This is a genomic window from Halomonas sp. H10-59, assembly GCF_040070555.1.
GTDB classification, from domain to species: domain Bacteria; phylum Pseudomonadota; class Gammaproteobacteria; order Pseudomonadales; family Halomonadaceae; genus Halomonas; species Halomonas litopenaei.
In genome coordinates, this window is sequence record NZ_CP098828.1 from 2,854,747 (window position 1) to 3,316,119 (window position 461,373).

The 461,373-nt window shown below is 64.1% G+C and carries 391 protein-coding genes, 10 tRNA genes, 3 rRNA genes, 1 pseudogene and 1 riboswitch (2 of these 406 cut by a window edge); of the genes and pseudogenes, 187 read left to right on the plus strand and 218 right to left on the minus strand.

All coding sequences use genetic code 11. From position 1 onward, the window contains the following. The 8 genes from neuC to NFG57_RS12510 all read right to left on the minus strand — a co-directional run. Positions 1 to 609 carry the start of a UDP-N-acetylglucosamine 2-epimerase gene (gene neuC / locus NFG57_RS12475; protein ID WP_222516592.1) on the minus strand. It extends 609 nt beyond the left edge of the window, so 609 of the gene's 1,218 nt are visible here — the first part of the coding sequence; the start codon lies at positions 607 to 609; the stop codon falls past the left edge of the window. A 25-nt stretch (positions 610 to 634) separates the two neighbouring features. Beyond that, positions 635 to 1,699, minus strand: a complete 1,065-nt coding sequence (neuB, locus tag NFG57_RS12480) for an N-acetylneuraminate synthase (protein WP_108132863.1) — start codon at positions 1,697 to 1,699, stop codon at positions 635 to 637. 147 nt (positions 1,700 to 1,846) lie between these two features. Then, positions 1,847 to 2,470: a NeuD/PglB/VioB family sugar acetyltransferase gene (locus tag NFG57_RS12485; RefSeq protein ID WP_348814437.1), complete on the minus strand. Its 624-nt coding sequence runs from the start codon at positions 2,468 to 2,470 to the stop codon at positions 1,847 to 1,849. 12 nt (positions 2,471 to 2,482) lie between these two features. After that, positions 2,483 to 4,291 (minus strand): ABC transporter ATP-binding protein, encoded by a 1,809-nt coding sequence (locus NFG57_RS12490; protein ID WP_348814438.1) that lies wholly within the window; start codon positions 4,289 to 4,291, stop codon positions 2,483 to 2,485. Positions 4,292 to 4,323: 32 nt separating this feature from the next. After that, positions 4,324 to 6,588 (minus strand): polysaccharide biosynthesis tyrosine autokinase, encoded by a 2,265-nt coding sequence (locus NFG57_RS12495; RefSeq protein ID WP_348814439.1) that lies wholly within the window; start codon positions 6,586 to 6,588, stop codon positions 4,324 to 4,326. A 43-nt stretch (positions 6,589 to 6,631) separates the two neighbouring features. Then, positions 6,632 to 7,072, minus strand: coding sequence for a low molecular weight protein-tyrosine-phosphatase (locus NFG57_RS12500; RefSeq protein ID WP_348814440.1), 441 nt, complete (start codon positions 7,070 to 7,072; stop codon positions 6,632 to 6,634). A 3-nt stretch (positions 7,073 to 7,075) separates the two neighbouring features. Then, positions 7,076 to 8,248: a polysaccharide export protein gene (locus NFG57_RS12505; protein WP_108132867.1), complete on the minus strand. Its 1,173-nt coding sequence runs from the start codon at positions 8,246 to 8,248 to the stop codon at positions 7,076 to 7,078. 798 nt (positions 8,249 to 9,046) lie between these two features. Continuing rightward, positions 9,047 to 10,282, minus strand: coding sequence for a DUF2333 family protein (locus NFG57_RS12510; RefSeq protein WP_348814441.1), 1,236 nt, complete (start codon positions 10,280 to 10,282; stop codon positions 9,047 to 9,049). A 217-nt stretch (positions 10,283 to 10,499) separates the two neighbouring features. Between NFG57_RS12510 and dsbD the strand changes: the two genes are divergently transcribed. The 7 genes from dsbD to purH all read left to right on the plus strand — a co-directional run bounded on the left by dsbD (position 10,500) and on the right by purH (position 18,663). Next, positions 10,500 to 12,419, plus strand: coding sequence for a protein-disulfide reductase DsbD (gene dsbD, locus NFG57_RS12515; protein WP_348814442.1), 1,920 nt, complete (start codon positions 10,500 to 10,502; stop codon positions 12,417 to 12,419). 180 nt (positions 12,420 to 12,599) lie between these two features. After that, on the plus strand, positions 12,600 to 13,070 hold the full coding sequence (gene accB / locus NFG57_RS12520) for an acetyl-CoA carboxylase biotin carboxyl carrier protein (RefSeq protein WP_045993976.1): 471 nt from the start codon (positions 12,600 to 12,602) through the stop codon (positions 13,068 to 13,070). A gap of 46 nt (positions 13,071 to 13,116) precedes the next feature. Further along, positions 13,117 to 14,457: an acetyl-CoA carboxylase biotin carboxylase subunit gene (accC, locus tag NFG57_RS12525; RefSeq protein WP_348814443.1), complete on the plus strand. Its 1,341-nt coding sequence runs from the start codon at positions 13,117 to 13,119 to the stop codon at positions 14,455 to 14,457. A gap of 86 nt (positions 14,458 to 14,543) precedes the next feature. Continuing rightward, on the plus strand, positions 14,544 to 15,461 hold the full coding sequence (gene prmA, locus NFG57_RS12530; protein ID WP_222569811.1) for a 50S ribosomal protein L11 methyltransferase: 918 nt from the start codon (positions 14,544 to 14,546) through the stop codon (positions 15,459 to 15,461). 146 nt (positions 15,462 to 15,607) lie between these two features. Next, on the plus strand, positions 15,608 to 16,675 hold the full coding sequence (gene dusB, locus NFG57_RS12535) for a tRNA dihydrouridine synthase DusB (RefSeq protein ID WP_083970531.1): 1,068 nt from the start codon (positions 15,608 to 15,610) through the stop codon (positions 16,673 to 16,675). Then, the gene (gene fis, locus NFG57_RS12540; RefSeq protein WP_045993973.1) at positions 16,672 to 17,004 is read left to right on the plus strand and encodes a DNA-binding transcriptional regulator Fis; all 333 of its coding nucleotides are present in this window, start codon (positions 16,672 to 16,674) and stop codon (positions 17,002 to 17,004) included. The genes dusB and fis overlap by 4 nt, the downstream gene beginning before the upstream one ends. 78 nt (positions 17,005 to 17,082) lie before the next feature. After that, a complete protein-coding gene (gene purH / locus NFG57_RS12545) occupies positions 17,083 to 18,663 on the plus strand; it encodes a bifunctional phosphoribosylaminoimidazolecarboxamide formyltransferase/IMP cyclohydrolase (RefSeq protein WP_348814444.1) in 1,581 nt (526 codons plus the stop codon). 193 nt (positions 18,664 to 18,856) lie between these two features. On the opposite strand, the gene NFG57_RS12550 is transcribed toward purH, so the two are convergent. From NFG57_RS12550 to folE, 3 genes are all read right to left on the minus strand, one after another. Further along, positions 18,857 to 20,317 (minus strand): NAD-dependent succinate-semialdehyde dehydrogenase, encoded by a 1,461-nt coding sequence (locus NFG57_RS12550; protein WP_348814445.1) that lies wholly within the window; start codon positions 20,315 to 20,317, stop codon positions 18,857 to 18,859. 129 nt (positions 20,318 to 20,446) lie between these two features. Then, on the minus strand, positions 20,447 to 20,866 hold the full coding sequence (gene folX / locus NFG57_RS12555) for a dihydroneopterin triphosphate 2'-epimerase (protein ID WP_045993970.1): 420 nt from the start codon (positions 20,864 to 20,866) through the stop codon (positions 20,447 to 20,449). 85 nt (positions 20,867 to 20,951) lie between these two features. Next, positions 20,952 to 21,509 carry a GTP cyclohydrolase I FolE gene (gene folE / locus NFG57_RS12560; RefSeq protein ID WP_045993969.1) on the minus strand — a complete coding sequence of 186 codons (558 nt, stop codon included), beginning with the start codon at positions 21,507 to 21,509 and terminating at the stop codon, positions 20,952 to 20,954. 446 nt (positions 21,510 to 21,955) lie between these two features. Here folE and NFG57_RS12565 point away from each other — a divergent pair, with 446 nt between their 5' ends. Continuing rightward, complete coding sequence (locus NFG57_RS12565) at positions 21,956 to 22,537, plus strand: hypothetical protein (protein WP_108132873.1); 582 nt, start codon at positions 21,956 to 21,958, stop codon at positions 22,535 to 22,537. 46 nt (positions 22,538 to 22,583) lie between these two features. On the opposite strand, the gene NFG57_RS12570 is transcribed toward NFG57_RS12565, so the two are convergent. Further along, positions 22,584 to 23,576 carry a serine/threonine protein kinase gene (locus NFG57_RS12570; protein ID WP_348814446.1) on the minus strand — a complete coding sequence of 331 codons (993 nt, stop codon included), beginning with the start codon at positions 23,574 to 23,576 and terminating at the stop codon, positions 22,584 to 22,586. 51 nt (positions 23,577 to 23,627) lie between these two features. Further along, positions 23,628 to 24,428, minus strand: coding sequence for a ComF family protein (locus NFG57_RS12575; protein ID WP_240184240.1), 801 nt, complete (start codon positions 24,426 to 24,428; stop codon positions 23,628 to 23,630). 60 nt (positions 24,429 to 24,488) lie between these two features. Here NFG57_RS12575 and bioB point away from each other — a divergent pair, with 60 nt between their 5' ends. The 6 genes from bioB (at position 24,489) to NFG57_RS12605 (ending at position 29,629) form a co-directional block, all read left to right on the plus strand. Continuing rightward, positions 24,489 to 25,583, plus strand: coding sequence for a biotin synthase BioB (bioB, locus tag NFG57_RS12580; protein WP_045993967.1), 1,095 nt, complete (start codon positions 24,489 to 24,491; stop codon positions 25,581 to 25,583). A 63-nt stretch (positions 25,584 to 25,646) separates the two neighbouring features. Beyond that, a complete protein-coding gene (gene bioF, locus NFG57_RS12585; RefSeq protein ID WP_222569809.1) occupies positions 25,647 to 26,819 on the plus strand; it encodes an 8-amino-7-oxononanoate synthase in 1,173 nt (390 codons plus the stop codon). After that, positions 26,816 to 27,739: an alpha/beta fold hydrolase gene (locus NFG57_RS12590; RefSeq protein ID WP_348814447.1), complete on the plus strand. Its 924-nt coding sequence runs from the start codon at positions 26,816 to 26,818 to the stop codon at positions 27,737 to 27,739. The genes bioF and NFG57_RS12590 overlap by 4 nt, the downstream gene beginning before the upstream one ends. Beyond that, positions 27,736 to 28,611: a malonyl-ACP O-methyltransferase BioC gene (bioC, locus tag NFG57_RS12595; protein WP_348814448.1), complete on the plus strand. Its 876-nt coding sequence runs from the start codon at positions 27,736 to 27,738 to the stop codon at positions 28,609 to 28,611. Before NFG57_RS12590 ends, bioC begins: the two co-directional genes overlap by 4 nt. A gap of 84 nt (positions 28,612 to 28,695) precedes the next feature. Further along, on the plus strand, positions 28,696 to 29,388 hold the full coding sequence (gene bioD / locus NFG57_RS12600; RefSeq protein ID WP_348814449.1) for a dethiobiotin synthase: 693 nt from the start codon (positions 28,696 to 28,698) through the stop codon (positions 29,386 to 29,388). Positions 29,389 to 29,544: 156 nt separating this feature from the next. After that, a tRNA-Leu gene (locus NFG57_RS12605) sits at positions 29,545 to 29,629 on the plus strand. A 403-nt stretch (positions 29,630 to 30,032) separates the two neighbouring features. On the opposite strand, the gene NFG57_RS12610 is transcribed toward NFG57_RS12605, so the two are convergent. Next, positions 30,033 to 31,991 (minus strand): alkyl sulfatase dimerization domain-containing protein, encoded by a 1,959-nt coding sequence (locus NFG57_RS12610; protein WP_348814450.1) that lies wholly within the window; start codon positions 31,989 to 31,991, stop codon positions 30,033 to 30,035. Positions 31,992 to 32,504: 513 nt separating this feature from the next. Here NFG57_RS12610 and NFG57_RS12615 point away from each other — a divergent pair. From NFG57_RS12615 to NFG57_RS12630, 4 genes are all read left to right on the plus strand, one after another. Next, positions 32,505 to 32,909 (plus strand): DUF3302 domain-containing protein, encoded by a 405-nt coding sequence (locus NFG57_RS12615; RefSeq protein WP_108448990.1) that lies wholly within the window; start codon positions 32,505 to 32,507, stop codon positions 32,907 to 32,909. Further along, positions 32,909 to 34,036 (plus strand): HlyD family secretion protein, encoded by a 1,128-nt coding sequence (locus NFG57_RS12620; RefSeq protein WP_108132881.1) that lies wholly within the window; start codon positions 32,909 to 32,911, stop codon positions 34,034 to 34,036. The genes NFG57_RS12615 and NFG57_RS12620 overlap by 1 nt, the downstream gene beginning before the upstream one ends. Before the next feature lie 153 nt (positions 34,037 to 34,189). Beyond that, positions 34,190 to 34,915 (plus strand): hypothetical protein, encoded by a 726-nt coding sequence (locus NFG57_RS12625; protein ID WP_348814451.1) that lies wholly within the window; start codon positions 34,190 to 34,192, stop codon positions 34,913 to 34,915. A 257-nt stretch (positions 34,916 to 35,172) separates the two neighbouring features. Further along, a complete protein-coding gene (locus NFG57_RS12630; RefSeq protein WP_045993062.1) occupies positions 35,173 to 36,759 on the plus strand; it encodes an SLC13 family permease in 1,587 nt (528 codons plus the stop codon). Positions 36,760 to 36,806: 47 nt separating this feature from the next. On the opposite strand, the gene NFG57_RS12635 is transcribed toward NFG57_RS12630, so the two are convergent. Continuing rightward, positions 36,807 to 37,406 (minus strand): HD domain-containing protein, encoded by a 600-nt coding sequence (locus NFG57_RS12635; protein ID WP_348814452.1) that lies wholly within the window; start codon positions 37,404 to 37,406, stop codon positions 36,807 to 36,809. A 173-nt stretch (positions 37,407 to 37,579) separates the two neighbouring features. Between NFG57_RS12635 and NFG57_RS12640 the strand changes: the two genes are divergently transcribed. Further along, on the plus strand, positions 37,580 to 38,854 hold the full coding sequence (locus tag NFG57_RS12640; protein ID WP_348814453.1) for an aminotransferase class I/II-fold pyridoxal phosphate-dependent enzyme: 1,275 nt from the start codon (positions 37,580 to 37,582) through the stop codon (positions 38,852 to 38,854). Here the strand turns inward: NFG57_RS12640 and NFG57_RS12645 are convergent. Together NFG57_RS12645 and pmbA are read right to left on the minus strand one after the other, a co-directional pair. After that, positions 38,851 to 39,909, minus strand: coding sequence for a DUF1214 domain-containing protein (locus NFG57_RS12645; protein ID WP_348814454.1), 1,059 nt, complete (start codon positions 39,907 to 39,909; stop codon positions 38,851 to 38,853). The two genes, NFG57_RS12640 and NFG57_RS12645, sit on opposite strands and share 4 nt — an antisense overlap. 174 nt (positions 39,910 to 40,083) lie before the next feature. Further along, positions 40,084 to 41,424 carry a metalloprotease PmbA gene (pmbA, locus tag NFG57_RS12650; RefSeq protein ID WP_045993060.1) on the minus strand — a complete coding sequence of 447 codons (1,341 nt, stop codon included), beginning with the start codon at positions 41,422 to 41,424 and terminating at the stop codon, positions 40,084 to 40,086. 150 nt (positions 41,425 to 41,574) lie between these two features. On the opposite strand from pmbA, the gene yjgA reads away from it, so the two are divergent. Further along, positions 41,575 to 42,078, plus strand: a complete 504-nt coding sequence (gene yjgA, locus NFG57_RS12655) for a ribosome biogenesis factor YjgA (protein ID WP_045993059.1) — start codon at positions 41,575 to 41,577, stop codon at positions 42,076 to 42,078. Between the two features lie 140 nt (positions 42,079 to 42,218). On the opposite strand, the gene tldD is transcribed toward yjgA, so the two are convergent. The 7 genes from tldD to NFG57_RS12690 form a co-directional block, all read right to left on the minus strand. Then, on the minus strand, positions 42,219 to 43,670 hold the full coding sequence (gene tldD / locus NFG57_RS12660; protein ID WP_222569747.1) for a metalloprotease TldD: 1,452 nt from the start codon (positions 43,668 to 43,670) through the stop codon (positions 42,219 to 42,221). Then, positions 43,667 to 47,593: an AsmA-like C-terminal region-containing protein gene (locus tag NFG57_RS12665; RefSeq protein ID WP_348814455.1), complete on the minus strand. Its 3,927-nt coding sequence runs from the start codon at positions 47,591 to 47,593 to the stop codon at positions 43,667 to 43,669. The genes tldD and NFG57_RS12665 overlap by 4 nt, the downstream gene beginning before the upstream one ends. Positions 47,594 to 47,597: 4 nt before the next feature. After that, the gene (gene rng, locus NFG57_RS12670; protein ID WP_124803768.1) at positions 47,598 to 49,061 is read right to left on the minus strand and encodes a ribonuclease G; all 1,464 of its coding nucleotides are present in this window, start codon (positions 49,059 to 49,061) and stop codon (positions 47,598 to 47,600) included. A 189-nt stretch (positions 49,062 to 49,250) separates the two neighbouring features. Continuing rightward, positions 49,251 to 49,895 carry a nucleoside triphosphate pyrophosphatase gene (locus NFG57_RS12675; protein WP_348814456.1) on the minus strand — a complete coding sequence of 215 codons (645 nt, stop codon included), beginning with the start codon at positions 49,893 to 49,895 and terminating at the stop codon, positions 49,251 to 49,253. A gap of 46 nt (positions 49,896 to 49,941) precedes the next feature. Then, positions 49,942 to 50,430: a rod shape-determining protein MreD gene (gene mreD / locus NFG57_RS12680; protein WP_045993054.1), complete on the minus strand. Its 489-nt coding sequence runs from the start codon at positions 50,428 to 50,430 to the stop codon at positions 49,942 to 49,944. Beyond that, positions 50,430 to 51,326, minus strand: a complete 897-nt coding sequence (mreC, locus tag NFG57_RS12685; RefSeq protein ID WP_045993053.1) for a rod shape-determining protein MreC — start codon at positions 51,324 to 51,326, stop codon at positions 50,430 to 50,432. The genes mreD and mreC overlap by 1 nt, the downstream gene beginning before the upstream one ends. Positions 51,327 to 51,403: 77 nt before the next feature. Further along, positions 51,404 to 52,441: a rod shape-determining protein gene (locus NFG57_RS12690; RefSeq protein ID WP_045993052.1), complete on the minus strand. Its 1,038-nt coding sequence runs from the start codon at positions 52,439 to 52,441 to the stop codon at positions 51,404 to 51,406. Between the two features lie 177 nt (positions 52,442 to 52,618). Between NFG57_RS12690 and gatC the strand changes: the two genes are divergently transcribed. From gatC to NFG57_RS12710, 4 genes are all read left to right on the plus strand, one after another. Beyond that, positions 52,619 to 52,906, plus strand: a complete 288-nt coding sequence (gene gatC / locus NFG57_RS12695) for an Asp-tRNA(Asn)/Glu-tRNA(Gln) amidotransferase subunit GatC (protein ID WP_045993051.1) — start codon at positions 52,619 to 52,621, stop codon at positions 52,904 to 52,906. 54 nt (positions 52,907 to 52,960) lie between these two features. Then, a complete protein-coding gene (gene gatA, locus NFG57_RS12700) occupies positions 52,961 to 54,421 on the plus strand; it encodes an Asp-tRNA(Asn)/Glu-tRNA(Gln) amidotransferase subunit GatA (protein ID WP_348814457.1) in 1,461 nt (486 codons plus the stop codon). Further along, entirely contained in the window at positions 54,421 to 55,875 is a 1,455-nt protein-coding gene (gatB, locus tag NFG57_RS12705) for an Asp-tRNA(Asn)/Glu-tRNA(Gln) amidotransferase subunit GatB (RefSeq protein WP_045993049.1), read from the plus strand. Before gatA ends, gatB begins: the two co-directional genes overlap by 1 nt. Before the next feature lie 73 nt (positions 55,876 to 55,948). Next, entirely contained in the window at positions 55,949 to 56,500 is a 552-nt protein-coding gene (locus NFG57_RS12710) for a cupin domain-containing protein (RefSeq protein ID WP_045993048.1), read from the plus strand. A 268-nt stretch (positions 56,501 to 56,768) separates the two neighbouring features. On the opposite strand, the gene NFG57_RS12715 is transcribed toward NFG57_RS12710, so the two are convergent. After that, positions 56,769 to 58,265, minus strand: a complete 1,497-nt coding sequence (locus tag NFG57_RS12715) for an aldehyde dehydrogenase (protein ID WP_348814458.1) — start codon at positions 58,263 to 58,265, stop codon at positions 56,769 to 56,771. Then, positions 58,262 to 59,665 carry an aspartate aminotransferase family protein gene (locus tag NFG57_RS12720; RefSeq protein WP_222516612.1) on the minus strand — a complete coding sequence of 468 codons (1,404 nt, stop codon included), beginning with the start codon at positions 59,663 to 59,665 and terminating at the stop codon, positions 58,262 to 58,264. The genes NFG57_RS12715 and NFG57_RS12720 overlap by 4 nt, the downstream gene beginning before the upstream one ends. Before the next feature lie 307 nt (positions 59,666 to 59,972). Between NFG57_RS12720 and NFG57_RS12725 the strand changes: the two genes are divergently transcribed. After that, positions 59,973 to 61,886 carry a Na+/H+ antiporter NhaC family protein gene (locus NFG57_RS12725; protein ID WP_348814459.1) on the plus strand — a complete coding sequence of 638 codons (1,914 nt, stop codon included), beginning with the start codon at positions 59,973 to 59,975 and terminating at the stop codon, positions 61,884 to 61,886. 261 nt (positions 61,887 to 62,147) lie between these two features. On the opposite strand, the gene NFG57_RS12730 is transcribed toward NFG57_RS12725, so the two are convergent. Beyond that, positions 62,148 to 62,489 carry a hypothetical protein gene (locus NFG57_RS12730; protein ID WP_348814460.1) on the minus strand — a complete coding sequence of 114 codons (342 nt, stop codon included), beginning with the start codon at positions 62,487 to 62,489 and terminating at the stop codon, positions 62,148 to 62,150. A gap of 374 nt (positions 62,490 to 62,863) precedes the next feature. Continuing rightward, entirely contained in the window at positions 62,864 to 63,604 is a 741-nt protein-coding gene (locus tag NFG57_RS12735) for a gamma-glutamyl-gamma-aminobutyrate hydrolase family protein (protein ID WP_253552121.1), read from the minus strand. A 249-nt stretch (positions 63,605 to 63,853) separates the two neighbouring features. On the opposite strand from NFG57_RS12735, the gene NFG57_RS12740 reads away from it, so the two are divergent. Then, positions 63,854 to 65,230, plus strand: coding sequence for a glutamine synthetase family protein (locus tag NFG57_RS12740; RefSeq protein WP_222516614.1), 1,377 nt, complete (start codon positions 63,854 to 63,856; stop codon positions 65,228 to 65,230). A gap of 364 nt (positions 65,231 to 65,594) precedes the next feature. After that, positions 65,595 to 67,088 (plus strand): Na+/H+ antiporter NhaC family protein, encoded by a 1,494-nt coding sequence (locus NFG57_RS12745; RefSeq protein ID WP_213227262.1) that lies wholly within the window; start codon positions 65,595 to 65,597, stop codon positions 67,086 to 67,088. 49 nt (positions 67,089 to 67,137) lie between these two features. Here NFG57_RS12745 and NFG57_RS12750 read toward each other — a convergent pair whose 3' ends face one another. Genes NFG57_RS12750 through NFG57_RS12765 form a run of 4 tightly spaced genes read right to left on the minus strand, consistent with a single transcriptional unit; the run spans position 67,138 to position 71,142 of the window. Next, positions 67,138 to 67,860: a GntR family transcriptional regulator gene (locus NFG57_RS12750; RefSeq protein ID WP_108448972.1), complete on the minus strand. Its 723-nt coding sequence runs from the start codon at positions 67,858 to 67,860 to the stop codon at positions 67,138 to 67,140. 12 nt (positions 67,861 to 67,872) lie between these two features. Continuing rightward, a complete protein-coding gene (locus tag NFG57_RS12755) occupies positions 67,873 to 68,919 on the minus strand; it encodes a Gfo/Idh/MocA family oxidoreductase (RefSeq protein ID WP_348816183.1) in 1,047 nt (348 codons plus the stop codon). A 59-nt stretch (positions 68,920 to 68,978) separates the two neighbouring features. Next, positions 68,979 to 70,085: an isocitrate/isopropylmalate dehydrogenase family protein gene (locus NFG57_RS12760; RefSeq protein ID WP_108132900.1), complete on the minus strand. Its 1,107-nt coding sequence runs from the start codon at positions 70,083 to 70,085 to the stop codon at positions 68,979 to 68,981. A 40-nt stretch (positions 70,086 to 70,125) separates the two neighbouring features. Continuing rightward, entirely contained in the window at positions 70,126 to 71,142 is a 1,017-nt protein-coding gene (locus NFG57_RS12765) for an SMP-30/gluconolactonase/LRE family protein (RefSeq protein ID WP_045994497.1), read from the minus strand. A gap of 216 nt (positions 71,143 to 71,358) precedes the next feature. On the opposite strand from NFG57_RS12765, the gene NFG57_RS12770 reads away from it, so the two are divergent. The 4 genes from NFG57_RS12770 (at position 71,359) to NFG57_RS12785 (ending at position 75,249) form a co-directional block, all read left to right on the plus strand. After that, complete coding sequence (locus NFG57_RS12770; RefSeq protein ID WP_108448968.1) at positions 71,359 to 72,360, plus strand: tripartite tricarboxylate transporter substrate binding protein; 1,002 nt, start codon at positions 71,359 to 71,361, stop codon at positions 72,358 to 72,360. 110 nt (positions 72,361 to 72,470) lie between these two features. Further along, positions 72,471 to 73,274, plus strand: a complete 804-nt coding sequence (locus tag NFG57_RS12775) for a tripartite tricarboxylate transporter TctB family protein (protein ID WP_213227268.1) — start codon at positions 72,471 to 72,473, stop codon at positions 73,272 to 73,274. Positions 73,275 to 73,286: 12 nt separating this feature from the next. Beyond that, complete coding sequence (locus tag NFG57_RS12780; protein ID WP_213227270.1) at positions 73,287 to 74,849, plus strand: tripartite tricarboxylate transporter permease; 1,563 nt, start codon at positions 73,287 to 73,289, stop codon at positions 74,847 to 74,849. Positions 74,850 to 74,961: 112 nt separating this feature from the next. Continuing rightward, positions 74,962 to 75,249: a putative quinol monooxygenase gene (locus NFG57_RS12785; protein WP_213227272.1), complete on the plus strand. Its 288-nt coding sequence runs from the start codon at positions 74,962 to 74,964 to the stop codon at positions 75,247 to 75,249. An 18-nt stretch (positions 75,250 to 75,267) separates the two neighbouring features. Here NFG57_RS12785 and nhaB read toward each other — a convergent pair whose 3' ends face one another. Then, entirely contained in the window at positions 75,268 to 76,809 is a 1,542-nt protein-coding gene (gene nhaB / locus NFG57_RS12790) for a sodium/proton antiporter NhaB (RefSeq protein WP_348814461.1), read from the minus strand. A gap of 167 nt (positions 76,810 to 76,976) precedes the next feature. On the opposite strand from nhaB, the gene NFG57_RS12795 reads away from it, so the two are divergent. After that, complete coding sequence (locus NFG57_RS12795; RefSeq protein ID WP_348814462.1) at positions 76,977 to 77,450, plus strand: phosphate-starvation-inducible PsiE family protein; 474 nt, start codon at positions 76,977 to 76,979, stop codon at positions 77,448 to 77,450. A gap of 194 nt (positions 77,451 to 77,644) precedes the next feature. Here NFG57_RS12795 and NFG57_RS12800 read toward each other — a convergent pair whose 3' ends face one another. The 14 genes from NFG57_RS12800 to hemA form a co-directional block, all read right to left on the minus strand. Continuing rightward, positions 77,645 to 78,205, minus strand: a complete 561-nt coding sequence (locus NFG57_RS12800; RefSeq protein WP_045995242.1) for a glycine zipper 2TM domain-containing protein — start codon at positions 78,203 to 78,205, stop codon at positions 77,645 to 77,647. Positions 78,206 to 78,764: 559 nt separating this feature from the next. Next, entirely contained in the window at positions 78,765 to 80,087 is a 1,323-nt protein-coding gene (locus NFG57_RS12805; RefSeq protein WP_348814463.1) for an FAD-binding oxidoreductase, read from the minus strand. A gap of 294 nt (positions 80,088 to 80,381) precedes the next feature. After that, positions 80,382 to 81,749, minus strand: coding sequence for a glutamine synthetase family protein (locus NFG57_RS12810; RefSeq protein ID WP_045995153.1), 1,368 nt, complete (start codon positions 81,747 to 81,749; stop codon positions 80,382 to 80,384). A 111-nt stretch (positions 81,750 to 81,860) separates the two neighbouring features. Beyond that, the gene (locus tag NFG57_RS12815; RefSeq protein ID WP_348814464.1) at positions 81,861 to 82,928 is read right to left on the minus strand and encodes a spermidine/putrescine ABC transporter substrate-binding protein; all 1,068 of its coding nucleotides are present in this window, start codon (positions 82,926 to 82,928) and stop codon (positions 81,861 to 81,863) included. Between the two features lie 98 nt (positions 82,929 to 83,026). Continuing rightward, a complete protein-coding gene (locus NFG57_RS12820) occupies positions 83,027 to 83,821 on the minus strand; it encodes an ABC transporter permease (RefSeq protein WP_348814465.1) in 795 nt (264 codons plus the stop codon). Then, positions 83,818 to 84,735: an ABC transporter permease gene (locus NFG57_RS12825; protein WP_052704560.1), complete on the minus strand. Its 918-nt coding sequence runs from the start codon at positions 84,733 to 84,735 to the stop codon at positions 83,818 to 83,820. The genes NFG57_RS12820 and NFG57_RS12825 overlap by 4 nt, the downstream gene beginning before the upstream one ends. An 11-nt stretch (positions 84,736 to 84,746) precedes the next feature. After that, positions 84,747 to 85,904, minus strand: coding sequence for an ABC transporter ATP-binding protein (locus NFG57_RS12830; RefSeq protein WP_213229703.1), 1,158 nt, complete (start codon positions 85,902 to 85,904; stop codon positions 84,747 to 84,749). A gap of 28 nt (positions 85,905 to 85,932) precedes the next feature. Further along, positions 85,933 to 87,222 (minus strand): FAD-binding oxidoreductase, encoded by a 1,290-nt coding sequence (locus NFG57_RS12835; RefSeq protein WP_348814466.1) that lies wholly within the window; start codon positions 87,220 to 87,222, stop codon positions 85,933 to 85,935. Between the two features lie 411 nt (positions 87,223 to 87,633). After that, positions 87,634 to 88,569, minus strand: coding sequence for a LysR family transcriptional regulator (locus NFG57_RS12840; protein ID WP_231498652.1), 936 nt, complete (start codon positions 88,567 to 88,569; stop codon positions 87,634 to 87,636). After that, positions 88,566 to 89,339, minus strand: coding sequence for a molybdopterin-synthase adenylyltransferase MoeB (moeB, locus tag NFG57_RS12845; protein WP_348814467.1), 774 nt, complete (start codon positions 89,337 to 89,339; stop codon positions 88,566 to 88,568). Before moeB ends, NFG57_RS12840 begins: the two co-directional genes overlap by 4 nt. A 6-nt stretch (positions 89,340 to 89,345) precedes the next feature. Continuing rightward, positions 89,346 to 89,846, minus strand: coding sequence for an Lrp/AsnC ligand binding domain-containing protein (locus NFG57_RS12850; protein WP_045995158.1), 501 nt, complete (start codon positions 89,844 to 89,846; stop codon positions 89,346 to 89,348). Positions 89,847 to 90,015: 169 nt separating this feature from the next. Further along, entirely contained in the window at positions 90,016 to 90,882 is an 867-nt protein-coding gene (prmC, locus tag NFG57_RS12855; protein WP_348814468.1) for a peptide chain release factor N(5)-glutamine methyltransferase, read from the minus strand. Beyond that, positions 90,882 to 91,973, minus strand: coding sequence for a peptide chain release factor 1 (prfA, locus tag NFG57_RS12860; RefSeq protein WP_045995160.1), 1,092 nt, complete (start codon positions 91,971 to 91,973; stop codon positions 90,882 to 90,884). Before prfA ends, prmC begins: the two co-directional genes overlap by 1 nt. Before the next feature lie 54 nt (positions 91,974 to 92,027). After that, positions 92,028 to 93,293: a glutamyl-tRNA reductase gene (gene hemA, locus NFG57_RS12865; protein ID WP_045995161.1), complete on the minus strand. Its 1,266-nt coding sequence runs from the start codon at positions 93,291 to 93,293 to the stop codon at positions 92,028 to 92,030. A 168-nt stretch (positions 93,294 to 93,461) separates the two neighbouring features. Here hemA and NFG57_RS12870 point away from each other — a divergent pair, with 168 nt between their 5' ends. The 11 genes from NFG57_RS12870 to NFG57_RS12920 all read left to right on the plus strand — a co-directional run bounded on the left by NFG57_RS12870 (position 93,462) and on the right by NFG57_RS12920 (position 103,884). Next, complete coding sequence (locus NFG57_RS12870) at positions 93,462 to 95,231, plus strand: tetratricopeptide repeat protein (RefSeq protein ID WP_261395448.1); 1,770 nt, start codon at positions 93,462 to 93,464, stop codon at positions 95,229 to 95,231. Between the two features lie 40 nt (positions 95,232 to 95,271). Continuing rightward, positions 95,272 to 95,886: a lipoprotein insertase outer membrane protein LolB gene (gene lolB / locus NFG57_RS12875; RefSeq protein WP_348814469.1), complete on the plus strand. Its 615-nt coding sequence runs from the start codon at positions 95,272 to 95,274 to the stop codon at positions 95,884 to 95,886. 227 nt (positions 95,887 to 96,113) lie between these two features. Continuing rightward, a complete protein-coding gene (gene ispE / locus NFG57_RS12880) occupies positions 96,114 to 97,007 on the plus strand; it encodes a 4-(cytidine 5'-diphospho)-2-C-methyl-D-erythritol kinase (RefSeq protein ID WP_287165441.1) in 894 nt (297 codons plus the stop codon). A gap of 14 nt (positions 97,008 to 97,021) precedes the next feature. Then, a tRNA-Gln gene (locus tag NFG57_RS12885) sits at positions 97,022 to 97,096 on the plus strand. Positions 97,097 to 97,168: 72 nt separating this feature from the next. Then, positions 97,169 to 98,110, plus strand: a complete 942-nt coding sequence (locus tag NFG57_RS12890) for a ribose-phosphate pyrophosphokinase (RefSeq protein ID WP_181248623.1) — start codon at positions 97,169 to 97,171, stop codon at positions 98,108 to 98,110. 106 nt (positions 98,111 to 98,216) lie between these two features. Beyond that, positions 98,217 to 98,918, plus strand: coding sequence for a 50S ribosomal protein L25/general stress protein Ctc (locus NFG57_RS12895; protein ID WP_045995166.1), 702 nt, complete (start codon positions 98,217 to 98,219; stop codon positions 98,916 to 98,918). Between the two features lie 126 nt (positions 98,919 to 99,044). After that, positions 99,045 to 99,629 (plus strand): aminoacyl-tRNA hydrolase, encoded by a 585-nt coding sequence (gene pth, locus NFG57_RS12900; RefSeq protein WP_108132918.1) that lies wholly within the window; start codon positions 99,045 to 99,047, stop codon positions 99,627 to 99,629. A 116-nt stretch (positions 99,630 to 99,745) separates the two neighbouring features. After that, complete coding sequence (gene ychF / locus NFG57_RS12905; protein WP_045995168.1) at positions 99,746 to 100,837, plus strand: redox-regulated ATPase YchF; 1,092 nt, start codon at positions 99,746 to 99,748, stop codon at positions 100,835 to 100,837. A gap of 150 nt (positions 100,838 to 100,987) precedes the next feature. Further along, positions 100,988 to 101,704 (plus strand): DUF4336 domain-containing protein, encoded by a 717-nt coding sequence (locus NFG57_RS12910; protein ID WP_222569713.1) that lies wholly within the window; start codon positions 100,988 to 100,990, stop codon positions 101,702 to 101,704. 84 nt (positions 101,705 to 101,788) lie between these two features. Further along, positions 101,789 to 103,486: an FMN-binding glutamate synthase family protein gene (locus NFG57_RS12915; protein WP_348814470.1), complete on the plus strand. Its 1,698-nt coding sequence runs from the start codon at positions 101,789 to 101,791 to the stop codon at positions 103,484 to 103,486. Further along, a complete protein-coding gene (locus NFG57_RS12920; RefSeq protein WP_213229688.1) occupies positions 103,483 to 103,884 on the plus strand; it encodes an ectoine synthase in 402 nt (133 codons plus the stop codon). The genes NFG57_RS12915 and NFG57_RS12920 overlap by 4 nt, the downstream gene beginning before the upstream one ends. A gap of 205 nt (positions 103,885 to 104,089) precedes the next feature. Here NFG57_RS12920 and NFG57_RS12925 read toward each other — a convergent pair whose 3' ends face one another. From NFG57_RS12925 to imuA, 3 genes are read right to left on the minus strand one after another with little or no spacing between them, the layout of a single operon-like run. Continuing rightward, a complete protein-coding gene (locus NFG57_RS12925) occupies positions 104,090 to 107,332 on the minus strand; it encodes an error-prone DNA polymerase (protein WP_348814471.1) in 3,243 nt (1,080 codons plus the stop codon). After that, a complete protein-coding gene (locus NFG57_RS12930) occupies positions 107,316 to 108,746 on the minus strand; it encodes a DNA polymerase Y family protein (protein WP_348814472.1) in 1,431 nt (476 codons plus the stop codon). The genes NFG57_RS12925 and NFG57_RS12930 overlap by 17 nt, the downstream gene beginning before the upstream one ends. Beyond that, the gene (gene imuA, locus NFG57_RS12935; RefSeq protein ID WP_348814473.1) at positions 108,743 to 109,546 is read right to left on the minus strand and encodes a translesion DNA synthesis-associated protein ImuA; all 804 of its coding nucleotides are present in this window, start codon (positions 109,544 to 109,546) and stop codon (positions 108,743 to 108,745) included. Before imuA ends, NFG57_RS12930 begins: the two co-directional genes overlap by 4 nt. A 427-nt stretch (positions 109,547 to 109,973) precedes the next feature. On the opposite strand from imuA, the gene hypF reads away from it, so the two are divergent. Genes hypF through hypE form a run of 4 tightly spaced genes read left to right on the plus strand, consistent with a single transcriptional unit; the run spans position 109,974 to position 115,147 of the window. After that, positions 109,974 to 112,697 (plus strand): carbamoyltransferase HypF, encoded by a 2,724-nt coding sequence (gene hypF / locus NFG57_RS12940; protein WP_348814474.1) that lies wholly within the window; start codon positions 109,974 to 109,976, stop codon positions 112,695 to 112,697. After that, on the plus strand, positions 112,657 to 112,947 hold the full coding sequence (locus NFG57_RS12945) for a HypC/HybG/HupF family hydrogenase formation chaperone (protein WP_108132925.1): 291 nt from the start codon (positions 112,657 to 112,659) through the stop codon (positions 112,945 to 112,947). The genes hypF and NFG57_RS12945 overlap by 41 nt, the downstream gene beginning before the upstream one ends. Next, positions 112,944 to 114,095, plus strand: a complete 1,152-nt coding sequence (gene hypD / locus NFG57_RS12950) for a hydrogenase formation protein HypD (protein WP_348814475.1) — start codon at positions 112,944 to 112,946, stop codon at positions 114,093 to 114,095. Before NFG57_RS12945 ends, hypD begins: the two co-directional genes overlap by 4 nt. Further along, positions 114,092 to 115,147: a hydrogenase expression/formation protein HypE gene (gene hypE, locus NFG57_RS12955; protein WP_348814476.1), complete on the plus strand. Its 1,056-nt coding sequence runs from the start codon at positions 114,092 to 114,094 to the stop codon at positions 115,145 to 115,147. Before hypD ends, hypE begins: the two co-directional genes overlap by 4 nt. Before the next feature lie 53 nt (positions 115,148 to 115,200). Here the strand turns inward: hypE and NFG57_RS12960 are convergent, their stop codons facing one another. From NFG57_RS12960 to NFG57_RS13000, 9 genes are all read right to left on the minus strand, one after another. Then, the gene (locus NFG57_RS12960; RefSeq protein WP_348814477.1) at positions 115,201 to 116,769 is read right to left on the minus strand and encodes a sigma-54 dependent transcriptional regulator; all 1,569 of its coding nucleotides are present in this window, start codon (positions 116,767 to 116,769) and stop codon (positions 115,201 to 115,203) included. An 8-nt stretch (positions 116,770 to 116,777) separates the two neighbouring features. Then, on the minus strand, positions 116,778 to 117,827 hold the full coding sequence (gene hypB / locus NFG57_RS12965; protein WP_348814478.1) for a hydrogenase nickel incorporation protein HypB: 1,050 nt from the start codon (positions 117,825 to 117,827) through the stop codon (positions 116,778 to 116,780). After that, the gene (gene hypA, locus NFG57_RS12970) at positions 117,827 to 118,168 is read right to left on the minus strand and encodes a hydrogenase maturation nickel metallochaperone HypA (RefSeq protein WP_348814479.1); all 342 of its coding nucleotides are present in this window, start codon (positions 118,166 to 118,168) and stop codon (positions 117,827 to 117,829) included. The genes hypB and hypA overlap by 1 nt, the downstream gene beginning before the upstream one ends. Then, positions 118,156 to 119,253, minus strand: coding sequence for a hypothetical protein (locus tag NFG57_RS12975; RefSeq protein WP_348814480.1), 1,098 nt, complete (start codon positions 119,251 to 119,253; stop codon positions 118,156 to 118,158). The genes hypA and NFG57_RS12975 overlap by 13 nt, the downstream gene beginning before the upstream one ends. Then, entirely contained in the window at positions 119,250 to 120,227 is a 978-nt protein-coding gene (gene hybE / locus NFG57_RS12980; RefSeq protein ID WP_348814481.1) for a [NiFe]-hydrogenase assembly chaperone HybE, read from the minus strand. The genes NFG57_RS12975 and hybE overlap by 4 nt, the downstream gene beginning before the upstream one ends. Then, positions 120,224 to 121,078, minus strand: a complete 855-nt coding sequence (locus NFG57_RS12985) for a hydrogenase expression/formation protein (protein WP_348814482.1) — start codon at positions 121,076 to 121,078, stop codon at positions 120,224 to 120,226. The genes hybE and NFG57_RS12985 overlap by 4 nt, the downstream gene beginning before the upstream one ends. Then, entirely contained in the window at positions 121,075 to 121,485 is a 411-nt protein-coding gene (locus tag NFG57_RS12990) for a hypothetical protein (RefSeq protein ID WP_348814483.1), read from the minus strand. Before NFG57_RS12990 ends, NFG57_RS12985 begins: the two co-directional genes overlap by 4 nt. Positions 121,486 to 121,556: 71 nt before the next feature. Beyond that, on the minus strand, positions 121,557 to 121,886 hold the full coding sequence (hypC, locus tag NFG57_RS12995) for a HypC/HybG/HupF family hydrogenase formation chaperone (protein WP_348814484.1): 330 nt from the start codon (positions 121,884 to 121,886) through the stop codon (positions 121,557 to 121,559). A gap of 7 nt (positions 121,887 to 121,893) precedes the next feature. Beyond that, positions 121,894 to 122,712 carry a HyaD/HybD family hydrogenase maturation endopeptidase gene (locus NFG57_RS13000; RefSeq protein WP_348814485.1) on the minus strand — a complete coding sequence of 273 codons (819 nt, stop codon included), beginning with the start codon at positions 122,710 to 122,712 and terminating at the stop codon, positions 121,894 to 121,896. Between the two features lie 155 nt (positions 122,713 to 122,867). Between NFG57_RS13000 and NFG57_RS13005 the strand changes: the two genes are divergently transcribed. Further along, a complete protein-coding gene (locus NFG57_RS13005; protein WP_348814486.1) occupies positions 122,868 to 123,122 on the plus strand; it encodes a hypothetical protein in 255 nt (84 codons plus the stop codon). Between the two features lie 353 nt (positions 123,123 to 123,475). Here NFG57_RS13005 and cybH read toward each other — a convergent pair whose 3' ends face one another. Genes cybH through NFG57_RS13020 form a run of 3 tightly spaced genes read right to left on the minus strand, consistent with a single transcriptional unit; the run spans position 123,476 to position 127,184 of the window. After that, on the minus strand, positions 123,476 to 124,258 hold the full coding sequence (gene cybH / locus NFG57_RS13010) for a Ni/Fe-hydrogenase, b-type cytochrome subunit (RefSeq protein WP_348814487.1): 783 nt from the start codon (positions 124,256 to 124,258) through the stop codon (positions 123,476 to 123,478). Positions 124,259 to 124,275: 17 nt separating this feature from the next. Continuing rightward, complete coding sequence (locus NFG57_RS13015; RefSeq protein WP_348814488.1) at positions 124,276 to 126,090, minus strand: nickel-dependent hydrogenase large subunit; 1,815 nt, start codon at positions 126,088 to 126,090, stop codon at positions 124,276 to 124,278. Beyond that, positions 126,090 to 127,184: a hydrogenase small subunit gene (locus tag NFG57_RS13020; protein WP_348814489.1), complete on the minus strand. Its 1,095-nt coding sequence runs from the start codon at positions 127,182 to 127,184 to the stop codon at positions 126,090 to 126,092. The genes NFG57_RS13015 and NFG57_RS13020 overlap by 1 nt, the downstream gene beginning before the upstream one ends. Positions 127,185 to 127,579: 395 nt before the next feature. On the opposite strand from NFG57_RS13020, the gene NFG57_RS13025 reads away from it, so the two are divergent. Further along, positions 127,580 to 127,656 (plus strand) — tRNA-Met (locus tag NFG57_RS13025). A gap of 159 nt (positions 127,657 to 127,815) precedes the next feature. On the opposite strand, the gene NFG57_RS13030 is transcribed toward NFG57_RS13025, so the two are convergent. Further along, the gene (locus NFG57_RS13030; protein ID WP_348814490.1) at positions 127,816 to 129,147 is read right to left on the minus strand and encodes a M18 family aminopeptidase; all 1,332 of its coding nucleotides are present in this window, start codon (positions 129,145 to 129,147) and stop codon (positions 127,816 to 127,818) included. Between the two features lie 173 nt (positions 129,148 to 129,320). Here NFG57_RS13030 and NFG57_RS13035 point away from each other — a divergent pair, with 173 nt between their 5' ends. Further along, the gene (locus NFG57_RS13035; protein WP_348814491.1) at positions 129,321 to 131,396 is read left to right on the plus strand and encodes a carboxy terminal-processing peptidase; all 2,076 of its coding nucleotides are present in this window, start codon (positions 129,321 to 129,323) and stop codon (positions 131,394 to 131,396) included. A 487-nt stretch (positions 131,397 to 131,883) separates the two neighbouring features. After that, the gene (locus tag NFG57_RS13040; RefSeq protein WP_348814492.1) at positions 131,884 to 132,129 is read left to right on the plus strand and encodes a type II toxin-antitoxin system CcdA family antitoxin; all 246 of its coding nucleotides are present in this window, start codon (positions 131,884 to 131,886) and stop codon (positions 132,127 to 132,129) included. 407 nt (positions 132,130 to 132,536) lie between these two features. On the opposite strand, the gene NFG57_RS13045 is transcribed toward NFG57_RS13040, so the two are convergent. The 6 genes from NFG57_RS13045 to NFG57_RS13070 all read right to left on the minus strand — a co-directional run bounded on the left by NFG57_RS13045 (position 132,537) and on the right by NFG57_RS13070 (position 139,788). Further along, entirely contained in the window at positions 132,537 to 134,510 is a 1,974-nt protein-coding gene (locus tag NFG57_RS13045; RefSeq protein WP_348814493.1) for a DUF2075 domain-containing protein, read from the minus strand. Between the two features lie 90 nt (positions 134,511 to 134,600). Further along, positions 134,601 to 135,809: a matrixin family metalloprotease gene (locus NFG57_RS13050; protein WP_348814494.1), complete on the minus strand. Its 1,209-nt coding sequence runs from the start codon at positions 135,807 to 135,809 to the stop codon at positions 134,601 to 134,603. 155 nt (positions 135,810 to 135,964) lie between these two features. After that, positions 135,965 to 136,438, minus strand: coding sequence for a GNAT family N-acetyltransferase (locus tag NFG57_RS13055; protein WP_348814495.1), 474 nt, complete (start codon positions 136,436 to 136,438; stop codon positions 135,965 to 135,967). Between the two features lie 156 nt (positions 136,439 to 136,594). Continuing rightward, positions 136,595 to 138,532, minus strand: a complete 1,938-nt coding sequence (locus NFG57_RS13060; protein ID WP_348814496.1) for an AAA family ATPase — start codon at positions 138,530 to 138,532, stop codon at positions 136,595 to 136,597. A 150-nt stretch (positions 138,533 to 138,682) separates the two neighbouring features. Next, positions 138,683 to 139,459, minus strand: coding sequence for a nucleotidyltransferase domain-containing protein (locus tag NFG57_RS13065; protein WP_348814497.1), 777 nt, complete (start codon positions 139,457 to 139,459; stop codon positions 138,683 to 138,685). Positions 139,460 to 139,545: 86 nt separating this feature from the next. Next, on the minus strand, positions 139,546 to 139,788 hold the full coding sequence (locus NFG57_RS13070) for a hypothetical protein (protein ID WP_348814498.1): 243 nt from the start codon (positions 139,786 to 139,788) through the stop codon (positions 139,546 to 139,548). A gap of 1,358 nt (positions 139,789 to 141,146) precedes the next feature. Here NFG57_RS13070 and NFG57_RS13075 point away from each other — a divergent pair. Together NFG57_RS13075 and NFG57_RS13080 are read left to right on the plus strand one after the other, a co-directional pair. After that, positions 141,147 to 141,476 carry a damage-inducible protein J gene (locus NFG57_RS13075; RefSeq protein ID WP_348814499.1) on the plus strand — a complete coding sequence of 110 codons (330 nt, stop codon included), beginning with the start codon at positions 141,147 to 141,149 and terminating at the stop codon, positions 141,474 to 141,476. A gap of 4 nt (positions 141,477 to 141,480) precedes the next feature. Further along, a complete protein-coding gene (locus tag NFG57_RS13080; protein WP_348816184.1) occupies positions 141,481 to 141,720 on the plus strand; it encodes a type II toxin-antitoxin system RelE/ParE family toxin in 240 nt (79 codons plus the stop codon). 200 nt (positions 141,721 to 141,920) lie between these two features. Here the strand turns inward: NFG57_RS13080 and NFG57_RS13085 are convergent, their stop codons facing one another. Then, positions 141,921 to 142,631: a GntR family transcriptional regulator gene (locus tag NFG57_RS13085; RefSeq protein ID WP_348814500.1), complete on the minus strand. Its 711-nt coding sequence runs from the start codon at positions 142,629 to 142,631 to the stop codon at positions 141,921 to 141,923. 287 nt (positions 142,632 to 142,918) lie between these two features. Between NFG57_RS13085 and NFG57_RS13090 the strand changes: the two genes are divergently transcribed. From NFG57_RS13090 to NFG57_RS13110, 5 genes are all read left to right on the plus strand, one after another. After that, a complete protein-coding gene (locus NFG57_RS13090; protein ID WP_348814501.1) occupies positions 142,919 to 144,328 on the plus strand; it encodes a flagellar biosynthesis protein FlgA in 1,410 nt (469 codons plus the stop codon). Between the two features lie 76 nt (positions 144,329 to 144,404). Continuing rightward, entirely contained in the window at positions 144,405 to 145,373 is a 969-nt protein-coding gene (locus NFG57_RS13095) for a tripartite tricarboxylate transporter substrate binding protein (protein ID WP_045994607.1), read from the plus strand. A gap of 92 nt (positions 145,374 to 145,465) precedes the next feature. Continuing rightward, positions 145,466 to 146,047 (plus strand): tripartite tricarboxylate transporter TctB family protein, encoded by a 582-nt coding sequence (locus tag NFG57_RS13100; protein WP_348814502.1) that lies wholly within the window; start codon positions 145,466 to 145,468, stop codon positions 146,045 to 146,047. 46 nt (positions 146,048 to 146,093) lie between these two features. Further along, entirely contained in the window at positions 146,094 to 147,587 is a 1,494-nt protein-coding gene (locus tag NFG57_RS13105) for a tripartite tricarboxylate transporter permease (RefSeq protein ID WP_348814503.1), read from the plus strand. Positions 147,588 to 147,781: 194 nt separating this feature from the next. Beyond that, a complete protein-coding gene (locus NFG57_RS13110; protein WP_253552235.1) occupies positions 147,782 to 148,024 on the plus strand; it encodes a type II toxin-antitoxin system Phd/YefM family antitoxin in 243 nt (80 codons plus the stop codon). 201 nt (positions 148,025 to 148,225) lie between these two features. On the opposite strand, the gene NFG57_RS13115 is transcribed toward NFG57_RS13110, so the two are convergent. The 5 genes from NFG57_RS13115 to NFG57_RS13135 all read right to left on the minus strand — a co-directional run bounded on the left by NFG57_RS13115 (position 148,226) and on the right by NFG57_RS13135 (position 150,060). Then, positions 148,226 to 148,301 (minus strand) — tRNA-Asn (locus NFG57_RS13115). Positions 148,302 to 148,359: 58 nt separating this feature from the next. After that, positions 148,360 to 148,435, minus strand: a tRNA-Asn gene (locus NFG57_RS13120). 46 nt (positions 148,436 to 148,481) lie between these two features. Further along, positions 148,482 to 148,557, minus strand: a tRNA-Asn gene (locus tag NFG57_RS13125). A gap of 339 nt (positions 148,558 to 148,896) precedes the next feature. Beyond that, positions 148,897 to 148,973, minus strand: a tRNA-Met gene (locus NFG57_RS13130). A 205-nt stretch (positions 148,974 to 149,178) separates the two neighbouring features. Beyond that, positions 149,179 to 150,060 carry a choline ABC transporter substrate-binding protein gene (locus tag NFG57_RS13135; RefSeq protein ID WP_348816185.1) on the minus strand — a complete coding sequence of 294 codons (882 nt, stop codon included), beginning with the start codon at positions 150,058 to 150,060 and terminating at the stop codon, positions 149,179 to 149,181. 322 nt (positions 150,061 to 150,382) lie between these two features. On the opposite strand from NFG57_RS13135, the gene betI reads away from it, so the two are divergent. From betI to NFG57_RS13155, 4 genes are all read left to right on the plus strand, one after another. Further along, complete coding sequence (betI, locus tag NFG57_RS13140) at positions 150,383 to 151,003, plus strand: transcriptional regulator BetI (protein WP_204248998.1); 621 nt, start codon at positions 150,383 to 150,385, stop codon at positions 151,001 to 151,003. Positions 151,004 to 151,164: 161 nt separating this feature from the next. After that, positions 151,165 to 152,634 carry a betaine-aldehyde dehydrogenase gene (gene betB, locus NFG57_RS13145; protein WP_222568962.1) on the plus strand — a complete coding sequence of 490 codons (1,470 nt, stop codon included), beginning with the start codon at positions 151,165 to 151,167 and terminating at the stop codon, positions 152,632 to 152,634. 78 nt (positions 152,635 to 152,712) lie between these two features. Further along, complete coding sequence (gene betA / locus NFG57_RS13150) at positions 152,713 to 154,500, plus strand: choline dehydrogenase (protein ID WP_348814504.1); 1,788 nt, start codon at positions 152,713 to 152,715, stop codon at positions 154,498 to 154,500. A gap of 229 nt (positions 154,501 to 154,729) precedes the next feature. Then, positions 154,730 to 157,180 carry an acyl-CoA dehydrogenase gene (locus NFG57_RS13155; RefSeq protein WP_045994601.1) on the plus strand — a complete coding sequence of 817 codons (2,451 nt, stop codon included), beginning with the start codon at positions 154,730 to 154,732 and terminating at the stop codon, positions 157,178 to 157,180. 60 nt (positions 157,181 to 157,240) lie between these two features. On the opposite strand, the gene NFG57_RS13160 is transcribed toward NFG57_RS13155, so the two are convergent. From NFG57_RS13160 to NFG57_RS13170, 3 genes are all read right to left on the minus strand, one after another. Continuing rightward, the gene (locus NFG57_RS13160) at positions 157,241 to 159,295 is read right to left on the minus strand and encodes an SLC13 family permease (protein ID WP_348814505.1); all 2,055 of its coding nucleotides are present in this window, start codon (positions 159,293 to 159,295) and stop codon (positions 157,241 to 157,243) included. A 199-nt stretch (positions 159,296 to 159,494) separates the two neighbouring features. After that, positions 159,495 to 160,055: a carboxymuconolactone decarboxylase family protein gene (locus NFG57_RS13165; RefSeq protein ID WP_045994599.1), complete on the minus strand. Its 561-nt coding sequence runs from the start codon at positions 160,053 to 160,055 to the stop codon at positions 159,495 to 159,497. 98 nt (positions 160,056 to 160,153) lie between these two features. After that, positions 160,154 to 161,488 (minus strand): aspartate aminotransferase family protein, encoded by a 1,335-nt coding sequence (locus NFG57_RS13170; protein ID WP_348814506.1) that lies wholly within the window; start codon positions 161,486 to 161,488, stop codon positions 160,154 to 160,156. Between the two features lie 155 nt (positions 161,489 to 161,643). Here NFG57_RS13170 and NFG57_RS13175 point away from each other — a divergent pair, with 155 nt between their 5' ends. After that, a complete protein-coding gene (locus tag NFG57_RS13175; protein ID WP_348814507.1) occupies positions 161,644 to 162,609 on the plus strand; it encodes a MurR/RpiR family transcriptional regulator in 966 nt (321 codons plus the stop codon). Between the two features lie 160 nt (positions 162,610 to 162,769). Here the strand turns inward: NFG57_RS13175 and NFG57_RS13180 are convergent, their stop codons facing one another. Next, on the minus strand, positions 162,770 to 163,747 hold the full coding sequence (locus NFG57_RS13180; protein WP_213229605.1) for an NADPH:quinone reductase: 978 nt from the start codon (positions 163,745 to 163,747) through the stop codon (positions 162,770 to 162,772). Between the two features lie 285 nt (positions 163,748 to 164,032). Between NFG57_RS13180 and azu the strand changes: the two genes are divergently transcribed. Then, entirely contained in the window at positions 164,033 to 164,527 is a 495-nt protein-coding gene (azu, locus tag NFG57_RS13185; RefSeq protein ID WP_348814508.1) for an azurin, read from the plus strand. Between the two features lie 384 nt (positions 164,528 to 164,911). On the opposite strand, the gene NFG57_RS13190 is transcribed toward azu, so the two are convergent. Then, the gene (locus NFG57_RS13190) at positions 164,912 to 165,565 is read right to left on the minus strand and encodes a hypothetical protein (protein WP_213229602.1); all 654 of its coding nucleotides are present in this window, start codon (positions 165,563 to 165,565) and stop codon (positions 164,912 to 164,914) included. Between the two features lie 246 nt (positions 165,566 to 165,811). On the opposite strand from NFG57_RS13190, the gene NFG57_RS13195 reads away from it, so the two are divergent. Continuing rightward, positions 165,812 to 166,567: a glycerophosphodiester phosphodiesterase family protein gene (locus tag NFG57_RS13195; RefSeq protein WP_108132973.1), complete on the plus strand. Its 756-nt coding sequence runs from the start codon at positions 165,812 to 165,814 to the stop codon at positions 166,565 to 166,567. A gap of 160 nt (positions 166,568 to 166,727) precedes the next feature. After that, positions 166,728 to 167,549 (plus strand): alpha/beta hydrolase, encoded by an 822-nt coding sequence (locus NFG57_RS13200; protein ID WP_348814509.1) that lies wholly within the window; start codon positions 166,728 to 166,730, stop codon positions 167,547 to 167,549. Positions 167,550 to 167,680: 131 nt separating this feature from the next. Here the strand turns inward: NFG57_RS13200 and NFG57_RS13205 are convergent, their stop codons facing one another. The 14 genes from NFG57_RS13205 to gltS form a co-directional block, all read right to left on the minus strand. Continuing rightward, complete coding sequence (locus NFG57_RS13205; protein WP_348814510.1) at positions 167,681 to 169,144, minus strand: cobyric acid synthase; 1,464 nt, start codon at positions 169,142 to 169,144, stop codon at positions 167,681 to 167,683. A 124-nt stretch (positions 169,145 to 169,268) separates the two neighbouring features. Beyond that, on the minus strand, positions 169,269 to 169,904 hold the full coding sequence (cobO, locus tag NFG57_RS13210) for a cob(I)yrinic acid a,c-diamide adenosyltransferase (RefSeq protein WP_222568954.1): 636 nt from the start codon (positions 169,902 to 169,904) through the stop codon (positions 169,269 to 169,271). Beyond that, entirely contained in the window at positions 169,861 to 170,751 is an 891-nt protein-coding gene (locus NFG57_RS13215) for an ABC transporter ATP-binding protein (RefSeq protein ID WP_348814511.1), read from the minus strand. Before NFG57_RS13215 ends, cobO begins: the two co-directional genes overlap by 44 nt. Before the next feature lie 8 nt (positions 170,752 to 170,759). Beyond that, positions 170,760 to 171,779: an iron ABC transporter permease gene (locus NFG57_RS13220; RefSeq protein ID WP_348814512.1), complete on the minus strand. Its 1,020-nt coding sequence runs from the start codon at positions 171,777 to 171,779 to the stop codon at positions 170,760 to 170,762. Continuing rightward, complete coding sequence (locus tag NFG57_RS13225; RefSeq protein WP_348814513.1) at positions 171,757 to 172,674, minus strand: cobalamin-binding protein; 918 nt, start codon at positions 172,672 to 172,674, stop codon at positions 171,757 to 171,759. Before NFG57_RS13225 ends, NFG57_RS13220 begins: the two co-directional genes overlap by 23 nt. After that, complete coding sequence (locus NFG57_RS13230) at positions 172,671 to 174,617, minus strand: TonB-dependent receptor (protein ID WP_348814514.1); 1,947 nt, start codon at positions 174,615 to 174,617, stop codon at positions 172,671 to 172,673. Before NFG57_RS13230 ends, NFG57_RS13225 begins: the two co-directional genes overlap by 4 nt. Positions 174,618 to 174,768: 151 nt before the next feature. Further along, positions 174,769 to 175,035, minus strand: a riboswitch (cobalamin riboswitch). Between the two features lie 126 nt (positions 175,036 to 175,161). Then, positions 175,162 to 175,653, minus strand: coding sequence for a bifunctional adenosylcobinamide kinase/adenosylcobinamide-phosphate guanylyltransferase (locus NFG57_RS13235; RefSeq protein WP_348814515.1), 492 nt, complete (start codon positions 175,651 to 175,653; stop codon positions 175,162 to 175,164). Then, a complete protein-coding gene (locus tag NFG57_RS13240; protein ID WP_045994588.1) occupies positions 175,605 to 176,243 on the minus strand; it encodes a histidine phosphatase family protein in 639 nt (212 codons plus the stop codon). Before NFG57_RS13240 ends, NFG57_RS13235 begins: the two co-directional genes overlap by 49 nt. Then, the gene (cobS, locus tag NFG57_RS13245; RefSeq protein WP_239452607.1) at positions 176,195 to 177,001 is read right to left on the minus strand and encodes an adenosylcobinamide-GDP ribazoletransferase; all 807 of its coding nucleotides are present in this window, start codon (positions 176,999 to 177,001) and stop codon (positions 176,195 to 176,197) included. Before cobS ends, NFG57_RS13240 begins: the two co-directional genes overlap by 49 nt. After that, complete coding sequence (locus NFG57_RS13250; RefSeq protein ID WP_348814516.1) at positions 176,994 to 177,614, minus strand: bifunctional adenosylcobinamide kinase/adenosylcobinamide-phosphate guanylyltransferase; 621 nt, start codon at positions 177,612 to 177,614, stop codon at positions 176,994 to 176,996. Before NFG57_RS13250 ends, cobS begins: the two co-directional genes overlap by 8 nt. Next, entirely contained in the window at positions 177,611 to 178,786 is a 1,176-nt protein-coding gene (gene cobD / locus NFG57_RS13255; protein ID WP_348814517.1) for a threonine-phosphate decarboxylase CobD, read from the minus strand. The genes NFG57_RS13250 and cobD overlap by 4 nt, the downstream gene beginning before the upstream one ends. Further along, entirely contained in the window at positions 178,783 to 179,763 is a 981-nt protein-coding gene (gene cbiB / locus NFG57_RS13260) for an adenosylcobinamide-phosphate synthase CbiB (RefSeq protein ID WP_348814518.1), read from the minus strand. Before cbiB ends, cobD begins: the two co-directional genes overlap by 4 nt. 58 nt (positions 179,764 to 179,821) lie before the next feature. Further along, a complete protein-coding gene (gene cobT / locus NFG57_RS13265) occupies positions 179,822 to 180,949 on the minus strand; it encodes a nicotinate-nucleotide--dimethylbenzimidazole phosphoribosyltransferase (RefSeq protein ID WP_348814519.1) in 1,128 nt (375 codons plus the stop codon). 344 nt (positions 180,950 to 181,293) lie between these two features. Continuing rightward, positions 181,294 to 182,502, minus strand: coding sequence for a sodium/glutamate symporter (gene gltS / locus NFG57_RS13270; protein ID WP_348814520.1), 1,209 nt, complete (start codon positions 182,500 to 182,502; stop codon positions 181,294 to 181,296). A gap of 607 nt (positions 182,503 to 183,109) precedes the next feature. Between gltS and NFG57_RS13275 the strand changes: the two genes are divergently transcribed. From NFG57_RS13275 to NFG57_RS13290, 4 genes are all read left to right on the plus strand, one after another. Then, a complete protein-coding gene (locus tag NFG57_RS13275) occupies positions 183,110 to 184,678 on the plus strand; it encodes an arylsulfatase (RefSeq protein ID WP_083970615.1) in 1,569 nt (522 codons plus the stop codon). A 179-nt stretch (positions 184,679 to 184,857) separates the two neighbouring features. Continuing rightward, positions 184,858 to 185,979 carry a PA0069 family radical SAM protein gene (locus NFG57_RS13280; protein WP_348814521.1) on the plus strand — a complete coding sequence of 374 codons (1,122 nt, stop codon included), beginning with the start codon at positions 184,858 to 184,860 and terminating at the stop codon, positions 185,977 to 185,979. Between the two features lie 334 nt (positions 185,980 to 186,313). Further along, a complete protein-coding gene (locus NFG57_RS13285; RefSeq protein WP_348814522.1) occupies positions 186,314 to 187,630 on the plus strand; it encodes a sulfite oxidase in 1,317 nt (438 codons plus the stop codon). 14 nt (positions 187,631 to 187,644) lie between these two features. After that, complete coding sequence (locus NFG57_RS13290; RefSeq protein WP_348814523.1) at positions 187,645 to 188,103, plus strand: hypothetical protein; 459 nt, start codon at positions 187,645 to 187,647, stop codon at positions 188,101 to 188,103. A 106-nt stretch (positions 188,104 to 188,209) separates the two neighbouring features. Here the strand turns inward: NFG57_RS13290 and NFG57_RS13295 are convergent, their stop codons facing one another. The 8 genes from NFG57_RS13295 to NFG57_RS13330 all read right to left on the minus strand — a co-directional run bounded on the left by NFG57_RS13295 (position 188,210) and on the right by NFG57_RS13330 (position 194,833). Continuing rightward, entirely contained in the window at positions 188,210 to 188,890 is a 681-nt protein-coding gene (locus NFG57_RS13295) for a glutathione S-transferase family protein (protein WP_108132989.1), read from the minus strand. A gap of 51 nt (positions 188,891 to 188,941) precedes the next feature. Then, the gene (locus tag NFG57_RS13300) at positions 188,942 to 189,733 is read right to left on the minus strand and encodes a DUF2797 domain-containing protein (RefSeq protein ID WP_124804243.1); all 792 of its coding nucleotides are present in this window, start codon (positions 189,731 to 189,733) and stop codon (positions 188,942 to 188,944) included. Between the two features lie 28 nt (positions 189,734 to 189,761). Beyond that, entirely contained in the window at positions 189,762 to 190,058 is a 297-nt protein-coding gene (locus NFG57_RS13305) for a DUF1315 family protein (protein ID WP_045994422.1), read from the minus strand. A 9-nt stretch (positions 190,059 to 190,067) separates the two neighbouring features. Then, positions 190,068 to 190,913, minus strand: coding sequence for a rhomboid family intramembrane serine protease (locus NFG57_RS13310; RefSeq protein ID WP_045994416.1), 846 nt, complete (start codon positions 190,911 to 190,913; stop codon positions 190,068 to 190,070). Between the two features lie 271 nt (positions 190,914 to 191,184). Continuing rightward, on the minus strand, positions 191,185 to 192,171 hold the full coding sequence (locus tag NFG57_RS13315; RefSeq protein ID WP_348816186.1) for a metallophosphoesterase: 987 nt from the start codon (positions 192,169 to 192,171) through the stop codon (positions 191,185 to 191,187). 13 nt (positions 192,172 to 192,184) lie between these two features. Continuing rightward, positions 192,185 to 193,066: an NAD(+) kinase gene (locus NFG57_RS13320; protein ID WP_108132991.1), complete on the minus strand. Its 882-nt coding sequence runs from the start codon at positions 193,064 to 193,066 to the stop codon at positions 192,185 to 192,187. 121 nt (positions 193,067 to 193,187) lie between these two features. Then, complete coding sequence (locus tag NFG57_RS13325) at positions 193,188 to 194,057, minus strand: DMT family transporter (RefSeq protein ID WP_045994414.1); 870 nt, start codon at positions 194,055 to 194,057, stop codon at positions 193,188 to 193,190. 149 nt (positions 194,058 to 194,206) lie between these two features. Next, complete coding sequence (locus NFG57_RS13330) at positions 194,207 to 194,833, minus strand: YqaE/Pmp3 family membrane protein (RefSeq protein WP_348814524.1); 627 nt, start codon at positions 194,831 to 194,833, stop codon at positions 194,207 to 194,209. Between the two features lie 194 nt (positions 194,834 to 195,027). Here NFG57_RS13330 and NFG57_RS13335 point away from each other — a divergent pair, with 194 nt between their 5' ends. Together NFG57_RS13335 and NFG57_RS13340 are read left to right on the plus strand one after the other, a co-directional pair. Beyond that, on the plus strand, positions 195,028 to 196,494 hold the full coding sequence (locus tag NFG57_RS13335; RefSeq protein WP_348814525.1) for a dihydrolipoyl dehydrogenase: 1,467 nt from the start codon (positions 195,028 to 195,030) through the stop codon (positions 196,492 to 196,494). A gap of 50 nt (positions 196,495 to 196,544) precedes the next feature. Beyond that, positions 196,545 to 196,967: a CBS domain-containing protein gene (locus tag NFG57_RS13340; RefSeq protein WP_045994411.1), complete on the plus strand. Its 423-nt coding sequence runs from the start codon at positions 196,545 to 196,547 to the stop codon at positions 196,965 to 196,967. Between the two features lie 533 nt (positions 196,968 to 197,500). Here NFG57_RS13340 and NFG57_RS13345 read toward each other — a convergent pair. Further along, positions 197,501 to 198,175: a metallophosphoesterase gene (locus NFG57_RS13345; RefSeq protein ID WP_348814526.1), complete on the minus strand. Its 675-nt coding sequence runs from the start codon at positions 198,173 to 198,175 to the stop codon at positions 197,501 to 197,503. A gap of 116 nt (positions 198,176 to 198,291) precedes the next feature. Here NFG57_RS13345 and NFG57_RS13350 point away from each other — a divergent pair, with 116 nt between their 5' ends. The 7 genes and pseudogenes from NFG57_RS13350 to NFG57_RS13380 all read left to right on the plus strand — a co-directional run bounded on the left by NFG57_RS13350 (position 198,292) and on the right by NFG57_RS13380 (position 203,494). Continuing rightward, complete coding sequence (locus NFG57_RS13350; protein WP_045994409.1) at positions 198,292 to 198,858, plus strand: XRE family transcriptional regulator; 567 nt, start codon at positions 198,292 to 198,294, stop codon at positions 198,856 to 198,858. Then, entirely contained in the window at positions 198,855 to 199,580 is a 726-nt protein-coding gene (locus NFG57_RS13355) for an AzlC family ABC transporter permease (protein ID WP_108448873.1), read from the plus strand. The genes NFG57_RS13350 and NFG57_RS13355 overlap by 4 nt, the downstream gene beginning before the upstream one ends. Next, complete coding sequence (locus NFG57_RS13360; protein ID WP_348814527.1) at positions 199,577 to 199,921, plus strand: AzlD domain-containing protein; 345 nt, start codon at positions 199,577 to 199,579, stop codon at positions 199,919 to 199,921. The genes NFG57_RS13355 and NFG57_RS13360 overlap by 4 nt, the downstream gene beginning before the upstream one ends. Before the next feature lie 373 nt (positions 199,922 to 200,294). Further along, positions 200,295 to 201,548: a methyl-accepting chemotaxis protein gene (locus NFG57_RS13365; protein ID WP_348814528.1), complete on the plus strand. Its 1,254-nt coding sequence runs from the start codon at positions 200,295 to 200,297 to the stop codon at positions 201,546 to 201,548. Between the two features lie 501 nt (positions 201,549 to 202,049). Next, positions 202,050 to 202,123 (plus strand) — tRNA-Gly (locus NFG57_RS13370). A 408-nt stretch (positions 202,124 to 202,531) separates the two neighbouring features. After that, positions 202,532 to 202,947, plus strand: a pseudogene (locus NFG57_RS13375) (recombinase family protein). A gap of 136 nt (positions 202,948 to 203,083) precedes the next feature. Then, a complete protein-coding gene (locus tag NFG57_RS13380; RefSeq protein WP_348814529.1) occupies positions 203,084 to 203,494 on the plus strand; it encodes a hypothetical protein in 411 nt (136 codons plus the stop codon). A 426-nt stretch (positions 203,495 to 203,920) separates the two neighbouring features. Here the strand turns inward: NFG57_RS13380 and NFG57_RS13385 are convergent, their stop codons facing one another. After that, positions 203,921 to 204,310 (minus strand): hypothetical protein, encoded by a 390-nt coding sequence (locus tag NFG57_RS13385; RefSeq protein ID WP_348814530.1) that lies wholly within the window; start codon positions 204,308 to 204,310, stop codon positions 203,921 to 203,923. 472 nt (positions 204,311 to 204,782) lie between these two features. Here NFG57_RS13385 and NFG57_RS13390 point away from each other — a divergent pair, with 472 nt between their 5' ends. Continuing rightward, on the plus strand, positions 204,783 to 205,190 hold the full coding sequence (locus tag NFG57_RS13390; protein ID WP_045994404.1) for a DUF1090 domain-containing protein: 408 nt from the start codon (positions 204,783 to 204,785) through the stop codon (positions 205,188 to 205,190). A 115-nt stretch (positions 205,191 to 205,305) separates the two neighbouring features. On the opposite strand, the gene NFG57_RS13395 is transcribed toward NFG57_RS13390, so the two are convergent. After that, the gene (locus NFG57_RS13395; protein ID WP_348814531.1) at positions 205,306 to 206,229 is read right to left on the minus strand and encodes a YeeE/YedE thiosulfate transporter family protein; all 924 of its coding nucleotides are present in this window, start codon (positions 206,227 to 206,229) and stop codon (positions 205,306 to 205,308) included. 397 nt (positions 206,230 to 206,626) lie between these two features. On the opposite strand from NFG57_RS13395, the gene NFG57_RS13400 reads away from it, so the two are divergent. The 4 genes from NFG57_RS13400 (at position 206,627) to putP (ending at position 212,951) form a co-directional block, all read left to right on the plus strand. Next, on the plus strand, positions 206,627 to 206,998 hold the full coding sequence (locus NFG57_RS13400; RefSeq protein WP_045994420.1) for a hypothetical protein: 372 nt from the start codon (positions 206,627 to 206,629) through the stop codon (positions 206,996 to 206,998). Positions 206,999 to 207,066: 68 nt separating this feature from the next. Then, on the plus strand, positions 207,067 to 207,891 hold the full coding sequence (locus NFG57_RS13405) for an AraC family transcriptional regulator (protein WP_124803941.1): 825 nt from the start codon (positions 207,067 to 207,069) through the stop codon (positions 207,889 to 207,891). Between the two features lie 180 nt (positions 207,892 to 208,071). Next, the gene (gene putA, locus NFG57_RS13410) at positions 208,072 to 211,263 is read left to right on the plus strand and encodes a bifunctional proline dehydrogenase/L-glutamate gamma-semialdehyde dehydrogenase PutA (RefSeq protein WP_348814532.1); all 3,192 of its coding nucleotides are present in this window, start codon (positions 208,072 to 208,074) and stop codon (positions 211,261 to 211,263) included. Positions 211,264 to 211,472: 209 nt separating this feature from the next. Continuing rightward, positions 211,473 to 212,951 (plus strand): sodium/proline symporter PutP, encoded by a 1,479-nt coding sequence (gene putP / locus NFG57_RS13415; protein WP_045994400.1) that lies wholly within the window; start codon positions 211,473 to 211,475, stop codon positions 212,949 to 212,951. A gap of 143 nt (positions 212,952 to 213,094) precedes the next feature. On the opposite strand, the gene NFG57_RS13420 is transcribed toward putP, so the two are convergent. Next, on the minus strand, positions 213,095 to 213,415 hold the full coding sequence (locus tag NFG57_RS13420; protein ID WP_348814533.1) for a hypothetical protein: 321 nt from the start codon (positions 213,413 to 213,415) through the stop codon (positions 213,095 to 213,097). 299 nt (positions 213,416 to 213,714) lie between these two features. Here NFG57_RS13420 and NFG57_RS13425 point away from each other — a divergent pair, with 299 nt between their 5' ends. Both NFG57_RS13425 and NFG57_RS13430 read left to right on the plus strand, forming a co-directional pair. Further along, on the plus strand, positions 213,715 to 214,323 hold the full coding sequence (locus tag NFG57_RS13425) for an OmpW family outer membrane protein (protein ID WP_108450177.1): 609 nt from the start codon (positions 213,715 to 213,717) through the stop codon (positions 214,321 to 214,323). 266 nt (positions 214,324 to 214,589) lie between these two features. After that, positions 214,590 to 215,231 carry an OmpW family outer membrane protein gene (locus tag NFG57_RS13430; RefSeq protein WP_348814534.1) on the plus strand — a complete coding sequence of 214 codons (642 nt, stop codon included), beginning with the start codon at positions 214,590 to 214,592 and terminating at the stop codon, positions 215,229 to 215,231. A gap of 299 nt (positions 215,232 to 215,530) precedes the next feature. On the opposite strand, the gene NFG57_RS13435 is transcribed toward NFG57_RS13430, so the two are convergent. The 5 genes from NFG57_RS13435 to NFG57_RS13455 all read right to left on the minus strand — a co-directional run bounded on the left by NFG57_RS13435 (position 215,531) and on the right by NFG57_RS13455 (position 218,784). Then, the gene (locus tag NFG57_RS13435) at positions 215,531 to 216,031 is read right to left on the minus strand and encodes a gamma-glutamylcyclotransferase family protein (RefSeq protein ID WP_348814535.1); all 501 of its coding nucleotides are present in this window, start codon (positions 216,029 to 216,031) and stop codon (positions 215,531 to 215,533) included. A gap of 40 nt (positions 216,032 to 216,071) precedes the next feature. Continuing rightward, positions 216,072 to 216,416 carry a YqcC family protein gene (locus NFG57_RS13440; RefSeq protein ID WP_108133007.1) on the minus strand — a complete coding sequence of 115 codons (345 nt, stop codon included), beginning with the start codon at positions 216,414 to 216,416 and terminating at the stop codon, positions 216,072 to 216,074. Between the two features lie 183 nt (positions 216,417 to 216,599). Then, a complete protein-coding gene (locus tag NFG57_RS13445) occupies positions 216,600 to 217,349 on the minus strand; it encodes an amino acid ABC transporter ATP-binding protein (protein ID WP_108450180.1) in 750 nt (249 codons plus the stop codon). Further along, positions 217,346 to 218,020 (minus strand): amino acid ABC transporter permease, encoded by a 675-nt coding sequence (locus tag NFG57_RS13450; protein ID WP_045995127.1) that lies wholly within the window; start codon positions 218,018 to 218,020, stop codon positions 217,346 to 217,348. The genes NFG57_RS13445 and NFG57_RS13450 overlap by 4 nt, the downstream gene beginning before the upstream one ends. 17 nt (positions 218,021 to 218,037) lie before the next feature. Then, positions 218,038 to 218,784: an amino acid ABC transporter substrate-binding protein gene (locus tag NFG57_RS13455; protein WP_287165107.1), complete on the minus strand. Its 747-nt coding sequence runs from the start codon at positions 218,782 to 218,784 to the stop codon at positions 218,038 to 218,040. A gap of 479 nt (positions 218,785 to 219,263) precedes the next feature. Between NFG57_RS13455 and NFG57_RS13460 the strand changes: the two genes are divergently transcribed. From NFG57_RS13460 to NFG57_RS13475, 4 genes are all read left to right on the plus strand, one after another. After that, positions 219,264 to 220,301 (plus strand): DUF3549 family protein, encoded by a 1,038-nt coding sequence (locus NFG57_RS13460; protein WP_348814536.1) that lies wholly within the window; start codon positions 219,264 to 219,266, stop codon positions 220,299 to 220,301. Between the two features lie 91 nt (positions 220,302 to 220,392). Next, a complete protein-coding gene (locus NFG57_RS13465) occupies positions 220,393 to 220,830 on the plus strand; it encodes a RimK/LysX family protein (protein WP_045995124.1) in 438 nt (145 codons plus the stop codon). Between the two features lie 33 nt (positions 220,831 to 220,863). Continuing rightward, positions 220,864 to 221,778, plus strand: coding sequence for a 30S ribosomal protein S6--L-glutamate ligase (rimK, locus tag NFG57_RS13470; protein ID WP_045995123.1), 915 nt, complete (start codon positions 220,864 to 220,866; stop codon positions 221,776 to 221,778). A gap of 288 nt (positions 221,779 to 222,066) precedes the next feature. Further along, positions 222,067 to 222,543 carry a hypothetical protein gene (locus NFG57_RS13475; RefSeq protein WP_045995122.1) on the plus strand — a complete coding sequence of 159 codons (477 nt, stop codon included), beginning with the start codon at positions 222,067 to 222,069 and terminating at the stop codon, positions 222,541 to 222,543. 100 nt (positions 222,544 to 222,643) lie between these two features. Here the strand turns inward: NFG57_RS13475 and NFG57_RS13480 are convergent, their stop codons facing one another. The 7 genes from NFG57_RS13480 to NFG57_RS13510 all read right to left on the minus strand — a co-directional run bounded on the left by NFG57_RS13480 (position 222,644) and on the right by NFG57_RS13510 (position 229,536). Next, positions 222,644 to 223,420, minus strand: coding sequence for an ElyC/SanA/YdcF family protein (locus NFG57_RS13480; RefSeq protein ID WP_071211162.1), 777 nt, complete (start codon positions 223,418 to 223,420; stop codon positions 222,644 to 222,646). Between the two features lie 58 nt (positions 223,421 to 223,478). Next, entirely contained in the window at positions 223,479 to 224,051 is a 573-nt protein-coding gene (sufT, locus tag NFG57_RS13485; protein ID WP_045995121.1) for a putative Fe-S cluster assembly protein SufT, read from the minus strand. 86 nt (positions 224,052 to 224,137) lie between these two features. Next, positions 224,138 to 225,379, minus strand: a complete 1,242-nt coding sequence (locus NFG57_RS13490) for a cysteine desulfurase (RefSeq protein WP_045995120.1) — start codon at positions 225,377 to 225,379, stop codon at positions 224,138 to 224,140. A gap of 2 nt (positions 225,380 to 225,381) precedes the next feature. Next, the gene (gene sufD, locus NFG57_RS13495) at positions 225,382 to 226,728 is read right to left on the minus strand and encodes a Fe-S cluster assembly protein SufD (protein WP_108133009.1); all 1,347 of its coding nucleotides are present in this window, start codon (positions 226,726 to 226,728) and stop codon (positions 225,382 to 225,384) included. Then, positions 226,725 to 227,477, minus strand: a complete 753-nt coding sequence (gene sufC / locus NFG57_RS13500) for a Fe-S cluster assembly ATPase SufC (RefSeq protein ID WP_045995118.1) — start codon at positions 227,475 to 227,477, stop codon at positions 226,725 to 226,727. The genes sufD and sufC overlap by 4 nt, the downstream gene beginning before the upstream one ends. 75 nt (positions 227,478 to 227,552) lie before the next feature. Next, the gene (gene sufB / locus NFG57_RS13505) at positions 227,553 to 228,995 is read right to left on the minus strand and encodes a Fe-S cluster assembly protein SufB (RefSeq protein WP_108450186.1); all 1,443 of its coding nucleotides are present in this window, start codon (positions 228,993 to 228,995) and stop codon (positions 227,553 to 227,555) included. A gap of 79 nt (positions 228,996 to 229,074) precedes the next feature. Then, positions 229,075 to 229,536 (minus strand): SUF system Fe-S cluster assembly regulator, encoded by a 462-nt coding sequence (locus NFG57_RS13510; RefSeq protein ID WP_045995116.1) that lies wholly within the window; start codon positions 229,534 to 229,536, stop codon positions 229,075 to 229,077. A 431-nt stretch (positions 229,537 to 229,967) separates the two neighbouring features. Between NFG57_RS13510 and NFG57_RS13515 the strand changes: the two genes are divergently transcribed. The 10 genes from NFG57_RS13515 to NFG57_RS13560 all read left to right on the plus strand — a co-directional run bounded on the left by NFG57_RS13515 (position 229,968) and on the right by NFG57_RS13560 (position 238,865). After that, complete coding sequence (locus tag NFG57_RS13515) at positions 229,968 to 230,633, plus strand: ABC transporter permease (protein WP_045995115.1); 666 nt, start codon at positions 229,968 to 229,970, stop codon at positions 230,631 to 230,633. A 187-nt stretch (positions 230,634 to 230,820) separates the two neighbouring features. Beyond that, positions 230,821 to 231,981 (plus strand): ABC transporter ATP-binding protein, encoded by a 1,161-nt coding sequence (locus tag NFG57_RS13520; RefSeq protein ID WP_108133011.1) that lies wholly within the window; start codon positions 230,821 to 230,823, stop codon positions 231,979 to 231,981. Between the two features lie 4 nt (positions 231,982 to 231,985). Then, the gene (locus NFG57_RS13525; protein ID WP_124803953.1) at positions 231,986 to 232,717 is read left to right on the plus strand and encodes an ABC transporter permease; all 732 of its coding nucleotides are present in this window, start codon (positions 231,986 to 231,988) and stop codon (positions 232,715 to 232,717) included. Positions 232,718 to 232,762: 45 nt separating this feature from the next. Further along, positions 232,763 to 233,656, plus strand: a complete 894-nt coding sequence (locus NFG57_RS13530; RefSeq protein ID WP_253028862.1) for a glycine betaine ABC transporter substrate-binding protein — start codon at positions 232,763 to 232,765, stop codon at positions 233,654 to 233,656. A 274-nt stretch (positions 233,657 to 233,930) separates the two neighbouring features. Continuing rightward, positions 233,931 to 235,238 carry an MmgE/PrpD family protein gene (locus tag NFG57_RS13535; protein ID WP_348814537.1) on the plus strand — a complete coding sequence of 436 codons (1,308 nt, stop codon included), beginning with the start codon at positions 233,931 to 233,933 and terminating at the stop codon, positions 235,236 to 235,238. A 131-nt stretch (positions 235,239 to 235,369) separates the two neighbouring features. Next, complete coding sequence (locus NFG57_RS13540; protein WP_045995111.1) at positions 235,370 to 236,119, plus strand: SDR family oxidoreductase; 750 nt, start codon at positions 235,370 to 235,372, stop codon at positions 236,117 to 236,119. Between the two features lie 283 nt (positions 236,120 to 236,402). Further along, positions 236,403 to 236,579, plus strand: coding sequence for a hypothetical protein (locus NFG57_RS13545; protein ID WP_157033168.1), 177 nt, complete (start codon positions 236,403 to 236,405; stop codon positions 236,577 to 236,579). Positions 236,580 to 236,639: 60 nt separating this feature from the next. Then, positions 236,640 to 237,497, plus strand: coding sequence for a nitrilase-related carbon-nitrogen hydrolase (locus NFG57_RS13550; protein WP_222516705.1), 858 nt, complete (start codon positions 236,640 to 236,642; stop codon positions 237,495 to 237,497). Between the two features lie 198 nt (positions 237,498 to 237,695). Next, positions 237,696 to 238,181, plus strand: coding sequence for a gluconokinase (locus NFG57_RS13555; protein ID WP_348816188.1), 486 nt, complete (start codon positions 237,696 to 237,698; stop codon positions 238,179 to 238,181). 375 nt (positions 238,182 to 238,556) lie between these two features. Beyond that, on the plus strand, positions 238,557 to 238,865 hold the full coding sequence (locus NFG57_RS13560) for a hypothetical protein (protein ID WP_045995291.1): 309 nt from the start codon (positions 238,557 to 238,559) through the stop codon (positions 238,863 to 238,865). 352 nt (positions 238,866 to 239,217) lie between these two features. On the opposite strand, the gene NFG57_RS13565 is transcribed toward NFG57_RS13560, so the two are convergent. The 6 genes from NFG57_RS13565 to NFG57_RS13590 form a co-directional block, all read right to left on the minus strand. Further along, on the minus strand, positions 239,218 to 240,126 hold the full coding sequence (locus tag NFG57_RS13565) for a 2-dehydro-3-deoxygalactonokinase (RefSeq protein ID WP_348814538.1): 909 nt from the start codon (positions 240,124 to 240,126) through the stop codon (positions 239,218 to 239,220). Next, the gene (locus NFG57_RS13570; protein ID WP_348814539.1) at positions 240,123 to 240,797 is read right to left on the minus strand and encodes a 2-dehydro-3-deoxy-6-phosphogalactonate aldolase; all 675 of its coding nucleotides are present in this window, start codon (positions 240,795 to 240,797) and stop codon (positions 240,123 to 240,125) included. Before NFG57_RS13570 ends, NFG57_RS13565 begins: the two co-directional genes overlap by 4 nt. Before the next feature lie 92 nt (positions 240,798 to 240,889). After that, positions 240,890 to 242,194, minus strand: a complete 1,305-nt coding sequence (locus NFG57_RS13575) for a TRAP transporter large permease subunit (RefSeq protein WP_124803967.1) — start codon at positions 242,192 to 242,194, stop codon at positions 240,890 to 240,892. Continuing rightward, positions 242,194 to 242,808: a TRAP transporter small permease subunit gene (locus NFG57_RS13580; protein WP_124803969.1), complete on the minus strand. Its 615-nt coding sequence runs from the start codon at positions 242,806 to 242,808 to the stop codon at positions 242,194 to 242,196. The genes NFG57_RS13575 and NFG57_RS13580 overlap by 1 nt, the downstream gene beginning before the upstream one ends. 133 nt (positions 242,809 to 242,941) lie before the next feature. Next, a complete protein-coding gene (locus tag NFG57_RS13585) occupies positions 242,942 to 243,982 on the minus strand; it encodes a TRAP transporter substrate-binding protein (RefSeq protein WP_348814540.1) in 1,041 nt (346 codons plus the stop codon). Positions 243,983 to 243,989: 7 nt separating this feature from the next. After that, entirely contained in the window at positions 243,990 to 244,790 is an 801-nt protein-coding gene (locus tag NFG57_RS13590) for a FadR/GntR family transcriptional regulator (RefSeq protein WP_045995058.1), read from the minus strand. A 388-nt stretch (positions 244,791 to 245,178) separates the two neighbouring features. Here NFG57_RS13590 and NFG57_RS13595 point away from each other — a divergent pair, with 388 nt between their 5' ends. Then, positions 245,179 to 246,180 (plus strand): NADP-dependent oxidoreductase, encoded by a 1,002-nt coding sequence (locus NFG57_RS13595; protein WP_108133317.1) that lies wholly within the window; start codon positions 245,179 to 245,181, stop codon positions 246,178 to 246,180. 89 nt (positions 246,181 to 246,269) lie between these two features. Here the strand turns inward: NFG57_RS13595 and NFG57_RS13600 are convergent, their stop codons facing one another. Further along, complete coding sequence (locus NFG57_RS13600; RefSeq protein ID WP_124803971.1) at positions 246,270 to 247,193, minus strand: DMT family transporter; 924 nt, start codon at positions 247,191 to 247,193, stop codon at positions 246,270 to 246,272. Positions 247,194 to 247,357: 164 nt separating this feature from the next. Here NFG57_RS13600 and NFG57_RS13605 point away from each other — a divergent pair, with 164 nt between their 5' ends. The 3 genes from NFG57_RS13605 (at position 247,358) to NFG57_RS13615 (ending at position 249,628) form a co-directional block, all read left to right on the plus strand. Continuing rightward, positions 247,358 to 247,846 carry an Lrp/AsnC family transcriptional regulator gene (locus NFG57_RS13605; protein WP_197037138.1) on the plus strand — a complete coding sequence of 163 codons (489 nt, stop codon included), beginning with the start codon at positions 247,358 to 247,360 and terminating at the stop codon, positions 247,844 to 247,846. A gap of 190 nt (positions 247,847 to 248,036) precedes the next feature. Next, complete coding sequence (locus tag NFG57_RS13610; protein ID WP_348814541.1) at positions 248,037 to 248,717, plus strand: DsbA family protein; 681 nt, start codon at positions 248,037 to 248,039, stop codon at positions 248,715 to 248,717. After that, complete coding sequence (locus NFG57_RS13615; RefSeq protein WP_124803975.1) at positions 248,714 to 249,628, plus strand: complex I NDUFA9 subunit family protein; 915 nt, start codon at positions 248,714 to 248,716, stop codon at positions 249,626 to 249,628. The genes NFG57_RS13610 and NFG57_RS13615 overlap by 4 nt, the downstream gene beginning before the upstream one ends. A gap of 64 nt (positions 249,629 to 249,692) precedes the next feature. On the opposite strand, the gene gloA is transcribed toward NFG57_RS13615, so the two are convergent. The 3 genes from gloA to NFG57_RS13630 form a co-directional block, all read right to left on the minus strand. After that, positions 249,693 to 250,235: a lactoylglutathione lyase gene (gloA, locus tag NFG57_RS13620; protein WP_348814542.1), complete on the minus strand. Its 543-nt coding sequence runs from the start codon at positions 250,233 to 250,235 to the stop codon at positions 249,693 to 249,695. A gap of 42 nt (positions 250,236 to 250,277) precedes the next feature. Continuing rightward, entirely contained in the window at positions 250,278 to 251,861 is a 1,584-nt protein-coding gene (locus NFG57_RS13625) for a GMC family oxidoreductase (RefSeq protein ID WP_348814543.1), read from the minus strand. A 164-nt stretch (positions 251,862 to 252,025) separates the two neighbouring features. Then, positions 252,026 to 252,592: a tat (twin-arginine translocation) pathway signal sequence gene (locus NFG57_RS13630; RefSeq protein ID WP_045995064.1), complete on the minus strand. Its 567-nt coding sequence runs from the start codon at positions 252,590 to 252,592 to the stop codon at positions 252,026 to 252,028. Between the two features lie 213 nt (positions 252,593 to 252,805). On the opposite strand from NFG57_RS13630, the gene NFG57_RS13635 reads away from it, so the two are divergent. Both NFG57_RS13635 and NFG57_RS13640 read left to right on the plus strand, forming a co-directional pair. Then, complete coding sequence (locus NFG57_RS13635) at positions 252,806 to 253,174, plus strand: ribbon-helix-helix domain-containing protein (RefSeq protein ID WP_083970678.1); 369 nt, start codon at positions 252,806 to 252,808, stop codon at positions 253,172 to 253,174. 216 nt (positions 253,175 to 253,390) lie between these two features. Further along, positions 253,391 to 254,899 carry a sodium:alanine symporter family protein gene (locus NFG57_RS13640; RefSeq protein ID WP_045995065.1) on the plus strand — a complete coding sequence of 503 codons (1,509 nt, stop codon included), beginning with the start codon at positions 253,391 to 253,393 and terminating at the stop codon, positions 254,897 to 254,899. A gap of 143 nt (positions 254,900 to 255,042) precedes the next feature. Here NFG57_RS13640 and NFG57_RS13645 read toward each other — a convergent pair whose 3' ends face one another. Further along, positions 255,043 to 255,960, minus strand: coding sequence for a LysR substrate-binding domain-containing protein (locus NFG57_RS13645; RefSeq protein WP_348814544.1), 918 nt, complete (start codon positions 255,958 to 255,960; stop codon positions 255,043 to 255,045). A gap of 152 nt (positions 255,961 to 256,112) precedes the next feature. Between NFG57_RS13645 and NFG57_RS13650 the strand changes: the two genes are divergently transcribed. From NFG57_RS13650 to NFG57_RS13660, 3 genes are all read left to right on the plus strand, one after another. Beyond that, positions 256,113 to 256,997 carry a pirin family protein gene (locus tag NFG57_RS13650; RefSeq protein WP_348814545.1) on the plus strand — a complete coding sequence of 295 codons (885 nt, stop codon included), beginning with the start codon at positions 256,113 to 256,115 and terminating at the stop codon, positions 256,995 to 256,997. A gap of 158 nt (positions 256,998 to 257,155) precedes the next feature. Then, positions 257,156 to 257,779 carry an isochorismate family cysteine hydrolase YcaC gene (ycaC, locus tag NFG57_RS13655; protein ID WP_253028899.1) on the plus strand — a complete coding sequence of 208 codons (624 nt, stop codon included), beginning with the start codon at positions 257,156 to 257,158 and terminating at the stop codon, positions 257,777 to 257,779. Between the two features lie 100 nt (positions 257,780 to 257,879). Next, on the plus strand, positions 257,880 to 258,818 hold the full coding sequence (locus NFG57_RS13660) for a pirin family protein (protein ID WP_348814546.1): 939 nt from the start codon (positions 257,880 to 257,882) through the stop codon (positions 258,816 to 258,818). A 27-nt stretch (positions 258,819 to 258,845) separates the two neighbouring features. Here the strand turns inward: NFG57_RS13660 and NFG57_RS13665 are convergent, their stop codons facing one another. Next, complete coding sequence (locus NFG57_RS13665) at positions 258,846 to 259,184, minus strand: hypothetical protein (RefSeq protein WP_222568481.1); 339 nt, start codon at positions 259,182 to 259,184, stop codon at positions 258,846 to 258,848. A gap of 147 nt (positions 259,185 to 259,331) precedes the next feature. Here NFG57_RS13665 and NFG57_RS13670 point away from each other — a divergent pair, with 147 nt between their 5' ends. Next, entirely contained in the window at positions 259,332 to 259,916 is a 585-nt protein-coding gene (locus NFG57_RS13670; RefSeq protein ID WP_348814547.1) for an NAD(P)H-dependent oxidoreductase, read from the plus strand. Between the two features lie 76 nt (positions 259,917 to 259,992). Here the strand turns inward: NFG57_RS13670 and NFG57_RS13675 are convergent, their stop codons facing one another. Next, on the minus strand, positions 259,993 to 260,382 hold the full coding sequence (locus NFG57_RS13675) for an MAPEG family protein (protein WP_045995072.1): 390 nt from the start codon (positions 260,380 to 260,382) through the stop codon (positions 259,993 to 259,995). 125 nt (positions 260,383 to 260,507) lie between these two features. Between NFG57_RS13675 and NFG57_RS13680 the strand changes: the two genes are divergently transcribed. Beyond that, complete coding sequence (locus NFG57_RS13680) at positions 260,508 to 261,113, plus strand: cytochrome b/b6 domain-containing protein (protein WP_348814548.1); 606 nt, start codon at positions 260,508 to 260,510, stop codon at positions 261,111 to 261,113. A gap of 96 nt (positions 261,114 to 261,209) precedes the next feature. On the opposite strand, the gene NFG57_RS13685 is transcribed toward NFG57_RS13680, so the two are convergent. The 4 genes from NFG57_RS13685 to NFG57_RS13700 all read right to left on the minus strand — a co-directional run bounded on the left by NFG57_RS13685 (position 261,210) and on the right by NFG57_RS13700 (position 265,626). Beyond that, positions 261,210 to 262,700, minus strand: coding sequence for a sodium:solute symporter family protein (locus NFG57_RS13685; protein ID WP_045995073.1), 1,491 nt, complete (start codon positions 262,698 to 262,700; stop codon positions 261,210 to 261,212). 168 nt (positions 262,701 to 262,868) lie between these two features. Next, positions 262,869 to 263,261, minus strand: coding sequence for a RidA family protein (locus NFG57_RS13690; RefSeq protein ID WP_045995074.1), 393 nt, complete (start codon positions 263,259 to 263,261; stop codon positions 262,869 to 262,871). Positions 263,262 to 263,300: 39 nt separating this feature from the next. Then, positions 263,301 to 264,761 carry a D-aminoacylase gene (locus NFG57_RS13695; protein ID WP_348814549.1) on the minus strand — a complete coding sequence of 487 codons (1,461 nt, stop codon included), beginning with the start codon at positions 264,759 to 264,761 and terminating at the stop codon, positions 263,301 to 263,303. Between the two features lies 1 nt (position 264,762). Continuing rightward, a complete protein-coding gene (locus tag NFG57_RS13700) occupies positions 264,763 to 265,626 on the minus strand; it encodes a MurR/RpiR family transcriptional regulator (protein WP_045995075.1) in 864 nt (287 codons plus the stop codon). 213 nt (positions 265,627 to 265,839) lie between these two features. Here NFG57_RS13700 and NFG57_RS13705 point away from each other — a divergent pair, with 213 nt between their 5' ends. Next, positions 265,840 to 267,081: an amino acid deaminase gene (locus NFG57_RS13705; protein WP_348814550.1), complete on the plus strand. Its 1,242-nt coding sequence runs from the start codon at positions 265,840 to 265,842 to the stop codon at positions 267,079 to 267,081. A gap of 202 nt (positions 267,082 to 267,283) precedes the next feature. Then, positions 267,284 to 268,333, plus strand: coding sequence for a DUF2235 domain-containing protein (locus tag NFG57_RS13710; protein WP_348814551.1), 1,050 nt, complete (start codon positions 267,284 to 267,286; stop codon positions 268,331 to 268,333). Between the two features lie 318 nt (positions 268,334 to 268,651). On the opposite strand, the gene NFG57_RS13715 is transcribed toward NFG57_RS13710, so the two are convergent. The 3 genes from NFG57_RS13715 to NFG57_RS13725 all read right to left on the minus strand — a co-directional run bounded on the left by NFG57_RS13715 (position 268,652) and on the right by NFG57_RS13725 (position 272,484). After that, complete coding sequence (locus NFG57_RS13715) at positions 268,652 to 270,142, minus strand: CoA-acylating methylmalonate-semialdehyde dehydrogenase (RefSeq protein ID WP_124803984.1); 1,491 nt, start codon at positions 270,140 to 270,142, stop codon at positions 268,652 to 268,654. 93 nt (positions 270,143 to 270,235) lie between these two features. Continuing rightward, positions 270,236 to 271,519: a Xaa-Pro peptidase family protein gene (locus NFG57_RS13720; protein WP_124803985.1), complete on the minus strand. Its 1,284-nt coding sequence runs from the start codon at positions 271,517 to 271,519 to the stop codon at positions 270,236 to 270,238. Positions 271,520 to 271,605: 86 nt separating this feature from the next. Further along, positions 271,606 to 272,484 carry a hypothetical protein gene (locus tag NFG57_RS13725; RefSeq protein WP_213228803.1) on the minus strand — a complete coding sequence of 293 codons (879 nt, stop codon included), beginning with the start codon at positions 272,482 to 272,484 and terminating at the stop codon, positions 271,606 to 271,608. Between the two features lie 105 nt (positions 272,485 to 272,589). Between NFG57_RS13725 and NFG57_RS13730 the strand changes: the two genes are divergently transcribed. From NFG57_RS13730 to NFG57_RS13745, 4 genes are all read left to right on the plus strand, one after another. Beyond that, positions 272,590 to 273,471 carry a LysR substrate-binding domain-containing protein gene (locus NFG57_RS13730; protein WP_045991825.1) on the plus strand — a complete coding sequence of 294 codons (882 nt, stop codon included), beginning with the start codon at positions 272,590 to 272,592 and terminating at the stop codon, positions 273,469 to 273,471. Between the two features lie 45 nt (positions 273,472 to 273,516). Continuing rightward, a complete protein-coding gene (locus tag NFG57_RS13735) occupies positions 273,517 to 273,903 on the plus strand; it encodes a hypothetical protein (protein ID WP_348814552.1) in 387 nt (128 codons plus the stop codon). A gap of 377 nt (positions 273,904 to 274,280) precedes the next feature. Continuing rightward, positions 274,281 to 274,862, plus strand: a complete 582-nt coding sequence (locus tag NFG57_RS13740) for a manganese efflux pump MntP family protein (protein ID WP_045991826.1) — start codon at positions 274,281 to 274,283, stop codon at positions 274,860 to 274,862. A 312-nt stretch (positions 274,863 to 275,174) separates the two neighbouring features. After that, the gene (locus NFG57_RS13745) at positions 275,175 to 276,764 is read left to right on the plus strand and encodes a hypothetical protein (protein WP_348814553.1); all 1,590 of its coding nucleotides are present in this window, start codon (positions 275,175 to 275,177) and stop codon (positions 276,762 to 276,764) included. A gap of 190 nt (positions 276,765 to 276,954) precedes the next feature. Here the strand turns inward: NFG57_RS13745 and NFG57_RS13750 are convergent, their stop codons facing one another. Next, positions 276,955 to 278,229: an AGE family epimerase/isomerase gene (locus tag NFG57_RS13750; RefSeq protein WP_108133295.1), complete on the minus strand. Its 1,275-nt coding sequence runs from the start codon at positions 278,227 to 278,229 to the stop codon at positions 276,955 to 276,957. A 262-nt stretch (positions 278,230 to 278,491) separates the two neighbouring features. Here NFG57_RS13750 and NFG57_RS13755 point away from each other — a divergent pair, with 262 nt between their 5' ends. The 6 genes from NFG57_RS13755 (at position 278,492) to uxuA (ending at position 284,919) form a co-directional block, all read left to right on the plus strand. Next, on the plus strand, positions 278,492 to 279,205 hold the full coding sequence (locus NFG57_RS13755; protein ID WP_045991829.1) for a GntR family transcriptional regulator: 714 nt from the start codon (positions 278,492 to 278,494) through the stop codon (positions 279,203 to 279,205). 144 nt (positions 279,206 to 279,349) lie between these two features. Beyond that, positions 279,350 to 280,318, plus strand: a complete 969-nt coding sequence (locus tag NFG57_RS13760) for a C4-dicarboxylate TRAP transporter substrate-binding protein (RefSeq protein ID WP_348814554.1) — start codon at positions 279,350 to 279,352, stop codon at positions 280,316 to 280,318. A gap of 64 nt (positions 280,319 to 280,382) precedes the next feature. Next, a complete protein-coding gene (locus NFG57_RS13765; protein WP_348814555.1) occupies positions 280,383 to 280,874 on the plus strand; it encodes a TRAP transporter small permease subunit in 492 nt (163 codons plus the stop codon). After that, entirely contained in the window at positions 280,871 to 282,160 is a 1,290-nt protein-coding gene (locus NFG57_RS13770) for a TRAP transporter large permease (protein WP_108133293.1), read from the plus strand. The genes NFG57_RS13765 and NFG57_RS13770 overlap by 4 nt, the downstream gene beginning before the upstream one ends. A 100-nt stretch (positions 282,161 to 282,260) precedes the next feature. Continuing rightward, the gene (locus NFG57_RS13775; protein ID WP_348814556.1) at positions 282,261 to 283,718 is read left to right on the plus strand and encodes a mannitol dehydrogenase family protein; all 1,458 of its coding nucleotides are present in this window, start codon (positions 282,261 to 282,263) and stop codon (positions 283,716 to 283,718) included. A gap of 25 nt (positions 283,719 to 283,743) precedes the next feature. Then, complete coding sequence (gene uxuA / locus NFG57_RS13780; protein ID WP_348814557.1) at positions 283,744 to 284,919, plus strand: mannonate dehydratase; 1,176 nt, start codon at positions 283,744 to 283,746, stop codon at positions 284,917 to 284,919. 182 nt (positions 284,920 to 285,101) lie between these two features. Here the strand turns inward: uxuA and NFG57_RS13785 are convergent, their stop codons facing one another. The 4 genes from NFG57_RS13785 to NFG57_RS13800 are packed head-to-tail and all read right to left on the minus strand — an operon-like array spanning position 285,102 to position 292,492. After that, a complete protein-coding gene (locus tag NFG57_RS13785; RefSeq protein WP_348814558.1) occupies positions 285,102 to 287,612 on the minus strand; it encodes a CoA transferase in 2,511 nt (836 codons plus the stop codon). 60 nt (positions 287,613 to 287,672) lie between these two features. Next, on the minus strand, positions 287,673 to 289,235 hold the full coding sequence (locus NFG57_RS13790) for a BCCT family transporter (RefSeq protein WP_108133289.1): 1,563 nt from the start codon (positions 289,233 to 289,235) through the stop codon (positions 287,673 to 287,675). Between the two features lie 54 nt (positions 289,236 to 289,289). After that, on the minus strand, positions 289,290 to 290,960 hold the full coding sequence (locus tag NFG57_RS13795) for a GMC family oxidoreductase N-terminal domain-containing protein (protein WP_348814559.1): 1,671 nt from the start codon (positions 290,958 to 290,960) through the stop codon (positions 289,290 to 289,292). 23 nt (positions 290,961 to 290,983) lie between these two features. Beyond that, positions 290,984 to 292,492: a CoA-acylating methylmalonate-semialdehyde dehydrogenase gene (locus NFG57_RS13800; protein WP_348814560.1), complete on the minus strand. Its 1,509-nt coding sequence runs from the start codon at positions 292,490 to 292,492 to the stop codon at positions 290,984 to 290,986. Between the two features lie 178 nt (positions 292,493 to 292,670). On the opposite strand from NFG57_RS13800, the gene NFG57_RS13805 reads away from it, so the two are divergent. From NFG57_RS13805 to ampC, 3 genes are all read left to right on the plus strand, one after another. Further along, complete coding sequence (locus NFG57_RS13805) at positions 292,671 to 293,585, plus strand: LysR family transcriptional regulator (RefSeq protein WP_348814561.1); 915 nt, start codon at positions 292,671 to 292,673, stop codon at positions 293,583 to 293,585. A gap of 364 nt (positions 293,586 to 293,949) precedes the next feature. Continuing rightward, a complete protein-coding gene (locus tag NFG57_RS13810; RefSeq protein ID WP_348814562.1) occupies positions 293,950 to 294,648 on the plus strand; it encodes a glutathione binding-like protein in 699 nt (232 codons plus the stop codon). Between the two features lie 257 nt (positions 294,649 to 294,905). Next, complete coding sequence (gene ampC / locus NFG57_RS13815; RefSeq protein WP_348814563.1) at positions 294,906 to 296,111, plus strand: class C beta-lactamase; 1,206 nt, start codon at positions 294,906 to 294,908, stop codon at positions 296,109 to 296,111. A gap of 138 nt (positions 296,112 to 296,249) precedes the next feature. Here the strand turns inward: ampC and NFG57_RS13820 are convergent, their stop codons facing one another. Further along, positions 296,250 to 296,612 carry a transcriptional regulator gene (locus NFG57_RS13820; protein ID WP_108133284.1) on the minus strand — a complete coding sequence of 121 codons (363 nt, stop codon included), beginning with the start codon at positions 296,610 to 296,612 and terminating at the stop codon, positions 296,250 to 296,252. Positions 296,613 to 296,946: 334 nt separating this feature from the next. Continuing rightward, positions 296,947 to 297,234 (minus strand): hypothetical protein, encoded by a 288-nt coding sequence (locus NFG57_RS13825; protein ID WP_108449122.1) that lies wholly within the window; start codon positions 297,232 to 297,234, stop codon positions 296,947 to 296,949. 282 nt (positions 297,235 to 297,516) lie between these two features. Here NFG57_RS13825 and dusA point away from each other — a divergent pair, with 282 nt between their 5' ends. Further along, positions 297,517 to 298,518, plus strand: a complete 1,002-nt coding sequence (gene dusA, locus NFG57_RS13830) for a tRNA dihydrouridine(20/20a) synthase DusA (protein ID WP_348816189.1) — start codon at positions 297,517 to 297,519, stop codon at positions 298,516 to 298,518. 258 nt (positions 298,519 to 298,776) lie between these two features. Here the strand turns inward: dusA and NFG57_RS13835 are convergent, their stop codons facing one another. Beyond that, a complete protein-coding gene (locus tag NFG57_RS13835) occupies positions 298,777 to 299,811 on the minus strand; it encodes a succinylglutamate desuccinylase/aspartoacylase family protein (RefSeq protein ID WP_045992886.1) in 1,035 nt (344 codons plus the stop codon). Between the two features lie 182 nt (positions 299,812 to 299,993). Here NFG57_RS13835 and NFG57_RS13840 point away from each other — a divergent pair, with 182 nt between their 5' ends. Next, a complete protein-coding gene (locus tag NFG57_RS13840; protein ID WP_286984991.1) occupies positions 299,994 to 300,608 on the plus strand; it encodes a TetR family transcriptional regulator in 615 nt (204 codons plus the stop codon). A gap of 51 nt (positions 300,609 to 300,659) precedes the next feature. On the opposite strand, the gene NFG57_RS13845 is transcribed toward NFG57_RS13840, so the two are convergent. From NFG57_RS13845 to NFG57_RS13860, 4 genes are all read right to left on the minus strand, one after another. Beyond that, entirely contained in the window at positions 300,660 to 301,400 is a 741-nt protein-coding gene (locus NFG57_RS13845) for a hypothetical protein (protein ID WP_348814564.1), read from the minus strand. 304 nt (positions 301,401 to 301,704) lie between these two features. Further along, positions 301,705 to 304,899, minus strand: coding sequence for an efflux RND transporter permease subunit (locus tag NFG57_RS13850; RefSeq protein WP_348814565.1), 3,195 nt, complete (start codon positions 304,897 to 304,899; stop codon positions 301,705 to 301,707). Then, positions 304,896 to 306,293 carry an efflux RND transporter periplasmic adaptor subunit gene (locus NFG57_RS13855; RefSeq protein ID WP_213228834.1) on the minus strand — a complete coding sequence of 466 codons (1,398 nt, stop codon included), beginning with the start codon at positions 306,291 to 306,293 and terminating at the stop codon, positions 304,896 to 304,898. The genes NFG57_RS13850 and NFG57_RS13855 overlap by 4 nt, the downstream gene beginning before the upstream one ends. A gap of 92 nt (positions 306,294 to 306,385) precedes the next feature. After that, positions 306,386 to 307,849 (minus strand): TolC family outer membrane protein, encoded by a 1,464-nt coding sequence (locus NFG57_RS13860; protein ID WP_348814566.1) that lies wholly within the window; start codon positions 307,847 to 307,849, stop codon positions 306,386 to 306,388. A 348-nt stretch (positions 307,850 to 308,197) separates the two neighbouring features. On the opposite strand from NFG57_RS13860, the gene NFG57_RS13865 reads away from it, so the two are divergent. Continuing rightward, the gene (locus NFG57_RS13865; protein WP_222568540.1) at positions 308,198 to 309,112 is read left to right on the plus strand and encodes an alpha/beta hydrolase; all 915 of its coding nucleotides are present in this window, start codon (positions 308,198 to 308,200) and stop codon (positions 309,110 to 309,112) included. Positions 309,113 to 309,124: 12 nt separating this feature from the next. Here NFG57_RS13865 and NFG57_RS13870 read toward each other — a convergent pair whose 3' ends face one another. Further along, a complete protein-coding gene (locus NFG57_RS13870) occupies positions 309,125 to 309,970 on the minus strand; it encodes a fructosamine kinase family protein (RefSeq protein WP_348814567.1) in 846 nt (281 codons plus the stop codon). Between the two features lie 108 nt (positions 309,971 to 310,078). Between NFG57_RS13870 and NFG57_RS13875 the strand changes: the two genes are divergently transcribed. Next, positions 310,079 to 310,390, plus strand: coding sequence for a YqfO family protein (locus tag NFG57_RS13875; RefSeq protein WP_108133275.1), 312 nt, complete (start codon positions 310,079 to 310,081; stop codon positions 310,388 to 310,390). 102 nt (positions 310,391 to 310,492) lie between these two features. On the opposite strand, the gene NFG57_RS13880 is transcribed toward NFG57_RS13875, so the two are convergent. Beyond that, positions 310,493 to 311,050: an NUDIX hydrolase gene (locus NFG57_RS13880; RefSeq protein ID WP_045992893.1), complete on the minus strand. Its 558-nt coding sequence runs from the start codon at positions 311,048 to 311,050 to the stop codon at positions 310,493 to 310,495. 101 nt (positions 311,051 to 311,151) lie between these two features. Between NFG57_RS13880 and NFG57_RS13885 the strand changes: the two genes are divergently transcribed. The 4 genes from NFG57_RS13885 to NFG57_RS13900 all read left to right on the plus strand — a co-directional run bounded on the left by NFG57_RS13885 (position 311,152) and on the right by NFG57_RS13900 (position 314,996). Beyond that, a complete protein-coding gene (locus tag NFG57_RS13885) occupies positions 311,152 to 311,784 on the plus strand; it encodes a CoA pyrophosphatase (RefSeq protein ID WP_108133273.1) in 633 nt (210 codons plus the stop codon). A 40-nt stretch (positions 311,785 to 311,824) separates the two neighbouring features. Next, positions 311,825 to 312,484, plus strand: coding sequence for a 2OG-Fe(II) oxygenase (locus NFG57_RS13890; RefSeq protein ID WP_348814568.1), 660 nt, complete (start codon positions 311,825 to 311,827; stop codon positions 312,482 to 312,484). A 75-nt stretch (positions 312,485 to 312,559) separates the two neighbouring features. Next, positions 312,560 to 314,131, plus strand: a complete 1,572-nt coding sequence (locus tag NFG57_RS13895; protein WP_348814569.1) for a PAS domain S-box protein — start codon at positions 312,560 to 312,562, stop codon at positions 314,129 to 314,131. 193 nt (positions 314,132 to 314,324) lie between these two features. Further along, on the plus strand, positions 314,325 to 314,996 hold the full coding sequence (locus NFG57_RS13900; protein WP_108133271.1) for a response regulator: 672 nt from the start codon (positions 314,325 to 314,327) through the stop codon (positions 314,994 to 314,996). A gap of 83 nt (positions 314,997 to 315,079) precedes the next feature. Here NFG57_RS13900 and NFG57_RS13905 read toward each other — a convergent pair whose 3' ends face one another. After that, on the minus strand, positions 315,080 to 315,637 hold the full coding sequence (locus NFG57_RS13905; RefSeq protein ID WP_124804119.1) for a DUF6624 domain-containing protein: 558 nt from the start codon (positions 315,635 to 315,637) through the stop codon (positions 315,080 to 315,082). Between the two features lie 269 nt (positions 315,638 to 315,906). Between NFG57_RS13905 and NFG57_RS13910 the strand changes: the two genes are divergently transcribed. After that, entirely contained in the window at positions 315,907 to 316,380 is a 474-nt protein-coding gene (locus tag NFG57_RS13910) for a nucleoside deaminase (RefSeq protein ID WP_045992898.1), read from the plus strand. A 79-nt stretch (positions 316,381 to 316,459) separates the two neighbouring features. On the opposite strand, the gene NFG57_RS13915 is transcribed toward NFG57_RS13910, so the two are convergent. Both NFG57_RS13915 and NFG57_RS13920 read right to left on the minus strand, forming a co-directional pair. Then, entirely contained in the window at positions 316,460 to 317,347 is an 888-nt protein-coding gene (locus tag NFG57_RS13915) for an MOSC N-terminal beta barrel domain-containing protein (RefSeq protein WP_348814570.1), read from the minus strand. A gap of 87 nt (positions 317,348 to 317,434) precedes the next feature. Continuing rightward, positions 317,435 to 318,124: an aspartate/glutamate racemase family protein gene (locus NFG57_RS13920; protein ID WP_222568545.1), complete on the minus strand. Its 690-nt coding sequence runs from the start codon at positions 318,122 to 318,124 to the stop codon at positions 317,435 to 317,437. A 189-nt stretch (positions 318,125 to 318,313) separates the two neighbouring features. Here NFG57_RS13920 and NFG57_RS13925 point away from each other — a divergent pair, with 189 nt between their 5' ends. Further along, positions 318,314 to 319,210 carry a DMT family transporter gene (locus NFG57_RS13925; RefSeq protein WP_108133266.1) on the plus strand — a complete coding sequence of 299 codons (897 nt, stop codon included), beginning with the start codon at positions 318,314 to 318,316 and terminating at the stop codon, positions 319,208 to 319,210. Positions 319,211 to 319,301: 91 nt separating this feature from the next. Here NFG57_RS13925 and NFG57_RS13930 read toward each other — a convergent pair whose 3' ends face one another. The 6 genes from NFG57_RS13930 to NFG57_RS13955 form a co-directional block, all read right to left on the minus strand. Beyond that, positions 319,302 to 320,075 (minus strand): enoyl-CoA hydratase-related protein, encoded by a 774-nt coding sequence (locus tag NFG57_RS13930; protein WP_045992902.1) that lies wholly within the window; start codon positions 320,073 to 320,075, stop codon positions 319,302 to 319,304. Between the two features lie 141 nt (positions 320,076 to 320,216). Further along, a complete protein-coding gene (locus NFG57_RS13935) occupies positions 320,217 to 321,068 on the minus strand; it encodes a 3-hydroxybutyryl-CoA dehydrogenase (protein ID WP_348814571.1) in 852 nt (283 codons plus the stop codon). A gap of 143 nt (positions 321,069 to 321,211) precedes the next feature. After that, on the minus strand, positions 321,212 to 322,840 hold the full coding sequence (locus NFG57_RS13940; protein ID WP_108133265.1) for an acyl-CoA synthetase: 1,629 nt from the start codon (positions 322,838 to 322,840) through the stop codon (positions 321,212 to 321,214). Positions 322,841 to 322,964: 124 nt separating this feature from the next. Further along, complete coding sequence (locus NFG57_RS13945) at positions 322,965 to 324,752, minus strand: acyl-CoA dehydrogenase (RefSeq protein WP_348814572.1); 1,788 nt, start codon at positions 324,750 to 324,752, stop codon at positions 322,965 to 322,967. 211 nt (positions 324,753 to 324,963) lie between these two features. Further along, on the minus strand, positions 324,964 to 325,602 hold the full coding sequence (gene lolA, locus NFG57_RS13950; RefSeq protein WP_045992906.1) for an outer membrane lipoprotein chaperone LolA: 639 nt from the start codon (positions 325,600 to 325,602) through the stop codon (positions 324,964 to 324,966). 188 nt (positions 325,603 to 325,790) lie between these two features. After that, complete coding sequence (locus NFG57_RS13955) at positions 325,791 to 329,321, minus strand: DNA translocase FtsK 4TM domain-containing protein (protein WP_348816190.1); 3,531 nt, start codon at positions 329,319 to 329,321, stop codon at positions 325,791 to 325,793. 181 nt (positions 329,322 to 329,502) lie between these two features. Between NFG57_RS13955 and aat the strand changes: the two genes are divergently transcribed. From aat to infA, 3 genes are all read left to right on the plus strand, one after another. Then, positions 329,503 to 330,219 carry a leucyl/phenylalanyl-tRNA--protein transferase gene (gene aat, locus NFG57_RS13960; RefSeq protein ID WP_045992907.1) on the plus strand — a complete coding sequence of 239 codons (717 nt, stop codon included), beginning with the start codon at positions 329,503 to 329,505 and terminating at the stop codon, positions 330,217 to 330,219. A gap of 98 nt (positions 330,220 to 330,317) precedes the next feature. Next, complete coding sequence (locus tag NFG57_RS13965; RefSeq protein ID WP_348814573.1) at positions 330,318 to 331,064, plus strand: arginyltransferase; 747 nt, start codon at positions 330,318 to 330,320, stop codon at positions 331,062 to 331,064. A 286-nt stretch (positions 331,065 to 331,350) separates the two neighbouring features. Continuing rightward, on the plus strand, positions 331,351 to 331,569 hold the full coding sequence (gene infA / locus NFG57_RS13970; RefSeq protein WP_013332816.1) for a translation initiation factor IF-1: 219 nt from the start codon (positions 331,351 to 331,353) through the stop codon (positions 331,567 to 331,569). Between the two features lie 395 nt (positions 331,570 to 331,964). On the opposite strand, the gene clpA is transcribed toward infA, so the two are convergent. The 3 genes from clpA to icd form a co-directional block, all read right to left on the minus strand. Further along, complete coding sequence (gene clpA / locus NFG57_RS13975; protein ID WP_045992909.1) at positions 331,965 to 334,241, minus strand: ATP-dependent Clp protease ATP-binding subunit ClpA; 2,277 nt, start codon at positions 334,239 to 334,241, stop codon at positions 331,965 to 331,967. A gap of 204 nt (positions 334,242 to 334,445) precedes the next feature. Further along, positions 334,446 to 334,778 (minus strand): ATP-dependent Clp protease adapter ClpS, encoded by a 333-nt coding sequence (clpS, locus tag NFG57_RS13980; RefSeq protein ID WP_045992910.1) that lies wholly within the window; start codon positions 334,776 to 334,778, stop codon positions 334,446 to 334,448. 303 nt (positions 334,779 to 335,081) lie between these two features. Continuing rightward, a complete protein-coding gene (gene icd / locus NFG57_RS13985) occupies positions 335,082 to 336,338 on the minus strand; it encodes an NADP-dependent isocitrate dehydrogenase (protein ID WP_045992911.1) in 1,257 nt (418 codons plus the stop codon). A 145-nt stretch (positions 336,339 to 336,483) separates the two neighbouring features. On the opposite strand from icd, the gene NFG57_RS13990 reads away from it, so the two are divergent. From NFG57_RS13990 to NFG57_RS14030, 9 genes are all read left to right on the plus strand, one after another. Then, positions 336,484 to 337,074, plus strand: coding sequence for a pseudouridine synthase (locus NFG57_RS13990; protein ID WP_348814574.1), 591 nt, complete (start codon positions 336,484 to 336,486; stop codon positions 337,072 to 337,074). Next, entirely contained in the window at positions 337,071 to 337,520 is a 450-nt protein-coding gene (locus tag NFG57_RS13995; protein WP_045992993.1) for an NUDIX hydrolase, read from the plus strand. Before NFG57_RS13990 ends, NFG57_RS13995 begins: the two co-directional genes overlap by 4 nt. Before the next feature lie 68 nt (positions 337,521 to 337,588). Further along, entirely contained in the window at positions 337,589 to 338,701 is a 1,113-nt protein-coding gene (gene mnmA, locus NFG57_RS14000) for a tRNA 2-thiouridine(34) synthase MnmA (protein WP_045992913.1), read from the plus strand. Then, positions 338,698 to 339,336 carry a high frequency lysogenization protein HflD gene (hflD, locus tag NFG57_RS14005; protein ID WP_045992914.1) on the plus strand — a complete coding sequence of 213 codons (639 nt, stop codon included), beginning with the start codon at positions 338,698 to 338,700 and terminating at the stop codon, positions 339,334 to 339,336. The genes mnmA and hflD overlap by 4 nt, the downstream gene beginning before the upstream one ends. A gap of 40 nt (positions 339,337 to 339,376) precedes the next feature. Next, the gene (purB, locus tag NFG57_RS14010; RefSeq protein ID WP_108449070.1) at positions 339,377 to 340,750 is read left to right on the plus strand and encodes an adenylosuccinate lyase; all 1,374 of its coding nucleotides are present in this window, start codon (positions 339,377 to 339,379) and stop codon (positions 340,748 to 340,750) included. Positions 340,751 to 340,876: 126 nt separating this feature from the next. Then, positions 340,877 to 342,064, plus strand: a complete 1,188-nt coding sequence (locus NFG57_RS14015; RefSeq protein WP_348814575.1) for a cupin domain-containing protein — start codon at positions 340,877 to 340,879, stop codon at positions 342,062 to 342,064. Then, entirely contained in the window at positions 342,057 to 342,485 is a 429-nt protein-coding gene (locus NFG57_RS14020; RefSeq protein ID WP_348814576.1) for a GNAT family N-acetyltransferase, read from the plus strand. Before NFG57_RS14015 ends, NFG57_RS14020 begins: the two co-directional genes overlap by 8 nt. A 460-nt stretch (positions 342,486 to 342,945) precedes the next feature. Next, entirely contained in the window at positions 342,946 to 344,541 is a 1,596-nt protein-coding gene (locus NFG57_RS14025; RefSeq protein WP_108133257.1) for an isocitrate lyase, read from the plus strand. A 512-nt stretch (positions 344,542 to 345,053) separates the two neighbouring features. Continuing rightward, a complete protein-coding gene (locus NFG57_RS14030) occupies positions 345,054 to 345,524 on the plus strand; it encodes a glycine zipper 2TM domain-containing protein (protein WP_108449068.1) in 471 nt (156 codons plus the stop codon). Between the two features lie 169 nt (positions 345,525 to 345,693). Here NFG57_RS14030 and NFG57_RS14035 read toward each other — a convergent pair whose 3' ends face one another. Beyond that, positions 345,694 to 345,969, minus strand: a complete 276-nt coding sequence (locus tag NFG57_RS14035; protein WP_045992920.1) for a hypothetical protein — start codon at positions 345,967 to 345,969, stop codon at positions 345,694 to 345,696. A gap of 220 nt (positions 345,970 to 346,189) precedes the next feature. On the opposite strand from NFG57_RS14035, the gene NFG57_RS14040 reads away from it, so the two are divergent. Beyond that, positions 346,190 to 346,672 carry a peptidylprolyl isomerase gene (locus NFG57_RS14040; RefSeq protein ID WP_045992921.1) on the plus strand — a complete coding sequence of 161 codons (483 nt, stop codon included), beginning with the start codon at positions 346,190 to 346,192 and terminating at the stop codon, positions 346,670 to 346,672. 195 nt (positions 346,673 to 346,867) lie between these two features. Here NFG57_RS14040 and NFG57_RS14045 read toward each other — a convergent pair whose 3' ends face one another. Both NFG57_RS14045 and NFG57_RS14050 read right to left on the minus strand, forming a co-directional pair. Then, entirely contained in the window at positions 346,868 to 347,512 is a 645-nt protein-coding gene (locus NFG57_RS14045) for a CDP-alcohol phosphatidyltransferase family protein (protein ID WP_253552512.1), read from the minus strand. A gap of 110 nt (positions 347,513 to 347,622) precedes the next feature. Next, the gene (locus NFG57_RS14050; RefSeq protein ID WP_348814577.1) at positions 347,623 to 349,881 is read right to left on the minus strand and encodes an FAD-dependent oxidoreductase; all 2,259 of its coding nucleotides are present in this window, start codon (positions 349,879 to 349,881) and stop codon (positions 347,623 to 347,625) included. Positions 349,882 to 350,211: 330 nt separating this feature from the next. Between NFG57_RS14050 and msrA the strand changes: the two genes are divergently transcribed. Next, on the plus strand, positions 350,212 to 350,853 hold the full coding sequence (gene msrA / locus NFG57_RS14055) for a peptide-methionine (S)-S-oxide reductase MsrA (RefSeq protein ID WP_213228857.1): 642 nt from the start codon (positions 350,212 to 350,214) through the stop codon (positions 350,851 to 350,853). Positions 350,854 to 350,969: 116 nt separating this feature from the next. Here msrA and NFG57_RS14060 read toward each other — a convergent pair whose 3' ends face one another. After that, entirely contained in the window at positions 350,970 to 352,190 is a 1,221-nt protein-coding gene (locus tag NFG57_RS14060) for an MFS transporter (RefSeq protein WP_348814578.1), read from the minus strand. 88 nt (positions 352,191 to 352,278) lie between these two features. Between NFG57_RS14060 and NFG57_RS14065 the strand changes: the two genes are divergently transcribed. Further along, positions 352,279 to 353,166 (plus strand): LysR substrate-binding domain-containing protein, encoded by an 888-nt coding sequence (locus NFG57_RS14065; RefSeq protein ID WP_045992925.1) that lies wholly within the window; start codon positions 352,279 to 352,281, stop codon positions 353,164 to 353,166. Positions 353,167 to 353,305: 139 nt separating this feature from the next. On the opposite strand, the gene NFG57_RS14070 is transcribed toward NFG57_RS14065, so the two are convergent. After that, positions 353,306 to 353,932, minus strand: a complete 627-nt coding sequence (locus tag NFG57_RS14070; protein ID WP_231498679.1) for an NlpC/P60 family protein — start codon at positions 353,930 to 353,932, stop codon at positions 353,306 to 353,308. Between the two features lie 239 nt (positions 353,933 to 354,171). After that, positions 354,172 to 356,628: a DUF1266 domain-containing protein gene (locus NFG57_RS14075; RefSeq protein ID WP_253552518.1), complete on the minus strand. Its 2,457-nt coding sequence runs from the start codon at positions 356,626 to 356,628 to the stop codon at positions 354,172 to 354,174. Positions 356,629 to 356,938: 310 nt separating this feature from the next. Between NFG57_RS14075 and NFG57_RS14080 the strand changes: the two genes are divergently transcribed. The 3 genes from NFG57_RS14080 to NFG57_RS14090 all read left to right on the plus strand — a co-directional run bounded on the left by NFG57_RS14080 (position 356,939) and on the right by NFG57_RS14090 (position 361,319). Continuing rightward, on the plus strand, positions 356,939 to 358,378 hold the full coding sequence (locus NFG57_RS14080; RefSeq protein WP_045992927.1) for an NAD-dependent succinate-semialdehyde dehydrogenase: 1,440 nt from the start codon (positions 356,939 to 356,941) through the stop codon (positions 358,376 to 358,378). Between the two features lie 89 nt (positions 358,379 to 358,467). Continuing rightward, positions 358,468 to 359,760, plus strand: coding sequence for a 4-aminobutyrate--2-oxoglutarate transaminase (gene gabT / locus NFG57_RS14085; protein ID WP_108449064.1), 1,293 nt, complete (start codon positions 358,468 to 358,470; stop codon positions 359,758 to 359,760). Positions 359,761 to 359,900: 140 nt separating this feature from the next. Then, on the plus strand, positions 359,901 to 361,319 hold the full coding sequence (locus NFG57_RS14090) for an amidase (protein ID WP_045992929.1): 1,419 nt from the start codon (positions 359,901 to 359,903) through the stop codon (positions 361,317 to 361,319). A gap of 112 nt (positions 361,320 to 361,431) precedes the next feature. On the opposite strand, the gene NFG57_RS14095 is transcribed toward NFG57_RS14090, so the two are convergent. Together NFG57_RS14095 and NFG57_RS14100 are read right to left on the minus strand one after the other, a co-directional pair. After that, complete coding sequence (locus NFG57_RS14095) at positions 361,432 to 361,671, minus strand: GlsB/YeaQ/YmgE family stress response membrane protein (protein WP_045992930.1); 240 nt, start codon at positions 361,669 to 361,671, stop codon at positions 361,432 to 361,434. Between the two features lie 244 nt (positions 361,672 to 361,915). After that, entirely contained in the window at positions 361,916 to 362,470 is a 555-nt protein-coding gene (locus NFG57_RS14100) for a DUF924 family protein (protein WP_108133249.1), read from the minus strand. Between the two features lie 102 nt (positions 362,471 to 362,572). On the opposite strand from NFG57_RS14100, the gene NFG57_RS14105 reads away from it, so the two are divergent. The 6 genes from NFG57_RS14105 (at position 362,573) to NFG57_RS14130 (ending at position 369,740) form a co-directional block, all read left to right on the plus strand. Beyond that, complete coding sequence (locus NFG57_RS14105; RefSeq protein WP_045992932.1) at positions 362,573 to 362,791, plus strand: hypothetical protein; 219 nt, start codon at positions 362,573 to 362,575, stop codon at positions 362,789 to 362,791. Positions 362,792 to 363,170: 379 nt separating this feature from the next. After that, positions 363,171 to 364,766 carry a solute:sodium symporter family transporter gene (locus NFG57_RS14110; protein ID WP_045992933.1) on the plus strand — a complete coding sequence of 532 codons (1,596 nt, stop codon included), beginning with the start codon at positions 363,171 to 363,173 and terminating at the stop codon, positions 364,764 to 364,766. A gap of 220 nt (positions 364,767 to 364,986) precedes the next feature. Next, entirely contained in the window at positions 364,987 to 366,006 is a 1,020-nt protein-coding gene (locus NFG57_RS14115) for a helix-turn-helix domain-containing protein (RefSeq protein WP_348814579.1), read from the plus strand. 52 nt (positions 366,007 to 366,058) lie between these two features. After that, entirely contained in the window at positions 366,059 to 367,261 is a 1,203-nt protein-coding gene (locus tag NFG57_RS14120; RefSeq protein ID WP_045992934.1) for an MFS transporter, read from the plus strand. A 20-nt stretch (positions 367,262 to 367,281) separates the two neighbouring features. Next, on the plus strand, positions 367,282 to 368,673 hold the full coding sequence (locus tag NFG57_RS14125; RefSeq protein ID WP_108133246.1) for a YcjX family protein: 1,392 nt from the start codon (positions 367,282 to 367,284) through the stop codon (positions 368,671 to 368,673). After that, on the plus strand, positions 368,670 to 369,740 hold the full coding sequence (locus tag NFG57_RS14130; protein ID WP_348814580.1) for a TIGR01620 family protein: 1,071 nt from the start codon (positions 368,670 to 368,672) through the stop codon (positions 369,738 to 369,740). Before NFG57_RS14125 ends, NFG57_RS14130 begins: the two co-directional genes overlap by 4 nt. A 63-nt stretch (positions 369,741 to 369,803) precedes the next feature. Here the strand turns inward: NFG57_RS14130 and NFG57_RS14135 are convergent, their stop codons facing one another. The 7 genes from NFG57_RS14135 to NFG57_RS14165 form a co-directional block, all read right to left on the minus strand. Next, positions 369,804 to 370,985 (minus strand): AGE family epimerase/isomerase, encoded by a 1,182-nt coding sequence (locus NFG57_RS14135; protein ID WP_348814581.1) that lies wholly within the window; start codon positions 370,983 to 370,985, stop codon positions 369,804 to 369,806. A 276-nt stretch (positions 370,986 to 371,261) separates the two neighbouring features. Then, on the minus strand, positions 371,262 to 372,065 hold the full coding sequence (locus NFG57_RS14140; protein ID WP_045992937.1) for a Cof-type HAD-IIB family hydrolase: 804 nt from the start codon (positions 372,063 to 372,065) through the stop codon (positions 371,262 to 371,264). Positions 372,066 to 372,246: 181 nt separating this feature from the next. Further along, positions 372,247 to 373,959: an N-acetylglucosamine-specific PTS transporter subunit IIBC gene (gene nagE / locus NFG57_RS14145; protein ID WP_348814582.1), complete on the minus strand. Its 1,713-nt coding sequence runs from the start codon at positions 373,957 to 373,959 to the stop codon at positions 372,247 to 372,249. Then, positions 373,956 to 376,529 (minus strand): phosphoenolpyruvate--protein phosphotransferase, encoded by a 2,574-nt coding sequence (ptsP, locus tag NFG57_RS14150; RefSeq protein ID WP_348814583.1) that lies wholly within the window; start codon positions 376,527 to 376,529, stop codon positions 373,956 to 373,958. Before ptsP ends, nagE begins: the two co-directional genes overlap by 4 nt. 28 nt (positions 376,530 to 376,557) lie before the next feature. Then, the gene (locus NFG57_RS14155; protein ID WP_348814584.1) at positions 376,558 to 377,577 is read right to left on the minus strand and encodes an SIS domain-containing protein; all 1,020 of its coding nucleotides are present in this window, start codon (positions 377,575 to 377,577) and stop codon (positions 376,558 to 376,560) included. Continuing rightward, a complete protein-coding gene (gene nagA, locus NFG57_RS14160) occupies positions 377,561 to 378,697 on the minus strand; it encodes an N-acetylglucosamine-6-phosphate deacetylase (protein ID WP_348814585.1) in 1,137 nt (378 codons plus the stop codon). The genes NFG57_RS14155 and nagA overlap by 17 nt, the downstream gene beginning before the upstream one ends. 9 nt (positions 378,698 to 378,706) lie before the next feature. Further along, positions 378,707 to 379,441, minus strand: coding sequence for a GntR family transcriptional regulator (locus NFG57_RS14165; RefSeq protein ID WP_348814586.1), 735 nt, complete (start codon positions 379,439 to 379,441; stop codon positions 378,707 to 378,709). Between the two features lie 318 nt (positions 379,442 to 379,759). On the opposite strand from NFG57_RS14165, the gene NFG57_RS14170 reads away from it, so the two are divergent. Continuing rightward, positions 379,760 to 381,700: an exoribonuclease II gene (locus tag NFG57_RS14170; protein ID WP_287165306.1), complete on the plus strand. Its 1,941-nt coding sequence runs from the start codon at positions 379,760 to 379,762 to the stop codon at positions 381,698 to 381,700. Between the two features lie 161 nt (positions 381,701 to 381,861). Here NFG57_RS14170 and NFG57_RS14175 read toward each other — a convergent pair whose 3' ends face one another. After that, the gene (locus tag NFG57_RS14175) at positions 381,862 to 382,797 is read right to left on the minus strand and encodes a DUF6708 domain-containing protein (RefSeq protein ID WP_348814587.1); all 936 of its coding nucleotides are present in this window, start codon (positions 382,795 to 382,797) and stop codon (positions 381,862 to 381,864) included. A 12-nt stretch (positions 382,798 to 382,809) separates the two neighbouring features. Further along, positions 382,810 to 385,485 (minus strand): T6SS effector BTH_I2691 family protein, encoded by a 2,676-nt coding sequence (locus tag NFG57_RS14180; RefSeq protein ID WP_348814588.1) that lies wholly within the window; start codon positions 385,483 to 385,485, stop codon positions 382,810 to 382,812. Positions 385,486 to 385,832: 347 nt separating this feature from the next. Here NFG57_RS14180 and NFG57_RS14185 point away from each other — a divergent pair, with 347 nt between their 5' ends. Then, positions 385,833 to 386,948, plus strand: coding sequence for a glycosyltransferase (locus NFG57_RS14185; RefSeq protein ID WP_108133238.1), 1,116 nt, complete (start codon positions 385,833 to 385,835; stop codon positions 386,946 to 386,948). Then, positions 386,941 to 388,002: a lysylphosphatidylglycerol synthase transmembrane domain-containing protein gene (locus NFG57_RS14190; protein ID WP_260425325.1), complete on the plus strand. Its 1,062-nt coding sequence runs from the start codon at positions 386,941 to 386,943 to the stop codon at positions 388,000 to 388,002. The genes NFG57_RS14185 and NFG57_RS14190 overlap by 8 nt, the downstream gene beginning before the upstream one ends. Before the next feature lie 121 nt (positions 388,003 to 388,123). On the opposite strand, the gene sucD is transcribed toward NFG57_RS14190, so the two are convergent. The 9 genes from sucD to sdhC all read right to left on the minus strand — a co-directional run bounded on the left by sucD (position 388,124) and on the right by sdhC (position 399,833). Further along, positions 388,124 to 388,996 carry a succinate--CoA ligase subunit alpha gene (sucD, locus tag NFG57_RS14195; RefSeq protein WP_045992944.1) on the minus strand — a complete coding sequence of 291 codons (873 nt, stop codon included), beginning with the start codon at positions 388,994 to 388,996 and terminating at the stop codon, positions 388,124 to 388,126. Next, positions 388,996 to 390,162, minus strand: coding sequence for an ADP-forming succinate--CoA ligase subunit beta (gene sucC / locus NFG57_RS14200; RefSeq protein ID WP_045992945.1), 1,167 nt, complete (start codon positions 390,160 to 390,162; stop codon positions 388,996 to 388,998). The genes sucD and sucC overlap by 1 nt, the downstream gene beginning before the upstream one ends. Positions 390,163 to 390,347: 185 nt before the next feature. After that, complete coding sequence (gene lpdA, locus NFG57_RS14205; RefSeq protein ID WP_045992946.1) at positions 390,348 to 391,784, minus strand: dihydrolipoyl dehydrogenase; 1,437 nt, start codon at positions 391,782 to 391,784, stop codon at positions 390,348 to 390,350. Positions 391,785 to 391,850: 66 nt separating this feature from the next. Further along, positions 391,851 to 393,437: a 2-oxoglutarate dehydrogenase complex dihydrolipoyllysine-residue succinyltransferase gene (gene odhB, locus NFG57_RS14210; RefSeq protein WP_222517160.1), complete on the minus strand. Its 1,587-nt coding sequence runs from the start codon at positions 393,435 to 393,437 to the stop codon at positions 391,851 to 391,853. 39 nt (positions 393,438 to 393,476) lie between these two features. After that, the gene (locus NFG57_RS14215; RefSeq protein WP_108133235.1) at positions 393,477 to 396,314 is read right to left on the minus strand and encodes a 2-oxoglutarate dehydrogenase E1 component; all 2,838 of its coding nucleotides are present in this window, start codon (positions 396,312 to 396,314) and stop codon (positions 393,477 to 393,479) included. A 301-nt stretch (positions 396,315 to 396,615) separates the two neighbouring features. After that, on the minus strand, positions 396,616 to 397,326 hold the full coding sequence (locus NFG57_RS14220) for a succinate dehydrogenase iron-sulfur subunit (RefSeq protein ID WP_045992949.1): 711 nt from the start codon (positions 397,324 to 397,326) through the stop codon (positions 396,616 to 396,618). A gap of 12 nt (positions 397,327 to 397,338) precedes the next feature. Beyond that, the gene (gene sdhA / locus NFG57_RS14225; RefSeq protein WP_045992950.1) at positions 397,339 to 399,111 is read right to left on the minus strand and encodes a succinate dehydrogenase flavoprotein subunit; all 1,773 of its coding nucleotides are present in this window, start codon (positions 399,109 to 399,111) and stop codon (positions 397,339 to 397,341) included. Positions 399,112 to 399,114: 3 nt separating this feature from the next. Further along, the gene (gene sdhD / locus NFG57_RS14230; protein ID WP_045992951.1) at positions 399,115 to 399,462 is read right to left on the minus strand and encodes a succinate dehydrogenase, hydrophobic membrane anchor protein; all 348 of its coding nucleotides are present in this window, start codon (positions 399,460 to 399,462) and stop codon (positions 399,115 to 399,117) included. Then, positions 399,456 to 399,833 carry a succinate dehydrogenase, cytochrome b556 subunit gene (gene sdhC, locus NFG57_RS14235; protein ID WP_045992952.1) on the minus strand — a complete coding sequence of 126 codons (378 nt, stop codon included), beginning with the start codon at positions 399,831 to 399,833 and terminating at the stop codon, positions 399,456 to 399,458. Before sdhC ends, sdhD begins: the two co-directional genes overlap by 7 nt. Before the next feature lie 477 nt (positions 399,834 to 400,310). On the opposite strand from sdhC, the gene gltA reads away from it, so the two are divergent. Together gltA and NFG57_RS14245 are read left to right on the plus strand one after the other, a co-directional pair. Then, positions 400,311 to 401,597, plus strand: a complete 1,287-nt coding sequence (gene gltA / locus NFG57_RS14240; protein WP_222517158.1) for a citrate synthase — start codon at positions 400,311 to 400,313, stop codon at positions 401,595 to 401,597. A gap of 216 nt (positions 401,598 to 401,813) precedes the next feature. Then, positions 401,814 to 402,710, plus strand: coding sequence for an NAD(P)-dependent oxidoreductase (locus NFG57_RS14245; protein WP_348814589.1), 897 nt, complete (start codon positions 401,814 to 401,816; stop codon positions 402,708 to 402,710). A 511-nt stretch (positions 402,711 to 403,221) separates the two neighbouring features. On the opposite strand, the gene NFG57_RS14250 is transcribed toward NFG57_RS14245, so the two are convergent. The 3 genes from NFG57_RS14250 to gltX form a co-directional block, all read right to left on the minus strand. Beyond that, positions 403,222 to 403,297 (minus strand) — tRNA-Glu (locus NFG57_RS14250). A gap of 17 nt (positions 403,298 to 403,314) precedes the next feature. Next, a tRNA-Ala gene (locus NFG57_RS14255) sits at positions 403,315 to 403,390 on the minus strand. A 331-nt stretch (positions 403,391 to 403,721) separates the two neighbouring features. Next, positions 403,722 to 405,209 (minus strand): glutamate--tRNA ligase, encoded by a 1,488-nt coding sequence (gene gltX / locus NFG57_RS14260; RefSeq protein ID WP_045992955.1) that lies wholly within the window; start codon positions 405,207 to 405,209, stop codon positions 403,722 to 403,724. Between the two features lie 166 nt (positions 405,210 to 405,375). Here gltX and NFG57_RS14265 point away from each other — a divergent pair, with 166 nt between their 5' ends. Then, on the plus strand, positions 405,376 to 406,128 hold the full coding sequence (locus NFG57_RS14265; protein ID WP_222517156.1) for an SDR family NAD(P)-dependent oxidoreductase: 753 nt from the start codon (positions 405,376 to 405,378) through the stop codon (positions 406,126 to 406,128). A 103-nt stretch (positions 406,129 to 406,231) separates the two neighbouring features. After that, a complete protein-coding gene (locus NFG57_RS14270; RefSeq protein WP_162816469.1) occupies positions 406,232 to 406,822 on the plus strand; it encodes a helix-turn-helix transcriptional regulator in 591 nt (196 codons plus the stop codon). A 662-nt stretch (positions 406,823 to 407,484) separates the two neighbouring features. On the opposite strand, the gene NFG57_RS14275 is transcribed toward NFG57_RS14270, so the two are convergent. After that, the gene (locus NFG57_RS14275) at positions 407,485 to 408,021 is read right to left on the minus strand and encodes a hypothetical protein (RefSeq protein ID WP_315900885.1); all 537 of its coding nucleotides are present in this window, start codon (positions 408,019 to 408,021) and stop codon (positions 407,485 to 407,487) included. Between the two features lie 378 nt (positions 408,022 to 408,399). On the opposite strand from NFG57_RS14275, the gene NFG57_RS14280 reads away from it, so the two are divergent. The 3 genes from NFG57_RS14280 to NFG57_RS14290 all read left to right on the plus strand — a co-directional run bounded on the left by NFG57_RS14280 (position 408,400) and on the right by NFG57_RS14290 (position 414,539). Continuing rightward, positions 408,400 to 410,679 (plus strand): collagen-like triple helix repeat-containing protein, encoded by a 2,280-nt coding sequence (locus NFG57_RS14280; RefSeq protein ID WP_348814590.1) that lies wholly within the window; start codon positions 408,400 to 408,402, stop codon positions 410,677 to 410,679. A 153-nt stretch (positions 410,680 to 410,832) separates the two neighbouring features. Continuing rightward, positions 410,833 to 412,593 (plus strand): POTRA domain-containing protein, encoded by a 1,761-nt coding sequence (locus NFG57_RS14285; protein WP_124804185.1) that lies wholly within the window; start codon positions 410,833 to 410,835, stop codon positions 412,591 to 412,593. Between the two features lie 461 nt (positions 412,594 to 413,054). Then, a complete protein-coding gene (locus NFG57_RS14290) occupies positions 413,055 to 414,539 on the plus strand; it encodes a YfcC family protein (RefSeq protein ID WP_222568565.1) in 1,485 nt (494 codons plus the stop codon). A gap of 103 nt (positions 414,540 to 414,642) precedes the next feature. Here NFG57_RS14290 and NFG57_RS14295 read toward each other — a convergent pair whose 3' ends face one another. From NFG57_RS14295 to NFG57_RS14305, 3 genes are all read right to left on the minus strand, one after another. Continuing rightward, positions 414,643 to 414,978: a zinc ribbon domain-containing protein YjdM gene (locus NFG57_RS14295; protein ID WP_348814591.1), complete on the minus strand. Its 336-nt coding sequence runs from the start codon at positions 414,976 to 414,978 to the stop codon at positions 414,643 to 414,645. A gap of 107 nt (positions 414,979 to 415,085) precedes the next feature. Beyond that, a complete protein-coding gene (locus NFG57_RS14300) occupies positions 415,086 to 415,775 on the minus strand; it encodes a hypothetical protein (protein ID WP_108449038.1) in 690 nt (229 codons plus the stop codon). Between the two features lie 75 nt (positions 415,776 to 415,850). Beyond that, positions 415,851 to 416,330 carry a YbhB/YbcL family Raf kinase inhibitor-like protein gene (locus NFG57_RS14305; RefSeq protein WP_124804191.1) on the minus strand — a complete coding sequence of 160 codons (480 nt, stop codon included), beginning with the start codon at positions 416,328 to 416,330 and terminating at the stop codon, positions 415,851 to 415,853. A gap of 257 nt (positions 416,331 to 416,587) precedes the next feature. Between NFG57_RS14305 and NFG57_RS14310 the strand changes: the two genes are divergently transcribed. Both NFG57_RS14310 and NFG57_RS14315 read left to right on the plus strand, forming a co-directional pair. Next, positions 416,588 to 417,049: a flavodoxin family protein gene (locus tag NFG57_RS14310; protein WP_124804193.1), complete on the plus strand. Its 462-nt coding sequence runs from the start codon at positions 416,588 to 416,590 to the stop codon at positions 417,047 to 417,049. 474 nt (positions 417,050 to 417,523) lie between these two features. Then, positions 417,524 to 418,054: a hypothetical protein gene (locus NFG57_RS14315; protein WP_348814592.1), complete on the plus strand. Its 531-nt coding sequence runs from the start codon at positions 417,524 to 417,526 to the stop codon at positions 418,052 to 418,054. Positions 418,055 to 418,151: 97 nt separating this feature from the next. Here the strand turns inward: NFG57_RS14315 and fadA are convergent, their stop codons facing one another. Together fadA and fadB are read right to left on the minus strand one after the other, a co-directional pair. Continuing rightward, on the minus strand, positions 418,152 to 419,330 hold the full coding sequence (gene fadA, locus NFG57_RS14320) for an acetyl-CoA C-acyltransferase FadA (protein WP_045992964.1): 1,179 nt from the start codon (positions 419,328 to 419,330) through the stop codon (positions 418,152 to 418,154). 23 nt (positions 419,331 to 419,353) lie between these two features. Further along, a complete protein-coding gene (gene fadB / locus NFG57_RS14325; protein WP_124804199.1) occupies positions 419,354 to 421,513 on the minus strand; it encodes a fatty acid oxidation complex subunit alpha FadB in 2,160 nt (719 codons plus the stop codon). 232 nt (positions 421,514 to 421,745) lie between these two features. Here fadB and NFG57_RS14330 point away from each other — a divergent pair, with 232 nt between their 5' ends. Together NFG57_RS14330 and slyA are read left to right on the plus strand one after the other, a co-directional pair. Continuing rightward, positions 421,746 to 423,137, plus strand: a complete 1,392-nt coding sequence (locus NFG57_RS14330; RefSeq protein WP_124804201.1) for a DUF5924 family protein — start codon at positions 421,746 to 421,748, stop codon at positions 423,135 to 423,137. Positions 423,138 to 423,285: 148 nt separating this feature from the next. Continuing rightward, on the plus strand, positions 423,286 to 423,732 hold the full coding sequence (gene slyA, locus NFG57_RS14335) for a transcriptional regulator SlyA (RefSeq protein ID WP_045992966.1): 447 nt from the start codon (positions 423,286 to 423,288) through the stop codon (positions 423,730 to 423,732). A 145-nt stretch (positions 423,733 to 423,877) separates the two neighbouring features. Here slyA and NFG57_RS14340 read toward each other — a convergent pair whose 3' ends face one another. After that, a complete protein-coding gene (locus NFG57_RS14340; RefSeq protein ID WP_045992967.1) occupies positions 423,878 to 424,408 on the minus strand; it encodes a hypothetical protein in 531 nt (176 codons plus the stop codon). A gap of 111 nt (positions 424,409 to 424,519) precedes the next feature. Between NFG57_RS14340 and NFG57_RS14345 the strand changes: the two genes are divergently transcribed. Beyond that, entirely contained in the window at positions 424,520 to 424,966 is a 447-nt protein-coding gene (locus NFG57_RS14345) for a universal stress protein (protein WP_045992968.1), read from the plus strand. Between the two features lie 191 nt (positions 424,967 to 425,157). On the opposite strand, the gene NFG57_RS14350 is transcribed toward NFG57_RS14345, so the two are convergent. After that, a complete protein-coding gene (locus tag NFG57_RS14350; RefSeq protein ID WP_108133209.1) occupies positions 425,158 to 427,101 on the minus strand; it encodes an ATP-binding cassette domain-containing protein in 1,944 nt (647 codons plus the stop codon). 200 nt (positions 427,102 to 427,301) lie between these two features. Here NFG57_RS14350 and NFG57_RS14355 point away from each other — a divergent pair, with 200 nt between their 5' ends. From NFG57_RS14355 to NFG57_RS14365, 3 genes are all read left to right on the plus strand, one after another. Beyond that, positions 427,302 to 428,171, plus strand: coding sequence for a TatD family hydrolase (locus tag NFG57_RS14355; protein ID WP_231498675.1), 870 nt, complete (start codon positions 427,302 to 427,304; stop codon positions 428,169 to 428,171). Position 428,172: 1 nt separating this feature from the next. Continuing rightward, a complete protein-coding gene (locus NFG57_RS14360; RefSeq protein ID WP_108133207.1) occupies positions 428,173 to 428,652 on the plus strand; it encodes a hypothetical protein in 480 nt (159 codons plus the stop codon). Between the two features lie 315 nt (positions 428,653 to 428,967). After that, complete coding sequence (locus NFG57_RS14365) at positions 428,968 to 429,954, plus strand: MBL fold metallo-hydrolase (RefSeq protein ID WP_287165379.1); 987 nt, start codon at positions 428,968 to 428,970, stop codon at positions 429,952 to 429,954. 9 nt (positions 429,955 to 429,963) lie between these two features. On the opposite strand, the gene NFG57_RS14370 is transcribed toward NFG57_RS14365, so the two are convergent. Beyond that, positions 429,964 to 430,518: an elongation factor P hydroxylase gene (locus tag NFG57_RS14370; protein WP_045992972.1), complete on the minus strand. Its 555-nt coding sequence runs from the start codon at positions 430,516 to 430,518 to the stop codon at positions 429,964 to 429,966. Positions 430,519 to 430,967: 449 nt separating this feature from the next. Here NFG57_RS14370 and NFG57_RS14375 point away from each other — a divergent pair, with 449 nt between their 5' ends. From NFG57_RS14375 to NFG57_RS14385, 3 genes are all read left to right on the plus strand, one after another. Further along, entirely contained in the window at positions 430,968 to 432,407 is a 1,440-nt protein-coding gene (locus tag NFG57_RS14375; protein ID WP_240184243.1) for an MATE family efflux transporter, read from the plus strand. A gap of 2 nt (positions 432,408 to 432,409) precedes the next feature. Further along, positions 432,410 to 433,480 (plus strand): DUF3080 family protein, encoded by a 1,071-nt coding sequence (locus NFG57_RS14380; protein WP_249742862.1) that lies wholly within the window; start codon positions 432,410 to 432,412, stop codon positions 433,478 to 433,480. Between the two features lie 102 nt (positions 433,481 to 433,582). Beyond that, positions 433,583 to 434,296: a hypothetical protein gene (locus NFG57_RS14385; protein WP_108133204.1), complete on the plus strand. Its 714-nt coding sequence runs from the start codon at positions 433,583 to 433,585 to the stop codon at positions 434,294 to 434,296. 75 nt (positions 434,297 to 434,371) lie between these two features. On the opposite strand, the gene tusA is transcribed toward NFG57_RS14385, so the two are convergent. After that, on the minus strand, positions 434,372 to 434,626 hold the full coding sequence (gene tusA / locus NFG57_RS14390; RefSeq protein ID WP_045992976.1) for a sulfurtransferase TusA: 255 nt from the start codon (positions 434,624 to 434,626) through the stop codon (positions 434,372 to 434,374). A gap of 26 nt (positions 434,627 to 434,652) precedes the next feature. Here tusA and NFG57_RS14395 point away from each other — a divergent pair, with 26 nt between their 5' ends. Beyond that, on the plus strand, positions 434,653 to 434,940 hold the full coding sequence (locus NFG57_RS14395; protein WP_045992977.1) for an antibiotic biosynthesis monooxygenase family protein: 288 nt from the start codon (positions 434,653 to 434,655) through the stop codon (positions 434,938 to 434,940). Positions 434,941 to 434,971: 31 nt separating this feature from the next. Here NFG57_RS14395 and rlmM read toward each other — a convergent pair whose 3' ends face one another. From rlmM to NFG57_RS14455, 12 genes are all read right to left on the minus strand, one after another. After that, positions 434,972 to 436,045 (minus strand): 23S rRNA (cytidine(2498)-2'-O)-methyltransferase RlmM, encoded by a 1,074-nt coding sequence (rlmM, locus tag NFG57_RS14400; RefSeq protein ID WP_045992978.1) that lies wholly within the window; start codon positions 436,043 to 436,045, stop codon positions 434,972 to 434,974. Next, positions 436,035 to 436,472 (minus strand): DUF2721 domain-containing protein, encoded by a 438-nt coding sequence (locus NFG57_RS14405; RefSeq protein ID WP_108449027.1) that lies wholly within the window; start codon positions 436,470 to 436,472, stop codon positions 436,035 to 436,037. Before NFG57_RS14405 ends, rlmM begins: the two co-directional genes overlap by 11 nt. Positions 436,473 to 436,782: 310 nt before the next feature. Continuing rightward, positions 436,783 to 438,342, minus strand: coding sequence for a BCCT family transporter (locus NFG57_RS14410; protein WP_213228935.1), 1,560 nt, complete (start codon positions 438,340 to 438,342; stop codon positions 436,783 to 436,785). 534 nt (positions 438,343 to 438,876) lie between these two features. Further along, positions 438,877 to 438,992: ribosomal RNA gene (rrf, locus tag NFG57_RS14415) — 5S ribosomal RNA — on the minus strand. A gap of 94 nt (positions 438,993 to 439,086) precedes the next feature. Then, positions 439,087 to 441,974: ribosomal RNA gene (locus tag NFG57_RS14420) — 23S ribosomal RNA — on the minus strand. 240 nt (positions 441,975 to 442,214) lie between these two features. Beyond that, positions 442,215 to 443,752, minus strand: a 16S ribosomal RNA gene (locus NFG57_RS14425). The 16S, 23S and 5S rRNA genes sit together here, the layout of an rRNA operon. A gap of 677 nt (positions 443,753 to 444,429) precedes the next feature. Next, on the minus strand, positions 444,430 to 445,911 hold the full coding sequence (locus tag NFG57_RS14430; protein ID WP_045993767.1) for a bifunctional 2-methylcitrate dehydratase/aconitate hydratase: 1,482 nt from the start codon (positions 445,909 to 445,911) through the stop codon (positions 444,430 to 444,432). A 258-nt stretch (positions 445,912 to 446,169) separates the two neighbouring features. Further along, complete coding sequence (prpF, locus tag NFG57_RS14435; protein ID WP_348814593.1) at positions 446,170 to 447,372, minus strand: 2-methylaconitate cis-trans isomerase PrpF; 1,203 nt, start codon at positions 447,370 to 447,372, stop codon at positions 446,170 to 446,172. After that, positions 447,372 to 449,963 (minus strand): Fe/S-dependent 2-methylisocitrate dehydratase AcnD, encoded by a 2,592-nt coding sequence (gene acnD, locus NFG57_RS14440; protein ID WP_348814594.1) that lies wholly within the window; start codon positions 449,961 to 449,963, stop codon positions 447,372 to 447,374. Before acnD ends, prpF begins: the two co-directional genes overlap by 1 nt. 173 nt (positions 449,964 to 450,136) lie before the next feature. Next, positions 450,137 to 451,264 (minus strand): 2-methylcitrate synthase, encoded by a 1,128-nt coding sequence (gene prpC, locus NFG57_RS14445; protein WP_108450040.1) that lies wholly within the window; start codon positions 451,262 to 451,264, stop codon positions 450,137 to 450,139. A 75-nt stretch (positions 451,265 to 451,339) separates the two neighbouring features. Next, positions 451,340 to 452,233: a methylisocitrate lyase gene (gene prpB / locus NFG57_RS14450; RefSeq protein WP_045993771.1), complete on the minus strand. Its 894-nt coding sequence runs from the start codon at positions 452,231 to 452,233 to the stop codon at positions 451,340 to 451,342. 28 nt (positions 452,234 to 452,261) lie between these two features. Continuing rightward, positions 452,262 to 452,999 carry a GntR family transcriptional regulator gene (locus NFG57_RS14455; RefSeq protein ID WP_045993772.1) on the minus strand — a complete coding sequence of 246 codons (738 nt, stop codon included), beginning with the start codon at positions 452,997 to 452,999 and terminating at the stop codon, positions 452,262 to 452,264. 221 nt (positions 453,000 to 453,220) lie between these two features. Between NFG57_RS14455 and pabB the strand changes: the two genes are divergently transcribed. Both pabB and NFG57_RS14465 read left to right on the plus strand, forming a co-directional pair. Next, positions 453,221 to 454,591, plus strand: coding sequence for an aminodeoxychorismate synthase component I (gene pabB, locus NFG57_RS14460; RefSeq protein WP_348814595.1), 1,371 nt, complete (start codon positions 453,221 to 453,223; stop codon positions 454,589 to 454,591). A gap of 200 nt (positions 454,592 to 454,791) precedes the next feature. After that, positions 454,792 to 455,532: a phosphoadenylyl-sulfate reductase gene (locus tag NFG57_RS14465; RefSeq protein ID WP_231498732.1), complete on the plus strand. Its 741-nt coding sequence runs from the start codon at positions 454,792 to 454,794 to the stop codon at positions 455,530 to 455,532. Positions 455,533 to 455,669: 137 nt separating this feature from the next. On the opposite strand, the gene cysB is transcribed toward NFG57_RS14465, so the two are convergent. After that, a complete protein-coding gene (gene cysB, locus NFG57_RS14470) occupies positions 455,670 to 456,641 on the minus strand; it encodes an HTH-type transcriptional regulator CysB (protein ID WP_348814596.1) in 972 nt (323 codons plus the stop codon). A 334-nt stretch (positions 456,642 to 456,975) separates the two neighbouring features. Between cysB and trxA the strand changes: the two genes are divergently transcribed. After that, positions 456,976 to 457,299 (plus strand): thioredoxin, encoded by a 324-nt coding sequence (gene trxA, locus NFG57_RS14475; protein ID WP_045993776.1) that lies wholly within the window; start codon positions 456,976 to 456,978, stop codon positions 457,297 to 457,299. A 207-nt stretch (positions 457,300 to 457,506) separates the two neighbouring features. On the opposite strand, the gene NFG57_RS14480 is transcribed toward trxA, so the two are convergent. Next, the gene (locus tag NFG57_RS14480) at positions 457,507 to 457,947 is read right to left on the minus strand and encodes a YtoQ family protein (protein ID WP_045993777.1); all 441 of its coding nucleotides are present in this window, start codon (positions 457,945 to 457,947) and stop codon (positions 457,507 to 457,509) included. Positions 457,948 to 458,242: 295 nt separating this feature from the next. On the opposite strand from NFG57_RS14480, the gene NFG57_RS14485 reads away from it, so the two are divergent. Together NFG57_RS14485 and NFG57_RS14490 are read left to right on the plus strand one after the other, a co-directional pair. Then, positions 458,243 to 458,944, plus strand: coding sequence for a gamma-glutamylcyclotransferase (locus NFG57_RS14485; RefSeq protein ID WP_108133823.1), 702 nt, complete (start codon positions 458,243 to 458,245; stop codon positions 458,942 to 458,944). A 125-nt stretch (positions 458,945 to 459,069) separates the two neighbouring features. Beyond that, positions 459,070 to 460,329: a threonine ammonia-lyase gene (locus tag NFG57_RS14490; RefSeq protein ID WP_045993779.1), complete on the plus strand. Its 1,260-nt coding sequence runs from the start codon at positions 459,070 to 459,072 to the stop codon at positions 460,327 to 460,329. Between the two features lie 54 nt (positions 460,330 to 460,383). On the opposite strand, the gene NFG57_RS14495 is transcribed toward NFG57_RS14490, so the two are convergent. After that, on the minus strand, positions 460,384 to 461,373 hold the final stretch of the coding sequence (locus NFG57_RS14495; RefSeq protein ID WP_348814597.1) for an ATP-binding protein. The gene runs 1,347 nt beyond the window's last position; 990 of the gene's 2,337 nt are visible here — the last part of the coding sequence; its start codon lies off the right edge, out of view; its stop codon occupies positions 460,384 to 460,386.

Here is a 461,373-nt window from a genome sequence, read left to right on the forward strand (position 1 = left end):
GTCCAGTGGCATGTCCAGGGCCCTTGCAAGCACCGCCCTGGTCGGCGTGCGGCTGCGGTACAGGTGATCGATGCCCGGCGCCCCATGGACAAACACGCGGCCGGGGTCTTCTCCCATCTGCAGGATGCGACGACGGTAGACCTCGGTGGCGGGAAAGTGCAGGTTGGCCAGCTTGGTCACCGCATGACGATAGTACTCGTCCAGGGCGCCACGACTGGTCTCGCCCCCGTGGAGGTGGGCCAGGGTGATACCGTGGGTGACCGCCGCCAACGCCACCGGCACGATTTCGAAACGGTCGCCCAGCAGGACCACCAGATCGGGCCGGTCCTCGACCAGGGCATCGCCGACGCTCAACAGCGCCAGCCCCATGGCCTTGGTCATGGCGTTGCGCGAGTCCGACGCCAGCAGGATCTCGAGGCGTCGATGCAGACGAAAGCCGTCGCGCTCGATCTCGCTGACCGTGGAGCCGAACTCGGTGGACAGGTGCGATCCGCTGGCCACCAGCATCAGTTCCAGCGCAGGGTCTTCGTTGATTTCCCGAAGCAACCAGTAGAGCAGCCCATAGTCCGCTCGAGAGCTGGTCAGGACCCAGATCTTTCTCGGAGTCATGCCAGTCCCCCTCATGCCCAGGCCATCATGTCAGGTCCGCCCAGTCCAGCAGGGCGTCACGACCGATACGGCGTCTGGCCACCCGACCGATCAACTGAGGCAGTGCGGCGGCCGGCAGACCGCTGCCAGGCCGCTTGAGCAGCAAATCGCCTTGCGCCAGCACTTCGCCGGCGTCGATATCGCGCCCGGCTACCACGCTGCGACGCACCAGCTCCCGCTGGGGCTGCTCACAGGGCGCCGGGCGCTTGCGCCCATCGCCGAGGGCCTGCTCGATACGACGAATGGCGGTCACCATCGCCAGGAAGGCCTGAGGATCCAGCGAGGCAGCATGGTCCGGCCCCGCCATGGTGGTATCCAGGGTCAGGTGTTTCTCGATGACCACGGCCCCACGCGCCACCGCCGCCAGCGCGATATCGATGCCATCGCTATGATCGGAGTAGCCGACCGGGCATCCGAAGGCCTGGGCCAGGGTATCCATGGCGGCGAGGTTGATCTGATCCACCGGCGCCGGGTATTCACTGACGCAGTGCAGTACCGTAACGTCGCCGGCCCCCGCCGCCGAAAGGGTCGCCAAGGCGGCTTCGATTTCCCCCAGGAAACTCATGCCCGTGGACAACAGCACCGGTTTGCCCTGGGCGCCGATACGTGTAAGCAGCGGCAGATTGGTCAACTCCCCGGAGGCCACCTTGAAGCAACCGACGTCCAGCGCAGCCAGCCACTCGACGCTGTCCTCGTCGAAGGGGCTGGCCAGGAATTCGATGCCACTGTCACGGCTGTACTGGGCCAATCGCCGAAAATCGTCAAGGCCAAGCTCCAGGCGCTTGAGCATGGCGTACTGGGAGCCGTCCTCCGGGCAGGCCTTTCGCTGGTAGCTTGCCTGGGCGGCGTCGGCGGTCACCAGTTGCTCCGCCTTGAACCACTGAAACTTGACGGCATCGGCGCCGCACTCACGTGCCGCGTCCACCAGCGCCATGGCGGTATCCAGGCACCCATTGTGATTGACGCCGGCTTCGGCGATCACCTGTACGCCTGGTGACTCGGCGCGGCTCGATGCCACCCTCCTGGTCTCGACAACCTCAGAATGACTCATTCGTGTCCCCTGCTTGCGCCTCTTGGCAGAAGCGCCTTCCCTGTTTGCGTAGACCTGCTTTTTGCGTAGACCTGCTTTAATTATTTTTTCGCCTTCTGGCGCTTTTCGCTGTGACGTCTGGTGGTGATGCGTGTCGGCCAGGCGCATTCATTGCCGTCGTCGCGCGGGCGTCCCGAGATACACTCCAGGGCGCGTTACGTCCCCTACCACGGTGGCGCCGGCGCCGATCACCGCCCCCGCACACACTTCGACCCCCTGGATCAGGTTAGCTCCGGTGCCGATCATCACGTCCGCCCCTAGCCTGACGCCCCCACTGAGCGTGGCACCGCAGGCGACGTGGACGTTGTCGCCCAGCACGCAGTCGTGGTCGACCACCGCCCGGGTGTTGATCAGACAGCCTCGTCCCAGACGACTGCCGGTGACCACCACGGCACCATCCAGTATCACGCTGCCGTCTCCCAGCTTCACGTCGTCATGCACCATGGCGTTGTGCGTGATCAACGGCGGCAGGTCGAATCCCTGCGCCAGAAAGGCCTCGATCAGCGAGCGCCGCCAGGGCGCGCTGGTGACCATGCCGACCCCCAGGAAGGCGACGCCTGGCAGGCCTTCCGGCGACGCCAGTCGACAACGGTCCTGCCCCAGCCAGGGGACCGGCATGGCCGACGAGGGCTCCTGTGCCACGTAGCCGGCCACCTGCCAGCCAAGCCCGCGCAGTCCATGCAGCAGCACCCGCGCATGGCCGCCGCCGCCGATCACGAAGCACTCCTTCATCGGTGCCCTACCTCAGGCGCTCTGCGCCATTCGCTTGAACACCTCGTTGCGCGACATCAGCTCCCGGTAGCTGCCCTGATCCACCAGGCGTCCACGCTCCATCATGTAGATGCACTCGCAGGCCATGACGGTGGTCAGTCGATGGGCGACCAGCACGATGGTCTTGCGACCGGCGAAGTCATGGATCGCGTCCATGATCAGCCGCTCGGTGATGCCGTCCAGGGCACTGGTCGCCTCATCCAGCACCAGCACCTCGGCCTCGTGATAGAGCGCCCGAGCGATGCCGATGCGCTGGCGCTGTCCCCCGGAGAGCTGGACACCGCGCTCGCCGACCAGGGTCTCGATGCCCTGAGGCAGCTCGGCCACGAACTCGGCCAGATGGGCGAGCCGAAGTGCCCTTTCGACGCGGTCGTCGTCGATGCACTCGGGGGCCAGACCGAAGGCCACGTTGTCGCGAATGCTGCCATCGCATAGATAGAGCTGTTGGGAGACGAAACCCAGCGCGTCCTGCCACTGGCGACGATTGGCCTCATCGATGACCTTTCCGTCCACGCTGATGCGCCCTCGCAGGGGCTGCATCAGCCCCAGCAAAAGATCGATCAGGGTGGACTTGCCGGAACCGGAGGCACCTACCAGGCCAATCACGCTGTTGGCCGGGATCACCAGGCTGACGTCGTCCACCGCGGGAGAGCGTGCACCGGGATAGCGAAAGCTGACCCCCTCGAGGCGAATCTCTCGCCGGGCCTTGAGGGGTGAGCCGCTCTGAGCCGAGTCACCGCCATGCTCAAGGTGGTCATGGGCATGGCTGGCCCGCAGGTCATTGCGAATTTCCTCAAGCGCATGCAGGTTCCCGCGGATGCTCGAGACGCTGGCGTAGATATGCTGAAAAGCCGGCAGCAGCTTGAAACCCGCCAGGGCATACACCGCCAGTACCGGCAGCATCGACGCCATCTCGCCCTGGTGGGTCTTGAGCAGGTAGAACAACAGCAGGATCACCGAGGCGAAGGCCACCACTTCCATCGCATAGCGCGGCGCCTGCTTGAGCGCCTGATTGGTGCCCTGGGCCCGGGCAAAGCGTCGACTGGCCCGATCGAAACGCTCGGTCAGCTGGGTCTGACGCCCCAGCAGCAACAGATCCTTGATCCCTCCGAATCCCTCGGCCATCAGTCGAAAGCGCTGGCCCTGGGCCGCCGACAGCGCCTCGCCGTTGCTCATCAGGCGACGCCGGGCGGTGTGATAGAGCAGCAGGTAGGCCAGCGAGAACAACGCCATGGCACACAGCGCCACCGCGGGGTTGTAGATCAGGATGGCCAGCGACATGAACAGCGCCAGCACCACCTTGGCATTCATCTGCATCAACGGATCGATGACGCCCAGCATGACTCGCTGGCACTCCTGAGCGATCTGCTTGGTCAGATAGCTGCTGCTGCCTCCGGCGTGGAACAGCCAGTCCTTGTGCATGTAATGGGCAAACAGTCGGGACCCCAGCTCCGCCCCGACGGTGGCGCCGTAGACCGCCAGCCGCCACACCGTGACCATCGACACCACCGCGGCGACCGACAACGCGCCCAGCACCCCCAGCCCAAGCCATAGAAGAAAGCGCTCCGGCGAGTCGGCACCGCTGGCCCGATAGAGCTCGCCCATCACGCCGTCACCGCCAAGGCGCTCCAGATCGCCCACCACCGCCATGAAGGGCGCGATGGAGGCGACGCTGAGCAGCTCGCACAGCGCCATCGCCACCACCAGCACCTGCAGCCGCAGCAGTTGCCGGCGCTGGTGGTGAGTCAGCAGGCCGTAGAGTTCGTGCAGATCAGTCAGCATCTCACCGTCCCTGGTTGTCGCCGCTGCCGTACTTACTGGTAGGCATAGACATAGTGACCATAGCCGTAACCATGCCTGGCGCTGGGGTCCATGGCGTTGAGGATGCAGCCCTTGACCCTGACGTTGGAGGTCTCCAGGCGCCTGAGCGCCACCCTGACCTCCTTGACCGGGTTGAGCTTGAAGCGTGTCACCAGCAGGCTGGTGCCTACCCGGTTGCCGACGATGGCGGCGTCGGTCACCGCCAGCACAGGCGGGGTATCGACGATCACCAGATCGTAATCACGACTGAACTGCTCCATCAGCGCGGTGAAACGCTCTCGCATCAGCAGTTCCGAGGGATTGGGCGGGCAAGCGCCTCGCGACAGATAGTCGAGCCCTTCCACCTCGGTGTGGCGGATGACCTCGGCCACCTCGCTCTTGTCCGACAACAGGTCCGACAGGCCACTTTCGGCCTTCGCGCCGAAGGCGCTGTGCAGGTGTCCCTTGCGCATGTCGGCGTCGATGACCAGTACCCGTTGACCGGCCTGGGCACAGATCACGCCCAGATTCAGCGAGATGAAGCTCTTGCCGATCTCGGGGCTGGGGCCGGTGATCATCAGGCAGTTGTTGGGCGCTTCCATCATCGCGAAGTGCAGGCTGGTGCGCAGACCACGCAACGCCTCGATGGCCATGTCGGTCGGTTGAGTCAGGGCCAGCAGGCCCTTGATCACCGGCTGACTGCGCCGGTCGCTGCGATACTTGACCCGCTTTACCAGGCGCTGCTGAAACTCGGAAAGCGGCACCGTGGCGTACACCGGCAACCCCAGGTCCTCGAGCTGGTCCGGGCTCTCGATGCCGCGATTGAGCATGCCACGCACCAGTACCACCGCCACCGCCAGAAAGGCACCGATGACCGTGGCCAGGGCCATCATCAGGCCGGCGTTGGGTGCCACCGGATCGTCATCCACGTACGCATCGTCGATGACCCGCACATTGCCGATGGTGCCGGCCTTGGCGACCGCCACCTCTTGCGCACGATTAAGCACATTGACATAGATCGCCTGGGTCACCTCCACGTCCCGGGTCAGGCGCACGATTTCCTGCTGGGACTCGGGCATCTCGCTGACACGCTCCTCCAGCCGGGCCTTCTCCTGGTTGAGGATGCCGCGCTGGCGCATCAACGCCTGATAGGTGGGGTGATTGCGGGTGAATCGCTGGACCAGTTCGGCTTCCTGGAAATCCAGGGTGTTGAGCTGCTCCTCCACCGAGATCAACTGCTCGACCACCGAGGCCGCCTCGGAGTCCAGGTCGATGCTGTCCACCTCGACGCGATAGGCATTGAGCCGATCTTCCGCCGACGACAGCGAGGCCTTCAATGCCACCGCCTGCTCATCGAGAAAGGCCAGGCTCTGGTCGGCCTGGGCCGACTGCCGCTCGACATTCTGCATCAGGAAGGTTTCCGCCAGGACATCCAGCGACTCGCGCACCCGATCGATGTCGGTGCCGGTCAGGGTCAGGCGCAGCATGCCGGTGCTGGCGCTCGAGCCGCTGCCCTGCTCGGTGACCGTCAAGCGTGACAGCAGCGAATCGATGGCCGACACCTGGGGGCGCTTGGACAGGCTGAACTCTGCACCTGGCGCCGCGGTCATCTCGCGAACGCTCAACACCACATCGCCTCCGGCGAATCTTGCGGTATCGCCGACACGACCGACACCCAACAGATCACCGTCAGGACCAAACAGCTGATAGGCGGCATCGCGGCCTGCCACCAGGCGGAAGGCCGCGCCGCGATAGGAGTCAGCGACCTCGAGGCGCGCCAGTTGCAGCGACTCCCCTGCCCACACCAGATGGCTCAGATCCCATGCCTCGGGCATCAACCGCTCGAGCCATCCGAGCGGAGCGGTCATCCAGCCCAGCTCAGCCAGGTCCTCCCGGGTCACCCCTTCACGCACCAGGTAGTCACCGACCAGCGGCAGACGCCGTGGCGACACCTGGGTGTCGAGGGCGAGACGGTCAACCACCCGCCCCAGCACCATGCGAGACCGCAGTATCTGCACCTCTGCCGAGGTGTTCTCCTCTTCTCCCATCACCGTGGCCAGGTCCCCCAGCGGACTGACCGAGGCCCGACGCTCCACGTGTACCAGGGCGTCGCCCTCGTAGATGGGGGGCTTGAGCAAGGCGGACACATAACCTGCCGCTCCGAACAGCAGGGTGACGGCGAGGATCCACCACTTGTGCCGGAGCAATAGCCCCAGGATGCGCCCGAGGTCGATATCCTCGCGGCCGGGAGCGGAAGGCAAGCGTGACATTTGGGTCATGACGGCAGGTCCTGTCGGTGGCCTCGAGCGCGGCGACACGAGGTCATGGCGCGAGCCTTCGGTGCCAGGCGTCGGCGGCATCGGAAAGCATCACGAATACCTGACGGTGTGCGTCCAGGCTCTTGCGGTAGGGGTCGGGGATATCGATCCCGTCGAGCCAGTGGGCAAACAGCAGGGTCTTGCCGGTTGCAAAGGGCGCAAGTTCGCTGACCGCCTGGCGCTGGGACGCACTCATCACCAGCACCAGATCGTGATTGGCGATCATCTCGGGCGTTGCCACCCGGGCGCGGTGGGCGCTCAACTCGAGCCCGGCTCCCCTGGCCAGCGCCTGCACCTCTGCGGGCGCGGCTTCACCTTCGCGCACCGCAGAAAGCCCGGCAGACTGAATCTCCATGGCGGGTAGCCGCCTCTGCAGCAGCGCCGCACCGAGCGGACTACGACACAGGTTCGCTCGACACAGCACCAGCGCACTGGCAAAACGCACCGATCAGATCTCGCCGATGCGGGTGGTGGTGTCGGCGATGGTGCCGGGCAGCAGTGCCGACGGCAGCAGCAGGCTGATCACGTTGTTCCAGCGTGCCAGCGGGGCCGCCGTCACGTAGACCACGTCCTGGGGCTGCAGCGGGAAGTGGGTGCCCATGGTCAGCGAGGTGGCGTTGCTGATATCAAGCTGATAGACGGTGGCAAGCTTGGCATCGCCCGGCGGCTTGGGACGAATCACGAAGATCCCCGACGGTTCGGCGGTGGTCTCGATGACGCCGCCGGCTCGCGCCAGGGCGGTGGTCAGGGTGATACGTTCGTTGCCCAGCACCAGATTGCCGGGATTCCTGACCTGCCCCAGCACCGCGACGTTCTCGGACTCCAGGGTCGGGATATGCACCACGTCGCCATCGCGCAGCAGGCGGTTCTGGGTCTGGTCGCCATGGCGCATCAGCGCGTACAGCGACAGCACCTCCCTGGTGCCATCACGATTGAGTACCACCTCGTGCCAGTTGGCCGTCTCCGATGGCCCCCCGGCCTGGCTGACCGCATCGACCAGGGTCAGCGGGACCGTGGTGATCGGCTGGGCGCCGGGGGTGGCCACCGCTCCACTGACGTAGATCTTCTTGGAATGGTAGGCGGCGACGTTGACGTCCACCTGGGGCTCGGTGATGTAGTTCGACAGCATGCCGGTGAGGGTTCGGCGTATCTGGTCCACCGTCCGCCCGGCCACTCTGAAACGTCCGACATAGGGGAAATAGATGCGACCATCTGGCTGTACCGTCTTGCCGGTCTCTTCGGGGCTGCGCTCGGCGCCCCCCGGAATGGTCAGCTCGGGGTGGTCATAGACGGTGATGTTGAGCACATCACCCGGCCCGACACGGTACTCGTAGTCCGTCAACTGGGCCTTGAGGTAGGAAGGCATGGTGCTAGCGACATCGCCGGTGACGTTCTGACGGAAGTTCGCCACCAATGCCGGGGTGATGGCCTGAATGTCGACCAGATGATCGATGTCCGGCGCCTCGGTCTCGTAGTCGATATGCCCGCCAGGGGCATAGGCACAACCACTCACGGTCAGCGCAAGCAGCACTGCGAAGACGGCACCCGCCAGCCAGCCGGGCGATCGTTGCGACTCGTCCACGACCCTTGTCCACTGGTGTGCCTGATTCACCTTATCCATATCGTCCCCCTGAGCGTGTGACACGCTACCGCCCCAGGGTGATATCGATGGCATATCCCTGAAGCCCTGCGCGTAGACAGATGGTTATTGTCACCGTCGAGGCTGCGTCTTCTGCGAGACGATCGACCACCGACAGCCCGCAGCACCCGTCGACGCTCGAAGACTCGATGGCCGCCAGGTACTGCGATTTATGCCAGTACGATTGCATAGCCGCGCCGTCCTGGCAGTCCGAAATTCCTGGCGTACACAGGCTGACAAACCCCATATCGGTATCCCGGAAGCATGAGAGCGACTGTTTCCGCTTGTAATTGCGTGTTCCTTGAGGACACGTCGGGGGCGCCAGCGGACAGTTACCGTGGAGAAAGTGTTTCTTTAGCCGAATCAGAAGGTTGAAAATGTGCGAAAAAAGCACTGAGAAACCAGGATCGAGAATGTGGGCAAAGGGCGCGACCATGGGCCCTTCGCAGACGCACCATTGCAGTGCGACAGATCACTGATTCCTGATACGACGAGGTGATCGCTGCAGCAACCTCGGTTCATGCGCCGGGATGACGCATCTAGTCATTGGCGACATGGCGCGTCAGCCAGGGGGACGCCAGGCCTCCAATTACCAAAGCGCGGAGCGGCAAAAAGTATCCGGGCGAACGAAGCAAACTGAGAAAAAATGCCCCCGGCAACGAGGGCATGGTAGCTTGCGAAAATGCAGGCAAGGACGGGGGAGAAAATCGGCAACCGCTCTCTCTCACCCCGTCATTGGACCCCTTTCACGGCCCGGGGCTTCTTTTGACTCGGCTCTTGCTACTCGGCGCTTTGCTCGGCAGGCTGCTGCTGGTTGGTGCCTTGCTCGCCGCTATTGGCTTCAGCGCCCTGCTCGTCGCTATTGGCTTCGGCGCCCTGCTCGCCGCTATTGGCTTCAGCGCCCTGCTGGCCACCCTGCTCATCACTCTTCTCATCACTCTGCTCAACGCCGGCTGACGCCGCTGCCTCCTCATCGTCGGGGCTACGGGTCACCTCGGTCACCGGCGGTGTCGCGGCCTCCGGGGCAGCGTTGGCGCCACCCAGGCCATCGATCAGGGACGCCAGGGCGCCATCGAGTCGGCTCAGATGATGGGCCATGGTCAGCGGATAGTTGGCGAAGATGCCGAGGCCACTGCCGCGCAGCACCACCGGGCTCCAGAACTGACGTTGCATACGCTCGATCTCGGCCAGCGCCCGGGCGTAGCTGTCGCCGAGGCCCGCGCTTGCGATCAGATCCGCCTGGTCACGCTCGAGCGCCTCGAGCAGGTGTCCCAGCGCCCAGGTCTGACCGCGGGTCTCGTGGAACACGTTGTCGACGCGGTACCAGGGCACTCGACTGTCCTGTGCCACTTCGATACCCAGCTCCTTCAAGCGCTCACTGTCGCTGACCGTGGATGACAGCCGCTCCCGCAACGAGGCCAACTGCTGGCGCACCGCGTCCAGATAGAGCGCCAGTCCCTGGCCCTGATCGACGAAGGACGCGCCGACCCCATCGTCGAAACGCGCCAGATAGGCGCGGGCCGAGTTCCCCGCCTGGGCCAGGTGATCCTCCATGGACGGGGCCAGCCAATCGTCGGCGTCCTGTTCGAGGGCAGCGATCAGAGTATTCACCGACTCACCGGCGCCGGGGTCGAAGTCCGCCAGGCTGGCGGCCATCAGCCTCGCCTGAACCAGCACACCAGTTTCCCAGGACGGCATATTGTCGAGCAGCAGTCCCGGCGGCATCAGGTCATTTCGCAGGTACCCGCCGGGCTTGTCCTGCAAGGTATCGATCAGGGTGGCCAGGGTCGCGACCGTAACGGTGCCTCTGGCCGCCGGCGCCGCGGAGATGCGCTGCTCCTGGGTGGCAGTCTCCACGTCGAAGCGCGACGGCGCCAGGCTCCACCAGATCCCCAGCCCCACCGCCGCCATCACGGCAAGCACCAGCAGCACGGCGAGCGGTTTCCAGATCCATCCGTACTGCGGGTTCTCGAGCTCCTGACGACGCCTTTCGGCGCGCTGTCGACGACTGCTCATTTCGCTCTCCTTGTCGTTCATCAAAGGCCGGCCAGCCCTGCCTCCAATGAGGGAAAGCGCCGGCGCCAGTGGTAGAATACGCTTGCATCTGATCATAGCGCAGGGTCCGCGGGAACCCCGCCCCGCTTCCACGGTCACACAGCGGGGTCTGACACGGCAGGCGAATCCCGCCACGCCTTGCCCCGTCTTCCACACCCATCGTCAACAAGGATTCGACGTGTTCTTCGCCACACGCCTCTTGCTGTTCGTCTGTCTGCTGCTGTCCCCCTGGGTGGCCCAGGCCCAGTTCTTTTCCTCGTCGTCGAGCAGCGCCGAGTTTCTGCCGGTGAACGAGGCCTTTACCGCCAGCGCCTGGCACGACGGCGATCGGCTCTATATCGGCATGCAAAATGCCGACGGCTACTATCTCTATCGTCACCGCTTCTCGTTGGAACTGCCAGGCGAACCGGACGCCCTGGGTGAGCTGTCGCTACCGCCCGGGGAGGCCAAGACCGACGAATTTCTCGGCGACGTCAACGTCTTCTACGATCAGGTGGTGTTCAGTGCCCCGCTGGCCGACACCCGTCAGGGGCCACTGGACATCGCCCTGACGTTCCAGGGCTGCGCCGACGCCGGTCTGTGCTACCCCCCGGAACGCCTTGAGCTGGCCGCCGCCCAGAGTGAGCCCCCCGCCACCTTTGCCGACGCTCTGGAGGACGGCCAGACGGCCAACGACAACACAGCCCAGGCTACCCCTGCGGACCTCGCCGGACAGCCGCCCACGAGCCAGCAAGCAGGCAGCCTCCCTGCCGCCTCTGTCGATGCAGCTCCGCTCAGCGAAGACGGCCGCTTCCGCGCCCTGATGCAGGACGCCAGCCTGCCGTTGATGCTCGGGCTGTTCTTTGTGGCCGGCCTCGGGCTGACCTTTACCCCCTGCGTGCTGCCGATGATTCCGATCCTGTCGTCGATCATCGTCGGTCAGAACCCCAGCCGTCCCCGCGCCTTTGCGCTCTCGGCAAGCTACGTCGCCGGCATGGCCGCCACCTACGCCCTGGTCGGCGTGCTGATGGGGCTGTTCGGCGCCGGGCTCAACCTTCAGGCACGGCTGCAGTCGGCCCCGGTACTGATCGTGTTCGCCGCCCTCTTCACCCTGTTCGCACTGGCCATGTTCGGGGTCTTCAATCTACGTCTGTCCTCGGGGCTCGGCTCACGTATCGATGCCTGGCAGGCACGCGCCCAGCGCAGCGGCCCCCTGGGTCTGGCGCTGGCCGGTGCGCTGTCGGTGCTGGTGGTCTCGCCCTGCGTGTCGGCACCGCTGGCCGGCGCCCTGGTATTCATTTCCTCCACCGGTGACGCCGTCATCGGTGGCGCGGCGCTGCTGGCCCTGGCGCTGGGCATGGGCGTCCCGCTGTTGCTGGTCGGCGGCTTCGGCACCACCCTGCTGCCTCGCTCGGGCGCCTGGATGAACGGGGTCAAGATCGCCTTCGGTGTGCTGCTGCTGGGCGTCGCCGTCTGGCTGATCGAACGCCTGATCCCGGCTCCGGTCACCCTGCTCTTGTGGGCGGGCCTGGCCATCGGCACGGCGCTGGCCCTCGGCGCCCTCGATCTGGCGAGTACACCGGGCTGGCCGCGGGTCCGCCAGGGCGCCGGTATCGTGCTGCTGGTGTGGGGCATCGCGCTGGTCATCGGCGCCGCCCGTGGCGGTAGCGACCCCCTTCGTCCCCTGGCCGCCGGCCCCATGAGCGCGACGAGCAACTCTACCGAGGCGGCCCATCCCGATCGCATCGTCGAGAGCCTGGGCCAGCTTCAGGCGGCCCTGGCCGAGTCCACGACCCCCGCCTTCGTCAACGTCACCGCCGAATGGTGCATTTCCTGCAAGGTGATGGAGCGCGAGGTGTTTCCCGACCCCCGGGTACGCGAGGCCCTCGCCGGCTTCCGCTGGATCGACGTCGATGTGACCGACACCAACGCCGTGAGTCGTGAGGTGCTCGACCATCTGGGTCTGTTCGGCCCACCGAGTCTTCTGTTCTTCGATGGGGACCAGGAGCTTCGTCAGGCACGTATCCAGGGCGAACTCGACGCCGCTGCCCTGGCCGGCCATATCGCCGCAGTCAGCCGCGCCCTCGACGGCGCCCAGGCGGCTACCACCAGCGGGTGAAGGTGACAGCGAACAGCGTTCGGCCTCGCTGGACAACCTTCGCAATTTTCGGCAAACTCCGCACTACTCTGAATTCTGACACGATAGAGACGCCAAGAGCCGCCATCTTGCCGCGATCTCTAACGACTTGGACCGGGTTTACAGCGCCCGGTAGACACTTCACACGATCGAGACAACGTCATGGATATTCGTAAGGTCAAGAAGCTGATTGAACTGCTGGAAGAGTCCAACATCAGCGAAATCGAGATCCAGGAAGGTGAAGAATCGGTCCGCATCAGCCGTCATCCGCAGGGTGGCAGCTGGCAGCCGGCACCCGCCGCCCAACCCTGGGGCGCACCCGCTGCACCGGCGGCCGCACCTGCCCAGGCCCCGGCCGAAGCTCCCGCACCCAGCGCCGACAGCGGCCCGAGCTACCAGGGCCAGGCCGTGGTCTCGCCGATGGTCGGCACCTTCTACCGCTCCCCGGCACCCGGCGCCAAGCCTTTCGTGGAAGTCGGCGCCAGCGTGCGCAAGGGTGACACCATCTGCATCGTCGAAGCGATGAAGATGATGAACCAGATCGAAGCCGATCGTGACGGCGTGATCGAGGCCTTCATGGTCGAGGACGGCGAGCCCGTCGAGTTCGACCAGCCCCTGGTTGTCATCTCCTGAGAAGACTTGCGTCTTCCCTGATCATTCACTTTCGGCGGACACCACCATGTTGGACAAGGTTCTTATCGCCAACCGCGGCGAGATCGCTCTTCGCATCCTGCGGGCCTGCAAGGAGCTCGGGATCAAGACGGTTGCGGTCCACTCCAAGGCCGACCGCGAACTGATGCACGTGCGGCTTGCCGATGAGGCGGTGTGCATCGGCCCCGCTCCCTCGGCCCAGTCCTACCTCAATATCCCCTCGCTGATCAGCGCGGCCGAGGTGACCGACGCCAGCGCCATCCACCCCGGCTACGGCTTCCTCTCCGAGAATGCCGACTTTGCCGAGCAGGTCGAGCGTTCCGGCTTCACCTTCATCGGCCCGCGCGCCGAGACCATTCGCCTGATGGGCGACAAGGTCAGCGCCATCGAAGCGATGAAGAAGGCCGGCGTGCCCACGGTGCCAGGCTCCGACGGGCCGCTGGGCGACGATGAAGGCGAGCTGCTGGCCACCGCCCGGCGCATCGGCTACCCGGTGATCATCAAGGCCGCCGCCGGCGGCGGCGGACGTGGCATGCGCGTGGTGCACACCGAAGCCCACCTGATCTCCGCGGTCACGGTAACCCGCACCGAGGCCCACTCGGCCTTCGGCGACGGCACCGTGTACATGGAGAAGTTCCTCGAGAAGCCGCGTCACGTCGAGGTTCAGGTGCTGGCCGACGGCCAGGGCAATGCCATCCACCTGTATGACCGCGACTGCTCGCTGCAGCGCCGCCACCAGAAGGTGCTGGAAGAAGCACCCGCGCCGGGCCTTGATCCGGACGCCCGCGCCAAGGTGCTGGAAGCCTGTCGCGAAGCCTGCGTGGAAATCGGCTACCGCGGCGCCGGCACCTTCGAGTTCCTCTACGAGGACGGTGAGTTCTTCTTTATCGAGATGAACACCCGCGTCCAGGTGGAGCACCCGGTCACCGAGATGGTCACCGGCGTGGATATCGTGCGCGAGCAGCTGCGCATCGCCTCCGGCCTGCCGCTGTCGATCCGCCAGGAAGATGTCGAGCTCAACGGCCACGCCTTTGAGTGCCGCATCAACGCCGAGGATCCTCGCACCTTCATGCCTTCTCCGGGCAAGGTCACGCTGTACCACCCTCCGGGTGGTCTCGGCGTGCGCATGGACTCCCACCTGTACACCGGCTACACGGTGCCGCCCCACTACGACTCGCTGATCGGCAAGCTGATCACCTGGGGCGCCGACCGCGAGACCTCGCTGACGCGCATGCGCAACGCCCTGGACGAGCTGCTGGTGGAAGGCATCAAGACCAACACCGACCTGCACAAGGACCTGGTGCGCGACGGCTACTTCCAGCAAGGTGGCGTCAATATTCACTACCTCGAGAAGAAGCTCGCGCAGTAGCACGGCGGCTTTGTACCAAGAGCGTGACAACGGGGCGGCCCAGGCCGCCCCGTTGACGTTGCACCAGACCGAAGAGGAATACCGCCATGCCCTGGCTTCAACTCAAGGCCGAGGTCCCACCACAGCAGGCGGAACTGCTGGAGGAACTGCTGCTGGCCGAAGGCGCCACCGCGATCACCCTGCAGGACGCCCACGACGATCCGGTGTTCGAGCCGGACCGGGGCACCACCCCACTGTGGGACCAGACCATTCTCACCGGTCTCTACGATGACCTCGACGGCCTGGCGGACATGCTCGAGCGGCTGTCTGCCGCCTGGGCCGAATCCCTGCCCGGCGAGCCCTGCCCGGTCATCGAGCACGAGCTGATCGATGACCGCGACTGGGAGCGCGAGTGGATGGACAGCTTCGAGCCCCTGCGCATGGGTCAGCGACTGTGGATCGTGCCGAGCTGGCACCAGCCGCCCGAGGATGACGCGGTCAATCTGCATCTGGACCCGGGCCTGGCCTTCGGTACCGGCACCCATCCCACCACCGCGCTGTGTCTCGAGTGGCTCGATGGACTGGCGCTCGACGGCGAACTCGACGGCATCGAACTGCTCGACGTCGGCTGTGGCTCCGGCATCCTTGCCATCGCCGCACTCAAGCTGGGTGCCGCCCGAGCCATCGGCACCGACATCGACCCGCAGGCGCTCAGCGCCAGTCGTGACAACGCCGAGCGCAACGCCATCGACGAGTCGCGCCTGACGTTGCGCTACCCGGAGCAGATGGGCGAGGAGCGCTTCGCCCTGGTGGTGGCCAATATCCTGGCCGGCCCGCTGGTGGAACTGGCCCCGACCATCGCCGGCCATGTCGCCGACGGTGGTCGCCTGGCGCTGTCTGGCATCCTCGAGGCCCAGGCCGACGAGGTGATCGACGCCTACCGCCACGAGGGACTTTTCATGGACGAGCCGGAAGTCCGTGAAGGCTGGGTGCGGCTTAGCGGCCGGCGCCCCACCAAGGACTGAACATCGCGCCACGAGAGGCTGTCACCGGGCAGCCTTTCGCATTAAAACGTCTCGAACACGCCTTCACCAACGGTGCTTCGAGGCGTATGATATGCAGCCCCGGAACGACGGCAGCTCCCATGTCAGACCACGATCCCAGATCCCCCATGGTGCAACAGCAAGATTCAGGCATCACCACCTGCATTGGCCCGCATCAGCTGGCCGGCCCGGTGATCCTTGCGCCCATGGCCGGGGTCACCGACCGCCCCTTCCGCGCGCTCTGTCGTCGCCTGGGCGCGGGACTGGTGGTGGGCGAGATGGTCACCTCCGATCCCAGCCTGTGGCACACCCGCAAGTCGCGCCTGCGCATGGACCACCGGGGCGAACCCGGTCCCAGGGCGGTGCAGATCGCCGGCGGCGACGCCGAGATGCTGGCCACCGCCGCCCGCCTCAACGCCGAACAGGGCGCCGAGATCATCGACATCAACATGGGCTGTCCGGCCAAGAAGGTCTGCAACAAGGCCGCGGGCTCTGCCCTGCTGCGGGACGAGGCGCTGGTGGCGGAGATCCTCGATGCGGTGGTGGCCGCCGTCGACGTGCCGGTGACCCTGAAGATCCGCACCGGCTGGTGCGCCGAATCCAACAACGCGGTGCGCATCGCCCGGCTGGCGGAAGATGCCGGTATCCAGGCGCTGGCCGTCCACGGCCGTCATCGCCAGCAACGCTATCAGGGCGAAGCCGAGTACGAGACCATCGCCGAGGTAGCATCAAGGGTCAGCATCCCGGTCTTTGCCAACGGCGATATCACGTCTCCCGAAAAGGCTCGGCGCGTACTCGACTATACTGGTGCGGATGCGGTGATGGTGGGTCGAGGCGCCCAGGGCAACCCCTGGATCTTCCGCGAGATCAGCCACTATCTGCGCCATGGCGAAATCCTGCCGGCGCCTTCCGACGCGGAACGACGCGACGTCCTCGGCTCTCACCTCGATGCCCTGCACGCCTTCTACGGTGACCATATGGGCGTGCGCATCGCGCGCAAGCATCTGGGTTGGTACCTGTCCAGCGATCGACGCCTCGACGACGATGGCCGTCGCCAGCTCAAGGCCACCTTCAACGGCCTGACCTCGACCCAGGCCCAGCGCGACTTTATCGACGAACTCTTTCGTCACGACCCCGCCAGCGCCCCCGAGCGCGTGGCCAGGGCCGTGGCACACCATGGAACCCGTGCCGCATGACCAGCCAGCAACCCATCGACCAGTCGGTGTCCGCCTCCAAACTCGACACCTCTCAGCGTGGCCTCGACGGCCTGGCACCCTCCGCACCGCAGGCCAGTGACGAACGTCCCCTGCGCGAGGCCGTGTTCGCCGCCATGGAACGCTACTTCGACCATCTCGACGGCGGCACCGTCACCGACCTCCACGCCATGGTGATGGCCGAGGTCGAGGCGCCTCTGCTGTCGTCGGTGCTCGTCTACACCAACGGCAACCAGACCCGTGCCGCAGAGATGCTCGGACTCAACCGTGGCACCCTGCGCAAGAAGCTCAAGCACTACGAACTGATCTGACCCGACCCCAAGGGAGCCCACGGCTCCCTTTTCTGCGCCAAGGCGCCCTTCGCTTCCCTTCGCAACAGAGACATCCCCATGGCCCAGCCCTCCTCTCTCGCCGTTCGTCGCGCCCTGATCAGCGTGTCGGACAAGACCGGTATCGTCGACTTCGCCCGCGCCCTCGCCGACATGGGCGTCGAATTGCTGTCCACCGGCGGCACCTACCGCCTGCTGGCCGACAACGCCATCGCCGTCACCGAGGTGTCCGAGCACACCGGGTTTCCCGAGATCATGGATGGCCGTGTCAAGACCCTGCACCCCAGGATCCACGGCGGCATCCTCGGGCGTCGCGGCCAGGACGACGAGGTCATGGCCGAGCATGACATCGCGCCCATCGACATGGTGGTGGTCAACCTCTACCCCTTTGCCGCCACCGTGGCGCGTCCTGACTGCAGCCTGGAAGACGCCATCGAGAACATCGACATCGGCGGCCCCACCATGGTGCGCGCCTGCGCCAAGAATCATGCCTATACCAGCATCGTGGTCAACGCCGACGACTACGACCGGGTGATCGCAGAGATGCGTGACAACGGCGGCGCGCTGGCCCAGGTCACCCGCTTCGACCTGGCGGTCAAGGCCTTTGAACACACCGCCGGCTACGACGGTGCCATCGCCGACTATCTTGGCCGTCGGGTCGAGGGAGCTGAGGACGGTTTCCCGCGCACCTACAACCTGCAGCTGACCAAGAAGCAGTCCATGCGTTACGGCGAGAACCCCCACCAGCAGGCGGCGTTCTACGTGGAAGAAGGCGCCAGCGAACCCAGCGTCTCCACCGCCGTCACCCTGCAGGGCAAGCCGCTGTCGTTCAACAACGTGGCCGACACCGATGCCGCGCTCGAGTGCGTCAAGAGCTTCGACGACACCGCCTGTGTCATCGTCAAGCACGCCAATCCCTGCGGCGTGGCCGTGGGCGAGAGCGCTCTTGCGGCCTACGACAAGGCCTTCGCCACCGATCCCACCAGCGCCTTTGGCGGCATCATCGCCTTCAACGTGCCGCTGGACGCCGACACCGCCCGCGCCATCATCGATCGTCAGTTCGTCGAGGTGATCATCGCCCCCGGGGTCAGCGACGAGGCCCAGGCCATCGTCGCCGAGAAGAAGAACGTGCGCCTGCTCGACGTCAGCGCCAACTGGCCCGGCCAGATGGCACCGGCCCACGACCTCAAGCGCGTCACCGGCGGTCTACTGGTCCAGGACCGCGATCTGGGCACGGTCACCCGCGACGACCTGACGGTGGTCTCCGAGCGCGTGCCCTCGGAGCAGGAGATGCGTGACCTGGCCTTCGCCTGGAAGGTCGCCAAGTTCGTCAAGTCCAACGCCATCGTCTACGTCAAGGAAGGCCAGACCATCGGCGTCGGCGCCGGCCAGATGAGCCGTGTCTACTCGGCCCGCATCGCCGGCATCAAGGCCGCCGACGAAGGCCTCTCGGTGCCCGGCTCGGTGATGGCCAGCGACGCCTTCTTCCCCTTCCGTGACGGCATCGACGCCGCCGCCAGCGCCGGCATCACCGCGGTGATCCAGCCCGGCGGCTCCATGCGTGACCAGGAGGTCATCGACGCCGCCAACGAGGCCGGCATCGCCATGGTGTTTACCGGTATGCGCCACTTCCGCCACTGACGCGGTCGCGTGGCGGCACGGCGGGGCCCCAGGCCCCGCCGGTTCTGGCCCACCCAGGAGCCGCCCGCCAATCTACGCGCCAATCTACGCGCCAATCTACGACAAGGGCCCCGACGCATGCGTCGGGGGCCCTTGTGTGTGTGCTATCGCTGAGCGGTCTGCCGCCACCTGCAGGATGGCGGCAGTCTGAGGCTTACTCGCCGAGATCGATGCACAGGTACTTGGTCTCGAGGAACTCGGCCAGGCCCTGGTGCCCGCCTTCGCGACCGAGGCCGGAGGCCTTGACCCCACCGAAGGGCGCCGCGGCGTTGGAGATCAGGCCGGTATTGATGCCGACCATGCCGTACTCGAGGGCGTCGGCCACTCGCCACACCCGGCCCAGGTCCTTCGAGTAGAAGTAGGCCGCCAGACCGAACTCGGTGTCGTTGGCCAGTTCGATGGCGTCCTCCTCGTCATCGAACGGGAATACCGCCGCCAGCGGACCGAAGGTCTCTTCCCGGGCCACCTTCATCTCGCTGGTGGCACCGCTGACCAGGGTCGGCGTGAAGTAGTTGCCACCCAGCGGATGGGGATGGCCACCGATCCACAGCTCGGCACCCTTGTCCACCGCGTCCTGGACATGCTCGTTGACCTTGCCCACTGCCTTGTCGTCGATCAGCGGTCCGATGTTGACACCCTCGGTGGTGCCGTCGCCGACCGTCAGTTCGCTGTTCATGGCCACCGCCAGCTTCTCGCTGAAGGCGTTGATGACGCTGGACTGCACCAGGAAGCGATTGGTACACACGCAGGTCTGGCCGGCATTGCGGAACTTGGCCGCCATGGCGCCGTCCACCGCCGCGTCCAGATCGGCGTCCTCGAACACAATGAACGGTGCGTTGCCGCCAAGCTCCAGCGAGATCTTCTGGATATGCTGGGCCGCCTGGGACATCAGGGTACGCCCCACCTCGGTGGAACCGGTGAAGGTGATCTTGCGCACCACCGGTGATTCGGTCAGGGCCGCGGCGATCTCGCTGGCCGACCCCGGCACCACGTTGAACACCCCACGCGGTACCCCGGCGCGCTCGGCAAGCAGCGCAAGCGCGGTGGCCGACAGCGGGGTCTGACTGGCCGGCTTGACCACGATGGTGCAGCCTGCCGCCAGGGCCGCGCCAGCCTTGCGGGTGATCATGGCGGCGGGGAAGTTCCAGGGCGTGATGGCGCCGCAGACACCCACCGGCTGCTTGGTCACCACGATACGCTGGTTGGCCTTGGCCGCCGGAATGGTCTCACCGTAGACCCGGCGTCCTTCCTCGGCGAACCAGCGCAGGAAACTGGCGGCATAGACGATCTCGCCGGCGGCTTCCTTGAGCGGCTTGCCCTGTTCGAGGGTCATGATGGTGGCCAGCTCGTCCTGATGTTCGAGCATCAGCTCGTACCACTTCATCAGGATGTCTGCCCGCTCCTGGGCCGTCAGCGCGCGCCAGGCCGGCAGGGCGGCGTCGGCCGCGTCGATCGCCGCCTCGGTCTCGGCGCGACCCAGGCGAGGCATCTGGGCGATGGTCTCGCCACTGGCCGGATTGACGATGTCGATCTGCTCCCCGCTGTCGGCCGCCACCCAGCTTCCGTCGATATAGGCAAAGGGGCGAAACAGCGGCATGTCGTTAAGGGCTTTCATGAAGGCTCCTGGCTCGGGCTTGACGGAAAACTGCATTGACTTGCGACGACGCTTCAGCGACTGCGCGACGACCATATAGCTTTCATGCTAAGCGTTCCGCTGGCCGATCGCCAACTCGAAGCCGTCGCCTCAACTCACCGAATCCTGATCCCGCGGTGCCCTCGAGGCCGACAGCGTGATCGACACCGAGTCGGCAAAGCGCAGCGCATGGGGCTTGTCGATCTCCACCTGGGTGGTCAGCACCTGCTCGTGACTCATGATCAGGTCCAGCACTTCGCGGGTCATCCGCTCCAGCAACTGAAAGCGGTTCTCCTCCACCAGCGCGATCACCTGCTTGGTGATGGTGCGGTAGTTGAGCGCCTGTTCGATATGATTGAACGCCACCGCCTTGTCGGCGCGGTAGCGGATCACCGCATTGATCACCACGTCCTGGCGATTGAGGATCTCCTCCTCCTTGATGCCGATGAAGGTCCTCAACCGCAGGTTCTTGATGCGGATGGTGGCAAGGTCGTGATCCAGATGCTGGTCACCCAGTACATGCAGGGACATGGCCCCTCCCGTGCGTCATGCTTGAAAGCGGTAAACGAAAAGCATCGGCTTCAGCGCTTCGTGCGGCGGCCGTAGAACCGGCCCCTCAGCGGCTGTTGACCAACGTCAGGAACTCCTGACGGGTGCTCGGCTTCTCGCGGAAGGCCCCCAGCATCACCGAGGACGTCATGCTGGAATTCTGCTTTTCGACCCCTCGCATCATCATGCACAGGTGTCGCGCCTCCACCACCACGGCCACGCCCCGGGCATCGGTGACCTGCAGCACGGCATCGGCGATCTGACGGGTCAGGTTCTCCTGGATCTGCATGCGGCGGGCGTACATGTCGACGATCCGGGCAAACTTGGACAGTCCCAGCACCTTGCCGTTGGGCAGGTAGGCGATATGGCACTTGCCGATGAAGGGCAGCAAGTGATGCTCGCACATGGAGTACAGCTCGATGTCCTTGACCAGCACCATCTCGTCGGTCTCGGACGAAAACACCGCACCATTGACGATCTCTTCCAGCGACTGGGTGTAGCCGCGGTTGAGAAACTGCATGGCCTTGGCAGCACGCTTGGGCGTATCCACCAACCCTTCTCGCTCCGGGTCTTCGCCCAGTTCCTCAATGATGTGTCGATAGTGATTGGCGAGTTCGTCAGTCATGATCCAGCCCTTCAGGGGAGTCGTCGGCTCGGGCGAACACCAGGCGGCCCGCCTGGCTCCACAAAACCTGTACAAAGAATTTTTGAAGTATAGCTTTTGCATTGCGTGAGCGATAGTCTACCGCAGCGTGTCGCCTTCCGCAGTTCGCCTGGCGTTTTTGCCCACCGTCACCCCCCATCATTGGCGAAAAATCGGCGCGACACCCGAGCTTGCGACAGCCCGCTGCAAAAGCCTGTTGCCAAGGCCGATTGAGGAGATTGCCGCCGCCGTCGCGGCGAGGTACGTGACAGAGTGTCGCGCAACGAGAGCGATAGCTGTCCACCCGACAGCCCTGTGCTATCGTCATCAGGTTGTCCATGTGCCAGGCGACACTGTCGGTGGCATGCCTCCATGCAGCTACCCGCCCTGTTGCCCGCATTTCGCCAGCCATATCGCGAGAATCGCCAATGCCTGCCCTTCGCCGCCTGCTTGCCCGGCCCAGCACGCCCCTCGTCGCCATTCTGACCTTCAGCGCCCTGACCAGCATGACGCCCGCTATGGCGGACAGCCTGGAGCTACCCGCCCAGGCACGCATCGACGTCAGCATTATCGAAGGCATCGACCTCGACTCCGCCGGACAGCGGCTCGATGATGTCATGCTCAAGCCCGCCGCCGATGCCGAGGGACGCACCGACCTGCCCCACTACTGCGTGCTGGTCGGCGACGCCAAGCGCGATGGCCAACGCCTGCGTATCACCACCGAGGCCCTCACCTGCGTCGAGACCGATGGCGGCGAAAGCCACATCTACTCCGGCGAACTCATCGCCGGCGCCTATGACGAGGATGGCCAGTTCGGCATCGCCGCCTGCGATGACGGCGGCTGCCGCCTGGACGCCGACCGCGTGTTTCAGCTAGAACTGACCGAACCGCTGGCCATCGAGCAGATGCCCAACCCGTCTGCGCAGCTTAACGCCGAACGTCGTGGCGAAGACGCCGACAACGAAACCAAGCAGGCAACCCCGTCGAGCCAGACCACTCCGTCCGAGTAGCGGCACCTATGGCGGACAGCACACGGCGTCCGCCAGACCCCATCTGTCAGCCACCCGCCAGCCAGCGCTCGGAATCCGCCAGGGCCAGGCGTTGATGCTCCAGCTGGCGGATGTGCTCGTCCCAGTAGCCGGCGTCGGCGACCCAGGGAAACGCCCGGGGAAAGGCCGGATCGTTCCAGCGCGCCACCACCCAGGCGCTATGGCGCATCAACCTCAAGGCGCGCAGCGGTTCGATCAGGGCGAGCTGCTGGCGATCGAAATCGATCACCTGCTCGTAGCCCTCGATCACCTCCGATAGCTGCATCGCCCTTTCCTCCGGCCCCTGGGCGGTGAACAGCATCCACAGGTCCTGTACCGCCGGCGCCATCATCGCGTCGTCGAAATCGACCAGCGCAAAGCGATCCTCCCGCCCCAGCATATTGCCGATATGGCAGTCGCCGTGAACCCTCTGCATGAGTGCGCTGACACCCGCGGGTGGTGCCAGCGCCTCGATCAACTGCTGCGAGATGCGCTCGTAGGCCTTGCGCTGACGCTCGCTCAACCAGGGACTCTCGAGTACCGTGCGACGAGCCTGTTCGGCCATGGCGCGGGGCTCCTGCCGACAGCGATGGGCGAACTCGCCGCGCCGGCCCACCTCGTGCACGCGTCCTATCAGCTCACCCAGGGCGAACAGATGGTCGGGGTTCTCGAGCTCAGGCGCCTGGCCGGGCAGGTGGGGAAACAGCGCCACGCGGTAGCCCCCCGCCCGGTGCAGACTCTCGCCAGCGTCGTTGCGCCAGGGGGCCGCCACCGCCACCCCGGCATCGTCGAGCTCACGCAGGAAGGCGTGCTCCTCGCCGATGGCCTCATCGCTCAACCGGTCGGGGCGGTAGAACTTGGCCACCCAACGCTTGCGGTCATCGTCCTGCACCAGATAGACGCGGTTCTCGTAGCTGTTGAGCGCAAAGGGCTCGCCGGGCAGCCACAGGCCCAGTGATTCGATCGCCTCCACCACGCGCTGCGGAGAAAGTTCACTGAAGGGCGTGGGGGTCGTGGTCATGGGGGCTCCGGGTAAAAGCACAAATATCAAACGAGGCGAGAGGCGCCGAGCTTAACAGAGCCAGGGTGGCGGCGTCCTCGCCAGCGCCCAGGCGTCCACCCGGCGTGCCCCCGCCCGGCGACAGGCCTGCGCCAGCCGCTCAAGGGTGGCCCCGGTGGTCATGACGTCATCGACCAGCGCCACGTGCCGAGGCAGCCCTGACGCGATACCAAACATGCCCGACGCGATGCGACGGCGGGCCCGCGAACCGAGCTCATGCTGGGGGCGATCATCGCGACGCCGCCAGGCCCGCCTCACCGGCACGCCGAGCCGGCGCCCCAGCTCGCAGGCCAGCCACTGGCCCTGATCGAAGCCAAAGCGCCTGGCCCTGACGGGATGACGCGGCACCCCGATCAGAGCGTCAGGCACGCCATTCTCGCCCGCGAGTGACGCCTCGAGAAACAGTGCGACCAGCAACTGGGCGCTGGGCAGATGGGCCTCGGCCTTGAAGCGCTGGACGAGACGCCTGATCTCGTCGCGGTAGATCAGCGGCGTCCGCACCTCATGGAAGCTGAAGGGCTCCACCAGACAGCGACCGCACAGGCGTTCACCCGCCGGACGCCGCCAGCGGTGCTCGGGCAAGGGTTCGCCACAGCCCTCGCAGGGACAACGATTGAGGTCAAGCCCTCGGCGGCAGGGATCACACAGCAGGACGGACACAGGACCCGGCGCAGCAATCACCGCGAGCCCCGATCTTGACCCTGACCCTGGTCCTGGCGCCAGGGTCGCCAGGCAGAACAGGCAGCGATCCGCCATCAGTTTCGCCACGCCATGGTCAACCTTGCCGATCACGCAGGTTGACAGCTTCGCCACACCACTTATCCTTGTCGTCAACCAATCCGATTTTAAAAAGTTGACCATAGCGAGACACCCATGTCTGCCGACTCGACGTCCACAGTTTCCACCCTAGCCGCCGATGCCGCCCCCCGTCACGACTGGACGCTCGATGAGATCGAAGCGCTGTTCGCCCTGCCCTTCAATGATCTGCTGTTCAAGGCCCAGTGCGTCCACCGCCAGCACTTCGATGCCAACGCCGTTCAGGTCTCGACCCTGTTGTCGATCAAGACCGGCGCCTGCCCCGAGGACTGTAAGTACTGTCCTCAGTCTGGCCACTACAACACCGGCCTGGACAAGGAGAAGCTGCTCGAGATCGAAAAGGTGGTGGAGCAGGCGAAGTCCGCACTCGATGCCGGTGCCAGCCGTTTCTGCATGGGCGCCGCCTGGCGCAGCCCGCGCCAGCGGGATCTCGAGGTGGTCATCGAAATGGTGAAAAGGGTCAAGGCGCTGGGGCTCGAGACCTGCATGACCCTCGGCATGGTCGACGAAGCCCAGGCCCATCAGCTGGCCGATGCCGGCCTCGACTACTACAACCACAATCTGGATACCTCGCCTGAGTACTACGGCGAGATCATTACCACGCGCAGCTACGCCGATCGCCTCGACACCCTGGGCAATGTGCGCCAGGCCGGCATGAAGATCTGCTCCGGCGGCATCCTCGGCATGGGCGAGACCGCCCGTGATCGCGCAGGACTGCTCAGGCAGCTGGCCAACCTGTCACCGCACCCGGAGTCGGTACCGATCAACATGCTGGTCAAGGTCCCCGGCACGCCCCTGGAGGACGTCGAGGACCTCGACCCCATCGAGTACCTGCGCGCCATCGCGGTGGCCCGCATCATGATGCCGAAGAGCCACGTGCGACTGTCCGCCGGGCGGGAGCAAATGGACGAGTCGACCCAGGCACTGGCCTTCATGGCCGGCGCCAACTCGATCTTCTACGGCGACACCCTGCTGACCACCGGCAACCCACAGGTCGAGCGCGACCGCGCGCTGTTCGACAAGCTTGGCCTGCATCCGGAACGTCGCGACACCTGTGCCAGTGACGACGAACGCGAACAGGTCCTGGCCCGGCAGATCGAGCGCCAGGCCAGGGAAGCCAGCAGCGCCCAGTTCTATGACGCTGCGGTCTAGCCCCATGTGCGCCCGCTGCCAGCCCTGCGCTAGTGCGGCGCATCACTGCCAGGAGCCCACCCCATGAGCGCAGACTGGCATTCCCACCTGCGCCAGAGTGCCCAGGCACGCCACGAGGCGCATCGCTGGCGCCAGCGCCGTGTCCATCGGCAGGACGCGCAGCGACTCGACATGGCCGGCAATGACTATCTCGGTCTGGCCGCTGACCCGCGCCTGGCCGAGGCCGCCGCCGATGGTGCGCGGCGCTTCGGCGCCGGGGCCCGTGCCTCACATCTGGTCACCGGACACAGCACGGTGCACGAGGCACTCGAAGAAGCCCTGGCACGCCTCACCGGACGCCCCCGGGCGCTGCTGTTCTCCACCGGCTACATGGCCAACCTGGGGGTGATACAGGCGCTCTGTGACAGCGGCGTGCATCTTCTGCAGGACCGGCTGAATCACGCCTCCCTGATCGACGGTGCCCGGCTGTCCGGCGCCCGCTCACGGCGCTATCACCACAACGACCTTGATGACCTGGCGCGCCTGCTGGATCGGGTGCCGGACGCCAGCCGCCGCCTGGTCATCAGCGACGGTGTCTTCAGCATGGACGGGGACTGCGCCGACGTCGACGGCCTGGCCGAGCTCAGCCGGCGCCACGGCGCCTGGCTGATGATCGACGATGCTCATGGCATCGGCGTGCTGGGCGAAAACGGCGACGGTAGCGTCGGTCGACGGCTGGGCTGCGAGCGGGTCCCCGTGCTGGTCGGCACCCTGGGCAAGGCGCTCGGCACCGCCGGTGCCTTCGTCGCCGGCGATGACGCCCTGATCGAGCATCTGATCCAGTTCGCCCGCCCTTACATCTACACCACCGCCCTGCCCCCGCCGGTGGCGGCAGCGACGCTTCAATCTCTCGAGATACTGGCCGGCGAACCCGAGCGACGCCGCCATCTCGATGGGCTGATCGCGCGATTCCGACGCGAAGCCGCCAGCCTTAAGCTGCCGCTGATGGCGTCGGCCACCCCCATCCAGCCGATCCTGCTCGGCGATGAGCAGCGCACCCTGGACTGGGCCAGCACGCTTGACGACGCCGGCATCCGGGTGGGCGCCATTCGCCCGCCGACGGTTCCCGCCGGCGCCTCGAGGCTGCGTGTCACCCTGAGCGCCGCCCATGACGACCACGACATCGACCGTCTGCTCGAGGCGCTCTTGACCTGCCAGAAGCAGGAGTCGGCCACCTGCGCAGGGGCATCCCGATGATCCGGCTGGTACTGCTGTCCGGTTGGGCCATCGACGCCAGAATCTGGTCACCGCTGGCGAGCCATTGGGGGACCTCGGTGACGGTGGAGGCCATCGACTGGCCCGGCATGGGCGGCAGGCCCGGGCTTGCAGACGCAGGTGTCTCGGACGCAGACGCCTCAGACGCAGACACGGGGCTTTTCCAGCAGCAGGCACACCCGTCCTCTGGCCTTCAGACGCTGGCGAAGGCCATGGGGCCTTCCCTGTCGTCCCGCGACGGCGAGCCGGTCATCTGGGTGGGCTGGTCGCTCGGTGCGTTGCAGGCCGCCGAGCTGACCCGGTACCTGCCCGCCCCCGATGGCCTGGTGCTGCTCGGCATGGGCCCGACCTTCTGTCACCCGAACGGGGTGACAACGTCCGCGCTGGCTGATTTTCGCGCCGCCTTCCGCCGCGACCCGACCAGGGCCAGAGAGCATTTCCTGCGCTGGCAGCTGTCCGGCGAGCCCTCGCCCCGTGACGCCCTGCGCCGGCTGCGCAGCCTGCTGACGCCTGACATCGGCGCCGATCACGCCACCCTGGAGCAGGGCCTCGCCACCCTGGCAAGCGCCGATATCGGTGACCTGCTTGGCGGCGTCCCAGGCCATGTCTCAGGCCAAGCGCCGGATAATGCAACTCCCGTCCCCGTCACGTCCCTGTGCGGTGCCACGGACCCCCTGCTGGCGCCTGCCGTACGCGCGGCCATGGACGAGCGTATCGAAGGCGCCGGACACTGCCCGATGCTGAGCCAGCCGGCCCGTCTGGCCGAGGCGATTCAGCGACACGCCTTGCGCATGCTAGATGAAGGAAAGGCACCCACCAGCCGTCGCGGGGCTCACTATGGTGACCGCGAAGCTATCGATGCCGACCGCGACGTCCAGGGGTTTGACGAGGTGACGCCATGAACGCTCCGCTTGTGCAGCGCCAGCTCGAGCCCGCACGCTCCAGCGACACCGCCACGCCGGCCCAGGCTGGCGTCTCCGTAGCGCCCGATGCCACACCCGGTGACTGGCAGCGACGGGTCGCCCGGGCGTTCTCGCGGGCGGCCCCGCGCTACCGAGAACTGGCACGCGCCCAGATGGCAATGGCCGAGACGCTGTGGCCCCACCTGCCAGATCACGCCGAACGGATCCTCGATCTGGGTTGCGGGCCCGGCGACCTGACCCGGGGAGTAGCCCAGCGCTACCCTGACGCCAGCGTGCTGGGGCTGGATCTGTCCGCGGCGATGCTGGCACAGGCTCGCCAAGAGGCATCACCTCATCCGCGTGCCACGGCGTGCGCCTGGGTCTGCGCCGACGCCCAGGCGCTGCCGCTGGCCGATGCCAGTCTCGACCTGGCGATATCCAATCTGGCCATCCAGTGGTGTCCCGACCTGGAGCAGGTGCTGGCGGAACTCCATCGCGTCCTGGCACCTGGGGGACGGGCGGTACTCAACACCCTGCTGCCCGGCACCCTGGCAGAGATCGGCCAGGTCTGGCGTCAACCGGGCAAGTCCAGTGGAGTGCTGGACTTCGCAAGCCTCGACGACCACCGGCGCGCGGTGCTTTCCCGCCGCTGGGCCGCCACCGCCTTCGAGCAGCGTGCCGAGCGCTTCTACTACCCGGACCTGGACGCCGTGATGGCCTCGGTCAAGGGCGTCGGCGCCCAGGTCGCCCGTCCCGGCGCCCGGCTGAGCCGTCAGGATATAAGACAGGCGCGGGCCCGCTACGAACACCTGCGCAGACCCGAAGGACTACCGGTGACCTACCAGCGGCTGACGTTGATTCTCGATCGCTGACGCCTGACCACCGCGCCCCTGAGTAAGGTGCCCCATCGTCGTTTCACCGCCACCAAACTTGCAGCACAGGATCCCGCACTCGCCATGCCAAGCTACTTTGTGACCGGCACCGACACCGACGCCGGCAAGACCCTGGCAAGCTCCGGCCTGCTGGCCCTGGCACGCCGCCAGGGCCAGACCACCCTCGGCCTCAAACCGATCGCCTCGGGGTGTGAGTCCACCGCCGAGGGCCTGCGCAATATCGACGCCCTGACCCTGCAGGCCCAGAGCGTGCCGTCTGTACCCTATGACGACATCAATCCCTTCGCCTTCGCGCCCCCCATCGCGCCACACCTGGCGGCTCGCTATGCCGGCGTGGACCTGTCCCTCGACAGGCTCTGCCACACGCTGGGGGGAAGCCTTGAGCTCCCCCGTGATCTGATCCTGGTCGAGGGAGCCGGCGGCTACCGAGTCCCGCTCAACGACCAGGAGGACCTGGCAGGGCTCGCCACACGCCTTCAGCTTCCGGTGATCCTGGTGGTGGGACTGAAACTCGGCTGCCTGAACCACGCCCTGCTGACCGCCGAAGCCCTCAAGGCAGATGGCGTCACTTGCGCCGGCTGGATCGGCAACCTTGTCGATCCCGGCTTCGCCGAAGATGAACTCCTCTACCGGGACAACCTCGATCACCTGAAAGCCAGAATGCCGGGGCCCTGCCTCGGCATCATTCCGCGCCTCGATGGCGGCGACCATCGGGCACTGGCCGATCAAGCCGCCGATCATCTTTCGCTGCCATAGCTCGACCTCACAAGCCTCAGCCCCGCCCCCGCTCCCGAGCCGCTCGCAGCGTCCGGGCGGATAGCGGGGCCCTGACTCGATCGAAGCGAGCACACCTCACGGAAGTGTTTGACTTGCCAGGCCGGCAACGTAAAATATGCCCCGCCTACCCCGCGTGCGGATGTGGTGGAATTGGTAGACACGCTAGATTTAGGTTCTAGTGCCTTAGCGCGTGGGAGTTCGAGTCTCCCCATCCGCACCATATTGATCTCTCAGCCTTTTCCTACAGCTGTCAGTTTCCCAAGACGCCTAGGCCATTCGCTCAGGGTAGAATCTTGGCATGGTCTCGTCATGCCTGGCGACACCTGACATGACGGCTCGTCAGGGTCTTCCCTGCAATGATCCAGCACCTACCTATCACCTCTTGAGCGTGATGGCATTGCTGCAGGTAGGCCTGGTCAGCGCTCGTAAGCACTCCATCATCTCATGGCGCTTTGCAGGAAAAGCCCGAACGCCATCGCCACCGACGGCGAACAACCCCGGCTTCCCCTGCATATTCTTCCCGCGATACTTCGAGACCTTACAGTGGTCCCAAAAAAGAGCGCCCCAAACTTGAGGGGCGGTTCAGGGCGCTCTTGCCATTACATCGAAGGTTGAAGCGATAGTCAGGGCGTTACGATATCGAACCAGAATTCGAAGCTGTCGAGCAGACCGATAAATTCATCGACAGTCTGCTGATCACCATCCACGGTCACGTCGCCCGCATCAATCGAATCCGCCATGGTCGTTTCACCAAGGTTGATACTATCCAGTTGGGCACGATCGATTGTCACCGTTGCCGCTGCATCTTCTGCCCAATCGCCAATCGTGTAGTTCATTACCCCATTGGAAATGGAGATGGTGAACTTCTCGTCAACGTCGGGCATTTCAAAGTTAATATCGAAGTCCTTACCGACGGCTTCAGGATGGTTAAGTCTTACAGCGAGATAGTCCAGATAAATATCGAGCGGTAGACCTTTCACCATATCTGGGGAGGCAGTATCGGGTGTCGCCACCTCGGCTACGCCTTCACGAAGTTCCTTCGCCCCGGATAGATAGAAATTCCTCCAAGGACCACTTTCTGCTTGATAGCCCATCTGAGTCAGAGCGTCTGCCAGCAGGTCTTTGGCCTCCTGGTTCTCAGGTTCCGCGAAGACAAGATGATTCAACGCCGTCGCGGCCCACCGATAGTTCCCCTCATCTACGTCCTGACGAGCCTTCTCGAGAACTTGCTCCGCGCCACCTACGTATTCGACAAATTTTGCACCTTCTTCTGCAGGAGGAAGTTCATGCAACTCGGAAGGATTACCACTGAACCACCCAAAGTACAGCTGATATTGCGCCTTGGCATTATGGCTGACACTACCGTAGTAACCACGATTGTAGAACTCTTGAGCAAGCGAGTCCGGCAGTTCGATCTGTTCTGCTATCTCGAGCATTGTCTCGCCATGGTTGGCCAGACGCAGCACTTCGTCGTGCAGGTAGCGGTAGGTATCACGCTGCTTTTCCCAGTATTCAACGACATTCTCGTTGCCCCAGGTGGGCCAGTGGTGGCTCCCCAGGCTGACCTCTACATCGTCGCCATACCGGTTGATGACATCGTGAATATACTTGGCCCACAGATCACCGCTTCGTACCTTTGCACCTCTCAAGGTATACAGATTATGCAGGGTGTGGCTAATTTCCTCTGCCTGCATCAATGCCTTGAACTCAGGTACATAAAACATCAACTCCGCCGGTGCCTCTGCACCTGGCGTGTTGAGAAACTCGATCTCGACACCGTCGATTACCTCGGTCTTCGGGGTGTCGTCAATCGTTATCGTTGGTTGAGCGATAGTCACAGTACCGGCTGCGGTGGTGGTGCCAAGCCCAGAACCAAGTGAGCCTTCTGGCCCTTTCTCGATAACATTGCCATACATGTAACTGGCCCTACGACTCATCGTATTGCCGGCAATCAGATTCTCACTGACAGACTCTTCGAAGAAGTTCTCAGGCGCCACAATTGGAATCTCACCTGCATCGACTTCATCCTGGGTCAGGATACCTTTTACACCCCCGAAGTGATCCACATGACTGTGCGTGATAATCACGCCGGTAACGGGAAGATCTTCCACATGCTCTTGCAGCAAAGACAGGCCGGCGGCAGCCGTTTCATTGGCGGTCAGGGGATCGACGACAATCCATCCATTATCCCCCCTGATGAAGGTCATGACGGCAAGGTCAAAACCTCGTATCTGATAAATTTTCCCTTCAACAACTTCAAACAAGCCATTTATTGCGTTCAATTGACTTTGCCGCCATAAACTGGGATTTGCCGTATCCGGAGAGTCCCCCGTGGCAAAGTCAAATTGCGCCGTGTCATAGACAGGCGAACCGTCCGGCTTCTTGATGACACTCTCGTCCAGCGTAGCAATCAAGCCACGCCTGGCATTCTCGAAATCGGTATCATCATCAAAGGGCAAGTAGTCTCGCAGTTGCTGGTTGAAGGCTTTCGTGCTTTCCGATGCGGCGTTTTCAGCAGCAACTGCCGGAGTGGCGCCAATGGCAAGTGCAATCGCCGTGACTGCGAAAGGTATGGTTTTCATTCCCTGTAATCGTCCCTGTCGATGCGCATTGGCCAAACGCGACCAATAGTCATTAATGAATTGTGCTCATTCAAGCTAGAACAGAGACCTGAGGCCGTCACGGCATATTTATCAACCATAAAGCTATCACACACTAAGTTTTGATTGTTTTTTTCTATTGCCAAGCCAGGACCTTGCCGCCCCATCGACATCCATAGGCAAGTCGTCACGAATGCTGACCTGCTTCAAAGCCTTGTTCGCACCCTGGCCCCGGCGCAACCTCAGCCCTTATCCAAATAATACTTAGTCCATTGCGACACCACCCCCGCGATAGCGTATGCAACTGCCCGAGACGAGCCTCTGGCGAAACCTGGCGCTTAGCGTGGAATCCAGCACTGGGACGGGTGCGTCCCGTTGACGCCGCCTAAGCCTCCGTTGGCTTTATCTGGGCTCGATCCTGCTATCGTTACATGCATGTTCCATGATTGAAATCGACCTCGCACGCTGCGCAGGTCCGCGAAAAAAGGTCATTGCATGCTGAACTACTTTGCCCTCGGCATCCTGTGCTTCGTGGTGTTGACCCTGTTCTACGGTGTCATCGTCATCCACGACATCCCCTACGGTATCGCCAAGAAGCGCGACCACCCGCACCAGGACGCGATCCACGTCGCCGGCTGGGTCAGCCTGTTCACCCTACATGTGCTGTGGCCCTTCCTGTGGATCTGGGCCACCCTCTATCGGCCCGATCGCGGCTGGGGCTTCAAGCAGATCGAGGAAGAACAGGCGCGAGAGCGCAGCGAGATCGACGAGTTACGCCTCGAACTCGACCACCTGCGCCAGCGACTCGACGCCCAGGAGGCCTCAGCGCCGTCGCTCAAGGCAGAGCAACCGGCTCGCGCCCAATCTACGTCCGGCAATACCCAGGGAGGTCAGGACTGATGGATCTGCTTATCGTGCTGACCTATGCGGCGCTGTGTATCGCCGTGTTCAAGATCTTCCGCATCCCGCTCAACAAGTGGACGGTCCCCACTGCGGTACTCGGCGGCATCATCGTGGTCGCGACCCTGGTGCTGCTGATGAACTACAACCATCCCTTTACCCGCCAGGTTCGCCAGGCCTACGCGGTGACGCCGCTGGTATCCGAGGTCCGGGCCCGGGTCAGCTCCGTCGAGGTCGACCCCAACACCCTGGTCGAGGCCGGTACCCCGCTGTTCATCCTGGACGCCACCCAGTTCGAGTCCCGTGTAGAGCGGCTGACGGCGGAGCTCGAAGACGCCCTGCGCAATTCCGACAGTCGCAGTGCCGGCGTTGCCGAGGCCGAGGCCAACCTGGTGGCGGCCCAGGCCGATAGAGATCAGGCCAGTCGGACCCTGGCACGTTATCAGGCCGCCTCCTCGGCCTTCAGCCGGCAGCAGATCGACGAAGCCTCCCAGAATGCCCAGACCGCGGCTGCACGTGTCGCCCAGGCCGAGGCCGCCCTCGAGCGGGCCCGCGCCGAACAGCGCCCCGACGGCGACGACGAGGACCCGTTGGTCGTCGCCAAGCGCGCCCAACTGGCCGAGGCACAATATGATCTGCAAAACACGGTCATCCGCGCTCCCACGGACGGCTTTCTGACACAGCTCGCGGTGCGCCCGGGAATGATGGCGGTACCGCTGCCGCTAAAGCCACTGGGGGTCTTCGTGCATGACGAACCCGGCCGCTTTACCGGCGCCTTCCGCCAGCAGGCGCTCAACCGCATCCAGCCAGGCGACGAGGCCGAACTGACCTTCACCGCCCTGCCGGGCCAGGTGTTCGCCGCCGAAGTCATCGAGGTGCTGCCGGCCATCGCCGAGTCCCAGGTCGCCGCCGGTGATCGACTGCTGGGCGCCGACGCCTTCGCCAGGACCGACGCCCCTGCGCTGGTGACCCTGAAGCTCGCCCCGGGCCAGGATATGCCGGACATGCCGCTGGGCATCGGCGCCCAGGCAGCGGTCTACACCGAGCACTTCCACCACGTCGCCATCATGCGCAAGGTGCTGTTGCGCATGCTCGGCTGGCAGCACTATGTCTACATCGACCACTGAGTCGACAGGCGTTTCGCCGACGCTGACCCGCTGCTAGGCTGGCCCCAGTCAGGTTCGCCCAGCGTGGCGAACCAGGGAGCGACAGACAGCACCCAGCCTTTCCTGGTGTACCCGACGAAAGGCACACCAGGTGGCTGGGGGCGGGGGGCAAGGATGCACAGCAGGAAGGAATCAACGCGCACCAATACCTGGGTGGCACTGGTGATCGTCATCGCCAGCGCCGCTCTGAGCTATTGGCTGCTGGACAGTCGCGACGACGTCAACGGAGGTGCAGCGGTATCGCTGTTCTCGTTGGGTCTCGTCAGCGCGCTGGTGATCGGCTATTCCCGTTCGGTCAGTCAGATCAACGCCCTCGGCGCCCAGGTCAAGTTCAACCGCCTGAGCCAGGAGGCCGACGCCACGCGCAAATCGCTGGAGCGCGACCGCCTTCATCTCTACCGCATGCTGATACCGCTGACGCTGAAGCACCCCGAAGGCGAACACGCCATCCACGGCGTCGATCCCCGTGTACCGGCACTGCTGGAACTTGACGACAAGGTCGCTACCGAAGGCCTTCAGGCCGACCTGTCACAGGAACTCGCCCGCGCCCTCCATCGTCTGCTGCATAGCCAGTACCACCGCATCGTGGAACTGCTGCCTCAGAACGCCTCCCTGCCAGCGTCACAACGGACATCATCGGGCCACGACTTTACTCCCGCCCAGCTTGGCGAGCTGCTGGATCGGGCCGAAGCCTGTCTCGAGCGCCAAGGCGAGGCGTCGACGTCCAATGACGACAGACAGCGGCTTCACAACAATGTTCGCGTCAGCCGCCGCCTGCTGGCCAGTTACCATCGGCTCGATGACGTCACCCCAAAAGCCCCGTCTGACGCCGTTGTCTGAGGTCCGCAGACAGCCTCTCGCTTCTCGTCTCTCACCTCTCACCTCTCACCTCTCACCTCTCACCTCTCACCTCTCGCCTCTCGCCTCTCGCCACCTGGTCCCCGCCCGAGCGAATGACCGATCAGGCTGTGCCGGTTCGCTCCATCCTGTTCCCCGACGTCGGCCCCCAAACTCGGCGTCCCTGGCCCTCGTCTACGCTGAGATGGCGGTACATCACCGCAGTGTCACATCCATCTTCGCGATCGGCGGGAGGCCCCATGGCAGAGTCACTTACACAACAACAGGACGTTGACAGCGACAGCGGCGGACGCTCGCCTCGGCTGATCTGGTCGTTGCGGGCCTTCGGGCTGGCCGGTGCGGCCATGGTCTGGGTGGCCCTTGGGGGTGCCGAGTCGATGTCGCCAGATGCCCGCTGGGTGGCCGCCATCGGCACCCTGATGGCGATCTGGTGGATGACCGAGGCGATCCCGCTGTCGGTCACCTCGCTGCTGCCCATCGTGTTGATTCCCATGCTGACCGAACGCTCGGTGTCCGAGGCCACCGCTCCCTACGCCAGCTCCATCGTGTTTCTATTTCTCGGTGGCTTTCTGATCGCCATCGCCATGGAAAAGTGGCAACTGCACCGGCGTATCGCCCTGACCACCCTGCATCGCGTCGGGGTCGAACCTCGTCGTATCGTGCTCGGCATGATGCTGGCCACCGGTTTTCTGTCCATGTGGGTGTCCAACACCGCCACCACCCTGATGATGCTGCCGATTGCGCTGTCGGTGCTGACCCTGGTGGTGGAACGCTCGAGCTCACAGGACAGTGACGCGGTCGGAGAAGACCTGCACAAGGGCGGCCGCGTCTCGGACATCATCAAGGATGACAACATCCGCAGCTTCGGTGTCTGCCTGGTACTGGCCATCGCCTGGTCGGCGTCCATGGGCGGGCTCGGCACTCTGCTGGGCTCTCCCCCCAACGCCATCGTCGCCGGCTACGCCGCCGACGAACTGGGCCGGGACATCGGGTTCCTGCAGTGGATGATGGTCGGTCTGCCACTGGCGCTGACCTTTATCCTGATCGGCTGGGTACTCATGACCCGGGTGCTCTATCGCTTCAAGCTCGATGAGATTCCCGGCGGCAAGGCGATGATCGAAGACCAGCTCGATCACCTGGGACCGCTCGGCCAGGGCGAGCGCATGGTGATGTTCGTGTTCGCCGGTGCGGCCTTTCTGTGGGTGGTGCCGGGGCTGATCGCCAGCCTGCCGCTGATTGGCGACTGGTTTTCGTTCCTTGACGCCTTGAATGACACCGCCATCGCCATCGGCGCCGGTATCGTGCTGTTTTTCCTGCCGGGCAACGCCAAGGGCGACATGGTGCTGGACTGGCAGGACGCCGAGGATGGCCTGCCCTGGGGCGTACTGCTGCTGTTCGGCGGCGGTCTGTCGCTGGCCAGCGCGGTGGCAGCGTCAGGGCTCGACGGCTGGTTCGGCGAACAGGTCAGCGCGCTGGGAGCGCTGCCGATGGTGGCGCTGGTGGTGGCGGTGACCACCATCGTGCTGTTTCTTACCGAGATCACCTCCAACACTGCCACCGCCGCGACCTTCATCCCGGTGCTGGGCGGGGTCGCCGTCGGCATTGGCGCCGACGCCATGACGCTGCTGATACCTGCCGCCTTCGCCGCGACCTGCGCCTTCATGCTGCCGGTCGGCACGCCGCCCAACGCCATCGTGTTCGGCTCCGGCGCCGTCACCATCTCGCAGATGGCCCGTGGCGGGATCGTGCTCAACGTGATCGGCGTCGCCCTGATCACCCTGTTCTGCTACGTACTCGGGGGGCTGGCCCTGGGTCTGCGTTTCTAGGCCGGTCCGAAAGGGCTCGGATTGAAGGGCGGGATAAACCAGGAGCCTCACCTGCCGGTGGGGCTCTCTCCCGGTTGTCGGCGCTGTCGAAGACGGGCCTCGGCCTGCTCAAGCACCTCCCAGGCCAAGCGACGAAGGCCGACCTCCCCCTCGGTCATGGCCTCGAGCAGGGCTCGCTTTTCCTTCAGATAGAGGCGTGCAAATCCCGGGTCATGCTCGACGATAGAGCCGGTGTTGTGGATCAGGTCGGCGTACTTGATGGTCTGGGCGCGGGCGCCGGCTTGTGCCAGACGCTCCAGCGCCAAGCGCTTGCGCACGGCGCGGTTGCCCACCTCAGGCCCTTCCAGATCGCTTAGCGCCAACACCAGCGCGGTCACCTCTTCCCCGAAGTTGTCGCCCAGTGTCTGGGCCGTCACCTGGGTGTCCTCCAGCACATCGTGCAACCAGGCGGCGGCAACCATGGCGGGGTCGCCGGGGCAGTGGCGGCTGACCAGCGCGGCCACAGCGGCGGGATGCTCGATGTAGGGGGTGTCCAGGTACTTGCGCCGCTGACCGATGGCGCCGTGAGCCGCCGTGGCGAAGAGCCGCGCCGCCTCCACGGTGTCGATGCCCGAGATCTCGCTTGCGTCGCTGGAGGGTGTGTCCACGCTGTCGCTCCCGTGTCGTGTCTTTATCGTGCGCCCCGGTCGGGCCCATTGCCGGTCCAGCACCTTTTGCTGATTGAGGCCTCGGCCGCCGCGGCTTAGGCTTTCAGACCCGACCTCAAGACGCCATCAGGCGCTCTCCTGGCCGACCAGGAACCGCCATCAAAGGAACTGCCATGAAACGCGAAACCCTCGCCCTGCACCACGGCTACGCCCCTGACGACCAGCACTCTGTCGCGGTCCCGATCCACCAGACCACCTCGTTTTCCTTCGATGATGCCCAGCATGCCGCCGACTTGTTCGATCTCAAGGTCGAGGGCAACATCTATTCGCGCATCATGAACCCCACCTGCGCGGTGCTGGAAAATCGCGTGGCCGCCCTGGAAGGTGGTATCGCCGGCCTGGCGGTGGCCTCCGGCATGGCCGCCATTACTTATACCATCCAGACGCTTGCCGAAAGCGGCGACAATATCGTCTCGATCAGCGAACTCTACGGCGGTACCTACAACCTCTTCGCCCACACCCTGCCGCGCCAGGGCATCGAGGTCCGCTTCGCCGACAAGGACGACCTCGCCGGCATCGCCGATCGCATCGATGAGCGTACCAAGGCGGTGTTCTGCGAAAGTATCGGCAACCCTTCGGGCAGTGTGGTGGACATCGCCGCACTCGCCCAGGTGGCCCACGACAACGGTGTTCCGCTGATCGTCGACAACACCGTGGCCACGCCCTTCCTGTGGCGACCGATCGAACAGGGCGCTGATATCGTGGTGCACTCCGCGACCAAGTATATCGGTGGCCACGGCACCACCGTGGGTGGCGTGATCGTCGATTCCGGTCGCTTCCCGTGGGCCAGCCATGCCGAACGCTTTGCGCTGCTCAACGAGCCCGACCCCTCCTATCACGGCATCAGCTATACCAGAGACGTCGGCGACGCGGCCTTTATCGCCCGCGCCCGGGTCGTGCCACTGCGCAACATGGGGGCGGCCCTCAGCGCCCAGGCCGCCTGGAATCTGCTGCAGGGTCTCGAGACACTGGCGCTGCGTATCGAGCGCATCTGTGCCAACACCCAGACCATCGCCGAGTACCTCGAGGGCCACGAGGCGGTGTCCTGGGTCAAGTACGCTGGCCTTTCACATCACAAGGACCACGAGTTGGCCAAACGCTACATGGAGGGCCGGGCCTCCGGCATCTTGAGCTTCGGCATCAAGGGCGGACGAGACGCAGGGGTGCGCTTCTACGACGCGCTCGGGCTGATCCTGCGCTTGGTCAATATCGGTGACGCCAAGACCTGCTCGGCGATTCCGGCGGTGACCACCCATCGCCAGCTCAATGACGAGGAACTGGCCGCCGCCGGGGTCACCGCGGACATGGTGCGCCTGTCTGTCGGCATCGAGCATGTCGACGATCTGATGGCGGACCTGGACCAGGCGCTCAAGGCGTCTCAGGGCTAGCCGGAGCCCGGCACTGGTAGCCCCACCGGGGTCGGCGACGGTGGCAGCCAATCGCCCTTGATCAGGGCTTCGGCCGGGCGGTAGAAGCGTAAGGTATACGTCCATCCCGGGGCGATCGCCAGGTGGTTGGGTGCCTGGGGGTCGCCGCCAAAGTGGAGGGTTACCGAACCATCCTCGTTGGCGTCGGCCTCGACACTGGTCAGGGAGTGCGCCCCGTCGGCGCCCTCGATCAGACGCCCTCTGGCATCGTAGACGGTCACCGACCAGAACCCGGTGACCGGCACGTCCACCGGCAGAATCAGCACCTGAGGCGTCTCGCCATCATTGTGAAGCGGGCTGACGGTGACGTAGTAGGCGTCCTCGATGGGCTGCCCCAGCCAACCCGCGGCCGTCCCCCACAGATGCCGCACCGGGTCGACGCTGTCTTCGGCGCCAAACATGCCGTGGCTGCCGGAAATAAAGGGCGACAGACCAAGCACCGCCTCTCTTACCTCGCCCAGCCGCTCCATATCCCACTCGGGCAATGACAGCTCTCCCGCGTCATCCTGGGACCACTCGATGGCATCCTGCAGCGCGTTGGCTTCGGCGATGTCCGCGCTCGAGTCGGCGTCCACCTGGGTACGGAACATGACCAGGGCATAGCGCGAACCGACGCTCTCTTCATCCAGCACGATCTCGCGTCCGCCGTAGGCCATCATCGGGGTGTAGTGGTCCTGGTTGACCACCTGCATGGACTGCAGTCGGGTGGCGCTGGCCGGGGCGGTGAAGGTTACCGGTGAGGCCAGATCGAAGACGCCGACGCTGTGCAGGATATCCCGATTGACCCGAACCACCTCGGCGTCCACCGGCAACGGCGCGCGGTCATGGCGCAGGCTGCCAAAATAGCCATCATCGGCATAGTTCTGGAAGTGGGTGTCGGTCTGCGCCCGCACATAGGTATCCAGATTGACCGCACCGTCCGAGCTGGACGGCTCGGTCGCCTCTGCGGTCGCTGCCACTGCGTTCGAGACCAGGCCGCTTGCCATTGCCAGCAGCAGCCAGGAAAACCGCTTCATTGTCATCCCCGCACCCCGATTGTCGGTCGCGAGCCCTGGCGGCCAGAGCCCTGCCTATGGCTCAGCATAGCGTCTTCGCGGCACGAAGGACTCAACGGCATGAAAACGGCGGCCCCGAGGGCCGCCGAAGGTCTCACTGCTCAGTAAGCAGTGAATTGACGTTTCCAGAGACTGTCAGCTACCGGCGATGGTCATCTCATCGATCAACCAGCTACCGCTGTGGATGCTGCCACGGGTATCGATATCATCCCCCAGTCCCACCAGACCCTGGAACATGCCTGCCAGGTTGCCGGCGATGGTGAATTCCTCGACGGGATGCTGAATCTGGCCGTTCTCGACCCAGAAACCGGCCGCACCGCGGGAATAGTCACCGGTGACGCCGTTGACGCCCTGCCCCATCAGCTCCGTGACCAATACGCCCCGATCCATCTTCGAGAGCAGCGCCTCGCGGCTTTCCAGCGGCGCCTCGAGGCGCAGGTTGCGTGCCCCGCCGGCGTTGGCGGTGGTCTGCATGCCGAGCCGACGCGCGCTGTAGGCCGACAGCATGTAGCTGGCCAGACGCCCCTGCTCGATAAAGCGATTGTTGCGGGTCTGGACGCCGTCGCCGTCGAACGGACTGCTGGCCATGCCACCCACCAGCATCGGCTGCTCGGCGAGGCTGAACCACTCGGGAAACAGAGTCTCACCCAGGCGGCCACACAGGAAGGAGGCGTCGCGGTAGATGGCGCCGCCGGCCAGGGCCGACATCAGGTGGCCGATCAGGCCGCTTGCCAGGGTCGGGTCGAACATCACAGGAAAACGCCCGGTCTGGGGGCGCTGCCCCCCGAGGCGCTGTAGCGTACGCTCGGCGGCGCTGCGGCCGACCTCCGCCGGGTCACGCAGCGCCCGTGGATCCCGGGCGCTGGTGTAGTCGTAGTCCCGCTGCATGCCGGATGCGTCCTCGGCGATCAGCAGGCAGGAAAGCGAGTGACGGCTGCCGCGCTGGCTGCCGAGAAAACCATGGCTGTTGGCGTAGACGCGAACGCCCTCGCCGCTCGACAGGCTGGCGCCGTCGGAGCTGCGGATACCCGGCTCGGCCAGGCCCGCCGCCTCGCAGGCAAGCGCCAGCTCTATCGCCTTGTCGGTGTCCAGCGCCCAGGGGTGATGGACGTCGAGATCCGGCAACTCGGTCGCCATCAGCTCGGCGTCGGCAAGCCCGGAGGCAGGATCCTCGCCGGTGTAGCGGGCGATGGCGATGGCCTTCTCGACCACGCTCTTGATCGAGGCGTCGCTGGCATCGGTGGACGAGGCGCTGCCCTTGCGCTTGCCCAGATAGACGGTGACGGCGATGCCCTGATCGCGGGACAGCTCCACCGACTCCACATCGCCCTCGCGCACGCTTACACCGGTGCCCTGATCGACGCTGGCGCCGACCTCGCAGGCATCCGCACCCAGTCGCCGAGCAAGCTCGAGCGCGGTCTCGGCACGACTTTCCAGCACCGCCTGCTGGGCTCTGGCATCAAACGCCTGTGTCATCTTGTACTCCTTGTCCGACCATAGGGGTCGGCTGAGACTGTCATCCTGCGGCGCCTCGGGCGCCACAGGCTGGTATACTTTCGCGGACGTCGCGCCCGGCGCGACCACCGCCTTTTCGATTTTCCCCGATGCCTTCACCAGGGACCCGGTATGACCCAGGATGACCTTTCCCCCGACGACCGCCCCAGCAAGTCCCAGCTCAAGCGGGAGATGCACGAGCTGCAGGCGCTGGGCGAGCGCTTCATCGCGATGAAGCCCGAGGAGCGCGCCCGCTTCCCGCTGTCGGACGATCTGCTTCGCGCCATCGACGAGACCGACCGCATTCGTGCCCGCGAGGCCAGACGCCGCCATATGCAGTACGTCGGCAAGCTGATGCGCAAGGAAGACCTGGAGGCCATCCAGGCGGTCTTCGACGACATCGAGAAGGCCCAGGTCCAGCGCGACCATGCCTTCCTGCGCCTGGAAAAGTGGCGTGATCGCCTGATCGAAGAAGGTGATGACGCCGTCGAACCCTTCCTCGAAGACTATCCCCAGGCCGATCGCCAGGCGCTGCGTCAGCTGATCCGCAACGCCCGCAAGGAGCGCGAGCAGAACAAGCCCCCCACCAACGCCAAGCGGCTTTACAAGCTATTGCGTGATACCGCAGGGATCTAACCGCCGGGCTCGAGGGCCAGTCTGACGAGTGCCTGCGCTCGTCGACTTTTCGGACAGCGCCTGGGTCCTGCAGGCTCCGCCTTGGCGCCGACACCTCTGTCGGCGCCGCCTTGTCGCTCAGCCAGCTTGCCTCGGCTGTATCAGGATTGGGTGCCACCCACGGTCAACTCGTCGAGCTTGAGGGTCGGCTGACCGACGCCCACCGGCACCCCCTGTCCTTCCTTGCCGCACACCCCGATACCGGTGTCCAGCTCCATGTCGTGGCCGATCATCGAGACCTGGCCCATCGCTTCGGGGCCGTTGCCGATCAGCGTCGCCCCCTTGACCGGCGCGGTGATCCGACCGTCCTCGATCAGGTAGGCTTCACTCGCCGAGAACACGAACTTGCCCGAGGTGATGTCCACCTGGCCGCCGCCGAAGCTGACCGCGTAAAGCCCGCGCGAGACGCTCTTGATGATGTCCTGGGGGTCGTCCATGCCGGCGCGCATGTAGGTATTGGTCATGCGCGGCATCGGCATATGGGCGAAGGATTCGCGACGGGCGTTACCGGTGGGCGCCATGCCCATCAGGCGGGCGTTCAGCTTGTCCTGCATGTAGCCGGTAAGGATGCCGTCCTCGATCAGGGTGGTGCATTGGCTGGGGGTGCCCTCGTCGTCCACCGACATCGAACCACGGCGATCCATCAGGGTGCCGTCGTCGACCACGGTAACGCCGGGCGACGCCACTCGCTCGCCGATACGGCCGGCGAAGGCCGAGCTGCCCTTGCGATTGAAGTCACCCTCGAGGCCATGGCCCACCGCCTCGTGCAGCAGAATGCCGGGCCAGCCGGCCCCCAGTACCACCGGCATCTGTCCGGCGGGGGCATCGGTCGCCTCCAGGTTGACCAGCGCCTGACGCACCGCTTCCTTGGCGTAGGTCTCGGCGACGCCTTCGTCGCGCAGCCTCGCCATGGGGTAGCGGCCGCCACCACCGGCACTGCCGCGTTCACGCCGGCCGTTCTTGACCGCGATGACACTGACATTGAGCCTCACCAGCGGGCGCACGTCGGCGGCGACGGTGCCGTCACTGGCGCTGACCAGTACCACTTCGTAGACGCCGGACAGCGAGGCGCTGACCTGGGACACGCTGGGATCGGCAGCCCGGGCCACCCGGTCGGCCAGCTTGAGCATGGCGACCTTGTCTTCGGCCGACAGCCCTGACAGCGGGTCGATGCCCGCGTAGCGCGGCTCGGCACTGACCTGGATGCGTGGCGCCTGGGTCAGGGTGGCGCCGCTGCGCACGATGCCCGAAGCGGTGCGGCCCGTCTCGGCCAGGGCATCGGCGTTGATCTGGTTGGAGTAGGCGAAGCCGGTCTTCTCGCCGGCCATGGCGCGCACCCCGACGCCACCGTCGATGTTGTAGCTGGCTTCCTTGACCTCGCCGTCCTCCAGCACCCAGCCCTCTTGCCAGGTCCGCTGAAAGTACAGATCGGCGTAGTCGATGCCAGGGCCCAGAGCGTGCCGGAGACCCGTGTCGAGACCGCCGAGATCGAGGCCTCCCGGGGTCAACAGGGTGGCCACGGCCTCATCGAAGGATGCAGCTTGAGATGTCATTGAGCACTTTCCAGAGTGATCCGGGGCGAGGTCCAGGGACCCTGCACCAAATAGTGAATTCGCGTCACCCGGTCGATGACGTCGCCGAACAGCTTGTCGGCCACAAACAGGGCACCGCCCACGACGGGCGCCCCTACGGCCACGGCTGCCAGCGGCAGGTTGTTGCTGACCGGCACGGTCACGCCGAGCATCAGGTCGAGCTGACGTCGCGCCAGGTCGGCGGAGCCGTCCAGGGTAAAGTCGGTGGCGGGGCCATCGATACGAATCGGCCCTTCGGTTTCCAACACTCCACCATACAGGGTCGCGGCACCACTGACACGGTCGAAGGCGGTACCCTCACCGGTGACGTCCGAGAAATCCAGACGCAGGCGCCGCAGCAGGTTGTCGACGTTGAGCAGTCCCACCACCTTGGCCGAGGGCGAGCTGATATTGGCAAAGGTCCCGTCGACCATATCGACGTTCAGGCTACCGCGTGATCGGGCCAGCGCAAACTGCCAGGGGGCCCCCGGCCAGGCCAGCTGACTGTCCACGTCGAGTCTTTCAGCGTGTACCGCCACGTCCTGCCCGAGCGCCGCCAGCGCGGTCCCGGGATCGCCACCGGTGAGCGCCAGTCGCGAGCGCGTCAGGCTGGCCTGACTACCGGAGGCCTCCCATACCAGCGACCCTTCTGCCGTGACCTCGCCCAGGGTGAGGGATACCGGCTCGACCGACAGCCGATCACTGCTGGAACGCCATGCGCCGTTGAAGGGCCCGACCCGATTGCCCTGGTACACGATATCGTCGATGGTGAGACGTCCGTCGGGCAGCTCGCGCACTCGCTGCGGGAAGGCCGCAGGCGCGCTGGTGACTTCAAGCTCACCGAACAAAGAGCCGGACTCGGCACCCTGAACCGCCGTTTGCCCGCTCTCGGGAATCAAGCTGTCCAGCACCAGTCGATCGAGATCGAGCACCAGTGGCTGTGCAACACCCTGGCGGTAGGTCACCTGGCCGTCGACCAGGCTTCCGCCAAGCGCCGCCTGCCACTGCCTGGCGCCTCGGCTGAAGCGGGGACTGGCGTCGATGGTCAGCGTGCCCAGACAACGATCGCCATCGCTCAGGCAGTCGGTGCGGGCCTCCAGGCGTGACAGTCCCGCCCCGCCGCCGCCACTGGAGCCGCCTTCCGGCATGGCACCGGCCAAGGGCTTCAGGGCGTCGGCCCAGGCGCCCAGATCGAGTCGCTGCAGATAGGCCAGCACCGACCAGCCCGGCTCAGCGGGCCAAGCGCCAGGTGCCGCCCGACCGACCCACAGCTGACCCTGGCTGCCGCCGGGCCCGGCGGCGCGCCAACGGGCGCCGACATCGCGCCCGTACTGGCCGCTCAACACCGGAGAATCGCCGAGGCTCAGGTCCAGCTTGAGCGGTACCCTCTGGGAGGCACGCTTGCCCAGCGGTGCCGGTAGTGCGATCGACAGCCCCTCCAGGGTGCTTTCCAGCGACAGACGCTGGGCATCGAGCTCAAGCCGGCCTTGCCAGGGGAAGGAGCCCGACAGCAGTACCCCAGGCTCGAGCCCCGCCCAGTCCAGCAGCGCCGGCGCTTCGGCGCGTCCTGACAGCGCCACGCTATCGTTGCTGCCCTGAAGGTCGGCCGCCACGCTACCACCGAGCACCTGGCCCTCAAGACGACCGGACAATCCACCTTCTTCGCCCCGCTGGGACCAGGTCAGGGGGCCGCTGACGTTCTCGAACTCGAGCTCGGTGCCCTGATGCACGACCCTCGACGCCCGGGCGTCGGCCTCGACCTTCAGGTCCAGGGCGTCCGGGTCGGCCATCGGCAGCGACAGCGACAACTGGCCAGTCACACTACCCTCGCCGCGCCAGTTACTGGCGGCCTCGGCGCCCTCCACCGGCATCTCTTCGAGAAATGCCAGCAACTGCGTCAGCGACGCCGACAGCGGCCCTTCGACGCTGAGGACCTCGTCGGCCAGTTTGACGCTGGCGCCTTCGGTCTTCACGCCCTGGCTCTCGGCATGGTCGACGCGCGCCTCCAGACTGTCATCCTCGACGGACAGGTGGCCGCTGACGTTGGTAAGCTCCGGCCAGCCTTCGGCGTAGGGCACCCGCCCCTCGACGATATCCAGATCCAGGCTGAGACTGCTGTCGAGCTTCTCGCTGTCGAGGTCGTCCTGCTCACGCAGCGGCACGTGCAGGCGCAGCTGCCCCTGGGGCACCCGCCCGGCCAGACCACTGGCCAGCCAGTCCGCGAGTTCGGCGTCCACATCGTTGCGCAACAGCGGCATCGGCAACCACTCGCTCAAGGCGATATCCCGGGCGTTGACGTCGCGCATGTCCAGCTCAAGACCGAAGCCGCCGCGACGATCGGCGGCGATGGCCAGACCAAAGCCCCCTTCCACCTCGGCGTCGCGCCAGCCGACCTTGAGGTCGCGTCCACTGACGAAGCTGCGCGGCCCGTCGTAGGACCAGATCACCTCGCCGGTGGCGTAGTCGAGCTGCATGGGGGCGGCAAACAGCTCAGGGAAATGCATCGATGCCTGGCCAGCGTCGACGAAGTCCACTCGACCACGGGTGCCGTCGGCTTCCACCCAGACATCCAGCGGGCCGCCGCCGGGCGCACTCTCCCAGGGATCGACCTCGACCCCCAGCGCGCTGACCCGGGCACGCCATTCGTCATCGAGCCTGCCAAAGCCCAGCCCGGTCACCTGACCGCGGGGCTTCAAGGCGTCCACCGCCCGGGCCAGGCCCTCAGGCAGGCGCAGACGCTCACGCCACTGCGCCAGTGCGCCCAACTCGAAGCCGCTGGCGTTGGCCCACCAGCCGTTTTCGCGGCTTGCCACGTGCCAGTACTGGGGCAAGGCGCCACCTTCCGGCGCGGTTTCGCCGTCGTCGCCGGTCCAGCTCACGTCTTCGGCGTCACCCTCGAACCAGGCCTCCCAGTCATCGACGTCGCGTCTCAGCCACTGACCGCGCAATTCGGCCCCGTTGAGCACGATGCCACCAGGCGAGCCCTCGCCCATCTCCTGGGCGACCGCTGTCGCCATCTCGTCGCGCTGATTGAGCGCCAGGCGCGGTGCCAGTACATCGAGGCGCACATCCGCCAGGCGTCCGTTATCCCAGCGCGCCCAGACGGTGGCGTCCCCGCTGGCCTCGTCGAAACGCAGCACGTCCTCGATGCCGATCAGTCGTGACAAGCCGGTCAGGCTGTCGAGCTGCATGGTGCCCTGCAGGGCGGCGCTGAAATTGCTCGCCTCGCGACTGCCCGGCGTCAAGGCCATGACGATCTCCATGGCCTCGGCGTCGCGATCCTCGATGAATACCTCACCCTCGATATGGGTGCGCATCTCATCGCCGGTCATCAACAGCCGCGGCGCATGCAGGGTGGTCACCTCGCGGCGCCCGTGCAGCACCACGCGCAGGTCATCGACCCAGGCACGTTGGCGCAGCATGACGCCGACCCAGAAGTCCAGACGCTCGAGGTCAAACTGCCCTTCGGGCATCAGTTCGGGGGGGATACGCGCCGGCTGTGGCCACAGCCAACGACGTTCGCGGTCCTGATAGAGATGGAGGGTGACGCCCTGGAAGTGGGCCTTGTCGACCACCGGCAGCCCCTCGTCAAGGCTCGCCAGGGTGTCCAGGCGCACTTCACCGCGCTCGACCTGCAACAACGGATAGCTGCCCGTGGCGTCTTCCGCCTCGAGTCGCAGCCCGTCCAGGGTCAAGCCGGGGTCGAGGCCGTGCAGACTGCCTTCGAGACTCACCAGATGGGTCTCCGCCTCGAAGCGCGACGCTATCATCTCGACCAGTCGATCCTCGAGGCGATCGACCTGGCCCAGCGACACGCGCAGCACCAGCGACAGCAGCGCGGCCATCGCCAGCACTACCGCCACCAGCGTCAACAACCAGCGAGTCAGCAGGCGGATCGGCCTCATCGGATCACATCAGCACGATGTCGTACTGCTCCTGGGAATAGTGGGTCTCGACCTGAAAACGAATGGTCTTGCCGATAAATTCCTCGAGATCGGCGACCGCGGCCGACTCCTCGTCGAGCAGTCGGTCCACCACCGCCTGGGAGGCCAGCACCGCGTAGGTTTCGGCATTGTAGGCGCGCTCTTCACGCAGGATCTCGCGAAAGATCTCGTAGCACACCGATTCCGGCGTCTTGAGGGTGCCCCTGCCCTGGCAGGAGGGACACGGCTCGCACAGGGTCTGCTCGAGGCTTTCACGGGTGCGCTTGCGGGTCAGCTGTACCAGCCCGAGCTCAGTGACGCCGGTGCATTTGGTCTTGGCGTGATCCCGTTCCAGCGACTTCTCGAGCATCCTCAGCACCTGGCGCTGGTGCTCGGTGTCCACCATATCGATGAAGTCGATGATGATGATGCCGCCGAGATTGCGCAGACGCAGTTGACGGGCGATGGCGGTGGCCGCTTCGAGGTTGGTCTTGAAGATGGTTTCTTCGAGGTTGCGGTGACCGACGTAGGCGCCGGTGTTGACGTCGATGGTGGTCATCGCCTCGGTGGGGTCGATCACCAGATAGCCGCCGGACTTGAGCTGGACCTTGCGCGCCAGCGCCTTCTGGATCTCGTCCTCGACGCTGTACAGATCGAAGATCGGTCGCTCGCCGGCGTAATGTTCGATGCGTCCCACCGCCGAGGGCATGAACTCCTCGGCGAACTCGACCAGCTTGACGTGGTTTTCGCGGGAGTCGATGCGCACCTTCTCGATATCGTCGCGCATGACGTCGCGCAGGGTGCGCATGAACAAGGGCAGATCGTCGTAGATGACGCTGGGCGCCGGCGCGGTCAGCCGACGTTCGCTGACCTTGCGCCAAAGCCGCAGCAGGAAGTGCATGTCGGCGACCATCTCCTCGAGCGTCACGCCCTCGGCGGCGGTGCGCACGATAAAGCCGCCGGTGACCTCGATCTGCTGCTCGGCCGCGGCTTCCTCGACCAGACCGCGCAGGCGCTCGCGCTCTGTCTCGTCCTCGATGCGCTGGGACACGCCGTTATGAGGCGAGTCCGGCATGTACACCAGGTAGCGCGACGGCACCGACAAGTGGGTGGTCAGGCGAGCGCCCTTGGAGCCGATGGGGTCCTTGGTGACCTGAACCACCAGCGACTGGCCTTCATGCAAGAGCTGCGAGATGGACGGCTGGTCATCACCGTTGGCGCTGTGCTCACCGACATCGTGGGCGTGGATGAAGGCTGCACGAGACAGGCCAATATCGACAAAGGCCGCCTGCATGCCGGGCAGTACCCTCACCACCTTGCCCTGGTAGATATTGCCGACGATGCCACGACGCCTGGCCCTCTCGATGAAGGCCTCCTGCAGCACGCCGTTCTCCACCACGGCCACGCGGGTTTCCATGGGCGTCAGGTTGATGAGTACTTCACCACTCATTCGGCAGTCCTTGTCCTTTGATGTCTCGCGCCATTATGACATAGCCGCCGGCGGTTGCGATGGCGCTGGCGCCGGACCTCCCGTCCGGCTCGACTGAAGCAGCACACGCCTGCCGGTGGCCCAGCGGGCGGCCCGCCGTCTCGTCGAGCGGCGGCGCCACTACACCCTCACGCCACCCTCACGACACCGTCACAATAAAGCGCCGTTCCACACAGGCACGCGCTGTCGGCGCAGCAGGCTCGCCGTCTCGTAGAGCGGCAGCCCCACCACCGCGGAATAGCTGCCTTCGACGCGCTCGACGAAGATCGAGGCGAGCCCCTGGATGGCGTAACCGCCTGCCTTGTCGGCAGGCTCACCGGTGCGCCAGTAGGCGCGAATCTCGTCGTCCTGGAGCTCACGCATCAGCACATCGCTGACGACCGTTGCCTCGAGCACCCCGGCGGGTCCGCTGACCGCCACCGAGGTCATCACCTGATGCCAGCGCCCGGACAGCGAGCGCAGCATGACAAAGGCGTCCTCGGCGTCGACAGGCTTGCCGAGAATCTCGCCGTCGCGCACCACCGACGTGTCGGAGCCCAGCACCGGCAAGTCGAGGCCCGTCTCACGCCAGGCCTCGGTCTCGGCTTCTGCCCCAGCCCCAGCCACGGCCTTGGCCCGGGCCAGGCGGGCGACGTAATCCCGGGCCGGTTCACCAGGATGCGGCGTCTCGTCGATATCCACCGGCGCGATCTCCACCGCCACACCGATGCTCGCCAGCAGCTCACGCCGCCGGGGCGAGGCCGAGGCCAGGCGCAGCACCGGGGAGTTCACATCAGCATCGAGGGGCTCACTCATCGCTTGCGTCTCCAACGCTTTCGTGGGGGCTCAGGTCATGAGGGATTCAGGTCTTGGCGGAACGCCGGCCGATGGCCTTGAACAGGGTCGCCAGCCAGGGCCACAGCGCCGCCCCGATCAACGATGGCATCAGAAACGACAGGTGCATGGAAAACGGGCCGAACAGAGTACGCAGCCACTGTTCCACCAACTGCACCAGTCCCAGCAAGACGAAGATCAGCACCGCCTGCTGGAGCAGCGAGTAGGTCCTGAAGCGGGGATATACCAGCGCCGAGAGGAAGGCCAGCAACGACAGCGTCAGCGCGCTCTGCCCGAGCGGCGCCCCTTCGATGAGGTCCAGCAGCAGGCCCAGCACGAAACCATGAAAGACGCCCACCCGGTCGGGCTGTGCCATGCACCAGTACAACAGCATCAGGCCCAGCCAGTCGGGCCGCCAGACCTGCCAGCCGTCGGCCATGGGCATGACCTGCAGACACAGCGCCAGAGACAGGGTCAACCATACCCACACCAGGCTGACGCGAGGGGTAGCGGCCATCAGTCGTCCTCCTCGTCTTGCTCGGGGGGCGTCAACAGCTCACCCAGGCGGCGGGCTGCCTCGACGGCCTCGGGGTCAAGTTCCGGGTGCCAGCGTCCTCGCGAGACGTCGAGCGCAGGCTCCGGCGGAAACAGCAGAAGGAAGTGACGCGAGCGCTGCAACTGGGCGACGGGAGCGGCGCTGACCGTGGCGAAGGGCTCGCCAGGATCGTGACTGACGTCGCTGACCCTGGCCACCGGATAACCCGCAGGAAAGCGTCCGGCCAGGCCGGAGCTCATCAGCAGGTCACCGACGCGAATGTCGGCGGTATCCGGCACGTGCAGCACCTTCAGCGCGTCGTAGCTGCCGGTACCCTGGATGATGAAGCGAAGCCCGTTGCGATTGACCTGGATCGGCAAGGCGTGACTGGCATCGGTCAGCATCAGCACGCGGCTCGAGTAGGCGGAAAGCTCGCTGACCTGACCGGCGATACCGGAGGAGTCCATCACCGGCTGGCCGACATAGACGCCATCGCGGCGGCCACGATCGATCACCATCTGGTGGGTGAAGGGGTCGGGATCCAGCGACAGCAGTTCGGCGGTGAGGTAAGGCACCTCGTGATCCCGGGCGGCGTCGAGCAGCTCGCGCAGGCGCACGTTCTCGGCGGTCAGGCTGGCCATGCGCTGTACCCGATGGGACAGGGTCAGCAGCTGCTCGCGCAGTCGCGCGTTCTCTTCCACCAGCGAGCGTTGCTCGGACAGCGCCAGGGCGCCCCAGTTGAGCACGTCACTGGGCAGACTGACGGCCCACTGGATCGGCGCCACCAGCGTCGACAACTGGGCACGCACCGATTCCATTCGGGTGAAGTGGGTATCGACAAACATCAGCCCGCCCGCGAGCACCGCACACAACAGCATGCGGTACCCGGGCACGGAGCCATGCGAGAACAGCGGTTTGATAGGCCGACTCCCTGGAGGTCCTGGGCCAGACGTCGTCAGTCGCTGGAGAGCAGCTCGAAGGTGTGCTGATCGATCATCTCCAGCGCCTTGCCGCCACCACGTGCCACGCAAGTGAGCGGGTCATCGGCGACCACCACCGGCAGGCCGGTCTCCTCGGCGATCAGCTTGTCCAGATCACGCAGCAGCGCGCCACCACCGGTCAGCACCAGGCCGCGCTCGGCGATGTCTGATGCAAGCTCGGGCGGTGACTGTTCCAGGGCGCTCTTGACCGCCGACACGATGGAGCCAAGCGGCTCCTGCAGGGCGTCGAGGATCTCGTGGGAATTGAGGGTGAAGCTGCGCGGAATGCCTTCGGCCAGGTTGCGACCGCGCACGTCGATTTCGCGCAGCTCGCCGCCCGGATAGGCACAGCCGATCTCTTCCTTGATGCGCTCGGCGGTGGCTTCGCCGATCAGGCTGCCATAGTGGCGCCGTACATAGGAACTGATGGCCTCGTCGAAACGATCGCCGCCGATGCGGATGGACTCGGAATAGACCACGCCATTGAGCGAGATGATGGCGATCTCGGAGGTACCACCACCGATGTCGACAACCATCGAACCCTGCGCCTCTTCCACCGGCAGCCCGGCCCCGATGGCCGCGGCCATGGGTTCCTCGATCAGGAAGACTTCACGGGCACCGGCGCCCTCGGCGGACTCCTTGATGGCGCGACGCTCGACCTGCGTGGACATGCAGGGAACGCACACCAGGACTCGGGGGCTCGGCGTCAGGAAGGTGCTCTGATGCACCTTGCGGATAAAGTACTGGAGCATCTGCTCGGTCACGGTGAAGTCGGCGATGACGCCGTCCTTCATCGGACGAATGGCGGTGATGTTTCCGGGGGTGCGGCCCAGCATGCGCTTGGCATCGGCGCCGACCGCAGCAACGCTGCGCATGTTGCCGGACTGCCGAATCGCGACCACGGAGGGTTCATCCAGGACGATCCCGCGATGACGCACATAGATGAGCGTATTGGCCGTCCCCAGGTCGATCGACAGATCGCTGGAAAACACACCTCGTAAACGTTTGAACATGGATAAAGATACCTAGTGCAGACCGGAAACCCTGTGCGGACGCAAACGGTATCACTGACCCCCCCTAGCGGCAAGCGTGATGCGCGTCTCCCTTGACCGGCAAGACCTGCCCGACGACGCGCGAATGTGGTACCTTCTGCGGTCATTTCATGGACCCCTTCCGTCGAGGAATTGATCATGGCGCTTGAACACGCCGAGGTCCTCCGTGCCGCTCACCTGGCCCGGATCGACCTTTCTGAGAATGACGCAGCCCACTATCACGACGATCTCGGCCGAATCCTGGAGATGGTCGATCAGCTCCAGGCGCTCGACACCGAAGGCGTCGCCCCGCTGGCTCACCCCCTCGATGCCACCCAGCGCCTGCGCGCCGACGAGGTCACCGAGAACGACCAGCGCGAGCACTTCCAGCGCTGCGCTCCCCAGGTCGAGAATGGCCTGTACCTGGTGCCGCGGGTCGTCGAGTGACCCCGCGCCCCACCCTTCTCGACATTGGATTCACGCATACAGGGAGCCAGGCCCATGCATGACAGGACACTGACCGAGATCAGCCAGGCGCTCGACGCCGGCGAGATCTCCAGTCGCGAGCTGACCCAGGATCTGCTCGGACGCATCGACCGCCTCGACGGCACACTCAACAGCTTCGTCAGCGTCACCGCCGACCAGGCGCTCGAGACCGCAGAGGCCGCCGACCAGGCCCGCGCCCGCGGCGAAGCCGGCCGCCTGACCGGCGTGCCGCTGGCACTCAAGGACATCTTCTGTACCCAGGGGGTCAAGACCAGCTGCGGCTCGAAGATGCTCGACAACTTCGTCGCCCCCTACGACGCCACCGTGGTGGAAAAGCTCAAGGCCGCCGGCACGGTCAGCCTGGGCAAGACCAACATGGACGAATTCGCCATGGGCTCCTCCAACGAGTCGAGCTTCTATGGCCCGGTCAAGAACCCCTGGGATCTCGACGCCGTCCCCGGCGGCTCCTCCGGCGGCAGCGCCGCCGCTGTCGCCGCCGGCCTGGTGCCGGCGGCGCTGGGCACCGATACCGGCGGCTCGATCCGCCAGCCGGCAGCCTTCTGCGGCATCACCGGGCTCAAGCCGACCTATGGCCGGGTCTCGCGCTACGGCATGATCGCCTACGCCTCGAGCCTCGATCAGGGCGGCCCCATGGCCCGCAGCGCCGAAGACTGCGCCCACCTGCTCAACGTCATCGCCGGCCACGACGTGCGCGACTCCACCAGCGTGGCCCGCGGCGTTCCCGACTACACCGAGGAGCTCAGCGCGCCGCTGTCCGGCCTCAAGATCGGCCTGCCCAAGGAATACTTCGGCGACGGCCTCGATGCCGGCGTCAACCAGGCCATCGGCGAAGCGATCAAGGTCTATGAGTCGCTCGGTGCCAGCGTGCGCGAGGTCAGCCTGCCCCACACCGCCTACGCCATCCCGGCCTACTACGTGATCGCACCGGCGGAGGCCTCCTCCAACCTGTCGCGCTACGACGGGGTGCGCTTCGGCCATCGCTGCGACAACCCCGAGGACCTCATCGATCTGTACAAGCGCTCCCGCGCGGAGGGCTTCGGCGAGGAGGTCAAGCGACGCATCCTGATCGGCACCCACACCCTGTCCGAAGGCTTCTTCGACGCCTACTACAAGAAGGCCCAGCAGGTTCGCCGTCTGATTCGACAGGACTTCCTCGACGCCTTCGAAGAGGTCGATGTGCTGATGGGCCCCGCCGCGCCGACCCCGGCCTTCGACCTGGGCGCCCAGAAGGACCCGGTCTCGATGTACCTGCAGGACATCTACACCATCGCCGTCAACCTGGCGGGCATCCCCGGCATCAGCGTTCCGGCGGGCTTCGCCGGCAAGCGCCCGGTGGGCCTGCAGATCCTCGGCACCCACTTCGCCGAGACCCGTCTGCTCAACGTGGCTCACCAGTTCCAGCAAGCCACCGACTGGCATTTGAAGCGTCCCGAGATGACCAAGGAGAACTCCTGATGCAGTGGGAAACCGTCATTGGTCTCGAGGTGCACGTCCAGCTCGCGACCCGCTCCAAGATCTTTTCCGGCTCCTCCACCGCCTTCGGTGCCGAGCCCAACACCCAGGCCAACGCCGTTGACCTGGGCCTGCCCGGCGTGCTGCCCGTGCTCAACGAGCAGGCGGTGGCGATGGCGTTGAAATTCGGCCTCGGCATCCACGCCGAGATCCCCGAGGTATCGGTGTTCGATCGCAAGAACTACTTCTACGCCGACCTGCCCAAGGGCTACCAGACCAGCCAGATGTACCATCCCATCGTCGGCGCCGGCGAAGTGGAAATCTGCCTGGAGGACGGCGAGAACAAGATCATCCGGGTGCACCACGCCCACCTCGAGGAAGACGCCGGCAAGTCGCTGCACGAAGACTTCCACGGCATGACCGGCATCGACCTGAACCGTGCCGGCACGCCGCTGCTGGAGATCGTCTCGGAGCCGGACATGCGCTCGGCCAAGGAGGCGGCGGCCTACCTCAAGGCGATCCACTCCATCGTCACCTACCTTGGCATCTCCGACGGCAACATGGCCGAAGGCTCGATGCGCTGTGACGTCAACGTCTCGGTCAGACCCAAGGGTCAGCAGGAATTCGGCACCCGTGCCGAGATCAAGAACGTCAACTCCTTCCGCTTCGTCGAGCGCGCCATCGCCTACGAGGTCGAGCGCCAGATCGAGCTGATCGAGGACGGCGGCAAGGTGGTGCAGGAAACCCGCCTTTACGACCCCGAGGCCGACGAGACCCGCAGCATGCGGACCAAGGAAGAAGCCAACGACTACCGCTACTTCCCCTGCCCCGACCTGCTGCCGGTGGTGCTCGACTGCGCCTACGTCGAGCACCTGCGCGAGAGTCTTCCCGAGCTGCCCGCCGAGAAGCGCGCGCGCTTCCAGAGCGAGCTGGGACTGTCCGCCTACGATGCCGGGGTGCTGTCGGCCAGCCGCGAGATGGCCGAGTACTTCGAGCAGGTCAAGGATATCTGTGGCGACGCCAAGCAGGCCGCCAACTGGGTCCAGGGCGAGCTGTCCGGTGCGCTCAACCGTGACGGCCTGGACATCTCCGACAGCCCGGTCAGCGCCGAGCAGCTCGGCGGCCTGGTCAAGCGAGTGATCGACTCGACCATCAACGGCAAGGCCGCCAAGCAGGTGTTCCAGGCGCTGTGGAACGGTGAAGGCGACAGCGCCGACGCCATCATCGAGGCCAAGGGCCTGAAGCAGGTCACCGACACCGGCGCCATCGAGGCCATGGTCGACCAGGTGATCAGCGACAGCCCCGCCCAGGTGGCCCAGTACCGTGACGCCGAGCCCGACAAGCGCGGCAAGATGATCGGCTACTTTGTCGGCCAGGTGATGAAGGCCTCACGCGGCACCGCCAACCCCCAGCAGGTCAACGCCCTGCTCAAGGAAAAGCTCGACGCCCTGTGCTGATGGGCGCTACGGCGACCACCGGCGATGGCAGCGCCATCGCCGGCTTCCACTGGCTTTACCCAAGGAACCCGCGATGTCGGACGATGTCGGTACCCGCCTGAGGGCCCTGCGAAACCTGCGCAACATCTCCCAGCGCGAGCTGGCCAAGCGCTGCGGGGTAACCCATTCCAGCCTGTCGCTGATCGAACAGGGCAAGGTCAGCCCCTCGGTCAGCTCACTGAAAAAGATCCTCGACGCCATCCCGATGAGCGTCGGCGACTTCTTCACCATGGATCTGGAGAGCAAGAACCAGGTGTTCTACAGCGCCGACGAACTGACCGACATGGGCAGCGGCGACGTGGTGTTCAAGCTGGTGGGCGCCAACCGCGAGTCACGTGCACTGTCGTTTCTGATCGAGACCTACCCCCCTGGCACCGACACCGGCCGCGAGATGATCACCCACCAGGGCGAGGAAGCCGGGGTGGTGCTCGAGGGCGAGATCGAGATCACCATCGGTGCCGAGACCCGGGTACTTGGCGCCGGCGAGGCGTACTACTTCGACACCAACGTGCCCCACCGCTTTCGCAACCCCAGCGAGACCCTCTGTCGGCTAGTCAGCTGCACCACCCCGGCGCGAGCCTTCTAGCGAGCGGCGAATACCGTGGCGTCGGCCTAGCGGCGGCTACCCAGTGCCTGCCGACTGGTCAGCTGCACCACCCCAGCGCGAGCCTTCTAGCGGCGCTCGGACACGCCGGCGTCGACTCAAAGACACTGCCCGCCCTGCAAACCACAAAAAAGGCCACGCAAGGCGTGGCCAAACAGGGAGTCGCCTCCCATCAGTGCGCGTTGATGGCCTGGTGTCGGGGCGATTGCAGGTCCAGGCGGCCGGACAGGCTGCAGACCTGGGCTCAGGTCTAGCTCAAAGCGATCCAGACGCTCTTGAGTTCGGTGTATTCGGCCAGCGAGTGGTGCGACTTGTCGCGGCCATTGCCGGACTGCTTGACCCCGCCGAAGGGCACGCTCTGATCCCCGCCTGCCCAGTTGTTGACGAACACCTGGCCCGACTGCAGACGACGACTGACCCGCATGATTCGGTCGACGTCCTGACTCCACACCCCGGCGGCCAGCCCATAGACCGAGTCGTTGGCCAGGGCGATGGCCTGCTCTTCGCTGTCGAAGCCGAACACCGACAGCACCGGGCCAAAGATCTCTTCACGCCCGATCGTCATGTCCTCGGTGACACCGTCGAACACCGTCGGCTGGATGAACAGCCCCGGCCCGTCGAGCGCCTCGCCGCCGGCACGCAGCCGTCCGCCTTCTTCCTGCCCCTGGCGAATGAAGTCGAGGATGCGGCGGTGCTGGGTCGCATCGACAATCGCCCCCATGAAGCTCGACGGGTCCAGAGGATCCCCCGGCTGCATCGACTCGGCCGCCGCCAGCAGGTGCTCGATAAAGGCCTCGCGCACACTGTTCTCGACCAGCAGCCGCGAACCGGCGATACACACCTCCCCCTGGTTATGGAAGATCGCCTCGGCGGCGTGGTGCGCCACCTGGGCGAGATTCCTGCAGTCGGCGAACACCAGATTGGGGCTCTTGCCACCGCACTCCAGATAGACCCGCTTGAGGTTCGACTGCCCGGCGTACTGCATCAGCTGCTTGCCGACCGCGGTGGAGCCGGTGAAGGCCAGGCAGTCGACGTCCATCGACAGCGCCAGCGCCTTGCCCACGGTGTGACCATAGCCCGGCAACACCTGCAGCACGCCGCGTGGCAGGCCAGCCTCCTGGGCCAGGGCAGCCAGCCGCAGCGCCGACAGTGGCGACTTCTCCGACGGTTTGAGGATGACGCTGTTGCCGGCGGCCAGGGCCGGTGCGATCTTCCAGGCGGTCATCATCATCGGGAAGTTCCAGGGCACGATGGACGCCACCACCCCGATCGGCTCGCGCAGCACCAGCGCGAGCGCCTCTTCGCCGGTGGGCGCGACCTCGCCGTAGAGCTTGTCGATGGATTCGGCCTGGTGACGCATCGCACCGATGGCGCCGGCCATGTCACCCAGCGCACTGGAGATCGGCTTGCCCATGTCCAGAGTGTCGAGCAGCGCCAGTTCGTCGCGGTGGGCCTCCATCAGCTCGGCCAGCCGCAGCAGCACCCGCTTGCGCCGGGTCGGCGCCAGGCGCGACCATTCACCACCATCGAAGGCGCGCCGGGCGCGGGCAACCGCCAGCTCGGCATCGGCCTGATCACAGCTTGCGACCCGCGCCAGCACTTCCCCCGTGGCGGGGTTGATGGTCTCGAAGGTCTCGCCGCTGGCGGCATCGACGAAGCGGTCATCGATATAGGCGCGGGTTTCCAGCCGCGCCGTCAGGGTGTCGGCCAGGGCCTTCCAGCCAGCCTTGTCGAGGGGACGACTCATGCATCAGCCTCCTCGGCGGCGGTGATCTCGACGCCCTGGGCGGTCAGCCGGCGCAGCGTCTCGTCCAGCGCCTCCCGGGCCAGACGCACCAGTTCGTCGATTTCATCGTGGCTAATCACCAGGGGCGGTGAAATGACCATGGTGTCTCCCACCGAGCGCATCACCAGGCCTGTCTCGAAGCAGATATCGCGACACAGGTTGCCCACCGCCAGCGACTTGTCGAAGCGCTTGCCGCTGTCCTTGTCAGCGACGATCTCCAGGGCGCCGATCAGACCCAGCGAGCGCGCCTCGCCGATCAGCGGGTGGGACTCCAGGGACTTCCAGCGCGTCGCCAGGTAAGGCCCCAGATCATCACGCACCCGCTCGACCACGCCTTCGGCCTGCATCAACTCAAGGTTCTTGAGCGCTACCGCGGCGCACACCGGATGCCCCGAGTAGGTGAAGCCGTGGTAGAACTCGCCACCCTCGTCGATCAGCGTGTCGGCGACACGATCACCGACCAGCACCCCACCGATCGGCAGGTAGCCGGAGGACAGCCCCTTGGCGATCGGCATCAGGTCAGGCTTGAGGTCGTAGTGGACGCTGCCGAACCACTCGCCCAGACGCCCGAAACCACAGATCACCTCGTCGACCACCAGCAGGATCTGGTGGCGCTCGAGCACCTCCTTGATCGCCGGCCAGTAGCTGTCCGGGGGAATGATGGCGCCGCCGGCACCCTGTACCGGCTCGGCGATAAAGGCCGCGACCTTGTCGGACCCCAGCTCCTGGATACGCGCCTCGAGCGCCTCGGCGCAGGCACGACCGAAGGCCTCCGGGGTCTGATCACGCCCTTCGCCAAACCAGTAAGGCTGACGGATGTGGGTGATACCCGGCACACAGGGCCCCCCCTGTTCATGCATCGGCGCCATGCCGCCCAGGCTCATGCCGGCCACGGTGGAGCCGTGATAGCCGTTTTCGCGACCGATGATCCACTGCTTGTCTGGCTGGCCCTTGAGCGCCCAGTAGCGACGCACCATCCGCAGCACGGTGTCGTTGGCCTCGGAGCCGGAACCGGTGAAGAACACCCGGTTCATGTGCGCCGGTGCCAGTCGACACAGGGTCTCGGCAAGCTCCACCGCCGGTGGATGAGTGGTCTTGAAGAAATTGTTGTAGTACGGCAGCTGGGTGAGCTGCTCGCTGGCGGCGTCCACCAGCTCCTGACGCCCATAGCCGAGGTTGACGCACCAGAGCCCCGCCATGCCATCGAGGATGCGATGCCCATCCGCGTCCTGGATGTAGACCCCCTCGGCGTCAACGATGATACGACTGCCTTCCTCCCCGAGCGCCTTGAAGTCGGTGAAGGGGTGCAGATGGTGTTCGCGATCGAGCTCTTTGAGCCGTGCGGCGCCTGGCGAGGTCATGGCCAAGTCTCCCGATATTAGTGAGTTGCTTTGTTATGGTTTACTCAACATAACTACCCTTCTCGTGAAAGCCAAGCCCAGCGCAGCATTTCCTTAGAAAAAAAACATAAGTCACTGATTATCGGTCTACGACCATCGTACAATGTCGATATTTTTTATTTTTAGCCACAAAAAAAATTGACAACCAACGGCCAAACGACCAACTTTCTTTTACGCCAAACGGCGCTCTCCACACCTTCCAACAACAACCGGGGCCACCATGAAACCACCATGTCCTTCGCCGACGGGCCGGCGAAAAACCCGATGCGTGCCTTTGCTCTTGCTGTCGCTCTTGCTGCTAGCGGCGAGCCTTTCCACCGTCCAGGCAGCACCCCAGCTGAGCGGCCCGGACATCCTGCTCGAAGGGGTCGCCACCGACGTCCAGGCCAGCGGACTTGATCCCGACCGCCCCTGGCACATCGACGACGGCACTCGCCGCCATCCGCTCGAGGTCGACGCAGACGGGGTCGCTACGCTCAGCCTGACCGTCACCGACGGCCCACGCACCCTGTCACTACTCGACGCCTCCAACACCCCCACCGCCACCCTCGAACTCGACCCTGTTCCCGCCTGGCTCTCGCTGCTGCCTGCCCTGACCGCCATCACCCTGGCGCTGGCCTTCCGCCAGGTCATCCTGGCGCTGTTTGCCGGGCTGTTGCTCGGCGGCTGGGTGCTTCACGGCATGAACGCCGGCGCCCTGCTCGGCGCCTTCGGTGACTCGGTCAACGTCCACGTGCTGTCCGCCGCCAGCGACAGCGACCATATGTCGATCGTGCTGTTTTGCCTGCTGATCGGCGGCATGGTCGGCATCATCTCGCGCAACGGCGGCACCCGCGGCATCGCCGAGCGCATCGCGCGAGTGATCCGTGGACGACGCCAGGCGCAGAATTCCACCGCGCTTTTGGGTCTGGCCATCTTCTTCGACGACTACGCCAATGCCCTGATCGTCGGCAACACCATGCGCCATATCACCGACCGCGTGAGGATCTCGCGAGCCAAGCTGGCCTACCTGGTGGACAGTACCGCCGCACCGGTGTCCGCGATCATGCTGGTGACCACCTGGATCGGCTTTCAGGTCGGGCTGATCAGCGAGGCGATGGATGCCATAGAAGACTGGAACGAGTCCGCCTACTCGGTGTTCGTTAACGCCATTCCCTACAACGCCTATCCGATCCTGGCGCTCGCCTTCGTCTTCCTGGTGGCCTGGAGCGGTCGTGACTTCGGCCCCATGCTCACCGCCGAGCGCAAGGCACTGTCCGAGCCCGGCGCCCGCCAGGCAATGAGCAGCCGGGAAGCCATCGTCGAGGAAGCCGACATCCCCACCAAGGAAGGCATTCCGACCCGGGCGCTGAACGCGGTGATACCGATGATCGTGCTGGTGGCGATCACCCTGGGCGGGATCTACGCCACCGGTCTCGCTGCCCTCGGCGGCGGTGACCATCAGCTGCGCGACATCTTCGGCGAGGGCGACTCCTTCAGCGCCATGATGTGGGGTTCGCTGGCGGCCTGCGTGACGGCGGTGATCATGACCCAGGCGCAGCGACTGATGAGCATGACCGAAACCGCCCACTACTGGTTCGAAGGCGTCAAGTCGATGCTGCTGCCGATCACCATCCTGATGATGGCCTGGGCACTGGCGAGCGTGAACGAGGACCTGCACACCAGTGACTTTCTGGTCACGGTGCTGGGCGATAGCCTGTCACCGCAGTGGATGCCGGCGGTGATCTTCGGCCTGGCCGGCTTCACCGCCTTCGCCACCGGTTCGTCATGGGGTGTCATGGGCATCATGATGCCGCTGGTGGTACCGCTGGCCTGGGCCGTACTCGAGCACAATGGCATGGCCGGCACCGCCGAAGGCATGCCGCTGCTGTACGCCTCGGTGGCGGGAGTGCTGGCCGGCGCGGTGTGGGGCGATCATTGCTCGCCGCTGGCCGAGACCACCCTGCTTGCGGCCATGGCCAGCGGCTGTGATCTGATCGACCACGTCAGGACGCAGCTTCCCTACGCCATGCTGGTCGGCATCGTGGCGCTGCTGTTCGGCGCACTCGGCACCGGTTTCGGCCTGCCCTGGTGGCTGGGCCTGGCGGGAGGCGTCGCCACCCTGACCGCGGTGCTGTTCACCCTGGGCCAGCGCGCGACCGCGGCAACGAAGGTAGCGACGGCCAGCGACGCCAGCGCCTGAGCGCCTCCGGGCGCTGGCGAGCCAGCGCCCGCTCCGTCCAGCGTGCCGACTTCCGCTACCACTACCATCACAACGACAGCGCCGCCCTCCTGGGGCGGCGCTTTCGTTGGGACGACTTGAGGTGTTGTGGCGACTTCAGGTGTTGTGACGACGTTGCGAAAGGGTGCCAGCACGACGTGGTGACCCTGTGACTACGGCACCGCTGTCATCTGCTGAGTGATGGGTCGCCAGGAGGCCTGGGGCGATGACCCCGTCGCAGGCTTACTCCTGCTCTTTCATCATCTCCTGACGTTTTTCGGTGGCGGCCGCACTGCCTTCGAGCAGTTCGGCGTTGTAGCCATCCATCTTGCCCTCGGCATTGCCCGGGTCCGAGGAGCCCTCGAGCATTTCCTGACGCTTCTCGGTAGCCGCGGCGGACCCTTCCAGCAAGGTCTCGTTGGTCTGATCCATCATGCCTTCACCGGGCTGAGAACTGGCCGCCTGCTCTTCCATTTCCTGGCGATGCTCATCCTGGGCACTAGACTCCGCCAGGGCCGTCGCCGCGCCCAGAGACAGCAGCGAACCCGCAAGCACCAGCATCAAAGACGAACGCTTGATCACCATGGTCTTCTCCTTCGATTCCTTGAGAGGGGAGATCCAACTGCGAGCATCAGGGGCGATCCTCACCGTTTGAGCATAGAAGGATCTCTATGCCTGTCGAGGCAGCGGACAGCTTTTCCCCACCGACAGTGGTAAGTCGGCACAGTATTCATCGAAGCAGGCAGAACACAGCGTCAAACACACCGCCTGGCTGACGTCATTGCCCAACTCGGCACGACGCCGACGCCCAGGACATTAGGCGCTGTCCGAAAAGTCGACGAGCGAAGGTTAGACAAGGCAAAAATCGGTGAGAAAGCGCAGTTTACGGGGTGTAAATGAGCATTTTGATCCGATTTTTAACGCCGTATTACCGAGTGCAGGCACTTTTCAGACAAGCCCTAGTGCGTCGCACAGGCAGCAGCAAAGCCCTTGAAGATGGCGTCATACAGCGGATGGGACTGGGGCTCCCACTCCGGATGCCACTGTACCGCCAGGGTGAACCCCGGCGCGTCAGCCACCGAGATGGCCTCCACCAGCCCGTCCGGCGCCAGCGCCTCGACGCGCAGCCCCTCACCAAGTCGATCGACACCCTGCTGGTGCAGCGAGTTGACCCGCGCACTGGCCTCGGGGTAAAGCGCGGCCAGACGGCCGCCGGGCTGAATCTCGAGGTCGTGTACCGGCGCATACTGCTCGGCCTTTTCACCCTCCGGCTCGCGGTGATCCAGCCGCCCCGGCACCCGCTGCACTGCCTGGTGCAGGCTGCCGCCGAAGGCCACGTTGAGCTCCTGAAATCCCCGGCAGATGCCCAGGAGCGGCAATTGCTGCTCCAGCGCCAGCGGCACCCAGCTCATGGCGGCGGCGTCGCGATCCACGTCGTCCCGGGTATTCTCCGGTTCGCGTTCGGCACCGTAGCGCTCGGGCAGTACGTTGGTGTAGCTGCCGGTCAGCACCAGGCCATCGAGGCGCGCCAGCAGCGCCCGGGCATCTTCCTGGCCCTGCCCTTGCCACACCGGCAGCATGATCGGTTCAAGACCGTAGTCACGCAGGGCGCGCAGATACTTGTCGGTCACCATGTGGGCCGGGTGACCCTCGACCTCTCGACGGCAGGCGATGACGCCAACCAGCGGACGAATGTTCATCGAACTCCTCGCAGCTCTATCCGTTGTTATGGTTTCCTCAACATACCTTGGTCGGATTTTCTTGCCAAGCCCGGCGCCGAAAATCTTGACGGCAAGACCGACAACCATCTGTTTTTAAAGACTTCTACAAAACAAAAGACCACTCGACACCTCGACAAGCACCTCACCTCTACGCGTAAATAATTTGACACCATGGCCCGGTCAGCGAAACACTAGCCACATCACAACGAACCAACAAAAGGTGACAGCATGGGCACCCCCAGCGTCGACGAAGCTCGCGACTTTCTGGCCCGACATCCCGAGGTCGACAGCGTAGACCTGCTGATCAGCGACATGAACGGCGTGCTGCGCGGCAAGCGCATCCCCCGTGACAACCTCGAAAAGGCCTACGCAAGCGGCATCCAGCTCCCCGGCTCGGTGTTCGCCCTCGACATCACCGGCAATACCGTCGAGGAAACCGGGCTGGGGCTCGACATCGGCGATCGCGATCAGGTCTGCCGCCCCATTCCCGGCACCCTGATGGTCACGCCCTGGCAGCGCAAGGGACGCCAGGCGCAACTGCTGATGAACATGCGCGATGACCAGGACGGCCCCTTCTTCGCCGATCCCCGCAACGTGCTGGCGCGCCAGGTCGAGCGACTGGCCGAGCGCGGCCTCAAGGCGGTGGTCGCGCTGGAGCTCGAATTCTATCTGGTCGATCGCCAACGCGACGAGATGGGTATGGCCCAGCCCTGCCGTTCCCCGGCCAGCGGCGAGCGGGCGAGCGATAGCCAGCTATATTCGATCAACGAACTCGACGAGTACGCCGACTTTCTCGAGGAGGTGCACGCCGCCGCCCAGCTACAGCAACTGCCGCTGGACACCGCGCTCAAGGAGTGCGCCCCGGGGCAGTTCGAGATCAACCTGATCCACGGCGATGACGTGATGAAGGCCTGCGACAGCGCAGTGCTGCTCAAGCGCCTGATCAAGGGCGTGGCACTGCGCCACGGCTTCGAGGCCACCTTCATGGCCAAGCTCTACGGCGGCGAGGCCGGCAACGGCATGCACGTCCACATGAGCCTGATCGACGAAAGCGGCGACAATGTCTTCGCCGACAGCGATGGCGACCCGCTGGGGACCCCTGCCTTGCGTCATGCCATCGGTGGCCTGATGGAGCTGATGCCTGCTTCGATGGCGCTGTTCGCGCCCAACCTGAACTCCTTCCGACGTTTCCAGCCCGGCCTCTATGTGCCGATGACGCCGACCTGGGGCTACGATAACCGCTCGGTGGCACTGCGGATCCCCTCTGGAGCCAACGCCGCCCGCCGGGTAGAACATCGAGTAGCCGGAGCCGATGCCAACCCCTATCTGCTGCTGGCCACCCTGCTGGCCTCGGTCTGTCACGGTCTGGATACCGCTGTCTCGCCGGGGGAGCCCGTCACTGGTAACGCCTACCGCCAGTACGAGCCCACCCTGACCAACAGCTGGTCAAAGGCCCTCGACCTGCTGGAGCACAGCGAACCGCTCGGGGAAGCCTTCGGCCAGGCGTTTCTCAAGGTGTTTCTGGCCAACCGTCGCGCCGAGCGCGAACTGGCCATGCAAAGCGTCAGTCGCCTGGAGTACGACTGGTACCTGCGCCACGTCTGAGCGCGGGAAATCACGACGCTATCGCCCCGGACTCCCGTACCGGGCGGGGACGCCCTGTGCGCTCGCCCGGCACGAACGCTAGACCGCAAGACCGCAAGACCACTGGGCCCCGTCCGAAAAGTCGACGAGCGAAGGTTAGACAAGGCAAAAATCGGTGAGACAGCGCAGTTTACTAGCAGTAAATGAGCATGTTGACCGGGCTGGCGCACCAGCCGGTTTTTAACGCCGTATTACCGAGCGCAGGCACTTTTCAGACACGCCCTGAGCCACACCCGATATAACTCACAGCAATCACGGGTAGCCCCCTCATGACAACCACAACGCCCCTTGTCATCGATCCAGGCCTCGCACTGGAGGTGACGCCATGACCCAGACCAACGCACCGTCCACCCATCCCTTCGCCCCCGGCAAGCCCAGCCAGAAGGGCAAGGGTCGTACCTTTGCCATGGTCGCAGGACTCATTGCCCTGGTGGCCGGTCTGACCTTCCACCACGAAGCCGGCACCCCCTTCGGCTGGATCAGCCTGGTGCCTTCGCTGATCGTGCTGGTGGTGGCGATTGCCACCCACAGGACCCTGGAGGCCCTGGCCATCGGCGCGCTGTCCGGGCTTATCCTGATCGAGCCGAGCGACTATATCGGTGCCCTGGCCGACGTCTCGCTGTCGGTCATGATGAACGAGACCATCGCCTGGCTGATCCTGGTATGCGGCCTGATGGGTGGCTTTATCGCCATGCTCGAGAAGTCCGGCTGCACCCTGAGCTTCAGCCACTTCATGAGCCGCCTGGTCAAGACCCGCCGTCAGTCACTGCTGTGCACTGCGGTACTGGGACTCTTGATCTTCATCGACGACTACCTCAATGCGCTGGCGACCTCGGCGGCGATGAAGCGGTTGACCGACCGTTTCGGCGTATCGCGGGAAAAGCTTGCCTATATCGTCGACTCCACCGCCGCCCCGATCTGCGTCCTGGTGCCGATCTCGACCTGGGCGGTGTACTTTGCCGAACTGCTGGAAACCAACGGCGCCACCGATGGCCCAGGCATGTGGCTGTACATCCAGTCGATTCCCTACATGCTGTATGGCTGGGTCGCCATGGGCCTGGTCTTTCTGGTGGCCATGAGCATCGTGCCGGATCTTGGCCCGATGAAGACCGCCGAGGCCCGCGCCCGCGCCGGCCAGACGATTCCCGACGGCGCCCCGGATGAGCCGCTTGGCGACGACACCCCGCGTGGCAACCCCTGGCTTGGCCTGTTCAACTTCGTCGCCCCGATGGCGGTACTGATCGGCGCCAGCGCCTACTTCGAGATCGACCTGCTCAAGGGCGTCATCGCCGCCACCCTGTTCACCATCGTGCTGTTCCTGGTGCAGCGCCTGTCCACCTTCTCGAGCCTGATGGACTCGATCATGGACGGCTTTCGCACCATGATGCTGCCGCTGGCCATCGTCGCCGTTGGCTTCGTGCTCAAGGAGGTCAACGACCAGCTTGGCATGACCCAGTTCATGATCGACTCCCTGGCGCCCTACATCACCCCGGCGCTGCTGCCGGCCATCGTCTTTATCTCCATGGCGGTGGTGGTGTTCGCCACCGGATCGTCCTGGGGCGTGTTCGTGATCTCGATCCCCATCGTGATCCCGATGGCCGCCCATATGGAGGTGTCGATGCCACTGGTGGTCGGCGCCCTGCTGTCGGCCTCGAGCTTCGGCAGCCACGCCTGCTTCTTCTCGGACTCCTCGGTACTGTCATCTCAGGGCAGCGGCGTCCTGCCGATGCAGCACGCCCTGACCCAGCTGCCCTACACCCTGATCGGGGCAACCGTCACCAGCCTCGGCTTCGTGGCGCTGGGCTACGCGCTGGTGTAACGAAACCGGGAGCGCAATGCGCTCCCGGTTTTCGTATCGCGACACACGCCTAGATCGAAGAAAGACCGTACTTGTCGAGTAGCTCCACCAGCATCCTGCCGCTATTTACCCGGTGCTCCCGGTGATGGTCCCTGGCGGCGATGACGTCACCATTCTGAATGGCCTGGACAACGGCCCGATGGTCGTTGTTCGATGACGTCGGCCGTGGCCGTAGTCCCAGGGTCAACATGCGCACACGGTGGGACTGATCCCAATAGGTGTTGACGATGGTGGCGATGCGGCGATTGCCGCACAACTCCACCAGCAGCAGATGGAATCGCTCGTCCGCCGCTGCCCAGCGGGTCAGGTCGTCATCGGCCAGGGCGTCGTCCATCTCATCCACCGCATCCATCAACTGGCCGAGCTCCTGGTCGGACAATCCGCGTCGTGCCAGCAACTCGACCGCCTGGGTCTCGAGCGCCGTCAACACATCGTATATCTCGACCATATCCTCGGCCGATACCGGCAACACTCGCATACCGTGGCGCGGCCTGATTTCCACCAGCCCTTCATTGGCCAGCCGAATCATTGCCTCTCGCACGGGCGTCCGGCTCATGTCGAGCAGTTCCGCCAACTCCTTCTCGAGGCGGAAGGATCCCGAGGAAAACTCGTTGTCGAGTATCCGACGCTTTATCTCGTAGTACGCCTTTTCCGGCAGCGACAGCTTGTCCCCCGGAGGCCCCTCGCCCCTGCTCGCCGGCACGGATCGAGAAGACGTGTCTCTTGAGTTCATCGCTGCAAATCCTCAGCTTCCACAGACGTCACTGGACACACGAAGCCGCCTGCCTTCTCTGGCAGAGGTGTAGACAGCCTCTTCGATGTTCATGTTGGCGAGATAGTCAGACGCGGTATTTGCCAACCTCGACCGCCCCATCAGGCCATCCACCACATGGCGGCTGAACCGATACACGCAGTCCCCGCCAAAACCGTGATCCACCCACTCATAGTCGATATCCTGCCACAGATTTTCCCCGTGCCTTCTGTAACCCAGGGTGCCATCGCCTCTCAGCACCAGCACACCCTCGCTTCCTTCGATGGTCATTTCGCCCATGGTCAGCCGCCGGTTTTCGGCGCAATGATCGGACAGGCGGTTGCCATCCAGAACGGCGCGAACGCCACCGGCACACTCCATGATGACATGCCCCGCATCCTCACCGGCGATAGCCGGGTTGAGGCGCCTCAGTTCGGCATAGACAGCGGACACCTCGCCGAAGAGATAGCGAAAGGTGTCGATCCAATGTATCCCGGTCTCGTGGATCAGAAACCGCTCCATCTTCTGAAAGTACGGCTGCCTCTCCAGATAGGCCTCCGGCCCCTGTCCATCTCCAGGGCGCAGCCGGAACGTCGCCTGATAGATCTGCCCCAGCTTGCCCGCGGCAATCTGCCGCTGGATCTCCTCGTACCAGGGCTGAAACCGGACGTTTTCATGAACGATCAGTTCAATCCCGCTTTGCTCGGCCAGGGCGGCGGCTTGGCGCGCCTCCTCCAGGCTTTTGCAGAACGGCTTCTGGCAGATCACGTTCACCCCGCGCTCCGCCGCCAGGCGGATCAAGGCCAGGTGTGAAGAGGGCGGCGTGATGATATCCAGCACGTCGGCGCGCGCTTCCTCCAGCATCGCCAGGACATCCGAGTAGACCTCCCAGCCCCCATGACGCTTGGCCACCTCCCGAGCGCGAGAGATGTCCTGATCACACACGCCCACCACCTGAACCTCGGGGATGCGTGACCAGGCGTCATATTGAAACTGGCTGAAGTATCCGGCGCCAACCGCTGCGACCCTTAGCTTTTCCATCAACAACCTACCTCCTGCGACCTGCCATTGTGAGCGGCGCACCACCCAACCATCAAAAGCTACTGGATCGGAAGCTCGACCAGCTGGGCCATGACCGCCTCGAACACCGCGGTCGTACCGGCATCCCCGCCCAGCTCGCAGGTCACCAGGGTGCCAGTGGCAAAGGCAGCGTCCACGGCCCCTCGCAGCAACTTGCCTGCCTTCAGCGCCGGCTCACAGTCGTGCTTCTCTCCCAGCCACTCCAGCATCATCACACCGGACAGCACCATGGCCGTTGGATTGGCGAGGCCCTTGCCAGCGATATCCGGCGCACTGCCATGGCATGGCTGAAAGACCGCGTGATCATCGCCGATGTCCGCAGAAGGCGCGTAACCCATGCCACCGATCAGACCGGCGCCCAGGTCGGACAGTATGTCGCCGAACATGTTCTCGGTGACCATCACGTCGAGATCCCAGGGCCTGGTGACCATGTTGAGCGCCGCCGCGTCCACGTACATGTGGTCGCAGTCGAGCTGCGGATGCGCCTCGGCCCGCTCGTCGAAGATCTTGCGGAAGAAGGCAAAGGACTTGAACACATTGGCCTTGTCGACACAGGTCACCCTGCCCTTCCCCCCCTGGGCCTGGCGGCTTTGTCCCAGCGCCAGGGTGAAGTCGAACAGTCGCTGACTCACATCCCGGGTGATGACCAGGGTATCGCGCGCTTCCTCGTCGCCCTTGATCTCGCCCCTGCCGTGAGATGCAAACAGGCCCTCGGTGGATTCCCGCACGATCACGAAGTCGAGTTCGTGGGCGCTGGGGTTATTGAGCATCGGCTGAAGCCCGGCGATAGTGCGCACCGGCCTGACCCCGGCGTACAGGCCGAAACGGAAGCGGAAGTCGATCTGTGGCGAGATCTCGGTGCCATCCGGATAGCGAACGTCCGGCAGCCCCATGGCACCCAGCAGGATCGCATCGGCTTCATCGGCACGCTTCAACGAGGCCTCGGGAAGCGACTCCCCTGTATCCCTGAAGTGGGCGGCACCGGCAGGCAGCTCCTCGAAGCTCGCCGATACGCCCCCGACCCGCGCCATGGCTGCCTCCAGCAGCGTGACGCACGGCTTCATGATTTCCTGGCCAATGCCGTCACCGGGAAAGACAGCGATGGAAAAGTGGGTCTTGTTGGTCATTTGACAGCCTCTCGCTATTGTTGGTTGTTACTTGAAGAAGTCAGGCATCGGCGCCGGCGAGTGCCGAACGCAATCGGGTCAAGGGAGCACGCCAATGGATCGGCGCCACGCCGCGCACTGGCGCCTGAAACGAGGCAAGGCGGTCCCCCAGCAGGCAGCCAAGGTAAGCCCGATCGAGGTCGCTGCCGCCAAATGCCAGGCTCGATACGTGACCGAGTCGACGACTGACGACGCCATCCAGGTGAGGGCGACCCATCCGACCGGCGTCAAACGCCTCCTCCACTTGCTTGAGATAGGCCTCGTCGCTGTCTTCCAGCACGACACTCTGCTCCCCGGTCGGCGAGACCCGGATGACCCGGTTGCTGACGATACTGGTGATCCAGGCCCCGCCTTCGACATCGAAGGTCACACCATCGGGGAAGGTGCCAGGGCCGAACTCACAGACGGTCTGGCGCTCGCCGAGTCGTCCCTTTTCCTCCACGGAAAAACGGCTCAGCCGGCGGGCAAAGGTTTCATTGACGTAGAGCCACCGGCCATCGGGGTGCAGGGCGCACTCGTTGGTGTAACCCAGGCCATCGGCGACGATTCTGGCGTCACTGCCATCGGCGTTGGCCAGAGCAATAAAACCGTCGGCCACCGCCGCGCTGTATCCCTTGGCGCGGGGCTGCTGACGGGTACTGACGGTGATCCAGAGGCGACCGGCGCCGTCTCGATGAACGAAGTTGGTGGGAGGCAGGGCGACACCGTCGATCTCGGTCACCAATGGCTCCAGGGCGCCATCGACGTGCAGCCGAAAGACGCCCCCCTGGTCTTCGCCCAGATGGGTCGCGATCACACCGCCGTCGTCTTCCAGAGCAATACCGTTGGGACGAAGCTGGAAGCCCTGCTGGTTCGACAGGATGCGAAGGGCCGGCGCGCGATCCGCATGGCGGAAGATCGCCACGCCACCGCTGTCGGTCCAGTCTGCGGTCATCAGCAGGCCACTCGAATGTGTCAGCACGCATTCGGGCCGACTCAAGTCGCCACCGCTATAGTCCAGCGCTTCGAGTTCGATCATGTTGTTCCTGGGTCTCGTTGTTCTGTTCTTGCGTTGGTCAGTCTTCTTGTTGTTCCGGGATTTCGATGTTCCGAGGGACCGTTTCCGTGGCCCTTTCACCAGCGTTTGACGACCAACTCGTTAACGTATACATTAACACATGCACAAAGCCGGTCAAGACCAGACCGCGTCAGCCACCCGGGCGACCGGCACAACAACAAGCGACGAGGAAGCCAAATGAAACGTCATGTCACGCCAGCAATCGCCCTGCTCATGGGTCTCTCCTTTCACGCAGCCGCCGCGGACTACCCCGAACGCGACATCACCAATGTGGTCGTGTGGTCGGCCGGCGGCGGCACCGATGTCGCAAACCGGGTCGTCAGCGCAGAAATGAATGCCTTCCTTCCCAGGCGCATCAACGTGGTCAACAAACCGGGCGGTGTCGCCGGCTCCATCGGCATGAGCCATGTCAGCAACCAGCCTGCCGACGGCTATACGTTGGCAGGTCTGTCCGAATCCAATGTCGCCGCGGCGGTCCAGGGCGGCTGGGAAAATACCTTCGACAGCTGGTACCCCTTCATCATCGGGGGATCGCCGGACCTGATCTCCGTGGGCAGCAATTCGTCCTATACCAGCCTGGAAGAACTGGTGGAGGCGGCCTCCAGCGGCGACGTCACAATCAAGGCAGCCGCGGGGGGCTCGGGCTCCGTTCATCACCTCAATCTGCTCGCCTTCGAGAAAGGCACGGGGGCAGATCTCAACTTCATTCCCTACCCGGGTTCCGCGCCGGGCCAGAACGCCGCCATCACGGGTGAAGTCAGCGTGGTCATCACCTCTCTTGCCGAGCAGCAGCAACTGATTGCGGCCAATCGGCTTCGGCCCCTGGCGGTGTTGACCGATAGCCCGGTCGACATCGAGGGAACCGGTGAAATCCCCTCTGCCTTCGACAGCTATCCGCAGTTGAAGGAATATCTGCCTATTCGACAGACCATTGGTTTTGCCGTCCGCGACGATGCCCCGGAGGAGGTCAAGGAGACCCTTGAACAGGCGTTCGAGCAGGCACTGGAAACCGACGCGGTAAAACAGTGGGCAGAGGACAACTACTTCCAGTTGTCCGGCAAGACGGGAGAAGAAGCCTCGGAGGAATTCTCTCGACTCGAGTCCCTCTTCTCATGGACGCTGTATGACCTGGAGTCTGCTTCCATCAATCCGGAGGAATTGAATATTCCAAGGCCCTGATCGCGACTTCTTCGTTCCCGATAACCGAAGGCCCGGAGGCAATCGTTGCCTCCGGGCATTTTCCGGGCCACGTCAATACCTCGTAGAACATCAGGTTCACTGGACACATCATGGTTGACAGCAAACAGCTCCCTGACCCCGAGAATCAGGCAGGCGCCGCTTTCTCGGGGAACGACGAACTCATCCAGCGGCGACGCCGCGATTTCTTCACGAGCCTGGCACTGCTGCTGCTGGCATTCGCCATGCTCGCAAAATCCCTCACCTTCCCCATGACCGACAGCTACGGCGGTGTCACCAACGCCTGGTACGTTTCCCCCGCGCTGTTCCCCCTGTCGATCGCCGTCACCCTGGGGTTGGTGTCGCTGCTGTTGCTGCGACGCGCCATCCTCGATGGCGGCGCCAGACGCAGACAGAGCGCCTCGAAGGGCCGATCGAAGGCGTCGTTTCCAGCTTCTGCATCCTGTCGTGTGGCCGTGATCATGGCCTTTATCGGTCTGTACGTTTACTCGTTCGTCCCCAGCGTCGATTTTGCACTGGCCAGCGCCCTCTTCCTCTTTCTCTTCATCACACCTTTCTATATCGAAAAGGTGGCTCTCATTCCCCTGACACTGGTCGGCGCCGTCATCGCTTGCGTGCTCATCACACTACTGAGCCATCGGCCAACATCTCAGCAGTACGCCCTGGATCTGGTAGCTATCGCCACGCTTCTGACAGTCGCCACCATCGCCTGGTGGTTGCTGCGCCATTCGCCTAGCGAATGCAGGAAACTGCGCACCGTCGTGCTGGTCAGCATTGCCGTTCCCCTGGTGCTGGTACCGATCTTCCGTTTCTTCCTGCTGGTACCACTCCCGGTGGAAGGTCTGGTGATAGACACCATGCAAGCCCTCGTCAGCCACCTGACGGCCCAAGGTTAAGGAGACACTCGCATGGACTTTATCGCGCAGCTTTCGGTATTCGCGCACGCCATCTGGCAGATCCTTACCAACCCCGCCATGGTGGCGCTACTGCTGGGATCGAGCTTCCTGGGTATCATCTTCGGGGCGCTTCCCGGCCTGACCGCGACGCTCGGGGTCGCCCTGCTGACCACGCTGACCTATTCGATGGACCTTCAGACGGCACTGATCTCGCTGATCGCCATGTACGTGGGGGCGGTCTACGGTGGGTCCTACCCGGCCATTCTCATCAATATCCCCGGCACCGCGGCGGGCGCCGCCACCGCCATGGACGGCTACCCCATGGCCCAACGGGGGGAAGGCGGCAAGGCGCTCGGCATGACCACCACCGCGTCCTTTATCGGCACCCTGATCGGCATGGTCGCGCTGATCGCCCTGGCACCGCTGATCTCCGAGGCTGCACTGCAGTTCACGTCCTATGAATTCTTTCTTCTGGCGCTCTTCGGCATCATCATCAGCGGCACCCTGACGAGCAAGGACCTGGTCTACAAGGGATGGATCGCCGGACTGCTGGGCCTTGCGCTATCGACGATCGGTCGCGACCAGCTTCAGTTCTTCCCCAGGTTCACCTTCGGCCTGCCGGAGCTGGACGGTGGCATCGAGGTCGTTCCGGTGTTGATCGGCGCCTTTGCGATCCCGCAGATCATTCGCACCCTGCGCGACAGGGTAGCCCTCGGCAGTCCCCAGCCCGTCAAGCGCGTGCTGCCCGAATTCCGTGCGGTCTTCCGCAATCTGCGCCACGTCATCCGCTCGGCGTTCATTGGCGTGGGTATCGGTGCCGTCCCCGGCGTCGGCGAGGATATCGCCGGCTGGGTGTCCTACGGCACCGCCCAGAACTCCTCTGCCCACCCTGAACGCTTCGGCAAGGGCGAACCTGCCGGCCTGGTCTCGTCGGAAACGGCCAACAATGCCTGTATTGGTGGTGCGCTCATTCCTCTGACGACCCTCGGCATTCCAGGTAGCCCGCCGGCGGTGATGCTGCTTGGCGCGTTGATGCTGCACGGCCTGAACCCGGGTCCGATGATCGCCATCACCCAGCCCAACTTCCTGGTCGAGCTCACCGCCATTATCGCCCTCGCCTCCCTGGCCATGTGGATCAACGGCATGTTTCTGGCCAAGCACGTCATCAAGGTGCTGCGGGTACCCTCGTCAATCTTTCTGCCGATTGTCGCGGTGCTGTCGGTCATCGGGTCCTACGCGCTGGGCCTCAGCCTGCTGAATCTCTACCTGATGGTGCCGATCGGCATCGCCGCCTACGTCCTGGGAGAGATGGACTATCCGATTTCGCCTCTGGTCATCGGCGTCATTCTGGGCCCGATGGCGGATGAAAACCTGCGCCGCGCCCTGATGGTGTCCGAGGGCAGCCTGATGGGATTCTTCGAGCGACCGGTGTCGCTACTGCTGATCGCCGTGATCGTGCTGACCATCGCGTCTCAGATCCCGGCCTGGAAGCGCTATCGCAGCCGCCTTTGGAAAAAATTCAGAGGGCGTGCGCTAGCTGGCAAGCCAGCGCATGGCGCCGACGACCCTCAGTAGCGTCACATCGACAAGGAGACGGGTGTCGGCACCGAGCTGCCGACACCAACACTCATCCACCCCGCTCTCATCAGTCACCGCTCTCATCCAACCCAGACAGGAGACATTCACCGTGCACGCCGTCATCGTCAGTTTTACCCCGCAGCAAGGGTGTGCCGATCGCCTCGAGGCACTACTGCTACGCCAAGCCTCGGATAGCCTGGAAAAGGAACGTCACTGCCAGCGCTTCGATGTGGTTCGACTACGGAACGAGAACACCTTCGTCCTCTACGAGCTCTATCGCGACGAAGACGCCTTCAGATGGCATCTGGAGACCGACCACTTTCATGCCTTCGATCAGAAGAGCGCACCGCTGGTGGCGGAGAAGAAGGTCCTTCAAGGAGACCTGCGCCAGGCTTGACGCACGAGCACACCAACGCTACAGCCACCCCATGGCCTGCATCGCCTGATTCGCAGGCACCAGTACATAGCGTACGCACACAAACCCCACCAGGCTGAGCGCGAGGGTATAGGGTGCGGCCATCCACACCAAGCGGCCGTAGGAAAGGCGAATCAGCGGTGCCACCGCCGAGGTCAGCAGAAACAGGAAGGCAGCCTGGCCATTGGGCATCGCCACCGACGGCAGGTTGGTGCCGCAGGCCACCGCCACGGCCAGCAGGTCGAACTGCTCGGCGCCGATGCGCGCAGCGCTTAAGGCCGAGTGGATTTCGCTGATGTAGACGGTGCCGACGAAGACGTTGTCCGAGACCATCGACAGCAGACCATTGGTCACGTACACCAGGCCCAGCTGCTCACTGCCGTGGCGTGACAGCACCAGCTCGATCACCGGTGCAAACAGATCCTGCTCGATGATCACCGCCACCACCGCGAAGAACACCACCAGCAGGGCGGTGAAGGGCAAGGCTTCCTCGAAGGCCTTGCCAAGGGCGTGCTCCTCGGTGACGCCGAGAAAGGCGCTGGCCAGCACGATGACGGCAAGCCCGATCAGCCCCACCGACGCCTCATGGCGAGCCAGCGCCACCACCAACCAGACCAGCACCGCCGCCTGCACCCATAGCCTGGCCACCTCGATCAGCGACTGGCCTGCCCGCTCCTGGCGATCGTGCTCGACCAGGATGGCGCGTACCTTGGCCGGCAGACGCTGGCCGTAACCGAAGCAGCGCAGGCTTTCCACCAGCAGGCAGGTGGCAAGGCCTGCGACCAGCACCGGCAGAGTGACAGGCGCCATGCGCAGCACAAATTCGCCAAAGCCCCAGCCAGCCTGCTCGGCGATGATCAGGTTCTGGGGCTCACCGACCATGGTCGTGACACCGCCAAGCGCGGTCCCCATGGCGGCGTGGAGCAGCAGCGAGCGCAGAAAGCGACGATAGTCGATCAGGTCCTGGTGGCTGACCTCGGGAAGCCCGCTATCATCGCTGTGGTCATGATCGTCGTGCTGCCCCTTCATCGACGCCACCCGATGATAGATGGCGTAGAAACCCACCGTCACGCTGATCACCACCGCGATCACCGTCAAGGCGTCCAGAAAGGCGGAGAGCGCTGCCGTCGTCGCGCAGAAGCACAGCGACAGCAGACGCTTGGACGTGACGCCGATCAGCAGGCGTGTGAACGCCTTGAGCAACAGCTGCTTCATGAAGGTGATGCCCGCCACCATGAACACCAGCAACAGCAGGACATCCAGGTTGAGCGCCACCTCGTGCATCACACTGTCGGGGCCGGTCATGCCGATGGCCACCGCTTCCAGTGCCAGCAGCCCACCAGGCTGCAACGGATAGCACTTCAGCGCCATGGTCAGGGTGAAGATGAATTCGACCAGCAACAGCCATCCCGCAACGAATCCCCCAGACCAGGCATAGACCAGGGGATTGATCAGCAGGCAGATCAGGATGGCGGTCTTGTACCAGTCCGGCGAGGGACCGATAAAGTTGCGAAAGAAGGCCTGGGGCAGCGTCGTCACCATCGACCGGCTCCTTGTCGATACGGCGGCGTTTCAGTATGCCGGTGAAAAGCGGCGCAATCCGCGTGACTGCGTCAACAAACCGCCCTGAACCAACGGAGTATCGGCTTGTCACGCCTACCACGCCGGGCTAGCGTGAAAGACGCCACCACACCGATGAGGAATCGCCTGTGAAATGGGCTCGCACCAGCCGTGACAAGATGCACCATCACGCCGATACCATCGGCAACCTGCTCGTGGAAGGCTTTCACTACATGGGGCTCTTCGTCATCGGCGGGATGATCGCCTGGGCCTCGGTGGTCGCCTTCCTCGACATGCTGACCAGTGGCCACGCCAGCGTCGACGACATCCTGCTGCTGTTCATCTATCTTGAGCTGGGCGCCATGGTAGGCATCTACTTCAAGACCAATCACCTGCCGATTCGCTTCCTGTTGTACGTCGCCATCACCGCCCTGACCCGCTACCTGATCGGTGACATTTCCCACCACCCCAAGCCCGACGCCGGTCTCTTGTACCTGTGCGGCGGCATCTTCCTGCTGGCCCTGTCCGTGCTGGCGGTGCGCTTCGCCTCCTACAAGTACCCCTCCAGCAAGCCCATCGACGCCCTCGGCAAGGTGGTCAACAAGACCAACAGCGATCTGTAGGACGCCCGGGACCAGCGCCCCTGCCCTCGCCCACGTTCACGTTCACGTTCAGGTTCACAACTACAGCGACGACAACAGCCCCCGCCAGCCAGCATCGAAAGATACCGGTTGGCGGGGGCTGGGTGTTTACGCGAAGGCTGAAGACCGGAACCAGGTTCCCGTCAGGACTCTATCAGCGCTCTATCAGGGCTCTATCAGGACTTGTCGGGGGCACCCCGGACCACGTCCCACTGGGGCTGACCCTGCTCGATCAGCACACGCTCGCCGTCGGGCGCCTGCTCCAGACGCGCCACCTGACGCACGCCGTCATACTCCCAGGCCACGTCGTAGCCCAGGGTCTTTTCACGGGTGTCGTTGACGGTGTGGCAACGCTGTTCGGTGGTGGTATAGGTCTGGCCGGCCTCGACCCGACGCTGCACTTCGCGTCCGGCGAAGCCACCGCCGATGGCACCGGCCACGGTGGCGATCTTGCGGCCGCTGCCACCGCCGATCTGGTTGCCCACCAGGCCACCGACCACCGCACCGGCAGCGCTGCCCAGAATGCTGTGCGGGTCCCGGGTCGGCGCCTGGCGTGTCACCTGAACGTTCTCGCAGACCTCTCGCGGCGTGGAGACGGTCTCGGTGACCGGCGTGACGGCGGTAATATCGGCGAACTGCGGCCCCTGGGGCGCCTGCTGCACCTGCCAGGCACCAAATGCCAGGCCACCGAGGCCAAAGACCGCGAGGGTGGAACCGACGATGATCGACTTGCTCATGCTGTTCTCCTTGCTCCGCCGGGGTGCTCGCTTAGGGCTTGTCTGAAAAGTGCCTGCGCTCGGTAATACGGCGTTAAAAATCGGATCAACATGCTCATTTACACCCCGTAAACTGCGCTGTCTCACCGATTTTTGCCTTGTCTAACCTTCGCTCGTCGACTTTTCGGACAGAGCCTAGCGCGCGAGAGGCGCCACGGCAGATGTCTTGGCGATGTGATAACCCTATCCTAGCCGTTATCGAACAGCGTTCGAAGCATCATGGAGCCACTTGCAAGTTGTTTGTGAGGCTGTCGCAACTCACCGACAAAGGTGCCCCCAATCGGCGACGACGGGCGCTGCTGCCCTCGCCTCTCATGCCATTGGCAGTCCCCCTGCCCACACATCACAACGCCTCGCTGCCGGAGGCAGCGAGGCGTTGGGGGAGACGTGCTAATGGGGCTCACAAGCCGGGAGCGCGGGTCACGGAGCGATCCCGCTGCCCGCACTATCAGTGGCAACGGCCTGTGACACCGCCCTGTGGCAGCGGCCTGTGGCAATGCCCCGTGACACCGACCAGCGGCTAGATGCCCAGCTTGTCCCGGGTCTGGTAGTACCAGGCGCCGATGGCGGACAGCGGCACCCTGAGCATGCGGCCGCCAGGGAACGGCAGGTGTGGCAGGCCGGCGAAGGCATCGAAGCGCTCGTCACGCCCGGTCATCACCTCGCTGATCAGGCGACCGGCCAGGTGGGTGCAGGTCACGCCGTGGCCGGAGTAGCCCTGGGCGTAGTAGACGTTGTCATTGATCACCCCGAACTGGGGCAGTCGGTTGAGGGTCATCAGGAAGGTCCCGCTCCAGGCGTAGTCCACCTTGACCGTCTTGAGCATCGGGAAGGTCTTTTCCATCTTGGGACGAATGATCGCCTCGATGTCCTGGGGGTCCTCGCCGCCGTAGTTGACTCCCCCGCCGTAGATCAGGCGGTTGTCGCGGGTCAGGCGGAAATAGTCGAGCAGATAGTTGCAGTCTTCCACCGCCATGTTATTGGGCAGAAGCTCCCGGGCCAGGTCTTCGCCGAGCGGCTCGGTGGTGATGATCTGGGTACCGCAGGGCATCGACTTGGCCTCGAGTTCCGGCATCACGCCGCTCATGTAGGCGTTACCCGCCATCACCACACGCTCGGCGCGAACGCTGCCGTTGCGGCTCTTCAGTACCACCGGCTGGCCGTGTACCAGCGACTCGACCGGGCTCTGCTCGAAGATCACACCGCCCAGGGATTCCAGCGCCGCCGCCTGGCCCAGCACCAGGTTCAGCGGATGCAGGTGACCGCCGGAGTGGTCCACCAGGGCGCCGGTATAGCGATCGCTGCCCACCTCGCGGCGACAGGCATCGCCTTCCAACAGTTCCAGCCCGTCGTGGCCGTAGCGCTGCCACAGCGCCTGATGCTCGCGCAGCCCCTTGAGCTGGCGCTCGTTGCAGGCGGCGAACAGGTTGCCTTCACGCAGGTCGCACTGGATGTCGTAGCGGGCGATGCGCTCACGGATGATGCGATTGCCCTCGAAGGCCATGTCGCCGAGGGCACGCGCGGTGTCGGCGCCGTACTTGTCCTCGATCACGTCCATGTCGCGGCTGTAGCTGTTGACGATCTGACCGCCGTTGCGGCCCGAGGCGCCGTAACCGACCCTGGCCGCCTCCAGTACCACCACCTTGAGGCCCTGCTCCGCCAGATGGAGCGCGGCGGAGATGCCGGTGAAGCCGGCCCCGACCACGCAGACATCACAGCTTACCTCTCCCTCGAGGGCCGGGCGCTGGGGTGAGGCATTGGCCGAGGCGGCATACCAGGACGCGGCATGCTGGACCTCGGCGGCCCCTCCACGGGGATCGGTAGCGGTGGAACGGCTGGACATGACGGACTCCCAAAGTGGTTATTTTATTCAACACTAGATCGCATTCTACGCGGCGAAAGGAGATATCTTCAAGATAAAGACATGGAATAATCACCACCAAGCACCGACGCCATAGCCCCACAACGCAGCGAGCCAGGCACCTGGCCTGGCTCGCTGATGGTGCCTCATGCCACCGTCTCGGGCTTGCGCCACCGTCTCGGGCTTGCGCCACCTTCTCAGGCCTACGCCACTCTCTGAGCTTCGCGCCACCTTCTCAGGCTTGCGCCACCCCGGGACGTCCTCCAAAGCGGCGGCTCACACCCGCAACAGCAGGTGCTCACGCTCCCAGGACGAAATCACCTGAAAGTACTCACGGTGCTCGGCCCGCTTTACCGCCAGGTAGCTGTTGGTAAAGCGCTCGCCGAGGATACCCGCCAGGGCGTCACACTCGTGCAGCAGGTCCAGCGCCGGTCCGATATCGTCGGGCAGCTTGTTGCCGCCGGACCAGGCCGAGCCGACCATGGGCGGGCGGGGCTCCACCTGGCCGAGCATGCCGAGGTAGCCACAGGCGAGTGACGCCGCCATGACCAGGTAAGGATTGGCGTCGGCACCGGCCAGTCGGTTCTCGACCCGGGTGGCCTCGGGCCCGGAGACCGGCACGCGCAGGCCCACGGTACGGTTGTCCATGCCCCACTCGACGTTGATCGGCGCCGAGCCCGAGGTCTCGGTACGCAGCAGCCGCCGGTAGGAGTTGACGTTGGGGGCCAGCAGCGGCATCGCCGAGGGCAGGTAGCGCTGCAGGCCGCCGATGAAGTGGTGGAACAGACGGCTGGGCTGGCCATCCTCGCCAGCAAACAGATTTCGTCCGCTGGCCGGGTCAATCAGGCTCTGGTGAATGTGCATCGAGCTGCCCGGCTCATTGGCCATGGGCTTGGCCATGAAGGTGCCGTACATGCCGTGGCGCAATGCGGTCTCGCGCAGCACCCGCTTGAACAGCACCACCTGGTCGGCCAGCGCCAGCGGATCACCGTGCTGGAAGTTGACCTCCATCTGCCCGGCGCCCTCTTCGTGGATCAGGGTATCCAGATCCAGGTTCATCGCCTCGCAGTAGTCGTACATCTCCTCGAACAGCGGATCGAACTCGTTGACCGCATCGATGGAGAAACTCTGGCGGCTGCTTTCCTGGCGACCGGTGCGCCCCACCGGCGGCTCCAGCGGGTAGTCGGAGTCGGTGTTGGTCTTGACCAGGAAGAACTCCACCTCCGGTGCCACCACCGGGACCCAGCCACGTGCCTGGTACAGCTCCAGCACCCGCTTGAGCACATAGCGCGGCGCCAGCTCCACCGGCTCTCCGCTCAGATAGTGGCAGTCGTGGATGATCTGGGCGGTAGGATCGTCGGCCCAGGGCACCAGGAAGACGGCGTTGGGGTCAGGCACCAGCTCCATGTCCCGCTCGGCAGGATTCCAGAAGCGGATGTCGTCATCGTCGGGATAGCCCCCGGTGACGGTCTGGATAAAGATGGAGTCCGGCAGGCGCGGTCGTCCGCCGTTGAGGTACTTGCCCGCGGGCATGATCTTGCCCTTGAGGATGCCGGTAAGGTCGGTGACCAGGCACTCGACCTCGGTGATGCCGTACTGCTTGAACCAGTCGCTGAGCGCTGGGCTTTCCTGGCGGTTACTCATGAGAGTGTTCCGTTACGTGAGTGTCTCACTCGGTGGCCGAGCCCCGACGTCGCCGGGGCTCTTTCCTTGCAGGGCGGCCCCGGGCGCATCAACGCCCCTGGGCCAATCCCTTCACCGAGCCTTTACCTCTGACCACAGTTGCTGAAAGGTCTGCAGTTGCTGACCGGACAGGCTGGGGGTGAAGACAAGCCGCGCCATGTCCTCTTCGCTGGGCTGGGTCGGCGGCTGGGTCAGCACCTCGTCGAGATGCGGGCGCGCCGCCTCGTTGGGGCTGGCGTAGTAGTTGTAGTTCGACAGCTGGGCACCGATCTCGGCGTCCAGGATAAAGTCAATGAACTTGTGCGCGAGCTCCGGGTTGGGTGCCTCGGAGGGGATGACCATGGAGTCGACCCACATCTCGGCGCCTTCGTCGGGAATCACGAAGTCCAGATGTTCGAAGGTCTCCGGGTCCTCATCCTTGAAGTACAGGTAGTCGCCGTTGAAGGACATGCCCACGTGGGTGACGCCCCGGGCCAGCTGCTGCAGGGTCGGTGTGCCGTCGGTGAAGCCCGAGAAGTTGTCGCGATTCTTGGTCTCGATCAGCAGTCTGGCGGCATTCTTCAGGTCATCCAGGCCGCTGCAGTCGAAGCTCGCGCCCAGATAGGCGCAGGCGCTGCCGGTGGCGACCTGACCATCCTGGATCATCGAGAACGGATAGTCTGCGTTGACCTCGGGGTCGAACAGCAACGACCAGCTCTTGGGCGCATCGGGGAAGGTCTCGGTGTTGTAGACAAGGCCCGTGGTCCCCCACTGGTAGGCAGCGGAGTACTCGGCACCGGGATCGAAGCTCGGATCCTTGAACTGCGCCATCAGGTTGTCGAAGTTCGGAATCTGCGAGCGGTCGAGCTTCTGGATCAGGCCGGTCTCGATCATCCGCGGAATGTAGTAGTTCGACGGCACCACGATGTCGTACTGGGAGGTGCCACCGGCATTGAGCTTGGCGATCATCTCCGGGTTCGAGTTGAAGTAGTTGGTCACCACCTCGACGTCATACTTTTCCTCGAAGGCCTCGATGATCTCGGGGTCCATGTACTCGGTCCAGTTGAACAGGTACAGCTTGCCCTCTTCAGCCTGGGCGACGCCTGCGAGCATGGCGGCGGCCACGGCGAGGCCCAGGGCGCTGCGAGTCTTGTTGAGCATCGTTGCTTTCTCCTTGTATTGCTTGGTCTTGTCTGGGTACGTCAGGTGTTGATCGATCTGTTCCGAGATCGTCGCTGTGTCCGCCAATGGCACAGGCGTCAGGCCTTGCGCCGATTGACGACGAGGCTTGCCAGGGCGGCCAGCGCCACCGCCGCGATCATCAGTGTGGCGATGGCGTTGATCTCCGGTGACACCCCCTTCTTGATCGCGCCCCAGATATAGATCGGCAGGGTCGCGCTCTCCGGGCCGGAGGTGAAGAAGCTGATGACGAAGTCATCCACCGACAGGGTAAAGGAGAGAAAGAAGGCCGATATCAACGCCGGCTTGATGGTCGGCAGCATGAAGTGCACCACTCGCTTAAAGGGCGAGGCATAGAGGTCCTTGGCCGCCTCGAACAGGGACGGATCCAGACCCACGAAGCGCGAGTAGACGATCAGCGCGACGAACGGAATCTGGAAGGTGACGTGGGCGATGATCATGGTGCCCAGCCCCGGCCCCAGGAGCCCGGTCAGCTCATTCACCTTGACGAAGAAGGCCATCTCCGAGATACCGAAAACGATATCCGGCAGCACGATGGGCAGATAGATCAGCACGATCAGCCAGCCCAGCTTGCGGTGACGGTGGCGATACATGCCATAACCGATCAAGCAGCCGATCACCAGGGCGATCAGCGAGGACGTCAGCGCCAGCACCAGGGTGTTGCCGAAGGCGCTCATGATCTGGTCATTGGCGAACAGCTGGTGGTACCAGCGCAGCGACAGTCCGGTCATGCTGGCCGCGCTGTTGGCGGCGTTGAAGGAGAACAGCACCACCACCGCCAGCGGCAGGTAAAGAAACATCAGGGTCAGCCACCAGAAGGCACTCAGACCTCGCTTGAGTGTGCGCTTTCTCATATCACCACCTCCTCACCGCCGCCGAGTCGCTTGCCGATCCGGCGCATGGCATAGAGTCCGGCGAAGGTCGCCAGCAGCATCAGGATGGCGCCGGCGGCGCCCAGCGGCCAGTTCGACCCACCGGAGAACTGGTTGGCCACCAGATTGCCGAGCATCAACGCCTTGCCGCCGCCCAGCAGTTCCGGAATCACGTACATGCCGAAGGCCGGAATCGCCACCAGCACGATCCCGGCGAGCAGCCCCGGCAAGGTCTGGGGAAAGACCGCGTGCCAGAACGCCTTCACCGGGGTGGCGTAGAGGTCCTGGGCGGCCTCCACCTGGGCGGTGTCGAGCTTCTCGAAGGCGGCGTACAGCGGCAGCACCATGAACGGCAGGAAGTTGTAGACCAGCCCCAGGGTCACCGCGAAGTTGGACGGGTAGAGCCCCATGTTGGGGGCGATCAGCCCCAGCGACTCGGCGACGCTGGAAAGCGGCGTACCCGGCGCCAGCAGGTTCATCCAGCCGAAGGTACGGATGACCTGATTGGTCCAGGACGGCACCACCACCAGCAGTAGCATGATCGGCCGCCATTTCGCCCGGCAGGTGGTGATGTAGTAGGCGATCGGATAGGCCACGATAACGACCAGGCCGGTCGCCACCAGGGTCTGCCACAGCGACCTCAACAGGGTGTAGAGGTTGCCCGGGCTCCAGCCCAGAAAACCGAAGCCGGCAAGCTGCTTGAACGAATCGAGCGACAGCGGCATCTGCGGCAGGCCATAGGGCCCGTTGGTCATGAAGGCCACGCCCATCAGGTAGGCGCTGGGCAGCACCAGAAAGACGATGATCCAGGCCGCGCCGGGTGTCACGGTAAAGAGAAGATGGCGCGCTTCTCTGACCATGCCCTGGCTGCGTCCGAGGACAGCGGTATCGGTCATGACATGCCCCCTCAGTTGGCCACGGTGACGAGGTCTTCCGGGGCGACCACCAGGGTCACCTCGTCACCGACCTCGGGCAGTCGGCGCCCGCGATTGTTGATGGTGGCCTGCAGGGTGGTGTCACCGACCGCGAGACGGAACTCGGCGTGGCTACCACGATAGAGCCGTTCGGTGATCCGCCCGACCAGGTGGTTCACCCCCTGATGACGACCCAGACGCACGTCCAGCGTCTCGGGGCGAATCAGCAACAGCTCACCGCCTCCCTGCTGTGGCGTGTCGAGATCGGGCTCGAGCTCCAGCTCGCCAAGCTCGGTGGTCACGCGCTGGCCCTGTCGGGCGCTGATCGGATAGAGGTTGGCATGGCCCATGAAACGGGCGACGAAGGCATTGACCGGGCGCTCGTAGACCTCCCGAGGTGGCCCCACCTGCTGGATGGTCCCGCCATTGAGCACGGCGATGCGATCGGACATCACCATGGCCTCGTCCTGATCATGGGTCACGAAGACGAAGGTCATGCCCAGGCGCTTCTGTACCCTCAGCAATTCGACCTGTAGCTGGCTCCGAAGGCCGGCGTCGAGCGCCGACAGCGGCTCGTCCAGCAGCAGCACGTCGGGCTCGCAGACCAGCGCCCGGGCCAGCGCGATGCGCTGACGCTGTCCGCCGGAGAGCTGATCGATGCGCCGATCGATCAGATCGCCCAACTGGATGAACTCGGCGATGCGCTCGACCCGTGCCTCGCGCTCGGCACGATCGACACCGCGCATCTTGAGACCGAAGGCCAGGTTGTCGCGCACCGACAGGTGGGGAAACAGCGCGTAGGACTGAAACACGGTATTGACGCTGCGATGGTGCGGCGCCACCTCGGTGACGTCGCGCTCACCGATGGTCAGGCGTCCCTGATCGGCGTCTTCCAGACCCGCCAGGATGCGCAGCAGCGTGGTCTTGCCACAGCCCGATGGGCCCAGCAGGGTAAAGAACTCGCCGGCCTCGATGGTCAGATCCACGCCATCGAGCGCTACCGTACTGGCGCCGAAGCGCTTGTGCAGGCCCTGCATATGGATCGCGGAGGCGGTCCGCTCGGAGCCGGCGGCATCGACGCCCGGGCGTGCGCCATCATGGGGCTCATCCCGGCGCTGTGAGTGGCGCTCGGCGGTGGAGGTCTCGGTCATAGGGGCATTCCTCGTCGTTGTCGGCAGCTCACAGCCGATCGCGAAGCTTGTAGAAGTGGGTGGCCAGCAGCAACAGCGGTGTTCTCAACAGGCGACCGCCGGGGAAGCGACGATGGGGCATGGCGGCAAAGACGTCGAAGCGCTCGCTCTGCCCGGCGATGGTCTCGGCCAGCAACTTGCCGGCCAGTCCCGCCATGGCCATGCCATGACCGGAGTATCCTTGCGCATAGTAGAGGTTGGCGGCCAGTCTGCCGAAGTCCGGGGCGCGATTGAGCGTGATGGCCACGTCACCGCCCCAGCGGTAGGCGATCTCGACATCGTCGAGCACCTTGAACAGGCGCCGGATCTTGCCGTCGATGCGCGCCTCAAGCCCCTTGGGCGGGCGCCCGTCGTAGCTGACTTCACCGCCATAGATCAGGCGTCGATCCGCCGACAGCCGATAGTAGTCGAGCACAAAATTGGCATCGGCCAGGGCGTCATTCTTCGGCAGCACCTGGGCCGCCTGCTGCTCGCTCATCGGCTCGGTGGCGATCATGTAGTTGGCACAGCGCATGATGCGCCCGCGCATCTCCGGCAACAGGTCGATGCCGTAGGCGTTGGTCGCCACCACCACGCTATCGGCGGTGACCTCTCCGGCGGCGGTCTTCACCCGGGCAGGCTCGCCTTTGGTCACCGCGGTGACCGGGCTGTGCGAGTGGAAGATAGCCCCCGCCTGCTGGGCGGCCCTGGCCAGGCCGAGGGTATAGTTGAGCGGATGCAGGTGCCCGCCCTCGGCCTCCCACAGGGCCGCCGGGTAAGCGTCGGTGACCACATGTTCGCGCAGCGACTGCCCTTCGCGCCATTCCAGCGCCTGGTAGTCGTACTTGTGCGCCATGGTCTCCTGGAAGGCGCGCAACTCGCGCACATGGCGCGGCTTGACCGCCGCGTGCAGGTAGCCCCAGGCAAGGTCGCAGGGAATGGCGTGACGCTCGACCAGCCGTGCGGTCAGGCGCACCGCTTCGCGGCTCATTTCCCAGATATCGCGGGCCGCCGACAGGCCAAGCGCCTGTTCCACGGTGTCCATGTCGGTACCGAGCCCGGGCAGGATCTGGCCGCCGCTGCGACCTGAGGCGCCATGGCCGACGTCATGGGCTTCCAGCACCACCACCTTGTAGCCTTGCTCGGCCAGATGCAGCGCCGTCGAACAGCCCGTCACCCCGGCCCCGATCACGCAGACGTCAGCGCGAACGTCGCCCTCGAGCCTGGGTGTCGGCAACAGCTCGACCCGGACGGAATCGCGGTACCAGGAGGCGGCCTCGGACGTGGAGGAATCTGTCATAGAGAGTCCGTATTGGTTGCGCAATGCGCTTGTTGTTATTGAATCTCGCACCTTCGCATGAAGGTGACACCGACAGTGTGCCACTTTCTCGCCACCAGGCGTCAAGTATCCAATAACACTAAATTCCTGACTTCAACGTCAGCGATTCGATACCTAAAGCGGCTGACGCACCAACATCAACACTTCACGTCACGCATCCCGCTCGATGGAAGTCGCCTTGGCGACGCTCACGCTTCGAACGTAAGCCGGCTCGCCCGGAAGCGCTCGAATCCAAGATGCCAGACGTGGAAAACTCAACGCAAAGCAATGACAGAGCGTCAGTCTCTCGTTTCATCGCCAAGAGTATAAGCGAGACATCATGTCAGCGAAGCGAAGACGTTGGCGGTTTGATCAAAGACCCAAGAGGCGCCATCAGTCGCCAGATACACCCGCATCGCTCTTCCCCAGCGCCGCCAGAAAGGCTTCCAGCACCCGATGGGGGCGGCGGTCACGGCGGGTGATGGCGACGAAGGGCGTCTCGTAGGCGGCGCTCTCGGAACACAGCTCACGCAGTCGTCCCTGCGCGACCCAGAGATTGGCGTGGTGATCCGGCAGATAGCCGATGTAGGCCCCGGTCAGGATAAGAAAGGCCGCGCCTTCCCGGTCGGACGCGGTGGCGCTGGGCTTGAGCCCGACATGGCGCTCACGGCCGGCTTCCGACAGCGGATAGGACGGTACCACGGCGTCCCACTGCCCCAGCGCCTGCCACCCGCCCAGCGCCTCCAGCGCCGTCGATGGCTCGGCAAACAGCGGATGCCCCCGGCCACAGTAAAGCCCGGAGCGTTCGCTGTAGAGCGCCTGGCTATCGACGCTGGCGGGCAGGTTGACCGCCGGAACGACACCGACATGCAGGCGTCCGTCGAGCACCCCGCGGGCGATCTCGCCGGGAGGGTCCATGTGCATGTTGATGCGCACCTCCGGGCCCTGGGCCTTGAGGCTTGCCAGGGCATGGGTGATACGCATCTCGGGTGAGCTGACCAGGGTATCGGTGATGCCGATATTGAGTTCGCCGCGCAGGCTGTGGTGCAGCGCATTGACCTCGGTGCGAAAGGCTTCCAGTCCCGACAGCAGACGCCGGGCCCCTTCCAGCACCTCCCGTCCTTCCTCGGTCAGGGCGAAGCCGCCTCGCCCCCGCCGACAAAGCTTGAGCCCCAGGCGCTTTTCCAGGTCGCCCATATGCAGGCTGATGGCCGAACGACTGATGCCAAGCTCGTTCTCGGCGGCGGAAAATCCACCACACTCGGCCACCGCCTTGAACACCCGCAATAGACGAATATCGAAGTCGGTGACCGGGCTCTGCCGGCTCACGCGCTTCCTCCGCCGGACCGCCCCCGGTCTGCGCAGGCAGGACAGCGTGGATCGCGCCCCAGCCGATAGTGACGCCACTCGCCACTCAGGCCGTCGAAGGTGGCAAGCCCCCGGTGGGGCCTGCCGGCCCCGGACAAAAGCTTGACCGCCTCCAGCGCCTGGAAGCAGCCGATCAGCCCCACCAGCGGCGAGATGACGCCACTCTCGGCGCAGGACAGGGCCTCGTCGCCCTGATCATCCGGCGGATACAGGCAGGCGTAGCAGGGACTCGTCTCGTCACGCGGGTCGAACACCGCCAACTGCCCGGAAAAGCGGATCGCAGCGCCGGAGACCAACGGCACCCCGGCGGCGACGCTGGCCGCATTGATGGCGTAGCGGCTGGAAAAGCGATCGGTGCAGTCGAGGATGACGTCGGCCTGCCGCGCCGCCTGGACCAGCCCCTCGGCGTCCAGATGGCGCTCGATGGCGCTGACCCGGCAGCCTGCATTGAGGGCGATGGCAGAGTCGGCGGCCGACTGGGCCTTGTTGCGTCCCAGGTCCTGCTCCTGGTGGGCGATCTGGCGCTGCAGGTTGGAGATCTCGACCACATCGGCGTCGGCGATGGTCAGCTGTCCGACTCCGGCGGCGGCCAGGTACAGCGCCACCGGCGAGCCCAGGCCACCGGCACCGACGATCAGTGCGCGCGACGCCAGCAAGCGCTCCTGGCCTTCGATGTCCACCTGGGGAAGCATGATCTGGCGGCTGTAGCGCAGCAGGTCCTGGTCATTCATGAAAACTCACTTGTCTTCGAACTCTTCGATATCCGGCACGTGCAGGGCAAAATCTTCCTTCACTTCTTCCATCACCACGTAGCTCTTGGATTCCTTGACCCCGGGCAGGGTCAGCACCACGTCGCCAAGTAGCTGACGATAGGCGGACATCTCGGGAATTCTGCACTTGAGAATATAGTCGAACTGCCCGGACACCAGGTGGCACTCCTGGATCTGCGGCAGCTTCGACACGGCACGACGGAACTCGTCAAACACCGCCGGAGACTGGGTCTCCAGGCTGATCTCGACGAACACCAGCAGATTGGCCTTGAGCATGCGCGGGTTGAGGATCGCCTTGTAGCCACGGATCACCCCGGAGCGCTCGAGGCGCTTGACGCGCTCCAGACACGGCGTGGTGGACAACCCCACCTGGGCGGCGAGGTCCACATAGGACACCCGGGCGTTTTCCTGCAGGCAACGCAGAATCTTCAGATCGATACGGTCGAGGGAGCGGTTCTTGGTTTTCATTGTGGTCCTGAACGCTGGTCTGACGGCGAGGGGCACGCAAGGAAAGAATCGACCAAAAAGGCCTGGTCGCAAAGCATTTCACGACAATCTCTCGCGCCCAATCGCTTGGTGGCAAAACATTTTACTGATAATCAGTATCACATGCCCCCAACAGACTCCAGTCCCTGCTTCAACGTTGCATGCCCCACTGCCCCAGCGTCACCCGAGGGTGGCCCCCCAGGTCATGCACGCTGTCGCAGCGAACATAGCCCAGCGCTTCAAGATGCTCTCGCACCCGCTCGGCCTGCTCGTAGCCGTGTTCCATCAACAGCCAGCCGCCCGGCTGGAGGAAGCTCCGGGCGCGCTCGGCGATGGCAAACAGATCGGCCAGGCCATGGTCGGCGGCCACCAGCGCCGAGCTTGGCTCGAAGCGCACATCGCCCTGCCCCAGGTGAGGATCCTGCGGGTCGATATAGGGCGGGTTGGCCACAATCAGATCGAAGCGCTCGTCATCGAGCGCATCGAACCAGTCGCTCTGGCGAAATCGTACCGCCAGACCATGTCGCTCGGCGTTGCGCCGCGCCAGCGCCACCGCCTCCGGGGACAGATCGACGCCCTCGACCCGCCAGCCGGGGCGCTCGCTGGCAAACGCCAGGGCGATGGCGCCGGTGCCGGTGCCCAGGTCGAGCAAGGCGCCGGGTTGGGCGTCGCTCCTGGCATCGGGCTTGGTATCGGCCCGGGCCAGCGCGGCCTCCACCAGGGTCTCGGTATCGGGCCGGGGGATCAGGGTGCTGGGCGAGGTCGCCAGGGCCAGCCCCCAGAATTCGCGTTCGCCGGTCAGGTAGGCCACCGGCATGCCCTGGGCACGCGCCGCCACCCAGGCCTCGAAGCGGGCCCGGGCCAGCGTCGCCATGGGCTTGTCGCCCCAGGTGTAGAGCCAGGTGCGGTCGACCTTCATCGCCGCCATGGCCAGCACCTCGGCGTCGAGTCGCGGCGTCGGGCTGCCGGCGGCCTCGAGGCGGCGGGTCGCCCGGGCGATCAGCACATCACAGCGCATCAACCGTCCTGTTGCAGAGCGGCTAGCTGCTCCGCCTGGTACTCGTGGATCAGCGGGTCGATGACCTCGTCGAGGCCGTCGCCGGTGACCACTTCGTTGAGCTTGTACAGGGTCAAGTTGATGCGGTGATCGGTGATCCGCCCCTGGGGGAAGTTGTAGGTACGAATGCGCTCGCTGCGATCGCCGGAGCCCACCAGCGAGCGACGGGCGTCGGCCTGCTCCTGGCGCTGACTGTCCTGGGCCGACTGCTTGAGCCGCGCCGCCAGCAGCGACATCGCCTTGGCCCGGTTCTTGTGCTGACTGCGCTCCTCCTGACACTCCACCACCACACCGCTGGGCAGGTGGGTGATGCGGATCGCCGAGTCGGTGGTGTTGACGTGCTGACCGCCGGCGCCGCTGGAGCGAAAGGTGTCCACCCGCAGGTCGGCCGGGTTGATGTCGATGTCGCTGACCTCGTCGGCCTCGGGCATCACCGCCACGGTGCAGGCCGAGGTATGGATGCGGCCCTGTGATTCGGTGGCGGGAACCCGCTGAACGCGATGGGCACCGGACTCGAACTTGAGCCGGGCGTAGACGCCCTCGCCCTTCACCCGAGAGATGATCTCCTTGTAGCCGCCCTGCTCGCCGTGGCTGGCACTGACCACCTCGACCTTCCAGCCATGGTTCTCGGCGTAGCGCGAGTACATGCGAAACAGGTCGCCGGCGAACAGCGCCGCTTCGTCACCGCCGGTTCCCGCGCGCACCTCGAGAAAGACGTTACGCCCATCATCGGGATCCTTGGGCACCAGCAGACGCTTGAGTTCGGCCTCCAGCTCCTCGAGCTTGGCCACGCCCTCCTCGCGCTCCATCTGGGCAAGCTCGCGCATGTCGGCGTCGGCGTCCTCGGCCATCTGCTCTGCGGTCGCCACGTCTTCCTCGACGCCACGATAGCGGCGCCAGGCGTCGACCAGCGACTCGAGCTCGGCGTATTCGCGGGAGTAGTCGCGAAAACGTGGCTGATCGCTGATCACGTCGGGCTCCGACAACAGGGCAGAGAGTTCCTCGAAGCGGTCGACGAAGGCATCGAGGCGCTCACGCAGAGAAGCTTTCATCGGCAAATCCTTGAAATCATGTAAGAAGGCGCATTGCGGTCAAGCCAGGCCCGGCTAGTTCCGGGACTCGGGCTCGCCCAGCAGCAGTTCGACGGCAGCCTCGAGCAGGTCCTGGCGCTCATCGGCGGCGGCACCCCGCAGGGCCAGGGTGGGCTGATGCATCAGGCGGTTGGTCAACTGGTGGGCCAGGCGACGCACCACGGCCTCGGGATCCTCCCCCTTGGCCAGGCGCTCCAGCGCCTGGGTCTGGGCCTCGTCACGCAGCCGTTCACCCTTGGCACGCACGTCGCGGATCACCTCGCCGGCCCCGCGCACCCGGCGTTCCTTGTGCCAGTGGGCCACGCCGTGCTCGATCAGCGCCTCGGCCTGGTCCGCCGCCACCTGGCGGTGACGTCGGTTTTCCTCGATGACCTCGTGCAGGTCATCGACGGTATAAAGGAAGATGTCGCTGAGCTCGCCGACCTCCGGCTCGATGTCGCGCGGCACGGCGATATCGACCATGAACACCGGACGGTGGCGGCGACGCTTGAGCGCCCGCTCGACCATGCCCTTGCCAAGAATCGGCAAGGGCGCCGCGGTGGACGAAATGACGATGTCGGCCTTTTCCAGGGCGACGGGGATCTCGTCGAGGCTGATGGCCTGACCGCCCAGGCTGCCGGCCAGGGCACTGGCCCGCTCGCGGGTGCGGTTGGCCACCGTCAACTGGTGCACCCCGGCTTCATGCAGGTGGCGCGCCACCAGCTCGATGGTCTCGCCGGCACCGATCAACAGCGCCCTGGCGCGCGAGAAATCGTCGAAGATTCGACTGGCCAGACTGACCGCCGCGTAGGCCACGGAAACAGGGTTCTCGCCGATGGCGGTCTCGGTGCGCACCTGCTTGGCCACCGCGAAGGTATGCTGGAAGAGCCGCTCCAGCTCCCCACCTAGCCCGCTGGCGTCCCTGGCCGCCTGGTAAGCGTCCTTGAGCTGGCCCAGGATCTGGGGTTCGCCCAGCACCATGGAATCGAGACCCACGGCGACGCGCATCAGATGGCGCGCGGCGTCGCCTTCCAGATAGTGGTAGGCGCAGTGCAGCAGGTCCTCGCGGGGCAATGCATGAAACCGGCTCAACCAGTCGAGCACCTCGCTCTCCCCGCTCGACTCGGTCACGCAATAAAGCTCGGTGCGATTGCAGGTCGACAGCACCGCAGCCTCATGCACACTCGGCAGCGCGCGCAGCTCGGAGAGCGCCCGGGTGAGTTGCGAGGGGCCAAAGGCCACCTTTTCGCGCACCTCGACGGCCGCGGTTCGATGGTTGATGCCAAGGGCAAGCAGGGTCATGCGTTCGACGTCTTCATCAGATGATGTCCGGAGTGGCCAACCAGGCCGCTCCTGCAAGGCGCATATCCTACCATAGGCAGCTCTGACCTCGCTCCCCCGGGCATTGACCTTTGCCAAGACTCTCCAAGCCGTTATGCTGAGAATTCTCATGGAGAAGATGACGCCTCAATGCCCCCGAACGCGCGCCACGGAAAGCTGACCTGCACTCTGGCCACCCTGTCACTGACGGCGTGGCTCGCCGGCTGTCAGAGCTTTTCCTACAGCCCAGGCAGCGCGTCACAGGCTGACCCCATGGCCGGTGCTCCACCGATCACCCGTGGACTCGATGCCGACGGCCTGTCGACGCTGCTGATTGCCGAAATGGCCGGTCAGCGGGGCGACTATCGACGCGCCACCGAAGGCTACCTCAAGGCAGCCGAGCGCTATCACTCCGCTGCCCTGGTCGAACGCGCCACCCTGGCTTCACGCTTCACCGATGACACCACCCTGATCGAACGCGCCGCTCGACGCTGGCAGGAGCTGGCGCCCGAGGCGCCGGTGGCCGCCCAGATCCTGGGCAACCTCGCCGGTGGTCGCGGCAACTGGGACGAAGCCCTGAAACAGCGGCTGATCGCCGCCGATGACGGCACCGACATCACTCGCTTCGTCGATACCGCCCTGTCCAGTGGCGGCGATCCGGTGGCGCTCGCCGCCACCCTCGAACAGGCGCTCGACGAGCCCACACTCCCAGAGTCGAGGAAAGACGACCTGCGCCTGGCGCTGGCCCTGACCGACTCGGCCCAGGGGGATCATGAGGGCGCCCAGCGACGAATTGCCGCACTGGGAAACGACAGTCGCGATAACCCCCAGCGGATTCTCGCCGAATCACGCATCGCCTTGGACGCCGGCAAGTACCACCAGGCCCGCCTGGCGGCCAAACGCGGCCTCAACCTCTCTCCCGGCGACCCCCGCTTTCTGTTGTTGATGGCGCGGGCCGACATTCGCCTGGGCAACCTGGTGTCGGCCGAGAGCAGCACCGACACCCTGCTCGAGACCCGTGGCGACAACCCCCTCTTGCGGGTCGGCCTGGCCCAGCTCTATCTGGAAGAAGGCCACCACGACCCGGCGCGCCGGCTGCTGCTGCCGCTGGTCGATGATCCCCAGGCACCCAGCGCCCTCTATCTATTGCTTGGCAGCATCGCCGAGCAGGAAGACGAGGTCGACAACGCCCTGCTCTACTATCGCCGGGTACCGCCGGGCCCTGACTTCCTGCTGTCGCGACAGCGCGCGGCCAGCATGCTGATCGAGGCCGACCGGCTGCTGGACGCCCGGGCCTTTCTACGGGTCGAGCGGCTGCGTCACGACGATGCCTATACCGGCCTGGTCATCACCGAAGTGCAACTGCTCGACCAGCAAGGTCTCGAGCCCGAGGCCGAGGCGCTGCTCAACCGCGAGCTGGCGCGCAGCCCCGAGGATGGCGACCTGCGCTACTTCCGCGCCATGCGTGCCTGGAGCGAAGGCGACCTGGACACCTCCGAACAGGATCTGCGCACCCTGGTCGAACAGCAGCCGGACAACGCCGTTGCGCTCAATGCCCTCGGCTACACCCTGGCCGATGCCGGCGATCCGGATGACCTCGACGAGGCCAGGCGACTGATCCAGCGGGCCTACGAACTCTCGCCGGACAACCCCGCCATCCTCGACAGCCTGGGCTGGGTCGCCTACCGTGAGGGCAAACCGGAGGTTGCGCTACCCTGGATCGAGCGCGCCTGGCGCGAGATCGCCGACCAGGAGGTCGCCGCCCACCTGATCGAGGTGCTGTGGGACCTGGGCCAGAAGCAGCGCGCACGCGAGCTGTTGCAAGAAGCCCAGCAACGCTTCCCCGAGCGCCCGCTGATCGTCGATCTCCTCGATCGACGCCCCGAAATCAGGCCTGAGCCAACGGCAACAGCGCCTTGACCGCCCCGACACCACGACCACTACCCGCAAGGACCCCGCGATGATGTCTTGTTTTCGCCTGACCGCCGCCGCCCTGGGGCTCGGCCTGCTGGCCGGCTGTGCCACCTCCCAGAGCGTCACCGAGCCGCGCCAGGAGCGCCAGGCCGGTGACTGGGAAGCCCAGACCGAACAGGTGGAAGCCTTCACCTCCTGGAACCTGACCGGAAAGGTGGGCCTGCGCACTCCCCAGGAATCCACCAGCGCCAACCTCGACTGGCGCCAGACCCCCTACCACTATCGCCTGCTGGTCACCGGCCCCATGGGCGCCGGCCGCAGTACCCTGGAAGGACGCGACGGTCGCGTCTCGCTGACCACCAGCGAGGGTCGCTTCGAGGCCGACAGCCCCGAAGCCCTGATGGAACAGCGCCTGGGCTGGTCGCTGCCGGTCTCGAGCCTCACCGACTGGGTGCGCGGCCTGCCCGCCGACGACAGTGACTTCGAGATGACCGACGACGAGCTCGGCTTCCCCGCTTCACTGGAACAGGACGGCTGGGAGATCGACTATCGCGGCTGGAAGGATGTGAACGGTACCTGGCTACCCGACCGGCTGGTGATGACCTATGACGACCTGCGCGCCACCCTGGTGGTGAACCAGTGGCAGCCACTGGAACAGTAGTCGCGCCGGCTCCCGCCCCGGGTGGCGGGAGCCTGTCTCCCGGGTAAAATGAAGCACCATCGCCCTCTGCCTCCTGTCGACGTGCTCCTTGCAGCAAGCTCCCTATAGAGAGAAGCAACGAGAGCCATCATCGATCCCGGTCGCCGATGGCAGGCGCCGCCCCCAGTCACCGATCGCCATCACTTCGGTCAGTCGATCCCTGGACAGCACCCTTTATAGACTCCCCCATGCCCGACACCTCTTTCTCTTCCGATGCCAGCGCGCAGCAGACCCTGACGTTGCCGGCGCCGGCCAAGCTCAATCGCATGCTGCATATCGTCGGCCGTCGCGACGACGGCTACCACGAGCTGCAGACGCTGTTCCAGTTCCTCGACCACGGTGACGATATCCACCTGCGCCTGCGCCAGGACGGTGAGATAACCCTGACAGACCGTCTCGAGGGCGTACCCCGCGAGGCCAACCTGCTATGGCGGGCCGCCGACCTGCTCAAGCGCGAGACCGGCTGCGCGCTCGGTGCCGATCTAGGCGTCACCAAGCGCCTGCCCATGGGGGGTGGTCTGGGCGGTGGCAGCAGCGACGCCGCCAGCGTGCTGGTCGGGCTGAATCATCTGTGGGGCCTGGGACTGACGACCCGGCGTCTGGCCGAACTGGGCCTGACGCTGGGCGCCGATGTGCCGGTATTCGTCCACGGCCAGGCCGCCTGGGCGGAAGGCGTCGGCGAGCGCCTTGTCGCGGTGGCACTCGACACCCCCTGGTTCGTGGTCGTGCACCCGGGTGTGGCGGTCTCCACCCCTGCCGTGTTCACTGCGCCGGAATTGACACGGGACACCCCCGCCATTACCATGGCGCGCGCACTCAAGGGGGGAGCGTCAAGCTGGCGCAACGATTGCGAGGACACCGTCAGGCAAGCCTATGCTGAGGTGGCTCGTGCCCTGGACTGGCTCAACGCCCGGGCGCCGTCAATGTTGACGGGTACCGGCGCGTGCGTTTTTGCCCGTCTGGAGTCGGAGGCCGAGGCAGTCCAGTTGCTGGACGATGTCCGATGCCAACAGCCGACCTGGCACGCCTTCAAGGCCCTGGGCCTGAATCGATCGCCTCTCCTCGACGCCCTGCCCGCGTGAGGCAGGACGTATGCTGGGGTATAGCCAAGCGGTAAGGCAGCGGTTTTTGGTATCGCCATGCGGAGGTTCGAATCCTCCTACCCCAGCCAACTTCCTTCTGAGTCCTGGACTCACTCCCCCAGGCTCACACTGAAGACCCAACACAGCAAAGGTGGCTGCGCGTGTCAAAATTGATGGTTTTCGCCGGGAATGCCAACCCCGAACTCGCCCGTAAGGTCGCCGAGAGCCTGGACAGCCGACTGGGTAATGCCACGGTCGGCCAGTTCAGCGATGGCGAGGTCGCGGTCGAGATCAACGAGAACGTGCGCGGCAAGGATGTCTTTATCCTGCAGTCCACCTGTGCACCGACCAACGACAACCTGATGGAACTGATCCTGATGGTTGACGCCCTGCGCCGGGCCTCGGCCACCCGTATCACTGCGGTGGTGCCCTACTTCGGCTACGCCCGCCAGGATCGCCGCGTGCGTTCCGCCCGGGTGCCGATCTCGGCCAAGATCGTGGCCGACATGATGGTCAAGGCCGGCGTCGACCGGGTCATGACCATGGACCTGCACGCCGACCAGATCCAGGGCTTCTTCGACGTGCCCGTGGACAACGTCTACGGCTCGCCGATCCTGCTCGACGACATCGAGCGTCAGAACTACGACGACCTGGTCGTGGTCTCTCCCGATGTCGGCGGCGTGGTCCGTGCCCGTGCCATCGCCAAGCAGCTCAACGCTGACCTGGCGATCATCGACAAGCGTCGCCCCCAGGCCAACCAGGCCCAGGTGATGCACATCATCGGTGATATCCAGGACCGCACCTGTGTGGTGGTGGACGACATGATCGACACCGCCGGCACCCTGTGCAAGGCGGGCGAAGCGCTCAAGGAACACGGCGCCAAGCGCGTGGTCGCCTATGCCACCCACCCGATCCTGTCGGGCCCTGCGGTGGACAACATCTCCGAGTCGGTGCTGGACGAAGTGGTGGTGGCCGACACCATCCCGCTGTCCGACACCGCGCGTCGCAGCGGACGTATCCGCCAGCTCAGCGTGGCCGGCCTGATCGCCGAAGCGATCCGCCGCGTCAGCAACGAGGAATCCGTCAGCGCGATGTTCCACTAAGCGACATATCGCGCGGGAAACGCGCCCCGACAACCGGGGCATCTGGAACCACCGAGGTCTGGTCGCGGGCTCGGTGGCTTCCTTACTTTAGCCAAGAGGCAATTTCATGTCTGACTACAAACTTACCGCCAATGTTCGTAACGACCTGGGGAAAGGTGCGAGCCGCCGCCTGCGTCGTGCGAACCAGCAAGTCCCCGCCATCATCTACGGTGGTGAAAAGACGCCGCAGCCGATCGCCGTCGACAAGACTGCGTTCTACAAGGCGCTGGAAGACGAAGCCTTCTTCTCTTCCGTCATCAACCTTGAGGTTGACGGCAAGTCCCAGCAGGTCGTGGTGCGTGACCTTCAGCGCCACCCGTACAAGCCGCTGGTGACCCACGCCGACTTCCTGCGCGTCGATGCGACTCACGAGATCACCATGCGCGTTCCGCTGCACGTGGTCGGTCAGGACGAGTCCAAGGCCATCAAGGAGCAGGACGGTGAACTGCACCAGCTGGCCAACGAAGTCGAGATCAGCTGCCTGCCGAAGGACCTGCCCGACTACCTCGAGGTCAACATCGCTGACCTCGAGATCGGCAGCACCCTGCACCTGTCCGACCTCAAGGTTCCGGCTGGCGTGACCATCGTCGAGCTGAGCCACGGTGAAGAGCACGACCAGGCCATCGTCAACGTGACCAAGGCCAAGGTCATGCAGTCCGAGGAAGAAATCGCCGAGGAAGAAGCCGCCGCCGCCGAGGCCAGCGAAGAAGCTGCCGAGGAAGCGAAGGACGAAGCCAAGGACGAAGACGAAGAAGGCGACAAGGAGTAATCCTTTTCTGCCGGATTCAGGGGCCACTGCGGTGGCCCTTTTCGTTTCCGAGGGCTTTGCCCATGGCCTCGTCGCCAAGGCCCTGAGCAAAGCGCTTGCCCCGCACCGCTGACCGGAGAGACCACCATGACAAGGATCAAGGCGCTGATCGGCCTTGCCAACCCTGGCACCCAGTACGAGGCGACGCGTCACAACGCCGGCGCCTGGCTGGTGGAGGAAGTCGCGCGTCAGTCCAGCGCCGAGCTGCGCCCGGAGAAGAAGTTTCTCGGCCTCTACGCCAAGGCCTTTGTCGAAGGCAGCGACCTGCACCTGCTGGTGCCGACCACCTACATGAACCGCTCCGGTGCCTCGGTGGCGGCGCTGGCCAACTTCTTCAAGCTGGCCCCCGACGAGATGCTCATCGCCCACGACGAGCTCGACCTGCCCCCCGGCAGCGCGCGCTACAAGCAGGGCGGCGGCCACGGCGGCCATAATGGCCTGCGCGACATCATCAGCGCCCTGGGTAACGACAAGTCCTTCCATCGTGCGCGCATCGGCATCGGTCATCCCGGCAGCGCCAAGCTGGTCACCAACTACGTGCTGGGCCGTCCCGGCAAGACCGAGCGCGAGGCCATCGACGGCGCCCTGATCGAGTGCCTGGCGACATTGCCCCAGGCGCTATCCGGCGACTGGGCCAAGGCCATGAACCGCCTGCACAGTCACTCTGCCTGACCCGGCGGGCGCCAACCGGGACAGCAGGTGGTTGCACCGCCCGGGCTGTCCCCGCCTGGCCCGACGTCATACACTGTGCGCCGACTTCTTTCACTTCACGCCTTCAGGAACCACCCATGGGATTCAACTGCGGCATCGTTGGTCTGCCCAACGTCGGCAAGTCCACCCTCTTCAACGCCCTGACCAAGTCCGGCATCGATGCAGAGAACTTCCCGTTCTGCACCATCGAGCCCAATGTCGGCATCGTCCCCATGCCGGACCCGCGCCTCGACAAGCTCGCCGAGATCGTCAAGCCGGAGAAGGTGGTGCCCACCACCATGGAATTCGTCGATATCGCCGGCCTGGTCGCCGGTGCCTCCAAGGGTGAAGGTCTCGGCAACCAGTTCCTCGCCAATATCCGCGAGACCCAGGCCATCGCCCACGTGGTGCGCTGCTTCGACAACGACAACGTCATCCACGTGGCCAACCAGGTCGACCCGGCGGCGGATATCGAGACCATCAACCTGGAGCTGGCCCTGGCCGATCTCGACACCGTGGAGAAGGCCATCCAGCGCCTGGTTCGCGTGGTCAAGGGCGGCGACAAGGACGCCATTGCCACCAAGGCGGTGCTCGACAAGATCCAGCCGCACCTGGCCGAAGGCCAGCCGCTGCGCAGCTTCGATCTGAGCGATGACGAGAAGAAGCAGATCAAGAGCTTCGGTTTCCTGACCCTGAAGCCGACCATGTACATCGCCAACGTCAACGAGGACGGCTTCGACAACAACCCCTACCTCGACGTGGTCAAGGGCATCGCCGAGGCCGAGGGCGCCGTGGTGGTTCCCGTGTGCAACCAGCTGGAAGCCGAGATCGCCGAACTCGATGACGAGGAACGCGAGATGTTCCTGGCCGAGATGGGCATGGAAGAGCCCGGCCTCGACCGGGTGATCCGCGCCGGCTACGCCCTGCTGGGTCTGCAGACCTACTTCACCGCAGGGGTCAAGGAAGTGCGTGCCTGGACCGTCAAGGTCGGCGCCACCGCCCCGGAAGGCGCCGGCGTCATCCACACCGACTTCCAGAAAGGCTTCATCCGCGCCGAAGTGGTGGCCTATGACGACTTCGTCAGCCTGAACGGCGAGCAGGGCGCCAAGGACGCCGGCAAGTGGCGCCTGGAAGGCAAGGACTACGTGCTCAAGGACGGCGACGTGGTGCACTTCCGCTTCAACGTCTGACGCTCACCGCAGCGCCCGACGTAACATCACGTTTCCTGTGTCAACACCGAGGCATGCCTCGGTGTTGTCGTTTACATGCCAGTCACATGCAGCAACTCTATCGCAAAGAGGTTATATTCGAGAGATGTCATCAAGCGCAGGAACAAGAGCGTGACACTCTCGAACGATTCTCCACCACTCAAGGCAACGGCGCCTGAGCTATGGATAGCGGATGGGCCCGTCATCAGAGGCAAGCTGCTGCCCTATCCGACACGCATGGTGGTGGTACGCCTGAGCGGCGACCGGCTGTGGGTCCACAGCCCCGTTCCGCTGACCGAGCCACTGCGTGACGCCCTCGACGAGTTGGGCCAGGTACACTTCCTGATCGCTCCCAACCATTGTCACCACCTGTTCATGCGCGAATGGCAGATGGCCTACCCGATGGCTCGCAGTTTCGGCACCCGGGAAGTCATCGCCAAGCGCGGCGACCTGGTGTTCGAAAGCACCCTGGATGGCACGCCCAACCGCTACTGGGGTGACGATATCGACCAGTGCCTGTTCACCGGCTCATCGCGCATGCAGGAAGCGGTGTTCCTGCATCGTTCCAGCCGCAGCCTGATCGTGGCCGATCTGATCGGCAATCTGCCCCCAGCTTCCCTGACGCCCTTGCAGCGTCGACTGGCCAGGCTCTCGGGCATCCTGGCGCCGGATGGCAGGATGCCGCTGGAGTGGCGACTGAGCTTCCTCGGCCGACGCTACCTGGCAAGCGAACATCTGCGCACCCTGCTCTCCTGGCGGCCCGCTCGAATCATCATGGCCCACGGCGAGATCATCGAGCATGACGCCAGCGACTTTCTCGCTCGCGCTTTTCGCTGGTTGAAGGAGTAAGGGCCAAGCATGGCGCTGTTTGCATACAGTGCATAATGTTTGTATAACATTGAGGCAGGTTCTGAACGCAAAGGATCTGCGCTCATGCTTGGTTCACCTCGGCTACTGCTGATCGGTTATCTGTTGGCAGTAGGCCTGCTCGGCATCTTTTGGCTACCGACGTCCCCGCAACAGCTCTGGTGGTGGCTACCACTGGCGGCGCTGGGGGTGGTCGGCGTGCTGGACCTGCGCTCCAGCCACAACGTGCTGCGCAACTACCCCATCGTCGGCCATCTGCGCTACATGATGGAATTTCTGCGTCCGGAACTGCGCCAGTACTTCTTCGAATCGGAGACCAGCGGCCGGCCGTTCAATCGCGAACAGCGCCAGATCATCGGCGCCCGGGCCGAGGGACGCAGCGACACCGCCCCCTTCGGCACCCGCCAGGACGTGCTGCGCCAGGGGCGTCGCCAGATTGCCCACGCCATGATCCCCACTCGCGTCGACCCGCAGCAAGCCTGGGTGACGATCGGTGGCCCCCAGTGCCACCGCCCCTACCGCTCTTCACGGCTCAATATCTCGGCCATGAGCTTTGGCGCCCTGTCAGGACGGGCCATCACCGCCCTCAACCTGGGGGCCAGGCGCGGCGGCTTTGCCCAGGACACCGGCGAGGGCGCCATCAGTCCTTATCACCGGAGGCACGGCGGTGACCTGATCTGGCAGATCGCCAGCGGCTACTTTGGCTGCCGCGACCAGGCCGGGCGCTTCAACCCGGAAGCGTTCAGCGCCAAGGCCCGCGAGGATCAGGTCAAGATGATCGAGATCAAGCTGTCCCAGGGCGCCAAGCCGGGGCACGGCGGCATGCTCCCCGGCTCCAAGGTCGACCAGGAGATCGCCGAGACACGCCAGGTCCCGGTGGGGGAAGACTGCTATTCACCGGCGGCCCACCCGGAATTTTCCACCCCGCTGGAACTGATGCAGTTCATCCAGCGCCTGCGCGATCTGAGCGGCGGCAAGCCGGTGGGCATCAAGCTGTGCCTCGGCCACACCCGGGACATGCTGGCGATGTGCAAGGCCATGCTGGCAAGCGGCATCCAGCCGGACTTCATCACCGTGGACGGTGCCGAGGGCGGCACCGGCGCGGGACCGGCGGAGTACGCCGACCATGTGGGCCGCTATATCGATGAGGCGCTGCCGATCGTCGACGCCTGTCTCAAGGGGATCGGCAAGCGCGACGAAATCAGCGTGATCGCCAGCGGCAAGGTGGCGCTTGCCATCGACATGGTCGAGAAGTTCGCGCTTGGCGCCGACGTCTGCAACGCCGCGCGTCCGTTCATGTTTACCCTGGGTTGCATCCAGGCCCAGCGTTGCCACACCAACACCTGCCCCACCGGGGTGGCGACCCAGGATCCGGCCCGTAGTCGCTCCATCGATGTCGACAGCAAGGCCGACAACGTCCAGCGCTTCCATCGGGCCACCCTGGACGCCTGCCTCGACATGATCGGCACCATGGGCCTGGCAGGCCCAGGCGACTTGCGCCCTGAGCACCTGCTCGAGGGACCGGCCACCGCCACCCGGGTATGGCAAGTCGACAGCCTGGAGGTCGGCGCCTTGCTCGACCACCAGAAAGCGCAACAACTCCCCGCCTGCTGGCGAGACGACTGGCATGAAGCCAGTCCCCACCACTTCTTGCGTGGACCGGGAGGCTCGCACCAGGAAAGCCACCACAGGACGGCCCCCGGCCCCCATCGAGACGGCGGCGAAGGAGACCGCCATCATCCGCCAAAGGAGGTGCAACGATGATCGTACGTAGCCACAAGGATGCGGAGAAGTCAGCCGTAGAGGACGACAAGTGGATCAGCCGGCGCTACACCCTGCGCAAGGACGGCATGGGGCATTCGGTCCACGAGACCTACATCAAGCCCGGCCAGGAACTCCACATGTGGTACAAGAACCACACCGAGACGGTCCTGTGCATCGAAGGCGAGGGCCAGATCGAGGACCTGACCGAGGGCGGCAAGTGGGAACTCAAACCCGGTGTGCTCTACGCCCTCGACAAGCACCAGCAGCATATCCTGTCGAGCGAAAAGGGCATGACCGTGATCTGTACCTTCTCGCCGGCCCTGGTCGGTCCCGAGACCCATGATGAACAGGGCTCCTATCCCCTGCTCGACGACGACGGCAGCGTGCTCAAGCGCTGAGCCATGGCCCGACACCGGGGCGGCACCAAGCACAGGACGGCTCAGCAAGCAGACGGAAAGACCTAGGCGCTGTCCGAAAAGTCGACGAGCGAAGGTTAGACAAGGCAAAAATCGGTGAGAAAGCGCAGTTTACGGGGTGTAAATGAGCATTTTGATCCGATTTTTAACGCCGTATTACCGAGCGCAGGCACTTTTCAGACAAGCCCTAGCGGAAATCCCGCGAGGGCACGCCGAGTTCGGCCCACAAGCCGCTCAAGTCCTCGAGCCGTCCGGCGATCACATGGATCACGCTGCCCTCGCGCTCCAGATGGCCGGTGACCTTCAACAGCCGAGCGTTCAACAGCGCCTGGCGCTGGGCCTTGGCGGTGTCCTGCCACACCACCACGTTGACGTTGCCGGTCTCGTCTTCCAGGGTCACGAAGGTGACCCCGGAGGCGGTGCCCGGCCGCTGGCGGGTGGTCACCAGCCCCGCTACCTGGACCAGATGGCCGTGGTCCAGCTCGGCAAGCTCAGTGGCCTTGAGGCAACGCGCCAGTCCTTGCCGCCCCATGGCAGCCTGCTCGCGCAGCAACGCCATGGGATGGCGGGCAAGGCTAAGCCCCAGATGGCGAAAGTCCTCCTCGAGGTCGGCTTGCTCGCTGGGGGGCGCCAGCTCTGGGGTGGTGTCGTCGAGGATATCGGTCTCGCCCAGCGCCAGCGCCGGATCCGGCGCCAGCAGATTCCAACGTGCCTGGTAGCGATGGCCGCCGAGGCTCGACAGCGCCCCGGCCGCCGCCAGCGCTTCCCACTCGCGGGCCGACATCGGCGCGCGACGCCTGGCCTCGGCGACGCTGGCATAGCCGTTGGCCGGACGCCTCGCCAGCAGGCAGTCGATGGCACCACGCCCCAGCCCCTTGACCAGGCGAAAGCCCAGTCGCAAGGCACCGTCCGGCTCCAGGGTGGCGTCCCAGTGGCTGGCATTGAGATCCACCGGACGCACCTCGACGCCGTGACGGCGGGCATCCTGCACGAGCTGTGACGGGCTATAGAAGCCCATCGGCTGGCTATTGAGCAGGCCGCAGCAGAAGGCCGCGGGATGGTGGCACTTGAGCCAGGCCGAGACGTACACCAGGTGGGCGAAGCTAGCCGCGTGGGACTCGGGGAAGCCGTACTGGCCAAAGCCCTCGATCTGGCGACAGATGGCGTTGGCAAACTCGTCGCTGTAGCCCCTGGCACGCAGCCCGGCGGTCAGCCGCTGCTGGTGTTCGGCGATGGTACCGGCCCGTCGCCAGGCCGCCATGGCCCGCCGCAACTGGTCGGCCTCGCCACCGGAGTAGCCCGCCGCCACCATGGCCAGCTTGATCACCTGCTCCTGGAAGATCGGCACCCCCAGGGTCCGCTCGAGCACGCCCCTGACCTCGTCGCTGGGGTAGCTGACCTCCTCGATGCCGTCGCGACGCCGCAGGTAGGGATGCACCATGTCACCCTGGATCGGCCCCGGACGAACGATGGCGATCTCGATCACCAGGTCGTAGTAGTTGCGGGGCTTCAAGCGCGGCAGCATGTTCATCTGGGCACGGCTCTCCACCTGGAAGACGCCGACGCTGTCCCCGCGACTGAGCATGGCGTACACCTCAGGATCATCCCGGGGCACCCGGGACATCGCCATGGCCTGATGCTCGCCATCGCCCTCGCCATCGTCGTCGCCCTCGCCCGTGCTCTCGTAGCAGCGCCTGTCGTCGTCCCTGTGTTCGCCTCCGTCTGACAGCAGCGCCAGGGTCTTGCGAATGGCGGTCAGCATACCCAGCGCCAGCACGTCGACCTTGAGCAGCCCCAGACTCTCCAGGTCGTCCTTGTTCCACTGGATCAGGGTGCGCCCTTCCATCGCGGCGTTCTCCACCGGCACCAGCTCGTGCAGCGGCCCGCGCGAGATCACGAAGCCCCCCACGTGCTGAGACAGGTGTCGGGGAAAGCCCAATAGCTGCTCCACCAGTTCGACCAGATGACGCAGCAGTTCCGGGACGGCGGTGGAGGCGCCCTCTTCACCTCCCGCGCCTACCGTCTCCCCCACCGTCTGCTTGAGCGCCTCGAGCCAGGCGCCCTCGCCCTCGCGTCGATCCAGCCGACTGGCGAGCCAGGCCAGATAGCCCGGTTGCAGCCCCAGCGCCCGCCCCACGTCCTTCAGTGCACTTCTGGGGCGGTAGCTGATCACGGTGGCGGCAAGCCCGGCCCGCTCGCGGCCGTAGCGCCGATAGATGTACTGGATCACCTCCTCGCGGCGCTCGTGCTCGAAGTCCACGTCGATATCCGGCGGCTCGTCGCGCTCCTCGGAAATAAAGCGTTCGAACAGCAGCTGCACCTGACGCGGGTCCACCTCGGTGATGAACAGGCAGTAACAGACCACCGAATTGGCCGCCGAGCCCCGCCCCTGACACAGGATGCCCTGGCGGCGGGCGAAGGCGACGATGTCCTCGATGGTCAGAAAGAACGGCTCGTAGGCCATACTGGCGATCAGCTCAAGCTCGCGGGCGATCTGCTCGGCGATATCCGAAGGCGTACCCTCCGGGAAGCGCAGCCGCTCCCCCTGGCGCACCTTGTGCGCCAGCCAGGACGACGGCGTATGGCCGTCGGGGACCAGTTCCTCGGGGTACTCGTAGCGCAGCTCACCGGGGTCGAAGCGACAGCGCTCGGCGATACGCAGGCTTTGTTCAAGCAGCGCAGGCGCAAAACACTGCGCCAGCCGCGACAGGGGGCGCAGGCAGCGCTCGGCGTTGGGCTCGAGCAGAAAACCGGCGCGTTGCACGCTGGTGCGATGCCGAAGGGCGGTCAGTACATCCTGCAATCGCTTGCGGCTCGGCTGGTGCATCAGGACGCCACCGCTGGCGACCAGCGGCAGGCCTGCGGCGCTGGCCAGCCTCATCCGCCTTGTCAATCGCTCCTCCTCGGTTGCCTGGAAGTGGCGCTGGACCATCACCCAGCAGCGCCCGTCGAAGCGTTGCTTCAGCCCGTCCATTCTCTCCCGAGTCCGGGCGTCGTCGTTGCCCGGCAGGTACAGCAGCAGACAGTCCTCGAGCGCCTCCAGGTCCTCCCAGTCGAGACGATAGCTGCCCTTGGGCGCACGGCGACGGCCCAGGGTAATCAGCCGGCACAGGCTGGCGTAGCCGCTGCGGTTCTCGGCCAGCACGGCCACGACCTCGTCGGCCAGGCGAAACTCGGCACCGATGATCAGCGCGATCCGGTGGTCTCGGGCAGCCTCCCAGGCGCGCACGATGCCGGCCACCGAGCACTCGTCGGTGATCGCCAGGGCGCGATAGCCAAGCTCAGCGGCGCGGGCGACCAGCTCATGGGGGTGAGACGCGCCCTTGAGAAAGGTGAAGTTGGACAGGCAATGTAGCTCAGCGTAGCCAGGGCCCGGGGCGACTTCGGCAGCGTCAGGTGGCTCGCCGACACGCTCAACCGAACCAGCCATGCAACCACCATTGCGACTCGGCGTCGCGAAAGACCCAGCCGTGGCGACCGTCCGGCCAGCAGGCCACGTGATAGTCACGCCGCGCCGGGGCCTGGTCCCACCAGCCGCTGGCCAGTCGCTCGGGCCCGGCGACCCAGACCAGACGCTCGAGGGTCGCCGGCATCAGCGGCTCGGGGTGTTCCAGCAGCCAGGCCGGATGGTTGGCGGTCCGGGTTTCAGGCAGTGGCCTGCGGGCGGTCCCCGGCTGCGCTACCAAGCGGGAGGCCCGTTCGGGGCGATGATCCTCCAGCGCCATGGGCTGCAACACGGCGCCATCACCGAGACGAGAACGCAACCGGCTGAACAGTGCCTCGGGGGTGTCTCTGGGCGGCGCCGCCTGAAACAGGTCCGTTGCCACCTCTTGCAGGCTAGCTACCTCGCTGACCTCCAGGCGCAGGCGCAACACCGGTGCTTCGAGTACCACTGATTCCAGGCGCAGCCGGCACAGCTCGAGCCAGGCCTCCGCCGCCTGCTCGCCCCCGGCGTGCCCCACGCTCAGGTGCTGGGCCCCTTCCCGGTGATACAGGGTCAAGGTCAACGACAATGCCTTGACGCAACGCACCTTGAGAAAGCCCTCGAGCTCCGCCAGCAGGCGCCGCAGGGGAAACACGATGCCGGCGGCCAGCTCGATCTCATGGACCAGCTCCCGCTCACGATCGAAGCGAGGCGGCGGCGCGAATACCGGCGGGGGATCGGCGACCTCGCCGGTCAAGCGCTGAAGGTAGCGCCGCAGGTCTGTCCCCAGGCGCGAGGCCAGCGAGGCCAGCGGCAGCACAAGCAGGTCGTTGAGGTGCGTAAACCCGAGTCCCTTGAGGCGCGACTGCTGGCGTGCGGACAGCCCCAGCCGGTCGAGGCGAAGCCTGCCGAGCCTGGCCATATGCTCAGCCTCGCCCTGACCACAATAGCCCCCCGTCCGGGCCAGCAGGCAGGCGGCCAGCGGGGTATGCCCGGTGGCGCTGGACACCTCAAGCTCCAGGGTCGCCAATTCTTCGTGCAAGCGCCGCCACAGTCCCTCGAGTCCACCGAAGTAGTCGAGCATCGAGGCGATCTCCATCACCACCCCCCAGGACGCGGCGTTCTCCCCCGTCGGCTCGAGACTGACCCGGGCGCTGAAGCGGGCACACCACAGCGCCAGCCCTTCGAGACGACGTCGGCTGGCATCAGGGTCCGGCGTCAACAGCCGGAGTCCTGGCTCCAGACAAAGTACCGCACTGATCGTCATGCCCGGCCGCACACCGGCCTGCCAGGCCCTGGCCGAGGCAAGCGCGATACTCTCCCCGTCCTCGCACAGCAGCGCGAGAGGTCCGTCATCGCCGGCGCTCAGCACCTCCAGCCCAAGCTGCGGACAGTGAAGGCATAGCCACAGCCCCTTCATGATCGCCCCGCACCCTTGCGCTCGGAGACGAGCAACACGGGGCGGGATCGACGTTCCCCACTGGGGGCGCACGGTAGCGAAGTCGGCCGCGGGCACGGGGGCGACAGCCTAGAGTCGGCCAGGGTGATATCGATGGCCCTGGCTGGCATGGCCCCCTTGCGCTTGAAGGCATGGACCTTGATGCGCCTCGACAAGGGCGCCGTCTCGTCACCGCTGCTCTGGTCAGGAGCCGACAGCCGCAGTCGCCAGGGGGCCACTGACCCTTGCTTGGCGAAGTCGGCCGGTCGAATCAGCGCGCCATGGCCGCCCCCTGACGCCACGGCGAGCTGCAGCCGCCGCAGCCATTGCCCCTGCACCGCGGCGAACCAGCCCAGCACCAGATCGCAGCAGCCGCTCTTCAATGCCTGCTCCATGGCCCACAGCCGCTGCCTGGGATGGCGGGTACGCACGATGACTAGGCGCGACAGATCCAGGCCCGCCGCCGCCAGGGCCGCCGCATGAGGCTGCCAGGGTGGGTCAAACCACACCACCCGCTCGCAGCGGTGCATCAGCGGAAGCAATAGACGAATCTCGCCGCAACCCGCTCGATCCAGCAGCAGTTCCAGCAGTTCTCCCCGGGGCCAGCCACCGCCGAGCACCTCGTCCAGGGCCTCGACCCCGGTGGAGATCCCGCGCTTCGTGTCGCCCTCTGGCTGATCACGGTGCCACTGTCGCCGCGCCCGCCAGACGCTGCCTCGCTGCATCAAGCGCGAGAGGTCATCGCATGCGCTGTCACGGGCCTGGTTGTCTGCTGCCTTCATCGCTCCTCTCCCGCTCCTGTCCCGCTCAACTGGCCTGCTGAACTGGCGTTCTCTGCTGGCGTTCTCTGCTGGCGTTCGCTGCTGAGCTGCGCCCCTGGCCCGCTAGATACACCAGCCCGGCCTAGGTTTCTGGTCCAGGTTTCAGGTCCATGTTTCTAGACCACGCCCTGGCCTTACCGGGCGGACGCCAACATACCGAATACTGTTATTTTATACAGTACTCGTCCAATGCCAAGTCGGCAATGCGGCGCCAGGGCAATCTGACGATGGGTCAGGAAAGCGGCACATCCGCTCACACCAGCACAGAAGCGCCGCGGAGGCTCCCCGGGGGAGGGGTATGGTGGTCGTAGAAGGTTGTCACAGCTCAAGTTTGGCCTGCGATAGCTATGAAATAGTCAGGCAGATCTTTTCTTCACCGCTGGACGTCATGACCATTCCCCCCCCCACGACACCGCCATGCACCCCAGAGACCACGGTAGAAATCCGCGTCCGCGGCTGTGTGCAGGGTGTGGGGTTTCGTCCGACGGTATGGCAACTGGCCAAGCGGCTAGCGCTGGTCGGTGAGGTGCTCAACGACGGTGAAGGCGTGCTGATCCGGGCAACCGGCCCCAGTGAACGCCTCGAGAGCCTGATCGAACAACTCAAGCGCGACCCGCCCCCACTGGCACAGATCACCGACATCGAGGTTCGCTCGGGCCTGGCACCGCTGCACCGAGTCGGCTTCACCATCGTCGATAGTCTCGAGGGCGCAACGCGCACCGATATCGCCGTGGACGCCGCCATCTGCGCAGCCTGCACAGAAGAAATACTGAGCCAGCACCAGCGACGCTCCGGTTACGCCCTGACCAACTGCACCCACTGTGGCCCACGCCTGTCGATCATTCGTGACATGCCCTACGACCGGGCGGCCACCACCATGGCTGACTTTGCGCTATGCGAGTGCTGTCGCGCCGAATATCTGGATCCCGGCGACCGTCGCTTTCATGCCGAACCCATCGCCTGTCCGGCCTGCGGGCCCCAGGTGCGTCTGGTGGCGCTGGACGGCGGGCACTGGCTGGCGAGCGAAGACGCCATCGACGCTCTCACCACCCCCGCCATTGAGGCTCCCATCGACCAAGCCGCCGCGCTGATCCGCCAGGGCCAGATCCTCGCCATCAAGGGACTCGGCGGCTACCAGCTTGCCTGCGACGCCACCAGCACCGAGGCCCTCGAGCGCCTGCGACGACTCAAGCATCGCCCCACCCGACCGCTGGCGTTGATGGCAAAAGACCTGGAGATGGTCAGGCGTTATTGCCGGCTCGATGAGCTCGAACAACAGGCACTCTGCTCAGCCGCCGCGCCCATCGTGCTGCTCGAGCGGCGCCGTGACGAGGCCACAGGTCAGCCACTCGCCGAGGCCCTGGCCCCGGGACTCGACCGGCTCGGCGTGATGCTGCCATCGACCCCCTTGCACGTGCTGCTGTGCCAGCGGCTGCCCTTTCCCATCGTGATGACCAGCGGCAACGTCTCCGGGGAGCCCCAGCTGATCGACGATGGCCAACTGGCTGGCCGCCTATCGACGATCGCCAGCCACGCCCTCACCCACGACCGCGCCATCGCCCGGCGTATCGACGATAGCTTGGTACAGCTGGCCGCCGGCAAGGTGCGCATGCTGCGTCGTGCCAGGGGCTACGCCCCGGCATCGCTGCCGCTGCCGCCTGGCTTCGAGGACATCTCGCCGGGGCTTGCCCTGGGTCCGCAACAGAAGGCCACCTTCTGCCTGGTGGATGGCCAGCGCGCGATCCTGTCCCCGCATCAGGGTGACCTGGACGACGCCGCCACCCTCGACGACTACGAACGCAATCTTGACGACTTCCTGGCGCTTTACGACCACCATCCCGCCTGGCTGGCCTGCGACACTCACCCGGACTACCGTACCAGCGACATGGCTCGTCACATGGCTCGTCACATGGCTCGGCGACTGGCCGACGACGCCGGCCTGCCACTCGATGCCATTGGCCATCACCACGCCCATATCGCCGCCTGTCTGGCCGACAACGGCTATCCTCGCGACGCCGCTCCAGTACTGGGGATCGCCCTGGACGGCCTGGGCCTTGGCGAGGATGGCGGCCTGTGGGGCGGTGAGTTCCTGCTGGCGGATTATCGCCATTGCCAGCGGTTGGGTTCGCTCAACCCCGTGGCCATGCCGGGAGCCGGCACCGCCTCCCGCGAGCCCTGGCGCAACCTCTTGGCGCAGCTCATCGCCGGTCCCGGCCTTGCCGCCCTGAAGCGCCGCCACCCAAACCTTGGCGTACTGAAGCGACTGCAGCAGAAGCCGATCGATACCCTCAGCGGGATGATCGAGGCCGGGATCAACAGCCCCCTCGCCTCCTCCTGCGGGCGCCTGTTCGACGCCGTCGCCGCCGCCCTGGAGCTGTGCTTCGATCACCAGCACCACGAAGGCGAAGCGGCCATGGCACTGGAAGCCCTGGCCGCCCGCGCGCTGACACCGACTCCGCCGCCTACGTCATGCACGTCTTGCGCCCTTGCGCCCTATCCCTTCTCCCTTCACAGGGCGCCAGGCGGTCACCGGATCCTCGATCCGGCACCGATGTGGACGGCGCTGTTTGACGACCTGGCCGCCGGCAAGGACGCCACGCTGATCGCGGCGCGCTTTCATCTGGGACTGGCCAAGGGGCTTGGCGAGGTCGTTGGCGAGATGCTGGGCGACGTCGATGGCGACATGCAGGACGACGCACTCGACGAAGTCTCTAACGACAATGCCCGGCGCCTCTCCAGCACGCGCAACGTCGAGGCCATCGCGCTGAGCGGCGGCTGCTTTCACAACCGCACCCTGCTGGAACTGACGCTTAAGTGCCTCGCACCCCTGCCTGTTCAGGTGCTGACCCACCACCAGGTGCCGGCCAACGACGGCGGCATCGCCCTGGGCCAGGCGCTGATCGCGGCGGCGCGGCGGCATCCGCTGGCCTCCGACCAGGCGTCGGATAGTCCGACCTCGGCAACCTCAGCAATCTCGGCAACCTCGACGATCTCGACAACAACAACCGTTCCCTCCATTGCCACTATCACTACCGCCACCACGGCATCCAATAACGCACAGGAGACCGCCCATGTGTCTGGGAATTCCAGGACAGATCATTTCCCTCGATGACGCCGACGCGCGGCTCGCCACGGTGGACGTGAGCGGGGTCCGACGCCAGATCAACATCGCCTGCATCGTCGATGACGACCACCCGCCCGAACACTGCGTGGGCGACTGGGTACTGGTCCATGTGGGCTTCGCCCTGAACCGTATCGACGCCGAGGCTGCGGCGCGCACCCTCGAACTGCTGGACGAACTGGGCGATACCCACGAGTTCGACGCCCTGACCTTGACCGGCGACCAGGAGGTCTCTTCATGAAATTCATCGACGAATTCCGCGATCACGCCCGCGCCCGGCAGATCCTCGAACACATCACCACCCTGGTCGCCCGCCTGGCCGAGCAGCGCGGTGGCCCAGTGCGCATCATGGAGGTCTGTGGCGGCCACACCCACGCGATCTTCCACTATGGGCTGGAGGCCATGCTGCCACCGGAACTGGAGCTGATTCACGGCCCCGGCTGCCCGGTGTGCGTGCTGCCGATGGGTCGCGTCGATGACTGCGTCGCCATCGCCGAGCGTCCCGAGGTGATCCTCGCCACCTTCGGCGACGCCATCCGGGTTCCCGGCTCACGCAAGAGCCTGATGCAGGCCAAGGCCGACGGCGCCGACGTGCGCATCGTCTACTCCCCCACCGACGCCCTGGCACTGGCGCGCAAGCATCCGGATCGGGAAGTGGTGTTCTTTGGTCTGGGCTTCGAGACCACCATTCCCTCCACCGCCCTGACCATCGCCCAGGCCGAGCGCGAAGGGGTCGGCAACTTCTCGGTGTTCTGCAACCACATCACCATCATCCCGACGTTACAGGCGATCCTCGACAATCCTGACCATCGCCTGGATGGCTTCCTCGGGCCCGGGCACGTGTCGATGATCATCGGCACCGACCCCTACCGCTTCATCGCCAAGCGTTACGGCTGCCCGGTGGTGGTCTCCGGCTTCGAGCCCCTGGATATCCTGCAGTCGCTGCTGATGGTCGTTCGCCAGCTCCACGATGGCCGCGCCGAGGTCGAGAACCAGTACCAGCGTCTGGTGACCAGCGACGGCAACCTCACCGCACTGGAGGCCTTCCATCGGGTCTACGAGCCCCGCGAGAGCTGCGAGTGGCGCGGGCTCGGCTCGATCGCCGAGTCAGGTGTCCAGATCAAGGACGCCTATGGTGCCTTCGATGCCGAACGCAAGTTCGCCGTGCCCAATCAGCAGGTGGCCGACCCGGACAACTGCCGCTGTGGTGACGTGCTCACCGGCAACCTCAAGCCCTGGCAGTGCGAGCTGTTCGGCAAGCGTTGCACACCGGATCAACCCCGGGGCGCGCTGATGGTCTCCAGCGAAGGCGCCTGCGCCGCCTACTATCAATACGGCGGGGGCAACGTCGATAGCCCGAACCACAGCACAAGCCAGGCCGAATCATGAGCGATACGACACGACGACAGCTTCCCACCCTTGCCGCCCGCGCGGTGACCCAGGCCCACGGAGGCGGCGGCAAGGCCATGAAGGACCTGATCGATGACGTCTTCGTCAGGGAATTCACCGCGCTTCCCGAAGTACTCGAGGACCAGGCGAGGCTGGAACTGACCGAGCTGGCATGCCTGGGCGACCGACTGGCCATGACCACCGATGGCTTCGTGGTCGACCCGCTGTTCTTTCCCGGTGGTGACATCGGCAAGCTGGCGGTGTGCGGCACCGTCAACGACCTGGCCGTGGGGGGCGCCCATCCCCGCTACCTGTCCTGCGCGGTGATCCTGGAAGAAGGCCTGCCGATCGATGACCTGAGGCGCATCGCCCGCTCCATGGCTACTGCGGCCCGCGAGGCCGGCGTCGAGATCGTCACCGGTGACACCAAGGTGGTCGAACGCGGGGCCTGCGACGGCGTCTTCATCACCACCACCGGCATCGGCGTCATTCCCGCCGAGCGTAAGCTCGGTATCGAGCGCATCCAGGCCGACGACGTGATCATCGTCAACGGCTGGCTCGGCGATCACGGTGCCGCCATCCTGGCGGCCCGTGGCGACCTGTCGCTGGACACCGACCTTGAGAGCGACTGCGCCTCCCTCAATGGCCTGATCGAGGCACTGCTGGCCGCCGCGCCCGAGACCCGCTGCCTGCGTGACGCCACCCGGGGCGGCGTCGCCACGGTGCTCAACGAGATGGCCGATGCCTCCAGGCTTGCCATCGAACTCGACGACCTGGCCCTGCCGCTGCGCAAGGAGGTCCGGGGGATGTGCGAGATACTGGGGCTGGACCCTCTGTACCTGGCCAACGAAGGCAAGCTGGTGGCGGCGGTGCCCGCGGCTCAGGCCGAGGCGGCCCTGGCCGCCCTGCGCGGGCATCCGCTGGGAAAGCAAGCCGCGATCATCGGTCAGTCGCTGGACGGCAAACCGGGACGGGTGACGCTGCGCACCGGCTTCGGCGGCCAGCGCATCGTCGACATGCTGGTGGGAGAGCAGCTACCGCGCATCTGCTGATGCGATGCTGACACGCTGATGGTGGTCTGCTCAGGGCCGATTCGAATCTCGGCCTATTCGGGGTCGCCGGCCGCCTCGCCGATCCCGTAGCGTTGCAGCTTGGCCCTCAGGCCGATGCGCGATAGCCCCAGTTCACTGGCGGTACGTGACTTGTTGCCGCCATGACGCTCGAGCGCCCGGGCCAGGCAGCTCGCCTCCAGGCGCTCGACCCGTTCGCGCAGGGTGCCGGCGTCCTCGTCGTCCTCGACCGGATCGGCTGTCGTATTCGCTTTCGGCGGCTCAGGCAGGTCCTGGCGCCGCTCGACCGGCGTCTGACGCCATTCATCGGTTCGCAGGTGCGGTGCCAGCAGTTCGACGCCAAGCTTCTCGCCGGTCGCCAGCATCACCATGCGGGTGATCTGGTTTTCCAGCTCGCGAACATTGCCGGGCCAGGCATAGGCACACAGACACGCCATCGCCGCATCGGTGAAGCCGCCGACCCTGACCCCGTGGCGGGAAGCGATCCGCGCCAGCAGCACCTCGGCCAGGGCCGCGATATCACAGGCGCGATCGCGCAGCGGTGGCAACTGAACCGGGGCCACCGTCAGGCGATGGTAGAGGTCCTCCCGGAAGCGTCCCGCCGCCACCTCGGCCATCAGATCCCGATTGGTCGCGGCGATGACCCGAACGTCCAGCTGACGCACCTCGTTGGAACCCACCGGGCGCACTTCCCCCTCCTGCAGAAAGCGCAACAGGCGCAGCTGAAAGGCGCTGGAGGTGTCACCGATCTCGTCCAGCAGCAGGGTGCCCTCGTGGGCCCGCTCCAGCAGTCCGACGCGGCTAGAACTCGCTCCGGTGAAGGCCCCCTTGCAGTGGCCGAACAGCTCGCTCTCCAACAGTTCATCGGTCACCGCGCCGCAGTCCAGGGCGTAGAAAGGCATCTCCGAGCGCAGGCTGCTGGCGTGGATCGCCCGGGCCATCAACTCCTTGCCGGTGCCGCTCTCCCCTGTCACCAGGACCGGCACGTCGAAGCCGGCGATGCGCGCCGCCATGTCGCACAGCGGCTCCAGCGGCGACCCCGGCGCCCGGATGATCGTCTCGAAGCCCCCCGCCTCACGCATCCGCAGGCGGTGGGCCGCCAGCCGCGCCTGAACGGTCGGCTGGTACAGGGCTCGCTCTGCGCGCAGCCGCCGACACTCTCGCTCGAGCTGATACTGGCGCAGGGCAACGCCGATAGTCCGCCCAAGCACCTCGATCGGACTGCGGCGACCAAGCAGGTGAAACGCCTCGGGCCAGTCACCGAGCGACGTGGGCCCATGATCGGCGATCACCAGACACTGCACCTCGGGCCAGCGCTGGGCCAGCTCCCGGGTCCAGCCACCGTCAGGGGACAGTCCCCTGTCCCTGGCGTCGTCCCCCGCCTGGTCCGCCAGCTCAACCACCACCAGCCCGATCCACTCTGATACCAGCAGCGCCCTGGCCTCTTCCCAATGCGTTGCCCGCAGGCACTCCAGGTTCCCTTGCGTGATGTCCTCGAGCACGTCGGCTCGCTCGCTGGCGGCGCCGATTACCAGTACGCTCGGCAGCGACTCGGCTGCGACGCCCCGTCCATCGAACAGCAGACCCTCGACCAAGGTGGACATGGCGACCCCTAGCGCTGTTCGAGCATGGCGAGGTGCTGGCGCGCCCGGCTCAAGGCGCGCTGTCTGAGCGCCTCACGTCGTGCGTCGATCCAGTCGAGCCAGGCGCCCATGCCCTCGCCGCTGGTGGCCGACAGTCGCAGGATCTCGAGCTCGGGATTGATCCGACGGGCGTAGGCTTCGCAGGCGTCCATATCGAAGTCGACATGGGGCGCCAGATCGACCTTGCTCAGCAGCATCAACGAGGCGGCGGCGAACATGTGCGGGTACTTGAGCGGCTTGTCCTCGCCTTCGGTCACCGACAGGATCACCACCTTGGCGTCCTCGCCCAGATCGAAGCCCGCCGGACACACCAGATTGCCGACATTCTCGACAAACAACAGGCCAAGCCCAGGCGGGCTTACCTGGGGCAGCGCCCGTTCCACCATGGAGGCGTCGAGATGACAGCCCTTGCCGGTATTGACCTGCAACGCCGGCACCCCGGTCTCGCGAATGCGCCGGGCGTCATTGGCGGTCTGCTGGTCGCCCTCGATCACCGCCACTCCCTCGGCACCGAGCCGACGGATGGTGTCCACCAGCAGCGTGGTCTTGCCGGAACCCGGGCTCGACACCAGATTCAGCGCCAGCACACCGTCGGCCTCGAGGCGCCGCCGATTGCCCTCGGCGATGGCGTCATTGCGGGCCAGGATGTTGGTCTCGATCTCCACCAGACGGCGTTGCGACACCCCCGCCACCTCGACCCCGGCCGGCCCCGCTCCACAGTCCAGACGCGGCTCAGCGCCAGCGCGCCCTGCAGGGTCATGCACCTGGGCATGATCATGAGGGTGGGCATGGTCATGAGAGTCGCCGTGGGCGTGCTCGTGGGAATGAGCGTGGCCGTGGGCGTGCTCGTGCACATGACCATGAGAGTGGGAATGACCGTGGTGGTGGGGATGAGTGTGCTCGTGGTCGTGAGGGTGAGCGTGGGAATGAGCGTGCGCATGCTCCTGCTCGTGCGCATGCTCGTGATGATGGGAGTGACCTTGGTCACCGGTTTCGGCGCATCCACAGACGGTACACATCAGACAACCTCCAGTTCCTTGACGCGAAGTTCCTCTCCACCGGTCACATGCAGACGGGCGCTGGAACACAGGGGGCAATCGTCGCCACGATGGGCAATATCCACCGTGCGATTGCAACCGAAACACCACGCCGAGGCCGGGATATTGACGATATCCAGCGTCGCCCCTTCGGCGACGGAGCCACGGGTGGACAGATCGAAACCGAACGCCAGGGCCTCAGGCTCGACGCAGGACAAGGCCCCGATCTCGAGACACACCCGGGTCACCTTCTCGAACGCCTGGACGCTGGCCTGCTCCTCGATCAGCTCGACGATGCTCTGACACAGGCTCAATTCGTGCATGATGACCTCCCCCTGGGCGGCCCTGCCTTCCGGCATGGCGCCTGCGAAGGCGCCTGGCACAGCGCTTCACTCGACTCCTGCCACACCACCGGCAGACAGGGATCGGCACAGCTCAGCGCCATCGCCACCCGCTGCCGGGCCCGGTTGTCGCCATCACTGAGGCCATGACTGTAGCCATGGCACTCGCCCTGGCCGTGGGCGGATTCCAGCAAGCGGGAAAGGAAGCCATGTTGCCGCTCGCCATCGGGGCCGACAGCACCGTCGAGCATGGCGTCGGTCGGGGTGATGATGTGGTAGTCGACGACGCGGTCGTCCCGGCACGCCACCCGATGCACCAGGCGTCCCCGGGCGGCCTCGGCCCAGCCACTGCCATCGGCGGCGCGCCCGCAGCGTGGCTTGCCGGCATCGCTGCTATCCCCAGCAGTGCAGTTGCCAGCGCCGGCGCGCAGCGCAACTATCAACTGCGCCACCTCCACCACCCGCGCCAGCATCCGCGCATACAGACTCCAACCATCCCTCGCGATGACGCCGCCTAGCGACGCATGACCGGCCACGCGCCCCACAAAGGTAGGGTCGTCCGCCACGGCGATTCTCCCGAACTCCCGCGGCCAGTGGGCGACCTGGCGCAGCACCTCGGCGGGCCGACTCGGCGCTCGCTCAAGCCACGCCTCGATATCCTCCAGTGCGCGCTCGGCCGGACCGGCGAACACCCGCGCCTCCAGTACCTCCAGCGTGGTCAGCGAAAGCCCCGCCAGCCCTTTCAGGGAGTCGGCGTCCATCGCCATGCCCAGCACCCCCGGCCAGTCCCGCAGCATGACCAGGCCATGCTCGCGCAGGGTCTCGAGCTGGATATGACGGTGGCAGTCAGGGGCAAGCGGCAGGTCCATGGCCTTGGCCGCCGCGGCGCTCTGGGCGGCGGCGCACAGGTTGTACAGACACCCCACCATGGTCATCGCCTCGTGACGATTTCGATCGATCAGCCACTGGGTCGGCATCCGTCCTCGCTGACTCACGCGAAACCCCGGATCGCCCCCGGGGTTGTGGCCGTGGCCGTGGCCGTGACTGATGATCAGCGTCGGCATCATGACGACTCGTCCTCGTCGCCTGACGCAGAATCCAAGGACGCTCCGCTGCTGGGGGCGGCTTTGGTGCCGGCAGCGGTGCTCGACGTGCGCCCGGTCAGGAAGTCTCGCCGTGACTCGAGCCCAGGCGCCGGGGGAGACCACTGGCTTACGCCAGCTTCACCATCGCTGCCTAGGGGTTCGGGGTCGGCCGAGGGCGCCGCGGTGCTTTTAGCCACAGCGTCAGCGTCAGCATCTGCCCCGGCGATACCCTCCTCCCCGGCCACGCTCAGCGCGGCGATATCGGCGTGGCGATCCGTCTCGGCGCGGTGGGCAGGATCAAACAGCGCCTCCATGGCGGCGCGCGCCACCTCGGTGGCGTAGGCCTGGCTTGCAAACTCGCTCATATCGGAAAACAGCGAACAGGCCAGGAAGGCGCCCACCGGCACCCGGGTATTGAAGATGAATTCGTAGTCGCCGGAGGCAAAGGAGTAGACCCGCTTGTCGCCGGGCCGCAGGCGCTGGGCGTCGTCATCGGGGCCTGGAATCACCACCAGATTCATCAGCCAGGGCGCCACCAGGATACCCAGCTGCCTGCCCTCCCAGGGGACAAACCCCACCGCCTCGACGTGCAGCGACAGATTGCTGAAGGGGGAATCCTTCATACCGGTGGTCTGGATCTCGCGAAAGGTCTCCACCAGTCGCTTGACGGCGCCCAACTCTGCCGACGCTGCCCCGGCGGGTGTGGCGAGTGCGGCGGCCGCCCCCCCGACGCCCTGCCGACCATCCAGCACCATAAACTGGCTGCGCTCACCGTCGCACTGGGGGCAACGCCAGTCCTGGGGCAGCGCCGAGAACGGTGTCCCCGGCTCGACCTGCCGGACGGCGTCGCCGACGGCAGGGTCATAGCAGTACCAGCAGATCTTGCACTCGAGACGGGCGGCGTCATCCAGGCGCGCCAGGTCTCCGAGAAACGAACCTTCAAATCGTGCCGTCACGCCATCGCCTCCACTACCTGCTTGAGTCGAATCACCGAATCGGCGATGTCTTCGGCCGCCGCGCAGGCCACCTCGGGCACATCGGAGACTTCGATGACGTCCAGAATCAGCGAGTCCTGGGAATTGAAGTAGCGCACCCGCCAGACGTGGTCGAGGGCGGTGCTGTCGATACGACAGTTGCCGTAACCTCGCGACAGGATGGTGACCTCGCCCCGGCCCAGCGCCTCATCCAGATAGCCCAGATCCTCCGGGGTATGGGGCAACAGCGACAGGTTGATGGCATAAGGCTCGCCACCTGGGGCGCGCTCCTCGCAGCGCTCGATCAGCTCCGAGACGATAAAGGGCCCGTTGACCACACCCTGGCCGGCCTCCGGCGGGCAGAAGATGCGCTGCTGGCGACATTGCACCACCGCCAGGGGCACCACACCGATCTCGATATGCTCCCGCACACTGCCCGCGGCATGATCCAGATCACGGGACGTCACCCGCCACAGACCGGCGAAGACCGACTCCTGAATCTCGACGGCGCCAGCACCGGTACCAGTGCCACCCACCTTGATCGCGACCTCACCCTCACCCAGTGCATCGGCCAGCGCCTTGCGATTCTCGGCATCGAGCGACGGCAGCTCGACCACCAGGTTGCCGCCCTCCGGCGTCCACTGGGCGGCCCTGTCGGCCAGAGCGCTGAGAGCATCCAGCGCCGGCCGGATGCGCTCGGGGTCTTCCACCTCGGGAAAGCTCGGCTGAAAGGTGCTCATTCCCGATGGCATCGGCAGGTAATCGAGCACCGCCTCCTCGGGCTGGCTGCCAGGCCCGATACCCGGCGATGACGGCATGAATCCCTGGGTCATGTTCGAACACTCCCGTCGCGAGCGATGATATTGGCGCTGGCAGACGTCCCTTGCAGAATCGAGTGGATCTCGCCCAGGTAGTCGTCCCAGTCGCGCACCTTCGAGATCACACCGGTCATCCGCCCGTCCTGGAAAAACAGCAGTGAAGGCACCGGCCACACCTGAAAGCGTTCGCGGGTGGCGTCTTCTTCCGCGCGATCTACCACCGCGGGCTTGAAGCGCCCCGGGAAGGCCTTGACCAACTCCGGCAGAATGGCGGCCACATCGTTGGTCTCGAGGTTGGTGGCCGGATCGCCACTGAGAAACAGCACCCGTGTGCCTGGCCCCGTCACGAAGGCCGCCAGTTCCTCCCCGGCGAGGCAGGGATAGTCCAGTTCATTGATCAGCCGGTGCAATGGCCCCGTCATTGGCGTGACTCCCTTGTCGCTCACTCGCTTGTGTTGTCGATCACCCGCTTGCGTTGTCGCCCGTGGCGTACTCAGCCGGTGGAGGCACCCGCCTTGCGCGCCGCCTCCAGATGCGGCGGCAGGCGAGGTTCACCCTGCTCCAGGTCTGCAAACAGTCCCGTCTCGACCGTCCCTCCCTCGGCCGCCATGGCCATGGCCTTTAACGCATCGCTGATGCGCAGGGCCTCATCGGCCTCCAGCACCCGGCGCGCCGCTCCCAGAAATACCAGCAGCCAATCGCCGGGGCTCACCGCCTCGACCAGGGAAATATCGACCTCTTGTCGATCCTCTGCCCCGTCGCTGACACAGATGGCGAGCGTCCCGCTGGCCTCAAGCACCCGCATGGGAATGCCAATGCACATATCGCGGCTACTCCTCTGGAACGCTGTCGGCTACACCATCCCGCTCGCTTCCCGCCTCGCGAGACGGGTCGCCGTGCGCCTCGCCAGGATGGCCAAGGTCCCTCGCCAGAAAGCGCGGATCGCCCACACGGCAGGCATCGAGCGGCGAGGGACGCAGGTTTTCGTAGTGGTGAAGGGCGAGCGCCGAAGGCGCCAGTTCGGCGATGGGGGCCTGGTGATCGGGGCTGTGTCCGGGCCCGTGTTGAGAGCCGTGTTCTGGGCTGTGTTGAGAGCCGTGTCCGGGGCTGTGTTGGGAGCCGTGTCCGGGGCTCTGTTGAGAGCGAAGCTCAGGCCTTGCGCCCCAGGACGCCAGCTCATCGACCACCAGGCGGATCACCTCATCGATTCGCGCGGCGATCTCCGGTCGCAGCGAGCCGCCATAATCGTCCAGCACCGAGGGCTGCACACCGACCAGCATCACCTTCTGTGGCTGCCAGCCGAGCAGCTGCGCCGCCGCCAGCACCTCCTGAAAGCCGGTCTGGTGCAGCGACATCTTCTTGGCACCCATGAAGCTCGGCACCGCGTCATCGCGCACCACATGCACACTGCCCGGGGCAAGGCCGTAGTCGATGGCATCGATGACCAGCAGGCACTCGCAGGACTGCACGTAGGGCAGCAGGTAGAGTCCCTGGGTGCCGCCGTCCATCACGGTCACCGCCTCGGCAAATGTATAGCGCTGGTGAAGCGCCTCCACCGCGCGGACTCCGAACCCCTCGTCGGCCCACAGCACATTGCCGATACCCAGCACCAGAATCGATGGCGTCGCCTCGTGATCATCCGTCTTCATGCCGGCTCCTTCGCTGCGCCGAATATTTGCCTGCGCTACTTTAGTTGGCTTTATCCTGCATCTCGTTCTTCGTTCTTTCCTTGTTCTCTCTTCGCCTCTTTCAGCGGCTCGCTCTTCGTCTGATTCCTGGATGCATTCGCCATAAAAACATCAAGATGCAGCATCAAAGCCAAAGGCTAGCGACGAAGCGCCTTGCTCACCGAAAAAAAGACGCCGAAAAACAAGATAACGACAAACAAGGCACCGAAAAGCAAGATGCTGAAAAACAGGACGCCAAAAAAACTGCCGAAAACGCTTCCATCTTCGCCACCCATGGCATATACGAAAGCGTTTTTTCACACTACAGCAGCCACTTACATGCACATATCCACGATGACCTGAAAAAAATCTCGACCATTTCCGCAGAATAACGCCGCTACCTTTCAATAAAAAACATGCCCATCGTTTCGGCACAGCCACATGGCATATAACCCTACAAAAGTCCAATAGCCGCCGACTCAAAGAGAATCTTTCTCATAAAACACCGGGCAACAACGTTTCAAAAAATGACTCGTGATTACCTGATTAATGCTCGACCACGACACCTCTCCCACCGGCCTATGCACGCGCTTCGCCACCCTCCCTGAACCCAAACAAAAAGCGCCGGAGACCTCACCCGATATTCTCGGTGAAGCCTCCGGCGCCAGCGCTCTGCTCTGCTCTGCTGCCCTTCAACTTAAGGGCCAGCGAGCTACTGCTAGCAACTGCTAGCAACTGCAACGAACTACAACGGATCGTCGTCCTTGAAGGTGCGCTCCCCCGAAATCATGGTCGAGACGATGCTCTGGCGGGACATGATGTCTTCGCGTATCGCCACGTACACATGGATGATGATGAAGGTGATCATCACCCACATGCCGAGACGATGCAGGGTATGCACGTCCAGGCTCTGGCCCGCCAGCGGGATGACCCAGCCGAACAGCGTGTCCTGCCAACTGCCGCGCAGGGCGCCTTCGGCGTAGAGCGCCATCCCGGTCACGATCATGAACAGGGTGCCGAGGGTAATGAAGATGAACATCGCCAACTGCGCAAGCGGGTTGTGGCCCACGTACTTGCGCGGACGCTTCTCCAGAAACAGATACCAGCGAAGCTCGAACCAGACCTCACGCCACCAATCGCGACGGTGCAGCGGCAGACGAAACAGCTGCTTGGCGTGGTGATTGCCGACCAGCGACCAGTAGAAGCGAAACAGAAAGCCAATCGCCAGAATGTAGCCGGCGGTGAAGTGGGCAAAGCGGATATAGCCCATCACGAAGTGATCGCTGGCCTCACCTGACACCGTCGGCAACGGCTTGCCGATAAAGTAGCCGGTGGCGATCAGCACCAGGATGGCCGCCGCGTTGGTCCAGTGCCACAGCCGCAACGGCGCCTCATAGACGTAGACAGACGTCTGCTTGACCGAGGAAGGCAGCACCCGCTCCTCCCCGGGGCCTAGCTTGCCTGCCTGGGAATCTGCGTCGGCCTGGCCGGCTGTCGTAGTTGATGACGCTTTCGAGTCATGGGACATGGGACACCCTCCCCCGGCTATCTGACGGTGACGTGAGACAGTTCTTCACCGTCTTCGCTCATCACGTGGGTGGAACAGGCCAGGCACGGATCGAAGGAATGCAGCGTGCGCAGGATCTCCACCGGCTCGTCCGGCCGCTCCATGGGCGTATTCAGCAGTGACGCCTCGAAGGCACCGATATTGCCCTCCGGGTCCCGCGGGCTGCCGTTCCAGGTGGTCGGCACGATGCACTGGTAGTTCTCGATCTTGCCGTCCTTGATGCGAATCCAGTGGCCGTTCATGCCCCGGGGTGCCGCAACCATGCCGACACCGCGCGCCTCCTGGGGCCAGGACGCCGGGTCCCACTTCTCGATATTGGCGGTAGCCAGGTCGCCGGCACGGATATTGGCGATCAGCTCATGCCAGTCATCGAGCATCATGGACGCGCAGTAGTGGGCTTCCAGGGCGCGGGCCAGGGTTCGGCCGATGGTGGTCGGCAGCGCCTGCTTCGGCGTCAGGCGGGTGCCGGCAAGCTGGTTGAGGGCGGCAAGCGACGAGTCAACCTGGTCGATCACGAAGTCATTGCCCTGGGCGTAGTTGAGGATGTAGCGCGACAGCGGCCCCACCTCCATGGCGTGGCCACGCCAGCGTGGCGACTTGATCCACGAGTACTTGGCGGCCTCGTCGATCTCCTCGATCCGGGTGCGCGTGCCGACGGTGCCCTGGCCCAGCTCGTAGTGGTGCTCGGTCTCGCCGTCCCAGGGGTGCAGGCCACGGGACTCGTCGGCGTAGCGGTACCAGGAGTGGGCCACGAACTCCTGGATCTGCTCCGGGTCGGTGGGGTCCACCTCGTGGATCTCGTTCCAGTTGCCGCCGAGGATGGCGCCGCCCTTGAGCTGGTCGGTGGACTTGTCGTAGTTGACCTTGGAGTAGTCGCCGTAGTCCATCACGTTGGTGGCGGACAGCCCCCCACCGTACAGCCAGTCCTTGTAGAAGCTGGCGATGGCGATGACATCGGGGATATAGACGTTTTTAGAGAAGGCGAAGGCTTCTTCGATGCGCGCGCGCACAAAATTCAGCCGCTCCATGTTGAGCGGCGCGCCCGCCGCCAGGTCGCCGTCGATGTTGATGGCACAGGGCACCCCGCCGACCATGTAGTTGGGGTGGGGATTCTTGCCGCCGAACACGGTGTGGATCTTGACGATCTCCTTTTGCATGTCCAGCGCTTCAAGATAGTGCGCCGTCGCCATCAGGTCCGCCTCTGGCGACAGCCGATAGGCGGGATTGTCCCAGTAGCCGTTCTTGAAAAGCCCGAGCTGGCCGGACTCGATAAAGGTCTTCAGGCGATTCTGGACGTCGCGAAAATAGCCCGGCGACGACAGCGGATGGTTGGGGCCGGTCAACTGCTGCAGTTGCGACGTCGCCCGCGGGTCGGCCCTCAGCGCATTGACCGGGTTGACCCAGTCCAGCGCGTGCAGGTGGTAGAAGTGCACCACGTGGTCGTGCCACTGCAGGACCTTGGCCATCATCTCGCGGATCAGGTGGGCGTTGCGCGGGATGCGGATGTCCAGTGCGTCCTCCACCGCGCGTACCGAGGCCAGCGCATGACAGCCCGTGCAGACGCCGCAGATACGCTCGACAAAGGCCCAGGCGTCGCGCGGATCACGGCCCTTGAGAATGACCTCGAGCCCGCGCCACATGGTGCCGGTGGACACCGCATTGCGGATGATGTTGTTGTCATCCACGTTGACCTCGCAGCGCATATGGCCCTCGATGCGGGTCACCGGGTCGACGACGATACGCCGCCCGCTTCTGTCCAGGTTGAACCCGTTAGGGGTGTTGATCTGGGTCATCAGGCTTGCTCCCTGTTGGCTGACGACTGGCGCTTGACCTGCGCCCGTTTCAAGGCGCTGACGGCGGCGTGGACCGCCACCGCACCGCCCACCCCGGTGGCAACAACGCCGCCGATCTGGTCAGCGTTGGCCTCGATGCCGAACTGGTGCACGTCCTGCAGCCGGGCGTACCAGGACCCCTTGTCCCAGAAGCCGTCTTCGGAGCAGCCGATACAGCCGTGGCCGGCCTGGATCGGGAAGCTCACGCCCTCGTTCCAGCGGATGGTCGAACAGGCGTTGTAGGTGGTCGGACCCTTGCAGCCCACCTTGTACAGGCAGTAGCCGCGACGGGCGCCCTCGTCATCGAAGGACTCGACGAACTGGCCGGCGTCGAAGTGCGGCCGCCGGTAGCACTTGTCGTGGATGCGCTGGGAATAGAACATCTTGGGTCGACCGGTACGGTCGAGCTCCGGCAGCCGGTCGAAGGTCAGCATATAGGTGATGACCCCGGTCATGACCTCGGCGATCGGCGGACAGCCCGGCACCTTGATGATCGGCTTGTCGGTGATGACCTTGTGCACAGGGGTCGCCCGGGTGGGGTTGGGGCGCGCGGCCTGGACACAGCCGTGGCTCGCGCAGGAGCCCCAGGAGATCACCGCCTTGGCGTGTTCTGCGGTCTCGCGCAGCTGGTCGACGAAGGGCCGCCCACCGACGATGCAGAACATGCCGTCCTCGTTGAGCGGGGGATTGCCCTCCACCGCCAGGATGTAGTTGCCCTTGTAGCGCTCTATGGTGTCGGCCAGGGCGGCCTCGGCCTGATGCCCCGCCGCCGCCATCAGGGTGTCATCGTAGTCCAGCGAGATCATCGACAGCACCACGTCCTTGACCAGCGGATGGGCCGAACGAATGAACGACTCCGAGCAGCAGGTGCACTCGAGCCCGTGGACCCAGATCACCGGCGTGCGCGGCTTGGTCTCCATGGCGTGGGCGATCTTGGCGGTGTAGGCAGGCCCCAGTCCCAGCGCCGCCGCGGTCAGTGAACAGAACTTCAGAAATGAGCGACGCGTGACGCCCTGTCGCCGCATCACGTCGTAGAAGGTTTCGATGGGCTCCATCGGCAACGACTCCCCTGTCGTGGTCCTGGATCTCGCCACCGGCGTGATCCCCTGATCTGGAGGCGGCCTGCCCTCGATACGGCCAAGGCCAGAAGCCGACTCGAGGCCTTTGCGCCAGGCCATCCAGATCGCCTGTTGTTGTTTCCCTTATATACGGGGCAAGGCCCGTGCCAGATTGCGGGGAGTACGTCTTTTCAAACACTTGGCGCGCTTGACCACCACATGGCGGTAGCGCCCTTTCCAGCGGCCTCCGTCACGCCGGCACAGAGCTCGCGCTACACGGCACACTGGTGGTAGCCGGCTTTCCAGCGCGCTGCGCTGTCGCCGCCGTGGCCTACACGGCGCCAAGTGCTTGACAATAAGCTGGCAATCCGTAGAATGCGGCGCCATCCAAAGGCTACGTAGCTCAGTTGGTTAGAGCACATCACTCATAATGATGGGGTCCCCTGTTCGAGTCAGGGCGTAGCCACCAGATACCGAAAGGCCCGTCGATCACCGATCGACGGGCCTTTTTGTTGTGCCTTCCAATGCGACGATTCTACACCGACGCAAACGACAGAGCGCCTGGCGGTTACCCGCCAGGCGCTCTGTCGTCGTTTCAGTCTTGCGGCAAGCGCTGCGAGCGCTGGACCTACACCAGTTCGGCCGAGTTGAAGAAGGCCGTCAGTGCGCGGGTCAGGTGTTCCACATCCTGGCTGCCAGCGGTCTCGCGGACCGAGTGCATCGCCCACTGGGGCACCCCCACGTCCAGGGTCGGCACCCCCAACTCCGTTGCGGTGATGGGGCCGATGGTGCTGCCGCAACCCATGTCCGCCCGGGTGATAAAAGTCTGCACCGGCACCTCAGCTTGCTCGCACAGATCACGGAACATCGCCGCCGTGGCACTGTTGGTGGCGTAGCGCTGGTTGGCGTTGGTCTTGATCACCGGGCCAGCGTTGAGGCTCGGGCCGTGCTGGGCGTCGTGCTTGTCCTTGAAGTTCGGATGAAGCGCGTGGGCGTTGTCGCAGGAGATCATCCGCGACGACTGGATCAGGCGAATATAGCCTTCCTCGGTGCCCTCGCCCACCTGGCCATTTACGCGCTTGAGCACGTCGGCGAGGAACGGACCCTGGGCGCCACAGGCGCTGGCGCTGCCCACCTCTTCGTGGTCATTGGCGACCAGCACCATGCCCTGTTCGCCGTCGGCGTCGAGCATCGCCTCCAGGCCAGTAAAGCAGGACAAAAGGTTGTCCAGGCGGGCGCTGGCGATCAATTCCTTGCCTACTCCCACCAGCGACGGCGGCTGCAGGTCATAAAAGCCCAGCTCGAAGTCCAGCACCTTGACGCCGGTCAGGCCGTGCTCCTGCTCCAGCCAGGCCAGCAGCAGGCGATCGAGGTCGTCGTCCTTGCCGCCCTGCAGCACCACCGGCGCCATCTGGGTCTGGGCATTCATCGCCTTGCCGTCGTTGGCTTCACGATCCAGGTGGATGGCCAGGCTCGGGATGATGGCGATGGCCTCGGCGACGTTGAGCAGCACGCCCTCGACCCGCCCATCGGCATGACGGACATGCAGACGCCCGGCCAGGCCCAGGTCCCGGTCGAACCAGGGCGCGAGCAGAGCCCCGCCGTAGACCTGCACGCCGAGCTGCAGCCAGCCCGCCGACGTCTGGCCGGCGTGGGTCTTCAGCCTGAGATTGGGGCTGTCGGTATGGGCGCCGACCATGCGCAGACTGGTCACCGGCTGGCCCTTCGGCAGGTTGACGGCGATAATCGAAGAATCGTTGCGGGTCACGTAGAAGCGGTCACCGGGAACCAAATCCCAGCTATCGGTCTCCAACAGGCGACGGTAGCCGGCGTCCTCGAGCCGCTGAGCCATGTTCGCGGTAGCGTGCCAAGGGCTGGGGGAACGGTGAAGAAACTCAAGCAGCCGACTGAGCCTTTTGGCGCATCCGGCATCATCCTTTGGCAAGCACTCCTGTGACATGGGCGTCCTCTGTTGCATGATAGTGTGGTTCAAGGATTGACCCTGAATGTCGCACAACGGCGAGGGTCAAGGATTGACATCAAGCTGCTACAATGCGAATCCGGTCCAAGGGACCCGCCGACCGAGTCGGTGTCAGACCGACGAGTGTACACGAATCCTGGAGTGCTTCATTGATGAGCCTGATTGAGTCTGCGGGTCGCGCCCTGGCGTTGTCCCTGCTGATCGCGGCCCCCACGGCGCTGGCTACTCCCACGCCCGGCGACGACCAGCGTCAGGCGGCCATGGAGGTGGCCGAATCACTACGCTACGGCCACTACGCGGACGTAAGCCTGGACGACCAATGGTCCAACCGCGCCTTCCAGCGCCTGCTGGATGTGCTGGACGGCCAGCGAGCCTACTTCGTGCAGTCCGACGTGGATGAGTTCGCCGATCTGCGTACCGGCATGGACGAGGCATTGCTGGATGGCTCTCTGGAGCGGGCCTACGACCTCTACGAGCGCTACCACGAACGTGCCGAAACGCGCCTTACGTGGATGCTCGACGAGATCGACCACCTCGACATGAACTTCGACGGTGAAGACCGCCTCGAACTCGACCGCGAAGATGCCTCCTGGGCCGCCTCCCAGGCAAGCCTTGACGACTTGTGGCGCAAGCGCCTGGCCAACGCCGCCCTGACGCTGTCGATCAGCGGCCAGGAGGACGACGAGGTCATCGACACCCTGCGCGAGCGCTACGAGACCCAGAAGCATCGCCTCGAGCAGACCAACGCCGAGGACGTGTTCGGGCTGATCATGGCCGCTGCCACCGGTACCGTGGACCCCCACACCGAATACCTGTCGCCGCGCCAGGGCGAGTCCTTCGACATCCAGATGCGTCTCTCGCTCGAGGGCATCGGTGCCCTGCTCCAGGCCGACGGCGAGTACGTCAAGGTCGCGAGCCTGGTGCCCGGAGGCCCGGCCGAGAAGGACGGCGCACTCAAGCCCGCCGACCGCATCATCGGCGTCGGCCAGGAAGGCGAAGACATCGTCAACGTGGTCGGCATGCGCTTGGACGACGTGGTCGAGCTGATTCGCGGAGCCAAGGGCTCCGAGGTACGCCTCGAGGTGGTGCCCGGCGAGGCGGTGGACATGACCCGCTCCACCGTGGTCGACATCACCCGTGACACCGTCAAGCTCGAGGATCAGGCGGCCAGCAGCGAGGTCATCGAGATCCAGCGCGAAGACGGCGTGCACAAGGTCGGCGTGATCGAGGTGCCCGCCTTCTACGTCGACTTCGACGCCTGGCAGGCCGGCGAGGAAAACTACCGCTCCACCACCCGTGACGTTGCCGCCGAGGTCGAGAAGCTCAAGGCCGAAGGCGTCGAGGGCATCGTGCTGGACCTGCGCAACAACGGCGGCGGCGCGCTGCAGGAAGCCAACTCGATGATCGGCCTGTTCATCGACCGTGGCCCCACCGTGCAGGTACGTGACGCCCGTGGCCGCATCAGCCTGTACGGCGACACCGACAGCGGCACCCTGTATGACGGCCCGCTGGTGGTGCTGGTCAACCGCCTGTCCGCCTCGGCCTCCGAGATCTTCGCCGGTGCCATCCAGGACTACGGTCGCGGCCTGATCGTCGGCTCCAACACCTTCGGCAAGGGCACGGTGCAGACCCTCAACGACCTGAGCTACGGCCAGATCAAGCTGACCCGCGCCAAGTTCTACCGCATCTCTGGCGAGAGCACCCAGAACCGCGGCGTGAAGCCGGACATCATGTACCCGAGCCTGCTCGACCCCGAGATCATCGGCGAGAGCGCGCTGGACAACGCCCTGCCCTGGGACACCGTGCGCGACGTCCAGTACCGCAGCTACGGCACCCCGCGCCAGTACCTGAAGGACCTGCGCGTCCGCCACCAGCAGCGTGCCGACGAGCACCCCAACTTCCACTACCTGGAACAGCGGGCAGAGCTAGCGAGCCGCCTGCGCGAGCAGCACACCAGCGTCAGCCTGAATCGCGAGCAGCGTCAGCGTGAAGCCGACGCCCAGGACGCCGAAATGCTGGCACTCGAAAACGAGCGCCGCGAAGCCCTCGGCCTCGACATCCTCGAGGAATGGGGCGACGCCCGCGAAAGCGGCGACGACACCGACCTCGCCGACGAAGAAACCGAAGAGGAACAGCCCGTCGACCGCGCCGAGGTCGAGGAGTCAGCGGAAATCCTGCTCGACTTCGCCGAACTCGGCCCGAGCTGGCAGTACGCGGTAAAAGGCTAAGCAGCGACAGAAACGAGTAGCCGCAAGCTAAACGAAAAAGCCGGGGCATCGAGCCCCGGCTTTTTTATGGACGTGATCTGAAACCAACCATCGCCAACTAGCGGCGAACAGCCCTTCTCACTCTTCTCTCCCTCCAAAGCCATACCGCGACCAGGAGTTCGAGCGTGGCGAAGGCCACAAAGGCCGCCCCATAGACCCAACGCACCTGACGCTGCTGCTCCTCGGTCGGAAACAGCTCCAGCGAGCCATGCAAGAACCCCGCACCGCTCAGCAGCATCAACACGAGCAACAGCACCGCAACACACCAGAGTAGGATTCTCACCTTCGTCCCGCCTTGTTCGTCAGAGCACAATCAAGAGAATGGGCAGATGCACTTACTGAGCGCAACTGAAGTGCCCCCTTCTCCAAGCCAACCTCACTACAGACGTTGCCAATGCCTATGCGGCTACGCATATTGATGGGGTTACCGAGAACAGGGGGAAGGAAGATGAGAAGGCGATCTGATCGGATAGCTCTTAAAAAAGCCACAAACCTCAGCACCAACAGTGATTTGAGTAAAGAGGCTAGGCGCCTGAACGTCAATCTCTCGGCTATGTCAGAGAAAGCACTGGAGAAAAAGCTCGCCGAGAGCAAAGCCGAACTATGGCAGAGGGAAAACAGCAACGCTATCAAAGCCTACAACCATGCTGTCGCTGAGTATGGGTGCTTCGCCGAAGAGTACAGGACGTTCTAATACAAAAATTTGACGTGCTCACAAACCCCAGCGTGCCGACCACCAGAATGTATCCCCGCCTTCTGGACATGCAGACCGCGCCCTCTCGGCGTTGCCCCCCGAATCGCCGTGCCACTTGGGCGCAATTTTTTCAGGAAGGAAAATAGGTGAGCCGCCCTTCGCCAACGGTGGCCTTCGTCAGCGAAGAGTTGTCGACTCTTGCCCCACAAATTGCCTCATTGCCTCATCGCCTGCCAGGATTCCCCCCCCATTGGCACTCTAGAACACATGCGAGATGAAATAGTCGCCGCACTCGACTTCGCAATAGTAGAGTTCTATTGATGGATATAGGTATCAAACTCCGCGCTCACCGGAAAATTTGGAGCGCAGCGTAAAATTTTTCTATGTGCAACCTATTTTTATGTGCACTATATGCATGGTACACCACACCTTAGAAAGTATTCAAATACCGGATCATAAAACTCAGGCTTCCGTGTTCTATCACTCTCATCACCTTCAGGCAAAAATACGACCATTCCCTGTCGCGCTCTTGTCAATAGAACACGATATGTATTTAATAAATATCGTTTTCTAATATCGTCGTTTACGTTTTGCCAGTTGGTGCCACGAAAATTCTTGAAATCCCAGCCATCATCAAGCTTTCGTAGATTGGCATCCCATGCAACGCATGTCCAATCAAGCTCAAGGCCTTGAATATCGAACTCAGTGGCAACGTCTTCCAAAAAGCCAGCTGAACGAACATCATTATTATCATTTAAGAACCACGTTTTAGGCTCAATCGAAGATTTTACATGTATGCCATAAGGCCTTAACCTGTAAGCACCTGAGGATGCAGTAATGCCGAGTGATTCTCTACCTCTTGCTTTCTGTTTTAACCATTTTTTCGCATGACTTATATTTCTCGTCACAACTATTGGATAGTCATCTTTTAACTGGAAATATATTTCTTTGGCATCCTCAAGATTTGTGTCTAGAAAAGCTTTTATGAATGCCGCTAGCTTTTCTGATCGATAAGATCTAAGAGATACTGCCAGGTGTAATTCTTCTTTAATCGTAAGTTGTTGCTGAGTGAATGAGGAATAAACATCCTCTCCATTTGTGTATTCATGATCAGTTAGCTTGTTTGAAACATAGACATCCCAATGAGGATAGTCTTTCTGAATTGCATAAAACCATTCAGTCAAACCCGCCTCTCCGGTATTAATTTCTTGCCCACCCCCAATTAAGCAAATAATTATTGTCCAGTCTTTATGTCGATCTAATACGCTGATAAGAAATTCTGGCTCAGACATTTCAAAATTTTTAATGCCCTTTTTTCGAGACATGAATGAACTTGTTTGCTCCAATGTCCACGCTCGTTGAGCTTCATCAAATACAACAACTCGTTCAATAGGGGGAAAATCGTTTTGAAGAGCATCATCTCTGAAATGATGGATATTCTGAATAAATGCCTTAGTTTTCGTTAATGCCTGATTTTTTGTTATTTGCTGCGCTGTTCCTTTTTTATCCGAAACTTCATCTCTAGCCAGTGCTTCTTGCAATACCTCAACAAGCGGCCCATTACCAGATAGAAAAACGGCATGCTCTCCTTCGTCGATATTATGCCTTTCGTTTGCTATGTTTAGACCTGCCAAAGTTTTACCCGCACCAGGCACACCAGTAATAAAACAGATAGATTTCCTGTTGTTTTCCTTTGACGAATCAATGATCTTTGCTATCGCATCAGATGTAGCGCCAAGATTAATTGCTCCGGAATCAGATCTAGATATCTCATTAACGCTATGCCCCTTGTATAAAGCTTGAGCTGCTTCGATTATGGTAGGGGTTGGTTTATAGATGGATTCAATCCAATCAAACGGGTTAAAATCTTCGACTTCTTTGATCTCATTAGAAAGCCATTCAATATGTGATACGAAATTATACTGGTTTGACTTTATTGGATGAAAAACACGATCAGAGTAGAATTCAACCACAGGCTCACAGCTAACCGCTTCAGTTGCAATAACCATGGGAACAATCGCTTTATTATGACTTTGTTCATGAAAGTTCTTCAAGTCAATTGCATAACCCAAACTCTGTTCAACAGCTGAATTTAGATATTCTCTCTCCCCAACTTTGAATTCGAGAGAAAATACGACACCTTTATATAGCAAAACAACATCTACACGCTTTCCCATTCTGGGAATGGCATATTCAAATGCCAAGTAACATCCAGCCAATCTCCCTAATGACTCTTTCAGAATCTGGATTTGTGATAACCATGAGTTTCTCTGCAAATCTTCAAGTGCAAATTGATGATGTCGCGTCAACTCTCCGAGAATTAAATCTTCTGAATCGTTTAAAAATTTTTCTAATGTGGCTGAGTAATATGCTCGACTCATCGTGTTCCTATTTCTCTATTGTACATAACGCTCCGGTTCAGCGGCGGCGCGACAGCGGCGTCCGCTGCAACCGGTTGTTAGATGCGCATTTCACTTTGGCTCAATTCTCACCAACATGCCTTCCACTCGCCGCGATTGCCCGCGTGTTCCGCAAAACTGCCCATTGGAGAACAATCGTGTATCACCACTTCCTTGAAGATGAGCCATGTAGAACACGTTGTAGTTCCCAGCAGCCGACCCGGTTAGTTCGATGGCGAACCCCTCCAATCGCCTTGATTGACCCCTTGTACCTATGAACTGGCCTTCAGGAACGAAGGCGACATCTCCAATTCCTTGCAAGTGCGCCATGTATCTGCAACTAAGGTTGGGAATGGCTGTAGCTATCTCTAACTGGAAGCCCTCAAGCCGCCGCGACTGCCCCCGCGTACCGGCAAACTCGTTATCCCTGCGCTTTGCGTCACCGATGCCTTGCAAATGAACCGTAACTCGCAGCGCCGGTCCCGGCCGTCCGTACAACGCCTGAACTCCAGCGATGTCATCCGCTGTTAGCGCGCGCCGCTCCCCCGAATATGTGGGAAACATGACTGAACCTGGAACACTGGAGTGAGCAAGACCAAGTAGGTGGCCGATCTCGTGTAATGCGACAGTTTCCAAGTCGCGGTTTGCCCCACCGTGATTCAGGGCCCACGTTTCATCTTCGTCGAAGTGGCAGTTTCCAGCATGCGCTCCACCGCAGTTTGGTGGGTAGAATGCATGCGCAAGCACGTTGCCTACCCCATCAAATGCTGAGCCGTCGCCATGGTTTCCGCGAAACCACCCAATGGGAAGTGTTGGATTATTGAGGGCACCCACTTCCACGAAGTCTATGGGAATCTGTTGCTGCCACGTAGCAAACGCTCTCCGAACTGCGTCGCGCTCACCATCGCCGGGAATATCCGCAGAAGCATTTACGAACGCATACGTTAGCGTTCGATGTTTTGCCTGATAGTCACATCCTCTGAGTACGTAGTTTGCCACAACGCTGAAGCTGCCCTTCGGTAGTTCGTCTGGAACTCCACACCGAGGCTGCTCTAATGCTTGCGCGGTTTGGTCGTCAAGTACACCGGAGACTGGAAGCCCCAATCTACGTTGGAATGTTTCGATCGCCTTCTTCGTTGCCTCATCGTAGGTGCCATCGACAGACGTCGATTCGGTGAGGTAGCCGAATTTTCGAAGATAGTCTTGTACACGGCTGACGTCTTCGTGTTTTCCGCCAATGGGAATATTGCGTGCAGAGATCGTGAACTGGGTCTTTGGCATAACGTTTCTCCTGTGGTTTGACTCGCCGGTCGGCCGATTGCGCAACTAACGCCTAGCTCACCTGCGAATATTTCGGAGAGCGTTTTTGTGTAAAATGGAGCTACGCGACTTACACAAAAACGAGCGTAGCAATATTTGTCAGGTAGAGATATTTGTTAGGCTAATGATCTTGACATATGTATAGCCGAACTTTTAAAGCCATGTTTTTCGTAAAACTCTATGGCTGTAGAATTAAACGAAAACACCTCTAAATTTAGGCGCTTAGCACCTCGCTCTTTAGCGATTTCACAAACTCTCTCGAATAACGCAGAGCCAATACCACGTTTTTGATGCTCATTTGAAACTACTATTGTAGCGATTCTACAACGCTTTAAAGAATTTAGAAAAGGCAGATTAGGTACTTCGGAAATCTCCGCAGCGACAAAACCAACAACTTTGAAATTTATCAGTGCGACTAAAACAAATCCACCATCTTTCTCATGCGATTCCTTCCAAAAGGACCAGTCCTCTCCCTCAGCTACAGGCTTACAAAAAACATCTGGTTCATTCTGATGGTGATCACTATTAATTTGGCGAGCCAGCATACAAATAGCTAACTTATCGGAATCTTCCAGATATCTAATTTCCATATATGTACCCACTACTTTGGAAAAGCCTAACGCCGCGTTAAGTAGTGAGCAACGCCACCACGAAACCTAACCATACCACCGTAAACACAAAACCCAACGATGGAATGAAAAATGCCATGCGTTGGGAGTCTGTCTTAAACGCTTTATTATGCATGTCTATGCAATTGCACTAAACGCCCTCTGGATTGGGCTAGGAATATCAGATACGTTCATATGGTTACCAATCTTTAGACCCCAATCAAAACTCTTGTTTGGCCAGTCAACAATGCGCTCAGGTTGACCAATAGCAACAAGCTTTTGACGAATGAGAGCTTGTAGCTTTGGAGCAAATTTTTGGTTTGCTGGCAGAGTCGTACCCTGTTGTGCTACGGGTATATTGTCAATGATCTGAGTAATTTCCTGTTCACTCACCTCAATATCTCCCTCGAAAACATCATTTACGATACGAGGCCAAATAGTAATAGGCAGTGAGTCTTCTAAATCCTGTTTACCCACAACAAATGTTTGAGCATCTTCTTGCTTGTTTGTATCAGCGTCAAATATGTAGATAGAAATATCATCACGCTTAGCAAAACCATTAATTAAGCTATCCAACAAATCATTTGCAATATCTTCATTGGTACAACCTTTTAAGTTTATCTGTTGAATGTTGTCCTCTCGAAGTGTTCTACCCGTAAACTTTTGATACAGCAAAGGAATTAATGCCTGTTCTGTATTCCCTTCAACAATCAGGAACTTATTGAAAAAAAGGAAATCACTATTCATGACGCCTAGACTATCAAAAATATCTCCAACAGCATTAATAGTACCTATCTGGGTGTAACTATTGTTAATCCTGAAAGTATTGATATCTTCTAGCTTAGAAGCATTCACAAAGATAGTACTATGAGTACTAACCATTATTTGGAAATGTTGCCCTGAGAGCAATCGAAGAGTATTAATGAACTCCCTTTGAGCTTTTGGATGTAAATGTGTCTCAGGCTCATCAAAGCACCAGACATACCTTTTATTTGTTTCACTACTTTGTTCTGCTTGAAGCTTTAACAAAGCAAACCAAATCTGTCGTTTTATACCTTCACCTTGGTTATCAATGTGAACGTCATCTTCAGAGCTACTTTTTCCAACAAATAAGTCTGTTAATTGATTTTTTAGCTCAAAACTAACATTTGCGCTGATACTCTGGATACTAGGTACTTCATTGTGAATACCCAAAGCTTCAAGACGGTCGTTAATTTTTGTCTGCGCTCTCGTTCTCAATCTATCAGATATTTTTTTTGCTCGATTAACCTCAACTTCAATTGAGTCAGATAAAATAGCATTGGCTGCTTTGGTTATACCTTCAAGAGACTCATTCCAGCTTAAGTAGGCGCACTCAGGATAAGCGGACTGCAAGTCCGCTTTCCATTTTTTTTGTTTCGCATCATCAGCAAACTTAACAAACTTGTAAGAGCAAGGGACAGTATGCAAGATTGACCTCATTTTCTCATAAATCGAATGAGGCCCTTCTCCGTTATCATTTACTAAGTTTTTCTGTTCTGGATTATGATTTCTCATAGCTGCATTTATTGGAGCTTGCCCCAAGCTATATAAAGAACTTAGTTCTTCATTATTCGGATGTTCATGAGCATAAAAAATATCTGACAAACCATTAGAAGCATTTATTACTCTAGCTTTATAAAAATATCTATGCTGGTCATCGCGTACCCTTGCTGACTCTATGACCCATCTCAAATGATTTGATAGATCTTCGGATTCTAGATCAAAGTCTTCTATTTGAAACTTACCAATAGAAACTATAAATTTTTGCGTTTCATCTTCTGTAGATTCAAATAACACCGGGAGGTCATTTTCCTCCAAGTAATGGTTGATCTCAGCTTTAGTCAAAGCTGTATGTGATAGGTCATTCTTTTCTGACTTATCATTAGGCACTGATACTGAAAATGAATGGTCTAAAAGCAAACGAGTAGAGTTCAGAGAAGTCGTCTTACCACAATCATTTTCACCGATGAGGATAGTTGGGGAGCTTAGCTTAACTTTTAGTACTGTTTTCTGAGCACTTTTATAATTTAGTGCAAACACTTCTGTAAGTAACATATATTTCTATTCCTGACCTAGTACTCTAAAACTGACTGATATGCATAACGCTGAGCACACTGGCAATAGGGCGTGCGGAGCATGCGTGATAAAATTGCATAGCAATTCACGCAAGATTCGTGCGTCCTATTGTCCACGTGCTGCGCCTGGTTAACTTATGGCCTCGTGAAACAAAGTATTGAGGATAGACATATCCTTTATACGCGAACCAGGATGGTTGTTATATTTTTCTAGACGTCTTAGCTCACTCTCAATGAAATGGTTAATCTCCAGAATAGGGGAAGCCAATTCTTTTTCTAAGCTTCGTTTCTTTTTTTCTAGAAGTTCGCCAATACAATTATCCAGGCGCTTGTTATCGGCTATAAGAGTACGTAACCTTTCAAATTCAATAGGTGCCGGCTCAAAATACTTTTCAAGCCACATGATTGAGAGCAAAGGGCGGAGCACATAGAAATACTTTTTCAGTAGAACCCTCTCTTCTCTCAGATAGCCTCTATAATTGGTCTTAGCCATACTCCGATAATGGTATATCCCTTTTTCAACTGAGTATATTTGTGCCATTAGGTTCCTAGCTTTTTCAGCAAAGCACCCGCGCTCAATATAGATAATAGGCGATTGTAACCACTCTACGAAAGACGGATTTGATTTCCAAAAAAGCCTAAGGGCCTTCCGAACATCCCATCCACTTATATCAATTTCATCGACGATCTCATACTCAATCACATCCCGTTTCTCTTCTAAATCGACAGAGACATACCAATCTTTGGGATGCGCATAGATAAACCTGACGTCATAGTCACTGTTAGGGGATTCAAAGCCCCATGCCCGGCTACCTGACTCCACAGCATAGAGAACCTTAACGCCGTACTCTGATTCGGCATTTTTGATTCTCTTCATAATCTCATCTTTAATACTTTGTTCGATCATAACTTCTTATCAGTTAACGCCCGCCAGCAGGCGTGCGGGGTTTTGCATCGCCTGCCTGGCATTGTTATGTGTATTTAGTATCCAATTTACTCGGACTTACCTATCAAGACATCGATACCCTCATCTCGTATCGTCGCCTTCAATTCTTCCAAAGCATCGGCATCGGTCGCGAAAAGCTCATTCCAGACAGTAGAAGTGCCTTCTTCATCCACTACCTCGAGAATCCACCCCTTCTTCTCTCCGCGATATATCTCGACCTGCACTGTCTTCCCGGAGTCGGTAAGCTCCTGGCACAGAGGACTCATCTCGATTTCTACGTCGTCGTCCATCTATCGTCCTTTAGAGAAGCTAGACACATAACGCCCGCCAGCAGGCGTGCGGTTTTTTGCATCGCCTGCCTGGCCTTGTTAGGTGTGAGTGTTCTGCTATTAACAATTAATGGCAATGAACCGTTCCGACACTATTATCCATATGGCAACACTGCCCGGGTGGAGAACTTTTCCGGCACCCACCCCCGTGGGCCAGAGCAGTGCCGCTAACCAAGGTAAGAACGATAGCAATAATAAGGACTTTCATATATCCCCCTGCTTCTGATTGGATTTATTCTCGGTACCTGAAACTACACACCTAACATTTTTATTCAACGGTATGCTCATTTTTCTTCCTCACGAACCGGTCTAGGTTGCAGCCTATATCTTTGAATTTTTCCATAACTCCCTCACTTTACGGCGGAGTAATCCGGGATAAAATACGCATACCCCTGTTCAAAGTGCGCATGCCCAAGATCGCTCTTCAGTGATTGCAAAGCCATTGATTAGCCGTAGATTTATAGAGCCTGTGCGCAATAAACATGCCCTCTTCTGCATCAATTCGAGTGCGCCTTTAAATCCTATGCCTGGTTTCATATACACAGATGAATACTTCACCCAGAGAAACTGCGAAGGCATGTCGCCACGAAAAAAGGGGCATTTTCCTTTCACCTTTGTACAACCGAACAGGCACGCTACCGCCACGACGGCCACACGACATGACCACCCAGCGCGACGAAGGCCGCTGTGCGATCACGAGTACGGAAGGAATTTAAGGCGGGTAACCGAAACGGCAGCACGCTGCCATACAGGCGGCAAGTAGCCTGCATTGAACGTCAGATTAGCGTTGGCTGGTCATCCCTTGGCCATAGTCGGCGTCCCTATCCCTGCGCGTGATCGTTGTTATCGTGCTCATAGCGGCACTGTTTATAGCTCGGCGTTGGCCATTAGCAGCAGAATAGACAAAAGATGTGAGGAATGGGAACGAAATTACGCGTTTTTTGGCTTAAGTCTTACAAACTGTTGAATTTCGGAAACTGCTTTTTGGAAGCACTTGCTCGAATAAAGTTCGGGGATAGAGATTTGAAGCTGTTACGACTGCCCTGCCCAGCGCGAGCAAGCAATCACTCGCATATGGCGGATGGGTGGTATAGCTTGTTCAGCTCGGCGCCAGGTAACCGCGATGCGTTTTCGATCCACCACCGAACCTTGCCGCAATTGACGGGAACGACTCCGCGCGCCTGTGAGGCAACGCTTCCAGGTATCGCTACCAGGAAGCGTATTCACGCCCAGCGCGGCAAGCGGGCCTAGGTTGCCATACTGAGCACCAAAACGAGCCAATATACGTGAACACGTCAGAATGAGCTGCGAGGCTTCAGATGGATACCCGTATACAGTTTCGCATCGATGAAGAGACCAAGCGCCTAGCCCAGCAGATGGCAGAGAGCCAGGGGCGTACGCTCAGTGGCGCCTGCAGGGAATTGGCAGAACAACTCGCCGAGCAACAACGCCAAGCAACGTCACACCACGACTGGTTGTCGCTTCAGGTCAAGCGAGCATTTGACAGGCTCGAAGCCGGTGCAGCGACCTTTGTCGATCATGAAACCGCAAAATCCCGGATGGCAGAACGAAAGTCACGGATCCGCGCCCGTGACCTTGCCCCGGTAATCGGCGATTCCATGGGAAGAAGAGGGTCTGACGGACCGTGAAGCCATTTTCGACTTCCTCTACCAGTTCAATCCTGTGGTCGCCGAACGGACTGATGGCCTGATCGAGGAAAGGGCAGAACTGCTGGTGCTGCAACCGCTACTCGGCGTAGAGCGCCAAGGTATACCTGGTCGCTTGCTAATCCTAACGGAAGTATCGCTTCTGATCTCCTATCAGTTGGCAGGCTTAGATATCCGGATTCTGCGCGTCCTTCACCAAAAGCAGCAATTCCCGCCCGCCGATTGACGGCTAATCACTCTCTGACCGCAAAGGCTCGAAGCGGACGTAGCTTCTTGGCTCGGCTGATGGACGGCGTCAGCCGGCCCCTCCCCTTCGCTCGATATCCGTTAAGCGTCATTACCTCACCTGCTCTGCATCCTGCCCATCAGTGTCTCGCTATTACGCCCTTGGCTGGCCGGCGTCGCCTGCCGCACCTGGCTCACCTACTAGCCGCTCTCGGTGTCGACATCGGCGAGAGACTGGTCCTTGGGTGCGGGGTTGGCGTACTTCATCCAGGTCTTGCCGAGGTGGTTGCGCAGTTCGTTGCCGACCTGCTTGCCGTCGCGGGCTTCCAGGGCGGCCATGATGGCTTCGTGCTCATCCATGGCCACGGACCACTTCTCGTTTTTGAGGTTGGAGAGATAGCGCACGCGGTAGAGCTGTCGGCTCAGGGTGGCGTGGATCTCGATCAGGGAGTTGTTGCCGGAGAGCGAGACGATGCGGTTGTGGATCGCCTGGTTCAGGCGAAAGTAGTTCTGTCGGTCGCGACGCAGGAAGGCGGCCTTCATCTCGAAGTGCAACGCCTTAAGCTCGGCGATGTCATCGTCGCTGGCATTGGCGCAGCAGAGCTCCGCGGCTGATTGCTCCAGTACACTCAGCACATAGGCCTTTTCCTGCACGTCCTGGGGGCTGACGTCGGCGACCACCGCACCCCGACGCGGGGAGATGACCACCAACCCTTCTGCTGCGAGGATCTTGAACGCCTCGCGCATGGGGGTGCGCGAGACGTCCAGTTCTTCGGCCAGCTTGCGCTCGGGGAGCCGCTGTCCGGGCTGGAAGTGATCCATCACGATATGTTCACGCAGGTAGTTGGCGACCTTCTCCACCAGTCCTTCGCGTGCGTCCACTGCCGCTTCGTCCATCGTTATTGCCGTCATGGTCCTCGATGCCTAAAGAATGGCATACCGTTTTTTGACGGGCAAACATTTACGCGGTTTGCCTCACTGTATTTATTCGTTGATATTCAACGATATAAAGCACATCTTTCGCTTTATGCGACCAAGGTCTATGCCCCAATCGTTTGACCATCAAAATGGTATACCACTACATTTCTCTGCATCTTGATCCCGCCCGATCCTTCCAGACCGAGGCCTTCAACCCGCTCAGGCAGCCCCCGGCAACGTGCTAGCGGTGGGCCAGGCCAGCACGGAGACGCTCTACGACCATGAATTACCTTCACCACTTTGATACCGCCACCACCGTCGAGGCATGCGTCGCTGGCGCTGGCGATTTCGGTCGCGGCATCCTCCGTCAGGCCCAGCAGATGCCCGGCATGAACGCGCGTATCGCGGTGGACATCAGCGCCGAGACGGCCGCCCAGGCGTTCGAGAAGGCCGGCATTCCGGCCTCGCAGATTGCGGTATGCCAAACACAGGACGAGGCAAGTGACGCCTGGCAGGCGGGCAAGTTTGTCGCCTGTGGCGATCTCGAAGTGGTCAAGCACCTGGATTTCGACATCCTGGTGGAAAGTACTGGTATACCAAACGCCGGTGCTACCCACGCGGCCAGTGCACTCAAGGCCGGCAAGCACGTCGGTATCGCCACCAAGGAAACCGAATCGGTGGTCGGTCCCTACCTGACCCGCCTCGGTAACCGCCACGGTCGCCTGTTCACTCCGCTGGACGGTGATCAACCGAGTCTGTTGATCGGCCTGGTGACCTGGGCCCAGACGCTGGGCTTCGAGATCATCGCCGCGGGCAAGAGCAGCGAATACGACTTTGTCTGGGACGAGGCGGATCAGGCGATCTGGTGCAACGGCACCCGCTTCGACGCCCCGAACATGGCCGACCTGTGGACGCTGCCCGAGGGCGACGAGCGTAGCGTGGTGCGCGCCCGTGGCGAGCACTTGAGCGCCATTCCGCAGATCTCCGCACCGGACCTGTGCGAGATGACCAATGTGGCCAACGCCACCGGCCTTACCCCTGACCACCCTGCCTTCCACGCCCTGGTGCTGCGTACCCATGAGGTGCCGACCCTGCTGGATCTGGAAGGCAACGGCGGCGTGCTCTCCGGCACGGGGCGTCTGGAGGTGTTCAACTGCCTGCGCCGCCCGGACGAGCTGAGCTTCGCCGGTGGCGTCTTCGTGGTGGTGCGCTGCGAGGACGCCCACGCCTGGGAGGTGCTGGACGGCAAGGGCCATATCCTGAGCCGCAGCAAGAAAAGCGCCATGGTCTACCTGCCGCGCCACCTGCTGGGCCTGGAAGCGCCGATCTCGCTGCTCGACGCCGTGCTCAAGGGCCTGCCCTCCGGCGGCGGCCAGGCCACCCGCCCGGCGGTGGATCTGGTCGCCCGCGCCACGGTGTCACTCAGTAAGGGGCAGGAGCTCGAGATGAAGGGCCACCATCGCCACATCGCCGGCCTTCAGCCCGAGGTGCACCCCGCCGCTGCGCTACTCGATGCCACCCCGGTGCCCTTCTATCTGCTGCCCGGCGCCACCCTCAAGCGCGATGTGGCTGCAGGAAAGTTGATCAGCGTGGCCGACGTGCAGCTGCCGGACTCCACCTTGCTCCACCTTCGCCGCGAGCAGGACGCGATGTTCTTCTCCACCGCCGAATCTTCCTCCGAACCGGCCTGACGTCATGTCGGGCCACCTGGCAACCACTGGGCATCTGCCCATGCTCAACCACAACAACCACCCCCAGGAGAACGCCATGATCACCAGAAACGCGATCATCACCGCCAGCGCCCTCGGCCTGTCGCTCGTCGTTGCGAGCCCCGCCGCGCTGTCCGCCGACGAGGCGGCCGACTTCCCCTCCAAGCCGCTGCAGTTCCTGGTCGCCGCCGGCGCCGGTGGCGGCACCGACAACTTCGCGCGCACCATCAAGCCGCTGCTTGAAGAGGCCATGGACACCCGCGTGACGGTGGTCAACCTGCCGTCCGCCTCCGGCGCCCTGGCCCACCAGCGTACCGCCAACGGCGACGCCGACGGCCACACCCTGGACTTCGCCTCCTCGACCCTGGTCACCTCGCTTGCCGCCGGCCAGAACCCCACCGGCCTCGACCAGCTCACCCCGGTGGCGCGCATGCAGTCCGACGTGATGACGCTGATCGTCGATCCGGACAAGTACGCCGACTTCGACGCCTTCATGGAGCACGCCAAGGCCAATCCGGGTCAGGTCATCATCGGCGGTACCCACGCGGCCAGCCCCGACCGCATGGCCTTCCTGTCGTTCCGTGACGCCACCGGCCTGGACATCAGCTTCATTCCCTACGACGAGGAAGGCAGCGTCGCCGCCAACGTCATGGGCGGCAACATCGATGGCCTGTTCGGCGAGATCAGCTCGGTGCTGAGCTACATGGAATCCGGCGAGATGATGCCGATCCTGGTGTTCGCCGAGGAGCGTCTGGAGAACTTCCCGGACATCCCCACCACCGTCGAGAACGGCTGGGACCTGACCGACGGCAACGAGCGTGGCATCTTCGTCCACGCCGACACCCCGGACGCCATCGTCGAGAAGCTCGAGTCCACGCTGAAGAGCGTCTACGACTCCGAGACCTACCAGGAGTACGAAGAGCGGGTGAACCTGCACTACCGCGAGGGCTGGCTGGGTAGCGACGACTACCGCGAGAAGCTCGAGCAGAACCTGGAACTCTACACGCGGCTTCTGGAAAACACCTGATCCCGTGGACTGGCGGGCCGGGTACTACCCGGCCCCTCACCTTGCGCTGACGGGACTGGCTCCCGCTGGCCCGCCGTGAACCGAGCCTCACCATGCATACCAAGTTCACCGTCTTTGCCGTCCTGCTGCTGGTACTGGCCGCCGTCACCCTGGTGCCGACGCTTGATTTCCCGAGCTCCGAGGACGTCTCGACCTTAATCGGCCCGCGCCTGTGGCCGCTGTCGCTGTTGCTCCTGCTGATCGTGCTGTCGGCGACCCTGCTGGTCACCACCCGCATGAGCCAGGCCAAAGAGCGTGCCAGCGACGCCGAGGCCAAGGCTTCGATGGAGAAAGCCCCGGCGACCGAACCCGGCCAACAGGCTGACGCCGGCCAGGACAGCGCCACCGACAGCGCTACCGACAACGTCACCGACAGCACCACCGAAGCCGCTGACGTTGCTCTTGCCCCTGGGTTTCTTGCCGCCAACCGCCACTGGTGGCTGATGGGCACCACCGTTGCCTACACCCTGCTGATGCCGGCCATCGGTTTTCTGCTGGCCACCGTGATCTTCACCCTGGCCTGCACCCTGCTGCTTGGCGCGCGCCACTGGGCGGCCCTCCTTGCCACCGTGGTCATCGCCGTTGCGCTGATCCAAGGCGTGTTCTCCACCCTGCTGGGCATCCCCTTGCCATGACACCCAGCCGGTACGATTTTCCACCAGTATTTCGCGGGAGCTGACGATGCTGGAGAGTTTTCTCAGTGGGCTAGGCGTGGTCTTCCAGCCCATGAACCTGTTGATCCTGACCTCGGCCGTGTTCATCGGCTTTATCGGTGGCGCGCTGCCGGGCATCAGCGGCGTGATCCTGGTGGTCATCCTGCTGCCGGTCACCTACGGCATGGAGCCTACCCAGGCGTTCATGCTGCTGACCGCCATCTACGGCTCCACCGTCTTCTCGGGGCTGATTACCGCCATCCTCTATCGCGCCCCGGGCACCCCGGAGGCGGTGATGACGGCCTTCGACGGCTACCCCATGACCCAGCAGGGCGAGGCCGGCAAGGCGCTGGGCATCGGTGTGCTGAGCTCCGCGGTGGGCGGGCTGGTCGGCACCATCGCACTGATCATCTTCACCCCGATGCTGGCCTCGGTGGCGTTGAAGTTCTCCTCCCCCGAGTACTTCGCACTCGCCATCCTCGGCCTGACCGTGGTGGCCTCCCTCGGTGGCCGGCTGATCCTCGGCTTGATCGGCGCCACCCTGGGCCTGTTGATCGCCACCATCGGCATCGACCCGCTCACCGGCACCAGCCGCTATACCTTTGACAACCTCAACCTGGCCGAGGGGGTCGGGCTGATTCCGGTGATCGTCGGACTGTTCGCGGTGTCCGAGGTGATGAAGCGCTCCCTGAGCCGTGACGCCGAACAGCCGCTGACCAAGGTCAAGATCAAGATCTTCGACGCCCCCATCCTCAAGAAGATCGGCGTCACCCTGTCGCGCTCATCCATCCTTGGCGTCATCATCGGCATCCTGCCGGGCATCGGCGCCAGCACCGCCGCCATGGTCAGCTACAGCGAGACCGTGCGCTGGTCCAAGCACCCGGAGAAGTTCGGCAAGGGCGCACCGGAAGGCATCGCTGCACCGGAGGCCGCCAACAACGCCGCCGCCATGGGCGCCCTGGTGCCGCTGTTCGCGCTCGGGATTCCGGGAAGCGGTACCACCGCGATCATCCTCGGCGCCTTTATCATGCATGGCCTGCAGCCGGGGCCGATGTTCATGCTGACCTCGAGCGACCTGATCTACGCGGTGTTCGCTGGGCTGTTCGTGGTGAACTTCATGATCCTGGCGTTCTCAAAGCCGTTCATCAAACTGTTCACCCGGCTGCTTAACGTGCCCTACTCGGCGCTGGGCCCGATCATCCTGATGTGCTGCATCGTCGGTACCTACTCGGTGCGCAACTCGATGTTCGATGTCTTGCTGATGCTTGGCTTCGGTGTGCTCGGCTTCCTGCTGGAGAAGATCAAGTTCCCGCTGGTCTCGATCATCCTTGGCCTGGTGCTCGGCCCCATCGCCGAGAGCGAGCTGCGTCGCTCGCTGGCCATGTCCCAGGGTGACCTCGGGATCTTCTTCTCGCGCCCGATCAGCGCAAGCCTGATCGCCATCGCCGTGCTGCTTCTGGGCACCACCATCGTCATTGCCCTGCGCAAGCGGGCGAGGAACCGGGCCGCTGCGATGAGCTGAGGTGATAAAGCCACACATTGGCTGACCACCAGTACCCATCCCACGCAGAAACAACATCGCCCTCGCTGCCGATCAGGCAACGAGGGCGATTTTTTTGCTGAATCATACGCGGGTGCCAACAACGCTATCTGAGTCGCGCGGCCTGATGGCCAGATGCCCATCCTGTCCTAAGCTTATCCAACAGGAGGTGGCCGATGACTACAGTAACCGTCGAGAATGCTCGCGCCGAGCTCGAAGCCTTGATCGACAAGGCATTGGAAAGCCACGAACCTATTATCATCACCGGTAGAAGAGGTGACGCCGTCTTGCTGGCGGAAGATGACTGGCGCGCCATCCTGGAAAGCCTCCACCTGGCTTCCCTACCTGCCATGGGCGAATCGATCAGGGAAGGGCTGGAAACCGATCTCGGCCAGTGCGAGCGAGAACTAAAATGGTGACTTGGCAGACAGGCTAGAGAGAACGCTTCGCCCCGAGTGCAAACTTTCTGCGACACCGCTTTTTACACTCAGGCATCGCAGGCCTCAGCAAGAATGCGGCAGAAAAACGCAAAGCATGAAGCAAATCCTGGGACGGAAATCCCGGATAATTTCAATAAAGAAAAGAGACGGCAGGAAAGGGAAAACACCAAAAATCAGCACTGGCTCCCCGAACAGGACTCGAACCTGTGACCCAATGATTAACAGTCATTTGCTCTACCAACTGAGCTATCGGGGAACAACGATGTGCAGTACTTCAAGCTTGGCGACAATGTCAGCAATGCTGCAAGGCAAGATGGCTCCCCGAACAGGACTCGAACCTGTGACCCAATGATTAACAGTCATTTGCTCTACCAACTGAGCTATCGGGGAATTACCTTGAATTGTCGGTGCGTAACGCGGGATCAACCGTTGCGGTTGGCTCCCCGAGCAGGACTCGAACCTGCGACCCAATGATTAACAGTCATTTGCTCTACCAACTGAGCTATCGGGGAATCGCCTCAAGCACGGGGCGTAGTATACGGATCGCTCCGAGATCGTCAAGCCCGGTTGCGCTTTTGTTGACCCAAGGACTGGCTTAACCCGCTGATCCGCCTCGTAACCTGGGTTCGGGCGGCTCTGGCTGCCGTGAGGATGCACTGCACGTTCTGAAGCCCTATCCTGAAGCCCTATCCTGAAGCCCTATCCTGAACGCTGGTCCCTCGCCCACCGGGCAGGTGCGGGCGGGTCACAAACGCTGAAAGGCAGTGCCGGACGATGGCTGACGGGAGGCAAAAAACCCGCCGCATACGAAAGCACCCGCTGACCGAGGTCAGCGGGTGCTTTCTAGATACTGGTGGCTACGCCCTGACTCGAACAGGGGACCCCATCATTATGAGTGATGTGCTCTAACCAACTGAGCTACGTAGCCTTTTGGGTCGTCATGCGGCAAAAGCGCCGTGTCGACGGGGGAGAATTATGCACACCGTTCATGAACTTGGCAAGCCCGCCTACGAAATTTTCGACGACGGGCCTGCCCTGCTCTCCCCCGGCCTGGAACGCTCTGGGCTTGCTAGACAGTCAGCTCAGGCTTGTTCAGCGCCCCAGCTCTGGCTTATTCCACACCCAGCTTTGCCTTATTCAACACCCAGCTCCGCCTTGACCACCTCGAGGGCAGGCTCACCATCGGCGGTCTCCACGCCTTCGAGCCAGGCGTCCAGCAGCTCCGGGTTGGCCTTGAGGTAGTCGCGGGCGGCCTCGTCCGGGGCGGTACCGTCATCCATGATGGTGCCCATCAGCTGGTTTTCCATCTCCAGGGTGAAACTCAGGTTGTTGAGCAGCGCACCGACATTGGGGCAGGCGTCGGTGTAGCCGGCGCGGGTGTTGGTGTAGACGGTGGCGCCGCCCAGGTCTGGACCAAAGTAGTCGTCGGCGCCTTCCAGGTAAGCCATGTCGAAGTTGGTGTTCATGGGATGCGGCTCCCAGCCGAGGAACACCATCCAGGTCTCGTCGGGGACGCGGGCACGCAGCTCCGCCAGCATGCCGGCCTCGCTTGAGTCGATCAGCGACCAGTCGCCGAGCCCAAAGGCGTCATCGTCGATCATCTGCTGGATCAGCTCGTTGCCGTCATTGCCGGCCTCGATGCCGTGGAGTTCGCTATTGAACTTGTCGGCGTGCTCGTCGAGATCCGCCACCGAGGTGACACCGGCGTCGTAAACGTACTGCGGCACCGCCAGGGTGTACTTGGCCCCTTCCAGGTTGGCTCCCAGGCGATCGACATCACCCTGCTCGACGTAGGGGTCGCTGATGGACGCCATGGACGGCATCCAGTTGCCGAGAAAGACGTCGAAGTCGTCGTTCTTCATGCCCGAATAGGCGATCGGCACCGAGACGGTGTCGATACGCGTCTCGTAGCCCATGGCCTTCAGCACTTCGGTGGTCAGCGCGGTGGTGGCGGTGATGTCGGTCCAGCCGACTTCGGCGAAACGCACCGGCTGGCAGCTGTCATCGGCGGCCATCGCCTGGGGGGCGGCAAGGCCGGCGATGGCAGCCGCCAGTACGGACAGAGCGGGAATCGTCGGGGTCGTCATGATGCACTCCTTGTTGAGGTTATCGGTTGCAGTATGGTGGCCTGTTCACGACTGTGCCGTTGAATCGACCAGATTTTGATTGAACGTCCAATCAATAAAAGGCATACTCTCTACATCCTAACCTCGGGGGTGCCTCGAGGAGCAAGTCACTAGATTCAACTCTTGAGCACGATATCGCTCGAGACGCGCATCAACAGATTCACCTCTCGGGCACGTCAATGTTCGAGGGCGAACGGCACGGAGGTCTGTCATGCCCAAGGTAGGAATGGAGCCGATCCGCCGCCAGCAGCTGATCCAGGCGACCATGGCGGCGATCCACGAGGTGGGGCTTGCCGATGCCACCATCATGCGTATCGCCCGCCACGCCGGGGTCTCCGCCGGCATCATCAGCCACTACTTCGGTGGCAAGGATGGCCTCTTGGAGGCGACCATGCGCCAGATCCAGCATGACCTGGGCCAGGCCGTGGCGGCGCGGCGCAAGGCGCTGAGCGACTCAAGCCCCCGTGCCCATCTGGAAGCCATCATCGACGGCAACTTCGACGCATCCCAGACCAACGCCCGAGCTGCCGGCACCTGGCTCGCCTTCTGGGCCAACTCGATGCACAAGGCCGACCTGCAGCGGCTGCAGAAGATCAACGACCGGCGGCTGTACGCCAATCTGTGCTACCAGTTTCGCCGGCTGATGCCCCGACACGAGGCCCAGCGCGCCGCCAATGGCCTGGCCGCGATGATCGACGGCCTGTGGCTGCGCGGCACCCTGTCGCCGGAAGGCCTGGACGCGGTCCAGGCCCGCCAGCTGGCGCGGGAGTACCTGAATCGACTGCTCGACAGCCACGCGCCCGCTGCGGCTCGCAAACCCGAACCGGCCTGAGTCTCTTCCGGCCAAGGCTCCGAGCCTCAAGCCGGATCTCAGGCCGACCGAGTGGGCAGGCTCAACGCCTGCGCCACTCACGCGCACATTCTTGCTCTTCACTTATCGCCCCGACATCGCTGTCAGCTTGCTGACACATGCCCTTTCGACAGGAGGATGCCATGGCAACTCTCGAACTCCAGAAGCTCTATATCGACGGCCGTCTGACCGACGCCACCTCCAACGAGACCTTCAGCGTCACCAACCCCTACGATGGCAGCCACCTGGCCGACGTGCAGGTGGCAAGCCAGGCCGACGTGGACGCCGCTGTCGCCGCGGCTCAGCGCGGCCAGAAGGTGTGGGGCGCGATGTCCGGCATGGAGCGCGGACGCATCCTCAACCGCGCCGTGGCGCTGCTGCGCGAGCGTAACGACGAGATCGCCGAGCTCGAGACCCGCAACACCGGCAAGCCGTTCAGCGAGACGTCCACCGTCGATATCGTCACCGGCGCCGACGTGCTCGAATACTACGCCGGCCTCGCCGCCGCCATCGAAGGCAGCCAGATTCCGCTGCGTGAAGACAGCTTCGTCTACACCCGCCGCGAGCCGCTGGGCGTCATCGGTTCCATCGGCGCCTGGAACTACCCGATCCAGATCGCCTGCTGGAAGTCCGCCCCGGCGCTGGCCGCCGGCAACGCCGTGGTGTTCAAGCCCAGCGAGGTCACCCCGCTGACCACCATGATCCTGGCCGAGGTGTTCACCGAAGCCGGTCTGCCCGATGGCGTGTTCAACGTCGTCCACGGCGAGGCCGAGGTGGGCCAGGCGATCACCGGGCACCCGGACATCGCCAAGGTCTCGTTCACCGGCGAGGTGGGCACCGGCAAGAAGGTGATGTCGGCCTCCGCCGCCTCCAGCCTCAAGGACGTCACCATGGAGCTTGGCGGCAAGTCGCCGCTGATCGTCTGCCGTGACGCCGACCTGGTCCGTGCCGCCGACGCGGCGATGATGGCCAACTTCTACTCCAGCGGCCAGATCTGCACCAACGGCACCCGGGTGTTCGTCGACAACGCCGTCAAGGACGACTTCGAGGCACTGCTCGAGGAGCGCGTGGCGCGCATCAAGGCCGGCGACCCGATGGACCCCTCGGTCAACTTCGGTCCGCTGGTCAGCTTCGAACACCAGGAGAAGGTGCTGTCCTACATCGAGCTGGGCAAGCAGCAAGGCGCCCGGGTACTGGCCGGCGGCGACGCCTGGGACCAGGGCGACTGGGCCAAGGGCGCCTGGGCGGCCCCCACGGTGTTCACCGACTGCACCGATGACATGCGCATCGTGCGCGAAGAGATCTTCGGCCCGGTGATGTCGGTGCTCGGCTTCGACTCTGACGAGGAGGTGCTCGAGCGCGCCAACGCCACCACCTATGGCCTGGCCGCCGGCGTCTTCACCGAGAGCCTCAACCGTGCGCATCGCCTGATCCATCGCCTGGAAGCCGGCATCTGCTGGATCAACACCTGGGGCGAGTCCCCGGCCGAAATGCCGGTGGGTGGCTACAAGCAGTCCGGCGTCGGCCGCGAGAACGGCATCGAGACCCTGGCCCACTACACCCAGACCAAGTCGGTCCAGGTCGAAATGGGCCCCTTCGAGTCGGTCTTCTAAGGCCGGCCCGTCGCGACAGCACTCGAACACCGCGTCACGCCTGACCCGGTCACCCCATTGCCTTCAGGGAGGCGTCACATGTCACAGCTCCGTGAATTCGACTACGTCATCATCGGCGCCGGCTCCGCCGGCAACGTCCTCGCCACTCGTCTGACCGAGGACCCGGACGTCCAGGTCCTGCTGCTGGAAGCCGGCGGCAAGGACCACCGCTTCGACTTCCGCACCCAGATGCCGGCAGCGCTGGCCTATCCGTTGCAGGGCAAGCGCTACAACTGGGCCTTCGAGACGGACCCCGAGCCGCACATGGACAATCGCCGCATGGAGTGCGGTCGCGGCAAGGGCCTTGGCGGCTCTTCGCTGATCAACGGCATGTGCTACATCCGTGGCAACGCCCTGGACTATGACGGCTGGGCCAAGCGCGACGGGCTCGAGGATTGGCACTACGCCAACTGCCTGCCCTACTTCAGGAAGGCCGAGACCCGCGATATCGGTCCCAATGACTACCATGGCGGCGATGGCCCGGTGTGCGTGGCCACCCCGAAGCCCGGCAACAACCCGCTCTACCACGCCTTTATCGAGGCGGGACAGCAGGCGGGCTACCCGGCCACCGAGGACGTCAACGGCTACCAGCAGGAAGGCTTCGGCCCCATGGACCGCTTCGTCACGCCCCAGGGACGCCGCGCCTCCACCGCGCGTGGCTATCTGGACGAGGCCAGGAAGCGCCCCAACCTGACCATCGAGACCCGAGCCACCACCGACGTCATCCTGTTCGAGGGCAAGCGTGCGGTGGGCGTGCGCTATCAGCGCAAGGGCCAGACCCAGGAGGTGCGCACCCGTCGCGAGGTGCTGCTGTGCGCCGGCGCCATCGCCTCGCCGCAGATTCTGCAGCGCTCGGGCATCGGCCCGGCGGACCTGCTGGCGGAGCTCGGCATCGAGGCGGTCCACGTCAACGACAACGTCGGAGCCCATCTGCAGGACCACCTGGAGATGTACATCCAGTACGAGTGCAAGAAACCGATCTCGCTGTACCCGGCGCTGAAGTGGTACAACCAGCCGGCGATCGGCGGCGAGTGGCTGTTCAAGGGCAGCGGCGTGGGCGCCAGCAACCAGTTCGAGGCCGCCGGTTTCATCCGCACCAGCGAAGAGGAAGCCTGGCCGAACCTGCAGTACCACTTCCTGCCGATCGCCATCAGCTACAACGGCAAGAGCGCGGTGCAGGCCCATGGCTTCCAGGCCCACGTCGGCTCGATGCGCTCCCAGAGCGAAGGCCGCGTGCGCCTGACCTCGGTCGATCCCAAGGCCGCGCCCTCGATCCTTTTCAACTACATGTCCACCGAAAAGGACTGGGAAGAGTTCCGCGACGCCATTCGCCTGACCCGCGAGATCATCGCCCAGCCGGCCATGGACGAGTTCCGCGGCCGCGAGATCTCGCCGGGGCCGGACGTGCAGAGCGACGATGAGCTCGACGCCTTCGTGCGCCGCCACGCCGAGACCGCCTATCACCCCTGTGGCACCTGCCGCATGGGCGACGGTGACGACTGCGTGGTCGACGGCGCCGGACGCGTGCACGGGGTAGAAAGCCTGCGGGTGGTCGACGCCTCGCTGTTCCCGGTGATTCCCACAGGCAACCTCAACGCGCCGACGATCATGCTGGCCGAGCGCATGGCCGACAAGATCCGTGGCCGCGAGCCGCTGCCGCCGAGCCAGGCGCCCTACTACGTGGCCAATGGCGCCCCGGCCCAGAAGCCGCCGCAGCGGCGGCTCGAGGAGGCCCATCCGACCCAAAGCGAGCGGCGCCTCTCCGCGCGCGCCGATGCTGGTGCTGGTACTGGTACTGGTGCTGATAGCACAGCGCAGCCTGGCTGACGCCGGAAAAGCTGCCGCTGGCGGCGACACGATTTAGACGACATCGACCTGGCCCCGTGACTTTTACGGGGCCTTTTTTGTGCAGCTAAGAGACCTCTAGTTCGACCATGGTGCAAGAGGCAAGGTTTTCGATGGCCGGTTGTCAGGCGATGGGCTAATCTGCAAGAATTCAAACAGGCGTTTTATTACAACCACACTTCCTCTCATCGCTCTCCAAGGAGAACCGCCCATGCTCAGCCTGCTCCTGCTCATCTTTGCGGTCGTTGGCCTAATCGCCATCGCCCGCCGCGAGGCCGGGGCCGCGCCTGCCGCCGCCCTGCCCGCCATTCTCGGGGTCGCGGGCCTGGTCCTCGACGCCGAATTCGTCGGCGTACTGCTGCTGATCACCGCCGCCGTCATCGCCGTCTGCGGCCTGCCGGCGCTGCGCCATGGCTGGCTGTCGCCGCGTCTGTTCGCCATGTTCAAGAAGGTCGCCCCCCGCGTATCGGATACCGAGCGTACTGCGCTTGAGGCCGGCAGCGTGGCCTGGGACGGTGAGCTGTTCTCCGGCCGTCCTGACTGGCAGCGCCTGCTCGACTTCAAGGATGACGGCCTCAGCGACGAGGAACGCGCCTTCATCGACCATCAGTGCACCGTGGCCGCCGGCATGTGCAACGCCTGGGACATCGCCCGCGAGCGCGCCGACCTGCCGCCGGAGCTGTGGGACTACCTGAAGAAGGAACGCTTCTTCGGCATGATCATTCCCAAGGAGTACGGCGGTCTCGGCTTCTCGGCCAAGGCCCAGTCGGCGGTGCTGCAGAAGCTCGCGGTCAACGAGACCCTGATGTCCACCGTGGGTGTCCCCAACTCGCTGGGTCCGGGCGAGCTGCTGCTCAAGTACGGCACCCAGGAGCAGAAGGACCACTACCTGCCACGCCTGGCCGACGGCCGCGAGATCCCCTGCTTCGGCCTGACCGGCCCCCGCGCCGGCTCCGACGCCACTTCGCTGCCGGACGTAGGCATCGTGTGCAAGCAGGAAATCGACGGCAAGGAAGTGCTGGGCCTGCGTCTGACCTTCAACAAGCGCTGGATCACCCTGGCGCCCATCGCCACCGTGGTCGGCCTGGCCTTCCGCATGTTCGACCCGGACCACCTGCTGGGCGACACCGAGGACCTCGGCATCACCTGCGCGCTGGTCCCGCGTGACACCGACGGCATGGAAATCGGCCGTCGCCACCACCCCATCGGCAGCCCCTTCATGAACGGTCCGATTCGTGGCAAGGACGTGTTCGTGCCGCTGGACACCATCATCGGTGGCCCCGAGATGGCCGGCGAAGGCTGGCGCATGCTGATCGAGTGCCTGTCGGTCGGCCGCTGCATCACTCTGCCCTCCGGCGCTACCGGCACCGGCCGCTACGCCATCGGCTGGGCCGGCGGCTTCGCCCGCATCCGTCGCCAGTTCAATGTGCCGGTGGCCGAGATGGAGGGCATTCAGGAGCCGCTGGCACGTCTTACCGCCAAGGCCTACATCGCCCAGGCGGCGGTCTACCAGACCGCCAACACCATCGACCACGGCCAGGCGCCGGCGGTGCCATCGACCATCCTCAAGAGCCAGCTGACCGAGTTCCAGCGTGACATCCTGGCCGACGCCATGGACATCCACGGCGGCAAGGCAGTGACCCTGGGCCCGCGCAACTACCTGGGCATCGGCTACAGTGCCAACCCGGTGGCGATCACCGTGGAAGGCGCCAATATCATGACCCGCAACCTGATGGTGTTCGGTCAAGGCGCGATCCGCTGTCATCCCTACGTGCTGGAGGAACTGGCGGCCAAGGACGCCGATGACGCCAAGGCCTTCGACCGGGCGTTCTTCCGCCATGCCGGGCTGATCTTCGGCAACGCCGCCCGCGCCCTCACCATGGGCCTGGGCATCGGCAAGCCGTCCTGCCCCTTCGACGAGGTCGCCCGCCCCTACGCCCAGGACGTGGCCCGTCTGTCTGCCGGCTTCAGCCTGTGCGCCGACGCCGCCATGGCGAGCCTGGGCGCCGAGCTCAAACAGCGCGAGATGCTCTCGGCGCGTCTGGGTGACGTGCTCTCCAACCTCTATCTGGTGAGCATGGTGATCAAGCAGTGGCACGAGGGTGACAAGGTCGAGGGCGAGGCGGAACTGATGCACTACGCCTGCCGCTTCCTGCTCAATCGCGCCGAGACCGCCTTCGTCGAGGTCTTCGACAACCTGCCCAACCGGGCGCTGGGCAAGACCCTGAAGGTGCTGGTGATGCCGCTGGGCCGCCGCTGGGCACGCCCCCACGACGACCTGGCCCGGTCCATCGCCCGTGCGGTGTCCACCGACAGCGCCCTGCGCAAGAAGCTCTTGGTCGGCGCCTGGGACAGCAACGACCAGGTCCAGGACAACCCGGTGGCGCGCTACAACGCCCTGCTGGAAACCCAGGACCGCGCCGAGGTGCTCTATCGCCAGATCAACAAGGCGTACTCCAAGGGCAAGCTGCCGGTGCAGGCGCTGCACCCGGAAGAACGCCTGGAAGCCGCGCTCGAGGAAGGTCTGATCAGCGAGGAGGATGCCGACTTCATGCGCAAGCGCGAGGCCGAGGTGCTCGACATGCTGAGCGTGGACGACTTCGCCTTCGACGCCTTCGTCACCGACAAGGAAAAGATGAACCACCACAACGTCACCGCGTAACGCCGACGTTTCGCGCACCACCACGACGCCCGGGCCAAGCCCGGGCGTTTTCCTTGGCCGTTATTGCAGCGGCCAGACCAGCATGATCAGCGGAATGGCGACCACCATCACCACCAGGGTCAGCGGCAGGCCAAGGCGCCAGTAGTCGCTGAAGTGATAGCCCGCGGGGCCCATCACCAGGGTGTTGGACTGGTGGCCGATGGGCGTCAGAAAGGCGCAGGAGGCGCTGATCGCCACCACCATCAGGAAGGGGTCCAGCGACAGCTCGAAACCGCTGGCGAGACTCGCCGCGATGGGCGCCATCAACAGCGCCGCCGCCGCATTGTTGATGACGTTGGACAGCAAGGTGCTGACCATGAAGAGCCCCGCCAGCACCAGGATGGGCGGCCACTGGCTGCCAAGCCCGAGCATGGCATCGGCGATCAGGCCGGCCCCGCCGCTGGACTCCAGCGACTGCCCCACCGGAATCATCGCCCCCAGCAACACCACCACTGGGCCGTCGATGGCGCGATAGCCTTCACGCAGCGGCAGCACCCCCACCAGCAGGGTGACCAGCGCGGCCAGCGACAGGGCCACCGCCGCCGGCAGCAGATCGAACAGCATGGCCGTGATGGCGACGGCAAAGATGCCCACCGACAGCGCAAGCTGGCGCGGCTGGCCGAGGGTCAGGCGCCGGTCTGCCAGCGGCAGGCAGCCAAGCACCGTCAGGCTCTCGCCCAGCCCTTCGGGATCGCCCTGCAGCAGCAGCACGTCGCCGGGCCGAAAACGAATATCGCGCAGGCGCTGCTTGAGGCGCCCACCGTCACGGGCCACCGCCACCAGGTGCAGGCCGTACTGATGGTGCAGGCGCAGCTCGGCGGCGGTGCGGCCACTGATGGCGGCGTCGTTGCGCACCACCGCCTCGATCAGGTGCAGGTCTTCGGGGGCCTTGTCGTCCTGGCGCTCGTCGCCGTCCTCGGTGCCCCGCGCCGCCTCTCGGGTCTCGTCCAGGGTGATGCGGCGCTCTCGCGCCTGCTCGTCCTCGTCGACCAGTTGGCGGGTACGCTGGGCCAGCGAAGCGGACCCGGCGTTGCCGTCTGCGTTCAACGGCTGGGCCGATGTCGATGCGGCTGCTGCGTTGCCCGAGGACCGCACTTGGTCATTGCTGTCGGTCTTCTCGGTGTTGCTCTGCTCGGTGTTGCTCTGCTCGGTATCGGTAGGCTCGGCATCAGGATCCGGCGCCTCCTCGGGTGCCAGACCGACCCGCAGTCCGGCACGATCCTCCAGCGCCTTCAGCTCCTCGGGGCCGGCCTCCAGCAGCAGGATGTCGCCCTCCTTGAGCACCCCATAGAAAGAGTGACCGGCGTAGCGATGACCGCCCCGCACCAGCGCCAGCACGGGAACGTTGTCGTCGAGCTTGCGCCTGAGCTTGTGCAGCGACCAGCCCAGGGCCTGGGCATCGGCGTCGACCCGTACCTCCACCAGATAGTGGGCGGTATCGAACATGGCGTCGCGGCTGGCCTGGCCGGTGCGCCTTGGCACCAGGCGCCAGCCCAGCAGCACGATAAAGGCAACCCCGGCGACTGCCACGGCGCCGCCTACCGGGAAGAAGTCGAACATGCTGAAGCGCTCGCCGGCGACGCTGGCGCGGTAGCTCGAGATGATGATGTTGGGCGGGGTGCCGATCAGGGTGGTGAGGCCACCCAGCAGCGAGCCGAAGGCCAGCGGCATCAGCAGGATCGACGGCGAGGTATCGTGTTCGCGCGACATCCGCAGGGCCACCGGCAGCAGCAACGCCAGCGCCCCCACGTTGTTCATGAAGCCCGACAGCACGGTGACAAGGCCGGTCAGCGCCAATAGCTGGTACAGGAGCCTGTCGCCGACCTTGAGCACCTGGGCGGCGATCACGTCCACCACCCCGGCCCGCTCGAAGCCACGGGACAGCACCAGCACCGCCACCACGGTGATCACCGCCGGATGGCCAAAACCGGAAAAGGCCTGGTCGGCCGGCACCAGCCCCAGCACCACCGAGGCCAGCAGGGAGGCCAGCGCCACCAGATCGAAACGAAACCGCCCCCAGACGAACGCCGCCAGCGTCAGCCCGAGCACGATAAATACCAGAAGACTGTCGTCCATGCCGGCCCCTCCCTGGGCGGCGCCCTGACGGGCGATTGCAGAGTGCTGGAGGTCGCGAAAGCGTCACCGAGAAAGCGCCAGGGTACCGCTGATTCAGCGTAGCCTAAAACACCTTGTCAGCGCGCCTAGGAGGGTTCGACGAAGGGCAGGCTTCGTCAACGAGCTGGGGTTCGGCAAAGGGTTAGGGTTCGTCAAAGGGTTAGGGTTCGTCAAAGGGCAGCGGTTCATCGCCGCGACGGACCTCGAACACGTTCAGCGTCATCGCCACAAGGGCGTAGTAGCCAAGCACCCCGACCAGTTCCACCACGGCCTCCTCGCCGAAGGCCTCCACTGCCCTGTCGTAGGTGGCCTGATCGACGCGACGGTGCTGATACAGCACGCTGGCCAGGCGATGGACGATGACTTCGTCGCTGCGCTCGAAGGTCGGTTGACGGCCTTCTCGCAAGGCCTCGACCACCGACTCGGACAGGCCGGCCTTGAGGGCGATGGGGGCGTGGATCTGCCACTCCGCCTGGGACTTCCACCAGGCCGCGGTGGTCAGGATGGCAAGCTCGGTGAGGCGCAGCGGAAGCGAGGTATGGTAGCGACAGAAGGCGCCCAGGCGCTGGGCATGGTCGGCAAGCTGTGGGCTGTGCACCCAGGCCAGGAAAGGACCATCGAGGTTGCCGCGGGGGCCGCTGAGAATATCGTCGAGCACCCGGCGCTGCTCCGCGCTCATGGTGGCGTCGTCAAGCTCGGGCAAGCGGGAACGAAGGGTCATGCTGTCATCCTGTACGTGGGAAAAAAGGTAGCAAGCCCGCCCCTTGGCGGGCCTGGTGTGTCAGTGGTGTTGTGCGGGCCGAAGCGCCAGGCACGGACTCAATGGCCCACCTGGCCAAGCGCCTGCTGCAAGGCGGCGTCGAGCTTGTCGACGATCTCGTCGAGATGATATTCCTCGACGATATAGGGCGGCGCCAGCAGCACATGGTCTCCACGGCGTCCGTCCAGGGTACCGCCGGCGGGATAACACATCAGCCCCTGGTCCATGGCGGCGGCCTTGACCGCGGCGTTGAGGCGCTGGTCGGGATCGAAGGGCTCCTTGCTGGCCCGGTCCGCCACCAGCTCGAGTCCCAGAAACAGCCCGCGTCCGCGAATATCGCCGACGTGCGGGTGGTTGCCAAAGCGCTGCTCGAGGCGAGCACGCAGCGCCTCGCCCCTGGCCCGCACCTGCTCAAGCAGGCCGCGCTCCTCTACCGCGCGCTGCACCGCCAGCGCCGCGGCGCAGGCGGTGGCGTGGCCGATATAGGTGTGGCCATGCTGGAAGAAGCCGGTGCCCTCGGCAATGGTGTCGCGGATACGCGCACTGGCCAGGGTGGCGCCGATGGGCTGGTAGCCCCCGCCCAGGCCCTTGGCCACGGTCAGAAGGTCGGGGCTGACGCCTTCCTGCTCGCAGGCAAACAGGCGACCGGTGCGCCCCATGCCGCACATCACCTCATCGAGAATCAGCAGGATGCCGTGACGATCGCAGATCTCGCGCACCCGCCGAAAGTATCCGGGCACCGCCGGCACCGCGCCAAGGGTCGCCCCAACCACCGGCTCGGCGACAAAGGCCATGACCCGGCGCGGCCCCAGCCGCTCGATGGTGTCCTCGAGTTCCACCGCGAGTCGCTCGCCGTAGGCTTCGGCGCTTTCGTCGGCGCGCTGGCCGCGGTAGGCGTAACAGGGGCTGACGTGGGTGGTGTCAGCCAGCAGCGGTTCGAAGGGCCGCCGACGCCAGGCGTTTCCGCCGGTGGCCAGCGCCCCCAGGGTATTGCCGTGGTAGCTCTGGCGCCGGGCGATGACCTGGGTGCGCTCTGGCTGGCCGATCTCGAGAAAGTACTGGCGCGCCATCTTCAGCGCCGCTTCCACCGCTTCGGAACCGCCGGAGACGAAGTAGACGCTGCCGATGCCCTGGGGCGCACGATCGACCAGAAAGTCGGCCAGCGCCTCCATCGGCTCCGAGGTAAAGAAGCTTGAATGGGCGTAGGCCATGCACTTGACCTGTTCGCTGATAGCGGCCTGCACCTCGGGATCGCTATGCCCCAGGCAGGACACCGCCGCGCCGCCACAGGCATCGAGGTAGCGCTTGCCTGCGGCATCGATCAGATAGGGCCCATCGCCTGCCACCGCGGTGGGATAGGACGCCTTGAGGTGGCGGTGAAAGACGCGGCTCATGGAACCTCCAGCAGGTAGATACAACATCGCATAAATGCAAATATTAAATGCATTCTATTTTTGCACAATGCATATTTGCAAGTTGAGTCTACGCCTCACCGGACAGACGCCCGCCAAGCTGGCACACTGGCCCGCTCGTCATTCAAGGAGACGCCATGCCCTCTCGCGACTCGAAGCCCGCCACCAAGCCACCGACCGAGCGGAGCGCTCAGGACCGCCCTGTTCGCCTCGGCGAATCGAGCACCCTCGGCGACTTGCAGGAGCTGGCAGCGCAGATCCAGGCCGGTGACGGCGAGGTTCGTCTGGGCAAACGATCGTTGCGGGTGCTGATGGCACTGCTGGAGTCGCCGCAGGCGAGTGCGGTGGCCTCGATCAGCGAGCTGGCCGGGCGGCTCGAGGTGAACCCCTCGACCTTGACCCGGCTGGCCCAGCGCCTGGGCTTCGACGGCTTCGGCGAGCTGCAGGCGGTGTTTCGGCGGGATCTGGCCGACGGCGGCGAGCACTTCTACAGCGACCTGGCCTCGAGGCTGTCGACCGATCGCGACCAGGGCCAGGGTGTCGCGCGGCTGGCCCGGCTCGGACGCCAGGAGAGCGCCAACTTCGCCGGCCTGCTCGAGCGACTCGACGCCGATGACTACGACCGGGTGGTCGAGCTGCTGGCCCTCGCCCGTCGGGTCAGGGTCCACGGGCAACGCCAGTTTGCGTCGCTGGCGCAGTTCATAGCCTATGGGCTTGGCATGCTGCGTGCCGATACCGGAGAGCTGGATGCGGGACACCAGGGGGTGGCCGATGCCCTGGCGCAACTGGATGAAGGGGACCTGCTGGTGGTGATCAGCTGCTTTCCCTACACCACCAGCGTGCTAGAAACCGCACGGGTGGCGGCGCGGGCGGGGATTCGGGTGGTCGCCCTGACCGACAGCGAGTCGTCTACGCTTGCCCGGGTCGCCGAATACCGTTTCCTGGTGCCTACCGACAGCCTGTTCTTCTCCAACGCCATGGGTGCCTTCTTCCTGCTGGCCCAGGGCCTGCTGACCGAGGTGGCCGATCGCCTGGGCGACGAGGGACTGGCCGCCCTCAAGCGGCGCGAGAAGATGATTCGCGAGCTGGGGGCGTCGCTGTAGCGCCAAGCAGAACCGACGGCGAGCAGGGCAGCCGGTACGCAAGCCACTCCGCCGTCAGGCCGACGCCTCCCTGAAATGCAAGCGGGCCCGCCAACTTGGCGGGCCCGCTCTGTCCGGAGGACAAGTTCGATCAAGAAGATAGGGATCGGCGATCGATCGCTCAGGGCAGCAGCACGGTAGACCCGGTGGTCTTGCGTGACGCCAAGGCGTCCTGGGCCTTGCCGGCCTCCGCCAGGGCGAAGCGCTGGGCCACGTCGATCTTTACCTTGCCGCTCTCGATCATGTCGAACAGCTCGTCGGCCATGTCCTGCAGCCGCTCCGGGCTGTCGGCGTAGCCGTTGAGGCTCGGCCGAGTGACGTAGAGCGCGCCCTTCTGGTTGAGGATGCCGATGTTGACCCCCTCGACCGGTCCGGAGGCGTTGCCGAAGCTGACCATCAGGCCGCGCGGCTTCAGGCAGTCCAGCGAGGTCTCCCAGGTGTCCTTGCCGACGCTGTCGTAGACCACGTCGACCATCTCGCCACCGGTCAGCTCGCGCACCCTCTCGACCACGTCTTCCTTGGTGTAGTCGATGGTCGCCCAGGCGCCATTGCGCTTGGCAAGCTCTGCCTTCTCGACGGAGCTGACCGTACCGATCAGCTTGACGCCCAGGGCCTTGGCCCACTGACAGGCAATCGACCCCACCCCACCGGCAGCGGCGTGGAACAGGATGGTCTCGCCGCCCTGCAGCGGGTAGGTCTGACGCAGCAGGTACTGCACCGTCAGCCCCTTGAGCATGGCCCCCGCTGCGGTCTCGCAACTGATCCCCTCGGGCAGCGCCACCACCTTGTCCGCCGGCAGGGTGTGCAGTTCGGCGTAGGCACCCAGGGGCCCCTGAGCGTAGGCCACGCGGTCGCCTACCTGCAGATGCTCGACCCCCTCGCCCACGGCGTCGACCACGCCAGCGCCTTCGGTTCCCAGGCCCGACGGCAGGGACGGCGCCGGATACAGACCGGTGCGGAAGTAGATATCGATGAAGTTGAGGCCCACCGCCTCATTGGCGACGCGTACCTCGCCGGGGCCCGGCTCGGCCGCCGGTGTATCGACGAGTTCCAGCACCTCGGAATCGCCGGTGCGTGCGAATTGAATCCGCTTGGCCATGAAAGGCTTCCTTACGCTGCTAACGGGTATGTACGCCCAGTCAAGCGCTCTGCTCGACCTCGGTCAAGTCCAAACTGGATTTGCCGTCGGCACAGCCGTGGCCACGGGATCACTGTCGGCGCTTGACAGCTCCATTGATGTCTACGAGACTCATCAACTGTATACAGTTAACATATAAACATGGATACATCTTGTGTGGTGCACCGCGTTTCCCCTTGCTGAACGCCGTGAACGGTCGTGGCAAACCCTGCACCCACCTCATCCAGCAACGAAAAGGACGCTGTCATGAAACATGCCCTGCTTTCCTCCGCCTCCATCCTCGCGATCACCGCCGTGCCGCTATTCTCTGCCGTGGCGATGGCGGATGACGACGCCTCGGACAACGTCGCCGAAGAGTGCCGGCTGACCATCGATTCCAATGACCAGATGCAGTACGACAAGAGCGAGCTGAGCGTACCCGCCAGCTGCGAGACCGTCAGTCTGACGTTGACCCACTCGGGCTCCATGGCGAAAGACGTGATGGGACACAACTGGGTGCTGGCCCCTACCGACGCCTATCAGGAGATTGCCTCCGCCGGCATGCAGGCGGGACTCGACAGCAACTACCTACCGGAGGATGACCGCATCCTGGCCGCCACCGACATCATCGGCGGCGGCGAATCCACCAGCATCACCTTCGACACCGAAGGACTCGCCGACCAGGATCTGACCTTCTTCTGCTCCTTCCCCGGCCACTCCTCGATGATGAAGGGATCGTTCAGCCTCACCAGCGAGGGCTAGGGCTTGTCTGAAAAGTGCCTGCGCTCGGTAATACGGCGTTAAAAATCGGATCAAAATGCTCATTTACACCCCGTAAACTGCGCTTTCTCACCGATTTTTGCCTTGTCTAACCTTCGCTCGTCGACTTTTCGGACAGCGCCTAGACAACTGCACGGATCGACGGGCATCGATCCCTGACGGCGTGACCCGGGCCACCTCCGTTCTTGCTGCCCGCGAGCGGATCAACAACCACCTCGGCCCGGCAAGCGCCGACCCTTTGCCCAACGACGAAGCCCCGGCCCTCGCCTCCAAAAGAGGTAAGGGCCGGGGCTTCGTTGTTGCTACCACTTCTACTAGTTCATAGCGTCCGCGGGAAGGACCCAACAGGTGCCCTTCCGTCGCTGATCACAACGTCCGCGGGAAGGACTCCAGGCCTCTGACGAAGCGGTTCTTGTAATCTTCGAACAACGCCTTGTCCTGCTTGAAGTTGGCCACCACCGAGGCTTCGTCCACGGTCAGGGTACGCGGCAGATTGTCGAGGCTGGTGGCCGTATGCTTGGGTCCCAGACCGATCTGCAGCTCGCCCGGGCCCTTGATCCAGCGCTGGATACCGGCGGCGCTAAACTCGGCCTTCTGGGCATCGCTGACCACGTCCACCCGCAGCGGCGCCCGCAGCGCCAGTTCCGCCACCAGGCGAAGGGCGGGATTCAGCTTGCCCTTGCCGGCCGGCTTTTGCGCCTCGCCCTGGCTCTCGCTTTCCGCGCTGGTCTTGTTGCCGCCGTCGACCGCACTTTCGGCGTCAGGATCCAGCGACGTCAACTGGGCCACATTCATGCTGGTACCGGCTTCGTCGCTGACCAGCAGGGCCAGCGCGATGGGACGGGACTGATCGTCCACCAGCGCGAGAAGCCGGGCGGCTTCCTGCTTGAACAGCACCCCGATGACGCCGGCGAAGGTGACCAGGGGGGCGATACCCGCCTGATGACCGTAGGCTTCCGCACAAAGGCGTGCCAGGCAGGCTTCCCGCTGCTGGGGCTCGTTGATTTTGACGACCTTCATCACTGACCTCTAATTGCTGGCGCCGACCGGCGCTGACCCACTTGTCGAAACCGGCGAGACTAGCATATTCCAGGCAGCGACACCGCCCTCGGCGTACCGCTGCGACAGACGGGGTGTTCATGTCGTCGCCGTTCGGTCATCTTTGTGGCCCAACATGGAGGCGTGCAGCCTCTGGCTAGCAGGACGGTCATGTCCGATGATGACGAAAGCCGGTGCCATGTTGTGACGCCAAGCCAAGGAGAGCCCATGACGACATCTCGCACGCCCCTTATCGACCTGCCCCGCCTGATGGCGCATCGCGGCCTGTCGGCCCATGCACCGGAAAATACCCTGAGTGCCGTCCAGCTTGCCTGGGAAGCCGGTATCACCTGGGTCGAGCTCGATGTGCAATTGCTGGGTGATGGTACCCCGGTGATCTGGCACGACCCCGGCATGCGGCGCTGCTCCAACGGGCGCGGCAAGTTAAGCAAGCTGCGTCTGGAACAGGCCAGGGAATACGACGTCGGCGCCTGGTACGCCGAGCGCTTTCGCGGTGAGCGCATGGCGACACTCGACGACATGCTCAATCTGATCGATCGACGCGGTATGGCGGTCAACCTGGAACTCAAGGTGACCAGGGGACGCGACCCCGAAGCGCTGGCCGAATCGGTGATCCCGCGTCTGCTGGAAGCGCTGCCGTTCGAACGTCGACTGGTATCTTCCTTCAGCCCGGCGGCCCTCGATCACGCGCGCAGCATCGCCACGCCAGACCAGCTCGCCCTTGGGGTGCTGGTCGACAAGATCGGCAAGAACTGGCGGCACGACATGGAAGCGGTGCAGGCCTACAGTCTGCACTGCGACTGGAAGAAGCTGAAGGAAGAGCGGGCTCGGGAGGTTACCCAGAGCGGCACACCGCTGCTGTGCTATACCGCCAATGATCCGGTGGCCTTCGCCAAGTACTGGAAATGGGGCGTGACCACCGTCATTTCCGATGACCCCGAACGCTTTGCCGACAAGACGTAACTTGCCAAGGCGTATCCTTGAAGCGGCTCTGACACTGGCATGGCCCTGTATTACAAGCGACCTGTCCTGAAAGCAACCTGTCCAAACCTAGCGCTTGCTTGGCAGGCCAGCGGCCACTCGCTAGAGTGGGCTTGATACGTTGCTGCCAGCGAGCCACTTCATGCCCCAGGTATCTGACCTTCAGCTATCACTGCACGACACAGACTGGCAATCGCTGTTTGTTCGTCGATGGCGTCCCGAGCCTGATACCAAGGGCGCGCCCATCGTGTTGCTGCATGACTCGCTGGGCTGCGTTGAGCTGTGGCGCGACTTCCCCGAAGCCCTGTGCATGACCACCGGCCGCGAAGTGATCGCTTACGATCGACTGGGCTTCGGCCAATCCACGCGCCACCCGGACCGACTGACCCACACCTTTATCGCCGGCGAAGCGCACCAGGGCTTTGCCGCGCTTCATCGTGCGTTAAAGCTCGAGGGTTTCGTTGTTCTGGGCCATAGCGTGGGCGGCTGCATGGCCGCCGGTATCGCTGCCCACTTCGACGATTGCCAGGCGCTGATTACTCTGGCGGCCCAGGCCTTTGTGGAAGAACGCACGCTTTCGGGCATCCGACAGGCCCGCGATACATTCGACCTGCCCGGCCAGATCGAGCGCCTGGAGAAGTACCATGGGGACAAGGCCCGTTGGGTGCTCGACGCCTGGGTAAAGACCTGGTTGGACCCCGACTTTCGGGGCTGGGCCCTGGATGACACCCTCAGACGGGTCCGGTGTCCTGTACTGGCGCTGCACGGTGACCAGGACGAATACGGCTCACCACAGCAGCCCAAACGCTACGCGCAACTGCCTCAAGGGTCGTCACGGATGGTATTGCTGGAGGGGTGTGGCCACGTGCCCCATCGCGAGCAGCCTGACAGAGTCCTTGACTACACCACGAGCCTGCTGAGTGAGCAAATCAACGTAGATTATGGTGAAGAGCAAGGGACGTAATAGCGGATAATAGTACGCCTCATCGAACGGGCAATTGACAAAGACATTGCGCTCAAATGGCATACGCCGTCACTTCTTCGAGCGCAGAGACTTGGTTGCCTCAGATGCGCGCCGATATCGGACCATCTTCCTCAACCGATCAGGCGCAGAACCATCTCCATATCCAGATGCTGCTCGATGGTGTCGGCCAGGCGGTCGAGTTGACGTTCGCGATGGGCGTCGAGATCTACCCGGCGAGTGTCCTCGGGCGGAAGCCCGAGGCGGGCGAGCAATGCTTCGCAGGCGTCGGGGCCGTCGAACAGCCCGTGCAGATAGGTACCCATGATCTGGCCATCCTGGCTGACGGCACCTTCGTCTCGTCCTTCGAGGCGCATCAGTGGCCGCGAAAGCGCCTCGCCCCGGCTGACGCCTTGATGAATCTCGTAGCCGTGGATGCTGCAGCAGCCGTCGGCGGTGTCGATGCGCCCGCTGACCCGTTTCAGGCGCTTATCGGGGCGCATGGTGGTGGACATGGCAAGCCACCCGAGCCCTTCGACGCCGCCGGGCTCGCCCTCGATGCCGTCAGGATCGTCGATCCATTCCCCCAGCATCTGAAAACCGCCGCAGACACCCAGCACCCGCCCGCCGTAACGCAGATGACGCCGGATACGCTCATCCCACCCTTGGCTGCGCAGCCAGGCCAGGTCCGCCCGGGTGTTCTTGCTGCCCGGCAACAGGATGACGTCGGCATCGGGCATCGGCTGGTCGGGGCCGACCAGGCTCAGGCTGACGCGAGGATGCAGGCGTAGCGGATCGAGGTCGGTGTGGTTGCTGATGCGCGGCAGAGCCGGCACCACCACCTTGAGCATGTCGCCCCCTGCGTGATCAAGCCGCTGCTCCAGCGACAGGCTGTCCTCGGCGTCGAGCCACAGCCCCTGCAGGTAGGGAAGCACACCGAGCACCGGCCTCGCCTCGCGCTCGGCCAGCCACTCAAGCCCCGGTTCCAGCAGCCCGATATCGCCGCGAAAGCGGTTGATCACGAAGCCCTTGATCCGCGCGTTTTCGGACGCGCTGACCAGCGCCAAGGTGCCGCATAGCTGGGCAAAGACGCCGCCTCGGTCGATATCACCGACCAGCAGTACCGGGCAGTCCACCGCCTCGGCGAAGCCCATGTTGGCGATGTCGCCTTCGCGCAGGTTGACCTCGGCGGGGCTGCCCGCCCCTTCGGCGATGATCACGTCGAAGCGCTCGGACAGCCGGCGATGGCAGTCCATCACCGTCTGTCGGGCGGTGGTCTTGTAGGCGTGATAGTCCAGCGCGGCCATGCTGCCGTGGACGCGACCGGCCAGGATGACCTGGGCGCCCTTGTCGCTTTCGGGCTTCAACAGCACGGGATTCATGTCGCTGTGGGGCGCTACGCGGGCAGCCTGGGCCTGCAGCGCGGTGGAGCGACCGATCTCGCCGCCGTCCACGGTGACGGCACTGTTCAGCGCCATGTTCTGGGGCTTGAACGGGGCCACGCTGAACCCGCGCCGTGCCAGCACCCGGCACAGACCGGCGACCACCGTGGACTTGCCGGCATCCGAGGTGGTGCCCTGGATCATCAGCGTTGCCATGCTAGCGCTCCCTTACTGCTCGATGCTCTTCCTGGAGTTAGATCAAAGCTTGATCGCAACGCGATACCCTTTTTGGGGTTCGATCAATGCTCGATCAAAGCTCGATACCCTTCTGGGGGTTCGATCAAAGCTCGATACCCTTCTGGGCCTTGATGCCTTGATCCTTGAAGGCGTGCTTGACCACCTTCATCTCGGTGACCGTATCGGCCAGTTCGATCAGCGCCTGGGGCGCGTGGCGCCCGGTCACCACCACGTGCTGCATCGCCGGTCTGGCCTGCAGGTCGTCCAGTACCCGGTCGAGATCCAGGTAACCGTAGCGCAGGGCGATGTTCAGCTCATCGAGCAGTACCAGCGCGATATCGGGATCCTGAAGCAACTCGCGTGCCTTGTCCCAGGCGGCTTCGGCGGCGGCGACATCGCGCTCCCGGTCCTGGGTGTCCCAGGTGTAGCCCTCGCCCATGACGTGGAACGCCACCCCCGGCTGGCGGCGATAGAAGGCCTCCTCCCCGGTGGAAAAGGCACCCTTGATGAACTGCACCACGCCCACCTTCATGTCGTGGCCAAGTGCACGGGCCAGCATGCCGAAGCCGGATGAACTCTTGCCCTTGCCGGGGCCGGTCAGCACCAGCAGCACGCCCTGTTCCTTGTCGGCACTGGCGATGCGCTCGGCCATGATCCGCTGCTTGGCGGCCATGCGCCGGGCGTGGCGCTCGGGATCAACGTTCTTCGGAGTCTGTGTCGTGGGGGACGTGTGGGTCATGGGAAACTTCCTTGGTGGGGCGCGGCGGATTAAGCGACGAGGCCACCCGCGGCATGAAGACAGCGGCGCCATCGACCTCGGCGACGCTCAGCGGCTGGTCGTAGAGCCGCTCGAGGGCAGACGTCACTAGCATATCGTCGCGTGGTCCCCAGCAGGCCGCGCCATCGGGATACAAAAGCAGCAGATGGTCGCACCAGCGCGCCGCCAGATTGAGATCGTGCAGGCACATCACCACGGCGGCACCCTGGCTTGCCTGTTCGTCGAGCAGCGCCATGGCCGCCACCTGATGATGCAGGTCGAGGTGGTTGGTCGGTTCATCCACTAGCCAGATCTGCGGCGCCTGGGTCAGCACCGTGGCCAGGCTGACCCGCTGACGTTCGCCGCCGGACAGGGTCGCCAGCGGCCTGTGGGCCAGGTGAGCGATATCGAGGCGTTCAAGCGCCCCCAGGGCGCGCTGGACGTCGTCCTCGCTTTCGTTCTGCCAGGCCCGGAGGAAGGGATGGCGGCCGATCAGCGCGGTTTCCAGCACGCTGGCCGGAAACTCGTCATGGCGCTCCTGGAACACCACGCCCAGACGCTGGGCAACGGCACGCCGGCGCCAGTCGGTCAGCGGCCGGCCGTCCAGCCTCAAGCGCCCATGGCGCGGCGCCCTTAACCCGGCCAGGGTATGCAGGAGCGTGCTCTTGCCGGCGCCGTTGGGCCCGAGGATGCCCCAGCGACTGCCGGGCTCGATGGAAAACGACAGCGGCTGACCGTCCGCCCTGCCGGGCACGTCGATCACCAGCGTTTCGCAGGACAGCGAACAGGATGGCAGCGCCTGGTCGGTGGATGCGGGTGTGACAGCCATGAACGCCCCTATCCCTTGCCGTGGCTGCGATGCAGCAGGTAGAGAAAACTCGGCACCCCGATCAGCGCGGTGATCACCCCTACCGGCAACTGCTGGGGGGCGATCAGGGTCCGCGCCAGGGTATCGGCCAGGGTCAGCAGGCAGCCACCGGCCAGCAGCGAGGCCGGCAGGATCAGACGCTGATCGGCACCTAGGCGAAGGCGCAGCATATGCGGCACCATCAGGCCGACGAACCCCACCGATCCGGCGGTGGTCACCGCGGTGGCGGTGGCCAGGCTCGCCGCCAGATACAGCCCCCATTCCAGCGGACGCACCGCCACGCCCAGCGCCAGCGCCTGCTGGCCACCCCGGGCAAGCACATTGAGGGTCCGCCCCAGTGGCACCAGTACTAGCGCCGACAGCGCGGCGATGACCAGTACCGGCCAGGGACTGCGGGCGTAGGCCATGTCGCCCATCAGCCAGTAGAGCATGCCCGGCAGCTCTTCTACCGGGCTGACCGCCAGCAGGAAGGTGATGATCGCGCCCCAGCCGGAGGCCATGACGACCCCGGTCAGCAGCAGGCGGGCCGGCGACCAGCTGCCGCTGCCATGGGCCAGGCCGAATACCACCAGGATCGACACCAGCGCACCGGCAAAGGCCGAGGCTGAGACCAGCGCCGCGCCAAGGCCAGCGAGCATGGCACACAGCGCCGCCACCGAGGCCCCGCCGGAGAGCCCGAGCACATAGGGGTCGGCCAGCGGATTGCGCAGCAGTACCTGCATCAGGGCGCCGGCCAGGGCCAGCAAGGCACCGGTACCGAAGGCGGCCAGCGCACGAGGCAGGCGCAGCTCCCACACCAGGGTCTGGTGGAGGGGGCTGCCCTGCCCGGTCAGCGTCAGCCACAGCTCCATCGGTGACAGCGCGACGCTGCCCACCGACACGGCCAGCACCACCGACACCACACCGAGCAGCGCCAGCAGGCCCAGCGGACGACGTCGCCGGCTGGGCCGAAAGATAGCGCTGGAGTCAGCGGCGTTCACGGGCAGCATCCAGATGTTGGCACAGGGCTCGGGTGCCCTCGACCAGGCGCGGCGTCGCCCGCTGCACCAGGTCGGGGTTGATGAAATAGAGGTTGTCGCGGACCACCGCGGTCATCTGCGGCCACTGGCGCCAGGCATCGAGCCAGGTGGAGTCCGCCTTGCCCATGCCGCCGGTGATGATGACTTCCGGGTCCGCGGCCAGCACCGCCTCCCGCGACAGTCGAGGCACCAGCGGCGCCTCGTCGGCGAATAGATTGACACCACCACAAAGTGACAGCGCCCGACTGATCCAGTGCTCACCGTTGACGGTCATCAGCGGCTGCTCCCATACCTGATAGAAGACCTCGACCGGTGCTGCGTCAACGTAGCGCTCGCCGAGGGCCGCTACCGATTCTCGCAGCTCTCGGGCCGCGGTGTCGCCGGTATCCACAGAACCGGCCAGGCGACCGAACCGCTCAAGCGTCGTGGCGATCTGCTCGAAGTTGGCGGCGTCCGAGCGGAACACCGGCAGGCCGAGTTCATCCAGGCGCTCAACCTGCTGGCCGGGATTGCCGCCGGCCCAGGCCACCACCAGGTCGGGGTCAAGCGCCAACAGCGACTCGAGGTCGAGTCGATCGTAGCTGCCCACCTGGGGCAGCGAGCGCGCGGCCTCGGGATAGTCGCTGAAGCTGACTACCCCCACCACCCGCTCGCCGGCCCCCGCCGCGAACAGCATCTCGGTGACGCTGGGCGACAGCGCCACGATACTCTCTGCCGGCGCCGCCAGGCATAGCTCCCGCTCGGTGTCATCGACCACGCAGATGTCCTCGTCCCCGTCGGGCGAAGAGGACGCCATGGCGGCACCGGTCAGCGCCGACAGCACCAGGCCGGCGCTGGCCGAGACAAGCGAGCGGCGGATGATCACAGGTTGAAGCCGACGCTCAGGTAGGCGGCACGTCCGGGGTTTTCGTAGTCCCAGCCACCTTGAAAGGCAGACGCACGCGAGGTGGCGTACTCGCGATCGAAGACGTTCTCGAGCGTAAGGTTGGCCTTCCAGTCCGGCGCAAAGGCCCAGCCGGCGCGCAGGTCCAGGGTGCCGTAGCCGGCCAGACGTTCGTCGTTGTCGACGTCATTGTAGCGGTGGTCCTGGGCGACGAAGGAGGCCCCCAGATTCCAGTCACCCAGCTGGCGATCGGCGTCCAGGCGCAGGGTCTGGCTGGCGCGGCGAATCAGCTGCTTGCCGGTGTCACGGTCTTCCGGGTCGGTATAGGCGACGCTGGCCGCCAGGGTCCACTGGTCGAGCTCGAGCCCGGTGGCAAGTTCGACCCCACGAATACGCGCCTCGTCGACATTGAAGGGGGCAAAGCGGCCATCCCTCGACTCATTGGCGATCAGGTCGTCGACGTTGGTCTGGTAGAGCGCCAGATCCCAGTAAAGCCGCTGGTACTGACCACGCAGACCAAGCTCCCAGGTTTCGGACTCCTCGGGCTCAAGATCGCTGTTGCCAAAGCCGGGGAAGTACAGCTCATTGAAGGTCGGGGCGCGGAAGGCGGTACCGTAGCTGGCACGCAGGGTGTGCTGATCATCGAGGGCGTAGCCCAGCGCCAGGTGGCCGGTGACCTCTTCATCGTAGGCCTCGTTGTCGTCGTGGCGCAGACCCGCCTGCAACGAGAGCGGATGGAAGTCCATCAGTGCCTGGGCAAACACCGCCACGTTGTCGCGGCTGGTCTCTTCGTACTCGGTGGTGCTGTCGACCTTGTCTTCCAGATACTCGGCGCCGGCGATCAGCTCGTGGGCACCGAGCTGCAGGGTATTGTCCCAGCGAACGGTATGGGTCTCGGTGTCGAACTCGGTGGTGCTTCCAGGCCCAAAGTCATTGGGCTCGGAGTGGTCCTCCAGCTCATCACGGGCCTCGCTCAGGGTAAGACGCGACGACCAGATATCGGTCACCGGCACCTCGGCGTAGACACCGGCCACCTGCTGCACATAGTCGGAGTCGCCACCTTCGTATTCGTTGTTGCCGCGGGCACGCAGTCCCAGCAGCCCGAGGTTGGCGCCGTTGTCGAAGGTGTGGGACAGACTCACCAGACCCGAGGTGTTGTCGTAGGCCTTGTCCTCGCCACCGTCGCGAATCTCGGTGCCGTCGCTGTCCAGGCGGGTGGCGCTGAACTGGTAGGAGGTACCGCCCTCGCGGCCCGACAGACTGGCTGAGGCCCGCTGGGTATTGAAGGAGCCGGTACCGAGCTGCACGCTGGGCGTCGGCCCTTGTTCATCGGGCTTGTCGGTGAACAGCTGAACCACCCCGCCCACCGCGTCGGCGCCGTAGAGCGCACCGCGGGGACCGCGTACCACCTCGATACGCTCGAACATGCGCGGCTCCAGGTACTGCCAGGCAGGCCCGCCATTGGTGGCCGAGCGCAGGCGGATACCGTCGATCATCATCACCGAGGCGGTGCTGCCGGTACCACGGATATAGACGCTCGCCTGCTTGCCGAAGCCACCGTTGGTGGAAATATCCACACCGGGCAGGCCACGCAGGGCGTCGGTAATGCTGACCGGATCGCGGCGCCTTAGCGCCTCTTCATCGATGACGCTGACGGAGGACAGCGACTGACTGGCGGTACGCGGCGAAAGCGTCGCCGACACCACCAGCGGGTCGAGTTCGGTGGCGGGCTCGGTGGTGGGCTCGATAGAGACCTGTTCGACGGAGGACGGCTCGGCGGTCGTCACGTCGGAGGAAGCGGACTGCTGGGCACTGGCCTGGCTCACCAGTAGCCAGGGGGCGGCGGCAAGGCCGACGCACAGACGCAGGCCACGGGAGCGGCAGGCAACAGAAAGACGAGCAGGGGCGAAGAAAGCAGACGACATGGTGTATCCCTTGGCACCGTGCGCACCCGCACGGCGTAGACCCTCGAAGGCCGAGGAGCGAACAGGGGACACAGAACGCTGGACAGGACACCCGGGAGCGTCAAGAACACCAAACTGACAGGCAAGCGCTGCGCGTCGGGACCCCACCGCCCCTTGGCATGGCTCTTCAGGCCGGTCTCCGGGCTGACGAGATGAACCATCGAAGCGTTTCGACGGTTCGGCGCGTTCGCCTTCCCGTGACTGGCTGAGCGGGACACAGGGTCCGGTCGCATCAGGGGTCAAGGACCCTGTCACAGTGGCGTGGTGAGCGCGCTTGACTCGATCACCGTTGCGGGGGCAGCGTCGGATTGGCACCGACTTCCCGTTTCACCCCTCGTGTCTACTTCTGGCCACGGCGTCTTGCGTCAGAAAGGACTGACGCCGTGGTCATGCTGGCACGTTTCGGGGCACCTGAGAGTGCGCGTAAGCTAGCAATCGGCACAGCGGGCGTCAACGAAAAGCGCCGTTCGGCTTGTTCGACTGGTTCGATGCCGGGTCTGTTCGCTCAGTCCGCTCGGCCCGCTGCGGTAGCCTCCTTCCCATCGAGCCGCATGGTCAGGCCATGGCGTACGTAGTGTACCTGGCTTGCCAGGCGCACCGCGTCCTGGGACAGCCAGCCCATCAGATCACGCAGGCGGCGCTGGGCCGGGTCCACCGGGACGATGCCGCGCCCCACCTCGTCAAGCACCAGCACGCGCCGTCCCGGCGAACTGGCCCAGCCAGTGAAGGCCTCGCGCCAGCGCCGGCCCAGCCGGTCATCGTCGGCGCTTGCTGACTCGTTTTCACGTTGGTTCTCAAGTTCGTTCTCTAGTTCGGCCTCGAGCCAGGCAAGCCAGCCGCTGATGACGAGGGTGTCGCCATCGTCGATGGCGGGACCAGCGCCCGCACCGGGCACCCGTCTCATCATCTCGTCGGCGTCGCGCCAGCGTGCCTCGGGGTAGCGCTCGGCTACCCGCTGACGCTTGCCTGACGCGGTACCGCCGATGAAGACGTGCATGTGATGCCCTCTGCCTGTCGAATGAGTGTCCAGCGCCGACCGGCGGCCTGACCGACGACGCCCTCCCAGAACGGCACGCCCTCGAACTCTCGGCGCAGCTCGCGGATCACCCCGCCGTGGGTGACCACCAGCACGCGCCGATGGCCGGCCTCGACGGCGGCATCGAAGATGGCGCCGAGGGCCAACGCCAGCCGGTCACGCAGGTCCTGGGCGGATTCACCACCGGGAGGCGCCAGCTCACCGGCGCTGTCGATCCACTCCCGGTAGACCGGATCGTCCTTGAGCTCTTCCCAGTTGCGCCCCTCGAACTCGCCGAAGTCGTTCTCGCGCAGGCGTTGGTCCAGGCGAGGCTCCGGCCAGCCACGGCCCTCGGCGATATGGGCCAGGGTCTGGCGGCAGCGGGTCAGGTCGCTCGACACCACAGCGTCGAAGCGCTCGCCTTCCAGTTCCAGGCGCAACCGATCCATATCGGCCAGGGCGTCGGGCATCAACAGCTCGATATCGCGCTGGCCCTGGTAGCGCTTGTCCAGGTTCCACTGGGTCAGCCCGTGGCGAACCACCACCAGCTCGAGACACACATCAGAAGCCATAGTTCTCCTCCCTCGATGGCACTGCCCAGCATATCGCCGTTGATGCCGTGAAAGGCTCGGATCATCCCCCGGGCGAAGACCCAGGTAAAGCCCCCGCTGGCGAGCAGAACCCCCACCAGCCCAGCTACGTTCGTCCCGCCCGGCTCCAGCAGCAGTCCCGCGGAAACCACCACCAGAAGAGGAACCAGGGCAAGCACCAGGTCGCGCCAGCCAAGGCCCTGCTGCCAGCTATGGGCGAGTCCCTCGGGCCGAGCAGCGGGTACGCCGATCAGCAGCGCCACCGCGCTGGCTCTGGCCAGGGCGGGTACCACGACCAGCCACAGCAGAGCCCCGTCGGTCGTGAGCCACCACCACAACAGGACCGCCTTCCAGGCCAGCAGGAACACCAGCGCCAGCACGCCAAAACTGCCGACCTGCGGGTCCTTCATGATCTTCCAGCGGCGCTCGAGCGGCGCATTGCTGCCCAGCGCATCGGCCAGGTCCATCACACCGTCCAGGTGCAGCCCACCGGACAGCGCCACCCACAGCGTCAGCAGCACCAGTGCCTGGATCGGCGTGGGCAGCGCTGAGGTCAGCGCGGCGGCCACGGCCAGCAGCACGCCGATCAAGAGCCCCACCAGCGGGTAGCAACGCGCCGCCCAGCGGCGGTTGGCGCCGTTCCAGTCGATCATCACCGGCAATGGAATCCGGGTCAGAAACTGGATCGCCAGCCCCAGCCCGGCCAGTGCCGGCAGCACTCGCGGCCTTTGATCACTCACTCGACTCTCCTCTACCCAGCCTGTTGCCCGCTCCTGCCCTCACGTCAGCGGGACGTTCCCCCGCCGGCTTCCACTCGATGGCCTGCCCCGCGACCACCTCCACCACCCGATCGGCACACCGCGCCAACAGCAGGTGCAGACGCTGGAGCTCGCTCAGGTACCAGCGCACCAAGGCGTCCTTCGGCGGCAATTCCTCGTTGAGGTCGTTGGATACGACCACCAGCGCGATATCACGTCGGCGAGCGTCCGCGAGCAGCGCTGCTAGTTGGTTAAAGGCGTCTCTCGCCGCAGCGCGCCGGTCGTCACGCTCGAGGCCGTCGGCAAACAGGCGCTGACTCGACCACAGCGTCAGGCAATCCAGCAGCACGGTGTCGCCTGTGCTCACCTGACGCCAGGCGACCAACAGGTCCTGCGGTGCCTCCAGCGTATGCCAGCGGCTGTCACGCCGGGCCTGGTGGCGCGCCACCCGCGTGGCCATCTCGCCCTCCTCGGTCCTGGCGGTTGCCAGGTACCAGAGCTGCCCCCGGGGCTTGTCGGCGTGGAGCGCCAGTGCCGCCTGTTCGGCAACGTGACTCTTGCCCGAACGCACGCCACCGCTGACAAAGGCGATCATCGGTTCTCTCCACGAGACTGGGCGTCGCCGAGCCAGTCGCCAAGCCATCTGAGCAGGCGATCATTGTCGGCTCGGCGCTGCAGCGCCACGCGAATCCAGGCGCCGTCCAACCCACTGAAGGTGTGGGTGTGGCGAGCCAGACAGCCATGACGGGCCAGATACGCTAACAAGGCTTCGCCATTGGCCTGCGACGGCTGGCCCGGCGGCCTGAACAGCACGAAATTGGCTTGGGAGTCCACCACCGTCAGGCCCAGATCGCGCAGGCCGGCCGTCAGATAGGCGCGCTCGGAGTAAAGCCAGTCGCGCGTGCGACGCGCAAAGTCGCCATCGGCCAGCAGCTCGGGCACTACGGCGGCAGCCAGGCCGTTGACGCTCCAGGCCACCTGATGGTGTTGCAGCGCCCGACAGCGCTGCGGGGACGCCACCAGATAGCCAAGCCGCAGCCCCGCCAGGGCGTAAAACTTGGTCAACGAGCGCAACAGCACCAGCGGCTCGCCCTGTTCCACCAGATCGGTGAGCGGGGCTTCATCGTCGGCAAAGTCGACGAAGGCTTCGTCGATGACCACCAGGGTGTCGCTGCGCCTGGCCGCGGCCACCAGCGCTTCCACGTCACTTCTGGGAAGGCGCGTGCCGGTGGGATTGTTGGGGCGACACACAAACACCAGATCGACAGGGGCAAGGCGCGCCGAGAGCGCCTCGACGTCCAGCCGGAAGTCATCTCCGCTGAGCTGCAAACGCTCGATCTCGATGTCGTTGAGTCGGCATGCCCGGGCGTACTCGCCGAAGGTCGGCTCGACGATCAAGGCGCGGGCGCGACGATAGGCCCGGGCCACCAGGTGGATCGCCTCGGCGCCGCCATTGGTCAACACCAACGACAGTGGCGCTATCCCCAGCGACGCCGCCAGGGCCGCCACGGCGTCCCGATACTCGGGGTCAGGATAGTGGCGCACCTCGTTCATGGCGCGGGCGAGCCAATCAGCAAGCCAGGCCGGCGGGCCCAGCGGATTGAGGCTCGCGCTCACATCCATGGTCGGTGTCACCGACGACAGGCCAAGTCTGTCGAGCAGCGCCGCGCCCTGGCCGCCGTGATCAGGCCAGCAAGAGCCCTGCCCCTGTGTTGGCGTCTGGCTCGCGCTTGTGTCGCTCAGATGCTGATTGTGGGTCGATGTCATCGCACGGCCTCCAGCACCAGGATGATCGAGGCCAGCAGTGTCAGAACGCCCGCCGTGCCGGCGTAGAGACAGCGAATCGCGGCGTCGATGTGACGCGCCTTTAACGTCTCGGTGGGCGTACCCAGCCGCGCCCGGTCGCTGATCTGATCGCCGTAGCGGTTTACCCCGCCCAGCTCGACGCTGAGCAGATTGGCCACCATGGCCTCCGGCCAGCCGGCGTTGGGACTGGGGTGGGCCGGTGCCTGCCGGCACGTCGCCGACCAGGCGCCGCGCCTGCGCAGCCCCGGAACCACCGCAGCAAGACACCACATGGCCAGCGCCGTCAGCCGAGCCGGCAGCAGGTTGACCAGATCGTCGAAGCGAGCCGAGGCCCAGCCGAACTCGCGGTAGCGATCGCTGCGATGGCCGACCATGGAATCCAGAGTATTGGCGGCCTTGTAGGCCAAGGCCAGGGGCGCACCGCCGAGCAGAGCCCAGAACAGCGGTGCGGTGATGCCATCGACGGTATTTTCGGCCACGCTCTCGACGCACGCTCGGCTCACCCCTGCCTCGTCAAGCGCCCGGGTATCGCGCCCGACGATGGCCGAGACCGCGCGCCGCGCCTGATACAGATCGCCCCTTGCCAGCGGTGTGGCCACCGCACGGGCCGCCTGCACCAGGCCCCGGCAGGCAAGGCAGGTCCACAAAAGCAAGCCCTCCACCACCAGCGCCAGCCAGGGCGAGACGACACCGGCAAGGCCAATCGCCAGAGTGGCCAGCGTCCATGCAAGCCCCACCACCACCAGCGTGAGCACCACGCCCTTGGCTCGACGCGCCTGCGGCCTGCCACGGTTGAGCCGCGCTTCCAGGGCGCCGATCAGTCGGCCCATGCCGACCACCGGATGCGGCAGCCAGCGTGGATCCCCCAGCCAAAGATCCAGCACCAGGGCGGCGAGCACCAACGCCAGCAACTCGGGGCTCAGTGGCGGCAGCGTCATGGAAACCACCACCCCCTGGCCGCGCTGTCGTCATCTACTCTCGCGACGTCTGCTCGCCTCATGCCGACGGGCCACCCTCGACCCGGGCGTCAGCGAAGGTCGCCATCTCGCTGAGCATGGCGCAGGCACTGGCGAGCAGCGGATAGGCCAGGGCCGCGCCGCTGCCTTCGCCCAGGCGCAGGCCAAGTGACAACAGCGGCTCACCGCCGAGTGCGGCCAGCGCCTCACCGTGACCGGCCTCATCGCTGCGATGGCCAAACACCAGGTAGTCGCGCACGCCAGGCGCCAGCCGAGTCGCCGCAAGGGCCGCCACCGTGGCGATAAAACCGTCCACCAGCACCGGCGTGCGACCCGCCGCTGCAGCCAGGCAGGCCCCCGCCATGGCGGCGATCTCGAGCCCGCCCAGACGCGCCAGGGTATCGAGGGCGGTATCGCCAGCACCCCGCGCCAGCGCCCTGGCGATGACCTTGCGCTTGTGGTCCAGGCGCGCATCGTCGATACCGGTGCCACGCCCCACCACCTCCTCGGCGGAAAGACCGGTAAAGGCGGCCAGCAGAGCGCTGCTAGCGGTGGTGTTGGCGATGCCCATCTCCCCCAGGATGACACAGCGGGCCCCTGCGGCGCGGGCGCGCTCGACGGCACGAGTGCCGACCTCAAGCGCCGCCTTTACCTCGTCGGGACTCATGGCGTCCTCGCAGGCAATATTGCCGCTGCCCGCCCGCACCCGATCGAGCAGCACGCCCGGCACCTGGTCGCTGGGCGTGGCTACGCCCACGTCGACGACTTCGAGCCGGGCGTTGATCTGGCGGGCGAACACGTTGATGGCGGCGCCCCCACGGGCGAAGTTGGCGACCATCTGGGCGGTGACCGAGGCAGGAAAGGCCGACACGCCTTCCGCGGCCACCCCGTGGTCTGCGGCGAACACGATGATGGCCGCAGGGTCGACCCGGGGTAACGGCTCGCCGGTCATCGCCGCCAGATCAGCTGCCAGCTTCTCGAGTCGCCCCAGGCTGCCGGGGGGCTTGGTCAGGCTATCGAGACGAGCACAGGCCAGGCGGCGGGCCTCAAGGTCCAGCGAAGGAATGCGGCCAATATTGGTGGAAAGAGTTGAAGCAAGGGGCGAGTCGAGGGGCGAGTCAAGCGTCGAGGCGGGGGTAGAAGACGAGAACGAGGGCTGGTCACGCACGGCGATATCCTGATGGCACAAACGCCGCCCGGGCGGCGAATAAGAAAAAGACCGCCCGAGCCTTCCGACACGCGAACAGGCGGGCAACAAGCCGCCGAGCTTAGCAGATCACCGAAAGGCGATCTTCCCTCGGAAACGGATCCGAGATCGAGCGTCTATGCTGCAGGTCGTGCTGCAGGTCGTGCTGCGGGTCGCCTTGCCTCATTCAAACCCCGTTCGAGCCCCGTTCGAGGCCCCCGCATTCATCATGATTCGCCAGGACGACCGACGCCGCGCCCGGGTGGGCGCGGCGTCGGTATCTATTCATGAAACGGTTCTACTGGTGATACCGCTCGAGCGTGACCTCAGGCAAAGACGTTGAGACACCAGGTGATGGCGGGCACGGAGACCATGTCGATCAAGACGGCGCCACACAGCGGAACGATGATGTAGGCCTTGCTCGATACCACCTTGTAGTGGTCGCAGACGGCGCCCATGTTGGCGAAGGCGTTGGGCGTAGCGCCCAGGCCAAAGCCGATAAAGCCGGCGGAGAGTACGGCGGCGTCGTAGTTGCTGCCGAGCGAACGAAAGACCACCAGCGCCGCGATGGCAATGATCACCAGCGTCTGGATCATCAGGATCAGCGCCAGGCCAAGTCCCATGCCCTGCAGCTGCCAGATCTTCAGGTTCATCATGGCCATGGTCAGGAAGATCGCCAGGCTGACTTCTCCGATCAGATTGATGGCACGCTCGGACACCTCGACCAGGCGAAGGTGATCGTTCAGGTTGCGCAACACGATGGCCACGAACATGGCCCCGACATAGCTTGGCAGCACGATGCCGAGTTTCTCTTTCATGAGTTCGCGACAGGCCAGGCCGATGACCATCACCGGCACCACCACCGCCATAGCCTTCAGTACCCGATGCGGGGTCAGCGTCTGATCCTCTTCGCTCAGGTGCTCCTCGTGCAGATCGGCAAGCCCGCCGACCTCCTCGGCCTCGATGCGAAGCTTGAACCGCTCGATCAACCAGCGGGCGAGAGGCGCGCCCAGCAGGCTACCGGTGATGACACCGTAGGTGGCCGCCGTCATGGCGGCGGTCAGGGCGCCGTCGGCACCGAGCGCTTCCGCCTCTGGCCCGAAGGCCGCCGCACCGCCAAAGCCGCCTTCCAGCGAAGGCCCGCCCGCCATCAGGCCGATCAGGGGGTCGAGCCCGATCATCGAGGCGACGCCGATACCGATACCATTCTGCACCAGTACCAGGGCCCAGCAGGTCAACAGGAAGATCACCAGCGAACGCCCGCCCCTGGCCAGCACCGAGAGGCTGCCACCGAGCCCTACCGTGGCGAAGAAGGCGATCATCATCGGATCCTGAACGCTGGTGTCCAGATCCAGCGTCAGCACGTCCATCGATCGCAGCAGCCATACCAGCACGGCGAAGCCGATGCCCCCGACCACCGGCGTCGGTACGCACATGCGCTCGAGCCACTCCACCCGGCGCCGAAGCTGAATGCCCACCATCAGCAGGACCAGCGCCAGTGCCATTGTTTCCACAGCGTTCAAGCCTATATTCATCTGCCTTCGCTCTCCTTCGCCCTCGAAGGACACCCTCCTGGTGACTCTCGGTGCGGCTACGCCAGGTGCCCGCACTTAGACTACTGGACAAACATTCAGGCATGAGAGGGGCCTATTTGTCGTGGAGCAAGCTTTTGCTCCCTCTTGTGTCCTCAGCGGTCCGCCCCACCCGAGGGAGGGTCCAGGCAGAAACAGCGGTTCAAACTCAGCCAAGGGAGAAGGTGCCAAGGGCCATGACCAATGACACAGAGGGCGAGGTCACTGGCACCCTGACGGTCGAGTCGACGATGGCAAAGCAAATGAGACAACCATTTGGGCAGGCTCGGGGAAGTTGGTCATGCACAAGCAATGATCGTTTACTATGCTGTCTTGCATGCCCATCAAGGCACACTTTTAGCTGAGCCAGCAGACTCGGCCTTCCCTCCCCCTGGCTCCAGCCCAGCGGGCGGGAATCGGAGGAAATACAACGATACCGCCGGCCTTCACGCGCCGGCTGTCAGGACCTGACCAGCAAGCCGTACGTCGACCAGCAAGGAGAGCAGGCCAACACATCACTCCGCTGTATCAATGCCATGTCAATGACATCATTTAATTTAAGGGAACGATCATGAAAGTGTATTCGTCGGCAATACCTTCGCCCTGGAAGGGCATCGTGGCGGCATCGATTGCTGCGGTCGGCCTGGCAGCCAGCATTCAGCCAGCGTCCGCTACCGAAGAAGAAACCTCCTCCGAGGCGTCATCAGACAAGCCCAACATCCTGGTCATCATGGGCGATGACATCGGCTGGTTTAACACCAGCGCCTACAACAGCGGCATGATGGGCTACACCACGCCCAACATCGACAGCATCGCCGAAGAAGGCATCCGCTTCACCGACGCCTATGGCCAGCAGAGCTGCACCGCTGGGCGCGCGGCCTTCATCACCGGGCAGTCACCCAAGCGTACCGGTCTTCTCAAGATCGGCATGCCCGGCGATCCGCTCGGCCTGCAGCCGGAAGACCCGACCATCGCCGAGATCCTCAAGCCGATGGGCTACGCTACCGGCCAGTTCGGCAAGAACCACCTCGGCGATCGCGACGAGTACCTGCCGACCAACCACGGCTTCGACGAATTCTTCGGCAACCTCTACCACCTGAACGCCGAGGAAGAGCCGGAGAACGCCGACTACCCCACCGATCCTGGCTTCCGTGAACAGTTCGGCCCCCGTGGTGTCATTCGCTCTTCCGCGGATGGCCAGATCGAGGACACCGGCCCGCTGACAAAACAGCGTATGGAGACCATCGACGAGGAATTCCTGACCGCCGCCGAGGACTTCATCGAGCGCCAGGAATCTTCCGACACCCCCTGGTTCGTGTGGTACAACACCACCCGCATGCACATCTTCACCCACCTCAAGGAAGAGAGTGAAGGCCGCACCGGACTTGGCATCTACGCCGATGGCATGACCGAGCACGACGCCCTGGTGGGCCAACTGCTCGACAAGCTCGAGGAACTGGGTGCCGACGAGAACACCATCGTCATCTACACCACCGACAACGGCGCCGAGAAGTTCACCTGGCCGGATGGCGGCACTTCGCCCTTCCGTGGCGAGAAGGCCACTACCTGGGAAGGCGGCATTCGGGTGCCGTTCATGATGAGGTGGCCGGGTCAGATCGAACCGGGCCAGGTGTCCAACGAGATCCTTTCGCTTGAGGACATGTTCCCGACCCTGATCGCCGCCGCTGGCGAGCCGGACATCAAGGAGCAGCTGCTTGACGGCTACACCGCCGGTGACAAGGAATTCAACGTGCACATCGATGGCTATAACGTGCTGCCCCACCTGACTGGCGCCGAGGACGCCGGCGAGTGGCCGCGCGACACCTTCTTCGCCTTCGTCGATGATGGTTCCCTGGGTGCCGTGCGCTTCGGCCAGTACAAGGCACACTTCAGCATCCAGGAGCACGAGGGCATGGACGCTTGGCGCCGTCAGCAGACGCAGCTCAAGGCACCGCTTCTGATCGACCTGCGTGCCGATCCGTTCGAGATGGCCCCGGAAGACTCTTCCTACTACGACGACTGGCAGCTGCGCCGCATGTATGCCTTCTCCCCTGTAGGCAAGATCGTGGCGGACTTCATGGCCACCTTCGAGGAATACCCCCAGCGTCAGGAAGCCGGCTCCTTTACGCCGAAGCAATAACGCTTCCACCGGCAAGTCGACAGGAGGCCGCCCTTGGGCGGCCTCTTGCCGTTATGCTCCCCGTTCGGCTCTTGTTCAGCCCCCGTTTATCTCCTTATTCAGCCCCTAGCTCTGCTCCGCGTTCGTTCGCCTCATCATAAAGCTGGATATATATACAGTATTCGACTAGCCTTGCCGGCATGGATCACTATCATGACGACGGCCAGCAAAGAAGCGCTACGGGCCCCTTGAAGGGCCGCGGCGCGACCTATGATCCCGCCAATCGTTTTGCTCCCACCCGTAGCGAACAGGTGGACGACGGCTGGTGGCAAGAGGCAACGCCTGATCGCATCGCCACCGTCACCGCCACCGAGAGCGCCAAGAGCGCGCTGTCGTGGAACCGCTCGCCAGACCTGCCCTTCGATCGCTCGATCAACCCCTACCGTGGCTGCGAACATGGCTGCATCTACTGCTACGCGCGGCCCAGTCATGCTTACTGGGACCTGTCACCCGGTCTCGACTTCGAGACCCGCCTGATCGCCCGCACCGGCCTGGTGGAACGCCTCACCGAGGAATTGTGCAAGCCCGGCTACGTCTGCCGTCCGATCAACCTGTCCGGCAACACCGACGCCTACCAGCCCATCGAGGCCGAACACCGAACCACCAGGGCGCTGCTCGAACGGCTGCTGGAGTGGCGTCATCCGGTCACCCTGGTGACCAAGAGCGCGCTGATCCTGCGCGACAAGGACCTGTTGAGCGAACTGGCAAGCCGCCGCCTGGTGCGGGTGATGGTCAGCCTCACCAGCCTGGACACCGAACTCAAGCGTCAGCTGGAGCCGCGCACCGCCTCACCCCGAGCCCGACTCAGGGTCATCGGCGAGCTTGCCGATGCCGGTGTGCCGGTGGGCACCCTGGTCTCGCCGGTGATTCCCGGGCTTACCGACCATGAACTCGAGCGCCTGCTTCAGGCCGCCAGGGGCGCCGGCGCCAGCACCGCCGGCTGGATGCTGCTGCGCCTGCCACGCGAGGTCGCGCCGCTGTTCGAGGCCTGGCTCGAGTCCCACTATCCTGAGCGCGCCGCCAAGGTCATGAGCCTGATTCGCCAGTGTCGCAACGGCCAGAACTACGACAGTCGCTTCGGCCACCGAATGCGCGGCCAGGGCGTCTTCGCCGAACTGCTCGACCAACGCTTCCGCAAGGCCTGCCGTCGCCTGGGCCTGTCACGACGTAGTGATAGCGGCCTTGATAGCGGTCTTGATACTGATAGTGAGCTTGATACCGAGAGCTTCAGGCCGCCCCACCGTCAGGGATCGCTGTTCTGAGGCTTGTCTAGGGCTTGTCTGAAAAGTGCCTGCGCTCGGTAATACGGCGTTAAAAATCAGATCAAAATGCTCATTTACACCCCGTAAACTGCGCTTTCTCACCGATTTTTGCCTTGTCTAACCTTCGCTCGTCGACTTTTCGGACAGCGCCTAACCTTCGCTCGTCGACGTTTCGGATAAAGCCTCGCGAGACGCCACCGCCTCCAGGCCGCTATGCGCCAGCGCTGGTCCCATTGCCGCCTTCCAACTGTCCCTGGCTGCCGCCGGTGCCACCACCTACGCTACAAGGATCCTCTGGAATAACGACCTACAATTAAAATATAAGGAGTTCTGCATGCGCCGCCAGACCAAGGGCCTGCACGCCCTCTACGCCAAGGATCCCGTGGACGCCGATCGCAAGCTGTGGGGGCGGCAGGTGGATCCCGTCAGCCGTCGTGGATTTCTCACCGGCTCCAGCCTGCTGGCCATGAGCGCGGTACTCGGCGCCAGCATTCCCTTCGCACGCTTCATGCCGGGAGGCCTGATACCCGCAGCCCTGGCCCAGAGCGACGAAGCCTTCGAGATCGAGGGCAAGGAGGGGCTGAGGGTCCTCAACGACCGTCCGATCAACGCCGAGACACCGGCCCATCTGCTCGACGATGACATTACCCCGGCGCGCTACATGTTCGTGCGCAACAACGGCCTGCCCCCGGAGCGAGCCGAGATCGATCCCGCCACCTGGACGCTGGAAATCACCGGCGAGTCGTGCCAGAACCCCACCACCTTCACCATCGCCGAGCTGAAGGAGCGCTTCTCCGAGCACACCTACCAACTTCAGGTAGAGTGCGGCGGCAATGGTCGCAGCGAGTACGTCCCCGCCGCCAGCGGCAACCAGTGGACCACCGGCGCGGTGGCCTGCCCGACCTTTACCGGGGTACGACTTCGCGATGTGCTGGAGGCCTGTGACATCGCCGACGACGCCGTCTATATCGGTTACTACGGCGCCGATCGCCACGCCAGCGGCGCCGCCGACAAGGAAGCGATCTCTCGCGGTGTGCCGATGGAAAAGGCCCTGGAGGACGAGTCGCTGATCGCCTGGGCGATGAACGGCGAGGACATTCCCTACCAGAACGGCTACCCGCTGCGCCTGGTGTGCGGCGGCTGGCCAGGCTCGGTATCGGGCAAGTGGCTCAAGCAGATCGTCGTGCGCAACCAGAAGCACGATGGGGCCAAGATGGCGCCTCCCTCCTACAGCGTGCCGGCGAACCCGGTGGCACCGGGCACTGAGGTGGCCAAGGAAGACTTCGTCACCATCCAGTCGATGCCGGTGAAGTCCCTGATCACCTACCCGCGATCAGGGATCAAGCACGCCCAGGGCCAGCCGATGGAGGTGCGCGGCCACGCCTGGGCGGGGGATCTGTCGGTATCCGAGGTGCACACCTCAATCGACTTCGGCGCCACCTGGCAGAAGGCCAGCCTCAACGACGCACCCAATCGCCTCGCCTGGCAGCGCTTTACCACCCAGGTCGAGTTCCCCGAGCCAGGCTATTACGAGGTGTGGGCCCGGGCGGTGGATGAAAACGGCCAGTCCCAGCCCATGGTGGTGCCCGGCTGGAACCTCAAGGGCTACCTCAACAACGCCTGTCACCGCATCGCGGTTCAGGTCGGCTGAGGGAGGAGACTGGCATGGGAATTCGTACCACCAGAAGGCATAGGGCGTGGTCGTCGACCCGCCCGCTCTTGATGACTGGCCTGCTGCTCGGCGCGGTGCTGTTCAGCCCCTTTGGCCTGGCTCAATCGACAGGCGAGGCCTCTGGGCAAGCCACAGATGCCCCCCTCGAGACCGACCCGGACAGCGGGTTCGTGATGGCCGAGGGCTGGCAGACGGTCAAGGGCAACTGCACCGTCTGCCACTCCGCCGCCCTGGTCACCCAGAACAGGGGGTCACGCGAGCACTGGGCCTACCTGATCGACTGGATGCAGGAGACCCAGGGCCTGTGGCAGTTCAATCCCGAAATGGAAGCCACCATCCTCGACTACCTATCGACCCACTACGGCCCAAGGACCGATGCCAGGCGGCAGAACCTGCCCAAGCATCTGATGCCGCCGGCACCACAGGCCAACGAGACCAGTGCAGAAGGTTGAAACAACGGACGCGATTGAAAGGCGGCTGGTCGGCCCGGTTCTGCGACAGCGGAATCGGGCATCCTATGCTCTGACAGGTAGGGTCAGATGCCCTAACACAGATCCTTCAGCGCAAGTCCTTGAGCACAGTGCCGCTGGCGAGGATCTGCGCCTCGAGAGGCAACTCACGGAACGGCTCGCAAACCGCCTCGCTTTGCCATTGGCGCATGGCGGGCAAGGCGAGGAGTCGCTCGAGGTAGTCGCGTGATGGGCCACCCATGGGCAGGTCGTAGGTTCGCATCCTGAAGGCGATGGGGGCGAAAAAGGCGTCTGCGGCGGTAAAACGCTCGCCGCACAGGTAAGGTCCACCAAAGCGCGTCAAGCCGTCTTCAAACAGTTCGTTCAGCCGATGCAGGTCATCCAGCAACTCGGGCGTCTTTTCGTTCAAGCGTACGCGCAGCGCGCAGTGCATCGCACACTGCTGCCTGAGCGCGCTGAAACCTGAATGCATCTCGGCACAGGCACTTCTGGCCCAGCACCTGGCGTCCACATGCTCAGGCCAGATCCCAGAATGACGCTCGGCCAGGTATTCGATGATGGCCAGCGAGTCCCACACCACCCGTTCGTCATGATGCAGACAGGGAACTCGCCCCGAGGGCGAAAACCGACGAAAGTCGGCGTGACTGTTGCCCTGCTCATCGAAGGGGTGAAAGGCCAGCTCGAAGGGAATCTCGAGCTGGCGCAAGGTCAGCCAGGCCCTCAGCGACCACGACGACGTCTGTCGATTGGCGATATGCAGCACGTACATGACAGCGCTCCCTGGGTCGCTGGCAGCGCCTGTCGCTGCCGGTGACGTTGATCAAGCCGCCAGCGACATCTCGTAGCCGGTGTACTTGCGAAGATTGATCACTCCGGTATCGAAGATCAGATACTGGCCCTTGATTCCCATCAGGGTGCCCTCGACTCGCGGATTCTTGTCGAGGTTGTGAGACGTGACCTTGGTGGGGTACTCCAGTACCGGGTAGTCGAAGCGACGTGGGCTGCCGTCCAGGGGACGGATAGCATCGGCACCGAAGCGCTCGCGTAGATCGCCCAGACCCGCCGACAGCCTTTCCAGCAGACGGTCGCGCTCTGCGGCCAGATCCAGTTCCTCGACCTGCCCCTTGAGCATCGCCCGCCAGTTGGTGCGATCCGACACCTCGTTCTTGAACAGCACCTCGACGAAGCCAGACTGCTGGCGGCTGTCCACCTCGAGGATCGGCAACGCCTGGATCGCGCCCTGGTCGAGCCAGCGCGTCGGCATCTGGGTATTGCGGGTGATCCCGACCTTGAGCCCGGAAGCGTTGGACAGGTAGACGACGTGGGGCTGGAAGCAGAACCGCTCGCCCCACTCGGGCTCGCGACAGGTCCCCTCGAAAAAGTGGCACAGCTCGGGCTTCATGATGCAGCTGTCGCACTGGGCCAGGCGCTTGAAGCAGGGATAGCAGTGGCCTTGTCCGAAGCTCTTCTTGGTCGCACGCCCACAGTGGGTACAGGCGATCGCCCCGCTCCACTCGAGACGCAGGGTGCGGCCCAGGTAGTCGTTGAGCGGCAGACGGTTCTCGCCGGCCTTGAGGGTGTAGCGCGCGGGAGAGTCGGGTTCGACCCCCATCTTGGACAGGCATCCGTGGGCAAGTACTTCAGTCACGACTAGCATCCCGGGCGAGCCCCGCCATGTCTTCGGAAACCCCGGCACTGCTCGATGGCCCACCGGGCCCAGCGCCGCAGGTGCGTTGCTCCAGGTAGCCGATGCGGCTCTCCTCGGGCACATTGTTGTCGTGCTCGTAGCGCATCACGGCTTCCATGCACAGCTCGATCTGCTCGGCCGTCAGCATTCGCCCGTCCGGCCACTTGCGCAGCGACACCGCCTGCTTGAGGCTCTGGTAGATCGACGGCGTCATCTGGGAAATCATTCGCTCGAAGGTCATGTCGCTCATGGCATCGCTCTAGTGAAGACGTGATTTGCGGGAATGATACCAGCCCAGCACCAGCCCCACGAGCAGACCGCCCAGGTGCGCCTCGTTGGCCACATTGCCAAAGCCCACCAGCCCGGCGACGTCGGTCATGGTGAAGACCATCCAGCCGAGCATGAACAGCACCAGCATCTGCGGCACGAAGAAGCCGCTGGCCGGCGCGCGACGGGACATCAACCAGACGTAGCCAAGCAACGCAAAGTCGACGCCCGACATGCCACCGAACAGCACCGTGCCGGTGGCGTACTGGGCCAGGTTGCCGGCAAGCCCCGCCACCACCACCAGCGTCAGCATGCGCAATGGGCCATGCAGGGTCTCCACCTGACGGCCGAAATACCACAACCACATCATGTTGAAGATCAGGTGCATCCAGCCGAAATGCAGGAAGATCGGCGACAGCGGGCGCCATACCTGCCCCGCCGCCAGCGCATCGGGGATACTGCCGACGGCCAGCGCCCCGCCACGGATGCCCACAGGCACGATCGCCAGCCACGCCAGCACCATGTCTCCCCACACAGCGATGGCACCAAACACCAGCAGACACAGCCCGAGCACCGACAAGGTGACCGGATGCTGGCGCAGCAGCGGCCACCAGTGACGTGCCGGTCTCGGCTTCGAGGCACTCGGCGCGGGTATCGCCTCCCCCCGCTGCCAGCGAGTGATCACCTCGGCCAGAGCATCCTGCTGTTTCGGGTCCATCAGCCACAGTACCTGGCCGTCGTCCTCGTCGGTGATACGGTGTCCGATGCGGTGCGACCAGAGCGCCTGTCGCAGCTCGCGAGTATCGATATCGTGGGGGATCAGCATGACCCGGAACATGGCGTCTCCAGCGCGAAAAAGGGTAGCGGCCCAGAGATGATGGCCTGAAATGACGTTGGCCGGTAGGGGCAGCGGTCACACGCGGCGCAGATGGGCGAAAGGCCCGACGGCAAGCCGGGCATGGCAGGATGTCTTTTTCATCCACACAGAAAAAGTCCGGCGGAGGGGGCCGCCGGACAAGAGCAAGGGATCATTCAAGGGAACACCTACTCAGACGCCGCTTTTGATAAAGGGTTCAGTCGGGTGCTCGACTTTAATGTAACGTTTTGTATCAATCGAAGGCGATCTCTCGCGGCATTGGCCTCGCACGCACATCCCTGGGCACCGGCACCCATACAAAGTGATTGGCGTCGAGGCGGGATTCAAAGCTGTAGCGATAGGCCACCAGTCGACCGAACTTCACCGCGCTGTAGTCGAGACAGGCAATATTCGGGGCCGGCAAGGCCGGCACGCCTTCGCACCAGTAGTGGCCGATGAACAACGGGGGCTGGTCGGGGCCATAGTAGCTGAGGCTGGCCCGTTCACTGTCGCTCAACGGCCGGTCCTCGAGGTCTCCCGGTAGATTGTCCGGCTGGAACACCACGTCACCCCAGGTGCGAGGGTCTCGTGCCCAGAAGTGGGTCCGAAAGCTTCGTCGAGTGAAACCGTCTCCGGAATGGATGACCGTGTCCCCGGGCAGGTCGATGGAACCACCGCGGGTCAGGCGCTCGAGGATCCTCGACTCTTCGGTACCCGGGCTCGAGGCCTGGAGCAGGAAGTCGTGGTCCAGACAGCCGTCGGGCCGGAGCTGCCTGAAGGATTCGATCAGGCGGTCGTCCCAGCAGGCGTGGACCACCCGGATGCCGTCGATCTCGAGACACAGGGGGATCTGGCGAAACCACGCCAGGGCATCATCCCACTCCTGGGGGTGGTCATGGTACTGCTCGAGGGTTTCACGAATGATGCGGTTGTGACGCGGTGTATGCGGGCGTAGCCATTCCCTGCCGTGCTCAGGCGGGGCCTTCTGGGTGTACGTCAGGGCATTGATCTCGTGATTGCCCAGCACGATATAGGCCTCGCCCTCTTCCACCATGCGTCTGGCGATGGAGACCGCCAGGCGGATACGCGGGCCACGGTCGATCAGGTCCCCGAGGAAGATCGCCTTGCGCTGGGGGTGACGATAGACACCTCCGCGCAGGTGATACCCCAGCCGTTCCAGCAGCGCCGCCAGGGTGGCGCCGCAGCCATGAACGTCGCCGATCAGGTCGTAGCCGTCCAGTCGCCTGCTCACGTCAATCTCCCAGCCTGTTGCTCCAGCCCAGCTTGCTGCGCAGGACGTCATAGAAGTTGTGACCCAGAGGGTGCACCAGCTGAACGTTCTGGGGCTTGCGCCGGATCACCAGAACATCATCGGGCTTGGCCACGGCACGGGTCTGGCCGTCACAGCTGATGTGGGGATAGGTCTGGTTGGTCTCACCGATATGACAGCGTATCTCGCAGCCGGCGTCGATCACGATGGGCCGGCTCGACAGGGTGTGCGGGAACATCGGTACCAGCGTCACCACGTCGAGCTTCGGATGCATGATCGGGCCACCGCCGGACATGGCGTAGGCGGTGGAACCGGTCGGCGTGGCGATGATCAGGCCATCGCTGCGCTGGCTGTAGACGAACTGGCCATCGATGAACAGTTCGAACTCGATCATCCGCACCGCCTTGCCCGGGTGCAGTACCACTTCATTGAGGGCATCGCCGCTGCCCACCAGGGAATCCCCGCGGTAGAGCTCGGCGTCTAGCAGAAAGCGCTGTTCGACCTCGTACTGTCCCGCCAGCACCTCACCGACACGGGCCTCGAGCTCATCCGGCGAGATATCGGTCAAGAAGCCCAGCCGTCCGCGATTGACCCCCAGCACCAGGGTTCCGCTGCGACACAGGGTGCGGGCCGCGCCCAGCAGGCTGCCGTCGCCCCCGACCACGATCACCAGATCACACAGTTCGCCGAGCATGCGGCGACTGGCCTCGGCGTGGCCACGTTCCAGCAACGCCGAGGCGGTACGGTCTTCCACGATCACGTGGTAGCCGGCGTCATCCAGAAAACGAATCAGCCGCTTGAGGGTCTCGACCACCTTGGCGCTGCCCAGGCGCCCGATCAGTCCGATGTTCTTGAACGATTGCATCCACGCATCCTTCCCTTGGCGACCGCTCATTATGGCGAGGGGGGCCTGGCGGAGCAAACCGCGCCCGGCGCCTCAGGCCAACTGCTGGCCCAGATCGATGATCACCCAGACTGACGATCAATTAGACCGGCGCCGTCCTGTGACGCCGCTGCCACCAGGCGTTGAGCCACAGCGAACCGGCGATGATGGCGCCTCCCATGGCCAGACGCACCAGATCAGCCTCGCGGTTCCAGATCACCAGGTTCACCGCAAGGCCAGCAGGAATCAGCATGTTGTTCATGATCGCCAGGGCCCCTGCATCCACCCGCACGGCGCCCAGGTTCCACAGGAAGTAGCCGAGCCCCGAGGCGACCAGTCCCAGCCACAGCAGCACCCCCCACTGCAGGGGTGTCGTCGGCAGCCCCGAGGTGCTTCCCAACAGCGCGAAGGCTGGCAGCGCGATGCAGGCCGCACCCAGGTAGAACCAGGCGAACACATGGTGGCGAGGCAACGAGGGGGGCAGTGCCGCCGACAGGCGCCGATAGCCGACCTGCCCCATGGCAAAGCAGAGATTGGCCCCCTGCACCACCAGGAATCCCAGCCAGAAGTCGTCGTTGACACCCTTGTAGCGAATGACCGCCGCGCCGATCACCGCAAGCCCTGCAGTGACCAGATGGAAGGGCGTGAAACGACCAAACGCCAGGTCATCCAGAATGGCGATGTACAGCGGCGTGAAGATGGTAAACAGCAGCACCTCCGGCACCGACAGGAGCACGAAGGACTGGTAGAAGAAGATGTACATGATGCCAAGCTGGACGGCACCAAGTGCCATCAGCGCGAGCTTGTGGCGCAGATCGAGCAGGCCGGGCTTCAACAACGGCAGGAACACCAGCGCCGCCAGCCCCACCCGCATCATCACCGCGAAATAGCTGTCCACCTGACCGGCCAGATAGACGCCAATCAGCGAAAACGAGAACGCCCACAGGGCGGTGACCACCACCAGATAGCCCACCGTAAACTCCCACTAGTCAAAAAGGTTTACGGCAGTATACGCGAACACCCTCCTCGGCCCAACGCTTGCCCCCCTCTGAGCCTCGCTGATCTCATCCAAAGCTGCGTCAGGCGCGCGTGCAAGAGACAGAGTAGGCAGTCCTGCTCGTCTCAATGATTGACCTGCTTCAACCACCAAGCCCCGTACGCCACCCCAGGCAGCCAGCCCAGCAGGGTCAGCAGGAACGCAATCGCGATCCGGCGCGAACCACCTTCGGCTACCGCCACCGCCAGCGGGGGCATCAGCAGCACCAGCACCATCAAGGCGAGCCGGGCCGCTGGCGACTCCATCAACGCCGACGCCACCTGGGGCGAGGATGTCACGGCCTCGTCACTGGTGCTGGACGCATGCGCATCGGTGCCTTCCTTCTGCTCGGGCGCAGGCGGTGGGGTGAAGTGCTCCACCGCCGGGCTATCTGCCGGGCTATTTGAAGGGCTATTTGAAGGGCTATCCATCGCCCCAGCCTGCGCACGCTGCGGCTGCGCGTCACGCGCTGCCTGCTCCTGGGCCTGGCGATGGGCCTCGGCGTCAATCTTCTGCTCCAGGCTTTCCGCGCCTTCGGCCAGGACATCGTGGTAACGCTCCCAGTCTTCCCAGTCATGGGGTGTCCCGGCCCTCGGACGATGGTCGTGGGACTCCCGCGCTCGGTCCCAGGCCTTTTCCTCGAGGGTGTTGGGCCTTTCCTTGTCTCGCTCACCGTCGAGCCCCTTGCGGGCCAGATACTCTCGCGCGTCCATCAGAGAACTTACCTCCAGGGTCGAATGACGCCACCGGTATCTCCGATGGCCCATTTCAGTGTGCCAATACAGGCTTTGATGTAACAGCAACGCCTGATTGATAGAGAAACCCGCCTCAACTGTCCTACTGTTTTGATAGAGGTCACCCCCACGGGTTCCCCACAGCGCCATGTTCAGCTCCCAGGAGAGACATCATGCAGGAAAGACAGGTCGAGATCGCCATTATCGGAGCAGGAAGCGCCGGCCTTGGTGCCTGGCACGCGGCGCGACAACATACCGACAAGCTGGTGCTGATCGAATCCGGCGCCTACGGCACCACCTGCGCACGGGTCGGCTGCATGCCGTCCAAGCTGCTGATTTCCGCCGCCGACGTGGCCCAGCAGGCACGTGACTCCGAGGGCTTCGGGGTCAAGGTCAGCGGCGTCAGCGTCGACGGCCCCGCAGTCATGGAACGCCTCCAGCGGGAGCGGGATCGTTTCGTCGGCAGCGTACTGAGTTCGATGGCCCGCATCGAGGAAGACGAGCGCATCGTCGGTGCCGCTCGCTTCGAAGACGCCAACACCCTGGTGGTGGGCGACCATACGCGTATCAAGGCCAAGCGCATCGTCATCGCCACCGGCTCCCGCCCCTCCTGGCCCGACTTTCTCAATGCCGCCGGGGATCGCCTGATCATCAACGACGACCTGTTCGAATGGGATGACCTGCCCGAGTCGGTGGTGGTATTCGGGCCCGGCGTCATCGGCCTCGAACTCGGTCAGGCGCTGCACCACCTGGGCGTGCGAGTGCGCATGTTCGGCGTCGGCGGCGCCATCGGTCCTCTCGGCGACCCCGATCTCAAGGCGCTCGCCGACAAGGAGTTCAACACAGGGTTTCCGCTGGACCCCGACGCCACCGTCAAGAAGGTCGACCGGGACGGCGATCAGGTGGTGGTGACCTTCCACTGTCGCGACAGCAACACCGAGAAGACCGAGCGCTTCGACTACCTGCTGGCGGCCACCGGACGTCGGCCCAACGTGGACAAGCTGGACCTGCCGAAGACCGGGCTGGAACTCAACGACCGCGGTGTGCCGGTGTTCGACCGGCTGACCATGCAGTGTCGCTTCGATGACGGTTCGCCCGCACCGATCTTTATCGCCGGTGATGCCAACCAGGATCTTCCCCTGCTGCACGAGGCGTCCGACGAGGGACGCATCGCAGGCGAAAACGCCGGACGCTACCCGGATATTCGCGCCGGTCGCAGGCGTACTCCGTTGGCGGTGGTGTTTACCGATCCGCAGATGGCAAGCGCTGGAGTAGGCTACGCTGAACTCAAGCGCCGGGATGAACAACTGACCAACGTGGCCATCGGCGAGGTCTCGTTCGAGGACCAGGGACGGTCCACGGTGATGCGGCAGAACCGAGGCATGCTGAGGCTTTACGCTGAGCACGGCTCGGGAATTCTTCTCGGCGCGGAAATGTTCGGCCCAAGGGCGGAACACCTGGGCCACCTGTTGGCCTGGTCCATCGACCAACGATTGACCGTGGATCGCCTGCTGGAAATGCCCTTCTACCACCCGGTGGTCGAAGAAGGCCTGAGAACAGCACTGAGGGACCTCAACGTGAATCTGCGCAGGGGTCCGGCGATCACCGAACGCTGCCTGGAGTGCGGTCCAGGCGCTTGACGGTCAAGGGCCCGACGCATGGCGCCGGGCCGCTTCAAAGGAGAGCGGTTATGCCACACAAGGCACCTCCATCGATCGTCCGGGACATCATGTCCAAGGACTGCTACCGCGTCAGCGGCAAGACCTCCATTTCCACCCTGGCGGAAGGTCTCGCTCTGCACCGATTGCCAGGGGCCCCGGTGGTGGACAACGGCGATCACCTGATCGGCTTCATCTCCGAGCAGGACGTGCTGGGCAAGGTGATCGAGAGCCTCTATCTGGATCACGAGGCACCGCTGGTCCATGAAATGATGCGTAACGAAGTGCTGTCGGTGTCTCCCACCAAGAGCATCGTCGACCTGGCCCAGGAAATGCTGGGAGCAAAACCCAAGGTGTATCCCGTCACCGAACAGGGCCGACTAGTGGGTATCGTCACCCGCCGCGACGTGCTTACCGCCGTGCTCACCATGCGACGCCATCAACGAAGCGCCTGACCCCTCCTGTTGCGCAACACCTTCTGTAGACGCCCACCGCCGGCATCACGATGCCGGCGGTGGGCGTGCTGTCGGTAGCGCCAACGCTGACACCATTGCCTGGCACCACCGCCTTGCATCGGCCTCCCCGATCCTCCAGATGCCCCAGGCACTTGTGCAAACCGTAAGGGCGTTCATGAAGCATGCCTGATATGCCCCGGCCCACAGGATAGGAAAGAGAGGGAGAGCACCTTTGCCAAAGCAAAAAAAACGCCCCATGGAAGCCATGAGGCGCAACGATCGATTTAGCAAACCAGATCAACACTGCTAACGACTGCCATCGCGCATGCTGTCTGTACCACATATGACAGTCGTCACCAGAAAAGTTCTCCTTTCATCGAAAATTTTTTTTCCTCCCCTGGGCCCGTCGGTGCACAGCGGTGAGAGAAGCGCCCTACTGACCACAGCGTTCTGCGTCGGTTCCAAGGTCTGTGGCAAGAGCTCGACGCTGCCACTACTCGACGGCCATCAACGGGCACCGCCGGCCAGGTCGTTCAGGGAATGGCATCAAGGATGTCGTCGACAGCGGCCAGCGTGAGGCGCCCGCCGGCACAGGCACCGGTATCCAGATGCAGCACATTGCCAAGCCACAGCGGTGCCTCGACGATGGTGTGCCCCACCACCACCGCATCGACGCCCTCGACGCGGGTCGAGTCCAGGCTGCCGACGCTGTCACGTCGGAATCTACGCCGCGACCATAGCAGGTGCTCGGACGAGGTCTGCTCGATCTGGCCCCAGTCGTCGGGTGGATCGGCGTGCACCACGCCCAGGCGACGATGTCCCGCGACGATTTCCCGAGCCAGCGGAAGATGCGGGCGGGCGGCGTTCATGGTGCTACGGGCCTCCTCGACGCCATCGAGAAAGACCCAGTTGCCGCCATTGCGCTGCCACAGATCCCAGGCCATTCCTCCGCCTTCGGCCAGAGCGGTGATCGCCATCTGTTCGTGATTGCCCTTCACCGCAAAGCACCAGGGCTCGAGCGCCAGCGCCAGACAGGCGAGCGATGCCTCCCCCCTGTCGACCAGATCACCGACGCAGAACAGCCGGTCCCGGGCGACATCGAAGTCGACTCTCTCCAGCGCTTCCATCAACTGGGCGTACTGGCCGTGCACGTCACCGACGACGTAATCACGCCCCTTGCGGTTTGGTCCATGACGGATACAGCGCATGAGTTTTCTCCCGCCCCAGTGCGAGCTCAGACTTGACGCCATCGCAACATTCGTCCTATGTTCCTTTTACAGAACGTTCGATAAATGGAACAACAGCTCAACCGAACAGTGACCTCATGATCGAGCCCTTCTCCCAAGCTAGCTTCTCAAGCGACGACACGCTGCATGCCGAAGCACTCGGCCGGCATCTTCAGCATCTGCGCCAATTGCGTGGCTGGTCGCTATCCCGCCTGGCCAGCGACGCCGGCGTCGCCAAGTCGAATCTGTCTCGGCTGGAACAGGGCAACGGCAACCCTACCCTGGACACCCTGTGGCGCCTGGCGAGCTGTCTCGAGGTGCCTTTCGGCACCCTGATAAAACCCGTGACCACGGCGCTGGATGATCAGGGCGTGCAGGTCCAGTTGATCGATCAGGGCGATAGCCAACCGGCCGTCGACGTCTACTGGATGCGCCTGGACCCTGACGTCTATCGGCTCAGCGAAGCGCACCCCGCGGGCGTGCACGAGACCGTCACGGTGATCTCCGGCCGGTTGACCACCGGCCCCGAGCACGAGAGCCACACCCTGGGTCCCGGCCAGAGCGTCACCTTCGCGGCGGATCGTCCACACCTCTACGCGTCCGACAACCAGGCCACTTCCGCCACCCTGACCATCGTCTACCATCCACCGGAAACCTCTCGATGACCACCACGACGACTCCTTTGCGTGCCAGCCCCTGGGTGACCGGCGTCCGCGAGGCGATCCCGCTGCTCGGCGGCTATATCCCCATCGCCATCTCCTTTGGCCTGGTAGCCGTCCAGGCGGGCTTCAGTGCCTGGGAAGCCGTCGCCATCTCTACCCTGATCTATGCCGGCGCCTCCCAGTTCGTGTTCGTCGGCATGGTGGCAGGTGGCGCTCCTTTATGGCTGGTGGTCGCCATGACCCTGTTGATCAATGTTCGCCACGTGGTCTACGCCCCGAACCTTGCCGCCTCGATGACCACGAGCCGCTGGTGGCCTGCACTGATGCACGGTCTGACCGACCAGGTCTTCGCCCTGGCGCTGACGCGTCTGCCGCAACTGCCGGAGGCGGCTCGGCTTGGCTGGTACACCGGCGCCGCCCTGCTGGCCTGGCTGGCCTGGATCGCAGGTACCGCCGTGGGTGCACTGGGGGGCGAATGGGTGGTGGAACGCTGGCCGCTGCTGGGCGAGGTGATGCCCTTTGCCCTGCCTGCCCTGTTTCTCGTGTTGGTGGTGCCTCGCCTGTCCAGCTTCCGCTGGGGCCTGGCGACCCTGGTGACCATCGCCGCAGGCGCCCTGCTGGCGGTGCTGGGGGTGGCCAATGCCGGCATCCCCCTGGCGGCTCTGTGCGGCGCACTGTGCTTCTTTATCGTCAAACGTTCACCGGTCACAAGGAGTCGATCATGACCACTACGCTGTGGATGGCGGTGGTAGCGACCACCCTGGGCACCCTGCTGATGCGAATGGCGCCCCTGATATGGATGCGCCGTCGTCTCGCCGAGCGCCAGACGGAAGACAGCGTCGAACCGATGCCGCAGTGGCTGTCGGTGCTGGGGCCTTTGATGATCGCCGCGGTCCTGGGCGTCTCGTTGGTACCAGCACAGCCGAACATCGCCAGCTGGAGCGCCACTGGCATGGGAGTACTGGCGACCCTGGCGGTATGGTATCGAACGCGATCGCTGGGCTGGCCGGTCGCTGCCGGCGTGGCCGCCTACGGACTGACGCTGGTATTGGCCGGTTCGCTCTGACACTCAAGTCGACGCTGACACTCAAATCGACGCTGACACTAAAAGGCCTACCGGGTATTGCTGTCCGCAACCCAAGCGGTCTTGCCTTTTCCTTTCCCTGTGCCTATTTCCGTCTGGCCCGCACCGAATGGTGGCGGGCCGCTGCCTTCCTGCCCCCAACTCGCCGTGTTCCATCGTTTGACCCGCAGGCTTTTCCTGCGCGGCCAGGCGCTCTCCCTCATTTATGCGCGCAAGATACTAAAGCTCGAGCGATATCGGCCGATACTCGTTCGGCTCCAGTGCCGGCTCCAGGATGGAAAAGGCATTTTAAAAAGAAAAAACAAGAACCTGCTTCGACCTTGCTCCCAGCACCTTCCACTCCCGAGGTAACTTGATGGTATCGGCCAGAAGAATAAGCGCCCTGTATCGCGCACTGAATAGCCACACCGCCTGTATTGTCTTTCGTCCCGACGGCACCATCCGCGAAGCCAGTGATGCCTTTCTTGCCACCGTCGGCTATCGGCTCGATCAGATACGCGGTCAGCACCACCGCATGTTCTGTCCGCCAGAGGTTCATCAGGACCCCGCCTACGAGGCATTCTGGCGGGGGCTGGCGGACGGCCAGTCGAAAACCGGCACCTTTTGCCGCATCGACGCCAATGGCAATCCGCTATGGCTGGAGGCGACCTACCTTCCTGTGCGCTCCGCTCGTGGCAAGGTTCACTACATTCTCAAGATTGCCAATGACGTCACCGACGATCGCCTTGCGGCATCCGGTCAGGATGCTGTGCTCAGCGCCCTCGACGCGTCCATGGCGGTGATCGAATTCACACCGGAAGGCGAAATACTGCGTGCCAACGGCAACTTCCTGACCACGATGGGCTATCGTCTCGACGACATCCTGGGACGGCATCACAGGATGTTCTGCGACGACACCTTCTACCGAGATCACCCCGACTTCTGGCAGGAACTGGCCGCCAACACCTTCAAGCAGGGACGCTTCAGACGCATAACCGCCAGTGGGCGCACCGTCTGGCTCGAGGCCACCTACAACCCGGTGATCGACGAGACCGGCAGGGTGACACGCGTCGTCAAGTTCGCCACCGACATCACCCGCTCTGTCGAGGCCGACGATGCCGCTCGCAGTGCCGTGGAGTCCGCCCGAGTCACCGCGGAGCAGACCGAGACCATCGCCGACAATGGTCTGGTCCAGCTCGAAGAGGCTGTCGAGTCGTCGCGCCAGGCCGCCGACGAGATCAAGGCGACCCAAGCCATCGTGGCCGCCCTGGAGGAGCAGACGCGAGCGATCAACAACATTACCGACTCCATCTCGCGGATCGCCCAGCAGACCAACCTGCTGGCGCTGAATGCCGCGGTCGAAGCGGCGCGCGCTGGCGAGCATGGCCGCGGCTTTGCGGTGGTGGCCCAGGAGGTTCGCGAACTGTCCCAGGGCTCCACCCGCGCCGCCGAGCAGATCACCCAGGTGCTCAACGACAACAACCAACGCATTCGACTGGCCAACCAGAAGATCACCGAGGTGGCCACCCGCAGTGACCTCAGCCAGCAACGGGTCGGCGAGGCGCAACTGGTGATACGCGAGATCCTGGACGGCGCCCACAACGTCTCGGCGGCGATTCGCAAGCTCTGACACGAACGCAACGTTCGCCACTGACGGTTCTCAAGCGGATAAACCGGCGGACGTGCAGGTCAGCAGGAAGGCGTAAGCCGAACGGTCAGCGCCACAACTGCCCTGAGCCTGCACGACCGCTGACGCGCCAAGGAATAGATACACTTACCTAGATAATCTAACCAAGACAAAGGGGTTGTCCGTCGCGAATATAGACTAAAAGTCTTGAAACAAGTTCTAAATGCAGCAGTTCCCGGGGGCTGTAGATCGAAAGCTGCTAAAAGGCACGGTGAAGTACTATGGCGCGCGGCGGGCGCAAGAGCTGCTGGATCGCACGTCCCCAAGCATCGTGCGCCAGCACTTCTGTCGAAAAAAACGTACCATTTCGCCCGTAAAATGACCTCGAAACTGTCTCACAAGACCTAGCCAGAACACGGAAAAACAAGAACTTACGAAGAAAAAAGAAAGAATCCGTGAGACAGCTTGCGCGCATAACTGATTGATAGTAATCTGAAAAACCTTGCGGGTGTAGCTCAATGGTAGAGCAGAAGCTTCCCAAGCTTAAGACGAGGGTTCGATTCCCTTCACCCGCTCCAGAGCTTATCTAACTTCATGATTTTCTTGCTTCTTCCCTTCTATCATGGAGCTACTGGCCACGGAAGTGGCTACGCTTCGCTTCTAGTCCAGTGATACCTTCCGCCCACCAATGACAGGCGACAGAGGATCTCATGGCCAGAGGCAAGCCCACCAACACCCGTAGCCTTCGCCAACTTGGCAACGTGTAGGCATCAACAAGCGCTTGTCTCCGAGCTTCGAAAAGCACTTGGCAAGAAGATGCTCTATCAGAGCCCCCAAACCGGTGATCTCGATGAAGCCTGTCGTGTACGCGACCGAGTGCTCGCCGACCTGTGGACTTGCCCGGCTCTTCCGGCACTTTAGACCCTCACGGTGAGGCGACCTCCGGGGCCATCAAGGAGAAGGACAGGAAGGGGCTCAGTGAGCTAATGAGCTATGTCCGTGAAGGTGGCACCATCATTGTCTACGCCATCGACCGCCTGGGCAGGAACACCACGACGTGCTTGAGACGGTCGAGGCGTTCAACGCCCAGGGAGTGGCGGTGCTGTCGCTCGGTGAGGGCTTCGACATGAGCGCGCCGATGGGCAAGACGATACTCACCATGCTGTCGGCGATGGCCGAGCTTGAACGCTCCAACATCAAGGAGCGCCAATTGGCGGGCATCAAGCGGGCCAAGGCGGAGGGGAAAGCCCTCGGCAGGGAGAAGGTCATCATTGATGAAGATGTGGCTCAGTGGCGCCAAGAGAACAGCGCCAGTATCAAGGCCACCGCGGAACACTTCGACATCTCACCGGCATCCGTGAAGCGGGCTTGTCGAGCGGTGCAGAAGAGCGCTAGAGGTTAATCCCCACTCACCTGAGTGCCTGGGTATATTTGCATATATCGAAGACATTGGCTGCGCCAGAGTAGCGATCAATGCACATTCTTTGATATTTTCACGACCTCATTTGATTAAATATTCTACCAAGAAGGCGTGAAGCATGGATCTAAGGAGAGAGCTGGGAACTGACCTGCATGAGGCTTTGAAAAGACATGCTAGAGAAAGAGCAAACCTGAAAAGGTCATTACAGAACTTACAAAAGATCCTAGCTGGCATAGCCGTGGGAATTTTTGCATTCGTGGCTGTCTTCGGTGATTTTGGACCAGATCATTCCTACTCCTTCTCACGGGTTATCTCCGACACTCAGATAGTGTGTTTCACAAGCATTGCTTTGCTGGCTTTCTACTTTCTAACTAAGCGAAGATATACCCGGAAGGTGTACGGCGAGTTAGACAGAATAAAGGAGAGGCTTGGAGACCAAGCATCGGAGACTTGGAAGATTGGTCATGCTGCAGATGAGCTATATAAAGACATGTGCGATAAGCAGGACTTGCCAAAGGAAGGACTATGAATAACCGGACCTCATTAATCCGATAAATCTAACTTACGGAAGCCTCTTCCTACGGTGCGGTACGGTGACCTCAGAGCATCGTCCACCAGCCATTTAATGGGGCTTCCCTAATGATTGGGGTGGCCATCGCTCATAGTCGATACGGGTAAATCCATCATGAGCGCTGCCCCTTCGCCTGACCCGGTCTCAACCGACGCGATGCTCTGGTAGCCAGATCTTCTGTGTAAGCAATCAACGGATGTGGTAAATAAATGTGGCAGTCAAGAGAAAGGGCATGTCTATTAAGCTGCTGATTATCCTAAGAGACATGCCCTTCCACATTCGGTGGCGGAGGGGGGGGGAGGGAATGACACCCCCACCCTACTAGCCTTGCCTAAGAAACAGGCAGTGAGGGGGGCACATATGTGAGATACAGCTTTTTGCTGATTACTCTTCAGGCAGAATGATTGCAGTCCCTCTCGCATCAAGCATGTACCAACAGTTCTTGGTTAAAGCGGATGTTTTCTCTACAGACACATCAGTGACTCCATCAGCCCCCATGGTGTAAGCAGCAATCCTCAGATCGGTCATCACCAGAGCGTCACTTGGGCTTTCTTCAACAAAGCTACGATGGCACCTGCCCGCATCAACCGGACCCAGCACTTCGGCCCCTTCTGGCATCGTGTCGTATACCTTGATGGTACGGACCGCCTCACGCTGATCGGAGATGCTCGCGTAGGAGATGTCGTTACCAACCCGCATGTTAGAACTGTAAGTACTACAGCCCGCCAGGAAAGTCGAAGCGATGAAGATCGAGCCGAGGGCGGTGCTTCGCATACGTCATCCTTGATACTTGCAATTGAAAAGAAGTTTGGTCGCCAGCAACTCTAACCGCCGCCGCACAATCAGCCAACAGCAGGGCTACGCTACTGGCTACTAAAACGGCTACAGATGGCTGCAAAAACGACTCAACCTACTGATTTTTGGGCTACTTTTCAAGACAGGGGCGATTCCCTTCACCCACTCCACGGCCTCCCTCTTATCTGTCGTCGCTTCGCTCTGCCTTTCACAGCGCTCCAGACCTCCCCCCATCCTGCGATCAGGCGTCGTTTTCGAGCACTGTCTCGTGCTTTGGCCTTGCCTGTTCAGCGCCCCGGGTACTGCGAGCCCCGGCATGTCGCCATTCATGCCGCTACCGCTGAATCGGCCTCATACTTAAAGACTACGCCCCCCTTCGATGGGCCCCTGTTCAAGCTCGGTTTTCGCACGCTAGGCTGGCGCCACAATCATAAAGTCGTGGGGACGCCGTATGCCTTTTTATCGCCACACCCTGCTGCTGACGCCTGTCTGGCTGCTGCTGAGCACACTTGCCATGGCCGATGGTTCGAGGGATAGCTGCGATCAGCGCGCGCAGGCACTCGAGCATGACCTCGCCTTCGCTCGTCATGCCGAGGACACCGCACGGGTGAATGAACTGGAACTCGCCCTGGATGGTGTCCGAAGCGGCTGCACCAGCGAAGACGTGCTCAGCCAGGCCGAGTCACGCGTACGTGAGGGTCAGCAGATGGTGGAACAGCGCCAGCAGGAGTTGAACGAGGCCTTCGACGAAGGTGATATCGGCCAGATAACGCGTAAACGCGAGGCTCTCGAGGTCGCCATCGAGGTGCTCAACGCTCGCATCGCCGCGCTCAAGGTGCTGCTGCCGTCGGCCAGCTGAACCTTGTACGGCTGACATTCGAGGGACAGTGCCAGCCGCAGAGCGTCAAGCGCTGGTAGCACCGCCAGTCTGACAATCGGCTGTCGGGATGCTTGCCGACCGCCATTGGCCGCGCCTAGTCCCGGTCCTGGCGTCGCTCCCAGCGCTCCTCGACGGCGAGCCCGATCCAGATGCCGGCGATCATGCAGGCCAGGGCGACGACCGCTCCCGGCGAGCCGGCCGGCAGCGCGATCAATAGCTGCAGATCGTTGCCACCCAGCGCAAGCGAGGCGCCGATGCCCATCACGATTCCGGCCAGCAGATGCTTCACCCAGCGCCCCAGGGACCCCTGATACTCGCCCGGTCGGAAGTGGGCTCGCGCCGCTACCAGCATTCCCGCCAGGATCGCGACGCTGATAAGGACGCGTCCGAGGCTAGGCCAGGCGACGGCCATGTCCATCGCCAGCGGCCGCTCGGTGACGTCTCGAATCAACTGGCTCGGTGACCACAGTGGTTCCAGCACGCCCAACAGACCGCCTACCGCGCCGAACACCATGACACCCGCGTAGATACGGCGGTGAGCCGGCGACAGCCGCCAGATCGCCAGCAGCGAGACTGCGACGATACTCAGTACCAGCCACCAGGCCGGAGTGAGGGTCGTCGCCAGACGGGTGTAGGAGATATCAGGGGCGCCCAGGTACAGCATCCACCACCCCAGAACCCAGCCCAGAATGGTGGCGAGCATGTGCCACTGCCCCCGCGCCAGGGCGGAAAGGGTCGAGATCGAACAGCCATGATTGACCGCCGCGGCCAGGCCAAACAGCAGCCCACCGACGGCGAAGGGCCACCCGATCGCGTGACGTCTGAGCACCTCGCCAAGAGGGAAATGGATGAACAGGGGACTGGCAAGCCAGAACCAGACGCCGCAGCCGACGATGGTCAGCAACAGACCCGGCCGCCACATGCGTATCCCCTGAACCGCACGCACCATGCAAAGACCGGTACGCTGGGCGAGCCACCCCAGCGCGACAGCCAGCAGCAGGGAGACCAACAGAGCCATCACATCTCCTCGTTTACACGGTTCCGGAAATACAAGGACGGAACACTATCTGACGATCATGGCCGGCGATGGTGCGATATTGGCCGGCACGCCATGCTATTGCCCGGTGTCCCTCTACTCTCGGCATTCCTCTCTGCATTCCTTTCTGCATTCCTTTCTGTTCAGAACGGGGGTCAGAGCTGGTGTCGCGGCGGATGGTCGAACAGGCCGTCACCCCGACGACGATCTCGACGTCGTGCGGCCTCTCATCCATCCATAATGTAACAATATGCAATGAACGCCCTTGCCACCACACCAGCGTCAACGCAGATCGGGACCCGCGACATGTGCGGCTGGATGTGAGAGCCTTGCGATCAGCCGTCCTTTCCCGTTTCAAGCGATCTACCGTGCCATGACCTTGTCCTTGTTTCTGCTCGTGTTCGTCGTCTGTCTGGTTGTCTTCGTCGCGGTGCTCGCGGTGTTGATGCTGTCCGGCACGCCACGATACCGCACCGAGCCACAGCACCTGCTTGACCTGTTCGACCGTGCTCTCGACAGCACAGTTGGCGAAGATGAATGGAATGCCGTCATCCTTTATCCGATTCGCCACGACGAGTACCTGGACGGCGTCCGACGCCGCGCTCGCAGCCTGGTCGATGAACACGGGCGCTTTGGCCGGGTGACCCGGGGCAAGGCCCTGCTGGACAGCGCCGGACAGGAGGACCTGCGTGCACTACGCGACCACCTGGCCGCTCGTATCCGCCTCAGGGAGCAGCCCAGGGGGGACTGACAGTCAGTGAGAATCCTGTACCCATCGGGTATGATGACGTCCTCGTTACCGCCTGCGGGAGCCCCCCGATGAGCAGCGCCATCAGGCAGATCCCTCTGGACACCGCGACCCGGCATCACTCCCACGACTACCATCAGATCGTGATCGCCCTGGCCGGGCGCGCCGACTTCGACATCGAAGGCCTTGGCGGCACCATCGAGGCATTCTGCGGCTGCATCGTGCCCGCCAACCACCTCCACTACTACGCCGGCACCGGCAACAACCGCCAACTGATCCTCGACCTTCCCGATGACGCCCTGGCGCTCACCGGCCATCATCATGAACTGGCCAGGCTGTTCGACGCGCCACGTTTCTTCACCCTGGACGCACCTCTGAAACAGTTCCTGGGTTTCGTGGTGGCCGAAATGAACCAGTTGGCGCTCGAGGGCCCCGTCCCTGCCCTGCATCAGGAGCGCCTGGCGACCACCTTGCTGGGCTCATTGCATGCGCGTCTGGCCGGCGATGAAACCGGCGCGATGCACCACCGGCGCATCGACCTGCGCGCGCTCGATCGCTACATCGACGATCACCTGGCGCGCCGCTTCAAGGTCGCCGATCTGGCGGCCTTCGCCTGCCTCAGCGAAACCCACTTTACCGAACGCTTCCGCGCCCAGACGGGCCTGTCCCCCTGGCAGTACGTGATGCGTCGACGCCTGGAGGCGTCACGCCAGCTGCTGATGCGCAGTCGCCTGCCGTTGTCGGAAATCGCCGCCCTCACCGGCTTCGCCCACCAGAGCGCCCTGTCCCGCGCCTACCGCAAGCATTACGGCCATCCTCCCAGCCAGACGCGACGTCATGTCAGCGAGATTTCGTCACCGAATCTCCACCATCTGACTGCCAAATCGGCACATTAAAGCTAGGGTTAGTCGATAACGCCCGTGGATTTGCCAAATCCTTCGGTGCATTTGGCAAGCATGGAAGAGGCATGCAACCTAGTCTTGCCAACATGCCCGGATTGCGCGACTGCACGTCCGCGATCGACTTTGCGGCAAGCCCTTTCTCCGCCCGCGGCGGTTCACCATTTGGGGACTGACATGCTCAACGCCAACAATATGCTCGACAACTCCACCTGGCAGCAGGATCTGGATACACTCTTTGCGCGCATCAGCGATCACTACGTGGTCGAAGAAAACGCCTTCGTAAGTGAATTGATCAAGCTGATCGATGGCAAGGACGAGCACATCGAGCGCGTCGCCGACAAGACGGCTTCTCTCGTGCGCGAAGTGCGCGAGATGGACACCGCCGTCGATACCATCGACGAGCTGCTGCAGCAGTACAGCCTGGATACCCACGAAGGCTTGATGCTGATGTGTCTGGCCGAGGCGATGCTGCGCATCCCCGACAAGGCCACCGCCGATGCACTGATCGAAGATCGACTGGGCCCGGCCGACTGGAAGGCCCACCTCGGCAAGAGCGAGTCCTGGATGGTCAACGCCTCCACCTGGGGCCTTCTGATGACCGGCCGGGTGGTGAGCCTGGACAAGCCCAAGGATGGCAAGCCCAGCGGTTTCATCAACAAGATGGTCAACCGCATGGGCGAGCCGGTCATTCGCCGGGCCATGGTCGAAGCCATGAAGGTGATGGGCAAGCAGTTCGTGCTGGGGCGTGATATAGACGAAGCGCTCAAGCGCTCCAAGCCGCTGTTCGACAAGGGCTATACCTACTCCTACGACATGCTGGGCGAGGCCGCCCGTACCCGGCGTGATGCCGGCCGCTACTTCGACGACTACGCCACCGCCATCCGCCAGGTCGGCAAGACCAGCCGCAACCTGGGCGACAGGACGCCGGCACCGTCGATCTCGATCAAGCTGTCCGCGCTGCACCCGCGCTACGAGTTTGGCCGCCGCGAACAGGTCCTCGAGGAGCTGGTGGGCAGCGTCAAGGAGCTGGCCAAGCTGGCCCGGGACAATGACGTGGCGGTGACCATCGACGCCGAGGAGGTCGACCGCCTGGAGTTGTCGCTGGAGGTCTTCCGCGCCGTCTACGAGAGCGACATCTGCCGCGGCTGGGGCCACTTCGGTCTGGTGGTGCAGGCCTACTCCAAGCGCGCCCTGCCGGTGCTGCACTACCTCAACCGTCTGGCCGACTTCCAGGGTGACGAGATCCCGTTGCGTCTGGTCAAGGGCGCCTACTGGGACACCGAGATCAAGGAGTCCCAGCAGCTCGGCGTCGACGGCTATCCGGTGTTCACCCGCAAGGCATCCACCGATGTGGCCTACCTGGCCTGCGCGCGCTTCCTGCTGTCCGATGCCACCAAGGGTCGCATCTTCCCGCAGTTCGCCACCCATAACGCCCATACCATCACCACCATCCTCGAGCAGGCCAACCACACCAGCCGAGCCTTCGAGTTCCAGCGCCTGCACGGCATGGGCGAGGCACTCTACGATGCCGCGCTAAAGCGTGCACCTGAAGGCACCTACTGCCGTATCTACGCCCCAGTGGGCGCCCACAAGGACCTGCTGCCCTACCTGGTTCGCCGACTGCTCGAGAACGGTGCCAACTCCTCCTTCGTGCATCAGCTGGTGGACCCCAAGGTGCCGGTGGAGTCGCTGTGCGTCCATCCCATAGAGACACTGCGACAGTTCGACAGCCTGTCCAATCCCCAGATTCCGCTGCCTCGCGACATCTATGGCGAGCACCGCCCCAACTCCCGCGGCGTCAACCTGACCATCAACAGCCAGTACCAGCCGCTGATGGAGGCCATGGGCAAGCACATGGATACCCGCTACCAGGCGCGTCCGCTGCTGGCCTTCGAGGTCGCCGAGGACCCCGCCCAGACCCACGAAGTCACCAGTCCTTACGACCGTCGCCAGGCGGTCGGTAGCGTGCAGTGGACCACACGCGAACAGACCGAGCGGGCGGTGGACGCGGCCTGGGCTGCCTTCCCGGCATGGGAGGTCACCCCGGTCAAGGAGCGCGCCGACATCCTGAGGCGCTTCGCCGACCTGATGGAGGAGCACCTGGCGGAGCTGATGGCGCTGTGCTCGCGTGAAGGTGGCAAGCTGTTGACCGACGGCGTCGACGAGATCCGCGAAGCGGTGGACTTCTGTCGCTACTATGCGGTGCGCGCCGAGGAGATTTTCGGTGAGCCCACCGAGCTGCCCGGCCCCACCGGCGAGTCCAATCGTCTGCACATGGGCGGCAAGGGGGTGTTCGCCGCGATCAGCCCGTGGAACTTCCCGGTGGCAATCTTCTGCGGCCAGATGGTCGCCACCGCGGTGGCCGGCAATACCGTGCTGGCCAAGCCCGCCGAGCAGACGTCGATCGTTGCCCACCGGGTGGTCGAGCTGCTGTACCAGGCCGGCATGCCGCGTGAAGTGGTGCAGTTGCTGCCCGGCGACGGCCCCACCGTGGGCAGCGTGCTGACCGGCGATTCGCGGATCACCGGGGTGGTCTTCACCGGCGGTACCGATACCGCCCAGATCATCAACCGCGCCCTGGCCGAGCGTGAGAATGCGCCGCTGCCGACACTGGTGGCCGAGACCGGCGGCATGAACGCGATGATCGTCGACTCCACCGCCCTGCCCGAGCAGGTCGTCGCCGACGTCATCCACTCGGCCTTCCAGAGCGCCGGACAGCGCTGCTCGGCCTTGCGGGTGCTCTACCTGCAGGACGACGTCGCCGACCGTGTGCTACAGATCCTCGACGGCGCCATGGCCGAACTCCACGTGGGTGACCCACGCGACCTCGGCACCGACGTAGGCCCGGTGATCGACGAGGACGCGCGCAAGAACCTGCAGGCGCATATCGATCGGCTGAAGGGTGAAGGACGTCTGATCAGCGAAACGCCGCTGAAGCCCGAGCACACCAGTGAAGGCACCTTTGTCGCCCCGGCGGCCTTCACCATCGATGGTATCGATGCGCTCGAGAGTGAACAGTTCGGCCCGGTGCTGCACGTGGTGCGCTGGAAGTCCAGCGAGCTCGACAAGGTGATCGCCTCGATCAACGCGCGTGGTTATGGCCTGACCTTCGGCGTGCACAGCCGCAACGAATCCTTTGCCGATGAAATAGCGCGGAAAGTGCGCGTTGGCAACGTCTACATCAACCGCAATATCATTGGTGCTGTCGTAGGCGTTCAACCCTTCGGCGGTCAGGGGCTCTCCGGCACCGGTCCCAAGGCCGGCGGCCCCAACTACCTGTTGCGTTTCGCCACCGAGAAGACGGTGACCAACAACACGGCGGCACTCGGCGGCAACGCCTCGCTGCTGGCGCTAGGGGACGAGTAAGTCAGGCCCTGGCCTGCTGGTCCAACGCACTCACCCGACGGTCGGCGCACCGTCGGCAACCGGCGCTCACCCACTACCCCGAGGGGAGCGCCGGATCGCAGGGACGCGCGTGACGACCGCGCCCACACGGGGAGATCATCGCGCTCGACACAGGGCCGGTGACTTGAGAACGCCAACCACCCACGACAAAAACCACAAGGAACGCTCCCATGGTCGAAAACAACGCCACCATTGGCATCACGTTCGCGCTGTATCTGATATTGATGCTGGTCATCGGTATCATTGCTTACAAGCGCACCACCAATCTGTCCGACTATATCCTTGGTGGCCGCTCGCTTGGCCCCTGGACGTCGGCGATATCTGCCGGCGCCTCGGACATGTCGGGCTGGCTGCTGCTGGGTCTGCCCGGTGCGGCCTACGTCAGCGGTCTGTCGGCCTCCTGGATCGCCGTGGGCCTGTTGATCGGCACCTGGCTCAACTGGCTGATTGTCGCCCGGCGCATGCGCGTCTACACCTTCAAGGCCAATGACGCCCTGACCCTGCCGGACTTCTTCGCCAAGCGCTTTCGCGAGAAGGCACCGCTGTTGCGGGTGATCTCGGCGGTCTTCATCCTCTTGTTCTTCCTGTTCTACACCAGCTCCGGCCTGGTTGCCGGCGGCAAGCTGTTCGAGACGGTATTCGGCTTCGACTACACCATCGCGGTGACCGTCGGTACGCTGGCCATCATCTCCTATACCTTCTTTGGCGGCTTCCTGGCGGTCTCCTGGACCGACCTGATCCAGGGTCTGATGATGGCGGCGGCGCTGCTGGTCGTGCCGGTCATCGCCCTGACCGAACTGGGTGGCTTCAGCGGCAGTGGCCAGCAGATCCTGGCCGAGAACCCCGACATGCTGAGCTGGTTCGTCGATGCGTCCACCGGTGAAACCCTGACCGCCATCGGCATCATCAGTTCGCTGGCCTGGGGCCTTGGCTACTTCGGCCAGCCGCACATCCTGGCGCGTTTCGCGGCCATCCGCTCCGAAGCCGACATCCCCGCCGCCCGCCGCATCGCCGTGACCTGGTCGGGCCTGTGCCTGGTCTGCGCCATGGCGGTCGGTCTGCTGGGCCTGGTCTACATGACTCGCGACCTGGGTGACGGCGAGACCATCTTCATGGTCATGGTCAACGCCATCTTCCATCCGCTGGTCGCCGGTGTGCTGCTCGCCGCCATCCTGGCTGCGGTCATGTCCACCGCCGACTCCCAGCTGCTGGTGTCGTCCTCTGCCCTGACCGATGACTTCTACAAGGCGCTGTTCCGCCCCGACGCCAGCCAGTCCGAGCTGGTCTGGGTCGGCCGCTTTGCGGTCATCGGCATCGCCGTCATCGCCTACCTGCTGGCGATGAACCCGGACTCCACGGTACTGGGACTGGTGTCCTACGCCTGGGCCGGTTTCGGCGCCGCCTTCGGTCCTGCACTGATCATGTCGCTGTACTGGCGTCGCATGAACCAGTGGGGTGCGCTGGCCGGTATCGTGGTCGGTGGCATCACCGTGGTGGCCTGGGCCGAGATGTCCGGCGGGCTGTTCGATCTTTACGAGATCGTGCCCGGCGTGATCTTCGCCTACATCGCCATCGTGGTGGTGAGCTTGATGACCGCCGAGCCGAGCAAGGAGATCACCGAGCAGTTCGACACCCTGGAAGACGCCTGATCGTCAGTGATCGTCTGCCACGCAAGAAGGCCGCCCTCGGGCGGCCTTCTTCGTTACGGGACACATCCAGCACGCACCTGGCGCTCAACGCTCACTGACGGTCGAACCGCCCTGCCCACCTTAGCCGTGCACATCAGCCCCGTTCAAAACAGGCCGGCGTAGCGACACAGCAGCAGCACGATAAAGCTGACCAGTGCCAGCGGATACCAGGGCATGGCCCCCGCCAGACGCCACCAGCCGGGTACCGGTGAGAAGTGCAGCGGCATGGACAACCCCCCGCCCAGCGCCCACACCCCCAGGACGACCATGGCCAGCCTCGCCGGCGTCGGGAGATCACGAATCAGCCAGGGTTCCAGCAGCAGCCACACCGCCAACAGAGCGGTCAGTGCGAGCACCAGTGCCGCCCCGCCCCAGGGCAGCGTCGACATGCCGAGCAACCTCTCACGCCTTCGTCTGGCCACCATCCCGCACTCTCCTCCGGAGTCTTCTCCCACAGTGAAGACGATTTATCGCCGGACGGCGAGCGTTTATGCAGTGCACAAGCGCGCATCGACGTCTACGCCACAATGTGCAAAAAAATTGTACAGCATTTACATTACCTACCCGCCCAAGTCGATTTAGTTCCATAAATTCTGGCTAGTTACTGCTACCTGGCCAATTAAATATTTCTACAAGACATTTAGAAACACTGTTCGTAAACTGCGGAGCGTACAAGGTTACTTCCCTCGGGAAGGATGCCATCGGATCATCAAGGAGGTCCCGCATGAACATGACTCGACTGATGGGCACCGCAGCCCTGCTCGCTACCACCACCTTCGCCGCCCAGTCTGCCCTGGCCTATCAGGCAGGTGACATCTACGTGCGCGGTGGCTTCGAGAAGGCCGACCCCACCTCGGACAACGGCGATATCGCCAACCAGGATCTCGATGTCTCCGAAGAGAACGGCTTCGCCTACGGCGCCGGCTACCTGTTCCACGACAAGTTTGGTGTCGAGCTCAACGGCTCCGAGGCTATGGAGCACGATATCGCGGTCAACGGCGGTAATGTGGGCAGCGTCGACCGTACCCCGGTCAACCTGATGCTCAACTACTACCCGCTGGGCGGCGTGGAAAACGCTCGCGTCCACCCCTACGTTGGCGTGGGCATGAACTACACCCACTTCTCCGACGAGAGCTTCAACGCCGACCTCGATAGCTCCTACGGCGCCGCAGCCCAGGTGGGTCTCGACCTCAGCGTCACCGACAACCTGCTGGTCGGCACCTACGCCCGCTACGCCGATGTCGATTCCGATATCGAGGTCGACGGCCACGATGTCGGCGAGGCCGAGATCGATCCGATGACCATCGGTGCCGGCGTCACCTATCGTTTCTAAGCGCTTGCGCTGTATTGAGAAAACGCCTGCGCGATCTTGAAATAAGCGGTTGAACGGTCAGCTCGATCGCGCCGCATTCCAACCGCAGCATCGAAGGCGTCTGGCTTTGCCAGGCGCCTTTTTTGGTGCGTTGACGGTTCATTTTTGTCGACCAAAGGAGGTATTGAGGTAGATCAATAACCACGTTCTCGATGCGGCATACACTGCTTGGCAATCGGGCTCGCCGAATGGCTCGCCGACTTTTGCCAGTACGCAAGGAGAACACCATGCGCCATCCCCTGATCACCACCGCCCTGGTCGCCGCCATCGCCGGCAGCGCCCTCATCAGCAGCCAGGCCTTTGCCGCCTACGGCAAGGGCGACATCTACACCCGCATCGGGGTGGCGAAGGTCAAGCCCGACTCCGACAACGGCTCGCTGTTGGGTGGCGACATGGACACCGACGTCCATGACGACAATGGTTTCGCCTTCACCCTGGGCTATCGCTTCCACGACAAGTTCGGCGTCGAACTGCTGGCCGCTGAGCCCTTCGAGCACGACGTCGACCTCAGTACGGCAGAAGGCGATATCGGCGCCAGCGTCGAGCACCTGCCGCCGACTCTGACCGTGCAGTACTACCCCTTCGGTGGCACCGAGGCGCGGGTACAGCCCTACGTCGGCCTGGGGGTCAACTACACCCACTTCTCCGACGAGGATATCGCGTTGGACGGTGCCGATCTCGATCTGGAAGAGTCCTGGGGCTGGGCCGGCCAGGCGGGCCTCGACCTGGTCATCGACGACCACTGGGCGGCCAACATGGCGGTGTGGTATCTGGATATCGACAGCGACGTCGACCTCAACGGCGAGGACATCGGCGAGATCGAGGTGGACCCCTACGTGATCATGGCCGGTATCAGCTACCGCTTCTGATCCAGGGCTCGACCGCTAACACGCAGCGCCCGCTCCTGCCTGGCAGCAGCGGGCGCTGTGCTGTCACCGTCACCAGATGGCTTCTGTGGTCGTTCGCGTGGCAGTTGCCACTGCAATTCTCGAGGCAGGGGCTGCGGTAACAGGGCAAGCAGAGGCCTAGGCTTAGTACGAAAAGCCGGCGAGCGATGGTTAGACAAGGCAAAAACCGGTAAGAAAGCGCAGTTTACGAGATGTAAATGAGCATTTTGACGCGATTTTTAACGCCGTATTACCGAGCGCAGGCGCTTTTCGTACAAGCCTTAGCGGGGATGATAACGTGACAGCCCCAACCTCCCCAGAGTGGCATCATCGAGGTGCTCGACGGCCTCTACCGCCGCCAGCGCCTGGTGGTAGCCCTCGCTGAGGAAGTCACGACCGGCCAGCAGGTGCTCAAGGTACTCGCGGGCGGGCCGCAGGCCATCCCCCTGGCGTTCGGCGCCGGCGATATAGACCCAGGCCTCGATCGGCCCTTGTTCGGTGAGCACCGGCAGACGATGACGGTCGTACTCGTGCGGGTAACCTTCGAAGGGATCCATCTGCCGGATCTGCTCTGGCTCAAGGAGTTCGAACAGCGCGCCCTCGACCCGATCGCCTGGCGCCGGCACCACATTGGCGTGGGCAATGCCCGGCACCCGGGAGGCCTTGTTGAAGCGCAGCGCGTAGCCTTCCAGGCTGCCGGCCAGCACACGCCGGGTCTCGCCGATGCGCGCGGCGACACGCTCAATGTTCATGTTGCTGCCATAGGCAAAGTACCAGGGCATCGCCTTCTCCTCGCTGGGGACTTCTTCCGTTACCGGCGATTCAGTTTTCGGTGATCAGCCGGTCGATATCCTCGACAACCTTCTGCAACAGCATCCGGTCCTGGGCGCGCGCGCCTTCCTGGATCAGGTAGGCGTCCACCGCCGGGGCCACATCGCAACTGGCGGGCAGGGGTGCACGCTGTTCGACCAGGGTATCGAGCCTGGCGATAAACACGAAGCGCAGCCACTGGGGCAGCGACATGGTATCGATGCAGAACGGCTGCCGACTGTTGAAGGCGGCGGCCTCCGGCTTGTCCATACGCCACATGTTGGCGGCCTTCATGGTCGCCTCGAGCTCGCGCAGGGCCGCGCCCAGGGCGTCGTGGACGGAAGGTTCGGTGGGCATGATGCCTCCGCTTTGAAAATGGGCTAGGTGCACGTCATTGTCGCGTGCCGGACCAGCGAGGGCCAGCCCGGCAGCAACACGCGCCCCCCAAGAAACCGCTGCAAATGCGGCACCTCGAAGGGCACGCCTCGACGTGCAGACTTTCTCGAACGAGGATCTCGCCGGATGGATGAGCGATTCGGCCTACAGGGGCTCGGCGGCGGGCAGTACCTTGCGCAGGAAGTCCCGGGTACGCGGGTCCTGCGGTGCATGGAACAGCTCCGAGGGAGGCCCTTGCTCGACGATGCGCCCGCCCTCCATGAACACCACCCGGTCGGCCACGTCACGGGCAAAGGCCATTTCGTGGGTGACCACCAGCATGGTCTGGCGTTCACGCGCCAACTGCTTCATCAACGCCAGCACCTCGTCGACCCACTCGGGATCCAGCGATGAGGTGGGTTCGTCGAACAGGATCACCTCGGCCTGGGCGGCCATGGCGCGGCCGATCCCCACCCGCTGCTGCTGGCCCCCGGACAGCGACGCCGGATAGGCGTCCGCCTTGTCCGACATGCCGATGCGCTCGAGGATCTCCCGTGCCCGCTGGTGGGCCTTGGCCCTGGGCCAGCGGTTGACCACGATCAGACCCTCGGCGATGTTCTCAAGCGCCGTCTTGTTGGCAAACAGCGCGTAGTTCTGGAACACGAAGGCCGTGTGTCGACGGGCAGCCAGGATCTCGGACTTGCTGGCCTGGGTCAGGTCCAGATTCAGCGGACCCAAGGTCAATCGGCCACCATCGGGCTGCTCGAGAAAGTTGAGACAGCGCAGCAACGTCGACTTGCCGGTCCCGGAGGGGCCGATTACCACGATGATCTCGCCCTGCTGGATCTCCAGGTCGATACCGTCGAGCACGGTGGTATCACCGAAGCGCTTGGTCAGTCGCTCTAGCTTGATCATCGACGATAGGCCTCGTTGAGTCGGGATTCCAGGCGCCGCTGCAGCCAGGCCAGTGCCTCGACGATGGCCCAGTAGATCAACGCCACGGTGATGAAGGCCTCGAAGTACAGGAAGCTACCGGCGGCCTCTTTCTGGGTCGCCCCCATCAACTCGGTGACGCCCAGGGTGAACGCCAGCGAGGTGGCCTTGATCATGTCGATGAAGTAGTTCATCAACGTCGGCACCGCGATGCGAGTGGCCTGGGGCAGCACGATCCGGCGCATCAACTGGCCGTTGGTCATGCCAATGGACAGCGCCGCCTCGGTCTGACTGCGATCCACGCCGACGATGGCGGCGCGGATCGACTCCGCCATATAGGCCGAGAAGTGCAGCGTCAGCCCCATGATGGTGGCGGTGATGCCATCGATGGTGGTCAGAAACGACAGCACCTGGGGCAACCCGTAGTAGAACAGGAACAGCTGCACCAGCAGCGGCGTGCCGCGAAAGAACGAGATGAACCACAGCGTCAGGCCGTTGAGAACCGGGATCTTGAGTACCCGGATCACCGCCAGGCCACAGGCCAGCACCAGAGCCAGCGCCATCCCGGCCAGCGCCATCCCCAGGGTCAGGGGCAGGTAGCTGAGCAGGATGGGCACCAGCCCAACCATGTAGTCGAGGTCGAGAATGCTCATGGAGAGTCGATCACCGCTCAGGGCGTGGTGATATCGGCATCGAACCAGCGCTCGGAGATCTCGCTCAAGGTGCCGTCTTCACGCAGGGTGTCAAGCGCCTGGTCGACCTCGTCGCGCAGTTCCTGGTCGTCCTGGCGGAACGGCAGCGCATTGCGAATCTCGGAGAACGGCTTGCCGGCCAGCGCCAGCGGCAGCGGCTTTTCCTTGATCACCTGGGTGGCGCTGACGCGATCCATGACGAAGGCATCGACACGACCCAGCGCGGTGTCCTGCTCGATGTTGCTCTCATAGGTGCGGATATCAATCTCGTCGGCGTAGGGCAGCTCGCGCAGCAACTGCTCGTAGTTGGAGCCCAGGTTGACGGCCACGGTCTTGCCCGCCAGATCCTCGACACCGGAGACCTCGTCATTGCCTTCCTTGGTCACCACCTGAGCACCGTCATACACATAGGGCGAGGTGAACAGGTACTTCTGCTCACGTTCCTCGGTGATGGTGATCTGGTTGGCGATGGTGTCGATGCGCCCGGACTCGAGCATGCCGAACAACCCTGAGAAGTTGGCGGTGACGAACTCCACCTCGGTGCCCATCTCTTCGGCCACCGCTTCCATCACGTCGACCTCGAAGCCCTTGAGGGTGTCCTGCTCGACGAAGGTAAAGGGAAAGTAACCACCGGACATGCCGACTTTCAGGGTGTCGGCGTGGGCACCGGCAGCGACACCGATGGCACCTGCGGCGGCAAGAGAAACAGCCAGATGACGAACCATGGACGGCTCCTTGAAAACGATTGGGGCGGCCAGTGCGGCATGGCCCGGGAGGGTGACAGGTGGAGGCATCCATCGCCACTTCAACCCTGGGCTGCTCGATGGCTCAGCATGATTTGGAATAAACGACCGCTATTATATTCCAAATCGATAGCAGACGCAGTGAAAAATCCCAGGGTGAACCATAGCCTCCTGCTATTGCGACCGCCCTTTCCGGGAACAACCGCCGACAGCCGTCGGCTAACTGTCACCTCACCGACTTATCCCCACCATCATTCATTCACAGAAGCGCTGAATGTCCCTGTGGATAACCCTTTGACAGATGACGCCGAGCCGCTTCTGACGCTCTTTCGCGGCGCTTGATCAAAAATTCACCAGCGGTGCAGCAAAATACAGTGCGAGGGATGCACAAATTTCCGCCGTGGACGGCTGACACTCCTCGAGCGGCGCGATAGAGTGCACGCTGATCTTTCGGAGGGGCCATGCAAGCGATCCATCGTCTTCACGACTTTTTCACCCTGACCGGTGCCGAGGTGCGTCTCTATCATATGGGACGGCGTGTGCAACCCTGCGCGCTCGAGACCCTGGCAGACTTCGAGAGCGGCCAGGTCCCCTGGCCGGAACCCTGGCAGGGTCGTGCCCGCCTGGCGCTGGTGTTTCGCCTGGGTGACATGAGCGACCCGCTGATCTGGTTCCTGGCGCTGCCGGTGGACGAACAGGGCCTTCTGGATGCCGCCCAGCGGGACGCCTTCCTCGAGCGCCTGCTGTCCACCCTGGGCCGCAGCGCAGAAGCGCTGGAGCAGTCCGACGGCGGCGAGATCGACAACCTGATGAAGGACAACCCGCTGGCCTTCACCCCTTCCCTGACCTTTCAGGCGATGCTGCACGCCCGAGCCAGCGCCGATCTTGAGCGTCCCGCCAGCGAGCACCTTGAGCCGGTCGAAGCCTTCCTGTCGGGCCAGGGTGGCCACGACTGGCAGGCGCTGGGCCTGCAGGGGCTGGCCGACCATGTGGCGCGTCTCACCCCCGAGACTGAGGCCTCGCTGGTGGCCGCTATCCCGCAGCTGCACAGCGAAGTGCTGACATCGCTATGCTACTGTCTGGAACATGTAGCACTATCAGCAGAGCTTGCGGAGGCGCTGCGTCAGCGCGGCGAACAGGCCGCCAGCCAGGGCGACATCGAGACCTTCTGCGCCTGTGTACGCGCCGTGGGCAACGCGCCCGACAGCCTGGCCGGTGACTGGTTCGACGCCCTGCTGGCCGATAGCGATGCCTGCGGCCCGGACACCCTCGCGGCAATCGCCGCACGGGGCTGGCAACACCTGGAGCACGCCGAGCGCCTGCCGCTGTTTCTGGAGCGGGTCGCCGAATGCGACGGGGCCGACTTCCTGGCCGTTGCGAGGGACCTGGCGCAGATCCCCCGGCTGCGTCTGCCGGTACTGATGACGCTGCGTCAGGCGCCGAAGGACTCCGCCACCGCTCGCCGACTGGCGGCGGTCAAGGGCACAGGCGGTCATTGATTCGCTTGCCCGTGTGACGTTCGTTGCCACTGACAGTTCGACAACGGACGTCGCCTGAATAACAAGCAGCATCCCGCGACAAGGAGAAGACATGAAGGACCTGCCCTTTCAGGCTCAGGCCGTCGTCGGTCGCCGCGAGATGGTGATCCTGCCGCAGATGCACCTGCATCTGTGTGCCAAGGTGGACACCGGCGCTCGCACCTCGGCGCTGCACGCCGAGGAGATCGAGTCCTTCGAGGAGGACGAGATCCTGTGGGTCAGCTTCGTCACCCGTGCCGGCGGCCCCGACAGTCCGTCACATCAGTACCGCATGCACCTGCATGATCGGCGCAAGGTCACCAGCTCCAACGGCCAGGCCGAGTGGCGCTACTTCATTCGCACCCAGATGCAGATGGGGGATCTGGAATTTCCCGTCGAGCTATCCCTGACCGACCGGCGCAACATGCGCCACCCCATGCTTCTCGGTCGCCGCGCACTGCGCCGCCTGCTGGTGGCGCCCGGCGCTACCTTTCTGCACGGCGAACCCTGACGGATCCACCGCCCCTGACCTGGAGACTCGCACATGCATATCGCGCTGCTGTCCCGCAACCGCAATCTCTACTCCACTCGTCGCCTGGTGGAAGCCGCCGAACAACGCGGCCATACGGCCCGGGTGGTCGATACGCTGCGCTGCTACATGAGCATCGCTTCTCACCATCCGTCGATTCACTACAAGGGTGAGGAACTCGAGCCCTTCGACGCCGTCATCCCGCGCATCGGCTCCTCGGTCACCTTCTACGGCTGCGCCGTGCTGCGTCAGTTCGAGATGATGAACGTCACCGTGCTCAACGACAGCGTCGGTATCACCCGTTCCCGCGACAAGCTGCGCTCACTGCAACTGCTGTCTCGCAAGGGCATCGGCCTGCCGGTGACCGGCTTCGCCCACTCCCCCGATGACATCCCGGACCTGATCACCATGGTCAAGGGCGCCCCGCTGGTGATCAAGCTGCTGGAAGGCACCCAGGGTATCGGCGTGGTGCTGGCCGAGACCAACCAGGCGGCGGAATCGGTGATCCAGGCGTTCATGGGCATGAAGGCCAACATCATGGTTCAGGAGTACATCAAGGAAGCCAAGGGCGCCGACATCCGCTGCTTTGTCATCGGCGACAAGGTGGTGGCAGCGATGAAGCGCCAGGCGGCCGAAGGCGAGTTCCGCTCCAACCTGCACCGCGGCGGCAGCGCCAGCGTCATCCGTATCACCCCGGAAGAACGCTCCACCGCCATCCGCGCGGCCAAGTCCATGGGGCTGCGCGTGGCCGGTGTCGACCTGCTGCGCTCCAACCATGGCCCCGTGGTGATGGAGGTGAACTCCTCGCCCGGCCTGCAGGGCATCGAGAGCGCCACCGGCAAGGACATCGCCGGCCTGGTCATCGAACACCTGGAAAAGAGCGCCACGGCGCGTCCACGGACCCGTACGCCGGCCAAACCCAAGGGCTGAAGCGGCAAGGGCTCAAGATAAAAGCCCCGTAAAGGATGACGCCGACGGGCGACCGATAGTACGGTCGCCCGTCTTGTCATTGGCGCTCACTTACCGCTCACAAGCGCGAGGCGGCCCTTCGCCTACGACGATATCTCGCCGCAACCGGGCCAACTTTGTCAGCGCTTTTCGACCAAGGTCGAAGCGATCGACCACCCCACCGCAAGAATCATAAATATTTGCCACATTAGGGGTGGCAAAACTCCTGCTGGAGCCCCACAATTTGCGTCACCGGAGGAGGTGACGCGCATGTTTCTCGATAATCGCCAGGTGGCGATGGACAGCCTGCTGGAGGCCCTGGCCGACAGCGTCGACTATTTCCAGGACAATCTCGAGCGCCTGCGACCCTCGCTGCGCGACGCTCTGGAGCCCCACTTCGAGACGCGCCAGAAGACCATGCGCGAGCTCCAGGAGCTGGCGCGCGAACACCTCGACCTGCTGCCGCGTGATGCCGACGTCGAACGCGACGACTACATGTGGCTGTGGAGTCGTCTCAAGAGCTTTGTCGGCAACGACTCACAGGTATTGATCAACGAGCTGCTCGAGCAGGAGCGGGTGCTGATGCAGTCCCTCTCCACCCTGTTTACCCATCCCTTGCCGGGCCCCATCGAGCCGGTGATCGAAGAGGTATGGAAGGGTTGCCGCGCGCTGATTCGCGAGCTCTACGACCTGCAGAAGTCGACCGCCCAGAAGCGTGGCGCAGGCCGTCGAACCGTCAAACGCTGACGCCGCCGACCACAACGCCAATCCACGAAAACGCCTTGCCAGGCTCTGCCGGCAAGGCGTTTTTATTGGTGAAGCGGATGCCTGGGGAAAGCGACTGCTCTCAGTTCTTGTCGGCGTCGGGCGTGCGCAGCAGCAATGGCGCCACACTGGCGTCGCCTCTGGTCAACACCTCATCGATGATCTCGTGAAGACTCCGAGCCTCGATGCGAGCTGCCGGCGCCGCGATCTTCAAAGGCTCCAGCGGGCCAAGAAAGCGCGGCTCGCGCTGCCACAGGTAGAGATCCCCCAGAGTCGCCACCCGGGCCACCCACTCCCGCAGGATCAGCCAGCGAGAACCCTCCCTCTCGGGCGCCGGGCAGCCCTCGACCTCAAGTCCCAGGGCATCAGCGATGAACAGCGCCCGCGGCAGGTGCCAGTCCTGGGTAATCAATAGCGCGCGCTCCACTTCGAACACGTCGCGGGCCCTGGCCAGGGTATCGAAGGTGCTGAAACCGGCGTAGTCCAGCGTCATGTCGACCTCGCGCACGCCACGCGCCTTGAGATCGCGCCACATGGTCACCGGCTCGTTGTAGTAGCGGGTGGCATTGTCACCGGACACCAGCAGGTGGCGCAGACGTCCCTCGTTCATCAACCGGGCGGCGGCGATCATGCGCCCTTCGAAGTGGGGATTGCGGGTACCGCTGCGGGTCCAGTGGGAGGTACCGAAGACGATGCCGACCTGGTGGGGGCGGCATTCGACGAGGCGAGGAGCGATGCGATCGCGGGTGGTGGCCACCACCCAGGCGTTGGCCGCGACAAAGGCCAGGGCGAGCAACAGGACCAGGCTACCGAGACACAGCAGCAGGCGACGAAACATCGTGAACAGCGGCTCGCGCATGACGATTCCAATTGACAGCGGAGGTCAGGACCCGCTGCGCGGGCCAGAGAGGGCCGGGTCAGAACATGCCAAGTTCCAGCTTGGCCTCGTCGCTCATCATCTCACGACTCCAGGGGGGATCGAAGACGATCTCGGTATGCACCTTGGAAATCTGCGGTGCTCCCAGAATCTTGTTGCGCGCATCCGCCGCGATCACATCGCCCATGCCACAACCGGGGGCGGTCAGGGTCATGCGAATGGTGACGATGCGCTCACCACTGATCAGGCGCTCGATACGACAACCGTATACCAGTCCCAGATCGACGATATTGACCGGGATCTCGGGATCGAAACAAGTCCTGAGCTGATCCCAGACAAACGCCTCGATCGCCGCATCGTCGGCCTCGGGGTCCAGTGTCGGGCGTGGCATCGGCTCGAGGCCCACCGCGTCCAGGTTGGATCCCTCGATCAGGTACAGACGTCCCTCGTAGGCAACACTCAGGGTGCTGCCCTTGGCCTGCATCACCGAGACGATGCTGTCCTCGTCAAGCGTCACCGTCTTGCCGAAGGGAATGGAGATGACCTCCACGTCCCGCTGCAACGGCAGTTGCTGGCCCTTGCTCAGTTGAGCAATCTGATCGTGTTCGCTCATGCAATTCCTTAGGCGGGTACGCCGAATGACTCCCTTGCCAACCAGGGCTCGAGGCGGCACGCGCCGCCCCGAGCCGCTCTGCTGCTTCAGCGCAGCATGCTGATCACCCGCTGGAGGCTCTCGACCAGCACGTCGACTTCCTCCGGGGTGTTATAGGCCGCAAAGGAAGCGCGACAGGTGGCATCGACGCCGAACTGGGCCAGCAGCGGCTGGGCGCAGTGGTGGCCGGTACGAATCGCCACGCCGAGCTGGTCGATCAGCAGACCGATATCCTGGCTATGCACGCCGTCGACCACAAAGGACAAGACGCCTGCCTTGTCCGGCGCGGTGCCCAGCACGCGAAGGCCATCCACCGCCGCCACGCTTTCGGTGGCGTGCTCGAGCAGGCGATGCTCCCAGGCGCTGATGTGCTCAAGGCCGATCGAGTTGACCCATTCGATGGCACGGCCCAGGGCGATCACTTCGGCGATGGCCGGCGTGCCCGCCTCGAACTTGTGGGGAATGGCGGCAAAGGTGGTCGGCGTCTCGAAGGACACCGTGGCGATCATCTCGCCGCCACCCTGCCAGGGCGGCATGGCCTCGAGCAGTGCCTCGCGGCCGTAGAGCACGCCGGCGCCGGTGGGACCATAGACCTTGTGCCCCGAAAATGCGTAGAAGTCGGCACCGATGGCCTGAACATCGATCGGCTCATGGGGTGCCGCCTGGGCGCCATCCACCAGAATCAGCGCATCGTGCTGATGGGCGACCCGGGCCATCTCGGCCACCGGGTTGATGGTACCGAGGGCGTTGGAGACGTGATTGACCGCCACCAGCCGGGTGCGCTCGCCGATCAGGTCACGGTAGGCGTCCTGATCCAGCGCGCCACGCTCATCCACCGGGATCACCTTGATGGTGAAGCCGCGCTCGGCCGCCAGCAGCTGCCAGGGCACGATATTGGAGTGATGTTCGAGCTGGGAGATCAGCACCTCGTCACCGGGACCGAGGTTGGCGCGCCCCCAGCTCTGGGCCACCAGGTTGATCGCCTCGGTGGTGCCACGGGTGAACACGATCTCGCGGGTGCTCGCGGCGTTCAAAAAGGCACGCACGGTCTCCCGGGTGCCCTCGAAGGCCGCCGTGGCCTCGTCGGCCAGGGTGTGAAGGCCACGATGGATATTGGCGTTCATCTGGCTGTAGTAGTGATCGAACACCTCGATCACCTGACGTGGCGTCTGGCTGGTGGCGGCGTTGTCCAGATAGACCAGGGGCTTGCCGTGGACCTCCCGATCGAGGATCGGGAAGTCCTTGCGCACCCTCGCCACATCGAGCAGCAGATCGCTGAAGTGGGTCATGCTCAGTCCTCGTTGAGGGCCACGGCGGCTTCCACCAGACCGGCCAGGTGGAAGCGCTCGGGCAGCTTGCCGGCCACGGTCAGCTCGACCCGCTCGGACACCGCGTCCAGATTCACCTGGTCCATCACCTCACCGGCGAAGGCCAGGGTCAGCAGTCCACGTGCAGTGGCCTCATCCAGCCCGCGGGTACGCAGGGCAAACACCGCTTCCTCGTCGAGCTGACCGGTGGTGGCGCCGTGGGAACACTTGACGTCGTCGGCGTAGATCTCGAGCTCGGGCTTGGTGTCGATCTGGGCACGATCGGAGAGCAGCAGGTTGGCGTTGCTCTGGTCGGCCTCGATCTTCTGGCTGTCGCGCTTGACGATCACCTTGCCGTTGAACACGCCGTGGGCGCGGTCATCGAGGATGCCCTTGTAGTTCTCGTGGGAGAAGGTGTGGGGCGCGTTGTGGTTGGCCAGGGTGTGGTTGTCCACGTGCTGGCGATTCTGGCCGTAGAACAGACCATTGAAGGTCACCTCGGCGCCCTGGCCATTGAGGTCGCTGACCAGGTCGTTGCGCACCAGTCCACCACCGAGGGTGATGTTGAAGGAGGTGAACTGAGCGTCGCGGCACTGCTCCACGTGGATACTGGCCACGTGCAGGTCCTGCTCGGGCGACTCCACCAGCTTGTAGTGGGTCAGGTTGGCGCCACGATCGAGCATCACCTCTTCCACCAGGTTGGTGAAGTTGGCGGCGCCCTCTTCACCCACATGGTGTTCGATCACGGTGGCCTGGCTGCGTCCGCCCGCCTCGATCAGGATACGCGGGTGGCTCATCACCGGCGCCTCGTTGGCCCGGGACAGGAACTGCAGCACGATGGGCTTGTCGACCACGGTGCCGGGCGCCAGGCGCACCAGCGCGCCCTCCTCGAAGAAGGCGGTGTTGAGCGCCGAGAAGGCCGAGAATTCGACCCCGGTCAGGCGCCCCAGCGGGCCGCCGACGGCCTCGTGGTTCTCTTCCAGGGCCTGGGACAGCGGCTGCACCTGCACGCCACCCGGCAGCTCGGACAGGTCCGACAGGGCGCTGGAAAAGACGCCGTCGACGAAGGTCAGACGGTGGGCGTCCAGCGGAAGCGTCAGGGCAGCGGCGCTGGCCTGGGAAAACTCGGCAGAGCCTGTGAGCTGGAAGTCGGTGCGACTGATGGCGCGCACGTCGGTGTACTTCCACTCTTCGACGCGGCGATCGGGAAAGCCCATCGCCTCGAAGCGGGCCGCACCGGCCTGGCGCCGTGCGGCGATCCAGGTGGGTTCGCCGCGGCGCGCCTCGCTGCGCTCGTTCAGACGATCGAGAAAGCGTTGCACATCACTCATGCAGCGGGCTCCTCTACGACCCAGTCGTAGCCACGGGATTCGAGTTCATGGGCAAGCTCTGCGCCGCCGCTCTTGACGATCCGGCCGTTCACCAGCACGTGGACGTGGTCGGGCACGATGTAGTCGAGCAGGCGCTGGTAGTGGGTCACCAGCAGGATGCCGCGATCTTCACTGCGCAGCGAGTTGACCCCATCGGCCACCACCTTCATGGCGTCGATGTCGAGGCCGGAGTCGATCTCGTCGAGCATCGCGAGCTTGGGCTGCAGCACCAGCATCTGCAGGATCTCGTTACGCTTCTTCTCGCCGCCGGAGAAGCCTTCATTGACGGCACGCTGCAGGAAGCTGTTGTCCATCTTCATGAAGGACACCTTTTCCTTGATCAGCTTCATGAACTCGGGTGCCGGAATCTCGCCCTCGCCGCGCGCCTCGCGCTGGGCGTTGAGCGCCGCCTTGAGCAGGTAGATGTTCTTGACCCCCGGGATTTCCACCGGGTACTGAAAGCCCAGCAGCAGACCGGCCTGGGCGCGCTCTTCGATCTCCATCTCGAGGACATCCTTGCCCTCGAAGGTGATCGAGCCCGCGGTCACCTCGTAGCCGTCCTTGCCCGCGATGACGGCGGACAGGGTCGACTTGCCGGCGCCATTGGGACCCATGATGGCGTGCACTTCGCCAGGCTGGATGGACAGGGTCAGACCCTTGAGGATTTCAGAGCCCTCGACGGTGACGTGGAGATCCTTGACTTCGAGCATGTAGACACCTTTGCGATGCCCGCCGCGCCGGGCGGCGGGAGAAAAACGAATAAGGGTGGAATGTAGCGCCGGGGGTCAGCCCACCGCGCCTTCGAGCGTCACGTTGAGCAGCGCCTCTGCCTCGACCGCAAACTCCATCGGCAGCTCCTGGAAGACGTCCTTGCAGAAGCCGTTGACGATCATGTTGACCGCGTCTTCCTCGGAGATACCGCGGCTCTGGCAGTAGAACAGCTGATCCTCGCCGATCTTGGAGGTGGTCGCCTCGTGCTCCACAGTGGCCGTCGAGTTGCCGATCTCCTGGTACGGGAAGGTGTGGGCACCGCAGGTATCGCCGATCAGCAGCGAATCACACTGGGTAAAGTTGCGCGCGCCCTTGGCCCGCGGGCCGACCTTGACCAGACCACGATAGGACTGGTTGGAACGCCCGGCGGAGATACCCTTGGAGACGATGGTGGACTTGGAGCCCTCGCCCAGGTGGATCATCTTGGTGCCGGTATCGGCCTGCTGGCGACCGTTGGTCACCGCCACCGAGTAGAACTCGCCGATGGAGTCCTTGCCACGCAGGATGCAGGACGGGTACTTCCAGGTGATGGCAGAGCCGGTCTCGACCTGGGTCCAGCTGATGTGGGAACGGTCGCCACGGCAGTCGCCACGCTTGGTGACGAAGTTGTAGATGCCGCCCTTGCCGTCCTCGTCACCCGGATACCAGTTCTGCACCGTGGAGTACTTGATGCTGGCGTCTTCCAGCGCCACCAGCTCCACCACCGCAGCGTGCAGCTGGTTCTCGTCGCGCATCGGTGCGGTGCAGCCTTCCAGGTAGGACACCTGGGCCTTCTTCTCGCACACGATCAGGGTGCGCTCGAACTGGCCGGTGTTGGCGGCGTTGATGCGGAAGTAGGTGGACAGCTCCATCGGGCAGGTCACGCCTTCCGGCACGAACACGAACGAGCCGTCGGTGAACACCGCCGAGTTGAGCGCGGCAAAGTAGTTGTCGCTGGTCGGCACCACGGTACCCAGGTACTGCTTGACCAGTTCCGGGTAGTCACGGATCGCCTCGGAGATGGAGCAGAAGATCACGCCGGCCTCGGCCAGCTTGTCCTTGAAGGTGGTGGTCACCGACACCGAGTCGAACACCGCGTCCACGGCGACGCCGGCCAGGGCCGCACGCTCATGCAGCGGGATGCCCAGCTTCTCGTAGGTCTCGAGCAGCTTGGGGTCCACCTCGTCGAGGCTCTGGGGCTTGTCTTCCTCGCGCTTGGGCGCGCTGAAATACGAGATCGCCTGGTAGTCGATGGGCGGATAGTCCAGATGGGCCCAGGACGGCGCAGTCATCTTCAGCCACTGACGGTAGGCGTCCAGGCGCCAATCGAGCATCCACTGCGGCTCACCCTTCTTCTTGGAGATGAAGGCGATGGTGTCTTCATCCAGCCCCGGCGGGATCGTGTCGCTCTCGATGTCGGTCACGAATCCTTCTTTATATTCGCGACGGACGAGCTGTTCCATTTCCTGACTTGCCATGATGTGTCCCCTCCCGGACGGTTCGGTCGGCGGGCGTTACCCGCCCAGGGTAATGAAGTCGATGTCGATGAGGCGCTGGTCAGGCTTCCGCCGCCAGGCTGATGCTCTGGATCGGCAGGCGAATCGGCAGCTTCAGCGGCGCGCTGTCGGCCAGGTGCGCCAGGGTGATGCTGTCGAGCAGTTCGCGGATCGCCAGCGACACTCGCTGCCAGTTGTCGGCCACCCCGCAGGTGGAGGCCAGGTCGCATTCGCCATCGGCGTGGCTGCATTCGGTCACCGCCACCGGCCCTTCGATGGCCGCGATGATGTCGCTGGCGGTGATCTCCGAGGCAGGACGCGCCAGGTAGTAGCCACCCTGGGCGCCGCGCCGGGACACCAGCAGTCCCGCGCGCACCAGCATCTTCAGCGTCTTGCTCACCGTGGGGTGAGGCAACTGCACCGCTTCGGCGAGCTCTCCGGCGGCGTGCGGCTGCTGGGGGTGACGTGCGATCTGTGCCATCACCACCGCCGCATAGTCCGTCAACCGGGAAAGCTTCAGCATGCCCATCTCCTCGGGGAGTTCCCCTCGTCGGTGCAGGGCTCAGCCCCTGCTTCGATTGGGGACCATTTTAGTCCTGTATAACCTCCATGTGAAGAGCGGCACACATCTATCACGTCGATAGTCCTCACGTTCTCGGCACGATCGCCGCCGATAGACACAATAAAACCAATCATTCTCATTTACTTTAACTATGCGTCCGGGTTGACAGCCTCACCCCCCAAGCATCAGATCCATCAATTCCCGTCATTGCAGATCGTCATTCATGATCAAACCAAATAGATACTTCATTCTGCTAAGCTTGTGCCGTATCAACGGCCAGTGAACGCAACGCCTCGCCTCTTGTCAGGCCGAGCCGATGACGTGTGTCCTGGCCCAGGGTCGTTCACAGGCCCGACTCACCCCGCCGCGAGGCCTCGACAGGAGCTATTGCCTTGGAACTGATTCAGTACGCCCTGGACAACGCCGACCTGCTGTTGTCCCGGACCCTCGAGCACATCTCGCTGGTGGGCGTTGCCGTCGGCATCGCCACCCTCACCGGGGTGCCCATCGGCATCGCCATCACCCGCAACGAGCGCGTCGCCCAGGCGGTGCTCTACGCAGCGTCGATCATCGTCACCGTGCCCTCCATCGCGCTGTTCGGGATCATGATTCCGGTGCTGTCGCTGATCGGTCAGGGCATCGGCTACCTGCCGGCGGTGATCGCGGTGCTGCTGTACTCCCAATTACCGATCATTCGTAACACCTACACCGCCATCAACAACGTCGACCCGGCCCTGCGCGAGGCTGCCCGTGGCATCGGCATGAGCCACCGACAGCGCCTGCGGATGGTCGAGATCCCGCTGGCGGTGCCAGTGATCATGGCCGGGGTGCGCACCGCCGTGGTGCTCAATATCGGCGTCATGGCGATCGCCGCCTATATCGGCGCTGGCGGTCTCGGCACCTTTATCAGCCGTGGTATCTCCCAGTCCGACCCGCGCCAGCTGATCGTCGGCGCGGTGGCGGTCAGCCTGCTGGCGATCATCGTCGACTACGGCCTGCTGGCGGTGCAGAAGCGCTTCACGCCTAAGGGCATGGAAGGCGCCGCCAACGCCGCCTGATCATTTGTGTTCCGGCAACGACGCGGAAATGCCGCTGCGGCGGCTGGCGTCCTGTACGCCACACCGCCCGAGCGCAGCCGGAACGTCGATACGACAACAGGTGAGCCGCCGCCTCGACAGCGGCACCGTCGACGCCCATCGACGACCCGGAGCTCGCCGACGCCGACTTGCATACAAGGATTTGCTCATGATTCGTCTGGAAAACCTGACCAAGGTCTTCGATACGCCCAAGGGCGCGGTCGTCGCCGCCGACCACATCAACATGGAGGTCCCCAGCGGCGAGATCTGCATCCTGCTCGGCCCCTCCGGCTGCGGCAAGACCACCACCCTCAAGATGATCAACCGGATCGTGAAGCCCTCCTCCGGCAAGGTGTTCATCAATGGCGATGACACCACCGGCATGGACACCCAGGACCTGCGCCGCAACATCGGCTACGTCATCCAGCAGATCGGCCTGTTCCCCAACATGACCATCGAGGAGAACATCGCGGTGGTGCCCAAGCTGCTGGGCTGGGACAAGGCGCGCTACAAGGAGCGTGCCCGCGAGCTGATGCACATGATCGCGCTGGAACCCGACGCCTTTCTCAAGCGCTATCCGTCCGAGCTGTCCGGTGGTCAACAGCAGCGCATCGGTGTGGCCCGGGCACTGGCCGCCGATCCCCCCGTGATGCTGATGGACGAGCCCTTCGGCGCCATCGACCCGATCAACCGGGCGGTGATCCAGGATGAATTCCTGAAGATGCAGCAGGACCTGAAGAAGACCATCATGTTCGTCAGCCACGATATCGACGAGGCGATCAAGATGGGGGATCGGGTCGCGGTCTTCCGTGAGGGCAAGCTGGTGCAGTACTCGTCCCCCGACGACCTGCTGGCGGCGCCGAAGAATGCCTTCGTCGAGTCCTTCCTGGGCGAGGACCGCGCGCTCAAGCGGCTGAATCTGGTCAAGGTCGCCGAAGTGGTCAGCGATGAGATCGGTACCGTCAAGCCGGAGGACACCCTGACCACGGCGCTCGCACGCATCGACGACTTCGGCTACCAGAATTCGATCCTGATGATCAACGACAAGCGCCAGCCGGTGGGCCTGATCAGCCGCTCCCTGGCCCGCACCACCAAGGGCTACTGCCGCGACCACTTCCAGAACGTGCCGGCCACGGTGAGTCTCGACGACGACCTGCGCAAGGTGGCCTCGCTGATGTTCGCCCAGGACATCACCTGGCTGCCCTGCGTCGACGAGGAGGGCCGCGTCTGCGGGCAGATCACCCAGCGCGCCATGACCCACCACCTGGGCGCCCGCTTCCGTACCAAGCAGCGCGAGACGTCCGCCGTGGCCGCCGAGCCCAAGGAGTGAGCCGATGCTGATTCGAAGCCTGAAAAGCGCCGGACTCGTCCTTGCCCTGATTGCCATCTTCCTGCTCGGGGTATGGGCCCAGGCCAGCGGCGCCATCGATGACTTCCTGTGGTACCTGCCCGACGTCCAGTATCTGGTGGTCCAGCACCTGTGGCTGACCTTCCTGTCGGGCAGCCTGGCGATCCTGGTCGCGATCCCGCTGGGGGTGTGGCTGTCGCGCCCGAGCATGGCCAAGGCCGCGGAATCGATGATGCAGGTGCTCAACGTCGGCACCACCATCCCCACCCTGGCGGTGCTGGCGCTGTCCATGAGCTTTCTCGGCATCGGCACCGTGCCGGCGGTGTTTGGCCTGTTCGTGGCCACCCTGCTGCCCATCGCGCGCAACACCTACGCCGGACTCAAGGGCGTCTCGCCGGCGCTCAAGGAGGCCGCTGCCGGGATCGGCATGTCACCGACCCAGCGCCTGCTCAAGGTGGAACTGCCCAATGCCCTCTACGTCATCTTCGCCGGTATCCGTACCGCCCTGACCATCAACGTCGGCACGGTGCCCCTGGCCTTTTTGATCGGCGCAGGCGGACTGGGTGAGCTGATCTTCACCGGCATCGATCTCTACGATCCGATCATGATGCTGTCCGGGGCCATCCCCACCGCCCTGCTGGCGATCCTGGTGGACGCCCTGGTGGCCGGCGTGGCCTTCATCGTGGTGCCGCGCGGCGTCAATCCGGCGCGGGCCTGAACACCTCGGCTTTCCAACAACGACACCCTGCAAGGAGATATTCGCATGAAGACCCTGATGACCACCCTGACCGGCCTGGCCCTGTTTACCGCTACGGCTACCGCCACGACGACCGCCAGTGCCGACGAGATCGTGATCGGTGGCAAGAACTTCACCGAGCAGCAACTACTGGCCAGCATGACCACCCAGTATCTGGACGGGCTCGGCTACGACGTCGACACCCGCGCCGGCATGGGCTCGGCGGTGCTGCGCCAGGCTCAGGAAAACGGCCAGATCGACCTCTACTGGGAGTACACCGGCACCTCGCTGATCAACTACAACGACGTCACCGAATCGCTGTCCGCCGACGAGACCTACCAGCGCGTCAAGGAACTGGACGGCGAGAAGGGCCTGGTGTGGCTCGAGCCTTCCGCCGCCAACAACACCTACGCCCTGGCCATGCGCGCCGAGAGCGTGGAGGAAACGGGCATCAGTACGCTGTCCGACCTGGCGTCCGCTGTGAATGACGGTGAAGAGCTTGCCTTTGCCATGAACGCCGAATTCTACGCCCGCGAAGACGGCTGGCGTCCGCTGCAGCGCGCCTACGACTTCCGCGTCGAACGTGGCGCCGTCAAGCGCATGGACTCCGGCCTGGTCTATCAGGCGCTGCGCGACGGCCAGGTCGATATCGGCCTGGTGTTTGCCACCGACGGTCGTGTGCCGGCCTTCGACTTCCAGATCCTCGAAGACGACCAGGGCTTCTTCCCGGCCTACGCCCTGACCCCGGTGGTCCGCCAGGACACCCTGGACGCCAACCCGGAGCTCGCAGAGCAGATGAACGCGCTGTCGGCGCTGCTCGATGACGACACCATGGCGAGCCTCAACGCCCGAGTGGACGTCGAGCGCGAGACCATCGAGGACGTCGCCGAGTCCTTCCTCGAGGACAACGAACTGCTGTGACCCTTCAAGGCCCCCGTTCGGGGGCCTTTTTCTTAGGCGCTGTCCGAAAAGTCGACGAGCGAAGGTTAGACAAGGCAAAAATCGGTGAGAAAGCGCAGTTTACGGGGTGTAAATGAGCATTTTGATCCGATTTTTAACGCCGTATTACCGAGCGCAGGCACTTTTCAGACAAGCCCTAGCTCGCCAGCGTGCGGCAACCGGGCACTCAACCAGCAACAACCGCTCGCCCTGCCTCCTCCCTTGCTGCTCCCCTTGTTCGACAAAGGACCTCCCCATGAGCACTTCCCGGGACGTCATCCACTGGATCCTCACGTCTCCCCTCGACCGCCTCGATGACGCTCAGTGCCGCCACGCCAAGCGCTGCCTGGTCGACCTGATCGGCGTCGCCGCCGGCGCCACCGACACTGCCCTGGCCGAGCACGCACGCCGCTACGTCAGGGTGCAGCACGCGGGTGATCGCCCCTTGCTGTTCGCGTCGTCAACGGCGTCGGCTACCGGCGTCGCCCTGCACGGTGCCTGGCTGATCGATGCACTCGACGCCCACGACGGTCAGGTGCTGACCAAGGGCCACGCCGGCGTCGCCATCCTGCCGGGACTGCTGGCGCTGCCCGAGATCGAGCAGGTCAGCGGCAGGGATTTTCTCGGCCTGCTGGCGATGGGCTACGAGATCGCCACCCGGGCCGGCATCGCGCTGCACGCCTCGAGCCCCGACTACCACACCTCAGGGGCCTGGAATGCCCTCGGCGTGGCAGCGGTGACCGCGCGCCTCAAGGGCCTCGCCCCGGCCCAGCTGGAACACGCCCTCGGCATCGCCGAATTCTATGGCCCGCGCAGCCAGATGATGCGCTGCATCGATCACCCCACCATGCTCAAGGATGGCTCCGGCTGGGGTGCCCAGGCCGGCGTCGCGGCCACGCTGCTGGCCGAGGACGGCTTCACCGGAGCCCCGGCGGTGACCCTGTGCGATGAGCAGCAATCCGCAGTTTGGGGCGATCTGGGACGGCGCGACTACCTGTCACAGCAGTACTTCAAGGCCTATCCGGTATGCCGCTGGGCCCAGCCGGCGGTGGAGGCGGTACTCGCCATACCCGCCGCCGAACGCCAGGTGGAGAACATCGAACGCATCGAGATCACCACCTTCCACGAAGCCAGGCGCCTTCATACCATCGCCCCGACCACGACCGAACAGGCCCAGTACAGCCTGCCCTGGTCGGTCGCCTGCGCCCTCGATCGAGGCACCATCGACGTCGCCGCCATCAGCCGGGATCTCTGCGACGACGAACTCGTGGCGCTGTCACGGCGGGTGACGATCACCGAATGCGATGACTACAACGCACGCTTTCCGGCCGAGCGCTGGGCCAGCGCTACGCTGCACCTGCGCGATGGCCGCCGTATTCAAAGCCCTGCCATGGAAGCCCGCGGCAATCCTCACAATCCGCTGAGCGATGACGAGATCGCGGCCAAGTTTCAGGCCCTGGCAAGCCCGGTGCTGGGCGCACGCGCCAATGAGATCGAGGAGGTCGTCGGCACCCTGGAAACACGCCCCATCGGCGATCTGCTGAGGTTGCTGGGACAACCTTGAACGCGTGAGCCCAGGGCGTCGAACATGACGGGAGGTGACAAAGGTGCCATGGGTGACAAAGGTGGCAAGGGTGACAAGCGCAGTGAAAGCGCCAAGGATAGGCAGATGAGACCGCTACCCGAGGATTCGACATGCCTTTCGCCCCTTCCGACGTCATCTTAATCACCGGCGGCTCCCGCGGCATCGGCCGCGCCACCGCCCTGGCCTGCGCCCGTGCCGGTGCGCGAGTCGCCTTCAGCTACCGCAGCGATGACGCTGCCGCCCGGGACACCCTGGCAGCCTGTCAGGCGCTGACCGGCGAAGACGGCGCCATTGCCCTTCAGGCCGACGTGGTCGAGGAGGCCCAGGTGATGGCGCTGTTTGCCAGCACGCGACAACGTCTGGGCCCGATCACCGGGGTGGTCAACAACGCCGGTATCGTGGCGCCCTCCATGGCACTGGCGGATATGTCAGTGGAGCGCCTGCGTCAGGTGGTCGATACCAATGTGCTCGGCGCCCTGCTGGTCGCCCGGGAAGCCGCGCGCGCTCTGGTCGACCATGGCGCCCTGGTCAACGTCAGCTCCATGGCCTCTCGCCTGGGCTCACCCAACGAGTACGTCGACTACGCCGCCAGCAAGGGCGCACTGGATACCCTGACCATCGGCTTGAGCAAGGAACTGGGCCCCCGTGGCATTCGCGTCAATGCCGTACGTCCAGGGCTGATCGAGACCGATATCCATGCCCGGGCGGGTCGACCGGAGCGGCTGGCTGAACTCGGGCCGGGCTGTCCGCTGGGGCGTGCCGGTCGCCCGGAAGAGGTCGCCGAGGCCATCGTCTGGCTGCTGTCCGACGCGGCCTCCTATGTCACGGGGTCCTTTATCGACCCCGCCGGAGGTCGTTAGGGCTTGTCTGAAAAGTGCCTGCGCTCGCTAATACGGCGTTAAAAATCGGATCAAAATGCTCATTTACACCTCGTAAACTGCGCTTTCTCACCGATTTTTGCCTTGTCTAACCTTCGCTCGTCGACTTTTCGGACAGCGCCTAGGGCTCGTCTGACAAGCGCCTGGTTTCGTCGGCGCTTGACCCAGGTCGCCTCGCCGTCTGTCTTTTTGACGTATAGAAGATGTTGCTGTCAGGCATTTTTTCGGCCCCGGGCGGTCCGGGGCCTCAAACGGAGCCCCTTCTATGGACACTCGCTTCTATCTCCTTATCGCCGCGGTCCTCGTCGGGCTTGCCGTCATCCACTGGATTGGCTTTCGCCTGCTCAAGCGCAAGCTGCAGCCGCCCCAGGAAAGCGGTACCCCCCGCGACGCAACGCCCGGGCGCAGCAGAGACAACAGCGACAGCAGTGAGGAACGTTGATCCGCCGGGCAAATTGCGGCACCTTGTGGCGCCCTGCCCCCACCCTCAGGAATTCCAGCAATGCAGCATCAGGCCAAGCAGCATCAGGACCAGCTACAGGTCGCCTGCGCCCAGATCAACGCGCGCCTTGGTGACGTCGAGGCCAATCTCGCCCATCACCTCGACGTGATTCATGACGCCCGCCGTCGTGGCGTGGAATTGCTGGTCTTTCCCGAGCTCTCATTGACCGGTTATGGCCTGGGCCCGCGGGTGCTGGAGGTGGCCATGCCATCGGAAGACCCGCGGCTGGTCCAGCTGGCCAAGGCGGCCGCCGGCATGCAGGTCATCGTCGGCTTCGTCGAGGAAGCGAGCCCCGGCGAGATCTACAACGCCCTGGCGATCCTCCAGGACGGTCGCATCGCGGCGGTGCATCGCAAGCTCAACCTGCCCACCTACGGCGGACTCGAGGAAGGCAAGTGGTTCAGCCATGGCGCCAGGCTGACCGAGGTGGCGGTGCGCCCCGGCTGGAGCACCACCTCGATGATCTGCGCCGACCTGTGGAATCCGGCGCTGGTGCATGCCGCCCTGCTGGCACGGCCGACGGTACTGTGTGCACCGATCAATTCGGCCTCCGGCATCGTCTCCGAGGACTTTTCCAACGAGGAAAACTGGGCACTCAACGTGCGCTTCTACGCCATGACCTATGGCACGCCGGTGTTGATGGCCAACCGCTATGGACCCGAAGGCGACAGCCATTTCTGGGGCGGATCGCGCATCCTCGGGCCACGCGGCGAGAGCCTGGCCGAGGCCGAGGATCGCGAGACCCTGATCTGCGCCGAACTGTCGCGTACCGCCATCGCCAGGGCACGCTTCGAACTGCCGACCCTGCGTGACGCCGACAGCCCCCTGATTCGCGAACTGATGAGCGGCTATCGCTGATACAGCGCTGGTTCGCATAGCGCTTTCGACACCGGTATCGACAGCGCTTTCGACAACGGTATCGAGACGCCCGGCGCCGAGAATTCTCAAGGTGAAAATGCTAGGATAACGCTTCCATCTTGCAGACAATTTTCGGCGCCACCTATGACAACATCGTCTCGATCCTGCGGCCTTTCCTCTCCTTCTTGCCTGCTCGTCATGGGCGTGTCCGGTTCGGGAAAATCGTATATCGGCAAACTGCTGGCCGAACGAACCGGCGCGTTGTTTATCGACGGTGATGACCATCACAGCCCCGAAAACATCGCCAAGATGTCCCGCGGAGAACCGCTCACCGACGAGGATCGGCAGGGCTGGCTTGCCACCCTGGCAGGGCTCTACCGGGAGCATCAGCAGCAGGGACAATCGCTTGTCATCGGCTGCTCGGCGCTCAAGCGCCAGTACCGTAACCTGCTGCGTGAAGGAGCACCCGCGCTTGAGATTCTTTATCTGCATGGCAGCTACGAGGTCCTGCTGGAGCGGCTGAACAGCCGTGGACAGCACTTCTTCGCCGGCGAGCATATGCTCAAGAGTCAGCTCGCCACCCTGGAAATGCCAGGTGATGACGAGGCCATCCGTTGCGATATCCAGATGCCCCCCGATGCCATCATCGATAACTTCCTGGCACAGCTGGCGAGCCGTCGATAGTCCTGAATGCCAGCGCTGAACGACCTGTCGCAGTGAGACCCGACCTCGGAGTCGCCCTTTCCTGACAGGCTGCTGTCAGCTTTTTTATCGGTGATAGCGCGAAGGCAAAGTTTCTCGCCCACGCAGCAGTAATGAAGTCCGTAGAATTGTCACCAAGTCGTCATGTTGCAACTCTGGTCGACCACCAGCACCGACGGCGAACAGCGTTAACCGCATCCCGGCAAATCGCGGCAACAACCGGCCGTCGACAACGGAACGTCGACATCAGCGCGTCGCTGGTCAGTACGTAACTCGTCAGCACGTTATCGGACGGCACGTTACTGATGAGTCAGTACAGTTGGCCAGCGCGTCGATATCAGCAGACAGGAGGCTCCCATGACAGATCCAATGGTAGGCAAGACGTTTGAATTCAACTGTGACGGCACCACCTGGGGCGTCGTCTTCGAGAATGCCACCCGCATGCGCCATCGCCTGGGCGGCAATTCACCGTCCCAGAAAGCTCAGGACATCAGCTCCGCCTACCTGGCGACCCCGGTCGATGAGCACCGGATCTTCGTCTACGGACTCGAGGAGCAACAGCTGGCGCTGCGCTACGTGCTGGATTTCAACGACATGACCTTTGTCGGTCATGGTGCCTTTGACGGTCTGTCCTCCACCGCCAGTGGCGAGTTCCGCCCGTCCTGAATCCTGGCGGCCGCGCCTTGATATGGCCACGCCGTACCTGGTAATCGCCTGGTTCTTGGTACCTGAAACCTGGCACCTGGCACCTGGCACCTGGCACCTGGCACCTGAAAGCAGTCTAGATAGGCATCAAGCACCAGCGGACATCAAGGACCGTCGAGAAACTGCATCGGTCACCGGTCCTTGATGCCTGTGATGGCCCATTTGGGCCACCTCCCAGGCTTCGGCCTCGCCTCCCCACCGCTGGCGTGCAGATATCATCGCTGATGACATGACGCCGATGATCAAGACACTGGTGACTAGGCTTGGGTGACGAGGCCTGGGTAATTCAGCCCTGGTGACCTGGCCCAGTCAATCAGCCCGCGCGGTGGCGTTCAGCCAAGGCAACCAGCCCGGCCAGGGTGGCCTTGTCGCTGTCGACTTCCTCGACGCGAATGCCCTGGCGCTCCAGCGCCTGGCGGTAGAGCGGATTGAGACTGGACGAGCCGACCAGTACCACCGCGCCCTGGTGGTCCAGCAGATGCTCGCGCTGGGCTAGCACTTCGGCACCGATCAGCACCCCGGACAGAAAACTGCCCACCTGGTGGGCGCCAAGCCCTGCGTACAGGTGGCGGCTTCGGCCTTCGAACAAGGCGTGCATCAAGCCCGCCGGATGGTCCGCTGCCGCCAGCCCCTGGGCAAAGCCATCGGCGTCGTGGGCGTCATTGGCCCTGGCCGGCTCTCCCGGCAGGGTATGAAACCGCACCGCATGGTAGAGCTCGCCGGTCATCACCGTGGAGAAGTCGATCAGCCGCTCTCCTTCCAGACGGGCCCACTTGCTGTGGGTGCCCGGCAGACAGCAGACCCCGGCGGACAAGCCCAGCAGCGCCAGTGCGCCGAAGGCCTGGATCTCCTCGCCGCGCATCACGTCGACGTGATCCTCGCGCACCACCTTGAGGCCAGGCACGATCCAGGCGTTGTCCAGCCCCGGCGCCGCTACGACATTGTCGGCCAGGTCGGAGGCCGAACGCGGCACCTCGAGCTGCGGTGCCTCGCTCCAGCCGCGAGCGGAGCCGACCATGCCCGACAGGTAGACCGGCACTTCACCGCCCTTACGCCAGGCCCCGACCTGGGCCTCGCAGTAATGCGGGAATTCTTCCGTGCTCAACGACTTGAGCCCGGCATCCGAGCGCACGCTATCGAGACACTCGCCGCTGTCGCGGTCCACCAGAAAGGCCCGAAAGTTGCTGGTTCCCCAGTCAATGGCGATCAGCCGCCGGCTCATGCGCCACCCCCTTGCTGGCCTGCCTGGTCAGCCGCCAGACGCTGCCATTCGGCCACCAGCTCGCGGGCGATCTCCCCCACCTCGGCGGCGCTGCGTCCGGGCTTGTAGAGGTTGCTGCCGAAACCGAAGCCGGCGATGCCGACGGCATGCCACTCGGCCATGTTGGAGCGATCGATACCGCCCACCGCCAGCACCGGCAGGCCCTTGGGCAGGATCGCACTGATGTCCTTGAAGTAGCCGGTGCCCAGGCGTGCCGCCGGGAACAGCTTGAGTGCCGTCGCCCCTGCCCGCGCCGCGGCCAAGGCTTCGGTCGGGGTCATGCAGCCGATCATCGGCGCAAGCCCACGCTCGGCGCCCAGCGCCACCAGCTTGGCCTCGGTGTTGGGGGTGATCATCAACGGCGCCCCGAGCTCGGCAAGCCGAGCGGTATCGTCTTCGTCGAGCACCGTGCCGGCACCGATCAAGACGTCGTCGGGGCAACAGGCCACGGCGCGCTCGATGCTGACCCAGGGCTCAGGCGAGTTGAGCGGAATCTCGATCAGCCGGAAACCGGCCTCGACCAGGGCGTGACAGACCGGCTCGATCTCGTCCGGCGTGATACCACGCAGGATCGCCACCAGCGGCGTCTCGGCCATGGCAGCGTCCAGCACGCGACGTTGAGCGTCGTTCATCGCAAAGTCCTCGAAGTCGAAAAGAAGGAAAACTCAGCCCCATGATAAAGCGAAGGGCGGCTGTTGCCGCCCTTCGCCGTCAGGGTTCAGACCTAGTTGACTAGCCACATGGCCATCTCGGGCCACACCAGCAGCGCCGCGAGTACGCATAGCTGCAGGGCGATAAAGGGCAGCACCGAGACGAAGATGTCCTTGAGGCTGATCTCCGGTGGCGCCACGCCCTTCAGGTAGAAGGCCGCGGGACCGAACGGCGGCGACAGGAAGGACACCTGCATGTTCACCGCGAACAGGATGCCGAACCAGATCGGGCTGTAGCCCAGCTGCACGATGATCGGCACGAAGATCGGCAGGGTCAGCATGGCCACCCCGATCCAGTCGAGGAACATGCCGAGCACGATCAGGATCGCCATCATTACCAGGATGATCACGATGGGCGAGACGTCCAGATCCATGATCATGCCGGAGATGAAGCGGTTGCCGCCCATCAGGTTGTAGACCCCGACCAGGGCGGCGGCGCCGATGCCGATCCAGATGATCATGCCGCAGGTCACCAGGGTCTGGGACAGGCTCTGGTGCATCATCGAGAACGAGAACTCGCCCCGGGCCAGCACCGCCAGCAGCACGCCGAACACGCCCATGGCCGCCGCCTCGGTGACCGAGGCCACGCCGCCGTAGATCGAGCCCAGCACCATGAAGGCGATCAGCGCCGGCACGATGATCGAGCGCAGCGCGGCGCCCTTGGAGGCGAAGCCGGCGTTGCGGTCCTCCTCGCTCATCGGCGGGCCCATGGCGGGGTTGCGCAGGCAGCGCACCAGCACATAACCGATGTAGGACAGCATCAGGATCACCGCCGGGGTGATCGCCGCGGTAAACAGGTCGGCGATGGAGACGCTGGCGATCAGGCCGTAGATGATCAGCACGATGGACGGCGGCATCATGGTACCGAGCGCCCCGCCGGCGCAGACCACGCCGATCGACAGGTGCTTGTCGTAGCCGAGGCGAAGCATCTGCGGCAGCGCCAGGATGCCGAGCAGCACGATCTCGCCGCCGATGATGCCGGACAGCGCGGCCAGGAAGAACGCCACCACCACGGTCTGCACGGCGACGCCCCCGGGCAGTCGCCCGGCGAACACCCGCATGGCGTTGAACAGATCCTTGGCGATGCCCGATCGGTCGAGCAGCGAGGCCATCAGCACGAACATCGGCACCGCCACCAGCGAGTACTCGGTGACGAAGCCGTAGACCCGGCTGGTCACCAGCGGCAGGGCGTTGGGGCCGAACCAGCCGAAGGTAAAGGCCAGCGCCACCAGGCCGGTGATAAAGGCCAGCGGCAGGCCGGTGACCAGCAGCGCGAAGATGGCGCCGACCAGCAGCAGGGTTCCGTCTGCGATGCTCATCAGTCAGCGCCTCCTTCGGGTGCGTCGGGGGCGGGCTTGCCCTTGATCGACTGGATCAGGTGAATCAGCGCCTGGACGCACATGATCGCCACCGCGGCGAGGATCATGCCCTTGACCAGGGCGGGGAACGGCGGGTTCCAGGAGGTGCCGGAGCGCTCCAGCTGCCACTCGCCGAGGGGGTTGTGGGAGGCGCCGTAGAACATCACCCAGGCGGCGTAGGTCATGCCCAGGCAGAAGCCGAAGGTGACCAGGTCATTGAAGCGGTCGAGCCACAGCCGGAACCTCGGGCCCACGGCGTCGTAGAGCACCTTGACCCGGATGTGGCGGTTGGAGGCCAGCGCGGCGGGGCCGCCGAGACAGAAGCTGACCGCCACCAGCATGACCACGGTCTCGTGGACCCAGGAGGTGGGCGCGCCGAAGCCGTAGCGCATGATCACCTCATAGACGCTGATGGCCATGGCGATAAACACCAGCCAGGCGGCGAACTGGGCCACCCGGACCACGCCACGGTCGAACCGACTGCGCACCACATCGGGGGCACGCTCGGGCGTCTTGTCCGTTGACGGATCGGGTGATGGGTCGGGCCCAGGCCCTGCACGTGTCTCGTCACTCATGAGACATCCTCGACATTGATGTATCGCGACGCCCGAGATCTATCGCCCCAACGGGCGCGGACATCGCAAGATGAAAAGGAGGGGGCGGTGCCTCGGCACCGCCCCGGGTTCCACTGGCGTACGCCAGCGAGGGTTACAGCAGGTTGTGGTTCTCGAGGTAGGCCACCACTGACTCGTAGAATTCCTGGGTGATCTCGTTCTTCTCGGCCCAGTTCTCCCACTCCTGCTTGGCGATATTGCGGAACGCCACGCGCTCCTCCTGCGGCAGGTCGATGATCTCGATATCCGGGTTCTGGCGAGCCTCGCGCACGGCTTCCATGTCGCGGGTCTTGAGCTCAGCCACCATCTCGTAGGCCAGGGCGTCGACCGAGGTCTCGAGGATGCCCTTCAGGTCATCGGAGAGGCTGTCCCAGACGTCCTTGTTGAGTGACACCGCCACCATCGGCAGCGAGTGGAAGCCCGGGTACAGCGGGTACGGCGCGAACTCGTGCAGCCCCTGGGCCTGGTTGGTGGCGAACACGGTGTAGTCTGCGGCGTCGATGACGCCCTTCTCGAGGCCGGTATAGACCTCGGAGCCCGGCAGGTTGACCGGAGTCGCGCCGGCGGCCTCGAAGATGTTGTAGACCATGCCCTCGGGTGCACGCAGCTTGAGGCCCTGCATGTCGTCGATGGAGCGCACCGGCTTGGTCGACGGCAGCGACTCGAGGCCAGTGGCGGCGGCGCCGATCAGGTGGACGCCGTAAGGTTCGACCAGCTTGTTGTAGAGCTCTTCGCCACCGGCGTTGTTCATGTAGTCGAGGAAGTCGTAGGGATCGCTCCAGGCGCCTACCAGGTTGCCGATCATGCCGAAGGCCGGGTTCTGGCCGGTGAAGTAGCTCGGGTCGGTCAGGTGGCCCTGAAGAATGCCGGACTGCACGGCCTGCAGGGTCTGGTTGGCCTGGACCACGGCGTTGACCGGCAGGATCTCGATGGAGATGCGGCCGTTGGACATGGTCTCGACGTTGTCGGCCCAGGCCTTCTTCATCTCGAACTGCGGCTCACCCGCGGTCTCGGAGGTCTGGAAGGTCCACTCGTACTCGGCCGCCTGGGCAGAGGTCGCCGTTGCCGCGAGGATCGCCGCGCCCAACGTCGTGAGCGTGGAACCAGAGAACTTGAGCTTGGTGCTTGCCATCATGGGAATCTCATCCTTCTTGTTGGCGAGTTGCAGGGAATTCGGGAGCGTCGAAGGTGGTCTCGATCGTGGCGGGCGACCTTGTCACCCCTTCGAGACCCAGGTCCTGCCCGGTGCGCTCCAGTACCGCGAGAGCCGCTCGGGCGGCTTCCTGCGGCTGGCGAAGCCGGATCGCCTCCATCACCCGGCGGTGACGATCCATGCTGTCGTTGAGCCTGTCGGCGCTGTGGTTGGAGCGTTCCACCAGCAGCGCGATGGCGGGTTTGAGAACGTGGCTGATCTGGGCCCACACCAGATTGTGCGAAGCGGTAAAGATCGCCTCGTGAAACGCCACGTCATACTCGTCGTGGCTCTTGCCATCAAAGCGTAGATCATCGTTGGCCAGCGCTTCGATCATGCCCTCATAGGCCGTCTCGATGGCCAGCAGATCGGCGGCGGTGGCGTGCTCGGCGGCGAGACGGGCGACAAAGGGCTCCACCGCCACGCGAAAGGCGAAGACTTCGCGCTGGATCACCGGATTGGGATGGGCAAAGCGCGCCAGCCAGCCACTGACTCTGGGGTCCAGCAGGTGCCAGCCCTCCAGCGGTTGTACCCGAGATCCCTGGCCCGAGATTCGCGTGATCATGCCCGCCGCCACCAGCACCTGCAGCGCACTGCGCACGGTGGAGCGACTGACTTCGAAGCGCTCGCACAGATCCACTTCCCTGGGCAGGAAGTCCCCCGGCGCATACTCACCGGCGAAGATCGCCTCGGCCAGGGCATCGGCGATGTCCGGGCGCGCGCGACGCGTGGAAGTGGAACTTGCCGACATGGAGCCATCCATACAGGGAACGAGAGAAATCGGACATGTAGCGCCGTGTGTCGGACGGTGCTACAGGCTATGTCCGACATAGCTTGACGAAAACGTGTTTCAAACGCCTTTAGACTTTAGTCATGATTGGGTAGCGCCCTGCCGCCACGCCCTGTCCATGGCGCTCCTCGGGGAACCTCGCTGATTCGGCACAGTCGTAGTGAATAGACCTCGGACCCAGGAAGACAATCGCCCCCTTTACGAAACAGACCGACTGGTCTATTGTGGCGACCGTACACCTATCGATGATCACGGAGCGAGGCGTGAATCCGAGCGACCCTCGGCCACGCTTCGCACTCTCCGGAACGACAGCCAATCGACTTCCGGTTCATCACGCAAAGGAGCCATGATGCAGTCGAACTACTACACCATCAGCGAGTATCCCACCGGCACCCCCAGCCAGGACGTCTTCAAGCTCAAGCAGCAGGACCTGCCGGCGCTGGCTGACGGTGAAGTGCGCATCCGCAATCGCTGGCTGTCGGTGGACCCCTACATGCGTGGGCGCATGAGCGGTGTCACCACCTATATCGAACCCTTCGAGCTCGAGGCACCGCTGGAAGGAGCCGCCGTCGGCGAGGTCATCGAATCCGGTGACGATCGTTTCAAGGTGGGTGACAAGGTCAGCCACATGGGTGGCTGGCGAGACGTGGCCCAACTGCCCGCCGACGGCGTGACCGCCCTGCCCGATCTGGACGTGCCGGAACAGGCCTACCTGGGCGTGCTGGGCATGCCGGGGATGACCGCCTGGACCGGCCTGAATGCCATCGCCGAGATGCAGCAGGGTGACAATGTGCTGGTCAGCGCCGCCAGCGGCGCGGTGGGCTCTCTGGCGGTACAGCTGGCGAAGGCCAAGGGTGGTGTTGTGGTCGGCCTGGCCGGCAGCCAGAAGAAGCGCGACTGGCTCGAGTCCCAGGGCGTGATCGCGGTGGACTACCGCGACAAGGACGCCGCCACCCTCAGCGAGGATCTGGCCAAGGCCTGCCCGGACGGTTTCGATGTCTACTACGAAAACGTCGGCGGTGTCTGCCTGGAAGCCGCGCTGAACAACCTCAGGGTCGGCGCCCGCATCGCCGTGTGCGGCATGATTTCCCGCTACAACGATGAAGGCCCGGCACCGGGACCGGCCAACCTGGCGATGATCCTGATTCGCCGAGCGCGCATGCAGGGCTTTATCGTGTTCGAGCACTGGGACAACTACCCGGCCTTTCTCAAGGACGTCGGTCCCAAGGTCGCGGCCGGCGAGATCGACTACCAGGAGACCGTGCGCGAGGGCCTCGAGGCCACGCCGGAAGCCTTCCTCGACCTATTCAAGGGGGCCAACACCGGCAAGATGCTGGTGCGCCTGGGCTGATTGCTGATTGCCCTTGCTGGACGATTGACCCAGACACCGCCTACGGGCGGTGTCTCTGGTTCAGCACTGCTCGAATGACCGCCGCGCCATCAACGGCCACGGCTGGCAATCATCACGCCGGACACCACCATCAGCATGCCCACCGCCGTGACCCCACCGATCGTCTCGTCCAGCGCCCACCAGGCCAGCGCCGTGGCCGCCACCGGGGTAAGCGAGCCCAGCGCCGAGGTCGCCTCGGCCCCCAGCCGTCGAATCGCCACGCCCATCAGCAGGCCAGACCCCAGCCCCACCAGGATGCCCTGCACCACCAACTGCACCAGCCACTCCTTCGTGGGCACCAGATGCAGGGACAGCCCCCCCGCCCCGCTCGCCTCGAGCCCGATCACCGTCAGCACAATGACCAGTCCACTGGGCACCGTGACCACCGCCGTGGCCTCGAGCGCCGACAGACCGCTCTGACGCACGCTGAGGGTGAACACCGCCCACATCACGCTGGACAGCAGGAACATGCCCTGCCCCAGCAGCAGGCTCTGCGAGCCCTGTCCCCCGGACGCCAGCAGGCAGACGACGCCGAGTCCAATAGCGACCAGTCCGGCGGCACGCCCCCGCGACAACGGCTGAGCGAAGACCCAAACCGCCAGGGTACTGACGAACAGCGGCGCTGCCCCGGGTATCAGGGTGCTGCCGTGGGCCACCGGGGCCAGCCCCATGCCCACCGCCCCCAGCAGGAAGAAGGGTATGCCGGCGCCTGCCATCATGCCGACCAGCCACACCGGGTTGACCGCCAGCAGACGCTGGCGCCGACGCAGCGCCAACGGCAGCAGCGCCAGGCCAGGCACGGCGTAGCGAAACAGGGTCAGGTCGAGCGTTCCCAGTGGTGACAGCGCCCCTTGGCGCAGCGACAGGAAGTAGCACGACCAGATCAGCACCGCCCCCAGCGCAGCGGCGACCCCCAACAGGGCGCGCCGGGGAGAGGCGACAAGCGGTGCCACCTGGGTCAAGGAAGACGACATGAAAGAACTCCGTGAGGTTCGATGGGCGCCTGAACGAGCCCCCTGCTGACCCTCAGTCTGCCGCCAACGGTCGGGCAAATGCAGGCAAAGACAACGACGCGCTGGACCCATATTGGCAGGACATGCCAATATTTTTCTTCGACCCGCAAGATTGAGCCAATCCGTTGAAAAAACTGGACCGTATCGATCGCCATCTGCTCGCCCTGCTCCAGCAGGATGCACGACTCACCAGCCACCAACTGGCCGAGCGGGTGGGGCTGTCGCCGTCACCCTGCGCCAGGCGCATACGCCGGCTGGAGCAACAGCGGCTGATCCAGCGCTACCGCGCCGAGCTGGACCGCGAACGCCTGGGGCTGGGGCTGACGGTGTTCGTCCACGTCAAGCTCAGCCGCCACCAGGACGCCCTGGTGGAAGCCTTCGAAGCCGCCGTGGCAGACATGCCCGAAGTCATCGAGTGCCACACCGTGTCCGGTGCCTTCGACTATCTGCTGCAGATCGTCAGCGCCGACCTGAAAGGCTACGAGCGCTGGGTGCGACAGCTGCAGACCCTGCCCATGGTCAATACCGTGGATTCGAGCTTTGCCATCCGTGCCGTCAAGCGCGCCGGCGCCCTGGATCTGCGCGACGCCCGTCCAACTGACGACGATTCGTAAGGCTCCACACGAGGATCCGCTGCACAGCCCCACCAGGCAGACGTCGCCTCACCCGGTGATCACGGCTGACGCAGCTTCGCCAGCATCGAGCCTAGCTGACGTCGGCGCTTCACTTCGGCGTCATCAATCGTCAAGCTAGGGTCGATCCCATTGCCGTCCGGGCCCACGTACCGCCACCCAGGAGAGTTGCATGCCGACCCCGCCCGCTCCCCCACGCCTGACCCTGGAGATCTTCAGCGATCTGCGCTGCCCGTTCTGCTACCTGGAGTTGCCCGAACTGGAGGCGCTGGAAGACAGGTTCGGTCATGACATCCGCGTCGTCTGGCGCCCCTTCGAGCTGCGCCCCGAGCCGGAACCTGCCCTCGACCCCCACTGCGACTACCTGAACGAGCTGTGGCGAGACGCGGTGCTGCCGATGGCTCAGGAGCGAGGTCTGAGCATGCACCAGCCGAACATCCAGCCACGCTCGCGTCTGGCTCTGGAAACGCTGGCCTGGGCCGAGCGCCGCTATCGCGACACCCCGTCAGCCAGCCAGGTCGCTGCGCTGCGAAAGGCCCTGTTCAGCGGCTTCTTCGAAGATAGCCTGGACCTGTCGGATCCCGGCGCCCTGGCCGAGATCGCCAATCAACTGGGGCTGGACGGCGCGGCACTCGAGGCGAGTCTTGCCGCCGGTGAAGACCGCGAGGCGGTACAAGCTTCCCGCGAGGAAGGTCAGGCGCTGGGGGTTCACGGTGTTCCGGCGCTGCGCTTTCTGGTCGACGGCGAACACGCCGGCATCCTGTCCGGCGCCCAACCCAGGCGCCAGCTCTTTCTGGCGGTGGAACGCCTGCAGGATGCCCTGCGCCAGCATGAGGGCAAAAGGACGCCATGAGTGACCGCACACGTCCGGTGGTGGTGATCGGTGGCACCGGCTTTGTCGGCGCTGCCGTGGTGCGCGAGCTCTACTTCGCGGGCCATGCAGTCCGCGTGGTGGCCCGCCACCCGAGACTTCCGGAAGAGGTGGAAGACGGCGATCCGGTCGAGGCGATCCAGGCGGATATCGAGGATCCGGAGAGCCTCAAGGCGGCCCTTGAGGGGGCCAGCGCGGTGATCAATGCGGTCAGCCTCTACCGCGAGAGTGGCAAGCGCAGCTTCGAGCAGGTGCATGTCGAGGGCGCCGCCAGGCTGGCGCGGCTCGCCCGGGAGGCGGGCATCGATCGCTATGTGCTGCTGTCCGGCATCGGCGCCCGGCTCGATTCGCCCTCGCCCTACGTGCGCGCCCGGGCGAGAGGCGAACAGGCGGTGATGGGCGAGATACCTCGCGCGGTCATCGTTCGCCCCAGCGCCCTCTATGGCCAGCAGTCAGGCCTGGTGGCGACCCTGGCAAGGCTGGTGAAGATGCCGCTGGTGCCGCTGTTTGGCGCCGGAGAGATGCGCCTGCAACCGCTCCACGTGGGTGATCTGGCCAGCGCCCTGGCACGCCTGGCCACCCGGGCGAGCCTGCCCAGGGCACTTTTCGAACTGGGCGGGCCCGACCCGCTGCGTTACCGCGATCTGGTCACCCAGGTGGCGCGACACCTCGGCAGAGAGCCCAGGTTCATCAAGGTCCCCCTGCCCCTGTGGCACGCCCTGGCACTGGCCCTTTCGCCCTTGCCCTCGCCGCCGCTGACCCGCGATACCCTGTGGCTGATCAGCGAGGACAACCTGGTCGCCAACGGCGTCGGCAGCTTCGCCGACCTGGGCCTCAATCCGCGCAGCTTGCGCGACAGCCTGCCGCACTGCCTGCCAACGCAGGCGGGCTGAGTCCGACGGACGGGCCGCGATGGCCCGACCCGATGCCGCCGGGGCTTGGCGCCAGATAACCGCTTCAGGCGTCGCCCATGTTCGCCATCAGGCTCGGCTGCACCACCTCGATCCAGTAGCCGTCCGGGTCCTTGACGAAGACCACGTCCTTCAGCTTGCCCTGCTCGGGGCGCTTGATGAACTCGACGTCGTTTTCATCGAACCAGGCCACCGCCGCGTGCAGGTCCGGCACCGCAAAGCAGATATGACCAAAGCCCTGGGGCTCGGCGTTGCCGTCGTGGTAGATCCGCCCTTCCTGCTCCTCGCTGCCCCAGTTGTGGGTAAACTCGAGCAGTCCGCGCTGCTGAAAGGTCCAGGTGGAGCGGGCGGCGGCGTCCTCGGGAACCTGATCATCCGCCTCGAGGTTGGCGAGAAAGTACAGCGAGAACTGCATTGCCTCGAAGTCCAGGCGCCTCAGCACGCTCATGCCGAAGACCCGTGAATAGAACGCCAGGGACACCTCGGGATCCTTGACCCTCAGCATGCTGTGGTTAAGGCGAAAACCGCGCGTGGCCTCGGGGGCCGGCTCCACGCCGGGGTGCTGTTCGCCTTGGAAGTTGTCGTCCATCTCGGTCTCCTTGGATGAGGGGTCGATTGTCGTTCAGGGGCGTCAGATCGCCTGCTCGGCCATCTGTTGCGCGATATATTCTGCCTGACGCAGGGCCAGCGAGACGATGGTCAGGGTCGGGTTTTCCGACGCCGAGGTGGTGAACTGACTGCCATCGGAGATGAACAGGTTCGCCACCTCGTGGGTCTGGCCGTAGCCATTGCAGACGCCGTCCTCGGGGCGCTCGCTCATGCGGCAGGTACCCAGGTTGTGGGTCGAGGGATAGGGCGGCACCTCGTAGACATCCCGTGCCCCCACCGATTCGTACAGCGCCTTGCCCTGCTGATACCCGTGCTGCCTCATGGCCACGTCGTTGGGGTGATCGTCGTAGTGCACGTTGGCCACCGGCAGGCCGAAACGATCGGTCACCTCCGGGTTCAGGGTGATGCGGTTGCTGGCCTGGGGCAGATCCTCCCCCACCAGCCACATCCCGGCCATATGATCATACTGGTCCATCGCGCCGGCGAAACGCTCGCCCCAGGCGCCGGGGTCGAGGAAAGCAGCCATGAACGGCAGCCCCAGCGACAGCGTCTCCATCTCGTAGCCGCCGACAAAGCCCCGCGACGGATCATGGCGCGCCTCATCGGAGATGATGCCGGCCATGGTGGTGCCGCGATACATGTGCACCGGCTCGTCGAAGGTGGCGTAGACCGAACCCGTCATATGGCGCATGTAGTAGCGCCCGACCTTGTCTGCCCCATTGGCAAGCCCCTTGGGGAAACGACTGCTCGTGGAATTCAACAACAGCCGCGGCGTCTCGATGGAGTTGCCGGCCACCGCCACCACCCGGGCCTTCTGTCGCTGTTCGCGGCCCTCGCTATCAAAGTAGACCACTGCCTTGGCACGACCCTCGTCGTCATGCTCGATACGCGCCACATGCGACTCGGGTCGCAGCTCCAGGTGTCCGGTGGCGATGCCCCTGGGCAGCTCGGTATAGAGCGTCGACCACTTGGCCTGGGTCTTGCAGCCCTGGAAGCAGAAGCCGCGCTGCTGGCAGGGCGCCCGGCCATCGCGGATCTCGCTGTTGATGGCCATATGGCCGGTGTTGCAGGAATAGCCGAGCTTCTGCGCCCCGGCGTACATCACCTTGAAATTGTTGTTGCCCGGCAGCCCCTTGTTGTCGTGGGTGCGGGTCACCCCCATGCGTGCCTCGGCACGATCGTACCAGGGTGCCAGTTCCTCGTAGGACAGCGGCCAGTCGAGCAGGTCAGCGCCATCCACCGCGCCATAGTGGCTCAGGGCCTCGAACTCGTGGGGCTGGATGCGCAGGCTGGCACCGGCCCAGTGCACCGTGGTGCCGCCCACCGACTTGACGATCCAGGCCGGCAGGTTGGGAAAGTCCCGTGCCAGCCGCCAGCTTCCCGAGGTGGTCCTCGGGTCCAGCCAGGAAAGCTGGTTGAAGGCGCCCCACTCGTCGGCCAGAAAGTCCGAGGTGGTGTGCAGCTTGCCCGCTTCCAGTACCACCACGTCGATGCCCTGCTGGGCCAGTTCGTTCGCCAGGGTGCCTCCACCGGCCCCCGAGCCGATCACTACCACCACACTGTCATCGTCCAGCGCAAAGGTCTGCTGACTGTCGGTCATGGCCATGACGACGTCTCCTCATCGGTCCGTATTGTTAGTTGTTGTCTGTTGTTGTCTGTTGTTGTCTGTTGTTGTCTGTTGTTGTCTGTTGTTATCTGTAGCTGGCTGTTGTTGTCCGTGGCTGTGGCCAGCTCGCAACGACGCTCGTCTCACCCGGTGCCGCGACAGCGTCAGCCCGGTACTTCATGGGGCAGGTAGCCGCCCTCGGGCCGGGGCGGATCCGGCAGCCAGTCCAGGTCATTGAAGCCCTTCGTCAGGTAGCCGGGATTGCCCGCCTCACCCTCGTAGCCGAAGTGGGCGTAGGCCAGATCGTTGTCATAGAGCGAGACGACGGCGTCGCCGCGCACCAGTTCGAAGAATGGCGAGCCGGCCCGCGCTTCCAGCAAGGCGAAACGCTCGCTCGGCGACAGCGATAGCCAATCACCACCCGCCTCACGGTCGAGCACATCGATACCTTCGGCTACCAGGGCCGCGACCTGGGGATCGGCGGCCTTGGTGTCCAGACTCTTGACCACCAGGGCGTAGACCGCGTCTTCAAGGTCTGGGTGAGGGAAGATGTGACGCGTCATCGCCAGCAGCACCTGGCCCTGGCGACTGGTCAGGGTTTCAAGGGACATGGCCCAGCTACGACTGGGCGCCAGCAGGGCGATGGGACCGGAGGCCATCGCCAGTGTGCCCATCAGCACACCACCGCTGGCCTTGAGAAAGACACGACGAGAAAAAGCGCTACCCTTCATAGCAGGACTCCTTGCCCCAGGCCGTAGAATTCAGATTCGACAAGCGCCACATGCGACACTGCGTCTCTCCAAAGCCTATGTCGCCTCCGCCTACGGCGGGTAACACTGGGGTACTACGTCGACCATGGTCTAATGCTCCTTGACGCAAGAGCCAGGCAGGGTCAGAAGACGGCATCATCGATAACGACCGGACGCCAGCGAGAGGACCACGCCATGTGCCATATGTACGCCTCCACCGACCCTGCCAAGTACGAGTGCACCACCCGTTCCATCCGCCTGCAGGGCTCGGTGACCAGCGTCAGACTGGAAAACGAGTTCTGGGATATCCTCAACGAGATCGCCGCCGGCCAGAATCTGACCACGGTTCAGTTCATCAGCGAGCTGCATCAGGAGGTGATCGAGATCCGGGGTGAGGTGCCTAACCTGGCATCGCTGTTGCGGGTGGCCTGCGCCATCCACCAGCAGAATGCCATTCAGGAGAATGTCATCCAGGGGAATGCCGCCCAACAGAATGTCGCCCAACAGAATGCCGCCCAACCCGCTGTCGAACGCCTGTCTCGGGCATCGCTGGGCATAAACTGAAACGGCGCCGGGTAAAGGGGCTCACCGACACCTCGTTCGGCCTCACATGTCTGGCCTGAGGCGCCATTGAGAACAGCACCTTTCTTGATGCGACTAAAGTCTATATCTTTTTTCTCGAAAACTACGCCTTATCTCAATCTTTTCTCTACGCTCCTTGTCATACGCGGCAATTCGTGAAGAATGGCCTCCGCATTCCTACCCAATGGACAATTTGACATGGATTCCATCGCCACCTGGTTCAACGATGCCGTCTCCGTCGGCAACGGCCTGATCTGGGGTAAACTGCTCGTTTACCTGTTGATCGGCGCCGGTCTCTACTTCACCGTCATGACCCGCGGCATCCAGTTCCGCTTCTTCGGCCATATGTTCGCCCTGCTCAAGGGATCCCGTGATGGCGGCGAGGGCATTTCCTCCTTCCAGGCCCTGTCCACCAGCCTGGCGGCCCGCGTGGGTACCGGCAATCTGGCGGGTGTCGCCGTGGCCATCTATCTGGGCGGCCCCGGCGCCATCTTCTGGATGTGGATGACCGCGCTGGTCGGCATGGCCACCAGCTTCGTCGAGTCCACCCTGGCCCAGGCCTACAAGGTCGACCACGGCGACAAGACCTTCCGCGGCGGCCCGGCCCGCTACATCGAGCGCGGGCTCGGTCAGCGCTGGATGGCCATCGCCTTCTCGATCTGTCTGATCATCGCCTTCGGCCTTGCCTTCAACAGCGTCCAGGCCAACTCCATCGCCCAGGCCATGGAGCAGGCATTCAACATCCCGACCTGGATCGTCGGCATCGCCCTGCTGGTGGGGGTTACCCCGATCATCTTCGGCGGCCTGCGCTCCATCGCCAAGGTGGCGGAGCTGATCGTGCCGCTGATGGCACTGCTCTACCTGATCCTCGCTCTGGTGGTGGTGGCGCTGAATATCGATGAGCTGCCGAGCGCCATCGCGTTGATCTTCAACAGTGCCTTTGGCCTCGAAGAAGCCGCCGGCGGTGCAGTGGGCTACGCCGTGGCCCAGGCCATGATGCAGGGCATCAAGCGCGGCCTGTTCTCCAACGAGGCCGGCATGGGTTCCGCCCCGAACGTGGCCGCCACCGCCAGCACCCGACCGAACCATCCGGCGGCCCAGGGCTTTATCCAGATGCTCGGCGTGTTCTTCGACACCCTGGTGATCTGTACCGCCACCGCCGCGGTGATCATCCTGTCGGAGCCGGCGCTGCAGAGCGGTGATGCGCCCAACGGCATCCAGCTGACCCAGGTCGCGCTGTCCGAGCACGTGGGTGACTGGGGCGGCATGTTCGTGGCCATCGCCATCCTGCTGTTCGCCTTCACCTCGCTGATCGCCAACTACTCCTACGGTGAATCCAACATCGAGTACCTGGCGGGCTCGCGTCGCTCTGCGGGCGCGGTGTTCATCTATCGCCTGGCGGTGCTGGCGATGATCATGATCGGCTCGATCGCCCAGCTCGGCACCATCTGGAACTTCGCCGACCTGTCCATGGGCATGATGGCACTGATCAACCTGACCGCCATCCTGCTGCTCTCGCCGCTGGCCTTCGCCCTGTTCCGCGACTACGAGCGTCAGCTCAAGGCCGGCCAGGAGCCGACCTTCAACCCGGACGAGTTCCCCAAGCTCAAGGGCAAGGTGGACCCAAGCGCCTGGCCGAGCTTGAGCAACAAGGCCTCGCAGGCCTCATCCTCTGAAGCGCCCAAGGGCAGCGGAAAGGACGCCTGATCAGGCGCTGGACCAGCAAGACCGCAGGGGCCGCTTGAGCCCCGGCACCAACAACGCCACGGCCCATGCCGTGGCGTTGTCGTTTCCGACGGCCGGACACGGGCCGTCTCGTCAGGCCAGGCACCGTTGCGCCCCGATCGTCCCTACGCCCTGGGCAGCGGCGCGTCGTCCTCGTCCAGGGCACCGTCGAGAAAGTCGAGCAGTGCCCGTACCGACGGTAACTGTCCGCGGCGGCTGGGGTAGACCGCGTGGATCAGTCCGGCCCGAGGCTCCCAGCCCGGCAACACGTCCACCAGACGCCCGGCGCACAGATCGGCGCCCGCGGCCACCAACGGCAAGCGTGCCACCCCCTGGCCATCGAGCACCGCCCGGTGCAAGAGCCCCACGTCGTCGGTCACCAGCCGAGGCCGATGCTCGATGATTCGCTCCTCGCCGCCGGGACCGTCCAGGCGCCAGCGATGGCGCCGGTCCGGTTCCTCGAAGTCGAGACTGGGCCAATCGCTCAAGGCTTGCGGCGCTTCCGGCATCCCCAGGCGCGCCACCAGATCCGGTGATGCCAGCAGCCGCTGGGGGCTGCGCGACAGCCTGCGCATCACCAGTTCGCTGTCTTCCAGCGGCGGATAGCGTACCCGGATCGCCAGATCGAAGCCTTCTCGCACCACGTCGACGCGGCGACTGGTCGCCACCACGTCCAGGTCGATGCGGGGGCAGCGACGCAGGAACTCGGAAAACAGCGGCGTGAACAAGGTGGCGAGAAGGCTCGGCGGACAGCTCAGGCGAATGCGCCCGCGCGGTTCGGCCTGGTGGCGCTCGACCACCTCCACCGCCGCCTCGGCCTGCCACAGCATGGCCTGGCAGTGCTGATAGAAGGCCTGGCCCAGTTCCGTGACCACAAACTGACGGGTGGAACGCTGAATCAGGCGGGTATCGAGGCGTGCCTCCAGTGCCGCGATACGTCGGCTGAGCCGTGACTTGGGCAGCCCCAGGGCGCGGCCCGCCGGAGCAAAACCGCCGTGGTCCACCACCTTGACGAAATAGAAGAAGTCGTTGAGATCCTGCACGGCTCGGGTCCTGTCGAGGGTGATTGAGCGCACCATCGTTCCACATATGCAACGATGCGTCCGAATTTTGCCTACTACCGCCTCCATCGTCTCGATTCTATGCTGTCACCATGACGGATCGCCAACGATCCTTCCATGACAGGAGGTGTCCCATGAAGACCATCAACGCCGTACACGCTGCCCCTCGCGGTCACTGGGTGGGCGACGGCTTCCCGGTGCGCTCGCTGTTCAGCTACGACCGCCTTGGCGCCGAGCGCATCAGCCCCTTTCTGCTGCTGGACCACGCCGGGCCTCACCACTTCGCGCCCAGCGAGCAAAAGCGTGGCGTCGGCGTGCACCCCCATCGGGGCTTCGAGACGGTGACCTTCGTGCATCGCGGCGAGGTCAGCCACCGCGATTCCTCCGGCGGGGGCGGCACCATCGGCCCGGGCGACGTTCAGTGGATGACCGCCGGCGACGGCATCCTCCACGAGGAGTTTCACTCCGAGGACTTCACTCGCCAGGGCGGCGACCTGGAGATGGTCCAGCTGTGGGTCAATCTGCCGGCGCGCCACAAGACGACCCCGGCGGCCTACCAGAACCTGACCCGTGACGAGATCCCGGTGGTGACACTGCCGGGCGAGGCGGGCCAGCTCAGGGTGGTGGCCGGCGAGTACCTGGAGGCACGTGGCCCGGCGCGGACCTTTACCCCGATCAACGCCTGGGAACTGGCATTGAACGAGGACGCTGAAACGACCTTGTCGCTACCGAAGGGGCACACTAGCCTTCTGGTAGTGCTCGACGGCACCCTGCTGGTACAGGATCAGGAGGTCGTGCGCGGTGGCAGCGTGGTAGAGCTGTCCCGCGATGGCGAGACGCTGGCCCTGGCCGCCAACACCGCCGCCCGGCTGCTGGTGCTGACCGGTGAACCGATCGACGAGCCGGTGGTGGGTCATGGCCCCTTCGTGATGAACAGCGAGGCCGAGATCCACGCCTCCATCGACGCCTTTCGACGTGGCCGGTTTGGCCGCCTCGATACCCAGAGTGCCGGCAGCTAGAAACAGGTTGCCGGCGGCTAGGCGTCTGCCCCTGCCGACTCACCCCTTCTCAATGCTTGGCAACTTCCCGGCGGCAGCCGCCGCCGGGGCCCCACCTCCAGGCTGGATGCCGGAGGCATCTCCCAAGGAAGGTTTCCCCTGACAGGAGGAGAAAACCCATGACTCGCCCCTATGTTCGTCTCGACAAGGATGACGTCACCGTACTATTGGTCGACCACCAGGCCGGCCTCTTGTCGCTGGTGCGCGACTTCGAGCCCGACGCCTTCAAGAACAACGTGCTGGCCCTGGCCGACATGGCGAAGTTCTTCGAGCTGCCGACCATTTTGACCACCAGCTTCGAGGACGGGCCCAACGGCCCGATGGTCCCCGAGCTCAAGGAGATGTTCCCGGACGCCCCCTATATCGCTCGCCCCGGCCAGATCAACGCCTGGGACAACGAGGAATTCGTCGCCGCCATCGAGAAGACCGGACGCAAGCAGCTACTGATCGCCGGGGTGGTCACCGAGGTCTGCGTGGCCTTTCCGGTGCTGTCGGCCATCGAGGCCGGCTACGACGTCTTCGTCGTCACCGACGCCTCCGGCACCTTCAACCCGGTGACCCGCGAGGCCGCCTGGGATCGCATGAGCCAGGCCGGCGCCCAGCTGATGACCTGGTTCGGGGTGGGTGGCGAACTGCATCGCGACTGGCGCAACGACATCGAAGGCTTCGGTGGCCTGCTGGCGTCCCACCTGCCGGCCTACGCCAACCTGATGCAGAGCTATTCCCAACAGACTCAAGGGTGAGCTTCAGGCCTGGGCGTACTGCGCCCAGGTCTTGTTCTTCCGTCGATCCCAGCCAGGTACAGCCATACCAAGTCTAGCCATGACCGCCCAGGAGGCCACCATGAGCCTGCACGAAACGCCCCATCGCCCCTCCTCGTCCCGGGACTGCCCGGTCGTCGATGGCCGTCACTGTATCCAGCGCATCGGTTCCCGGGAGGCCGACGTCGGCGGCCTGCCGATCCACCGCGTGCTGCCCACCCGCGAGCGCCGCCTGATCGGCGCCTGGTGCTTTCTCGACCACGCCGGCCCCAGCATCCTGCGCGAGGGCCAGGCCATGCGGGTCGGTCCCCACCCCCATACCAGTCTGCAGACCTTCACCTGGATGCTCTCCGGCGAGGTCCACCACCGGGATAGCCTGGGCAGCGACCAGGTGATTCGCCCGGGTGAGGTCAACCTGATGACCGCCGGCCACGGCATCAGCCATACCGAAGAGAGCCTGGCGGACACAGACAGCCTGCACGCCGCCCAGCTATGGATCGCCCTGCCCCAGGACAAGGCCGACACCGCGCCACGCTTTGATCACTACGCCGAGCTGCCGCGCTGGCGCCGCGAAGGCGCCGACTTCACCCTGCTGATCGGTGAAGCCGAAGGCCATCACGCCCCCACCCTGAGCTTTTCGCCGCTGGTGGGACTCGACGTTCAGGCCAGTGACACCACGAAGCTGGCGGTACCCCTGCGTCCCGACTTCGAATACGGCGCGCTGGTGCTGGAAGGCGGCCTTGAGCTCGATGACGAGGCCTTCACGGTGGACGAGCTGGGGTATCTGGGGCGTGGGCGAGACAGCCTCGAGATGTCGCTGTCGGCGGGCAGCCGGATCCTGTTGATCGGCGGCGAGCCGATGCAGGACGAGATCCTGATCTGGTGGAACTTCGTTGGCCATTCACGGGAAGCGATCATCCAGGCCCAGCACGACTGGGAAGCCGCCAGCGAGCGCTTTGGTGACATCCCCCAGTGGCAGGGAGCACGCCTGGAGGCACCACCGCTGCCCTGGTCTTCCTGAAAGCCGCCTTGCCGACACGCAAGGCATTCATCCAGGCGCCTTGTCCTCCTGCGCGTTCAGGCTGGCCCACCAGTCGGCGTAGGAGCTGTTGTGGGGTGCGCGTCCGGACTCATCCTCGGCGCCGTCGGACCACCACACCGGGCCACGCTCGCCCAGCGCCTCCTTGGCTGCCTGGACCTGGCGGCGCGCGGCCTTGAGCGCGTCGTCATCGTCGACCTTGTTGGCCTCCTTGACCGCGCGTCGGGCCGCCATCAGCGCCTTGACGTGGCGCTTGCGCGTGTCCTCGTCCAGGCCGGGATCGGTGCAGCGCCAGAGGCGATTGCGGGCAACAAAGTAGCGCCCATCCGGCGTTGTGGGGTACTTCACATCGACCTCCTTCTGCCATCTTGATGCGATATGTTGCAGGATGAATGCACAAGATCGGCGCTGGCAATGGCTGACAGAGCGTGCTCCATTGGCTATTGGTCCATGCCTTGCCCTTTTGCGCTTCCGTTCACACCGCAGGAGAACCCCATGAGTGACACCCGTCCCCGTATCCTGGTCTTTGCCGGCAGCGCCCGGGAGGATTCCTTCAACAAGCGTCTGGCCAGACTGATGGCACAACGCATCGACGCCCTTGGCGGTCAGGCCACCTTCATCGACCTGCGCGACTTTCCCATGCCGATCTACGACGGCGACCTGGAGGCCGGCGAGGGTCTTCCCGAGCACGCCAGCCGCCTCAAGCGGATGTTCATGGAGCATCAGGGCCTCGCCATCGCCTCCCCGGAGTACAACGGCTTCATCACACCGCTTCTGAAGAACACCATCGACTGGGTCTCGCGCCCCGACGGCGACCTGGGCGCCCTCGAGCCCTACCAAAACAAGGTGGCGGCCATCGTCGGTGCCTCACCCGGCGGGCTGGGCGGGCTACGCGCCCTGCCGCTGCTGCGTCAGCTCTTGAGCAATATCGGCGTCACGGTACTGCCGGACCAGCTTGCCGTGGGCGGCGCTGGCAGCGCCTTCCATGAAGACGGCAGCCTGGCCGACGAAGGCAAGGCCAAGGCGCTGGACAACATTTGTCAGCGCCTGGTCACCACCCTGGCACGGTCGTCACAATGACGGCCGTCGGCCCCTGACGGTCAAAGGGCTGAACGCCGGCGGACAACCGCCCGCCACCTGTCCCGTTTCAGGGCGGCTACCACAACGCTCCGATCATGATCGTCAGACACGCCAGCATGCCGATGGCGAAGACGATGGAGCGGGTCCACTGCCAGTTCAGGGCGTAGGCCAACGGGTGGAGCAGACGTGAGGTGAGAAAGACCAGCGCCGGCACGTCGAGGCTTTCAAGCTCCACCCCTGCGCCGATGGCCACCACCGCGGTGGTGGCGTAGATGATCAGCGCCTCCCAGGCGTTGGACTGGGCCGCCTGCAGCCGCGCACCGACGCCTTCAAGACGCGCCTGCTGGGCACGCGGCTGGCGATTGTCCAGGTGGCCGAACTGGCGCACACGCCAGGCGGCGCCGATCCAGGCCAGCAGGATCGGCAGCAGGGAGGCAACAAAGAGGGTGACGAGAAAGATCGACATGGGAGGCTCCGAGGGCGAATTGTCCCCAGCATGGCACAGGGAATGGCTGACAGGCGAAGGGCCAGGCGTCAGCATGGCGGTAGTTGCCTGACACCGGGCAATACCGCATCCCCGAGGTTTCCTTCATGCCAGCGAGCCGAGCCCACGACGTCAACCACGCCCCCGATGTCCACCCTGCCCGTCATGCCGTGACCAGCCGCGTCCTGCACGCCTCGCTGGCGTTGACCATCGGTCTTCTCTACCTCACTGCCTACGGGCGCAAGTGGGCGACCACCCAGCTCGAGTCGGCCAACTGGTACCTGCTGGTGGTCCACGTCAACCTGGGGCTTTTGAGTGTGGCGCTGTCGCTCGGGCTGCTGGTGGCCCACCTGTGGCTGCCGCAGCCGCCACCCCTGGGTCTGCCGCGGGTGACTCGCCTCGCCCACCGTGGCCTGCTCGCTGTGCTCCTGGCGCTGCCCGTGGCGGCGTATATCGGTACCGGCTTCGACCTCAGGGTGCTGGGCCAGTGGACACTGCCCGCGTTTCAGCGCCTGCCATTGGCGGCGTCGCTCGCAGCCTTGTTCGAAGTGCCGCTGATCACCCTGATGGAGCCGTTTGGCCGCTTCCACCGAGACTGGGGCGCCGATCTGCTGCTGCCCTTTTTGCTCGGTGGCCATATCACGGCGGCCCTGTTTCACCATCTGGTACTAAAGGACGGCGCCCTTGGCCGAATATGGTCGCTACGCCGTTGAGCGGCGCCCCATGCTCCTCGCCACCGCAGCAGACATGCGAAGAAGCCCGCGCAGTCACCTGCGCGGGCTTTTGTGCTTCGGCCTGGAGAGCGGTCTTCAGGCCTTGGCGGGCCCCTTGCGCAGCGGCACGTCCGGCACCGCCTCCATGCGCTCGCGCTCTTCGGTGATCAGCTCGAGTGCCTGGTCTTCGCTGAGCTCGGAAGCCGGGGTAAACAGACTGACCACAATACCGGCGGCCATGGCCAGGCCCACCGCCGGGATGCTCGGGTTGCCCCAGTACTCACTCCAGCTCTCCACCGAGATGACCGTCAGCGAGGTGGCGGACGCCACCACCAGCGAGGCGATCGCACCTTGCCAGTTGTAGCGCGGCCAGAAGCGTCCCAGCACGCCGCAGACGAACATGCCCGCCAGCACGGTCGCCACCATCTTGGTGATGTAGGCGATCACGTTGTCGGAGGTCAGGGCGAAGGCCAGCGCCAGGCCAATGGTGCCGACCAGGCCGACCCGCGACAGCATGACCACACTCTTGGCCGAAGGCGCGCGGCCCTTGACCAGCACGTAGAGATCGCGGATCAGGGTGGTGACACCGGCGATAGCGTCACTGCTGGCGCTGGACATGGTCGCCGACAGACCGGCCACCAGCAGCAGCAGGCCCAGCCACAGCGGCAGCACCTCAGTGGCCAGATACGGGAAGGCGAAGTTGCTGTTTTCCAGGTTGGGGTTGAGGGCGTAGGTCGCCATGCCGATGATCGCCGGCACGATGGAGAACAGCATGTAAAGGCAGCCGGTCACCAGGAAGGAGCGACGCACCGAGCCCACCGAGGCGCCGGAGTAGATGCGCTGGCGGAAGGACGGGGTCGCCAGCACGCCGACGGCGATCACCGTGATCAGCGACAGGGCGGGCACCAGGCCGACCTTGTCGATGGCCAGGAAGCTGGTCGCCGCGGCGTCCATGGAGGCGGTCATCTCGGAGAAGCCGCCCACCTCGACCACGGCCACCGCCGCCATCAAAAAGAAGCCGACAAACAGCACGATGGCCTGCACGGTGTCGGTCCAGACCACCGCCATGTAGCCGCCGATGACGCAGTAGACACCGAAGCCCAGCGCCACCACCATCTTGGCCTGCCAGGCGGGGATATCCGCCATCCACGCCAGATACAGGCCGCCGCCGAGGATATGGGCGCCGAGCCAGCCGATGCAGGCGACGTAGATGAACAATGCCACGACATTGCGCACCAGGCGGTTGGCCCCGACGTAGAACGACAACTCTTCGCTCATGGTCATGAAGCGGTAGCGCCGCACACCGGCGAAACACAGCGCCAGCAGCAGCACCCCAATCGAACCACCCAGACCATAGAGTGCGCCGCCCCAGCCGTTGGCGTAGCCGAAGCCTACCGCCCCCATGCTGGAACCTGTTCCCACCATGGTGGCCACGGTGGTACCGATGGTCAGGAATATCGGTACGCTGCGCCCGCCAAGGAGGAAGTCATCGCCGGTGCCGCGATCGTTCCGCGACATCCACCAGCCGAAGCCGATCATCAGGACGATGTAGACGCAAAAGGTAGCAAGGAAAAGATGACTGTTCATACAGACCTCTTATACTTGTCGTCTCGGTCGTTGCCGCGATCGAGACAGTGAACGTGAACGTTTGCTGTGCCTGGCGTCGGGTCCTTGCCGGGATCCGGCGCCTTCCTGTCGCTACGATGCGGGCATCCCTGCCCCGGTCGAGTTGCCGCTCGACGCAATGTCCCTGGTTTAAGCGCGGTCGGCGCGGTAGCAGGTCAGGTCCACCTCGACCTTGCAGTCCACCACCAGATCCTGAACGCTGCAGATGCGCGCCGGCGGGTGATCCTTGAAGTACTCGGCGAACACCTTGTTGAATGACTGGAAGTAGCGCGAGTCGGTCAGCACGGCGGTGACGTGGACCACGTCCTCGATGTCGTAGCCCGCCTCGCGGGCGATGGTCAGGGCATTCTCGAAGGCCAGCCGGCTCTGCTCGACGATGCCGCCTTCCACCACTTCTCCATCGGTCATCGGGGTCTGACCGGACACCTTCAGCCAGCCGCCGGCTTCCACCGCGCGGGAGAAGGGAAGTTTCTGACCGCCGGTACCGACGCCGCCTTCGGCGCCATAACGCTTGATCGTCATGTCAATGTCTCCTGATAAAGGCTGATGCAATAAACGTGGCTAGAGTGGCGTGGCCGCAAGGCGCACGCTTCGGCGCAACATGCGCCCGGATCGTTGGCCCGACGCCTGACCATTGGCGTAGGCCGTCGTGCCGTTGACCAGCACCCGAAGGATGCCGCTGGCGGGCGTCTTCGGCTGGTCATAGGTGGCGCTATCTTCCAGGCGCTCGAGATCCAGAAGGACCAGATCGGCGAAGGCGCCTGGACGAATCACACCGCGGTCTTCCAGGCCAAAGGTGGCGGCGGAAAGACCGGTCATCTTGCGTACCGCCTCGGCCGGCGGCATCAGTGCCAGGTCGCGGCTGTAATGAGCCAGCACGCGGGGAAAGGCGCCCCACAGACGCGGGTGCGGATGCGGGTCATTGGGTAGGCCATCGGAGCCGACCATGGTCAAGGGGTGCGCCAGCACCTGGCGCATGTCGTCCTCGCTCATGTTGTGATAGACCGCGCCGGCGGGTTGCAGGCGCCTGGCCGCGTCCATCAGTGACAGCCCCCAGTCGGCGGCGATGTCGGCCAGCGGCCGACGCGCCTGCTCCGGATGCGGCTTCGACCAAGTGATGGTGATGTCGATCTCGTCGGTGACCTGCCCCAGATCCAGGGTCGAGGAACCGGCGGTATAGGGGTAGCAGTCGCAGTGAACACGCTGGCGGCTGGCGGCGTCGGTCAACTGCGCCAGGGCCCGTGGCGCCTGGCCCCAGTTACCGGCACCGGCGCACTTCAGGTGCGAGATCACCAGCGGTGCACGGGCTTCGGCGGCGGTGGCAAAGGCCTCGTCCATCGCCTCGGCCTGTGCGGCGAACTCGTCACGCAGGTGGGTGGTGTAGATGCCGCCCGCCTCGCTGACCGCGCGCACCAGAGCACCGACCTCGGCGCTTGGCGCCTGACGGGCGTTGCGATAGGCAAGCCCGGTGCTCATGCCGATGGCCCCCTCGGCCAGTGCCTGTTCCAGAGCGAGGCGCATGGCGGCGATCTCGTCGTCGCGGGCCGGGCGCTCGAAGTCATCCATCACCAGTGAACGCAGGCTGGTATGCCCCACCAACGCCGCCACATTGACCGCCGGGCAGGCCGTCGCCACGGCATCGGCGTAGGCGGAGAAGCTGGGGTAGGCGAAATCCTCGGCGTCGCCCAGCAGGTTCATCGGGTCGGGCACCTCGCTACCGCGCAGCGTGACCGGCGAGGCGCTGATGCCGCAATTGCCGACCACCACCGTGGTCACCCCCTGGCTCAGCTTTGGCAGCATCTCGGGGGTGCGCACCACATTGGTGTCGTCGTGGGTGTGAACGTCGATGAATCCCGGGGTCAGCACCAGCCCCTCGGCCTGCACGACCTCGCTGGCCTCGTGCCCGGCGAGATCCCCCACCGCCACGATACGATCCCCCTTGATCGCGACATCCGCGATACGAGGATCTGCGCCGGTGCCATCCAGCAGCGTGGCGCGACGAATCAAGAGGTCATGGTGCATGTCAGTCTCCCAGCGGCTGGCGATTGTCACCGCCGCGATGGTCATCAAGTGCAATCTTCAAACGCCTGAGCTTGGTGCGTGCCTGGTCGCGATGACGCATGGCCAGCTCCAGCGCCAGCACGTCGATGGCGGCCATCAACGCATAGCGCGACGCCGAAGGGTGAAGAATGAAATCGGTCTCCCGGGCGGCGATCGGCAGCACCACGTTGGCGGCGGCGGCAAGCGGAGACCCCACGGCGGTGATGGCGATCACCTGGGCCCCGTACTGACTGGCGATCTGGGCCGACTCGACCATCTCCGGGGTGTAGCCGGACACCGACAGCACCACCACTACGTCCTCGGGCTCCAGGGTGGCGGCCACCATCCTCGGCAGCAGACCGTGAGGATAGGCGCTGACCGCATAGCCCAGGCGCATCAGGCGAAACTGCAGCTCCTGGCACATCACGCTGGAGCCACCACCACTGCCGAAGGTCAGGATCTGGCGGGCATTGTCGAGTCGCTCTACCGCGCCTTCGATATCGGCCTCGAACAGCAACTCGCGGTTGAGCGCCAGGGTCTGGGCGGCAACGTCGTAGACGATGCTCGATCCCCGGGCGGGATCGGCGTCCTCGATAAAGCGACGACCGGCGGCCAGGGCACGGGTCAGGCGCAGCTTGAGGTCACGCACGTTGTCGCAGTCCACCGAGCGGGCGAAGCGGGTCACGGTGGCGTCACTGACGCCTGATCGCCGGGCGATCTCGCTGATGCTGGCCTCTGCCACGAAGTCGATGTCGTCGAAGATCAGCTCCGCCACCTTGCGCTCCGACTCGCTCAGGGAGCGAACCACCGCGGTGATGCGCGACAGGATATCGATCTGTTGACTCACGGCTTGCCTCCCTCCGTTGCGACGTTGCCAGATCACGAAGCCTGTCCAGGGCCCTCGTCATCTGCGGTATCCTTACGCTATGTTAGTTTCTAACAACCATCCACAGTTTTTTGAAAATTTCCGACAATGGTCGTAGTCAGATCAATCTTCGAACATTGCCAATCGTCCGGCGCGGCGTAACATGAGCCGCGTTCCGCCTTCAGGAGAACTTTCATGGCCCACTCCCCCTCTTCCTCTTCCTCTTCCTCTTCCTTCGATGCCAAGGGCTGCCACAAGGGCACCCTGGAAACCGGCGACCGGCTGCTGGCCGACGTCAGCCTGCCGGCGGCGGTGATCCACCAGGCGCCGCTCGCCCACAATCTGGCATGGATGCAGGACTTCGCCCGCCGCCACGGCGCCGAGCTTGCGCCCCATGGCAAGACCACCATGACCCCGGCGCTGTTCCGGCGGCAGCTCGAGGCCGGCGCCTGGGGCATCACCCTGGCCACCCTGCCCCAGTGCCGCGCCGCCTTCGCCGAGGGCGCCCAGCGACTACTGGTGGCCAACCAGATGGTCGGTCAGGCCAACATGGCCATCGCCGCCGACCTGATCCGTGCCGGCGCCGAGCTGTATGTCACCGTCGACAGCGCCGAGAACCTGGACCAATTAGGCGCCTTTTTCGGGGCGGCCGGCATCTCCCTGAATATCCTGATCGAGGTAGGCGTCGAAGGGGGAAGGTGCGGACTTCGCGATGATGACGAGGTAATGGCGCTGGCGCGCCGGGCAGCTACCCTGCCGGGCATAGCCCTGGCGGGTCTGGAGGGGTATGAGGGTGTGGTCCATGGCGACGATCCTGTGGCCGGCATTCGCCGCTACGCCCAGCGCCTCGTCGACGGCGTCAAGCGACTGGCCGACGAAGGCCTGGTCGAGCGCGACAAGCCCATCGTCACGGCGTCGGGTTCGGCCTGGTACGACCTGATCGCAGAAGAATTCCGCGACGGTGGACTCGAAGGCCGCTTCACCCCGGTGCTGCGCCCGGGCTGCTACGTGGTCCATGACCACGGCATCTACCGCGAGGCCCAGGCCGGCGTGCTGTCCCGGCGCCAGGACCTGCACCAGGGGCTTGAGCCGGCGCTGGAGGTGTTCGCCCAGGTGCAGTCGCTGCCCGAGCCGGGGCTGGCCATCGTGGCACTGGGCAAGCGCGATATCGGCTTCGACCTGGCGCCCGAGGTGCTCAGGCGCTATCGCGAAGGCGGACAGGCCAGCGAGCAGCTGTCGGTGGAAGGCTGGCAAGTCGTCAAGCAGATGGACCAGCACACCTTTATCCAGTTGCCCGACAGCGCCCGCGACGTGCGCATCGGTGACGTCCTGGCCTTTGGCGCCTCGCACCCCTGCATGACCTTCGACAAGTGGCGCCAGCTCCATCTGATCGATGACGCGCTCAGGGTCGTCGATACCTGGGCGACGCGCTTCTAGACACTCTGACAAGCGAACGACCAAGGGGCGGGCGGAAACCATCCGTCCGCCCCGTTCCTGCAACCTTTGCCGCAGCGCTACCAGAACGACCGATCGTCGCCCTGCGCCTGTGCGCTCAATTTTCTAGCCACGCCCCCGACATACACTGACAGCGACCACCGGGCATCGCTCGGATCAAGAGGGCTGACAGCAAGGGAAGCCGATGGCCAAGAATGTCGCGCTGTTCTTCGATGGCACCTGGCAGGTGCCGGACATGGACCTGGAAGACGGTGACACCAACACCAACGTCAGCCGGCTCTACCAGGCGGTGGCCGACAACCCCATGGCCGAGGGCGGCACCGTCAAGCGCTACTACCATGGCGTCGGCAGTGACCTGCACTGGTACGACCGCCTGGTGGCAGGCGCCACCGGACTCGGGCTATCGGAAATTCTGGTCGAGGCGTACGTCGAGCTGGTCGAACTGTTGCGCCCGGACGACCGGCTGTTTCTGTTCGGCTTCAGCCGAGGCGCCTACACCGCGCGAAGCCTGAGCGGGATGCTTCACACCAGCGGTCTGCTGCACCCCGAACACCGGCAGTTGGCGGGACGCGCCTACGCGCTTTACCGCGATCGAAGACGTGGCCCGCAATCCGCCGAGGCTCGACGCTTCGCCTCGCGCTACGCCTGGGTGCCGGAGATCCACATGATCGGTGTGTGGGACACCGTGGGCAGCCTGGGGATTCCACTCAGGAGCTTTGCCGCCTTCAACCGCCGCCGATTCGAGTTCCATGACACCCGCCTGAGCCCGCTGGTGCGCCACGCCTACCAGGCGCTGGCGATCGACGAGCACCGCAAGGCCTTCGCCCCCACCCTGTGGTCGCCGCAGACCACCACCTCCACCCTCGAGCAGGTATGGTTTCCCGGCGCCCACTCCAACGTCGGCGGAGGCTACCGGGACCGCGTGCTGTCGGACGTCAGCCTGGACTGGATGATGGGCCGCGCCTGCGAACAGGGGCTGCCGCTGCTGCCTGACAGCCGCCCCTTGCTTGGCTCACCACCGCGCGAGGACGACATCATCGACTCCTACCAGAGGTTTCTTTCGCGTCTCTATCGACTGATCTCGCCCCGGCGCTATCTGCGGCGCATCGGCTTTGCCTCCTTCGGCAACGAGACGTTGCACCCGAGCGTCGCCACCCGTCGTATTGCCCTGCACGGCTATCGGCCCGCCAACCCTATCCACCCGCGTCTTGCGGCGACGCCGCCATCCACTTAGGGCTTGTCTGAAAAGTGCCTGCGCTCGGTAATACGGCGTTAAAAATCGGCTGGTGCGCCAGCCCGGTCAAAATACTCATTTACACCCCGTAAACTGCGCTTTCTCACCGATTTTTGCCTTGTCTAACCTTCGCTCGTCGACTTTTCGGACAGCGCCTAGATACTGACAGCCCCCGAGTGATGGCGCGAGCGCCTGCCACGGATACGACAACGCCCACTCGCAAGGAGTGGGCGTTCGCGGTGGCCTGAGGCGCTCTCCCTCGTCGGGGGTCCGAGGCCGGCGCTGCGCTTGCAGGACGAGTCTGGCCTCGAGAGCGGGCTAGTTCGAGGGGAAGTTGAACTGCGCGCTTTCCCTGTCCTGGCTCCTCGGCCAGCGCTGGGAGATGGCCTTGCGCCGGGTGTAGAAGCGCACGGCGTCGGGGCCATAGGCATGCAGATCGCCGAACAGCGACTCCTTCCAGCCGCCGAAGCTGTGGAAGGCCACCGGTACAGGCAGCGGTACGTTGATGCCGACCATGCCGACCTCGATGGCGTCGGCGAAGCGACGCGCGGCCTCGCCATCCCGGGTGAACACGCAGGTGCCGTTGCCGTACTGGTGGGCGTTGATCAGCGCAATGGCCTCATCGAAGCTGGCGACACGCACGACGCACAGCACCGGCCCGAAGATCTCGTCGCGATAGACGCTCATCTCGGGCGTGACCCGGTCGAGCAGGCTCGCACCGAGGAAGTAGCCCGGTGACGACGCGACCAGCGGATGCTCGCGCCCATCCACCACCAGCTCGGCCCCGGCGTCGACGCCCTGCTGGAGATAGCCCGCCACCTTGTCACGGTGCCCGGCGTTGACCAGCGCGCCCATATCCAGGCCGCGCTCGGTGCCGGCACCGATCTTGAGTTCCCGGGCCTCCTGCGAAAGCCGTTCGACCAGGGCATCGGCGGTGTCATCGCCGACACACACCGCCACGCTGATCGCCATGCAGCGCTCACCGGCGCTGCCGTAGGCGGCCCCGATCAGGGTGCTGGCGGCGTTGTCCAGATCGGCATCGGGCAGTACCACGGCGTGGTTCTTGGCGCCACCGAGCGCCTGCACGCGCTTGCCGTTCTCGGCGCCACGCTGGTAGATCGCCTTGGCCACCGGGGTCGATCCGACGAAGGACACCGCCTTCACATCCGGCGCATCGATCAGCGCCTCGACCACCTCCCGGTCGCCGTGGACCACGCTGAACAGGCCGTCGGGCAGACCGGCTTCGGTGAGCAGCTCGGCCATCTTGAGCGCCGCCGACGGCACCTGCTCGGAGGGTTTGAGGATAAAGGCGTTGCCGCAGGCCAGCGCCATCGGATACATCCACAGCGGCACCATGGCCGGGAAGTTGAACGGCGTGATCCCGGCCACGATGCCCAGCGGCTGATGATTGGACCAGGTGTCGATGGCCGGCCCGGCGTTGTGGGAGTACTCGCCCTTGAGCAGCTCCGGCACGCCGCAGGCGTACTCGACGTTCTCGATACCGCGCTTGAGTTCGCCCATGGCGTCTTCAAGCACCTTGCCGTGCTCTTCGCTGACCAGCGCGCAGATCTCGTCGGCGTCACGCTCGAGCAGCGCCTTGAAGCGGTACATCACCTGGGCGCGCTTGGCCGGCGGCGTGTCGCGCCAGGCCGGCTGGGCGCGGCGGGCCGCCTCGATGGCACTCTCGACGGTAGCAGCGTCCCCCAGGGCGACACGACCGACCGGCTCGGCGGTGGCCGGGTTGATGACATCCAGATGGCGCTGCGACGGCTGTGACTCACCGCCGATCCAATGATTCACGTCTTTCATCAAAACTCTCGATATGACTTTCTGAAAAGGCGTCAGCGCCGGGCGGCCATCTCGCATGGGGCCCGGCGCAGCATGGTACGCAGATGATGCGGCTCAGAACTGGCGGTCGAGCAGCGCCTCGTCGAAGGGATAGCGGGACAGCTTTTCCACACCGCTGTCGGTGATCAGCACTTCTTCTTCCAGCTTGACCCCGTCGGCGGCACCCACCTCGCCGATGTAGCTCTCCACGGACACCACCATGCCGGGTTCGAGAACGCCATCCTTGGAGAAGCGATCGAAGTCCATATGGTGGGCGACCAGCGGGGTTTCACCGTGCATGCCGACGCCGTGGATGATGGAGGGATAGCGACGGTCGAGGAAGCGCTCGGGGATCTTCCAGGCCTGCTCGGCGATCTCGCGATAGCTCATGCCCGGCTGCAAGATGCCCATGTTGTGGTGCACCTGGTCGTAGGCCATGCGATACAGCTCCTTCTGGTAGGCGCTGGGGCGATTGGGGCCGACGTGGAAGGTCCGCGAGAAGTCCGAATAGTAGCCGTGACAACCGATGGTATCGGTATCCAGCGCCACCAGTTCGCCCGGACGAATGACCCGGTCACTGGCCTCATTGAACCAGGGGTTGGTGCGCGGGCCGGACGACAGCAGACGGGTCTCGATGAACTCGCCGCCCTGACGGATGACGTTGCCGTACATGATCGCGAACAGCTCGTTCTCGGTGATGCCCGGCTTGATCGCCGCCTCGACCTCGGCCACCGCAGCCTCGCTGCCGGCCATGGACTGAGCCAGACAGGCGATCTCCTCGGGGGTCTTGATGCGCCGGCAGTGCAGCGTGTCCTGCATGCAGTCGAAGACTTCGAGGCCCTGGGCCTCGAGTGAGCGCGCCAGGTTGAGCGCACAGCGATCCAGCCCGATTTTGCGGTTGCCGCGTCCGTGCTCTTCGATCAGTTCGGCGATCTCCACACCGAAGGGGTCCGAAGAGAGGTTGTCGCGCTGGTTGACGGCGGACCACACCACCTTGGAGGTGCGCGATTCATCGATGGTCTCGAGCCAGGTAGAGACGTGGGCGCTGCCCGGGTACTCGAACAGGATCACCGGCCCTTCCAGGGGCACATAGATGTAGCGGGTCGAGTTGCGCAGGAAGTAGCCGAACATGTTGCGCGAACCGGTGGCATAGCGCTGGTTGTTGGGGTCGAACAGCACCATGGCGGCGTAGCCTTGCTCCGCCATCGTCGCGCGCAGCCGCGCCAGGCGCCCGGCGCGCAGCTGCCTGGGATCGAAGGCGGTGGGGATGCTGTCGCCGTTGGCCATCGGCGCAGAGGGCACGACCGGAATATGGTCCGGCTCGTTGTCGGTCAGGTTGTCGAAATCGACGATGCTCATGTCAGGGTCCTGTTCGAATATGGCGGGGTCGCAAGGGGCACAGGCCGAGCCTCTACGTGCTCGGCTTCGATGTCATCGGCGTGGGCTCAGTCGGCCAGCGAATCGCTGCGATTCATGCCTTCCTTCAACAGGGTCTCGTGAATCGGCGCCATGCGCCCGAAGATGCGCTGGGCACGCTCGGGGCGACCGATGAAGCCGGGTTCCTTGGCGTAGGCGAAGATCACGGTGTGACGCTCCTTCTGGCCTTCCACCGGCGTCACCCGGTGCAGCGAATAGCGGCCGAAAAACACCTGCAGGTCACCCGGTTGAAGGTCCAGCGCCTTGAGCCGCGAACGATCGCCATCCAGCACCTGCTCGACCTCGTCGAAGTTCTCACCCTCGGGGCTGCGGATGCCCGGGGCATACTCGAAACGGCCGCCGCCATGGGACTGGCGGGTCATCATGGTGACGATGAACTCGTTGGTGTCGTAGTGCCAGGGATGCTGGCAGCCCTCTCTCAGCACGTTGACCACCAGGTCCGCCAATGGGTCGGCGTACTGGTGAATCTCTTCCATGCCCACCACGGTGGCGATAAAGCGCTGGAAGTCCGGGTGCTGGTAGACCTGGCGAATGATGGTGTCTTCGCCGATGCGATCGCCGGCGACAAAGCCGTTGGTGCGATCGTCGAAGCGATTGAGCGGGTGGCTGGCCGGGCGCTCGGGATCGCCGGCATTGTTGTAGGGGTTGGTCTCGGTCTGGTTGTAGTGCGCCTCGGGCGACAGCCGCTCGGTCTCGCGCTCCAGCCGTGCCAACGCCTCCTCGGGGACAAAGTTCTTGAGTACCACACAGCCATCGTCGGCCAGCTGTTCGTGACAGCGCTGGATCAGCGCCCGTCCGGACTCGCCGTCCAGGTCATGAATCGGGTAGTGCTCAAGGTCGATCAGACCGTCCAGCGAGGAAGTGGTGGGCGCATCGGTGGCCTGCATGAGGAACTCCTGCCTGTCTCAAGTGATGTTGGACAGGATAGAGAGCGCCTCTTCATAATAGAAATGAATGGTTGAGATATCACTTATTTCAAAGGCTCATCGATTATGGATACCGACCTGCTCCGCGCTTTCGTCACCGTGGCCGAGTGCCAGGGCTTCAGCGCCGCCGGCCGCGTGCTGCACCGCACCCAGTCCGCCGTCAGCCTGCAGATCAAGCGACTGGAGGACCAGATGCACAAGTCGCTGTTCGAGCGCACCAGCCGCAGCGTGCTGCTGACGTCCGACGGTGAACGGCTGCTGCCCTATGCACGACACATGCTGACGCTGGAAGACGAGGCCAGGGCGGCGCTCGGCGACCGCCAGCACGGCGAGAAGATTCGTATCGGCACCTCCGAGGAACAGGCCAGCGCCTACCTGCCGGAACTGCTGCCCCGGTTCGCCGAGGCCTATCCGCATACCCGCATCGAGGTCATCTGTGGCATCAGTGCCGACCTGGTGGACAGCTTCCAGCAGGGCCTGCTCGACGTGGTCCTGTCGATCCGCCACGGACCGACGCAATCGGGCCAGTTGCTCGGCTGGGAACCCATGGTGTGGGTCGCGGCAGAAGATGCCGATCCTACCCGTGGCAGCCGACTGCCCCTGGCACTGAATCCCGAAGGCTGCATCTTTCGCGCCCACGCCCTCGCCGCCCTGGGGCGTCAGGAACGCGCCTGGGAACTGCGTTACTCGAGCCAGTCCCCCACCGGCATCAACCTGCCGGTCCAGGCGGGGCTCGCGATCACCGTCAAGACACCCCGCAGCGTACCGGCGGGCTGTCGGATTCTCGGCGAGGAGCAGGGCCTGCCGGCGCTCGGCCAGGTGGAAATCGAGATGCACCGGCGCCCCGGACATGCGAGCGACGCCTTCAACACCTTCTGCCAACAGCTCGAGGAGGTCGTCACCCACAACGACGCAGTCGCCGTGCCCGAGTTTCAGGACCAGGCCTGAGCCTGGCTCGACCGCGTGTCGGTCGAATGCCTGAGTCGCAATATCATGATCGTGACGGATTCATGGTTTGATTACCTCGTCATTACAGGCGAACTACCCCCTGATCCCTATATCGCCACAAGGAGAGATACGCCACACTTCAATAACCAGGATTCTCCGATGGTCTCGCCTGCCCGGCGGTGCCCTTGTCCTGGTCCGGAGATGACAGTGACCACGCCATTTGACGACTCCCTCGAACCTCGGGCTTCCCAGTTTTCATCGGTTGGAATGGATGGAATGGAGCTCCTTGAACAGGAACTCGAACACCTCAGAGCTCGGCATCTAAAGCTTCGCGAAGAGGTCGCAGCCATTCGCCACTATGCCGGCGACAACCTGCCCGCCAAGGCCGGCCTCGTCATCGTAAAGATGCTGGAAGACGCCTTGAAATCCTGACCGTCTTCTCTTCCCGAGAACCAACATTCTTGCCGCTGCCAATGCATCTTCTTGCTCGTTTATCGGGGAAAGGGCCTCGACGACCTTGCCGCTTTGTCACGCCTCGGGATTACCCGCCAGCGGGCAATAGTGCGCCTCTGGCCTCTCCTTTTCTTGCCGCTGCAATAAGGTATAGTCACGGCTATATGTCTTTGTTTTGGCTTAAACTTGCAGCCTTGGTAAAGAGTTGCATCTGTCAGCCTGCGCGCTAATATCGCCATGCAAATTCGCTATCGTGTCCATAGCCAATGCCCGGAATATCGGTCGTAACGCTGCGCACGAGGCTCTTTCAGCGACATCACGTATTTTCAACAGGCAACCGCCGGATTCGCACCTTCATGACGCCCACTTCGACCCTGCTGCTCGCCTTCTCGCTATCTTCCGATGCCTTTGCCGCCTCGGTCAGCAAGGGTGCCTGCGTGCGTCGGCTGCGTTTCGTGGTGGCCCTGCAGACCGGCCTGCTGTTTGGTCTGGTGGAAGCCACGACGCCAATTATCGGCTGGCTGCTCGGCACCAGCGCCTATGACACCATTGCCCACTGGGATCACTGGATCATCTTCTTCCTGCTGCTCGCCCTGGGCGGCAAGATGATCCACAGTGGCCTCGCTCCCGCCCCCAAGGACTGCGCCAGCTGCGATTGCGGCACGACCAGCGATCGCACCCGCTGGTGGCTGATCATCGCCACCGCGATCACCACCAGCCTGGACGCCATGGCGGTGGGCGTAGGTCTGGCGTTCATGAACGCCAACATCTGGGTGACGGCACTGGCGATCGGTGGCGCCACCACCCTGATGGCGACCCTGGGCATGCTGCTGGGACGCCGGCTCGGCAAGACGGTGGGGCCGCGTGCCGAGATCCTCGGGGGGCTGGTCTTGATCGCCATCGGCGCCACCACTCTGTATCACCACCTGCTCGCCTGATCCTCTTGCCCGGTCGACCCTGTCGCGATCCCGGGCAGGTTAACTGCCAATGACTCGCTCCTAGCGCTCATCCATGCCGGCAACACGCCTGCTCTAGCAAAGTTCGTCCACGATCTCGCCCGTTTTGTCGATAGTCTGGTGCACTATTGCCGGTATCAGACGGCTGGACACCTCATGATCCTCAAGCCCAGCGCACAGGCGGCTCGATTGCCACGATGGATAGCGGTAACCGTTCTGGCCGTTCTGCTGACCGGCTGCGCTGAGCACTCCCCTTTCTCGCCAGCAGCATCCGCCACCAGACCAGCCACCGAGATGACGTCAGCCCCCCTTGCGGGTCACGGCTTCCAGTCGTCGGTACAGATCGTTCAGCGTGATCAGATTTCCGGCGACCGACAGCACCTTTCGGCCAGCCCGGTGCTGCCCAGCGCCTCCCGTTCCGCCGAGCTGGTGGCCGGGGGGATCGGACGGATGACCGCCAACCAGCTCACGACTCAAGGAACCGCCGTGGCCCGTGCTGTCGGTGCCAACGGATGGGCCAGCGCTACCGAGTCCGCCCTGGCAAGCACCGGGGCCTACCTTGAGGGACCACTGGGGGGATCTCTGGAAGCGGTTGAGGGTGTGCTCGACAGCGTCGCTGCTCTGCCGTTACTGCATCGCTTCGATGACCGGCTGCAGCGGGTGCTGTCACTGGACCGCTATCGACGTCGCCTGACCAGCACGCTGGGCATCGGACAGCAGGAACTCGATCTCGAGGAGCCATGGGGCGATCTTGAGCAGTCACTGACCACCCGAGTGGCTAGCGCTATCCAGCTCGGCCTGGAACCGATCCTGATCACCTCCGACTCCTTGCTGTGGCCAAGCCTGGCGGCGGACCTGATCGTCGCCGGAGGCGATGCGCTGTCAGACGTCAGCGCCACCACCGGCAACGCCCTGGTCGACGCCTCCGCCAGTGGGCTGAGTCGTGCCGGCCAGTGGGTCGCCCTGGCCGGTCAGGTGCTGGGAGGCCAGCGTGATGAGACCAGCCTGCAAGGGGTGGCGGCGCGCACGGCGCTGCGCCATGGCGGGATCAGCCACAGCGGCATCCCCCGGCTGGATGAGCAGGCCGTCGTCGGACTGGTCGAGAGTATCGGAAACGATGAGCGCAGCACGCTCACGGCAGCGGCGGACCTGGGCCGAGGCAGCCTGAGTCAGATGCTGGCCACCGAGGCGGTGGGCCTGACCGGTGAGTTCGGCGTCATGGTCACGCGTCCCGGCGACATGCTCGACGACCGGGTGACACTCGCCCTGGCCCCGGCCCAGCAACTGGGCGACATGTCGGCCAATCTGTCATCGCTGGTAGGCGACACTCGCACCACCCTCGAGGAAGTCGGACGGCTGGTCGATGCCGGCCAGGACCTGTCCGGGCGTTTGCAGGGTCTGGTGCTGGCGGACAGCCTGGACAGTGGTGTCACGACCCTTGGGCGCGTCGATCAGGGCCTCGACAGGACCGGCAACCGGCTGCTACCCCTGGCCGACACCCTGGTCGAGGGGCTGGCGCAGGCCGATACCCGCATCGAGACGCTGGCCGATCGCCTGGGAGGCACGCTTGACCCCGTCACCAGCGCCCAGCAGGACGGCGTCAACCGCCTGGCGGACGCCGTGGTGCAGGCGCCGATGTCCAGTCGCCCGTTAAGCGAACTGGGAGACGCCGTGGTCGCACTGGGCGACGGCATGCGCCTTGCGCCGATCGCCGCCGGGCTCGACTGGATGATGGTGGTGCCGGTACCCGGGCGCGAAGGCCTGCTCGCAGGCGACGCACCTGCCGACTCGCCAACCGCCGGCACAGACACCGACCGGAGTCCCGGCCACCCCACCGTCGACGGCCACGCCCTCGCCGGCTCCCGAGCAGACCATATGCCCTGAGATGCCGTTGCCTCCGTGGCCTGAGCACGCCGCCACCGCAGCGCCATCTTCGCTTCAAGCTCCCGGGCATCTCAGGCGACAGCAGCGGCTGCTGCACCGGCTACCCGATCGATTTCCTTTAAAGCAGAGCCAGTTGAAACGTTGCTCAGACAGGCCCTCTCCAGCACGACCCTGTCTGGATCAACCCTGCCTATATCAACCCACCCCAGGGCGAATGGGCCAGAGCGCTGGCCGGCGTCGGCGCCAGCGGCAGGAGGGGCAGCAGGGTCGCCTGAAAGGCGTGATAGATATCCGGCTTGCCTTCCGGCCAGTAGCGCGCGCGGGGCTGGCTGCTCTCGTCGAGTTCGTGAATCCAGCCACCCCGGTCATGATCGATGATGTGGCGATCGATGTAGGCCCACCAGGTGGCGTACCAGTCGGCATACTGCTGACGCCCGGTGCGCGCCAGCAGCGCATGCGCCGCCCCCACCGCCTCGCTGGTGACCCAGTGGCGTCGGGCGGCGATCACCGGACGCTTGTCCCAGTCCAGGGTGTAGACGAAGCCCGGCTGCCCGTCGGCCTGCCAGCCATGCTTGGCGGCGGCGGCAAACAGCCCTTCGGCGTCCTCCAGCAGCCAGGCCGGCGCTGGTCGTCCGTGCCTCAGGCACGATGCCTCCAGGTTGAGCAGCAGGCGCGACCATTCCAGCGAATGTCCTGGCGTCAGGCCGAAGGGCCGGAACTGATCGGCGGGCAGGTCCTTGTGAAAGTCGTAGAGCACCGTCATCCGGCGATCGAAGTGCTCGGGGACCAGGTAATCATGCTGGCGGGCGTGGGTGTGGATAAAGCGCTCGGCGATCGCCACCGCACGATCGAGCCAACGTAGCTCTCCGGTAGCGTCGCACAGTGCCAGATAGGCCTCCACCGAGTGCATGTTGCTGTTGGCACCGAGATAGTCGTCGAGCTGCGTCCAGTCCCGCTGGTAGCTTTCCAGGCACAGCCCCATGTCGTCCGACCAGAAGTGGCAGTCGATGACGTCGATGGCCCGATCCAGCAGTTCGCGGGTTTCGCGACTGCCCAGCGCCATATGCGCCGACGAGGCGGCCAGCGCCACGAAGGCGTGGGTATAGGCGTGCTTGATGGTGGCGGCGCCGGGCTCCTGCTGTCCCTGGTACCAGCCTCCGTGTTGCTCGTCGGCGAGCAGCCCAAGCCCGGCGATGCCGTGTTCGACCTTGGCGCGGGCGAAGGGCACGCCGAGGCGGTGGGCGAGCGAGAACACATGGGTGAGTCGCGCGGTCTGCAGGGTCGTTACCGGCCTCGCGGCGTCCAGCTTGCCCTCGATATCGAGCCAGCCGTAGCCCCCCTGGGGGTGCTCGGCGGCGGCGCCGAACTCGAGCAGGCGCATCCCGGTCTTGGCGAGCCAGCGTCGGTGTTCGTCCTTGCGCAATAGACAGTCGTCCGGTGCAGCGATGTAGGTGGGATGTGACATGGCGTCCTCCGGGGTGACGAATAAAGGCGGCGAGTCGAGATGAGACCAAAGTGCTATACGTCCAGGCCTGACAGCGCGCTCTCGCTATCCTAGTATGACTACCATACAAGTCATATCAGACCAAAGCTCAAAGGCCTGACGCCTTAACGGCTCAAGGCTTCAACGGCCTCAAGGCTCAGAAGCCGGAAAGCTGGAAAGCTGGAAAGCTGGAAAGTCGAAAAGCTGGAAAGACTGAAACGCTCAACAACAGGTAGGTGCCCCCATGCTGACCCCCGCAATCGCTGAACTCTGGGAACAGGATGCCGCCGGTGGATCGGTGCGTCAGCGGCTCTACCGCGTGCTTAGACTCGCCATCATCCGGATGCAGTTCGCCCCTGGCCAGGCACTGTCCGAGAAGGAGATTTCCGACGCCTTCTCGGTCAGCCGACAGCCGGTACGCGAAGCCTTTATCCGCCTGTCCGAGGCAGGTCTGGTCGACGTTCGACCACAACGCGGCACCTATGTCGTGGGCATCTCGCAGAAGTCGGTGCGCGAAGCGCGCTTCGTCAGGGAGGCGGTCGAAACCGCCGTCAGCGCCTCCGCCGCCAGGCAAGGGCTCGCCGACAAGGTGATCTACGAGCTGCGGGATCTGATCGAACGCCAGATTCGCTGCGCCAGCAGCGGCCAGTATGACCAGTTCTTCATCCTCGACGAGGACTTCCACCGCGTGCTCGCCCTTGGCGCCGGACACGAGACCGCCTGGCGCGTCATCGAAGAGGTCAAGGCACAGCTCGACCGGGTGCGCTACCTCAGCGTGCCTGACACCACGCCCTTCGAAAAGCTGGTCCAGCAGCACGCCGACATTGTCGATGCCATCGAACAGAGAGACGAAGACAAGGCCCGCCAGGCCATGCTGGTGCATCAAAGCGAGATCCTGATCTCCCTGCCCCAGATGGTGCAGCGCTTTTCGTCGATCTTCGAGGACACCAACGGCTGATCGTTATCTACCCGGCAGACGTCTCTCATGGGCAAGGGCCAGCCGGCCCCTGCCCTGCGGCCTGCCGGGCCACTCCCCCGGAAGCAACTGCAACAGCAACGACAACAACTGAAGCGACAACAACAAGTGATAAGGAGACGCCCCATGTTCAAGAAGTCTGTCATTCTCGCCGCCGCTGTCCTCAGCAGCACCCAGGCGCTTGCCGCCTACGAACTGAACCTGTCCACCGCCCAGAGCAGCCAGGACCCCATGGTCAAGGCGATGGAAAACGCCGCCGAACGGATCGAGGAAAGAAGCGAGGGCGAGGTCACCCTGAACATCTTCTCCAGCAGCCAGCTCGGCGCCGACAACGACATGATCGAGCAGATCCGTAACGGCGCCAACATCGCGGTACTGACGGACGCAGGCCGCCTGTCCGAGTTTCAGCCTGAGCTCGGGATTCTGGCCGCGCCCTACCTGGTCGAGAGCCACGAGGACTACGACCGCATCACCTCTTTCGAGCCCTACCTCGAGTGGGTCGAGCTGCTCGCGGAAAACACCGGCATGCGCCTGATGAACTACAACTGGTTCCAGGGCACCCGCCAGATGTTCACCCAGAAGCCGATCGAAGGTCCCGAGGACCTCGACGGTGTGCGCATCCGCACCATCAACTCCCCGGGCTGGATCAAGACCATCGAAGGCATGGGCGCGACCCCGGTACCGCTGCCCTGGTCGGAAATCTACTCCGCCATCCAGCTCGGCACCATCGACGGCGCCGAGGCGCAGTTGACCGGCGCCCACGGCCTGCGGCTGCAGGAAGTGACCAGCAACGTCACCCTGACCAATCACATCCACCTGATGACGGGCCTGCTGGTTTCCGAGCGCTGGTACCAGGAGCTTCCCGACGAGCTGCGCTCCATGCTCGACGAAGAGCTCAAGAAGGCCGGTGACGAAGCCACCCAGATGACGGTCGACGCCCAGGCCGATGTGCGCAAGGAGATGGAAGAGGCCGGCGTCGAGTTCGCCGAGGTCGACACCGAACTGTTCAGCAGCCAGATGCAGGCGGTCTACGACGACATGGGCTGGACCGAACTGCGCGAGCAGCTCGAGCCTGTGCTCAGCGCCGGCGAATAACCCCCCTCAAGACCTGATCCAAGCGTCCACCGCTGCCGACGCCGGCAGCGGCTGGGGAGGACCCATGTGGAAGCACTATGACACTTTCGAGGAGTGGCTGGCCGTCGCGCTGCTGTTTCTCACCGCGGCCAGCATCCTGTTCAGCGCCACCACCCGGGCCATGGGCAACCCCATGCTCGGCGGCGCCGAACTGGCCCAGCTGTTCTTTATCTGGGCCTGCATGTTCGGCGCAGATATCACCCTGAAGAAAGGAGGCCAGATTCGGGTCGATGCCCTGCTGACCCGGCTGCCCCGATCAGGCAAGTGGCTGGCGAACCTGGTGACGGTGGGACTGATGATCGTCTTTCTGGCTTGCCTGGCACGCTATGGTTTCTCGCTGGCGTTCTCCAACTGGCAGCGTCCCCTCGGCTTTGCCGGGATCAGCTACGGCTACGTGACGCTGGCACTGCCCGTGGGCGCCGTCATGATGATCGTCTCGCTGGTCAGGCGGCTTGCCGCGGTGGGCATTGTTCAGGCGCTGGAGCCCGACAGCGACCAGCAGGAGCAGCTTCTGTGACGACACTCGCCATCCTGATTCTCGGCCTGGTATTGATGGCCATCGGCATGCCGGTCGCCTTCGCCATCGGCATGGCCGGTTTTACCTATTTCCTGTTGCCCGAGACCTTCCTGCCGACCAGCACGGCGGTACAGCGGATCGTCTCGGCCAGTCAGTCCTTTCCGCTGCTGGCGGTGCCGCTGTTCATCCTGATCGGACACCTGATGAACGCCAGCGGCATCACCCCACGTCTGCTGCGCCTGGCCACCCTGTTGACCGGCTGGATGACCGGTGGCCTGGCCCAGTCGAGCCTGGCCCTGAGCGCCATGATGGGGGGCATCTCCGGCTCGGCGGTGGCCGATGCGGCGATGCAGTCCCGGGTGCTGGGCGGCAACCTGATCGCACGGGGCTATTCGCCGGGCTTCACCGCCGCCCTGCTGTCCATCGGCGGGCTGATCACCGCCACCATTCCGCCGAGCATCGGCCTGATCATCTACGGCTTTCTCGGTGAGGTGTCGATCGGCCGGCTGTTCATCGCCGGCGTGGTGCCGGGCATCCTGCTGCTGGTGGCGCTGATGATCGCCACCAGCGTGATGTCGCACCGGCGCGGCTACGTGCCAGAACTCGAGAAGGCGCCGTCGCTGGGCGAAGTCTGGCAGGCGACCAGGAGCAGCATCTGGGCGCTGCTGTTCCCGGTATGGCTGCTGGTGGGCATCCGCTACGGCCTGTTCACCCCGTCCGAGGCCGGTGCCTTCGCGATCGTCTACGCCATCGTGGTGGGCTGCTTCATCCACCGCGAACTGACCCTGACGTCGATCATCGATGCCTTCCGTGCCGGTGTTCGTGACGTCGGCATGATCATGCTGATCATCATGTTCTCCGGCGCCATCAGCTACGTGGTGTCCTTCGAACGAGTACCGCAGACCATCACCGAGGTCACCCTCGGGGTGTTCGAAAGCCCCACCACCCTGCTGCTGGTGCTGTCGCTGTTGCTGGTCGTGCTGGGCATGCTGCTGGAGGCGACGGTGGTGGTCATGCTGCTGGCCCCCATCTTGGTGCCGGTGATCAAGGCCGCCGGCATCGACCCGGTGCACTTCGGCCTGTTGATGATGACGCTGGTGACCTTCGGCGGCATGACGCCACCCGTCGGGGTGTCGATGTACACCGTGTGCGGCATTCTGCGCTGCTCCTTCATTTCCTACACCCGGGAAATGCTGCCCTTTGCCCTTGCCGTGTTCGCCGTGGTGCTGGCCATCATCTTCTTCCCGCAGATCGTGCTGTTTCTGCCCGACTATCTGATGGGATAGCGGATGCACCAGGATTTAGTGAAGCGGACATGTCAGACACCCGCACCACACAACCGAGCGAGCCCACGGGCCTTCCTCCGGGACTGAGGTAGAGAACAAGATGACCCACTTCGTCGAAGCGCCGAACTTCGCCTGCGACATCGGTATCGTCCACCTGGGACTCGGTGCCTTTCACCGTGCCCACCAGGCGGTCTATCTGGCGCGCTATCTCGAGCGCAGCGGTGACACCACCTGGGGGCTGTGCAGCGCCAACCTGCGCTCCAGCGTCGGCCTGGTCGATGGGCTGCGTGCGGCGGGCCATCGCTACCATGTGGCCGAGTTCACCGATAGCGACAACGTCACGCTCAGAGAGATCGGCGTGATTCAGCAGACGCTGTTCACCGGCCGAGACAGCGAAGGCCAGCAGGGCCGGGACCTGGAAGCACTGCTGACGCGATTGACGTCTTCCAAGGTACGCATCGTGACCCTGACGGTGACCGAGAAGGGCTACTTTCTCAGCCCGACCAGCGGCGATCTGCTTGTCGACGATGCGATGATCAAGGCCGACATTGCCTCACCGAACACACCGCAGACCGCCCCCGGTATCCTGGTCGAGGCGCTGGCCCGCCGTCGCGCCGCCGGCCTGCCCCCCTTCACCGTGCTGTCCTGCGACAATATGCCGGACAACGGCCGCCGCACGCGCAACGCCATCGTGCAGCTCGCCGCCCTGCGCGACAGCGACCTGGCCGACTGGATCAGCGACCAGGTGGCGTTTCCCTGCAGCATGGTCGACCGCATCGTGCCGGCCATGACCGACGCCGACTTCGCCCGGCTGGGCGAGCTGGGTGTCGAGGATCCCAACGCGGTGGTGTGCGAGGCCTTTTCCCAGTGGGTCATCGAGGATGACTTCCCCCAGGGCCGGCCCGACTGGGAAGCCGAAGGGGTCGAGATGGTCACCGAGGTGGCCCCCTTCGAGACCATGAAGCTGCGCATGCTCAACGGCAGCCACTCACTGCTGGCCTACCTGGGCGCCATCGATGGCGTCGAGACGGTCTACGATGCGGTCAGCCGCCCCGAGTTCCGCGCCCTGCTGCGTCGTTACATGCTCAAGGAAGCAGCGACAACGCTGCACATGCCGGACGGGGTCGACCTCGAACGCTACGCCGACGAGTTGCTGGCCAGGTTCGCCAACGACAGTCTGCGCCATCGGCTGGCTCAGATCGCCATGGACGGCAGCCAGAAACTGCCCCAGCGCTGGCTTCACGGCGCCCTCGAGCGGCTGCAGGACGGCCACGAGGTACCCTGCACCGCACTGGGACTGGCCGCCTGGATACGCTACACCTCCGGCGTCTCGCTCGACGACCGACGACATGAGGTGAGCGACCCGCTGGCATCGCGCTTCATCGAGCTGCATGAACGTCACGGCGATGACCCTGAAGCGCTGGTGGCGGCCTTTCTGGCCCAGCAAGACATCGTCCCTGCGGCCCTGGCGGCGCAGCAGGGATTTGCCGATGCTGTCACCGATGGCTACCGCCGACTGATCAATACCGGGCTTGCGGCGTCACTGAGCACCCTCTAGCCGGACCCGAGAAAAGGAGATTTCCATGCAACACACCTGGCGCTGGTTCGGCCCCAAGGACCCGATCCGACTCGAGGAGATTCGCCAGACCGGCGCGACCGGCATCGTCACCGCGCTGCACGAGGTGCCCAACGATGAGGTCTGGTCCCGGCAGGCCATCGCCGAGCGCAAGCAGATGATCGAGGACGCTGGCCTCGAATGGTCGGTGGTGGAAAGCGTGCCGGTACACGAGGCGATCAAGAAAGGACTGCCCGAGCGCAACGCCCTGATCACCCGCTACTGCGACACCCTGCGCAACCTGGCGGCCTGCGGCATCGATACCGTGTGCTACAACTTCATGCCGGTGCTCGACTGGACCCGCACCGACCTGCGCTGGGCGATGCCGGACGGCGCCCTAGCGCTGCGCTTTGACCAGACAGCCTTTGCTGCCTTCGACCTGTACCTGCTCGCCAGACCAGGCGCCGAGGACGAGTACAGCGACGACGAGAAGACCGAAGCCAGGAGCTACCTCGATAGCCTGGACGCCGAAGCCCGCCAGTCACTGGTCGATACCCTGATCGCCGGCCTGCCCGGCGCCGAAGAGCACTACACCCTGGAGCGCTTTCGCGAGGTACTGGCCGGATACGCCGAGATCGACGCCGCGCGCCTGCGCGAGCACCTCGGCTACTTTCTGAAAGCGGTCATCCCGGTCGCCGAAGAACTCGGCATCAAGATGGCGATCCACCCCGATGACCCGCCCCGGCCGCTGCTCGGCCTGCCCCGGGTGGTCTCGACGGCGGCGGACGCCGAGTGGATCCTTGAGGCCGTCGACAGCCCCGCCAATGGCCTGACGCTGTGCACCGGGTCCTACGGCGTGCTCGCCGCCAATGACCTCGCCGCCATGGTTCAGCGCTTTGGTCCCAGCATCCACTTCGTGCATCTGCGCTCGACCAGGCGCGAGTCCCCCGACCCTCGCTCCTTCCACGAGGCGCCGCACCTGGACGGTGACGTCGACATGGTCGCGGTCATCAGCGCGCTGGTCGCCGAGGAACGCCGTCGCGAGCGCGAAGGCGGCCGACGCTTGCCGCTGCGTCCCGACCACGGCCACCACATTCTCGACGATCAGCACCGCGCCACCGCACCGGGCTATCCGCTGTACGGCAGGCTACGCGGCCTGGCCGAGCTGCGTGGCGTCGAGACCGCGGTACGCCAGCTCACCTGACGCCCTGGCGTTCTACCAGCCGCTGCGCTGGCGGCGCTCGCCGCAATCGGCATCCGTCGCAGTGGCTGTGGCCCTTCACAACGAAAACGACCAGGCGGGGAGGCGCATTCCCCGCCTGGTCGGCTCAGGACACCTTCAGCCCGCCTGGTCGGCCCACGACAAGGAGCTGCATCGACGACTCCTCAGGTCGGCAGGTACTCCTCGCTCCAACTGTCCGACACGACGCCTTCGGCGATCAACCGATCGATCTCCTCGGGGCTGTGCCCCAGCTCTTCGAGCACCTGACGGCTCGAGCTGCCGTACTTCTCCGACGGCGCCAGCGGATAGATGCGACCTCGCTTGGGACGGATGGCGTACGGATCGAGCTGCGTGATGACGTGACCACTGGGGTGCTCGTCGTAGACGGTGAAGGAGTAGCTGCCACGATCGATGCCCGGGGTGTTGTCCCAGCGCCGCGAGTTGTAGGAGCGCAGGGCCTCGATGTTCTCGCACACCGCCGCGGCGATGCCGGCCTTCTGCAGCCGTTCCACCCAGTCGGTGGCCACCGCATTGATAAAGCGAGGTGCCAGATAGGCCGCCCGCTCCTCCGGCGGAACATCGACCACCCCTTCGATCCCCGGCACCTGGGCGAACTTGTGCAGGTCCCGCTCGTAGGCGCTGATCAGCACCACCCCGTCGGCGGTAAAATAGAAGCGCGACAGATCGTCGTAGCCGTTGAGTTCACGACCCGAGGGCTCGTCGAACAGACCGCGACGCTCGTAGTCGTAGCAGAACGGCATCTGGGCCAGGCCGCTGAGCGCCGACAGCGAGGTCTTGACCCGGCTGACCCGGCGGGTACGCAGCTTCTGGTACAGGGCGGTGGCGACACCAAGAGAGGCCCCGAAGCCGCACATCACGTCGATGGTGCCGACGTGGGCGTGCTCTTCTGGCGTGTCCATGCTGCCCCCGAAGCGCAGCATGATGCCGGTGGTGGCCTGCACCAGGTCGTCGTAGCCCAGGTAGTTGGTCCGAGGGCCCGGCTTCACCCCGCTGAAGCAGTCGAGCTGGCAGAAGATCGCCTCGGGATTGATGCGCTGCATTTCCGCCTCGGTCAGCCCCATCCGCTCCACCTGCCTGTCCGTGGCATTCCACACCACCACGTCGCTCTGGCGGATCAGCTCGTCGAGGATTTCACGCCCCCGAGGCACCTGGATATCGGTCAGCAAGGATCGCTTGGAGCGCATATGCGACAGGCCGAAGATGACCGTGTTCCAGCAGTCATAGAACGGCTTGGCGGGGTCCACCTTGATGATGTCGGCGCCGAAGCGTGCCAAAAAGGCCACCGAGTGGGGACCGGCGATGACGTTGCACAGATCCAGCACCTTGACGCCTTCGAGCCAACCGTCCTTGGCGTTGCGCGCACGAACCCGGGGCAGCTTGGTCTCGATGCGATGCAGCACTGCCAGCGCCTGGTCGAACGACACCCAGCGGCGCGGCGTCGGGGTGAGCATCTCGTGGCCGCTGTCGTGCAGCCAGACCATCGGGCCGGGCTGGGTCATCAGGCCGAATTCGGGATCGTCCACTTCGATCATCAGCCCGGCGGTCTCGGCGTGGTCGTCGTGGATCCACTCCTGCAGCCAGCGCTGCGGCGCGCCGGGGAACTTGCCACGGCCGAAGATCTTCTCCCACTCCTTGGAGGTGCGGGTCAGGAACACCTCCTTCATACGCGCGGCGATATGATCCGCCCAACGCTTGGGCAGCGGGTAGACGCCAAGCGACACGTCACTCTGCCACTGGCTGGTGGGCGCATAGGTGTCGGGCTCTTCCACCAGCCCTTCCTCCACCAGCTCGTCGTAGAGACCGAGCACCTTGAGGCAACGCTTGGCGTGCTCCTTGTGACTCGGGCAGACCACGTAGAACATGCGCCCGTCCTTGCACTTGTAGCTGCGATAGAAGGGGTCGAGCAGCTCCTGCAGTTCGTCGTAGTCTAGGTTCATCGGCGCGCCTTCGATGCGGCGACGCTCGATCTCCTTTTCGCGCTGGGTCTTGTAGCGCTCCGGCAGGCCCTCGATCTTGATCGAGTTGTAGCAGAGGCCTTCCATCAGGGCGCAGGCGATGGGCACTTCGATCTCGTCGCCGAGGCCGGTACGCTCACGCGCCTGCAGCGCCAGGGTGACGGCGGTGGCCGCCAGCATGGTGCCGTAGGCCGAGCCCAGCGGCAGCGGCGAGAACGACGGATTGATGCCCATCAGCACCCGGTTGAGCCCCATGTCGGTAAACACCCCCGAGTGGGCGGCGATGACGCTCTCGAAGGCCCGCCAGTCACGGCGCAGCTCGTCGTTGGAGGCAAAGCCCGGCATCGACAGGGTGATCAGCTCCGGCCGCTCTTCGCGCAGCGCGCTGAAGTCGATGCCCAGGCGCTTCATGACGCCGGGCCGGAAGCTTTCGATCACGATATCGGCCTCCTCGATCAGCGCCAGCGCCTGTTCGAGGCCCTCTTCGGTCTTGAGGTCGATCGTCACGATCAGCTTGTTGCGCTGCAAGGTGGCGTTGGCCGGTGACTCCCACATGGGCCCCGTGGGCGGGTCCACGTGAATGACCGTGGCGCCCAGGTCGGCGAGGATCATCGCGACCGCAGGGCCGGCCATGTACTGACCGAAGTCGATGACCTTGACGTCCTTGAGCGGCAGTTGGGAATGAGGATTCGGTGACATCGGGGTCTTCCTGTAAAGCAAGGGAGGCAACGGGAGGAGGCCGAAGCCTCTTCGGTGACGTCAGTGTTTGCCGTCTTCGATAACCAGGTGGGGTTCAAGGACCTTCTTGGCGAAGTCCTGGCGCAGCCAGCGCACCAGTGACCATGCCAGGATCGCCAGCACGGGAATCATCGGCAGCGCCACCACGATGGTGGAGGTCTGCACCGGCTTGAGCCCGCCAAGCTGGATCAGCGCGACCCCGACGCCGGCGATCAAAAATGCCCAGATCAGGCGGATCTTGCGCTGCGGTTCCTGATAGCCAGACAACTTGCGGGAGGTCACCGACGCCAGCACGTAGGCGGAGCTGTCCAGGGTCGTCGCCAGGAAGATGAAGCACAGCAGCACGAACAGGGTGGTAATCACACCGGACATCGGCAGGGTGCCGAGGATCGCCTCGACGGCGGCGGGGATGCCTTCGGCCGAAAGAATGGCCGCCACGTCCAGGGTGCCGGAGATCTGCAGGTCCAGCGCATAGCCGCCCCACACCGCGAAGAACACCCAGCAGCCCAGGGAACCGAACACCATTTCGGCGATGATCAACTCACGGATGGTGCGACCGCGCGAGATGCGGGCGACGAACAGGCCCATCATCGGGGCGTAGGCGATCCACCAGGCCCAGTAGAACACCGTCCAGTCGCGCCAGAAGCTGGAGTCCCCCACCGGGTCGGTCCACATGCTCATGGGCACGAAGTTGGAGACCATCTTGCCGAGGCTGTTGACCCAGCCCTCCACCATGAACAGGGTGTCGCCCACCACCAGGGTGAACACCAGCAGTACTCCCGCCAGCAGCACGTTGATGTCCGACAGGATCTTGATGCCCTTGGCCAGGCCGAACCACACACTGGCGGAGAAGATGGCGGTCCAGATCAGCAGCACCGCGATATCCAGCATGAATGACGGTGACACCCCGAGCAGTCCGCTCAGCAGTTGCGATACCAGCGGCACCGCCAGCCCCAGCGAGGTACCGACGCCACCGACGATGCCGAACACCACCACCGCATCGAGAAGCGCGCCCCACCAGCCGTCGGCATGACGCCCCAGCACCCCGCGGGCGGCCACGGACAGCCTGACGCCCGGGCGGTTGTGAACGAACATGGAGTAGGCGATCGGGATGGCCGGCAGACAATAGAAGGCCCAGGGCGTGAAACCCCAGTGGAACTGGCCGTAGGTCAAGGCCCACTCGGCTGCTTCCTGTGAGCTCGGCTCGACGCCGAAGGGAGGCCCGGTGAAATAGTAGATGGGTTCGACCCAGGCCCAGTTGACGATGGCGATGCCGATACCACCGGCAAAGATCATCGCCACCCAGCTGAAGTAGGAGAACTCCGGCTTGTCATCGGGGCCGCCGAGCCGCACGTTGCCGTAGCGACTGATGGCCAGGCCCACCAGAAAGACCACCACGGCGATGCCGGCGAGCAGATACAGCCAGCCGAATCGCCCGGTGGCAAAGGCAAAGGCCGCATTGACCAGTGCGGCCCCCGACTCCGGGAACACGATGATGGGCAGGATCAGGCCTGCGATGACCAGCACGGCGGGTACGAAGACCCGCAGGTCGAGCCGATCGGAATGGGACTCTGGCGCGTTCATCAGGGATACCTTTATCGTTTGTTGTTGTGACGCTTGCTGCGCAGGACGCCGACGTCAGCCGGCGGCCTCGAGCATCCAGCCCGCCGCTCGCTCGGCGATCATCAAGGTCGGCGAGTTGGTATTGCCGCTGGTGATGGTCGGCATGACGCCGGCGTCCGCCACCCGCAGGCCCTGGATGCCCCTCACCCGCAGGCGTGAGTCGACCACCGCCATGGGATCGTCGGCCTGCCCCATCCGGGTGGTTCCGACCGGGTGGAAGATGGTGGTGCCGATGTCACCGGCCAGCCGCCACAGCTCTTCATCGGTCTGGTACTGGACGCCGGGCTTGACCTCTTCCGGTTCGTACCTGGCGAACGCCTTCTGCTCGGCGATCCTGCGGGTGACGCGCAGCGAGTCCGCCGCGACCCGCCGGTCCTCGTCGGTGCTCAGGTAGTTGGGGGCGATGGACGGCGCCTGGGCCGGATCGGCGCTCTGAATCCTGACGCTGCCGCGGCTGGTCGGATTCAGGTTGCAGACGCTGGCGGTGACCGCCGGATAGGGATGCAGCGGCTGGCCGAAGGCCTCCAGACTCAGGGGCTGGACGTGGTACTGGATGTTGGGGTGCTCGTGCTCGTCGCTGCTGCGGGTGAAGATACCGAGCTGCGACGGCGCCATGCTCATCGGGCCTGTGCGCTTGAGCAGGTACTCCATTCCGATACCAGCCTTGCCCCACAGGGTGCTGGCCATGGTGTTGAGGGTCTTGGCGCCCTTGACCTTGTACACCGAACGAATCTGCAGATGGTCCTGCAGGTTCTCGCCGACCCCCGGCAGTTCGTGGACGACGTCGATGCCGTGCTGCTTGAGCAGCTCACCAGGCCCGATACCGGAGAGCTGCAGGATCTGGGGCGAGCCGATGGCGCCGGCGGACAGCACCACCTCACGGCACGCCCTGGCCAGCTGGGTGGTGCCCTCGCGCTTGACCTCGACGCCTTCACAGCGCTTCTCGCCATCGGGCTCGCCGCCGGCGACGATCAGCCGGTTGACCTGGGTGGAGTGCCACAGCGTCAGGTTCGGCCGCTTGAGCGCCGGACGCAGGAACGCCTTGGCGGTGTTCCAGCGCCAGCCGGAGCGCTGATTGACCTCGAAGTAGTCGACGCCCTCGTTGCTGCCACGGTTGAAGTCCTTGGTCCGTGGGATACCCGCCTGGACCGCCGCCTCGGCGAAGTCGTCCAGCACCTCCCACTTGAGCCGCTGCTTCTCGATGCGCCACTCGCCGCCGTGACCGTGAAAGTCCCGGTGGGCGGCGTCGGCGTTACCGCCCTCGTCCAGACGATAGTGATCCTCGTGCTGGATGAAGGCCGGCAGGCAGTGCTCCCAGCGCCACTGATCGTCACCGGTGACCTCGGCCCAGTGGTTGTAGTCCCGGGCCTGGCCGCGCATGTAGATCATGCCGTTGATGCTGGAGCAGCCGCCGAGGGTCTTGCCGCGCGGGTAGAGCAGCGAGCGCCCGTTGAGGCCCGCGTCCGGATCGGTGCGAAAACGCCAGTCGGTACGCGGGTTGTCGATGCAGTACAGGTAGCCCACCGGCACGTGGATCCAGTGGTAGTTGTCGCGACCACCGGCTTCGATCAGCAGCACCCGGTTGTTGGGGTTGGCGCTCAGGCGATTGGCCAGCAGGCACCCGGCGGTGCCTGCTCCGACCACGATGTAGTCAAACTCGCTGTCGTATTGTTGTGCGGTTGTCATCGCAGATCCCTCGATTCAGGGCGTTATTTGGCGGTCGGCATCACGAACTCCGCGCCCGCCTCGATGGAGTCGGACCAGCGCTGCATGATCGACTTCTGCTTGGTGTAGAAGCGCACGCCCTCTTCGCCGTAGGCGTGCATGTCGCCGAACAGTGAGCGCTTCCAGCCACCGAAGCCATGCCACGCCATGGGCACCGGAATCGGCACGTTGATGCCGACCATGCCCACCTGGATGCGACGGCCAAACTCGCGGGCCACCTTGCCGCTCTCGGTGAAGCAGCTGACGCCGTTGCCGAACTCGTGGTCGTTGATCAGCTCGATGGCGGTGGCCACGTCCGGCACGCGCACGCAGGCCAGCACCGGGCCGAAGATCTCCTCGCGGTAGATCGTCATCTCCGGGGTGACGTGATCGAACAGGGTGCCGCCCATCCAGAAGCCCTCGCTGCAGCCTTCGCCGGTATTGCTGCTGTCGAAGCCACGGCCATCGACCACCAGCTCGGCACCCTCCTCGACGCCCTTGTCGATGTAGCCGGTAATACGCTGATGGGCCTGGGCGGTGACGATCGGCCCCATCTCGGCGTCCAGCTGCATGCCGTCCTTGACCTTGAGACCCCGGGCGCGCTCGGCCACGCGTGCCACCACGTCATCGGCCACGTCACCGACCAGCACCGCCACACTGATGGCCATGCAGCGCTCGCCGGCAGAGCCGTAGGCGGCACCGATCAGCGCGTCCACCGCCTTGTCGAGGTCGGCGTCGGGCATCACCACCATGTGGTTCTTGGCGCCGCCGAGGGCTTGCACACGCTTGCCCAGGGCCGCGCCACGCTGGTAGATCAAGTTGGCAATGGGAGTGGAGCCGACGAAGGACAGCGCCTTGACGTCGGGATGGTCGATCAGCGCGTCCACCGTTTCCTTGCCACCCTGGACCACGTTGAACACGCCGTCGGGCAGCCCGGCCTGCTTGAGCAGGTCCGCCATCATCAGCGAGGCGCTGGGGTCGGTGGGGCTGGGCTTGAGGATGAAGCTGTTGCCGGAGGCGATGGCGACCGGGAACATCCACATTGGCACCATGGCCGGGAAGTTGAACGGGGTGATGCCGGCGACCACACCAAGCGGCTGGCGCAGGGTCCAGTTGTCGATGCCGGTGCTGACCTGGTCGGTGAAGTCGCCCTTGAGCAGCTGCGGGATACCGCAGGCAAATTCGACGATATCGATACCCCGTGCCACCTCGCCCTGGGCGTCGGTGAAGACCTTGCCATGCTCACGGGTGATCGCCTCGGCCAGGGCGTCCTTGTTGGCATTGAGCAATTCGAGGAAGCGGAACATCACCCGGGCGCGGCGGATAGGCGGGGTGTCGGCCCAGCTCGGGAAGGCCGCCTTGGCCACCTCTACCGCCTTGTCGATCTCGCTGGCGGAGGCCAGCGCCACGCGGCCGCTGACCTGGCCGGTCGCCGGGTTGTAGACGTCCTGATGTCCCAGGGAGGCGCTTTCGTCGATCTGGCCGCCGATGAAGTGAGGAATCGTCGAGGTCATGGGGTGCTCCTTTATAAGCGTTGTTTAAGTCATTCGAGCGTGGCCGTATGAGGAAAGGTGCCCAGCTTGCTCGTCTTGTCGTTGTACAGCCTATCTCTGGTGGCGATCTGAGCAATTGAGTTATTTGAAACCCAGATATAAAGTTCTCAAATAACACGCTCTGTTGAAGGAAGGCGCCATGCAGGACTACCCCACGCTGCGAGCATTCGTCACGGTGGCGCACCTCGGCAGCGTCTCCCGCGCCGCCGAGGCGCTGCATCTCACCCAGCCGGCGGTTAGCCTAAAGTTGAAGCAGCTGCAGGCGACGCTGGGACTGACGCTGTTCCACCGCCGCCCCCAGGGACTGGAGCTGACGGCCCACGGTCAGGCACTGCTGCCCACCGCCGAGAAGGCCCTGGAGAGCGCTCGGGTGTTCGATCAGATGGCCCGCTCACTGCACTCGACGGTGCGTGGGCTATTGAGAATCGGCACCATCATCGATCCCGAGTTCATCCGTCTGGGCAGCTTTCTCAAGGTGCTGGTCGAGCGCGCCCCGGAACTCGAGACCGAGCTGCACCACGGCATGAGCGGCTACGCCCTGTCGCGAGTGGAGCGCGGCGAGCTGGATGCAGGTTTCTATCTGGCGCCCCCCGGAACAGGCAGCACCCACGCCGACGGTACCGGCGAACTTGCGTTTGTCGAGCTGACCCACTTTCGCTACTACGTGGTGGCGCCCTCCGGATGGGAATCGCGGGTCGAGGACACCCGCTGGTCGACGCTGGCCACCCTGCCCTGGATCGTCACGCCGCCCGACTCGGTCCACCATCGACTGCTCAAGCGCGCCATGCAGGACAGCGGCGAGACGCCTCGGCGGGTCGCCCAGGTCGACCAGGAAGCCTGCATGCTCGACCTGGTACGCGCCGGGGTGGGGTTGAGCCTGGCCCGGGACTCGCTGGCCTTGACCGAGCGCCAGCGCAGCGGCCTGACCATCGTCGAGGGGGTGACGCTGGACTGCGCCCTGTGCTTTGTATGGAAGAAGGAACGCACCCGCGAGCCGCCGCTGCAGGCCGCGCTTGCCACCCTGGAGAGCGTCTGGCCCAACCGGCCTGAGTGAGGCTTGTAGGAAAAGTGCCTGCGCTCGGTGGCTTCTCGTACAAGACCCAGAGCCTGAAAAGCCCGGGGTAGACCCCGCTGATAGACGCCCGAACCCGCTGATAGGCGCCCGAACCCGCCGATACGCGCCCGAACCCGCTTTGGCAGCAGCGCCAAATGCACCAGAGCTGCGCCTTTCTGCGCCTGGCGACGCTCGAATCCGTCGTCGGGTGCTACCCTCCAGACGTTGGCTGACGGCTTTCCCCGGTTCAGGTCAAGGGCGACGCCTGTCTCGATCGCTCCTTGCTCGCACCGTCAGTTCGTACTTCCAGCCATCAGATGTCAGCGTCACGCTCCCTTCGTTCTTCACCACAAGGAATGTCCCCATGACCGACCTTTCCCGCTTCCCCATCACTGCCAAGTGGCCGGCGACACACCCCGAGCGCCTGCAGCTCTACTCGCTGCCGACCCCCAACGGGGTCAAGGTCTCGATCATGCTGGAGGAAGTCGGGCTGGACTACGAAGCGCACCGGGTCAACTTCGATACCAGGGACCAGCACTCTCCCGAGTTTCTCTCGCTCAGCCCCAACAACAAGATTCCCGCGATCCTCGACCCCGACGGCCCTGAAGGCCAGCCGATCGGACTGTTCGAGTCAGGCACGATTCTGCTGTACCTGGCCGACAAGACCGGCCAGCTGGTACCCCAGACGCCCCAGGCCTACTACCAGGCCCTGCAATGGCTGATATTCCAGGTCGGCGGCGTGGGCCCGATGTTTGGCCAGATCGGCTACTTCCACTTCTTCGCCGGCAAGGAACTCGAGGACAAGCGCCCTCTTCAGCGCTACGTGGACGAGGCCAAACGCCTGCTTGGGGTGCTGGACAAGCGCCTGGAACAGCGCGAGTGGATCATGGGCGAGGACTACTCGGTGGTGGATATCGCCATCCTTCCCTGGGTACGCAACCTGGTCTACCGCTACGACGCCGGGGATCTGGTCGAGTTTGCCAACTTCCCCCACGTCGACCGCACCCTCCAGGCGTTTCTTGAGCGCCCCGCCGTGCAACGAGGCCTCAAGGTCCTGGCCTGAGGCGATATAGCAGGCACTACCAGGGTGAAGGTGGCGATCGGTAAACGTGGCGATCGGTAGAGGTAGAGCGAGACGAAATGAGGTGAGAGCCGCACGATCGAACCTCAGCCCACGGGTGACTCGCCGCCGGGTTCAGGCGATGATTGTGCCGGCACAGCAGACTCGGCGAGCCTCAAGGCGCGCCGTCCTGTGCCTGTCCGCCTGCCCCGTGGCCCCAAGGCCCAGGGCAACACCCCCACACGACGGAACCACCGCTCATGCCCGTTCGCCCCGTTCATCTTCTGCCCCTCGTCTTCGCCGTGGGGACCACCTCCGCCCAGGCGGCCTCCGCGCCAAAAGACGCCGACCGGAGTACCGTCGAGCAGCAGAGTAGCCGATCCTGCGAAAACCCGACCATGGACCAGCAGATCGAGGCACTGATGGATCACCACGGCATCCCGGGCGTGTCGGTGGCACTGATCGACCACGGCAACATCTGCCTGAGCCACTACGGTGTCGCCAGCCGGGAGTCCTCGACCGGCGCCGCCGTGAACGACGACACCCTGTTCGAAATCGGCTCGGTCAGCAAGACCTTCACCGCGGCGCTGGGCGCCTGGGTGCAACAAGGCGGAGCCTTCTCCCTGAGCGACAGCGCGGCCAGCATCGAGCCCGACTTCGAGGGTCGTCCAGTAGGCGAGGTCAGCATGGTAGAGCTTGCCACCTACACCGCCGGCGGCTTCCCGCTGCAGTTTCCCGCGGGCGTCGACGACGCCACTATCCACGACTACTTCGTGAACTGGCAGCCGGACTTTGCCGCCGGCACCAAGCGCCTGTACTCGAACCCCAGCATCGGCCTGTTCGGCCTGCTCGCGGCCCAGAGCGAAGGCTCAAGCTTCGCTGAGCTGATGCAGGACAGTGTGCTGCCCTCACTTGGCCTCGATGCCACCTGGCTTACGGTGCCCGACGACCAGGCCCGCCACTACGCCCAGGGCTACAACAGCGACGATCAGCCTGTGCGCGTCAATCCGGGCCCGCTGGACACCCAGGCCTACGGCATCAAGACCACGGCACGGGACCTGGCACGCTTCGTTCAGGCCAATATCGACGCCTATCAAGGCAGCCAGGACGACCAGCGCATGGCACAAGCCCTGCTGGCCACCCACCAGGGCTACGCCGCCGTCGGCGAGATGCAGCAGGGACTCGCCTGGGAAAGCTACGCCCTGCCGACGACCCTCGATACGCTGCAAAACGGCACCACCGCAGAGATGGCGCTGGAGCCCCAGCCTGTCACCATGCTCGAGCCGTCAGGCGAGCCACAGCCCCAGCGCTGGTACCACAAGACCGGCTCCACCGGCGGCTTCGGCGCCTACGCCGCCTTTATGCCGGCGCATGAACTGGGCATCGTCATCCTCGCCAACAAGCGCTACCCCAACGGCGAGCGCGTCGAAGCCGCCTGGCGGATACTGGAGGCGCTGGAGCACTGACGATCACGTTTGGATCACTGGATCTCAGTGATACTCCTGGGCTAAATCCGACGCAGGGCCTCATCCTGGCCCCACACGCGACGCCGCCGCCCTATGGGCGGCGGCGTGATCGATGACATGGTGGGCGGAAGCTCAAGGTTAAGCAGATGTCTCGTTCATCAAACTCTCGTAGGGGATCCGTAGCCCATGATGCAGCCGGCGGATCATGGCCAGGCTGAGCCCACGCTTGCGATTCAGCACCTCCGAGACCCGTCCGCTACCGCCGATATAGGCTTCCAGGTCTCTTGGCGTCAGCCCTTGCTGTTCCATGCGAAACTTGATCGCTTCGATGGGATCCGATGGACCGATCGGGTAGTGCTCGTCTTCATAGTGCTCAATCAGAATCGACAGGACCTCAAGTTCGTCGGCCTCAGGGCTGCCGTCTTCGGCGTTCCATAGCGCCTCCATCCGAGCGAAGGCCCGCTCCAGATCGGCATCGTTGTGAATCGGCTGGATATTCATTCACACAGGCTCCGCGTCGATGTGATCGTACTGGGCGTGAGTGCCGACAAAGCGTACCCAAGCGATCTGCTGGGCATATCGGATCGCGACCGATGACCCATACTCCACACGATGAAAACGCACCCTTGGGGCTGGCACACCACGCGCTCTCTCCCGCCCGATCTCTTGATGCCGATGGCTGACCGAGATCCCCTGGCCCGCATCAAGAGGATACCGCTCGAAAGCGTCAAATCAGTCGAGCGCATCGATCTGACCTTCCCTGACATATCGCCTGTGCCTTGCAGGAGGCTATTGAGCCCCCTTATCGAAAGGCGCACAGTCGGATGTGCTCGACTCAATTCTCCTCATAGGCATCAGCCACCGCACGTTCGATAAGTTCGGGAGCCACACCGCGAGCCTTCAACGCCTCCACCAAACGCCGCACACCATCATCGAGATAGCGAGCCTCGTCGCGACGCAGTCCCTCGCTGACGTAGGCTTTCAGCAGCGTCTGGTAGCCTTGAAACCCCTTCAGTGGCGCTATCGCCTTCAGCGACTCCACCACATCAACCGGCACCCGCAGCGTCACTGTCGTCATGGGACGGTCCTTCGCCAATCGCCTTTTCAAGGTCTCATTGAGCATAAATCGCCTCCTCTCGCCTGGTGGCCCGTCGCGCCGAGGTAAGGCGCAATCCCTCGTCGGTACCACGATACTCGCGTCGCCGGAAGGCCAGCGCCAGCAGTCCTCAATCTGCAAAGTTTTCCTCGTTGCTCCAATTTGGCGGTAGAACGCAAGGCCAGGGGCAGACTGCGAAGCACCTCTGCTCCGACTCGTACCCGCCGCACAGTCACCACACCAACAATGAAAACGCCCCCTTGGGGCTGGTACACTACGCGCCCTCTCCTGCCCGACCTCTTGATGCCGATGACTGACCGAGATCCCCTGGTCCAGGCCCGCCGCTTTTCCGTGGCCCCCATGATGGACTGGACGACACGCGACTACCGCGTTTTCGCGCGCACCCTGACGCGCCGGACGCTCTTGTACACCGAGATGGTGACCACTGGTGCGATCCTTCACGGGCGTCCGCGCGAGCGCTTCCTCGGCTACGACGAGGTGGAGCATCCGCTGGCGCTGCAGCTAGGTGGCAGCGATCCGGGAGAACTCGCCGAGTGCGCAGCGATCGCCGAGGAGTGGGGCTATGACGAGGTCAATCTCAACGTGGGTTGCCCCAGCGACAGGGTCCAGAACAACCTGATCGGGGCCTGCCTGATGGGTCATCCGGACAAGGTGGCACTGGCGGTGGCGACGATGCGCGAGGCGGTGTCGATTCCGGTGACAGTGAAGTGCCGTATCGGGATCGACGATCAGGACGAGGACGCCGATCTCGAGCGCTTTATCACCCAGGTAGCCGACGCCGGCTGCGAGGTGTTTATCGTGCACGCGCGCAAGGCCTGGCTGCAGGGGCTGTCCCCCAAGGAAAACCGCGACGTGCCGCCGCTGAATTATCCGCGGGTGCATCGTTTGAAGGCCAGTCGCCCCGATCTGCATATCGGCATCAACGGCGGCATCAAGAGCCTCGAGGAGTGCCAGACGCAGCTTGATCACGTCGACAGCGTGATGGTGGGTCGCGAGGCCTACCAGAATCCCTGGCTGCTGGCCCAGGTGGACCAGGCGATCTACGGCGAGCCGGGGCCTGCTGACAGTCGCCACGCCGCCGCCATGGCGCTACGCCCTTACATCCAGCGCCGCCTGGAAGAAGGCGCCAAGCTCAACCATATCACCCGCCATCTGCTTGGCCTGTTCCAGGGCTGCCCCGGCGGGCGCCGCTTCCGTCGACATCTGTCGGAGAACGCTCATCGCGACGGCGCGGGCCTGGCGGTGTTCGACGATGCCCTGGGCCTGGTGCCGGAACCCGTCAGCGCCTGACAACGGCTGCACGACACTCCGCTGCACGGGAAAAATTGCCCTGCAAAAAGACAACGGCCGAGCGATCTGCTCGGCCGTTCTTTATTGGGTCCGGGGTTGGGGGCTCGATCTTCATCAAGCCCTCCGGACATCTGTCTCGCTAGCCCTACCGCTACCTCTGCCGCCACCCCTATCGCCGCCCTCATGCCTTAAGGTAAGCGAGTGCTCACCTGCATGTACAACCTTGGCTCTTGGGTGAACCGCTTCACGCCTTGAGGCCTAGTAGAGTGAATCGGGCGGCGGCTCCAGGCTCGAATGGAAGGTCTCGATGGCGCTTTCGGCTTCTTCGATGGCGTCGAAGCGGGCGATATGGAACAGCGCCTCGCCTTCGTTGGCCAGGGGCAGCCGGCTCATGCCGATGACGATGCCGTCGGCCATGGACAGGATCTCGCCTTCGGTCTCGCCGAAGGGATCGGCGACCTTGCCCAGCACCTGCCCCTTGGCGACCCGGGCTCCCAGGCGCACCTTGGGCCTCAGGATGCCGTCGATGGGCGCACGCGCCCAGCTCGAGCCATTGGCGACCTCCGCTGCCGGCGGCTTGCGCCGGCGTTGCTCGCCGGTGAGCATGTCGAGCCGGCGCATCACCCGCAGCACCCCTCGGACACCGGCGGTGATCGCCCACTCGTCGAAGCGCAGCGCCTCGCCGGCCTCGTAAGTGAGCACTGGCGTACCGCGAGTCTGGGCGTAGTGGCGAAGGCTGCCTTCGCGCAGCTCGGCGTTGAGAATCACCGGTGCGCCGAAGGCGTCGGCCATACGCCGGGTCTCCTCGCCGGCGTCACCCAGCTGGGCGCGGATCTGCGGCAGGTTGGTGCGGTGGATGGCGCCGGTGTGAAGATCGATTATGTGGGTCGCGTGATCGACGATCTGCTCGCGAAACAGCGCCGCGATACGCCCCCCGAGCGAGCCCGATTCACTGCCGGGAAAGCAGCGATTGAGATCGCGCCGATCCGGCAGATAGCGAGAGTGCTGAACGAAGCCGAAGATATTGACGATCGGCACCGCGATCAGGGTGCCGCGCAGACGGTTGATCTGGCGCGAACGCAACAGACGCCTGACGATCTCGACGCCGTTTATCTCGTCGCCGTGGATGGCGCTGCACACCAGCAAGGTGGGGCCGGGCTGGCGTCCGTGAACGACCTCCACCGGGATATCCAGCGGTGCATGGGTGTAAAGTTTGGCCACCGGCACGTCGATCTGGGCACGTGTGCCCGGCTTGACGGTAATGCCGGCCAGTTCGAAGGGGGCTCTTGCCATGAAAGTTCCTTAGTCGCCATGCCGCGCCGTCGAAAACACGACAGCACCTGCCGTCCTTATACCTTTGTGACGTCGCCAAAACGAGCCCAATTTACCTCAGTGCGCGTATCGATGCCGCTGATCTCGCGGGGCCAGTCCGGTAGAATACACGGACTGACCCACCGCCGGAGCGCCCCGCCCCCATGGCCCGCCGTACCAAGCAAGAAGCCGCCGCCACCCGAGCCGCATTGCTCGATGCCGCCGAGGAAGTGTTCCTCGAGCGCGGGGTCTCGCGCGCCTCGCTCGAGGTCATCTCGCGACGGGCCGGCGTTACCCGGGGCGCCCTGTACTGGCATTTTCGCAACAAGGGCGATCTGTTCCGGGCCATGCTGGAGCGTGTCCATCTGCCGTTCGAGGACCTGCTCAATGAGCTCGACGACTCCTCGGTCGATCACCACCCGCTGGAGGCCATTCGCTTGAGCTGTCATGTCGGGTTGCGTCAGGCCGATACTCCGCGCCACCGCCGGGTTCACGGTATCCTGCTGCACCACTGCGAGCGTACCGACGACTTCGACCCGCTGGAGGCCAAGGCCGAGATCGCCCGAGAAACCTGCCAGGCCTTGCTGCGCCAGTTCAAGCAGGCTGATCTCAAGCAGCAGCTACGCCCCGGGCTTAGCCCGGAGCGTGCCACCGACCTGTTTCACTATGCCCTGAGCGGGCTGTTCTGGGAGTGGCTGCGGGCACCCCAGGCTTTCACTCTCAGTGAACGAGGCCCTGCCCTGGTCGATGACCTGATCAGCCTGATCGGTCGCGACTGACCCGTCGTCGCGAACCGCTACTCGATCGACTCGAGAAGGGCTCGACACGCTTCAATGCTGATGGCCGTGGGAGTGACGATGGCCGTGGTAGTGGTTCCCGTGCGTCGGCGCCTCATGGGGTGGTACCGGTTCATGGCGCTCGATCAGCTTGAGCCTTACCAGGCGGGTACGCGCATCGAGAAACTCCTGCTCGGCCACCGAGCGGAAGCTGTCGTGCTCTTCCAGGTACTTGACCAGCACCCGTACTTCCCCTTCCCGCGGCATCGCCCCCGGCTTGCCCCTCAGGCAGATCTCCCGGGTTCCGTCCGAGCAGAGCACCGCACGGCAGCACCCCTGGCCATCGATGAAGCCGACCACCTGGACACGCTCGCCCAGCAGGCAACGGCGGTTGAACGAGGGCCGATCGCGATAGCGCTTCAACAGTACCCGACAGAAGCGGGATGCCAGCGGGGACGACAGCGCAAAGGCTCCCCACAGCACCACGATGCCCAGCGGCACGATCACGATCGCCAGATTGAACCACTGCAGTATCAGCAGTTCCGCCATCAAGGTGAAGACCGCAGCAAACAGGATCAGCGCGGTCAAGGCCACCGTCACCGGCACCCCGGCAAACCCCAGCGATACCATCGTGCTGGCCATGTGATCGTCACGCAGGCTGTCACGTTCGAACAGCTGCAGCGGCACCAGCGTCAATGCCACCAGGATCCAGTAGAGCGCGACGAGTGGAAGCAGCACCGTGAACAGAATCAGCGGAAAACTCAGGGCAATGTCCCTGATCAGCGTTATGTCCATACCACCTCCCGTGGCGTTGCCACTTGCGTACTTGCTACCCGCAGCATAGCGCCATAGGCCACAAACCTCGACCCGCACATCCCAATTTTTCCTTTGGCGACAGCATGTTGCAACGCACAATATGCTGCACTGCACACTTCCCCCAAGCCCGCCACAAGCGTGTAATACGCAATAAAAAGCTCCCTGTCACCAGCGACTCACCGCCTCTGCAGCATAAAAAAAAGCGCCGCCTGGAAAGGCGGCGCTTTGACCTGCATCAACCATTCTACCGATGAGGGGCGGTCATGTTGACCCGCCCACTGGTTCAATGATCGGTGGCAGTGCCCTTGGCTTGTGAGGCGTTCTCGTCCTCATCGTCGTCGGAACCACGCTCTCCGAACAAGCGCAGGGAGAGCGACGCGATCATGGCGTAGAACGACGGCACGAAACAGCTACCCAGTATCGCCACCGAGGCCATGCCCATGGCCACCGTGGTACCGATGTGGTGACTGCTGGTGTCACTGGCGCCGGTGGCCATGGCCAGCGGCAGGGTGCCGAAGATGAATGCCATGGAGGTCATCACGATGGGCCGGAAACGCAGCTCCGCCGCGGTGATCGCCGCCTCGCGGATGGTCTTGCCCATCTCCTTGCGCTGCAACTCGGCGAACTCGACGATCAGAATGGCGTTCTTTGCCGCCAGGCCGATGACCACCAATACCCCGATCTGGACATAGACGCTGGTATCCAGGCCACGCATGGCGATACCGGCGATGCCCCCGAGGAAGGCGAACGGCGTGGCGGTCAGTACCGCCAGCGGCAATGACCAGCTCTCGTACTGCGCCGCCAGGATCAGGAACACCATGACCATGCCGAAGATGATGGCGATGGTGCCGGCGTTACCCGCTTCACTCTCCTGGTAGGCGGTACCGGTCCAGCCCATGCCCCAGTCGCTGCCAAGCGTATCCTGGACGATCCGCTCCATGGCCTGGAGCGCCTGGGTCGAGGAGTAGCCTTCCGCCGGCCCCCCCTGGAACTGGGCCGCCGAGTAGACACCGAAACGGGTGACTACCGCAGGTGCGGCCTTGCGCTCGAGGGTCACGAACTCCGACAGCGGAATCCGCTCACCGTTGCCGCCGCGCACATAGACGTTGTTGATATCGTCCGGGGTGTCGCGGTACTCCGCCTCGTTCTGCAGGTAGACCTGGAAGTTGCGGTTCTGGTAGCTGAAGAAATTGACGAAGCCGTTGCCGAAGGTGTTCGACAGAGTGGCATTGAGGTCGGTCAGCGACACGCCGTAGCTCAGCGCCTTCTGCTGGTCGATCTCGGCCCGGAAGGACGGCACGTTGACGCTGAAGGTCGAGAACACCTGGTTGAGCGCCGGATCCTGATTGGCCGCCTGCATCACCTTGAGCGAGGCCTGGTAGATCTCCTCGGGGGTGGCACCGGAGAACGACTGCAGGTAGCCGGTGAAGCCGCCGGTGGTGGACAGGCCGATGATCGGCGGCATGTTGAAGGCCATGACGTTGCCGCCGTCGACCTCGGCACCGATCTGGAAGATCCGGCCGATCAGGTCATCCACCGTGGTCTCGCGCTCGTCCCAGTTGTCCATGTTGATGAAGATGATGCCGCGCGCGGTGTTGACCGAGCTGGTCAGCATGTCGTAGCCGGCGATGGCCGAGGAATAGCGCACACCGGGCACTTCCTCGATGCGCTTGCTGACCTCGGCCATGTAGGCCTTGGTGCGGCTGAGCGATGCCGAGTCCGGCAGGCTGACGGCTGCCAGGGCGATGCCCTGGTCGGTTTCCGGCACCAGCGTCGAGGGCGTGTTCTCATAGAGCCAGAAGGAACCGGCCCCGACCAGCCCCACCAGCAGCAGGGTCAGCACCCAGGCCTTGACCAGCGCCTTGACCGCCACCATGAACACCCTGGTGACGCCATCGAAGAAGCGGTCGAACAGGCGCAGCGGGGTGCGCACCGCCCGCATGAAGGAGGATTCCTTCTTGTGCAGGTCGTGCTTGATGAAGATCGCCGACAGCGCCGGGGTGAAGGTCAATGCCATCAGCGCCGAGAACGCCACCGAGATGGCGATGGTCAGGGCGAACTGCTGATAGATCTGCCCTGTGAAGCCGCCGAGGAAGGCCACCGGCACGAATACCGCCGCCATGATCAGCGAGGTGGCGATGACCGGCCCACCGACCTCCTTCATGGCCTGGATGGTGGCCTGGCGAACCGTGATCTCCTCGTCCTCCGACAGCACCCTTTCGACGTTCTCCACCACCAGGATGGCGTCATCCACCACGATGCCGATGGACAGCACCAGAGCGAACAGCGTCAAAAGGTTGATCGAGAAGCCGAACACGTAGAAGCCTGCGAAGGTGGCCAGTACCGATACCGGCACCACCGACATGGCGATCACGGTAAAGCGCCAGTTCTGCAGGAAAATGAACAGGATGACGCCGACGATCAGGAAGGCTTCGATAAAGGTGTGGAAGACGGTTTCCACCGAGGCGTCGATGAACAGGGTGGTGTCGTAGGGCACCACGTACTCGAGGCCCGGCGGGAAGCGCACCTCCAGCTCGTTCATCTTTTCCTTGACCATGTCTGCCGTCTGCAGGGCATTGGCGCCCGGCTGCTGCTGGATCATGATCGGCGTCATGATGGCGCCGTTGAGGCGCGCCTCGACGCCATAGAAGGAGGCGCCCAGCTCGATCCGTGCGACGTCATCCAGGCGCAGCGCAGAGCCGTCCTCGTTGGTGCGCAGCAGGATGTCGCGGAAGTCGTCGGCGCTGGACAGACGTCCGCCGGCGGTGATGGTGTAAGTGAAGGCTCGCGGGCTGTCGATCGGCGTGGACGCCAGGCTACCCGCCGGTACCTCAGTGTTCTGGGCACGAATCGCCGCCGCCACCTCGGTGGGGGTCAGGTCGTACTCGGCCAGCTTGTTGGGGTCCATCCAGATGCGCATGGCGAACTCGCCACCGCCCAGCACCTCGGCCTCACCGACGCCGGGAATCTGGCGCAGCTCGTCGAGAATGTTCAGGGTGGCGTAGTTCTGCATGTAGATGTTGTCGTAGTCGTCCTGGGGCGAGATCAACGACACCAGCATCAGGATAGAGCTGGAGCGCAGCTCGACCTGGACGCCCTGCTCCTGCACCGCCTCGGGCAGCTGAGACAGCGCGCCCTGGACCCGGTTGTTGACGTTGATGGTGTTGATATCACCGTCGGTCCCGATGTCGAAGGCCACGCTCAGGCTCATGGAGCCGTTGTCGGAGCTGGTCGAGTTCATGTAGAGCATGTTCTCGACGCCGTTGATCGCCTCCGCCAGCGGCGCGGCCACCGTCTGCGCCACGGTCTCGGCGTCGGCCCCCGGGAAGGTGGCGCTGACCGACACCGTGGGCGGCACCACGCTGGGATACTGCTCGATCGGCAGTACCCGCATGCTCATCGCCCCGATGATGGTCAGGATGATCGCCAGGACCGAGGCGAAGATCGGCCGCTTGATGAAGAAGTTGGCGAAATTCATTCGTTACCCTCTCCTCGAGCCTCCTCGGCCTCCTGATCGCCCTGCGGCGCGTTCATCGGCGCCTGTTGGGCGGCCTGGGTGGCACTCGCGGCGTCCTCGCCCTGACCATCGCTCTCGGCAGTGCCCTGCCCGCTCTGATCGGCCCCTGGCTCGCCCGGTGACGCCGCCGCTTCCTGCTCAGCTTGCTCGGGCGCGGCCTGGCCGGCGCCCTGCCCCTGCTGCTCGTACTGGGCCTCTTGCATCAGCGCCTCGGCATCGCCGTCAAACGGCTGGGGATCGATCGGAGTACCCGGCTTCAGGCTGCCCGGATCACCGACCACCACACGCTCGCCGGGTTCGACGCCGTCGAGGATGATCTGCCAGGCGCCCGCCAGCTCACCGAGCTGCACCGGACGCGCCCTGGCGACGTTGTCTTCATCGAGCACGTAGACCTGCGGGCCCATCAGGCCCTGGGTCAACGCCAGCTCCGGCACCGCCAGCACGCCGAAGCGAGCCAGCCCCTCGATCTTCACGCGCACGTACTGACCCGGCAGCACCGCGCCGTCCGGGTTGGCAAAGGTGGCCTCCGCCTGGACGGTGCTGGTCTCGGGATCGACACGGGAGCCAAGGAAGTCCAGGTGGCCACTGAGCACGGCAGGCTCATCCCCACGCGAAGAGAACGCTTCGAGCGACGCGGCGATGTCCTCGATGCTCATGTCCTTCAACTGACGACGCAGCTCGAAGGCGTCGTTCTGAGGCATCTGGAAACGGACCTCCAGCGGGTCCAACGGAGTGATGGTGGCAAGTTCGGTATTGGGTGACACCAGGTTGCCGACATTGACCTCACTGAGACCGATCACGCCAGACACCGGCGCCGTGACCTCGGCGTAGTCCAGGTCGAGCTGGGCGCTCTTCAGCGCCGCCTCGGCCTGGGCCACGCTGGCCCGCGCGACGCGCGCGTCGGCCAGGGCCTGGTCGACCTGCTGACGGCTCACCGAGTTCTGAGCTGCCAGTTGCTGGAAACGATTGGCGTCACGCTCGGCCCGCGACAGCTCGGCCTGGGCGCTGGCCAGGTCGGCCTCGCGCTGGGCCACGGTGGCCTCGTACAGGTCCGGCTCGATGGTGTAGAGGCTTTCACCCTGCTCGACCTGATCGCCGGGTTCGAACTTGCGCTCCTCGAGCACACCGGTGACACGTGCGACCAGGGTGACTTCCTGCTCGCTCATCAGCTTGGAGGGGTAGGACTTGTCCAGTGGAATGTCCTGGTAGGCCAGCTCGGCCACCTCGATGGCCTTGGCGGGTGGCTGACCACCGGCCTGACCGGCGGACGGGTCTTCTTCCTGACCACAGCCGACCAGCAGCAATGCCGCCGCCAGTGCGGCCCAGAGGCGGCCGCGATAGATGGTGGTTTTCATCCCTTGATTCCTTCGGGGTAATTGGATCGTCAGATGCCGGGCGCTGACCGCCTCGAGGGAGGAAGCGGTCAGCCTGGACGCCTAGGCGTGCGTCAGCCGTCCTGACTCGGCGGTGCGCCGATATCGAGAACCGCGTCGTATTCGTCGGCCTCGCCCTGCTCCGGCAGGGTGAAGTTCACCTGCCCTTCCTCGACCAGGAAGGCGTTGAGCTCGGCGATATCCTGGGCGTCGAGCACCCCCGCCTGACGGTGCAGACTGAGCAGGTTGATCACGTAGTTGAAACGGGCATCGGCGTAGTCAGCGATGGCGTTGTACAGGTTCTGCTCGGCGTTGAGCACGTCGACGATGTTGCGGGTACCCACCTCGTAGCCCGCGCGGGTGGCATCCAGGGCACTCTGGTTGGAGACGATGGACTGCTTGCGCGCCGCCACCGTGGAGACGTCATTGCTGACCTGGGTGTACAGCGAGCGCACCTGCAGCACCGTCTCGCGGCGCTGGGACTCGAAGTCGTACTGGCTGGACTCCAGGTCGTAGGTGGTCTGGCGCACCGAGGCGCTGGTCCGACCGCCGGTGTACAGCGGCATGCTCGCGCTCACGCCCACCTGGCTGTTGGAGTTGTAGTCCTCGAAGTTGTCACGCTCGTCGTCGCTGTAGGCGTAGTTGGCAAAGGCCTCCACCACCGGCAGATCGGCGGCCCTGGCCACATCGATCCGCTCACGCGCCACATCGACGCCAGCCTGCTGCGCCAGCAGTTCCGGATTGCGCTCGATGGCAAGCTCGATCCAGGCATCACGACTGGACGGCTCGGGCAGCGCAATGGGCAGATCGTCCTGGAGCATCTCGATGCTGTCGTAGCGCTTGCCGGTCAGGCGCTCCAGCGCCTCGAAGGCCACCTGGAGGTCGCTCTCGGCGACGATCCGGTCGGCCCGTGACTGGTCGAAGGTCGCCCGCGCTTCCTCGACCTCGGTGATCGCGATCAAACCGACGTCGAACTGCTCCTGGGCCTGCTCGAGCTGACGCCCGATGGCGCGCTCCTGGGCCCTGCGTGCTTCGAGGATCTCGTAGGCACGCAGAATATCGAAGTAGGCCGACGAGGTGTCGATCAACACCTGCTGCTCGGTAGCCGCCAGGGTGTAGGTCTGCTGCTCCAGCTGGGCCTCGGCCACGTTCACTTCGCGGCTGTTCAGGGCGTCGTAGAGCTTCTGGGTCGCCTGCAGGTTGAGACCGTAGCTGAGGTAGTCGTCATCGCTGCCGGTGCCGCTGAAGCCTGACTGCGACTGGGTCTCGAAGATATGGTTGTAGGCCGCCTCGCCGGAGGCGGTCACCTGAGGATTGAGATCCGCCTGTTCGACGTTGATGCCTTCTTCCGCACTACTGGTGGTGGACCGCTCGGAGGCCAACTCGGAGTTGTTGTCCAGCGCGTCGCGGGTAATGGTCAACAGATCGGCGGCCTGGACCTGGCCCATCATCAGGGCGGCGATAGCGGCACACAGAAGGCGTCGGCGAGAAGGAACCCGCGAGGTCAGAGTGACGGGGACTGGTCGGGAAGGCGTCATTGATAGCATCCTCGGATCTGTTGCTCGGCGTTGTCCACAAGTCCCTTTGACCAGGCCACAGAGACATCACACCAGGGACGCCGCGCGACGCGAGCACGACCTCCCTGACACACTGTCCTTGCCATTTCCTGGGCGCCTCGACTTCCTGGAAAGCACCGGGTGGCGTTCGAATCTAGTGGTATTCGATATACATACATTGTCGCATGTTTGGCGTCGTATTCTACCGCCCTTCATGCAAGGATGGTGAAAAATTCGCAATTCCGCACTATATTGCTGGCTAAACCACAATGCTGCACTGCAACATAGCCAAGATCGCCCTCCCCTGCAGGACCATCACCAGGAGCCACCATGGACACTCTGAGACTGGTCACCTTCCGAGAGCTCGAGATCGCGGTACGCGTGTTTCATCCCGAGGCCCCCAGAACCGTCATCGCCTGGCACGGACTGGCACGCCACGGCGGTGACTTCGCTGCCCTGGCCCGAGAACTTGGCCCCGAATGGCGAGTCCTGGCACCCGACACACCGGGGCGAGGACTGTCGAGCTGGTCGCTGTATCCTGCCAATGACTACTTGTACTCCCACTACATGACAGTCGCGTTGGCGGTCATGGATCACTTCGAACTCGACCGGGCAGCCTGGGTGGGTACCTCCATGGGAGGGCTGCTCGGCATGCTGCTGGCCGCCGATCCATCCAGTGCAGGCCGCATCGAGCGACTGGTGCTCAACGATGTCGGTCCGGAACTGGTGCCACAAGGCCTGGCCGAACTGGCCACCTACTTCACCGTCCCCCACCGTTTTTCCCGCTTGAGCCAACTGGAGGCGGAGCTTCGCCGCCACTACGCCGGCTTCGGCATCGATGACGAGGACGCCTGGCGCCAGCTCACCCTGGAGAGCGCCCGCCGCCTGCCGGATGGTAGCTGGACCTACCACTACGACCCGCGCATCGGCGAGCAATTCGTCCACGACACGCCCAGGGACACCTGGGCCGACTGGAAGGCCATCCGCTGCCCCTTGATGGTCGTGCGTGGCGAAGACTCACCTTTGCTGTCCGAGGATATCGTCACCCGCATGGGCGAGGCTCAGCCACAGCTCGAGACGCTGGCGGTCCCGGGCTGCGGCCACGCCCCGATGCTCGATCGCCCGAGCCAGGTTGCACCGATCAAGGCCTTTCTCGAGAAAAGCCTCGCCGAGCAGCCTCACGAGCCGTCCAGGGCGGTTGCGCGTCCCTGGTGGCGGCGCCTGCTGGGGCTCGGCGCCTCCTGAAGCCCGCTCTGTCTAGTCGTTGGAGTCCTGCTCCAGCCGCGTGATCGTTCGCAACACTGCCGCGTGATAGCCACGGCCGAACAGCAGCAGGTGATTGAGCAACGGATAGAGCTGGAAGGCGGCTTCGCGCCGGGGCCAGTCGGCGGGGGCGCGCTCCCGCCCCTGCGCCTGCCAGTAGGCCTCGAAAAATGCCTCACCCGGCGCGCCGAACAGCGTCAGCATGGCCAGATCCACCTCCGGGTAGTGGCGATAGACCGCCGGGTCGATCAATGCCGGGCCCCGCGAACTGTGGATGACGTTGCCGGACCACAGGTCCCCGTGCACCAGACTCGGCACCTGGTCAGGCAGCCATGCCTCGAGCTGGTCGGCCACCTGCTTGAGGCGCGTAAGTTCACTGCGCGACAGCAAGCCGCGGCCGTGGCAGGCCTCGCCCAGGGGCATCAATCTTCGCTCACGCTGGAAGGCGCGTCCGTCGTGAAGCGGCGCATTGGGCTGGGGCGTCGCCCCGCAGGCGTTGTCGTGCGCCCAGCCGTGGGCGGCCTCGCAAGGCGCGTGCAGCTCCGCCAGCCCTCGACCCAGCGCCTTCCAGTCGGCGGGCCCAGGCTCCAGTGCCTCCATCACCAGCCAGGAGCCGACCTGGCCCATCACAGCGGGTATCACCAGCGAGCTACCGGCATCGCCGAGTGCGGAAAGGCCCTCGGCCTCTCCTGCCAGGCGTTCAGGATCGTCGCGCTTGGCCACCACCGCGCCCTGCGCTGTCTCGATCCGCCACACCTCGGCCATATCACCGCCCGACAGGGCACGTGGCGGTGCCGTGGCGGCTAGCCCCAGCGTCTCGAGGGCGTCATTCAGTTTCATGCTGGCTCCTGCTGGCTGCTGGCAGATTCACCGGGCGCAGGTTGCGCGTCGCCACCCTCGGGTGGTACACCCGGCTCGACCATCCCCCAGCTTACGCAAGGAGACCCCATGTACAAGCTTGCCTTCTTCGTGCCTAGAGACGACGCCGAGGCGGTCAAGGAAGCCGTGTTTGCCACCGGTGCCGGACGCATCGGTGACTACGAGGCCTGCTGCTTCCAGACCGCCGGTCAGGGCCAGTTTCGCCCGCTGGACGGCGCCGACCCGCACATCGGGCAGGTGGGTGAGCTTGAGCGGGTAGAAGAATACAAGGTGGAGCTGGTGTGCGAGGACGAGCTGATCGGCGCCGCCATCTCCGCGCTCAAGCTGGCCCACCCCTACGAGGAAGTGGCCTACGACGTCTGGCGGCTGGCAGATCTATAACGCGAACGAAAGCGGACAAGCCGGCCGGTGACCTTTCGAATCTGCGGCGGGCCACCGGGGGCAGTCCTGGCCCCGCCCCCGGGAAGCCTTGGACGTGTGCCGTCAGGCGCTGCCGAAGAAGCGCCTGCGCTGATCCGGTGTGATATCGCTGATGTGCAGCGGGAAGGTCGCGCTTGCGCGGTCCTCGAAGAAGTGACGCAGGGTACGCTCGATGGTGGGAAAGGCCAGTTCGTCCCAGGGCACCTCGTGCTCCTCGAACAGCGCGACTTCGAGACTCTCGGGACCGGCGGCGTAACCTCCATCGAGCTCGGCGAGAAAGATCATGAACACCTGATTGATATGGGGCAGGTCGATCATGGTGTAGAGCCCCGACAGCGCTACCTCGGCGCAGGCCTCCTCGCGGGTCTCGCGCCGTGCTGCGTCCGGGGTGGTCTCGCCGTTTTCCATGAATCCCGCCGGCAGCGTCCAGTAGCCTTCACGCGGTGCGATGGCGCGACGACACAGCAGCACCCGTGACCCGCAAACCGGCAGCGTGCCGGCCACGATGCGCGGGTTCTGGTAGTGGATGGTGCCGCAGTCGTCACACAGGTAACGCGGACGGTCGTCCCCCTCGGGGATGACGAAACGGACGGTCTGCCCGCAATGGCTGCAAAAATTCATGGGCTGCAATCGTTCATGTCGCTCCCGGCTCGGGAATGGAGGACGGGCTTGACGCCACTGCACGGGGCTGGGTACAAGGAGTGAAACCCTGCGGATCCCCCATGTTAGAGAAACTTCGCAAACGCCTGCAAGCGCATTCCCCCCGCCGCCTGACGCTGAAGCTGCCCGAGGCAGCGGTACTCATTCCGTTGGTCGATCGGCCCGAGCCCGGCCTGCTGTTCACCCGCCGCGCAAGCCACCTGTCAACCCACAGCGGCCAGGTCGCCTTTCCGGGCGGCAAGCGGGAGCCTCATGACGCCGACCTGCTGGCCACCGCCCTGCGCGAGTCCGAAGAAGAGATAGGCCTGCCCCCCGGCCAGGTAGAGGTGCTCGGCCAGCTCTCGGATGTGCTGTCGCTGCATGGTCTCAAGGTCACCCCTTTCGTCGGGCTGATTCCGCCGGATCTGCCGCTGGTCCCGGACCTGGGCGAGCTGGACGCGATCTTCGAGGTGCCGCTGTCGCACTTTATCGATGACCAGCGTACCCACACCGACGTGATCCCGGTGGACGGCAACGACATCTATGTGCCGAGCTACCTGATCCCCGCCGACCAGGGCGACGACTACGTGATCTGGGGGCTGTCCGCCATGATGCTGGTGGAGCTGCTGGCCAAGGGATGCGACCTGGACATGAGCCTTTCTCGTCGCCCGGAGGGTAGACTACGCCATCTGCCTCCGAGACGAGCGCCAAGATGACCAGGCACGGCCCCGCGATGACAAGACGAGCACCGATTTCATGAGCTACCCCGATCCCTGCCCCCTGCCGCCGCAACGGATGGAGGAGCTGGTGGACGCCCTGGTGGAACGCGGCTTCTATGTCGGTGAAGCGATGATCGACGCCGAGCTGTGCCAGGCGTTGCACGCCGAGGTCGAGGGCCGAGCGCACCAGCAGGCCCTGGCCCGGGCCGGCATCGGCCGCGGATCCGACTTCGATACCCGCGAAGACATTCGTGGCGACGCCATCCACTGGCTCGATCGGGAAACCCTGGCCCAGCGCCGCTATCTGGACGCCATGGGCGAACTCCAGCAGAAACTCAACGAGAGCCTGTTTCTCGGCCTGTTCGAGTACGAGGCGCATCTGGCCCGCTACCCTGCCGGGGCCTTCTACCGCCGACATCTCGACAGTTTCCGAGGCCGCGCCAACCGCGTGGTCTCCACGGTAGGCTATCTCAATCCCGACTGGCCGGAAGATGGCGGTGGCGAGATGGTCATCTACGCTGAACAGGACCCGCAGAGGGAGCTCACCAGGGTCGCCCCCAGGGCCGGCACCCTGGTGTGCTTCCTGTCCGAGCAGGTGCCGCATGAAGTACTGCCGACCCGCCTGCCCCGCGCCAGCATCGCCGGCTGGTTCAGACGCAATGCCTCGCTGGGTGGCGTGGTAGACCCGGCTCGCTAGGGCCTGATGACCATGCGCCACGACAGCAACGACGCTAAAGACTCCAGCGCCGAACCGCGAACCGAAGAGGCAAGCTTGCGCCAGCAGGTAGAGGCGCTCAGCGAACGGGTACAGCAGCTCGAACAGGAGAAGCGCCACTATCAGTGGCTGGCCGAGAGCACCACGGATCTGATCTCGCGCCACGACCACAACGGCGTCTTCCTCTACGCCTCCCAGGCCGCCAGGACCCTGCTGGGCTATGATCCTGACGACTTGATCGGTGTATCGGCCTACGACCTCTTCCACCCGGACGATCTGGCGGCGCTGCTGTCCAAGTCCCCTCGTATCTACTACCACGAGGGCTTCTACGAGCAGACCTACCGTTTTCGAACCCACAGCGGCCACTACATCTGGTTCGAGACCACCAGCCGTACCCGTCGCGACCCCGCTACCGGCGAACTCACCGACGTGCTGTGCGTCTCCCGCGACGTCAGTCGGCGTGTCGAGTCCGAGGCACGCCGCGAGCGCCTGGCAAGGGTGGTGGAATCGACCACCGATTTTGTGCTGTTCTGCGACCAGGACGAACGCGTGGTCTACTGCAATCAGGCCGCACGTAGCCTGTTCAGGCTCGACGAAGAAGGCGCAAGCACGACCATTGCCGAACTCTTGGTGCCAACGTCGGCACAAAGATGGCGTGAACAGGTGCTGCCTGCCGTCACCCTGGAGGGGCGCTGGAGTGGCGAGCTGGCCCTGGCCTCACCCTCAGGCGAGATCCCGGTGCTCAGCGTGGTCCAGCTGCACCGTGAACAGGGAGGGCAGACGCGACTGTCGATCCTCAATCGAGATCTCAGTCTGCGCCTGGAGGCGGAGGCCCAGGCACGCCGCCATCAGGAGCAGATCACCCACGCCAATCGCCTGGCGAGCCTGGGTGAACTGGCCACCAATATCGCCCACGAATGCAATCAGCCGCTGGCGGCTATGGGCAACTACGCCAGCGGCGCGCTGATGCAGCTCGAGCGCGACCCCGACCAACCCGCCCACCAACTGGCGCTGCCCCTCAACCGCATCAACGATCAGATTCAGCGCCTATCCGAACGCTTCAAGCATATCCGTCGCTTCGTTCGCCGCGGCAGTCTTCACCTCGCGCCCCAGGATCTCGCCGAGATCATTGGCCAGGCCTGCGACCTGTGCGAGCCCCAGTGTCGGCACGAAGGCGTGCATCTGGCGTCACGCCTGGCCCCTGGCCTCGACCTCGTCATGGCCGACGCCATCGGCCTGGAACAGGTACTGGTCAACCTGATCCGCAACGCTCTCGACGCCTGTCGCGACATCGCCACTCCGCCCAGGCCTCCGTGCATTCGCCTGGAAGCCTACCCTCTTGGCTCCCGTGAATGCTGCGTGGACATCGTCGACGACGGCCCCGGCGTGGCACCAGAGCAACGCCAGGGCCTGTTTACGCCATTCGTCAGCGGCCGCAAGGACGGTCTCGGCATGGGGCTATCGATCAGCCTGTCGTTGATCGAGGCCATGGGCGGCAACCTGGTGCTGATCGATGACGGCGACCCACCGAGCGCAGACGCTCTTGCCCCCGGTACCGGTGCGAGGCGGCCAGAAGATCCTGACGCGCCACAGGGTGCGCGCTTTCGTATTACCCTGCCCTCCGCCTGAGGGCTCGCCCCGCTGATCCCTCGGCGCGTCCCCTGACTTGAGACGCCAAGCGCCAGCCAGGCGGAGATCAGGCACCAGGCTTTGTACGAAAACCCGGCGGCCAGGCATCGCCTGGCACGGTCCCCTTTGGCCGGGGGATCGGCTAGCATAGGGGCCTGCCCGCGAGACTCGCCCAACCAGCGAAGTGACCATCATGCCCGTCGACACTGCTGACCAGCCAACCATCGCCATCATCGACGACGACGATGACCTGCGCGAGTCGCTCGCCTGGTTGTTGCAGTCGGTGGGACTTGGCAGTCAGGGCTACGCCAGCGGCGACGCCTTTCTCGCCTCGTCGCGGCACCATGAGGTGCTGCTGCTGGACGTGCGCATGCCCGGCCTCAGCGGTCTGCAGGTCCAGCAGCGGCTGGCCGAGCGAGACCGTTGTCCTCCCCTGATCATGATGACCGGTCACGGTGACGTGCCCATGGCGGTCGCCGCGTTGAAGGCGGGAGCCTTCGACTTCATCGAAAAGCCCTTTAATCAGCAGCAATTGATCGATGTCATCCAGCAGGCGCTGGCTCACCACCAGCACCGGCAGCGGGCCCAGGCCGATCTCGAAGAGCTGCGGCAGCGATATGAAGGGCTGAGGGCCAACGAACAGGCCATTCTGGTCGAGGTGGCCCGCGGGCTTACCAGTCGCGAGATCGCCGAGAAGCTGACGCTGAGCGCCAAGACCGTGGAGGTCTACCGTCAGCGCATCATGAAGACACTCGGCGCCGATAGCCTGGCGCATCTGGTCAGGCTGGCCGTGGCGCTGGGATTGGTGTCAGCACTGCCCGGGCAGGATAGCGACGTCAGCCGAGATGCCGGCGCGCCGTCATGAGTCTGGTGACAAGGGCAGATTGAGAGGCCACCAACTGGCAGCCAGCTCAGTTCGACATGCAGCAGGAAGTGAAGCAAAGCGGTTCAGGCCGAACGCCGTAACCAGTCATCCGGACCCGCTAACCCCGGTCCCCTCAACCGTGCCAGACGACTGGACAGCGGCTCCAGCCCGAGCGCCTGACGACGCCGATCGACGTCATCCGGCCGTTCGATGACGCTGGGCACGGGCCAGCCGTCGTCGCCGATCTCGAATTGGGTGCCATAGCGCTGGGGCCGACCGGTCAGGACCCTTATGCGATCTTCGAGAAAGGCCAGCTGCCACCCGGGCGCCTGGCCGGCGGCAACCGCCTGAATCAGTGCAGAACAGCAACGTTGCATGAAATCCACGTCGAAAACCGCGTGCATCGCGATGTACCAGGCTGCTTCGCTGCCGTCTTCCCCGACGGTGTCCTTGCCCGGCCAGCCGTGACGATCGATGACCGCAGACAGACGCTCGGCATTGGCCTGATGCAGCGCACGCACTCGCGGATGATAGTCGGCGGAGGGGATCTCCCCCGAGGCCGCGAGTTCATCCAGCAACGCTCTATCTTGCTCGGCCAGCGCCACCATCTGCTGGGCCAACATGGTATTCCTCGTGTTCATGCAACGCACCTCATTTGCAGGCCAGCTTGCCGACAACCTACAGCGTCCTAGGGTTACCCTTCGGCATCAATAGTCGATCCGCCGGGCGCTGCGTAGGAAAATGCCGACGCCAGAAGCATATTTCAGTGAAGAATCACGTATCTGGCTGTCCGTCATCGGACAACTTTGGTCCATGCTAGAGTCAAGCCAAGGCCACAGATATCCCTCCCCGGAGGCATCCTTCCCCAGGCAGGAGGCCGCCCGCGGATCATCTTTATGAGGAATACTGAATGAATTCGACCGATCGTCAGCACCTGCGCCGCTGCGTTGACCTGGCCAGGGAGGCCCTCGAGGCTGGTGACGAGCCGTTCGGCTCGCTCCTGGTGGACCCGCAAGGGCAGGTTCGCTTCGAGGATCGCAACCGCGTCGCCGGCGGTGACGCGACCCGCCACCCCGAATTCGCCATCGCCCGCTGGGCGGCCGAGCACCTCAGCGTCGAAGAGCGCGCGCACTCGACCGTCTATACCTCCGGCGAACACTGCCCCATGTGCGCCGCGGCGCATGGCTGGGTCGGACTCGGACGCATCGTCTACGCCAGCTCCTCAGAACAGCTCGGCGGCTGGCTCGGCGAGTGGCAGGTGGCACCTGCCCCGATCGCCCCGCTGCCGATCCAGACCATCGTGCCGAGTGCCGAGGTGGAGGGGCCGGTTGAGGAGTTTGCCGACGAGATTCGCGAGCTGCACCGGCGGCTCTATCGGAAGTGACGGAGGAAGGGGGAGCTGGGGTATCGAGAAGGCGGACAGCGGCGTCGAGTCGTTGGCCGGCGACGCCGGTGATCAACCGTCAGCTCAGGCTATCGAGCACGTCACCCACACGCAGGATGGCCCCCACGCCCTGCTCGACGACGGCATTCTGGCCAAAGAAGGCGCCCTTCCAACCGGGCTGGGTATCCATTTCCACCAGGGTCTTCAACGGCTCCTTGGCCGAGGGCGCCTCACCGCTGCGCTGATCCAGGGTGATGATCTTGCAGCGCTTGCATGGCTTGCGCAGGCCGAGGCGATAGCCGGGCCCGGCCAACGAGGCCCAATCCCGTTCGGCGAAGGGATCACCGCCCGACACCACCAGGTTGGGGCGGAAGCGCTCCATCGGCACCGGCGCCTCCCCCTTGGCTTCCAGCCGCTGGTTGAGCGCTGCCAGCGAGGCCTCGGAGGCGATCAGCAGGGGGTAGCCATCGGCAAAGGCGGTATGCACCACACCGCGCTCCGCCGGCGGCAGAAACTCGGTCGCTACCCAACGGCGCTGCTCGTGGGGCAGGCGCACCAGCCGCAACCGCCCCGCTTCGCGCTGGGGTTCTGGCAAGGACTTTGGCAAGGGCTTTGGCAAGGACTTTGCCAGCGCTTCTGCCAGCCAATTCGCCGCACCGTCGCCTTCGTCCAACGCCTGGCATTCGCTCTGCCAGACCCGCACCTGGCGCATGGCCGCCTGGGGTTCGTCCAGTGACAGCACGAGCGGCGCCATCCTGTCGTGGACCAGGCGCAGCGTGTCGGACGACAGTTCGACACCGATGGTCGCCAGGGCGGGGATCTCACGCTGGGTGACGAAACGCCCGTCGTCGTCGACCAGCATCCAGCGCCGATCGAAGGCGAGCCCGCGCTCGGTGAGTTCAGCCCTGGACAGCGCGATGCCGCGCAGCGACTTGACGGGGTAACAGGCGAGAGTGGAAAGCTTCATGGGCATCCTTGCCAGGGGCCATCGTCTCAAGTTGGTGGCACGGGCACTGCACGGAGCCAGTACCAGTGCTAATAACCAGTACCAGTATCAGCCTAACGCCAGTTCGACGGCCCTGCGGGCGTGAATGGCCGTCGTATCATACAGCGGAATCTCGGTGTCGGCCTGAGCGACCAGCAAGGCGATCTCGGTGCAGCCCAGTATCACCGCTTCCGCACCACCGGCCTTGAGCTCTTCCATGATCGACAGCATCACCTGGCGTGACGCCTGCTCGATTTCACCATGGCAAAGTTCATCGTAGATGATCCGGTGAACCTGATCGCGCTGAGCCTTCTCGGGTACCTGTACCTCGATACCGTAGGCCTCGAGCCGGTCCTTGTAGAAGCCCTGCTCCATGGTAAAACAGGTGCCGAGCAGCCCCACCCGCTTGACCCCGTCGGCGATCAGGGCATCGGCGGTGGCGTCGGCAATGTGCAACAGAGGGATATCTACCGCCTTTTCGATGTCTCGGGCCACCTTGTGCATGGTATTGGTACACAGCACGATAAGGTCCGCGCCCGCCTCCTGAACGCGCCAGGCGGCGTCGGCGAGCAGCCCGGCGGCATCCTCCCAGCGGCCCTGATGCTGAAAGGCCTCGACCTCGGCGAAGTCCAGACTGATCAAGGCAATCTTGGCCGAATGATGTCCACCAAGTGCGCGGTTCACATCCCGATTGATGACCTGGTAGTAGCTCACCGTGGACTCCCAACTCATGCCGCCCAACAGCCCGATGGTCTTCATAGCGCCCTCCCGAGGACTTCCCTGGCCCAGTCAGTGTTGCGGTACCGTCTACTTCAGCATACAAGAGTCATCGGTGGCTCACAGCACCCTCACCCTCAACGGCTTTCCTGTTTCGCGCATCTCGCATACTCTTAGCGGGCTAGCAAAAGTGCTACCACTACCTCCACCGTCCCACGACAAGGAATCTCGATGACGGCCTCAGACACCCTCAAGCTGGTCCTGCTGTCGAGCCTGTGGGGACTGTCCTTCATCTTCATGCGGGTGGCCTCGCCGGAGTTCGGCGCCGTCCCGGTGGTGATGATCCGCATGGGGGTCGGCGCCCTGCTGCTGCTGCCCCTGCTGGCATCACTGCACTACCTGCGCCAGGTGCGCGACAATATCGGACGCCTGGCGCTGCTCGGCTTCATCAACCACGTGGTGCCGTTTTCACTGCTGGCCCTGGCGACCACCCAGCTCGAGGCGGGCTTCACCTCGCTGATCAACGCCACCACTCCGATCTTCACCGCGCTTATCGGCGCCGCCTGGTTCGCCACGCCGATTCGCCGACGTCAGTACCTGGGTCTGGCGCTGGCCTTCGTCGGTGTCTACGTGTTGTCCGCCGATCGGCTGGACTTCCAGCTGGGCGGCGATGGCTGGTACATCCTGGCGATTCTCGGGGCCACCTTCTGCTATGGCATCGCCGGCAACTATTCGAAGACCCACCTCGGCCATCTGCCGGTACGCGTGCTGGCCGCCGGCAGCTGCTCGATGTCCGGGCTGATGCTGCTGGTGCCCGGTCTGCTGATGTGGCCGCAGCAAGCCGTCAGCATCGAGGCCTGGGGCAGCGCCCTGGCCATGGCGGTGCTGTCCACCACTGTCGCCTTTCTGCTGTTCTTCAGCCTGCTGGCCAGCGCCGGGGCTACCGCCGCCTCTACCGTGACCTTTCTGGTACCGGTCAGCGCCCTGCTGTGGGGCTATCTGCTGCTCGACGAGACCCTGGGACTGCGCACCCTGGTGGGCATGGCCATCACCCTGGCAGGCACCGCTGTGGCCACCGGCATGCTGTCGCCGGGCCGGGACAAGGCCACGCGACCATTGCCCCGCTAGGCGCCCCCAGAATCCTCGCGCCTGAACGACGAAGCGGCCATGGCATTCGCCATGGCCGCTTCAGTGCTCGCTGAAGGCTTGTGAACGAGACTCAGAAGTTGGGCTTGCGCTTCTCGACGAAGGCGCTCATGCCTTCGCGCTGCTCGTCGGAGGCGAAGCACAGGGCAAACAGGCTGGTCTCCAGCGCCAGGGCGCTGTCCAGATCCTGGTCCATGCCGTCGTGGATCACCTGCTTGGCACTGCGCACCGCGCCGGGGCCATTGCCGGACAACTGCTTGGTCAGGGTGGCGGCGTAGTCCTCGAGCTCGGCCTGGGACATCACCTGATTGACCAGGCCAATGCGCAGGGCCTCCTGGGCGTCGATCTTGCGACCGGTGGTGCAAAGGTCAAGCGCCATGGCCGGGCCGACCCGACGCGGCAGACGCTGGGAGCCACCGAAGCCGGGAATGACCCCAAGCAGTACCTCGGGCTGGCCAAACACCGCGTTGTCGCTGGCCACCGCCCAGTCACAGGCCAGCGCCAGCTCGCAGCCGCCGCCGAGGCAGAAGCCGTTGACCAGCGCCACCACCGGCACCGGCAGCGTCTCGAGGCGCTTGATGGTCTTCAGCGCCTGACCGGCGAAGTCGCGCGCCTCGAGCGGGTTCATCTCGCGCATCGCGGTGATGTCGGCACCGGCCACGAAGGACTTCTCGCCGGCGCCGGTGATCAGCACCGCGCGCAGGCCCTCGCGACCTTCGAGCCGATCAAGGATCTCGGCCAGCGCCTCGATGACCTCGCGATTCAGGGCGTTCAACGCCTTGGGACGGTTGATGGTGAGGCGTACCACGCCATCGTTGTCGACCATCTCGACCAGTTGTTCGCTCACGAAATGCTCCTTGTCAGAGTTGTCAGTTGTCGGCGAGGCCCGCCTGGCGTCGGCGGAGCCTGGCGCGTTCGTCACCTTTGGCCCAACCCTAGCGAACGCTTGGTAGGCTCACAAGCCATCCTTTTGGCGCATGCCACCGCCTCAACCGCTGTAGTCGTGAAAGCCGCGGCCACTCTTGCGTCCCAGATAGCCGGCGTCGACCATCCGCTTGAGCAGCGGACAGGGGCGATACTTGGGATCGCCGAAGCCATCGGCCAGTACGTTCATGATCGCCAGGCAGACGTCCAGGCCGATCAGGTCGGCCAGCGCCAGCGGGCCCATCGGGTGGGCGGCGCCAAGCTTCATGGCGGTGTCGATGTCTTCGGCGCTGGCCACCCCTTCCTGCACCAGGAAGGCAGCCTCGTTGATCATCGGCACCAGCAGGCGGTTGACCGCGAAGCCTGGGGCGTCGCCGATCGCCACGGCGGTCTTGCCCATGGACTCGGCCAGGGCTTCGACACGGGCCACGGTCGTGTCGCTGGTCTGCTCGGCGCGGATGACCTCGACCAGCTTGAGTACCGGCACCGGGTTGAAGAAGTGCATGCCGACGACTCGCTCTGGCCGCTGGCACACCGCCGCCAGACGGGTCAGCGACAGCGAGGAGGTGTTGGAGGCCAGCACCGCCTCGGGGTTGATCTCATCGAGCTCCCGGAACAGGCGTTCCTTGAGCTCCGGCGCTTCCGGCGCCGCCTCGATGATCACCCCACAGTCGGCCAGGGCCTGGAGCAAGTTGACCGTGGTCAGGCGCGCGCGGGCCTCGTCCCGCTGTTCGGCACTCAGCCGCTGCTTTTCCACCAGCTTGGCAAGGCCCTTGTCGATCGCCGCGCTGGCCCGCTCCAGGGCGGCCTCGGCAACATCATAGAGGCTCACCTCGAAGCCGCTTTGCACCAGCACCTGGGCGATGCCCTGACCCATGGTTCCACCACCGACCACACCGATCCGCGTCTCGCTCACTTGCTTTCTCCCTTGATGGATATTTCCCTCGATCATGACACAACCACGCCGCCCCCGGTCACCCCGAAGGCGGCGTCTGATGATCTGCTCCCCGCTCTGTCGCGGGCGGGCTTACCCTGCCATCAGCGGATGGCAGGCGGCGATCAGCTCTCCTTGGCCTGCTGACGCAGCACGAACTTCTGGATCTTGCCGGTCGAGGTCTTCGGCAGTTCGGTGAAGACGACGCGCTTGGGCACCTTGAAGCGCGCAAGCTTGCCCCGACAGTGCTCGATGATGTCCTCTTCGGTCACCTCACCGCTGGTGGCCTTGAGCTTGACGAAGGCGCAGGGGCTTTCGCCCCACTTCTCGTCAGGCTGGGCCACCACCGCGGCCTCTTCCACCGCCGGGTGGGCGTAGAGCGCATCCTCGAGTTCGATGGTGGAGATGTTCTCGCCGCCGGAGATGATGATGTCCTTGGAGCGATCCTTGATCTCGATGTAGCCATCGGCGTGCCACACTGCCAGGTCGCCGGTGTGGTACCAGCCACCATCCAGCGCTTCCCGGGTGGCGGCCTCGTTCTTCAGGTAGCCCTTCATCACGTTGTTGCCACGCATCATGATCTCGCCGATGCTCTCGCCGTCCTTGGGCAATGGCTCCAGGGTCACCGGGTCGGCCACGCAAAGCGCCTCCAGCATGTGCCCACGCACGCCCTGACGGGCCTTGATGCGGGCACGCTCCTCCAGCGGCAGCTCGTCCCAGGCCTCGCGCCAGGCGCACACCGTCACCGGACCATAGACCTCGGTCAGACCATAGACGTGGGTCACATCGATGCCGAGTGACTCCACCCCGGCGATCACCGCAGCAGGCGGCGCCGCCCCGGCGGTGGTGGCCTTGACCGGGTGGTCGATGGCACGACGCTGGGACTCGTCCAGATTGACCAGTCCGTTGAGCACGATCGGCGCGCCGCTGAAGTGGGTCACCTTCTCGTCGGCGATCAGTTCCATGATCTTCTTCGGGTCGACCTTGCGCAGGCAGACGTTGACCCCGGCGTTGGCGGCGATGGTCCAGGGGAAACACCAGCCGTTGCAGTGGAACATCGGCAGCGTCCACAGGTACACCGGGTGATGCGGCATCGCCCACTCGAGGATGTTGCTCACGGCGTTGAGGTAGGCGCCGCGATGGTGATAGACCACGCCCTTGGGCTTGCCGGTGGTACCGGAGGTGTAGTTCAGCGAGATGGCGTCCCACTCGTCTTCGGGCAGGCGATAGGGGTAGTCGGCGTCACCTTCGGCCAGCAGGTCCTCGTACTCGATCTCGCCCAGGCGCTCGGCCTGGCCCTCGAACTCGGGATCCAGCACGTCGATGATCAGAGGCGGTTTATCGAGGCCCTTGATCGCCTCACGTACCACCTCGACAAACTCCGGGTCCACCAGGATCGCCCGGGTCTCGGCGTGTTCCAGCATGTAGGCAATCGCCGAGGCATCGAGACGGATATTCAGGGTGTTGAGTACGCAACCGACCAGGGGCACGCCAAAGTGAGCCTCGAACATCGCCGGCACATTGGGCAGCATCACCGACACCGTATCCCCCTTGCCGAGTCCACGACGCTCCAGTGCCGAGGCCAGTCGCCGGCAGCGCTGCCAGGTGGTGGCCCAGTCGCGGCGCGTCTGGCCGTGGACCACCGCCGGCAGGTCCGGATAGACGCTGGCCGCGCGTTCGATGAAGGTCAACGGCGAGATCGCCACGTGGTTGGCCGCGTTGCGCGGCATGCCCTGGTCGTAGATGTTGCTCATTAGACACTCCTGATTGAAGGTCGCATGCGTAGCCACTGGCGGCCTGCGCCTCGCTACGAGGAAAATGACGATGGCCGATCCTGAACAGAAGATAGCCGCCGGTGGACACCGACGGCCAATCGGTTCAGCCAAGCGATACGGAAAGCAGTTCGTCGAAGCCGGCCTCGATGACGCGACGCTGGGCGCGTCCCTCGGGGAGCCACTGGCGCACGGCGAAGTCGGCACAGGCCAGCTTGCGCCGGTAGAAGTCGTCGTCGCTGCCGGCGTCCAGCGCGGCCCGGGCGATGATCGCCGCGCGCCCCATCTGCCAGGCGCACAGTACGTGGCCGGTCAGCGACAGAAGCGGCGTGGCGTAGGCCTGGATGGCGTCGGCGCCGCGTTCGGCGTCCGCCCCCGCCTCCAGCACCAGGGCCGCACAGGCACGCAGATCCTCGGCACCGGCGGCAAGCTCTGCCCCCAGCGGAGCAAGAGAAGAATGGGCTGACAGCGCTTCGGCGGTGGCCTGCACTTCGTCGATCAGCAGTGACAAGGCCGCGCCGCCATCGCGCTGGAGCTTGCGCCCCGCCAGATCGAGCGCCTGGATGCCGTTGGTGCCCTCGTAGATCGGTGCGATACGCACGTCCCGCAACAGTTGCGCGGCGCCGGTCTCCTCGATGAAGCCCATGCCGCCGTGGACCTGAACACCCAACGAGGCGATGTCCACCGCCTGGTCGGTGGAGAAGCCCTTGACCACCGGGATCAGCACCTCGGCCCGCGCCTGGGCCTCGCGACGGCGCGGTTCGTCCTCATGGTGACGAGCCACGTCGAGTTGCTGAGCGCACAGCAGCGCCAGCGCCCTCAGGGCGTCGGTGCGCGCCCGCATCGACAGCAGCATGCGGCGCACGTCCAGGTGCTCGCCGATGGTGCAGGGCTCGCCTCCGCGGGACGGTGGTGTGCGTCCCTGGGAGCGATCGTTGGCGTAGGCCAGGGCGTGCTGGCAGGCGCGCTCGGCGACACCGATACCCTGGATACCGACCTTGTGGCGGGCCTCGTTCATCATCGTGAACATGTGGTTGAGGCCGCGCCCGGCCTCCCCCACCAGATAGCCGACGGCGCCGTCCTTCTCGCCGAAGCTGAGGGTGCAGGTGGGACTGCCGTGGATGCCCATCTTGTGTTCGATGGAGGCGCACACCACGTCGTTGCGCTCGCCCGGCGAGCCGTCCTCATTGACCAGGAACTTGGGCACCAGAAACAGCGAGATGCCCTTGTTGCCCTCGGGGGCGTCGGGGGTGCGCGCCAGCACCAGGTGGATGATGTTCTCAGCGGCCTCGTGTTCGCCCCAGGTGATGAATATCTTCTGGCCGAACAGCCGGTAGTGATCGCCTTCCGGCACCGCGCGGGTGCGCACCCGGGACAGGTCCGAGCCGGCCTGAGGCTCGGTCAGGTTCATGGTGCCGGTCCAGCTGCCTTCCACCAGACGCGCCAGGTAACGCTGCTGGAGTTCGTCGCTGCCATGGTGAGCCAGCGCCTCGATGGCACCCGCGGTCAGCATCGGACACAGGCCCAGCGCCATGTTGGCGCCATGCAGCATCTCCTGCACGCTGCTGGCCACCACCTCGGGCAGCCCCTGACCGCCACGCTCCTCGGACACGCCGATCCCGTTCCAGCCGCCCTCGGCGTAGGCCTGGTAGGCCTCGGCGAAGCCGTCTGGCAGTGTCACGCTGCCGTCTTCCAGCCGGCTGCAGCCCTGGCGATCACCGCTGGCATTGAGCGGCGCCCAGACATCAGAGGCGAGCTTCGCGGCCTCCTCGAGCACAGCGTCGACCAGCTCGGGGCCAACCTCGGCAAAGGGGGCCAGGTTCAAGGACTCGTGCTCGAGCATTTCTGACAGCACGAAGGACAGGTCTCGCAGGGGAGCGGCGTAGGGATACATGGGGCACCTCGTGAAAACGATACCCGGGATAGTAGTTTCCCTAGTCGGCTCACACTATTGGGCCAAGGTCGCAGTAGACTTCAGGGTTGATCGGGGACAAGCGGCGTGCTCGATAGCGCACGGTAAGGAGGGAACGGGCAGAAAATGGCAGGCCGTGGAAAGGTGCGGAAGGGAGGCCGCCGCCGAACGGGAACGGCGGCGGCCGGTGTGATCAGCGGGTCTGGCGGATCACGTCGGTACCCTCAGGCACCTCGAAGCGGTAGCGCTGGTCATCGATGTTGCCGTTCTGCTCGGCATTATCGAAGGCGATGGCGGTACGCTGACCGGTGCTGTCGGTCATCTCCAGCGCCGCCAGCTGCTCGCTGTAGAAGGTCAGCCGCAGGCTTTCGAACAGGGTGTCCGAGGCCTTGGGCTCCAGGGTGAAGGTCTCGGCGGTGCCTTGCTGAGAGCTCTTGACCTCGTAGCTGTCGGTGAGCTCGTTGGCGCTGCCGGACAGCAGCAGAGCCGGGGTGTGGGTGATGCGCTCATCCAGCGGCTGAATGGTGGCCTGCTCGAGATCGGGGTCATAGAGGGTGACCTCATCGCCGTCCGACACCACGATCTGCTCGTAAGGTGCCTTGACCTCCCAGCGGAACTTGCCGGGGCGCGACAGCCACATGTGCCCTTCGGTCTGCTGCAGGCGCTGGCCACTGCCGTCGAGGATCTGCTGCTCGAAGTCGGCGGAATAGGTGTTCAACGGCTCCAGCATGCGGGTCAGGCGCTCAGCGCCGTCGGCCAGCGCGGTGGCGGGGATCGCCAGCGCCAGGGCCAGCGTGGCAAGACCGGAACTCAAGGTAAGGCGTGCGGGCATAGCGTCTCTCCGTCGAAATCGTCGAAATCCTTGTCGCGCCGGAGCGGCTCCGGCGCCGGGAGGATGTCCGTTTGAGTCCAGTATGCCTGGCAAGTTGCCGCTGAACCCGGTCGTGACACCCTCTTGCATGGTGATTACATCCTGACGCGACACTGTCCCCAAATGGAGACAGTGTCGCGCCGATCGGGTTAGCCTGCGGTGGGCGGCGGTGCCAGCACCTCTCGCCCGCCGTTGCTGCCCATGGACGATACCACCCCGGCCATTTCCATGGCCTCGACCAGGCGTGCAGCGCGGTTGTAGCCGATCTTGAAGCGCCGCTGGACCGCCGAGATCGAGGCCCGGCGCGTCTCGGTGACAAAGGCCACGGCCTCGTCATAGAGGGCGTCCTGCTCGGCGTCGCTGTCATCGCCGGTGCCTTCGGCCTCGAGCCCGGTCAGGGCATCGGCGGAAACACCACCGGAGAGGATCTCGTCGATGTACTCGGGCTCGCCGCGCCGCTTCCAGTCTTCCACCACCCGGTGCACCTCATCGTCATCGACGAAGGCGCCGTGCACGCGGGTTGGCTGACCGGAGCCCGCCGGCAAGTAGAGCATGTCACCATGGCCCAGCAGGTTCTCGGCGCCGCCCTGATCGAGGATGGTGCGGGAGTCGACCCGCGACGACACCTGGAAGGCCATGCGGGTGGGGATGTTGGCCTTGATCAGGCCGGTGACCACGTCCACCGAGGGACGCTGGGTCGCCAACACCAGATGAATACCGGCGGCGCGGGCCTTCTGCGCCAGTCGGGCGATCAGCTCCTCGACCTTCTTGCCGACGATCATGAACATGTCGGCAAATTCGTCGATCACCACCACGATGTAGGGCAGCTTTTCCAGCACCGGCGGGGTCTGGTGCATCTCCCAGGGCTGGGGCTCCCATAACGGATCGGCAACCTGGGCACCGGCCCGCTCGGCCTCATCGAGCTTGCTGTTGAAGCCGGCGATGTTGCGCACTCCCATGGCGGCCATCAGCTTGTAGCGACGCTCCATTTCGGCCACGCACCAGCGCAGGGCGTTGGCGGCCTCCTTCATGTCGGTGACCACCGGCGCCAGCAGGTGCGGGATACCGTCATAGACCGACAGCTCCAGCATCTTGGGATCGACCATGATCAGCCGAAGCTCGTCGGGGGTCGCCTTGAGCAGCATCGAGATCAGCATGGCGTTGACCCCGACCGACTTGCCCGAGCCGGTGGTACCGGCGACCAGCACGTGGGGCATCTTGCCCAGGTTGGCCACCACGGCGGCACCGCCGATGTCCTGACCCAGCGCCATGGTGAGACCAGAGGCCTCGTGCTGGTAGCGGTCCGAGTCGATCACCTCGCGCAGGCGGATCATCGCGCGATTGGGGTTGGGGATCTCGATACCCACGGTGGGACGCCCGGGTATCACCTCCACCACGCGTACGCTCTTGACCATCAGCGAACGCGCCAGGTCCTTGGCCAGGTTGCTGATCTTGGAGACCTTCACCCCCGCCGCAGGCTTGATCTCGAAGCGGGTGATGACCGGGCCCGGCCAGGTATCGACGACCTCGGCCTTGACGCCGTATTCGCGCAGGCGCATCTCGAGCAACTCCGCCATATCGGCCAGTTGCTGCTCGGTGTAGTTGGGCTGATGCGGCTCCGGCGGGGTCAATAGCCTGAGGCTTGGCAGCTCGCCATCGGGTTCCGGCAGGTCATCGAAACCGGGACGCTGGCTTTGCAGGTGCTCTACCGTCCACAGCGTCGGGCCGTCGTTGTCGGCGGCCTCACGGGCTTGCTCGGCGGTAGCCACACGTCCTTCGCCCACGCTGTCGTGGCCTCCGGCAACATTCCCGCCCGCGGCATCGTGACCTGGCTCAACGCGGGGAGGCTCGGTCGGCGTGCCGGCGTCGCTGCGGGCCGCTTCCTGCTGCACGCGCTGACCAGCATCCTGACCAGCGTCCTCAGCAGAAGACGGACGGGGAGAAGAACTGGGAGCCTGACTCGAGACACTACGCGGCGCCTCATGGGTGGCCGCCAACAGACCGGCACCCGCCCCTGCAGCGATGGCGCCGCCAGCCAGGGCACCACCATCATCAGGCAGCACCGGCTCGGGGATTTCTTCGGCACGACGCTCCTCTCGACGAGGCTGCGTCTGGTGGCTCGACGGCTCCTCCCCGCGAGCGGGCTCTTCCCGACGCGGCTCCTGTGGAGCGCCGGTCGCCGGCGCGGACGGCGCAGCCTCGGACTCCTGAGAAGAGCTAGGCGCGGCTGGCGCGGCTTCGGGCGCCTGCGGAGAGCGCTCCTGTGGATCGGCTGGCGCGGCGGGCGCGGTTTCGGGCGCCTGAGAAGAGCTAGGCGCGGCTGGCGCGGCTTCGGGCGCCTGTGAAGAGCGCGCCTGTGGAGAGCCAGGCGCGGTTTCGGGCGCCTGTTGAGAACCCTGCGCGGCTGGCGCGGCCCCGGGCGCCTGTGAAGAGCGCGCCTGTGGAGAGCGTGCCTGAGCAGTAGGCCCGGCTTCGGGGGCCTCTAAAGAGCTCGGCTCGCTTGCACGTTCAGGCGAAGGCACCGGCGCATCCCTCTCTGCACGCAGCGACATCGGCTCTTCTGCCCTTGCCGCCGAAGGTGCCTCTGCCGCAAAACTGCCGCCCAGGGTCGGCTCTCGCCGCTCTCTGGAAGCCGTGGGCTCCGGGGCCAGGGTCGGCTCTCGCCGACCACCCTCAGGTTCGGTGGGACGGGTGTCCCGCGGCGTTGTGGTGCCGTCCTGAACGCTACCTTCATGGCGGCGGCGAGGCGCGGCCTCGGCAAAGCGTTCGGTATAGGCAGCGCCAGGCTGCTTGGCCGACGGCGTGGATTCCGCCACGTCCCAGGGAATATCGGTGTTGCCGTCGTCGCCCATGGACGACCCCGCGGCCTCATCCAGGTCGGTCGGAGTCCCCTTGCCGCGCAGGCGCTGCCACCAGGAGGGCCGGGGCGTCGTATCGCCTTCCTCGCCATCTTCGCTGTCGATCGGCGATGACGCCTTGGCCCTGGGCTCAGGTGCACTGTGCTGGTCGGCGCCCTGCCCTGCGTCGTCCTCGTCTTTAGACGACGCGAAGCGGGACTTGAGCCAGCGTCCCAGCAACAGACAACGGTGGCCCGCCTCGTCCATGACATTGAGCCAGGACAACCCGGTAAACAGCGGCATTCCGCCCAGGATAGCGACAACGGCGAGCAGACCTGTTCCGCCGACGCCCACCAGTGGCCGCAGGGCGCCGACCAGCCCGACCCCGAGGATGCCACCGGTGGAGTATGGCAACACGCTGTCGGGCTGATGGAAGTAGAGCGCCCCCAGGGTGGTGCACCCCAGCAGCAGCAGAATCAGCCCACCGCAGCGCACGGCCAGGGCGGTCGCATCCCACTCGAACTCCACTCGACGGGAACGGATCAGGTACCAGGCGGCAAACGCCAGCATGCCTGGCCACCACAGGGCGCTGATGCCAAACAACGAATACAGCACGTCGGCGAGCCAGGCCCCGATGGGGCCCATCCAGTTGGCCACCGCGGTCTCGGGGCCACTGCTCGACCAGCCGGGGTCCGCCGGCTCGAAGCTGAACAGTGCCAGCAGCAGGAATACGCAGGCAGCCAGCAGTACGATGATCACACCTTCCCTGGCAGAGCCATGCAGACGCAACCCGACCTTGCGGGCGGTCTCCTTGGCGGCTGCCGCCGTCGCGCGCGACGACATGGACTTCTTGTTGGCACTCAAACGGCCTTCCCCTTGCGCCATAACGGCGTCTTCCATCCTTCTGACTGGAGGTCATGATACCGAGCCAGCCGGTGAGCGAATAGGCCCAGCATACCTTGAGCGAAGCGCGGGCTGGGGGCACACTGCCCCATCTTCCACCCGGTATTGCAAAGGGAGCCCCATGCTGCCCTGGCTCAACGAACATCCTGTGACCTTTCCTTCGGTCGATATTGCCCTCGACGACCCGGACGGCCTGCTGGCCGCTGGCGGCGGGCTATCTCCCGAATGGCTGATAGAGGCCTACCGCCGCGGAATCTTCCCCTGGTACAGCGACGACCAGCCGATTCTCTGGTGGAGCCCCGATCCGCGCATGGTGTTGCACCCCGAAGAGCTACGCGTGCGCCGAAGCCTCGCCAAACGACTGCGCAACGGGGGCTTTCGCGCCACCGCCGACCAGGCGTTCGACGCCGTCATCGACGCCTGTGCTGCGCCGCGCAACGATGGTCATGCGTCAGGCACCTGGATCACCGATGAAATGCGTGACGCCTACTGCGACCTGCACCGGGAGGGGGTCGCTCACTCGGTGGAAATCTGGCGTGACGACCGGCTGGTCGGCGGGCTCTATGGTGTCGCCCTGGGACCGGTGTTTTTCGGCGAATCGATGTTCAGCCGCGAGGCCGATGCCTCCAAGATCGCCCTGGTGCATCTGGCCCGCGCCATGGCGGCCGGCGGCGGGCGTCTGATCGACTGCCAGATGCACACGCCCCACCTGGCCAGCCTCGGCGCTCGAGGTATCGCTCGATCAGCCTTCATCGGCTATCTTGAGAGGTGGCTGGATGATCTGGACAGAGACAGCCTGACGACGCCGGCATGGTCATTCACCGGCATCGGTGAATGACCTGGTATCAGAAGGCCATGTATGACGACCACCATCGACACGACCCATACCAACGCCTGATCCATCACTCGATGCCATCCGACAGGGAGACGGCAGCCTTGAGCAGCAATACACCGCGTCAACCCGTACGCGACCTGCGGTTCTTTCTTACTGTGCCGCACGCCTGCAGCTATCTGCCGGGCAAGGAAGCGACCACCCTGTTCCTGGATCCCAAGGAATCCCCGGGACAGGGCGTATATGACGCGCTTACGCTACTTGGCTTCCGTCGCAGCGGTCTGCATCTTTACCGCCCTCACTGTGAAGGCTGCCACGCCTGCATCTCCGTGCGAATCCCGGTAGCGGACTTTCTCCCCAATCGCACCCAGCGACGCCTGATGCGGCGCAATGCCGACCTGACCATCGAGGTGGTGCCGGCGCAGTTCGACTCCCGCCACTACGACCTCTACGCCCGCTATATCTGCACGCGCCACCATGACGGCGACATGTTCCCACCGAGTCACGAGCAGTACCGTACCTTCCTGAGCCTCGATCAGCCCTACGCGAGACTGCTGGAAATGCGCCTGGACGGAAAGCTGGTAGCGGTATCGGCCTTCGACGAGCTGCGCCATGGCTTGTCCGCCATCTACACCTTCTTCGACCCGGACCACAGCCTCGAGCGCCGTTCTCTTGGCACCCAGGCGGTGCTGGCGCTGATCCAGATGGCATCCCTGAAGGGACTTCCCCATGTCTACCTGGGCTACTGGATCGAGGAGTGCCGCAAGATGAGCTACAAGAGCAGCTTCTCGCCCCTCGAGCGCCTGGATGGCCGGCTCTGGCGACGACTGGTACCGATCGACAGCGAGTAACCGCCCAACCCGATAGCTCAAGCACGTTCCCTGCTCTCTAGAGAGCGGCAGAATATCGCGCACTTTGAGGGGCTAGCCTGCTATCAATGGCCATCTGCCTTTGCCATCTGACTCCGGGGATACTGGAAAGCGGCAGAATATCGCGCACTTTGAGGGCCGATCAGCCATCTGCCTTTGCCATCTGGCTCTGCATCCGGCAGAATATCGCGCTATCCTGACCACAGTAACGGCAGTGACGCCTCAAGGTCAGGCATCTTTTCGATTTCACCAGCGAGGATTCGCCTATATGGCACGCGAAGACCATATCGAAATGGAAGGCGTGGTCGTCGACACCCTTCCCAACACCATGTTCCGGGTCGAACTGGAAAACGGCCACGTGGTGACCGCCCACATCTCGGGCAAGATGCGCAAGAACTACATCCGCATCCTGACCGGTGACAAGGTCAAGGTCGAGCTGACTCCCTACGACCTGTCCAAGGGTCGCATCGTCTACCGTTCCCGTTGAGAACGGCCGGCGTCAGCGCTTCAGCGCCGACGCTACTTGCCGGTAACGCGCCTTAGCGGCGCGCCCCACCCCACCGGCAAGCGCAGCCCCCTTTCGCAAGACAGCAAGACTCTGGTGCAGCACCAGCCCTGCTTTGCCTGACGCAGCAGGGCGGCACCGCCTCGTCCAAAAGCCGGGCAACGACCCGCTGCCGGGGACTCCCACGGCTGTTGCCGTCCAGACCCTGCTGGATACAAACGACGACGCCCCGTCGTTGACGGGGCGTCGCGTAGTTTCACTTCCTGACCAGTCGAAGCAACCAACTTGCTGGATAGTCTCAACAGGCAGGCTCATCAAGCAGGCCCAACAGGCAGGCTTCAAGGGCTTGGCCACACCCCAGTAGCCTGCCTCGACACTCAAGGCGCGTCGGCCATCTCCACGTCGGTGGACAGGTGAAGCTCTCCGTCCTCCAGACTGACGTGCACCAGCCCACCGTGCTCGGCCAGATCCCCAAACAGGATCATCTCGGCCAGGGGCTTCTTCAGCTTTTCCTGGATCAGTCGCGCCATGGGGCGGGCGCCCATGTCCGGGTCGTAACCCATGGTCGCCAGCCAATCGCGCGCCTCGTCGTCCACCTCGAGCTGCACCCGTTTCTCGTCGAGCTGGGCCTGCAGTTCCACCAGGAACTTGTCGACCACATTGCGTACGACAGGCTTGGCCAGTGACGCGAACTGGATGATGCCATCCAGACGGTTGCGGAACTCCGGCGTAAAGGTCTTGCGAATCGCCTCCATGGCATCGGTGGAGTGGTCCTGGGTCTGGAAACCGATCGAGCGACGCGTCGCGATCTCGACCCCGGCGTTGGAGGTCATGATCAGAATGACGTGACGGAAATCCGCCTCGCGCCCGTTGTTGTCGGTCAGACGACCGTGGTCCATGACCTGCAGCAGCAGGTTGAAGACCTCGGGGTGCGCCTTCTCGATCTCGTCGAGCAGCAGCACGCAGTGGGGCTGCTTGGTGACCGCCTCGGTCAGCAGACCACCCTGGTCATAGCCGACATAGCCAGGAGGTGCGCCGATCAGCCGCGATACCGTGTGCCGTTCCATGTACTCGGACATGTCGAAGCGCAGCAGTTCGACCCCCATGATATGGGCCAGCTGACGCGCCACCTCGGTCTTGCCGACGCCGGTGGGGCCGGCGAACAGGAAGCTGCCGACCGGCTTGTCCGGCGACTTGAGCCCGGCGCGGGACAGCTTGATCGCCGCCGCCAGGCTGTCGATGGCCTCATCCTGACCGAACACCAGCATCTTGAGATCGCGATCCAGGTTCTCGAGCAGCTTGCGATCGGAGCTGGATACGCTCTTCGGCGGAATCCGCGCGATGGAAGCGACCACCGCCTCGACCTGATCGACGTCGATGGTGTCCACGCGCATTTCCGGCGGCAGCAGGCGCTGGTGGGCACCGGCCTCATCGATGACATCAATGGCCTTGTCCGGCAGGAAGCGGTCGTTGATGTAGCGATCCGCCAGCCGCGCGGCGCTGTCCAGCGCGGCGTCGGTGTACTTGAGCTGGTGGTGCTCCTCGAAGCGTGAACGCAACCCCTTGAGGATCTTGATGGAGTCCTCGACCGAGGGTGCCATCACATCGACCTTCTGGAAACGACGGGCCAGGGCACGATCCTTCTCGAAGATACCGCGGAATTCCTGGAAGGTGGTGGAGCCGATACAGCGCAGCTCGCCGGAGGACAGCAGCGGCTTGAGCAGGTTCGATGCGTCCATCACTCCACCGGACGCCGCACCGGCGCCGATCACCGTATGGATCTCATCGATGAACAGGATGGCGTTGGGCAGCTTGCGCAGTTCCGCCAGCAGGCTCTTCAAGCGCTTCTCGAAGTCACCACGATACTTGGTTCCCGCCAGCAGCGCGCCCATGTCCAGCGAGTACACCACGGCGTCGCCGATCACATCGGGCACGTCTTCCTCGACGATGCGCTTGGCCAGGCCCTCGGCGATGGCGGTCTTGCCGACGCCGGCCTCACCGACCAGCAAGGGGTTGTTCTTGCGCCGCCGTGCCAGAATCTGCACCACCCGCTCGAGCTCGTGATCGCGCCCGATCAGGGGGTCGATCTTGCCCATGCGGGCCTGCTCGTTGAGGTTGGTGGCAAAACCGGTCAACGGATTGCCGCCGGCCTCGCTGCCGGCTTCCTCGGCGTCCTCGGCCTCGGGAGCCGCCGAAGACGGGCTCTGGCCGTGGCCGGTGACCTTGGAGATCCCGTGGGCGATGTAGTTGACCGCATCGACCCGTGCCACGTTCTGCTGCTTGAGGAAGTAGACCGCCTGGCTCTCCTGCTCGGAGAAGATCGCAACCAGTACGTTGGCACCGGTCACTTCGCTCTTGCCAGAAGACTGCACGTGGAACACGGCCCGCTGAAGCACTCGCTGGAAGCCCAGCGTCGGCTGGGTCTCGCGCTCGGTCTGGTCTTCCGGAATCAGCGGGGTGGTGGAATTGATGAAATCCTGCAGGTCGGACCGCAGCTTGTCGAGATTGGCCCCACAGGCACGCAGCACATCTGATGCTGAAGCATTATCCAGAAGCGCCAGCAACAAGTGCTCCACGGTCATGAACTCATGGCGCTTGGAACGCGCCACGGTGAAGGCCGTGTTCAGGGTCAGTTCAAGTTCTTTGCTCAGCATGGCAGTCCCCTTCTCGCCGCATAGGGCTTGCATCGGATCTTTTGTGGTCCGGCACCATCAACATCGGGTACAAATGGCGCCGTTGCAAGTTCTTCGTCAACGCAGCAGCCGTCTCTCGTTAACGCGGGGCCGGCTTGTGCGGATCTGTGACCACTCGTCGCCGCCAGCGGCAGCACTGTCAGGGCGATCCGATATCGACCCGTCTCAGTCCGCTGCCTCGATATCGCTCAACAGCGGATGCTGGCACTCTCTCGCATACTCGTTGACCTGATGGCTCTTGGTCTCGGCGATGTCATGGGTAAAGACACCGCAGGTTGCCTTTCCGTGGCTGTGGACCGTCAGCATGATCTGCACGGCGGTCTCGCTGTCCAGGTGGAAGAAGGTCTGCAGCACCTCCACCACAAACTCCATGGGGGTGAAGTCGTCGTTATGCAAGACAACCTTATACATGGGTGGCCTGGCCACCTCGGGGTCAGCCTCCTGGGTCGCCAGATCACCGTCATCCTGCTCGCCCGGCTCACTGGGCGGACGGGTCATTCCGGCGAAGGGGGCGCGGATCCAGACAGGATCCTCCTCTCTTGCGTTGAACATAGGCCTCACACTGTCAATCGGGTGCCTGCGCCCACCCGCGTCGAGCATTGGACGTCGGCGGCGCGGCAGGGTTCCGTTCCGTCTCCCATTATCGGAAATCCGACGGACGCTTTCACGCAAAAAACGTACAAAGCAAAAAGCCCCCGCCCGAGCGGGCGAGGGCCTTTTCAGAGCGCCGCGATGAACAGCCGGTACGGGCGATAGCGATCACCGGCACCAGACGCTGTCATCGGACGATCGGTACGTCGCTTACATGTTGTCGGCGACGGCCTGACCGAACTCGGAGCACTTGAACAGCGTGGCGTTTTCCATCAGGCGATGGAAGTCGTAGGTGACCTCGCCCTTGCTGATGGCCTTCTCCACGCCCTTGAGCACCAGATCGGCGGCCTCGACCCAACCCATGTGGCGCAGCATCATCTCGGCGGAGAGGATCAGCGAGCCCGGGTTGACCTTGTCCTGGCCGGCGTACTTCGGCGCGGTGCCGTGGGTCGCCTCGAACATGGCGGTGGTGTCGGAGATGTTGGCGCCCGGCGCGATGCCGATGCCGCCCACTTCCGCCGCCAGGGCGTCGGACAGGTAGTCACCGTTCAGGTTCAGGGTGGCGATGACGTCGTATTCGGCCGGACGCAGCAGGATCTGCTGCAGCATGGCGTCGGCGATGACGTCCTTGACCACGATGTCCTTGCCGGTCTTCGGGTTCTTGAAGGTCATCCAGGGGCCGCCATCGAGGAGTTCGGCGCCGAACTCTTCCTTGGCCAGCTCGTAGCCCCAATCCTTGAAGGAGCCTTCGGTGAACTTCATGATGTTGCCCTTGTGCACCAGGGTCAGCGACTCGCGGTCGTTGTCGATGGTGTACTGCAGGGCCTGACGGACCAGACGCTTGGTGCCTTCGATGGAGACCGGCTTGACGCCGATGCCACAGTTCTCGGGGAAGCGGATGTTGGTGACACCCATCTCTTCACGCAGGAACTTGATGACCTTGTCGGCTTCCGCGGTACCGGCCTTCCATTCGATGCCGGCGTAGATATCTTCGGAGTTCTCGCGGAAGATGACCATGTCGACGTCGGCAGGCTTCTTGACCGGGCTCGGCACGCCTTCGAACCAGCGCACCGGGCGCTGACAGACGTACAGGTCCAGCTTCTGGCGCAGCGCCACGTTCAGTGAACGGATGCCGCCACCGACCGGCGTGGTCAGCGGGCCCTTGATGGAAACGATGTAGTCCTTGACCGCTTCCAGGGTCTCTTCCGGCAGCCAGGTGTCCGCGTCATAGACGTGGGTGGCCTTCTCGCCGGCGTAGACTTCCATCCAGTGGATCTTGCGCTCGCCGTTGTAAGCCTTCTGCACAGCGGCGTCGATGGCGATCTTCATCGCCGGGGTCACGTCGACACCGATACCGTCACCCTCGATGAAGGGAATGATCGGATTATTCGGTACGTTCAGGCTGTTGTCGGCGTTGGCGGTGATCTTTTCGCCGCCCTCAGGGACGACAATTTTCTGGAAACCCATTGAGAACTCCCCTGTCAGGTCTATTCAGTGGAGCGCGGAGTATAGCATTACCCCCCGCGCCCGGAGTAGGCTTTGTCGACAATCTTTGGAAAAGGCCTAAACGGCCCGCCGCCACGCCTTCCGAGCCAGATCATCGAGCCCGCCCATGAGTCAACTTTATCTGCTGCACAAGCCCTATCGGGTGCTGTCCCAGTTCACCGATGACCAGGGACGCAATACCCTGGCCTCGCTGATCGACGTGCCGGACATCTATCCGGCCGGCCGCCTCGACTACGATTCCGAAGGCCTGTTGTTGCTCAGTGACGATGGCGAGTTGATTCATCGTATCAGCCACCCGCGCCACAAGCAGCCGAAGACGTATCGAGTGCTCGTCGAGGGACAGCCGGACGATCGGGCCTTGAAGGCGCTCGCCGAAGGGGTCACTCTCAAGGATGGACCCACCCGGCCGGCCAAGGTCCGGCGACTGACGACCAGCGGGCTGCCCGAGCGCACGCCGCCCCTGGACCCGAAGCGCCATCCCGTTACCTGCTGGCTGGAGCTGACCATCAGCGAGGGGCGTAATCGCCAGGTGCGCAGGATGACCGCCCATGTGGGCCACCCGACGCTGAGGCTGGTACGCGTCGCCATCGGCCTCTGGCGGCTCGACGGCCTGGCCCCGGGACAATGGCAGCGCCAGACGCTGCACGCGCCAAAGCGCCCCCGGGGCTCAGCCCCTACAACAAGGAGACGCCGATAATGCGCTGGACCCCCTACGTGACCGTGGCCACGGTGGTCGAACGAGCCGGTCGTTTCCTGCTGGTGGAAGAAGACCGCGGCGGCCCCCATACCCTGTTCAACCAGCCCGCCGGCCACCTGGAACCCGGTGAGCGCATCCGCGACGGAGCCCTGCGCGAGGTCGCCGAAGAGACCGCCTGGCGGGTCGGCATCACCGACTACCTGGGCATGTACGTGTACGAGGCCCCGGACGGCAAGACCTTCCACAGCCACGCCTTCTTCGGCATGGCGCTGGCCCACCTGGGCACCGAACTGGACCGGGATATCATGGCCATCCATTGGCTGACCCTGGAGGACGTCGAGGCGCTGGAGCGCGAGGGCCGCCTGCGCAGCCCACTGGTGATCAAGCGCATCCGCGACGCCCTGGCCGGCAAGACCTTCCCGATGGAGGTGCTGCACGAACGCTGAGGCTTCGGTTGACGGGTGCAATTCGTGTATAATCACCGCCCATTTGCCCCACCACTCCGAGAGTCGTTATGTCAGCGTCCACCGGCAAAGTCATCGTCGGCATGTCCGGCGGCGTCGATTCCTCCGTTTCCGCCCTCCGCCTGATCCAACAGGGCTATCAGGTGGAAGGGCTGTTCATGAAGAACTGGGATGAGGACGACGGCACCGAATACTGCACCGCCATGGAAGACCTGGCGGACGCCGAAGCGGTGTGCAAGAAGCTCGACATCCCCCTGCACACGGCCAACTTTGCCGCCGAGTACTGGGACAATGTGTTCGAGCACTTCCTCGCCGAGTACAAGGCCGGACGCACACCGAATCCCGATATCCTTTGCAACCGCGAAATCAAGTTCAAGGTGTTCCTCGACTACGCCGAGATGCTCGGCGCCGAGATGATCGCCACCGGTCACTATGTTCGCCGCGGCGAGCGCGACGGCCGCCCGCGACTGCTCAAGGGACTCGACGGCAACAAGGACCAGAGCTACTTCCTGCACGCCGTGCCGGAAGCCGCCATCGCGCGCACCCTGTTCCCGGTGGGCGAGATCGAAAAGCCCGAGGTTCGCGCCATCGCCGAACAGCACGATCTGGTTACCGCAAAGAAGAAGGACTCCACCGGTATCTGCTTCATCGGCGAGCGCCGCTTCAGCGACTTTCTCAAGCAGTACCTGCCGGCCCAGCCGGGGACCATCGAGACACCGGACGGCGACGTCATCGGCGATCACATGGGCCTGATGTACTACACCCTGGGCCAGCGCCAGGGCCTCGGCATCGGCGGTCTCGCCAACTATTCGGAAGACCCCTGGTACGTGGCCGGCAAGGACCTCGAGCGCAACGTGCTGATCGCGGTTCAAGGCAAGCATCACCCCCTGTTGTACACCGACAGCCTGGCCACCGAGGCGATGGATTGGGTCGCCGGTGAACCGCCTTGCGCCGAGGGGCGCTTCAGCGCCAAGACCCGCTATCGTCAGGACGACGTGCCATGCACGCTGACGACCCGGGCCGATGGCGGCGTCGCGGTACACTTCGACGACCCACAGCGGGCCGTGACACCGGGCCAATCGCTGGTCATCTACGACGGTGACGTCTGCCTCGGCGGCGGCGTCATCCGGTCCACCTGGAACGCCGAGGAGCGAGCGGCATGACCGATTCGGTACCTATCCACCGCGCCCCCGAGTCCCCGGCGGCTCGCCAGGCGATCGCCCTGGCCGGCGTATTTCAGGCCGCCCATCTGGTCGACGAGCTGGCGCGCACCGGCCAGGTCGACAGCCGCGCCTGGGACACCCAGATCACCGCCACCCTGGAAACCAACCCGCCAACCTTCGAATCCATCTATGGCGGGCATCCCAACAATCTGCGCCTGGGGCTCGAGACCCTGGAGGCAGTGCTCGGCCGACGCCAGGCCAACCCGGTGGTGATGCGCTACGGCTTCAGCCTGATGCTGCTGATGAACAAGCTGCGCACCCAGCCCGACATGATGGACGCGCTCGGCACCCACCTGACCCGTATCCAGGGCCAGGCCGAACACTTCGGTCCGACCCACGAGAACGTCGTGGCGAGCCTCGGCGAGGCCTACCAGCAGACGCTTTCCACCTTCAAGAACCGAATCGTGGTCCAGGGCGACCCTTCGCTGCTACAAAGCCGGATGATGCCGGAGCGGGTCCGCGCCTGCCTGCTCTCCGGCATTCGCTTCGGCCTGCTGTGGCACCAGCAGGGCGGACGTCGCTGGAAGCTGATCTTCCAGCGGGGCAGCCTCAAGCGCGCCCTGGACACCCTCTGATCGCTCGATCTTCCTTTCCTACCCGTACCGGAAAACCGCCATGCAACTCTCCGCTCTCACCGCCCTCTCTCCCGTCGACGGTCGCTACGGCAGCAAGGCCGAATCACTGCGTGAACACTTCAGCGAATTTGGCCTGATCCGCGCCCGCGTCATCGTTGAGATCCGCTGGCTGGAGCGCCTGGCCGCGCACCCGCAGATCACCGAGGTGCCGGAGCTGTCGGCCACCGCCACAGCCTTCCTGGATGGCCTGGTCAAGAACTTCAGCGAAGCCGACGCGGCGCGCATCAAGGACATCGAGCGCACCACCAACCACGACGTCAAGGCGGTCGAGTACTGGATCAAGGAAGCCATTGCCGACAATGCAGAGCTGCATGCCGTCACCGAGTTCGTGCACTTCGCCTGCACCAGCGAGGACATCAACAACCTGTCCTACGGCGTGATGCTGCGCGATGGCCTCGACAGCCTGCTGCCGACCATGCGCCAGGTGGCCGACGAGATCGCCCGTCTGGCCGAAGAACACGCTGCCGTGCCAATGCTGTCGCGCACCCATGGCCAGACCGCCAGCCCCACCACCCTGGGCAAGGAAATGGCCAACGTGGCCTACCGTCTGCGCCGCCAGCTCAAGCAGATCGAAAGCGCCGAGGTACTGGGCAAGATCAACGGCGCCGTGGGCAACTACAACGCCCACCTGGCCACCTACCCGGACATCGACTGGGAGGCCAACGCTCGCACCTTCGTCGAAGGCCTGGGCCTGACCTTCAATCCCTATACCACCCAGATCGAACCCCACGACTATATCGCCGAGCTGTTCGACGCGGTCTGTCGCTTCAACACCATCCTGATCGACTTCGATCGTGACGTCTGGGGCTACATCTCGCTGGGTTACTTCAAGCAGCGCACCGTGGCCGGCGAGATCGGCTCCTCGACCATGCCGCACAAGGTCAACCCGATCGACTTCGAGAACTCCGAGGGTAATCTGGGCCTGGCCAATGCCATCCTCGCCCACCTGGCCCAGAAGCTGCCGATCTCCCGTTGGCAGCGTGACCTGACCGACTCCACCGTGCTGCGCAACCTGGGCGTCGGTCTGGCCTACGGCCTGATCGCCTACCAGGCCTCGCTGAAAGGCATCGGCAAGCTCGAGGCCAACCCCCAGCGTCTGGCCGAGGACCTAGACGCCAGCTGGGAAGTGCTGGCCGAGCCGATCCAGACGGTGATGCGTCGCTACGGCATCGAGAAGCCCTACGAAAAGTTGAAGGAGCTGACCCGCGGCAAGCGCATCGACCAGGCCGGTTTCGCCGCCTTCATCGATGGTCTGGAACTGCCCGACGAGGTCAAGGCAGAGCTCAAGCAGCTGACCCCCGGCAACTACATCGGCAATGCCGTCGAGCAGGCTCGCGCCCTGCCGCAGCACTGAGCCGGAGCCGCTGACAGAACCCCGCTTCACCCCGCCAATCGGTGGGGTGAGGCGTTTCTGGAGCCCTCTCTTCGGGGCCGGGGCCGATACCTAGCCCGCTACTCCCAATCACCATCAGGATTCCTCATGTCAACTGATACCCCCCTCACCCTGCTGGGCGGCCTGACATCGGCAGAGTTCCTGCGCGATGTCTGGCAACAGCAACCGCTGCTGATCCGTGGCGCCTTCCCCGACTTCGACAACCCGCTGACGCCAGACGAACTGGCCGGGCTCGCCTGCGAGGACAACATCGAGACACGCCTGGTCGAGGAACAGGGCCCCGACGGACCCTGGCAGGTCAGCCACGGCCCCTTCGACGAGGCCACCTTCGCCCGCCTGCCGGAGCGCGACTGGACACTGCTGGTACAGGCGGTGGATCACTATGTGCCGGAGGTGGCCACCCTGCTGGAGGACTTCACCTTCCTGCCGCGCTGGCGCCTGGATGACATCATGGTCAGCTACGCGCCTCCGGGGGGCAGTGTCGGCCCGCACCTGGACCAGTACGATGTCTTCCTGCTCCAGGGCAGCGGTCAGCGCCGCTGGCAGCTTGGCGGCAAGGTGGCCGATGACGCACCCATCGTGCGCGGCATCGACCTGCGTATCCTCGAGACCTTCGAGGTCAACGCCGAACAGGACTGGGTGCTGGAGCCCGGCGACATGCTCTACCTGCCCCCCGGCTGGGCACACCACGGGGTCAGTCAGAGCGATGACTGCATGACCTACTCGGTGGGCTTTCGCGCCCCCTCGGCGGACGAGGCGATCACCTCCTTCGCCGACTACCTGGGTGAGCAGCAACCCCCCTCTCGCCGCTACGGCGATGCCGGAATGCCCCCGGCCGAGGACCCGGGCGAACTCGATCAGGCAGCGCTGTCACGCATGCGCCAGTTGATCCTCGAGACCCTGGACGATCCGGCCCAGATGGCCCAGTGGTTCGGCCGGGTGATGACCCAGCCCAAGTACGTGGACCAGCTCGAGCCCAGCGAGACACCGACGGCGCCAGACGAGCTTGTTGCTGCACTACAGGAAGGCGAAGTGCTGGTGGCCGCGCCGGGCTCTCGCTTCGCCTGGCACGCGCTGGCGGACGACCGGGCCACCCTGTTTGCCGACGGCGACGGCATCGACTGCGATCTGGCGCTGGCCCGCGAGATCGCCAACCGCGGCGAGTTCGACGCCTCGCTGCTCGACTACCCCGGCGCCGCCGAGGTGCTGACACGGCTGTTCGACTCCGGCAGCCTTGGCTGGCCGGTTGACGACATGGAGGACGACGATGCCTGAGGTGGTGATCGAACAGGGAAGCTGGGAACAACTGGGGGAAGCGGCCGGTGACATTCGCTATCGCGTCTTCGTCATCGAACAGCAGGTGCCGATCGAGGAAGAGTGGGACGGCCTCGACCCCGACTGCCTGCATTTCCTGGCGCGCCAGGACGAGCGTGTACTGGGTACGGCGAGACTGCTGCCTGATGGCCATATCGGTCGCGTCGCGGTGCTTGCCGAAGCCCGTGGACTCGGCGTCGGCGTGGCGCTGATGCGCGCCACCATCAAGGCTGCGCGACAGCGTGGTCACTCGAGCGTCGAGCTCGCCGCCCAGACCCATGCGCTCGGTTTCTACGAAGCCCTGGGCTTCCGCGCCGAGGGAGATATCTTCCTCGACGCCGGCATTCCGCATCGCAATATGACCCTCTCCCTGAACGACTGACCTCTCCGTCAGCTCCTCCGTTCAGGAAACTCGACTACAGGAATGTGCCTCTACGGCGCTTTCCTGTAGTCGGACTACAACGCCTTGTCCCCCCAAGTACCAATGGCGAACCCCCGCCGCTGTGGGCCATAGTCACAACCATGGCGCAGCGGACAGACCTCGATGGCGAGTCAGATCGCTCACTTTGTAGTCGACCTCTACCGTTCCGCCAAGATTCGACCAAGGCCGTAAAGACTTCTCGGCCAAGGTGCAGGAACCTGACTACACTTCGCAGGTGCAGCATGGCATGGCGAGCAGTCGATCCTCTTGCAATGACGCCAACCGCAAGAGCCTGCAAGCCACTGGAGCCAAAGGCCGGTCGAAAGCGACCGCCCCGACACCGCCCCTGACCATGGATGCCAGGCAAGTCGTATCAGAACGTCGAACCAAACAGTCGATTCAACATCAGGACGGCCCGATCATGACCTTTCGTGAAGAACTGAAGACCCTGACCCAGCTTCGTGAAGCCCAGCGCGGCAAGTGGGACAACATCGATCCGGAAAGCGCCGCCCGCATGCGCGTGCAGAACCGTTTCCGCACTGGTCTCGACATCGCTCGCTACACCGCCGCCATCATGCGCGAGGACATGGCCGCCTACGACGCCGACACCGCCAACTACACCCAGTCTCTGGGCTGCTGGCACGGCTTCATCGGTCAGCAGAAGCTGATTTCCATCAAGAAGCACTTTGGCAACACCAAGCGCCGCTACCTCTACCTGTCCGGCTGGATGGTCGCCGCCCTGCGCAGCGAGTTCGGTCCGCTGCCCGACCAGTCCATGCACGAGAAGACCAGCGTGGCATCGCTGATCGAGGAGCTCTACACCTTCCTGCGCCAGGCCGACACCTGGGAGCTCAACCACCTGTTCCGTGCCCGAGAAGAAGCCAAGGAAGCCGGTGACAGCGCCAAGGTCGACGATCTGACCAACCAGATCGACAACCACGAAACGCACATCGTGCCGATCATCGCCGACATCGACGCCGGTTTCGGCAACGCCGAGGCCACCTACCTGCTGGCCAAGAAGATGATCGAGGCCGGTGCCTGCTGTATCCAGCTCGAGAACCAGGTGTCCGACGAGAAGCAGTGCGGCCACCAGGACGGCAAGGTCACCGTGCCCCACGAGGACTTCATCGCCAAGATCAACGCCGTACGTTACGCCTTCCTTGAACTGGGCGTGGATGATGGGGTGATCGTGGCCCGTACCGATTCCCTGGGTGCCGGCCTGACCCAGAAGATCGCGGTCACCAACGAGCCAGGCGACCTGGGCGATCAGTACAACAGCTTCCTCGACGGTGAAGAGATTTCCTCGGCCTCCGATATCGACAACGGCGACGTGGTGATCAAGCAGAACGGCAAGCTGGTAAAGGTCAAGCGTCTCGCCTCCGGCCTCTATCAGTTCAAGCCTGGCACCGGCGAAGACCGGGTGGTGCTGGACTGCATCACCAGCCTGCAGAACGGTGCCGATCTTTTGTGGATCGAGACCGAAAAGCCCCACGTCGGCCAGATCGCTGGCATGGTCAACCGCATCCGCGAGGCGGTGCCCAGCGCCAAGCTGGTCTACAACAACTCGCCGTCGTTCAACTGGACGCTGAACTTCCGCCAGCAGGTGTTCGACGCCTGGGAAGCCGAAGGCAAGGACGTCTCCGCCTACGAGCGTGCCGACCTGATGAACGCACGCTACGACGACACTGAGCTTGGCCAACTGGCCGACGAGTGGACGCGCAACTTCCAGCGTGACGCCGCCCGCGAGGCAGGCATCTTCCACCACCTGATCACCCTGCCGACCTACCACACGGCCGCCCTGTCTACCGACAACCTGGCCAAGGGCTACTTCGGCGACGAGGGCATGCTGGCCTACGTGGCGGGTGTGCAGCGCCGCGAGATCCGCGAGGGTATCGCCACCGTTCGCCACCAGGACATGGCCGGCTCCAATATCGGTGACGACCACAAGGAGTTCTTCCACGGCGACGCGGCGCTCAAGGCCGGCGGCAAGGACAACACCATGAACCAGTTCGGCTAAGGATCGCGGGCCAGCGGCACCCAGTCACTGAGCCCAGACACTGAGCCCTGTGACTGTGAGAAAGGGAGGCCGTCGGCCTCCCTTTTTGCTGTCCGTGACCTTGCCCTGCCAAGCCAGCCTTTCCTTCTTCCCTGGCAAGGGCCTACTCTCGAACTATCACGTCTGGCTTCAGCGAGTCCGACAGCAATAGCCGTGCGACTCCCTCCGATGCTCATTGGCCTGGCAGGTCCGGTTCGGCATATGATGAATGTCAGGAAAGCGCTGTCGGCGCGACTCAGTGGCAGTCGCGGGGCGACAAGGGCGACAGGCGGCAGGCGGACGTCCAACATGGGACGGACGAGACCCGATCATCGTTGGATCCGGGGAACCATCGCCCTGTCAAAGCCTCCAAACAGGCGTTACACTATTTTCGAACAGCGTTTGCGAACTTTGGTGCGGTACCACTACAAGCGAATGTGACCCGAACCGATGCGTTCAGAATGCGGCGCAGAAGACATTCAAGGAGAATCGCCATGAAAACTTCCATCCTTCCTGTCCTGGCGCTGAGCGTCGTGGTGCTTGCCGGCTGCACCGCCACCAATCAGTACTCGGGCAACGTCTATTCCGGCAACCAGGCACAGACCGCCCAGAACGTGCAGTTCGGCACCATCACCGCCCTGCGTCGCGTCCAGATCCAGGGTGAAAGCTCCGCCGGCGGCATCCTCGGCACCGGTGGTGGCGCGGTGATCGGTGGCCTGCTCGGCAACCAGGTCGGCGGCGGTTCCGGTCGCACCATCGCCACCGCCGCAGGTGCCATCGGTGGCGCCGTGGCCGGCAACCAGATCGAGAAAGGCGTCAACCGCACCGACGCCTGGGAGATGGAGATTCGCAAGGACAGCGGCCAGACCGTGGTCGTCGTGCAGAAGGCAGACCAGGCCTTCCAGGTGGGGCAGCGTGTTCGCCTGATCGGCAGCGGTTCACGTCAGAGTGTTGCCCCCTACTGAGGGCTTGACGAAGGCGCTCGCGAAAGGGGCTTGTCCTTGTAAGCGACAACAGCACTTCGCTCCGCCGCAAACATCTCTGCGTTACATACAAAGGGCCCTGAGGCGTATCCGCCTCAGGGCCCTTTCGGTGATCACCAGGTGAACACCAGGTGATTCACGTCACCACCGACTAGTGGACCTTGCCCATCACCCAGCAGCCCAGCTTGCAGCCCACCAGGGCGATGATGCCGATCACCAGCAGTGTCATCAGCATATCGATGGGGAAGACGATGAAGGTGGCCCCCAGCACGGCAAGGGCGGGGCACCAGATCCACTGGTCATCGTCACTGCGCAGTACCGCCGGCAGCAGGCTGCCCAGGGCACAGCTCAGGCCCTTGTCCCAGGCCTTGATCATCACCGCCAGCAGTACCGCAAAGGCCAGCACCCAGATCACAAATAGCGTCATGTTCAGCTCCGCAAGAAAAGCGTGAAAGGCAGAATCGAAAAATCTCACAAGAGGGTATCCCCACCACCGATACTGCGCAACAACCCGAAGGTGGCAGAGGGCGCGCGTGAATACCGTTCAGGATATGACCACACAAGGTGAAAAATGTCCCACGCCCCTGACAGCCCCAGCACCCACGCGTTACCATGCGTCCTCACACGCACTCACCAAAGGTTCATCAATGCAAATTGCGCAAAATTCCGTTGTCGCGTTCCACTACACCCTGACCAATGATGCAGGTGAAGTGCTGGACAGCTCGGAAGGCCGCGAGCCGCTGACCTACCTCCACGGCGCCGGCAACATCATTCCGGGTCTGGAAAAGGAACTCGAAGGCAAGGCCGCCGGCGACAAGGTCAACGCCAAGGTTGCCCCCGCCGAAGGTTACGGCGAAGTACAGGAGCAGCTCGTCCAGGAAGTGCCGCGTGACGCCTTCCAGGGTGTCGAGAGCATCGAGCCGGGCATGCAGTTCCAGGCGCAGACCCAGGGCGGTCCGCTGATGGTCACCGTGACCCAGGTCGAAGGCGACACCGTCACCGTCGACGGCAACCACCCGCTGGCCGGCCAGAACCTGAACTTCGACGTCGAGATCGCCGAAGTCCGTGAAGCCAGCCAGGAAGAAATCGAGCACGGCCACGTGCACGGCGAAGGCGGCCACGAGCACTGATCAGCGCTACGCTCGTCGGAAGCACCACGAGCATGCATGATCAAGTGCCGGCAAGATCAGGTGTCAGCAGGATCAAGCGCCAGCAGGATCAACAGCCGGCATGGTCAAGAGAAAGGGCAGCCCAGGCTGCCCTTTCGCGTGTCTGAGTATCACGTCTGATGAAAGGCCCCTCGCCTCGCGAGCCACGACCGGGGATCAGCTTCTGTCCTCGGCGCCAGCGCCTCGCTCGATTGCCCTGAGGGTATGATAGCCGCCCCATAGCCGAGTGGCGGTGGTCAGCAGACAGGCCGCGGCGAACAGCCCTGCCAGCACAGGAAAGTGCGCCGGCCACAGACAAAAGGCCACCAGCGCCAGCACGGTCTCGGTACCTTCGGTCAGGCCGTGCAGATAGTAGAAGGCCTTGCGCTGGAAGCGTGGGCGCTCGAGATCATGGCGCGCCGCCATGATGGCGAAGGCCAGAAAGGACGTCCCGGTGCCGATAAAGGCAAACAGCAGCAGCGCTGCCGGCAAGGCGTTGCGCTCGCTGTCGGCCAGGGCAAAGCCGAGCACCACCGCGGCGTAGAAGACGAAGTCCAGCCCGATATCGAGAAATCCCCCGGCATCGCTGGGCGTACCCCGACGGCGCGCCAGCGCCCCGTCCAGGCCATCGGCGAGTCGATTGAGGAGGATCGCCGCCAGTGCCCATCCATAGGCCTGAACGGCCAGCAGCGGCAGTGCCAGCAAGCCGATAAGAAATCCCGCCAGAGTCACCTGATCAGGCGTCACCTTGCAGCGCTCCAGCATCTTGACCAGAGGCGCCAGGGGCGCCTGGGTTCTGGGCATGGTCCAGCGATCCAGCATAAAAGTCTCGTCAGCAGTAAAACGTCGGTTCGGTAGAAGGAAAGCACAAGCGGCGGGCCAGGGCCCACCGCTTGTGTCTTCAGGTCCAGGCTACTACCTGGGCGGTTCGCTCAGTCGTTGGACTGGGCAGAGGACAGCGACGATGCTTCGTGTCGCTCGGGGCTCGCACCGGCTCTGTCTCCCGTCACCGGCTGGCTTGAAGAATCGGCGTCGTCTCCCCCGCCTCGCCGCCAATTGAAGTAACGCTCCAGATACCCCAGGACCCGCTCGGGCTTGTTCGCGTTCTTCCACACCCCGGCGGCGGCCTTTACGGCTTCCGAATGGGTCGGGTACGGGTGGATGGTCCCCAACAGCTTGTTCAGTCCGATACCGCGGGTCATTGCCAGGGTGAACTCCGCCAGCATCTCGCCAGCGCCAGCACCGACAATGGTGGCACCGAGAATGCGATCCTTGCCTGGTACGGTCAGCACCTTGACGAATCCGGTGGTATCGCCCTCGGCGATGGCCCGGTCGAGCTCGGACAAGGAATAGCGGGTGACCTCGAAGGGCACCTTTTGCTCCTTGGCCTCGCGCTCGTTGAGCCCCACGCGCGCCACCTCCGGGTCACAGAAGGTGACCGCCGGCAGCGCCCGATAGCTCACATTGAAGCGCTTGAACTCGCCAAACAAGGCATTGACGGTGGCGTGCCAGGCCTGGTGGGCGCTGGCATGGGTCAGCTGGAAGGGCCCGACCACATCGCCACAGGCCCAGACATTGGGCAGCACTGACTGCAGCCCGCCATCCACGTCCAGGGTGCCGTTGTCTCGAGTGCCCACGCCCAGTTCTTCAAGCCCGAGCCCCTCGACGTTGGCCTGTCGACCCACCGCCACCAGCAACTGATCGAACTCCAGTTGCTCGATACGTGTCTCGCCTGCCTCGTTGACCTCGATCTCGAGTCGATGGAGATCACCGTCACCGGCCACCACCTTGAGCGCCCGGGTCGACAGGCACAGCGTCACGCCGCTGGCCTCGAGCCCCTGAGCCGCCTCCCTGGCGACGTCCTCGTCTTCGCGTGGCAAGAGTTGCGGGCCCATCTCCACCAGAGTGACCTGGCTACCCAGCCGGGCGAAGCTCTGGCCCAGTTCACTGCCGATCGGACCACCACCAAGCACCACCAGGCGCTTCGGCAATGCCTTTAGCTCCCACAGATTGTCGGAGGTCAGCACCTCGATATCCTCGATCCCCGGCAACGGCGGGACTCTGGGGCGGGCACCGCTGGCGATGATCACGTGACGGGTGGTCAGCACCTGTTCGCCAACCTGCACCCGCCAGGGATCGAGCAGCCTGGCTTCTCCTTCGACCACATCGACGCCCAGGCCCCGATAACGTTCCGGGCTATCATGGGGCTCGACCTCGGCGATGGCGCCGTGGACGTGGCCCATCACAGCGGCGAAGTCGACGCTTGGCTCACCGGCGCTGACACCATAGGACGGCGCCCGACGAATGTCCTCGGCGGCGCGAGCGGCGCGAATCAATGCCTTGGACGGCACACAGCCGGTATTGAGGCAGTCGCCGCCCATGCGGTGGCGCTCCACCAGGGTCACCTTAGCCTTCACCGCCGCGGCAATATAGCTTGCCACCAGGCCCGCCGAGCCCGCACCGATCACCACGATATCCCGGTCAAAACGCGACGGGCGCTGGTATTCGGCGGCGAGCCGGCGACGCTTGAGTACCGCCACCACCGCCTTGGCGATCCAGGGAAACAAGCCGATCAACACAAAGGACAGGATCAGCCCTGGCGACAGGATGCCCGCCAGCGACTCGAGCTCACCCAGTTCCCGACCAGCATTCACGAACACCATGGTACCCGGCAGCATGCCGAGCTGGCTGACCCAATAGAAGGTGGACAGACGCATGCGGGTCAGGCCGACCACCAGGTTGATCACGAAGAAGGGGAAGATCGGAATCAGCCGCAGCGTGAACAGGTAGAAGGCGCCTTCGCGCTCGATGCCGCCGTTGATTCGCGCCAGCTGGCGCGAGAAGCGCGTCTCCAGCGTCTCGCGCAGCAGGGTTCGGGCGATCACCGCGGCCAGGGTCGCGCCCAGCGAACTGGCAAAGGACACCAGCACCAGACCGATCCAGAAGCCGAACAAGGCCCCCGCCAGCAGCGTCAGCAACCCCGCCCCAGGCAGCGACAGCGCCGCCATCAGGATATAGACCGCGAAGAAGCCACCGGCCACGGTCCAGGGGTCCTCGTGGAACCACTGTTGAAATTGCGCCTGCTGGGCCTTGATCGCGTCCAGCGTAAAGGCCTCGTTGGCGCCGGTGACAAAGAACGCCACCACGGCGACGGCAATCAGTGCCAGCAAGATCCATTTGTTACGGGTCACCCGCGTCTCCTTCTAGGTCAACTGGTGTCGATGATCGGGTCGATGATCGATAGGTAGCCGTGGCCAGCAGCAGCGACGCCCGTTGTCCTGCGTCCGTCTTGCGACGAGACGATGACGTTACCAGGAGCTGTGCGGCCGGCTATCGGGATGCAATCGAGAGTAGCAGTCTGCCTGGGTCGCGCACAGGCGACCGAGCCTTACGACCGAAAATGCAAAAAATCATCCCCTTATCGACAGCGCATGTAAGGATGCGCCTGCCACAATGACTGAACCAACCGGGAACTGCCCTACTCGAACCTTACAATGACGCCATCCTGACGGAGCCTACGAATGCGATATCCCTTCAATCAGCGTACCTTCCTGCTGGCCGGCCTGCTGACTGGTGCCGTGCTTTCCACGACCCCCGCCCTCGCCGCCGAAGAAAAGGCCATCTTCGCCGGAGGCTGTTTCTGGTGTGTCGAGGACGCCTTCGACAAGATCGATGGCGTCGAGGCTACCGTCTCTGGCTATGCGGCGGGCAACACCGATAATCCCACCTACGAAACCGTCAGCGCGGGGGGCACCGGACACGCCGAAGTGGTGGAAGTCACCTTCGACAGCGACACGGTGAGCTACCAGGATCTGCTCTACGTCTTCTGGCGCAATATCGATCCCTTCGTCGCCAACCGTCAGTTCTGCGATGAAGGTGATTCCTATCGCTCCGCCCTGCTGCCACTCAACGATGAACAGCGCGAACTGGCCGAGGCCAGCAAGGCGGACATCGCCGAGCGCTTCGACCAGCCGATCGAGACCACCATCGAAGATCCCGGCACCTTCTATCCGGCCGAGGACTATCACCAGAACTACTACCAGAAGAACAAGGTGCGCTACACCTTCTACAAGAACGCCTGCGGCCGTCCTGATCGACTCGAGGAAATCTGGGGAGACGAAGCCATGCCCCACGACGTGCCTGCCTCGTCCGCAGCATCCTGACGGCGCGGCGCTGACAGCAACGTCATGACACACCGATCGACCCTGGTGCGAGCCAAGGTCGATCGGTCTCTGCAACGCATCTGCAACCTATCAGCAACAGCGTCGCTGTAGCGTACTCATACGTGTTCGAGTCGACGCTCGACGACTCGCTGGTGTTGTACACGCTGCAGCCGCTTTCCTAGCCGCCAGGACAGCCAGCCCGTGGTCGCCAGCACCAGCCAGCTGGCTGCCACCACCCCTGGCCAGCCCCGCCACAGCCAGAACGGCTCGAGCCACAGCGGCCCGAGACTCGCCCCCAGGTAGTAGAACACCAGATAGAGCGCCGATGCGCCGCCTCGTCCTTCGCGGGCCTGGCGACCGACCCAGCCCGAAGCGGTGGCGTGGCACAGAAAGAAGCCGAAGGCGCTGAGGGTCAAGGCGGCAATGATGACGGCGAGCATCGGTATCAGGGACAGACCCAGCGCCAGCATCATGATGACAACGCCCAACCCCATGGTGGCGGGCGCTCCCGCTCTGGCGACGACCCTGGCAGATAACGTCGAGCCCAGAGTGCCGCCCAGGTAGGTCAGAAACAGCAGGCCCAGCCAGCGGGGCCCGAGAGCAAAGGGTGCCTCGGCCAGACGAAAGGTCATGTAGCTGTACTGGTTGATGAACACCAGGAAGTTGAGACCACCGATCAGATAGGCCGACAGCAGCCATGGGTTGGCCAGGTGGCCACGCATCTGGCGGCAGGCGTGCCCCACTCGAAAGGGTTGAGGGGCAAAGGCGCTGGCCGCCGGTAGCAGCCACCAGAACACCGCCACGCCCACCAGGGTCAAACCGCCAACCGCCACGAAGCTCGCCTGGACGCCATACCATTCACCGATGACGCCTCCCAGCACGCGACCACCGATACCGCCCAGGGTATTGGCCGCGATATAGAGCCCCACGGCTCGACTCATCGCCTCCGGCGAGAACTCGTCGCCCATCCAGGCGATCGCCACCGCCGGCAGCCCTCCCAGGGCGACCCCCTGCAGCACGCGAGCGACCAGCAGCCAGTCGAGCCCAGGCGCAAATGCCGCCAACAGTGTCGCGAGAGCTGCCACCGACAGGCTCGCACGCATGATACCGCCCCGCCCGATGGCGTCGGACAAGGGCCCATAGACCAGCAACGATAGCGCCAGGGTCAGGGTGGCAAGCGACATCACCAGGCCCACCTTCAAGGTCGAAGCCTCATGAGTATCGCGCAGCAGCGGCAGCAATGGCTGGGGGGCGTAGAGGTTGATGAACACCAGCATCGAGCCCAGACACAGGGCGAGGGTCGCCCTGCGCCAGGCAGGGGTATTGGCGTGAATCATGGCGGTCTCCGGTTGGCCTCGCCCATCTTCCATGCTTCACTACCATCACACCAACAGAAGAAAATGATGCTATCCATCACATTCCCTTATGTCGCTACCCTTTGACCTGCGCTCGCTGTCGCTGTTTGTCGCGGTGGTGGACCACGGCGGCTTCAGCGCCGCCGCCCGCGCGCGTCACATCGCCCAGTCCGCCGTCAGCCAGACCATCGCAGGCCTGGAGCGACGCCTCGACACTCGTCTGTTCGAGCGCCATGATCGGCGTGTTCGACTGACACCAGAAGGTGAGGTGCTGCTGGAACATGCCCGACGGCTGCTCGCCGACGCCAGTGCCACCGAACTGGCGCTGAAGGAACTCAACGGCCTGGTAAAGGGCGAAGTGCGCATCGGCATCCCCTCGATGCTGGGCTCCTACTATCTGCCGCCGCTGCTGATGGGCTTTGCCGCACGCCACCCTGGCATCCGCATGACGGTGATCGAGGCGGGCGCCCGGCGACTGCAGGCAATGATCAAGGCACGCGAGCTGGACCTGGGCATCGTGGTCGAGGATGGCAGTACCTGCGAACTGGAAACCGAGGCCCTGCTGCGCGCCGAGATGGTGGTCTGCACGCCCCGGGACCACCCCTTCACGGCACGCCACAGCGTGACCCCGGAAGCCTTTCTGAGCGAGCCGCTGGTGCTGTTTCAGGACGGCTATTTTCACCGCGAGTTTGTCGACGCCATGGCCCGACGGCTGGATATCCAGCCCCGCCTGACGTTCCAGTCGAATCTGATCCCGCTGACCAAGGCCATCGTCCGCCAGGGCTTTGGCATCACCACCTTTCTGCGCCGGGTGATCGAGGAAGATGACCTGTCGGCGGTGCCCTTTGACCCCGCCGCCTGGCTGACCCTGTCGCTGGCCTGGCAGCCCCAGGGCTACCTGTCACGCGCCGAGCGCGCCTTTATCGACTACGCCCTGTCGCAACGCGACTCGTTGTAGCCCTGGAGGCGCCGAAGGCTCGCCAAGGACTGGCCGAGGCCTCGCCAGCCAAGCACCAATGCTACCCAACGCAAACGGGGCGAGCCCAGTGAAAGGCTCGCCCCGTTGTGGTGGCGACGTCGATGGCGCCGAGGACGCTTCAGCCGCCCATGCCCGCCGGGCTGTAGGCGAACTGGCGCATACTCAACCGCGTAGGTTCCAGCGGTCGACGCGCCTGCCAGTAGTAGCGGCGCCAGTAGCTGTTATCCAGCTTGGAGATCATCACACCGCGCGACGATGAGGCGTGCAGAAAGCGCCCCTGGCCGACGTAAATGCCGACGTGGCGGTTGCCCGGAGGACGAAAGAACACCAGGTCGCCGGGTGACAGCTGATCACGCGTGATCGGTTCGCCGGTATGCACCTGGCTGCCGGTGGTGCGCGGCAGCTGCACCTGGAAGGCGTCGCTGAAGATGTTCTGCACCAGCGCCGAGCAGTCGATGCCGCTCATGCCGGTGCCGCCGAAACGATAGGGCGTACCCGCCCAGCGATCGTGCTCCGCCATCAGCGCCTCGCGGATGGCAGCGGCGGGATCTTCAAGGAAGCTTCCCCCTGCCGCTGGGTCCTCCAGCGGGGACATGCGCGAGGCGGCGCGTTCGGCCAGGCTCGGCATATCACGGGAAAAGTAGTCGTTATCGGCAGTATTCTGGTAGTTCGATGCCGCACAGCCTGACAGCAGGCCAAGCAACACCATCGCCGCTGTCACGCGGCTTGTCTGGGCGACGCTCATGCGACACACACCTCATTCCCTGAACCGGCTGGCTGACGGCCTGCCGGCGCCCAAGAGCCGCTGTGGAAGTGACGCACTCGTGTCACTACCATAACGCCCCTCAGCTGCAAGTTTGACAATTCGGCCTCCTTCTTGATGGGAGGCCTGACGAAAGATCAACACGATACTAGCCAAAATTATCCGATCTGACGATAGATCAGGACAATTTTTTGGCGTTTTTTTCTGCTGTTTCGCGACGATCAGTGCAGGGTTCGTCCATCTCCCGGCAAGGTATCGATGTGAAGCGGTGCCCAATGGCGGGGGCGCGCACCCGGGAAATCCAGGCTGGCCCAGGTGCCGGCGAGGGGCGGAGCGCCCGACAGCCAGGCCACCAGCGCCTGGCGGAAGCTGGCCAGAAACGCTTCGCGCTCCGGGGTTTCCCCCATGAAGAACGAAAATCCTGCATAGAGACCCCGGGCATACTCCTGCCAACCGGCGTAGTGCTCCGACGCCAACTGGTGCGCACGCTCGAGCAGTGCCAGGAAGTCCTGCTGAGCCAGCCAGCCCAGCTGGCGACCGGCGATCGCCAGGTCGACCGCCTGGGCCAGGTCCCAGGCGCACATGTCGACGTCATTGCACTGGTCGGCGTTGTCACGTACCCGCAGCAGGCGCTCCAGGTGATTGCGCTCTTCCTCGTTGCACTCACCGGACTCCAGGGTCGCAATCTCGGAATTCAGGCGCGCGCTGTTGAGGGTGTAGGGCGCGTAGTTGATCTGATATTCCTGGCGATCACCGGCGTCCAGCAGAAAGCGCACGAAATCGATCAGCTCGGTGGCGGAGTGCAGGCCGTAGTGTCCATCGATCCACTCCAGGATCGAAGCCCCTTCCCGGTCGCTTTCCGGCTGCGGCAGGCTCCAGGCGGCGGTGTTCAAGGGTCCCACCAGCGACAGCGCGGTAAAGTGCATCAGGCTCGGACGCTCGCCAGGCTCGCGCCAATCGCCGCTGCGCCACTCGAGCCAGTGGAACAGGCTACCCGGATCGTCCAGGTGCCAGCGAATCTCGTAGGTCAAGGAAGGCTGATCCGGTTCCGGCAACAGCGCATCCCAGGTCGCCCAGGCCTCGAGCAGGCGCTTGGGGGTGCTGTAGAACCGACACAGCACATCGCGCAGGGACGCCGCCATATCGGTCAGGCTGTCCTCGTCGAACTGCTCACTGTCCATGCTCATCAGCAAGTAGAAGGCATACTTCTCGGCCATATGGATGGTCGCCGAATGGCGGGTCGCCCTGGCCAGGCCATCACGACCTGCCAGATCCGCCTGGGGCGCATCACCAAAGGGGGTTCTGGCCGAAGGCAGCGCTCGATGCGCCGCGTCAGCCGCCAGCTGATTGAGATGATGGGCCTGGGCCGGCAGCCAGTAGCGCACCAGTGAGCGGGCGCCCTCGTCGGGGTGCAGATCGAGGGTCTCCGCCAGGTACTTGCGCGCCTCGTCACGACGCGCCTGGGGCAGCGGCGGAATCGGCCCCTGACGTGCCGCCAGCTCGGGTTCACGCACCGAGGCCAGCGCCAGCACCCAGTGGCGAGGCGAGGCGCGCCACTGCCTGGCCGCCTGGCGTGATGCCTCGACCTGCTCCTGGTCGAGCAACTCCTGCAACGAGCCATGCCAAGGGCTCACCGGCGAGCCCATCAGCAACTGCCAGTCGGCTGCCAGGGTCGGCAGCCTGTCCTGACCTTCGAATAGACCACGGCCGCGCTGATAGGAGCGCGCCAGGGCGCTCCAGTCACTGTAACGACGCTGGACCAGATCGCCTGCGTGGTGCGCCAGCAGCGACGCTTCCTGGGGTGTCAGCCAGCCGATGCAGCTGCCGGCCCAGGCCAGATCCACCGCCCTCAGCCAGTCCCAGGCGGCCCACTCCAGCGGCTCCCCCTGGTCCACGTAGCGGCACAGCAGGCGGCCGTATGGGCGCTCCTGTGGCGCCAGCCCCTCACACCAGGCCTGGCGTTCGCCGGCACTGACCGCCATCAACCGCGCGGCGTCGATATCCCAGCCCTGGCGATCCCCCTGACTGGTCAGCCACAGCAAGGCGCGCTTGAGATCCTCGGCGCCATGAATCTGCCAGACTTCCCCCAGCCAGGCCTCGACCCCGTCCCAGTCATCGATGCTGGCCGGCGTCATCAGTACCGGCGAGAAGGCCGCCCGCAGTCGCCAGACGCGATCTTCCGGGCTGTCAGGCCAGAGGGCGGCGGCAGGCTCGCGACTCAGCGCAGTGCCGAGCAACGGCCAGGTGATGCCGGCGCCCTCGCCTTCCAGCTTCGACAGCGCCCGGCAGGTATCGAGCAAGCCCTCATCGCCGCGAAGCCAGCCTTCGCCGCTGCGGGAGGCGCAGAGTGCCTCCAGCCATTCATCCAGGCTTGCGTGACGATGGTGGATGTCGCTGCACAGGCGTGCTGCCCAGCCACGACTCACCTCGGCCGACATCCATCCCGACGCCCCTGCCAGGGCCACCAGCTCAAGCGCTCCCAGCAGGTGGGAGGCAGGCAGCGTGTTCGACGCATTGAGCTCGAGCAGGCGCCACCCCAGTTCGCCCCGGTCGGGGATCTCGAGGGCGGCCAATCGCTCACGTGCCGCCTCTTCAGGCAGCATCAAGGGGTCAGGCATAAAGGCCCAGTCGCACAGCACCAGTTGCTGAGCCCACCAGGCATTGAGCGGATCAACCAAGTCTCACCTCGCAGAAACACGGAGTCAGGCCAGCCCGGTCCGGCCTGACACAAGGCGCCAAGGACCATCGCTTCGGGCAGCTAGAAGTCGGCGACACAGTGTACCGGAAACTGTTCGCCACGCCGATGGCGATTGTTGCCAATAGATCTTCCAGACCTGGGCCTCGAGGGCCCGGCAAGCCTCATCGATGCATTCTTCGAACGGGCGTAAAAAATTCCGATCACAGCCCTTGGCGAGATGTTTCAAATAATGCACACTCGTCAATCATGACATAACACCCCTCTTCTCTGACCCTTTCCGGAGCTCCCGCATGTCCCACGTTCAGGACCTGATCATCGACAAGGCGTACATCGGCGGCCAGTGGCGTGACGCCGATCGCCACTTCAGCGTCACCAATCCCGCCACCGGCGAGACCCTGGCCGAGGTGCCGGACTTGAACGCCGAGGAAGTCCGCGAAGCCATCGGTGCCGCCGATGCGGCCTGGGCCGGCTGGAAGCGCAAGACCGCCAAGGAACGCTCGGCCCTGCTGCGCGCCTGGTTCAACAGCATCATGGACCACCAGGAAGCCCTGGCCGAACTGATGACCCGTGAACAGGGCAAGCCGCTGGCCGAGTCCCGTGGCGAGGTCGCCTACGGCGCTGCCTTCGTCGAGTTCTACGCCGAGGAAGCCAAGCGTGTGGCTGGCGAGACCCTGCCGGGCCACGGACCCGACAAGCGTATCCTGGTGTTCCGCGAGCCGGTCGGTGTGGTCGCCGCCATCACCCCCTGGAACTTCCCGCTGGCGATGATCACCCGCAAGTGCGCTCCGGCCATGGCCGCCGGCTGCACCGTGGTGGTCAAGCCGGCCGAGGCCACCCCGCTGACCGCCCTGGCACTGGCCAAGCTCGCTGAAGACGTGGGCATCCCCGCCGGCGTGCTCAACGTGGTGACCTCGAGCTCCCCGCGCGAAGTCGGCCCGGTACTGACCGGCGATGCCCGAGTGCGCAAGGTGTCCTTCACCGGCTCCACCCCGGTGGGCAAGATCCTGCTGGCCCAGTGCGCCGACACCGTGAAGAAGGCCTCCATGGAGCTTGGCGGCAACGCGCCCTTTATCGTCTTCGATGACGCCGACCTGGACGCCGCCGTCGAGGGTGCCATCGCCTCCAAGTACCGCAACTCCGGCCAGACCTGCGTATGCACCAACCGCTTCCTGGTTCAGGACGGCGTCTACGATGCCTTTGTCGAGAAGCTGGCCAAGCGCGTGGGCGAGCTGAAGGTCGGCAACGGCCTCGAGGACGGTGTGGTTCAGGGTCCCCTGATCAACTCGGCAGCGGTGGACAAGGTGCAGTCGCATATCGCTGACGCACTCGACAACGGTGCCCGCCTGGTCGCCGGCGGTGAGGCCCTGGAGGGCACCTTCTTCCAGCCCACGGTGCTGGCCGACGTGACCACCGACATGCGTGTCGCCCGGGAAGAGACCTTCGGGCCGCTGGCCCCGGTGTTCCGCTTCTCCAGCGACGACGAAGCCATCGCCATGGCCAACGACACCGAATTCGGTCTGGCCGCCTACTTCTATGCCACCGACTATCGCCGTATCTGGCGCACCATGGAACAACTCGAGTACGGCATGGTCGCCATCAATGAGGGCATCCTCTCTACCGAGCTCGCCCCCTTCGGCGGCGTCAAGGAATCGGGTCTCGGTCGCGAAGGTTCACGCCATGGCCTCGATGAGTACACAGAGCTGAAGTACGCCTGTGTCGGCGGCCTCTAAGGGCCAGCCCCGTCTCCCCGGGGCACGCCCTGCGTGTCCCGGACCTAGCGTCTACCCTATACATTCAGTGCCCTCAAAGGAGTCACGACATGAATAACGCTCAGCTGAACGAACTCAAGGACAAGTACGTCGCCAAGGGCGCGGCCAGCCCCGCCACCGCCTTCGCCGACCGCGCCAAGAACGCCGAACTGTGGGATGCCGATGGCAACCGCTTCATCGACTTCGCCGGCGGTATCGGCGTGCTAAACATCGGTCACTGCCACCCCAAGGTGGTGCAGGCGGTCAAGGACCAGCTCGACAAGGTGATGCACACCTGCCAGACCGTGATGCCCTACGAGGGCTACGTGAAGGTCGCCGAAAAGCTCGCAGAGATCACCCCGGTGCGCGGTGAGGCCAAGGTGATGCTGGCCAACTCCGGCGCCGAGGCGCTGGAAAACGCGGTCAAGATCGCCCGCGCCGCCACCGGTCGCAACAACGTCATCTGCTTCGACGGCGGCTACCACGGCCGTACCTTCATGACCATGGCGATGAACGGCAAGGTTGCCCCCTACGCCAGCGACTTCGGCACCATGCCGGGTTGTGTGTTCCGCGCCGGCTACCCGGTGGCCGAACACGGCATCAGCGAGGAAGAGGCGGTGCGTCGCCTCAAGATGGTGCTGAAGACCGACGCCAACCCCAAGGACACCGCCGCCATCGTGCTCGAGCCGGTACTGGGTGAAGGCGGCTTCTACCCCGCTCCGCAGAGCTTCCTCGAGAAGATCCGCGAGATCTGTGACGAACACGGCATCCTGATGATCGTCGACGAGGTCCAGAGCGGCTTCGGTCGTACCGGCAAGATGTTCGCCATCGAGCACAGCGGCGTGAAGCCGGACCTGATGACCATGGCCAAGAGCATGGCCGCAGGCATGCCGATCTCCGCCGTAGTCGGCACCGCCGAGCACATGGACGCCTCTGGCGGCAACTCGCTGGGCGGCACCTACTCCGGCAGCCCGGTGTCCTGCGCCGCGACCCTGGCGGTGATGGAGGTGTTCGAGGAAGAGGACATCCTGGCCAAGAGCCAGGCGCTGGGCGACAAGCTGGCCAAGCGTTTTGCCCAGTGGGCGAGCGACTTCGACGCCGTGGTCCACCCGCGCAACCTGGGTTCCATGGCTGCCTTTGAACTCAACGGCAAGGACGGTCAGCCGGCTCCGGATCTCGCCGCAGCCCTGTGCAAGCGCGCCCGGGAGCAGGGCCTGATCCTGCTGTCCTGCGGCATGTTCGGCAACACCATCCGCTTCTTGATGCCGGTCACCATCGAGGACAAGGTACTCGAGGAAGGCCTGGACATCGTCGAGCAGAACCTCAAGGCCCTGGTCGGCAGCGAAGCCACCGCCACCGCCTGATCGTGAAGCCTTGACGGCCTGAGCCGTCAGCCGATGACGCCACCGGCCCCGCCGGTGGCGTCGTCGTTTGTGGGGGTTGGCAAAACTATGCCGAATCAAGCTAGGGTAAGGGTCCATCCATGGACGCGAGGGACCCGACCATGCAAGAGGACGAACTGGGCATTCTGGGCGTTGCCGCGCTGACGGAGCACTATCGCAGTGGCGACGCCTCCCCCCTGGAAGCCACCCGGGCGGCGCTTGCGCGCATCGAGCGCTTCAACGACGCCGTCAATGCCTACACCTACGTCGACGCCGAGGGTGCCGAAAAGGCGGCCAAGGCGTCGGCACGTCGCTGGGGCCAGGGCAAGCCGCTGAGTCCGATCGACGGTGTTCCGGTCTCGCTCAAGGATCTGACCAACGTGGCCGGCATGCCGACGTCCAACGGCTCGCTGCTGGGTTCAAGCGAGCCCTGCGATGCCGACGCGCCACCGGCGAAACGCCTGAGAGAGGCCGGCGCCATCCTGCTGGGCAAGACCAACACCCCGGAAGACGGCTGGAAGGCGGTCACCGACAATCGGGTGTTCGGCGCCACCTGCAACCCCTGGGATACCCGCCTGACCGCGGGAGGCTCGTCCGGCGGTGCTGCCGCCGCAGCGGCCCTCAACATGGGGGTGTTGCACCAGGGCGGCGACTCCGGCGGCTCGATCCGCATTCCTGCCGCCTTCTGCGGGGTGTTCGGCTTCAAGCCGACCTTCGGCTGGACGCCCCAGTGGCCGCCGGCGGAAGAACCGACGCTGTCCCATATCGGGCCCATCGCCCGCAGCGTCGACGACGCCGTGGCGATGCTCAATGTCATTGGCCGCTACGACTATGTCGATCCCTACGCCACCCGGGGCCAGCCGGAGGACTGGGGCCAGGATATCGGCAAGGGGCTCGAGGGACTGCGCATCGCCTTTTCCACCGATCTGGGCTTCGCCGAGGTGGACCCTCAGGTCGCCACACGGGTCAGAGAAGCGGCGGATCGCATGCGCGATCTGGGCGCGGAGATCTGCGAGGTGGATCCAGAGCTGCCCTCGCCGCTATGGATCTTTCAGCGGCTGTGGTTCACCGCCTCGCTGGAGATGGTCTCGCAGCTCAGCGACAGCGAACGCGCCAAGCTGGACCCCGGCCTCTACGAGAACGCCCTGCGTGCAGAAGAGTGGAAGGCCGTGGAGCTGTTTCGCGCCCAGGCGGCCCGAGCCGAGCTGACCATGCGTCTTGAGCAGTTCAACCAGGACTACCACCTGCTGATGACGCCCTCGGTGCCGATCAGCCCCTTCGAGATCAACCACCAGGTGCCGCCGGGTAGCCAGATGCGCGACTGGGAGGAGTGGGCGCCGTTCTCCTACCCCTTCAACCTGAGCCAGCAGCCGGCCGCCTCGGTACCCTGCGGTTTCACCGACCGTGGCCTGCCGGTGGGTTTCCAGCTGGCCGGCGGCAAGTTCGACGACGCCCGGGTACTGCGCGCCTGCCACGCCTTTCTCGAGGCACATCCGCCGCGCTTCCCGACCCTGCCGGACCCGGCCCAGCGCGCCGGCTGAGCGGTGCATCAGGCCCCTGGCAGGGGCCACCTACGACAAGGGCCCGGTGCAGTGCACCGGGCCCCTTGCGATGACGGCGAGTCGCCGCCATTCGGTCGCTGATCAGAGCGCGCTAACCGCGTAGCTTGCCCACACCCCACAGCAGCACCACGGCACCCACCACCGCTGTGACCAGTGAACCGATAAAGCCGCCGCTGGACAGCCCCACCAGGCTGAACAGCAGGCCGCCAATCAGGGCACCCACCACGCCGACGCCGATGTTGCCGAGCAGGCCGAAGCCGCCGCCACGCATGATGTTGCCCGCGATCCAGCCCGCCAGACCACCGATGATCAACCACGCGATAAAGCTCATTGCGTTCTCCTTTCGTCACTGAATGGAAACTTGCGAATCATTCACCCTCGCTCCTTCGACCAAATCCCTTGACCAGGGCGCGAGGTGCCGCGTCGATCGCCCGCGGACGATCTTCACCGCTCACAGCTATACCATTACATCAATGCATACGAAAGTAGGGATATGTCACGTAATGTGAGACGCGACAGCACGAATGCCGTCCGGTGACGCTGGGTCAGCGCCGATGACAGCCCCTTCGTCGCGACTAGAATCGGTTGCCGGGCTGGGCAAGAAAGGCCAGCTCCTCGGCGGTGGACGCTCGTCCCAGCGCCTCATTGCGCTGAGGATAACGACCAAAACGCACCAGTACCTCGCGGTGGCGATGTTCGTGGTGCAGGTTGTGCTCGAGTCCCGGTTGGTCGAACAGGCGCAGCGCCTCGTCGTGCACACGCAACGACTCGCTGTGCATATAGGGCATGTACAGGAAGGCTCGCCAGGGAGGATCGAGCACCCGATCTGCGCGCTGGGACACCGCCTCCTGGGCCAGTACCAGGGCCTGACCGTCACAGGCGAAGGCTCGCGGCTCGCCGCGGTAGATGTTGCGAGAGAACTGATCGAGCACCAGGATTTCCGCCAGCCGCCCGCGGGCCGAGGTACGCCACTGCCAGGTCTCGCCGGCGGCCGCCGCCGCCAGGGTCGCACCGAAGTCATGGCGGATACGGCCATCCAGCGCATCATCCTTGGCAAACCACTGTTTTGGTGTCAGCGTCTGAAACCAGAACTCGATCACTTCGTCGGCTCGCACCACCCTGTCGGTCATGGCAGACTCCCCTTCGCTCGCTTGTGACCCAGGCGGCCGCGCCCTTTCGCTCGCGGATTCCGCCACGTCGCCCCTCTGCCACAGGATGCCCAGGGACAGCCCATGACCTCGTTTGAACTGCTTCGATCGCTCGCCGTGGTGTTTCATCTCACGGGCTTGCTGGTCTGCCTGCTCGGCCTTCACCTGGCACGCCACCCGCAGCGCCGATGGCCCGGTCGTGCACTGGCCCTGTGCGGCTTTATCATCGCGGCAACGCCGACACTGCTGCAACTGTTCGGCATCATCGAGCCTGTGCCGATTTCAGCAGCTCCGCCAAACTGACCCGCTGCGACAAAAGACGTATGGCTCGCCACGGCGAGCCGATTAGACTTGCGATCACGTAGTTGGAATACGCAACCGTCGGTTAACTTAATCCTTTAAGTTCGACGTCTTTCTGGAAAAAGACGAAGACTTTCGGAATTTCCACCGACTTGACGTCAATGCGACACTGCGCGAACCCGCGCTGCTTCAGCGCCAAAAGATGCACTGCAGCGGGCAGGATGACGCAAGCGCTGCAAAGATACTTCCTGGGTGTCGGCGCCACTGGCCTGCCAGCTGGCGCTCGGCACGGACATCGACCCAAGTGCGGTAATCGCCATGCCCCCTTTGGGAGGTGGCTCACGACCATGCCGCACCGGACAACGACCGCAAGGATGACACCATGCCCCTACTCACCTTCGCGTCCTTCCTGTTCTTTACAGGACTGGTCGCCTTCATCACCTGGCGCATCACCCGCCGTGACGACCATTCAAGCACCAGCGGCTTCTTCCTGGCGGGACGCAGCCTGACCTTCCCGCTGATCGCCGGCTCGCTGTTGATGACCAACCTGTCCACCGAGCAGATGGTCGGCCTCAACGGCTCCGCCTTCACCGATGGCCTCAGCGTGATGGCCTGGGAGGTGGTGGCGGTCATGGCGCTGGTGGCGCTGGCGCTGTTCTTCCTGCCGCGCTTTCTGAAAAGCGGCATCGCCACCCTGCCCCAGCTGCTGGAGATTCGCTTCGACAAGGGCACCCAGCTGATCACCAACGTGATCTTCCTGATCGCCTACGCGGTGGTACTGCTGCCGATCATCCTCTACTCCGGCGCCATCGGTCTGCAGGGCATGCTCGACCTGTCCGGGCTCACCGGCATCGAATCCAGCACCACCCTGCTGTGGCTGACGGTGTGGATCGTCGGCATCATCGGCTCCATCTATGCCCTGTTCGGGGGCCTGCGCACCGTTGCCGTGTCGGATACCCTCAATGGCGTCGGCCTGTTGATCGGTGGCTTCGTGATCGTCTACTTCGGCCTTCAGGCGGTCAGCGACAGCGGCGGTGTGCTCGCCGGCTGGGAGATCCTCAAGGAATCCAACCCCGACAAGATGAACTCCATCGGTGGCAGCGAACAGAGCGTCCCCTTCTTCACCCTGTTCACCGGCGTCTTCCTGATCAACGTCTTCTACTGGACCACCAACCAACAGATCATCCAGCGGACCTTCGCCGCCAAGAACCTGGCCGAGGGCCAGAAGGGCGTGCTGCTGACCGGCTTCTTCAAGCTGCTGGGGCCCCTGTACCTGGTCCTGCCGGGCATCATCGCCTACCACCTGTACGCCGATCAGGGCGTCAAGGCTGACGCGGCCTACGGCCACCTGGTGTTCAACGTGCTGCCGGCGCCACTCACCGGCTTCTTCGCCGCGGTGATGGTCGGCGCCATCCTGTCCTCCTTCAACTCGGCGCTGAACTCCACCACCACCCTGTTCAGTCTGGGCCTCTACAAGGCGGTACTGAAGAAGGACGCCACCGAGGCTCAGGTGGTCAAGTCGAGCCAGGTGTTCGGCTGGATCATGGCCATCTCCGCGATGATCATCGCGCCGCTGCTGGCCGGTCAGGAAAGCCTGTTCGGCTACCTGCAGAAGATGAACGCCATCTATTTCATCCCCATCCTGGCGGTGGTGGTGGTCGGCCTGCTGACCCGTCGTGTGCCCCCCATGGCGGCCAAGATCGCCCTTGTGGGTGGCTGTCTGGCCATCTTCTGTGGCTACTTCATCCCGCCCTTCAACAAGCTGCCGGTGATCATGCACGAGTTCCACTTCGTCGCCCTGGTGTTCGTGCTGCTGGTCGCATTGATGCTGGTGATCGGCAAGCTGCGCCCGCGCGCCGAGGCCTGGAAGCAGGAAGACGTGGGCGCCGTCGACCTGACGCCCTGGAAGGGCGCCGTGCCGGCGGGCATCGTGCTGGTGATCCTGGTCATCGCCATCTACCTGGCCTTTGCCGGCTGATGCTCCCGATCTCCGACGGACCAGAACCTGACCGTCACCACGGTCTGCTCTGACCGCGACGCCCCGCCCTGTCAAGGCGGGGCGTCGTCGTTGTGGACACCGTATGTCCATATCGGTGGGGTAATGGTCCTTGCCGACATTCCTGACCTCCCCCAGACTCCAGAGATTCGCTGTCGCGCCGTTGTCAGGTGCGCCCCCCCCCTTCTCTGGAGCCCCCATCGTGACCACGACTCGAGACGTCGCCCTGCTGGCCTACCCCGACTGTCAGATGCTCGACGTCAGCGGCCCCTGGCAGGTCTTCGCCAGCGCCAACGACGTGCTGGGCAAGCCTGCCTACCGGCTACGTCTGATCGGCCGAAGTGCGAGCGAACTGGTCACCAACGGCGGTCTGCGACTACTGCCGGATCTTGACTGGGAAGAGTGGGAGAGCGAACTCGACAAGCCCCCCGATGCTGGCGGCAACGGCCGCGACCTGACCACCCTGCTCATCGCCGGAGGCCACGGCGTCTTCGTCCAGTGCCAGCAACAGCGCTGGCGCGAACGACTGACGCGGGTGGCGCCGCACCTCGGGCGCCTGGGCGCCGTCTGCACTGGCGCCTTCCTGCTGGCCGATGCGGGCCTGCTTGACGGACGCAGCGCCACCACCCACTGGCGTCACTGTCGACGGCTTGCCGACGACTTTCCACAGGTAAGGGTCCAGGCCGATGCGCTCTACGTCCATGACGGCGGGCGCTACACCAGCGCCGGGGTCACCGCCGGCATCGACCTGGCGCTGTCGCTGGTCGAGAGTGATCTGGGCGCTGAAGCCGCCGCAGCGGTGGCCCGCGAACTGGTGATGTTCCTCCATCGCCCCGGCGGCCAGTCCCAGTTCAGCGAACTGCTGTCGCGCCAGCATCGTTGCGGCCCCCGCCTGCGCCCCTTGATCGATCGACTGCACGCCGACCCCGGCGGCGCCTTCGATCTGGAGAGCATGGCCGACAGCCTGAAGATCACCCCACGCCACCTGACCCGGCTGTTTCGCCACCACCTGGACACCAGTCCCGGCGAGTACCTCACCGGACTGCGCCTGGAGGCGGCTCGGCGCGAACTGGTGCGTGGCGAAACCTCGCTGGAACGCCTCGCTTCACGTTGGCACCTGGGCACCAGCGAACAACTGAGACGCCAGTTCCATCGCCACTATGGCGTTTCGCCATCGGTCTACCGTGCGCGCTTCGGCGCCGATTCAGCGAACCATCGCTGAGCTACCGCCTCAGTCTTTTTTATCCACGACCTTCATTACCGGAGACTCCGCCATGCCCCCTGTGACTTCATCCCGCCTCCCCGGCGGAGTGCTTCTGCTGTCGCTGTGTCAGGCGCTGCTGGTGAGCGGCAACATTCTGTTGATCGCCGTCTCGCCGCTGATCGGCCAGAGCCTGGCGCCCTCGCCCTGGCTGTCCACCCTGCCGGTGGCGACTCAGTGGCTAGGGTTGATGCTCGCCACCCTGCCGGCCTCCTTGATCATGGGCCGATTGGGGCGCAAGCGAGGCTTCGTGATCGGCAACCTGATCGGCTTCGCCGGCACGGTAGCCGCCTACCTGGCGTTGCTGGCCAATCACTTCGCCGCCTTCGCCGTGGCGACCATGGCGATCGGCGTGGGCATCGGTTTCGGTCAGCTCTATCGCTTCGCGGCGATCGAGCTGGCCCCGAGCGGCGCCAGGGACAGGGCCATCGGTCTGGTCATGGGCGGTGGTGTGCTGGCCGCCTTCTTCGGCCCCTGGCTTGCACGTATCAGTCAGGACGCCGTCACGACGCCCTTTCTCGGAAGCTTTGTCGGCCTGGGAGCGCTCTACCTCATCGCTCTGGCCCTGTTGCTGGTGGTACCTTTGCCCCCGCTGGACCCGAGCACCCGTCATGGCAAGAGACGTCCGCTCGGGGAGCTGCTGGCACAGCCCAAGCTTTGGCTTGCGGTACTCGCCGCCATGATCGGCTACGGCGTGATGAACCTGGCCATGACCGCTACCCCCCTGGCCATGGCCTCCGATGGCCACGCCTTTCACCACGTCTCGATGACGATTCAGTGGCATGTGCTGGCGATGTTCGCGCCCTCGTTCTTCACCGGCCAACTGACCCAGCGGTTCGGCACGACACGCATGATCGCGCTGGGTTGTGTGCTGCTTTGCGCCAGTGCCCTCAGCGCCCTGGCACCCTCCAGCCTGGCGGGCTTCAATGTCACCTTGATCCTGCTGGGACTGGGCTGGAACTTTACCTTTCTGCCGGCCACTGGCCTTCTGACCGAGTGTCACCTGCCCGCAGAAAAGGCCCGTGTTCAGGCCGCCAATGAGTTCCTGGTGTTTTCCACTGCGGCGATCACCGCCCTGGCGGCCGGCCCGCTGATCCAGTGGCTTGGCTGGCAGACGCTCAATCTGTGGCTGTTGCCGATGGCTGCCCTGCCGCTGATACTGATCGCGGCGCAGCGTCTTGCCTTTGACGCCGGTCGCCCCCAGATTAAGGAATAACTTTCACCGACGGAGTGGCAATGCCAACGGACCTGACCCGTGATCTGATGGACCTGATCGAGCGCGGCCGAGACCGCCAGTTGCGTCTGGCGGTGACCGGGCTATCTCGGGCCGGCAAGACGGCATTCTTGACCTCCCTGGTGGACCAGTTGCGTCACGCCGGGCTCGAGGCGCGGCTCGACCTGCTCTCGGCCAGCCGCGAGGGGCGCCTGCTGGGCGCCCAGCGGGTTTCCCAGCAGGATCTCGCGGTCCCCAGGTTTCCCTTCGACCGAGCCCGCGCCAGCCTCGAGAGCACGCCTCCCGAGTGGCCCCAGCCCACCCGTGGCATCAGCGAGTTACGCCTGAAGATTCGCTATCGCCCTGGTCGCCAGCAGTGGTTGCGACCCGATACCGCCGAGTTGACCCTGGACCTGTTCGATTATCCTGGCGAGTGGCTGCTCGACCTGCCGCTGCTGGACCACGACTTCCTGAGCTGGAGCCTCGCCCAGTGGGACGCGGCGGGGCCAGCAAGGCGCGCCATGCTGGCCGACTGGGAAAGCGCGGTGCGTGAACTTCGGCTCGACGACGAGGCCGACGAGGCCCGCCTGGCGGAGATCAGCGAGCGCTACGCCGAAGGCCTGCGCGCCGCCAGGGAGGCCGGCTTCTCCGACCTTCAGCCCGGCCGTTTTCTGCTGCCGGGGGAGCTGTCCGGCGCCCCGGTGCTGCAGTTCTTCCCCCTGCCGGGGCTGGAGCAGGCATCGCCCGACGAGCTCGAACGGCTGCCCGAGACCAGCGTCTACCGTACCCTGGCCCGACGTTTCAGCTACTACCAGCAACATATCGTCAAGCCGTTCTACCGCGAGCACTTCCGGCGCTTCGATCGCCAGATCGTGCTGGTGGACGTGCTGGGGGCACTGAATGCCGGGCCGGAACGCTTCGAGGATCTGTCCAAGGCGCTCCATCGTCTGATGCAGAGCTTCAACTACGGCCAGCGCAGCCTGTTCTCGCGGCTGTTCACGCCACGCATCGACCGCCTCGCCATCGCCGCCACCAAGGCCGACCACGTGACCCCGGAACAGCATGCCCGCCTGGTCGGGCTGCTCGAGGCGCTGCTGGCCGAACCACTGAAGAACCTCAAGTACGCCAATATTCCGGTCAAGGCCATGTCGCTGGCGGCCATTCGCGCCACCGAGGCCCGCGAGGTCACCCACCAGGGCAGGAAATCCCCTGCGCTCAAGGGCGTCACCCTGGAAGGCGAGCCCTTGCTGGCCTTCCCCGGCGAGGTGCCCAGCCGCCTGCCTGACCCAGCCTTCTGGGATCGCCAGGGGTTCGATTTCACCGCCTTCCGCCCTCAGCCCTCGACCACCGGTGCGCTGCCCCATATTCGCATGGACCTGGCGCTGGACTGGCTGATTGGAGACAAGCTCGCATGACTCGAGATAGCCGTGACGACCCGCGCCCTGCGGTACGCTTCGCCGATGACGACGATGCGCCCTCCGCTGCCGGCGTCGACAACACCACCTTCAGTGACCCGCGTCCGGGCCTGCGCTTCGACGATCACCTGGATAGCCGAGCGCTAACCCCAGCCGAGGCGCCGGAAACCGATACCAAGGTCGACCTCGAGGGCTCTCTGGGACGCCCACGCAAGCGCCGCTGGGGCCTGATCGCAGTACTGGGAGCGGCGGTGGGACTGGGCGGCGCCGAACTGGTGACCGGGGTCCCCGCTACCCTGGCCAGCGGTGACCTGATCGCCACCGGCTGGCAACTGCTGGGACTTGCCACCATCGGCCTTGGCGGGCTCGCCCTGAGTCGGGAGCTGTTTCGCCTCAGGCGCCTCAAGCGCCACGACCAGTTGCGTGAATCCCTGGCCGAATTACCGTCGCGCTCCCCCAGGGACGCACTGTCCATGGTCAGACGGCTCAAGCATCAGCTGGCCCTCGGCGACGACGATCCCCATTGGCTGGCCTTCGAGGCCGCCCGTGAAGACCACCATGACGGCCGTGACCTGCAGGCGCTGGTGGCCCACCATCTGCTCGCCCCCCGTGACCGAGAGGCGCGCCGGCTGATCTCGCGCATGAGCGGAGAAACCGCCGTGATGGTGGCGGTCAGCCCGCTGACCCTGGTCGACATGGCGCTGGTGGCCTGGCGCCACCTGGCGATGATCGATCGCCTGTGCCGACTCTACGGATTGGAACTGGGCTACGCCGCCCGGGTACGCCTGCTGCGCAGCGTGCTCTATCAGATGGCCTTCGCCGGCGCCACCGAGCTTGCCGCCGACGCCAGCATGCAGATGCTGTCGCTGGACCTGGCCGGGCGGCTGTCCACCCGCGCCGCCCAGGGCCTCGGCGTGGGGCTGCTGGGGGCACGTCTGGGACTGCGCACCCAGCGTCTGGTGCGCCCGCTGGCCTTCGACCCTGACGAGCGCCCCCGAGTGGCGGACCTGCGCCGCGATCTGTGGCGCCAGCTCAGGCGCATGGAGGCACCGAAGAAGGACGCCTGACGGCCCAGGACGGTGTGGAGCGCCGGCAATGACATGGCATCGGCCGGCGCCGATGACAGATGCCTAACGATCCAGCCGCTCGAGCACTTCCATGACTTCCTGACAGGCGCCCATGGTGTGGTAGTCGACCTTGCCGGCAGGGCTCTTCAGGTTGTCGTAACGACGATTGTCCGGCGTCAGGATACGCACCCAGGCGCCATGGTGGTGGTCGATCATGTGCTGCCAACTGTAGTCCCACAGCCGCTGGTACCAGCGTCGATAGCTGGCCTTGCCAGTGACCTCCCAGAGCACGGCGGCCGCGGCGAAGCTCTCCGCCTGGACCCAGAAGTACTTGTCGCCGTCACATACCTGCCCGTCGAGATCCAGGCCATAGACCAGGCCGCCATGGGTCCTGTCCCAGCCCGCTTCGCAGGCGCTCGAGAACAACCGCTCGGCGGTGGAGATCAACCAGGCATCATCGCGATAGCGTGCCAGCAGCACCAGCAGCTTGGCCCATTCGGTCTGGTGGCCCACCTGATAGCCCCAGGGACGGAACAGATGCTTGGGATCGTCGCGGTTGTAGTCGAAGTCGCGCTGCCACTGGCGGTTGTAGTGCTCCCAGATCCAGCCATGGGGATGGTCATCGCTGGCCTTGGTGATCGCGCGGGCGATGGCCATGGCCTGGTCCAGATAGGGGGTCTCGCCGGTGGCCTCGAAGGCGGCGATCAGCGACTCACAACCATGCATGTTGGCGTTCTGGCCGCGATAGTCGCTGAGATTCCAGTGCTCATCTGCTTCATCGGCGAAGCGCTGCCACTGGGGTTCCCAGAAGCGCTTGTCGAGCATGGCGTGTACCCGACCGATACCCTCGTAGGCTTCATCGATGCCGGCGCGATAGGCCTCGGCGTAGGCCAGCAACACGAAGGCCAGGCCGTAACAGTGATGGGTGGGGTCTTCGACCTTTCCATCGCGCAGGGTCCAGGCGTAGCCCTGATGGCGCGTCTGGAAGTGGGCCTTTTCGAGATAGGCCAGACCATGGCGGGCCCAGTGCAGATACTCGGGATTGCCGGTCTGGCGAGCAAAGCGAGCGTAGGTCACCACGAAACGCGTACTCGAAACCAGGTGCCGATGGCCGGCGTCGACGATGTGGCCATCGTCACGAAAATACTGGAAGAAACCGCCGTGCGGATCGATCGCCCGCGGATGATAGAACGCCATGGTGTCGCGCACATGGCGATCGAGAAACATCGGGTCAAATCCGTTCATCACTGCCTCCTGTTACAGGGGATGCAAGACCTCGGTATGACGGCGCTAGGCGCTGTCCGAAAAGTCGACGAGCGAAGGTTAGACAAGGCAAAAATCGGTGAGAAAGCGCAGTTTACGGGGTGTAAATGAGCATTTTGACCGGGCTGGCGCACCAGCCGATTTTTAACGCCGTATTACCGAGCGCAGGCACTTTTCAGACAAGCCCTAGCCCGCCGCCCCACCACTGCCCCAAGTGTGGCCTCAGTGTAGCGCGCTGCCTTTGCCTCGACCGCCCCGTCAGCCGTCCAGTCCAAACCGCTGCCGCAGGTGCTGGGCCACCGCTGCCTCGGCGTGGTGACCGATCACGCGGGCCTCGGGCAGGTCCTCGGCCAGCCTGGGATGGGCGTTGGCCATCACCTGGGCCTCGCCGGCCAGCGCCAGCATCTCCAGATCATTGAGGTTGTCGCCGAAGGCCAGGCAACGGGTGGCGGGGATGCCGAGGTCGTCAAGCAGTGCCGAGACGGCGGTGCCCTTGTTGACCCCGGCGGCCATGATCTCCAGCGAATGACTCATCGAGTAGGTGATGTGAAGCGCCTCGCCTGCCGCCTCCCGGGCGCCGGCTTCGATGTCGGCGAGCAGACTGGGGTCACCGATATAGAGCACCTTGCCGACCCCCTGGACGTCCATCTCTCCCGGTCCCTCTACCCGGTAGCCAAAGCCGGTGGCCTCGTGCAGCGACAGCAGGCCCGGGGCGTGATCATCGATCACCCAGGCCTCGTCGCGGTACATGTTGAGGCGTACGTCGGGATGACGCGGCAGCTGGATCAGCGCCTCGACCAGCTCCGGGGCGAGGTGCGCCGACCGCACGCAGCGGTCGTTCGGGTCCAGTGTCCAGGCGCCGTTGCTGGAGATGATATGAGCGTCCACCCCCAGGCGATCGCGAAAGCCGATCATGTCGCGATGATGACGGCCCGAGGCCAGGGCGATGCAGTGGCCATCGGTGGCCAGTCGACGCAGGGTCTCGACGGTCAGCTCGGCCAGGTCATGGTTGGCACCCAGCAGGGTACCGTCGAGGTCGGACACGATCAGGTGAGGCAGCATGGCGACTCCGGGTCTTCAGGGGGAACGGGGAAGTCTACACCAGATGGCCAGGCGTAGAACGCCAGCGGCGGCACACCCTGAAGTGTGCCGCCGCTGGCGGTAAGGCGAGATGACCGCAGGTGGCGGGCGCATCACACTCGCCACCTGCCACCCAGCGGGCTGCCACTCAGCGGGCTACCACTCAGCGGGCTGCCAGCCCAGCCTGGTGCAGACCACCGGCCAGGGCCTCGGCGTCCTTGCCCACCACGAGGTGCCAGACGCCATCGGCTACTCGCATCACGCCGTGACAACCCAGCTGCGCCAGCGCCTGCTCGTCCAGCGCACCGTCGCTGCCGACCTCCAGGCGCAGACGGGTCGCCGCCCGGGCTTCCAGCGCGCGAACGTTGTCCGAGCCACCCAGCGCCTTGGTCCAGGAGTCTATCTGCTCGTCATTGAGACTCTTGGCGCTCACCACCCTGGGGACGCCGGTGGCGATAGGTGCGGGGTCGGCGCCCACCGGCGGGGTCTGCCCCTCGGCAGCCATGGCGGCGCGAATCTCATCGGACACGCTGTCGGCGATGGGGCCCAGGATGACCTGGATGCCACCTCCGCCGAGGCGCATGATGCCACGCGAGCCCAGCGCCTTGAGTGCCGGCTCGTCGATCTGCTCCGGCTCCTTGAGCACCAGTCGCAGGCGTGTGGTGCAGGCACCGACGGCCTCGAGGTTGGCGGCACCGCCGAGCGCCGTGACGAAGGCCGGCCCTCGCTCGCCCAGGTCCTCGGCCTGTACCTTGACGCCCTCGTCCATCGGCTCACGCCCTGGCGTCGGCAGATCGAAGCGTACGATCGCCCACCGGAACAGCACGTAGTAGACGCTACCGATCGCCAGCCCCACCGGCAGCATCAGCCAGCCGTTGGTGGACAGACCGTAGGACAGGGCGTAGTCGAAGGCGCCGGCCGAGAAGGTGAAGCCAAGCTTGACGTCGAGCCACTGCATGATCGCCATGCTCAGCCCGGTCATCAGCGCGTGGAAGGCGTACAACAGCGGCGCCAGGAACATGAAGGTGAACTCGATCGGTTCGGTCACCCCGGTCAGGAAGGCGGTCAGCGCCAGCGACATCAAGAGCCCGCCGACCTGGGCGCGACGGCCCTTGTCTGCGGTGTGGTACATGGCCAGTGCCGCCGCCGGCAGACCGAACATCATCACCGGGAAGAAGCCGGCCATGAAACCACCCGCCGCCGGGTCACCGGCGAAGAAGCGATTGAGGTCACCGGTAGCGTCGCCGAAGCTGCCGAACACGAACCACACAAAGCTGTTGAGCACGTGGTGCAGGCCGGTGACGATCAGCAGTCGATTGAGCGCACCATAGACGAACTTGCCAAAGGCGCCGGCGTCGATCAGCCAGTGTCCCAGGGTGTCGATGGCGTGCTGGATCGGCGGCCAGCCCCAGCCGAAGGCGATCCCCAGCACCACCCCGGCAAGGCCGGTGGCGATGGGCACGAAGCGCCGTCCGCCGAAGAAGGCCAGATAGTCGGGCAGTTTTATCGCCTTGAAGCGGTTGTACAGAAGCCCGGCCACGGTACCCATGATGATGCCGGCCAGCACCCCCATGTCGATCTCGGGGTTGAGGCTTTGCAGCACCGCGTCCAGCACCAGATAGCCGATCACCCCGGCGAGCCCCGCCGCGCCATTGCTGTCGTCGGCAAAGCCGACGGCGAGACCGATGGCGAAGATCAGCGCCAGGTTGGCGAAGATCGCCTGACCGGCGCTGGCGACGAAGGCGATGTCCAGCAGGTCCGGCTGGCCCAGGCGCAGCAGCAGGCCGGCCACCGGCAGTACCGCGATCGGCAGCATCAAGGAGCGCCCGAGCAGCTGAAGCGCCGCCATCAGGCGTGAACCAAAGGAGGTGGTCATGTCAGGATCCTCTCGGGTGTGGGTTCGACGTCGAGGGCGGCGTCCACCAGCGGTGCCAGAGCCTTGCGCACCGAGGCCGCATCGGGCATCGCCAGCAGGGTGTCGATTTCACGCGCGATCACGGCGGCATCAAGCCTGCGCAGGCGGGCCTTGACCGAAGCGATACGCGACGGCTCCACCGACAATTCCGACACGCCCATGGCGACCAGCAGCGGGCCGGCCAGGTCGTCTCCCGCCGCGGCGCCACACACCCCCACCGGGCAGCGGTTGGCGGTGCCCGACAGGGTCGCCTGGATCAGCCGCAGCACTCCGGGATGCAGCACGTCGGCCTGGGCCGCCAGCTGAGGATCCTCGCGGTCCATGGCCAGGCCATACTGGGTCAGGTCATTGGTGCCGATCGACAGGAAGTCCGCGACCTTGGCCATGGCGGCGGAGCACAGCGCTGCGCTGGGCACCTCGATCATGGCGCCGAGCAGCGGCAGTTCGGTCAGCCGCATCTCGGCGGCCAGCGCCTCCATGCGTTCGCGCACCCACTCGAGTTCGCTGGCATCGCTGACCATAGGCACCATGATGCGCAGATGACGCAAGGGCTTGACCCCGAGCAAGGCCTTCAACTGGGTGTCCAGCAGGGCCGGTTGGGTCTGCCACAGGCGCATGCCACGCACGCCCAGCGCCGGATTAGGAACGGCGGGCAAGGTGAGATACGGCAACTGCTTGTCGGCGCCGATATCCAGGGTTCGGATGATCACCGGCCTGGACCCCAGCGCATCGACGCTGGCCTGGTACTCCTGGCGCTGGGCGTCCTCGTCCGGCGCTGCGTCACGCCCCAGAAACAGAAATTCCGAGCGCATCAGGCCGACACCATCGGCGCCACAGTCGCTGGCCTGGCGGGCTTCCTCGGCGCTGCCGATATTGGCCGCCACCTCGACCATGCGGTTGTCCCGGGTGACCACCTCCAGGTGAGCCTCGGCGCGTTCTTCCTCGGCGCGCGCCTGGCGGGCGGCGATGTCCGCCACCACCTGATCGCGGCGCGCCTGGTCGGGCTCGAGTTCCAGCCGGCCGTTGTCGGCATCCAGCACCACCGCCCGATCCAGACAAGACTCGGTTGCTTCCAGCAGGCCACTGCCCATGGCGACCAGGCACGGTACTCCCCTGGCCCTGGCCATGATGGCCACGTGGGAGGTGGTGCCTCCGGCGGCCAGGCATATCCCTGCCGGCGCCAGGGCGCAGAGATCGACGAAGGTGGACGGTGTCAGATCCTCTGCGACGACGATGGCGCCGGGGGTGATATCACCGAACCCGCTGCCCTCGCCTTCGCTGAATTCCAGCATCACCTGGCGTTGCAGATCACGCAGGTCGGCGATCCGCCCGATCAGGATGGGGTTACCAGTGGCCCGCAGCCGATCGGCCTCGGCATCCAGCGCCTCGCGCCAGGCCTGGCCAGGGCTTAGTCCCTCTTCCAGGCGGCTGATCGACGAGGCCACCAGGTCAGGGTCTTCAAGCCACGCCTGGTGCGCCTCGAACACCTCCGCCTCGGCGGTCTGGCCACTGCGCTCGGCGCGCTCTCGGGCGGCTTCCAGCTGGCGCCCGACGCGTTCGAGCGCCTCTTTCAGACGCGGACTTTCCAGCTTGCGCCCCAGCCCTTCCAGCGGCACCTCGGGTAACTTGACCGACAGTGTCGCCAGCGGACCGGTCGCGATCCCGGCGCTGGCGACAAGACCTGCGAGCTGTCCGGCGGGCAGATCGACGCTGGACGCTGCCGATGATGTGGCGGCCTCAGCCTGCCCTGGGCCATGCCCTTCCGGCGTGGTCAACAGCGCCATCGCTGCCGCCAGGGCCGCGTCGGCCTGACGCCCCTTTACTCTGATGACCACCTCGTCACCGCACTCGAGCCCCAGGTTCATCAGGGCGCTGACACTATCCGAACTGGCCGTGCGAGCGTCGCGCAGCAGGCTCAGGCTCACCTGGTGATCACGCGCGATGGCACGCAGGCGTGCCGCCGGCCGGGCGTGCAACCCTGACTCGATCGCCAGTACCAGAGAGCGCTCCAGCGCCTGGTCATCGCCGCCTTCTTCATCGGTGACATCATCGGCAAGCCTTTCGGGGCCCAGCACCACCAGCGGATCACCGCGCTGGACGATATCGCCGGCACGCAGGTCCAGCGACACCCACTCACGACCTCCGGCATCCAGCACCACCAGTGGTGTCACCAGCGATACCGCCTCGCATACCAGTTGATCTACATCGAAGTAGCACAGCGGCTCGCCCGCCTCGATGCGCTGGCCCAGGCTGACGCAGGGCTCGATGCCCTTGCCTTCGAGGGCGACGGTGTCGAGGCCAAGATGAACCAGTACCTCGACGCCCTCGTCGCTCTTGATGGTGAAGGCGTGATGGGTACGGGCACACTGAATCACCTCGCCGGCGCAGGGCGCGTGCAGGCAACCGCCCAGGGGATCCAGGGCGATGCCCTGGCCGAGGGTACCCTCGGCAAAAACCGGGTCCGGCACGTCGGCCAGGGGGACTACCACCCCCTTGACCGGCGCCACCAGAGTGACATTGCTGGAAGTCATGATCGGCTCCGTATGATTGTCGTAGTGATTAGAGCGTGCAGGTCACCTTGCGCAGGTGCCTCGGTTGATCCGGATCGATACCGCGAGCCTCGGCCAGGCGGGCCACCATCGGATAGAAGCTCTGGATCACCGACACCGGTTCCAGCGCCTCGTGACCCGCCGAGGTCAATGTCAGATGGCGCTTGGGCACACGGTCGTCGGCGGCCAGCAGCACCTTGGCACCCACGCTCTCGAGCCACTCGGCCAGCTCCAGCAAGCCCTGCTGTTCGGCGCCGGGGGGGGCGAACACCAGTACCGGATAGCCTGGCTCGATCAGCGCCATGGGGCCGTGCTTGACCTCGGCGCCACTGAAGGGCTCTGCCTGAATGGCGCAGGTTTCCTTGAACTTGAGCGCCGCCTCCTGGGCGATGCCAAGCCCGGTACCCCGGCCGATGACCATCAGCCGATCGGCGTCCTTGAGCGCTTCTACCGCCGGGCTCCAGTCCTGGGCGGCGGCGTCGGTGAGGCGGTCGGGCAGCTCATTGAGCGCCCCCAGCAGCATGGCGCTCTCGTTCCAGTGCGCCATCAGCTGGGCACCGGCGGACAGGGTCGCCAGGAAGCTCTTGGTGGCCGCCACACTCTTCTCTTCACCGGCAAACAGCGGCACTTCCAGATCGCTCGCCCGGCCCAGTGGTGACTCCGGCGTATTGACCAGTGCGATGGTGGTGGCGCCACCCTGCTTCAGCGCCTCCTGGCTCGCCACCAGGTCGGGACTCTGGCCCGACTGGGAGATGGCGATGGACAGCTGGCCGGCCAATCGCCAGGGCGTACGCGACAGGGTCGACAGTGACGGCGGCAGCGAGGCCACCGGAATGCCGCGGGTCTGCATGCACAGGTAGGCGAGATAGCTGGCGGCGTGATCAGAGCTGCCCCTGGCCACGGTGACGGCGCCTGTCGGCGGCTCGGCACGCAGGCGATCACCCAGTTCCCGCAGCACTGTCTGGTTACGCGTCAACTGACCGCGCAGGCGTTCCGGCGCGTTCAGCGCCTCTTCAAGCATGAGTGACATGGAATTCTCCAGAGACAAGACGACCGTCCAGATGGACAGAGGTAAGGGTGAGTTCGGGGTCGAGGGTCACGATATCGGCGCGGGCCCCGGCCTCCAGGCGACCGATGTCACGGCGCCCGAGGAAGTCCGCGGGAAAGCGCGACAGCCGATCCGAGGCCTCGGCCAGGCTGAGCCCGACACTGACGAAGTTGCGCAGCGCCTGATCCATGGTCAGGGTGCTGCCGGCCAGGGTGCCGTCGGCCAGACGCACGCCGCCCAGGCACTTGGTCACCTTCTGCTCGCCCAGGCGGTAGTCGCCGTCGGGCATGCCAGCCGCCGCGGTGGAATCGGTCACCGCATAGAGCCGCGGAATGCAGCGCAGCGCGGTGCGAATGGCGCCGGGATGTACATGCAGCAGATCGGGAATGATCTCGGCGTACTCGGCGTGGGCCAGCGCCGCCCCGACCATGCCCGGCTTGCGGTGGTGCAGCGCGGTCATGGCGTTGAACAGGTGGGTAAAGCCGCAGGCGCCGTGGGACAGCGCCTCGACACCTTCTTCGTAGCTGCCCAGGGTATGGCCCAGCTGGACGCGCACGCCCTTGTCGGTGAGGTGACGGATCACCTCGCCATGCCCGCTGATTTCCGGTGCCAGGGTGATCAGCAGGATGGGCGCCAACGCCATCAGTTCATCCATTTCGGCGACGCTGGCGACCTGGGCGTGGGCCGGCTGGGCGCCGAGCTTGCCAGGATTGATGAAGGGCCCTTCGAGGTGTACGCCGAGCACCCGGGAAGCCGCGGGGTCCGGGGCTTCCATATAGCCTGAGATCTCGCCCAGCACCGCACGCACCTCTTCCGGGCGCGCGGTCATGGTGGTCGCCAGCAGGCTGGTGGTGCCAAACCGCAGGTGAGTGCGGGCGAGGGTCGAGACGGCCTCGCGCCCCTCCATGGCGTCGGCTCCGCCACCACCATGCACGTGCAGGTCGACGAAGCCGGGGATCAGCCGAGGGGCATCATTGGTAGAGGGGTCCACGGGGGAGCCCTCGATGGCGGCGATCCGGCCCTGTTCCAGCCGAATCTCACCCAGGCGCCAGCCCTCGGGGGTCAGCACGTTACCGGCAAGGCGGGTGGGAGCGGTACTCATGGCGGTCTCCTAGCGGGCGAGTTCGACGGTGAAGTCGTAGTAGTCGGTACGGCAGTAGGTGATGGTCAGCTCCGCCGGGGTGTCGTCGGCCAGGTAGCCCAGCCGCGTCACCTTGAGCAGAGCCTGGCCTTCGGCCACCTGGGCAAGCCCGGCGAGTTCGGGGTCGGCATTGACCGCGGTGACCTGCTGACGGGCACGCACGATGGGGCGACCAGCCTGCTCGAGCCATTGATACAGCGAGACGTCGACCGCCATGGGGTCCGGCAGCACCGTGACCGGCAGGCAGCTCTCCTCCACCGCCATCACCACGTCATCGGCCAGACGCAGACGCTTGAGTCGCGACACCTGGGCATTGCTCGACAATCCCAGGCGCAGATTCTCCTCGGAGCTCGGCTGGCAGCGCTCGCGTCTCAGCCACTCGGAGCGCGGCGAAAACCCCCGCTGGATCAGCATGTCGCTGAAACTCGCCAGCCGGGTCAGCGGCTGATCCATGCTGGGGCGAATAAAGGTGCCGGAGCCGCGGTCGCGTCGGATCAGGCCGCTTTCCTCCAGCTGGTCGAGGGCCTTGCGCGCCGTGATGCGTGACACCGCCAACGCCTCGGCCAGGTTGCGTTCCGACGGCAGCGCCTCTCCGGCGCGCCAGCTGCCACTGCGGATGGCCGCCTCCAGGCCGTTGGCCAGCTGGCGGTACAGCGGCGTGGCAAGCGAGGCGTCGAGGTGCAGGTGCTCGAATCGTGAATCCATGGCGGCGTGGTCCCTGGGAGCTTGGTGATAACCACTATAGCTCCACATAGAGACCAATTGAATACCAATCTAATACCACATTGGTCGAACCCTGACTGTGCATTTCACGGCGACCCACACGCCCCCCTCAACTCCTCTACCGAGGTATTCCCACGGGAGCGAAAGGAGGCGTAGCAAGGATGCCGCGCAGGAAGCGGTGAAATTTTGCCGGATACCGTTTCCAACCCCTTGATTTGTGGCCTCGGGCTCCACGGGGTTTGGCCGGGGCTGCAACAATCCGTATAGTGGCCCCCTTATTCCCGCCACTCGATCGTGACCATGCTGCAGAACAACGCCTTGCTGGCTCAGCTCAAGCAACAGATCCGCGATAACACCCCCCGCGTCACGGGTGTCATCAAAGCCACCGAAAAGGGCTTCGGCTTCCTCGAGTGCGAGGACGGTGCGTCCTATTTCGTGCCGCCCCCCGCCATGAAGAAGGTGCTGCACGGCGACCGCGTCGAGGCAGTGCTGCACGAGGAAGGCGAGCGCAAGTCGGTGGAACCCGACACCCTGATCGAGAGCAACATGCAGCGCTTCGTTGCCCGGGTGCAGAAGCGCGATGGGCGCCTGGCGGTGGTGCCTGATCACCCGTCGATCAAGACCGCCATGAAGGCACGCATCAAGCGCAGCCTCGAGGAAGACGCCATCGGTGACGGCGACTGGGTAGTGGCGCGTCTGGTGCGCCACCCGCTCAAGCCCGACGATCGCGCCTTCTTTACCCAGATCGACGAGCTGGTGGCCAAGACCGATGATCCCGCAGTGCCCTGGCGCGTCACCCTGGCCCGCCACGCCCTCGAGCAGGAATGCCCCGACGCCGGCAACGACTGGCCGCTGCGCGACGAAGGCCTGGAGCGAGAGGACCTGACCGCCGAGCCCTTCTTCACCATCGATGGCGAGAAGACCCGGGACATGGACGACGCCTTGCGCGTCGAGGTCCGCGAGGACGGCGGCTGGCGCCTGTCGGTGGCCATCGCCGACCCCACCGCCTACGTCGAGGAAGGCCACGCCGCCGACCTCGAGGCCCGCACCCGCGCCTTCACCGTCTACCTGCCGGGCCAGAACGTCACCATGCTGCCCGAGCAGCTGGCCGACGATCTGTGCTCGCTGCACGAGGGCCAGGAGCGCCCGGTGCTGGCCTGTCGCCTGGACGTCAACGCCGATGGCAGCCTCGGTGACTATCAGTTCTTCGCTGCCACCGCGCGTTCACAGGCTCGCCTGGTCTACGACAACGTCTCTGACTGGCTCGAAGGCCGGGGCGACTGGGCACCCGACGACACCATCGGTGAACAGCTCAAGGCCCTCCGCGATCTGACCGAGGCACGCACCGCCTGGCGTCAGGAGCACGCCCTGGTGTTCAAGGACCGTCCCGACTATGTCTTCGACCTGGACAAGGCCGGCAACGTGCTGGCGATCCGCACCGAAGAGCGGCGCATCGCCAACCGCATGATCGAAGAGTCGATGATCGCCGCCAATGCCTGCTGTGCGGCGTTGCTGGCCGACAAGGTCGGACACGGCATCTTCAACGTCCATCGTGCCTTCGAGGACGACAAGGCCGAGGCCGCCCAGAGCTTCCTCGCGACCCAGGACATCGCCGTCGAGCGTGAGGCGCTGACCGACCTGTCGCGCTACAAGGAGCTCAAGCGTGCGCTGGAAAGCCGCGACGATGCCTGGCTCGACGCCCGCCTGCGCAAGTTCCAGGGCTTTACCGCCATGTCCGCCCAGCCGGGCCCGCACTTTGGCCTGGGACTGGCCGCCTACGCCACCTGGACCTCGCCGATCCGCAAGTACGGCGACATGGTCAACCACCGCCTGATCAAGCGTGTGCTCAAGGGCGAGCAGGCGCCGAAGGAGGCCAGCGTCGAGCTGACCGAGCAGCTCACCGAGCGTCGTCGCCTCAACCGCCTGGCCGAGCGCGACGTCAAGGACTGGCTCTACGTGCGCTACCTGACCCCGGCGGCCAAGCAGCAGGACGTGTTCGATGCCGAGATCATCGCCATCAACCGCGGCGGCATGCGGGTACGCCTGACCGCCAACGGCGCCACCGCCTTCGTACCGGCACCGCTGATGCACGCAGACCGCGACAAGGTGGTGGTCGACGACAAGGAAGGCCGCATCCAGATCGAGGGCGAGGAGCGCTTCAAGCTCGGCGACGCGGTACGCGTCGCCCTGACCGAAGCCAAGGAAGAGACCCGCTCACTGGTGGCCCAGCCCGCCGCCTGAGCGATCCTTCCTGCTCGGTCGCGGCGGTAACACCGCTATCGACCTGGAAGTACAGAAAACGGCGACCTTCGGGTCGCCGTTTTCTTAGATGGCTTCAATTGCTGCGGCCCAACGGCGGCAAGACCAGGCAAGACTGGCAAGGCTCCCGGTGTTTCACGCCATCATCCGCCTTCCCCACAGGCCTCACGAATCTCCTTCGTCCAGACCACCTCGCGGCTGGTCAGCATCGAGACAAAGTGCCCCAGTGAGAACAGCGCCAGCATCGGCGACATCAGCACCATGCGCCATTGGGAGTAACGAATATCATGGCCCCGGGCCTTGTCACGCTTCATCTCCCGCAGCGGGAACCAGCGCAGAAAGGACTCCTTCAGCGACAGCCGGTCGGTGTGGTACCAGCCGGGCTCCGGTACTTGGTCCGGCCCTTCTTCCATATAGCGGCGGATATATTCCCACCAGCCCAGGCACTCCTCATGCTTCACTAACTCACCCCCCACCGGAAAGCTGTCGTAGTAGCGGGTTCCGTCCGGCGTTGCCGCCATGATGTTCAGCACAAAGTAGCCGCCGTTGTCGAAGGGGGTGATGGTCGCCAGAATATCGTCCCAGTCATAGCTGCGTGGACCGCCCAGCTTGGGCGTATAGAACACATGCACCTGACGGGTTCGACGGTTAAAGCGAATCGCCGCATGGCGATAGGTAAAGCAGTCCCAGGCGGAGTGGGCGTTGCAGACTACGTAGGAAAGAAAAAAAATGAAAACAGAACAAAAAAATAGCGCCACACATCTCAGAACGCTTAGACCATCAGTATAAAAATCCCAGGCAACCTCAAGAAAAGACAATACAGCAAAGGGAATCAACCCACCAAAAAGAAAGCCAAACATTGCTGTGTACATGCCCCGCCGACAAAACTCATCGGCATTGACGGTTTCCAGAAAAACATCATTCTTTGTGTAGATAAACTCGGCGTCATAGGGCTCATCGGTTGCTCGAGTCTTTAGGTCAAATGGGATATCGTCGTCCACAGGAATATCCAGCGGCTCGGCAAACCAGTCGAGCCCCCGGTCGCGATACAACAGCTGGGTAAAGTACTCGTTGATCATCGCGGCCATCCTCTAGCGCGTCATATCGTCCAGCGCATCGAGCGCCGCCTGAAGATCCCGGTAACGAACGTCAGCATCTCCATTGCCAAAGACGCAGCGGGTCAGCCAGGTCTCGAGCTGGTTCTTCTCCAACGCCACGATCAACAGCGCCACCGCCAGGCCAATCCAACCCAGCCTGGCAGCCACCAAGGCCCAGCCTGAGCGACTGATGATCAAGGAACCCATCGCCGCTTCCGTTGCCGATATCTTGCCTACCTGTTGAGCCACAGCAGCCAGCGCGGAGGCTCCAGAGCCCAAAAAGACAAGTGAGGAAGATGCGTACAACGCAAATAGAACCAAGTCCCCGCTTTGATATGCCTTGACTGCCTTTACTGCATGCCATACGCCAAAAATCCAGGCCCCCAGCGCTGCGGTGATTCCTCCGCCCCAGGCCAGACCCTTGTACAGACGGCTCTCCGGCGCCGCCACCGGGTGGATCATCTGATTGGCCACCCCGACCAGACTACTGGCCAGATACAGCAGCCCACCGCCAAACATCCAGTTTCGCTCCGCCTGACTCTTGGCGGAGTTCTCGTCAAACACGGCTTCGCCCAGATGCACCGAATTGATCAGCTCCAGGCTGGCGGCGAAGACGCCCAACCAGGTGCCTGGCGTCATTGCCGATGCGACGGCGATTCGCCGCATCTCGATCGACTGGGCAAGTTCCGCCTGGATGATCGGGCGCTGCAGCGGATCCACGGAGGTGGGAACAAAGGCCCACAGACGTATCGGCACGTCAGAGTGCCCCTCCGGCAAGGGCGGAAAGAAGTGGCGCAGGTCATGCCGGATATTGCGGAAGGCAAGTTCATCACGCCATAGCACCTGGTCGTACATGAACAACAGCTGTCTGGGTGTGGCATCGAACACCATCAAGGACGTCTTGAACCCGTAGCGCACCCAGCCGACCGCCTGCCACAGTCGTGCCAGCGAGTGGTTGGCGATATCGGTGTAGCTGACCATCCCGAGCTTTTGCGCGATCTGACTGGCCATGGTGGCCAGCAGTTGCTCGGTCTGGGAGCGGTTGTCCATGTCCGCCCCCAGCACCCGCCTCAAGGGGCCCAGAATCTTGCTGCCCCAGAAGGCACTTTCGAAGACCAGATCCTTGACCATGTCGATGGCCGGGGCGTGATTGGCGAAGGTGGCACGCCACAGGTAGGAATCCACCTCGTCGATCGATCGTTCGGTCAACTCGGCGACGGTTTCCTGCCCCGTCTCTGTCGTGGTCATGCCCACCGTCATGGCGGCCACGGCCACCTCATAGGCCGCCCCATTGTCCAGATCCTGGTCGTCGTAGCCCAGCATGGCGTCACGGACCAGGTCGGACATCAACCAGTCACGGTGAATCTCGGCCAGCTTCACCACCGCCTGGCTGTCACGTTCAAGATGGGCGCTATAGCGCGACTCGAACTCCAGACGCCGCTGCTCGTCGTAGCAGGCCTGATACTTTTCCCAACTCTGCTCGATGGCACGACGCTGATAGGCTAGCGCGTTATCAGCCTGCTGCCCGCGCAGCAATTCGAGCTCGCGGCGACCCCGCTCGACTCTTCGCCTGTCGATATCGCCCATCAGCGCCCAGCGCCTTGCCTTTTCTGATGCGTCCGTCAGCGCATCGAACTCCTGAGCGAGCCTCTGGTCACCAAACACCTCGGCTCGACGTGCCCGCTCAATATGTTGCTCTGCCTGGTGCTCGGCCTTGCTTTTCACCGCTTCTCGTATCCCCTCGATCAATTCCGATGTGACCTTCCTTTCCACCACATCCTTGCGGCGGGCATAGCGATCGAGGCGAGCCTTGGCCTGGTTCCGGTAATGATTGACGGAGATGCACATGCCGATAGGGTCAGCCACCGCCAGTATTGGTGTCCTGTCGATCCACTGAGGAGCGTCCTGGACCATCCAGTTCATCCGATCGCGAAGCTGACTCACCGTCGACGGCAATCGCTCGCAGACGCCAACAAGGGGAAAACCATCGTTCTCCAGCAGTTCCTCGGGACAGGCGTCATTGAACTCCATGACATGCGTGCCGAGTTGCGTAGAGGGAATCACGCCAGCGGCCTCTCCCGTACCAAGCCAGGCAGCCACATCGAAAGGACTAAGCAGGCGATCACGCAGGCCGCTGTCGTTGCGCTCCAGCCGCCCCAGCATGGCCTGCGTGAAGGGATGGTCACTATAGCCAACGTGAACGATGCCAGCTTCCTGAGCCTTCGGTAGAGAAATCAGGCGCGCAGAGAGATTATTCTCGGGAATATTGCAAGGCGCGTCGATGTGCGAGTCCCCGTAGGCCGTCTCTCTCGGCCCGCGCCCATAGGGGTCAAATTCTTCGAAACGGGAGTCGTGAGTGATGCGCCAGGCTTGCCAGCGCTGGCGCTTCTCGTCGAACAGGTAGAGATAGCCCTCGCGCATCAGGCGCAGGACATAGCGCGTCTCACGCGGGGCAGGAAAGTGGCGATTGGCGTGTACCGCCATCGACCAGGGAAGGTCTTGCGACCAGTCGCTGACGTGACGGTCCGATACCGCGTAGCGCACCGGCAGGATGGGTAGTCCCACCCTGTCGCAGCAAGGGCAGCCCTGCTGCTTCGTTCCTGGCAGCGGGCTGTTGTCGTCCAGTGCCTCGAGCCAGTCGGCAATCTCGCTGATCCTGACGTCCGCCATACTTCTCCCCCTTCCCTGAAGTCGCCTTCCCGCTCCATGTGCTGGTGGCGATGAAACGCGGCTTGGACTTTGCCGCCGCTGTTTCTCTCAGCATAAGGGGTCGTCACCTCCAACTTCTGTACGAGAACACCTAACCACTACTCCGGTTCGACAAGCGCGCTTCAGGAGCGTATCGAGATCAAGGCGCCAGCGACGAAAGACACATCCGATGCAGAGGTCAGTCCACCTCGCTTACTTCTTGCCCAGCTCATCTCGAGGATGATGACGTACTGCCCCCCCCTGTCGCTGAACTGACTTATTTCCCTCGTAGGCTCATGGCAATGACGCGCTCGCCATGGAGGCCCCTTTTGCATCTCGCCGACGTCACCATGTTTCACGCCCCCGCCAGCGGCGGCGTACGCACCTACCTTCAAGCCAAACACCGGGTGTTTTCGCGCTTCCCGCAGTTGCGCACCAGTCTGCTGGTGCCGGGGGCCGAGCGAGACAGCCTCGGCGACCATCACCAGTTGCCTGCACTGCGCATCCCGCTGGGCCAGAGCTACCGCTTTCCGCTGCGCCGCCGGCCCTGGCGCGACGCCCTGGTGGAGCTATCGCCGGATCTGATCGAAGCCGGCGACCCCTACGTCACCGCCTGGGCGGCACTGGACGCCGGCCAGCGTCTCGGCGTGCCGGTGGTGGGCTTCTACCACTCGGACCTTCCTCGGTTGATGGGGGATCGCTTCGGGCCGATGGTGCAGCGACGGCTGGAGCGCTACGTGGTCGACCTTTACCGCCGCTTCGACAGCGTACTGGCGCCCTGCCAGGCGATGGCCGACCGTCTGACGTCCTGGGGCGTCAAACGGGTGCGGGTGCAGCCCCTTGGCGTCGATCTGGCGACCTTTCACCCGGACAGGCGCGATCCCGAGCTCAGGCGCAAGCTGGGGCTCGGCAACGACAGCCGTCTATTGGTGTTCGTCGGGCGCTACTCACGAGAGAAGAACATCGAGGTGTTGCTGGACACCGCCAGGCGCCTTGGGCCTCCCTACCACCTGCTGTTGATGGGCCCCGGCATGCCCACCGAGGTGCCCGCCAACGTCAGCGTCATCAATCGCTGCGTCGGCGTGCATGAGGTCGCCCGTGCGCTCGCCTCCAGTGATGCCCTGCTGCACGCGGGCACCCGCGAGACCTTCGGGCTGATCGCCCAGGAAGCCATGGCCAGCGGCATCCCGGTGATCGGCGCCAGGGCCGGTGCGCTGATCGAGAACGTGCCATTGGGCGGCGGCGTGCTATGTCAGCCACATTCGGCAGCCGCCATGGCCGAGGCCACCGAGGCGCTGTTCGCCAATGATCCGCAATCGGCCGGGCGCCACGCTCGGCGCTTCGTCGAGCGCCAGTTCGACTGGGACAAGGTGATGATTTCGCTGCTCAACCATTACGAAGCCGTCATCGATCCGGTCTGCCCGCGCGATCGGCGCCATGGCTAGGTTTGGGCCAACACCATCGCTGGACAGGCGCCTGCGTGCCCCTGCCGGGATGCGATCACGCCTGTGGTGGAAGGCCGCCCTGCTGATCCTGACCCTGGCCATCACCCTGCTGCTGCCGTGGTGGCTGGGGGGCGCCGGCACCTTCACTGCGGTTATCGCCTTCCCGCTGCCCCTGCTGGCGCTGATGGTAGCCCTGGCGGTGATCTGCTGGAACCTCAACGCGGCGCGCCTGCGGCTGATGCTCGACGGACGAGCCGGCCGCCTCGGTCAGGGCGGTGCCCTGGCGATCGAGATGTCGTCGAAGTTCGCGCTATGTGCCACCCCGGCCGGGGGCGGAGGCGTCGCCACCCTGCTGTGGCTGCTGGCACGCCGGGGCTATCCGCCGGCCCAGGCCTCGGCCATCTTTCTGGTCGATCAGCTCGCCGACATGCTGTTCTTCAGCCTGATGCTGGGCGTACTGGTGTCGCTGTCGATGAGCGGACTGGCCAGCTGGCCTCACCAGACCCTGGTCGAGGCCTCCCTGGCGGCGCTGCTGCTGGCGCTTGTGGTGTTTGCGGTGGTGATCGTGTGGCTACCCTGGCTGCTGCGCCATGTCCCTCCCCCTCCCTTTGTCGGCTCGGGGCCCAGGCGCTGGATGACCCGACGCCTGCTGCGCTGTCGCCGGACCCTGGCGAGTACGCTTGCGCTGCCCAAGGGCGTGCTGATGGCGATCTTCGCGCTGTGCTGCCTGCACTGGCTTGCGCGCTATAGCCTCCTGTATCTGGCGGTGCTGGGGGTGGGCGGCGGCGCCGACTGGGCCTGGACCTTTCTGGTGCAGATGCTGGCCATGGCCGCCAGCCAGTTGAGCGTGCTGCCGGGCGGCGCCGGCGCCGCGGAGGTCAGCGTAGGCGCCCTGCTGCTGCCGCTGATGGCCCGAGAGCAGGCCGCGGCGGCGGTGATCGTCTGGCGCCTGGTCAGCTACCACCTCTATCTGGTGGCGGGCGCGCCGGTGTTCGTGGCACAGGTGGTCGGCTGGTGGCGCACGCGGGCCAATCAATCGTCGCCTCGTCCCTAACGCCTTCCGCGTACTTCCCCCTTCGACCCGCCCCTTCGTCGCATCTGGTGGAGTTCCAGCCACAAAAAAGGCCACCCGGAGGTGGCCTTTATTCTGACGCTTATTCTGACGGTAGGACCGCTTACCAGCCGGTCGCTTCCTTCAGGGCGTCGCCGATCTCGGCCAGGGAGCGCACGGTCTTGACGCCCGCGGCTTCCAGGGCGGCGAACTTCTCGTCCGCGGTGCCCTTGCCACCGGCGATGATGGCGCCGGCGTGGCCCATGCGCTTGCCGGGAGGAGCGGTGACACCGGCGATGTAGGACACCACCGGCTTGGAGACGTGCTCCTTGATGTAGGCAGCAGCCTCTTCCTCGGCGGTACCGCCGATCTCACCGATCATGACGATGGCCTCGGTCGCCGGGTCCTTCTCGAACATCTCGAGGATGTCGATGAAGTTGGAGCCCGGGATCGGGTCACCGCCGATGCCCACACAGGTGGACTGGCCGAAGCCGTGGTCGGTGGTCTGCTTGACCGCTTCGTAGGTCAGGGTGCCGGAACGCGACACGATACCGACCTTGCCCGGCTTGTGGATGTGACCCGGCATGATGCCGATCTTGGTCTCGCCCGGGGTGATGACACCGGGGCAGTTCGGACCGATCAGACGCACGCCCAGCTCATCGCACTTGACCTTGACGTCCAGCATGTCGAGGGTCGGGATGCCTTCAGTGATGCACACGATCAGCTTGATGCCGGCGTTGGCGGCTTCCAGGATGGAATCCTTGCAGAACGGGGCAGGCACGTAGATCACGCTGGCCTCGGCGCCGGTCTGCTCGACGGCTTCCTTGACGGTGTTGAACACCGGCAGGCCCAGGTGCTCCTGGCCGCCCTTGCCCGGGGTCACGCCGCCGACCATCTGGGTGCCGTACTCGATGGCCTGTTCGGAGTGGAAGGTCCCCTGTCCGCCAGTGAAGCCCTGGCAGATGACCTTGGTGTTCTTGTCGATCAGGATGCTCATTACTTGCCCTCCGCTGCCTTGACGACCTGCTGAGCCGCATCGGTGAGGCTCTTGGCAGCGATGATGTTCAGACCGCTGGAGGCCAGTTTCTCGGCACCCAGCTCGGCGTTGTTACCTTCCAGACGCACCACGACCGGCACATTGACGCCGACCTGCTCGACGGCACCGATGATGCCTTCAGCGATCATGTCGCAGCGCACGATACCGCCGAAGATGTTGACCAGCACGGCCTGCACGCTGTCGTCGGACAGGATGATCTTGAACGCCTCAGCCACGCGCTCCTTGGTGGCGCCGCCGCCGACGTCAAGGAAGTTGGCCGGCTGGCCACCGTGGAGCTTGATGATGTCCATGGTGCCCATGGCCAGGCCAGCGCCGTTGACCATGCAGCCGATGTTGCCTTCCAGGGCGACGTAGTTCAGGTCCCACTGGGCAGCGTTGGCTTCACGCTCGTCTTCCTGGGACGGGTCACGCATTTCCTGCAGATCCGGGTGACGGTACAGGGCGTTGCCGTCCAGGTTGATCTTGGCGTCGAGGCAGTGGAGATTGCCTTCGTCGGTGATCACCAGCGGGTTGATCTCCAAAAGCGCCAGATCCTTGTCGTGGAACATCTTGGACAGACCCAGGAAGATCTTGGTGAACTGCTTCACCTGCGCGCCTTCCAGGCCGAGGGCGAAGGCCAGCTCACGCGCCTGGTAGGGCTGTGCGCCGACCAGCGGGTCGATCTCGGCCTTGAGGATCTTCTCGGGCGTCTCTTCGGCGACCTTCTCGATCTCGACACCACCTTCGGTGGAAGCCATGAAGACCACACGCTGGGTGCCACGGTCGACCACCGCGCCAAGGTACAGCTCATTGGCGATGTCGGTGCAGTTCTCGACCAGGATCTTGGCGACCGGCTGACCGTTCTCGTCGGTCTGGAAGGTCACCAGGTTCTTGCCCAGCCACTGCTCGGCGAAGGCCTTGGCTTCGTCCGGGCTCTTGATCAGCTTGACACCACCGGCTTTGCCGCGGCCACCGGCGTGGACCTGGGCCTTGACGACCCACATGTCGCCGCCGATCTTCTTGCAAGCCTCGTAGGCTTCTTCGGGGGTGTCGCAGGCGAAGCCCTTGGAAACGGGCAGACCATAGTCGGCAAACAGCTGCTTGCCTTGATACTCGTGAAGGTTCATCGATTCATGCCATTGGTTGCATGTGACTCGAACGGCGACCCACCCTGCCCCGAGGGACGAAAGTCATCGGGTCGCCACCGACCGCCACCGATACATGGTCGGCGGCGATGCGCTCGCGGAAAACACCGGCAAGCCTGCCAAAACTGCACAGGCTTGCCTAGGATTACCGGGCGCTTGTTGTCTTGCTAGCGCTTCTTGCGGTTGGCCACGTGGATGGCGTGCCCTTCCACCGCCAGCGCTGCCTCGTGCACCGCCTCGGACAGGCTCGGGTGCGCGTAGCAGGTCAGCGCCAGATCTTCGGCGCTGGAGCCGAATTCCATGGCGATAACGCCCTGGGCGATCAGCTCACCGGCGTGCTGACCGACGATGTGCATCCCCAGGATGCGATCGGTCTCGGCGTCGGCGATGATCTTGGCCTGGCCTTCGGTGGCGTTGTTGGCCATGGCACGGCCACTGGCGGCGAACGGGAAACTACCGGTCTTGACCTTGATACCGGCGGACTTGGCGTCCTGCTCGTTCATGCCGACCCAGGCCACCTCGGGGTGGGTGTAGATCACGCTGGGAATGGCGTCGTAGTTCATCTGCGCCTTGTGGCCTGCGATGATGTCGGCCACCATCACGCCCTCTTCGGAGGCCTTGTGGGCCAGCATCGGGCCACGCACGCAGTCGCCGATGGCGTAGACGCCCGGCACGCTGGTGCGGCACTGGTCATCGACGTGGATGAAGCCGCGCTGATCCAGTTCGACGCCCAGGCCGTCGGCTACCACGCCCTTGGTGTAGGGACGACGGCCGACACAGACGATCAGCTTGTCGAAGGTCAGTTCCTTCTCACCCTCGTTGTCCTCGTACTTGACGACGACTTCCTCACCCTTGACCTCGGAACCGGTCACGCGGGCGTTGAGCTTGATGTCCAGACCCTGCTTCTTGAGCAGCTTCTGGGTCTCCTTGGCGATGGCCGAGTCGACCATCGGCAGGAAGCTGTCCATCGCCTCGAGCACGGTCACTTCGCTGCCGAGGCGGCTCCACACGCTGCCGAGCTCAAGGCCGATGACGCCGGCGCCGATGACGCCCAGACGCTTGGGCGTCTCCTGGAACTCGAGGGCGCCGGTGGAATCGACGATCAGACCCTCGGTCAGCGGGGTCGGCGGGATCTCCACCGGCACCGAGCCGGCGGCGATGACGATGTTGTCCGCCTCGACGGTGCTGGACTCGCCGTCCTTGTCGGTGACCTCGACCTTGTTCTTGGCCACGACCTTGCCGGTACCTTCGATGGCGGTGACGCCATTGGCCTTGAACAGCCCGGAGATGCCGCCGGTCAGCTGCTTAACGATCTTGTCCTTGCGCGCCATCATCTTGGACACGTCCATGCTGACGTCGCCGGCCTGGATGCCCATGTCGTCGAAGTCGTGCTGGGCCTCGACGAACTTGTGGGAGGCCTCGAGCAGTGCCTTGGACGGGATACAGCCCACGTTCAGGCAGGTACCGCCGTGCACCACCTTGCCTTCCTTGCCGATCCACTTCTCGACGCAGGCGGTCTTCAGACCCAGCTGAGCAGCACGGATGGCGGCCACGTAGCCACCCGGGCCCGCGCCAATGACGATCACATCATACTTGTCGGCCATGTTGGCTCCTGTTCGTTCTGTGTGCAGAGGCTCTGCAGTAAATCCCTGTCGCTGCCACGGTCAGGCTCAGATTTCCAGCAGCAGACGCGCCGGATCCTCGAGCAGCTCCTTGATGGTGACCAGGAACTGTACCGCATCCTTGCCATCGATCATGCGGTGGTCGTAGGACAGCGCCAGATACATCATCGGGCGAATCTCGACCTTGCCGTTGACCGCCATCGGACGCTCCTGGATCTTGTGCATGCCGAGGATCGCGGTCTGCGGCGGATTCAGGATCGGGGTCGACATCAGCGAGCCGAAGATGCCGCCGTTGGTGATGGTGAAGGTACCGCCCTGCATGTCCTCGATGCCCAGCTTGCCTTCGCGTCCGCGCTTGCCGAAGTCGACGATGCCCTTCTCGACGTCGGCGATCTTCATGCTGTCGGTATCGCGCAGCACCGGCACCACCAGGCCACGGTCGGTGGATACGGCCACGCCGATGTCCTGATAACCGTGGTAGACGATGTCGTCACCGTCGATGGAGGCGTTGACATCAGGGAAGCGCTTGAGCGCCTCGGAAGCCGCCTTGACGAAGAAGCCCATGAAACCGAGCTTGACGTCGTGGGCCTTCAGAAAGGTGTCCTTGTACTGGGAGCGCAGCTCCATCACCGCACCCATGTCCACCTCATTGTAGGTGGTCAGCATGGCAGCGGTCTGCTGAGCCTGGACCAGACGCTTGGCGATGGTCTTGCGCAGACGGGTCATCGGCACGCGCTTCTCGGGGCGCTCGCCTTCCACGGCCGGGGCTGCGGTGGCGCCGGAGCTGGCCTTCTTGGCCGGCGCGGACTTCTTGGCGCCGCCGTCCTTGACCGCCTTGAGCACGTCTTCCTTGAGGACGCGACCGTCCTTGCCGGTGCCCTTGATGGCACTGACGTCGAGGTCGTGCTCGGCGATCAGCTTGCGCGCGGCAGGCGCCACGATCTTGTCACCGACCTGCTCGTCGCTGTCGCCATCGTCGGCGCTGGCCTTGGGCGCTTCCTGATCGGCGGTATCGGCAGAGCCACCGCCTGCACCCACCTCGAACACCGCCAGCACGGCCTCGGACTCCACGGTGTCGCCTTCCTCGATCTTGATCTCGGCCAGGGCGCCATCTTCCGGTGCGACCACCTCGAGCACGACCTTGTCGGTCTCGATCTCGGCCAGCACTTCGTCACGCTTGACCGCTTCGCCGACCTTCTTGGTCCAGCTGGCGACGGTCCCTTCCTGCACCGACTCGGGGAAGCTCGGTGCCTTGACGTCGCGCTTCTCGCCGCCGCCCTTGGGCGCTTCGGCCGGCTTCTTCTCAGCCTTGTCGTCGGACGCTTCGGAAGCGGCTTCCTTGGCGTCGTCCTCGTCTTTCTCGGACGACTCCTCGGACGCTTCCTTGGACTCGCCGCCGCCTTCACCGATGCGGCCCAGGACCTGCTCGGACTCCACGGTGTCGCCTTCTTCCACCAGCACCTCTGACAGGGTGCCGGCTTCCACCGCCACCACCTCGAGCACGACCTTGTCGGTCTCGATCTCGACGATCAGTTCGTCACGCTCGACGCTGTCACCCGGCTTCTTGTGCCAGGTACCTACGGTGCCTTCGGCAACGGATTCCGGAAAGGATGGTGCCTTGATCTCGGTAGCCATGTCGTATCCTTAGTGTTCTCTCTCTTCCCGATGGTCGCCTTAGAGATTGAAGGCGTCTTCCACCAGTTGGCGCTGCTGTTCGGTGTGTACGGACATGTAGCCCGCCGCGGGAGCCGCCGATGCCGGACGTCCGGCAAACTTCAGCTGACCGCCCAGGCCGTCCTTGAGCGAATCGGCGACGATGCGCAGATTGTGCTGCATGGAATACCAGGCGCCCTGGTTCAGGGGCTCTTCCTGACACCAGACGATGTCGGTGACGCCGCTGTAGTCCTTGAGCGTCTCGATCAGCTCTTCCTTGGGGAACGGATAGAGCTGCTCGACGCGCACGATCGCTACATCGTCACGCAGGTTCTCCTCGCGCCAGTTGGCCAGATCGTAATAGACCTTGCCCGAGCACATGATGATCCGCTCGACCTTGGACGCATCACGCTGTCCCTGGTCGGGCAGCACCATGTTGAAGCTGCCGTTGGCGAGGTCCTCGAGGCTCGAGGTGGCTTCCTTGTGGCGCAGCAGGCTCTTCGGCGACATCACCACCAGCGGCTTGCGCAGCGGGCGAATCACCTGACGGCGCAGCAGGTGATAGATCTGCGCCGGGGTGGTCGGCACGCACACCTGCATGTTGTGCTCGGCGCACAGCTGCAGGAAGCGCTCGAGACGCGCCGAGGAGTGCTCGGGGCCCTGCCCTTCGAAACCGTGGGGCAGCAGCATGGTCAGGCCACACAGACGACCCCACTTGGTCTCGCCGGAGGAGATGAACTGGTCCACCACCACCTGGGCGCCGTTGAAGAAGTCACCGAACTGCGCTTCCCAGATCACCAGCGCGTTGGGCATGGTGGTCGAGTAGCCGTACTCGAACGCCAGCACCGCCTCCTCGGAGAGGAAGGAGTCATGGATAGTGAAACGCGGCTGACCGTCCGCCATGTGCTGAAGCGGCACGTAGGTGGAACCGTCGGCCTGGTTGTGGATCACCGCATGGCGGTGCGAGAAGGTACCGCGTCCGACATCCTGACCGGTCAGGCGAATCGGGTGTCCCTGCTCGAGCAAGGTGGCGTAGGCCAGGGTTTCGGCGAAGCCCCAGTTCATGGCCAGCCCACCGCCCTGCATCTTGCGGCGATCATCGTAGATCTTGGCGACCTGACGCTGCACCTTCACCCCGTCAGGGATCTCGCACATCTTGGCGGCAAGCTGCTTGAGCCGCTTCATGTCGAAGGTGGTATCGGCGTGCCCGGTCCACTCGTGACCGAGGTACGGCTTCCAGTCGACGAACAGTGAGGTGTTGGGTTCCTGCACCAGGGCGTTGGCCACGTGATTGCCGGCGACCAGATCATCGCGATACTTCTCGACCACCGCCTTGGCTTCGTCTTCGCTCAGCACGCCCTGCTTGACCAGGCGCTCGGCGTAGATCGCACGAGAGGACGGATGGTCCTTGATCTTGCGGTACATCATCGGCTGGGTGCCGGAGGGCTCGTCGGCCTCGTTGTGGCCGCGGCGGCGGTAGCACACCAGGTCGATGACCACGTCCTTCTTGAACTGCTGACGATAGTCCAGGGCCACCTGGGTCACGTGGAGCACCGCGTCGGGATCGTCACCGTTCACGTGCAGGATCGGCGCCTGCACCATCTTGGCGATGTCGGTGCAGTACTCGGTGGAACGCGCGTCCTCGGGATGCGACGTGGTGAAGCCGACCTGGTTGTTGATGACGATGTGCACCGTACCACCGGTCTTGTAGGCACGGGTCTGGGACATCTGGAACGTCTCCATGACCACGCCCTGACCAGCGAAGGCGGCATCGCCATGGACGTTGATCGGCAGCACCTTGCCGCCATCGACATCGTCGCGGCGATCCTGGCGAGCGCGCACCGAGCCTTCCACCACCGGCGCCACGATTTCGAGGTGCGAGGGGTTGAAGGACATCGCCAGGTGAACCTCACCGCCCGGCGTCATCACGTTGGAGCTGAAGCCCTGGTGATACTTGACGTCACCGGAACCGCGCTCGATCAGCTTCTTGCCGTCGAACTCGTCGATCAGCTCGCCGGGGTTCTTGCCGAGGATGTTGACCAGCACGTTGAGGCGACCGCGGTGGGCCATGCCGATGACCACTTCCTTGGTGCCGTAGCTGCCCGCGCGCTGGATCAGCTCGTCCATCATCGGAATGAAGGTCTCGCCACCCTCAAGGCCGAAGCGCTTGGTGCCCGGGTACTTGGAGGCCAGGTAGCTTTCCAGCCCTTCGGCCGCGGACAACCGCTCGAACAGCTGCTTGCGGCGATCATCACCATGGTCCGGAGCCGAGCGCACCGACTCGAAACGCTGCTGCAGCCAGCGCTTCTCTTCGGTATCGACGATATGCATGAACTCGCAGCCGATCGAACGGCAATAGGTGCGATCCAGCGCATCGACGATTTCCTTGAGCGGCGCCTGGTCCTTGCCCAGGAAGAAGGAACCGGTCTGGAACTCGGTATCGAGGTCGGCCTTGGACAGCTGGTGGAACGCCAGATCAAGATCAGGCACCGGCTTCGGATCACGCAGCCCCAGCGGGTCGATGTCGGCCTTCTGGTGGCCCCGGAAGCGATAGGCGTTGATCAGCTGCAGGACCTTGACCTGCTTGCGGCTCTCTTCGCTGTCGACAGGCGTGCTGCCGGCAACGGCGGTGCGACGTTCGCGGCCAAGCTGATAGAACTGATCACGGATCGGTGAGAGGGGGGTCTCGTCGGACGGGGCGCCTTCCTGGCGTGACAACTCGTCGAAGTAATCGCGCCATTCATCGGTGACGGCGCTAGGGTCGTCGAGGTACTGCTCATAGAGCGCTTCCACGTAGTGGACGTTGCTGCCCGTCACGTGAGAGGAGCGCCACATCAACTCCATTATGCCTTGTTGCATCTCTCGGTCACCCTGCACTGATGGGGTGGTAGTGGGCTCGATGCTCGTGATCTACCGCGGGCGTGGCGCAGGCCCCTCAGTGGAAGGCGTCCTGCCCATCGTCACCCTTGGCACTGACCATCATCGAGCGCCCTGGTGGTTCTGCCGCGGTCATCGGGGCCGCGGTCGATCTGCCTAGCGGTCTTGCATCATGCTCAAAAGCCGGTGCCCATGGCACCGGCTCCTGACGCTGTCATCCGGGGGCGCGACAGGATGCCGCGCCCCCGGACCGAGCCCATGATAACAAGCCCGGCGCCACGATTTAAGTGGCATTCGCCAGCAACATCTCACGGATCTTGCCGATCGCCCGAGTCGGGTTAAGCCCCTTGGGACAGACCGCCACGCAGTTCATGATGCCGCGGCAACGGAATACGGAGAACGGATCCTCCAGCTCCGACAGACGCTCCTGGGTCGCCGTATCGCGGGAATCCGCGAGGAAGCGATAGGACTGCAGCAGGCCGGCGGGACCGACGAACTTCTCCGGATTCCACCAGAACGACGGGCACGAGGTCGAACAGCAGGCGCATAGAATGCACTCATACAGACCGTCGAGCTTGTCGCGCTCTTCCGGAGACTGCAGGCGCTCGATGGCCGGCGCCGGCGTGTCGTTCTGCAGGTACGGCTGGATCTTTTCGTACTGCTTGTAGAACAGCGCCATGTCGACCACCAGGTCACGAATGACCGGCAGACCGGGCAAGGGACGCAGTACCAGCTTGTTGTTCTTGACCACCTCGGACAGCGGGGTGATGCAAGCCAGGCCGTTCTTGCCGTTCATGTTCATGCCGTCACTACCACAGACGCCTTCGCGACAGCTGCGACGGAAGGCCACGGAGCTGTCGTCCTCCTTGATCATCTCAAGCAGGTTCAGCACCATCAGGTCGCGACCCTGGGTGTCGACCTCGAACTCCTGCATATAAGGCGCGGAGTCGGTTTCCGGGTTGTAGCGGTACAGGGATACCTGAAGCTTGGACATGTTGACTCCCCCTTAATAGGTACGGATTTTCGGCTCGAACTTGTCGACGGTCTTCGGCGCGAAATTGACATCGCGCTGGCCGACCCGCTTCTCGCCGGGGAAGAACATGGAGTGCTTCAGCCAGTTGGCGTCGTCACGATCCGGATAGTCGTAGCGGGAGTGCGCACCGCGACTCTCCTTGCGCTCCAGTGCCGCGATGGCGGTGGCCTCGGCCACTTCCATCAGGTTGTCGAGCTCGAGCGCCTCGACCCGGGCAGTGTTGAACGCATGGGACTTGTCGGCCAGATGGGCGTTGGCGATCCGTCCACGCAGTTCGGCCAGCTTCTCGACGCCCTCGACCATGTTCTTCTCTTCGCGGAACACGCCGAAGGAGTTCTGCATGATGCTCTGCAGCTCGCGCTTGAGCTCAGGCACGCTCTCGCCGCCTTCGGACTCGTTCCAGCGAGTGATGCGCTTCATCGCGGTCTCGATGTCGGACTCGCGGGCATCCAGGTACTCGATGCCTTCATTGAGCGCGCTCTCGATGTACATGCCGGCGGCACGCCCGAACACCACCAGATCCAGCAGCGAGTTGCCGCCCAGGCGGTTGGCACCGTGCACGGAGACACAAGCTGCCTCGCCACAGGCGTAGAGACCATTGATGATCTGGTCGTTGCCGTCGGCATCCTGGGCAATCGCCTGACCATGCACGTTGGTGGCGATACCACCCATCATGTAGTGGCAGGTCGGCACCACCGGGATCGGCTCCTTGGCCGGATCCACGTGGGCGAAGGTCTTGGCCAGCTCGACGATGCCCGGCAGACGCTTGGACAGCACCTCCTCGCCCAGGTGGTCGAGCTTGAGGAAGACGTGATCGCCGTCTTCGCCGCAACCACGACCTTCGAGGATTTCCATGACCATGGAGCGCGCAACCACATCGCGGCCGGCGAGGTCCTTGGCGTTCGGCGCATAACGCTCCATGAAGCGCTCACCGTCCTTGTTGACCAGGTAGCCGCCTTCACCGCGACAACCTTCTGTCACCAGCACACCGGCACCGTGGATACCGGTCGGGTGGAACTGCCACATTTCCATGTCCTGCATCGGCACACCGGCACGCAGCGCCATGCCGATACCGTCACCGGTGTTGATCAGGGCATTGGTGGTGGAGGCATAGATGCGACCGGAACCGCCGGTGGCCAGCACGGTAGCCTTGGACTTTACGTGCACCACTTCACCGGTCTCGATATCCATGGCGATACAGCCGACCACGTCACCGTTGGCGTTCTTCACCAGGTCGACGGCGTACCATTCATTGAGAAAGGTGGTGTTATTTTTCAGATTGTTCTGGTACAGCGTGTGCAGCAGAGCGTGTCCGGTACGGTCGGCCGCGGCGCAGGTACGGGCCGCCTGGCCGCCTTCGCCAAAGTTCTTGGACTGACCGCCGAACGGGCGCTGATAGATCCGCCCATTGTCGAAACGGGAAAACGGCAGGCCCATGTGCTCGAGTTCGAACACCGCCTTCGGCCCCTCGGAACACATGTATTCCGCAGCGTCCTGGTCGGTGATGTAGTCACCGCCCTTGACGGTGTCGTACATGTGCCAGCGCCAGTCGTCGTTGGGGTCGGAGGAAGCGATGGCACAGGTAATGCCGCCCTGGGCGGACACGGTGTGCGAACGCGTCGGGAAGACCTTGGACAGCACCGCGGTCTTCTTGCCGGACTTGGCCAGCTCCAGCGCCGCACGAAGGCCGGCACCACCGCCACCGATGATGATGGCGTCAAAGGTCAAACTACGCATGGTTGACATGTATCAGGCTCCCCACAGCACTTGGATGCCCCAGACCAGGAACACGAAGATGGCAATGATGATGACGGACTGGGTGCCGACACGAATGGCGGTCGGCTTGATGTAGTCGGTGGTCACGGTCCACAGGCCCACCCAGGCATGGGCGGCCAGCGAGACGAAGGCCAGCAACGAGAAGATTCGCATCCAGGTCTGCTCGAACAGACCGCTCCAGGTGGCATAGTCGAGCTGCGGATGAGCCAGCAGATAGACCACCAGAAAGACCGTGTAGAGCGCCATGACAACCGCACTGGCGCGCTGGATGATCCAGTCGGACAGGCCGCTGCGGCTGAAGCTCGTGATGTTGGTTACCATACCCAGACTCCCGCCAGAATGATCAGGACAACGCTCGCCACGATGGTGATCTGCGCCTTTTTCACCGCACCTTCCAATGACACGCCGATGTTGGCGTCCATAATGAAGTGCTTGCAGCCGGCGACGAAGTGGAAGGCCAGAGCGGACAACAGTCCCCAGGCCACCAGCTTGGCGAAGAAGTTGTGCGCCAGCGCATCACGTACGGCGTCGAAACCGGCCGGCGAGGACAACGAGGCGTCCAGCGCCCAGAAGCCGAAGATCAGACCGACGAAGAGAATGACGCCAGTGACCCGGTGGGTAATCGACGTCAAGGCGGGAAGGGGGAAGTGGATCGTGGATAGATCCAGATTTACGGGTCGTTTGCTATTCACGGCTCTCTACACACTCTCTTGGCCCACTCTACGACATACGGGCCAGAGGCCCGAGCGGGCGGTGGTTTTGGGAAGGGCGCTGTCGTGACCCAACCTGCGACAAGTTGGACACGACCTCCTGTTCCTGCCAGTCGCGGCCTGAATTATAGGGACATGCCCCCACCATGACAAATGGCATGACCATGCAATTTGGCGAACGCTTCGTCGGAAAATGCGGCAAAGCTGCATAAAAATGCGACTTCGTCAAGTTGCTGCACTGCAAAAGGACAGCCTATGATGCAAAGCATCATAACCTGTACAACATCTATACTGCTAAATGAGCATAGTACAACAGCAAGCGTTCAATGGGAGAATTGACAATATCCTGAACGCTTCTATAGTGGGCGAACCTTTTTTGCCGGGCGACCCCCTATTCGTCGGCACGTTAGTGAGAAATGACAACGTATCGCTCCATATCGAACACGAAGGAGGCCTGACATGGCTGAGAGAAAAGCGACCCTGACGGTGGATGGTCTGGAGAAACCTGTCGAACTTCCCGTCCATTCAGGCACCCTCGGCCCCGACGTCGTTGACGTGCGCGGACTCGGAGCGGAAGGCCTCTTTACCTTCGACCCCGGCTTCCTGGCCACCTCTTCCTGCGAATCCGGCATCACCTACATCGATGGCGCCAACGGCGTGCTGCTGCATCGCGGCTACCCGATCGAGCAACTGGCCAAGCATTCCAACTTCGTCGAGCTCTGCTACACCCTGCTGTTCGGTGAACTGCCAGACGAAGAGCAGTACAAGGACTTCGAGCACCGGGTGCGCAACCACACCATGGTCCACGAGCAGATCGCCAACTTCTTCAAGGGCTTTCGCCGCGACGCCCACCCGATGTCGATCATGTGCGGCGTGATCGGCGGCCTGGCAGCCTTCTACCATGACCACCTGGACATCACCCAGGCGCAGGACCGCGAGATCAGCGCCATTCGCCTGATCGCCAAGATGCCGACCATCGCGGCCATGTCCTACAAGTACAACATCGGCCAGCCTTTCAACTACCCGCGCAACGACCTGAACTATGCAGAGAACTTCCTCTACATGATGTTCAGCAACCCGTGCGAGCCCTACGAGATCAACCCGGTCTACGCCAAGGCCATGGACCGCATCTTCATGCTGCACGCGGACCACGAGCAGAACGCCTCCACCTCCACGGTGCGCCTGGCAGGCTCCACCGGCGCCAACCCGTTTGCCTGCATCAGCGCCGGCATCGCGGCCCTGTGGGGTCCAGCCCACGGTGGCGCCAACGAAGCAGTGCTCAACATGCTCGACGAGATCGGCGACGACTCCGAAGAGAACATCCAGCGCTTCATCGACAAGGCCAAGGACAAGGATGACCCGTTCAAGCTGATGGGCTTCGGTCACCGCGTCTATCGCAACTTCGACCCGCGCGCCAAGGTCATGAAGGAGACCTGCGACGAGGTCCTGGAAGAACTGGGCAAGGCCGACGATCCGCAACTCAAGATCGCCAAGCGCCTGGAGCAGATCGCCCTGGAAGACGAGTACTTCGTCGAGCGCAAGCTCTACCCGAATGTCGACTTCTATTCCGGCATCATCCTCAAGGCGATGGGCATCCCGACCAACATGTTCACGGTCATCTTCGCGGTATCCCGTACCATCGGCTGGATCTCGCACTGGAACGAGATGATCAGCGAAAGCTACAAGATCGGTCGTCCGCGCCAGCTCTACACCGGGCATCCCAAGCGCGACTACCCGTCCAAGTAATTCGCCAACCAGGCAATTCGCGTGACGCCCGCTGCCCCATGCAAGGCAATCGCCGTCACGCCAGAAGACGCAACATCCCGCGTCGCATTGCCATGAAAAGGGCCGCCCTCCGGGGCGGCCCTTTTTTTTGCTCAACTTTTTTGCCCAACGGATGAACGGACACGCCTACCGGCGCTATGCTGACCCCCTCTAGCGAAATAACAAAGGAGCGCTTTCATGAGTCGAGACATCTCCACCGTCGCCTTTATCGGCCTTGGCGTGATGGGTTTTCCCATGGCAGGACATCTCGCCGAAGCCGGACTGACGGTACGCGTCTACAATCGCACCCAAAGCAAGGCCGAGCAGTGGTGCGAGCGCTTCGACGGCAGCCATCATGCGACACCCGCCGAGGCCGCCAGCGGCGCCGATCTGGTACTGGTGTGCGTGGGCAATGACGACGACGTTCGCGAGGTCACCACCGGGCCCGACGGGGTACTGTCGACGCTCTCCCAGGGCGCCATCCTGGTGGACCATACCACCGCCTCCTCGAGCCTCGCCGAGGAGCTCGACCAGGCCTGCCAGAAGCAGGATGTGGGCTTCATCGATGCGCCGGTCTCCGGCGGCCAGCAAGGAGCAGAGAACGGCGCCCTGACCATCATGTGCGGCGGCCAGGAGGAGCACTTCTCCAGGGCAAGGCCGGTACTCGAGCACTATGGCAGAGCCGTGACCTTGATGGGCGGCGTCGGCGCCGGACAGCTGACCAAGATGGTCAACCAGATCTGCATCGCAGGCCTTGTCCAGGGCCTCGCTGAAGGCCTTCATTTTGCCGAGCAAGCGGGTCTCGACCAGGAGCGGGTGGTCGAGGTCATCAGCCAGGGAGCCGCCGGATCGTGGCAGATGGAGAACCGTCACGCGACCATGATCCGTGACGAATACGAGCATGGCTTCGCCGTCAACTGGATGCGCAAGGATCTGGATATCTGTCTGAACCAGGCGCGCCAGCTGGAGGCTCGCCTGCCGGTGACCGCCCTGGTGGACCAGTTCTACGCCGACGTGCAGGCAATGGGAGGTGGACGCTGGGACACGTCCTCATTGCTGCGACGCCTGCGCGAAAGGTCTGACAGCAAGGACTGACATTTTCCATACCTGCCGGGCCAGCGCCCTCCTGCTGGCCCGACCTTCCCGCGGCGCCGGCATGCGCTCATGGGCCAACATCCCCCTCTCTTCTCAAGCCCCTTACACCCCGCCCAGCGTTTTCCACACTTTCTGTGGATAACCCTGTTCACAACCTATCGAAACCGCCCTCGAATCGCCATGAACTGGGCATTGGACTTAGATTGGTTAATTTTTAACCTGTCGCAACACGTTGATTTTGAAGGAAAAAAATATAAATCGCGCAACCACGGGCGTTATCCCCGTAGCAGAGGCTGACCGGGGGAAAAATGCGTCACTGGTGGACAAGAGGAAGGTTCTGTCAAGCCGTACAAGACAGTTTTTGCAAACCATCCACAAGCAAACTGAGGCTTCGTGCAAATCACGAAGAGCTCACAAAGCGAATGGTGATAACAAGAGGAGAGACCACGGAGTTCACAACGATTCATGCGAAAGCATGAATCCATGCGGAGCAGACGCTACGCACAGGAAGTGGCGTCCCATAGGGGGTTCGAACCCCTGTTCCCGCCGTGAAAGGGCGGTGTCCTGGACCACTAGACGAATGGGACGCAGCCTGAAACGAGATTGGTGGAGCCTAGCGGGATCGAACCGCTGACCTCGACACTGCCAGTGTCGCGCTCTCCCAGCTGAGCTAAGGCCCCATCTCGTGAAGACGAGACGTATCTTACGGATATCATAAGATTTGGTCAACCCCGGAAGCGCCAAAATTTTTCGGTGTCCCGGCCATGGCGATGCCAAGGTGATGGGGTGCCAGCAGGCCTCCCCATTTTTTTCATCATGCCGCCGGCAGCTCGCGCTTTTTCTCAGGTCAGCTCGCGGCGCGCCTTCTCGAAGCGCTTGGCCTGCCTCCTGGAGACGCCACCCAGCACGCCGATGGCGTGACGCAGGCGGGCGCGGGGGAGCTAAACGTATCAAGCGCCATGGCGATGGGGGCTCGCAATAACGCCTCTCCCCCACCGCCATCACTTGTCACTATTCCGCCGGCAACTCGCGATATTCCTTCTCGAAGCGCTTGGCCTGCTTCTTGGAGACGCCACCCAGCACGCCGATGGCGTGACGCAGGCGGGCGCGGGTCATGTCGGAGCCAAGAATCGCCATGGCGTCCATCACCGAGGTGCTCGACGAAGAGCCGGTGATGGCGATAAAGACCGGTGCCAGCAGTACCTTCATCTTCAGATCGAAGTGGCTGCCCAACAGCTTGATCTCGGCCAGCAGCGCGTCCTTGTTCCAGCTGGACACACCTTCGAGCCGCCAGACCAGGAACTGCAGCAGCTTGACGAGATCTTCACGCTCCAGGTTGATCCCGTCGAAGCTTGCTTCGCTGATGGCGGGCAGCCCGGAGAAGAAGTGCCCCGCCAGAGGCGCCACGTCGGACAAGGTATCGACCCGCGTGCGCACCTGGGGCAGGATCTGCGCCACATAGTCTTCATTGAAGGCCCAGGTCATCAAGGCCTGGAGAAAGGCGCGGTCGTCCAGGTCCTCGCGCAGGTAGACACCGTTGAGCCAGGTCAGCTTCTCGAGATCGAACACCGGGCCACCCAGCGATACCCGCTGAATGTCGAAGTTTTCCATCATCTCGGCGAGGGAGAACTTCTCTCGTTCGTCCGGCATGGACCAGCCCATGCGTCCGAGATAGTTGGTTACCGCCTGGGGCAGGAATCCCATACGCCGATAATAGTTGATCGAGGTAGGGTTCTTGCGCTTGGACAGCTTGGACTTGTCGGGATTGCGCAGCAGCGGCATATGGCACAGCTCAGGCATGTCCCAGCCAAAGTACTCATACAGCAACTGGTGCTTGGGCGCCGAATTGATCCACTCCTCGCCACGCAGCACGTGGGTGATCCCCATCAGGTGATCGTCCACCACATTGGCCAGGTGATAGGTCGGCATGCCGTCGGACTTGAGCAGGATCTGCGCATCCACCTGGGCCCAGTCCACCTCGATGGCGCCACGCAGCATGTCCTGAACGACGCAGGGGCCGCTTTCCGGCACCTGCATGCGCACCACATAGGGCATGCCCTCTTGCTCGCGACGGGCCTGTTCATCGGGATCAAGCGCCAGATCGGCCGGTTTCAGCGCCAGGTGCAGCCCCTGGGCCTTGCGCGCCTCACGCAGCTCGTCGAGCTCCTCGCTGGTGCGGTAACACTTGAAGGCATGGCCGGCATCGATCAATCGCTGGGCGTGCTCGGCATAGATGTCTCCTCGCTCGCTCTGACGATACGGACCATGCGGGCCGCCTACATCGGGTCCTTCGTCCCATTCGAGCCCCAACCAGCGCAACGAATCGAGGATCATCTGCTCCGACTCGGCGGTGGAACGAACACGATCGGTGTCCTCGATGCGAAGGATGAACTCTCCCCCATGCTGTCGAGCAAAGCACAGGTTGAACAAGGCAATGTAGGCGGTTCCTACGTGGGGGTCCCCGGTGGGCGACGGGGCGATACGCGTGCGAACAGTCATAACGTCCTGCATCCTGAAGTCGTTGAAGCCAAGCTGGCGGCGTGGGCGCATTATACGCACCGACGAAGCAATTGCGCAGGACCCGGCGGGATTCGCGAAACTCTGAAATCGTCACCCCGTGCGGGACTCGAACAGGTTGCCACCCCACCCAGGCCAGGAGAGCGACATGGACAGACTTCCCGACGGCTATCGCGCCCTCGTCATCGGCGGCAATGGAGGCATAGGTCGCGCCGTCGTCGATCGACTGCTCGCCGACCCACGGCTGGGGCAGGCGACCGTCGTCAGCCGAACCTCCTTTCAGGCCTCCTCTTCTCGCCTGGAAGCGATCGAAGGCGATGTCACCACTGCACAGGGCCGGGCTGACCTGGGTCGAGCCCTTCACGGCCCTGCTGGCCAAGCCGTTCCTCTTCACCTTGTGGTCAACGCCATTGGCCTGTTGCACGACGAAGCAAGCAACATTCAGCCCGAGAAACGCCTGGAGGACCTCGACGAAGCCGCCCTGACGACCCTTTTTCAGGTCAACGCCGCCACGCCGGCCTTGATGCTCCAGACGCTGCTTCCCCACCTCAAGGGCTCCCATCCCACCACCGTGGTCAGCCTGTCGGCACGGGTCGGCTCGATCGGCGATAACGGCCTGGGCGGCTGGTACGCCTACCGCGCCAGCAAGGCCGCCCACAACATGCTGATGAAAACCGCTGCCATCGAACTCAAGCGATTGAACCCCCGGTCCTGCGTGCTGAGCTTCCACCCGGGTACCACCGACAGCTTGCTGTCACGCCCCTTTCAGGCCCGAGTCCCTGAGCACAAGCTGTTCACCGCCGACTTTGTCGCCGACCGACTGATGACCATGGTGCAGCAGCGTGGCCCCGACGACAGCGGCGGCTTCTTCGACTGGTCCAACGAGCCGATCACCTGGTAGTGCGGCATAGGAACCGTCGAATATCGTTGACGCCTGATATTGCACAAGAGGTGCTTATGAATGAGTATTCTAAATTCTCTTTATGTGTCGACAGGAAGGTTCCATGGACGCGCTGGGTCCGCGCATCAAATCTTTGAGGTTGGCAGCCGGCTTGAACAAGGCGGCGCTGGCTCGCCAGGTCGGGGTCTCTGACGTCACCATTTCCTACTGGGAGTCCGGCACCATCAAGCAGATCGGGCATGAACGCCTGGTGGCACTGTCACAGGCCCTTAACTGCCCCCTGGCACACCTGCTGGAAGGAGAACCGAGCCGACCATCTCCCCTCTACCTGAGATCGACCCTGCCGCTGCCCTGGCAGGAAGTCGCCCACAAGGGGATCGATCTGCCACTGGAGCTGATCCCGGAGCAGCGTTGGGACGGTGACTGCCACCTGGTGACGCCAGCGCCGGATGAGCACTTCGATTTTCTGGGACCGCTGGATCTGGCCGCCGTGGCTCCGACCGAGATATTCCGGCAGCCGGGACTCTATCTTGTGGCGGAGGAAGATACCCTGTACCTGCGCCGGGTCGCACAGGACAACAACGGGCAACTGACCTTTCAGCGCCAGGGCCAGACCACCACCATGCCTTATCACAGCGGCATGCGACTCAAGGCCAAGGTGGTAGCGCTATGGCGTAGCGAGTCAGCGACCTGAGGTGAGACGAAAAGCAGAGATGAAACCAAAAGCAGTCGGCCGGGCCTGACGTTTCATCTCTCGCCTACCCAGATCATCCAACCAGGCGCCCAAGCCCCGAGAGCGAGCCCGACGGGGCAGGTCGGTCACTCCGGCCTGACCGTCCCTTGCCGCCTCTGCCCTGCCCGGCAGTCTTGTCGCCACCGCTCTCTGTGCCTTGCCCTTCTTATCCTCTGCCCTTCTTATCACTTGCGTTTCTTATCTCTTGAGCTTCTTATCCCTGGCGCCGTTTATCCCTCTTACTTATAAGTCGGCGATGGCGTCCAGGCGCGTTCGACGCATGACGTCCGCTTCCAGCCATCTCCCAGGACGCTTTTCTGGAACACTTCTCCAGAACTGTTCTCAGTCTTTTCCAAGAACTCTTCTCAAGAACGTTGCCCCGAGAACTCTTCCCAAGAACTTTTCTCAAGCATGTTTTCCGAGAACACTTCTCAAAGCCTTTTCAGATACATCTTCTCAACAACTTTTCGCAAGAACTTTGCCAGGAACACTTCTCAAGAACACGTTTCCGGAACGATTTCCAAAAACGATTTCCAAAAGCGACTTCCACGGGCGGTCTGTAACAACTTCCTGCTGCGTTCGCGTCTTAGGGACACTTATCAAGAGGTGCTTTCAAGGTTGATTCAGGGGCTCTGCTGCACTTCGACATCGTCCAGCGTTCGTCGCACTTCCTGCCCTACCAGAAACCGCTGGCTAGCCTTGATGATCTTGCCCAGTCCATGCTCCGACGTGGCAACCAGCGGCCCATCAAGGTACTCGCCGCTCGGCCCGATCCGCGCCTTGACCTCGGCGGGCTGCACGTCAGCAGGAGCGGTGACCAGTTCGATACGATAGTAGCCATCGGGCAACCCGCTACCGGGACCGTAGGGCCCGGCTGCCACACTGCCCTCACGCACCTCGGTGCGTGACTGCCAACGCACATTGCTGGCCTCGCGCACCACCCGCAGCTGGACTCTGGTGCCTTCCGGCAAGTTGGTCGTGGCCGCCACATGCATTCGCCGATCCGACGCCAGCCGGATATCCAGCGATACCGTCACCGGCTCGTCCAGCGCCGCGACCGTCATCGGTTCAGGTTCAGGTTCATCAGCTCGGGACGTCACCCTTTCGACAGAACCGGACGCGATGTCTCGCTCACCGCTCGGCTCCGAAGGGTGACTCACTGTTGAATCTCCATCACAGGCCGCCAGCACCCCGGCAACCAAGGCTCCTGCGACCAACATTACTACAAAACGCCAAGGGCTCATCATCACCTCTCCTTGCTGCTACATGAGCCTAGCACGGTGCTAGTTCAGTGTACGCCCGAGCGCCCCGCCCTTTTCAAAACAACCTTCAGCACAATCACTTCATAACACCTTTCATTACGTTTGATAACACTTAAACACCAATTAAAACCCATAAAAAGCTAATAAAAAGGAATCATGCGTAAAGATGCATCTACGCTAAATATTCAACTACAAGAGTTTTAGAAAGCCCATACTGGCTTCATTGCCTTTCCACCAAGATAACCATTACATCCGGACTAGGTGAGGTATAAACCGATGACTTTGCAACGAAAACTACTCGTTATTGCTCTCGCCAGCGCGATGGCGACCCTGACCGCCTGCTCTGGTGATTCCAGCAACTCTCGCACCCTGGCCAGTAACAGCCAGGACCCGATTACCAGCGGTGGCGACGATGGCTCCGGTGGCGCCGGTGGCGATGGCGGCTCAGGTGGCGATGGCGGCTCCGGTGGCGATGGCTCCGGTGGTGATGGCTCCGGTGGTGATGGCTCCGGTGGCGATGGCTCCGGTGGCGATGGCGGCGATGGTGATGGATCCGACGGCGGCGATGGCGGCGATGGCATTGCCCGCTCATCGCTGGAAGGTGTATTCCTGGCGACAGCCGATACCAGCGACGGTGTAGACACCACGCTTACTGACATCGGGAACGGCATCTCCCAGCAGAGCGCCGTCCCTCAATTGGCCAGCGTCACCGAACCTGCAGGTACGATCGTCTCCGAAACGGGCGATGCGGTCGGCGACATCTCGAGCGGCATACGCGATGGTGTCGGCAGCCTCAGTACCAATGACAACTATCTGGGCACCACCGCCGCAGGCGTGACCAACGGTGTCGGCGAGCTTGGACAGGCAGTTTCGGCGACAGGAGACACCGTTGCCGGCCTGGGCGAACTGCCCGTAGTGATGGAACTCGACGCCCGAACAGGACTGGTGACCAAGCTCGGTACCACCGTCAATGGGCTCGGCGGCAAGGTGGAGCGCGCAGGCGACGCACTCAGCGTTAATTTCGAGGATTCCAGCGAGGTGCTCGGGGCCACCACTACCAAGCTTGGTGTTGCCCTTCGTCCTGTGCTGCTGGGCACCGACGGCAAGGTCACACGCGTCGGTCAAGCGCTGGTGTTGCCGGCCCAGGCCGGCAACCTGCTGCTACGCACCGGTGGCACCCTGGCCGACCTCGGTCAGCGTATCGGTGAACGCTACTCTCTGCTTGGCGGCGCCGGCGATAGCGTGACCGGCAGCGGTAATATCGTCATCGCGACCGGCGAGCTGCTCGGCGGGGGTGAAGGCGACAATGGCTCAGGCGGCGGCCTCGGCGGACTGCTCGATGGCGATACCAGCGCGCCTGAAGACGGCCGCACCGACCTGGAGCGCACCGTCGCCAGCGCAGGACAGACCGGCGCCGGTGCTGGAGACGCGGTCACCGCCCTGGGCGATGGCATTTCGCAACAAAGTCTGGGAGGACGTGGAGAGTTCGTCACCGACGGGCTGGGCAATGTCATCAGCAATGGCGGCCAAGCCGTATCCGGGCTCAGCAACGGACTCGACAATGGTCTGGGCAACTTCTCGAATAACCCCAACGCTGTGGGAACCACCTTGGCCGACGGCGGTGTAGCGGTCTCCGAAACCGGAGAGGTGGTATCCAGCCTCGGCGCCACCGTCGGCAACCTGAACCAGCTCCCCCTGGTCATGCAGCTCGACAACCGCAGCGGCGCCATCACCCAGCTCGGCAGCAGCGTCGCGGCCCTTGGTGGCGGCGTGACCCAGGCCGGTAACGTGCTGACCCTGAACTTCAACGACGATGGCTCGCACCTTGGTGGCCTGACCCGCGAAGTGTCGGCGGTATTGCGCCCCGTTGTCATCCAGACGGATAGCGGCGTTACCCAGCTCAGCCAGGCCCTGGTGGTCGGCCCCGAGGTAGGCAACGTGCTGATCCAGGCCGGCGTAGCGGTAGATGGACTGGGTGGCCGCCTGGGCCAGGGCAATGACCTCGCCGCTGGCGTGGGTGGTGCTGTCAGTGGTGTCGGAGGCATCGCCGCCAACACCGGCAGACTGCTGGGCGGTGATGAGGCTCGACTGCTTTCACGCCTCGATGGTCAGGGACTCAGTCAACTGGAATCTGCCGGACTGCTGGGCCAAGGGGCTCTGCTCTCGGACCTCGGAGGAAGCCAGCAAGGCGGCCTCGGGGGCGGACTCGAGGCAGGGCTTGGCGACCAGCTTGGTGGTGACAGCAACCTCATCGCCGGACTCAACGATACGCTGGGCGGCGGCAGCGGCTTGACCGCAGGGCTTGGCGACACCCTCGGTGGCGACAGTGGCGGCGGCCTGGTCTCTGGCGTCTCCGACACCCTGACCAGCACCCTCGGCGGTGGCGACAGCGACAGCGGCGGTGGCCTGGTCGGCGGCACCCTGGACGCCGTCGGTGGCGTGACCGAGAAGCTTACCGGTGACATGGGTAGCAGCCAGGACGGCAGCAGTAACGACTCCAGCAGCAATGACGGCCTGGTCAGCAACGTTCTGGGAGGACTGCTGGGCAGAAACTGATCTCGCCTGACCAGCCATGCCAGACGCAGGCCCGATACCCCCGCGGGTATCGGGCCTTTTCTTGAGGTCAAACCCAACACCAGTCCAGACGCTGTTCATAACAATATTCGAGCCCCCTTGAGGGGCCTCTACCAGGGATCGACAAGGAAGCCTATGCCAAGCACTACGCCGCAACCAACGCCCTACACCAAGCCGCCTACCCCGCCACGTTCGCGATACAGTCCCCTTCCACTAGTGATGGCCGCCGGCAGCCTGCTGGCCGTGTCCCCCCTCCAGGCCCAGCAGACGCTGGAGACCGTCGACGACATCATCGAAAATCGCCGGCTGGCGCCACAACAGCGCAGCGTGGAAACCGAGGTTGACCTGCCCAGCGACGCCAGCGCCGGCATCCCTGCCCGCGTCACCGTGCGTCACGTGCGCTTCATCGGCGACAGCGTGCTGGATCTGGCCGAACTGAGTCAGGGACTTCAGGCCATGATCGGGCAGAGTGTGAGCCGAGAGGCCATCGAGGCCGAAGTCCAGGCGATCACCGACGCCTACCAGGATGGCGGCTATCCGCTGTCCTTCGCCTACCTGCCAACCAACAACTTTCGTGACGGCAACGTGCGCATCGTACTGGTGGAGGGGCATATCGCCCGTACCGAGATCGTGGTGGACGATGACCCCGTGGCGGGCCGGGTGGAGAAACTGGTCCAGCCATTGCTGGAAGAACGCCCTCTGACGCGCAGCACCTTTGAGCGTGTCAGCGGGCTGATCGAGCGAATTCCCGGTGCCAGCCTGACCTTGAAGGCACCGGTGCCGCGCACCCCCAGCGGCGCCACTACCCTGCGTGTCGAAGAACGTCGTATCGATCATTTTGACTATTCGGGCAACCTCAGCGGCGGCGATGAGCAGGACGCCGTCTTCATCAACAGGGTCTCGACCCAGAGCCTGACTACCTGGGGCGACAGCCTGGGCTTCTCCTGGCTGTGGCCCATCGACAACGACAACGAGCTCTACGCGTTGGACTATCGTACCGATATCGGCAACGACGGCCTGACCCTGACCGCCTCCGCCGACAGCTATGACGGTGAGGACGAGGAGAATCTGATCTACCTGCTCGACGGACAGCGCTTCGATCTGCGCCAGGATCAGGATACCGACCGCAGACGCTATCGCCTGGGGCTGTCCTACCCCTTGCTGCTGTCACGTTCCTCGAGCCTGACCCTGGGCGGCGCCTTGCGTCACCACGACGAGACCAAGACCACATCACTCAGCTTCGAGGAACAGACTCTCAACCAACTGGTCGAGGAATCCGAGTATTCGGCCGCCGATCTGGACCTGAACTATCGCACCCAGCGTGGACGTCAGTTCTGGCTGGCCTCGCTGGCCCTGCGCCAGGGCATGGATCTGGGGGCCAACGAGCAGCAGCGCCGGCTCAACGGTACACCGCTTGCCGACAACGGAGATCTACACTTCACCCGCTGGCAGCTGGACGCCCAGTACAGACGCCTGTATGGCGATCACTGGCGCCTTACCGCCAGCGCCAACGGTTTCTACTCCGACGATGCGCTGCCGGAACCCGAGCGCGGCAACTACGGTGGCCAACGCTTCGGTCGCGGCTATGACGCCGGCCAAGCTGAGGGCGACTACGGTTTCGCCGGGGCGCTGGAACTACGCTATCTGCAGCCTGTGAATAGCGCCTGGCTTTCGCGCGTCGAGCCCTACCTGGTGCTGGATGGTGCCCGCACCGAGTTTCAGGAGCGCGACGCGGATAGCCACCTGGCCTCGGCGGCGGCCGGCGTCAGTCTGGGCAAAGGACGTCTGTACGGCCTCACCCTGGAGTACGCCGAGCCCATCGGCGATCGTGACCTCGAGACCGATAGCCGCGAGGGTCGCATCAACGCCCGCCTGACCTGGAACTTCGAAGGCTGATCTCTGGGCTATGGGTGAACTCGCCAGGGGCCGCCACACCGGGCCCCTGGCCATATCACCCGACCCAAGGCCCTCATTTACGGCAGGGTCGGCCACTCGCTCAGTCGGCCTCCCGGCCGTCCTTCCAGCCGCCCTTTCAACCGCCCTGTCAGCCGACCCCAGCGCCACTTCCTATTGCCCTGCACACGACAACCCTGCGCGTGTCTCGTCGTGGAGCGAGACCGCGTGCGGTGAAACATTGGGGTCGTCTCGTTTCTTGAGCCAGGCCAGCAAATTTACCTCTCATCTCGCCGCATCGTCGCCGTCCTTGCAGCGGATCAAGCATTGTGCCGACCCAAGTCCCGACAGACTGTCGAGGCCCGTAGACTCGAAGACAGGCGGTCACACAAGGGCCGTCTGTCCCTGATCACACCGACAACAAAAGAGCCTACACCATGACCTTCTGAAACGAGGAAACCGAGATGGAAACGCAAGCGACCTCCTCCAAACGGCGCTCCGGCCTGCGCATGCCCACGGTCTATACCCTGCTCTTTGTGATCACCGCGCTGGTGGCGGTGCTGACCTGGGTCATGCCCGCCGGCAAGTACGACTACCATGTGGAAGGCAGCGATCAGGTCATTGCTGCCAGCGACGTGCTCGACTATCAGGGTGACGGCCGCCTGTTGCCGATTCCCGGCACCTACCAGGTGCTGGAAAGCTCTCCCCAGGGGCCTTTGGATGTGCTGGTGGCACCGATCCAGGGATTCCACAAGGCCGTGGACGTTGCCCTGTTCGTGCTGGTCATCGGCGGCTTCCTGGCGGTGACGATGCGCTCGGGCGCCCTAGATGCCGGGATCGGCGCGGTGGTCGAGCGCTTTGGCGGGCGCGAGCAGTACCTGATTCCCGTACTGATGGTGCTGTTTGCCCTCGGTGGGTCCACCTACGGCATGGCCGAGGAAACGGTCGCCTTCTGGGCCATCATCCTGCCGGTGATCACCGCCGCCGGCTACGACCGCATGGTGGCCGCAGGCATCATCCTGCTCGGCTCCGGCACCGGTGTGCTGGCCTCCACCGTCAACCCCTTCGCCACCGGCATCGCCTCGGGCTTCGCCGGCCTGCCGATCGGCGCCGGTATCACCCTCCGGCTGGTGCAGTTCGTGATCCTGGTGTCGCTGGCTATCTGGTTCGTGATGCGCTACGCCGCGCGGATCAAGCGCGACCCGCAGCGCTCGGTGCTGGCGGACCTGCATCTGGCGGCCGCCCCTCAGGCCAAGGATGCCGCCTCGACCCAGGCGTTTACCCTGCGCCACAAGCTGACCATGACGGTGTTTTTCATGACCTTCGGGATCATGGTCTACGGCGTCGTGCCCTGGGAAGACATGGGCATCACGGCTTTTCCGACCCTGTGGTGGTGGTTCGATGAACTCTCCACCCTGTTCCTGAGCGCTGCCATCCTGATCGCCCTGATCAATCGACAGTCCGAATCCGACTTCATCGAGACCTTCCTCGATGGTGCCAAGGACCTGATCGGCGTGGCCCTGGTGGTGGCCGTGGCACGCGGCATCTATGTGGTGATGGACAACGGCGTGATCATCGACACCATCCTCAATTGGGCCGAAGGCGCGGTAGCCGGCCTGTCCTCGGGACTGTTCGTGGTGGTGGCCTACGTGGTCCACATCGTGCTGAGCTTCTTCATCCCATCGACTTCGGGGCTGGCCACGGTGTCCATGCCGCTGATGGCGCCACTGGCCGACTTCTCGGGCGTGGATCGCGAACTGGTGGTCACCGCCTTCCAGTCCGCCAGCGGCTGGATCAACATGTTCGCTCCCACCGCCGCCCATCTGGTCGCCGGACTGGCGCTTGCCAAGATACCCTACGAGCGCTTCGTCAAGTGGGCACTGCCTTATATCCTGATGACCCTGGGAGTCACCACCGTGACATTGTTCGTGGGCGCCAGCCTCACCTGAGCACAGGTCGCGTCAGGGCAACCAACGCAAGTCGAGCATAAAAAAACGCCAGCGCTTTCCAAGCGCTGGCGTTTGCCCTTGCATGACGCCTCAAGGGCCGCATTCAGGCCTTCTTGACGTACATCGACTTGAGCTTCATGGCACCGATGCCATCGATCTTGCAGTCGATGTCGTGGTCACCATCGACCAGGCGGATGTTCTTCACCTTGGTGCCGACCTTGACCACCGAGGAAGAGCCCTTGACCTTCAGATCCTTGATCACGGTGACGCTGTCGCCGTCGCTCAGCACATTGCCGTGGGCGTCACGCACCTCGTCACCGCTCTCATCGGGCTCGGCGTTCAACGACCATTCGTGGCCGCACTCGGGACAGACCAGGGAATGGCCATCCTCGTAGCCGTATGGGGACTCACAGGCGGGACAGGGGGGCAGGTCGCTCATGACACTCTCGCAGGTGGGAAAAGCGAAGACGGTACTCTGCCCCCCGCCGGATTGCCAGTCGTCCAATGGAAGGAGAGCCTTGTCAGGCGCTGTCTTCCTATTGCTCCCTATTCCTCCTTATCTTCCTTTTCCGCCTTTTCGCCCTCGCCTTGGGCCTGGCGCTCATGGATACGCTTGATATCGGCCTTCAGGGCCCGCCGCTGGCGGCGAGTACTGAACTGCAGAGTATCCCAGGTCTCGGGCACCAGGGTGCAGGAATCCTCGCTCTGGTGAAACACGAAACGCCGCTCGGCACCGATCGGCAGGTTCTCCGAACAGTAGGTGCCGATCACCCGTACACAGACGGCCTTGAATACCAGCCCATCCCGTGACTCGTCGATGTCGGCGATGGTGGTGATACGTTCCTTCAAGGCATTGAACGAACCGATATGAACGAAGCCACCGCTGTCCAGCGGACCCTGGTGGGTACAATGACTGGCGTTGTGGCCCGCTTCCTGCTGGTCTTCATCATCGTCAAGATCCGCCTCGTGGTCACTGACATCCAGCGTCCAGTCCCCTTCCGAGGTCTCCAGCGTCATCATGATATGTTGCAAGTAGATGGGTTCGGCGCTCATGTTGCTGATCACACACAGCGCATCCAGATTCTTTCGCTTGCCGCGATTGATGATCAGCCGGGGTCGACGCTGGCGGCGAAAGCCAAAGTACAGAAGCTGCGCGTAGATCAGCCAGATCATGAAGGAGCCTACGCTGGCCAGCGTCTGCAATACGTCCTTGTGGGCAGAAATCCATTCGTACATGGGCGTCATCCTTGAACGAGAAGCCCGTTAAAAACGGGCTTCAGTACGTCATGTTCTGATGGTGGCCGAGGCGCCTCAGGCGTCGCGCTGATAGCTCCCCACCAGCCGATTCATGCCGAGCAGGTGCGGCTCGACCTCGGACAGCAGTTCATTCATGCCGAGGCCCTCCGGCAGGTTCGTCTCGGTGTCCAGCGCCAGTACCCAGAAGTAGTAGCGGTGCACGCCATGCCCTTCCGGCGGCATCGGACCATTGAAACCGAGGTTGCCGGCGTCGTTGATTCCTCGGGTGCCTTCATCGGTGGCCTCCTCCAGCGAGGAGAGGGACGCCGGCAGGTTGTAGAGCAGCCAGTGAACAAAGCCGTAGCATCCCTTCTGGACCAGCGGCGCGTCGGGGTCGTGACAGATGACCGCCACCGACTTGGTACCCTCGGGCAGGCCGTCCCAGGCCAGCGCCGGAGACAGATCTTCTGCCTCCTGGGAGTGCCGTGCGGGGATGGCGCCATCATTGTCGAAGGCGGTGCTGGTCACTCTTAGCGAAGAAAGCGCAAAGGGCATGGTGATATCCTCCCTGGATCGAAATGGTTCACAATCTGCAAAGGGCGTCTGCGTGATGTTCATGCAACCGCTAGGCGATATTTCACCGCGGCAGCCATGTCCAGCCTTGACGAGTCGCCCCGGGCTGTCAAACCCGCATGTCTTTGACATGATGATGATCCCCCATGGCTTCAAGGGGGCAGCCGGAAGATCGACGCACCGAACCGTCGCTCGCCGCTCTAGCCACCATCCTCGCACCAGCCTTGCCGGAGCCCCGCATGAAACGTCTGCTGATCGTCGCCCATGCACCCTCGCCCAACACCCTGGCACTAAGGGAAGCGGCCGAGCGTGGCGCCCGCCATCCGGACATCGACGGCGTGGACGTCCAGGTACTGGCGCCGCTTGATGCTGGCCCCGAGGATGTCAGGAAAGCCGACGCCATCCTGCTTGGCACCACCGAGAACCTCGGCTACATGAGCGGTGCCCTCAAGGACTTCTTCGATCGTAGCTACTACCCCGTGCTGGAACACACCCAGGGGTTGCCCTGCGTACTGTACATCCGCGCGGGTCACGACGGCACCGGCACGCAGCGGGCGGTGGAAGGCATCGTCACCGGTCTGCGCTGGAAATGGGTCCAGACGCCACTGGTGCTGCGGGGTGAATGGCAGGATGACTTCACCGACCAGGTGGAGGAGCTCGCCATGACCCTGGCGGCGGGACTTGATGCGGGGATCGTGTAATCCGCGGGCGGGAAGCATGAAGCTTCCATCTCCAGAAGCAGCGCTAGTTCAGGTAGCGTGTATCACCACCCAGAGCCGAGAAGCCCCGCTACCGAGCCGCCGTCTGGTCAGCGCCTTGGCGCTATGCTCTGCCGGAGGAGACGTTCGAATAGGCCTGACGTCGCGATCGACTCGCCGCCCCCTTGCTTGCCGCAGCGAACGGAGATGTCGCCAAGACCTCACAACTATGCACCATCAAATCGCCAATAGCGTATTAGATAGGTCGCATAAAGCCTCGGCATTGCCAGGCCACGGTCCCTCTGGAGACACTCTCACCAACGTACAGATGGGCCTTTGGCAAGATGCCTGATGTCGCCCGGACTGTGCGTCACTCACTCGATACTCGTCCGTTCAAGGGATGCGGTAAATCACGGCGAGGTCGGGGTCTACAGGGAAGTACAACGGCTCCGGCCAACGGAGCCACAGGAGATGCGCATGGATGCACAGCAGACGCTGGAGGACCTACCGATCGAATTCGAAGGTCCCTCCTACACCGGTGATACTGTCTTTGGCTATCTAGTCATTGCGGTGTCGCTGATTGTCTTGATCATCGCTGTTCTCATCATCATGTTCGGCCCCGAGTACGTCAGCGTATCGATCGCCCGCGGCCCCACCTTCACCCAGTTCTGGCAGCTCTACCCGGGCCCCATCGCTACCGTCGCGGGGATCGTGACGCAGCTTGGCTGGATGTTGGTCAAAAAGCAGGATGAGGTATTGTCAGAGGAGGTCTTGGATCGTGTACGCCGGCTCCTCCCGGCCTCCGCCGAGATGCCCGAGGGTCATCGGTTCGTGTCGACCCACCTCGCCGGACATTGCTACAGGGTGGAACTCGAGGAAGTGGTCGAACCATCGGACCAGCAGAACCCGCCGGACAACGTCGGTCAGATCGTGCCACTGGGACGAGGAGGCGCCATGGTGCGCATCTGCCACGATCAGATGATGGCCACGGCAGCATCAAGCGGTTGAATGACTTGCGCGTGTACACTGCACTCTCGCAACAACGCCGGCACTGTCAGACAGTGCCGGCGTTTTCCGCTCTGCTCCGCCCGAAGGCGGCAAGAGTTCAGTCGAGGCGTTCGAACACGGTCGCCACGCCCTGCCCCATGCCGATACACATGGTGGCGAGACCCAGGCGGGTGTCCTGGCGCCGCATCACGTTCAGCAGGCTGTTGCTGATACGGGTGCCGGAGCAGCCCAGCGGGTGACCCAGGGCGATGGCGCCGCCGTGCAGGTTGACCTTCTCGTCCATCACGTCGAGCAGCCCCAGGTCCTTGAGTACCGGCAACGCCTGGGCGGCAAAGGCTTCGTTGAGCTCCACCGTGTCGATGTCATCGATGCTCAGTCCCGCCGCCTTGAGCGCCTTCTGGGACGCCGGTACCGGGCCATAGCCCATGATCGAGGCGTCGCAGCCGGACACTCCGGTGGAAAGCACCCGAGCAATCGGCGAAAGACCAAGGGCCTGGGCGCGTTCGTAGCTCATCACCAGCATGCCACTTGCGCCCACCGACAGTGCCGAGGAGGTGCCGGCGGTGACGGTACCGCCACGCGGATCGAACACCGGCTTGAGGCCCGCCATGCTGTCCAGGCTGGCCTCGGGACGAATCACCTCGTCACGCTTGACCAGAATCCGGCGGCCGTCGGCGTCATGGCCTTCCACACCGATGATCTCGCGGTCAAAGGCGCCGCTCTGCTGGGCCTCGTAGGCACGCTGATGGGAGCGTACGCCGAAGCTGTCCTGCTGCTCGCGGGAGATGCTGTGCAGCTTGCCCAGCAATTCGGCGGTCATGCCCATCATCATCGCTGCCTTGGCGGCGTGCTTGCTGGCGCTGGGGTTGACGTCGATGCCGTGGGTCAGCGGGATGTGCTCCATATGCTCGACGCCACCGACCAGGTAGACGTCACCCATGCCGGCCTTGATGTTGGCGGTGGCGATGTGCAGTGCGCTCATCGACGAGCCACACAGGCGGTTGACCGTCTGGGCCGGCACGCTGCGCGGCATGGCGGTCATGATCTGGGCGTTGCGTGCGACGTTGAAGCCCTGCTCCAGGGTCTGGTTGACGCAGCCCCAGATGACGTCATCCACCTCGCCGGGATCAACGGCGGCGTTGCGCTCGAGCAGCGCATTCATCACCGCCGCCGACAGGTTCTCGGCACGCACGTGGCGGAAGCCACCGTTCTTGGCCTTGGCCATGGCGGTACGGGCACCATCGACCACCACCACATCTCTCGGGTTCAAGCTCATCTGTCTTCTCCTGTCTGGTGGGGTCACTTGGCGTCGGCGTAGAAGGTCTTGCCACTGTTGGCCATCTCACGCAGGCCATCGGTGGGCGCATAAAGCGGCCCGAGCTCCTCGGCCAGGCTGTCGGCCAGGGCGACGAATTCGGCCACGCCCATGGCATCGATATAGCGCAGTGCACCACCTCGGAAGGGAGGGAAGCCGATGCCGTAGATCAGCGCCATGTCGGCCTCGGCCGGGGTGCCGACGATGTCATCTTCGAGACAGCGCACGGTCTCCATGCACAGCGGCACCATCATCCGCGCGATGATCTCTTCGTCGGAGAACTCTCGGTTCTCGCTGACCACCTGCTTGACCAGCTCGATGGCGGCCTCGTCGCTGACCTTCCTGGGCTTGCCCTTGCGATCCTCTTCGTAGGCGTAGAAGCCCTTGGCGTTCTTCTGCCCCAGGCGATCGTTGTCGAACATCACCTGAATGGCGGTCTTGGCGTCACGCGCCATGCGGTCGGGGAAGCCCTCGGCCATCACCGCATTGGCGTGCACCGCGGTATCCATGCCGACCACGTCGAGCAGATAGGCCGGGCCCATCGGCCAGCCGAACTTCTCCATCACCTTGTCGACGCGCTGGTAGTCGGCACCCTTCTCGACCAGCAGGCTGAAACCACCGAAATAGGGGAACAGCACGCGATTGACCAGGAAGCCCGGGCAGTCGTTGACCACGATCGGCGTCTTGCCCATGGCCTTGGCGTAGGCCACGGTGGCGGCCACGGCTGCGTCGCTGGTCTTCTCGCCACGGATGACCTCGACCAGCGGCATGCGGTGCACCGGGTTGAAGAAGTGCATGCCGCAGAAGTTCTCGGGACGCTTCAGGTTCTCGGCCAGCCGGGTGATCGAGATGGTCGAGGTGTTGGACGCCAGGATGGTGTTATCGCCTACCTGCTGCTCGACCTCGCTGAGCACCGCACCCTTGACCTTGGGGTTCTCGACCACCGCCTCGACCACCAGGTCGACATTGTCGAAATCACCGTAGGACAGCGTCGGACGAATGTTGGCGAGCTTCTCGGCCACGCCTTCGACGGACAGCTTGCCGCGGGAGGCCTGCTTGCCGAACAGCTTGCGCGCCTCCTTGAGGCCCAGCTCGATGGCGTCTTCCTTGATATCCTTCATCAGGATCGGGGTGCCCTTGGAGGCGCTCTGGTAGGCGATTCCGCCGCCCATGATGCCGGCACCGAGCACCGCCGCCTGGCGCACCGGTTGCGCCTTGCTGGCGTACTTGCCGCCCTTCTTCTTGACCACCTGGTCGTTGAGGAACAGCCCGACCAGGTTGTAGCAGACGTCGGTCTTGGCCATCTTGCAGAAGGCCTTGGCTTCGATCGCCTGGGCCCGCGCACGACCTTCACCGGCGCCCTTCTGGATCACCTTGATCGCTTCCACCGGCGCCGGATAGTGCGGCCCGGCCTTGCCGGCGACATATCCCTTGGAGGTCTCGAACACCATCATCTGCTCGACCGGATTGAGGTTCAGCGCGCTGTTCTTTTCCTCGCGCCGGGCCTTGAAGTCGAGTTCGCCGGCGTTGGCTCGCGCCAGCATGTCGAGCGCCGCTGCCTCGAGGTCATCGGCGGGCACCACCGCATCCACGGCGCCGACCTTGAGGCAGGCGTCGGCACGGTTCTCGGTGCCGCCGGCGATCCACTCGATGGCGTTGTCGGCGCCGATCACCCTGGGCAGACGCACGCAGCCGCCCCAGCCGGGGACGATACCGAGCTTGGTCTCGGGCAGGCCGATCTTGGCGTCAGGCGTCATCACGCGGAAGTCGGTGGACAGCACCACCTCACAGCCGCCACCGAGGGCCAGACCGTTGATCGCGCTGACCGTCGGGAAGGGCAGGTCCTCGAGGCCATTGAAGATGCCGTGGACCTGCTCGAGCATACCCTGGATCTCCGCCTCGTCCTTGCCGAACATGGCGTGAAACTCGGTGATGTCGGCACCGACGATGAAGGCGTCCTTGGCACTTTTCAGCATCAGGCCCTTGACGCCGCTCTCGCCGCGTACCGCGTCCAGCGCTTCGCCCAGCTCCTTGATCACCGCGCCAGAGAGCTTGTTGACCGATTCATCCTTCAAGTCGAAGGTCAGAGTGGCGATATCGTCGCCATTGCGAGCCACCGAAATGGCATTGCCTTGATAGATCATCCACGCATCTCCACTGAAGTCATGCCGTGTCATCCGGAAAGGGCCCGACAATCGAAGGGCCAGGCGACATTCATACGCCCGTTTGATTTCGCCAGCTTGTTGCAAAGATTCACTTCCGTCAACCCCTACCAATACCTTAGAGGGCTTGCGAGGCGTTGAAGCATGCAGCGGCGCTTCGCCAGCGTTTAAGCATACTGATAGCATGCTCCTCCCAGCCGCCGCGGACCACGCCATGCCCTCCTCGCCCCCTCAGCGCACCACCCTCAACGCGACGCAGCGATTCATCGAGACCTGGGTAGCGCGTCTGCGGCCCTGGCACTGGCTGTGGCCACCGCTGGCCTTTGCTGCCGGCGTCGCCAGCTTCTTTCTGGTCGAGCGCCAGCAGTGGCTCGGCGTGCTGCTGGCCGGGGGCATGTTGCTGGCCTGGACCCTGCTGCTGTCGGAGAGTCTGATCGGACGTCTGATGGTGCGCCGCGGCTATCCTGCCCTGCCCCGTGGCGTCACCACCTTCATCGCCCAGATGATCCACCAGGAGACGCTGTTCTTCGCCTTGCCCTTTCTGGTCGCCACCACGGTGTGGAGCAGCGGTCAGGCGCTGTTCACCCTGTTCATGCTTGGCATGGCGGTGCTGTCCATCGTTGATCCGCTCTACTACCGACTGGCCGAACGCAAGCGCTGGCTCTACTTTGTGTTCCACGCCCAGTGCGTGTTCCTGGTGGTGCTGGTGACCCTGCCACTGGTACTGCACCTGAGTACCGGTCAGAGCATGCTGGCGGCCGCCGTGGCCATGGTGGTATTCAGCCTGCCGAGTCTGTTGCATCTGCTGCGCCCCATGAGTCCCGCCCGCTGGCTGGCGATGTTCGCGCTGCTACCGCTATTGGCCGGGGTCGCCTGGCTGGGCCGGGTGTGGGTGCCGCCGGCGACCCTGTGGTTGTCCGGCAGCGCCCTGTCGCCGGCCTTCGACGAGGCCGCACGCACGCCGCAGGGCTCCATGGCGCTGACACCGGAGGCGCTGTCGTCCCGAGGGCTCTATGCCTACACCGCAATCCATGCGCCACGCGGCTTGAAGGAAGAGGTGGTACACGAGTGGCGCCACGAGGGAGAACTCGTCGACCGCATCGCGCTGAATATCTACGGCGGACGCGCCGAGGGCTATCGCGCCTGGACCCGCAAGCAGAACTTCCCCGAGGCCAGCAGCGGCAGCTGGCGCATCGATGTGATGACCGCCGGCGGCCAACGTATCGGCGTACTGCGCTTCGAGGTTGCCGAAGACCCTGGGGCGGCGACCACCGCCGACGCCAGCATCGATACCCAGGCGGGCATTCCCGGCCTCAGGCTGCGCTGGTTGACCGCCCGTCCCGAGGGACAGCAGGAGACACCGGACATGGCATCCGACAAGGCACGCCAGCAAGAGCCGCCGAATCACGAGGAGCCAGCCCCTGCTGAAGAGGATGCGGGTGAGCCGAAAGATGACACGGGACAAAGCGGCGAGACGAGGGAGAGCGATTCGGCAGGCGAGCAGCCGGCTGAACAGAAAGGTGATCGCGAGGGCAAGGAGGAGCAAGCGTCGCAAGCAGACGATGAAGGGGAACACGACAACGGTGAGACAGGGCGTGAGTCGTGAGTCGCGAACAAGCGACAGCCAGGGAGCGGCTGTACCCCCGAAGAGTGAAGAATAGGCGCAGTTTCGAAGCAAAGGAGGGAGTTGGCTTGCATTACCGCCGCTGCGTTCGGACAATCAAATCATTTGCAGCCTTGCGATCTTGATCACTATGAACGAGAACATCGGATTTCAACTGTCTCGGGCACCACGCATCTGGCGTGCGGTGCTCGATCAGCGCCTCGCACCGTTGGGACTGACCCAGACGCGGTGGGTGACGCTCTATCACCTGTGGCGCATGCCGGACGGGCAGCCCCAGTGCGACCTGGCGCGGGCCATCGGCGTCGAGGCGCCGTCGCTGGTCAGGACGCTGGATCAGCTTTGCGAGCAGGGCCTGGTCGAGCGCTGTCCCTGTGACCAGGATCGCCGCACCAAACGCGTGCACCTGACCAAGCAGGCGACGCCTCTGCTCGAGAAGATCGATGCCATCGTGCAACAGGCCAGGGAAGAGATGCTCAAGGGGCTGGACGAGCAGGAACAGGAAAGACTCAGCGACATGCTCAGCCGCATCGAGGCCAACGGTCAGGCCTTGCTGACGCCGGACGATTGCCAGCGCTGACACCTGAGCCCGACGAGTCCAGCAAGAGCCTCGCCGAGATCGCCTTCAAGGCCCGCCCTGACACCTGGGCCGGATACCCAGCATGCCGCAGCCCTGTTCGATCCTGAGTGGTCGATCGCCATCGTCCATTGTCGAGCCGCCAATATCAGGGCGGCGAGTTCGGCAAATTGGCGGCGGGACGATCCGGACGTCCCTGCAGGGCGTCGCGTAGCGCCGTCGCTGGCGCCGCCAGGCTGCCGAAGGCGTCGGCCTCCAGCGACTCTTCCCACCACAGCGTCAAGGCCTTGTCGCTGGATTCGACCACGCAGGCGTCCTCGGGCAACTGGGTCAGCAGACGCGACAGTCGCGCATTGATCACCGATGGCAACGGCTCCAGCGGCTGAATCCGCCAGCGCCAGCCATTGTCGTAGTCGAACGACTTGAGCGCCTCGCTGGCACGTTCTGTGCGTACCAGCACAAAACGTGGGCCAGGCCGCTGACTCGGATAGACCCAGCGATAGGCCGCCATCTTGTCGGTCTCGCCGTGCAGCGGTGGCGTCTCCAGCTTGACGCTGGCCCCCGCCTCGATCGCCACCTGGCGCAGCGACCCCTGACGACGCTCTCGGGCGGTGGGCCGCAGCCACATGGCCGGGGCGAAGACCATTCCTACCACCCCCAGGATCAGCAGCCACAACATACGGTTTCCTCAGAAAAATCGTTGATCATCAGCATTGTTTTGACGGGACTGGCGGCCTAGAGTGGAAGCACAGACCTTTTCTCAACCGACCGCCGCTGGAGGCGTAGTCCCGTGAGCAATGAATATCGTCATGTGCTGGTGGCCGTGGACCTCACCAAGGACTCCCACAAGATCCTCGAACGCGCCCTGCAGATCGCCGATCGCAACCACGCGAAGCTGTCGATCATGCATACGCTGGAGCCCCTCGGCTTTGCCTACGGGGGCGACATCCCCATGGACCTGACCAGCATCCAGGACCAGTTGGACGACCATGCCAAGCAGCGCCTGGCCGAGATCGCCGATGCCCACGTGGCGCGAGACGACCAGCACGTGGTCGTCGGCATGCCCGATACCGAGATCCATCGCTTCGCCGATGAGCACGACGTCGACCTGATTGTGGTCGGCTCCCACGGCCGTCATGGCTTCGCCCTGCTGCTCGGCTCCACCTCCACCGGCGTGCTCCATGGTGCTCAGTGCGACGTACTGGCCGTGCGCGTCGGCAAGGAAAGCGAAGAGTAACCCCAGCGGTTGACCGGATCGCACCTCGCGGTAACCGGATCGCGCCCACTGCCCCGTTCATTCCCGGGAGCTTGCCCTCGCCCGTCCACCCAAGCGGTGGACGGGCGAGCTTTTTCCGCAAGACACCTTTCGCAAGGCGCCTATCGAGCGACTCCTCGGTACCACGCAAAGGGGCCAGAGCGCGTCCGTGTCTACTCGCCGGCGGCCATGGCCTCGAGTTCCATCCAGCGCTCCATGACCGCGTCGAGGCGTTCCTGAGTCTCCTGCAGCAACGCCAGACGCTCGGTGACCACACCGGATGGCTGCTGGTAGAAGTCGGGCTTGCCCGCCTCCGCCTCGAGCTCGGCCACCTCAGACTCCAGCCGTTCGATCTCCGCCGGAAGGCCATCGAGCTCCCGCTGCAGCTTGTAGGATAGCTTGACCGGCTTGGCCTTGGCTGGCGCTGCGGCCGTGTCCGCCGTATCCGTCTTGCTGGATGCCGGCGCCGGTGCCGCGTCATCCGCGGTCGGCTCCACCCGCTGGCGCGCCGCACCCTCCCAGGGCGCCGGCGGCAACTTGCCGCCCTGGCGGACCCAGTCGCTGTAGCCACCGACGTACTCGCGTACCTGCCCCCTGCCTTCGAAGGCCAGCACGCTTGTCACCACGTTGTCCATGAAGGCGCGGTCGTGTGATACCAGCAACAGGGTGCCGTCGAAGTTGAGCAACAATTCCTCGAGCAGCTCCAGGGTCTCGACGTCCAGGTCGTTGGTCGGCTCATCGAGCACCAGCACGTTGGCCGGCTGGGTGAACAGCTTGGCCAGCAGCAGGCGGTTGGACTCGCCCCCGGACAGTGCCTTGACCGGCTGACGCGCACGCTCCGGCGAGAACAGAAAGTCCTGCAGGTAGCTCATCACGTGGCGGTCCTTGCCACCCACCGTGACCCGATCACTGCCCTGGGCCACGTTGTCGTAGACGGTGCGCTCAGGCTCAAGCCCGGCCCGGAGCTGGTCGAAGTAGGCGACCTGTAGCTTGGTCCCCAGCCGCACCGTGCCTTCGCTCGGCTCGAGTTCGCCCAGCAGGATCTTCAACAGGGTGGTCTTGCCGGCGCCATTGCGCCCGATCAGACCGATACGATCCCCACGCTGAATCTCGATATTCAGGTCACGGATGACCGTCGCATCCTCGAAGTGCTGGGTGACGTGAGACAGCTCCACCACCCGCTTGCCGCTGCGTTCGCCGGTATCTACCGTCAGCGAAGCATTGCCCTGGCGCTCGCGCCGCTGGCTGCGTTCGCGGCGCAACTGCTCGAGCGCCCTCACCCGTCCTTCGTTGCGCGTACGTCGGGCCTTGATCCCCTGACGAATCCAGGCTTCTTCCTGGGCCAGTTTCTTGTCGAACTCGGCGTTCTCCCGGGCCTCGACCTCAAGCTCGTGCTGCTTCTGGGCCTGGTAGGTGGCGTAGTCACCGGGATAGCGCCCGAGCTTGCCACGATCCAGCTCGAGGATCCCGGTGGCCAGACGCGACAGAAAGGCGCGGTCGTGGGTGATGAACAGCACCGCGCCGGCAAAGGCGGCAAGCTGTTCCTCGAGCCAGGCGATGGTGTCCAGGTCCAGGTGGTTGGTCGGCTCATCGAGCAGCAGCAGATCAGGTTCGGCGACCAGCGCCCGAGCCAGCGCCACCCGCCGGCGCCAGCCGCCCGACAGCGACGACATCTCGGCGTCTTCGGGCAGCCCCAGGCGGGTCAGCACCACATCGATCCGCTGGTGGAACGACCAGCCGTCGATGGCCTCCAGCCGCGTCTGCAGCGTCGCCATGCGGTTCATGTCCGGATCCTCGGACTGCACCAGATGGTGATACTCGGACAGCAGATCGCCGGCCTCGGGCAGGCCCTGGGCCACCACATCAAAGATGGTCTCGCCGCTGGCCTCCGGCAGGTCCTGCTCGAGCACCCCGATCTTGAGCCCTGGGGCGCGCCAGATGGTGCCGCTGTCGGCCTGATTCTCGCCCGCCACCAGTCTCAGCAGCGTGGACTTGCCGGTGCCATTGCGGCCCACCAGCGCCAGCCGCTCTCCCCGCTCGAGCACCAGGTCGGCACCGTCGAGCAACACATGGTGGCCATAGGCCAGTTGCAACTGCTCCAATCGTAGCAGGGTCACGCTTCACCTCTTCGCTTGATCATCGCGACAGTGTACCTCATGCCCCCCTCCTGCTGGCATGACCGATCCCACCTGAGAGTCAAAATCAGAGACCACGCGATCAGCGACACGGCCACCTCGAGCACCGCACCACGTGGTTGTGCCGCCGGCACACAGGTACAATGCGCCTCCATCGATATAGCCGCCCCAAGGAGACCGCGTTGTCCGTCCCAGACAAGCCTGCCCCAGACGAGACGCTGCCGAACCCGCTGCCGGAGCCGCTGCGCTTTCACTCGCCTGCCCCTCTGGTCGACATCGGCGCCAACCTGACCCACGAGAGCTTTACCCACGATATCGATGCCACCCTCGCCCGTGCCCGCGCGGCCGGCGTCGAGACGCTGATTCTCACCGGTACCGATCGTGAGCATGCCGAACAGGCGGTGGCCCTGTGCCAGGCCCACGAAGGCCTTTACGCCACCGCCGGCATTCACCCGCACCAGGCCAGCGAATGGGGTCCGGAGCTCGAAGCCGCCATGGCCGAGCTACACCAAAAGCCCCAAGTGGTCGCGGTGGGAGAATGTGGCCTCGACTTCAATCGCAACTTCTCGACCCCGGCCGAACAGGAACGCGCCTTCGAGGCGCAACTCGCCCTGGCTGCCGAGTCAGGGCTGCCATTGTTCCTGCACGAGCGCGACGCCGGTGCCCGAATGCGTGACATCCTCGGCGCCTGGCGAGATGATATTTCACGGGCGGTGATACATTGCTTCACCGCGGATCGCGAGACGCTCCACGGCTACCTGGATCTTGACCTGCACATCGGCCTGACCGGCTGGATCTGCGACGAGCGCAGGGGCCATCATCTACGTGATCTGGTGGGCGATATCGCCGCCAATCGACTGATGGTGGAGACCGACTGTCCCTACCTGTTGCCGCGTAATCTGCCGGCCAAGCTCAAGGGCCGCCGCCACGAGCCGGCGCTGCTGCCCTGGATCGTGCGAGAGATCGCCCACTGGCGCGGCGAAAGCGAAGCTGAGCTTGCCGCCAGCAGCACCGCGACGGCCCGCGCCTTCTTCGATATCAAGGAGTCCTGACATGGGCGACATGCCTGCCTTTATCGCCGTGGAGACCGGCGGCGACGGCGATCTGCCCCTGGCCATCGCCTGGAGCCTCGACGATGGCCGCATCAAGCACACCCTGATCCAGCCCGACGAGGACTGGCTCGATGCCGAGACGGTGTCCCTCGGCGACTACAGCCGCGAGGAGCTGGCCAGCATCGGCGTGAGTCCGCTGGACGTGATTCGTGAACTGGAAACCGATCACTTCAATGCCACCCTGCTGACCGCCGGCGTATTCGACGACGAGGCGGCCATCTCACGGCTGTTCGACACCTACGGTCTCGACCCCTTCGTCGAGCTGGCCCCGGCAGAATCCCTCTATCCCGACCTGGATCCTGGCGAGTGGGCGCGCGCCCGCAACGAGCTGTTTGCCGAACTGGGCCTCGAGCCCATGCGTCCGGAGCAGGAGGTAGAGGTAATGTTGCATCTGCACAAGCGACTCAGCGACAGCGACTGAGACCGCAAACGAAATGCGACCGCTGACGGTGCGACTCGGGCCGTCAGTCCTACCAGCAGTCCTCCCGTCAGCCCTCCCATAGCTCCATCCCCTGTTACCAGGGCTTCAGGCGTTCTCGCGAACTATCGCTTGGTCACGAAGCAGTACCGCCCCTCCCGGCGCGAAGCAAAGCAGCGGCTGGCGTCACCCCCGCGTGGTGGTCGCGGTATACCTTGGTCGACTGGTCTCCTCCCTCCTCTCGGGCCAGGCTTGTTCTTCCCAACAAATCGAACTTAAGTACGCCATCCGAACAATAAGCTTCGAGAGAGTGACCCCATGCCCATTACTACGAACATTGCCACGTCTTTTGCCCAGCCCCGGCGTCTTGCCGGACCCCGACCTGCCCCCCGCGCCATCGCCACCTTTCTGGCTCTGGCCAGCGCAGCCCTTTTCAGCGCAACCCTGTCCACCTCCGCCCAGGCCGACACCAGTATCGTGATGCTGGGCACCGGCACCCCGGTACCCGACGGAGAGCGGGCCGGTTCGGGGGTCGCGGTCATCCATGATGGCGAGGCCTATCTCTTCGATGTTGGCCCCGGCGTCGTCGAGCGCGCCAGCCAGGCCCAGGAGCGAATGGGCATCGAAGCGCTCGCCCCGGTGAACATCGAGCGGCTGTTTCTGACCCACCTCCACAGCGACCATGTACTGGATTACCCGGAACTGCTCGGCACCTACTGGTGGCGCCGCGAACAGCCCATCTCGGTGGTCGGCCCGGTGGGTACCGAGGCCATGAGCCAAGGGGTCTACACCATGCTGGCCGAGGACACCAATACGCGCCTGGCCGACAAGAGCCCTGTCACCAATCCAGCGGCGGCCAGGGCCCTGGTGACCGAAATCGAGAAGGAGGGGCTGGTCCACGAGTCACCCGGCATCAGCATCCACGCCTTCGGGGTAACTCATGGAGACTGGGAGCAGGCCTACGGCTACAAGGTCGTCACCGATGACCTGACCCTGGTGATCTCGGGCGACACGTCGCTTTCCGAGGAAGTGCGTCGCCAGGCAAGCGGCGCAGACGTACTGATCCACGAGGTGATCAGCCGTCAGGGGTGGGAACAACTGTCACCGCAGTGGCAGGCCTACCATCAATACGCCCACACGCTGAGCGATGAACTGGCAGAGTTGGCCCGGGAAGCGCGTCCCGGCACCCTGGTGCTGACCCATGTTCTGCACTACTCGGCCCCGCGGGAGAGCGTGCTTGACGAGGTTCGCGCCGACTATGATGGCAGGGTGCTGCTACCCGATGATCTTGACGTCATCGAGTGACCGACACCATCAGGCGATGGCAGGCTCGAGCTGCTCTCGTCCGAGCTCGATCGCCTCGCTCAACGCCAGCCCTTGCCGATAGAAGCCGCGCAGCGCCGCTTCGAAGGCTGCCGCACGGCGCGGCAGTCCTTCGTCACGGTAACGGCGGGCACGCTCGGCCACCCGTCGGGCGAAGCCTTCACGATCGACCTCCACCTCGCCGAGGTTGTCGACGCTGACGTGAAAGGTCAGCCCGGCCGCCTCGCTGAAGATGCGCTCCAGCGCCTGGGGCGCCACCTCGACCTTCTCGAAGGCCTGCTGCTGCATCTCGCTGCGACCGTCAGGCTCGTACCAGTAGCCGTAGTCTTCCAGTAGTCGCCGACGCGGCCCGGCGATACACCAGTGGCTGACCTCGTGCAGTACGCTGGCAAAAAAGCCCCGCGCAAAGATCACCCGATGCCAGGGCACCTGTTCGTCGGCGGGCAGATACAGGGGCTCATCACCGCCACGCACCAGACGGGTATTGCAGGGGCCCAGAAACAGCCCATCGAACAGTTCGATCACGTCTTCCAGGCGGTGCTCCACAAGGGCTCCTTCAGTTCGGGCGTTTGTCAAAAGCGGCGGCAGGCTGTTCCCGCGCGCCACTACCGAGCGATGTTGGCGAGGGCGCTTGCCAAGGGCGCCTGCCGACAACGATTGCCGAACCCGCCTGGCGAGAACAGTGGCCGATGCCGATTGGCGCGAGCCGGCAAGGATACCAAGGCTTGGCGCACAGCCAAACTCTCGAAGCATTCGATTCTGGCGACATCGCTGGTTTGATTGACCAGACACCGATGACGGCGCTCGGCCTTCGCACTCTGGCACCAGGGCCTGCGGCGCCAAGATGGTGCATCGCTGGTACACTCTCACGGTACCCCGTGTCCCGAGTCGGCGCTTGCCCGGCGATCACCTCTTGGCCGTCTGTCCCGACAGCGGCCCGCTGACTCAAGGCACCAGGGCAAGAAGCCCGTATTCTTTGCATGGAGCCCACCAACGTGCGTCCTTTCCCCACCGGCCTCGGCGCCACCAGCCGCCGCGAGAGCTGGCCCTTGATCCGTCTGGCATTGCCCATCTGTGGTGCCCAACTGGCCCAGGCCGGCATGAGCGTCGTCGATATCATGATGACTGGCCGCCAGAGCGCCACCGACCTCGCCGCGGTCTCCGTCGGTGCAAGTCTGTGGATGCCCTTGATGCTGTTCATGACCGGAACCCTGATGGGGCTGACGCCGATCGTCGCCCAGCTGCTGGGGGGCGGGCGCCAGGCGGGCATTCGCCCCAACGTGCACCAGGCGCTGTGGGTGGGCCTGGTACTGGGGCTGGTCTCGGCGCTGTTGCTGCGCCTGGCGGTGGCGCCGGTATTCGCCTGGATGGAAGTGCCGCCGGAAGTGGCAGAACGCGCGCGTGACTATGTTGGCGCAGTGGCCTTCGGAATGCCCGGCGTCGCTATCTTTCTGGCACTGCGAGCGTTCTCCGACGGGGTCAATCATACCCGGCCGGCGTTGTGGATCAGCCTGATCGGGCTGGCCGTGAATATTCCCAGCAACTATGTGCTGATCTACGGTGGCGACGGTTTCACTCGCCTGCTGGGCGACGCCACCCCCGGCTGGTTGGCCGACCTGCCGGCACTGGGCGCCTATGGTTGCGGCATCGCCACCGCCATCGCCATGTGGGTGATGACCCTGGCGATGATCCGCTACACCCAGAAGAGCCGCGCCTATGGCAGTATCGAACTGTGGCACTCGCCCACCCGTCCGAATCCCCGGATGATCGCCGAACTGCTCTACGTGGGCGTTCCCATCGGTGTGGCGATCTTTGTCGAGGTCACCCTGTTCACCCTGATCGCGCTGTTTATCGCAAGCCTCGGCGAGATCGTGGTGGCCGCCCACCAGGTGGCGCTCAACTACACCTCGGTACTGTTCATGCTGCCGCTGTCACTGGGTATGGCCTTGACGGTGCGGGTCGGCAACACCCTCGGCGGTGGCGACCCTCGGCTGGCGCGACTGGTGGCCTGGAACGGCATCCTGATCGCGCTACTGGTGGCGCTGTTCAACAGCCTGCTGCTGTGGCTGACGGCGGAAACCATCGTCGGGCTCTACACCCATAACGTCGAGGTCCAGGCACTGACCCTGTCGCTGGTGGGGCTGGCGATGCTCTATCAGGTATCGGATTCCCTGCAGGTGGCCCTCGCCGGCGCCCTGCGCGGCTACAAGGATACCCGGGTGATCATGTTCATCACCCTGCTGGCGTACTGGCTGGTCGGCCTCGGCGGCGGCCACCTGCTGGGACGCTACGGGGTTGGCGACTGGATCGAACCGATGGGGGTACACGGCTACTGGATCGGGCTGATCGCGGGGCTGACCGTCGCCGCGCTGCTGCTCGGTGAGCGCTTCCGGCGCAAGGCCCGAAGCGTTGCCAGGCGCGCAGAGGACGGCTGAGCATGAACGGCTTTCGTCCTGGCCGGTGGCGACCGCTGCTGCTCGCCTCCTGCCTGTCGCTGCTGGTGGGCTGTGGCGACTCGGCGCTGGAACGTGATCTGCTGGCCTATCAACAGCGGCTAGCCGAGGCACTCGACCAGCCACCACCGGAGCCCGCGCCGGTGGCCAACATCGGCGACTTCCCCGAACGCCGTCAGTTGACGCTCGAGATCCCGCCGATCAGGGAAGGCATGCTCGACGTCTTTGCCCTGCGCGGCTGCCATATCGCCAACCTGGTCGCCGAGCGCAACAACCAGCTTGGCAAGACCGCCGCCCCCAGCCAGCGCTGGCTCTACGAGCTGCGTCTGTGGCGCCGCCTCAGCGCCTGCTGGAACGCCGAGGCCGCCGACGCCCTGGCCGAGGGTGACCGCCAGCGCCTGGCTCGCCTGACCGACATCAAGACACGCCAGCTACCGCTGGCCAGCTACAACGCCCTGGTCTCCTCCGAGGAGTGGACCGGCAGCTTCTCGCGGGCAAGCTCTCCCCTGCCTCTCGACGAACTCTCGGCGGTCGACGAGCAGCTTGCGGCGCTTGGCTATCTGAACGAAGCGGTCATCCATCAGTTCGACCGCCAGTGGACGCCAGAGTCCGGGCCACTGGAACAGGCGCTTGCCACCCTGCGGGATCGTCCACTGAGTGCCGAGCTGATGCGCGCCCTGATGCTGGCAAGCCAACGCCTCGAGGAAGCCAGTCGACTGCTTGAGAGCGCCCTCGCCTCCCGCCATCGCTCAGACAACGACCGGACCGGCGCTGATGCGGCATGTTCACAGGCGACGACGCTGCCTGAGGAAGGCGACACCCTAGCGTCACTTGAGCGCCTCGAGACGCAGGCGCTACGCTGGTTCGCTGGCATGGACCGACTGCTGGACGCCCATGTGGCGGGCAGCCAGGCCTTTCAGGACTACCGCCGGCAATGGCTCGACCTGGACAGCGAAACCACGCCACTGGCAAGTTTCGTGCGCGTACGAGACGATCACCTGTGGTTGCGTCAGCAATGGCGTCAACGCTGTGATACCCACGAGGACTTACGCTAGTTGATGAGTCTGTGCTATTGATGAGAACAGGGACGTAGAGCGCAGCGTCCGGCCCCGGGCCGAGATGCGATGCCGTAAGCAAGCAGCCGCTGGAGGGAGATCATGGGCATTCCACTGTCACCCCGCCCCGCTCGGGTCATCGACCTGGAGAGCATGCGCCAACGCCAACTGGCCCGCAGACGCCTGGTTCGCCTGGCCCCGGAGCTCGATGGACTGGAGATGGTGTACCGACTCGACGCGCACCCGGATACCCTGTACGGCATGCCGATACTGGCCTGGGGGATGCGTGAGAACGGCGATATTGTCGGGCTGGTCCCGTGGATGGAGTCGCTGACGCCATGCGAGCAGCTCGACGATCCGGACCACGGTCACTTCGTCGGCTACCGTGATCCGGAAACCGAGGAGCTGTTCGACCAGCCCCCGGAACACAAGGAAATGGAACTGGCCCACGCGGCGGCCTACTTCGAATACGAGGATACCCGCGAAACCACCCTGATCCAGAGCCTGCCGGATCATCAGGGTACCCACGCCCTGTGCATGGACGAGGAAGGCGCGCCCTGGCAGCTCAAGCAGGTCTTCGGCTGGCGCCTGTACAGCGATGGCACCATCGAGTCCCTGCTGGCCGACGAGAACCTGATCGAAACCGTCCCGGTACTGCCCGGCGACGCCTGTCTCTACCCGGGCCACAGCCGACACCGGGTGGTGTACTTCTTCCAGCGCCAGATCGCCAATCGTATTCGCCAGGAAGACCCGGCGACGCTGGAAGCCCTGGCCATGATGGTCATGCCTGACGACGATGAGGAAGCCTCAGAATAGCGTCGGAAGGAGCGTCAGGATCAGCGTCACCACCGGGGAGGGGGCTCAAGCGTTGAGTCCCCTCCCTCGGCAATATCATCCCAGCCGGATAAAGTAGAAGTGCGAGCCATCTTCAAGACTGCGATGCTCCACCAGCTCGTGCCCGAGAAACTGGCAGAACTTGGGCACATCTCGGGTGGTCGCCGGATCTGTCGCCGTGACCTTGAGCACCTGGCCAGGACTCATGTCCCGCACCGCGTTGTGCATCATCATGATCGGTTCAGGGCAGAACAGACCGCTGGTATCCAGTTCCTTGTCGCTTGCGGGCAGCGCATCGGAAGAATCCACCATCAATACCTCGGAGTTGGAGTGAAAGCATGATCAAGATCATCATCGAGCGCCGCATCATGCCGGGCCTGGAAGAAGAATACGAGCAGGCCGCACGAGAGGCCATGCGCCAGTCGCTGGGCGCCGATGGCTTCTTCGGCGGCGAGAGCCTGGTCGAACAAGGACGCTCCGACCGCCGTCTGATGATCACCAAGTGGCGCGATCTGCGCGCCTGGAAGGCATGGTACAACAGCGAGGCCCGAGAAAGAGTGATGCAGCACGTCCAGCCGCTGCTGACCGAGGCAGAGAACGTCCGGATCTTCGAACCGGCCTACTGACCCACGCCCATCTGCTGCCCGTGTCGCCGCCTCAATCGAGGCGAACGTGCACGGTGACCTCTTCCCTGTCGTGATAAAGGTGACGACAGCGTATCTCAGCCCGAACCCCGGCCTCCTGCAAGCGTGACGCGAGGCCGGAAAGACACAGCGATACCTCCTCCCAGCGCTTCTTCATCGGCAGCTTCAAGTTGAACACCGCCTCGCGACACCAGCGCTGCAACAGCCAACGCTCCATCATGGTGATGACGCGCGAGGGCTTGTCGACGATGTCGCAGACCAGCCAGTCCAGGCGCATCGGCGGCTCCCACACGAAGCCATCCTCACGCAGATGCTCGACCATGCCGCTGGCCATCAGGGCCTTGTCCATGGGGCCATTGTCGATGGCGTAGACCTGCATCCCCCGCTGCACCAGCTGCCAGGTCCAGCCCCCCGGGGCAGCACCAAGATCCGCCGCCTGCATGCCCTCCCCGAGTCGCTCGTCCCACTCGTCACGCGGCACGAATTCATGCCAGGCCTCCTCGAGCTTCAAGGTCGAGCGGCTTGGCGCAGCGTGGGGGAAGCGCAGACGTCGAATGCCGCCGGGGAATTCACTGCGATTGCCGGGAAAGCTCATCGCCAGCTGGACCCGGTCACCGTCACGCCAGACCAGGTGCAGCCGTCGTCCTCCCGCCTTGCGGCGCAAGGCGCCACGCTTCTTGAGCTGGGAGTTGAGCGGGCGCTCCAACGCCTTCAACAGGCTACTCAGCGCCTTGGCCTCGTTGGTATCCGGGGTCTCCTGCCAGATCGACTCGAAGCTCCAGCCACAGGCCTTGAGCTGCTCGAAGATGGGCGAGAGCCGATCGTCCCGGGACAGCGAGAGCTCCGGCAGGGCCAGCAACGACTGGCGGGCAAATACCAGCTCGTCGAGACGCAGGCGACGATGCAAGTCATTGGCCGGGTGCTCGCCGTCCATGCTGACCCTGACCAGCCCCTCCTCCATCAGGGGCTCGACGCTGGCGCCCTCGCCTTCGGCCAGGAACTCAGCGTGCAGGCGGTCGGTCAGCTCGGCGGCCAGGTCCGGCTCGAACCCCGGGCGACAGAACAGAAGGATTTGATCAGGCGTCATGGGTAAAGGTTCTCTTTCTCCAGTCGAGTCCGGCGCGTCCCTCGGCGGTCAGTTCGATATCCTTCAACTGAACGTTCAGGGCGTTGGTGGAGATCACCACCTCCCACAGCGAAAACACCAGGGATATCGACAGCGATGCCAGGCTGATGCCGAACAGCAGCATACCCAGCGGCGTCCATGACAGGAACAGCGCAAACATCGACAGGGTACACAGCAGAAAAGCGAAAACCCCGGCGATCTGCATTCGCTTGGTCAGCGAGATGCGCCGTCGCAGTAGTCGGATCTGGGTGACGTGATCCTCTTCCCCCTCCTTTACCTGCTCCGCCAGCTTGCGGATCAGTCCGGCCAGGGTCAGGAAGCGATTGGTATAGGCCAGCAACAGCAATGAAATGGCGGGAAACAGCAGGGCCGGCGTGGTCAAGTTCACGGGGGCACTCCAGAGGATCGACGAAAGTCGATCATGGTAGCAGTCACGGCGCCTGGCGACGAGTCGCGCGGCCCTTCCCCCAGCCTCGAAGGTCAGCTTGACGCACCAGGTGCGACACACCCGGTACGCTGAGACAAGCTCGCGTGGAAAGACGCACAACTTGCCGATCCGGTAGCGACCGCCGGACCGCTGTGCCTTATACGAAACTGCCCCCGACGCAAGCGTCGGGGGCAGACAATGGAGCGGAGGCCGCAATCAGGACTCAACCTGCAGAGCCATCAGGCCGCGGCCAACAGAGGCGATGTCCCGATTACAGGATGCCCTGCTCCTTGGCCATCTGACGAGCCGCCCGAGGGGCCGTCCACAATGTCGGCAGCAGCACCAGCGACACCGGGATGGCGGTGATCACGATAAACTGCTGCAGGGCACTGATCTGGCCTGCGCCCATTCTCAGCAGAATGGCGGCCATCAGCGCCATGGCGATGCCCCAGAAGGCACGAACCAGTGCGTTGGGCTCGTCGTGACCGGCACCGACCACGGAAATGGCGTAGCTCATGGAGTCACCGGTCGTCGCCACGAAGATGGTGGTCAACAGCAGGATGGCCATGGCCATCAGGCTTCCGCCGGGCAGCGCCTGGGCCACGGTCAGGGTCGCGACATCAAACTGGAAGTTGTTCAGCGCCTCGGTCAGATCGATGGCACCGCTCAGTTGATAGTAGATGCCGGAACCACCCAGCAGGGTAAACCAGATCATGGTTGCCACAGGCGCCATCACCGCCACCGCCAGAATCATCTGCCGGATGGAGCGTCCACGAGAAATCCGAGCGACGAAGATCGCCATCAGCGGGCCGTAACCGATAAACCAGGCAAAGAAGAACACTGTCCACCACTGCATCCACCAGTCCGGTGCGGTCTGGGTGGTCATGGTCGCCATCTCGAAGAACGAGCTCAGATAGGCGCCCGCCCCCTGGGTAAAGGCATCGGTCAGAAACAGCGTCGGTCCCAGGATAAAGATCGTCGCAGCGATCGCCAGAGCCAGAAACACGTTGAAGCGGCTGAGGATCTGGATCCCCCTGTGGATCCCGGTGACCGCCGAGGTCACGTACACCACCCCCAGAGCAGCAAGCACCATCAATTGGGTGCTGTAGCCTTCACTGACACCGAACAGCTCATGAAAACCGAAGCTGACCTGAGTCGCCAGGAAACCGATGGGGCCGACGGTACCCGCCACCACGGCGATTACGCACAGAGCGTCGACCAGGCCACCGAAGGGCCCCTTCATGACCTTTTCGCCCAGCACCGGATACAGCAGGGTCCGCGGCTGCAGCGGCTGTCCCTTGACGTAGTGGGCATGAGCCAGCACCACCGACGCCAGCGTACCCAGCACGGCCCAGGCCAGCAGCCCCCAGTGCATGAACGACTGGGCCAGAGCCCCTGAAATGGCCTCAGCCGTCCCGGCTTCGCTGTCGAAGGCCGGCGGCGTCACCACGAAGTGATAGACCGGCTCACCGGCGGCGAAGAACACACCGCCGCCCGCGAGCAGCGTGCACATGATCATCGACAGCCACTTGAAGGTACTGATCTCTGGCGTCTCGAGATTGCCGATACGCGCCTTGGCGCTGGGAGACACGGCGATGCCCATGGCGATGAAGAAGGTCGCCAGCAACAACAGCTGGAAATAGCTGCCCAGGGTCTTGGCGGTCCAGGCAAAGCCTGCCGAGATGCCGTTGGCAACCATCTCGATGTCGTACACAGACAGGGCGACGAAGCCCATGATGAAGCCGATGCTCAAGATGAGCACGATGGGATCACCCAGTCGAGAACCGGCCGAAGAAGCCCGCGAGTCGGAGGAAGCGGTGGTATGACTCATGTGGTGGGTAGCGACAGCAGACTAGGGTCAGGCTGTCGGACTCTCCTTTTGGGAAAGATGAATGGCGCCCTGATGGGCATGAAGGAAGCACGGAGGATTCCGCGATTTCATGACAGCTCTGTGGCTGAAGGGAAAGGATTCACCGCGCCTCATGCGCGAATCGAACCCGGCGACGCGCCTGGAACCCGTTCCAGGCTTATCGTAAAAAAAGCATGACAATGTCGACGCCGCGTGACCACCCCCTGAACAGCGCGATGGTTCAACGCTTGAGTCTTTTTCCGGTCATGCCAGCATGCCACTGGAGGGGTATACGACCTCAGGGCGTCACACAAACACTAGCGCCCTCGCATGGGGGTGAGTCACCCCGAGCTTTTGCGGCAACGCCGCAAGGGGGGACGAACGACGCGAGCCTGCGAGCGGCCGGACCGCGCCGAGGGGGGTTATCGGCGCGGCCCCACATATAAAGAGAGAGGTCTTCCCCATGCGTACGAAAAAGCCCAACTCCTCTCGGAATTGGGCTTCTTCTGAATAAATGCCTGACGATGACCTACTCTCGCATGGGGAGACCCCACACTACCATCGGCGCTGAGCGGTTTCACTTCTGAGTTCGGCAAGGGATCAGGTGGTTCCCACTCGCTATGGTCGTCAGGCGGAAAAAGGCAATGTATATCATGCTGACGATACGTTTCATCGTATCCGTCAATTAATTCGAGACATCATCGACCAAAACCCTTTGGGTGTTATATGGTCAAGCCTCACGGACCATTAGTACCGGTTAGCTCAACGCCTTGCAGCGCTTCCACACCCGGCCTATCAACCAGCTGGTCTTGCTGGGTCCTTTAGGAGGCTCAAGGCCTCAGGGAGATCTCATCTTGAAGGGGGCTTCCCGCTTAGATGCTTTCAGCGGTTATCCCGTCCGTACATAGCTACCCGGCAATGCCACTGGCGTGACAACCGGAACACCAGAGGTACGTCCACTCCGGTCCTCTCGTACTAGGAGCAGCGCTTCTCAAATCTCCAACGCCCACGGCAGATAGGGACCGAACTGTCTCACGACGTTCTAAACCCAGCTCGCGTACCACTTTAAATGGCGAACAGCCATACCCTTGGGACCGACTTCAGCCCCAGGATGTGATGAGCCGACATCGAGGTGCCAAACACCGCCGTCGATGTGAACTCTTGGGCGGTATCAGCCTGTTATCCCCGGAGTACCTTTTATCCGTTGAGCGATGGCCCTTCCATACAGAACCACCGGATCACTAGAACCTACTTTCGTATCTGCTCGACGTGTCTGTCTCGCAGTTAAGCACCCTTATGCTCTTGCACTCACTGCACGATTTCCAACCGTGCTGAGGGTACCTTCGTGCTCCTCCGTTACTCTTTGGGAGGAGACCGCCCCAGTCAAACTACCCACCACACACGGTCCTCGAACCGGATTACGGTCCTGAGTTAGAACGCCAATGATGCCAGGCTGGTATTTCAAGGTTGGCTCCACCCCATCTGGCGACAGGGTTTCAAAGCCTCCCAGCTATCCTACACAAGCAACATCAGCGTCCAGTGTGAAGCTGTAGTAAAGGTTCACGGGGTCTTTCCGTCTAGCCGCGGGTACACAGCATCTTCACTGCGATTTCAATTTCACTGAGTCTCGGGTGGAGACAGCGTGGCCATCATTACGCCATTCGTGCAGGTCGGAACTTACCCGACAAGGAATTTCGCTACCTTAGGACCGTTATAGTTACGGCCGCCGTTTACCGGGGCTTCGATCAGGAGCTTCGCGTGAGCTAACACCATCACTTAACCTTCCGGCACCGGGCAGGCGTCACACCCTATACGTCCGCTTGCGCGTTTGCAGAGTGCTGTGTTTTTAATAAACAGTTGCAGCCACCTGGTATCTTCGACCGCGTCAGGCTCCGGTCGCGAGGACCTTCACCCTAATGCGGCGTGCCTTCTCCCGAAGTTACGGCACCATTTTGCCTAGTTCCTTCACCCGAGTTCTCTCAAGCGCCTTGGTATTCTCTACCTGACCACCTGTGTCGGTTTGGGGTACGGTCTCACAGTATCTGAAGCTTAGAGGCTTTTCCTGGAAGCGTGGCATCGATGACTTCCTGACCGTAGTCAGTTCGTCTCGCCTCTCGGCCTTGAGGATCCGGATTTACCTGAATCCTCAGCCTACCGGCTTTCACCAGGACAACCAACGCCTGGCTCACCTAGCCTTCTTCGTCCCCCCATCGCAATACTGTGAGGTACGGGAATATTGACCCGTTTCCCATCGACTACGCCTTTCGGCCTCGCCTTAGGGGCCGACTCACTCTGCTCCGATTAGCGTCGAACAGAAACCCTTGGTCTTCCGGCGGGGGAGTTTTTCACTCCCCTTGTCGTTACTCATGTCAGCATTCGCACTCGTGATACCTCCAGCATGCTTCTCAACACACCTTCATCGGCTTACACGACGCTCCTCTACCGCTCGTCATTCGACGAACCCGTAGCTTCGGTACCTGGTTTGAGCCCCGTTACATCTTCCGCGCAGGCCGACTCGACTAGTGAGCTATTACGCTTTCTTTAAAGGATGGCTGCTTCTAAGCCAACCTCCTAGCTGTCTAAGCCTTCCCACATCGTTTCCCACTTAACCAGGATTTCGGGACCTTAGCTGACGGTCTGGGTTGTTTCCCTTTTCACAACGGACGTTAGCACCCGCTGTGTGTCTCCCACGCTTGCACTCACCGGTATTCGGAGTTTGCCTCGGGTTGGTAAGTCGGGATGACCCCCTAGCCGAAACAGTGCTCTACCCCCGGCGGTGATACGTGAGGCGCTACCTAAATAGCTTTCGAGGAGAACCAGCTATCTCCGGGCTTGATTAGCCTTTCACTCCGATCCACAAGTCATCCAAATCTTTTTCAACAGATCCTGGTTCGGTCCTCCAGTTGATGTTACTCAACCTTCAACCTGCTCATGGATAGATCGCCCGGTTTCGGGTCTATTTCCAGCGACTGGTCGCCCAGTTAAGACTCGATTTCTCTACGCCTCCCCTATACGGTTAAGCTCGCCACTGAAAATAAGTCGCTGACCCATTATACAAAAGGTACGCGGTCACCAAACAAGTTGGCTCCCACTGCTTGTACGCATACGGTTTCAGGATCTATTTCACTCCCCTCTCCGGGGTTCTTTTCGCCTTTCCCTCACGGTACTGGTTCACTATCGGTCAGTCAGGAGTATTTAGCCTTGGAGGATGGTCCCCCCGTCTTCAGTCAAGGTTTCACGTGCCTCGACCTACTCGATTTCACAACACTCAGGTTTCGGTTACGGGGCTATCACCCACTATGGCCAGACTTCCCAGTCTGTTCACCTACCAGTTGTGTTGCTTAAGGGCTGGTCCCCGTTCGCTCGCCGCTACTAGGGGAATCTCGGTTGATTTCTTTTCCTCGGGGTACTTAGATGTTTCAGTTCCCCCGGTTCGCCTCTCATGTCTATATATTCAACATGAGATACCCAAGTTACCTTGGGTGGGTTTCCCCATTCAGAGATGTCCGGGTCGCAGGTCGTTTGCCACCTCGCCGAACCTTATCGCAGGCTTCCACGTCTTTCATCGCCTCTGACTGCCTAGGCATCCACCGTATGCGCTTCATCGCTTGACCATATAACCCCAAAGGGTCTGTCAATCGATGATGTCACGACAATTGCCGGATACGCTTGAAACGTATCTTACTTTGTCAGCATGATATACATTGTTAAAGAGCATTAGAGCACAAAACTCTAAGCTGGCGGCTTGTGGCTTGCTAATGAAGCACAAACGTCCAACTTAAAGTTCCGTTAACCGCTCTATCGATCAGGTAATTCATTGTGAGCACTTACCGACAGTCAGATGACGTGTCGTTTAAGGAGGTGATCCAGCCGCAGGTTCCCCTACGGCTACCTTGTTACGACTTCACCCCAGTCATGAACCACACCGTGGTGATCGCCCTCCGAAGTTAGGCTAACCACTTCTGGTGCAGTCCACTCCCATGGTGTGACGGGCGGTGTGTACAAGGCCCGGGAACGTATTCACCGTGACATTCTGATTCACGATTACTAGCGATTCCGACTTCACGGAGTCGAGTTGCAGACTCCGATCCGGACTGAGACCGGCTTTATGGGATTAGCTCCACCTCGCGGATTCGCAACCCATTGTACCGGCCATTGTAGCACGTGTGTAGCCCTACCCGTAAGGGCCATGATGACTTGACGTCGTCCCCACCTTCCTCCGGTTTGTCACCGGCAGTCTCCCTAGAGTTCCCGACCGAATCGCTGGCAAATAGGGACAAGGGTTGCGCTCGTTACGGGACTTAACCCAACATTTCACAACACGAGCTGACGACAGCCATGCAGCACCTGTCTGAGAGCTCCCGAAGGCACCAATCCATCTCTGGAAAGTTCTCTCGATGTCAAGGGTAGGTAAGGTTCTTCGCGTTGCATCGAATTAAACCACATGCTCCACCGCTTGTGCGGGCCCCCGTCAATTCATTTGAGTTTTAACCTTGCGGCCGTACTCCCCAGGCGGTCGACTTATCGCGTTAACTGCGCCACAAAGCTCTCAAGGAGCCCAACGGCTAGTCGACATCGTTTACGGCGTGGACTACCAGGGTATCTAATCCTGTTTGCTACCCACGCTTTCGCACCTCAGCGTCAGTGTCAGTCCAGAAGGCCGCCTTCGCCACTGGTATTCCTCCCGATCTCTACGCATTTCACCGCTACACCGGGAATTCTACCTTCCTCTCCTGCACTCTAGCCTGACAGTTCCGGATGCCGTTCCCAGGTTGAGCCCGGGGCTTTCACAACCGGCTTATCAAGCCGCCTACGCGCGCTTTACGCCCAGTAATTCCGATTAACGCTCGCACCCTCCGTATTACCGCGGCTGCTGGCACGGAGTTAGCCGGTGCTTCTTCTGTGAGTGATGTCCTCCCTCGAGGGTATTAACCTCAAGGCTTTCTTCCTCACTGAAAGTGCTTTACAACCCGAAGGCCTTCTTCACACACGCGGCATGGCTGGATCAGGCTTTCGCCCATTGTCCAATATTCCCCACTGCTGCCTCCCGTAGGAGTTCGGGCCGTGTCTCAGTCCCGATGTGGCTGATCATCCTCTCAGACCAGCTACGGATCGCAGCCTTGGTGAGCCGTTACCTCACCAACTAGCTAATCCGACATAGGCTCATCCGATAGCGCAAGGTCCGAAGATCCCCTGCTTTCCCCCGTAGGGCGTATGCGGTATTAGCCTGGGTTTCCCCAGGTTATCCCCCACTACCGGGCAGATTCCTATGCATTACTCACCCGTCCGCCGCTCGACGCCTCCTAGCAAGCTAGGATCGTTTCCGCTCGACTTGCATGTGTTAGGCCTGCCGCCAGCGTTCAATCTGAGCCATGATCAAACTCTTCAGTTTAAAGTCTGATAGTCCGTTAAGCGGACCAAACTTGGCTCAAGGTTCAAACGTCTCGTTTGACGAGTCGCTTGCCTTGATATTTCAGTGACAGTGTCACTGACTCATCGGCAAGCGCCCACATGAATTACCTGATCAAATTATTAAAGAGCGTGCTCTGGGCTCTATAGTGAGCTTAAAGAGCGTCTCGCTTTGCTGCGCCGCAGCCCGAATCTTTAACCCGAGCCCTTGTCGCAACGCCCTGCGAGGAAGGCGTATTCTACAGAATCGAAGCGTTTCGTCAAGGCTTTCTTTTTTTCGCCGTGCAAGCGATGCCTGCAGGACCCAAGAAAGCGAAGCGAGCCTGACGCGCATCCTGCGATGCCGTCCTGGCGACTCCGATCGAGTGGCGAGCATTTTACCGATTTCTCGTTGCCCGTCAAGTGGAGAATTTTTCGAAGACTTCAAAAAGCCTTTTCAAAACAATCACTTTTACCACTCTTCACCGCCTGTGACGTTTGCTCGTCGTCGGCAGCGGATGCGTACTTTACGGATCGGGGCCGGCCTTGGCAAGCACTTCGTGTAAAAAAATTTCGACCAAAGGCTAAGCCTGCCCGGCGACGGATTTTGCAGGCCCATGGGTACGCCCGGGGACAGCGCTGCCCACGCTGCCCAAGCCACCGCCCTCCCCTCGTTGGTCTCTACAGCACCAGCAGATCGACAAAGCGATGAACCGGCGTCGCCGCCAGGCGCTCGGCGTCCTGATACAGCGTCATGATCTCGTCGCAACGTCCGGGGGCGAATCGGGTGGCCAGGTGGCGTCGACACTTGGCCTCGAGCACCGCCATGCCCTCTTCGCGACGACGGCGATGACCAATGGGATAGGCCACCTCCACCTTGTCGGTCGCACTACCATCGGTGAACACCACCCTGACCGCGTTGGCGATCGATCGCTTGTCCGGGTCCAGATAGTCCCGTGTATAGCCCTCGTCCTCGACGACCACCATCCTTGCCCGCAGCTCATCGATCTCCGGATGAGCCTGATGAAAGTCATCCTCGTAGTGCTCGGCCTGAAGCTCACCCAGCATCAGCGGTACCGCCACCATGTACTGCAGGCAGTGGTCTCGATCTGCCGGGTTGGCCAGCGCCCCTTCCTTGGAGATGATGCGTATTGCCGACTCATGGGTAGTCAGCTCGATGCGCTCGATCTCATCCAGCCGCCCCTTGACCTCGGGGTGCAGGGTGACCGCCGCCTCGCAGGCCGTCTGGGCATGAAACTCTGCGGGGAAGGACAGCTTGAACAGGATGTTCTCCATCACGTAGCTGCCAAACGACTGAGGCAGGCGTAGACGCCGGGTGTCCTCGGGTTTCAGCGAGAGATCACGATTGGAGTGACTGAAGGAGACATCACAGAAGCCCCACTGGGGAGCGCTCAGGACGCCGGGTATGCCCATTTCCCCGCGCATCGCGATGTCCACCAGACGCGCCGCCCGCGAGGTGGCGTCACCGGCGGCCCAGCTCTTGCGCGAACCGGCATTGGGAGCATGGCGGTAGGTGCGCAGGCTCTGACCGTCGACGAAGGCATGGGATAGCGCCGACAGCGTCTGCTCACGACTGGCGCCGCGCAGCCTGGCGATAGCGGCAGTGGACGCCACCTTGACCAGTAACACGTGGTCCAGTCCGACACGATTGAACGAGTTCTCCAGCGCCAGCACGCCCTGTATCTCGTGTGCCCGTATCATCGCATCGAGCACCTCGTGCATGACCAACGGGGCTTCGCCTCTGGCCACGCGGCACTGTGAGAGATGGTCGGCCACCGCCAGGATACCGCCCAGATTGTCCGACGGGTGCCCCCACTCCGCCGCGAGCCAGGTATCGTTGTAGTCCAGCCAGCGCACCATGGCTCCGATATCGAAGGCCGCCTTGATCGGGTCCAGTCGATAGGACGTGCCAGGCACCCGCGAGCCACATGGCACCTGGGTGCCTTCCACCAGCGGCCCCAGATGCTTGGTGCATTCTGGGAAGCGCAATGCCAGCAGGCCACAGCCCAAAGTATCCATCAGGCAGTGGCGTGCGGTATCGAAGGCCTCGTCACTATCGATGACGGCGTCCAGCGCATAGTCGGCGATGGCCTTGAGTTCGTCGTCGTAGTCGGGACGAACATTGGATTCGACGGTGCTCATGTCTGCCTCCTTCCAGTGAGCGCTATCGCCCGCTGCCGGCGTGCCTGCACCTGAGCCAGGGCCTGAGCCTGTGCCTGTATCAGGGCAGGGGCCGGGAGTCCGAGGACCAGCGTGGGCGGATGGCGAGAGGTTCGAGAATGGGGGAGAACGACAGCGCCGCCTGGCGGCGGCGCTAATGCAAAAGGTCCGTTGTCAGTATCGTCGTGGTGCGCCACTGGCGCCAGTATCGACACTGGCGGGCTTCATCGGTCGAGAGCGTTATGAATCGAGGACGTCCGCCGGCACCCTGACCTTGCCCTCCATCAAAATGCGGGCACTGCGGCTCATGGTCGCCTCCGTGGCGGTCCATTCCCCGTCCAGCTGTTCAGCTCGCGCCCCGACCCGCAGGGTGCCGGAGGGATGACCGAAGACCACCGAACTGCGCCCCTCGTCGCCGCCGGCAGCCTGGCTGACCAGGGTCCCCGGCACCGCGGCGGCCACTCCGATGGCCACGGCCGCGGTGCCCATCATGGCGTGATGCAGCTTGCCCATGGACATGGCCCGCACCAGCAGATCGATATCGCCTTCGTCGATCTGCTTGCCGCTGGACGCCCGGTAGCCACGAGGCGAGGCGACGAAGGCCAGCTTAGGCGTGTGCTGACGGTTCGCGGCCTCCTCGAGTCTCGAGATCAGACCCATCTTCAGCGCGCCGTGGGCCCGTAGCGTCTCGAGCCGATCGAGGGTGGCGGGGTCTGAATTGATATCGTCCTGAAGCTCGGTGCCGTCATAGCCAAGGTCGGCCGCGCTGACGAAGATGGTCGGAATACCGGCATTGATCAGGGTTGCCTGAAGGCGACCTCCGGCCACCACCTCCTCGGGAACCTCGAGTTCATCCACCACCTGGCCTGTCGGGAACATCCGCCCTTCGCCGTCGGCGGGGTCCTTGAAGGCCAGGCCGATCTCGGCGGCGGGGAAGGCCACGCCGTCGAGCTCGAAGTCACCGCTTTCCTGCACCTGACCGTCCTGTATCGGCACTCGGGCGACGATGGTCTTTTCAATGTTGGCCTGCCAGATGCGTACCTCCACCTCGCCGTCGGCAGGAATTCGCTCAGGCGGGATCAGTCCGCTCTCGATGGCGAAGGGACCGACCGCCGAGGACAGGTTGCCGCAATTACCGCTCCAGTCGACAAAGGCCTCGTCGATGGCCACCTGGCCAAACAGATAGTCGACATCGTGATCCGGCGACTCGCTGGCGCTGACGATGACCACCTTACTGGTGCTGGAGGTGGCGCCACCCATGCCGTCGGTGTGCTTGGCGTAGGGATCGGGGCTACCGACCAGACGCATCAGCAGGGCGTCGCGCACGGGGCCGGGCTCACGCGCGGCCTCGGGCAGGTCGTCCTTGCGCAGGAAGGTGCCCTTGCTGGTGCCGCCACGCATGTAGATGGCGGGAATGCGGAGCTGCGGAGCAAAAGCGGCCATCACGCCACCTCCGATTCGAGGAAGTCCTGGGCGAAACGCTGCAGCACGCCACCGGCTTCGTAGATCGACAGCTCCTCGAAGGTGTCGAGACGACAGGTCACCGGCACCTCGACGCTTTCTCCGTCACGCCGCTTGATCACCAGGGTCAGGCTGGCCCCCGGCTGGATGTCGCCGCGGACATCGAAGGTCTCGCTGCCGTCGATGCCGAGGGTCTTGCGTGTGGTCCCCTCCTCGAACTGCAGCGGCAGTACCCCCATGCCGATCAGGTTGGTGCGGTGGATGCGCTCGAAGCCCTCGGCCACGATGACCTCGACACCGGCCAGACGCACCCCCTTGGCGGCCCAGTCACGGGAGGAACCCTGACCATAGTCGGCCCCGGCGATCACGATCAGCGGCTGCTTGCGCGCCATGTAGGTCTCGATGGCCTCCCACATGCGCATGACCTCGCCCTCGGGCTCGAGGCGAGCCAGTGAGCCCTGCTTGACCTCACCGTCGACCACCGCCATTTCGTTGATCAGCTTGGGGTTGGCGAAGGTCGCCCGCTGGGCGGTCAGGTGATCACCTCGATGGGTGGCGTAGGAATTGAAGTCCTCCTCCGGCAGGCCCATCTTGGCCAGGTACTCCCCCGCCGCGCTGGTCGGCAGGATGGCATTGGACGGCGAAAGGTGGTCGGTGGTGATGTTGTCCCCCAGCACCGCCAGGGCGCGCAGCCCGGTCAGCGAGCGCTCGGCGGCCAGCGCACCCTCCCAGTACGGCGGACGCCGGATATAGGTGCTCATCTCGCGCCAGTCGTACAGCGGGCTGATGTCCTTCGACCTGTCGAAGGTGGTGTCGAACATCGGGATGTAGACGTCGCGGAAGTGCTCCGGCTTGACGCTCTCGGCGATGATCGCATCGATCTCGTCATCCGCCGGCCACAGATCCTTCAGGGTGATCGGGTTGCCCTCGGCGTCTTCGCCCAGGGCGTCCTTCTCGATATCGAAGCGCACGCTGCCGGCGATGGCGTAGGCCACCACCAGCGGCGGAGAGGCCAGAAACGCCTGCTTGGCGTAGGGGTGGATACGCCCATCGAAGTTGCGGTTACCCGACAGCACGGCGGTGGCGTAGAGATCACGCTCGACCACCTCCTTCTGGATCACCGGATCGAGCGCACCACTCATGCCGTTGCAGGTGGTGCAGGCAAAGCCAACAATGCCGAAGCCTAGCTGCTCGAGCTCACCGAGCAGGTTCGACTCCTCCAGATACAGCTGCACCGCCTTGGACCCCGGAGCCAGCGAGGTCTTGACCCAGGGCTTGCGGGTCAGGCCCAGCGCGTTGGCGCGCTTGGCCAGAAGCCCCGCGGCGATGACGTTGCGCGGATTGGAGGTATTGGTACAGCTGGTGATGGCGGCGATGATCACCGCGCCATCGGGCATCTCGCCGTCCTTCTGCTCGTAGGGGGCAGCGATGCCGCGACTGGCAAGCTCTCGGGTAGAGACCCGGTTGTGCGGACTCGAAGGCCCCGCCAGGGTGCGCTCCACCTTGGACAGGTCGAAGTGCAACACCCTTTCGTAGTCGGCGTTGACGAGGCTGTCGGCCCACAGGCCGGCGGCCTTGGCGTAGGTCTCCACCAGTTCGATCTGCTCCGGCTCGCGCCCGGTCAGCTTGAGGTAGTCGAGGGTCTGATCGTCGATGTAGAACATCGCGGCGGTGGCGCCATACTCCGGCGTCATGTTGGAGATGGTGGCACGATCACCCAGTGTCAGGTGCCCCGCGCCTTCACCGAAGAACTCGAGATAGCTCGACACCACCCGTTCGCTGCGCAGGTATTCGGTCAGCGCCAGCACGATATCGGTGGCGGTGATGCCAGGCTGGGGCTTGCCGCTGAGCTCCACCCCGACGATGTCAGGCAGTCGCATGTAGGAGGCACGCCCCAGCATCACGCTTTCGGCCTCGAGCCCGCCCACCCCGACGGCGATCACGCCGAGGGCGTCCACGTGGGGCGTGTGGCTGTCGGTACCCACCAGGGTGTCGGGGAAGGCCACGCCGTCACGGGCCTGGATCACCGGCGACATCTTCTCCAGGTTGATCTGGTGCATGATGCCGTTGCCGGGGGGGATCACGTCGACGTTCTCGAAGGCTTCGCGGGTCCAGTTGATGAAGTGAAAGCGGTCCTCGTTGCGCCGATCCTCGATGGCGCGGTTCTTGTCGAAGGCGCCCTCCTCGAATCCCGGGTGCTCCACCGCCAGCGAATGGTCGACGATCAGCTGGGTCGGCACCACCGGATTGACCTTGGCCGGATCACCACCCTTCTCGGCGATGGCGTCACGCAGGCCGGCCAGGTCGACCAGCGCCGTCTGCCCGAGGATGTCGTGGCACACCACCCGCGCGGGGAACCAGGGAAAGTCGAGTTCGCGCTTGCGCTCGATGATCTGGGACAGCGCCGCCGTGAGATCCTCCGGCGGACAGCGGCGCACCAGGTTCTCGGCCAGCACCCGGGAGGTGTAGGGCAGTCGGTCGTAGGCGCCGGGAGAGATGGCGTCCACCGCCTCCCGGGTATCGAAGTAGTCAAGGTCAGTCCCCGGCAGGGGCTTGCGATAGTCGGTGTTCATGGGCGTCACGGTCTCGGGCGCCCGAGGGCACGGCCCTCGCGGCGCGAATATGGTAGGAAGGCGGCGGAGCCACTTGTGCCTGCGCATGACCATGACCACAACCATGACCATGCGCGCGCCCCGCCGCTCGAGCCTCGGGATACCGTTGGGGTACCTTCGGGAGAGCCCCGGGCTCAGTCACGCTCTTCGATGGGTACCCATTCGCTGTGGGCGGGGCCGGTGTAGTCGGCGCTGGGGCGGATGATGCGGTTGTTCTCGCGCTGCTCGAACACGTGGGCGCACCAGCCGGTCACCCGAGAACACACGAAGATCGGGGTGAACAGCTTGGTCGGGATATCCATGAAGTGATAGGCGCTGGCGTGGAAGAAGTCGGCGTTGCAGAACAGCTTCTTCTCGCGCCACATCACCGCTTCGACCCGCTCGGACACCGGGTACAGGCGGGTGTCGCCCACGTCGTCGGCGAGCTTCTTCGACCAGTGCTTGATGATGGCGTTGCGCGGGTCGGACTCGCGATAGATGGCGTGTCCGAAGCCCATGATCTTTTCCTTGCGCTCGAGCTTGCCGAGGATTTCGCGCTCGGCTTCTTCGGCGCTCTGCCAGTTCTCGATCATCGCCATCGCCGCCTCGTTGGCGCCGCCATGCAGCGGGCCACGCAGGGAGCCGATGGCCCCGGTGACGCAGGAATGCATGTCGGACAGGGTCGATGCACAGACACGAGCGGTAAAGGTCGAGGCGTTGAACTCGTGCTCGGCGTAGAGGATCAGCGAGACGTTCATCACCCTGGCATGCAGCTCGGAGGCCGGCTCGTCACGCAGCAGGTGCAGGAAGTGCCCGCCCACCGACTCGTCGTCGGTCTCGGTGTCGATGCGCACGCCATCATGGCTGAAGCGGTACCAGTAGCAGATGATCGAGGGCAGCGCCGCCAACAGGCGATCGGAGACGTCCTGCTGCTGGCTGAAGTCGGCCTCGGTTTCCAGGTTGCCGAGCATCGAAGCACCGGTACGCATCACGTCCATCGGGTGGGCGTCCGCCGGGATCTGCTCGAGTACCGTCTTGAGCGCCTCGGGCAGACCGCGCAGGCCCTTCAACTTGGTGATGTAGGCATCCAGCTCGCTCTGGTTGGGCAACTTGCCTTTGAGCAGCAGGTAGGCCACCTCCTCGAAGCGGGCCTTGTCCGCCAGTTCCTTGATGTCGTAGCCGCGATAGGTCAGGCCCGAGCCACTCTGGCCCACGGTGCACAGTGCGGTCGCACCGGCGCTCTGTCCCCGCAGACCGGCTCCTCCAATCGGTTTATCAGCCATGGCGTATCTCCATTTTCGTCATTGGTCGTTGTTATAAAAAAGGCATGAAAGGCGTGCTGGACGCCCGAGGGTCTCTCAGTCCTTGCCCTCGTCGAACAGCGCGTCGAGCTTGCGCTCGAAGTCGTGGTAGCCCAGCACGTCGTAGAGTTCGTCGCGGGTCTGCATGGTGTCGACCACGTCGCGCTGGTGTCCGTTGTCGTGAATGCTCTGGTAGACCTTGAGCGCGGCAGCGTTCATGGCGCGGAACGCCGACAGCGGGTAGAGCACCATGCTGCACCCCACCTCGGCCAGTTCCTGCTGACTGAACAGCGGGGTGGCACCGAATTCGGTGATGTTGGCCAGGATCGGGGCATCCACCCGCTCGCAGAAGGCGCGATAGTCGTCGAGGGTGTGCACCGCCTCGGCGAAGATCGCATCGGCACCGGCCTCGATGCAGGCGTTGGCACGGTCGATGGCCGCGTCGAGTCCTTCCTTCTGGAAGGCATCGGTACGGGCGATCAGGTAGAACTCCGGATCGATGCGCGCGTCGGCAGCCGCCTTGACCCGATCCACCATCTCCTGCTGGGACACGATCGCCTTGTTGGGGCGATGGCCACAGCGCTTCTGCGCCACCTGGTCTTCCAGGTGCACGGCAGCGACCCCGGCCCGCTGCATCTCCTTGACCGTACGCCCGATATTGAAGGCGCCCCCCCAGCCGGTATCGATGTCCACCAACAGCGGAAGGTCACTGGCCCCGCAGATGCGATGGGCGTCTTCCACCACATCGTTCATGGTGGTCATGCCCAGGTCCGGCAACCCGAAGGAAGCATTGGCAACGCCACCGCCGGACAGATAGATCGCCTGATGCCCGACCCGCTCGGCCAGCATCGCGGTGTAGGCGTTGATGGTGCCGACGATGGGCAGCGGGCTATTGGCGTTGAGCGCCGCACGAAAGCGGGCACCAGGGGTCGAAGTGGACGAGGATGTCATGGGGGGCTCCAGTCAGGGGAAAGTAAGATCAGGTCACGAGGCCGTTGCCGGCGACCACCTGGGGTTCGTCGCGCCCCTCCAGAGAGGCGGCGTAGCGCGCCATCACGTTCTCGCGGGAAGCGCTGACGTGGCGACGCATCAGCAGCTCCGCCAGCTCGGCGTCACCCGCCTCGATGGCGTCGACGATACGGTGGTGCTCGACGAAGGCCTTCTGCGGACGTGCACCGCTGGCGCTGAACTGGGTGCGGTACATCCGGACCAGGTAATAGAGGTCGTCGCACAAGAGGGCCATCAGCATGCGATTGTGGCTGCCCACCACGATACGATAGTGGAAGTCCAGGTCGCCCTCGCGCTGATAGTAGGCCTCACCGCTGGCCAGATCAGCCTGCTTCTCGTGCACCGCCAGCACTTCTCTGAGGCCGGCGATCTCGCTGGCGGTCATATGCTCGGCGGCGATCCTGGCGGCCATGCTTTCCAGTGCCTCGCGCACGTCGAACAGCTCCATCAGCTCCTTCATCGACAGCTTGACCACCCTGGCACCCACATGGGGTACCCGTTCGATCAGCCGGTGAGCCTCGAGTCGTCGCATGGCCTCGCGCAGCGGCCCACGAGAAATACCGTAGGCCTTGGACAGTCCCGGCTCGGTGATCTTGCTGCCCGGCGCCAGTTCTCCCCGGACGATGGCGTCCTGCAATTGATGAAAGACCCGCTCGGCGAGGGTTCTGACTTCGGGGGTGGCGGGGGTCTCGTATTCGGCGCTGGTCATGGGATCATTGTCGACAATGTTGGGATAACGGAAATGTAAGATACGCCAAGGCGCGGGTCAATGGCCTGATCAGGCTCATAACCTTAACCATTGGTTGTAGACAATGCCATCCATCTTCCTTGTCCTGTCGACAATGCAGCGTTGACTCGCGCCATCCTTCCACAACGACAAGCCCTGTCGTTGCCCGTAGAATATGCCGCCTGCAACGCCCGAGGCCCCGAATGAACGCCGAGCTCCAGACCACCTCCCTGCCCTACCACGCGACCCCCCTGCGCTATTTCGAGGCTCTGCGCTCGAGGCCCGGAGCGGTCCTGTTGGACAGCGGCCGGCCCCAGGCCCCCGGCGGACGATTCGATATCCTCTCGAGCGACCCCATCGAATGGCTGGAAGTCGATCAGCATGGTCTGCCCAGAGACTCAAGCGGCAGGGCCCTCGAGGGTTCCGCCTTCGACGCCCAGCAGCGCCTGCTCGAACGCCTGCCCCGTCCACGCCAGCCGCTTGATCTTCCCTTCGTCGGCGGGCTGATCGGCTACTGGAGCTACGACCTGGGCCGGCAACTGGCGGGAATCGAAGGGCCTTCACAGACCGCCACCGCCCTGCCTCAGGCCCGGCTCGGCCTGTATGACTGGGCGCTGATTCAGGACCACCAGGAGCGCCGCTGCCTTCTCGTCGCCTCCCCCGAACGGCGCGAGCAGGTACAGGCCTGGCTGGCGACAGCGACACCTGCCGGCGACTTTTCGCTGAGCTCCGCCTTCACCTCCAACCTGAGCGAAGCGGGCTACCGCGATCGCTTTGCCAGGGTGCAGGACTATATCCGTGCCGGAGACTGCTACCAGATCAATCTGGCTCAACGGTATTCGGCGGATTACCGGGGAGACCTGTGGCAGGCCTATCTCCGCCTGCGTGACGCGACGCCGACCCCCTTCGCCGGCTTCATGGCCTGGCAGTACGCAGGGCGCGAACAGGCGCTGCTGTCGCTGTCGCCCGAACGCTTCGTTGAAAGCCGCCAGGGCGAGGTGGAGACGCGTCCGATCAAGGGCACGCGGCCGCGGGGAGCCAATGAGCAGGAGGATGCAGCCCTGGCACAGGAGCTGTCCTCGAGCATCAAGGATCGTGCCGAGAACGTGATGATCGTGGACCTTCTGCGCAATGATCTGGGTCGCGTGTGTCAGCCCGGCACGGTGAAGGTCCCCCAGCTGTGCGGACTGGAAAGCTACGCCAATGTTCACCATCTGGTGAGCGTGGTGAAGGGACGCCTACCCGCCGAGACGCCACCGCTCAAGCTGCTGGAAGCGGCCTTCCCCGGTGGCTCGATCACCGGCGCCCCCAAGATTCGCGCCATGCAGATCATCGACGAACTGGAGCCGGATCGACGCAGCGCCTACTGCGGTAGCCTCGGCTACGTCGATGTGCGTGGCCATATGGATACGTCCATCGCCATCCGTACCCTGGTCGCCGATGCCGGCCGACTGCACATCTGGGGCGGTGGTGGCCTGGTGGCGGATTCTCGGGAACAGGCCGAGTACACAGAAACCCAGGACAAGATTCGCCATCTAATGGCCGCCCTGGGCACTGCGACTGACTCGCGCTAGACAGGAACAGGCCGACCTACCATAAAGAAACCCAGGACAAGATTCGCCATCTGATGGCCGCCCTGGGCACACCTGCCAAATAGTAATAAGAAACCTTACCGCTAATCGATAAACGATATATAAGAACCGAACCAATCGATATTGGGGCGATGGCGGCGGGTTTTGGTAGGGTATCGGCAAAACCCCCAGTGGAGGTCGCCGTGACGTCCTTTGACCCCAATGCGTTCGTCCTGGCCAATGACCAGGCGACACCCAAGAATATCCTGAAAGCCGCCTACGAGGCCTTCGGCGAACTGACCGTGTCATTCTCCGGCGCCGAGGACGTGGTGCTCGTCGACCTGGCACTCAAGGTCGCGCCCAAGGACAAGGTCAAGGTGTTCAGCCTGGACACCGGGCGTCTGCACGCCGAGACCTACGAGTTCTTCGAACGAGTCCGCAATCACTATGATATCGAGCTCGATATTCGCTTCCCCGATCAGCAGGCAGTGCAGGCGCTGACCAGCGAGAAGGGATTGTTCAGCTTCTATCAGGACGGTCACCACGAGTGCTGCGGCATCCGCAAGGTCGCGCCGCTGCGCCAGCGCCTGGCAGGCCTGCCGGTGTGGGTCACCGGCCAGCGTCGGGACCAGAGCCCGGGCACCCGTTCGAAGCTGCAGATCGCCGAGCGCGACACCGCCTTCGGCAGTGACGATCAACCGCTCTACAAGATCAACCCGCTGACCCACTGGACCAGCGAAGACGTGTGGAACTACATTCGCTCCTTCGATGTGCCCTACAACGCCCTGCACGAAAAGGGCTACGTCAGTATCGGCTGCGCGCCCTGCACCCGCCCCATTCTGCCGGGCCAGCATGAACGTGAGGGTCGCTGGTGGTGGGAAGACCAGGGTGGCAAGGAATGCGGGCTGCATGCCCTCAACCTGCCTCAGGCGGCCACCAGTTGACGTTCTGAGGTACCTGGCTGCACAGCCTCACAAGATCGCAAAGGCCCCGGACTCGCTTGAGTCCGGGGCCTTTCGGTTCATGACGACGCCGTTCATGGCGAAGTCAGTGAAGCTCGCCAGGCGCCACCTCGCCGCGGTCAGCGCACCGGCAGGCTGATCTTGTCGAACAGCGCGTGTTCATGGCGCGGTCCCGCTGCCAGGGCAGCGTCGACCAGATCACGGTCCAGATGGTCGGCAAACTGCTGCAGGAAGTCATACATGTAGCCGCGCATGAAGGTGCCGCGGCGGATACCGATCTTGGTCGTGGAGCTCTCGAACAGATGGCTGGCGTCCAGCGCTACCAGATCCTCATCGAGCACCTCGTCCACCGCCATGTGCGCCACGATGCCGACCCCCAGCCCCAGACGCACGTAGGTCTTGATCACATCGGCGTCGGCGGCGGTCAACACCACATTGGGAGAGAGTCCACGGGCACGGAAGGCGTCGTCGAGCTGCGAGCGTCCGGTGAAACCGAACACGTAGGTCACCAGCGGGTGCTTGGCCAGTTCGTCGAGTCCCAGACGCTCGACCTCGGCCAGGGGGTGATCCCGCGGCACCAGGATGCAGCGGTTCCAGCGATAACACGGCAGCAACACCAGGTCGTTGAACAGTTCCAGCGACTCGGTGGCGATGGCGAAGTCGGCCTGTCCCTCGCTGACCATCTGAGCGATCTGCTTGGGCGTCCCCTGCTGCATATGCAGAGCGACATCCGGGTAGCGCTGGGTAAAGTTCTGGATCACCGGCGGCAGGCAGTAGCGCGCCTGGGTATGGGTGGTGGCGATGGACAGGCTGCCCCGCCGCTCGTCGCTATGTTCCTGGGCCACATCCTTGATGTTGGCAGTCAGCCTGAGCACCTGGCCTGCCAGCTCGATGATCGCCTTCCCTGCGGGTGTCACGCGAGTCAGGTGCTTGCCGCTGCGCGCGAAGATCTCCACGCCAAGCTCGTCTTCCAGCAGACGAATCTGCTTGGATATGCCTGGCTGAGAGGTAAAAAGACTCTGAGCGGTAGCCGACACATTCAGGTTGTGGCGGGAAACCTCCCAGATATAGCGCAGCTGCTGTAATTTCATGGCCGGGGCTTACCTCGTCCGAAGTCGACGGATTGGCACGGTGGTCGCGGAAGCGGACTAGACTGGAGCCATCGCGTTGGCGGCGTGACAGCGTCCTTGCCCGGGTTCAAGCACTGGACCTCGGACATGACAACATGCCAAAGCGCCATAAAAAACCACCTTTGTGATTACTTTATAGCATAATGAGATGAGATGCAGCGATTCGTAAGCTGACTAAGAAACTATCGACCCAATATTTGCCAGCGTATGGGCCGACCGCTACCATCGTCCCACCGGACATGGCAGACATGTCCCACATTCCGCTCGATGAAGCGCAACGTAGATGGAGAAACACATGGCTAACAATGTCGATGTCACCAATGCCAACTTCGAGCAGGAAGTTCTGCAGGCCGACTCCCCGGTATTGCTGAAGTTCTGGGCTCCCTGGTGTGGCCCCTGCAAGGTCATGGCACCGGTGGTCGATGAAGTCGCCGAGGAGCGTGACGGCGCCCTCAAGGTCGTCAGCATCAACGTCGATGATGCCCCGGAAATCGCCGCCGAGCAGGGCGTGCGTGGCGTCCCCACCGTGATGCTGTTCAAGTCAGGTGCCAAGGTGGCATCCCTGGTAGGTGCCCAGTCGAAGTCCCAGCTGACCCAGTTCATCGACCAGAACGCCTGATACAGCGCTGTCGACCTCTGCCGTCACCAGACGGGACGTCCAGCCAGGGGCCAAGGCCCCTGAAACATGGCCCGGGATCCTCCTTCAGGATCCCGGGCCATGTCGTTATTGCCCCGAGCGTTATCGCTGAAGCCACGGGCTTGGGCAATGGCAGTGCCCACCCTCGCCAGTGGATGCCATCGTGCGAGGCTCGAGGCAGCGCCGGCATCAGTCCCGCAGCACGTAGCGCAGGATCTCTACCACCTGGTCGGTGGTCGTGGCCCAGGCCTGGGCATCCGCATCGACCTCCTTGAGCGGATGTACGATGTCCTCGCCGTGCAGCGTCACATAGGGCTTGCCGAGAGCCGAGCAGTAGCCGGCGTCGAAGGCCGCGTTCCACTGCTTGTACTTGTCACCGAAGCGCACCACCACCAGATCGCTCTGCTCGATCAGGGTCCGGGTCCGGATGGCGTTGACCCTGGAAGACTGGTGATCCCGCCAGAAGCCACTTTCCGGCACGCCCAGCATGTCTCCGGCGGCGTCGCTGGCATCATGGTCGGTCACCGCCTGGGTGAACACCACGTCGAGCCCGGCGTCTCTGGCTCCCTGCTTGATCTCTTCACGCCAGTCGGTATGGATCTCACCGGACAGATAGACGGTAAAACTCATGGCCTCATTTCCTTTTTCTCGGTCTTGCATGAATCATTGTCGGAGTGCCAGGACGCCGCCACCGGCCGTCACCCGAAAGAGGGACCAGGACATTCGGACTTCATCCTGGCCTTCGGAGCTGATAATTTGCCTATGGGCGGTCCAAGGAACCTGGCCCTCGTGGCTTCTTGCGTGGCGCTCACCATCATACCCGCGCCTCCTGTACTGACAAACCGGTTGCCCGGCGCAGTGACGGCGTGGCGGTATCGACTCGAGCACCACCAGTCCGTCTGACTTCATTCGACAAGGATCTTCGATGCACCCGCAGGACTCCCCTTCCAACCGGCCAACGCCTGTCAGCGCGGACACCCGGGAAGCCAATCGACGCCAGGACCATTTCGGCTCTCGCGAGGCGATCTGGCTGTTCGGCTACGGCTCGCTGATCTGGAAGGCGGACTTCGCCTATCGCGCACGTCGTCCAGCGCTGATCGAAGGCTACGCCCGCCGGTTCTGGCAGGGCTCCCACGATCATCGCGGCACTCCTGAGGCTCCTGGTCGCGTCGCGACGCTGATCCACCAGCCGGGCTCGCGGTGCCTGGGCATGGCCTACCTGATCGGGCCGGAGGTGTTGGCCCCCCTGGACCTGCGTGAAAAGAACGGCTATCTGCGTGAGCGTGTCACGCTGCATTTTCTGGACAACGATCTCGCCGACAACGATCAGCCTGATGTCGATGACCCACTCGACGATGACGGCCTGACCACCGCCAGGACCGCCGAGGGGCTGGTCTACATCGCCGGTGATGCCAACCCGGCCTATCTCGGTGATGCCTCCGATGACAGCATTGCCGAGCAGATCGCCCACGCCCATGGCCCCAGCGGCCCCAACAGCGACTACCTGCTGCACCTGGCAGACGCCCTGCATGCCATGGGAGGCGAAGACGACCACGTCTTCGGCCTGGCGACCGCCCTGCGCCGTCGAATGCGCCAGGCGGCGACTCACCCGGCTACCACCGACTGAGCGCCGCCCTTCCCCTCGGCAATGCCGGCCACGCCTGGCTCTCGGATCGAGCCGGCGACCCCGCCGGCGACACCTTGTGCCGGACGACCTCCGGCCATCTGTCTGTTACCCGCTGGAGATCCCGGATGAGTGTGACCCTTGAAGACATTCGACGTGCCGCCGATGCGACCGTCGGCCATATCGCCCGTACTCCCTTTCTGCATTCCGCCACGCTGTCGCGGCTGGCCGGTTGCGAGTTGTACATCAAGTTCGAGAACCACCAGTTCACCGCCGCCTTCAAGGAACGCGGCGCCCTCAACCACCTGCTGTCCCTGTCCGAAGACGAGCGCCAGCGGGGGGTCATCGCCATGTCGGCCGGCAACCACGCCCAGGCGGTGGCCTACCACGCCTCAAGGCTCGGCATCCGGGCGGTCATCGTGATGCCGCGCCATACCCCCAATCTCAAGGTCAGCAATACCCGGGCCCTTGGCGCCGAAGTGCACCTGGTCGGTGAGGGGGTGGACGAGGCCGGAGACTACGCGGCTCGCCTGGCCGAGGAGCACGGCTATGTGTTCGTCCACCCCTACGACGACGAGCGCGTGATTGCCGGCCAGGGCACCATCGCGCTGGAGATGCTCGAAGACGTGGCGGATCTGGATGCGCTGGTCATCCCCATCGGCGGCGGAGGCCTGATCGGCGGCAACGCCGTGGCCGCCAAGGGACTCAATCCCGACATCGAGATCATCGGGGTGCAGACCGCCCGCTTTCCCGCCATGCAGCAGGCGCTGGCGGGGGAAAAGATCCACTGCAGCCTCGCTACCATTGCCGAGGGGATCGCGGTCAAGCAGCCCGGGAAGATCACGCGAGAACTGGTGCGCGAGCACGTCAGTGACATCCTGCTGGTCGACGAGGCCACCATCGAGCGGGCGATACTGATGTTCCTGGAGATCGAGAAGACGGTCGCGGAAGGCGCCGGTGCGGCGGGGCTCGCTGCCGTATTGAGCCAGCCGGAGCGCTTCCGCGGTCGCAAGGTGGGGCTGGTCCTGTGCGGCGGCAATATCGACATGCAGGCGCTGTCGTCGGTGATCCAGCGCGGCCTGGTGCGCTCTGGTCGCATCGTGCGCGTTCGCGTGGGCATCTCCGACGTACCCGGCTCGCTGTCGGAGTTGACCCAACTGCTCGCTGAGCAGCGTGCCAACGTCATCAGCATCACCCACCAGCGTACCTTCACCGACCTGTCGCTGCGCGCCACCGAGGTTGAAGCCACCCTGGAGACGCTGGGCAGCGAACATACCCGAGAGGTCATCGAGGCCCTGCGCCACGAGGGCTACGATCCGGTGATGCCGGCCAATGAGGTGCATCCGGACGAACGTTGGGCCAGCGGCGTGGCTCCCGGCGACGTCTAGGCCCCGCCAGCGGCGGGACGTCACCTCATCGAAGGGTCCCGCCCAGGGCCGCTTTCAGGTCTGCAAAAGCCCCGCCGATCGCAGAGCCTGGCCGGTCGCCGGGCCCAGCCGGGCGAGTATCTCGAGCTGTGTCTCGAGTTCCGCCTGCTGGCCGTCGTTTGCCATGCGCTCCACTCGGGCGGCCTGCGCCTCCAGGGCCTGGCAGCCCAGCGAAGCAGAGACGCCCTTGACATCATGAGCAATCTGACCAAGTGCCTGGTGGTCGCCGACCGACAGCGCCTCTCGCATCTGCTCGAGCCGCTCCGGGAATCGCTGCAGATAGTTGGCCACCATGCGACTCAGGCCCTGGGGCGACATCACCTGACGCAGCTCCTCTACCGTGTCTCCGGCGAGCAGCGTCTCGTCGATCCGGGGCCGATCCTCGAGCATCGGGGCAACGACGGCGGGTGCCGCTTCGACAGTACCGCCGAAGGTCTCGCTATCCAGGTCGCGGTCCGGACCACTCGCTCTGCCATCGCAACCCCTGCCATCGCCCCCCCTGCCGGGATTGTCGCCACCCGATGGACTCGCGTCAGCGGAACTCGGTGCCGCGCGCGCCCGGCCATACTGGCTCAGCGCAGCAGACAGCTCCTTGCGCGAGAACGGCTTGCCGATGACGTCATCCATTCCCGCATCGAGACAGGCGCGATGATGCTCGGGCATGACGTTGGCGGTCACCGCGATCACCGGCAAACGCTGGACCCGCTGGCCCTGTTCGCGTAGAGCCTCTTCGTGCTGGCGCCAGCGACGCGTGGTCTCCAGCCCGTCCATCACCGGCATCTGCATGTCCATCAAGACCAGATCAAAACGTCGTTGGCCCAGGGCCTCCAACGCCTGCTCGCCATTGCCCACCAGTTCGCAGGTCTGTCCCAGTCTGGTCAGCATGGCGGCCACCAGCTCGCGATTGAGGGCATTGTCCTCGACCACCAGCACGTGCTGGCTTTCCAGCGGCTCCTGCTGCCCGGTGCTGGCAGCACCCTCTTCCACACCCGCCACCACCGGCAA

Coding starts and splice junctions, on each gene's coding strand:
- neuB (WP_108132863.1), bottom strand. CDS start 1,699: ATGAGTCATTCTGAGGTTGTCGAGACCAGGAGGGTGGCATCGAGCCGC.
- NFG57_RS12485 (WP_348814437.1), bottom strand. CDS start 2,470: ATGAAGGAGTGCTTCGTGATCGGCGGCGGCGGCCATGCGCGGGTGCTG.
- NFG57_RS12490 (WP_348814438.1), bottom strand. CDS start 4,291: ATGCTGACTGATCTGCACGAACTCTACGGCCTGCTGACTCACCACCAG.
- NFG57_RS12495 (WP_348814439.1), bottom strand. CDS start 6,588: ATGACCCAAATGTCACGCTTGCCTTCCGCTCCCGGCCGCGAGGATATC.
- NFG57_RS12505 (WP_108132867.1), bottom strand. CDS start 8,248: ATGGATAAGGTGAATCAGGCACACCAGTGGACAAGGGTCGTGGACGAG.
- NFG57_RS12510 (WP_348814441.1), bottom strand. CDS start 10,282: ATGAGCAGTCGTCGACAGCGCGCCGAAAGGCGTCGTCAGGAGCTCGAG.
- accB (WP_045993976.1), top strand. CDS start 12,600: ATGGATATTCGTAAGGTCAAGAAGCTGATTGAACTGCTGGAAGAGTCC.
- accC (WP_348814443.1), top strand. CDS start 13,117: ATGTTGGACAAGGTTCTTATCGCCAACCGCGGCGAGATCGCTCTTCGC.
- prmA (WP_222569811.1), top strand. CDS start 14,544: ATGCCCTGGCTTCAACTCAAGGCCGAGGTCCCACCACAGCAGGCGGAA.
- dusB (WP_083970531.1), top strand. CDS start 15,608: ATGGTGCAACAGCAAGATTCAGGCATCACCACCTGCATTGGCCCGCAT.
- fis (WP_045993973.1), top strand. CDS start 16,672: ATGACCAGCCAGCAACCCATCGACCAGTCGGTGTCCGCCTCCAAACTC.
- purH (WP_348814444.1), top strand. CDS start 17,083: ATGGCCCAGCCCTCCTCTCTCGCCGTTCGTCGCGCCCTGATCAGCGTG.
- NFG57_RS12550 (WP_348814445.1), bottom strand. CDS start 20,317: ATGAAAGCCCTTAACGACATGCCGCTGTTTCGCCCCTTTGCCTATATC.
- folX (WP_045993970.1), bottom strand. CDS start 20,866: ATGTCCCTGCATGTACTGGGTGACCAGCATCTGGATCACGACCTTGCC.
- folE (WP_045993969.1), bottom strand. CDS start 21,509: ATGACTGACGAACTCGCCAATCACTATCGACACATCATTGAGGAACTG.
- NFG57_RS12565 (WP_108132873.1), top strand. CDS start 21,956: ATGCCTGCCCTTCGCCGCCTGCTTGCCCGGCCCAGCACGCCCCTCGTC.
- NFG57_RS12570 (WP_348814446.1), bottom strand. CDS start 23,576: ATGACCACGACCCCCACGCCCTTCAGTGAACTTTCTCCGCAGCGCGTG.
- bioB (WP_045993967.1), top strand. CDS start 24,489: ATGTCTGCCGACTCGACGTCCACAGTTTCCACCCTAGCCGCCGATGCC.
- bioF (WP_222569809.1), top strand. CDS start 25,647: ATGAGCGCAGACTGGCATTCCCACCTGCGCCAGAGTGCCCAGGCACGC.
- NFG57_RS12590 (WP_348814447.1), top strand. CDS start 26,816: ATGATCCGGCTGGTACTGCTGTCCGGTTGGGCCATCGACGCCAGAATC.
- bioC (WP_348814448.1), top strand. CDS start 27,736: ATGAACGCTCCGCTTGTGCAGCGCCAGCTCGAGCCCGCACGCTCCAGC.
- bioD (WP_348814449.1), top strand. CDS start 28,696: ATGCCAAGCTACTTTGTGACCGGCACCGACACCGACGCCGGCAAGACC.
- NFG57_RS12610 (WP_348814450.1), bottom strand. CDS start 31,991: ATGAAAACCATACCTTTCGCAGTCACGGCGATTGCACTTGCCATTGGC.
- NFG57_RS12615 (WP_108448990.1), top strand. CDS start 32,505: ATGCTGAACTACTTTGCCCTCGGCATCCTGTGCTTCGTGGTGTTGACC.
- NFG57_RS12620 (WP_108132881.1), top strand. CDS start 32,909: ATGGATCTGCTTATCGTGCTGACCTATGCGGCGCTGTGTATCGCCGTG.
- NFG57_RS12625 (WP_348814451.1), top strand. CDS start 34,190: ATGCACAGCAGGAAGGAATCAACGCGCACCAATACCTGGGTGGCACTG.
- NFG57_RS12630 (WP_045993062.1), top strand. CDS start 35,173: ATGGCAGAGTCACTTACACAACAACAGGACGTTGACAGCGACAGCGGC.
- NFG57_RS12640 (WP_348814453.1), top strand. CDS start 37,580: ATGAAACGCGAAACCCTCGCCCTGCACCACGGCTACGCCCCTGACGAC.
- NFG57_RS12645 (WP_348814454.1), bottom strand. CDS start 39,909: ATGAAGCGGTTTTCCTGGCTGCTGCTGGCAATGGCAAGCGGCCTGGTC.
- pmbA (WP_045993060.1), bottom strand. CDS start 41,424: ATGACACAGGCGTTTGATGCCAGAGCCCAGCAGGCGGTGCTGGAAAGT.
- yjgA (WP_045993059.1), top strand. CDS start 41,575: ATGACCCAGGATGACCTTTCCCCCGACGACCGCCCCAGCAAGTCCCAG.
- tldD (WP_222569747.1), bottom strand. CDS start 43,670: ATGACATCTCAAGCTGCATCCTTCGATGAGGCCGTGGCCACCCTGTTG.
- NFG57_RS12665 (WP_348814455.1), bottom strand. CDS start 47,593: ATGAGGCCGATCCGCCTGCTGACTCGCTGGTTGTTGACGCTGGTGGCG.
- rng (WP_124803768.1), bottom strand. CDS start 49,061: ATGAGTGGTGAAGTACTCATCAACCTGACGCCCATGGAAACCCGCGTG.
- NFG57_RS12675 (WP_348814456.1), bottom strand. CDS start 49,895: ATGAGTGAGCCCCTCGATGCTGATGTGAACTCCCCGGTGCTGCGCCTG.
- mreD (WP_045993054.1), bottom strand. CDS start 50,430: ATGGCCGCTACCCCTCGCGTCAGCCTGGTGTGGGTATGGTTGACCCTG.
- mreC (WP_045993053.1), bottom strand. CDS start 51,326: ATGCTGTTGTGTGCGGTGCTCGCGGGCGGGCTGATGTTTGTCGATACC.
- NFG57_RS12690 (WP_045993052.1), bottom strand. CDS start 52,441: ATGTTCAAACGTTTACGAGGTGTGTTTTCCAGCGATCTGTCGATCGAC.
- gatC (WP_045993051.1), top strand. CDS start 52,619: ATGGCGCTTGAACACGCCGAGGTCCTCCGTGCCGCTCACCTGGCCCGG.
- gatA (WP_348814457.1), top strand. CDS start 52,961: ATGCATGACAGGACACTGACCGAGATCAGCCAGGCGCTCGACGCCGGC.
- gatB (WP_045993049.1), top strand. CDS start 54,421: ATGCAGTGGGAAACCGTCATTGGTCTCGAGGTGCACGTCCAGCTCGCG.
- NFG57_RS12710 (WP_045993048.1), top strand. CDS start 55,949: ATGTCGGACGATGTCGGTACCCGCCTGAGGGCCCTGCGAAACCTGCGC.
- NFG57_RS12715 (WP_348814458.1), bottom strand. CDS start 58,265: ATGAGTCGTCCCCTCGACAAGGCTGGCTGGAAGGCCCTGGCCGACACC.
- NFG57_RS12720 (WP_222516612.1), bottom strand. CDS start 59,665: ATGACCTCGCCAGGCGCCGCACGGCTCAAAGAGCTCGATCGCGAACAC.
- NFG57_RS12730 (WP_348814460.1), bottom strand. CDS start 62,489: ATGGTGATCAAGCGTTCGTCTTTGATGCTGGTGCTTGCGGGTTCGCTG.
- NFG57_RS12735 (WP_253552121.1), bottom strand. CDS start 63,604: ATGAACATTCGTCCGCTGGTTGGCGTCATCGCCTGCCGTCGAGAGGTC.
- NFG57_RS12740 (WP_222516614.1), top strand. CDS start 63,854: ATGGGCACCCCCAGCGTCGACGAAGCTCGCGACTTTCTGGCCCGACAT.
- NFG57_RS12745 (WP_213227262.1), top strand. CDS start 65,595: ATGACCCAGACCAACGCACCGTCCACCCATCCCTTCGCCCCCGGCAAG.
- NFG57_RS12750 (WP_108448972.1), bottom strand. CDS start 67,860: ATGAACTCAAGAGACACGTCTTCTCGATCCGTGCCGGCGAGCAGGGGC.
- NFG57_RS12755 (WP_348816183.1), bottom strand. CDS start 68,919: ATGGAAAAGCTAAGGGTCGCAGCGGTTGGCGCCGGATACTTCAGCCAG.
- NFG57_RS12760 (WP_108132900.1), bottom strand. CDS start 70,085: ATGACCAACAAGACCCACTTTTCCATCGCTGTCTTTCCCGGTGACGGC.
- NFG57_RS12765 (WP_045994497.1), bottom strand. CDS start 71,142: ATGATCGAACTCGAAGCGCTGGACTATAGCGGTGGCGACTTGAGTCGG.
- NFG57_RS12770 (WP_108448968.1), top strand. CDS start 71,359: ATGAAACGTCATGTCACGCCAGCAATCGCCCTGCTCATGGGTCTCTCC.
- NFG57_RS12775 (WP_213227268.1), top strand. CDS start 72,471: ATGGTTGACAGCAAACAGCTCCCTGACCCCGAGAATCAGGCAGGCGCC.
- NFG57_RS12780 (WP_213227270.1), top strand. CDS start 73,287: ATGGACTTTATCGCGCAGCTTTCGGTATTCGCGCACGCCATCTGGCAG.
- nhaB (WP_348814461.1), bottom strand. CDS start 76,809: ATGGTGACGACGCTGCCCCAGGCCTTCTTTCGCAACTTTATCGGTCCC.
- NFG57_RS12800 (WP_045995242.1), bottom strand. CDS start 78,205: ATGAGCAAGTCGATCATCGTCGGTTCCACCCTCGCGGTCTTTGGCCTC.
- NFG57_RS12805 (WP_348814463.1), bottom strand. CDS start 80,087: ATGTCCAGCCGTTCCACCGCTACCGATCCCCGTGGAGGGGCCGCCGAG.
- NFG57_RS12810 (WP_045995153.1), bottom strand. CDS start 81,749: ATGAGTAACCGCCAGGAAAGCCCAGCGCTCAGCGACTGGTTCAAGCAG.
- NFG57_RS12815 (WP_348814464.1), bottom strand. CDS start 82,928: ATGCTCAACAAGACTCGCAGCGCCCTGGGCCTCGCCGTGGCCGCCGCC.
- NFG57_RS12820 (WP_348814465.1), bottom strand. CDS start 83,821: ATGAGAAAGCGCACACTCAAGCGAGGTCTGAGTGCCTTCTGGTGGCTG.
- NFG57_RS12825 (WP_052704560.1), bottom strand. CDS start 84,735: ATGACCGATACCGCTGTCCTCGGACGCAGCCAGGGCATGGTCAGAGAA.
- NFG57_RS12830 (WP_213229703.1), bottom strand. CDS start 85,904: ATGACCGAGACCTCCACCGCCGAGCGCCACTCACAGCGCCGGGATGAG.
- NFG57_RS12835 (WP_348814466.1), bottom strand. CDS start 87,222: ATGACAGATTCCTCCACGTCCGAGGCCGCCTCCTGGTACCGCGATTCC.
- moeB (WP_348814467.1), bottom strand. CDS start 89,339: ATGAATGACCAGGACCTGCTGCGCTACAGCCGCCAGATCATGCTTCCC.
- NFG57_RS12850 (WP_045995158.1), bottom strand. CDS start 89,846: ATGAAAACCAAGAACCGCTCCCTCGACCGTATCGATCTGAAGATTCTG.
- prmC (WP_348814468.1), bottom strand. CDS start 90,882: ATGCGCTGTGATGTGCTGATCGCCCGGGCGACCCGCCGCCTCGAGGCC.
- prfA (WP_045995160.1), bottom strand. CDS start 91,973: ATGAAAGCTTCTCTGCGTGAGCGCCTCGATGCCTTCGTCGACCGCTTC.
- hemA (WP_045995161.1), bottom strand. CDS start 93,293: ATGACCCTGCTTGCCCTTGGCATCAACCATCGAACCGCGGCCGTCGAG.
- NFG57_RS12870 (WP_261395448.1), top strand. CDS start 93,462: ATGCCCCCGAACGCGCGCCACGGAAAGCTGACCTGCACTCTGGCCACC.
- lolB (WP_348814469.1), top strand. CDS start 95,272: ATGATGTCTTGTTTTCGCCTGACCGCCGCCGCCCTGGGGCTCGGCCTG.
- ispE (WP_287165441.1), top strand. CDS start 96,114: ATGCCCGACACCTCTTTCTCTTCCGATGCCAGCGCGCAGCAGACCCTG.
- NFG57_RS12895 (WP_045995166.1), top strand. CDS start 98,217: ATGTCTGACTACAAACTTACCGCCAATGTTCGTAACGACCTGGGGAAA.
- pth (WP_108132918.1), top strand. CDS start 99,045: ATGACAAGGATCAAGGCGCTGATCGGCCTTGCCAACCCTGGCACCCAG.
- ychF (WP_045995168.1), top strand. CDS start 99,746: ATGGGATTCAACTGCGGCATCGTTGGTCTGCCCAACGTCGGCAAGTCC.
- NFG57_RS12915 (WP_348814470.1), top strand. CDS start 101,789: ATGCTTGGTTCACCTCGGCTACTGCTGATCGGTTATCTGTTGGCAGTA.
- NFG57_RS12920 (WP_213229688.1), top strand. CDS start 103,483: ATGATCGTACGTAGCCACAAGGATGCGGAGAAGTCAGCCGTAGAGGAC.
- NFG57_RS12925 (WP_348814471.1), bottom strand. CDS start 107,332: ATGGCTGGTTCGGTTGAGCGTGTCGGCGAGCCACCTGACGCTGCCGAA.
- NFG57_RS12930 (WP_348814472.1), bottom strand. CDS start 108,746: ATGAAGGGGCTGTGGCTATGCCTTCACTGTCCGCAGCTTGGGCTGGAG.
- imuA (WP_348814473.1), bottom strand. CDS start 109,546: ATGAAGGCAGCAGACAACCAGGCCCGTGACAGCGCATGCGATGACCTC.
- hypF (WP_348814474.1), top strand. CDS start 109,974: ATGACCATTCCCCCCCCCACGACACCGCCATGCACCCCAGAGACCACG.
- NFG57_RS12945 (WP_108132925.1), top strand. CDS start 112,657: ATGTGTCTGGGAATTCCAGGACAGATCATTTCCCTCGATGACGCCGAC.
- hypD (WP_348814475.1), top strand. CDS start 112,944: ATGAAATTCATCGACGAATTCCGCGATCACGCCCGCGCCCGGCAGATC.
- hypE (WP_348814476.1), top strand. CDS start 114,092: ATGAGCGATACGACACGACGACAGCTTCCCACCCTTGCCGCCCGCGCG.
- NFG57_RS12960 (WP_348814477.1), bottom strand. CDS start 116,769: ATGTCCACCTTGGTCGAGGGTCTGCTGTTCGATGGACGGGGCGTCGCA.
- hypB (WP_348814478.1), bottom strand. CDS start 117,827: ATGTGTACCGTCTGTGGATGCGCCGAAACCGGTGACCAAGGTCACTCC.
- hypA (WP_348814479.1), bottom strand. CDS start 118,168: ATGCACGAATTGAGCCTGTGTCAGAGCATCGTCGAGCTGATCGAGGAG.
- NFG57_RS12975 (WP_348814480.1), bottom strand. CDS start 119,253: ATGATGCCGACGCTGATCATCAGTCACGGCCACGGCCACGGCCACAAC.
- NFG57_RS12985 (WP_348814482.1), bottom strand. CDS start 121,078: ATGACCCAGGGATTCATGCCGTCATCGCCGGGTATCGGGCCTGGCAGC.
- NFG57_RS12990 (WP_348814483.1), bottom strand. CDS start 121,485: ATGACGGGGCCATTGCACCGGCTGATCAATGAACTGGACTATCCCTGC.
- hypC (WP_348814484.1), bottom strand. CDS start 121,886: ATGTGCATTGGCATTCCCATGCGGGTGCTTGAGGCCAGCGGGACGCTC.
- NFG57_RS13000 (WP_348814485.1), bottom strand. CDS start 122,712: ATGAAGACGGATGATCACGAGGCGACGCCATCGATTCTGGTGCTGGGT.
- NFG57_RS13005 (WP_348814486.1), top strand. CDS start 122,868: ATGCAGCATCAAAGCCAAAGGCTAGCGACGAAGCGCCTTGCTCACCGA.
- cybH (WP_348814487.1), bottom strand. CDS start 124,258: ATGTCCCATGACTCGAAAGCGTCATCAACTACGACAGCCGGCCAGGCC.
- NFG57_RS13015 (WP_348814488.1), bottom strand. CDS start 126,090: ATGACCCAGATCAACACCCCTAACGGGTTCAACCTGGACAGAAGCGGG.
- NFG57_RS13020 (WP_348814489.1), bottom strand. CDS start 127,184: ATGGAGCCCATCGAAACCTTCTACGACGTGATGCGGCGACAGGGCGTC.
- NFG57_RS13030 (WP_348814490.1), bottom strand. CDS start 129,147: ATGTCACAGGAGTGCTTGCCAAAGGATGATGCCGGATGCGCCAAAAGG.
- NFG57_RS13035 (WP_348814491.1), top strand. CDS start 129,321: ATGAGCCTGATTGAGTCTGCGGGTCGCGCCCTGGCGTTGTCCCTGCTG.
- NFG57_RS13040 (WP_348814492.1), top strand. CDS start 131,884: ATGAGAAGGCGATCTGATCGGATAGCTCTTAAAAAAGCCACAAACCTC.
- NFG57_RS13045 (WP_348814493.1), bottom strand. CDS start 134,510: ATGAGTCGAGCATATTACTCAGCCACATTAGAAAAATTTTTAAACGAT.
- NFG57_RS13050 (WP_348814494.1), bottom strand. CDS start 135,809: ATGCCAAAGACCCAGTTCACGATCTCTGCACGCAATATTCCCATTGGC.
- NFG57_RS13055 (WP_348814495.1), bottom strand. CDS start 136,438: ATGGAAATTAGATATCTGGAAGATTCCGATAAGTTAGCTATTTGTATG.
- NFG57_RS13060 (WP_348814496.1), bottom strand. CDS start 138,532: ATGTTACTTACAGAAGTGTTTGCACTAAATTATAAAAGTGCTCAGAAA.
- NFG57_RS13065 (WP_348814497.1), bottom strand. CDS start 139,459: ATGATCGAACAAAGTATTAAAGATGAGATTATGAAGAGAATCAAAAAT.
- NFG57_RS13070 (WP_348814498.1), bottom strand. CDS start 139,788: ATGGACGACGACGTAGAAATCGAGATGAGTCCTCTGTGCCAGGAGCTT.
- NFG57_RS13075 (WP_348814499.1), top strand. CDS start 141,147: ATGGATACCCGTATACAGTTTCGCATCGATGAAGAGACCAAGCGCCTA.
- NFG57_RS13085 (WP_348814500.1), bottom strand. CDS start 142,631: ATGACGGCAATAACGATGGACGAAGCGGCAGTGGACGCACGCGAAGGA.
- NFG57_RS13090 (WP_348814501.1), top strand. CDS start 142,919: ATGAATTACCTTCACCACTTTGATACCGCCACCACCGTCGAGGCATGC.
- NFG57_RS13095 (WP_045994607.1), top strand. CDS start 144,405: ATGATCACCAGAAACGCGATCATCACCGCCAGCGCCCTCGGCCTGTCG.
- NFG57_RS13100 (WP_348814502.1), top strand. CDS start 145,466: ATGCATACCAAGTTCACCGTCTTTGCCGTCCTGCTGCTGGTACTGGCC.
- NFG57_RS13105 (WP_348814503.1), top strand. CDS start 146,094: ATGCTGGAGAGTTTTCTCAGTGGGCTAGGCGTGGTCTTCCAGCCCATG.
- NFG57_RS13110 (WP_253552235.1), top strand. CDS start 147,782: ATGACTACAGTAACCGTCGAGAATGCTCGCGCCGAGCTCGAAGCCTTG.
- NFG57_RS13135 (WP_348816185.1), bottom strand. CDS start 150,060: ATGGCCGCCGATGACAGCTGCCAGCCGGTGCGTTTCGCCGAAGTCGGC.
- betI (WP_204248998.1), top strand. CDS start 150,383: ATGCCCAAGGTAGGAATGGAGCCGATCCGCCGCCAGCAGCTGATCCAG.
- betB (WP_222568962.1), top strand. CDS start 151,165: ATGGCAACTCTCGAACTCCAGAAGCTCTATATCGACGGCCGTCTGACC.
- betA (WP_348814504.1), top strand. CDS start 152,713: ATGTCACAGCTCCGTGAATTCGACTACGTCATCATCGGCGCCGGCTCC.
- NFG57_RS13155 (WP_045994601.1), top strand. CDS start 154,730: ATGCTCAGCCTGCTCCTGCTCATCTTTGCGGTCGTTGGCCTAATCGCC.
- NFG57_RS13160 (WP_348814505.1), bottom strand. CDS start 159,295: ATGGACGACAGTCTTCTGGTATTTATCGTGCTCGGGCTGACGCTGGCG.
- NFG57_RS13165 (WP_045994599.1), bottom strand. CDS start 160,055: ATGACCCTTCGTTCCCGCTTGCCCGAGCTTGACGACGCCACCATGAGC.
- NFG57_RS13170 (WP_348814506.1), bottom strand. CDS start 161,488: ATGAGCCGCGTCTTTCACCGCCACCTCAAGGCGTCCTATCCCACCGCG.
- NFG57_RS13175 (WP_348814507.1), top strand. CDS start 161,644: ATGCCCTCTCGCGACTCGAAGCCCGCCACCAAGCCACCGACCGAGCGG.
- NFG57_RS13180 (WP_213229605.1), bottom strand. CDS start 163,747: ATGGCCAAGCGGATTCAATTCGCACGCACCGGCGATTCCGAGGTGCTG.
- azu (WP_348814508.1), top strand. CDS start 164,033: ATGAAACATGCCCTGCTTTCCTCCGCCTCCATCCTCGCGATCACCGCC.
- NFG57_RS13190 (WP_213229602.1), bottom strand. CDS start 165,565: ATGAAGGTCGTCAAAATCAACGAGCCCCAGCAGCGGGAAGCCTGCCTG.
- NFG57_RS13195 (WP_108132973.1), top strand. CDS start 165,812: ATGACGACATCTCGCACGCCCCTTATCGACCTGCCCCGCCTGATGGCG.
- NFG57_RS13200 (WP_348814509.1), top strand. CDS start 166,728: ATGCCCCAGGTATCTGACCTTCAGCTATCACTGCACGACACAGACTGG.
- NFG57_RS13205 (WP_348814510.1), bottom strand. CDS start 169,144: ATGGCAACGCTGATGATCCAGGGCACCACCTCGGATGCCGGCAAGTCC.
- cobO (WP_222568954.1), bottom strand. CDS start 169,904: ATGACCCACACGTCCCCCACGACACAGACTCCGAAGAACGTTGATCCC.
- NFG57_RS13215 (WP_348814511.1), bottom strand. CDS start 170,751: ATGGCTGTCACACCCGCATCCACCGACCAGGCGCTGCCATCCTGTTCG.
- NFG57_RS13220 (WP_348814512.1), bottom strand. CDS start 171,779: ATGCTGCCCGTGAACGCCGCTGACTCCAGCGCTATCTTTCGGCCCAGC.
- NFG57_RS13230 (WP_348814514.1), bottom strand. CDS start 174,617: ATGTCGTCTGCTTTCTTCGCCCCTGCTCGTCTTTCTGTTGCCTGCCGC.
- NFG57_RS13235 (WP_348814515.1), bottom strand. CDS start 175,653: ATGCACGTCTTCATCGGCGGTACCGCGTCAGGCAAGCGTCAGCGGGTA.
- NFG57_RS13240 (WP_045994588.1), bottom strand. CDS start 176,243: ATGGCTTCTGATGTGTGTCTCGAGCTGGTGGTGGTTCGCCACGGGCTG.
- NFG57_RS13250 (WP_348814516.1), bottom strand. CDS start 177,614: ATGATCGCCTTTGTCAGCGGTGGCGTGCGTTCGGGCAAGAGTCACGTT.
- cobD (WP_348814517.1), bottom strand. CDS start 178,786: ATGACATCGACCCACAATCAGCATCTGAGCGACACAAGCGCGAGCCAG.
- cbiB (WP_348814518.1), bottom strand. CDS start 179,763: ATGACGCTGCCGCCACTGAGCCCCGAGTTGCTGGCGTTGGTGCTCGCC.
- gltS (WP_348814520.1), bottom strand. CDS start 182,502: ATGAATATAGGCTTGAACGCTGTGGAAACAATGGCACTGGCGCTGGTC.
- NFG57_RS13275 (WP_083970615.1), top strand. CDS start 183,110: ATGAAAGTGTATTCGTCGGCAATACCTTCGCCCTGGAAGGGCATCGTG.
- NFG57_RS13280 (WP_348814521.1), top strand. CDS start 184,858: ATGGATCACTATCATGACGACGGCCAGCAAAGAAGCGCTACGGGCCCC.
- NFG57_RS13285 (WP_348814522.1), top strand. CDS start 186,314: ATGCGCCGCCAGACCAAGGGCCTGCACGCCCTCTACGCCAAGGATCCC.
- NFG57_RS13290 (WP_348814523.1), top strand. CDS start 187,645: ATGGGAATTCGTACCACCAGAAGGCATAGGGCGTGGTCGTCGACCCGC.
- NFG57_RS13295 (WP_108132989.1), bottom strand. CDS start 188,890: ATGTACGTGCTGCATATCGCCAATCGACAGACGTCGTCGTGGTCGCTG.
- NFG57_RS13300 (WP_124804243.1), bottom strand. CDS start 189,733: ATGGGGGTCGAACCCGACTCTCCCGCGCGCTACACCCTCAAGGCCGGC.
- NFG57_RS13305 (WP_045994422.1), bottom strand. CDS start 190,058: ATGAGCGACATGACCTTCGAGCGAATGATTTCCCAGATGACGCCGTCG.
- NFG57_RS13310 (WP_045994416.1), bottom strand. CDS start 190,913: ATGTTCCGGGTCATGCTGATCCCCCACGATATCGATACTCGCGAGCTG.
- NFG57_RS13320 (WP_108132991.1), bottom strand. CDS start 193,066: ATGCAATCGTTCAAGAACATCGGACTGATCGGGCGCCTGGGCAGCGCC.
- NFG57_RS13330 (WP_348814524.1), bottom strand. CDS start 194,833: ATGGACGCGCGAGAGTATCTGGCCCGCAAGGGGCTCGACGGTGAGCGA.
- NFG57_RS13335 (WP_348814525.1), top strand. CDS start 195,028: ATGCAGGAAAGACAGGTCGAGATCGCCATTATCGGAGCAGGAAGCGCC.
- NFG57_RS13340 (WP_045994411.1), top strand. CDS start 196,545: ATGCCACACAAGGCACCTCCATCGATCGTCCGGGACATCATGTCCAAG.
- NFG57_RS13345 (WP_348814526.1), bottom strand. CDS start 198,175: ATGCGCTGTATCCGTCATGGACCAAACCGCAAGGGGCGTGATTACGTC.
- NFG57_RS13350 (WP_045994409.1), top strand. CDS start 198,292: ATGATCGAGCCCTTCTCCCAAGCTAGCTTCTCAAGCGACGACACGCTG.
- NFG57_RS13355 (WP_108448873.1), top strand. CDS start 198,855: ATGACCACCACGACGACTCCTTTGCGTGCCAGCCCCTGGGTGACCGGC.
- NFG57_RS13360 (WP_348814527.1), top strand. CDS start 199,577: ATGACCACTACGCTGTGGATGGCGGTGGTAGCGACCACCCTGGGCACC.
- NFG57_RS13365 (WP_348814528.1), top strand. CDS start 200,295: ATGGTATCGGCCAGAAGAATAAGCGCCCTGTATCGCGCACTGAATAGC.
- NFG57_RS13380 (WP_348814529.1), top strand. CDS start 203,084: ATGGATCTAAGGAGAGAGCTGGGAACTGACCTGCATGAGGCTTTGAAA.
- NFG57_RS13385 (WP_348814530.1), bottom strand. CDS start 204,310: ATGCGAAGCACCGCCCTCGGCTCGATCTTCATCGCTTCGACTTTCCTG.
- NFG57_RS13390 (WP_045994404.1), top strand. CDS start 204,783: ATGCCTTTTTATCGCCACACCCTGCTGCTGACGCCTGTCTGGCTGCTG.
- NFG57_RS13395 (WP_348814531.1), bottom strand. CDS start 206,229: ATGGCTCTGTTGGTCTCCCTGCTGCTGGCTGTCGCGCTGGGGTGGCTC.
- NFG57_RS13405 (WP_124803941.1), top strand. CDS start 207,067: ATGAGCAGCGCCATCAGGCAGATCCCTCTGGACACCGCGACCCGGCAT.
- putA (WP_348814532.1), top strand. CDS start 208,072: ATGCTCAACGCCAACAATATGCTCGACAACTCCACCTGGCAGCAGGAT.
- putP (WP_045994400.1), top strand. CDS start 211,473: ATGGTCGAAAACAACGCCACCATTGGCATCACGTTCGCGCTGTATCTG.
- NFG57_RS13420 (WP_348814533.1), bottom strand. CDS start 213,415: ATGGTGGCCAGACGAAGGCGTGAGAGGTTGCTCGGCATGTCGACGCTG.
- NFG57_RS13425 (WP_108450177.1), top strand. CDS start 213,715: ATGAACATGACTCGACTGATGGGCACCGCAGCCCTGCTCGCTACCACC.
- NFG57_RS13430 (WP_348814534.1), top strand. CDS start 214,590: ATGCGCCATCCCCTGATCACCACCGCCCTGGTCGCCGCCATCGCCGGC.
- NFG57_RS13435 (WP_348814535.1), bottom strand. CDS start 216,031: ATGCCCTGGTACTTTGCCTATGGCAGCAACATGAACATTGAGCGTGTC.
- NFG57_RS13440 (WP_108133007.1), bottom strand. CDS start 216,416: ATGCCCACCGAACCTTCCGTCCACGACGCCCTGGGCGCGGCCCTGCGC.
- NFG57_RS13445 (WP_108450180.1), bottom strand. CDS start 217,349: ATGATCAAGCTAGAGCGACTGACCAAGCGCTTCGGTGATACCACCGTG.
- NFG57_RS13450 (WP_045995127.1), bottom strand. CDS start 218,020: ATGAGCATTCTCGACCTCGACTACATGGTTGGGCTGGTGCCCATCCTG.
- NFG57_RS13455 (WP_287165107.1), bottom strand. CDS start 218,784: ATGGTTCGTCATCTGGCTGTTTCTCTTGCCGCCGCAGGTGCCATCGGT.
- NFG57_RS13460 (WP_348814536.1), top strand. CDS start 219,264: ATGCAAGCGATCCATCGTCTTCACGACTTTTTCACCCTGACCGGTGCC.
- NFG57_RS13465 (WP_045995124.1), top strand. CDS start 220,393: ATGAAGGACCTGCCCTTTCAGGCTCAGGCCGTCGTCGGTCGCCGCGAG.
- rimK (WP_045995123.1), top strand. CDS start 220,864: ATGCATATCGCGCTGCTGTCCCGCAACCGCAATCTCTACTCCACTCGT.
- NFG57_RS13475 (WP_045995122.1), top strand. CDS start 222,067: ATGTTTCTCGATAATCGCCAGGTGGCGATGGACAGCCTGCTGGAGGCC.
- NFG57_RS13480 (WP_071211162.1), bottom strand. CDS start 223,420: ATGCGCGAGCCGCTGTTCACGATGTTTCGTCGCCTGCTGCTGTGTCTC.
- sufT (WP_045995121.1), bottom strand. CDS start 224,051: ATGAGCGAACACGATCAGATTGCTCAACTGAGCAAGGGCCAGCAACTG.
- NFG57_RS13490 (WP_045995120.1), bottom strand. CDS start 225,379: ATGACCCACTTCAGCGATCTGCTGCTCGATGTGGCGAGGGTGCGCAAG.
- sufD (WP_108133009.1), bottom strand. CDS start 226,728: ATGAGTGATGTGCAACGCTTTCTCGATCGTCTGAACGAGCGCAGCGAG.
- sufC (WP_045995118.1), bottom strand. CDS start 227,477: ATGCTCGAAGTCAAGGATCTCCACGTCACCGTCGAGGGCTCTGAAATC.
- sufB (WP_108450186.1), bottom strand. CDS start 228,995: ATGGCAAGTCAGGAAATGGAACAGCTCGTCCGTCGCGAATATAAAGAA.
- NFG57_RS13510 (WP_045995116.1), bottom strand. CDS start 229,536: ATGCTGAAGCTTTCCCGGTTGACGGACTATGCGGCGGTGGTGATGGCA.
- NFG57_RS13520 (WP_108133011.1), top strand. CDS start 230,821: ATGATTCGTCTGGAAAACCTGACCAAGGTCTTCGATACGCCCAAGGGC.
- NFG57_RS13525 (WP_124803953.1), top strand. CDS start 231,986: ATGCTGATTCGAAGCCTGAAAAGCGCCGGACTCGTCCTTGCCCTGATT.
- NFG57_RS13530 (WP_253028862.1), top strand. CDS start 232,763: ATGAAGACCCTGATGACCACCCTGACCGGCCTGGCCCTGTTTACCGCT.
- NFG57_RS13535 (WP_348814537.1), top strand. CDS start 233,931: ATGAGCACTTCCCGGGACGTCATCCACTGGATCCTCACGTCTCCCCTC.
- NFG57_RS13540 (WP_045995111.1), top strand. CDS start 235,370: ATGCCTTTCGCCCCTTCCGACGTCATCTTAATCACCGGCGGCTCCCGC.
- NFG57_RS13545 (WP_157033168.1), top strand. CDS start 236,403: ATGGACACTCGCTTCTATCTCCTTATCGCCGCGGTCCTCGTCGGGCTT.
- NFG57_RS13550 (WP_222516705.1), top strand. CDS start 236,640: ATGCAGCATCAGGCCAAGCAGCATCAGGACCAGCTACAGGTCGCCTGC.
- NFG57_RS13555 (WP_348816188.1), top strand. CDS start 237,696: ATGGGCGTGTCCGGTTCGGGAAAATCGTATATCGGCAAACTGCTGGCC.
- NFG57_RS13560 (WP_045995291.1), top strand. CDS start 238,557: ATGACAGATCCAATGGTAGGCAAGACGTTTGAATTCAACTGTGACGGC.
- NFG57_RS13565 (WP_348814538.1), bottom strand. CDS start 240,126: ATGAGCCGGCGGCTGATCGCCATTGACTGGGGAACCAGCAACTTTCGG.
- NFG57_RS13570 (WP_348814539.1), bottom strand. CDS start 240,797: ATGAACGACGCTCAACGTCGCGTGCTGGACGCTGCCATGGCCGAGACG.
- NFG57_RS13575 (WP_124803967.1), bottom strand. CDS start 242,194: ATGAGCATCGCAGACGGAACCCTGCTGCTGGTCGGCGCCATCTTCGCG.
- NFG57_RS13580 (WP_124803969.1), bottom strand. CDS start 242,808: ATGAGTGACGAGACACGTGCAGGGCCTGGGCCCGACCCATCACCCGAT.
- NFG57_RS13585 (WP_348814540.1), bottom strand. CDS start 243,982: ATGATGGCAAGCACCAAGCTCAAGTTCTCTGGTTCCACGCTCACGACG.
- NFG57_RS13590 (WP_045995058.1), bottom strand. CDS start 244,790: ATGTCGGCAAGTTCCACTTCCACGCGTCGCGCGCGCCCGGACATCGCC.
- NFG57_RS13595 (WP_108133317.1), top strand. CDS start 245,179: ATGCAGTCGAACTACTACACCATCAGCGAGTATCCCACCGGCACCCCC.
- NFG57_RS13600 (WP_124803971.1), bottom strand. CDS start 247,193: ATGTCGTCTTCCTTGACCCAGGTGGCACCGCTTGTCGCCTCTCCCCGG.
- NFG57_RS13610 (WP_348814541.1), top strand. CDS start 248,037: ATGCCGACCCCGCCCGCTCCCCCACGCCTGACCCTGGAGATCTTCAGC.
- NFG57_RS13615 (WP_124803975.1), top strand. CDS start 248,714: ATGAGTGACCGCACACGTCCGGTGGTGGTGATCGGTGGCACCGGCTTT.
- gloA (WP_348814542.1), bottom strand. CDS start 250,235: ATGGACGACAACTTCCAAGGCGAACAGCACCCCGGCGTGGAGCCGGCC.
- NFG57_RS13625 (WP_348814543.1), bottom strand. CDS start 251,861: ATGGCCATGACCGACAGTCAGCAGACCTTTGCGCTGGACGATGACAGT.
- NFG57_RS13630 (WP_045995064.1), bottom strand. CDS start 252,592: ATGAAGGGTAGCGCTTTTTCTCGTCGTGTCTTTCTCAAGGCCAGCGGT.
- NFG57_RS13635 (WP_083970678.1), top strand. CDS start 252,806: ATGTGCCATATGTACGCCTCCACCGACCCTGCCAAGTACGAGTGCACC.
- NFG57_RS13640 (WP_045995065.1), top strand. CDS start 253,391: ATGGATTCCATCGCCACCTGGTTCAACGATGCCGTCTCCGTCGGCAAC.
- NFG57_RS13650 (WP_348814545.1), top strand. CDS start 256,113: ATGAAGACCATCAACGCCGTACACGCTGCCCCTCGCGGTCACTGGGTG.
- ycaC (WP_253028899.1), top strand. CDS start 257,156: ATGACTCGCCCCTATGTTCGTCTCGACAAGGATGACGTCACCGTACTA.
- NFG57_RS13660 (WP_348814546.1), top strand. CDS start 257,880: ATGAGCCTGCACGAAACGCCCCATCGCCCCTCCTCGTCCCGGGACTGC.
- NFG57_RS13670 (WP_348814547.1), top strand. CDS start 259,332: ATGAGTGACACCCGTCCCCGTATCCTGGTCTTTGCCGGCAGCGCCCGG.
- NFG57_RS13675 (WP_045995072.1), bottom strand. CDS start 260,382: ATGTCGATCTTTCTCGTCACCCTCTTTGTTGCCTCCCTGCTGCCGATC.
- NFG57_RS13680 (WP_348814548.1), top strand. CDS start 260,508: ATGCCAGCGAGCCGAGCCCACGACGTCAACCACGCCCCCGATGTCCAC.
- NFG57_RS13685 (WP_045995073.1), bottom strand. CDS start 262,700: ATGAACAGTCATCTTTTCCTTGCTACCTTTTGCGTCTACATCGTCCTG.
- NFG57_RS13690 (WP_045995074.1), bottom strand. CDS start 263,261: ATGACGATCAAGCGTTATGGCGCCGAAGGCGGCGTCGGTACCGGCGGT.
- NFG57_RS13695 (WP_348814549.1), bottom strand. CDS start 264,761: ATGCACCATGACCTCTTGATTCGTCGCGCCACGCTGCTGGATGGCACC.
- NFG57_RS13705 (WP_348814550.1), top strand. CDS start 265,840: ATGGCCCACTCCCCCTCTTCCTCTTCCTCTTCCTCTTCCTTCGATGCC.
- NFG57_RS13710 (WP_348814551.1), top strand. CDS start 267,284: ATGGCCAAGAATGTCGCGCTGTTCTTCGATGGCACCTGGCAGGTGCCG.
- NFG57_RS13715 (WP_124803984.1), bottom strand. CDS start 270,142: ATGAAAGACGTGAATCATTGGATCGGCGGTGAGTCACAGCCGTCGCAG.
- NFG57_RS13720 (WP_124803985.1), bottom strand. CDS start 271,519: ATGAGCATCGTCGATTTCGACAACCTGACCGACAACGAGCCGGACCAT.
- NFG57_RS13725 (WP_213228803.1), bottom strand. CDS start 272,484: ATGCAGGCCACCGATGCGCCCACCACTTCCTCGCTGGACGGTCTGATC.
- NFG57_RS13730 (WP_045991825.1), top strand. CDS start 272,590: ATGGATACCGACCTGCTCCGCGCTTTCGTCACCGTGGCCGAGTGCCAG.
- NFG57_RS13735 (WP_348814552.1), top strand. CDS start 273,517: ATGATCGTGACGGATTCATGGTTTGATTACCTCGTCATTACAGGCGAA.
- NFG57_RS13740 (WP_045991826.1), top strand. CDS start 274,281: ATGACGCCCACTTCGACCCTGCTGCTCGCCTTCTCGCTATCTTCCGAT.
- NFG57_RS13745 (WP_348814553.1), top strand. CDS start 275,175: ATGACGTCAGCCCCCCTTGCGGGTCACGGCTTCCAGTCGTCGGTACAG.
- NFG57_RS13750 (WP_108133295.1), bottom strand. CDS start 278,229: ATGTCACATCCCACCTACATCGCTGCACCGGACGACTGTCTATTGCGC.
- NFG57_RS13755 (WP_045991829.1), top strand. CDS start 278,492: ATGCTGACCCCCGCAATCGCTGAACTCTGGGAACAGGATGCCGCCGGT.
- NFG57_RS13760 (WP_348814554.1), top strand. CDS start 279,350: ATGTTCAAGAAGTCTGTCATTCTCGCCGCCGCTGTCCTCAGCAGCACC.
- NFG57_RS13765 (WP_348814555.1), top strand. CDS start 280,383: ATGTGGAAGCACTATGACACTTTCGAGGAGTGGCTGGCCGTCGCGCTG.
- NFG57_RS13775 (WP_348814556.1), top strand. CDS start 282,261: ATGACCCACTTCGTCGAAGCGCCGAACTTCGCCTGCGACATCGGTATC.
- uxuA (WP_348814557.1), top strand. CDS start 283,744: ATGCAACACACCTGGCGCTGGTTCGGCCCCAAGGACCCGATCCGACTC.
- NFG57_RS13785 (WP_348814558.1), bottom strand. CDS start 287,612: ATGTCACCGAATCCTCATTCCCAACTGCCGCTCAAGGACGTCAAGGTC.
- NFG57_RS13790 (WP_108133289.1), bottom strand. CDS start 289,235: ATGAACGCGCCAGAGTCCCATTCCGATCGGCTCGACCTGCGGGTCTTC.
- NFG57_RS13795 (WP_348814559.1), bottom strand. CDS start 290,960: ATGACAACCGCACAACAATACGACAGCGAGTTTGACTACATCGTGGTC.
- NFG57_RS13800 (WP_348814560.1), bottom strand. CDS start 292,492: ATGACCTCGACGATTCCTCACTTCATCGGCGGCCAGATCGACGAAAGC.
- NFG57_RS13805 (WP_348814561.1), top strand. CDS start 292,671: ATGCAGGACTACCCCACGCTGCGAGCATTCGTCACGGTGGCGCACCTC.
- NFG57_RS13810 (WP_348814562.1), top strand. CDS start 293,950: ATGACCGACCTTTCCCGCTTCCCCATCACTGCCAAGTGGCCGGCGACA.
- ampC (WP_348814563.1), top strand. CDS start 294,906: ATGCCCGTTCGCCCCGTTCATCTTCTGCCCCTCGTCTTCGCCGTGGGG.
- NFG57_RS13820 (WP_108133284.1), bottom strand. CDS start 296,612: ATGAATATCCAGCCGATTCACAACGATGCCGATCTGGAGCGGGCCTTC.
- NFG57_RS13825 (WP_108449122.1), bottom strand. CDS start 297,234: ATGCTCAATGAGACCTTGAAAAGGCGATTGGCGAAGGACCGTCCCATG.
- dusA (WP_348816189.1), top strand. CDS start 297,517: ATGACTGACCGAGATCCCCTGGTCCAGGCCCGCCGCTTTTCCGTGGCC.
- NFG57_RS13835 (WP_045992886.1), bottom strand. CDS start 299,811: ATGGCAAGAGCCCCCTTCGAACTGGCCGGCATTACCGTCAAGCCGGGC.
- NFG57_RS13840 (WP_286984991.1), top strand. CDS start 299,994: ATGGCCCGCCGTACCAAGCAAGAAGCCGCCGCCACCCGAGCCGCATTG.
- NFG57_RS13845 (WP_348814564.1), bottom strand. CDS start 301,400: ATGGACATAACGCTGATCAGGGACATTGCCCTGAGTTTTCCGCTGATT.
- NFG57_RS13850 (WP_348814565.1), bottom strand. CDS start 304,899: ATGAATTTCGCCAACTTCTTCATCAAGCGGCCGATCTTCGCCTCGGTC.
- NFG57_RS13855 (WP_213228834.1), bottom strand. CDS start 306,293: ATGAAAACCACCATCTATCGCGGCCGCCTCTGGGCCGCACTGGCGGCG.
- NFG57_RS13860 (WP_348814566.1), bottom strand. CDS start 307,849: ATGACGCCTTCCCGACCAGTCCCCGTCACTCTGACCTCGCGGGTTCCT.
- NFG57_RS13865 (WP_222568540.1), top strand. CDS start 308,198: ATGGACACTCTGAGACTGGTCACCTTCCGAGAGCTCGAGATCGCGGTA.
- NFG57_RS13870 (WP_348814567.1), bottom strand. CDS start 309,970: ATGAAACTGAATGACGCCCTCGAGACGCTGGGGCTAGCCGCCACGGCA.
- NFG57_RS13875 (WP_108133275.1), top strand. CDS start 310,079: ATGTACAAGCTTGCCTTCTTCGTGCCTAGAGACGACGCCGAGGCGGTC.
- NFG57_RS13880 (WP_045992893.1), bottom strand. CDS start 311,050: ATGAATTTTTGCAGCCATTGCGGGCAGACCGTCCGTTTCGTCATCCCC.
- NFG57_RS13885 (WP_108133273.1), top strand. CDS start 311,152: ATGTTAGAGAAACTTCGCAAACGCCTGCAAGCGCATTCCCCCCGCCGC.
- NFG57_RS13890 (WP_348814568.1), top strand. CDS start 311,825: ATGAGCTACCCCGATCCCTGCCCCCTGCCGCCGCAACGGATGGAGGAG.
- NFG57_RS13900 (WP_108133271.1), top strand. CDS start 314,325: ATGCCCGTCGACACTGCTGACCAGCCAACCATCGCCATCATCGACGAC.
- NFG57_RS13905 (WP_124804119.1), bottom strand. CDS start 315,637: ATGAACACGAGGAATACCATGTTGGCCCAGCAGATGGTGGCGCTGGCC.
- NFG57_RS13910 (WP_045992898.1), top strand. CDS start 315,907: ATGAATTCGACCGATCGTCAGCACCTGCGCCGCTGCGTTGACCTGGCC.
- NFG57_RS13915 (WP_348814570.1), bottom strand. CDS start 317,347: ATGAAGCTTTCCACTCTCGCCTGTTACCCCGTCAAGTCGCTGCGCGGC.
- NFG57_RS13920 (WP_222568545.1), bottom strand. CDS start 318,124: ATGAAGACCATCGGGCTGTTGGGCGGCATGAGTTGGGAGTCCACGGTG.
- NFG57_RS13925 (WP_108133266.1), top strand. CDS start 318,314: ATGACGGCCTCAGACACCCTCAAGCTGGTCCTGCTGTCGAGCCTGTGG.
- NFG57_RS13940 (WP_108133265.1), bottom strand. CDS start 322,840: ATGAGCAACATCTACGACCAGGGCATGCCGCGCAACGCGGCCAACCAC.
- NFG57_RS13945 (WP_348814572.1), bottom strand. CDS start 324,752: ATGTATCCCTACGCCGCTCCCCTGCGAGACCTGTCCTTCGTGCTGTCA.
- lolA (WP_045992906.1), bottom strand. CDS start 325,602: ATGCCCGCACGCCTTACCTTGAGTTCCGGTCTTGCCACGCTGGCCCTG.
- NFG57_RS13955 (WP_348816190.1), bottom strand. CDS start 329,321: ATGTCGTCGCGCGCGACGGCGGCAGCCGCCAAGGAGACCGCCCGCAAG.
- aat (WP_045992907.1), top strand. CDS start 329,503: ATGCTGCCCTGGCTCAACGAACATCCTGTGACCTTTCCTTCGGTCGAT.
- infA (WP_013332816.1), top strand. CDS start 331,351: ATGGCACGCGAAGACCATATCGAAATGGAAGGCGTGGTCGTCGACACC.
- clpA (WP_045992909.1), bottom strand. CDS start 334,241: ATGCTGAGCAAAGAACTTGAACTGACCCTGAACACGGCCTTCACCGTG.
- clpS (WP_045992910.1), bottom strand. CDS start 334,778: ATGACCCGTCCGCCCAGTGAGCCGGGCGAGCAGGATGACGGTGATCTG.
- icd (WP_045992911.1), bottom strand. CDS start 336,338: ATGGGTTTCCAGAAAATTGTCGTCCCTGAGGGCGGCGAAAAGATCACC.
- NFG57_RS13990 (WP_348814574.1), top strand. CDS start 336,484: ATGAGTCAACTTTATCTGCTGCACAAGCCCTATCGGGTGCTGTCCCAG.
- mnmA (WP_045992913.1), top strand. CDS start 337,589: ATGTCAGCGTCCACCGGCAAAGTCATCGTCGGCATGTCCGGCGGCGTC.
- hflD (WP_045992914.1), top strand. CDS start 338,698: ATGACCGATTCGGTACCTATCCACCGCGCCCCCGAGTCCCCGGCGGCT.
- purB (WP_108449070.1), top strand. CDS start 339,377: ATGCAACTCTCCGCTCTCACCGCCCTCTCTCCCGTCGACGGTCGCTAC.
- NFG57_RS14015 (WP_348814575.1), top strand. CDS start 340,877: ATGTCAACTGATACCCCCCTCACCCTGCTGGGCGGCCTGACATCGGCA.
- NFG57_RS14020 (WP_348814576.1), top strand. CDS start 342,057: ATGCCTGAGGTGGTGATCGAACAGGGAAGCTGGGAACAACTGGGGGAA.
- NFG57_RS14025 (WP_108133257.1), top strand. CDS start 342,946: ATGACCTTTCGTGAAGAACTGAAGACCCTGACCCAGCTTCGTGAAGCC.
- NFG57_RS14030 (WP_108449068.1), top strand. CDS start 345,054: ATGAAAACTTCCATCCTTCCTGTCCTGGCGCTGAGCGTCGTGGTGCTT.
- NFG57_RS14035 (WP_045992920.1), bottom strand. CDS start 345,969: ATGACGCTATTTGTGATCTGGGTGCTGGCCTTTGCGGTACTGCTGGCG.
- NFG57_RS14040 (WP_045992921.1), top strand. CDS start 346,190: ATGCAAATTGCGCAAAATTCCGTTGTCGCGTTCCACTACACCCTGACC.
- NFG57_RS14045 (WP_253552512.1), bottom strand. CDS start 347,512: ATGCTGGATCGCTGGACCATGCCCAGAACCCAGGCGCCCCTGGCGCCT.
- msrA (WP_213228857.1), top strand. CDS start 350,212: ATGCGATATCCCTTCAATCAGCGTACCTTCCTGCTGGCCGGCCTGCTG.
- NFG57_RS14060 (WP_348814578.1), bottom strand. CDS start 352,190: ATGATTCACGCCAATACCCCTGCCTGGCGCAGGGCGACCCTCGCCCTG.
- NFG57_RS14065 (WP_045992925.1), top strand. CDS start 352,279: ATGTCGCTACCCTTTGACCTGCGCTCGCTGTCGCTGTTTGTCGCGGTG.
- NFG57_RS14070 (WP_231498679.1), bottom strand. CDS start 353,932: ATGAGCGTCGCCCAGACAAGCCGCGTGACAGCGGCGATGGTGTTGCTT.
- NFG57_RS14080 (WP_045992927.1), top strand. CDS start 356,939: ATGTCCCACGTTCAGGACCTGATCATCGACAAGGCGTACATCGGCGGC.
- gabT (WP_108449064.1), top strand. CDS start 358,468: ATGAATAACGCTCAGCTGAACGAACTCAAGGACAAGTACGTCGCCAAG.
- NFG57_RS14090 (WP_045992929.1), top strand. CDS start 359,901: ATGCAAGAGGACGAACTGGGCATTCTGGGCGTTGCCGCGCTGACGGAG.
- NFG57_RS14095 (WP_045992930.1), bottom strand. CDS start 361,671: ATGAGCTTTATCGCGTGGTTGATCATCGGTGGTCTGGCGGGCTGGATC.
- NFG57_RS14100 (WP_108133249.1), bottom strand. CDS start 362,470: ATGACCGACAGGGTGGTGCGAGCCGACGAAGTGATCGAGTTCTGGTTT.
- NFG57_RS14105 (WP_045992932.1), top strand. CDS start 362,573: ATGACCTCGTTTGAACTGCTTCGATCGCTCGCCGTGGTGTTTCATCTC.
- NFG57_RS14110 (WP_045992933.1), top strand. CDS start 363,171: ATGCCCCTACTCACCTTCGCGTCCTTCCTGTTCTTTACAGGACTGGTC.
- NFG57_RS14120 (WP_045992934.1), top strand. CDS start 366,059: ATGCCCCCTGTGACTTCATCCCGCCTCCCCGGCGGAGTGCTTCTGCTG.
- NFG57_RS14125 (WP_108133246.1), top strand. CDS start 367,282: ATGCCAACGGACCTGACCCGTGATCTGATGGACCTGATCGAGCGCGGC.
- NFG57_RS14130 (WP_348814580.1), top strand. CDS start 368,670: ATGACTCGAGATAGCCGTGACGACCCGCGCCCTGCGGTACGCTTCGCC.
- NFG57_RS14135 (WP_348814581.1), bottom strand. CDS start 370,985: ATGAACGGATTTGACCCGATGTTTCTCGATCGCCATGTGCGCGACACC.
- NFG57_RS14140 (WP_045992937.1), bottom strand. CDS start 372,065: ATGCTGCCTCACCTGATCGTGTCCGACCTCGACGGTACCCTGCTGGGT.
- nagE (WP_348814582.1), bottom strand. CDS start 373,959: ATGACCACCTCCTTTGGTTCACGCCTGATGGCGGCGCTTCAGCTGCTC.
- ptsP (WP_348814583.1), bottom strand. CDS start 376,529: ATGACTTCCAGCAATGTCACTCTGGTGGCGCCGGTCAAGGGGGTGGTA.
- NFG57_RS14155 (WP_348814584.1), bottom strand. CDS start 377,577: ATGTCACTCATGCTTGAAGAGGCGCTGAACGCGCCGGAACGCCTGCGC.
- nagA (WP_348814585.1), bottom strand. CDS start 378,697: ATGAGTACCGCTCCCACCCGCCTTGCCGGTAACGTGCTGACCCCCGAG.
- NFG57_RS14165 (WP_348814586.1), bottom strand. CDS start 379,441: ATGGATTCACGATTCGAGCACCTGCACCTCGACGCCTCGCTTGCCACG.
- NFG57_RS14170 (WP_287165306.1), top strand. CDS start 379,760: ATGCTGCAGAACAACGCCTTGCTGGCTCAGCTCAAGCAACAGATCCGC.
- NFG57_RS14175 (WP_348814587.1), bottom strand. CDS start 382,797: ATGATCAACGAGTACTTTACCCAGCTGTTGTATCGCGACCGGGGGCTC.
- NFG57_RS14180 (WP_348814588.1), bottom strand. CDS start 385,485: ATGGCGGACGTCAGGATCAGCGAGATTGCCGACTGGCTCGAGGCACTG.
- NFG57_RS14190 (WP_260425325.1), top strand. CDS start 386,941: ATGGCTAGGTTTGGGCCAACACCATCGCTGGACAGGCGCCTGCGTGCC.
- sucD (WP_045992944.1), bottom strand. CDS start 388,996: ATGAGCATCCTGATCGACAAGAACACCAAGGTCATCTGCCAGGGCTTC.
- sucC (WP_045992945.1), bottom strand. CDS start 390,162: ATGAACCTTCACGAGTATCAAGGCAAGCAGCTGTTTGCCGACTATGGT.
- lpdA (WP_045992946.1), bottom strand. CDS start 391,784: ATGGCCGACAAGTATGATGTGATCGTCATTGGCGCGGGCCCGGGTGGC.
- odhB (WP_222517160.1), bottom strand. CDS start 393,437: ATGGCTACCGAGATCAAGGCACCATCCTTTCCGGAATCCGTTGCCGAA.
- NFG57_RS14215 (WP_108133235.1), bottom strand. CDS start 396,314: ATGCAACAAGGCATAATGGAGTTGATGTGGCGCTCCTCTCACGTGACG.
- NFG57_RS14220 (WP_045992949.1), bottom strand. CDS start 397,326: ATGTCCAAGCTTCAGGTATCCCTGTACCGCTACAACCCGGAAACCGAC.
- sdhA (WP_045992950.1), bottom strand. CDS start 399,111: ATGTCAACCATGCGTAGTTTGACCTTTGACGCCATCATCATCGGTGGC.
- sdhD (WP_045992951.1), bottom strand. CDS start 399,462: ATGGTAACCAACATCACGAGCTTCAGCCGCAGCGGCCTGTCCGACTGG.
- gltA (WP_222517158.1), top strand. CDS start 400,311: ATGGCTGAGAGAAAAGCGACCCTGACGGTGGATGGTCTGGAGAAACCT.
- NFG57_RS14245 (WP_348814589.1), top strand. CDS start 401,814: ATGAGTCGAGACATCTCCACCGTCGCCTTTATCGGCCTTGGCGTGATG.
- gltX (WP_045992955.1), bottom strand. CDS start 405,209: ATGACTGTTCGCACGCGTATCGCCCCGTCGCCCACCGGGGACCCCCAC.
- NFG57_RS14265 (WP_222517156.1), top strand. CDS start 405,376: ATGGACAGACTTCCCGACGGCTATCGCGCCCTCGTCATCGGCGGCAAT.
- NFG57_RS14270 (WP_162816469.1), top strand. CDS start 406,232: ATGGACGCGCTGGGTCCGCGCATCAAATCTTTGAGGTTGGCAGCCGGC.
- NFG57_RS14280 (WP_348814590.1), top strand. CDS start 408,400: ATGACTTTGCAACGAAAACTACTCGTTATTGCTCTCGCCAGCGCGATG.
- NFG57_RS14285 (WP_124804185.1), top strand. CDS start 410,833: ATGCCAAGCACTACGCCGCAACCAACGCCCTACACCAAGCCGCCTACC.
- NFG57_RS14290 (WP_222568565.1), top strand. CDS start 413,055: ATGGAAACGCAAGCGACCTCCTCCAAACGGCGCTCCGGCCTGCGCATG.
- NFG57_RS14295 (WP_348814591.1), bottom strand. CDS start 414,978: ATGAGCGACCTGCCCCCCTGTCCCGCCTGTGAGTCCCCATACGGCTAC.
- NFG57_RS14300 (WP_108449038.1), bottom strand. CDS start 415,775: ATGTACGAATGGATTTCTGCCCACAAGGACGTATTGCAGACGCTGGCC.
- NFG57_RS14305 (WP_124804191.1), bottom strand. CDS start 416,330: ATGCCCTTTGCGCTTTCTTCGCTAAGAGTGACCAGCACCGCCTTCGAC.
- NFG57_RS14310 (WP_124804193.1), top strand. CDS start 416,588: ATGAAACGTCTGCTGATCGTCGCCCATGCACCCTCGCCCAACACCCTG.
- NFG57_RS14315 (WP_348814592.1), top strand. CDS start 417,524: ATGGATGCACAGCAGACGCTGGAGGACCTACCGATCGAATTCGAAGGT.
- fadA (WP_045992964.1), bottom strand. CDS start 419,330: ATGAGCTTGAACCCGAGAGATGTGGTGGTGGTCGATGGTGCCCGTACC.
- fadB (WP_124804199.1), bottom strand. CDS start 421,513: ATGATCTATCAAGGCAATGCCATTTCGGTGGCTCGCAATGGCGACGAT.
- NFG57_RS14330 (WP_124804201.1), top strand. CDS start 421,746: ATGCCCTCCTCGCCCCCTCAGCGCACCACCCTCAACGCGACGCAGCGA.
- slyA (WP_045992966.1), top strand. CDS start 423,286: ATGAACGAGAACATCGGATTTCAACTGTCTCGGGCACCACGCATCTGG.
- NFG57_RS14340 (WP_045992967.1), bottom strand. CDS start 424,408: ATGTTGTGGCTGCTGATCCTGGGGGTGGTAGGAATGGTCTTCGCCCCG.
- NFG57_RS14360 (WP_108133207.1), top strand. CDS start 428,173: ATGGGCGACATGCCTGCCTTTATCGCCGTGGAGACCGGCGGCGACGGC.
- NFG57_RS14365 (WP_287165379.1), top strand. CDS start 428,968: ATGCCCATTACTACGAACATTGCCACGTCTTTTGCCCAGCCCCGGCGT.
- NFG57_RS14380 (WP_249742862.1), top strand. CDS start 432,410: ATGAACGGCTTTCGTCCTGGCCGGTGGCGACCGCTGCTGCTCGCCTCC.
- NFG57_RS14385 (WP_108133204.1), top strand. CDS start 433,583: ATGGGCATTCCACTGTCACCCCGCCCCGCTCGGGTCATCGACCTGGAG.
- tusA (WP_045992976.1), bottom strand. CDS start 434,626: ATGGTGGATTCTTCCGATGCGCTGCCCGCAAGCGACAAGGAACTGGAT.
- NFG57_RS14395 (WP_045992977.1), top strand. CDS start 434,653: ATGATCAAGATCATCATCGAGCGCCGCATCATGCCGGGCCTGGAAGAA.
- rlmM (WP_045992978.1), bottom strand. CDS start 436,045: ATGACGCCTGATCAAATCCTTCTGTTCTGTCGCCCGGGGTTCGAGCCG.
- NFG57_RS14410 (WP_213228935.1), bottom strand. CDS start 438,342: ATGAGTCATACCACCGCTTCCTCCGACTCGCGGGCTTCTTCGGCCGGT.
- NFG57_RS14430 (WP_045993767.1), bottom strand. CDS start 445,911: ATGAGCACCGTCGAATCCAATGTTCGTCCCGACTACGACGACGAACTC.
- prpF (WP_348814593.1), bottom strand. CDS start 447,372: ATGGCCGCTTTTGCTCCGCAGCTCCGCATTCCCGCCATCTACATGCGT.
- acnD (WP_348814594.1), bottom strand. CDS start 449,963: ATGAACACCGACTATCGCAAGCCCCTGCCGGGGACTGACCTTGACTAC.
- prpC (WP_108450040.1), bottom strand. CDS start 451,264: ATGGCTGATAAACCGATTGGAGGAGCCGGTCTGCGGGGACAGAGCGCC.
- prpB (WP_045993771.1), bottom strand. CDS start 452,233: ATGACATCCTCGTCCACTTCGACCCCTGGTGCCCGCTTTCGTGCGGCG.
- NFG57_RS14455 (WP_045993772.1), bottom strand. CDS start 452,999: ATGACCAGCGCCGAATACGAGACCCCCGCCACCCCCGAAGTCAGAACC.
- pabB (WP_348814595.1), top strand. CDS start 453,221: ATGAACGCCGAGCTCCAGACCACCTCCCTGCCCTACCACGCGACCCCC.
- cysB (WP_348814596.1), bottom strand. CDS start 456,641: ATGAAATTACAGCAGCTGCGCTATATCTGGGAGGTTTCCCGCCACAAC.
- trxA (WP_045993776.1), top strand. CDS start 456,976: ATGGCTAACAATGTCGATGTCACCAATGCCAACTTCGAGCAGGAAGTT.
- NFG57_RS14480 (WP_045993777.1), bottom strand. CDS start 457,947: ATGAGTTTTACCGTCTATCTGTCCGGTGAGATCCATACCGACTGGCGT.
- NFG57_RS14485 (WP_108133823.1), top strand. CDS start 458,243: ATGCACCCGCAGGACTCCCCTTCCAACCGGCCAACGCCTGTCAGCGCG.
- NFG57_RS14490 (WP_045993779.1), top strand. CDS start 459,070: ATGAGTGTGACCCTTGAAGACATTCGACGTGCCGCCGATGCGACCGTC.